The following is a 461,373-nucleotide window of genomic DNA, read 5'->3' as shown; positions in this document are numbered from 1 at the left end:
CCCGCGATACCGCCGCGCAGTCTGGCGGTCGCGGCCCGGAAGTGCTGTACCGGCAGCTGCTGGCCGACCTGATGCTGCTGCTCGAACGCGGCAGTCCCTCCCAGGTCGTTGCCCGCGCAGAGCGCGCACAAGGGCTGGCGCAGCGGCAGGGCTGGCAGGACCAGCAGTCGGTGGTGCAGATGATGGTGGCCGGTGCATGGTTGAAGCACGGCGATCACGGCCAGGCGATCAACAGCTACCGGCAGGCGCGCAGTGCGGCCGAAGGCGCACGCATGAGCGGAAACCCGGCTGCGCCGGAACTGGTGATGCAGAGCTGGTTCGGCGAAGCCGGTTGCTGGTTGGCCGCCAAGCAGCCCGAGCGTGCCGCGCAGATCTACCTGCAGGCCTCGACGTCGGCGGCCAGCATTCCGCACCCGATGTTCGCGCTGGAGGGCCAGCGCATGGCCGGCTGGTGCCAGTTGCAGGCCGGACACCGCGAAGCGGCGCGCACCCAGTTGCTGGAGGCGATCCGCATCGCCAAGCCGTTGGCGCCGGCCGACCGCAAGGCCACCACGCTGCCGCAAGCGTTGTGGGACCTGTTGCAGTTGCAGGACGCGCGCCGCTGCGAATCGCTGCAGCAGGTGGCCGCCGATTACCTGCAGGCCAGTACCGGCCTGCTGGAAAAGGCCGATGCACAGGGCCGTGCGCTTGGCCCCCGACCCGCACGGCCGGCATTGGACGCCATCGACGCGGAGCTGGATGCGGCGCTGGAGCGTGGCTTCCACCGTGCCCAGCAGGAGCGCGAGCGGTTGATCCAGGGCGGCGACGAATTCTTCCGCAAGATCGTGGCCGTGGGCCGCGACTTCCTCGACCCGGGCTGGAACGGCCTGCCGGCCATCGAACACCCGCTCGATCACGAGATACCGGTGTGGAGCGAGCCGCCGGCGATGCAGCCGTTGCCCGATCCCAGTGGCCTGCTGCAGGCGTCCGTGGCGGCGCCGGCCGGGCCTGCCGTTACAGGAGTGGCTGTTGCATGAAGTCGAACAAGACCGTGGTGATGCTGGTGGCCATCGTGCTGGGCATCATCGTCGTGACCTGGATCAGCGCCGAGTACCGTGACGAAGTAAAGGCGTTCCTGCGCGCGTTGTTCCGCGCCTTGTAAAGCAACAGGGAGTGTTGCCGTGAGCATCGCCGCCAAGCATTTCGATCCGCAGCTGGGCATCGACATCCACATGTACGCGGTGCCGCCGTGCCCGCTGCCGACGCCGCATATCGGCCTGGTGCTGGATCCGTTCGACTACATTCCGTTCATCGGCTCGACCATCAAGGTCAACGGTGTGCATCGCGGCACCGCCGGTACCGGCGGCCTGGACATCCACATTCCACTGGGCGTGTGGGGACCGCCGCTGGCTGCGCCGATGGGGCCGCAGTTCGACGGCGAAGAAATCTTCATGGGCAGCCGCACGGTGTCGGCCGATGGCGAGCCGTTCTCGCGCTTGGCCATGCCGGTGCTGGACTGCAACCTGGCCGGCATGATCAACCCGTTCCGGGTGAAGAAGCCGAAGAAGCCGCTGCGTGCGATGTCGCTGCCGACCGGCCTGAACGTGGCCATTCCCACCAGCGTCAAGGTGGGAGGACCGCCGACGGTGTCATGGACTGCGCTGGCGTTCCGCGCCGCGTTCGCCGGACTGGGCAAGCTGCGCAAGAGTGCCTTCTTCCGCAAGAAGATGGATGCGTTTGCCAAGTGGCGGCGCGGCAAATGGGGCGATCTGCCCTCCGGCTTCCTGAAGTGCAAGGTGCTGCGTGCCGAGCCGGTGGATATCCGCGATGGCAGCGTGGTGGTCAGCCACCAGGACTTCGACATTCCGGGGCGGCTTTCCTTCGCCTGGCAGCGCAGTTATGGCTCGCGCCGCGCGGGCGAACCCGGCTTGTGTGGCGCCGGCTGGCAGACGCCGGCCGATATTCGCCTGGAACTGCTGGACGACGGCAGCGTGTGGTTGTCCGGTCCGGACCAGGCCGCGTTCTTCCCGGAGCTGCCACCCGCTGAAGGCGAGGCCGGGGCGATCCTCGATTTCGTCGATGGCGCGCGCCTGCTGCGTCGGCGCGGGCAGTGGCAGGTGCGCTTCAAGAGTGGCCTGAAGTATGTGTTCGGCGGCGAACTGCCGGCAGGCGTGAGCGCGCTGCCGAATCCACAGTCCTGGCCGATCGAGCGCATCGAGGACGCGCACGGCAACCACTGGCGGTTCGAGCGTCGCGACGGCCATCTGGTGCGCATCGTCGAGAGTGGCATCGGTGACCTGCAGGGCCGTTTCATCGAGGTGGAGGCGCGCCATGGCCGCATCGACCGCATGGCGCTGCATGACCCGGCCACCGGCCTGGCGCATCCGCTGGTGAGCTACCGCTACAGTGCCGACGGCGATCTACTGGCTGCAGTGGATGCGCTGGGCGCGCCGCGCACCTTTGCCTACGAGCAGCACCGCATGGTGCGGCATACCGACCGTGTCGGACTGTCGTTCCACTACGCGTTCGACGCGCAGGGCAGGGTGGTGCATTCGTGGGGCGATGGCGGCCTGTACGATTATCACTTCGAGTACGACGCGCTGCTGCGCGAGACCCGCGTAACCGACTCGCTGGGCCACCTGAGCGTGGTCAAGTTTGACGAGAACCAGCTGCCGCTGTGCGAGATCGATCCGCTCGATGGCGTGACGCTGTTCGAGTACGACGATTTCGGGCGGACCGTGGCGGTGACCGATCCGGAGGGACTGCGAACGGCGTTTGCCTATGATGCGCATGGCAACCTGATCTGCCTGACCCGCGCCGATGGCACGACGATCCAGATGGAGTACGACCTGGACGACCACATGGTGTCGTTGCGGACGCCGGATGGCGTCGACTGGCAACAGGCATATGACGGCCAGGGCCTGCTGGTCAGCCAGACCGATCCGTTGGGTGCGACCACCCGCTTCGACTACGACGCACAGGGCCAGTTGGAGTCTCAGACCAACGCGCGCCAGGCGGTCACACGCCTGCGCTATGACCGTCATGGGCTGGTGGCTGCCGTCATTGATGCGCTCGGCCATGAGAGCCGCTTCGAGCACGATCCGCTCGGCAACCTGCTGCGCCAGGTGGATCCGTTGGGGCAGGCCAGTCGCTACGAGTACGACGCCAAGGGTCGCCTGCTCGGCACGATTGGCCCGGACGGCAGCGGCGTGCGCTGCGAGTACGATGCCGAAGATCAGCTGGTCCGCTACACCGATGAAGTGGGCGCGCAGACGCGGCTGCAGTACGTGGGCATCGGACAGATCGGCAAGCGCCTGCAGGCAGATGGCCACAGCGTGGAGTACCGCTACGACACCGAGGAGCAGCTGGTCGCGGTCATCAACCAGCGCGGCGAAACCTACCAGCTGGTGCGCGATGCGCTGGGACGCATCGTCGAGGAGGTGGACTACTGGGGCCAGTCGCGGCGCTACAGCTACGATGCTGCCGGGCGACTGACGGCGACCCTGGATCCATTGGGTCAGCGCATCGCCTTCGCTACCGACAAGCTTGGGCGCATCACCCGCAAGACGCTGCCGGATGTGCGCCATCCTGGCCAGCAGGTACAGGAGCACTTTGTCTACGACGTGCAGGGGCAGATTGTCGAGCTGCGCAACCCCGCACGTACGGTGAAGCGCGTGTATGACCCGCTGGGCCAGCTGCTGGAAGAGCAGCAGGATGGTTTCCGCGTGGGCTATGGCTATGACGAAGTGGGCAACCGCGTACTGCGCGAGACTTCGGCCGGTAACCGGGTTGCGTTTGGCTACGACCTGCGCGACCAAACCGTATCGGTAGCGATCAATGACGAATCGCCGATCTCGATGGAGCGCGATGCGCTGGGCCGCACCACACGTGAGCAGCTGAGTCCGCACTTGCAGCGCGAGTTCACCTACGACAGCCGCAACCTGCTGACCTCGCAGTCGGTACTGAAGGATGCTGCGCCGCTGTTCGAGACGCGTTACGACTACGACCGCAGTGGCAACCTCACCAGGCGCAGCGACAGCGCACAGGGCGTGGACGAGTACCGCTACGACGCGATCGGGCGCCTGCTGCAGCACATCGACCCGAAGGGAAGGGTCGAGCGCTACTTCAACGACCCGGCCGGCGACCGGCTGCGCACCGAGGTGAAGCAGGTGCAGGCGCGGAAGGTGGTAGGCGGCGACGATGACGACCTGACCACCTGGACGCGTGAAGGCACCTATCAGGGCGTGCACTACGTCTTCGACCGGGCAGGCGATCTGGTGCGCAAGGGCGCACCGCAGGGGGATGCGCCGGATGACCTGACGCTTATCTGGGATGCCAACCATCGGTTGGCGGAGAGCCGCCGCAACGGGCAATCAACGTACTACGGCTATGACCCGCTGGGGCGGCGCGTGTTCAAGCGCAACCCGACGCAGACCACGTGGTTCTTCTGGGATGGAGATGCATTGCTGGGTGAAGTGCAGCAGGCCAATGACGCCGAAGAGGCGGCGCCGGTGTGGGTGGGGAATGTGGCGAGCCTGGTGGAGGTCAGGCGTCGGCAGCGGCAGTTGGAAAAGCTGAATGAGCGGGTGCGGGAGTATGTGTACTACCCGGGGACGTTTGTGCCGTTGGCGTTGGTTGGCGCTGTGCAATTGAGCTGCCAGCACCGTGCAAGTACTGTGGCAACCGTTGTCGCGCCAAGCGCTGACGTCCGATCCAAGGAGGAGCTTGAGGGCCCGCTGCATCAAGCAGAGTCGAAGTTGAATCAGAGCGCCCTGGGGACGCTCGGAGCACTGGGTGGCAGCGCGCCCAGTCCACTTGGTGACTCAAAAAAGCTGGGACATGGTTCCCTTGGAACTGGGCTGGCGCTCAACGGCACCGCCGGCTTGGGTTCGCGTCCTGACGCAAATTCCCGCGCGGCCACACCCCAGGCGACGGCGGCCGGAAGTACACGGGCATCGCCGCCGCCCGGACTTCCGCAAGCGGGATTGGAGGGGCCAAAGGAGGTTTCGGCGAGCCAATCAGGCCTCCTTTCAATCTTCCATCTTGATATCAACGGTTTTCCGATGCGGATGACCACAGTTTCCGGTGACTTGATCTGGAGGCGTTTCGCGGGATCCCGTAGCCCTGTTGCGGCGGCGCCAGGCCTTGTTGCAGGCACGGAGCTGGAGTTGCAGGGGCAGTATCGAGACAACGAAACGGGCCTTCTTTACAATCGGCATAGGTACTTTGACTCCGAGATCGGGCAGTTTTCATCGCAAGATCCGCTGGGTCTCGCTGCGGGAGACAATCTCTACGAGTTTGGCCCAAACACGCTGGGCTGGTCTGACCCATTGGGGCTGAGCTGCAGATCTACCAAGAAGCTGCAGAGCTTCGTGGATCAAGCGGTCCGCGAGCTGGTAGCCAACCCTAAGATGGCTGAGTCGCTGATGAGCGAAGGCAGCTATCGCCACTTGAAGAATGGCACCAACCTCTACGCCGCAAGCTTTGGTAAAGCGGTTGAGCGTCGGGTTGCCCAGCTGGTCAGGGAGGATCCAAATCTGAGGAACACTATTCTGCACACTGGTCTCGCCAGGGGGAGCAATGGGCGATTCATTTCGAGCCCTGACTTCACGCGTACGACCGGGCGCCCCAAGGTGTGGGACGTTACTACGAATGCAGATGTGCCAGCACACGCGGATCGCTACGGAGATGATGCTGTTACGTATCTCACGTATGATGTCGTCAAGGGACTCCCCTTCTAGGTTTAGTGATGCAGAACATTGATGATCAGCAGTTCAGAATGGTGTTCGATGATGGCGGCAAGGTCTTCGAGGCACTTCGAGTAACGAACAGCAGTTTTGATAACTGCGGGATGTCGCTGTCAAAACGACCTTCGAGGATGAGTCTGGTTCGCAATGTCCATGTGTCGAACTGCAAGGTGATTAATTCCGAGATTGGTCCGACAGTGATCGAGGATGTCCAGATCGACGGATTGGAAGTGAATCCAATTCTTCTCTTCTGGTCATGCCTTTTTAGGCGTGTGTCATTTTCGGGCAAGATTGGAAAAATAAAAATCAATCTTGAGCCCTTTGCGTTCTGCACTGATGCAGGTGTTCTCGCGGCGTTCGCAGAGCAGCGTGCGGCATTCTATGAGGCTACGGACTGGGCGCTGGATATCAGTCGGGCAAAATTTGTTGACTTTGCGTGTAAGGGGGTTCCTCTTGCTCTGACCAAGAGGGATCCGGAAACCCAAGTCATCATCAGGAAGCGGGACTTCCATGGGCTCGACATGTTGGGGCGACAGTTCGCGGACGCATTCCCGGAGACGCACACGAGGCTGAGCATTTTCAGCGACTCGAATGCCGAGGAGGTACTGCTGGTGGTGCCTTTGGCTGCTGCCAAGAAGCGCCGGGAAGACTGGGTAGGCGGAATTGCGGAGTTGAGGCGCTTGGGCGTTGTTTCAGAGTAGTCTGGTTGATGGTGATCCTCTGCGTTCGCTTCTTCGGGGTGTGACGAATTCTGAGTGAAGGTCAGCGCGCCCGACCAATGTCACGAAGCAGGTTTCTTGTCAGTTGCCGGCCTCCCATCTTGTTCACAATGAATCAAGGTGCGCGCGGGTGTGTGGTGTTCGTTGATCGTCGGCAGTGAGGTGTGTTCGTGTTTGATAATCTCACAGGGTTGATGTCGAACAGGGGCGTGGCCACCGGCAACATCCGCTGGCGCGCAGACGCGACTACCGTATTGAGTGCATCAGCCCGATCAGCAGGCTCCTGAAAACAGATCGGCAACGCCTGGAGAACCGCAACGATACCGAAGGCCAGCTGATCTCAATCATCAATTGGCATAGTGAGAACTACATGATCCTGCGCGGCGCATTGAGCTGTGTCGTTAAGAAGGCGACGTCCCCGCGATCTTTCGAGGTTTGCATGCAGAAGCTGACTTCTCCCCGTTCGTCTGTCTTCTCATATGATCCTCGATGGGTAGAGGTTCGCTTGGGGGCTGAGTCCGCGCTCTACTACATGGGCTCCAATTCAAGCTTCTTTGTCGATCAGGATCCAATGGGAGGCCGCATTCAGGCCCCTGATGCAGATGTCCTGGTTGATCAGCCGGCTGGGACGCTGAGATTGGTGTCGGCCGATAGGGGCGAGCCCGTCGAGTACGTTGTGTCCGCGGTGAGTGGCTTCGATCATCTGATTCTTGGGCTTGTATCTGCGCTGTTGAAGGCCCCGGGCCTGACAGCAGGCGCTGCCGATGACAAGATTGATGTGGCCTGTGAGAATGGCCTGATAAGAGCTTGCTACATCACCCGTGTGTTCGAAGGGGATGCTCCCAGGTCGCTACGCATTGTTCGTAAGGGCGAAGGGGTTCATGTTGTCATTCCGAGCCCCCGATATCAGGCCCGGATCACCTCCCTGGCTTTGGATGGAAGCGAACTTCTCATTGATTGTGACGACGGAGTTACCTGGGGAAGGATGCTCTCCCTTCCTCAGCCCATCTTGGGGTTCTTCACTGAAGTGGTAGACAATCTGCGGGAAGCTGCGGGTGGATGATGACAGCTCATCTGATTGGCGATCGAATCAAGAGATTCATCCGACGCTTGGTTCATCCATCAATCGGACAGAGTTTTGATGCCTGTGGGATCTGGACGTGACTGGAAATTACTTCTCTCGCATCTACGATGCGGGCTCACTGGACGTGAGTGCCAAAGTATTGAGCGACTTTGGACTTGATCCTTTGTCCAGTGAGTTGATGTTGCGGCTCGGTTTGCCGTCAAGACTTCCTGGTGAAGTACCCGTTGTGCAGTTCGAAGCGCCGCAGATAGCCGATTTCTACGGCGAGACGCTTCTGGTCGTGGCGCACGAGCCATGGGGAAAGGAACTGCTGTTCTGCCTTTCCGTGGCCGGAAAGGTGATTGCGACAGGTGACGGCGGACATCAGTTCGTCAATAGTCGGCTTTCGAGCTTCCTTGGCTTTCTGGGGTCGTATGAGGTACTTCAAGCGCAGGCAAGATCAAGCGATGCCACGCCGGTTGTCTACTCTCAGGCAGTAATGCAGGCCAGACTTGAGGCGTTCAAGCGAGGCGAGCTTCACGCGCGTCCAGCAAGACAAAGGTTCAATCGCGATGATGCAATCAAGGCAATGGCGGCGGCATGGGGAAGGCTTGATCCTGCTGCACTTGCCGATGGCTCATGGTGGTCGGTCGTGCTGGAGCAGCTCGAAGACGGCCTGATCTGATGTTGCGCTGTGCGGGATAGCATCCCGAAGTCGCTGCCCCATCCAACCCCATTCCCCCCAGCCGCGCGTTGAACCGTCCAACCTCCCGCTGGAGCAGTCCGATGCCCCTCGTCCGCCGTGTGATTCCAACCGTACTGGCCCTGCTGCTCTGCGTTGTCGCCGGAGTTGCCCAGGCGCAGTCCACCAAGGCCGTCCGGCCCGTCCGGTCGGTGCCACTACTGCAGGTTGCCGGCGCCGAGCAGCCCATCGTGCTGCGCCAGGCCCGCATCGAAGGCGATATCCAGGCCGGCATCGCCCAGACCCGCATCACCCTGGAGTTCCACAATCCGAACCGGCGCGTGCTGGAAGGGGAGTTGCAGTTCCCATTGGCCGAGGGCCAGCAGATCACCGGGTTTGCCCTGGATATCGGCGGCGAACTGTGCGAGGCGGTGCCGGTGCCCAAGGATCGCGGCCGCCAGGTCTTCGAGGAGATCGCCCGCCGTGGCGTCGACCCCGGCCTGTTGGAACAGACGGCGGGCAACCAGTTCCGCCTGCGCATCTACCCGCTGCCGGCCGGTGGCAGTCGCCGCGTGCAGCTGGTGCTGCGCGAGCCGCTGGCCTTCTCGGGCCAGGGCTGGCGGTGGACGCTGCCGCTGCAGTTCGCCGCAGGTGCCGCCTCCGTTGCAGTGAAGGTGCAGGCGCCGGGGGCGATGGCTGCAGGTACCGCACCGTTCCAGATCACGGCGGGCCAGCTGCAATGGCAGGGCCAGGGTGCGCAGCTGCCGCCACAGCTGCAATGGACCCTTCCGGCCGAAAGAAAGCCGCAGGTGCAGGTGGCGCCGTGGCAGGACGGCCACTATCTGCTGGCGCAGGTGCCGGTGCCGGCCAGCGGTACTCCCCGCACGCTGCCGAGCGAGGTCGGCCTGCTGTGGGATGGTTCGGGTTCCTCCGGCCGACGCGACCGCGCACGTGAGTTCGCGCTGCTGGATCGCTACTTCGCCGCAATGGGCAATGGCACGGTCGCGCTGACCGTGCTGCGCGACCGCGCTGAACCGGTGCGTCGCTTCCGGATCCGCGCAGGAAACTGGAGCGAGCTGCGCGCGGCGTTGCAGGCGGTGCGCCCGGACGGTGCCAGTGCGCTGGCCCAGTGGCAGCCGCAGCCGAGCGTGAAGGAGTACCTGCTGGTCAGCGACGGCCTGCTGACCTACGGGCCGGAGCAGCTGCCAGCGATGGCGCCGGATCAGCGCCTGTTTGCCGTCAGCAGCGCCGGTGCCCGCACCGACAGCACGCGCCTGCGCAGCTGGAGCGAAGCGCACGGTGGCCGCTTCGTCGCCCTGGAAGCCGACGTCGATGCCGCCGCGCGTGCACTGCTGTCTTTGCCGCTGGATGTACAGGTCGACGCGGGGCGTGGCGTGCAGGATGTGGGGATCGACCGACGCAGTGAAGCCGAAGGCTGGCTGTGGCTGCACGCGCGGCTGGCGGCGGACGGTGTGCCGATGCGGGTGCGCGTTGGCGGTGGTGAGTGGCTGGCGCTGCCGGCCACGCAGAAGAGCGACGACGGTGAACTGCTCGCCGGCTTGTGGGCGCAGGCGCGCCTGCAGCAGCTGGCGGCCGACCGTCGCGGCAACCGCGAGGCGATGCAGCGCCTGTCGCAGCAGTTCGGCCTGGTCGGGCCGGATACCTCGCTGATCGTGCTGGAAACGCTGGAGGATTACCTGCGCTACGCGATCCGTCCGGCGGGCAAGCTGCGCGCCGAGTACGACGCCCGCTTCGCACGCCAGGTGAGCGACCGCGCCGCTGCCGATCGCCGGCGTCTGGACGAGGTGGCCGCACGCTGGAAGGAGCGCCAGCAGTGGTGGAGCCGCAGCTGGCCGAAGGATGCGCCGCCGCAGTTGAAGGGCGGGGCGCTGGAAGTGGCGTCTGCAGATGCTGCGATGGAGTCGGCGCCGGTGGCGATGCTGGCGGCACCTGCTCCGGCAGCCCCGCCTGCGCCGATGGCAGCGGCGGCCCAGCAGCGCAGGGAAGCTGGCAGCGCGCGTGCACGTCGCTCGGTGCCCGCGGCGAACCAGGCGCTCGACGCGGTGGTGGTCACCGGTTCGGCGATCGATCAGGCCGGACCCGCCAACGACGGCGAGCTCGGCATCCAGCTGGCGGCATGGCAGCCGGATTCGGCCATCGCCCAGCGCCTGCGCCAAGGGCCATCCTCGCAGCTGTACAACCGCTACCTGGCCGAGCGCGATGCGCATGCCGACAGCAGTGCGTTCTTCCTGGATGTGGCCGATCTGCTGCTGGAACAGGGCCAGCGCGAGCTGGCGCTGCGTGTACTGTCGAATCTGGCCGAGATGGATCTGGACAACCGCCACCTGCTGCGCGTGCTTGGCTACCGGTTGATGCAGGCCGATGCGCCCGCGCTGGCGGTGCCGGTGTTCGAGCAGGTGCTGGCGATGGGCCAGGAAGAACCGCAGAGTTTCCGTGACCTCGGCCTGGCGCTGGCCGCCGCCGGGAAGCCGCAGCAGGCGCTGGCGCCGCTGTACCAGGTGGTGGTGCGGCCGTGGGACAGCCGCTTCGATGGCATCGCGCTGATCGCGCTGGATGAGCTGACCAATCTGGTTGCACGCAGCACGCCCAGGCTCGACACCGGCAGCATCGACCCGCGCCTGTTGCAGGCGATGCCACTGGACCTGCGCGTGGTGTTGTCGTGGGATGCCGACAACAGTGACATGGACCTCTGGGTGACCGATCCGAACGGCGAGCGCGCCTACTACGGCAACCGCCTGACCTACCAGGGCGGGCAGATGTCGCAGGACTTCACCGGGGGCTATGGGCCCGAGCAGTTCTCGCTGCGCAACGCCAAGCCCGGCACCTACAAGGTGGAAGCGAACTACTTCGGCAGCCGCCAGCAGCTGGTGACCGGTGCGACCACGCTGATGCTGCGCCTGACCACGCATTGGGGCACGCCGAAGCAGAAGGACCAGAGCGTCACGCTGCGGTTGAAGGACCGCGCCGAGACCGTGCTGGTGGGCGAGTTCGAGGTGAGGTAGAGCCGCGCCATGCGTGGCCGTCGCAGGGTTGGGAACGACCTATCCACGCATGGCGTGGATCTACCGGGGGCGCTCTGGCATCGGCGGGCGTTGGCGCGGAATCCACCGCGCCAGCGCCACGCCGCCACCGAGGACCGCCAACGTACCGACGGTCTGCCACAGCAGTTCGGTTGCCGGGGCATTGGGCAGCGGGATGCTGTCAGCCAGCCAATCAATGACCGGTCGCGCCAGCAGGTAGATCATCACCACGCCGACCACGCGTGCTACCCGCTGCGCAACGCCCCGTGGATCGACCGGCCAGCCGCGCCACTGCAGCCACGCCACCAGCAGGCCCAGTGCGAGCAGCCGCCCGGCCTCACCTACTGGCACGTAGCGCGTGGTTGCCGCCGCCCAAGCCAGCAGCGTGCCCAGGCCCAGCAGAACCGGCAACTGCCATCGCCGCGCCGCACGCAGCTCCGGCATCAGCTGCCAGGCCAGCAGGGCTACACCGATGCCGATCAGCCAGCCGGCCAGTACGTCGGCGAGGAAATGCCGGCCCAGGTACATGCGTGACAACGCCATCAGCAGTGGCCAGCCCAGCACCAGGGCCCAGCGCAGCCAGCGGCGGCGGACGCCGAAGGCCAGCAGCAGGCCAACGCAGGCGGCGGTGGCCACACCGACATGGCCGCTGTTGAAACCGTAATCGGCATCAGGTTGCGCGCGCAGTATCGCGGTGGCCTGCGCGTCGGGCAGTGACCAGAACGCATGGCCGCCGCCATCGACCACGAACGGATGCGACGGAACTCCTTTATCCAGCACACGTGCGTCCACGTCCGAAGGGCGGGGCAGGGCGGCCCCCTGCTTGATCGCGTGGGTGGCGCAGGCCATCAGCAGCACCGCCAGCATCACGCATAGCCCGGCACGCAGGCGTGCACCGAACGCGCACAGCAGGATCAGCGCCGTATAGGCCATTTCGTAACCGAGCAGGCTGATGAACTGCATCAGCGACAGCATCCAGCCGCTGTCGAAGGTCTGCTGCAACCACAGGTGCCAATGCGTCTGGAACATCCGTTGTCCTGATTGTCTATCGATGGGTGGATGGGTAGAGCCGAAACCGCGCGGTGCGTTTGATCAGCGATGCCATGCGCGCAGCCGCCGACGATAGCGGATTATCGGTGGGTGGACCGGTAGAGCCGAGCCTATGCTCGGCTCATGGCAGACGCAGGCGAGCGTGGGCTCGGCCCTGCATCGGCGCGCAGCCCGAACAGCGGCCGCAACCAGCGCGTGCGGCGGATCAGCAGTTCGTGGATCAACAGGCAGCCAGCCACCGTGCCGCCCAGCAGCAGGGTCGGCTCCAGCCACGGCCCCAGCTGCAGCGGCTTGAGCCAGAACAGCAGCGCGATGATCAGGCTCTGGTGCAGCATGTACCAGGGGTAGATCGCCTCGGTGCAGTACGGCAGCCAGCGGAACGGACGGTCGAGCAGCACCTTGCCCCAGCCGAGGATGGCCAGCAGCGCGGTCCACACATACAGCGACTGGGTGGTCCTGCCCTGCAGATCCCAGAACGGTTCGGGCCACTGCCGCAGCGGTGAGTCGCCCGGCAGCACCTGGCCGAGGATGCGCAGGCCCATGTACCAGCCGATGGCGGCCAAGGCCAGCCACAGCGTGGTGCGGCGCAGGGAGACCACCCGTTCCCAGAACGTCGGTTCGCGCGCCAGCAGGTAGCCGGCCAGGAACACCGTGGCGTACTTGGCGTGCTGGTACCAGTCGCCCACCAGCGTATTGGTGGACGGGTAGATCGGCTCCAGCCAGATCACCCAGGTCAGCAGCAGGGCGAACGGGATGCCGATCAGCAGGGTCGGCGAGGCAGCCACGCCGGCCACGGCCCTGCGCACCATGGCCAGCACCGGCATCAACAGCGCCAGCGCCAGTGTGTAGTTCCACAGGTAGGCCAGGTACCACAGATGGTTCCAGGTGATGCCGTACTGCCAGCCGGCAAAGCTGCCTTCCGGCCACGGCCGTACCTGCCAGTAGCGCAGCAGGAAGTGGCCGAAGCCTGGCGCCACATGGCCGTTGGCAACGCCCTCGCAATAGGGCTGGATCGGCACGATCACGAACATGCCGAACAGCAGCGGCAGCAGCAGCCGCCAGGTGCGCAGGCCGGCAAAGCGCAGCAGTCTTCCCTCAGGGCGCATCAGCGCGATGGCGATACCCGAGATCAGGAACAGCAGCGACATCCGCCAGCGGTTGAAGAACAGCATCGGCCATTGCAGCCATTCGGCGGCGTGCACGCTCTTGAGGTGGAAGCCCCAGTCGTCCACGTAGGCCATGCCGGTGTGGTAGAGAATCAGCAGCGCGAATGCGAATACGCGCAGGGCGTCGATGTCGTAGCGTCGGGTCATGGTCGGGCCAGGCCGGGAGGTGGCGCCAATCTCGCCCTCGCCGGTGGCCCGGACCATCGCCAGGGGCCTGCCGGGGCGCGTGCAGTGACCAATGGCGGGCGTGATGGGACCAATGGAGCGGCTACCCTCGGTCCCTTCAGGCAGGCTGGAGAGCCACTACACCATGGAAGTTGCAATGGCCCCAGGCCGTCCTACGCGCTGGCGCACGTCCACCCGCCTGCTGCTGTGGGCCGCGATCCTCTCGGCCTCGGCAGTGACCAATGCGCTGGTCGAGGTGATGGACGCTGCGCGCCGGGGGGCCGATCTGGGGCTGTGGGAGCCCATGATCTGGGAATTCAGCAGCCTCAGCATGGTCCTGTTGACCCTGCCGCTGCTGTGGTGGGGTTGCGAGCGCTGGCCGCTGCATGCCGATACCTGGACGCGGCGTTTGCCGATGTATCTGCTGGCCAGCGTCGGTTGGTCGCTGCTGCACGTGGTGGGCATGATGCTGGTGCGGCATCTGGCCTATGCGGCGCTGGGCTACCGTTACCAGGATGATGCCGGCTGGTTGGAGCGTCTTGCCTACGAATACCTGAAGGATGTGCGCACGTTCGCGCTGTTCGTGGCACTGGAGCACTTCGCCAGCTGGTTCGGCCGGCGCCGGCAGGGTGAGGCGAGCCTGCTGGCCGAGCCCGATGTGGGCCCGCCGGTGGAGCCGGTCGAGCGTCCGCAGCATTTCCTGGTGCGCAAGCTGGGCAAGGAGTTCCTGGTCGCCACCGGGGATGTGGAATACGCCCAGGCCGCAGGCAATTACGTGAACCTGCGTGTGCGCGGGCATGACTACCCGCTGCGGATCACCATGGCGGTGCTGGAGCAGCGGCTGGACCCGGCGCTGTTCCTGCGGCCGCACCGCAGCTGGCTGATCAACCGCGACCAGCTGCGCTCCATCGAGCCGCTGGACGGGGGCGAAGCCCTGCTTCACATGGCAGATGGCGTCAAAGTGCCGTGCAGTAGGCGACAGCTGCCCCTGCTGCGCCAGGCCCTGGCGGGGGGCTGAGCGGGCGGACCGGTCGGCCCGCCCGCGCAGGGATTACTTCTTGTCCTTCTTGATCATCGCGTCGATGCGCGCGGCGCGGGCTTCCGAGCCCGGGTGCGAGGACATCAGGCCACCGTCGCTGGACAGCTTGCGGAACATGCTGGCCAGGGCGGCCGGGTCGTAGCTGTGGCGCTTCATGAACTGGTAGCCGTACTCATCGGCCGCGCTCTCTTCCTTCTGCGAGAACTGCGCGTTGATGAAGCCTTCGGCCAGCTCGCCGAGCTGGCCCTGGCTGAGCTGGGTCAGGTTGCCGTTGCCCGAGGCCGCCAGGCCTTCACGGCCAGCCGAGGCGAGCAGGGCGGTACGCATCTTGGTCTTGCTGTGGCCGAGCTTCACGTGGCCGATTTCGTGGCCGATCACGCCACGCACTTCGTCGTCGCTGGCCATGTCCATCAGGCCGGTGTAGACCCGGACGCAGCCGTTGGCCATGGCCCAGGCGTTGACGTCGGCGGTGCGGTAGACCTTGAAGTTCAGGTTCAGGCCGTCCTCGTTGGACAGGCCCTGGGTGATCTTGGCCAGGCGCTGGGCGTAGGGATCGTTGCCGGTGACCACCTGGTTGTCCTTGTCCATGTAGGCACAGGCCTGGTCGGCGGCGGCCGAGACTTCCGCGTCGGACAGGGTCAGCGCCTTGCCGGCCTTCAGGCCGGTGCTGGTCAGGCCCTTCAGGTCGATGGCCGAGGCGTTGGCGGCCAGCAGGCAGGCGGCCAGGCACAGGGTGGAACGCATGATCGTCATTGAATTGGTGCTCCTTGGGTTGGGAATGACCGCGTGGCCCCTGTTCCCGCGGCGGTCGGGAAGTCTACCGGCATCGTGCCGGCCCGTGTCCAGCGGTCGGCCCGGCCGCGCCGGCGTGCCTCGCCGGGGCAGGGCGGCTGCGGTATCATTGGCAGTCATCTTTTGATTGCATAACCGCCGACATGATCGAATTGAATCCTGTCCGCCAGCGCATCACCGATCTGACCGATCGCGTGCTGTCGCTCCGGGGGTATCTTTGACTACGACGCCAAGAAAGAGCGTCTTGAAGAAGTAACGCGGGAGCTGGAAAGCCCCGACGTCTGGAACAACGCCGAGTACGCGCAGAACCTGGGGCGCGAGCGCTCGAGCCTGGAGAAGACCGTGGGCGGCATCGCGTCGGTGCTCGACGGCCTGACCGATGCGACCGAGCTGCTGGAGCTGGCCGAGTCCGAGCAGGACGAAGAGACCGCGCTGGCGGTGGTCGCCGACCTGGACAAGCACCAGGCGCACGTGGAGAAGCTGGAGTTCCAGCGGATGTTCTCCGGCGAAATGGACAACGCCGCCGCATTCGTCGACATCCAGGCCGGTGCCGGTGGCACCGAAGCCCAGGACTGGGCCGAAATCCTGCTGCGCATGTACCTGCGCTGGTGCGAATCGCGCGGTTGGAAGACCGAGCTGATGGAAGTGTCCGGTGGCGATGTCGCCGGCATCAAGTCGGCCACGCTGCGCGTGGAAGGCGATTACGCCTATGGCTGGCTGAAGACCGAGACCGGCGTGCACCGCCTGGTGCGCAAGTCGCCGTTCGACTCGGACAACCGCCGCCACACCAGCTTCACCTCGGTGTTCGTGTCGCCGGAAATCGATGACAACATCGATATCACCATCAACCCGGCCGACCTGCGCACCGACGTGTACCGTTCCTCCGGTGCCGGTGGCCAGCACGTGAACAAGACCGAGTCGGCGGTGCGTATCACCCACATCCCGACCAACATCGTTGTGGCCTGCCAGACCGGCCGCAGCCAGCACCAGAACCGCGACAACGCGATGAAGATGCTGGCCGCCAAGCTGTACGAGCTGGAGATCCAGAAGCGCAACGCCGAAAAGGATGCGGTGGAAGCCACCAAGTCCGACATCGGCTGGGGCAGCCAGATCCGCAACTACGTGCTCGACCAGAGCCGCATCAAGGACCTGCGCACCGGCATCGAACGTTCGGACACGCAGAAGGTGCTCGACGGTGACCTGGACGAGTTCGTCGAGGCCAGCCTGAAGGCGGGCCTGGCCGTGGGCTCCAAGCGCCTCGATGCCTGATCGGCGCGCCTGCGCGGATATCATCACCCTCGTGCGCAACGCCGAGGGTGGCTGATCCGGCTTTCTGTAGAGCCGAGCCATGCTTGGCTGGCTTTTGCGGGTAGCAGATCCGTCGAGCGTGGCTCGACGCTACAACACGTGCGGCGGTAGCGATGATGCGCAGTGAAGGTGAACGCAAGGAACTGGGCGGCTTCCTCAAGGCCTGCCGCGCCCGTGTCGACCCCGCCACGCTCGGCCTTCCGGCCGGGCGCCGGCGTACCCCGGGGCTGAAGCGCGAGGAAGTCGCGCTGGCCATCGGCGTCAGCGTCAGCTGGTACACCTGGATCGAGCAGGGCCGTGAAGTGCGCGCCTCGCCGGAAGTGCTCGAGCGCCTGGCCAAGGTGCTGAGGCTGAGCGATGACGAGCGCGCCTATGCCTTTGCGCTGTCCGGTTACGGCGTGCCGCTGGAATCGCCGGACGAGAGCGTGACCGACGGCCTGCGCCAGCTGGTGGAAGCGATGCAGCCGATCCCGGCCTACGTGCGCAACACCCGTTTTGACATCCTGGCCTGGAACCCGGCCATCGCCGAGTTGTTCGTGGACTACAGCCAGCTGGCGCCGCACGAGCGCAACACGCTGCGGCTGATGTTCCTGTACCCGCCGTACCGCACCCTGATCCTCAACTGGGAAGAAATGACCCGCGGGCTGCTGGCCGGTTTCCGTGCAGCGATGGCGCAGGCGCCGGACAAGGCGCCGTTCCTGGCGCTGGCCGAGGACATCGCCGCGCACAGCGAGGAATTCCGCCAGTGGTGGCCGGAGCACGACGTGCGTCGCTTCGACGAGGGAGCGAAGAAGCTGAACCACCCCACGCGCGGGGTGCTGGACCTGCAGTACGTGGCGCTGGTGCCGGAGAGCCGGCACGACCTGTCACTGGTGACCTACCTGCCGCGGAAGTAGGGGGTTTGTCCGGCAGGGCTTGCAGCCCTGCACCTGCCCAATGCAACGGCAACGTCAAAAGCTGGGAATTCGTGGCATGGCGGGGCGGTGTGGGTTGGCAGGACCGTTGGCGCCATGGATGGCGCCATCGAGCCCCCAGGGACGGGTTTACGGCGTGTCCTGCCAACCCACACCGCCCCGCCTCAGACAGATTTCGCGCGGCTGTTGGTAGGTGTCGACCTTGGTCGACACATCTGTCAGATATCGAAATTCATCTGAAGTGGGATCCATTCCAACAGATCGCGGGAAACTGTCGAAGGTGGGGCGGGTCCGGTGGCAGGGGTGTGAGCGGCATGGATGCCGCGACCAAGCCCCCATGGACGGGTTTACGGCGTCCCCTGCCACCGGACCCATCCCCCGTCCCACAGGAAACCAGCTTCTGCGGTTGACGTTGACGTTGCTCTGGCTTCGGCGGGTGCAGGGCGCAGCCCTGCCGGGAACCCAACCCCATTCAGGCAGGTAAGTGCAGGTCACAGGATAAGCAGACGCCTTGTTGCTGCCATCGAACAGGTCCACATTCCTGTGCAGGAGACGGGCAACCGCCCGTTGTCGAGACACCAGGAGACCTGCATGTCCGCTGCGCCCAGCACCGCCATTTCCCGCGATCCGGCCACCGGCCAGCAGATCGCCAGCCATCCCTTCGCCTCCGACGCCGAACTGGAAACGCTGCTCGCTCGCGGCCAGGCCGGGTTTGCCGCCTGGAGCGGCCGGAGCCTTGAGCAGAGGGCAGGCGTGCTGCGCGCGATGGCGGCCGTGCTGCGTCGTGACCGCGAGAAACTGGCCGCGCTGGCCACCGCCGAAATGGGCAAGGTCCAGGCCGAAGCGCTGGCCGAGATCGAGAAGTGCGCCGTGCTGTGCGACTGGTACGCCGACCACGGCGCGGCATTCCTGCGCGACGAGCCGACCCAGGTGCCCGACGACAAGGCCTACGTGTCCTACCTGCCGCTGGGCGTGGTGCTGGGCATCATGCCGTGGAATTTCCCGTACTGGCAGGTGATGCGCGCGGCGGTGCCGATCCTGATGGGCGGCAACGGCTTCCTGCTCAAGCCGGCCGAGAACATCGTCGGCACCGCGCAGCTGCTCGATGCCGCCTGGCGTGATGCCGGGCTGCCGGAGGGCACCTTCATCGCCGCCAACATCAGCCGCGAGGGCACCAGCCGCGCGATCGCCGATGACCGCATCGCGGCGGTGACCCTGACCGGCAGTGTGGCCGCCGGCCGCAGCATTGCCGCGCAGGCCGGGCAGGCGCTGAAGAAGGTGGTGCTGGAGCTGGGTGGCTCGGATCCGTTCATCGTGCTGGCCGATGCCGACCTGGATGCCGCGGTCGATGCGGCCGTGGCTTCGCGCTTCCAGAACACCGGGCAGGTCTGCATTGCCGGCAAGCGCATCATCGTCGAAGACGCGGTCTACGACCGGTTCGTGGCGCAGTTCTGCCAGAAGGTGCAGGCGCTGACCATCGGCGACGGCCGCGACCCGGATAACCGCATCGGTCCGATGGCACGCCAGGACCTGCTCGAACAGCTCGATGCGCAGGTGCGCGCCTCGGTGGACGCCGGTGCGCAGCTGCTGGTCGGCGGTCATCAGCTGGACCGGCCGGGCGCGTTCTATGCGCCCACCGTGCTGGCCGGGGTGGAGCCGGGCATGCAGGCCTTCGACACGGAAACCTTCGGTCCGGTGGCCTCGATCACCCGCGCCCGCGACGCCGACCACGCGGTGGAACTGGCCAACCAGAGCGAGTTCGGCCTCAGTGGCAACCTGTGGAGCGGCGATCGGGCCCGCGCTATGCAGCTGGCGCGTCGGCTGCAGACCGGCGGCGTGTTCGTCAACGGCTTCTCCGCCTCCGACCCGCGCGTGCCGATCGGCGGGGTGAAGAAGAGCGGTTTCGGTCGCGAACTGTCGCACTTCGGCACCCGCGAATTCGTCAACGCGCAGACGGTGTGGTTCGACAAGCGTTGACGCGCGCCTTTCATCCTTCCTGCAACGATCCACCATCAGTCCAGCGAAAAAAGGACGGCATTCCCATGTCCAAGGGTTCAGACCTGCTCGTCGCCGCGCTTGAGAACGAAGGCGTCGAGCGTATTTTCGGCATCCCCGGCGAGGAGAACCTCGACGTGGTCGAGTCCCTGCGCCATTCCAGCATCGAGCTGGTCATCACCCGCCACGAGCAGGCGGCGGTGTTCATGGCCGCCACCTATGGCCGGCTGACCGGCAAGCCCGGCGTATGCCTGGCCACGCTCGGTCCGGGCGCGCTCAACTTCACCACCGGCGCGGCCTACGCGCTGCTCGGTGCATGGCCGGTGATCATGATCACCGGGCAGAAAGGCATCGTCGCCAGCAAGCAGGCGCGCTTCCAGATCGTGGACATCGTCAGCACGATGAAGCCGCTGACCAAGCAGGCACGGCAGATCGTCTCGGCGCGCACCATCCCCACCATCGTGCGCGAGGCCTTCCGCGTCGCCCAGGAAGAGCGCCCCGGCCCGGTGCTGCTGGAGCTGCCCGAAGACATCGCCGCCGATGAGGTGGAGGGTGTGGCACTGATTCCGCCGCATGCGGTGGATCGGCCGATTGCCAGCCCGGAGGCGCTGGATCGCGCGGCGCAGATCATCCGCACTGCCAAGCGGCCGCTGCTGATGATCGCCTCGGCCGCCTCGCGGCCGCAGTCCAGCGAGGCGCTGTCGGCGTTCGTATTGCGCGCCGGCATTCCGTTCTTCACCACACAGATGGGCAAGGGCGCGGTGGCGGGTGGGTCGGGTCTGTACATGGGCACCGCCGCGCTGACCGAGCGCGATTACGTGCACATGGCCATCGACCAGGCAGACGTGATCGTGACCATCGGCCATGAGGTGACCGAGAAGCCGCCGTTCGTGATGCGCCCCGGTGGCCCGACGGTGATCCATATCGGCTATTCGCAGGCGGCGGTGGAGCAGGTGTACTTCCCGCAGGTGGAGGTGATCGGCGATATCGGCCGTTCGCTGACCCAGCTGGCCGATCGCATCGAAGGGGCGGTGCCGAACGCCGATGCGCTGCTGCCGCTGCGCACGACGATCCTGGAGCACCTGGCCGACCGTGCCGAGGAGGCCGGTTTCACCCCGCAGCGGCTGGTGCACGACGTGCGCCAGGTGATGCCGCCGGACGGCATCGTGGCGCTGGACAACGGCATGTACAAGATCTGGTTTGCGCGCAACTACCGCACCCAGGTGGCCAACACGCTGCTGCTGGACAATGCGCTGGCGACGATGGGCGCGGGCCTGCCGTCGGCGATCATGGCCTCGATCCTGTACCCGCAGCGTCGGGTGCTGGCGGTGTGCGGCGACGGCGGTTTCATGATGAACAGCCAGGAGCTGGAAACCGCGCGCCGGCTCGGCCTGAACCTGGTGGTGCTGATCCTCAACGACGGCGCCTATGGGATGATCCGCTGGAAGCAGGCGGTGGACGGCTTCACCGATTACGGCATGACCTTCAGCAATCCCGATTTCGTGAAGTATGCGCAGGCCTATGGCTGCAAGGGGCATGAGGTGACCGCCATCGAGCAGTTCATCCCGACGCTGGAGGCGGCGTTCAACGAGGGTGGGGTGCACCTGGTGTCGGTGCCGATCGACTATTCGGAGAACCAGCGGGTGCTGGTGGACGAACTGCGGCAGGCCTTCCCCGGAAACGGATGATACCGACCCCGCGCGGCCTGGTAGGTGTCGACCTTGGTCGACAGGCAGAGCGCCAGCCAAGGTTGGCGCCTACCGGGCGGCGGGCCCGGCCCGGGGCCGGGGCAGGGCGGTTTTGGTATGCTGGGCAACCGGCTGTGCCGGGCGCAGCATCCCCCCTCACTATACGATTCCCGCAGATCCATGAGCGAAGCTACCGATACCCCCCCCGTCGACGAAAACAAGTTGATCGCCGAGCGCCGTGAGAAACTCAAAGCGCTGCGTGGGCAGGGCATCGCGTACCCGAACGACTTCCGTCGCCAGGACTTCGCCGGTCGCCTGCAGGAAGAATTCGCCGATGCCGAACAGTGGACCGCCGAGGCGCTGGAAGGCAACGGTCGCCAGGTGAAGATGGCCGGCCGCCTGATGGCCAAGCGCATCATGGGCAAGGCCAGCTTCGCGCAGATCCAGGACGAGTCCGGCCGCATCCAGCTGTTCCTGCAGGGTGCGGTGCTGGGCGATGCCTACACCGCCTTCAAGGGCTGGGACGTGGGCGACATCATCGCCGTCGAAGGTGGCCTGACCCGCACCAAGACCGGCGAGCTGTCGGTGAAGGCCGAGTCGATCCGCCTGCTGACCAAGTCGCTGCGTCCGCTGCCGGACAAGTGGCACGGCCTGGCCGACGTCGAGCAGCGTTACCGCCAGCGTTACGTCGACCTGATCGTGACCCCGGAATCGCGCGCGGTCTTCATCAAGCGCTCCAAGATCATCCGCGCCATGCGCGCGTGGCTGGACAACCGCGACTTCCTGGAAGTCGAAACGCCGATGATGCATTACATCCCCGGCGGCGCGGCGGCCAAGCCGTTCACCACCCACCACAACGCGCTGGACCTGGACCTGTACCTGCGCGTGGCGCCGGAGCTGTACCTCAAGCGCCTGACCGTGGGTGGCCTGGAGCGGGTGTACGAGATCAACCGCAACTTCCGCAATGAAGGTGTCAGCACCCGCCACAACCCGGAATTCACCATGATGGAGCTGTACGAGGCCTATGCCACGTACAACGAGATCATGGACCTGACCGAGGGCGTCATCCGCGATGTGGCGCAGACCGTCAACGGTGGTACCGAAGTGGAATGGGACGGTGCGAAGATCGACCTGGGCCCGGCGTTCCGTCGCTGGCGCATGGACGAGGCGGTACGCCACCACAATCCGGAAATTTCCGCCGCCGACTGCACCGACCGCGAGGCGCTGCTGCGCCATTGCGAGCGCTTGAAGATCCGCGTCAAGCCGTCCTACGGCTGGGGCAAGCTGCTGCTGGAGATCTTCGAAGCCACCGTCGAGCACACCCTGATCCAGCCGACCTTCATCACCGATCACCCGGTCGAGGTCTCGCCGCTGGCCCGCGCCAACGACAATGACCCGGGTTATACCGACCGCTTCGAGCTGTTCGTCAACGGCAAGGAGCTGGCCAATGGCTTCTCCGAGCTGAACGACCCGGAAGACCAGGCCCAGCGTTTCCAGGCCCAGGTGGCCGCGAAGGAAGGCGGTGACGACGAGGCGATGCACTACGATGCCGACTACATCCGTGCGCTGGAGTACGGCATGGCCCCGACCGGCGGCCTGGGCATCGGCGTGGACCGCCTGGTGATGCTGCTGACCGGGAGCAGTTCGATCCGCGACGTACTGCTGTTCCCGTACATGCGTCCGGAGCAGTAAGACGTCTTTCTGACGCCCGTTTGTGCGCGCCGTCGCGAAATGAGACGGCGCGATTGACGCCTATCGCACTAGGCGTATCGTTATTGCACTCCCTTGACGTCCTGTATGGCTTGATCGGCGTCGGGGGAGGGCACGGTGCGGAGAGCCCGCTTCACGCCGTGATGACGATCATGAACCGGGACGCATGACACGGGAGTCAGGCCGATGCAGGGTGCGAGCGTTCGCAGCGGCAGAATATCCTCGCCTGCTGATGATCCAGCATGGTCGAAAAACCAGGCAGAATATGCGTTGAACATCGTCATTGTTGACTACCAGACGTCCGCCAGGACGATGCTGCGCCATGTCATCGAAGACATCGCGCCCGAACTGAGCGTGTACGACTTCGGCGATCCGCTGACTGCATTGGCCTGGTGCGAAGCGCACCCGGTCGATCTGCTGCTGCTCGACTACCGCATGCCGGAAATGGACGGGCTGGAATTCGCCCGCCGCTTCCGGCGTCTGCCCAAGCACCGCGACATTCCGGTGATCCTGATTACCGTGGTGGGCGACGAGCCGATCCGGCAGGCGGCGCTGGAAGCGGGTGTCATCGATTTCCTGGTCAAGCCGATCCGTCCGCGCGAACTGCGCGCGCGCTGCTACAACCTGTTGCAGCTGCGCCAGCAGACCGAGAACGTGAAGCAGCGCGCCTTGTCGCTGGAACAGCGGTTGCTGGCGAGCATGCACGAGGTCGAGGAGCGCGAGCGCGAGACCCTCTCGCGGCTGGCGCGGGCGATCGAGTTCCGTGATGCCGGCACCAGTGCCTACCTGGAGCGCATGGCGCGCGTGGCCGGCCTGATCGCCGAACAGCTGGGTCTGCCCGAAGACGATGTGCGCCTGATCGAGATGGCCGCGCCGCTGCATGACATGGGCAAGATCGCCATTCCCGATGCGGTGCTGCTCAAGCAGGGCAAGCTCAACGACGAAGAACTGGCGATCATGCGCCGGCATCCGCGTATTGGCCACGAGCTGCTCAGCGGCAGCCAGAACCGCTTCATCCAGGTCGGCGCGTTGATCGCGCTGCGCCACCATGAACGCTACGACGGCAGCGGCTATCCCGATGGCCTGGTGGGTGATGCCATTCCGCTGGAGGCGCGCATCGTCGCCGTGGCCGATGTGTTTGACGCACTGATATCGCCACGCCCGTACAAGGAAGCGTGGACCATGGAAGCCACGCTGGCCTATCTGTATGCACAGCGCGGGCGCCTGTTCGACCCACGCTGCGTGGACGCACTGCTGCGCGGCCGCGAACAGCTCGAGCACATCTGTGCCGAGCACTCGATGGCATCGGCGCGGCCGGGGCTGGGCGCGTGAAACGCGCGTGGTCGCGGCTGCGACTGCGCCTGTCCCAGCGGCAGGACAGCGAGCATGGGCAACAGATCGTCCGCATCGTCCTGATCAGCCTGATCCTGGCCTACGTGCTGCTGCCGGCGCCGCGCCACGATCTGCCGCACGCGCAGTACGTGGGCGTGCTGGCCATCGTGCTGACCGGCCTGAGCCTGTCAGTGCTGCTGTTTGGCTGGCTGCTGTGGCGCCCCGGCCGTTCCGACCCGCGCCGCGTGCTGGGCATGCTGGCCGACTATGGCCTGATCGCCGCCGGCATGGTGCAGATGGGCGAGCCGCTGGCCTGGGTCTACATCGTGGTGATGTGGGTGACCGTCGGCAACGGCATGCGCTTTGGCAACCACTACCTGTATGTGGCGGTGGCCATGGCGATGGTCAGCTTCGGTTCCACTGTGCTGCTCACGCCCTACTGGGAGCGCAATTTCCGCCTGGCCATCGGCCTCTGGCTGGGGCTTGCGGCGGTGCCGTTGTATTTCTCGACGCTGCTGCGGCAGCTGACCGAAGCGATGGCCGAAGCGCGCCGCGCCAGCGAGGCCAAGAGCCGCTTCCTGGCCAACATGAGCCATGAATTCCGCACGCCGCTCAATGGCCTCAACGGCATGACCGAAGTGCTGGCCACCACGCGGCTGGATGACGAGCAGCGCGAATGCCTGAACACCATCCAGGCGTCGTCGCGCAGCCTGCTGGCCCTGGTCGAGGAGGTGCTGGACATCTCGGCGATCGAGGCCGGCAAGCTGCGGGTGGTGGCCGAGGACTTCGCGCTGACCGACGTCATCCAGGCCATCGGCCTGATCCTGCTGCCACAGGCCAAGGCCAAGCGCCTGGACTACCGGGTGAAGGTGGCCGACGGCGTCCCTCCGCGGCTGCGCGGCGATGTCGGGCACCTGCGCCAGATCCTGCTGAACCTGGCCGGCAATGCGGTCAAGTTCACCGATCACGGCCGCGTCGAGATCCGGGTGGGCGTGGTCCACGCCGACACCAGCGGCGCGGTGCGGCTACGTTTTGACATCCTCGATACCGGTATCGGCGTGCCCCCTGCGATGCGGCCGCGGCTGTTCGATGCGTTCGAGCAGGCCGATGTGAGCATGGCGCGCCGCCATGAAGGGACCGGCCTGGGCACGACCATCGCCAAGGGCCTGGTCGAAGCCATGGAGGGTGAGATCGGCTATCTGGACAACCCGCCGCGCGGCAGCCACTTCTGGGTTGAACTGCCGTTCGCGCCACCGCAGCCGATGGTGCCGGGCGCGGTACCGACCCTGGCCGCGGGCGACGAGACCGGCCAGAGTGGCAATGTGATCGCCTTTGCCGATCCGTTCCTGCGCCATCGCGCGCGGGTGCGCAGCATGCAGATCCTGGTGGCCGACGACCACGAGGCCAACCGCATGGTGCTGCAGCGGCTGCTGCAGAAGGCTGGACACCGCGTGCTGTGCGTGGATGGCGGTGAAGCGGTGCTCGACGCGCTGGCTGACAGCGAGTTCGATGCGGTGATCGTGGACCTGCACATGCCGGGCATGAGCGGACTGGACATGCTCAAGGAGCTGCGGGTGATGCAGGCCGGCGGCGGTCCGCGCACGCCGGTGCTGGTGCTCAGCGCCGATGTCACGCCCGAGGCGATCCAGCGCTGCACCCAGGCTGGGGCGCACGCGTTCCTGGCCAAGCCGGTGGTGGCCGTGCGCCTGCTCGACACCCTGGCCGAGATCGCCAGCAACGCGCAGTTGAAGACCATGGCTGCGCCCGTGGTGCGCTCATCCACCGCGTTGCCGGAGGGGGTGCTCGACAGCAGCGTGCTCGATGAGCTGGCCTCGCTGGGCATGGGCGAGGGATTCGAGCGCGAGTTCATCCGCCAGTGCCTGGAAGATGCGGCCACCTGCATGGGCAAGGCCGAGCAGTCCGGTGAGGGTGCGCAGTGGGAGGTCTTCCGCGAGCAGGCCCACGCGATCAAGGGCGTGGCCAGCAACCTGGGCCTGATGCGCGCGGCCAACCGGGCCGGTGAGCTGATGCGCATGGCCGATTGGCAGTTGAAGGCGGAATGGCGCACGCGCCTGTCGATCCTGCAGGAAGCGATCAAGGAAGGCCGCCGCGCGCTGGATGCGCGGGCCGAACGCCGGCTGCGCAGTGCTGCCGATGACGGTGAGGCGCGGTGAACGTTGGCTATTGCCGACGCTGCATATCCCCGCCAGCGCAATGATAAGGATATGCCAATCTACGCGATCGCTGGCTGTCGCAAAGAGGTTGCGTGCAGCTTTTTGTTTCTGGATGGTGAATGCATGGATACGCCAAGATTTCTTTACAAGTACATGCCTTTGAGGGAAGAGTTCTTCAGTAATACGATGATTCGTGCCACGCCTGCGCGCGGTCTCAATGATCCTTTTGAGATGCAGTTCAATAGGGTGCAGGTGCGGGATGCGGTCCAGGCGCTTGCCAAATACTTCAATGCTGGCGGCAATTCCTGCGGCGAGATCGACGACGAGTATGTTCGGGGTCAGATGGAGGCGCTCGAGGGTGAGTTCGATAATCTAGGGGTTATCTCCTTTACCGAGGATTTCGACAATCCCTTGATGTGGGCACACTACGCGGATGAGCACCGGGGGATGGTTGTTGAGTTCGATATGAGCAAGCCGCTCTTTGCTGGATCATGTGTTCAGGGTGAAGCTGGAGCGCGCATGAGTCGGTTTGGAGATCGATTTCCCTCCAGTGCTTTCGAGTTTCCAGAGAAGGTGAGATACAGGAGGGAGATGCCGGCATTTGACAGGTCTGAATACGCCGATCCCGATTCTTCCAATGAGTTTCATTGGAGGAAGTTCAGTCGGGCGATACTCTTCACGAAAGCAATTGACTGGATGTACGAGAAGGAGTGGCGCTCGGTTGTCGAGCTCTGTGAAGCCGATTCCATTGCGTCCGATGATTGCATTCATATCCGCGGTGTATGCGATGGGCTCGATGATGTCGAGCTCACCGAGCCGGACGTCGGGCGCATCAATGTCTGCTTTCCGATTGGATTTGAGATGCAGGACGATGTCGGTGACTTCGGTGTCAGGAAGGAAGTTCATCACCTTTCCGCGAATTCCGATGGTCCGGTGATCCACTTGTTCAGGGTGGATCCGGCGGCCATAAGCGCGATCTATTTTGGTCGACGCGCGGATGAGCGGGAATGCCTGAAGGTACTGAAGGGGAATCGTCACCTCGATCATGTGGAGCGGATATTCAAGATGCGCGTCAGCAACAGTGAATATCGGTTGACGCCCGAACCCCATTCGAAGTTTTGGAGATGACGACCCTGCCGCGGCGAGCCGGAGTAGCAACTTCTATCGGTTCAACCGCGCACCGCGACGAGGTGTTGTGCTGATTGGTCATTAAAAAAAGCCCGGTGGCCAACCGGGCTTGAACCCTTCTGGGGGAGGGTGAATCAGGCCGCGTCGAGGCTGGCGCGACGGGTCTGGGCCTTGATCAGGCGATCCATGGTGCGCAGCGAACGGTCGCCAAGAACCAGGGCGGAGTCGACCCAGACCTTGGTGATTTCCAGCAGTTCGTCGTAGCTGACCGGCTGGGCGATGGCGCGCGCGGCGTTCATTGCCAGGTACGACTGCGGGATGCGCTGCTGCTGGCGGATCAGGTCTTCCACCGCCGCACGTCCTTCTCCCTTCTTCACCAGTACGTCCACCACGCCCATCGCGTACATCTCCTCGGCGCTGTAGACGCGTCCGTCCAGGATGATCTTCTCGGCCAGGTGCGGGGAGACACGGCGGCACAGGAAGGAATAGGCGCCCATGCCCGGGAACAGCCCGAACAGCACTTCGGGCAGGCCCAGGCCGCTGCCTTCTTCGGCGACGATGGTGTGGCAGGCCAGGGCCATTTCCAGGCCGCCGCCCAGTGCGTCACCCTGGATCAGGGCAATCGAGCGGATGTCGCCGCCGAAGCCGGTGTGCAGGTGGTGTACGCCCTCCACGCAGCGTTGGGCATAGCTGAGCAGAAGATCGCGGTTGCCTTCACGGATCAGGCGGGTGAACAGGTCCAGGTCGCCGCCCAGGTTGTAGGCGGCGGCGTCGGAGGCCAGCACGAAGTGGCGCAGCTTGCCGCTGTTGCGTTCAGCCGGGCCACGGGTGATGGCGGCCATGTAGCTCCACATTTCATCCAGCATGTCCTTGCGGCAGCAGGGGCGGATGCCGGTGGCCGCGTCGGCGTGCATGAACAGCCAGTGGGCCGCGCCATCGGCGCTGTCTTCGGTACGGATGGTGGCAAAGGGGGAGCCGCTGGTGGGCAGCTTTTCGATGGTACTCATGGAAGATTCCTCGGCATGCGGCCCGCAGAATGAGGTGGGTGGCCGGCGGGCCGAACGGTCCACACACGCGGCGATGCTACACCGCCCCCGGGGCGGCGCATGCGAAAGGGCCCGGGACGTTTCCGTCCCGGGCCCATGCTCATCCAGACAGCCCCAAACCCTTACTGGGCGGGCGTATCTCGCAGTTCGCGGCGAAGAATCTTGCCGACGTTGGTCTTCGGCAGCTCCTTTCGGAATTCAACGATTTTGGGGTGCTTGTAGCCGGTCAGGTTGGCCCTGGCGTGTTCCTTGACCATTTCGGCGGTCAGGTTGGGGTCCTTCTTCACGATGACCACCTTGACCACTTCACCGGACTTCTCATCCGGCACGCCCACGGCAGCCACTTCCAGCACGCCCGGCATCATCGCGATGACGTCTTCGACTTCGTTCGGGTACACGTTGAAGCCGGACACCAGGATCATGTCCTTCTTGCGGTCGACGATGTAGCAGAAGCCGTGCTCGTCCATCCTTGCCATGTCGCCGGTGTGCAGCCAGCCGTCGGCGTCGATGGCCTTTGCGGTCTCGTCCGGCCGCTGCCAGTAGCCCTTCATGACCTGCGGGCCCTTGATGCACAGCTCGCCCACCTCACCCAACGGCAGGATGGCGCTGTTGTCGTCCTTGATGCAGGCATCGGTGGACGGAATCGGCAGGCCGATCGAGCCGTTGTACTCGGTCAGGGTGAGCGGGTTGATGCAGGCGGCGGGCGAGGTTTCGGTCAGGCCGTAGGCCTCGACCAGGGTCACGCCGGTCACCTTCTTCCAGCGCTCGGCGACGGCGCGCTGTACGGCCATGCCGCCGCCCAGGGTGACCTTCAGCGAGGAGAAGTCGACCGTATCGAAGCCGGGGGTATTGAGCAGGCCGTTGAACAGCGTGTTGACGCCGGTGATGGCCGTGAAGCGTACCGACTTGAGCTCCTTGACGAAGCCCTTCATGTCGCGTGGGTTGGTGATCAGGTGGTTGCAGCCACCAAACTTCATGAAGACCAGGCCGTTGGCCGTCAGCGCGAAGATGTGGTACAGCGGCAGGGCGGTGATGATCCACTCCTTGCCCATCTCGATGCCCGATGCACTGATCCAGGCCGAGGCCTGCTGCATGTTGGCGATCAGGTTGCGGTTGGTCAGCATCGCGCCCTTGGCCACGCCGGTGGTGCCACCGGTGTACTGCAGGAAGGCGATGTCGTCATGGTCGATCTCGACCTTGGGCAGGCTGTGGCGGCTGCCCAGCTTGAGCGCCTGCTTGAAGCGCACCGCACCCTTGAGATGGTAGTTGGGGACCATCTTCTTGACGTACTTCAGCACGAAGTTGACGATCACGCCCTTGCCGCCGAGCAGGTCGCCCAGGCCGGTGGTGACCACGTGCTTGACCGGCGTATCGGCGATGACCTGCTCGACGGTGTCGCCGAAGTTGTCCACCACCACCAGCGCGGCCACGCCGGCGTCGACCAGCTGATGCTTGAGCTCGCGCGCGGTGTACAGCGGGTTGACGTTGACCACGGTCAGGCCGGCGCGCAGCACGCCGAAGGTGGCGATGGGGTACTGCAGGCAGTTGGGCATCATCAGGGCGACGCGGTCGCCCTTCTTGAGCTTGAGCTCACCCAGCAGGTAGGCCGCGAACTGCTCGACCAGCGCGTCGGTCTCGCCGTAGGTCAGCACCTTGCCGAAGCTGGAGTAGGCGGGGCGGTCGCGGAACTTGGCCACGGAAGCGTCGAAGACCGAAGCGACCGAATGGAATTCGTTGACGTCGATTTCGGCGGGAACGCCTTTCGGATAGCTCTGCAGCCAGGGACGATCCAGACTCATATTCCCCCTCCAGGAATCATGATGTATTAGGTTGCGGCCCTGAGCGTAGCGACAATGGCCGTTCATTGCAGCATACCCCGCCGTAGGGAAAACGCGAAGAGGGGTTCGCGGCGGCGGCAAGGGTAGGTGCCGACCTTGGTCGGCACGGGATTGCGAGGGGCGCGGCGGAGGCGTGCCCACCAAGGTGGGCACCTGCCGGTTTGCGGCTCAGCCCTTGTTGCGCACCGGTGCGCCGTTGGCCTTGTAGTACGGCGCGGTGCTGCGGGCCAGCGGGGTGCGGCCGCGGATCACGTCGGCCAGCTTCTCGGCCATCATGATGGTCGGCGCGTTGAGGTTGCCGGTCACCACCTGCGGCATGATCGAGGCATCGACGATGCGCAGGCCTTCCAGGCCGTGCACGCGGCCCTGGCCATCGACCACTGCCATCGGGTCGTCGGCGTGGCCCATCTTGTTCGAGCACGACGGGTGGTAGGCGGTCTCGGCATGCTCGCGCACGAACGCATCGATCTGTGCATCGGTCTGCAGTGCGCTGCCCGGCGAGATCTCGCGGCCGCTGTACGGTGCCAGCGCCGGCTGCGCGAAGATCTCGCGGGTGATGCGGATCGCCGCACGGAACTCGCGCCAGTCCTGGTCGTGCGACATGTAGTTGAACAGGATGCTGGGATGTTCGCGCGGATCCTTGGAACGCACGTGGATGCGGCCACGGCTGGGCGAGCGCATCGAACCGACGTGCATCTGGAAGCTGTGCGCCTTGATCGGGTTGGAGCCGTTGTAATTGATCGCCACCGGCAGGAAGTGGTACTGCAGGTTCGGCCAGTCGAACTCGGCGTCGCTGCGGATGAAGCCGCCGGCCTCGAACTGGTTGCTGGCGCCGATGCCGGTGCCCAGGAACAGCCACTCGGCACCAATTGCGGGCTGGTTGTACAGCTTCAGCGCCGGCGCCAGCGACACCGGCTTCTTGCACTCGTACTGCAGGTACATCTCAAGGTGGTCCTGCAGGTTGGCGCCGACGCCGGGCAGGTGGTGCACCAGGTCGATGTCCAGGCTGCGCAGCAGGTCGGCCGGGCCGACGCCGGAGCGCTGCAGGATCTGCGGCGAGGCGATGGCGCCGCCGCACAGCAGCACTTCGCGGCGCGCGGTGGCGCGCTGCGGCTGGTCGTTGTGCAGCCACTGCACGCCCACCGCGCGCTTGCCCGAGAACAGGATGCGGTCGGTCAGCGCGTGGGTGACGATGGTCAGGTTCGGGCGCGGCTTGGCCAGGTCCAGGTAGCCACGGGCGGTGCTGGAACGACGGCCCTGCGGGGTGACCGTGCGGTCCATCGGGCCGAAGCCTTCCTGCTGGTAGCCGTTGAGGTCGTCGGTGCGCGGGTAGCCGGCCTGCACGCCGGCCTCGACCATCGCCGCGAACAGCTCGTTGTTGCCGGCCTTGGGCGTGGTCACGCGCAGCGGGCCGTCACCGCCGTGGTAGTCGTTGGGGCCGATGTCGCGGGTTTCGGCCTTGCGGAAGTACGGCAGGCAGTCCAGGTAGGTCCAGTCTTCCAGGCCCGGCATGCTGGCCCAGTTGTCGTAGTCCATCGCGTTGCCGCGGATGTAGCACATGCCGTTGATCAGCGACGAGCCGCCCAGGCCCTTGCCGCGGCCGCAATCCATGCGGCGGTTGTTCATGAAGGGCTCGGGATCGGTCTTGTACGCCCAGTTGTAGCGCTTGCCCTGCAACGGGAAGGCCAGTGCGGCCGGCATCTGGGTACGGAAGTCGAGCCGGTAGTCCGGGCCACCGGCTTCCAGCAGCAGCACGCTGACATCGGCATCTTCGGTGAGGCGGGTGGCCAGCACGTTGCCGGCCGAACCGGCGCCGATGATGATGTAGTCGTACTCGTTGTGGGTGCTCATGGGTGTCTCCTGCAGGCCGGGGGCGCGCTGCATGCAGGCGTCCCGGCGGAATGTCGGATCGGCACGATGGCCGCACGATGGGGCGCGCGCAGGGCGCGCCGGTCAGAACACGCTGGCGTAGTCGCCCAGCTCGACCTGCACCGACTTGATGCGGGTGTAGTGGCCGAGGGTGGAAAGGCCGTTCTCGCGGCCGACGCCGGATTCCTTGTAGCCGCCGACCGGCATTTCGGCCGGCGATTCACCCCAGGTGTTGATCCAGCAGATGCCGGCTTCCAGGCGGTGGATGATGCGGTGGGCGCGGCTGACATCCTTGCTGACCACACCGGCGGCCAGGCCGAAGGTGGTGTCGTTGGCACGACGCACCACTTCGTCTTCGTCGTCGTAGGCGAGGATGCTCATCACCGGCCCGAAGATCTCTTCCTTGACGATGGTCATGTCATCGCGGCAGTCGGAGAACACGGTCGGCAGCACGTAGGCGCCATTGGCCAGTGCGCCTTCGGTGGCACGGCCGCCGCCGGTCAGCAGGCGGGCGCCTTCGGCCTTGCCGCTTTCGATGTAGCGCAGCACGTTTTCCATGTGCGGGAAGCTGGTCAGCGGGCCGAAGTTGGTCTCGGCGGCCATCGGGTCACCGATGCGGATGCGCTTGACGCGCTCGACCACGGCGGCCTCGAAGGCAGCCAGCATGCTGCGCGGCACGAACACGCGGGTGCCGTTGGTGCAGACCTGGCCGGAGCTGAAGAAGTTGGCCATCACCGCGATGTCGGCGGCGCGGTCGAGGTCGGCGTCATCGCAGATCACCAGCGGCGACTTGCCGCCCAGCTCCATGGTCACTTCCTTCAGCGACGAGGACGCGGCGCTGGCCATCACCTTCTTGCCGGTGGCGACGCCGCCGGTGAAGGAGATCTTCTCGATCACCGGGTGCTCGGTCAGCCACTGGCCGATCTCGCGGCCCGGGCCCTGCACGACGTTGAACACGCCGGCCGGCACGCCGGCTTCGGTGTAGATCTCGGCCAGCTTGATCGCGGTCAGTGGGGTCACTTCCGACGGCTTGAACACCATCGCGTTGCCGGCGGCCAGGGCCGGGGCCGACTTCCACATGGCGATCTGGATCGGGTAGTTCCAGGCGCCGATGCCGGCGACCACGCCCAGCGGCTCGCGGCGGGTGTAGAAGAAGCTCGACTCGCGCAGCGGCAGCTGGATGCCTTCGATGGCGGTGGCCAGGCCGGCGTAGTACTCGACCACGTCGGCACCGGTGACGATGTCCACGGTGGTGGTTTCGGCCAGTGCCTTGCCGGTGTCCAGGGTTTCCAGGTGGGCCAGCTCGTCGTTGCGTTCACGCAGGATCTCGACGGCGCGGCGCAGGATGCGCGAACGCTCCATGGCGGTCATCGCCGCCCACACCTTCTGGCCTTCGGCCGCGCTCTGCACGGCGCGCTCGACGTCGGCCTGGCTGGCGACCTGGACCTCGGCGATCACTTCACCGGTGGCCGGGTTGACGGTCTTGAAGGTCTTGCCGCTGGTGGCATCGACGCGCTGGCCGTGGATGTAGAGCTGTTGGACGGGCAGGGTGGTCATGGGGCGTACTCCTTGGAAGGGGGCGGGTGCTGAAGCGCTTATAGCGCGCCAGCCTGCAACTGGAAGTCGATATAGCCGTATGCGATGCGCCGGGACTTCTCGGCGTTGAACTGGCCGCCGACCAGGCTGCCGCGCAGCCACAGGCCGTCGATCATCGCGGCCAGGCCGCGGGCGGCCAGGCGGGCCTGCGGGTGGGGCAGCAGGCGGTTGAACTGGTGGCACAGGTTGGAGAACAGGCGCTGGTCGTTGGCGCGCTGCAGCCGGGCCAGTTCCGGCTGGTGCATGCTGGCGGCCCAGAAGGTCAGCCAGACGCGCATCGCGGTGCCGTTGATCTGGCTGTCGTCGAAATTGCCATCGACGATCGCGCGCAGCTGCTCGCGCGGATCGTCGCCAACCTCGGCGCGGTAGCGGGCGACGGCGTCCTTCAGTTCACGCAGGATCTGCCGCATTGCAGCATTGAGCAGGCCGTCCTTGTCGCCGAAGTAGTGGGCGACGATGCCGCTGGACAGCCCGGCCTTCTTCGCGATGGTGGCGACGGTCGCATCGGCCATGCCGATCTCGTCGATGGTCTGGAAAGTGGCCCGGATCAGCTGCTCGCGCCGTACCGGTTCCACGCCTTTCTTCGGCATTGTCTCTCCACGGATTGCGACCCGAAGGATCGGGCTGCCGGCCATTATGCTTTTTATTGATTGAACGTTCAATCAATAAACCCTAGGATGCGCTCGCGCCCCACGCCATGGGCCCGGTTTACCGGTCCGGCCCCGCCCATGTGCTCCCTCGGACTTGATGAGACGACCCCATGTCTTCCCTGGCTCATCCCAAGCGTTCGCCCCTGCGCTTGAACCGTTTTGTCTTCTTCAGCTCCTCGGTGTCGATCGGCATCCTCGGGCTGCTCACCGTTCTCTATCCCGAAGGCAGCGAGCACTGGCTGCAATGGGCCCAGGCCGAGGTCTCGGCAGCGTTCGGCTGGTGGTACATGCTGCTGATCGTGCTGTGCCTGGGCTTCGTGCTGTGGCTGGCGTTTTCGCCGTATGGCCGCATCCGCCTGGGCCATAACGAGGAATCACCGGCCTTCGGTTACGTGGCCTGGGTGTCGATGCTGTTCTCGGCCGGCATCGGCATCGCGCTGCTGTACTACGGCGCCTACGAGCCGCTGGACCACTTCCTGCATCCGCCCGGGCAGCCCGGCGGCACCGTGGCCGCCGGCCGCGAGGCGATGGTGCTGACCTTCCTGCACTGGGGCCTGCACGGCTGGGCGTTGTACGCGCTGGTCGGCGTGGCGCTGGGCTACTTCGCCTATCGCCGCGACCTGCCGCTGGCGCTGCGCTCGGCGCTGTACCCGATCTTCGGTGAGCGCATCCATGGTCGCATCGGCGACATGGTCGATGGGTTCGGCATCCTGGCCACGCTGATCTCGATGGTGACCAACCTCGGCATCGGTGCGCTGGTGGTGCAGTCCGGCCTGGTCTACCTGTTCAACATCCCGGATACGCCGCAGGTGCTGGTGGCGATCGTGCTGGTGATGATGGCGGTGGCCACCATAGGCGTGGTGGCGGGTGTGGAGAAGGGCATCGCCTGGCTCTCCAATCTCAACGTGCGCCTGCTGTGCGGCCTGCTGCTGTTCGTGCTGGTCACCGGCCCGACCCTGCACCTGTTCGACGGCCTGATCCAGAACACCGGCGACTACCTGGGCGCGTTCGTGCGCAAGAGCTTCGACATGTACCTCAACGACCCCAAGGGTCGCGAGTGGATGGGCTCGTGGACGCTGTTCTACTGGGCGTGGTGGATTGCCTGGGCACCGTTCGTCGGCCTTTTCGTGGCGCGCATTTCGCGTGGCCGCACCATCCGCGAAGTGATCATGGGCGTGCTGCTGATCCCGCTCGGCTTCACCCTGGCGTGGCTGTCGATCTTCGGCAACACCGCCATCGATCTGGTGCTCAATCACGGCCAGGCGATCCTCGGTGAGGTGGCGCAGAACGATGCGGCGATGACGCTGTTCAAGCTGCTGGAATACCTGCCTGCCGCGCCGTACGTGGCCGGTGCCGCGGTGGTGATCGGTTTCGTGCTGTTCCTGACCCCGGTCGATTCGGGCACGCTGATGATCGCCAACCTGTGCACCCGCCGCGTCGATGACGGCGTGGAGGACGGCCACGACGCGCCGATCTGGCTGCGCGTGTTCTGGGCGGTGGGCATCACCGTGGCCAGCGTCGGCCTGCTGCTGGCGGGCAACTTCAGCGCGATGCAGACGGCGGTGGTGCTGTGCGGCCTGCCGTTCTCGTTCATCCTGGCGTTCTACATGTGGGGCCTGCTGAAGGCGCTGCGCACCGACCCGGACGCGCCGCGACGCTGAGGGCCGGTGCGGTTGGGCACCGGCGCGTGCCGATGCCTGCCACATTTCATTGCATGCCTGGATACGTCAGATACGTCGGATGCCGTCGTGATCGACCATGGGGTCTCTTCAAGCAGGAGATCCCGATGAAACGACTTCTCTGTTGCCTGTTGCTGTCCGCTGCGGTTCCGCTGCGTGCCGAGCCGATGCCACCGCCGATGCAGCAGCTCGATTTTCCGGTACTGGCGGTGGGTGACATCGGCCAGTTCCGCGTGCGGGTCGAGTGCGGCGCCGTGGCGGATCTACGGCGTCTGGCCGTAGGGCAGTGCATCTGTAGAGCCGAGCCGATGCTCGGCTGCGGTTGGCGGTAATGCAGCCGAGCATGGCCCGGCTCTACAGGTGGCGCGTTACTTGCTGGCCAGCTGGCGCAGCACGTACTGCAGCAGGCCACCGTGGCGGAAGTACTCCACTTCCTTCGGGGTCAGCAGCATCACCGAGACCTCGAAGGTCTTCTTTGTGCCGTCGGCCTTGGTCGCGGTGACCGTGGCGCGCTTGCTGGCACCGTCCTGCAGGCCGGTGATGTCGATCACCTCCGAGCCGTCCAGGCCCAGCGACTGCGCGTTCTCGCCGTTGCGGAACTGCAGCGGCAGCACGCCCATGCCGACCAGGTTGGAACGGTGGATGCGCTCGAAGCTTTCGGCGATGACTGCCTTCACCCCCAGCAGGAGGGTGCCTTTGGCCGCCCAGTCGCGCGACGAGCCGGTGCCGTATTCCTTGCCGGCCAGCACCACCAGCGGCACCTTGTCGGCCTTGTACTTCATGGCCGCATCGTAGATCGCCAGCTTTTCCGGCTGGCCGCCAGCGGCGGGGTAGTACAGGGTGTTGCCGCCTTCCTCGCCACCGAACATCAGGTTCTTGATGCGGATGTTGGCGAAGGTGCCGCGGACCATCACATCATCGTTGCCGCGGCGGCTGCCGTAGCTGTTGAAATCGGCCGGCTGCACGCCGCGCTCCTGCAGGAAGCGGCCTGCCGGCGAGTCCTTCTTGATGTTGCCGGCCGGGGAGATGTGGTCGGTGGTGATCGAGTCGCCGAACAGGCCCATCACGCGTGCGCCGTGCACGTCGTCGATGCTGCCGGTCTGCATGGTCATGCCATCGAAATACGGCGGGTTCTTGATGTAGGTGGAGGCATCGCTCCACTCGTACAGGTTGCCGTCCGGCGAGGCGATGGTGTTCCAGCGGGTATCACCCTTGAATACGTCAGCGTAGTTCTGCTTGAACATCTCCGGACCGATGGTGGCGGCGATGACATCGCCGATTTCCTTGTTGCTCGGCCAGATGTCGCGCAGGAACACCGGCTGGCCATCGCTGCCGGTGCCCAGCGGCTGGGTGGTCAGGTCGATGTCGGTGGTGCCGGCGATGGCGTAGGCCACCACCAGCGGCGGGCTGGCCAGGTAGTTCATCTTCACTTCGGGATGCACGCGGCCCTCGAAGTTGCGGTTGCCCGACAGTACCGAGGTGACCACCAGATCGCCGGCGGCGATGCCGGCGCTGACTTCGGTCGGCAGCGGGCCGGAGTTGCCGATGCAGGTGGTGCAGCCGTAGCCGACCACGTAGAAGCCGATCTTCTCCAGCTCCCTCAGCACGCCGGCCTTTTCCAGGTAATCGGTAACCACGCGCGAGCCTGGGCCGAGCGAGGTCTTCACCCACGGCTGGCGGTTCAGGCCCTTGGCCGCCGCGTTGCGCGCCAGCAGGCCGGCGCCGATCATCACCGCCGGGTTGGAGGTGTTGGTGCAGGAGGTGATGGCGGCGATCACCACTGCGCCGTCCTTCAGCCGCACCTTGCGGTTCTCGATCTCGATGTCGGCAAAGCCCTTGGCCAGCTGCTCGTTGCCGACCGCAGCGCCGCCGCCTTCATTGACGAACGAGGACACATCCTCGCTGCGCTTGTCACGGTTGGCGGTCATGCCGACCAGCGCTTCGCGGTAGTTCTTCTGCACGTCTTCCAGCAGCACGCGGTCCTGCGGGCGCTTGGGGCCGGCCAGCGACGGCTTCACCGTGCCCATGTCCAGTTCCAGCGTAGTGCTGTACTGGGCGTGCGGGCTGCCCGGTTCGTGCCACAGGCCCTGCGCCTTGGCGTAGGCCTCGACCAGGTTGATCTGCTCTTCGCTGCGGCCGGACAGGCGCAGGTAGTTCAGCGACTCGGCGTCGATCGGGAAGATGCCGCACGTGGCGCCGTATTCCGGGGCCATGTTGCCGATGGTGGCACGGTCGGCCAGCGGCAGGTGCTGCAGGCCGTCACCGTAGAACTCGACGAACTTGCCGACCACGCCCAGCTTGCGCAGCATCTGGGTGACGGTCAGCACCAGATCGGTGGCAGTGGCGCCTTCGGGCAGCCTGCCGGTGAGCTTGAAGCCGACCACCTGCGGGATCAGCATCGACGACGGCTGGCCGAGCATGGCCGCCTCCGCTTCGATGCCGCCCACGCCCCAGCCGAGCACGCCGATGCCGTTGATCATGGTGGTGTGGCTGTCGGTGCCGAACACGGTATCGGGGTAGGCCACCGCCTTGCCGTCCTTGTCCGCGGTCATCACTACGCGGGCCAGGTTTTCCAGGTTCACCTGGTGGACGATGCCGGTGTTGGGCGGCACCACCTTGAAGTTGTCGAAGGCCTTCTGGCCCCAGCGCAGGAAGCCGTAGCGCTCCTGGTTGCGCTGGAATTCGATCTTGCCGTTGAGGTCCAGCGCGTCCGGCTTGCCGAACACGTCGACCTGCACCGAGTGGTCGATGACCAGCTCGGAGGGAATCTGCGGGTTGATCTGCTCGGGCGAGCCGCCGAGCTTGACCACCGCATCGCGCATCGCGGCCAGGTCGACCACGCAGGGCACGCCGGTGAAGTCCTGCAGGACCACGCGCGCCGGCATGAAGGCGATTTCGGTGTCCGGTTCGGCGGACGGGTTCCAGCGGGCCACGGCTTCGATGTGGTCCGGGCCGACGGTGGCGCCGCCGTCCTCATGCCGGAGCAGGTTCTCCAGCAGGATCTTCATCGAGTAGGGCAGGTGGGAGATATCGAAGCGCTGGCCCAGCGTGGGCAGGCTGAAATAGTCGTAGGTCTTGCCGCCGACGTTCAGCTGGCTGCGGGTGGAGAACGAATCGCTCATGCGGGGTAACTCCTTCTTGCGGTTGGCTTGCAGTGGCCCGCCGTGGCGGGCCTGCTTGCGTGTGACGGTGGCGTTGCGGCCGCCGGATCCCCGCCAGTATGGCCGAGCAGGGAGGGGGCGGAACGCCCTTGGCGCAGGACGCAAGGTTACATGGCTGTATGTAGTGCGGATGTCACGGTTTGCCACGCCACTGGCTCATCAGCATCTGCAGGAAACGTTCGGCAGTGGGCGAGAGCAGGGCGCCGCGACGACGCACGATGCCGATGGTGCGCGACACCACCGGGTTGCCGATCGGGCGGGTCACCAGGATCGGGTGGTCCCCATCGGGTGTGGCCATTTTCGGCAGCACCGATACACCGATGCCGGCTTCGACCATGCCCAGCGACGTGGACAGGTGGGTCACCTCGTAGTGCCAGCTCAGTTTCAGGTTCTCGCGTGCCAGCGCGCCGTCGAGCAGGGTGCGGTTGCCGCTGGTGCGATGCACCGTGATCAGCTGGTGCTGGGCCAGATCGGCCCATTCGACCTTGCGCTTGCGGGCCAGTGGATGGTCGCGGCGGCAGGCCAGCACGAACGGGTCTTCGGCCAGCACGTCGAAATCAAGGTTGGGATCGTTGGCGCCCATGAAGTTGATGCCGAATTCCACTTCGCCGCGTTCCACCGCCTGCAGTCCTTCGGTGGCCGGGATATCCAGGATGCGGAAGCGCACGTTCGGATGCGCCTCGTGGAAGCGTGCCATCACGCTGGGAAGGAAGTAGAACGCCGCCGTCGGCAGGCAGGCGATGGTCACCGTTGCGCCGCGGGTGTCTTCGCGCCCGCGCAGTGAGAACAGCGAGCCGTCGAATTCTTCCAGCATGCGCCGTACCAGCGGCAGCAGGTTCTCGCCGACAGCGGTCGTGCTGACGCTGCGCGTGGTGCGTTCGAGCAGGGGCGAACCGACCGCCTGCTCCAGCTTCTGGATTCGGCGGCTGAGCGCCGGCTGTGAAACGTGCAGGCTTTCCGCAGCGCGATGGAAGCTGCGCGTCTCTGCAACGAGGAGGAAAGCGCGCAGGTCGAGGATTTCGCAATTGATGCTCATTCGGTATTAATCATCCAAAAATCAGCAATTCACAGATCAATTGGGGTCATGCCAGTATCGAATCACAGAGGGGGCATTCATCCCCTATACGCATCAATCTAGCACACGTATGTCCAACGATCTGCTCAGCATTCCCTGCGTACTCATGCGCGGTGGCACCTCCAAAGGTCCCTTCTTCATGGCATCCGACCTGCCGGCGGACACCGCCCGGCGCGACCGCCTGCTGCTGGAAGTGATGGGCTCGGGCCACCCGCTGCAGATCGACGGTATTGGCGGCGGCAACGCCCTGACCAGCAAGGTGGCGATCATCGACCGCTCCAGTCGCGACGATGCCGACGTGGACTACCTGTTCGCCCAGGTGCGGGTGGAGCAGCAGGTGGTGGACACCTCGCCCAACTGCGGCAACATGCTGGCCGCAGTCGGCCCGTATGCCATCGAACGCGGCCTGGTACAGGCGCAGGATCCGCAGACGCGGGTGCGCATCTTCAACGTCAACACCGGCAAGCTGATCGTGGCAACGGTGGAGACCCCCGGCGGCGAAGTGGTCTACCGCGGTGATACGCGGATCGCCGGTGCGCCGGGTTCGGCCTCGCCGGTGCGGCTGTCCTTCCTGGACGCCGCCGGTGCCCGCACCGGCAAGCTGCTGCCCAGTGGCCATGCGCAGGAAACCATCCATGGCATGGCGGTCAGCCTGGTGGACTGCGCGATGCCGATGATGATGGTGCGCGCGGCCGATATGGGTGTCCACGGCGACGCCTCGCCGGCGGAACTGAATGCGGATCACGCGCTGCTGGCGCGGCTGGAAGCGATGCGCATCGAGGCGGGTACGCGCATGGGCATCGCCGATGCGGGCAGCAAGGTGATTCCCAAGCCGGTACTACTTTCCGCACCGCAGCAGGGCGGCGACCTGCAGGTCCGCTACTTCATGCCCCACCAATGCCACACCGCACTTGCCATCACCGGCGCGGTCGGTCTGGCCACCGCCGCAGTCACGCCCGGCACCCTGGCCAACACTTTCGTCGGATGCCTGCCGATGCCGGGCAGCATTACCCTCGAACATCCGAGCGGCCTGCTGGAAGTGGGCCTGAGCCGCAGCTCGGACGACGCGCCGGTCGTTGCCAGCGTGGTCCGCACCGCGCGCCGCCTGTTCGAAGGGCGCGTGTTCGCGACTTCGCCCGCCGCTGCCGAAACCCATTCCACCGAAGCCCGCCAATGGACCTCAGCGGCATGACCTGAAACCGGTCGGGGCCGCGCAGATGCGCGTGGCCAGGCCACTACAACGCAGATGCTTCACTCCTGGGAGGGATGATGTACAAGCAGTTCTTCATGGCCGCGCTTTGCGCGGCGAGCCTGGCCGTGTCCGGTTGCGGCAAACACGATGCCAGCGGAGCCTCGGCGCCCGGCGGCGACAATGCGCCGGTGCGGATCAGCGTGGGTTCCTACAACCTCAACAACCTGCCGTTCTTCATCGCCGACGCAAAGGGCTATTTCAAGGATGCCGGGCTGGAGGTGAAGACCGAGAACTTCGCCCAGGGCGGCTCCAAGGTCCTGCAGGCGCTGGTGGCCAATTCCACCGATGTGGCAGTGGGCTTCTATGACCACACTATCCAGATGCAGGCCAAGCACAAGGACGTGGTCGGTTTCGTGCTGCTGTCACGCAACTCGGGCCTGGTGATGGCCGGTCGCGAGGATGCCAGCTTCGATCCGGCGCGCCCGCAGACCATCAAGGGCCAGAAGATCGGCATTACCGCCCCGGGTTCGTCATCCGACTTCTTCGTGCGCCACTTCCTGGCCCAGCACGACATCCCTGTGGACAGCATCTCGCTGATCGGCGTGGGTTCCGGCGCGGCGGCGGTGGCCGCGCTTGAACAGGGCAAGATCGACCTGCTGGTCAACTACGATCCGGCCGCGACGCTGATCACCGATCGCAAGGTCGGCAGGATCATCATCGACGCGCGCAGCGACGAAGGCGCACGCCAGGTCTACGGCGGCCTCTACCCCACCTCGGTGATGTACGCCAACCGCAGCTTCCTCGAACAGCGTCCGCAGGCGGCCGAGAAGATTGCCCGCGCCGAACAGCGGGCGCTGAAGTTCATCGCCGAAAACAGCGCCGAGGACATCGTTGCCGCGCTGCCGGACAGCTACGTCTCCGGCGACCGCGCCACCTATGCCCGTGCCGTGGAGAACGCCCGCGCGATCTTCACCACCGACGGCCACTTCACCCCGGCTGATCTGGAAACGCCGCTGAAGGTGCTTCGCGAGTTCAACAAGGATGTCGCCAACGCCGACATCGATCTGTCCAGGACCTACACCAATGCCTTCGTCGAGCGTGCCCACGCTGCGGCGCCGGCTGCCCAACGTTAAGCGGAGGTAACCCCATGGCCCTCAATGCCACCGTGCGCCAGCTCAACGGCGCGCCGCAGCTGGAGCCTGCACAGACCATGGTCGCCATCAACAAGGTGACCATGTCCTTCGGCGAGTTCACCGCCGTGCGCGATGTCGACATCCAGGTGGGCGACGGCGAGTTCCTCGCCATCGTCGGCCCCACCGGCTGCGGCAAGAGCACCATCCTCAATTCCGTGGCAGGGCTGCTCAAGCCCTCGTCCGGTGACGTGGCCATCGACGGCCGCACGGTCAACGGCGTGCAGGAGTCAGTCGGCTACCTGTTCCAGCAGGATGCGCTGCTGCCGTGGAAGACCGCCTACCAGAACGTCGAGCTGGGCCTGCGTTTCCGTGGCGTGCCCGAGGCCGAGCGCAAGGCCAAGGCCAACGCGTGGCTGGCCAAGGTCGGCCTTGCCGGCTTCGAGCACCGCTACCCGCACCAGCTGTCCGGTGGCCAGCGCAAGCGCGTACAGATGGCGCAGGCGCTGATCGTCGAGCCGAAGGTGATCCTGATGGACGAGCCGTTCTCGGCGCTGGACATCCATACCCGCCACCTGATGCAGAACGAGCTGCTGCGCCTATGGCAGGAGGATCGCCGCTCGGTGATCCTGATCACCCACGACCTGGAGGAAGCCATCGCCCTGGGTGACCGCGTGGTGGTGCTGTCTTCCGGCCCCGCAAGCCGGGTCGTGCGCAGCTTCGATGTGGACCTGGAACGGCCGCGCAACGTGGCGGAGATCAAGCTGGACGAACGTTTCACCGACCTGTACCGCGACATCTGGGCCTGCCTGCGCGGCGAAGTGGAGAAGAGCTATGCACGCCAAGACTGACCGTTTCATCCAGATCGCACTGGTCATCGCCGTGTTCGGTGGCTGGGAGGGCGGCATCGCGCTGGGCTGGATCGACCCGTTCTTCTTCCCGTCGCCGACGGCGATCGCGCAGCAGGCCTGGACCTGGCTGTCCGATACCTCGTTCTACCAGCACGTCTACATCACCCTGACCGAAACCGCGCTGGGCTACCTGATCGGTACCGGCCTGGGCGTGGCCGGTGGCGTCTGGCTCGGCCTGAGCCGCCGCTCGGCGCGCATCCTGGACCCCTTCATCAAGGGCTTCAACGCGATTCCGCGGGTGGTGCTGGCGCCGATCTTCGTGCTGTGGCTGGGCCTGGGCCTGTGGTCGAAGGTGGCGCTGGCGGTGACCCTGGTGTTCTTCACCACGTTCTTCAACGCCATGCAGGGCGTGCGCGAAGTGAACCCGGTGGTGCTGGCCAATGCGCGCATCCTCGGTGCGGGCCGCAGTGACCTGCTGCGCCACGTGTACTTCCCCGCGGCCGCCAGCTGGATCCTGTCCTCGCTGCGTACCTCGGTGGGCTTTGCCGTGGTCGGCGCCATCATCGGCGAATACCTGGGTGCTTCGGCAGGCCTGGGCTACCTGATCGCGCAGGCCGAGGGCAACTTCAATGCCGTGGGTGTGTTTGCCGGCATCATCATCCTGGCCGCCTTCGTGCTGGTCATCGATGCACTGCTGGATGTGGTCGAGAACAAGCTGATCACCTGGCGCCCCAACGCCCAGGCACAGGCCACCAGCTGACCGCGCTGCGCTGAGCCCGCATGCCGCGCCGCCGGGCTGACCCGGCGGCGCGCGCTGCCTCCCCCGATCTTCCCCCGCACCACCGCAACGGGCCAGCGCCAGGCCAGGGGGCCGGCTGGCCGGAGAGAGAGCCCATGAACACGCACACCGTGCTGCCCCGCGCAGCGCTGTCGGTCGCGCTCGGCCTGCTGTTGGCCAGCGGCCCTGCCGGAGCGCAGTCTGCCCCGGCCCCGTTGAGCCCGGCCGAACTGTCGGCACTGGTGCAGCAGCAGGCGCTGCAGATCCAGCAGCTTGAAGCGCGCCTGCGTGCCGTTGAAGGCGCACAGAGTGGCGTAATTGCGGCCGCGGTTGCACCTTCGCCGGCACTGGAAACCCGCGTGGCCGCGCTGGAATCGAGCCAGTCCAAGGCACCGAAGGTGTCGTGGTCGAAGGGCGCACCCGAGTTCAGCAGCGCTGACGGCAACGTGGCGTTCCGCCCGCGTGGCCGCCTGTTCGTTGATGCGTCGAGCACTGACGGCTCGTCGGTGGCCGACCGCAACATTTCCGGCACCGAGATCCGCTCGGTGCGGCTGGGAGCCGAGGGTCGTTACGGCATTCTCGGCTGGGCGGTGGAGGGCGACTTCGCCGACAACGCGGTGGCCTGGAAATCGGTCTATGCCACCGTGGACCACCACCTGTTCGGCCTGCCGGCCGACCTGACCGTGGGCAATCGCTTGAACGATCGCGGCATCGACGGCTCCAGCAGCACGTCCAACACGCCGTTCCCGGACCGCAACGTGGTGGGCACGCTGATGCTGCCGCAGCGCGGCCTGTTCGGCGTGGGCCTGACCGAGCGCGTATACGGCAAGGCCTGGCACGCCAGCCTGTCGGTGGCGGGCAATGACCTGAACAATGCCGGCACCGACAACGACAGCCTGACCTGGGCCACGCGCGTGCACTGGAACCCGGTGGCCAGCAAGGCGGCCACCGTGCATCTGGGTGCATGGGCGTTCCACGAAGAGATCGCCGCCGGTGCCAGCGGTGTGCTGCGCAGTTCGGCCATCGCCGGGCACTTCAACGATCTGGTCAGGATCGCCCCGGGCACCCTGACCGGCGCCAAGCGCAGCAACGCCTATGGCCTGGAAGCGGCTGGCTTCTTTGGCCCGGCCTGGGCCACCGGCGAATGGGGCACGCGCAAGCTGCGCGGGGTCGATGCCGGAGGCCGCTACAACCTGGACCATCAGGCCTGGGCGGTGTCGGCGGGCTGGTTCCTGGCAGGCGCCGTTCCGGCCTATTCAGGCAAGGCCGGCACCTGGGGCAAGGTGAAAGTGGCCGACCCGGTGACCCAGGGCGGCGCTGGAGCCTGGGAGCTGAAGGCGCGCTATGAGGACGTGGACTACGGCGAGCTGCCCACCGGCGGCACCGGCCACGCGTGGACGATCGGAACGAACTGGTACCTGAACGACTACAGCCGGGTGATGTTCGAGGCGATCCGCTGGCAGACCTACAACCGCAGTGGCAGCGGGCAGGGCAGGGACGAGGGCACGACGGTCAATACCCGCCTGCAGGTGGCGTTCTAGGTACGTGACTGGCGGTATGGACCCTTTGGTATGTATAATTCGTGCATACCGAAGAGGGCCTACCGATGGAAGCCACTGTTGCAGAACGCGGACAGATCACCCTGCCCAAGGCGGTACGTGATGCCCTCGGCCTGACCAAGGGCACGCTGCTGAAGGTCGAGCTGGACGGCAGCCGCATCATCCTGCGCAAGAGTGTTGACGATGCCATCTCACGGGCGCGCGGCAAGTTCGCGCTGGATGGTTTCGAATCGTCCGAGGCGGCCGTGCGTTCGGTGCGCGACGAGGACTGACCGGTGATGATCGCCGTCGATTCGCCGGTGCTGGTTGAACTGCTCAGCAATGGCCCGCAGGCCGATGCGGTGGAAGCCATCCTGCGCCAGAGCCTGGTGGGTGGCCGCGTGGTGGTCTGCGGCGCGACCCTGGCCGAAGTCTGCGCATCGCTGCGCGGCGGCGCCGAAGTGCTCGAAGCGCTGGAAGAAATGGGCGTGCACTTCAACCCGATGGAGGCCAAGTCGGCGCTGCGCGCCGGCGAGATGCACCGCCGTCACCGCCAGCGCAGCGGCAGCCGCCGCAGCCTGGACGAATTCATGGTCGGCGCTCACGCACTGCTGCAGTGCGATGGCCTGATCACCTGGAACGACACGTTCTACCGCGACTACTTCAAGGGCCTGAAGCTGATCGTGCCGCAAGCCTGAGCCCACTCTGTTTTTTCAACCTACGCATTACCCGGGAGTTGTCATGTTGGAAGCCTACCGCCACCACGTCGCCGAGCGCGCTGCGCTTGGCATCCCGCCGCTGCCGCTGAGCGCGCAGCAGACGGCCGATGTCATCGAACTGCTGAAGAACCCGCCGCAGGGCGAGGCCGAGTTCCTGCTCGACCTGCTGACCCACCGCGTGCCGGCCGGCGTCGATGACGCAGCCAAGGTCAAGGCCTCGTACCTGGCCGCGATCGCGCTGGGCAGCGAGCAGAACCCGCTGATCAGCCGCGAGCGCGCCACCGAACTGCTGGGCACCATGCTCGGCGGTTACAACGTGGCCCCGCTGGTGCAGCTGCTGGACGATGCCAGTGTCGGCACCATCGCCGCCAATGGCCTGAAGAAGACCCTGCTGGTCTTCGATGCCTTCCACGATGTGCAGGAAAAGGCCAAGGCCGGCAACGCCAACGCCCAGGCCGTGCTGCAGAGCTGGGCCGATGCCGAGTGGTTCACCAGCAACCCGGAAGTGCCGCAGAGCCTGACCGTCACCGTGTTCAAGGTGCCGGGCGAGACCAATACCGACGACCTGTCCCCGGCGCCGGACGCAACCACCCGCCCGGACATCCCGATGCACGCCCTGGCGATGCTGAAGAACAAGCGCGACGACGCGCCGTTCACCCCGGAAGAAGACGGCAAGCGCGGCCCGATCCAGCAGATCCTCGACCTGAAGGACAAGGGCCACCTGGTCGCCTATGTCGGCGATGTGGTCGGCACCGGTTCCTCGCGCAAGTCGGCTACCAACAGCGTGCTGTGGTGGACCGGCGATGACATTCCGTTCATCCCGAACAAGCGCGCCGGTGGCGTCTGCCTGGGTTCGAAGATCGCCCCGATCTTCTACAACACCATGGAAGATGCCGGCGCGCTGCCGATCGAGCTGGACGTGTCGAAGATGGAGCACGGCGATGTGGTCGAGCTGCGTCCGTACGAAGGCAAGGCGCTGAAGAACGGTGAAGTGATCGCCGAGTTCCAGGTCAAGTCCGACGTGCTGTTCGACGAAGTGCGTGCCGGTGGCCGCATTCCGCTGATCATCGGCCGCGGCCTGACCGGCAAGGCGCGTGAAGCGCTGGGCCTGGCCCCGACCGACCTGTTCCGCCTGCCGGTGCAGCCGGCTGACACCGGCAAGGGCTTCTCGCTGGCGCAGAAGATGGTTGGCCGCGCCTGTGGCCTGCCGGAAGGCCAGGGCATGCGCCCGGGCACCTACTGCGAACCGAAGATGACCTCGGTCGGCTCGCAGGACACCACCGGCCCGATGACCCGCGACGAGCTGAAGGACCTGGCCTGCCTGGGCTTCTCGGCCGACCTGGTGATGCAGTCGTTCTGCCACACCGCCGCCTACCCGAAGCCGGTGGACGTGAAGACCCACCACACCCTGCCGGAGTTCATCTCCACCCGTGGCGGCATCTCGCTGCGCCCGGGCGACGGCGTGATCCACAGCTGGCTCAACCGCATGCTGCTCCCGGACACCGTCGGTACCGGTGGTGACTCGCACACCCGTTTCCCGGTCGGCATTTCGTTCCCGGCTGGTTCGGGCCTGGTCGCCTTCGCCGCGGCTACCGGCGTGATGCCGCTGGACATGCCGGAGTCGGTGCTGGTGCGCTTCAAGGGCAAGATGCAGCCGGGCGTGACCCTGCGTGATCTGGTCAATGCCATTCCGCTGTACGCTATCAAGTCGGGCCTGCTGACCGTGGCCAAGGCTGGCAAGAAGAACATCTTCTCCGGCCGTATCCTGGAAATCGAAGGTCTGCCGGAACTGAAGGTCGAACAGGCGTTCGAACTGTCCGACGCGTCGGCCGAGCGTTCGGCTGCCGGTTGCTCGGTGCGCCTGAACAAGGAACCGATCATCGAGTACCTGACCAGCAACATCACCCTGCTGAAGTGGATGATTGCCGAGGGTTACCAGGATCCGCGTTCGCTGCAGCGCCGTATCGAGAAGATGGAAGCGTGGCTGGCCAACCCGGAACTGCTGGAGCCGGATGCCGACGCCGAATACGCTGCCGTCATCGAGATCGACCTGGCCGACATCCACGAGCCGATCGTGGCCTGCCCGAACGATCCGGACGACGTGAAGACCCTGTCCGAAGTGGCCGGCGCCAAGATCGACGAAGTGTTCATCGGTTCGTGCATGACCAACATCGGCCACTTCCGCGCCGCGGCCAAGCTGCTGGACGGCAAGCGTGACCTGCCGACCCGCCTGTGGGTGGCCCCGCCGACCAAGATGGATGCTTCGGAGCTGACCAAGGAAGGCGTGTACGGCACCTTCGGCGCTACCGGTGCACGCATGGAAATGCCGGGCTGCTCGCTGTGCATGGGCAACCAGGCGCAGATCCGCGAAGGCTCCACTGCGATGTCGACCTCGACCCGCAACTTCCCGAACCGTCTGGGCCGCAACACCAATGTGTACCTGGGTTCGGCCGAACTGGCCGCGATCTGCTCGCGTCTGGGCCGCATCCCGACCAAGGAAGAGTACATGGCCGATATCGGCGTGATCGCTGCCAGCGGCGCCGAGATCTACCGCTACATGAACTTCGACCAGATCGAGGAGTACCAGGACGTGGCCAAGACGGTCGCTGCCTGATGCGGTAACGAAAAACCCCCGGCTCGCGCCGGGGGTTTTTTGTGGGACGACGATGCGCGGTAGTGCCGGCCGCTGGCCGGCAGCGCGTTGAAACGAGCAACCCCCGTGAGAGCCGGGGATATTCTGCTGCGTGATGGCCTGTAGAGCCGAGCCTACGCTCGGCTGCTGTTCGCGCGATGCGTGATGAGTCGAGCGTGGCTCGACTCTACAACGGTCCCATCAGCCGCGGGCGAGGGCGAGCAGGCGTTCGGCAATGCGCTCCAGCGGCACCTGCTCCTGGGCCGCACCCAGCTTGAACGCGGCGCCGGGCATGCCCCAGACCACGCTGGTGGCCTCGTCCTGCACCAGGGTCGGCGCGCCAGCCTGGCGCATTTCCAGCAGGCCGCGTGCGCCGTCGTCACCCATGCCGGTGAGGATGGCGCCGATCGCATTGCCGCCGGCGCTCTGCGCGACTGAACGGAACAGCACGTCCACCGCAGGCTTGTGCCGGTTCACCGCCGGGCCGTCGTCGACCCGGCAGCGCCAGCGTGCACCGTCGCGGATGATGCGCAGGTGCTTGCCACCCGGCGGCAGGTAGGCGTGGCCGGGCAGCACCGCTTCGCCGTCACTGGCTTCGCGCACGGCCATCGCCGAGTGGCGGTCCAGGCGCTCGGCAAAGGCCGTGCTGAAGCTGGCGGGCAGGTGCTGGGTCATCACCACCGCTGGCGCATCGGCTGGCATGCCTTCCAGCACCACGCGCAGGGCTTCGGTGCCACCGGCCGAGGAGCCGATTGCAATCAGGCGGTCGGTGGTACGGAACTGCGGTGCGGCCGGACGCATTGCCGGGGCGGCTTCTAGCGTGAGCTTCGGTGCGCTGCTGCGCATCAGCGGGCGCACCCGCGAGCGCGCCGCCATCTTCACCTTGGCGATGATCTCATCGGCGTAGCCCTGCAGGCCGCGCGCCACATCAAGCTTGGGCTTGGATACGAAATCCACCGCGCCCAGCGCCAGCGCCTGCAGCGTGGTGTCGGCGCCACGCTCGGTCAGCGAGGAGATCATCACCACTGGCAGGGGATGCAGGCGCATCAGGTTTTCCAGGAACGCCAGCCCGTCCATGCGCGGCATTTCCACGTCCAGGGTGATCACGTCCGGTGCCAGGCGCTTGATCTTCTCGCGCGCCAGCAACGGGTCGGCGGCGGTACCGACCACGTCGATGGTCGGATCGCTGGACAGGATCTCGGTGAGCATCTGGCGCACGACGGCGGAGTCGTCGACGATCAGGACCCGGCAGGGGGCGTTGCCGGTCAGGGTCATTCGAACAACTCCACGCCGCCGGTGACCGGGGCCTTGGACAGGCGTGCACGTACCGCCGATTCGGTGGCGGCCACTTCGGCCTCATGGGCATGCGGCAAGCGCTGCACCACCACGCGGCCGGTATCGGCGAAGAACCAGATCTTGCGCGGATGGATGCCGCACAGGTCCTCGGCGATGATCGGGATGTGCTCGGCCTGCAGGTACTGGCGCACGAACTCGGCGTTGCGTGTGCCGACCGGGTTGCTGGTGAAGCCCTTGAGCACGTTGGCGCCGCCGAACACCTTGGCTTCGATGCGCTTGCGGTGCGCGCCGCGCTTGAGCATGTCGTTGATCAGCAGCTCCATCGCATAGCTGCCATAGCGCGCCGGTGCGCCATCGCCGGCATTGCCTTCGGGCAGCAGGAAGTGGTTCATGCCGCCGATCTTCAGCACCGGGTCGCGCAGGCAGGCGGCCACGCAGGAACCCAGCGTGGTGGTCAGCGCGGTGGTGTCATCGACCACCAGGTACTGGGTCGGCAGCAGTTTGGCGGCGATGGTCTGGAAACGCGCGTCCTGGTAGCGCATCACATCGTCGGTACGCAGCGAGGCGTTCATGCGCCGGCCCTCGCAGCACGGCGATACAAGGTGCGTCCGCAGGGCTGGATCAGGTCGGCGGCGTGCAGGTAGTTCTCCGAGTGGCCGGTGTAGAGCAGGCCGTCTTCAGCCAGGTGCTGCACCAGCCGTCCGAGGATGGCGCGCTGGGTCGGCTTGTCGAAGTAGATCATCACGTTGCGGCAGAACAGCGCGTCGAACGGGCCGCCGACGTCGTAGCGCGGAGCGAGCAGGTTCAACGGACGGAATTCGATCAGTTCGCGCAGCGCCGGCAGTACCCGGCACTGGCCTTCGTTGGGGCCGCTGCCGCGCTGGAAGTAGCGTCGACGCAGGTCCGGATCGAGATTGGCGACCCGATCGATGTTGTAGACACCACGGCCAGCGGTGGCCAGCACCTGGGTATCGACATCGGTGGCGACGATGCGCACCGGTGGCTTCAGCGTGCCGAACGCTTCACAGGCGGTGATCGCCATCGAGTACGGTTCTTCGCCGGTGGACGCCGCGCAGGACCACAGCAGCAGCGGCGAGCGGCTGGAGCGCTGCTGCAGTTCTTCGCGCAGCTTGTCGAAGTGATGCGGCTCGCGGAAGAACGAGGTCAGGTTGGTGGTCAGCGCGTTGGTGAACGCCTGCCACTCGTCGCCGTCGTCCTGTTCCAGATGATCCAGGTACTGCTGGAAGCTGCGCATGCCCAGCGTGCGCAGGCGGCGCGACAGACGGCCATACACCATGTCGCGTTTGGCTGGGGCGAGGGCGATGCCCACGCGCTGGTAGATCAGGTCGCAGACACGGCGGAAATCACGGTCGGCGAACTCGAATTCGCGTGGGCCGGTGACGATGGGAGTAGGACTTTGCACGGGGGACGTGTCCATCGGCGAGGGCGGTGGCCGCAGCCACCGCGGGTGGGTCTCAGAATTCCTGCCAGTCGCTGTCGCTGGCGACGAAGGTGCTGGCGTTGCTGCTGCGACGGACCGGCGCGGGCGTGCTGGTCGGCTGCGGACGTGCCACGGTGGTGATACGCGGTGGCTCCACGCGTGCGGCAACCGCCTTCACTGCAGCGGAGACCTGGTTGTCGAGGCGGAAGATCGCCACGGCGTCGGCCAGTTGTGCAGCCTGGTCTTCCATCGCGCGTGCCGCAGCGGTGGCTTCCTCCACCAGTGCAGCGTTCTGCTGGGTGGTCTCGTCCATCTGCACCACGGTCTGGTTGACCTGCTCGATGCCGGCGCTCTGTTCCTGCGAGGCGGCGGAGATCTCGGCCATGATGTCGGTCACGCGCTGCACCGAGGCGACGATCTCGCCCATGGTGCTGCCGGCCTGATGGACCAGACTGGAGCCTTCGGCGACCTTGCCGACCGAATCGTCGATCAGGCCCTTGATCTCCTTGGCGGCGGCGGCCGAGCGCTGGGCGAGGGTGCGCACTTCGCTGGCAACCACGGCAAAGCCACGGCCCTGTTCACCGGCACGCGCAGCTTCCACGGCGGCGTTCAGCGCCAGGATGTTGGTCTGGAAGGCGATGCCGTCGATGACGCTGATGATCTCGGCGATCTTCTTCGAAGAGGCTTCAATGGCCGACATGGTGGTGACCACCTGGCCGACCACCTCGCCACCCTGCGAGGCAACGCCATGGGCGCCGATGGCGAGCTGGTTGGCCTGGCGGGCGTGTTCGGCGTTCTGGCGCACGGTGGAGGTCAGTTCCTCCATCGACGCAGCGGTCTCTTCCAGGTTGGCGGCCTGCTGCTCGGTGCGGCGCGACAGGTCGCTGTTGCCGGAGGCGATTTCGCCGGCGGCCAGGGTGATGCTGGAGGCGCTGGCCTGGATCTGGCCGACGATCTGGGTCAGCTGCGCGACGGTGGCGTTGGCGTCGTCACGCATGCGCGCAAACACGCCCTGGTAGTCACCGTGCATGCGTGCAGTCAGGTCGCCCTCGGCGATGGCCGACAGCAGCTGCGAGAGCTTGCCGAGGTTGTCATCGCTGACCGCCATCATCGCGTTGAGGTTTTCCAGCATGAGGCGGAAATCGTGATCGAAGCGCTGCGCATCGCCTCGGCGGCTGAAATCGCCTTCGGCAGCGGCACTGGCCAGCTGCTTGATCTCGGCGTTGATGCGGCCGAGGTTGGCCTTGACCGTATCGACGGTGGTGGTCATCGCCGCCTTCTCGCCCGGATAGCGCGCGATGTCGCGGCTGAGGTCGCCGACGGCGTATTGCTGCACCACGTCCAGCACATCGTGCAGGGTCTGCACGTGGCTGCCGACCAGGGCGTTGGTCTCCTGCACCATCAGGCCATACTCACCTGGGAAGGCGCGCGCGTCGATGCGGTAGCTCAACTCGCCACTCTCGTGCCGACGGGCCATCTCACGCTGGCCGTTGATGACCGCGTGCAACTGCTGCTGCATGCCCGACATGGCCTCCAGCAGGCGGCCCGGCTCGTCGTGCGGCTGCGGGCCGATGTGGCTGTCCAGCTTGCCACGGGCGATGCCTTCGGCGACGGCGGTGGCCTGCTTCAGCGGGCGCGCGATGCGATTGCCGATGACCCAGCTCAGCGCCAGCACGATCAACACCAGCACGCCGCCGGCGACGGCCATGATGGCGGTGAACACCAGCGCCTGCTTCTGCACGTCGTCCAGGTAGACGCCGCTGCTGACCACCCAGTTCCAGGGCGCGAACAGGCCGGCGTAGGCGACCTTCTCGACCTCTCCCTTGCTGCCCGGCTTGGCCCAGCGGTAACTGACGAAGCCGCCGCCGGCCTTGGCCGCTTCCACCTGGTCGTAGTAGATGCGCACGCCATCGTCGGTGCGGAAGTCCTTCATGTCCTTGCCGACCAGGTCCTTGCGGAACGGATGCATCAGCAGGCGGTAGCCGGTGTCGTAGAGGTTGAAGTAGTACGCATCATTGTCGGCGCGCATCACTTCCAGTGCCTGCAATGCCGCCGCCTTGGCGGCGTCTTCGCTGAGCTCGCCGGTGGTGGCCAGACGGTGGTAGTGCTGCAGGATGCCGTAGCTGAGTTCGACCTGGGTCTTCAGCGCGGTCTTGCGGGTCTCGGTGAGGTCCAGGTACTGCATGCGGGCGGCGATCACCGACAGCGCGATCACGCCGAGCGCGATGAGCAGCGTCAGCAGGTTGAGCTTGCGCCGGACGGAGAGGTTGCTGAAGTAGTGTTGCCAGCGATGCAGGAGATTCATCGAGCAGGACCAGGTTGAAGCAGGCGGGCGGCGCCGAGCCGGTCACGGCAGGACACACGGTGACAACCCCGTTATCGGCCGCGCGGGCGGGGGATTGAGGTGCGTTGTCCGAACGTATTCAGGTTTCCTTGCAGCGGCGGCTGCGGCGCTGCCTGCGGCAGGCTTTTGAAGCAACAGCAACAGCAACAGCGGTTGCTCGGCGGTCACGGGTTGCGAGAAGGGCTTGGCCAGGGTGGGTTGGCGGGGGACGCCGTAAACCCGTACTTGGGGGCTTGGCCGCGGCATCCATGCCGCGGACACCCCCGCCAACCCACCCTGACCAGGCCCATTCGACATCCCGGCGTCGGACGGCAAGAGCATTGGGTTTCCAGGTGGAAAGAGGGGTCAGATCCGTTTTCCTGCGGAAAACGGATCTGACCCCGGAAGCGATGCAGCTGTTGCTGTTGCTCTTCCTTCTTCAATCCGGGGTGGACGCGCACGGAAACTGTCCGTGGCCGGGAGGGTGGGTTGCGCAGGGGCGTAAGCGCCATGGATGGCGCGCCCGAGCCTACAGGGACGTATTCACGGCGTGCCCTGCGCAACCCACCCTCCCGGCCTACCCCCCGCAGCCCAGCGCTGCTCGCGACCACCCCGAAGGGCTTCGCCGTTGGCTGGATATCCGGATACCCCGAAAACGAAAACGCCCCAGCGCAGGGCCAGGGCGTTCTCGTGCGTCAGGTCAGGCAGGCATCAGAACTCCTGCCAGTCTCCGTCGGCCAGTTCGGTGGCCATCGGGCGACCGCCCGCCGTGCGCCGGGCCGGCGGTGCGACCGGGGCCGGGGCTGCCGGTGTGGCGGCACGCGCAGCCGGGGCGACGGCGCGCGGCGGGGCAACCACCGCCTCGGCTTCGTCCACCACGAAGATCGACACGGCCTCGCTGAGGTGGCCGGCCTGTTCTTCCATCGCACGCGCGGCGGCGGTGGCTTCTTCCACCAGCGCAGCGTTCTGCTGGGTGGTTTCGTCCATCTGCACCACGGTCTGGTTGACCTGCTCGATGCCGGCGCTCTGTTCCTGCGAAGCGGCGGAGATCTCGGCCATGATGTCGGTCACGCGCTGCACCGAGGCAACGATCTCGCCCATGGTCGCGCCCGCCTTGTGCACCAGCGCCGAGCCGTCATTGACCTTGCCGACCGAATCGTCGATCAGGCCCTTGATCTCCTTGGCAGCGGCCGCCGAGCGCTGGGCGAGGGTGCGCACTTCGCTGGCAACCACGGCAAAGCCGCGGCCCTGTTCACCGGCACGGGCGGCTTCCACCGCGGCGTTCAGCGCCAGGATGTTGGTCTGGAAGGCGATGCCGTCGATGACCGAGATGATCTCGGCGATCTTCTTCGACGAGGCCTGGATGGCCGACATGGTGGTAACCACCTGGCCGACCACCTCGCCGCCCTGCGAGGCGACACCGTGCGCGCCGATGGCGAGCTGGTTGGCCTGGCGGGCGTGCTCGGCGTTCTGGCGCACGGTGGAGGTCAGTTCCTCCATCGACGCAGCGGTCTCTTCCAGGTTGGCAGCCTGCTGCTCGGTGCGGCGCGACAGGTCGCTGTTGCCGGAGGCGATTTCGCCGGCGGCCGAGCTGATCGCACGGCTGGACTGCTTGATGCGGGTGACGATCTCGCTGAGCTGCGCGGCGGTGGCGTTGGCATCGTCACGCATGCGGGCGAACACGCCCTGGTAATCGCCGTGCATGCGCACGGTCAGGTCACCCTGCGACAGCGCGGCGAGCAGGCCGGAAATCTGTTCGATGCTGCCGGCGTTGGCGTCGAGCAGGCCGTTGATCTGCTGGGCCAGCTGCAGGAAGAAGCCTTCCTTGTCGCTGGCATCGATGCGGCCGGACAGGTCGCCGGCGGCGGCCTGGGCGATCACGCGGGCCACTTCGGCCTCGACCTGCGCTTCCTGGGTGCGGTCGCGCCATTCCACCACGTAGCCGACGGTGTCACCGCCTTCGTTGCGGATGGTCGACACCACCTGCGCGAACTGGGCATCGCCATACTGCATCGGGCGGCGCGCCACGCCATGCGCCTTCAGGTTGCCGAGCAGGGTCTGGTCCATCTCGCCACGGTGCTCGAGCACGGTGACCGGCTTGCCGATCAGCGAGGCCTGGGCGTCGAAGTCGGGCAGGTCGCGGCGCACGTCATCCTGGTACTGGCTCAGGGTCTGCTGCAGGGCGCGGTTGGTGTAGACGATGGTGTTGCTGGTGTCGGTCAGGTACACGCCGGTGGAGCTGTAGTCCAGCGCGGTGCGGATGCGCAGGTTCTCGCGGGCGATGGCCTGGTCGGTCTCGATGCGTTCACGCAGGTCGCGCTGCATGCGCTGCATGGACTGCATCAGTTCGCCCACTTCGTCCTGGCGGCTGACATCGATGTGGCCATCGAGCTTGCCACCGGCCACGTCGTTGGCCACCGAGACGGCGCCACGCACGCTGCCGACCAGGGCACGGGCGAACAACCAGACCAGCACCAGGCCGAGCGCGGCGCCGCCCAGCAGGGCGATCACGGTCAGCACGGCCGAGGCGGAATAGGTGGTGGCCGCTTCATCGCGCGAGGCGCGGGCGAGGCGGTTGTCTTCGGCGATCAGCGCTTCCAGCGCGGAGGCAGCCTTGCGGTGCTTGGTGCGGGTTTCGCCGACGAAGGTGTCGATGGCATCGTCCGGCAGGTCCAGTTCCAGCATCTCGGTGACGCTGTCATAGGAGGCCAGGGCGTCCTTCCATTCCTTGGCGAAGGTGTCGAACAGCTTCTTCTGCTGCGCGTTGTCGACCAGCTTCGGATAGTCCTTGATCGAGGTGTCCATGCTGGTGCGCAGGTCGGTGGCCTGCTTGCGGGCGTCGGACTTGACGTCGTCGCTGGCGCGGATCAGCTGCTGGTAGGCGGCATTGCGGTATTCACCCAGCATGCCGCGCATCTCGCCGGCCATGCGGATGCTTTCCATGCGTGAACCGGCCAGTTCGGTGGTGACGTTGTTCAGCGAATGCAGGCCACGATAGGCGACGATGCCCTGCAGCAGCATCACCAGCAGGATGACGCCGAAGGTCAGCATCAGCTTCGGCATCAGTTTCAGGTTGTTGATCCACGGCATGGGCGTTGCGAGCTCCTAAGGCAGACGCGTCCGGGCATCGGGCCCGGTTGCAGCAGAAACCACGCCGGCACCAGGTCCGGCGTGGCTCGACGGACAGCGGATTACTTGATGTTGGCCAGCTTCAGGCCCGACGGCGAGCTGACTTCGATTTCCGCGCGCGAAGCGTCGCGCTGGATCTTGCCGATCACGCAGACGGTCTTGCCTTCCAGGGTTTCCAGCGGGAAGGAGAACTTGCCGCGGTTTTCGCCGGCGATGCGCGCCGAGAAGGTATGGCGCGGGAAGGCGCCGCCCATGTACAGGAAGGTCGGCTGGCCTTCGGAACCTTCTGCGTAGCGGGCCTTTTCAACCTTGCCGCAGACCATGCCGTCCTTGCCGACCGAACGCGGTGCCATTTCCGGCGGGATCATGTCGGCCGACTGGGCGAAAGCGGAGGCGGCGGTGGTGGCCAGGACAGCAGCCGAGACGAACGCAAGCAGGGACTTCATCGAGGGGTATCTCCGGGGATGGTAACGGTCGGGCCGGTCCTGCGCGCTCCTGCGCGGCCGGCTTCTGTCCCCCTATCGGCACGGCCGCAGGGAACTGAAGGGTTTTGTGACCAGAACGTGAAGCAGTTCCGTTTGCTCAGGCGGCGACGTCTTCCGCGGCGCTGGGCTGGCCCATGTCGGCGCTGTCGAGCAGGGTCTCGATGTCCAGCAGGATCAGCATGCGGTCGTCATGGGTGCCGATGCCGGAAATGAAGCGGGTATCGACCGCGGCGCCGAACTCCGGGGTCGGACGGATCTGCTCGGCCGACAGCGGGATCACGTCGGAGACGCTGTCCACGACGATGCCGACCACGCGGTCTTCCACGTTCAGCACGATCATCACGGTGAAGGCGTCGTAGCGCGCATCGTCCAGGCGCAGCTTCAGGCGCAGGTCGATGACCGGCACGATGGTGCCGCGCAGGTTGATCACGCCCTTGATGTAGTCCGGTGCGTCCGGCACACGGGTCACCGCATCGTAGCCGCGGATTTCCTGCACCTTGAGGATATCCACGCCGTAGTGCTCGGCACCGAGGGTGAAGCTGAGGAATTCGCCACCGGCGCTGGCGGTGGAGCTGGTCTTGTCGTTCATCGAGGGGTCCTGGTTCTGCCGGAAGTCCCGGTGTCAGGCTCGATATCGGCCCCGTGGGAGGGGACTTTAGCTGCCGGGGAAGCATCCACGCATGGCGTGGATCCGGTAGTGCCGGCCGCTGGCCGGCATACCCGTTGGACGGGCCTCAGAGCTCGCCGTTGCGGCGTGCCTTGCGCTGGCGGTCGATGCGGAAGATGTAGCGCTGGATGGCGCTGTCCGCGCCGCGTGGCAGGCTGTCAAAGCGCATGCCCACGCGTTTGACCTCGATGCCATTGGGCTGGCGCTGTGGCAACAGGTTGCAGACCACCAGCTCGATGTCCAGATCCGGACCGTCAGGCAGCGAAAGCCGGGCCGGGTAACGCTTCTGCAGGCCGAACACCGCGCAGTCATTGGGCACGACCACCGCCAGACCGCCGCCACTGATGTCCACCACGCGCATCGACAGGGCTTCGGCGCGGGCCTCGCCAGGCGGCAGCAGCAGCTGCGGCGAGTCGGTCACCGGGGTCTCCAGCCGGTACAGCTCGCGGCGTTGCAGGTGCACCAGTTCGTCCGGCAGCGGGGCACGGAAGGCGACGTGGCCATCGTTGTCCACACGCTGCAGCTGGTGCAGGCGGAACCGGACCAGCACGCGTTCCAGCTGGGCGAAGCACAACAGGTGGTCGGACTGTTCGGCCGCGCGGTTGGACGCTTCCTGCGGGCTGCCATCGAGCAGCAGAACGTCCTCATCCTCGTCCAGATCGAGCAATGCGGTAGGAAACGAGCGGTCGCGGCCGTCAATATGCGCGTTGATCAGCGAACGCTGGTCGATCAGCGAGCGCAGCAGCTGGCGCAGCTGACGCGGATTGCGAACCAGGAATCGTTCGTCAGCGGCGTCGGCCGCAAGGACTTCATGCACTGCAGTGTCGTTGCCGTCGGACATGGAATCTAGGGTCAAGGGCGGGCGCCAGCACGCGTTGGCGCGAGGCTCGATGGGGATATCGGCCTCTGCCTCGGATTATGAAGTGAGGAGTGCATCACTTTCCATGCAGAAGGGGTCAGAGCCCTTTCCCGCGGGAAAGGGTTCTGACCCCCGAGTGCCCACCACGCCCCGTGTGGGGTCAGAACTCCTGCCAGTCGCCCTCGGCCGCCAGTGCCGGTGCCGCTGATGCGCGCAGCGGGCGTGCCGGTGCTGCCTTGGTGGCGGGCAGGGCGGCGGCCACCTGGCGCGGCTGCGGTGCGGTGGCCAGTCGTGCCGGTGCCGCGGTGACGCCCTGCGATGCCAGCCGGAAGCGTGCCACGGCTTCACCCAGCTGCACGGCCTGGTCTTCCATCGCGCGCGCCGCAGCGGTGGCTTCCTCCACCAGCGCAGCGTTCTGCTGGGTGGTTTCGTCCATCTGCACCACGGTCTGGTTGACCTGCTCGATGCCGGCGCTCTGTTCCTGCGAAGCGGCGGAGATCTCGGCCATGATGTCGGTCACGCGCTGCACCGAGGCAACGATCTCGCCCATGGTGCTGCCGGCCTGATGGACCAGGCTGGAGCCCTCGGCGACCTTGCCGACCGAATCGTCGATCAGGCCCTTGATCTCCTTGGCAGCGGCGGCCGAGCGCTGGGCGAGGGTGCGCACTTCGCTGGCAACCACGGCAAAGCCACGGCCCTGTTCACCGGCACGGGCAGCTTCCACGGCGGCGTTCAGCGCCAGGATGTTGGTCTGGAAGGCAATGCCGTCGATGACGCTGATGATCTCGGCGATCTTCTTCGAAGAGGCTTCAATGGCCGACATGGTGGTGACCACCTGGCCGACCACATCGCCACCCTGCGAGGCAACGCCATGGGCGCCAATGGCGAGCTGGTTGGCCTGGCGGGCGTGTTCGGCGTTCTGGCGCACGGTGGAGGTCAGTTCCTCCATCGACGCAGCGGTCTCTTCCAGGTTGGCGGCCTGCTGCTCGGTGCGGCGCGACAGGTCGCTGTTGCCGGAGGCGATTTCGCCGGCGGCCAGGGTGATGCTGGAGGCGCTGGCCTGGATCTGGCCGACGATCTGGGTCAGCTGCGCGACGGTGGTGTTGGCATCGTCACGCATGCGCGCGAACACGCCGTTGAACTGGCCTTCCATGCGCGCGGTCAGGTCGCCTGCGGCAATGGACTGCAGCAACTGCGAGAGCTGGCCGAGGTTGCCGTCGGCCACCTGCATCATGGTGTTGAGATGCTCGATCATCAGCCTGAAATCATGCTGGAAGCGCTGGGCGTCACCGCGCTGGCTGAAGTCGCCTGCGGCCGCTGCTGCGGCCAGCTGCTGGATCTGGGTGTTGATCGCCAGCAGGCTGGCCTTGGCCGCATCCATCGATTCATGCAGGATGGCGCGGCTGCCCGGCAGGCGGCGTGCATCCGGGGCGAGATTGCCGATGGCGTACTGGTTGAGCACGTCGATGGCATCGCGGATCGCATCGAGGTGTTCGAAGATCACGGTGTTGATGCCGGCGGCCAGCTGGCCATAGACGCCCGGGAAGTCTTCCGGAATGCGGTGGCCGATGTCCGGGCCGGCATGCATCTGCGCCATCAGCTGGGTCTGCTCGGAGAAGCGCCGCAGCGTGGCGGTCATTTCGGCGGTGGCGGCCAGCATCTTGCCGGCTTCGTCCTTGCTGGTGGCCTGGGTGCTGACGCTCAGGTCGCCGCGGGCGACCGCCTGGATGGCATGCACGGCCTTGCCCAGCGGACCGGTGACGGCACGCGAGATGACCGTGGCCAATGCGGCGGCCACCAGCGAAAGCAGCACGATGCAGCCGATGATGGCGATCATGCTGTTGCGATGGGTGGCGTTGGCGTCGGCGATCTTGCCGTCCATCTGCCCGGCGATGTGCGTGCCCAGTGCCTTCATCGCAGCGAACAGGTCGCGGCGCGCCGGGCGTGACTGCTCGTCAGAGATCTGCTGCGCCAGGGCGCCGTCACCGGCGGTCACGGCCTCGCGCATCGCCTTGTTGGCGGCGAAGTAGCGATCCAGTTGCGCGCTGGCGGCACGATACAGTTCACGCTCCTTGTCCAGCGCCGGCAGCGCCGCGTAGGCCGCCAGTTCGTCATGCACGGCCTTGGCGGTGTCGTCCATGCGCTTGTTGTAGTCGGCCACCTTTTCCGGCTGGTCGAGCATGCTCAGCTGGGCCAGTTCGTAGGTGCGGAACTCGCCCAGCTGCGAGCGCGCCTCGCCCAGGTGCTGGACCGACGGAATATCGTTGCCGGCCATCTCGCCGAGCTGCTTGTTGGCTTCACTCAGGCGCAGCAGGGCGAAGGCGCCGAGGACGAGGGTCATCAGCGTGGTGAGCGTGAACCCCACGGCCAGCTTGCGGGCGATGGGCAGATCTTGGAACCACTTCATGCAGGGTGCTCCAGGTGGGCAGGGTGCCGGCGGCGGTGCGCCGGCTGGGGGGGTGCATCGCGAACGGTGGTGCCGGTGGGGGTTCGGTGACGGCCGTCATTGCGGAATAACGGCGCGGTTTGAGCGGACTTTATGGACGCAGGTCACATTCGGTTGCGTAGGGGTGACGGCGCGAAAGTGCGGCAGTGGCGGGGCTTTCGCTTGAATGATGTGGTTGCGCGCGAAACCAACGCGGCGACGGAGTTCACGGAATGCGCGGCGCCATCAGTCGGGGTCAGTTCCCTTTCCTGCGGAAAGGGTGCTGACCCCATCGCCGCCGCCATCGCCGGAGCGCGCGCAAACAAAAACCGCCGCCCCGAAAGGGCGGCGGTTCTGCACAGCCTGCAGGCAGGATCAGGCGGCCTGCGGCATCCGCAGCGAGCGCACCAGGCCGCCGATGTCGACGATCAGGGCGACGCGGCCATCGCCGAGGATGGTGGCACCCGAGACGCCGCCAATGCGGCGGTAGTTGTTCTCGATGTTCTTCACCACCACCTGCTGCTGGCCGACCAGTTCGTCCACTTCCAGCGCGATCTTCTGGCCATCGCCTTCGACCACCACCACCAGCGATTCGCTGTTGGCGTGGCGGCTGCCATAGCCGTAGTACTCGGTCAGCGACAGGATCGGCAGGTACTCGCCGCGTACACGCAGCACGCGGCCTTCGCCGGCCATGCTGCGGATGTCTTCGGGCTGCGGTTGCAGCGCCTCCAGCACATAGGCCAACGGCAGGATCAGGGTTTCGCCAGCCACGGCCACGGTCATGCCATCGAGGATGGCCAGGGTCAGTGGCAGGCGGATCAGCGTGCGGGTGCCAGCGCCGAGGCTGCTTTCGATCTGCACCTCGCCGCCCAGCGCCTGGATGTTGCGGCGGACCACGTCCATGCCGACGCCGCGCCCGGACAGATCGGTGACCGCATCGGCGGTGGAGAAGCCGGGTTGGAAGATCAGGTCCCAGACCTGCGAATCGGTGGGGTTGTCCGGTACCGCCAGGCCGCGTTCATGCGCCTTGGCCAGGATCTTGCTGCGATCCAGGCCGCGGCCGTCGTCGCTGACCTCGATCACGATGTGGCCGCCCTGATGCGACGCGGCCAGAGTGATGGTGCCGGTTTCGTCTTTGCCCGCGCCGCGGCGCACGTCCGGCATTTCCAGGCCGTGGTCGATCGAATTGCGCACCAGGTGCACCAGCGGATCGGCAATCTTCTCGATCAGGCCCTTGTCCAGCTCGGTGCCTTCGCCGACGGTGCGCAGGCGCACCTGCTTGCCGAGGCGGCTGGACAGATCGCGGACCAGGCGCGGGAAGCGCCGGAACACGGCGTCAACCGGCAGCATGCGCACGCCGATGACCGCTTCCTGCAGATCGCGGGTATTGCGCTCGAGCTGGTCCAGGCCGGCGAACAGGCTCTCGGCGTGGACCGGATCCAGGGCATGCGAGACCTGCTTGAGCATGGCCTGGGTGATGACCAGTTCGCCGACCAGGTTGATCAGCGCATCGACCTTGTCGACGCTTACACGGATCGAGGTCTCCGCTTCCTGGCTGGCGCCGGCGGGGGCGGCCGGAGCGGCGGCGGAGGCGGTGGAAGGGGCAATCTGTGTTGCTGCCGGGGCCTGGGTGGCCAGGCTTGGCGGCGCGGCCGGACGGATGTCCAGTTCGCAGTCGTCCAGCACCCAGGCAAAGGTGTCTTCGATCTTGCTGCGCGGCACCTTTCCGACCAGACCCAGGTCCCAGGCCAGGTGCGCTTCAAGCGGGTCGAGCTGGGCGAAGCCCGGCAGGCGCTCCATGCGCGCGGCCACCTGCAGCGAACCGAGGTGTTCCAGTTCGCGGATGATGCGCAGCGGGTCGTTGCCGCTCATGAACAGCGAAGGTGCCGGGGTGAAGCCGATCTGCCAGGCTTCCGGCGTGTCGTCGACCTTGGCCGCTGCCGGCGCGGGGGCGCTTGCCGCGGCCTGACCGGACAGCACCGCTTCCAGGCGTGCCTTCACCGCAGCCACTGCGGCAGGGTCGGCGGCCTGGCCATGCTCTGCTTCGCGCAGCAGGGCGCGCAGCACGTCCACCGAGGACAGCATGGCGTCGACGGCGTGGCCTTCCAGCGCACGCTTGCCGGCGCGCAGCTCATCGAGCAGCGTTTCCAGTACGTGGGTCAGGCTGGCGATGGCGTCGAAGCCGAAGGTGCCGGCGCCGCCCTTGATCGAGTGGGCGGCGCGGAACACCGAATTGATGATCTCCGCGTCCTGCTGCCCCGATTCCAGGGCCAGCAGGCCAGCCTCCATCGCGTCGAGGCCTTCGCGGCTCTCCTCGAAGAAGGTGGCGTGGAAGCGTTGCAGGTCCATGCTCATGGCAGTGGTGGTCCGGAAGCGAAGAGGGGAAGCGGCGGCGGGCGATCAGCCCAGCACTTTCTGCACGGTGGCGACCAGCTGTTCGGGATTGAACGGCTTGACCAGCCAGCCGGTGGCACCGGCGGCCTTGCCTTCGGACTTCTTGTCGGCGGCCGATTCGGTGGTCAGCATCAGCAGCGGGGTGAACTTGTAGTCCGGCAGCTGGCGCAGTTCGCGGATCAGCGCGATGCCGTCCATGTTGGGCATGTTGACGTCGGTGACCACCGCGTTGAAGCGTTGGCCCTTGGCGCGACCGAGCGCGACCGCGCCGTCTTCGGCTTCTTCGACGGCAAAACCGGCCGAGGTGAGGGCGAAGGAAACCATCTGGCGCATCGACGCCGAATCGTCCACCACCAAGATACGTGCGCTCATGCAGCGTTCTCCACAGATTTCAGGTTGTCATGGGGTACGTCCAGGCCCAGGGCCTGGGTGACGCCCAGCAGGCGCGCGGCGTCACGGAAGGTTGCAGTGCAACCGTGGAAGCCGGTGCCCAGGCCTGCCTCGCGGCGGGCCTGCACGAATGCACACAGCACCTGCACCGCGGCTGTGTGGATGCGGGCGACCTGGCTGGCATCCAGGGTCAGCTCGCCTGCCTGCGCCACCAGCGGGGCGAGGCGGTTCTTGAGCTCGGTGCTGCTCTCGATGCCGAGATCCCCACCCAGTTCGACAGTGCTCATGGTTGCTCCGGACAAACGGTTCCGTGATCCATAACGGCACCCCGGCAGGGTTCTTTAGAGGAATCGACGCGGAGCGTCGATGCGGCTGATGGTGGGCAGATCGCAGGGGCGTTTGCGACTTAACCCCCTCCGTCCCCTTTTTGGGGCTCAGCTCAGCAGCCGGGTGGCGTCGAGCAGGATCATCGGCCGCTGGCTGACGCGTGCCACGCCGCGGAACAGGTCGTTGGAGATCTGGCAGATGCGCGCGGTATCCGGCGGTTCGATCTGCGAATCGGTGAGGTTGGCGACGTCTTCCACCGCCGACACGCGCAGGCCGATGGTCTCGCCGTCTTCTTCCAGCACCACGATCCGGGTCTGCGCGTCGTCTTCGGCGGCGGCGGCACCAAGGTGCAGGCCGAGGTCCATCACCGGTACCACCTGGCCGCGCAGGTTCATGATGCCGAGCATCGCCGGTGCGGTGCCACGCAGGGGCAGCAAGGGCACCGGCAACACCACTTCCTGCACCTTCAGCAGTTCCAGTGCGTAGGCCTGGGTGCCGCAGCGCAGGCGCAGCCAGCGCGAGGTGCGTTCGGCGGCACGGCGGTTCTGCGGATGCGGGCTGCTGGCGGGCTGGTGGGCCTGGGCCTGCAACTCCTGCCAGCTGCCCGGGCGGTTGCCGCTGGGGGTGTCCAGTGCCACGCGCGGGGGCGGGGCGACGGCGGCGCGTGCGGACGGTGCAGCTGCGGGGCGGGGAGTGGGCGCCGGCGCCGGCGCGGCGATCACTGCGGGTGGGGGCGGGGCGACGTCCTCGCCACCGGCGGCAGCCTCGAAGGCGGCCTGCAGGCCGGGGCTGTCGGTGTGGGCAAGACGATGACTGTCGGCCGCATCGGTCTCGTAGATCACTTCGTCGGGCAGGTCATCCCAGGTAGGCTCGGGGCCGGTCGTTGCGGCGGCTGCGGGTGCTGGCGCGGTTTCGTGGATGACTTCGTCGGGCAGGTCATCCCAGGTGGGCTCGCGTTCCGGAGAGGCGGCGCTTGGCGGGGAAGGCGGGGCCCCCGCCGGTGCAGCGGCAGCCTCGAAAGCGGCCTCCAGCAGGGCGTCGTCCGCGCTCGGGCCCGCAACGACAGCGTCCGTTTCGTAGATCACTTCGGCCGGCAGATCGTCCCAGGTCGGCTCGCGTTCCGGTGCCGCCGCGTCCGCCGGGCGTGGCCCGGCGCTACCGGGAGGTGGCACGGCAGCCGGCGCCGCAACAATCGCTTCGCCCAGCAGTTCGTCCAGATAGTCGTCCAGTACGCCGGTGCTGTTCATGCCGCCTGCTCCAGCGCGCGCGCGTCCTCACCCAGAATCCAGTTCAGTGCACGCCGGTAGGCCGCCAGACCGCGCCCCGGATAGTCCTCACCGATGCTCGGCAGGGTCAGGCCGGCGGCATTGCTGATGCGGGTGTCGATCGGAATCGCGTCTTCCCACACGCGTGCGCCGTGGCGATCCTGCATGGTGCGCAGCGATTCGTTGCCGGCGCGCGTGCGGCGGTCGAACAGGGTCGGCAGGATCGAAATCGGCAGCGGGCGGCGGCGCGAACGCTCGACCATCTCACCGGTGCGGACCATGCCATCCAGTCCGTGCAGGGCCAGCGGCTCGGCCTGGGTGGGGATGATCAGGCGGTCGGCCGCGGCCAGCGCATTGATCATCAGCAGGCCGAGGGTCGGCGCGCAGTCCAGCAGGATGTAGTCGTGCTGGCCCTGGTGGCGCGCCAGCGCGTTCTGCAGCGCCAGGCCGAGCCCGGGCTGGTTGGCGCTGCGGCGCTCCAGCGTGGCCAGCGCGGACTGTGCGCAGACGTAGTCCAGGCCGTGGACGTTGCTGGCGTGGCACAGGCCGGAAAGATCGGCCGGCGGCGTGCCAAACAGTTCAAGCACACCGGCCGGCGGCGGATCCACCGGCACCCCGAAGGCGCGGCTGAGCGACGCATGCGGATCGAGGTCGATCAGCAGCACGCGATGGCCGAGTGCGGCCAGGCCGCGGCCGAGGGCGAGGGTGGTGGTGGTCTTGCCGACTCCGCCCTTCTGGTTGGCGACTGCCCAGATGCGCATCGGATTACTCCTTCATTGCCGGGGGAACGGCGGCGCCGACGCGGCTGCCAGCCGGCACCGGTGGCAACGTCACCGGCGCGAGGGGGGAAGTGGGGGCGGTAGCCGGCGTTGCGGCGGCTTGTTCGGGGGTGGCCCTGTCAACGGCACCGGTGGCGGCGTTCAGGCGTTGGCCGAGCGGGTCCACCGAATGGCTGGTGTCGGCCAGGATGATGACCATCACCCGGCGATTGCGGTTGCGGCCCTGCGCGCTGTCGTTCTCCTCGCGCGGGCGGAACTGGCCGTAGCCGACCATCGCCAGCCGCGACGGCTGTACCCCCTGGTCGGCGAACAGGTGCACCACGCTGGCCGCGCGCCCGGCCGACAGTTCCCAGTTGGACGGGAAGGTGGCGGTGGCGATCGGCACGTTGTCGGTGTGGCCTTCCACACGCACGCTGTTGGGTACATCGCGCAGCACGTCGGCCAGGCTGGCCAGGGTCTGCCGGGCGTGCACGTCCAGCGCCGCCGAGCCGGTGGGGAACAGGATGTCGCTGTTGATCTCCACTTCGATCCACAGCTCGGTACGGCGCACGCTGATCATGCCGCGGTCGATCAACGGTGCCAGCGCGGCGGTGAGGCGGTCGGCGGTGCTGTTGAGCTGGCGCTCGGCGCGTGCGATCTGTTCCTGGTTGTGCACCGACACCGGCATGCGCATCTGCGAGGCCATCGACGGCAGCAGCGTCGGATCATGCGAGGGTGCCGGCGCCGAAGGGCCGATCTTGGTGCCGGACTTGATCACCGACGGGCTGTCCCAGCCGCCACCCTGCACCTGCTTGTTGCCGACCTGCACCGGATTGATGGTGCGCGGCGCACCGCCGAAGGCGTCGGTGAGCGCGTCGGCCATGATCCGGTACTTGCCCTCGTTGACCGAGGAGATCGCGTACATGACCACGAAGAAGGCGAGCAGCAGCGTCATCAGGTCGGCATAGGGGATCGCCCATGCTTCGTGGTTGGCGTGCTCTTCGTGGTGCTTGCGGCGGGCCATGTCAGTGCAGGAAGCCGGAGAGGTTGGTTTCGATGTTGCGCGGGTTCTCGCCCTGGGCGATCGAGATCAGGCCTTCGATGACCATTTCGCGGTCGCGCGTGTTGTGCGAGATCACACTCTTGAGCTTGGCGGCGATCGGCAGGAACAGCAGGTTGGCCGAGGCGATGCCATAGATGGTGGCGGTGAACGCGGCGGCGATGCCATGGCCGAGCTTGCTCGGGTCGGCCAGGTTCTTCATCACTGCGATCAGGCCGAGCACGGCGCCGATGATGCCGAGGGTGGGTGCGTAGATGCCCATCGCCTCGAATACCTTGGCGCCGGCCTGGTCCTGGTGCTCCTGGCTGCCCAGTTCGATTTCCAGCATGTGCCGCATCGATTCGGGCTCCACGCCGTCCACCAGCAGCTGCAGCCCCTTGCGCAGGAACGGGTCCTGCTGTGCTTCCACCTGCGATTCCAGGCCCAGCAGGCCCTGGCGACGGGCGATGTTGCTCCATTCCACGATCTGGCGGATCAGCTCGTGGCGATCGCTGTTCGGCGGGCGCACGACCCAGCGCACGATCTTGAAGGCGTGCTTGAACACGGCCGGCGAGGTGTGCAGCAGGATCGCCGCGACGGTGCCGACGATGACAATCACAAAGGCCGCAGGCGACCACAACGACGCCAGCCCGGCGCCCTTGAGGATGCTGCCACCGACCAGCGAGGCCAGGGCGAGAAAGAGTCCAATGAGGCTGAGTCTATCCATGGATCCGGTATCGGCTTGTGTGAATGGGACTTGAGACACCGGGCGTTCGTGTACAGACGGTAGTCACAGTTTCTGGGGGCGCCGGGCGGGGCCCGGCGGGGGTCATCGCAGGCCGTCCACGTCCAGGATCAGCGCCATGCGACCATCGCCGATCAAGGTTGCACCGGCATAACCGCGCAGGCCGCGCAGGGCTTTGGGCAGCGGCTTGATGACCACTTCCTCGCGCCCGCGCACCTGGTCCACGACCAGCCCGAAGCGTGCCTCGCCGGCCTGCAGCACCACAATGGTCAGCAGGGTGGAGGCGGCCGGCGTCACATCCAGCCACTGGCGCAGATCGACCAGCGGCAGGGTGTGCGAGCGGCGGTCGAGCACGGCACGGCCATCGAACCAGCCCAGCGAGGTGCGCGGCGCGTGCAGCACTTCCATCACGCGCGCCAGCGGCAGCGCGTAGACGTCCTCGCCGGCCTGCACCAGCAGCGTCGGCAGGATCGCCAGGGTCAGCGGTACGCGGATCAGGAAGCGGCTGCCACGGCCCAGCTCCGACTGGATCTGGATCTGGCCGCTGAGTTCGCGGATACGGGACTGCACCACGTCCATGCCGACGCCGCGGCCGGAGATGTCGGTCACCTGCTGCTTGGTCGAGAAGCCGGGCAGGAACACCAGGTGCAGGCATTCCTCGCTGCTCAGGCGGGCGGCGGCTTCCGGATCGATCAGGCCCTTCTCGCGTGCCTTGGCGCGCAGCTTTTCCGGGTCGATGCCGGCGCCATCGTCCTGCACCTCGATGCTGACGTAGTCACCTTCCTGCTGCGCCGACAGGCGCACATGGCCCATCCGCGGCTTGCCCTGCGCTTCGCGCAGTTCGGGCATTTCCACGCCATGGTCGATGGCATTGCGGACCAGGTGAACCAGCGGGTCGGCCAGGGCTTCGACCAGGTTGCGGTCGAGCTCGGTCTCGGCGCCGATCAGTTCCAGATCCACTTCCTTCTTCAGCGAGCGGGCGACATCGCGGGCGACCTTGGGGAAGCGCGAGAACACCTTGCCGACCGGCTGCATGCGGGTGCGCATCACCGCCGACTGCAGTCGCGCGGTGGCGATGTCCAGGGTCGATACGGCGCGGTCCAGCTCTTCATCGCGCAGGCGTGCGCGCAGCGTCTTCAGGCGGTTGCGTGACAGCACCAGCTCGCCGATCAGGTTGACGATCGCATCCAGGCGCTTGGTATCCACGCGCACGGTGTGCTCGGCTTCGGCCAGCGGCTTGGCGGCCGGCTTGGCTGCCGGGGTGGCGGCCGCCGGGCGCGGCGCAGGCGTCGCAGCGACCGGCGTGGCGGCGACCGGCTTGCTGCCGGGCGCGGCGCCACCGTGCAGCTGGTCGAGCAGGGCTTCGAACTCGTCTTCGCTGATCAGGCCGTCGTCGGCCTTCTTCGCCGGCGCGACCGCGGTCGGCGCGTTGCCGCCGTGCAGCTGGTCGAGCAGGGCCTCGAATTCGTCTTCGGTGATCAGGTCGCCGCCCGCAGCGGCGGGTGCGGCGGCGGTCGGGGCTGCGGTACCGCCACCGTGCATGTCGAACTGTGCGATCAGCTCCGGCGGCGCATAGCCCGGCTCGGTGCCCGAGGACACCGCATCGAGCATCGACTGCAGGTAATCCAGCGATTGCTGGGCGGCGTCGAAGTGATGGGCCTGCAGCACGGCCTGGCCGGCACGCGCGATGCCGAGGGCTTCTTCAGCGGCGTGGCACAGCTCGACCATGGCGGTGACGCCGAGGAAGCCGGCGCCGCCCTTGAGCGTGTGGTAGCCGCGGAACACTGCGTTGAGCTGCTCGCTGTCCTGCGGTGCCTGCTCCAGCGACACCAGCTGTTCGCCCAGGCGGTCCAGGATTTCCTGTGCCTCGATGATGAAATCGGCAGTGATGTCGTCGGATACCGCGCTCATGCTTACAGCCCCAGATCCGACAACAGGTCGTCGGCGTCGTTCTGCGAGACCGCGTGGCGGTCCAGTCCCTTCAGTGCCGGCCCGGCCAGTTCCGGGTCGGTGCGATGCTGTTCCGGCGGCAGGCCGAGCGCGCCGAAGCCTTCGTGCACGCGGCGCACGATGCCGACCACGCGACGGATGATCTGCCCGGTCAGGTCCTGGTAGCTCTGGGTCAGGGCGATCTCGGTGAGGTTGTGGCGGATGCGCTCAAGCTGCGCGTCCTGGCCCGGCTGCAGGCCTTCGGCGCGCAGTTGCTCGGTCAGGCTGCGGCATTCCTCGGCCAGGTCCAGGGTGCGGTGGGTGGCCTGTTCGGTCATCGCCACCACGTGGTCCAGGCGCGCGCAGGCGTCGTCCAGTTCGCCGGCATCGCTGGGCACGGTCGGCAGTTCACCCAGCGCCTGGCCGAGTTCGCGGGCCAGCCGCGAAAGACCGCTCATCATCGGCTGCGTGCGCAGCGCGACCAGTCCGTCGATGCGCTGCCGCCAGGCGGCCTCGTCACCCGACTCCAGCGCGTCCAGGGCTTCCTGCAGGCGCAGGGCAAGGGCGTTCTTGTCGACCGTGGTTTCCATCAGGCGCTGGCCGCCAGGCGTTCGAAGATCTTGCCCAGCTTTTCTTCCAGGGTCTGCGCGGTGAACGGCTTGATGATGTAGCCGTTGACGCCGCTCTGGGCGGCTTCGATGATCTGCTCGCGCTTGGCTTCGGCGGTCACCATCAACACCGGCAGGGTCTTCAGCTTGGCATCGGCGCGGATCGCCTTGAGCAGCTCGATGCCGGTCATCACCGGCATGTTCCAGTCGGTGACCACGAAATCGAACGGCTGGCTCTGCAGCAGCGACAGCGCGGCATGCCCGTCCTCGGCTTCGGCGGTGTTGGTGAAGCCCAGATCGCCCAGCAGGTTCTTGACGATGCGACGCATGGTCGAGAAGTCGTCGACGATCAGGATGCGCATGTTCTTGTTCAAAGCAGAGTTCCTTTGTTGTTCATTCCGGGCGGCCGGGGGCAGCCGCCTCGGGGATGTTCATTCTTCAAGGCCGGCGTCGACCGCCTCGAAAATCTTCAGTCGGCCACGCAGGCGCAGCACCGCCTGGCCGTGGATCTGGCAGACCCGCGACTCGCTCACGCCGAGCACCGCACCGATCTCCTTCAGGTTCAGCTCCTGCTCGTAGTAGAGCGAGAGCACCAGCTGTTCGCGCTCGGGCAGGTGGCCGATGGCCTTGCCCAGCTCGCGGCCGAACTCGCCGCGCTCCAGCACCTGCTGCGGGGTCGGGCCGCCCTGGGCGACGGTATCCAGTTCGCCCTGGTCCTCGATACGCGATTCCAGGCTCAGCACCTGGCCGCGCGCGGCGTCTTCCATCAGTCGCAGGTATTCGGGCAGCGGCATGTCCATCGCGGCGGCCACTTCGGTGGCGCTGGCGGCACGACCACTGCTCTGTTCCAGGCGGCGGATGGTGGCAGCAGCATCGCGTGCACGGCGGTGCACCGAACGCGGCACCCAATCACCACGACGGATCTCGTCGATCATCGAACCGCGGATGCGGATCGACGCGTAGGTCTCGAACGAGGCGCCCTGGTCGGCGTCGTAGCTGCGCGAGGCCTCGATCAGGCCCATCATGCCGGCCTGGATCAGGTCGTCGACTTCGACGCTGGCCGGCAGGCGTGCGGCCAGGTGGTGGGCGATGCGCCGCACCAGGTCCGAATGCTGGGCGATGACCTCGTTGGCCGCCGAGCGCTGGACCTCCCGGTACTGGGCTGCGCCTTTCATGCGGCCACCCCGCGCTGCTTGAGGATGCGTTCGAGGAAGAACTCGACGCCGCCACGCGGTTCGGTCGGCGCCTGCCAGCGCGCGGTGCGCCGTGCGATCTCGGTGATCGCCAGTGCAGCCGGGCTGGATGGGTAGGCCTTGACCACCGGCTGCTGGCGCTGCACCGACAGGCGCAACCAGTCATCCTGCGGCACGCAGCCCAGGTAATTCAATGAGACATCGGCCAGGAACTTCTCGCAGACGCGGGTCAGCTTTTCGTACAGCACGCGGCCTTCGTTGGGGTCGCGCACCATGTTGGCCACCACCTGGATGCGGTCCACCCCACGCTCGCGCGAGAGCACCTTGATCAGCGCGTAGGCGTCGGTGATCGAGGCCGGTTCGTCGCAGACCACCACCACGGTGTCCTGTGCGGCCTGGCAGAAGGTCAGCACGCCATCGGTGATGCCGGCGGCGGTGTCCACCACCATGATGTCCAGCTCGCGCTCCAGTTCGGAGAACACGTTGACCAGGCCGACGTGCTCGGCCGGGGCCAGTTCGGCCATGTGCCGGCGGCCGGACGCGGCCGGGACCACCAGCACGCCGTTCGGGCCTTCGACGATGACGTCATCCAGCGAGCAGCGGCCGGCGACCAGGTCGGCCAGCGTGAAGGTGGGGTTCAACCCCAGGATCACGTCGATGTTGGCCAGGCCCAGGTCCGCATCCAGCAGCAGCGTGCGCTTGCCCATGCCGGCCAGCGCCACGGCCAGGTTGGCCGACACGTTGGTCTTGCCCACGCCGCCCTTGCCGCCGGTCACGGCAATGGTGCGCACAGGGCCGAGCGGCTCGCTGCGGGTGGCCGACAGCGGGAAGGTCTTGGTCAGCTTGGCGTACTCACGCGACGGCATGGTTCAACTCCGGGTTGCAGGGCATATCGGCCGCTCGGCGCAAATCTTCAAGGCGAAGTACGAGATTGGCCGCACTGGCCCGGTGCAGGTCCTCCGGTACGTCCTGGCCGTCAGTCACCCAGGTGATCGGCAGGCTGTGATCCACGGCCACCGACAGCGCGTTGCCGAAACGGCCGGTCTCGTCCAGCTTGCTCAGCACCAGCCCCTGCAGGTTGGCCGCGCCAAAGCGGCGGACCACCTCGTCCATGTCGCCGAAACTGGTGTTGGCCGGCAGCAGCAGCAGGGTGCGCACCTGGCGGGCGGCGCGCAGCCACTGCAGCTGGGCGGCCAGTGCGCGGTCACGCGGGCCCAGGCCGGCGGTGTCGATCAGCACCAGCTTGTAGTCCTTCAGGCGTTCCAGCAGCTGGTCCAGGTCGGTACCGCTGTTGGCCTCGTGCACGGCGATGCCGAGCTGGCGGCCATAGCCGTACAGCTGTTCGCGGGCGCCGATGCGGGTGGTGTCGGTGGTCACCAGGGCAACGTCACGCGGGGCGTGCTTCTCGGCGAAGCGCGAGGCCAGCTTGGCGATGGTGGTGGTCTTGCCGGCGCCGGTCGGGCCGACCAGCGCGATCACACCGCCTTCTTCCAGCGGGTCGACCGGGGCGATCGGCAGCTTGCGCGAGATCAGCCCCAGCATCAGCCCGCGGCCGCGGTGGGCTTCGGTCTCCAGCGGGATCTGCATGGCCACGTCGCGGGCCAGGCCAGCGTCGAAGCCGTACTCATCCATCAGGTCCAGGGCGGTGGCACGCACCGGGCAGCCGCGCAGGCGCTCGTCGGTGAAGCGGTTCATCTCGCGCTCGATCACCTGGCGCATGCCGGCCACTTCCTGGCGCAGCTGGCGGATCTCGGCGTCGTCCTGGGCCACCACGGTCAGCGCCGGGGCCGGCGCCAGCATCGGCGCCGGGCTGGCGTCGTCGGCGGCGTCCACCGGTGCCGGTTCGCTGACGGTCGATTCGGCCGGCGCCTCGGCCACGGCGGCAGTCGGCAGCGGCGGCGGTTGCACTGCCGGGGCGGGGCTTTCGTGATGCGTTTCGTGCGGCGGGTCGATCTGGAAGCGGGCGCGGTTGGGTGCTGCTACGGCCACCGCTGCCGGCGCGACGATGGCGTCGGCGAACGGGGCGAAGATCTGTTCCGGCAGCGTCGGTTCGTTGACGGCGGCGCGCGCCAGGGTGGCGGCGAAGCCGGTGCTGCCACGGGTCGGCACGATCTCGTCGGCGCTGTCCAGGGTGCGGCCGGTGGCACCGACCGCGGCGCGGGCCAGGGCCGCCACCGCCGAGGTGGTGGCGGCGACCGGTTCCGGTGCCGGGGTGCTGCTGCGGCGGCGGGTGACGGCGGCAATCACCGCATCGGCGGCGGTACGCGGCTTCGGTGCCGGCGGCGGCGCCACGTCACGGCGCGAGGCTTCCAGTGCACGCTGCACGGCGCTCTCATCATAGTTGGCGGCGGCCACGATCTCGATGCCTTCCTCGATCCGGCGGTTGGACAGGATCACGGCGTCGGGGCCGTGTTCCTTGCGCACCAGGTTCATGGCCGAGCGCATGTCGGCGGCGACGAATCGTTTGATTTTCATGCTGTGGTCACGGGACGAAGACGGCGGGGTGGCGTTCGGGGAACTCGGGTGGTCGGTGGTCTGCACGGTGCGGGTTCCCCTTGGTATCTGTCTGTTGCGTTGGTTCGGAAGTGGTGTCTGTTTTCTGGCGCATCGGCGGGCGGCGTCAGCTGATCGTTCCGACCAGCTTCAGGCGCTTGTCCTCCGGCACCTCGCTGTAGGCCAGGACCGACAGCGACGGAACGCTGTGGCGGACCAGGCGCGCCAGCGCGGCGCGCACCGGGCCGGGTACCAGCACGACCGCGGGCTCATTGCGGGCTTCCTGCTTGCTGACACAGTCGGCCAGGCTCTGGTGCAGTCGCTCGGCGAGTCCGGGTTCCAGCGCGGCGCCGTTGCCCTGCGTGGACTCCTGCAAGACACGTTCCAATTGCGGGTTGAGGGTGAACACCGGCAGCTCCGCCGACATTCCGGCGATCTCCTGCACGATGAAGCGGCCCAGCGCGGTGCGCACCGCGGCGGTCAGCACGGCCGGATCCTGGCTGCCGGGGGCATGTTCGACCAGCGATTCGGCGATCTTGCGCAGCTGGCGGATCGGGATGCGCTCGACCAGCAGGTTCTGCAGCACGCGCACCACGGCCGACAGCGGCAACGCCTTGGGCGTCAGATCTTCGACGAGCTTGGGCGCACTCTTGGCCAGGTTGGCCAGCAGGTGCTGCACTTCTTCGTGGCCGAGCAGTTCCGGGGCGTGCTCGCGGATCAGGTGCGAAAGATGGGTGGCCACCACGGTGGCCGGGTCGACCACGGTGTAGCCCAGCGTTTCGGCCTGGGCGCGCTGGTGCGGCTGGATCCAGGTGGCATCCAGGCCGAACGCGGGGTCCTTGCCGGCGATGCCTTCCAGTGTGCCGAGCGCACTGCCCGGGTCCAGTGCCAGTTCGCGGTCCGGATGGATCTCGGCGGTGGCCACCGGCACGCCGTGCACCAGCACGCGATAGCCGTTGGCCGGCAGTTCCAGGTTGTCGCGGATGTGCACCGATGGAATCAGGAAGCCGACATCCTGGGTCAGCTTGCGGCGCACGCCCTTGATGCGCGCCATCAATTCGCCGCCCTGGTTGCTGTCCACCAGCGGAATCAGCCGGTAGCCCACCTCCAGCCCCAGCGGATCGACCGGGCGCAGCTCGTCCCAGCTCAGTTCCGCCGTCGGTGCCGCTGCGGCCGGACGGCCCAGCGCGTTCAGCGCGGCGCCATCGCCTGCGCCGGCAGCGGCGTCGGAAGCCGGCTGCTTCTCCTTGCGGTACAGCTTCCAGGCAATGAACCCGAGGATCGCCGCCAGCGTCAGGAATGCGACGTTAGGCATGCCCGGCACCAGGCCGACCAGGCCGACGATGCCGGCGGTGATCGCCAGCGCGCGGTACTGGCCGAACACCTGGCCGGTCATGGCCTGGGCCATGTCCTGAGAGCGCGAGGCACGGGTCACCAGCATTGCCACCGCGCTGGACACCAGCAGCGCCGGCAGCTGCGCCACCAGCCCGTCACCGATGGACAGCAGGGTGTAGGTGGCGGCCGCTTCGCCGAACGGCATGCCATGCTGCAGCACGCCCACGGCCAGGCCGCCGAGCATGTTGATGAACAGGATCAGGATGCCGGCGATGGCATCGCCGCGGATGAACTTGCTGGCACCGTCCATCGCGCCGTAGAAGTCGGCTTCCTCGCGTACTTCCTCGCGGCGCAGCTTGGCTTCTTCACGGGTCAGCAGGCCGGCGTTGAGGTCAGCGTCGATGGCCATCTGCTTGCCGGGCATGGCGTCGAGGATGAAGCGCGCGGTCACTTCCGAGACGCGGCCGGCCCCCTTGGTGATGACCACGAAGTTGATGATGGTCAGGATCGCGAACACCACGATGCCGACCGCGTAGTTGCCGCCGATCACGAATTCGCCGAAGGAGGCGATGACCTTGCCAGCCGCCTCGTGGCCGTTCTGGCCGTTGAGCAGGATCACGCGGGTGGAGGCCACGTTCAGCGCCAGCCGCAGCATGGTGGTGATCAGGAGCACGATCGGGAAGATGGTGAAATCCAGCGGGCGCTTCACGTAGACCACCGCCAGCAGCACCATCAACGAGATGGCGATGTTGAAGGTGAACAATGCATCGAGCACCGGCGCCGCCAGCGGCACCACCACCATGGCCAGCAGGGCCAGCACGATCAGCGGCGCGCCAAGGCCCTGGCGGATCATTTCCAGGGCGCGGCGGGTGTTGAAACCGGTCGAGGGCTGGGCGCTCACGGGCGGCCTCCCTTGCCGAATTCATCCACCTGGATGTGCGGGGCGTCCGGCATCGGGCCAGTGCGCCAGGTGCGCAGCTGGTAGACGTAGGACAGGACCTGGGCGACGGCTGAATACAGTCTCACGGGGATTTCCTTTCCGAGTTGGCCTTCCCGATACAAGGCGCGTGCCAAAGGCGGGGCAGAGACGATGGCGACCTTGTTGCCGTCGGCCACTTCGCGGATGCGCAGGGCGGTCTCGTCCACGCCCAGCGCCACCACGGTGGGGGCGTTCATTGCGCCGCCTTCGTACTTCAGGGCTACCGCGTAGTGGGTGGGGTTGACCACCACCACGTCGGCGGTGGGGACCGCTTCCATCATCCGGCGGTTGGCCATCTGCTGCTGCAGCTGGCGGATGCGCCCCTTCACCTCGGGGCTGCCCTCGCTTTCCTTCATTTCCCGGCGCAGTTCCTCGCGGGTCATCTTCAGCTTGCGCATCCAGTTCCAGCGCTGGTACGGCGCATCGATGGCGGCCAGCACCAGCATCGCGCCGGCGGTGGCCAGCAGCAGGCGCAGGGTGAAGCCCAGGCCATCGGTGATGGCGGTCTCCAGCGGGTGGTGGATCAGCCCGCGCAGGGTGTCAAAGCCGGTCCAGACCACCAGCCCGGCGGCCACGCCAACGAAGGCCACGCGCAGCAGCGACTTGGTGAATTCGGCGATGGCCTCCGGGCCATACAGCCGCTTGAGCCCGCTCATCGGGTTCAGGCGGTTGATGTCGGGCAGCAACGCCTTCTGCGACCAGCGCAGGCCGCCCATCACCAGCGGTGCGACGAAGCTGGCCAGCAGGCAGACCAGCACCAGCGGCGCGATCACCAGCAGGAACTGCAGCAGCAGGTCGCCGAAGTGGCCGAACAGTTCCTTCGGGTTCTGCCGCAGGCTCTGTTCCGGGCTGAGCGCCTGCTTCATCCAGGCCGTGGCGCCACGCCCGATCGAGCCGCTCATGGCCATCACCGCCAGCACGCCGGCACCGAACACGGCGGCCGTGCCCAGTTCCCGCGAGCGTGGCAGGTTGCCCTGTTCACGGGCATCGCGCAGGCGTTTTTCGGTCGGTTGTTCGGTCTTTTCGCCGGCGGATTCGTTCTCGGACATCAGGGGTACTACGGCAGGAGATGCCGGGGTACGTGCAAGAACCGTTCCGTGATGGTGGGTCGCTCATCCACCCATGGCGTGGAGCTACAGGAGGGTATTGCAGGGAGCGTTCCGTGACGGCGGGCGGCGGCACGGCTGGCACCGGGCCATGCCCGGCGCAATCATCCATCCGGCGTTGCCGGCCGCAACGGAATCGACACCACGCTGTGGCTGTGCCAGTCCACGCGCAGCGGCTGGCCCGCATCGGCGGCCGATTCATCGCTGACATCGCGGCCGGTGCCGTGATTCACCTGATGCATGGCGTCTTTCAGTACGTCCACCTTGACCAACAGGCGGCTGCCCGCGGCCAGGCGGCGCGCGACCATGCGCGTGCGGTCGAAGGGCAGGTGGGTCCACTGCCCGGGGGGCAGCAGCTGGCGTGTGGTCGGGTCACGTACGTGGCTGGCCCGGCCCATGTAGTAGGACAGCTGCACGCGGCGGCCATCGGCCATCAGTTCGTACAGGGTGACGGTGAAATCGAAGTCGCGTTTATTGATCCGCACCTTCAGGTCGCCGGAGAAGCTGCCCACCAGATCCATCGGGCCGGTAACGGGATCGGTGACAAAGGACAGCGCCGTATCCCTTTCGTCCTGAGCTTCGATGATCGGGAACGGGTAGTAGCCATGCCGTATTTCATCGCGGTCGGCCAGGTCCACGGTCTGCCCCAGCTGGCCTGGGGCTGGCGGCTGTTCCTGCAGGCGGTGGTAGCCATCGACCGAAGCGGGCGCGGCCGAGAGGAAGTAGCGGTGGTGAACACCTGCGGCGGCGTCCAGTGTTGCCGCATGCCCCCAGCGGTTGGCGCCCATCAGCTGGTAGTTCACGCGGTCGGGCACCAGCGCCGGGCGCGGGGCGCCGCGCAGCACATGGTCCAGCCACTGGAAGGTCAGTGCAGCCGTGTCGAACTGCGCGACGGCATCCAGGTCGTATCCGCGCAGCTGCATCGGTTTGATCGCCGACTGCGCACCGCGATGGTCATAGGGGCCGATCAGCAGGGCATGCTCGGCATCGGGGCGGTGCCGCAGGTGGTCCTTGAAGTACTGCAGTGCCGAGATCTGGCCATCGTCGTAGTAGCCGGTGATGGTCAGCACCGGGATGCGGATGTCGTCGAACTGGTCGCCATAGGGAACCATCGACTGCCAGTAGGCGTCGTAGGCCGGGTGATCGAGCCAGCGCTGAAGCCAGGGATTGGGCGTGCCATCGACCTGGTCGATCTGCCGGTAAGGGCGGCCGGAGGCATACCAGCGGCGCGGCAGCTGCGACCAGCGCTCGTTCTGGTTGTAGGTGTCGTTGTCCAGCATCGGGCCATTGGCCACGTAGAAGGCCCAGCCATAGTTGGCACTGTGAAACACGTTGTTCTCCATCGGCAGGCCCTGGCCGGGGATGGCGGCAACGTAGGGCACGATGGTCTTCAGTGCGGGGTGGTGATGGCGGGCCGCGGCCCAGGCGGTGAAGCCCTCGTAGCTGCCGCCGTACATGGCCACGCGGCCGTCGCTCCACGGCTGGCGGCTGGTCCAGTCGATCGCCGCGTTGGCATCGTCGCCATCGTGCTCGTAGGGGGCGACGCTGCCGCTGCCCTGGCCCTTGCCGCGCGCGTCGACCACGATGCCGGCGTAGCCGTGGGCAGCGGCCAGCAGCATCTTCAGCCGGTTCTTGGCCGGATCGGTGTAGATGGTGAAGAGCATGGCCGCCGGCAGGGGTGCCTGCGCGGCCCTGGGCCGGGCCAGCTGCGCCGACAGCACGACGCCATCGCCGGCGGGGATGCGCAACGCATCGTCGATGAGGAAGCGGCGTTGTTCTTCGGCCGCGACCAGTGGTGGGGCCAAGGCGGCGGCCAGGGTCTGTGCACGCAGCAGTGCACGCAGTCGCAACAATTCCAGGGCGACGGCCTGGGGCAGGGCGGTGGTGCCGGCCTGCGCGGCGATGGCCTGCGCCAGCTGCGCCTGCGCGGTGGCAGGTTCCACCGCGAGCGCGGTTTCCGCCTGCACGGCGGCGACGTCGCCGAGGTCGGCAAAGGTGTTGTGGAAGGCACGCGCATACCCCGCTGCGTCCTGCTCACCGGCCGTGGCGAGCAGCAGCATCGGTACCCAGCGCTGCGCCGCCGCGCTGTCGCCGGCGCTTGCCAGGCCGGCGCGTACCTGCTGGATCAATGGCCGTGCTTCGGTGGCCCGGCCCAGCGCCAGCAGCGCGTGGCTGCGCTGCGCATTGGTCAGGGAGGCAGATTCCAGCAGCTCGGTGCCCAGTGTTCGCAGGGCTGCGTCGGTCTGCACGGGGGATGCATCGGCTGGCAATGACCAGGGCAGATCAGCGGCGGCGGCGTGGCCAACAGCGAGGGCCAGCAACAGGCCGGCAAGCGGGGTGCGTAGGGCCACGGACGCTTCCTTGGAGGGTGGTGGAACGGCGCATCCACGCATGGCGTGGATCTACCGCGGATCGATACCCGATGGTAGCGCCGGGCCATGCCCGGCGGGAGCCGAGCGCAGGCTCGGCGCTACAAGGGAGCGTTGTCGCCAGGGGGTGGGTTCTGCGCCAGCTCCACCCGTGGCCGCGGCAGGTCGTGCAGCTGCATGAAGCGCGCGGCATCGACCGGGCGGCCGAGCAGGTAGCCCTGCAGGTAGTCGCAGCCCAGCCGCTCCAGGTAGGCGCGCTGGGCGGCGGTTTCCACGCCTTCAGCCACGATGTCCATGTCCAGTGCGTGGCCCAGCGCCACGATCGCCGAGACGATCACCACGTCTTCGGCGCTGTGCTCCAGGTCGCGCACGAAGGCGTGGTCGATCTTGATCTCGGTGGCCGGCAGCCGCTTCAGGTACAGCAGGCTGGAATAGCCGGTGCCGAAGTCGTCGATGGAGATGCCTACGCCCAGTGCCGACAGTGCCTGCAACAGGCGCAGGCTGGTATCGGTATCGCGCATCACCGTGCTTTCGGTGATTTCCAGCACCAGATGGCGCGGGATGATCTGGTGGCGCTCGATCACCTCGCGCACATCCTGCAGCAGATGCGGCGAGCTGAACTGCACCGGCGAAAGGTTCACCGACATCGACCAGCCGTCATGGCCGGCATCATGCCAGCGGCGCAGCTGCTGGCACGCCTGGTCCAGCGCCCAGCGGCCGATCTCGTTGATCGCGCCGCTGCGCTCGGCCAGGCGGATGAAGCGGTCCGGTGGAATCAGGCCGTGCTCGGGGTGGCGCCAGCGGATCAGGGCTTCGGCACCGGCCACCTTCTGCGTGGCCACGCGGATCTTGGGCTGGTAGTGGAGGAACAACTGCTCGCTGCCGATCGCGCGGCGCAGGTCGGCCAGCAGGCGGAACTGCTGCTCGGCGCTGTCGTTCATCCAGTCGGCGAACAGCACGAAGGCATTGCGTCCGGATTCCTTGGCCTGGTACATCGCCGCATCGGCGAAGGCCATCAGCTGGCGTTCGCTTGCGGCATGGTCCGGGCAGATCGCCACGCCGATGCTGGCGGTGACCTGCAGTTCGTTGTCCGGCAGCAGTGGACCGCTGCCGACCGCCTGCAGGATGCGTCGGGCCAGGGTGGGCAGGTCTTCATCGTGTTCGATTCGCACCACCATCACGAACTCGTCGCCGCCCAGCCGCGCCAGCAGGTCATGCGGGCGCAACAGCTGGCGGGTGCGCTCGGCCACGGCCACCAGCAGCGCGTCGCCGGCCTGGTGGCCATAGGCATCATTGACCTGTTTGAAGCCGTCCAGGTCCATGAACATCACCGCGAAGCGGCTGCCACCCTGTTCGGCTTCGGCCAACGCCTGCACGATGCGCCGCTGCAACAGCAGGCGGTTGGGCAGGCGGGTCAACGGGTCGTGCAGGGCGGCCTGGGTCAGTTCCTGCTGCGCATCGGTCAACGAGGTGCTCAACATTGAATTGCGCAGGCGCAGCAGCTGCGCTTCCACGCGCTGGTCCAGCCAGGACACCACCAGCACCACGGCCAGGATGGCCACGGTCAGCACCACCACCAGCATCGCCAGCCAGTCGTTCTGCAGGCCGTCACCCACCGCCGCGCCGCAGATGCTGCCTTCGGGGAAGCGCGCGGCCGCCATGCCGGTGTAATGCATGCCAACGATGGCCAGGCCGAGCATGCCCGCCGCCGCCAGCCGGTCTCCAACCCGGGTGCGCTGCGCGCGCAGGCGGAACGCCACATACAACGCGGTCCAGGAGGCGGCCACCGCCACCAGCAGCGAGAACAGCAGCCAGCCGGGGTCGTAGTCGATGCCCGGCTGCATGCGCATGGCGGCCATGCCGACGTAGTGCATGCCGGCGATGCCAGTGCCCATCAGCAGTGCGCCGCCAGCCAGGCGTGGATGCGGCAGCGTGCGCAGAGACACCAGCCACAGTGCGAACACCGAGGAGGCAATGGCCAGGGTGAGCGAGAGCAGGGTGATCGGCAGGTCGTAGCCCAGCGGTATGGGCAGATCGAAGGCGAGCATGCCGATGAAATGCATCGACCAGATGCCCAGGCCCATTGCGAAGCCCCCTCCCAGCCGCCACCACCATGCCGCGCCCTTGCCGGGGGCGGTGACGGTGCGCCCGGCCATGGCCAGCGCGGTATAGGAAGCCATCACGGCAACCAGCAGTGAGGTCGCCACCAGCCATGGGTTGTACGTGCCTACCAGCATTCGTCAGTCTCCCGGACCTGCCTGTCGACGGAAACTACGGTGGGGCATGCATGAGGCAGGCCGTCGCGCAGGCGCGCCGGCCAGGTGCGGCGTCCCCCCTGGACGTCGCGCATTCACTCTAACGCGCAGACCCGGGGGGACTTCAAGCGGCAGGACGTGAAATCCGGCCCTCGTGCCCCCCGGGTAGAGCCGATGCTTGGCTTGCTTTGCCCTTGTAGCGTTGAGCCATGCTCGACTGGCATGGGTCGACGGTACAGGAGGGCGGGTCAGCGCGTGACCGCGTCCGCCGCCTGGAAGGCCGCATCGAACAGGCGTTGGACCGGCGGGCCCATTTCCCCGGCCAACAGCGCCAGCAGGAACAGACCCAGCAGCAGCGACACCGGCAGGCCGAGCTGGATCGGGTTGAGCGCCGGCGCGGCACGGGCCAATACGCCGAAGGCCAGATTCACCGCCAACATCGCCACCGTCAGTGGAATGGCCAGCGTCAGCGCACCACGCAGCACGGTCAGCAGGAAGGTCGGGGCGATGCTGAAGAACGCATGCGGGTCGGGCAACGGTGTGCCGATCGGCAGTGCGCGATAGCTGTCCACCATCAGCGAGATCAGCGCGAGGTGACCATTGGCGGTGAAGAACAGCAGCCCGAACAGCAGGTAGAACCACTGTCCGATTACGCCGGAGGTGCCGCCACGCAGCGGGTCGCTCATCTGCGCGAAGGCCAGGCCGGTGCCCTGGGCGATCAGTTCGCCGGCCAGCGCACCGGCCTCGAACACCAGCCGCAACAGGAAGCCGATGGCCACCCCAATGGCCAGCTCGCGGGCAATGGTGAGCACGGTGGCCGCGTCAAAGCCGGTCCAGTCCGGTACCGGCGGCAGCAGCGGCGCCAGTGCGATGGCCAGGGTGGCGGCCAGGATCACGCGGATCCGCGCCGGTACCGCGCGCGTGCCGACCATGGGCATGGCCATGGCCACCGCACCGATGCGCAGCAGCGTCCACAACACCGTGCCGATCATGCCGAAGGCCTGCAGGCCGTCGGCTGCCATCTGGGTGGCGGCGTCCATCGAAGCGTGCGTCCTAGCCGATCAGGTGCGGGATGCGCTGGAACAGCAGCGTGGTGAACTCGACTAGGTGGCCGATCAGCAGGCTGCCCAGCGCGAACAGCACCGCGGTCAGTGCCGCCGCCTTGGCGACGAAGGCGATGGTCGGTTCGTTGAGCTGGGTCGCGGCCTGCACCACGCCGACCACCACGCCCACCACCAGTACGGTCAGCAGCAGCGGGCCGGCCACCCACAACACGGTGATCAGGCCGCCACGCAGTTCAGTCAGGGCAAGTTCGGGAGACATGGTCTTTCCATCGGTAGCGCCGGGCCGTGCCCGGCGAGCTCATGTAGCGTCGAGCCATGCTCGACGGCCATTTCGGGGTTGAATCAGGCCGGATTGAAGCTGGCCGCCAGCGTGCCCACGGTCAGCACCCAGCCATCGACCAGCACGAACAGCAGGATCTTGAACGGGGCCGAGACCAGCATCGGCGACAGCATCATCATGCCCATCGACATCAGCACGCTGGCCACCACCAGATCGATGATCACGAACGGAATGAAGATCAGGAAGCCGATCTCGAAGGCGGTCTTCAGTTCGCTGGTGACGAACGAGGCGACCAGCACCGGGAACGGAATCGCGTCGGGGCTGGCGTAGGTACCGTGCCCGGCGATGCCGGCAAAGGTCATCAGGTCGGTCTCGCGGATCTGGGCCAGCATGAACGCACGCAGCGGCTGGGTAGTCATCGTCCAGGCGGTCTGGAAGTCGATGTCACCGTTGAGGTAGGGCGCCATGCCCGTGCTCCAGGCTTTGTCCCAGGTGGGCAGCATGATCATTGCAGTGAGAAACAGGGCCAGGCCCAGCAGCACCTGGTTGGACGGCGTCTGCCCGGTGCCCAGCGCCTGCCGCAGCAGTCCCAGCACGATGATGATGCGGGTGAACGAGGTCAGCACCAGCAGCATCGACGGGATCAGCGTGATCGCCGTCATCAGCAGCAGCGTCTGCAACGGCAGGCTGACCGGCGCACCGCCGATCTTGCCCACGTTGATGTCCGGCAGCGGCGTGGCCGGCGCGCCGGGCGCGGCGAAGGCCAGCGCCGGCAACAGGCACAGGGTGAGCAGGATCAGCCACGGCATCAGCGCGGCGAAACGGGAACGGGTGACACGCATGTCAGGGGTCCTTGCGCAGCCGCTGCTGCAGCAGCTGGGCGAAATTCGGCAGGTTCTTGAAATCCGGCACGCGCACCGGCGCCGGGGGCGGCAGCGGTTCGGGCAGGGTGTGCAGGGTGTTGATGCCGCCGGCAGTCACGCCCAGCAGCAGCTGCTGGCCGTTGACCTCGACCACCACCACGCGTTCCTTGGCGCCGACACTGAGGCTGGCCACCAGCTTCATGCCTTCGGCCGGGCGGAAGCCGCTGCCGGGCATGCGCTTGAGCAGCCAGCCCAGGCCAACGACCAGGGCCAGCACGGCCAGCAGCGCCAGCACCGCGCCGAACAGGCTCGGCGCGGCCGCCGCGTGCTGGCCGACCGGTGTGGCGGCCTTGCCGACCGCCAGCAGGGTGGAGGCCAGCGCGATCAACGCAGTCTCCGGATCCGCTCGCTCGGGCTGACCACATCGGTCAGGCGCACGCCGAAGCGGTCATTGATCACCACCACCTCACCGTGGGCGATCAGGGTGCCGTTGACGAACACATCCAGCGATTCGCCAGCGCCGCGTTCCAGTTCCACCACCGAGCCCTGGTTGAGCTGCAGCAGGTTGCGGATCGGCAGGCGCGCGCGCCCCACTTCCAGCGACAGGGTCACCGGCACATCGAGGATCACGTCCAGGTTCAGGTCCGGGCCGTTCGCCTCGTCGGCCTGCAGGCTGCTGAACTGGGCCGGGGTGGGTTCGAGGGCGTCGATATCGTTCATTGCGGGTCTTCCTGGATGACGGGTACGCGCGGACGGGTGCCCGGCGGATGGGTAGCGGTGATCTTCACCGCGTTCATGCCGTTGGCGATGCCGAACTCACCGGTGAACACCGGGATGTTCTCCACGCACAGCGGCACCTGCGGGGTCAGCTCGATCGGCAGGATGTCGCCGACTTTCAGCTGGGTCAGGTCACGCAGGGTCATGCGCTTGCTGGCCAGCACGCTGGACAGGGTCACCTCGGCGACGTTGAGCTGTTCGCGCAGGGTCTGGCCCCAGCTCTCGTCGCGGTCGTTGCGGTCGCTCTGGATGCCGGCATCGAGCAGCTCGCGGATCGGCTCGAGCATCGAATAGGGCAGGGTGACGTGGATGTCGCCGCCGCCGCCGTCAAGCTCGACGTGCAGGCGGCAGACCACCACGTACTCGCGCGGCGTCACGATGTTGGCGAAGTGCGGATTGATTTCCGAGTTGATGTACTCGAAGTCGACATCCATCACCGGTGCCCAGGCTTCGCGCAGATCGGCGAAGGTCTGCTTGAGCAGCAGGTGGATCACCCGCATTTCGGTGGCGGTGAACTCGCGGCCTTCGATGCGGGTGGGGTAGCGCCCGTCGCCGCCGAAGAAGTTGTCGACGATGGCAAACACCAGGGTCGGTTCGAACACGATCAGGCCGGTGCCACGCAGCGGCTTGAAGCGGATCAGGTTCAGGTTGGTCGGCACATACAGCGAGTGCATGTAGTCGTTGAACTTGATCAGCTCGATGCCGCGCACCGACAGTTCAGCCGAGCGGCGGATCAGGTTGAACAGGCCGATGCGCCACAGGCGCGCGAAGCGCTCATGAACCATCTCCAGGGTGGGCATGCGACCGCGGATGATGCGGTCCTGGCTGGCGAAGTCGTACGAACGTGCCTCGCCCGAAGGCGGTTCCGCATCGGTCTCGACCGCGCCACTGTCCACACCGTGGAGCAGGGCATCGATCTCGTCCTGGGACAGCAGGTCATTCATCGGTGGGCCCTTACTGGGTCACGAAGCTGGTGAACAGCAGATCGTCGGCGCCGTTGCTGCCGGTCTCGGCCTTGAGCACTTTCTGCACTTCGGCCAGCGAGGCGGCCTGCAGCTTCTGCTTGCCGGCGATGTCGGCGATCTGGTCGGGGCTGACCTGCGAGAACAGCATCAGCAGCCGTGCACGGATGGCCGGCGCATGGGTCTTGATCGCTTCCAGCGCGGCCGGATCGCGGGTCATCAGCTGCACTTCCAGCTGCAGGTAGCGCGGACCGTCAACCGGGCCATTGAGGTTGACCACGAAGGCCGGATCCAGCGCGAAGTACTGGGCCGGCGCCGGCGCAGCAGCTTTCTTCGGGGCCTGCGCGGCCTTCTCTTCATGCTTGGACTGGGTGAAGAACCAGACGCCGCCACCGGCGGCTGCGGCGGCCAGTACGGCCACCAAGGCGGTGATCAGGATCGGACTGCGCGGCTTGGCGGCCTTGTCCTTCTCGGCGGTCTTCTTGGTTTTGTCAGCGGCTGCGGCCACGGGGTGAAGCTCCTGAGGGTTGCTTCACCGGGATATGCAAGGGGTGTGCCGAAGGCGGGGCGAGGGGTGCGACGGATTTCCGTCGGGTTCCCGGCGTTCCGCCGGGCATGGCCCGGCGCTACCGTTGTTCTGGTGGGTGCCAACCTTGGTTGGCACGCCTGTCAGGCGTAGGCGTCCAGCAACCCGCGCTGGCGGATCATCTGCGCGGACGACATCCCGGCGTCGCCCGGCGACGGTTCTCCGTCACCCATCATGCCGCCGCTGCCGGCCTGCCCCGACGCTTGACCGTCACCGCCCGGTGATTGATGACCGACATCGGCATGGGCCAGCTGGAAGCCCTGTTCGCCCAGCAGTTCGCGCAGGCGCGGCAGGCTGCTTTCCAGCGCCTGGCGCACATCCACGTGCGGGCTGCTGAAGCTGGCGTGCACCTTGTCGCCGTTGAGCTGAAGGCGCACGTCCACCGGGCCCATGTCATCCGGGCTGAGCCGGATATGGGCATGGCCGATCTTCTGGTCGGCCAGCCAGCCCAGGCGTGTGCCGATGGCCTGGTCGAAACCATCGTCGCCCAGTACCGGCTTCGGCGTCGGTTCACCGTTGAAGATGGCAGTACCGGTGGCAAGCGCCGACTTCAGTTCCTGCAGCGCCGCAGGGGTGGGGGCATGCAGCAGCGGCGTCGCGGCACGGTCGCCGATCGCGGTCAGGTCGCTGCCGTCGCCCTGCTCACCGCGCTTGCTGCCAGGCAGGACCAGCTCCGGCAAGGGCAAGGCGCCGGCATCGTCGGCGGTGGGCGCGGCGGTTGTGCTCGCGGTGGCCGCTGCCGGTGCACCGGCAGTGGCGGCGATCGGCAAGGCCGGCGTGGTGGCCGGCACTGCGGTGTCGGGCAATGCGCTACCGCTGCTGGCAACGGCGGCGGGGGCGGTGGGCAGGGCGGTTGCCGGATCAACCGGAACCGCGACGGCCAGCACCAGCCCGGCCAGACCCAGCGGGGGCCACGGCGCGTCGTCGCTGGCCAGCGCCTTGTCCTTGTCGGGGGAGGGCTCGGCCGTGCCCGGCGGCAACGGCGGCGCCGTCGCCGGTTCATTGCCAGCCGCGTCGGGTTCTGCGGTGCGCTCGTTGCGCGTACGCCCGTTGCCATCCGAGGTCGCTGCCTGGCCCGATGCGGACGTGCTCGGTGCGGAGGCGGTATCGCCTGCCCGCGCCGGCGCCGATGGCGCGGGGCCGCCCTGTAGCAGCTGGCTGAAATCCTTGCTGCTTTCATTGCGCGCGCCACGGCCCGCCGCGGTGCCGGTGGCCGAGGTGGAAGCGCTGGCGCTGCCGGAAAGCGCGGTAGGCATCACGGGCGACCTCCCTGTTCACTGCCGTCCTGGTCTTCGTTCTGCACCAGGCGTGCACGGCGGGCACCGATATCGTCCATCTCGCGCTGGTCGCGGCGGTCGGTCACCACCTTTTCCTGTGCACGATAGCTGGCGGCCAGCTGCTCGAGCACGGCCTTGTCGCGGCTGGCCAGGATCAGCCGCGCACGCTCGGCTTCCACTTTTTCGCGATTGCCGTTGACGGTGGCCTGCTGCTGTTCCACCGCACTGTCCAGCCGGTCGAGGAAGGCGCGGCGATTGAGCAGCTGCGCCGGGCTGGTGGCCGCCATCTGTGCGTTGGCGTACTCCTCGGCGTAGCGGCGCAGTTCGTCCAGTCGCGATAGGTGGGTGTCGAGCACGCGCTGGCGCTCGGCCAGGTCACGGGCCACCGCGTCCTCATGTTCCTGGGCCCGCTTGAGCAGGGGGTCGATGCGCTTGGACTGGTTCATGCCTTAACTCTCATGTTCCACCAGGCGCTGCAGTGCCGCCTGGCTGTGCGGGAGATCTGCGGCCTTGGCAACGTCCTGGCCGAGGAATTCCATGATTTCCGGCCAGCGTTCCAGAGCTTCGTCGGTGGCCGCATCGTTGCCGCGCTGGTAGGCGCCGATGGCAATCAGGTCGCGGTTGGCCGAGTAGGCCGAGACCAGCCGCTTCAGCTTGCGGATGCGCAGGCGCCACGGCTCGTCGGCGATTTCGGTGACCACGCGGCTGACCGACGATTCGACGTCGATGGCCGGGTACAGGCCACTGTCGGCCACGCGGCGCGACAGCAGGATATGGCCGTCAAGGATCGCGCGCGCAGCATCGGCAATCGGATCCTGCGGGTCGTCGCCCTCGGTCAGCACGGTGTAGAACGCGGTGATCGAACCGCGGCCCTTGGCCCCGTTGCCGGCCCGTTCGACCAGCGCCGGCAGCTTGGCAAACACCGATGGCGGATAGCCGCGGGTGGTCGGCGGTTCGCCCACCGACAGGCCGATCTCGCGCTGCGCCTGGGCAAAGCGGGTCAGCGAATCCATCAGCAGCAGGACGTTCAGGCCCTGGTCGCGGAACCATTCGGCGATGGCGGTGGCGCGGTAGGCACCGTGCAGGCGCGCCAGCGGCGGCCGGTCGGCGGGGCTGGCCACCACCACCGCGCGACGCAGGCCTTCTTCGCCCAGCGTGGTTTCGACGAAGTCGCGCACTTCGCGGCCTCGTTCACCGATCAGCCCGACCACGATCACGTCGGCGGCGGTGTAGCGGGTCATCATGCCCAGCAGCGTCGATTTGCCGACGCCGGAGCCGGCGAACAGGCCGACACGCTGGCCACGACCGATCGGCAGCAGCGCGTTGATCGCGCGCACGCCGACGTCCAGCGGCTGGGTGATCGGCTCGCGGGCCAGCGGATTGATCGACACGCCGGCCATGCCGACATGGCCTTCGGCGCGGATCGGACCCTTGCCATCCAGCGGCACGCCATCGCTGTCGATGACGCGGCCAAGCAGGCCTTCGCCCACTTCCACGCCGCCACGGCGGGCCGAGGGCACCACGCGTGCATTGGGCAGCAGGCCGTGCAGTTCGGCGCTGGGCATGAGGTAGGTACGTTCGCCGGCGAAGCCAACCACTTCGGCGTCGACCCAACCGCCATCGACCACTTCCACCTTGCAGCTGGCGCCCAGCGGCGCTTCGCAGCCGACCGCTTCGAGCGTCAGCCCGACCGCGCGGCGCAGCACGCCCTCACGGATCAGGCCGCGGCCATGGGTGGTATCCACGCGCAGTCCTTCCAGGCGCCGGGCCAGGCGCAGGTTGCGTGCGACCGCCCAGTCGGCTGGCGGCGGGGACGGCAGGGGTTCGGGCGTCATGCGCTGGCTCCCGTCTGGCGGATCACTGCGTCCAGTGCGCCGCGCAGGCGCGCTTCCAGGGTGCCGTCGATGCGCACGGCTTCGGCGTGCACGCGCAGGTCACCGCGGCTGAGGCTGGTGTCGGGCACCAGACGCTGCTGCGGGGACAGGCTGAGCAGGGGGGCGAGGGCGGCGATATCGTCCGGGTGCAACCGTACTTCCACTTCGCGGCTGCTGCCACCGACGGCATCGATGGCTTCACCGACCAGTTGCGCCAGCAGCGCCGGCTCGGCCTCGTAGGCGCGGCCGACCAATGCACCGGCGATGCGCACCGCGAGTTCGCCCAGTGCGCCGACCACTTCGTTTTCCAGGCGCACCAGCGGGCGGCTGAAGTTGTCCAGGATGCCTTCGATCTGCGCGGCAAGCCGGCGGATCTCGGCCTGGCCCTGGCCATAGCCTTCGGCGTGGCCGTGCTCGAAGCCTTCCTTCTCGGCGCTGTCCTGGATGGCCTGGATTTCCTCCAGCGTGGGCAGCTGCAGTGGTGGTTCCGGTGCGTGGTCCGGATCCGGTTCAGTCAGCTCGAAGGCATCTTCCTGGTCCAGCACCGGTTCGGGCCGGGCCAGCAGATCCGGGGCAAGCCAGCGCACGACGTTGCTCACAGCATGGCCTCCGCACTGCCACCGATGGTGACGGTGCCTTCATCGGCCATGCGCTTGACGATGGCCAGGATCTCGCGCTGCGCGCCTTCCACGTCGGACAGGCGCACCGGGCCACGGGCTTCCATGTCCTCCAGCAGAATCTCGGCCGCGCGCTGGGACATGTTGCGGGTGATCTTGTCGCGTACCTTTATGTCGGCACCACGCAGGGCCAGGCCCAGCCGCTCGCCGCTCACCTCACGCAGCACCAGCTGCATCTCGCGGTCGTCCAGGTCGACCAGATCGTCGAACACGAACATCAGGTCCTGGATGCGGCCACTGAGCGGCGCATCGATGCGCGCGATCTCGCCCAGGATCGCCTGGTCCTGGCCGCTGTCCATGAAGTTGAGGATGTTGGCCGCACACTGCACGCCGCCGATGTTGGACGACTTCAGGTTCTGGTTGCCGGCGAACTGGCGCTCCATGATCTCGTTGAGCTCATTGAGTGCGTTCGGCGGAATGCCGTCGAGGGTGGCGATGCGCAGCAGGACGTCCACGCGGGTGCGGTCGGGCAGCAGCTTCAGCGCGTCGGCGGCCTGGTCGGTTTCCAGGTGGGCCATCACGATGGCGATGATCTGCGGGTGCTCGTTGCGCACCAGGTCGGCCACCGCACGCGGGTCCATCCACTTCAGCGCGTCCAGGCCGGTGGTGTTGCGGCCCAGCAGGATGCGGTCGATCAGATTGCCGGCCTTTTCGCTGCCCAACGCCTGCACCAGCATGTTGCGGATGTAGTCATCCGAGCCCACGCCCAGCGAGGTCTTCGAGCCCAGTTCCTGGCCGAACTGGTCCATCACACGCTCTACCTGCTCGCGGGTGATGTCGGTCATGGTGGCCATGGCGATGCCGATCTTCTGCACTTCCTTGGGCTCCATGTGGCGCAGCACTTCGGCTGCGTCCAGCTCACCGAGGGACAGCAGCAGCACGGCCGCGCGCTGCACGCCGGTCAATTGCGGCTCAGTCATTGGCCACCCAACCCTTGACCACCTGGGCCACACGCTTGGAGTCGGTCTTCACGGCTTCACGCGCCATCCGCAGTCGTTCCTCGTAAGAGTCCACCGGCAGGGCCAGCGCATCCGGCCCTCCCAGGCTGGCCCGGTCCGCGCCCAGTGCCGGCAGCGGGAGGCCATCGTCGTCCACCAGCTGCACGTCCGCGGTGTGCGGCTCCAGTGCCTGGTTCTCGTTCTTCTTGCCCTGGCCGGTGATCGCACGCAGCGCCGGGCGCAGTACGCCGAACAGCAGCGCCAGTACCACCACGGCGCCCAGCAGCATGCGCCCGGCATCGTGCACCCAGGGCAGCTCCCACCAGGCCGGGCCTTCCACCGGCGTGGTGTCGCGCACAAACGGGGCATTCATCACCGACACGGTGTCGCCGCGCTCGGCGTTGAAGCCGACCGCCTGCTTGACCAGGGCTTCAACGCGGGTCAGTTCGGCGGCCGACAGCGGCTGTGGGCTCACCTTGCCGTTGGCACCAGCGCGCGGCACGTTGTCCACCAGCACTGCCACCGAGACACGCTTGATGCGCCCGGCCGGCTGCCGGGTGTGCTGCAGGGTGCGGTCCAGCTCGTAGTTGCGGGTAGCGTTCTTGCTGCTTTCGGTCGGCGCCTGCGCGGTGGCGGGCGCGGCCTGCTGGCCCGGCGGGCTGTTGCTGGTCGCGCCCGGTACGCCCTGCGGGCCCGGGGTGCTGGTGGTGTTCTCGCTCATCTGCTCGCTGCGCAGCTTCTGCGGTTCACCGTTGTAGAGTTCGCGGGCTTCCTCGGTCACCGAGAAGTCCATGTCCACGCTCACTTCCGGATTGACGCGGCCGGTGCCGGTCATCGGTTCCAGCAGTTCGCGGATGCGCTGGTTGAACGAGGTTTCCTGGCGGCGCACCTGCTCGAACTGGGCGGCGTTGACGGCCGCCTCGCTGTTCGGATCGCTGACGCTGAGCATGCGCCCGCTCTGGTCGACCACGGTCACCCGTTCCGGGGCCAGGTCGGGAATGCTGGCCGCCACCATGTGCACGATGGCATCGACCTGGCTGCGCTCCAGCTGCTGGCCACCGCGCAGTTCCAGGGTGACCGAGGCACTGGCCACGTCGCGCTGGCGGGTGAAGGCGCTGGGCTTGGGAATGGCCAGGTGCACGCGCGAGTCGCGCACCGGGCGCAGCGTGTTGATGGTGCGCGACAGCTCGGTTTCCAGCGCGTGCTGGTAGCGGGCGCTTTCCACGAACTGGCTGACGCCGAAGCCGGGGTCGCGTTCCATCAGCTCGAAGCCCAGCTTGCCACTGTCGGTCAAGCCCGAGCCCGCCAGCTTCAGGCGGGCATCGTGCAGGTTCTTTTCCGGCACGGTGATGCCACCGGTGGCCGGATCGAGGGCGAACGGAATCTGCGCGGCGCGCAGCAGGTCGGTGGCTTCAGCAGTGGCCTTCTGGTCCAGGCCGGTGTAGAGCGGCACCATGCCCGGCTTCTGCGACCAGAAGAACACGGCCAGGCCCGCCGCCACCGCCACGGCGATCATCGCCATCAGGCCCAGCCGACGGGTGATCTGCAGGCTCTGCAGGCGGTCGAACCATTGCCCGGCCTTCTCGGCGTTCAGGCTGTCCTTGGAAAGCGTCAGTGCCATGCGTCAACGTTCCTTACAGCGGCATGTTCATCACGTCCTGGTAGGCCTGGACGAGACGGTTGCGGACTTCCACGGTGGCGCGGAAGGCGATCTGGGACTGCTGTGAGGCGACCATCACCTTGGCCAGGTCGGCGCTGGGGTCGCCCAGTTCGAAGGCCTTGGCCAGCGCGCCGGATTTCTGCTGCGCATCGTTGACGCCGGCGATCGCACCGCGCAGGGTCTCGGTGAAGCTGGCCGGCTGCGCCTGCGGGGCATCCAGGACCGCTCCCGGCAGGGCATTGCTGCGCGGCGCTTCGGCCAGCGGGTTGAGCGCCGGCTGTCCCATCTGGGTCTGATAGGAGCGGATCTGCGAAAGGATCGACGTGACGGAGTGGGACATCTGCAACGGTTCCAGAAACAGGGGATGGGGTTGTCTGCTGGAGCAGGTGCAAGTGCCGTGCCGAAACCGGTTTTCGATTCAGTGAAGTGAGGGTGGGGGTGTGTTTTGTGGGGTTGCACCCCGCGCCCTGCCGAATCAACGTCAACGTCAAAAGCCGGTCTACTGAGGGGGCGGGGTGGGTCCGGTTGCGGGGGACGCCGTAAATCCGTCCATGGAGGCTCAATCGCCGCATCCATGCGGCTCACGCCCCCGCAACCGGACCCACCCCGCCTTCGACAGTTCTCTGTGATCTGAAGGTGGGTGTCGACCGTTGGTCGGCACTGCTCGGAGGGGGGGCAGATCCCGTTGCCGTGCAACGGGCTCTGACCCCGGTCGTGGCGCCATTTAACCGGCGTCGGTTTTCTGGCCTAAGGGTGCAGGGTCCAGTGGCCGGAATTCTGGCGCTGGCGCGGCGGGATGGGGCCGTCGTGCTGGGTGTAGATGAAGCGGCCCTGGCGATCGCTCAGGCAGGTCAGCAGCAGGGTGTAGTGGGCGACGCCGGCCGGGTGGCTTTCGCTCATCCGGATCTCCGCGATATGCGGGGCCAGGCGCTGGTAGCGGTAGCTGCCGCCGATGCGCAGGTCGGTGCCGAGGATATCCAGCACGTACTGGTTGCCGGCAAAGCTGACCTGGACCATGCGCCCGGCGTTGGGGTTGTCCGGCGCGTACAGCGGGTCGCTGAAGTTGGTGAACTGACGCTGGTCCAGCGTGGTGGGCAGGGTGCAGTCGGCGGCGCCAGCCAGGGCTGGGCAGAGCAGGGCGGTGAGCAGGGTAAGGCGTTGCACGATGGAACCTCCTTGGAGTGTTCCTGCCATGCTCCGCATCGCAGCTGCGTTGTCTTTAGGAAAACCTGCAAATGCAATGGGGTCAGATCCCTTTCCGCAGGAAAGGGATCTAACCCCGGATTCTGGAAACACCAACGCCCGGGCAAGCCCGGGCGTTGGTGCCCCCTTCATCCTGGCAACGCGGTTCAGCTGGCCAGTTCGGCCTGCTCGCGTTCGATGCCGTACTTGCGCAGCTTCTCCACAAGGGTGGTGCGGCGCAGGCCGAGCAGCTGGGCGGCGTGGGCGACCACGCCCTGGGTGCGTTCCAGTGCTTCGTTGATCAGGCCCAGTTCGATGTTGGCCATGTGGTTGCGCAGGTCCAGGCCGTCGTCGGGCAGCGCTGCGGGCGCCGCCGGGCGATTGACGGCAATCCCGTGTTCCAGCGCCGGTTGGTTGCCGCTGCCCGGGGTGTGGAACGAGAAGCTGCGCAGGTCCAGGCGTTCTTCACTGGCCACCGACGGCGCCGGAGCCGCAGCCGGGGCGACAGCCAGTGCGGTATCGCCACGGTAGCGGGCCGGCAGGTCCTGCACGCGCACCGACCCGCCCGGATGCAGCACCGCCAGGCGCTCGACCAGATTGGTCAGTTCGCGCACGTTGCCCGGCCATTCGTATCCGGCCAGGGCCTGCAGGGCCTCCGCGGTGAAGCGCACTTCGCCACGGCCGGTGCGGGCCAGCTGCGCGGCGATGGTTTCCACCAGCGCGGGCAGGTCTTCGCGACGTTCGCGCAGGGCCGGCACGTCGATCGGGAACACGTTCAGGCGGTAGAACAGATCCTCGCGGAACTTGCCCTCGGCAATGCGGGTTTCCAGGTCGCGATGGGTCGCGGCGACCACGCGCACATTGCAGCGGATGGTCTGGTTGCCGCCCACCCGCTCGAAGCTGCGTTCCTGCAGCACGCGCAGCAGCTTGACCTGCATCGGAAGGCTCATGTCGCCGATTTCATCCAGCAGCAGGGTGCCGCCCTCGGCCATTTCGAAACGGCCCTTGCGTGCGGTCAATGCGCCGGTGAAAGCGCCCTTCTCATGGCCGAACAGTTCGCTTTCCAGCAGGTCGGCCGGAATGGCGCCGCAGTTGATCGCCACGAACGGGCCATCACGACGCGGCGAGCGCTGGTGGATTGCACGCGAGACCACTTCCTTGCCGGTGCCCGATTCGCCGAGCACCAGCACGGTGGTATCGAACGCGGCCACCTGCTCGATCATGGTGCGCAGTTCGGTAACGGCCGGGCCATTGCCGGTCGGTCCCTGGTCCTGCACGGCACCGGCCTGGTGCTCGGCATCCAGGCGCTTGAGGCTGGCGCGGCGCAGCAGGGCTTCCATCTGCGCGTGACGCAGTGGCGTTTCCAGCGGCCAGATGTTGGCTTCGTGCAGGCCATGCAGCTGCGCGAAGGCAGCGGCATCACCATCGGCCAGCAGCACCGGTGGCGGCAGGCTGCTGCCACCCAGCCAGTGGTACAGCGCCGTGCTGGCGGCACTGTCGTCCAGGCTGCCGACGATCACCGCCATCCAGTCGTTCTGGCGCTGCCGGCCCAGGTCGAAGTCGGCCGCGTCGGAGACCCAGCGCGGATTGAAGTCCATGAATTCCAGCAGGGCAACGGTGCGCTCGGCGCGCACGGCGTCGTTGTCCAGTACAAGGATGCGCGATTCGCTCACGATCGATCCTCCCTGAGGCCTTCCAGGATCGGCATGACTTCCTGGATGTAGGACAGCTTGCTGACGAAATTGTCGGCGCCGGCGCGCAGTGCGTGTTCGCGGTGCTCGGCGTCGTCGAAGTGGCTGGCGATCACGATGTAGGGGGCATCGTCCTGGGACTTGATCAGGCGGGTGGCCTGCAGGCCGCCCATTTCCGGCATGGCCAGGTCCATCAGCACCACCTGCGGGCGCAGCGTCTCCGAACGTTCGATGGCTTCCAGGCCGTTGCCGGCGCTGCCGACGATCTGCAGCCAGTCGATCTTGCGGAAATGACGCATCGCCGCATTGATGAAGCCCTCGTGGTCATCGACCAGCAGGACCGTGAGCTTGTTCATGTCCAACATCCTTTTCAGCCCACCCGGGCCAGCTGCGGTTGCCTGGCGCTGAGCCGGCGCCGTTCGCGGGCCGGGGCGATATCCAGTTGTTCTCGGTATTTTGCGACGGTTCGGCGTGCAATGTTCACCCCCTGGCGCGACAACAGGCCGGCGATGGCCTCGTCAGCCAGCGGGCGGCCGGCCGGCTCGGCGTCGATCAGGCGCCGGACCATGGCCTTGACCGCCTGGCCGGAGACGCTGGCACCTTCCAGGCGCACGGCGAAGAAGTGCTTCAGTTCGAAGGTGCCGCGCGGGGTCTGCAGGAACTTGCCGGTGGTGATGCGCGAGACCGTGGACTCGTGCATGCCGATCTCCTCAGCCACTTCCTTCAGGGTCAGCGGCGCCATGGCTTCCTCGCCACGCACCAGGAACGCGGCCTGGCGCTCGACGATCACCCGCGCGGTGCGCAGCAGCGTGTCATAGCGCATCGACAGGCCGCGGCTGAACCAGCGCGCTTCCTGCAGCATCTCGCGCAGCGCTGGGGCGGCCTCGCTGCTGTCGGCCAGCGCCTGTTCGTACTGGCTGTTGATCGAGACGCGGCGGCTGGTGGCCGGGTTCAGCGCCACCTTCCATTGATTGTCGGCATGCCAGGCGACCACGTCAGGTACCACCACGGCGTTGCGCTCGGGCAGCAGGCTGTCGCCCGGGCGCGGTTGCAGCGAGAGGATCAGGCGCACCGCCTCGCGCACGTCGTCGATCTCGGCGTCGTGCTGGCGGGCGAGGGCGGGGTAGTCATGCGCGGCCAGCGCGTCCAGTGCGCCGTCCAGGATGCGTGCGGCCAGGTGCCGCGCAGGCACCACGCCATGCAGGCTGCGCAGCTGCGCCAACAGGCCCTCGCGCAGATCCTGCGCGGCCATGCCGGCCGGCTCGCCGTGCAGCAGCTGCTGGCGGATGGCTTCCACGCCGTCGGCGGCGATATCGAACTGTGCACTGGCCAGCAGCTGCAGCTGGTCCAGCGGTGCCTGCAGATAGCCGGCCTCGTCGCAATGGTCCAACCAGAACGCCGCCACCGCCAGCTGGCGATCGTCCATGTCCAGCGACAGGCGCTGCAGCACGCGCAGCTGCGGATCGCTCGATTCGCCTGCGGCGATGCGCGCCATGCGGTCATCGTCACCGTCCTGCCAGCTGGCGCCGGTGACATCCCACATCGACGACTCGGGCAGTTCGTCGAAGGCAGCGGTGTCCAGCGTGGTGGCGCTGGCATCGTTGGCGTCGGCGGCGGGCGCTTCGGCCTCTTCGATCTCCAGCAGCGGGTTGGAGTCCAGCAGGCGTTGGATTTCCTGTTCCAGGTGCAGGCCATCGAGCTGCAGCAGCCGGATCGACTGCAGCAGCTGCGGGGTGAGGTGAAGTTGTTGGCCCAGCTGGGTCGAGAGTGCAGCCTTCATCGTGGTTCCCCGGCACCGCTCCCCGGCGCCTTGTGGAACGCATCTTGCTTTTCATCCGGCGCAGGCGGAATCGGGGGGTTCCTGAGGGTGCTCATGGAAATCCTGACGGGATGTAAGGAAAACCCCTACATGGGCGCAGGATATTGACGATGAGCGAAGCTAAGGCATTGATTCGTGGTGCTGGATCTGCCATGCCCGCTGTCCGTCGTGTACGGATTCCTGTCGGGGCGTGTCGGAGCGACGGAATTTCGTCGTCGATGCAGGAGGCGCGGGGGCGGATTCCTTTCCATGGGAAAGGGGTCTGATCCCAATGCCGGTGCTTACTCCAGCTCGTGCTGGTGGCGCGCGGCCAGCAGCAGCAGATCATTGGCGCGGCGGCAGCCCAGTGATTCCATCATGCGCGCACGATGGGTCTCCACGGTCTTGACGCTGATGCCCAGGTCGGCGGCGATTTCCTTGTTGCTCTCACCCTTGCCGATGCGGCGCAGGATCTCGCGCTGGCGCGGTGACAATGCGGCGATGCCGGTGGGCTTCTCGCGGCCGAGCATCGGTGCCAGCATCTTGGCCGAGATCTGCGGGCTCAGGAACACCTGGCCGGCATGTGCGGCGCGCAGCGCCAGCTCAAGCTCCTGCGGCGCCGCGTCCTTGACCACAAAACCCACCGCGCCGCGATCCAACGCATCGCGGACATGGGCGGCGTCGTCGTGCATGGTCATCATCACCACCCGGGTGCCAGGGGCACGCAGGCGGATATCGCTGAGCGCCTCAAGGCCGGTCCGGCCGGGCAGCGACAGGTCCATCAGCACCACGTCCGGTGCGTGCTGCAGGGCCAGCTGCAGTGCCTGCTCGGCGTTGCTGGCCTCAGCGACCAGCTGCACGTCGGCAAACCCCTGCAGCAGCCGCGCCAGGCCGGCACGGACGAGGGTGTGATCGTCGACGATGAGAACTCGCACAGGCACGCAGCAGATCCGTCCAGGGGAGCCCACCTTAACTTAGCTGAACGGGCGCGCCAAGGGTTGGCCTTCGCGCGCCCGCAGGCACGATTCAACGGGCGCGACGCGCCTCGGCCACCTGCCGGCGGTGCAGGCGGAACAGGTGCCGCTCCATGGCCATCTCCAGGCCATCGCCCAGCCGTTGGAAGCGCAGCCACAGGAAATGCCCACCACTGCCGTCGGCGGCTTCGGCCACCACTTCCACCGGCAGGTCGATGTGATCGGGCAACCAGTCGCTGGGTTGCAGGCGGACCACACCGGCCTGACCCGCGCTGGCGCCACTGCGTGGGCCGAGCTGGAGGCGGATGCCGCGGCGTGACCAGCGCACCGGGCGCAGCGTGAGTTCCTGGCCCTGCTGGCGCACCAGGCGGCCCAGCAGCACCATCGCCAGGTCGAGCTTGGCTTCCACGCGCTGCAGCTGCAGGCTGGCTTCGCTGCGTTCTTCGTGCTCGTCGATGCGGCTGTCCTCCACCAGCGCCAGGCTGCGCAGCAGCCCTTCGGCGCTGCTGGTACGGCCCGCCGCGCTGCCGGCCTGGAACTCGGCCGGCAGGGCCAGCTCGCAGCTCAGGGTCTCGTCGAACAGTTCGCTCTCGGCCGGATGATGCAGCGAGGTGGTGGGCAGCAGGGTCATACCAGCGATTCTGCCTGCAGGTAGGCATGCGCCGCGCGAAGAGAGCGCTGGCCATCGTTCATCAGTGCAGCCACCGCATCGCGGCGCTGGCGCAGCAGGCCCAGCAGGTTCTGCTGGCGTTCGAACAGTGCCGTGAGCGGGGCGTGGTCGGCCGCGGTCAGCGGTTGGCTGAGCAGGGCATGCAGGGTGCTGTCGTGGCCATCGAGCAGGCTGTCGGCCTGGTCGAGCGTGTCTTCGCCCAGCGCCTTCTCGAAGGCATCCAGCTGTGCGTGCAGTTCGTGCAGGCTCATGGTGCCACCGCGGCCGGGCGGCGCTGTTCCTGCGGAATCGCGTTCCAGGCGCTGTCGATCTCGCCGAGCAGCTGCAGAGCCTCGTCCAGCGCGGCACGGTCATTGTGCAGGTTGGCTTCGGTGAGGCGCTGCAGCACGTAGTCGTAGAGCGAGGACAGATTGGCGGCGATCTCGCCACCGGCCTCATGATCCAGCGAGCCGTTGAGGTGGCCGACAATCGCACAGACTTCGCCGATCGCTTTGCCCTTGCCGGCCTGGTCGCCGCGTTCCAGGCTGGCCAGGGCGCGGCGCACACGCTCCAGCGCGCCGGCCAGCAGCATCGCCACCAGCTTGTGCGGATCGGCATCGGCGACCGCGCTGGTTACACCCACCTGGCGGTATTGCTCGGCGTACTGACGGCTGGAACCGTACATTCGTGATTCTCCTTGCGCTGGGCGCCGCCGGGCGATCAGGGTGATCGCAGCCGACGGCCCGGCGATGATTGCTGTTGCGTCCGTTATCGGTGCGTTGCGCGCCAAACTTGAGCGCTGCACACGCGTTGTCAGCGATTCAACTGCGCCAGCTGCTGCTGCAGTGCGGTGTTGCTCTGCTGCAGCTTGCCCATCAGGCTGTCCAGCGCGATGAACTGCTTCTTGTAGCGCTCTTCCACGCTCTTCATGCGCGTGTCGAGGTCCTTGCGGCGCTTGTCGATGTTGTCCAGGGTGGTGTTCAGGCCCTTGGTGCGTGCAACAAAGGCGCCTTCCTTGCCGACCGTGGTGCTCACGTAGCCGTCCACCAGCGAGTACAGCTGGCCAGCGCCGCCGGTGTCACCGGTAATCGCCTGGCGCACCTTCTCCGGCTGGGCGGCCAGGGTGGCTGCGAACTTGGTGGTATCCAGCACCAGGCTGCCGTCGGCATTGGGGTAGCCGCGGGTCTGCAGGCCGATCGCCTTCGGGTCCAGCCCGGAGGCGGAAAGCTCCTTCAGCACGCCGGCCATCACCGAACGCAGCTGGCTGGAGGCACCGCGCATCTGGGCATCGCCGGTCAGGGCCGATGCTTCCTTGGTCTTGGCGTCGTACTTGGTTTCCGAGTTGATCGCCGCGATCGCCGCGTTGTAGGCGGTCACGAACTCCTGCATCACCTTGGTCGCCGCAGTGGTGTCGGTGCTGATCACCACGGTGCTCTTGCCGGGCACCTTCAGGTTCAGGGTAAGGCCCGGAACGGCATCGGCCACGGTGTTGCTGGCGCTGACCACCTTGACGGCATCGATGGTCAGTTCGGCATCGGCGGCTGGGGTGTTCTGCTTCAGGCTGCCGACCAGTGCGCCCAGCTTCGGGTCGCTGCCGCCGTACTCGAGCTTGATGGCGTTGGCGGCACCGGTCTTTTCCTGGGCGATCGACAGGTACTGGTTGTCACCGGAGGTGATCAGCGTGGCCTGCACGCCTTCCTTGCGGCCGGCGGCATCGATCTTGTTGCGGATGGTGGTCAGCGTATCGCCGTCTTCCACCTCCACGTTCATGGTCTTGGCCTTGTCACCGACACCGACGGTCAGCGTCAAGGTCCCGGCACCGAAGGTGTCGGTTTTCGGCACCGAGGTGTCGGCGATCAGCTTGTGGGCGGTGGCCAGCGAAGTCACATCGACGATGTGCGTGCCATTGGAGGCGGCGGCCTTGGTCGTGCCCAGGTCGTACAGCGCCACCGAGGCGGTCAGCACGTCCTCGGCATTGTTGAGGCCGGCCTTGCCCGAGGCGGTCACGGTGCGGGTGTCGAAGGCGGTGGTGGCCTTCAGCGCGGTCAGCGCGGTCTTCAGCTTGTCGAAGGCCGAGGTGACGGTGCCGATCGACGACAACTGCATCTTGGTCTTGGACTGCTGCAGGTTCAGCGCATTGTCGGCGGGCTTGCGGTCTGCCGCGACCAGCTGGTTGACGATGTCCGAGATGTTCAGTCCCGAGCCAATGCCACCGTATCCAAAGTCTGCCACGTCGTTTCTCCTGGTATCCGGGCCTGGCCGCGGTGCGGTGGCCCGTCGTCAACGAAAATAGCGGCCTGCGCCGCTGGGTCTTGAGGACTTCGTTGATGCATGCGCCGTGCCAACGCTCTGGCGGCGGGTTCTGGCACGCAGGTTGCAGGAGGGATGGGGCAGGGTGCGGGTGGGTTCACCGCAGGCTGCCGGGGGTCTGCAAAAAACCCTCCCCCAAAGCAGGGGAGGGATCAGGCTACTGACAATCGGGGGGAGACGAAGCCGCCCGGTACGTACAGTCAAGAGTACAGCGCTGAAAGAGAGGTCCGCAGGGGCGGGCGATGCCAAGCCGGTTCGGGACGATTCCCGGGCCGGGCATGGCCCGCGCCTTCGAGTACCCTGGCTTCCAGGTTGCCGCTACCGTCGATTCACTTCGACGGTAGCGGCGCCTTCTTGCCGTGGATCAGCGCAGCAGGCTGAGCACGCCCTGCGGCACCTGGTTGGCCTGGGCCAGCATGGCCGTACCGGCCTGCTGCAGGATCTGGGTGCGGGTCAGCTCGGCGGTTTCCTTGGCAAAGTCGGTGTCCTTGATGCGGCTACGCGAGGAGGACAGGTTTTCCGACGAGGTCTGCAGGTTGGCCACCACCGAGGTGAAGCGGTTCTGGATCGCACCGAGGTCGGCACGGGTGCTGTTGATCGCACCCAGGGCCTTGTCGACCACTTCCAGTGCCTGCTGTGCGCCGAGCACGGTGCTCACGTCCAGCTTCTGCACGTTGGCGGCGGTATCGGCACCAGCGGTGTAGGCACCGGCGGCGGCAGCGGTACCCCAGGTCTTGGCGGTGCCATCGAAATCGCTGCGCATCAGCGCGATGTCGGCAGCGGCCACGGCCTTGCCTTCCTTCACCGAGCTCAGCTTCAGCGTGCCGTCGGCATTGGCTTCAGCATAGATGCCGGCTTCGCCGATCTTGGCGTTGATGGCGGTGGCCACGGCCTTGGAGGCATCGGCGGTGGTGGCACCGGCCTTGACTTCGACGGTGCCGATGTCAACGCCCATCACGGTGCCGGAGAAACGGGCGCCGTCGGTGCTGGCGGCCAGCGCAGCGGTTGCACCGCTGGCGAAGGTCGAGGTGCCCAGCGAGCCGGCCTTGGCGTCGATGGTCTTGTCGATGGCGATGGCCTGGCCGGCGTTGGCGCCGACCTGGAACAGCTGGCTGGAGAACGAGCCGTCCAGCAGCTTGGTGCCGTTGAAATCGGACTGCTTGGCTACGCGGTCGATTTCGCTGACCAGCTGGGTCACTTCGGCCTGCAGGGCCTTGCGGTCGCTGGCCGAGTTGGTGGCGTTGGACGCCTGCACCGACAGCTCGCGGACGCGCTGCAGGTTGTTGCCGATTTCGGTCAGCGAACCTTCGGCGACCTGGGCCAGCGAGATGCCGTCGTTGGCATTGCGGATGGCCACGTCGGTACCGCGGATCTGCGTGCCGAAGCGCTCGGAGATCGCCAGACCGGCGGCGTCGTCCTTGGCGCTGTTGATGCGCGAACCGGAGGACAGGCGCTGGATGGTGGTGGCCAGCGAGCTGCCGCTGGTGCTCAGGTTGCGCTGAGCGTTCAGCGACATCGTGTTGGTGTTGATGACTTGTGCCATGGTGCTTTTCCTTTGGCGGAGGTGGAACGTGTTTCAGGATCCGGGCGCCGCATCATGCAGCGCCCGGAGATCGAGCGGCGAGCGGATCAGCGCAGCAGGCTGAGCACGCCCTGCGGCACCTGGTTGGCCTGGGCCAGCATGGCCGTACCGGCCTGCTGCAGGATCTGGGTGCGGGTCAGTTCGGCGGTTTCCTTGGCAAAGTCGGTGTCCTTGATGCGGCTGCGCGAGGAGGACAGGTTTTCCGACGAGGTCTGCAGGTTGGCCACGACCGAGGTGAAGCGGTTCTGGATCGCACCGAGGTCGGCGCGGGTGCTGTTGATCGCACCCAGGGCCTTGTCGACGATTTCCATCGCCTGCTGGGCGCCTTTCACGGTGCTGACGTCCAGGTTGCTGGCGTACTTCGCCGCCGGTGCCGCCGCAGCGGTGGTGGCGGTGAAGGTCGGCGCGGTGGCGCCGGTCCAGGTGCCCGGGGTGGCGGTGATGGCCTTGAACGAGCCGTCGGCGTTGGTGCTGTCCTTGACCGAGGTCAGGGTGACGCCGGTGGTGCCGTTGACTTCGGCATAGACGCCGGTTTCGCCGATCTTGGCGTTGATCGCGGTCACCAGGGCTTCACGCGAGGCCTTGCCGGTGGCAGCGGCGTCGGCGCCCTGCTTGACCGAGACATCGGCGATGGCCACACCGTTGATGGACAGGCCGGTGGTGCTGAAGTCAGCGTTGGTGCCCGGGTCGGCCAGGGCCAGCGAGTTGGTGTCGAAGCGGGCGCCGCCCAGGGCGTTGGCCTTGGCATCGATGGTCTTGTCGATGGCGATGGCCTGGCCGGCGTTGGCGCCGACCTGGAACAGCTGGCTGGAGAACGAGCCGTCCAGCAGCTTGGTGCCGTTGAAATCGGACTGCTTGGCTACGCGGTCGATTTCGCTGACCAGCTGGGTCACTTCGGCCTGCAGGGCCTTGCGGTCGCTGGCCGAGTTGGTGGCGTTGGAAGCCTGCACCGACAGCTCGCGGACGCGCTGCAGGTTGTTGCCGATTTCGGTCAGCGAACCTTCGGCGACCTGGGCCAGCGAGATGCCGTCGTTGGCGTTGCGGATGGCCACGTCGGTACCGCGGATCTGCGTGCCGAAGCGCTCGGAGATCGCCAGACCGGCGGCGTCATCCTTGGCGCTGTTGATGCGCGAACCGGAGGACAGGCGCTGGATGGTGGTGGCCAGCGAGCTGCCGCTGGTGCTCAGGTTACGCTGAGCATTCAACGACATCGTATTGGTGTTGATGACTTGTGCCATGAGGAGAGGTCCTTGAGCGGTTGCACGTGAGTTGGGTTAGGCGCCCCCGACGTGCCCCGGGGGCGACTCATGTCAGCGCTGCAACAGGCTGAGCACGTTCTGCGGCACCTGGTTGGCCTGGGCCAGCATGGCCGTACCGGCCTGCTGCAGGATCTGGGTGCGGGTCAGTTCGGCGGTTTCCTTGGCGAAGTCGGTATCGCGGATGCGGCTGCGCGAGGCGGACAGGTTCTCCGAGGAGGTCTGCAGGTTGGCCACCACCGAGGTGAAGCGGTTCTGGATCGCGCCGAGGTCGGCGCGCACGCTGTTGACCGACTCCAGGGCCTTGTCGACGATGGACATCGCCTTCTGCGCGCCTTCGGCGGTGGTGACGTTCAGGTCCTTGACGAAGCTGGCCGCTGCACCGGTCAGGGTGCCGCCGTTGGTGCTGCTTTCGGTCAGGCCCAGACCGGCGAGGGTGGCGGCGGTGGCGCCGGTCGGCGGGGTGGCCGCGCTGACGCCCAGGGCGAAGGTCTGGCCATCCTTGACCGAGGCCAGGCTGATCACACCGGCGTTGACCGAGGCGACCACACCGGTTTCACCCAGCTTGTTGTTGATCGCCGCTGCGGTGGCCGAGCTGATCGATTCGCCGGCCTTCACCGTGAAGTCGCTGATGGTGACCGTGGTGGCGGTGCCGCCCGGCGGGGTCACCGAGACCTGCAGGCCGGAGTAGGTGGTATCGGCGGCGGCCTTGTCCACGGCCAGCGCGGTGCCGGTGTAGCCGTTGGCGAAGGTGGCTGCGCCCAGCGAATCGGCCTTGGCGTTGACCACGCTGTTGATGGCGATGGCCTGGCCGGCGTTGGCGCCGACCTGGAACAGCTGGCTGGTGAAGCTGCCGTCCAGCAGCTTGGTGCCGTTGAAGTCGGCCTGCTTGGCGACGCGGTCGATCTCGCTGACCAGCTGGGTCACTTCGGCCTGCAGGGCCTTGCGGTCGCTGGCCGAGTTGGTGGCGTTGGAGGCCTGCACACCCAGTTCGCGGATGCGCTGCAGGTTGTTGCCGACTTCGTTCAGCGAACCTTCGGCGACCTGGGCCAGCGAGATGCCGTCGTTGGCGTTGCGGATGGCCACGTCCAGACCACGGATCTGGGTGGTGAAGCGCTCGCTGATGGCCAGGCCGGCGGCGTCGTCCTTCGCGCTGTTGATGCGCAGGCCGGACGAGAGGCGCTGGATGGTGGTGGCGAGCGAGCTGCCGCTGGTGCTCAGGTTGCGCTGAGCGTTGAGCGACATCGTATTGGTGTTGATTACCTGTGCCATGGGGTCGTCTCCTCTTATATGGAACCCGTTGGTGAATGAAACGAAGCGCCGCCTGTTTTTTTGTGTGGCTGTGTGCTTCGCCGTTGCCAAATGAATAACGGCGCTTTGTCAACAACCTTTAGGCGTGAATTCCAATGGAGCCGTAATTCGTTGCCGGGGGCTGTTTTTCCGGGGTTTTCGCCCTGTTGCCAAGGTTGAAGTGCCGCGGAAGGGGCGGTCGGGCACGGCCCGTCCAGCGCTGATGAAGGTATCGGCGGGGCCGGGCCGGGCTTGAAGGGAAATCACGGAAAATCGGCCTGGAATGGCCTGGAATGGCCTGGAATGGCCTGGACTGGCCTGGCCTTGCCTGGCAGCAATGGCGCAGGCCGCGCCCGGCGAGTGCTGCAGCAGGGCCATCCAGAAACGAAAAAGGCCGCGATGCAGGGCATCGCGGCCTTTCAGGGCTGACGCGGAAGCGGCGTCAGCGGATCTTGTTGAACAACGACATCGACTGCATCTGCGAGAAGATCGTCTGCGCCGCCTGCAGTGCGGTGCTTTGCAACTGGTACTGGCTCAAAGCATCGGCGTAGTCCAGGTCGCGCATCTGCGACAGCGTGGTCTTCAGGGTCACGCTGTTGGCCTCGCGCATGTCGGCCGCGTTGTCCAGCGCCTTCAGCTGCGCGCCACCGGCGGCGCGCGAATCGATCATCCGTTCCGACGCACGAGCAACATCGCGCAACGCGCTCTGCAACTCGTTCTGCTGCGCGGACATCTTGGCGGTGGTGCCGGTGTCGGCATCCAGTGCGGCAATCAGCTTGTCCATGGTGTCGAAGATGTCGCGGCTGGTGGCCGGCTTGACGTTGAAGCTGTCGCCGGCCGCGGGCGCGCCGGTGAGCTGCAGGCGCACGCCGTTCACTTCGATGTTGTCGCCGGCCTTGTAGGTGCCGGTGCCGGTCACGTTGCCGGCACCGTCCAGCACCTGGTACTGGTCGGCGGCGGTGAAGCGGATGCTGAACGACTGTCCGTTCCAGCTGTCACTGCCATCGCGGGTGATGTTGGTCAGCACGCCATTGCCGGTGTTGCCGGCCGCGGCATTGCCGTCGACGAAGCCATCGCCGGTGGGAATGCGCATAAAGATCTCGCTGCCGGGCAGCGCATCGCGCACGTAGGTATCCGGGCCGACTTCGATCTGGCGCTGGGTCTGGTCGCCACGGTAGACCACCTTGCCGTTGATCTTGGCAAAGGGCGGATCGCCGTCGTTGGTGCCGCCGAACACGTAGCGGCCGGTGCCATCGTCGGCGTTGGCCAGCGACAGCAGGCCGTCGCGGATCTGGTTCAACTCGGTGATCAGCGTCTTCTTGTCGGCCGCGCTCAGCGCCGGGTTGCTGGCCTGGATGGTCAGGTCGTTGACGCGGGTCATCAGGTCGTTGACCTGGGCCAGGGTGTTTTCCTGCACGCCCAAGCGGTTCTGCACGTTGCCGGCGTTGAGCTTCATGCGCTCCAGCGCTGCCAGGCTGCGATCAAGCCCGACCGCGGCGCCGGCGCCGACCGGATCGTCCTTGGCGCTGACGATCTTGCTGCCGGTGGCGATCTGCTGCTCCAGATGGCTGAGCTTGGCCTGCTTGGCCATCATCAGCGACACCGACTGGTTGTACATCATTCCGGTGGAGATACGGGTGCTCATCGGCGCACGGCTCCCAGGATGGTCTGGAACATGCTGTCGGCGGTGGAGATCAGCTGCGACGCCGCCTGGTAGGCCTGCTGCAGGCGAAGCATGTCAGCGGCTTCCTCGTCCAGGTTGACGCCGGACACTTCATCTCGTGCGGCCTGCGCCTTGTCATTGATCACCAGCTGCGCATCCAGCGAATACTCGGCCGAGCGCGCAGCGGCGCCGACCTGGGTGGTCAGCCCACCCAGTGCACCGTTGAGGGTGACCGTGCCGCTGTTGAAGGCCTTTGCGCTCTCCACCTTGGCCAGCCGGGTCGCATTGCTGTTGTCGGACGAGCCGGCCGGGGTCGGGGTGATGTTGAAGGTGTCACCGACCTTGGGCGCACCGTCGAGCACGAAGCTCCAGCCGTTGGCGCTGATGGTCTGGCCGGGGGTGTAGGTCTGCGGGGGGCCGCCGTCGATGGTGTAGGTGGTGGCCGAGGTGAACACGATCGCAGCCGGATTACGCAGGTTGGCATTGCTGGCGTCGGTCACGGTGACACCGCTCAGCTTGCCGGTGCCGGTGTTGGCGGTGGCTGCGGCACCCTTCACCGCAGCGGCGGCCGCGATCCGCGACGGATCGGTGATCGCCACTTCCAGGCTGCCAGCGACGCCGGCGGTGGGCTGCAGCAGGAAGCGATCGTTGGCGGCCGGCGTACCACCGACCACCAGCTGCACACCGTTGATCACCAGCGGGTCGGCGGCGGTGCCGGTGCCGGTCAGCGGAATGCTGGCGCCGGTATCGGCGCGGCTGGCCTTCCAGTTGCTGCCGTCGAACTGCAGCACCACGTTCTGCGCGTCGAGCTTGCCCAGGTCGCCATAGGTGGCGCTGAGACTGGCGGTGCCGGTGTTGCTGGTGTTGCCGGTGACGCGCGGGTTGCCGATGTTGAAGAAGTCGCCACCGAGCTGGCCGTACAGGTCAACGCCCTGGTGATGGGCCTGGTTGAAGCTCTCGGCCAGGCCCACCGCCAGCTTGCCCAGTTCGGCCTGGGCCGGGGTCAGCACCGTATCGCGGAACTCCAGCAGGCCACCGATCTGGCCGCCCACGGCCTTGGGGTCCAGGCGGATGGTGTTGCCCTGGGTTTCCAGCGCCAGCTGCAGGCGCTCGGGCTGGTAGGGGTCGGCCACGGTGGTGACCTTGGTGGCCGTGGTGCCCACCACCAGCGCGTTGCCGCCGGCGGTGTAGACGTTCATGATGCCGCCGTCCTGGATGACCGCGGTGCCGCCGGTGTAGCCGATCAGCTGGGTGATGAGCTGGTCACGACGGTCGAGCAGATCCGGTGCGGCGGTGGCCAGGTTGGTGCCGATCGCCCCGTTGATCTGCGCGATTTCCTGCGCCAGCCGGTTGACCTCGGTGGCACCGGCCAGCAGACCGTTGTTGACTTCACTGTTGAGGTTGTTCAGCTGCGTGTTGAGCTGCACGAAACGGTTGGCCAGGGTCTTGCCGCCATCGAGCATGTTCTGGCGGTCGGCGGTGCCGGCGGCGTTGGAGGACAGGCCGCTGACCGAGTCGAAGAAGTTCGACCACACGCCCGAGACATTGGTGGCCGCATCGGAGAACAGCGCATTGACCCGGTCAGCCATGCCTGAAAGCTGCTTCAGGCGCGCCAGTTCGCCACTGCTGTCGAGCAGGCGCGAAATCGCCAGCTGGTCGGCCGTGCGGCGGATGTCGGTGATGCGGGTGCCGTTGCCGACCGTGCCGTAGCCGTAGTTCTGCGGATCGGCGGTGGCGAAGTCGACCTTCTGCCGGCTGTAGCCGGGGGTATTGAGGTTGGCCACATTGTGGCTGGTGGTCGCCAACGCACGCTGGAAGGCGAGCAGGGCACCAGTACCGGTGGAAAGTACGCTGGACATGGGGTTCCTCAACGACGGGTGATACCCAGCGCCGCGGTCGCGGTGCTGGCGAAGGTCTGGCCAAGGCGTGAGCCGGCATCGGCCACGGCGGCGACAGCGCGCTCGATGGTCGGGCCGCCGGCGATGGCGGCGATCTTGGCGGCGTAGCGCGGGTCGGTGGCATAGCCGGCGCGCTGCAGGCCACGGGCGAAGCCCTGCACGTCGGTGCCGGCCTGCAGAGCCTGCTGGTAGCGCGGGCTGGTCTTCAGCAGGCGCACGTAGTCGGCGAAGCTTTCGGCCGGCGAGCTGTAGGCACGGAAGCTGGCGGTCTCGTTGCGGCGCACGCCATCGACGTACTCATGGGTGCCGGCCACGGCGCGCTGGCCGTTCCAGCCGGTGGCCTTGATGCCGAACAGGTTGTGCGAGGTGCTGCCGTCGGCGTGCTTGATCTGGCGCTTGCCCCAGCCGGTTTCCAGCGCGGCCTGGGCGACCAGTGCGCGGGCGTCCACGCCCAGCTCCTTGGCCGCGCTCTGCGCGTGCTGCCAGATGCTGGCCACGAAGCCTTCCGGCGTGTGCGCGCCCAGCTGGGCGACAGCGGTACGGGTGGCCATCGCATCGGCCGGGCTGACCGCGGTACCGCGATTGCTGGCGGTGGCCGCCCACTGGTCGTTGTTGGCGGCCCAGTCCTCACCCTGCAGGCCACCGATGTACGGATCTTCGGTGCCCAGCGAGCGATGCATGCTGCTGCTCTCGCGGCCGGCGATGAGGTCCAGGGCCTGCGCCATCGGGGCCAGCGCGGCCTGTGCGCCGCCCTGTGCGCCGGCGGCCATCTGCTGCAGCAGGCGCACGGCCTGGCTGCCGTCTTCCAGCGGCAGCGCCGGTGCCGGGCGCGCCGGTGCGTTGAGTTGGTATGCACGGCTGGCCTTGGCCGGGTCCACGCGGGTATCCAGTGCCGGGCCTTCGGCGGCCTGGCCGGACAGCTGGCGGGCAATCATCCCCGACAGCCCCAGGCCCTTGCCGCGGGTCATTGCCTCGGCAATCTTCTGGTCGTACATGTCGCGGAACATCTTGTTCTCGCCGGGAAACAGCGAGTCGCCGAAGCTGGCATCACGCATGCTCTTGACCAGCATCTGCGCGAACTGGCCTTCCAGCTGGCGCGCGACCTTGTCGATCTTGGCCGGGTCGTTCTGCTGTGCGGGATTCAGATCGAATGCGGGAGTGATGCGCATGTCAGATCACCTCGAGCTCGGCACTCAATGCGCCGGCCTGCTTCAGGGCTTCCAGGATCGCAATCAGGTCGCCCGGCGCGGCCCCCACCGCATTCACCGCATGCACGATCTCGTCCAGCGTGGTACCGCCGCTGAACTTGAACATGCGGCTGCCATCGTTGGTGGCGGTGATGGTGGACTGCGGGCTGGCCACGGTGCGTCCACCGGACAAGGCATTGGGCTGGCTGACGTTGGTGTTTTCCTGGATCGTGACAGTCAGCGAGCCGTGCGAGATCGCCGCCGGGCCGACCCGTACCTGCTGGCCGATGACCACGGTGCCGGTACGCGAATTGACCACCACCTTGGCCGGAGCGCTGCCCGGGGTCAGTTCCAGGTTCTCGATGCGGGCCAGCAGGCCGATGCGCGCGCCCGGGTCGGTCGGTGCGGTCACGGCCACGGTCACGCCATCGACCGCGCGCGCAGCGCCTTCGCCGAACGCGTTGTTGAGCGCAGCGACCATCCGCGAGACGGTGGTGAAATCGTTGTTGTGCAGGTTCAGGGTGATGTCGCCGCCATTGGCCAGCGGATCGGGGAGGGCGCGCTCGACGGTGGCGCCATTGGGAATGCGGCCGACACTGGGCACGTTGACCGAGACCCGCGAACCGTCCTTGCCCTGGGCGCCGAAGCCACCCACGATCAGGTTGCCCTGCGCGATGGCGTAGATCTGGCCGTCGGCACCGCGCAGCGGCGCCATCAGCAGCGAACCGCCACGCAGCGACACCGCGTTGCCGATCGAAGAGACGGTGATGTCGATCGGCTGGCCCGGCTTGGCGAACGGCGGCAGTTCGGCGTGGATCGCCACGGCCGCTACGTTCTTCAGCTGCGGGTTGACGTTTGCTGGCACGTTCACGCCCAGCTCGCCGAGCAGGTTCTTCAGGCTCTGCACCGTAAAGGGTGCCTGGCTGGTGCGATCACCGCTGCCATCCAGGCCGACCACCAGGCCGTAGCCCACCAGCGCGTTGCCGCGCACGCCACCGACCTGGGCCAGGTCCTTGATGCGCTCGGCGCTGGCGGGGGCGACCATTGCCATCACCAGGAAAACCGATGCGTGGAGCGACGCTACGCGTCGCTGCCAGGAAGAAGAGGAGAAGAGTTTCATGGCCATACTCAGAACGGCGTCAGCCCGGAGTTGAAGAAGCGGCTCAGCCAGCCCATCGCATTGGACTGCGCAACCGGGCCGCGACCGCCGTAGACGATGCGCGCTTCGGCCACGCGGCTGGAGGGAATGGTGTTGTCCTGGCTGATGTCGCCCGGGCGCACGATGCCCTGTACCTGCACCAGTTCGTCGCCCTGGTTCAGCCGCAGGTTCTTCTGCCCCTGTACCACCAGGTTGCCGTTGGGCAGGCGCTGGATCACCGTGACCGTGACATTGCCCTGCAGGCGGTTGCTCTGCGCGCTGTTGCCCTTGCCACTGAAATCACGCTTGCCTTCCGCACTGGCGCTGAGGATGTCCTTGCCGCCCAGGGTGACCGGCGCACCGAAGATGCTCGGGCTGCCCAGGCTCAGGTTGGATTCCTTGTTGGTGGCGGTGTTGGCGCTGGTCTGCGCGGTGGTGTTTTCCAGCAGCGTGATGGTCAGCAGGTCGCCGACGTCGCGCGCGCGCCGGTCCGAGTACAGCTGCAGGGTCGGGCCGGCGGCATAGATCGCACCGGCAGTTGGCGCGGCCTGCGGCGGCATGATCGGCTGGATCGGTGCCATCGCCGCGTAGGGACGCACGTCGCCGGCGATCACGCAGCCACCGAGCAGGGCGACCACAGCGCAGGCCAGGGCAGTGCGGGCGAAGTTGGAAATGGACGACATGGCGGTTCCCCGGTTGGGCCGGTCAGATCTTGTTGTTGAGGTAGCCGAGCATCGAGTCGGTGGTGGAGATCGCCTTGGCGTTCATTTCGTAGGCGCGCTGGGTTTCGATCATCGACACCAGCTCTTCCACCACGTTGACGTTGCTGCCTTCCAGCGCACCCTGCACCACGGTGCCCAGGCCGTTCAGGCCGGGATTGCCGTTCTGCGCCGGACCCGATGCGGTGGTTTCCAGGAACAGATTCTCGCCACGGGCCTGCAGGCCGGCCGGGTTGACGAAGTCGGTCAGGGTCAATGCACCCACTTCCACCGAGGCGGCGTTGTCGGCCATCTTCACGCTGATGGTGCCGTCGCTGCCGATGGTCACCGACTGCGCACCTTCGGGAATCTGGATGCCCGGCTGCACCGGATAGCCGCTGTTGGTCACCAGCTCGCTGTCCTGGTTGATCTTGAACGAACCGTCGCGGGTGTAGGCCGAGCTGCCGTCGGGCATCTGCACTTCGAAGAAGCCACGGCCGTTGACCATCACGTCCAGTGCGCGTCCGGTCTGCTGCTGGCCACCTTGTTCAAAGTTCTTGGCGGTGGCGACCACGCGCACGCCGGTGCCCAGCTGCAGGCCGGTCGGCAGCTGCGTCTGTGCCGAAGAGGAACCGCCGGGCTGGCGCACCTGCTGGTACAGCAGGTCCTCGAAGCTGGCACGGTCCTGCTTGAAGCCGGTGGTGTTGGTGTTGGCGAGATTGTTGGAAACCACCGACATGCGCATCTGCTGCGCATCCAGTCCGGTTTTCGCGATCCACAATGCCTGGTTCATCTTCGCTGTCCTGTCTGGTGAAGCCGGCCGCGTGGTGCGGCCCTTGGTAGGGGGTGTGCAAGCGGTGTGCCAGCGCCGGTGCCTGCCGGTGCCGGAATTCCGTCAGCTGCCCAGGCGCAGCAGGCTGTTGGCGCTGCGCGCGTTGTCATCGCCGTGCTTGATCACCTGCACCTGCATTTCGTACTGGCGTTGCAGCTGGATCATCTGCACCAGTGCGCCGGCGGCATCGACGTTGCTGCCCTCCAGCTGGCCGCTGTGCACCGCCGTACCCTGGGCGGGAGCGAACGGCTGGCGCGGGTCGGTGTTGCGGAACAGGCCATCCAGGCCGCGCTCAAGGCGCTCGTCCGGGGCCTGTACCACCTTGATCCGGCCGATCTGCGCCATCGTCTGCGGGCCTTCGCCCTGCGGGATGATCGAGATCGTGCCGTCGGCGCCGATCTCCATCGCCTGGTAGGGCGGAATGGCGATCGGGTTGTTGTTGTCATCCAGCACCGTGCGCCCACCGGAGGTCACCAGCTGGCCGTTCGGCGTCACCGACAGGGCGGCGCCGCGCGTATACGCTTCGCTGCCGTCGCTGGCCTGCACCGCCAGCCAGGTGCCGCTCTGCAGCGCCAGGTCCAGCGGCTTGCCGGTGATGTGCTGCGCGCCGGGCCGGCGGTTGAAGCCGGCGTCGACGTGCAGCGCATCCACCCGCGAGGCAAAGCCCGGGCCGCGGATCGGGAAGGCTTCGGTGTTGGCCAGCGCTTCCTTGAAGCCGGGGGTGTCCGAGTTGGCGAGGTTGTGGCTGAGCGTTCCCTGCGCCTGCAGGGAGGCGCGGGCACCGGTCATCGCCACGTAAAGGGCTTTATCCATGCGGGGAGTTCCGTGACAGGGTCAGCGGGTCATCAACGGATGTTGATGACCGTCTGGGTGATCTGGTCCTGGGTGGTGATCATCTGCGCGTTGGCCTGGAAGTTGCGCTGCGCGGTGATCATGTTGACCAGCTGCTCGGTGAGATCCACGGTGGACGCCTCCAGCGAACCGGCCTGGATCTTGCCGAGGTTGGAGGTGTCGGGCATGCCGGTGCGCGGCGTACCCGATTCGAAGGTCTCCACCCACAGATTGTTGCCCTTCGATTCCAGGCCCTGGGTGTTGTTGAAGGTGGTCAGCGCGACCTGGCCCAGCGGCTTGTCGTCGCCGTTGGAATAGCGTGCGTAGACCACACCCGATTCGGACACGGTGATCTCGTTGAGCTTGCCGGCGGCATAGCCGTCCTGCTGCGTGTTGCGCAGCGCGAACTTCTCGCCGTACTGGGTCGAGCCGCCGATATCCAGCGTCATGTTCAGCTGGCCGGCACCGGTGGTCGGGGTGAAGGTGCCCAGGCTGACCTTGCCGTTGGCCGGGCTGGTCAGCTTGCCGCTGTTGTCGAAGGTGACCGTCGTGGGGGTGCCGGCCGGCTGGCCGTCCACGTAATTGCGCACGGTCCACTCGTTCGGGTTGGCGCCCTTGACGAAGTAGGAGACCTGGATATGGCTCACGCCCAGCGAGTCGTACACGGTGATGCCGCCGCTGGAGTGGTTGTAGCTGTTGGAGTCGGTCGGATCGAAGGTGGCGACCGTCGGCTGCTTGGCATTGGCCGGCAGGGTGAAGCCGACCTTCACTTCGCTGGTCTGCTTCGGCGGGCTGTCGGTGGTCAGCAGCTGCAGGTCGACCAGGCGGCCTGCATCGAAATTGGTGCCGTCGGCATTCGGCGCGAACACCTGCAGGCGTGCGCCCTGCGGGTTGACCACATAGCCGGACGAGTCGGTCTGGAAGTTGCCGGCGCGCGAGTACACGCGCGAGCCGTTCATGTTCATGGTGAAGAAGCCCTCACCGGAAATGGCCATGTCCAGGCTGCGCCCGGTCTGTTCGTTGTGGCCCTGGATGAACTGCTGGGCGACGTTGGAAACGCGCACGCCCGAGCCGGTCTGGTTGGTCGACAGGCCATAGCTGGTGGAGGCGAAAAGGTCGGCGAACTCGGCACGCGACTGCTTGAAGCCGGTGGTGTTGACGTTGGCCACGTTGTTGGCGGTGACGCTCAGGTCGGTGTTGGCGGCATTGATGCCGGACAGCGAGACATTGAAGCCCATGGGATGCTCCTGGTTGATGCGGAATGTGCGGCTCAGCTGACGCGGAGCACGTAGTCGATCGGGGCCGTACCCAGGCCCTTGAGGTTCAGGTACAGGCCGTCGGAACCGACGGTCACGCTTTCCACCGGCGCCTGCACATAAGTGGACAGCTTGGTGCTCTTGCCGGCGGTGTCGACGTGGTTGGCGACGATGGAATACTTGCCCGGTTCCATGCGCTTGCCGTTGGCATCCTTGCCGTCCCACTGGAAGGCGGTCTCGCCGGCGGCCTTGGCTTCCACGCTCAGCGAGGTGACCTTGGCGCCGTTGGCGTCGGTGATGTCCACGGTGATGATGCCGGCCGACGGCGCGGCCACCGTGCCTTCCACGTTGCCTTCCTTCTCCAGCACCAGTTTTTCAGAGGGCACCAGCACCTGATGGCCGACCAGCGCGGCACCCCGCAGCACCTGGTCGCTGGCCATCGACTCCTGGAAGCCCTTGACCGTCTTGTTCAGATCGGTGATGCCCTGCACGGTCGACATCTGCGCCATCTGCGCAACCATCTGCGTGTTGTCCATCGGCTTGAGCGGATCCTGGTGCTGCAGCTGCTCGGTCATCAGGCGCAGGAAGTCGGCCTGGTCCAGCGTGTTCTTCTTCTTGGTCGCGTTGCTGTTGGGGGCGTTCAGGCCGAGAGCACTGTAGACGTCCTGGCTGGTCTGGTTGTTGACGGCGGTGGTCATGGCGGTATCCGGTACTGCGGGCCTCAACGGCCCATGGTCAGGGTGGCCAGGGCCAGTTCCTTGGCGGTGGTCAGCATCTCCACGCCGGCCTGGTAGTTGCGCGAGGTCGAGATCAGGTTGACCATCTGCGCCACCGGATCGACGTCGGGCTGGTAGATGTAGCCATCGGCATCGGCCAGCGGGTGGCCCGGCTCGTAGCGCTTGATCGGCGCTGCTTCGCTCTGGGTGATCTCCTTGACCTTCACCGAAGTGATGTTCGGATCGTTCTTGCTGGTGACGGCCTGGAAGATCGGCTCCAGCGGCTTGTACACGGCGTCGGCGGAACCGGCGACGGTGTCGGCGTTGGAGAGGTTGGAGGCGATGGTGCTCATGCGCACCGATTGCGCCTGCAGTGCGGAGCCGGCGATATCGAAGATCGGCAGGTTGCTCATGGCTTATTGCCCCGTGATCGCGGTCAGCATGGAACGCACCTTGCTCTCGACGAAGCTGAGCGAGGCGCGGTATTCCAGGGCGGCACGGCCATAGGCCGCACGCTCGGCATCGGGGTCGACGGTGTTGCCGTCCAGGCTGGGCTGCACCCCTTCACGGGCCACCTGGAACGGGTTCAGGCCACTACTGATTTCGTAGTGCTGTTCGTTGGTGGTGGTCATCAGGCCGTTGGCATTCTGGCCCTGGGCGTGGCGCAGGGCGGCATCGAAGTCCAGGTCCTGGGCCTTGTAGCCGGGAGTGTCGGCATTGCCGAGGTTGCTGGCGATCAGCTTCATCCGCTGTTCGCGCAACGGCATGGCCTGGGCGTGGACGCCCAGGTAGTCGGTAATCAGGTTGCGCACGGTGCACTCCCACGGGAACGTTGCCCGGGAAGCTGCAAGGGGTGTGCCAAATTCGAGAGGGTAGTGCCGGCCGCTGGCCGGCTCCCCGATATGTCTGCGGCTGCCGGCCAGCGGCCGGCACTACCGGATCAGCGCGCCTTACGCCGCCAGCGCCACCTTGCGCAGTCGGTCCAGCACGAAGTCGGCCAGCTCGTGCGGCGAGTACTTGGCGACGAAGGCGTTGGCGCCAACGCGCTCGACCATCGCATTGTTGAATACGCCCGACAGCGAGGTGTGCAGCAGCACATACAGGCCGGCCAGGCCCGGATGGCGCCGGATTTCCGTCGTCAGCGTGTAGCCGTCCATGGCCGGCATCTCGATGTCCGAAATGACCATGGCGTAGCGCTCGGCCGGGTTTTCACCGGAGGCATGGATCTGCAGCAGATGGTCCAGTGCCTGTTTGCCATCGGAGAGCAGGGTGGCGCCCACGCCCAGCTGGTCCAGTACGCTGCGGATCTGCTGGCGGGCCACGCGCGAGTCGTCCACCACCAGCACCTGCAGCTGCGGGCCATCGGCCGGCATCGCCATGGCCGGATCCAGCACGGCTTCGCCGCGGACCTGGGCAATGTCGGCCAGCACGCTTTCCACGTCGATCACCTGGATCAGCTCGCCCTGGAAGCGGGTCACCGCGGTCAGGTAGCTGGATTCGGCGCCCAGTTCCGGCGGCGGATGGATGTCTTCCACCGCGATGTTGACGATGCGCTCCACGCCGCTGACCAGGAAGCCCTGGATCGAACGGTTGAATTCGGTCACCACCAGGTAGCCGGGCGACGTATCCGCATCGGGTTCACGTTCGGGGTGGCCGATCGCCAGGCCCAGGTCCAGCACCGGCACCGAGCGCCCGCGGACATCGGCAACGCCGGCAAACTGGCTCGGCAGCCCGGGCACCTGGAACAGTTCCGGGCGACGCAGGACTTCCTGCACCTTGAAGACGTTGACGCCAAAAAGCTGACGTCCGCCGAGACGGAACAGCAGCAGCGCCAGGCGATTGTGGCCGGCCAGTCGGGTCCGCTGGTCGATCCGGTTGAGCAGGTCATGGGACATGGCTGCTGTATCGGCGCCGCAGCGGCGGAACTTGAGGGTGGTCTGCCACACGCGTGCTCTGCACCGCCTTTATGGCGTCGCGCCATGCTCGTCCCTGCCTCTGTAGCGTCGAGCTGGCTCGACTGGCCATGAAAGCAGTAGAGCACGCTCGACTCGACACAAGCCCCTCTGGCACACCCCTTGCACGCTCCTGGGCCAGATCCCCTCGACAGGAGGCGCCATGCGCCGGGTCACAACGCTATTTGCCATCGCGCTGGCCGCGGCCTCGCCATGGGCGGCCGCTGCCGACTGGCAACCGGTCGCCAGCATCCGCACGGCGGCCTTGTCGACGCTGCCGGCCGGCAGCGAAGGCGAGGCGCAGGTGGCCGATGCGCTGCGCCTGCCCAAGTGCGGCGGTGCGCTGCAGGTGCAGCCCACCGCCAACACCACCGTAGAGGTCAGCTGCCCGGATGCGGGGGGCTGGCGGTTGTTCGTACCGGTGAAGGTGCGGCGCAACCAGACCGTACTGGTGCTCAATCGCGGAATCGGTACTGGAGAAACCCTCACCGCCGCCGATATCACCACTGCCCAGCGTGACGCCGCCCGGATAGCCGGCGCGGTGCTGGCCGATCCCAACGCGGCGATCGGCCGCATCGCCCGCCGACCGTTGCAGGCCGGGGCCCTGCTGTCGAACAACGATCTGGTGGTGCAGCGTCTCATCAAGAGAGGAGACAATGTCGCACTGGTGTCGCGTCGCGGCTCGGTCGAGGTCCGCATTGCCGGCCGCGCAATGGGCGATGCCGGTGAGAACGAACGGGTCTCGGTGGAGAACCTGTCCTCGCGGCGGATCGTGCAGGGCACGGTCGATGCCGCAGGTGACGTAATCGTGGCGCGTTGATTTAGTGCAAGAAATCCCTAAAGATCACGGCCCTGCGGCCGTTATCCCTTGTGAACGGCAACTCCAGGACACCCCATGAGCCAGAAAATCGACGGCAACCTGCAGGTCCCCCAGGCACTGCGCAGCGTGACGACCCCGGCCAGCAAGCCCGGCGTCAGCAGCGATTCGCCGGCACGCCCGGTCGAGGCGGCCGACAGCCTGCGCCTGACCGGCGAGGCCACCAATCTGCAGGCCATCGAGCGTGAGCTGAGCACCGCGCCGGCCATCGACGCCCAGCGCGTGGCGGCCGTGCGCGAATCGCTGCAGAACGGCACCTACAGGATCAATCCGGACGCGATCGCATCGCGCATGCTTGAGCTGGACCAGCAGCTGCAGGGATGACGGCGGCGATGAGCGAGCCGCTGCAGCGCCTTGCCCAGGCCCTGGACGTTGAGCGCCAGGCCCTGGTCGAGCACGACGTGCATGCCCTGATCCGGGCCACCGGAGCCAAGCTGGAAGCGCTGCGGGCGCTGGAAGGCGCGCCGCCGGTCGGGCAGGGCGAGCAGCTGCAGGAACTGGCCGAGCGCAACCGCGCCAACGGCGTGCTGCTCTCGCGGCGCCGCCGTGAGGTCAACTGGGCGCTGCGCCAGCTCGGCCGTACCGAGGACGCCTCGTCCTACGATGCCAAGGGCCAGTCGCACGCGATCATCGCGGGCCGCCCGCTCGCCGTCGCCTGAGGCGACGGCCGATCCACTTTGACGGGCTGAAGCCCGCTGCACGACCGCGTATATTGGGCGCCTGTTCGAACGCCCCGAGTTGCCGTGTCCGCTGCCAACGCCCTCGTTACTGCCCCCCTTCCGCCGCAGCCGGTGCTGCAGGCTCTGCTTGAGCGCCTGCGCGAAGGCCTGTTGCTGTTCACCGAGGATGGGCAGGTGGCCCTGGCCAACCCGGCGGCGCAGGCTCTGCTCGCCGGTGCCGAAGAGGCCGCAACGCCACCGCCGCAGCGCCTGCGTGAACTGCTGCCGCCGGATGCACTGGAACACGCGCGCCAGCAGGGGCAGTGGAATGGGAGCCTGCCGCTGGGCGAGGGCGTGGTCATCGCCCATCTGTACCACCACGGCCCGGTGGGCCAGGGGCATTTCCTGGCGCTGTTCCGGCATATCGAAGGCCAGGAAGATTACGAACGTGAGCTGCAGCAGCGCCATGCCGAGCTGCGCCAGGCCTATCTGCGCCTGAACGGTACCCAGGAAAAGCTGCTGCAGTCGGAAAAGATGGCGTCCATCGGCCAGCTCGCCGCCGGTGTCGCGCACGAGATCAACAATCCGATCGGCTACGTGCACTCCAACCTGGGCAGCCTGCAGGAGTACCTGCGCAGCCTGTTCACCGTGATCGAGGCCTACGAGCGCGCACTGCGCGCGCCGGACCCGAAAGCGCTGATTCCGGAAATCGACGATATCCGTGACCGCCTGGACATCGACTTCATCAGCCGCGACCTGCCGCAGCTGATGGCCGAGTCGCGCGAGGGCATCGAGCGGGTGACGCGCATCGTGCGCGATCTGAAGGACTTCTCGTATTCCGGCCGCGACGAGTCGTGGAAGCTGGTCGACCTGCATGCAGGCCTGGAATCGACCATCAACATCATCTGGAACGAGCTCAAGTACAAGGTCACCCTGGTGCGTGAGTTCGGCCAGCTGCCGCTGGTGGAATGCCTGCCGTCCGAGTTGAACCAGGTGTACATGAACCTGCTGCTCAACGCCGGCCATGCCATCGCCGAGCGCGGCACCATCACCGTGCGTACCGGCGTGGAAGGTGATCACGTCTGGGTCGAGTTCGAAGATACCGGCGGTGGCATCTCGCCGGAGCTGCGCCAGCGCATCTTCGATCCGTTCTTCACCACCAAGCCGGTGGGCAGCGGTACCGGCCTGGGCCTGTCGATCTCCTACAGCATCATCAACAAGCACCATGGCCGCATCGACCTGGACAGCACGCCGGGCGTCGGCTCGCGCTTCCGCGTGGTATTGCCGGTGAAGCAGCCGCGCTGACCGGCATCCTCGCCGAATCCGGCGCCGGATCATCACCGCAGCGGTCGATCCTCACCGCCATCCACCGGCTCGGCCGCTGCCGGCCCGGCATTGCTGCGGCGCTGCTCCTCGTAGGTGCGGAACGCCTGGTGGATGTGCTTGCGCAGTTCGTCGTCGTTCCAGGGCTTGGTCAGGAAGCGGTAGATCGCACCGCGGTTGATCGCATCGGTCACCGTGTTCAGATCGGTGTAGCCGGACAGCACCAGGCGGATCGTATCCGGGTACAGCATCTTCACCCGGCCCAGGAACTCGGTGCCGCTCATGTCGCTCATGCGCTGGTCGGACAGGATCACCTGCACGTCGTTGATCGCCAGCAGGTCGAAGGCATCGCGCACGTTGCCGGCGGCCAGGATCCGGTAGCCGTCACGGCGGAACAGGCGCACCAGCGAACGCAGTACGTTCTCTTCATCGTCCAGCAGCAGCAGCGTGCGGTCCGGGCGGGTTTCGGCGAAGGCCTCCGGGCGCAGGTAACGGCGGCGCAGGGTCATGCCGGCGGCATCGGCCGACATCGGCTCGCCGAACAGATAGCCCTGGAACACGTCGCAGTCGTTGCGGCGCAGGAAGCCCAGCTGTGCCTGCGATTCCACGCCATTGGCAATGACCGTCATGCCCAGCTGGTGGCCCATGGCGATGATCGCGCGGGCGATGGCCGCCTCGCGATTACCGGCCGGCGCGCTCTTGATGAAGCTGCGGTCGATCTTCAGCTTGTCCACCGGGTAGCGCACCAGTGCGCTGAGGCTGGAGTCGCCGGTGCCGAAGTTGTCCAGGCTCAGGCTGATGCCTTCGTTGCGCAGGTTGGCCAGCGTCTCGTGCACGAAATTGACGTTGTTGGTCAACGCACTCTCGTTGATCTCCAGCGTCAGCATCTGCGCCGGCACACCGGCGGCCTGCATCAGGCCCATCACCTCGGCAAAGAAATTGGGGCGCAGCAGCTGCAGGGTGGACACGTTGACCGCGATGGTGAAATCGTCAAAACCCTGGTCACGCCACAGCCGCGCCTGCTTCAACGCACCCTCCAGCACCCAGGTGCCGATCTGCACGATGATGCCGAGCCGCTCGGCGGTGCGCATGAAGCGCTCCGGCACCAGCATGCCCAGCGTGGGCGACTGCCAGCGCAGCAGCGCTTCCATGCCCACCACGTGGCCGTCGCGGGCGCTCACCAGCGGCTGATAGCGCAGCTTCAGCTCACCGTTGGGAATGGCATCGACGATCTGGCGGGCGATGATGCTCTCGCTGTGCGCGCTGGGCGGGGTATCCACCGCGTGGATGCGCACCGCGTTGCCGCCTTCGCGGGCGGCCTGGTACAGCGCATCTTCGGCATGGTCGAGCAGGCGCGAGGTGCTGCTGGCGTGTTCGGGGCACAGGCTCACGCCGAGCTTGCCGGTCATGAACAGCGTGTACGGCAGCACCGACAGCGGCAGTTCCATCTGCTGACGGATCTCTTCGGCGAAATCCTCCGGCAGCGGCACATCGTCGGTGCGCGGTACGGCCAGCAGGAACTCGTCGCTGCCATGCCGCCACAGCTTGCCGCGCCCGCGCAGATAGGACTGCAGTCGCTGTGCCACCAGCACCAGCGCCTGGTCGCCCACTTCGGCACTCATGTTCTCGTTGACCGAGGCGAAGTGGTCGATGTCCACGTGCATCAGCATCAGCGCCGTGCCCCCGGAGGCGGCTTCGGCGACCATCGCCTGCAGCTCAGGGTTGCCGGCGCCAAGGCGATCGGGTGCATCATCGATGCTAACCGGGGGCAGGTTGGGATTCCACATAGGCTCAGTATTCCGGTGACTCGACAGCGGCCATGCCGGCCGCCTGGTAGGGGAGATGGACATCGACCAGGGTGCCTTCGCCATGCGCCGATTCGATCCGCACGTGGCCTCCGACGCTCTGCGCGCGCTCGCGCATCACGATCAGGCCCAGCCCGCGTGGACCGTCCGGATCGAAGCCTTCGCCGTCGTCGCGGATCTGCAGGTGCAGCCCGCGCTGGCCAACGTCGCGCAGCTGCAGCTGCACCTGGCTGGCGCGCGCGTGGCGCAGCGCGTTGGTCAGGCTTTCCTGGGCGATGCGGAAGCAGGCCTGTTCAATGCTGGTGTCCGGCCGATGCGGCAGTGACTCGATTTCGGCCAGCAGCTCCACCGGCGAAGAGCGGAACAGCACGCGGGCCTGCCAGCTCAATGCGGCCTCCAGCCCCAGCGCATCCAGCTGCGGTGGACGCAACAGGGTCGAGATGTCGCGCAGCTTGGCCACCGTAGTGTCGGCCAGGCTGACGATCTGCGCCAGGTCATCGGCGCGGCGGCGCGGATCCTCTTCATCCTGCGCGGCATGCGCAGACAGCTTGATGGCGGTGATCGCCTGGCCGATATCGTCGTGCAGGTCACGCGAGATCGCGCGGCGCTCGTCCTCCTGCAACGAGAACAGGCGGCCGGCCATGGCCTGCAGCTCGCGGTTGCTGGTTTCCAGTGCGCTGCGCGTGCGCTCCGAATCGCTCAGGTCGCGCACGATCAGCAGCTTGCAGTCGCGACCGCCGTAACGTACTTCACCCACGGCCAGCCCGGCGTGGAAGCTGCGCCCGTCGGCGCGTTGCATGGCCACCACGCTGCTGTGGCCCGGACCCAGATGCAGCTGGCCGGCGCGCAGCTGGCTGCGCACCCGGGCCAGATCGCCGGCGGCCACCAGTGCGGACAGCGGTTCGCCCAGCAGGGTGTGGCTGCCATAACCGAACAGGCTGGCGGCCCAGGCATTGGCGTACAGCACATGCTCTTCGGAGAGGATCACCACGCCGTCGGGCAGCACCCGCACCAGCTCGCGGAACTGCTCTTCGCGCTCACGCAGCAGGCGCCGCGACTGTTCGCGCTCGGTCACATCCTGCAGGGTGCCCAGCACGCGGCTGCGCCCGGCCTCGTCGAATCCGCTGGCGGCGCGCAGATGCACCATCAGTGCGCGCCCGTCCATCGACAGCAAGGGCAGCAGCACGTCCACCTGCACGGCCTCGCCCGAACACAGCTCGCCCAGCAGCTGTTCGGTCTGCGCGGCGGTAGCCGGGTCGGCCGGCACCAGCAGCTCGTCGAACCGGTGCCAGCGACGGGCCTCGGGCGGGCGACGACCGAGCAGGCGGTAGACCTGGTTGGAATAACGCCCCAGGCCGGTCGACGGATCCAGTTCCCATGCGCCGATGCGGGCCAACTCATGGGCTTCTTCCACGCGCGCCAGCGCCTGGTCACGACGCAGCTGGGCCAGGTCTTCGGCGGTACGGTCGATGGCAATCAGCAGGCGTGCGTTGTGGCCGTCGAAGCCGATGGCGTTGGAGCGCAGCTCCATCTGCCGCAGTGAACCATCGCGCAGCTGCAGTTGTGTGCGCAGGATGCACAGCTCCTCGGGTGCCTCGCGGATGGCTTCCAGCTTGGTCTGCAGGGCCTGGTCCTGGCCCGGCGGCCACAGCGCGTCGATGGTCTGTTCCAGCAGTTCCTCGCGCTCCCAGCCGAAGGCGCTGCAGGCGGCCGGGTTGGCATCGAGGATGGCCAGCGTGTCCAGGTCGTAGACCAGGATCGGGCCGGGGTTGCCTTCGAACATCTGCCGCAGGCGCAGCTCCGAGGCCTGCTGGCGGGCGTGGGTATGCAGCACGTGTTCGGCCAGCGGGCGCAGCAGCAGGTACAGCAGTCCCGCACTGGCCAGTGCGAAGAACGAGCCCTTCAGCCCCTGCCACAATGCCGCCTGCTGCGGATCGGGGATGAACGCCTGCACCGCGCTGTCGGTGGAGATCATCCAGGCCAGCGCCATCACCAGGTAGCTCAGCACCACCCGCCGCCGGTCGCGGCTCAACGCCTGCGCCATCCGCGGGTCGGGAGCAGGGGCGTTGCCGGTCGGTTCTGCGGGCATGGACGGGGCGGAAGAAGGGGGCGCCGGCCATCTTACCGCGCAGGTGTGCCCTGGCCACTCAATTATCCGCCGCAGGGGCCGTTAACCACTGCGTGCCCCGCTGACGGGCGTGTCATCCGGAGCAAGATCGCGTGGACCAAGGGATCATCGCCAGCCTGCTGCAGCACCCGCTTGCGTCGGCACTGGTCATCGTCGACCGTACCGGCCGCCCGCTGGCGGCCAACCCGGCCGCGCGCGAGCATGGGCTGCCGGCCACCGTGGCCGCGTACGCCCCGATGCTGGAAGATCTGCGGCTGATGGCGGCCGATGGCGGCATCGTGGCCTGCACGCTGCCGGGCGGCCCGCGCGGTCATTTCGATGGCCACCTGCGCGCCGTGCATGACGGTGCCGGCAATCTGCTGGCCTTCACCCTGAGCATTCCCGAGCCGGTTCCAGTGGATGGGGGCGGGCGCTGGGAGCTGGCACTGGACAGCGCCGGCCACAGCCTGTGGGACTGGGACATCCCCAGTGACCGGGTGGCGCGGACACCTGCGTTGGGTGATGAAACCGCCACCGCCATGCTCTCGCGTGTGCATGGCGATGACATCGTGCAGGTCCGCGCTGCGCTGGACGAACATCTGCGCGGCCTGAGCGAGCAGTACAGCGCACAGTTCCGTTTCCGCCAGGCCGACGGTCAGTGGCGCTGGGTGCTGGACCGTGGCCGCGTGGTGGCGCGTACCGCCGATGGCCAGCCGTTGCGGATGGTCGGCACGCATACCGATATCGAGCAGCAGAAGCAGCTGGAGGCGCTGTTGCAGGAGCAGCAGCTGCATCTGAGCGAAGCCCAGCGCATTGCCAGCATGGGCAGCTGGTCGTTCGATCCCAACACGGGGCATTTCTGGTGGTCGCCGGAGCTGCGCTCGCTGCTGGCCCTGGGGCAGGGCGCCGTACCCGGCCAGCGGCGCTGGCTCAAGCACCTGCATCCACGATCGCGCGGGGCGTTGCGCGCGGCGTGGCGGCGCCTGTGGCGCGATGGCCGTGCTGCCAATCTGGAGCTGGAGCTGACCCGCGGCAACGAACCCTCGCAGCATCTGCGCCTGTGGATGCAGCCGCTGCTGGACATGGACGGTCAGCCCAAGCGCCTGCTGGGCCAGGTGCAGAACATCACCGAGCAGCACCAGACCGATGCGCTGATCCGCTGGCGTACCGAGCTGCTCAACCGCGTTTCCGCGCTGGGACGCATCGGCGGCTGCGAGATCGAAGTGCAGACCCGGCACATGCAGTGGACCGAGGAGTGCTACCGCATCCACGGCCTGCGCAAGGAACCGATCACCCTCGACCAGGCGCTGGCGCTGTACACCGAAGATTCGCGCAACGCCTTCGAAGCCGCGCTGGCTCGTATTGCCGACGGCGGGCTGCCCGAGCAACTGGACCTGTGCTTCTATCGCCAGTCGGGCCTGCGCGTGTGGGTACAGGTGCTGATCGAGCTGGACCGGCGCGACGGCCTGCCAGCGCGCTTCGTGGTGCTGTTCCGTGACATCACCCGCGAACGCGAGGCCAACGAGCGCATCGAGCTGTTGGCCCATTATGATCTGCTGACCGGTCTGCCCAACCGGGTGCTGCTCGGCGAGCAGACCGCTGAGGCCATCGAGGAAGCGCGCGATCGCGGCACTTCGCTGGCGATGCTGTTCATCGACCTGGATGGCTTCAAGACCATCAATGACAGCTTCGGCCACGCCACTGGCGATGCGCTGCTGAAGGCCGCCGCCACCCGCCTGCACCAGAACCTGCGCAACAATGACCTGTTCGGCCGCTTCAGCGGCGACGAGTTCATCGTGGTGCTGCGCGATCTGGCCGAGCCGGAAGACGCCGGCCACGTGGCGCGCAAGCTGATCGCCTCGCTGGCCGAGCCGCTGCGCCGGGGCGAGACCACCCTCAAGGTGGGCGCCAGCGTCGGCATCGCGATGCTGGGTGATGCGCAGACCGACTTCGATTCCCTGCTGCGCGCCGCCGATGCGGCGATGTATGCAGCCAAGGAAGCGGGGCGCAATACCTACCAGTACTACAGCCAGGACGCCCTGGCCCGCATCCAGCGCCGGCTGGAGATCGAGCATGCCCTGCATGGCGCGATCGAGCGCGAAGAGTTCAGCCTGGCCTACCAGCCATTGCTGCACGCCCACCAGGGTGAGCCACCGGCGATCGAGGCGCTACTGCGCTGGCATCGGCCTGGGATTGGCTATTGCAGCCCGGCCGAGTTCATCCCCATTGCCGAGAAATGTGGCGAGATCGTACGCATCGGTGACTGGGTGCTGGGCGAGGCATGCCGTCAGGCCGCTGCCTGGGATCGGGCCGGACTGCGCTTTGACCGCATTGCAGTGAACGTATCGGCCGTGCAGCTGCGCGACCGTGGCTTTGCCGAGCGCGTGATCGAGATCTGCCACGCCCATGGCTGGCCGCCGCAGCGGCTGGAACTGGAGCTGACCGAGTCGGCCCTGATTCGTGACACCGACATCCTGCGCCACTGCTTTGATGTACTCGAACGTCACGGCGTGCCGCTGGCGGTGGATGATTTCGGGACCGGCTTCTCCAACCTCAACTACCTCAACCGCTTCCCGGTGGGGCGCCTGAAGATCGACCGCAGCTTCGTGCAGGGCATGCTGCACGACTCGGGTACGGCCGAAGTGACCCAGGCCATCGTGCACCTGGGCCATGCGCTGGGCATGAAGGTGGTGGCCGAAGGCGTGGAAACGCATCAGGAAGAAGACATGCTGCGCCGCCAGGGCTGCGACGAGATCCAGGGTTACCTGTACTCGCGCCCGCTCAGCCCGCGCGACCTGGCGCAGTGGCTGCGCCAGCAACACCCGATGCCGATGCGCACCGACGCCAGCGGCGAAGTGGTGCTGGTGCGCTGACAACCCGCTCTGTTGGGTGCCGGATGACTGCTCTGGTGGGTGCCGACCGTTGGTCGGCACTGAGGCGCGCGCGCGATCATCCATGCATGGCGTGGATCTAACGGTTCATCAATGCGATGCCTGCAATCGAATACCTGGCGATCAGCAGCCCGAGCACGTACTCCGCCACGATGATCAGCCAACAGGTCGTCGCCTCGATCTCGCGCCGCACATCAATGGTGCCGTAGCGGTGATGGCTTAGGGTGATGGCTTAGATGGACGTGACCGGTATCGATGGCCGTTGCCGCCGCCCAGGCAGCCAGGAAGGCCATCAGCAGGAATAGCTGGCTGCCGAACAGGAATGCGACCAGTCGATGCCGGGGAGGCCGCAAGGTGGCGTAGGCGGGGCGCCAGGTGAAAGTGACGGCGATCAGCACCATCGCGGCAAATCCCAGCCAGGTCATGAACATGGTGCTCATGGGACGACACTCCGTGTCCAGTCGTAGGCGACGTGGGTGGATCATGCCATGGGGCTGCAGCGGGTGGCGGTAAAGCCATCCACGCATGGCGTGGATCTACCTCAGCGCTTCACCGTCCAGCCCCAGGTCCCAAGCCAGTCCGAGCAGTTCTTCGCCCGCAGGCAAGGGGGCGGGGCGCGCGTCGGCCAGCTGCTGCAGTTCGCGGATCTCTTCGCGGGCGACCTCTTCCAGCTGCTGCAGCTGCTCACGCACGCTCGCGTTGCGCGGGCGCTCGGTATCGGTGAGGGAGGGCAGGGCGCGGATCAGGGTCATGGTGCGCGTACAGGTTGCATCCAACGGCAGGGTACAGGCAAAGGCCCCGGAATGACCGGGGCCTTGCGGGCTGCCGGCAACGGCAGCGGACATCAGGATCAGAACAGCTCGACGGTGCCGGCGCCCATGCTCTGCTGGGCAACCGGCTTGTGCGGCGGGCGCTCCCACTCGCTGCGCAGTTCGCGCAGGCGGCTGCCGGTGCGCTGCAGGGCGGTGGCGATCTCTTCGTCGAACACGCCGCCATTGCGATGCAGCAGTTCCTGCAGGGCCACCGCTTCGCGGTTGATCGCGGTCAGGCGGTCCAGGTGGGTATGCACGCCGCCCAGGGCCTGGGTGGCGATGTCCTCGAACTGCAGGGCGCGCACGGCCTCGGCCACGCTGCCATCGATCGAACGGGCGCACTCGGACACTTCGCGCATGCCGTCGCCCAGCGAGGCGTTGATCTGGGCCACGTTGTCGAGCATCGCCGCCGCTTCCTGGCGTGCTTCGCGGGAGCGGTCCATGTCACGCGAGGCCATGTGCGAGACCGTCTCGCGCACCTTGGCGATGGCGTCCTTGGAGCTGTGCGCCAGCTTGCGGATCTGCTCGTTGAAGGTGGTCGAGCGTTCGGACAGGTTGCGGACCTCGTCGGCCACCACTGCGAAGCCACGACCGGCTTCACCGGCACGCGCCGCTTCAATGGCAGCGTTCAGCGCCAGCAGATTGGTCTGGTCAGCGATCGACTTGACGTCTTCCAGCAGCGCGAAGATGCCATCCAGGTGCTGTGCCATCTGGTCGATGTGCTGCACGGTGGTGCTGCTCTGGCCGCTGACCTGTTCCAGCGCTTCCACCAGCTGTTCCATGCGGTGGCTGGCGTGCTGGGCAAAGCGGGCGACGTCCAGGCCGGCGCTGCCCTCATCACCGGCGCGGTCGACGATGCGCGACAGGGCCTGGCTCTGCTGGCGCGACTTGCGGTTCATCGCATCGAAGCTGCCGCCGAGGCTGGAGACGGCCTGGCGGATCAGGTCGCGGGCGCGTTCTACTTCACCACGCGAGCCGTCGATCTCGTTGCCGACGAAGTTGCGCAGTTCGGTCAGCAGCTGATCCTGCTCACGCAGGACGCGGGTGTGTTCCGGGGAACGGTGCGCCTGGGCGCGGGTGGTCCACCACGCAAAGCCCAGCCAGCTCAGCGTCATCGTGGTCAGGATCGCCCAGCGCAGGGCGGCCGGCCATTCGAAACCGATGGCGAAGGGGAGCAGCAGGGTCAGGGCCAGAGGGGCGGCCAGACGGATGAAAATGCGTGAGTACATGGACGTTCTCGGGAGGTGCACGGAGGATGTATCGGCCGTACCCCCCTTCTCTTTAACGTCGATGTGCCTTGATGTGCATTCTGAATGCGCCGGTTTTCCGGCGCTGCAGAGGGTTCAGGGGTCAGAGCCCGTTCCGTGTTGGAAAGGGATCCGACCCCATGGGGCTCACGCCAGTTGGCGGTCCACGGCCTCGATCATCGCCTTGCGGCTGAACAGGAAGTCCCAGTAGCTGCCGCCCAGCTGACGCCACAGCACCGCCGAGCGCACCGCGGCCAGCAGCAGGGCGCGGATCTCGGCCACCACGCCGGCCTGGCCCAGGTAGTGCGGGTTGCCCTGCACCATCACCCGCGGCTTGAGGTGGCTGATGGTGTCCGCGTACAGGCCGCCCAGGTTGGCCAGCACGTCCGGGTGGCCGCTGTCGCCCAGCTCGGCGGCCTGGCGCTGGGCGCGCTCGATGCCACTGGCGACCTTGTTCACCGTGGCGCCGTCCTGCACGAAGCGGCGCTCCAGCTGCAGCACCGACAGGGCCAGCTTGGGCAGGATCGGGTCCTGGCCCTGGCTGCGGAAATAGTTGTGCAGCAGGCGCAGGCCTGCCTTCAGCGCATGGCGGTCACCGAACACCTCCTGCGGCGATGACGCATCGACGCGGAACACGCTGTCCACGGCGGTGCGCACGGCGGCGGCGTCGGAATGGCCGGTATCGGCGATGCGGCGGACCTGTTGCAGGGCCTGGGCAATGCCGGCCAGGGCCAGGACGCGGTCGTCGACAGTGAAACTCATGCAGCAATTACCTCAAAAGGAGAAGGGGTGGTGCGCAGGCGCTGTTCCAGTGGGGCGTCGGTAGCGGCGATCACCGCACCGCCCAGGCACACCTCGCCGTCATACAGCACCAGCGACTGGCCGGGGGTGACGGCGCGCTGCGGGCGGGCGAAGGTGACCAGCACACTGCCATCGTCCAGCACCTCGACCGTACACGGCTCGTCGGGCTGGCGGTAGCGGGTCTGCGCGGTGCATTCAAAGCGACGCGCCGGCGGCGAACCGGCAATCCAGTGCGCGGTCTCCGAGCGCAGGCGCTCGGACAGCATCCAAGGGCTTTCACGGTCCTGGTCCACGTACAGCACGTTGCTGGCCACGTCCTTGCCGACCACATACCACGGCGCGGCGGGGCGGCCGCGCACGCCGCCGATGTTCAGGCCCTCGCGCTGGCCCAGTGTGAAATAGAACACGCCCGGATGTTCGGCGATCACGCTGCCGTCGGCCGGGTCGAGGATCTGGCCCGGCTTGGCCGGCAGGTAACGGCCGAGGAACTCGCGGAAGTCGCGCTCGCCGATGAAGCAGATCCCGGTGGAGTCCTTCTTGGCGTGGGTCGGCAGGCTGACGTCGCGTGCAATGCGGCGCAGGTCGCTCTTTTCCAGGTCGCCGATCGGGAACAGTGTGGCCGCCAGCTGCTGCTGGCCCAGCTGGTGCAGGAAGTAGCTCTGGTCCTTGGAACGGTCGGCGCCGCGCAGCAGCAGCCACTGGTGGCCGCGCTGGGTCACCCGCGCGTAGTGACCGGTGGCGATGCGCTCGGCGCCCAGCTCGCGGGCGGCGTCCAGGAAGTGCTTGAACTTCACTTCGCGGTTGCACAGCACATCCGGGTTTGGCGTGCGGCCGGCGGCATACTCGGCCAGGAAGTGCTCGAACACACCCTGCCAGTACTCGCTGGAGAAATCGCGGAAGTGGAACGGAATGCCGAGCAGGCCGCACACCGCCACCGCGTCGCGGCGATCGTCCTCGGCGCGGCACTCGCCGCTGCCGTCGTCGGCCCAGTTCTGCATGAACAGGCCGGCCACCGCTTCTCCCTGCTGCACCAGGCGCCAGGCGGCGACCGAGGAATCGACGCCACCGGAGACGCCAACCATCACGCGCGGGGTGCTCATGCGACCTCCTGGACCAGGGAAAGGGGATGGCGCTGGCCGCCCAGGTAGTCGGCCACCACCTTCCAGACCAGCGGGCTGCGCTGGCGCTCGCCGGCCGTCTGCAGTTCGGCCGGGGTCAGCCACAGCGCGCGGTCGATGCCGGTGTCCAGCGGTTGTGCCGGGTCATGCGACAGCGGCCTGGCGGCGTAGCAGAAGCGCAGGAACGTGGTGCCATCGGCGGCAGTCCACTGGTAGCAGCCGATGAAGTGGGTCAGCTCGACCGTCCAGCCGGTTTCCTCGCGGGTCTCGCGCAGGGCCGCCTCGGCCAGGCTTTCGCCCGGCTCAAGGTGGCCGGCCGGCTGGTTCAGCACCTGGCGGCCCTCAATGGTCTCTTCCACCAGCAGCACGCGGCCACCGTCAACCACCACAGTGGCGACGGTGGCATGCGGTGCCCAGCGCGGGTCCGGCGTTGCGTTCAACTCAGAAATCGTCCTTCTTGGTCAGTTCCAGCTCCATCGCATCGGCGGTGCGGATGGCCGCATCAATGGCGTCGCTGAGCTGGTCCGGGGTGGCGTCTGCATCGATCTTCACCACGAACATGGCGGTGCTGTCCTGCTTCACCCAGCCGCCCATCTTGGCATCCTGGGAATCTTCCAGCAGGCGGTTGGCCACGGCCACCGGGAACTGCTTGGCCGTGGCGGTGTACGCCGGCGACCAGATCTCGCGGATATTGTGGCTGCCGAAATCCTCCACCGCCGAACGCACGTAGACCATCTGGGTGCGGTCGCCTTCGACATCGAACACCAGGCGGTAGTCACCGTCCTCGTCGATCTCGTAGGTGTAGCCCAGCTTGTCCAGATGGCGGGCCACGGATTTGTCGGCCTCCGGTGCGGCAACGGCGGAGCCGGTCGCGGCCAGGCCGAGCAGCAGGGCGGGCAGAAGCGTCCTTTTCATGAAGATCCTGTGAAGCGGATTTGAAAGAAGGTGCAATTGTGACGGGGGGCGTCCGTGCCGTCCAATCTGCGGCGGGCCGACGCAGGCTCGGTACAGGCCCTATAATGGACGGATGCCTCGCGAGTCTTCCCCCGATTCCCATCACGAACACGGTATTGCCGTGGAGCCCGCGCGCCCGGAAGTGGCGCCGCCGCCGTTCTACCAGGTGATGCTGCTCAATGACGACTACACCCCGATGGATTTCGTGGTGGACGTGCTGCAGCAGTTCTTCAGCATGGACCTGGACAAGGCCACGCAGGTGATGCTGCACGTGCATACCCGCGGCCGCGGGGTGTGCGGGGTGTTCACCCGCGAAGTGGCCGAGACCAAGGTCGCCCAGGTCAATGAGTATTCGCGGATGAACCAGCATCCGTTGCTGTGCACGATGGAAAAGGCCTGACCGGCTGCCGGTTCCCGTCCGGGTACATCGATTCCGGACCCGGCGTGCTGTAGAGCCGAGCCGATGCTCGGCTGCCTTTTGTTACGGCGTACCGACGCCCGAGGCATCGTGCCCACCAAGGTGGGCACCTACCAGAGCAGGTGTGGCGGCCCCCGGCGCATTGCGCCCACCAAGGTGGGCACCCACCTTGGATCATGCCTCCGCCAGCGCCTCCAGCGCCATTTTCGCCACCGCCTCGTCGATGTCGGCCGGGTCGCCGTCATCGCGGAACCACACCGCCGACAGGCCCATGCTGGCCGCGATCCAGCGCAGCAGGCGACGGCGTTCGATGCCGGACAACGCGCCGACCTGCTCCAGTCGCGCCGCAAACCGCTCCGGCCGCGTGGCGACGTGGATGCCCGGGCCGCACAGGTCCGGGTTGCTGAACAACGTCGTGTAGTCGAAGGCGCGGTCGCCGATCAGCCGCTTCGGGTCGATCGCCAGCCAGCCGCGCGTGCCGAAATCCAGCACGTTGTCGTGGTGCAGGTCGCCATGCAGTGGCCGGATCTCCTGCTCGTCCTGCAGCAAGACCAGCGCCAGCGATCTGCACTGTTCCAGTAGTGGCGGCAACGCAGCCCTTGGCTGCAGCAGGTCGGCGAACCATGTAGGCAGGCAGACCAGGTCACTGGGCGCTGTGCTCCGTGGCCGGTGCAGCCGCTGCAGAACCTGGCACAGGAGGGTGGTGCAGGTGTCGTCCTCGCCATTGATCGAACGCTGTCGCAGCGAGTCGCCGGCGGCACGCTCGATCAGGATGGCCGGCCCCTCGTGGGCCAGCAGGCGGGCGGCGCCGTCACCGTCCCACCAGCGCAGCAGTCGATGGGCGTTCTGCTCTTCGGGCTCGTCGCTGACCTTGAGCATGGCCGGCACGCCGGCCGGGGTCAGCACCGGCCAGAGCCGGGCGCGGGGCGTTTCGATGGCCGCGCCATCACGCCGCAATCGCCAGCGGCTCAGGTAGGGTTCGCTCATGCTGGCAGGGTCGTCCTGGAGTGAATGAAGATCAAGCAATCTGCACTGCTAACGCCATCTGAACGCAGCAATCCGCTAGGGTGATGGAAATCGCGTAGTCAGGCCGCATATTGTCCCCATCTGCCGCCGGAGTAATCCATGTTCAGCAAAGACCTCGAACACACCATCGGCCAGTGCTACAAGCGCGCCCGTGAGGCCCGGCATGAGTTCATGACGGTCGAACACCTGCTGTTGGCACTGCTCGACAACCCGTCCGCCCAGGCCGTCCTGAAGGCCTGTGGGGCCGACGCCGAACGCCTGCGTCAAGAGCTGGAGCAGGCCATCGAGGCGTCCGTGTCCCGCCTGGCCGAAGATGACGGACGCGATACCCAGCCGACCCTGGGCTTCCAGCGCGTGCTGCAGCGGGCTGTGTACCACGTGCAGTCCTCGGGCAAGAAGGAAGTCACCGGCGCCAATGTGCTGGTGGCCATCTTCGGTGAGAAGGACTCCCACGCCGTCTATTACCTCAACCAGCAGGATGTCACCCGGCTGGACGTGGTCAATTACCTGTCCCATGGCATCGCCAAGCTGGGTGAGGAGGGCGAGCAGCCGTCCTCGTCCTCCGAGGGCGAGGGCCGCATGGAAGGCGGCGAGGGGGAGCCCAAGGGCGACGCACTGACCGAGTTCGCCAGCAACCTCAACGAACAGGCCCGGGCCGGTCGCATCGACCCGCTGGTCGGTCGTGCCGACGAGATCGAGCGCACCATCCAGGTCCTGTGCCGCCGCCGCAAGAACAACCCGCTTTACGTGGGTGAGGCCGGCGTGGGCAAGACCGCCATTGCCGAGGGCCTGGCCCGCCGCATCGTCGAAGGCTCGGTGCCCGACGTGCTGGCCGATGCGGTGATCTACTCGCTCGACCTGGGCGCGCTGGTGGCCGGCACCAAGTACCGCGGCGACTTCGAGAAGCGCCTGAAGGGTGTACTGACCGCGCTGAAGAAGGTACCCAACGCGGTGCTGTTCATCGACGAGATCCACACCATCATCGGTGCCGGTTCGGCCTCCGGTGGCACCATGGATGCCTCCAACCTGATCAAGCCGGCACTGGCCTCCGGCGAGCTGCGCTGCATCGGTTCGACCACCTTCCAGGAATACCGCGGCATCTTCGAGAAGGACCGCGCCCTGGCTCGCCGCTTCCAGAAGATCGACATCGTCGAGCCGACGGTGGGCGAGACCTACGAGATCCTGCAGGGCTTGAAGTCCAAGTACGAGCTGCACCATGGCGTGACCTATTCGGACGAGGCGCTGCAGGCGGCGGTAGACCTGTCGGTGAAGCACATCGGCGACCGCCTGCTGCCGGACAAGGCCATCGACGTGATCGACGAGGCCGGCGCGCGCCAGCGCCTGCTGCCCGAAGGGCAGCGCAAGGAGCTGATCGACGTCGAGGAGGTGGAGGCGATCGTGGCCAAGATGGCGCGCATCCCGGCCAAGCAGGTCAGTGCCACAGACAAGGATGTGCTGCAGCACCTGGAGCGCAACCTGAAGATGGTGATCTTCGGCCAGGACCCGGCCATCGGTACCCTGGCGTCGGCCATCAAGCTGGCCCGTTCAGGCCTGGGCAACCCGGAAAAGCCGATCGGCAACTTCCTGTTCGCCGGCCCGACCGGTGTCGGCAAGACCGAGGTGACCAAGCAGCTGGCGCTGCAGCTGGGCATCGAGCTGGTCCGCTTCGACATGTCCGAGTACATGGAGCCGCATTCGATCAGCCGCCTGATCGGTGCGCCCCCGGGCTACGTCGGCTTCGACCAGGGTGGCCTGCTGACCGAAAAGATCGTCAAGACCCCGCACTGCGTGCTGCTGCTGGACGAGATCGAGAAGGCGCACCCGGACATTTTCAACATCCTGTTGCAGGTGATGGACCGCGGCGTGCTGACCGACACCAACGGTCGCGAAGCCAACTTCAAGAACGTGGTGCTGGTGATGACCACCAATGCCGGTGCGGCGCAGGCCTCGCGGCGTTCGATCGGCTTCACCAAGCAGGACCATGCCACCGATGCGATGGAGACCATCCGCCGCGCGTTCACGCCGGAGTTCCGCAACCGCCTCGATGCGGTGGTGCAGTTCCAGCCGCTGGGCTTCGAGCACATCCTGCGTGTTGTCGACAAGTTCCTGATCGAGCTGGAGATGCTGCTGCAGGAGAAGCACGTCAGCCTGTCGGCCACGCCGACCGCGCGCGACTGGCTGGCCCACCACGGCTTCGACCCGCTGATGGGCGCGCGCCCGATGGCCCGTGTGATCCAGGACAGGATCAAGCGTCCGCTGGCCGACGAGCTGCTGTTCGGCAAGCTGGTCAACGGCGGCAAGGTCAGCATTGATGTCCGCGACGACGAGCTGGTGGTGGAGACCCAGGCCGAGCCGGAGCGTCTGCTGCCGGTGACAGTGGAGTAAGCCGGCCGGTTTCCTGCGGCCAGTCATGCAAGGACAAGGGCGGCTTCGGCCGCCCTTGTCGTGTCTGCGCTCAACGGCGACGTTGGCGCGCCTTCCGGGCGAAGCTGGCGGGGTCGATGTGCTCGACGCGGGCGACGGCGCAGCGTTCGGTATCGGTGCGCAGGGTGCTGCGGCCGTCGCTGCAGAGCAGGTTCTGCTGCCCTTCGGTGGCAAAGCTCAGCGTGCGGGAGCGGGCCGCGGCGGTACAGTCGCGCTGGAAGTGCACCACGTAGTGGTCCTGGCCGTTGCGCAACAGCACATCACGGGTAACGCCGGCGCGGACCATCTGCTGGTCGCTGCCCAGCTGGATGCAGGCGGTGGTGGCCGCTGCCGGTGCATCGGCGGCCTGGGCCGAGGCGGCTGACAGCAGGCTGGCGGACAGGAACAGGGAGCAAAGCAGGGGATGCCGTTTCATGGCGGGGCAGGGGGTGGCGATCCGGACTGGATCGGATTCCACGATGCCGCGGCGGCTGCAAGCGCGAATCTGCCGCAAGCCGGGCTGACCGACGCCACGGTGCGTTCGGTCACGATGACCTCCGGCAGGGCCGGATTGCGGGCATGACAAAAGGCCAGCAACCAGGGCTGGCCTTGTCGAAGTGGCGCCAGGCGCCGACCGCTTACTTCATGCGGTAGGTGATACGACCCTTGGTCAGGTCGTACGGGGTCATTTCAACCTTGACCCGGTCACCGGTGAGGATGCGGATGTAGTTCTTGCGCATGCGGCCGGAGATGTGGGCGATGATTTCGTGCCCATTTTCCAGGCGAACGCGGAAAGTGGTGTTCGGCAGCGTCTCGCTGACGGTGCCCTCGAACTCGATGGAATCGTCTTTCGACATGTAGTCCTGTGCGGTTCAGAAAACGGCCACGCTGGGCCTAAGGCGCGGTATTTTACGCGTGATGCGGCCAGCTTGCAAAGTTTGCGTTAACCTTCGGCCAAACGCTTCGCCGGCAGGCGTCCGACGGCCTGGGTCCAGGCGCCTTCACGGCCCTCGCGGCGCACCGCCTGACGCACCTGATCCAGGAACACGGCGCGCGGCAGGTGTACTGCGCCCATCCGCAGCAGGTGTGGATTCTCCACCTGCGCATCGATCAGTTCCCAGCCCCAGCTGCGCAGGGTGGCCGCCAGCGCCGCCAATGCGATCTTGGAGCCGCCGCTGGCGCCGCTGAACATGCTTTCGCCGAAGAACATCGCGCCGATCGCCACGCCGTAGATGCCGCCGACCAGGGTCTGCCGGTCCCATACTTCAAACGAATGGGCAAAGCCGAGGTCGTGCAGCTGGCTGTAGGCCTCGACCATGGCCGGGCTGATCCAGGTGCCGTCCTGGCCGGGGCGCGGGGTGGCGGCACAGGCGCGCATCACCTGGCTGAAGGCCACATCGGCAGTGACCTCCCAGTGGCTGGCGCGCAGCTGGCGCCGGAAACGGCTGGACAGATGCACGCCGTCGGTGCGGAACACCATGCGTGGATCGGGCGACCACCACAGGATCGGCTCGCCCTCGCTGAACCACGGGAAGATGCCGCCGGCATAGGCGTTGAGCAGGCGCAACGGGTGCAGGTCGCCGCCGACGGCGAGCAGGCCATCGGGCTGGCGCAGCGCGGTCTCGGCCGGGGGAAAGGGCGCGTCCGGCGCATCGGCCAGGCGCCAGGGCAGCGGGCGGGTCATGCATGCAGTGTAACGGGCGTGGGTGCCTACCTTCTCCGGTTCCGGTAGGCACGTCAGTCGAGCAAGCTCGACGCTACGGTCCCGCGCGGAACGGGCTGTGCCCCAGCAGCGCCTGCTGGTAACGACGCACGTCGCCCCGCTCCTGCCGGCACCAGTCCTGCAGGGCGTCGGCAAACTCCGCATCGGCCACCCAGTGGCGGCTGCGCACCCGGGTGGGCAGGAAGCCGCGTGCCAGCTTGTGCTCGCCCTGCGCGCCGGGCTCGAAACGGGTGAGTCCCTCGCGCAGGCAATACTCGATGCCCTGGTAGTAGCAGGTCTCGAAGTGCAGGCCGGGCAGGGTCGCGCCTCCCCAGTAGCGCCCATACAGCGTGTCGCCGCCGCGCAGGCACAGCGCACCGGCAATCGGCTCACCCTCCTGCTCTGCCAGGAACATCACCAGCCGGCGCCCCAGTGCGATGGCCAGATGGCGCAGGAAGGCCTCGGTCAGCGCCGGTGCGTTGCCATACTCGAGGAAGGTCTGCAGGTAGAAGCGGTACATCGCCTGCAGGTCGGCGCGGCTGGCGTCATTGCCATGCACCACGCGGAAGGTGATGCCCTGGCGGGTGACCTTGGCCCGCTCCTGGCGGATGTTCTTGCGGTGCTTGTGGTTCATCGCGCCCAGGAACTGCTCGAAGGTGGTCCAGTCGCCCGGGTTCTGCCATTGGAACTGGATGTCCTCGCGCAGCAGCCAGTCGTCACCGAACAGCGTTTCGTCACCGGTGTCATGGAAATTCACATGCGCCGATGACACGCCCAGTGCGGGCAGCTGCTGGCGCAGTGCCGGCAACAGCGCGGCACGTGCGGCATCGTGACGGGCCAGCAGCCGCGGCCCGGTCACCGGCGAGTACGGAACCGCACCCAGCCACTTCGGGTAATAGTCGCGGCCGTGGCGGGCGTAGGCATTGGCCCAGGCATGGTCGAACACGAACTCACCGTGCGAATTGGTCTTCAGGTAGCCCGGAATGGCGCCGATCAGAGCATCGCCTTCCCAGAGCGTGAAGTGCCGGGGCTGCCAGCCCCAGTCCCCGCGCAGGCAGCCGTGGGCTTCCAGCCCGGCCAGGAAGGCGTGGCTGACAAACGGGTTGCGGCCATCATGCAGAGCGTCCCAGTCGGCGGCGGCAATGGACGGCAGGGAATCGAGGAAACGGGGCGAAGGCATGAGGGAAGGATAGGGCAGGTGAAACAAAAAGGCCGACGCGTTGGCGTCGGCCCTTGGTCCGGGTCGAGCATGGCTCGACGCTACCGAAGCGGGCCAGCGTTTCAGCTGGCCTTGCCTTCGGCATCCAGGAAGCGCTCGGCGTCCAGCGCGGCCATGCAACCGAAGCCGGCCGAGGTGATCGCCTGGCGGTAGTGCTGGTCGGCCACGTCGCCGGCGGCGAACACGCCCTCCACCGAGGTCTGGGTGGCGTTGCCGCCCAGGCCCGAGCGGATCTCCAGGTAGCCGTTGTTCATCGCCAGCTGGCCGTCGAACAGGGTGGTGTTCGGGTGGTGACCGATGGCCACGAAGAAGCCGTGCGCGTCGATGTCGCGGGTGCTGCCGTCCACGGTGGACTTCACGCGCACGCCGGTCACGCCGGCATCGTTGCCCAGCACTTCCTCTACCTGGTGGTGCCAGACAGTCTCGATCTTGCCTTCGGCCACCTTCTTGAACAGCTTGTCCTGCATGATCTTTTCCGCCTTCAGGGTGTCGCGGCGGTGCACCAGATAGACCTTGCGGGCGATGTTGGACAGGTACAGCGCCTCTTCCACGGCGGTGTTGCCGCCGCCGACCACGACCACGTCCTGGTCGCGGTAGAAGAAGCCGTCGCAGGTGGCGCAGGCGGACACGCCGCGGCCTTTGAAGGCCTCTTCGGTGGGGATGCCCAGGTACTTGGCGGTGGCGCCGGTGGCGATGATCAGGGCGTCGCAGGTGTACTCATGGCTGTCGCCGATCAGCTTGAACGGGCGCTGGGAGACGTCGGCGGTATGGATGTGGTCGAAGATGACCTCGGTCTCGAAACGCTCTGCGTGGGCCTGCATGCGCGCCATCAGGTCCGGCCCCATCAGGCCGTGGGCGTCACCCGGCCAGTTGTCCACCTCGGTGGTGGTCATCAGCTGGCCGCCCTGCTGCAGACCGGTGATGACGACCGGCTTCAGGTTGGCGCGGGCGGCGTAGACGGCGGCGGTCCAGCCGGCCGGGCCGGAACCAAGGATGACAAGACGCTGATGGCGGGAGGGCAGGCTGGTGCTCATGTAAACTCGCGAAAAGGTAGATGGGACAAGGCGCTGGCGATGTTTGCGCAGCATCCATGGCAGGTCATAGAGTGGCGGCTGGGGCAGGGCGATTCAAGCCGATGAACAGAACGCCGTCATCCAGCGGTGGTTCGGGCGCCCCACAGGCACCGCAGCGCGTCGCATAACTGAAAACTGACGCCGTCTCATTTATTATCAATCACTAACAGCGCATTCCAAAGGTATGGTCTAAGGTGGCGAAGCAGGTCCCCGAACGCTCCAAGTCCGACGACAGCAAGGCGTCACGTCGCACGGCCGCGGCGGCGACGACCGACAATCCACGCCGCCAGCGGCTCTGGCGCGACCTCGGCCTGATCGCCATCGCGCCGGCCCTGTTGTATCTGGCGGCCAGTCTGTTCACTTACTCCGCCACCGACCCGGGTTGGTCGCATACCGGCAGCGTGGTCGCGCCGGTGCACAACATGGGCGGGCGCGCAGGGGCCTGGATCGCCGACGTGCTGCTGCAACTGTTCGGCTACATCGCCTTCCTGCTGCCGGTGGTGCTGGGCGCGCTGGCGTGGATCGCCATGTTCGGCCTCAAGCGCGAGAGCAAGGGTGAGAACGACCTGGACCCGGCGCTGCGCCTGGTCGGCCTGGTCGGCTTCCTGATCGCCGGCACCGGCTTCCTGCACGTGCGCCTGTTCAGTGGTGATGTCTCCAGTGCTGGCGGCATCCTCGGCAAGCTGGTCGGCAATTCGCTCACGGTGGGCTTCGGCGCGCTGGGCGCGAACCTGTTCGTGCTGGTGCTGCTGCTGGCCTCGATCACCTTGGCAACCGGGTTGTCCTGGTTCAGCGTGATGGAGAAGATCGGCCGTGGCGTGATGTCGCTGGCGCCGTTGCTGGAGCGCAAGAAGGAGGAAGTCACCGAGTGGAAGCAGACCCGGGTGATGCGCGAGGAGCGCCAGGAAGTGCGCAAGGCCGATGCCGAGGTGCGCGCCAAGCGCGAGCCGGTGAAGATCGAGCCGCGCCCGGAACCGGTGATAGAGAAGAGCGACCGCGCCAAGCGTGACAACCAGATCCCGATGTTCCGTGGCGTCAACGGTGACGGCTCGGACCTGCCGCCGCTGGCGCTGCTGGATGATCCCAAGCCGCAGCCGAAGGGCTACGACGAAGAGACGCTGGAGACGCTGTCGCGGCAGATCGAATTCAAGCTGAAGGATTTCCGCATCGACGCGCAGGTGGTCGGCGCCAATCCCGGCCCGGTCATCACCCGCTTCGAGATCGAGCCGGCGCCGGGCATCAAGGTCAGCCAGATCAGCTCGCTGGACAAGGACATCGCGCGCGGGCTGTCGGTGAAGTCGGTGCGCGTGGTCGACGTCATTCCGGGCAAGTCGGTGATCGGCCTGGAAATCCCCAACGTCACCCGCGAGATGATCTTCCTGTCCGAGCTGCTGCGCTCGAAGGAATACGACAAGTCGGCCAGTGCGCTGACCTTGGCGCTGGGCAAGGACATCGCCGGCCGCCCGACCGTGGCCGACCTGGCGCGCATGCCGCATCTGCTGGTGGCCGGTACCACCGGTTCGGGCAAGTCGGTGGCGGTCAATGCGATGGTGCTGAGCCTGCTGTTCAAGGCTTCGCCGAAAGACCTGCGGATGCTGATGATCGACCCCAAGATGCTCGAACTGAGCGTCTACCAGGGCATCCCGCACCTGCTGGCGCCGGTGGTCACCGACATGAAGGAGGCCGCCAACGGCCTGCGCTGGTGTGTGGCCGAAATGGAGCGCCGCTACAAGCTGATGAGCGCGGTGGGCGTGCGCAACCTGGCCGGCTTCAACAAGAAGGTGAAGGAAGCCGAAGACGCCGGGCAGCCGCTGATGGATCCGCTGTTCAAGCCGAACCCGGAACTGGGCGAGGCGCCGCGCCCGCTGGAGACGCTGCCGTTCATCGTCATCTTCATCGACGAATTCGCCGACATGATGATGATCGTCGGCAAGAAGGTGGAAGAGCTGATCGCGCGCCTGGCACAGAAGGCACGTGCGGCCGGCATCCATCTGATCCTGGCTACGCAGCGCCCATCGGTGGACGTGATCACCGGCCTGATCAAGGCGAACATCCCGACCCGCATCGCCTTCCAGGTCAGCTCCAAGATCGACTCGCGCACCATTCTCGACCAGTCCGGCGCGGAAACCCTGCTCGGCCACGGCGACATGCTGTACCTGCCGCCGGGCACCGCTCTGCCCGAGCGCGTGCACGGCGCCTTCGTCTCCGACGAGGAAGTGCATCGCGTGGTCGAGCACCTCAAGGCGATGGGCCCGGCCGATTACATCGACGGCGTGCTGGACGAAGTGCAGACGATGGGTGACGGCGTGGTGGTCGGCGCCACCGGCCTGCCGGAGACCAGCTCCGGCGGCGGCGATGAGTCCGATCCGTTGTATGACGAAGCGCTGCGGGTGGTCACCGAGACCCGCCGCGCTTCGATTTCCGGCGTGCAGCGCCGGCTGAAGATCGGCTACAACCGCGCGGCGCGACTCATCGAGGCCATGGAAGCGGCCGGTGTGGTCAGTGCGCCCGAACACAACGGCGACCGCACGGTGCTGGCACCGCCACCGCCGAAGTAAGGCCCGACGTACCCCCACGACGTCCAAGGAACCGACGCATGCTTCACCCCGTCCCCAGCGCGCTGGCACTGGTGCTGGCAGCCTTGATGGCTGCCGGCCCGGCACTGGCAGATACCGCCACCACCGCGCCCGCCACGGCGCCGCCTTCCACCAGCGGCGATACCGAAGCCAGCAACAACTTCAGCATTGTCCGTTACCGCGCCGACTACCAGGTGCGGCCGGATGCGGGCAATGTGCAGACCGAAACCTACGAAGTGCTGCTCAAGACCAAGGCCGCCGTCGAGCAGTTCAGCCAGGTGCGGCTGAGCTACAGTGAAAAGATGGAAACGCTGGAAGTGCTTGGCGCCTACACCATCACCGCTGACGGCCAGCGCCGCGACGTGCCGGCCGACCGCATCTACACCCAGGAAAGCTACTCCAGCGCCTCGGCGGCGATGTACGCCGACCGCAAGGTGCGGGTGATCGTGTTCCCGAACCTGGCCCCGGGCACGCGCCTGTACTACCAGGTGCGGCGTACCCAGGCCACGCCGTACTTCCCCGGCTACTTCGGCCTGTGGGAGACCTTCAATGTGTTCACCGAATACGAGGACGCCGAGGTCACCCTGAGTGCGCCGGCCAACCTGCCGATGTTCGTTGACAGCCGCGGCGTGCAGGGCAGTGATCGCCCGGTGGTGAAGAATGGCCAGGCGCAGTGGCGCTGGCACTACCAGCGCCGCGAAGCCATGCCGGCGCAGAACTGGTCGGCGGCCGGCTGGGAGTTCGGCCCAAACATCATGGCCAGCACCTATCGTGACTGGTCGCAGATGGGGCGCGCCTACCAGCTCAAGGCCGGCCCGGCCGCGCAGGTCACGCCGGAACTGCAGGCGCTGGCCGACCAGGTCACTGCCGGCATCAGCGACCGCCGCGCGCAGGCCGACGCCCTGTACCGCTGGGTGGCGCAGAACATCCGCTATGTGGCGGTGTACCTGGGCAACGGCGGTCTGGAGCCGAACAGCGCACAGAGCATCCTCGACAACCACTATGGCGACTGCAAGGACCATGTGACGATCCTGGAGGCGCTGCTGGCGGCCAAGGGCATCGCCAGTTCGCCGGTGCTGATTGGTGCCGGCGGCGGACCCACGCTGCCGAAGATTCCGGTGCTGGGCCGCTTCAACCACGCCATCACCTACATTCCCGAATTTGATCTGTACCTGGATTCGACTACCGCATGGGCGCGTTTCGGGCAGTTGCCGGAAGGTGATCTGGGTGCGCCGGTGATGCGCACGCGCGATGCCACGCTGGCGCGCACCCCGGCCAACACCCCGCAGCGCAATGCCACCTCGATGGAGGTGCGCTTCACGTTCGATGCCAACGGCAACCTGCGCGGCGAGACCGTTCCGAAGCTGGGTGAGAACGCCGAGATCGGCATGCGCGCGCAGTTCTCCCAGCTCAACGCGCAGAACCGTGCGCGCGCTGAAGAGCAGATCATGGCCGCGTCCGGATTCGATGGGCGGGGGCAGTTGCAGATCCAGGGCGTGCCTGTCGACCTGACCCGGCCGTTCGGTTATCGCATGGCGTTCCAGGCCGAGGACTACGCCGACTTCAGCGTGGCCGGCGGCATGGCCGTGCCCGATCCGCCGGGCGGCGAATCGGTGCGTGGCCTCTACGCCACCGCCTCGGCGCCGGCCAACGAGACGCCGTTCTACTGCAACGCCAGCCTGCGCGAAGAAACCTACCGTCTGCAGTTCCCGGCCAATGCGCCGATCATCGCCATTCCGGCCAGCCAGCGCTTCAGCAATGCCGCAGGCGACTACCGGGTGGATTGGAGCCGGCAGGGCCAGGAAGTAACCGTGCACCATCGCCTGCAGCAGAACGCGGTGCGTGGCCCGGAAGCGCTGTGCCAGCCACAGGACTACGCTGCGTTCCGCGCGCTGTACCGCGAAGTGCGTCGCGGCTTCCGTGGCCAGGTGCTGTACGGCAAGCTGCCGGCGGCTGGCGGCTGAATCGCCGATGGACGTCCGGGGCGGCATAATGTCGCCCTGATCGCCCATTCATGTTTCTACGGGCACACTGGCCACTACCTTTCCTGGCGTTCGCGCCCACAGGATTTCCGCATGAACTTCCGCTTCCGCCGTTTCCTCGCCACCACCACCCTGGCCGTGGCCTGTGCCGCCGCTGGCAGTGCCTGGGCCGGCGCCCGCGATGATCTCAAGGCCTTCACCAGCGGCCTGAAGGGCCTGGATGGCCAGTTCAGCCAGCAGGTGTTCGACAGCCGGGGCAAGGTGAAGGAATCGACCAGCGGCCGCGTGGCGCTGTCGGCACCGCGCCTGTTCCGCTGGGAGTACGTGCGCCCGCACGAACAGCTGATTGTGGCCGACGGCAAGAAGGTCTGGATGTACGAGCCGGACCTGGAGCAGGCCACCGTGCGCGAGCAGGGCAAGGAAGAGCAGAACAGCCCGCTGACCGCGTTGATCAACCCGGCGCTGCTGGAACAGCAGTACGACCTGAGCGAAGAGGCGGCGCAGCGCGATGGCCTGCAGTGGCTGTCGCTGTCGCCCAAGCGCGATACCGAAGCCAGCTTCCAGTACGCCGCGTTGGGCTTCAACGCCCAGGGCCTGGCCAAGATGGAGATTACCGATGCTGTCGGCCAGCGTACCGTGATCACCTTCAGTGGCTGGAAGCGCAACCCGGGCTTCGCCGCCGGCACCTTCAGCTTCATCCCGCCGAAGGGCACCGACGTCATCGGTAATTGAGGTGTGACGCCGGGCATGGCCCGGCGTTACCGTCCTGGGTGGGTGCCAACCTGGGTTGGCACGCTCTCGCGGTACAATGAGCGGGTGGCAAGACATCGTTCAACTTCCTTCCCCGGCCCCGATCTGCTGAGCGTTGATCGGGATCACCTGCGCCCGCTGGCCGAGCGCATGCGCCCGCGCACCCTCGATGAGATGGTCGGGCAGAAGCGCCAGCTGGCGCCGGACAGCGCGCTGCGTCGCGCGGTCGAATCCGGCCGCGTGCATTCGATGATCCTGTGGGGGCCGCCGGGCTGCGGCAAGACCACGCTCGCGCTGCTGCTGGCCGAGTATTCCGACGCCGAATTCCGTGCCATCTCCGCGGTGCTGTCCGGCCTGCCGGAAGTGCGCCAGGTGCTGGCCGAGGCCGCGCAGCGCTTCGCCGAAGGCCGCCGCACCGTGCTGTTCGTGGACGAGGTGCATCGCTTCAACAAGGCGCAGCAGGATGCGTTCCTGCCGCATATCGAGCGCGGCACCATCCTGTTCGTCGGTGCCACTACCGAGAACCCGTCGTTCGAACTGAACTCGGCGTTGCTGTCGCGCTGTCGCGTGCACGTGCTGGAAGCGGTCTCGCCGACCGATATCGTCGAAGCGCTGGAACGTGCGCTCGGTGACCGCGAACGCGGCCTGGGCGAAGATCGCATCGAGGTTGCTCCCGAGCTGTTGCTGGAAATCGCAACCGCCGCCGACGGTGATGTCCGGCGTGCGCTGACGCTGCTGGAGATCGCCGCCGAACTGGCGGGCGGGGAGGGCGGGCGTATTACCCCGCAGACCCTGACCCAGGTGCTGGCCGATCGCACCCGTCGCTTCGACAAGGGTGGCGAGCAGTTCTATGACCAGATCTCGGCGCTGCACAAGTCGGTGCGCAGTTCCAATCCCGATGCCGCGCTGTACTGGCTGACCCGCATGCTCGATGGCGGCTGCGATCCGTCCTATCTGGCGCGCCGGCTGACCCGCATGGCCATCGAGGATATCGGCCTGGCCGATCCGCGCGCGCAAAGCATGGCGCTGGAAGCGTGGGACATCTATGAGCGGCTGGGCAGCCCGGAGGGCGAGCTGGCGTTCGCGCAACTGGTGCTCTATCTGGCCAGCACCGCCAAGTCGAACGCTGGCTACGCGGCCTTCAACCAGGCCAAGGCCGACGTGCGCGAAAGCGGCACCGAAGAAGTGCCGCTGCACCTGCGCAACGCGCCGACCAAGCTGATGAAGGAACTCGGCTACGGTGCCGAGTACCAGTACGACCACGACGCCGAAGGCGGCATCGCGCTGGACCAGACCGGATTCCCGGATGCGATGGGCGAGCGGGTGTACTACAACCCGGTGCCGCGCGGGCTGGAGATCAAGCTGAAGGAAAAGCTGGACCGCCTGCGCGCCGAACGTGAAGCCGCGCGCGCCGCAAAGGGCCGTTGAGTCGACCTATGTAGAGTCGAGCCATGCTCGACTCCGCTCTTGCATGGGCTTGCAGGTACCTCTTGGAACAGCAGCCGAGCATGGCTGGGATCTACAGGTGTAATGGCAGCCGAGCATGGCTCGGCGCTACATTGTCCTGCGCGCGTTCATTTGGCACACTGCGCGGCTTCTCTTATCAAGGAACGATGCCGTGCAGGAATTGATTCTGCCGTTGAAGCGCTACGCCCAGTTCGAGGGTCGTGCCAACCGCCGCGAGTACTGGATGTTCCAGCTGTTCCTGCTGATCGTCTCCGCCGTGCTGATGGTGCCGCTGGTCACCGCGCTGGTGATGCAGTCCGACGTCCTGGGCATCGCGTCGATCATCCTGTTCGTCGTGTTCTGGCTGGCTACGCTGCTGCCGGTCATCGCCGTCACCGTGCGCCGCCTGCATGACTGCAACCAGTCGGGCTGGTTCTACCTGCTGGCGCTGGTGCCGGGCGGTGGAATCGTGATCCTGGTCTTTGCGCTGCTGCCGGGTACGCCGCAGGAGAATGTGTATGGTCCGGTGCCTGTGGGCCCCTGACATGGCGCAAGTCGAGCATGGCTCGACTCTACAGGTGCAGAGAAAAGAAGCCGGCATTTCGCCGGCTTCGTCGTTACTTCAGGCTGCAATCGCCGAAGGACAGATAGTCGGTGCCGGAGCTGAACTGCAGCGTGCAACTGGCGGTGAAGACGGCGCCTTCTTCCAGTGCGCCCAGCTTGGCCGCCTGCTGCTCATCATCGCTGGTCAGTCGGGCCAGGACATTGCCCTGGTCATCGCCGGCCTCGATGAGCGGTTCGCCCGCCATGTTGCTGGAAACGCCCAGCGCCACGGCGGTGAAGGTCACCGTCTGGTTGAGTTCTTCCATGCTCAGCGTCGAATTGCCGGCCTCTTCGAAGGCCTGGTAGAGCGTGGGCAGATCCTGCGCGGCGTGGGCGGCCAGCGGCGCAGACAGGCCGAGGGTAAGGGCGATCAGTGCGGTGTGCTTCAAGGGGGTCTCACAATCATGGGATCCAATCCCATGGCGGTCGTGGCGCGGATGAACGCGACCCGGACGACGGCGAAGAGCCTGCCGTCCATGGCCGCGCTGGAGGTGGGGCGGTCCAATGCCCCAGTGGGCGGAAAAATAGGGGAAGTGCCGCCTCCTGTGCAACCGGCTCGTCGCGCGCGTGATACACAGTGTGACGTATTATCGATGTGATAATCATTCGCGTTTGAGGTAGACTGCGGTCCCTTGTGAACCGGCGGCTTCGGGCTGCCTCCGCTGCCGCTGATGAAGCATTTCGTCCTGCCTTCGCGCCGGGGTCCGCTGGCCCGCGGCCTGGCCGCCTTGATGATGGGTCTGCTCCTGGCCACTCCCTATGCCCATGCGCAGCAGCGCAACCCGCTGCAGAAGATCGGCCACACCGTGCTCGACGAGCCCGCGTCCAGCTACCGGTTCGAGCAGTTCGTGGTGGACAGTCCGGACCAGCAGCGCCGCTGGCGTGTGAATGTGGCCATTCCGGCCACGGAGGGTAAGGCCCCGATGCCGGTTCTGTATGCGCTGGACGGCAACGCGGTGGCGATGGTGCTGGACCAGCCGATCCTGGCCGAGCTGGCCGCGCGCAAGGCACCACCGGTGCTGGTACTGATCGGCTACGACAACGACCTGCGCATCGATTCGAAGGCGCGTACCCGCGATTACACCGCATGGATCGACCGTGCCGACGATGAGAGTGGCACGACCCAGGCGGTCGGCGGTGGCGCCGCAGCCTTCCTGGATGTGATCGAACGCCGGATCAAGCCGGAAGTCGAGCGTCGTGCACGCATCGATGCGCAGCAGCAAGCGCTGTGGGGTCATTCGCTGGGCGGGTTGTTCGTGCTCAATGCGCTGTACACCCGTCCCGCCGCGTTCCAGTCCTATCTGGCCGCCAGCCCGTCGCTGTGGTGGAGTCAAGGCGCTGCGCTGGGCGATCCGGAGCAGCAGTTCGTGCAGAACGTGCATGGCCAGCCGGCGAAGCTGTGGCTGATGCTGGGCGGTGCCGAGCGCGTCGGCGATCGCGGCAAGCGTGACATGAACAATCCGCGCGTGGTCGCGCACCTGCGCCGTATTGGCGGTGCCACGCCCGATGCAGCCATGCAGCTGTCCCAACGCCTGGGCAAGGTGCCCGGGCTGAGCGTGCAGTACCGCGAGTTCGACGGCCTGGGCCATGGTCCGATGCTGCCCGCCTCGTTCCACGCTGCGCTGCACGAACTGTACGGCGTGACCGATCGCAGCGTCGGCGACGGCGCCCTCAATGGCAGTGACAACGCTGCCGAATGAATCCGTACGCACGCAGTGCCGTGCGACCCCACCACCCAGGCGAGGCTGCCGGCGTGCAGCGGCCCAGGCAACCGATGAATCCCGCGTCACGTGGCGCGGCCTACGTGTGCAAGGAGCCTTCCATGTCGTTCCGTCCGTCTCTCCGTCTCACCTCTCTCGCCGCCGGCCTGCTGCTGGCCGTCACCGCCACCGCGCAGCCGGTGTTCGACCAGCCGGCCAATGCCACCTTCAAGGGCGAGGTTGTCTCGCGTGGTGAGAACGTGGTTCCCGGCAGCACCGCCGACGTGATCGGTCGTGGCTTCGTGCCGGGCCAGAAGGTCAGCCTGCTGCGTGGCGACAGCGTGCTCAACGCGCAGCCGGTGGTGGTCGATGCCGATGGCAACTTCAAGACCCAGCTGAGTATTCCGGCCGATGCCGTGCCGGGCACCCACCCGGTCGTGGTACGTGCCAGCCAGCCGGCGGCGGCAACGGTGCTCAAGCTGCGCGTGTCGCCGCAGCTGCCGCTGTCCGGCCAGGCGCAGTTCGCCACCCAGTCCAACAAACTGGTGCCGGGCCTGTACCAGTCCGCCTACAGCGCCGCCAGCAATGCGGTGTTCGTGACCTCGGCCGTGGGCCGTCCGCCGGTCACCCAGTCGCAGCTGCTGAAGCTGGACCCGAAGACGCTGAAGGTGACCCAGGCGATCACCCCGGCGCAGGTGCCGGGCGGCAGCAACGGTGCGGTGTACGCGGTCTACGGCGTGGGCGTGGATGACATCAACGGCAATGTGTGGGTGACCAATACCCGCCAGAACTCGATCGCGGTCTACCGCCAGAAGGACCTGTCGCTGGTCCACCAGTTCCCGGTCGATGCCGTGCCGCATGCGCGCGACGTGGTGGTCGACGGCACCCACGGCAAGGTGTTCGCCTCGGCCACGGGCGAGGACCACCTGTCAGTGTTCGATGCCAAGACCTTCAAGGAGCTGCCGGCGGTGACGCTGGAATCCGGCGTGGATGACGGCAAGTTCACCCCGATGAGCCTGGTGCTGGACGAGAAGGGCGGCAAGCTGTTCACCGTCAGCATCGGCACCCCGGAAGCAGCGGTGATCGACGTGGCCAGCGGCAAGGTCGAGAAGGTCATCGATCTGGGCAATTCGATCAGCGCGTCAGGCGTGGCCTTCGACGCGGCGCGCAACCGCCTGTACGTGGCCTCGCAGGGCACCGACAACCTGCTGATCGTCGATGTGGCCGCCGGCAAGGTGCTGCACGACGTGCCGGTTGGCGCTGGTGCGCTGAACGTCGCTTTCGATGATGCCTCTGGCCTGGCCTATGTCAGCAACCGCGGCGCCGGCACCATCACCGTGGTGAACGGCGACGGCAAGGTGGTCGCCAACCTCGATGGCGGCACGCTGCCGAACCATGTCCGCGCCGATGGCAAGGGCAATGTGTTCGCGGTGAACAAGTCGCGCGGCGCCGAAGACCCGAAGGGTGACCGCATCACCCGCATCACCCCGAAGCAGTAAGTCACCCGGCGGGGCGGCGTGCGCGTCGCCCTGCCAGCAAGGAGAACGTCCATGAACATCGCGTCCCGTCTGCGCCTGTGTGCGCTTCCGCTGGCTGTTTCGCTGGCGCTGGCCGCCTGTGGCGGCTCGTCGGCCCCCTCCAATGCCAGCAAGTCCGCTGAGTCGCCCGCAGCGACGTCGGCTGCGGAAACCGCGTTGCCGGCAGGCTGGCAGCGTGTAGCCGGTGCCGAGATGCCGGCGGTGCACGACCAGAAGGCCGTGCTGCCGGCCAAGGTGCATTCCGACGATGGCGCCGACGTTGAAGTGGCCGATACCAGCCGCATCATTGCTGGTGGCGACGATGTCATCGCGGTGATCGAGGCGCTGGACCTGGGCAGGCAGGTGTTTGCCGCACCCACCAATACCACCACCCGGGCGGGCCTTGCGGCACCACACCAGTTCCTGTTCAACCGCACCACCGGCGTGGAAGGCGTGCTGAGCCTGAAGGGCTCGCTGTTCCTGGGCAACAGCCTGCGTCGGCATACCGAACTGGCAAAGAAGCTGCGCGAAGTTGGCGAGCCGGCGGTGGTCATCGATGACCTGCAGCCGGCGCCGGAGAAGGTGCGCAAGGTCGCCGCCGCGCTCGGGGTGGCCGAGGCCGGGCAGGCGCTGGCCACCCAGGTGCAGCGCCAACTGGACGAGGCTGCAGCGATTGGCAAGGGCCTGGGCCATGCACCACGCGTGATCCACGTCTCGGCAACAGGTGCCGGTGGCTCACCGACCGTGGCTGGCGCCGACAGCGCGTCGGCGCAGCTGATCGCATTGGCCGGTGGCGTCAACATCGGCACCGAGGCGGGAGTGAAGAACTACTCGCAGCTGAGCAATGAAGGCGTGGTTGCTGCCGCACCGGACGTGATCCTGGTGACCGAGCATGACCTGCAGCTGTTCGGCGGTGCAGAAGGCCTGTGGAAGTCCTACCCGACACTGAAGCAGACCCCGGCCGGCCAGGCCAACCGGGTCTGGGTGATGCCGGATGTGCAGCTGAAGTACACCAGCGTCGGCTCCGGTGCCGGCGCCTTGGCCTTGGCCAAGGCCTTCGCGGCGATGCCGAAGGCATGAGTCCAGCGGATCGGCGCCGCCGTCGCGGGCGGACGATGGTGATGGTGGCGTTGCTGGCACTGCTGGGGGCAGTGCTGGCGTCGTTTGCCGTGGGTCCGCTGCGGCTGCCGCCGCTGGAGGTGGTGCAGGCGCTGGCGGTGAAGCTGGGGCTGCTGGATCCGCAGGCCGTCAGCAGCCGCGACCTGGCCGTGGTCTGGCAACTGCGTATTCCGCGCGCCTTGCTGGGTGCGATGGTGGGTGCCTCACTGGCGATGGCCGGTGCCAGCCTGCAGGGCTTGTTCGGCAACCCGCTGGCGGACCCGGGTATCGTCGGTGTCAGCCAGGGCGCCGCGCTGGGCGCGGTGGCCGCCATCGTGCTGGGTGCGGCCGGTGCCGCCGGTTGGCTGGTGCCGGTGGCCGCGTTCGCCGGCGGTGCGCTGGCGATCGGCCTGACCTATGCCCTGGCCCGTCCAGGCAAGGGCACCGGTAATGCCACGCTGTTGCTGGTCGGTATTGCGATGGCGGCGTTCTGCTCGGCGTTGATCGGCTTCCTGACTTACATCGCCAGTGAGAGCGAGTTGCAGTCGCTGGTGTTCTGGCAGATGGGTTCGCTGGCGCGCGCCAACTGGGCTGATGTGGCTGCAGTGGTGCCATTGTTTGCGATCGGCGTGCTCGCGTTGCAGCGGTTGGCTACGCCGCTGGACATGCTGGCACTGGGTGAGCGCCAGGCGCAGCACCTCGGGCTGGACGTTACCTGCACGCGGCGCCGCCTGGTCGCGTTCAGTGCATTGCTGGTCGGTGCGGCGGTGGCGTTCGCCGGTTCGATCAGTTTCGTCGGCCTGGTGGTGCCGCACGTGGCGCGCCTGCTGGTCGGCCCCGGTCATCGCTGGCTGCTGCCGTTGTCCGGCCTGCTTGGCGCGTTGTTGATCGTGGTGGCCGATACCGCAGCGCGTACGCTGGATCCGCCTGCTGAGATTCCGCTCGGCCTGTTTTCCGCCGCGCTGGGCGCGCCGTTCTTCCTCTGGCTGGTGCTGCAGCAGCGCCGCAAGGCGGCGCCATGAGCGTGCTGTTGAAGCTGCACGAGGTGGTGGTGCGCCGCCAGCAGCGCGAGATCCTGCATGGCATCTCGCTTTCGTTCGAGCCGGGCACGGTGACCGCGCTGGTCGGCCCAAATGGCGCAGGCAAGTCCACGCTGCTGGCGGTGGCCGCCGGAGACCTGCGCGCCGATGTGGGCGAGGTGAGCCTGCTGGGCAAGCCGTTGGCCAGTTACAAGGCCGGGCCGCTGGCGCGGGAGCGCGCGGTGATGCCGCAGGAGCACGGCGTGCGCTTTGCTTTCAGCGTGGAAGAAGTGGTGGCGATGGGCCGGTTGCCGCATCCGCCGGACCCGGTGGCCGATGATGCCCAGGTGGAGGCGGCGATCGACGCTGCCGAGCTGCAGGCGCTGCGCCTGCGCGAAGTACAGCAACTCTCCGGTGGCGAATCCGCCCGCACCACGTTCGCACGCGTGCTGGCGCAGGACACGCCGTTGCTGCTGCTGGACGAACCGACCGCCGCGCTGGATCTTCGCCACCAGGAGCGCACGCTGCGCAGTGTGCGCGAGTGTGCTGAGGCCGGTGCCTGTGTGATCGTGGTGCTGCACGATCTGAACCTGGCTGCCGGTTACGCGGACCGCATCGTGTTGCTGGAGCAGGGCAGGGTGGCAGCCGATGGCACGCCGTTGCAGGTGCTGACCGAAGACAATCTGCAGCGCGTCTACCAGCAGAATGTGGTGGTGCTGGAGCATCCACGGCGCGGGGTGCCGCTGGTGGTGGTGGCCTGATGAAGTGAAGCCTCGTGCCGCACCGCGACGTGCCATTGGAAGTTCATTCTTCTCAATGAAATGATCTCAAGGCGCCACTCTGTTTTCAGTGGCCGCTCTTCAGTGTGATCGGCGACTAGTCATGAAGAATCGATAGTCGCGCCGCTGTCATTTCGCCATGACAACTGAGAGCGTCAATTCTATCGGCGATTGATAGAGCGCCGTAGCGTTCTCCCTCGATATCGCCACACAGCCTGGTTTTTTCGCTGATCCATTCGCGCTGCGACCTCCGCATGCGCAGGCGTTGATGTGGCGCCAGCGCCTTCCAGGCGGAGTTGAGGTCCTGATCTGCCAAGTAGAAATCAGCCGACACTACGGCCAGGCGGCGCGCAAGGATGGCGTCGCTATCTGCTACTGCCATCGTGATGCTTGACAGCAGAATCTGCGGAATCTGCTGGTCACTCAAGTCGACAATGGTCGGTTTTCCCTGTTCGAATTCAACGCCAAAACTGAAGTTATCCAGGGAAACTCCCCTGTTGGTGAGTTGCGCGTAACGGCGTGTCGCGGCGTCCCTGGAGCTTTGATCCTTGCTTATCGCATTCATGGCCTGAGGCGGAATTGTGAATTCGAACGTAGCCGTGCATTCTATGAGCGCGAAGGCGCTTTCTGACGCCCTCGTCTGGATGGTGTTGAGCTCGATTGGAATCGAATCAACCAGCGCCTCCAGCGTGCTGGTTGATTTTCGAGGCGTTGAAAGCTGAGACAGCCCTTCCACCAGCATCCGCTCCTTGGCTTGGTGTCTTGTCTTCTCTACCGCCTTCTGGATTACGTCCTGCTGGTTGCAGTGGAAGTTGTTCGGGTTTTCCCGCACGAATTCCGGGCCGGTGGTGAAGATGCGAATGAGATTGGTCGATGTCAGTATCAGTGCTGGAATATTCAAGCTCAGGGTGTCTGCTTTTGTGGCCGGTCTTCGGGGGAGGCCCGTGTTCCGGTGGCTGATGCAACACAGGTGGTTTGTCGATGGCGCGGGAGATCATTGAGTGCGGGCATGTCCCCGTGCAAGCGACTGTGGCTTTCTGCGTGGACCAGGCTGTGCCGGATGCACGAGAAAAAAGCGGTGTTGGCCGGATCTGCTCGCTACTGCGACTTCGACGTGAACGGGCGGCAGGCGAGCTTGGCGACGGGGCATTTGCGACATCCGCGCAAGGCTGGGTGCCGGCGCTGAGGGAGGTGGATTGAGAGCCTCATCGTGCTTCGTTCGGCATATCATGGTGCATCTGAATTTCTCAATGGACTGATGCAATGATCTGTAGTCTTTCGCGTGGCGTGCTGCTGGTCGCCATGGCCACCTCCGCAGGAGCCACCAGTGCGGCATCGACTTCTTCGGTGTCACTGGTGACCGCGTCCGAGCAGGCGTCGCTGATCGAGACCCGGCATTCCGGCGGCGAAGGTGCCGCTGTCACCACGTTGAAGACGCAGTACTTCGCCAACGAGGAAATGTCGGTCGGCTGGGACGACCAGCAGGTGCTGGTGCTGTGCAGGGAGGCGGCGTACCTGAAAATCCCTGCTGCCAAGCTCAAGTCCGGGCCGTTGAGCGCCGAACAGCGACAGATGATCGTCTATCAGGCATTGATGGCCGGCATGGGGGCTGTCGCGGGCGTGATCGGGCCAGCGGGCGAGGTGGTGGCCGTGGCTGATGACGGCAGCGAGACCCGCAGCGTTGGCGAGAACAGTTGGGCGTACGGTGTCGAGCGCCATGAGGTGATCACCCAGCGCCTGCCGGATGGTGCGCTTCGGGTCCGCACCCGCAAGACCGAAACCGTGAATACCACGCCGAAGGCGGGTGCGGACGACATGTTCAGCACCGAGGACGACCAGGCGGCGCGGCTTTCGGAGCTGGCGCCTGTGGGTAGCTGGACCGAAGTGGTGGTCCATGGCGGCACGCGTGAGGCGCACGTGGATCCGGCAATGTCGCTGAAGGGCTGGGTCTCGATGGGGGACGACCAGGCTGCGACGGTGGCCGAGGCGCGGAAGCTGCACGGCTGCAAGTAGGCGGTGGTGGGGTCAGGACCCTTTGCCGTTGGCAAGGGGATCCGACCCTGACGCCGGTCGGCCTCATCGTTCCACTGGTGTGCGCAATATTCACTTGCGCGCCAGATTGGCAGGTCTAGAATGCGCCCCATGAACCGGATGCCGCTCCTGAAGTTTTTCACCCTGACCCGCGCAAGCGCGGAACGGGCGTGTCTGCCTGGAGCCCCACGAGGCCGCTGAAGCGGCCATCGCTGGACCATCCACAGAGCGCCCTTCGGGGCGCTCTTTTCGTTTCTGCTTTTTCGTGAGTCGACCAACAGTCGACTCTACCCAGTACCCAAGGAGAACGTGCCATGCACCAGATCGCCGAGACCGAACGCTAGCCGCGCGCCCTGTCGCCAACCGGGGTGCGCGGCCCCTGGAGTTGGCTTAGCAGGAACCTCTTTATGAACACCCAAGTCCTTTCCCGCCGTCGCAACCTCGGCATCATTGCCCACATCGACGCCGGCAAGACCACGCTGACCGAACGCCTGCTGTGGAAAAGCGGCGAGATCCACCGCGTCGGTGAAGTGCACGACGGCAACGCGACCACCGACTTCTCGGCGATCGAGCGTGAGCGTGGCATCACCATCGGCGCGGCCGCCGTGCAGGCACAGTGGGCGCCGCGCGACCTGCCGCCGCATCGGTTGACCCTGATCGATACCCCCGGCCACATCGACTTCGCCATTGAAGTCGAGCGTTCGCTGCGCGTGCTCGATGGTGCCGTGGCCGTGTTCTCGGCAGTGGACGGTGTGCAGCCGCAGTCGGAGACGGTGTGGCGCCAGGCGCGCCGCCATCGGGTGCCGCTGATCGCCTTCGTCAACAAGATGGATCGCGTCGGCGCCTCGTTCGAGCGCGTGCTGGAGCAGTTGCAGGACAAGCTGCGGGCACGGCCGTGGGCGCTGGGCGTACCGCTGGGCAGCGAAGGCGCCTTCAACGGCTGGGTCGATCTGGTCGATGAGCGCGTGCTGCAGTGGCAGGACGGTGCTGCGGCCACGATCACTGCTTGGGACGACACGCTGCGCGCAACATGGCAGCCGCGACGCGATGCGCTGGTCGAGGCCGTAGCCGACCACGATGAACGGCTCGCCGATGCCTGGCTGGAAGGGCGCGTGGTCGATGCCGAACAGCTGCGCGCGGCGATCCGCCGGGCGACGTTGGCCGGTGCCGGCGTGCCGGTGCTGGCCGGTGCGGCGTTCAAGGACAAGGGCATCGAAACGCTGCTGGACGCGGTGGTCGATTACCTGCCGTCGCCGCTGGATCGGCCTGCGGTCACCGCCGAGTCAGACCACGGTGACGTGTCGCTGCCGCCGGACCCGGACGGTCCGTTGGCCGGCCTGCTGTTCAAGATCACCCACCAGCAGCACGGCGCCCTCAGCTTCGTGCGGCTGTATTCGGGCACCTTGAAGGCCGGTGATGCGCTGGCCAGTTCGCAGCATCCGCAAGGGCGGCGTGTCAGCCGCCTGGTGCGGGTGCAGGCCGACCAGACCCACGACATCGAGCAGGCCGTGGCCGGTGACATCGTCGCGGTGCTGGGCTGGAAGGATGCGATCAGCGGTGAAACGCTGAGCGGCCGCGCACAGCCGCTGCGCCTGGAGAACATCCAGGCACAGGCGCCGGTGCTGGCCTGGCGGCTGGAGCCGGCGCGTGCGGCCGACCTGATCCGGATGGCGCAAGGCCTGGCCAGCCTGGCCCAGGAAGATCCCTCGTTCCGCGTCGAAACCGATCGCGACACGGCGGAGACCCTGGTCTGGGGCATGGGCGAGCTGCACCTGGAGGTGATGGTCGAGCGCCTGCGCAGCGAATGGAAGGTGGATGTTGGCGTGGGTGCGCCGCGCGTGGCCTATCAGGAGACACCGATGCGCGCTATGTCCGGCGTAGTCGGGCGGCTGGTCAAGCAGACCGGCGGCCAGGGCCAGTTCGCACACGTGGTGCTGGATGTCTCACCGCGCGACGACGACCAGGTGGTGTTCAACGACCGCATCGTCGGTGGCGTGGTGCCGCGCAGCTTCATCGCAGCAGTGGAGAAGGGCGTGCGTGCCGCGCTGTCGGAAGGTCCGCAGGGTCATCCGGTGGTCGGTATCGAGGTCAGTCTTGTCGATGGCCAGACCCATGCCAAGGACTCTTCGGAGATGGCGTTCCATCGCGCCGCTGCCGAGGCGATCAAGGCGGCGCTGGCCGAGGGTGGCACGCAGCTGCTGGAGCCGGTGATGGCGGTGACGGTGCATTCGCCGTCGGCGTCGGTGGGGGATGTGGTGGGCGACCTCAATCGCCGCCACGGCCGCGTTGCCCGCATCGATGACCAGGAAGGTCGCGCCGAAGTCAGTGGTTTCGCACCGCTGGCGCAGATGGTGGGCTACACCACATCGCTGCGCTCGCTCAGTCAGGGCCGGGCCAGCAGCGAGGCACACCTGCACGGGTACGAGCCGGTGCGCGCCGCATGAAGAAGATGAGGGGAGCCCGTTCGCGGGCTCCCTTTTTTTGTGCTGGCATGGGTGTATTCGATGCGGTGCGCGAAATTTTTTGCACTGCACCGCAACAAAACCGCAGAAAAAGCTGGATTAAAGTGATGCCTCACGATAAATTGCGCACCCCCCGTTGCTCGCCGCCGCCCGCACCCCGCCCATGCGTGATGACAAAGACCCCGGAACCCTTGAGCTGACCCTGCCGCGCAAGCGCGGTCGTCCGCCCAAGTTCGGGTACGCGATGAGCGACGCGCAGCGGGCCGCGCGCTACCGTGCGCGCAGGGCCGGGCAGGCCAATCACGCCGACGTGCGCTCGTGCAGCGACATGGTGCTGCTGGACAAGATCCGTGCCGCCGTCAGTGCCCGCGATACCGAGCTGGCCGGTTTCCTGGTCCATGTGCTGTGGCAGCGCTATCCCCTGCAGCTGAAATAGTGCGCCGATGGGGTGGCTGTTGTCATCGTGCTTGTTGATAATGCGGGATTCAGGTTGTTCCCGCTGGCGTGCCCGGGATGGCAGGCGCGCATGATCGAACGGTTCCCAAGATGACCACCACCAGCGACACCACCACCGAAGCTGCGCCGAGCGGCGCACCCCTGTTCTATTCCCGTCCGGTGCCGCTGCAGGCCGATCTCCACGCCGACCTGCGCATCCTGCCGGGCCGCCTCGAGTTCGCCGCCGGCAACAACGCCATTCCGCTGGTGCTGGGCGAGTTCGCGCTGGCCCTGCATCACTTCCCGATCCTGTTTGCCGGCCCGGGCGCGGTGCCGATGGCCGCCGTGGGCGTGTCCGACCAGAACCTGTTCATCAAGGACGGCCTGTGGGAAGACGAGACCTACATCCCGGCCTACCTGCGCCGCCATCCCTTCATCTTCATCGACACCGGCGCGGACAATGACTTCCTGCTGGGCATCGACGAAGACAGCCCGCGCGTTGTCAAGGGCGGCGAGGAAGGGCAGCCGCTGTTCACCGACGGCAAGGCCACCGAAATGGTGCAGCAGGCGCTGGAATTCTGCGGCCAGTTCACCCGTGAACACGAGCAGACCCTGGCCTTCTCCAAAGCCCTGGTCGACAACGGCCTGCTGGTCGAGCGCAACGCCACCGTGCGTACCCCCGATGGCCGTGAGTTCAACCTCAATGGCTTCCTGGTGGTGGACGTCGAGAAGTTCGTCGCGCTGCCGGAAGCGACCGTGGTCGAGTGGCACCGCAGCGGCTGGATGGCGCTGATTCACCAGCACCTGATGTCGCTGGGTCGCTTCAACGACCTGACCCGCCGCCAGGTCGAGCGCCTGGCCGCCTGATCAGGGCGATGGCAGGGCATCCGCCGTGCGGGCGCCGTGCCAATCCCGCAGGCGTTCAAGCAGCTGCCGCGCCGCGCTCCAGTCCGGCGTGGCACGCTGCCCCAGATCCCAGAGTGCGGCCGCCAGTGCGGCCTGCTCGTGGGCGCCGAGCATCTGCAAGGTCCCCTGCAGTCGATGTGCATGGTGGCGCAGTGCGGGCGCGTTGTGATCGCGCAGGCAGCCTTCAATGCTCCCTAGTTCGTTGCCCATGTCGCTCAGATAGGCAGCCAGCAGGCTGTCGGTTGCGGCGGTTGCTTCGTCGGGTGCGACTCCCTGCGGTGCGTGCAGTTCCAGCGCCTGCAGCAGCTGCGCCGGCCGCAGCGGTTTGGTCAGCACGGCATCGAAACCTGATGCCCTGCAGCGTTCAAGATGCCTGCGTCCGGTGCGCGCGGACAGGGCGATCAGTCGCAACGGCGTGTCCGACTGTCGTCGCAGCTCTCCTGCCAGCGCATGGCCATCCATGCCGCGAAGCCCGATATCAAGCAGCATCACGCTGCGAGGGTGGCGCGCCTGTTCGGCCAGCGCTTCGGTGGCTTCAGCCACCGCGCACACCTCGGCGCCCAACTGTCGCAGCTGTTCGGCAACCACGCGCCGGTTCAGTGGGTGATCCTCCGCCAGCAACAGCGCCAGCCCCGCCAGCGGGGCTGCCGCAGTGCGAGCTGGTGCCGGATCCGTGGTTGCCCTGGTGGCGCGCACCGGCAGGCGCAGGATGAATCGGCTGCCTTTGCCGAGCACGCTGTGCACGGTCAGTTCGCCTCCCATCGCGCGGGCCAGCTCGCGGCAGATGGCCAGCCCCAGCCCGCTGCCGCCGCGACGCTTGCCGCCGGCACCCTGGTGGAAGGGGCGGAACAGGGTTTTCAACGTGTCAGGCGCGATGCCGATCCCGCTGTCGATGACCTCCAGCAGCAGTTCGCGCGGCCGCGCGGGCGGCACCAGATCCAGGCGTAGCTCGATGCTGCCGGCATCACTGAACTTCACGGCATTGATCAGCAGGTTGCTGGCGATCTGGCGCAGGGCATCCGGGTCGATCATTACGCTGGGCGAGGGCGCCGCAGGCGCCGCAAACTGCAGCCGCAGCCCCTTGCGGCGAGCGTGAGGGTCAATGGCATACAGCACTTGCTGGCACAGGCCCAGCACATCGCAAGGCCGAGGCTGTGGAGTGAACGTGCCGGCGGCCACTCGCGAGAAGTCCAGCGCCCGATTCAGCAAAGCGCGAAGCGAGTGGCCGGCGGCCTTGGCAACGCCAACCAGCTCGCCTTGCCCGCGGCGTAGCGGCGACTGTGCCAGCAACTCGATCGCGGCGAGCATGGCCTGGGCTGCATTGCGCATTTCGTGGCTGATCATGCCCGCCGCACGTGCGCCCAGCCGATCGCTGCCTGGGCGCAGGCGATGGCGCAGGCGCCACAACAAGGGCAGGGCGGCCAGCAGGGGGATCAGCGCCACCCAGGCAAGCGCAGGCGGTTGCCGCGCCCAGCGCAGCGCCTCGCCGAGGGAGGCTGGCAACGCCTGCTCGGCCCATAGATGCAGCAGGCCGGCGTGCTCGTCCAGCGTGATGTCACGCACGGCCTTGTCGATCCGTCGCAGCAGGGCTTCGTTCTGGCGACGCACCAGCAGATGCAGGTCGGAGGAGAAGTCACTTTCAAGTGGTTGCAGTTGCAGGCTGCCATTGAAGTGACGACGGACCATCGGTCGCAGGGTGCTTTCCAGGCCGATGGCTACGTCGGCGAGGCCCGCTGCAACGGCGGCAAGCGTGGCGTGCCGATCCGGAAAATGCCGCAGCTGAATCTGCGGATGATGTGCGGCCAGCCAGCCCGCAAAGGGCCCGCCCCGGACCACCGCGATCGTCCACCCGTGCAGTTCGTGCACGTCGCGTGGCAGTCGCGTGCCCGAACGTGCGGCCAGCAGCGTGGCCCCGCCGGGATATGCGCCGGACGCGATCAGGTCAGGGCAGGGGGGTGCACGGTGCCTGGCGCCGCCGAACACCATCACCAGTTCAGCCTCATTCCGGCAGACGGCGTGGATTGAAGCCTCGATGCTGGGGTAGGGGATCTCTTCAAACACCAGGCGGGTATGCCGGGACACGATCTCCGCATAGCCATGGGCAAGGGTTGCCGGAGACGCGTTGTCAGTCAGTGCGGCCGGCATCGGGCGCAGGGACGGCGGCATGGCCACCCGGACATGGCCGTTCGGAGGCCAGTGTTGCAGCGTGGCATCCTCGGCCGCCGCGCCGGGCAATAGAAGCAGCGTCAGCAGCAGTGCAATCAACGCAGGCTGGCGGAGTGCGCTGCCGCGTCTCACCGCAGCTCCAGCATTCGTTCACGCATGGCGTAGACTTCAATGTCGCTGCGCAGTCCAAGCTTGCGTAACGCGGCGATCTTCTGCGTACTGACGGTCTTGATGCTGCGATGGCGACGCAGGGCGATCTCGGACAGGGTGAATCCCTCCAACAGCAGGTCCAGGACCTCGCGCTCGTTGCGGGTGAGCTCGTGGCGCCCGATGGCCAGGGTGAAATCCGGCGGCGCGCGGGTCAAGCCCTGCGCAACACGCAGGATCGCGTCGGAGAGAGCGTGGAGTGGCTCGGCCTTGCTGACAAAGCCACTCAGTCCCGTGCCGATCAGGTGATTGAGATTGGTGGTGGGTAGGTGCGTTGCGAATGCCAGCAGCGGCATGCGAGGAAACTGCTCGCGCAGCAGCGCCACCAGCTCGGCGCCGTCGCGGTCGCCCGGGGCCAGGGTCAGGTCGATGATGGCTACATCCACCCGGGCGTACCGCAGGCTGTTGATGAGATCGTCGCTGTGGGTATGGCTGGCGACGATGGTGAAGCGGCGGTCGCCGGCAAGATGGAGGGCGGTGCCGCGACGGACGATTTCGTGGTCATCCAGAAGCGCCAGTTGCAGGGGGCGCGGTGCAGGAAATCCATTCATGCGCAGGAGGTGATCGGCGCCCGCAGGCGTGGTGACCATTCTGGCGCTGCTGTCGCGTCGAACATCGAAATTGTTGGATTTTTGCGATTATTCCTAGAGATCGATGGGCTGCATCCATCGATGTCCTGTGAATCATTGACGTGATGGATTGGTGCGTGGTGCAAACTCCTCCGATTGGCCGGGGGGTATCTGGCACGCCTGCTTCTGTCAGATGCCGCCCGGTTACGGTTACTATCCGAAGCCATCACAGAGAAAAAGGACGTGTCATGGGGATGACAAGGGAAGTTCGGATGGCAGCCATGCTGTGTCTCGGTTTAGTGCTTGTGGGGTGTGGCCGATCACCCGCTGACCCAGTGCCGCCAGCAGCAAGCGCGGCAACCGCTGAGGAGTTTTCGTTCGTGGAGGTTGTCGCACGCCCGGTTGGCCAGTCGTCAGGCAACTCCATGCGGCCGGCGCATCCTGGCGATGCCATTGAGCTGTCGCTCAAGAGTCAGGGTTCGACGCGAGGTGCGGATCTATCCGTAAAGATGATTGCACTGGCCGATGGCAGCACTGCGGGCGTCCGGAAGCTTCGGCTGAATGCGGGTAATGCTGCCGCGCCGAAACTGGTGTTTGAGCCAGGCGAGCCCTGGCGGGTCGGGCGGTATTTGTTTGAAGTCAGCCTCAACGGGAAGTTGGCGGGAAGCCAGGAGCTTGAGATATTCCCAGTCGAACCGGCCGCTCCCGAGCAGTGACTTCAGAAGGGCCAGTTACGGGTTGCTCAAGGCTTGCAGGAATGCAATGAGATCATGCCTTTCCTCAATGGTCAGGCTGATCGGTTGCCCGGTGGTCAGTCCTCGATAGTAGAGTTCGTGTTCGACGGCAGCATCCAGGGTCTGGATGCTGCCGTCGTGCATATACGGGGCAGTGCGGGCTACATTGCGAAGGCTCGGGGTGCGGAACGCCCCCATGTCCTTGGGGTTGCCGCTCACAGCAAAGCGGCCCAGCTCCGCAATATCGGTCTCCGTGAGAACCAGGGTTCCCAGCGGCTGGCCTGCTGCGCGTGCATCCTCCAACTGGATCTGTAGATTTCGGAGATTGCCGGCAATGCGCTCGAAGCCCACGCTCGCGTGATGAAACTTCCCGTCGCTCAACTCGTGAGTTCCATCCAGGGAATGGCAACTGGCGCACTGAGCCTTGCCTTTGAAAAGTGCCATGCCGCGCTCCGCTCGTGGACCCAGGAGCTGGGAATCTCCCGATAGGCGAGCCCGATCGTACGGACTTGGCGCGGGTTGAAGACTGAGCAGATAACTGGAGAGGGCTTCTGCGATGTCCTGCTCGGTTACAGGTCTCCCAAGGAATTCTGCATACTCCGGATGCCTGGAGATATGTTGCATTGCTTCGGGCACCGTCGCATGCCCCATCTCAACAGGATTCGCCCAGGGTTGAAGTACCGCGGCAGCGAGACTGCTCTCCCGCCCATCCCAGAACTGGGGGCCCTTTGCTCTTAGTCCAATCAGGCTCGGCGCGTTTCGCGTGCCGGCCTTGCCGAAGGCGCCAATGGAAACGGCTCGCGCATCGGTGAAGGCGTGCTCAGCTGCATGGCAGGAGCTGCAGCTGGTCGTGCCATCCGCGCCGAGCCGCGTGTCGTTGAACAACAACTCCCCCATCCGGGTTTGCTGGTTCTGTTGCTGGGTCGCTATCGCTTCGCCCAGCGGAGAGCAGGCGCTCAGCAATGACGCAATTGCGAGTATCCCGCCGATCCTTGTGCGCCCCATCTCAGTCCTGGACGTGGTCATCTCCGTCCGGATTGACAGAGCTTCGCTGGTGACTGTATATCCTTCCCACTGGACGCGCCACGAGGGCGCCTGCAATTCCACGAAGCGGCGGGAATGCTGCTAGCTCAGGGGTGAGCATTTATGGAAGGACGCATGCGTTGCAGTGCAGGTGCTGGCCGAATGGCTGGCGTCTTCGGCAGGGGAGGGCGATATCACATACATCGCCTCGCAGTTTGGCTGATGAGCCTGATCGTACTTGCGCTTGCCGCCCAGGCATGGGCAACAAGCTATGTCTATGACGCCAATGGGCGTTTGACTGCCGTGACCAATGACGCGGGGGAATCTGCGCGTTACGTATACGATGTGATGGGCAACATCCAGAAGGTCGAGCGCTTTGCAGCCGGCGAGCTGGTGTTGTTCGGCTTCAGCCCTGGCCGCGGTGTCAGCGGTACGCCTGTGCGCATCCAGGGGCAGGGTTTCAGTGCTGAGCCGACTGCCAACGCAGTGCGTTTTGGGGGTGTCAGCGCGGACGTGCTCGGGGCCAGTGGTAGCGAACTGCAGGTGGTGGTGCCGTCAGGCGCGGTTACCGGCCCGATCTCTGTAACGGTTGGAGCGCAGTCGGTCACCAGCCGCACGGACTTTGTGGTTGATCAATCCAGTCGTACACCAAGAATTGATAGCTTCTCCCCTCAGATTGTTTCCGTTGGGGCGAAAGTCACCCTGCTGGGTGAATCGTTGTACCCGCTTCCACATCAGACTACCGTCCGCGTAGGCACGCGCTCGGCGCTGGTCGCGCGTGCTGCGAACAATGAGGTGGAATTTTCGGTGCCCCTGGGGGGCGCCAGTTCCAGGGTGAGTCTGTCCACGCCCTATGGTTTGGCCGTCAGTGATCGGGATCTGGTGGTGTTGCCTTCTGGTGTCACGGCGGCTGAGATCGCTGCCGTACGGCGCGTTCAGGCAGACGGTGTGGAGATCCCTCTGTCCACCCAGAACGCCGGCCAGCAGGTGGCCCTCCTGTTCGATGCTGAGCTGGGTGAGCATCTCGACGTCCAGATGTCGGCAATCACGGCCGGCAATCTGGCTTACACGCTCTACGATCCCTCAAATCGCAAGGTGGTTGACGGTACCGCAACGACCTCAGACCCCACCGTGCTACTGCCGCCTGCGGCGAAAGCGGGAACGTACCTGCTGCTGATCAAGCCTTCGCAGGGGCCCGCCAGCTGGAAGCTGGCCATCGAGCGCAGCCGCATGATCATGGCCGACGGCGAAACGCTGCCGCTTGCAACGACGATTGCCGGTCAGAAGAAGCGATTCATCTTCAGTGGAAGTGTGGACCAGCGGCTGGGACTGGGGCTGGAGGGGCTCACTCTCTCCTCCGGAACCTCGATGTATGCCACCGTCATGAATCGAAGCAACACGGTGGTCAGCGCATCCTGCCTTCCCAGCTACGACGGATGTCAGCTCAATATTCGGGCACCGCAGACGGCGATCTACAGTGTGGTCTTTGCTCCGAGTTCAACGGCGCAGACCTTCCAGGGGAAGGTGACGCTTACCAACGATCTCCGCATGGATCTTCAGCGCGAAACGCCCCTGCAGTTGGTTGTGCCGCGACGGGGGCAGAACGCCAGGCTGCTGTTCAACGCACAGGCCGGGGAGTCTCTGTCCTTTCAGGTCATGGGCCAGGCGACGCTGCCTGCCGGTCGATACGTCAACTACGCGGTTTACAAGCCGGATGGGACCCTGTTCTCCAGCGCGAATGTCACCACCCATCAGTTCTTCAATCTTCCAAGCCTACCGCAGACGGGTCAGTACTTCGTATTTGTCGATGCAGACTTTGGGGCTGCCTCTACCGCTCGCGTGATTCTTAGCGAAGGCCGAGGAGGTGGTGGGGAAGTGGACGGCGAAGTGGGTGACTTCCAGACCGAGTCCGGTGGGCAGTCTGTCTACTTCAATTTCACCGCCACCGAGGTGGATCAGCGTCTTGGCATAGGGATCAGCGACCTGACCCTGAGCAATGGAAACTATGTCTGGGTCTACGTCTTCCAGCCTGACGGCACCTCCCTGGGCACAACCACGTGTTATCAGTCCGACGGCGGGTGCGGCATCAATGTTCGCGCAACCAAGGTCGGTCGCTACAGCGTCAGGGTTGAGCCGCTCAACGCGACACAGACCATGCGGTTGCGGGCCTTGGTGACAACGGATCTGCATGCAGATATCGCCCGCGAGTCGCCCTATCAGCTCTCGACGAGCCGTCGTGGCATGAATGCGAGGCTCTACTTCAACGCGGAGGCAGGCGAGACTCTTGGCATACAGATCGCCGGCCAATCAACCGAGCCGTCGGCGAAGTACGTTTCGTATCAGGTCTACGGCCCCGATGGCGCGCTGCTGACCAGTGTCAACTCCGCAGGTTCCGATACGCTTCGCCTCCCGACGCTCTCTGCTTCGGGACGGTACATGCTCTTTGTGGATCCGGCCCATGGTGCCACGCTGCAGAGCAGAATTACCCTAACCTCGGGGCGGCAGAGTGGTCTTGAGATAGACGGCACAGCGGGTGGATTTGTCGCCCCCGTCGCGGGGCAACCAGCGCTCATCACCTTCACCACTACGATCGCAGACCAACGGCTTGGGCTTGGGATTCGAGATCTGCAGCTGAGCACTGGCTCGTACGCTAATGTGAGCGTGTATGGGCCAAGCGGAGATCTGCTCGTAAGTCGTGCATGCCAACTCAGCGATGGTGGATGCGACCTCAATATCCGTGCGCCCAAAGTGGGTACTCACATGGTGGTTGTCGCGCCGCAGCTTGCATCGCAAGCGATGCGCTTCACAGCATTTCTTAGCAATGACCAGATCATCGATCTTTCCCGTGAGCAACCACTCAGCCTGAACATCTCCCGGCCGGGCCAGAATGCACGCCTGAAGTTCAGCGCGAACGCTGGTGACAATCTGGCGCTCCAGATCAGTGGTCAAACCAGTACGGCAAATCGAACGGTCTATTACACCGTCTACAAGCCTGATGGAAACTCGCTCACAAGCATAGGGACCAGCGCTTTCGAAAGCCTGAAGATGATGAACTTGCCGGCTGCCGGAGAATACTTCGTCTTCGTGGATCCGAGCTATGGCGCCACGGTTCAATCACGCGTGCTGCTGACGGCTGGCAACGGAACTAGTCCGGTCATCGACGGCGAGTCGGGCCAGGTCACCACCGCGGCCGGAGGGCAGGCAACATTCACCACATTCAAGGTCGATGAGGTCGATCAGCGCCTGGGTATCGGTATCAGCGATCTGCAGCTGAGCAATGGGAGTTCGGCGGTCACGGTCACGCTTGCGAGGCCAAATGGCGGGTCAGCAGGTAGCGTCACGTGCTATCAGTCCCAACAGGGATGCGATCTCAATCTGCGTGCGCCGGAGGCCGGCATCTACGGCATTGTGATGACGCCTCATGAAGCCAATCAGACGATGAGCTACTCGTTGACGGTCAGCAATGATCTGCGTCAGGTATTGTCGCGGGAGACGGCGCAGACGTTGAATATTGCACGTCGTGGTCAGAACGCCCGCATGACGTTCAATGCCCAGGCGGGAGAAACGCTGGCCCTGCAGGTCGCAGGGCAGGTAACGCAACCGGCAGGCAGGCAGGTCGTCTACGGTGTCTACAAGCCTGACGGTACGTCCCTGATCAGCCGAAGCACGTCCAGCTTCGAGACGCTGAATCTTCCGTCTCTTCCTGTCAGTGGCGAGTACCTGGTTTTCGTCGATCCCAACTATGGATCGACGGCTACGTCGAAGGTCACCCTGACAACGGGGGCAGGGGGCGGAACAGAGATCGACGGCGGTCAGGGCGAGTTTGCCACCACGGTTCCAGGGCAGCCCATCTACATGACCTTCCAGGCAACTGCAGGCGAGCAGTTGGGCCTTGGCATCAGCGACCTGGCTGTCTCCAACGGAAGTTACGTCAGTGTGGCGGTCTATCGCCCGAACGGGAACACGGCTGCCAGTGCTACGTGCTACGTGTCGGATCAAGGGTGTGCGCTAGGAATCAATGCTGTAGAGAGTGGAACCTACAGTGTGGTGACCACGCCGCAGAGTGCCAGTCAGACAGTGCAGTACAAAGCCACCTTGTCGCGTGATCTGCGCATTCCAGTTACGCGGGATGTTCCACTGGATCTTGTGATCGCGCGCCGGGGCCAACGGGCACGCCTGGGGTTCAACGGCGAGGCGGGCGATACCCTCTCATTGCAGGTTGCTGGCCAGAGCACGCTTCCGGCAGGTCGATCCGCCTACTACAGGGTTCTCAAGCCTGACGGAAACTCGCTGGACTCGTTCAGTGCAACGGGGCACGGTTCGCTGGAAATGCGGTTGCCGGTATCGGGCGCTTACCAGGTTCTGGTGGAGCCTCGCTATGGTGAAACCTTGAATAGCCGCGTTACGTTGGCTGTCGGTAACGCCCAGGCCGTTGACGGAGATCCCGCCTCCGTAGAGACCTCTCTTGGCGGGCAGTCTGTCCGCGCAACCTTCCAGGCAACGGCAGGCCAGAAGCTCGGAATCGGCGTGTACGACCTGTCTCTGTCATCCGGCTCATATGTGAATGTCGCTGCGTATCGTCCTGACGGAGGTCTGGCCGCAAGTACGAGCTGCTACGCCAGTCAGCAGGGGTGCAAGCTCAATGTCCAGGCCAACCAGTCGGGCATCTACAGCATGGCTGTCGTGCCAACCTCGGCCAATCAGACGCTTTCCTACAAGTGGATGGTGTCGCAGGACCGAACGGGTACTCTGACTGCCAATCAGCCGCTGGATCTGGTACTGCCCCGTCGAGGACAGAACGCGCGTCTGAGTTTCAGTGGTGCGGCCGGAGAATCCTTCTCTGTACAGGTTTCAGGGCAATCGACAACTCCGGCAGATAGGTCCGTCTACTATCGCGTCTACAAGCCTGATGGGACTTCGCTGAGTTCCTTCAGTACGACGAACTTTGGGGCGTTGGAGCTGCGTCTTCCTGTTGCCGGCGAGTACCAGCTGTTCGTCGACTCGGCATATGGGGAGACTGTGACCAGTCGATTGACGCTTGATGCGGGTGACCCTCAGTCGATTGGTGGTGAGCCCGCCGCAGTGGAGACGACTCATGGTGGCCAATCAACGCGCGGTACTTTCGATGCGGTGGCGGGGCAGCAGCTTGGAGTCGGCATCTATGACCTCAGCGTGTCGTCCGGCAGCTACGTCTACGCAACCATCTACCGGCCTGACGGCAGCCAGTTGACCAGCGCCAACTGCTACGTTTCCAACAAGGGCTGCAAACTCAACGTATCCGTCAACAGCACCGGCCGGCACAGTGTTGTAATCACCCCTCAGTCTGCCGGCCAGACATTCGCATACACATGGCTGGTCTCGCTGGATCAGGTCGGAGTACTGCTGCCGAACGAACCCCTGAATCTTGTGCTTCCGCGTCGCGGCCAGAACGCGCGGCTCAGCTTCACTGGTGCGGCGGGGGATGCGGTCGCTTTGCAGGTTGCCGCGCAGACGACATTCCCGGTAGATGGAACGATCTACTATCGGGTAGTCAAGCCCGATGGCGGCACGCTGGTGACGATGGGGGCAACCGGGCATGGCTCGCAAGAGTTGCGACTGCCTGTTGCAGGGACCTACCAGGTGTTCGTTGACAGCACCTATGGGCAGACTGTGAGCAGCCGGGTCACCCTCGCTTCGGGCGCAGTCCAGCTGATCGGTGGCGAGCCTGCAGCTGTTCAGACCCAGCATGGTGGGCAATCAACACATGCCAGGTTCCAGGCAAATGCAGGGCAGCGGCTGAGCATCGGCATCCATGACCTCACCGTATCCTCCGGCAGCTATGTGAGCGTCGCGGTCTATCGCCCCGATGGTGCCGCGTTTACCAGCACGACCTGCTCGGCATCCAATCAAGGCTGCAAGCTCAGCCTGGCGCCAACGGTATCCGGAACCTACAGTATTGCGGTCACTCCACAATCCAGTAGTCAGACCTTCGCCTACAAGCTCACACTCTCGCAGGATATTGAAGGTGTCCTGCAACTGGATCGGCCGCATGATCTTTCGATCGGCCGGCGAGGGCAGAATGCTCGATTCACTTTTGACGGCCAGGCCGGGCAGTGGCTGTCGTTGCAGATCGCAGGGCAGGTGACGCTGCCCGCGGAGCGCACCATCTACTACCGCGTATACCGGCCAGACGGGACCCAGTGGACGAGTACCTATACCTCATCCTTTGAGGCCTTGCGTCTTCCGGTCTTGCCGGCAACGGGGCAGTACTCGGTGGTGGTCGACTCAACGCATGGCGAGTCCCTGCAGGCGAGGCTGACACTCGCCTCCGGTGCCAGCGGACTACGTCTTGACGGCAGCGACGCCAGCATCGTGACCGACCTGGGCGGCCAGGAGGTATTCCTGACGTTTGGGGCAAAAGCCCTGCAGCGCGTCACGGTGGGCCTTTCGAATCTCCACGTCTCAAGCGGGACCTACTTCGCCGCCTCCCTCCATGGGCCGGACGGCGTGACCTCAAGTGCAAACTGTTACCCGCAGAATGGAGGCTGTCAGATGAAGCTGACAGCCAACGTTGATGGAACCTACCGGCTGTACGTCCGGCCAGTTTCCGGCAATCAGCAGATCGGCTTCACGGCGACGGCATCCACGGACGTGACCGGTGTGCTGAGGAAGGGTGCACCGCTGTTGCTCTCGCTGCCGCGCGTGGGGCAGAACGGTTGGCTATCGTTCGATGGTACAGGTGGTGAAAAGCTTGCCATGCACTTCACCGACCCGGTGACCCAGCCGTCAGGCGGCAACGTCTACTGTGTGATCTACAAGCCAGACGGCAGTGCACTCACCGGCGCGAACGTCACTGCGAACCAGGTGCTGCAACTGCCGGCACTGCCCAGCGGCGGAACCTACCGCATGATGGTCAATCCGGACTACGGAAGACCTCTGTCAATGAGTATCGAGTTGAAGTAGGGACAATCGGCCTGCCCGCAGTAGGCCGCCTGCACAATGGATTGGAGCAAAGGCATGGTCAGCAATCGCAATCGTTGGAACGTTCTCTTGATCGGCCTTTTGCTGGGCCTGGTCGGGGCTGTGGGGCCGTCCCAGCAGCTGTTCGCATCCGGTACGTCCGCGGAGAATGCATCCAGGGCGGCTGAGCGCACTGGCGCTCCTGGTATCCAGAAGTCACTCCGGCTTCCGGAAGGCCAGTTGTTGCTGGTCTCCTCCAGTGGCGCCGAACTTCAGCTGCAGCACTCGGTTGGAAGCCAGGTTTCACGGCGCTGGTCGCTGCCTCAGGTTCGCAGGAATCCAAGCCTGACCATCATGCCTGACGGGCGCGTGTTGATCTGGGGCGGGCGGGATGGCCAGGGAAGGCTGCAGCAGGATGGGCTATGGTTCGATCCGCAGCTGCGTGTGCTTGAGCCTGCGCTTGGGTTGCCGATGAGTGCGCGGAGTGGCCATACAGCAACCGTGTTGACAGACGGCCGCGTGTTGTTTGCCGGTGGTGACGGGGAGGGTAGCGGCTACGAGGTCTGGAGCCCTGACTTGGGGCAGCTGATTCAGCCAGAGGGTACTGCGCCGCGCTCAGGCCATAGGGCGGTGCTGCGCGCAGACGGCCAGGTCGATCTTCTCAATGGCGGAGCAGGGTCCGTTGGCTCACGCGCGGATATGCTGTTCGATCCAGCCAGCAACAAGGTCGTAGTTCGTGGGCCAGAGCCGGTGTCACGGTCATCGTCTGAAGGGTTGGCCGGCGCGCTCCCCATGCAGAACGCCAAGGACGTCAATGTGGACGCCCGTCTTGCTCTTCGTTTCACCGAGCCTGCGCGACTGGATGACCTCAACGACGCGAACATCACTTTGTTCGGGCCAGGTGGAACGACGAGGGCACACATCGTAGCGGCCGAAGGGGGGCGCCTTGTCTTTGTGAAGCCGGCGCGGTCGCTCTTCCCAAATGCTCCCTATACCCTGATGGTTGATGGCGTTCGTACACAGCAGGGTAGGGCGCTTCCCCTGATGATGGTGGACTTCACAACGGTGTCGCTCTCTCCGGACGCTGCTGCCCAGGGAGCGTCGGCCGACGCCAGCAAGACTGTCCAGTCACAAAGCAATGTCCGTTACTGCGGTGGTCGAGCTCGGGTGCCTCAGCCCTGTGCGCGCGCGAGCAGCATGCACGAAGGCGTTTGGACGCCAGGGCAGGACAACTTGGGCGACCATTGGCGCATGCTCGGCCGGCAACCGGAACTTTCCTACCTGGGATTCATGCCAGCCTTCTACAAGGCACTTGGTAAGACTGCCCTGGCCGGAACGGTGCTGCGCACCGATGGCGTGCCAGTGGCCGGTGTGGCTGTCAGTGTGGGTTCCAACAGCGCCCGGACCAACCAGAGTGGGCAGTTCCTTCTGTACGATGTCCCTGCCGGGCGCCAGCGCGTCTATGTCGACGGTACGACTGCCAACAGTGCTGGCTATGAGTACGGACAGTTCGTTGCGGGCGTGGATGTGAAGGAGGGTGAGCTCACCCAGGTCCCGTTCACCATGTGGTTGCCGCGCATCACTGAGCGGGACAAGATCAAGATCTCCTCTCCCAGTGCCAAGGACCTGACGCTTACTCATCCGGATCTACCGGGGATGGAGCTGCATCTTCCTGCTGGCACGGTGATTCGGGATCAGAAGGGCAAGATCGTGACAGAAGTGGCGATCGTCCCCACGCCGATCAACCGCTCGCCCTATCCGCTCCCGGCGAACTTCTCCATGTACTTCACCCTGCAACCCGGCGGCGCCGTTCTGCAGGGTCTTACGCCGAAAGCTGGCAGGGGAGCCACTGTCCACTATCCGAACTACGACCGTCATCCAGAAGGGACGCGTGCCGACTTCTGGCTCTACGACGCCATGGAAGGGTGGCGTGTGTACGGCCAAGGGCGGGTAAACAAGGAAGAGACTCAGTTCGTCCCGGAGCCGGGAGTTGCGCTTCACGAAGTGGTGAGCTTTGGTGCGGCGGTCAGTCCGAACGACCCGGCTCCGGAGGAGGGGATGCCTCCAGACCCGCAGGAGTGCGGCGAATGCAATGCCGGTACCGGCAGCAACGCGACAGCGGGTGACCCGATTGATCTTCGAACAGGGCGATTCACATACCAGGAAACCGACATCTCGATTGCCGACGTGATGCCGCTGATCCTGGGGCGGAACTATCGACCCAGCGATTCGGTGAAGCGCGAGTTCGGCATCGGAACTGGCGCCGGCTTCAACTATCGCATTGCCAGGAAGAACAGCTATGCCCAGATGCAGCTCGTACTTCCCAACGGCACACCTTTGGTGTTTCAGCAGACCTCGGGAAGTGAGGCCTACGGCACCTGGCGCTACAACGGAAAGCATGGTTTCTCGGGCGCCGTCCTCGCCTCTGAAAGCGAGGGCGGGTGGAAGTACCGGCTGAAACTGCGCGACGGGAGCCAGATGACCTTCGAGCAGTACAGCCCCAATCGAATCAAGACGGTTCAGGACCGCTTTGGGAACACGATCGAGTACCAGTACGATGCGGGTCGTGTGAGCCGGATAGTGTCGCCCCATGGGCGGCATATTGACCTGAACTACGATGCCCAGAACCGGATCATCTCAGCGGTTGATCCACTCGGTACGACATGGCGGTACGAGTACAACGCCTTGGGTATGCTGGCGAAGGTGATCTATCCGGACAGTTCGTTCCGGCGGTATGGATACAAGACCTATGGAAAGGCGCCGGTTCAGCAGCATCTCCTGAATGAGATCTACGATCAACGAGGGAATCGGTTGCTCTTCAACGAGTACCAAGAGACTGATCTGATCGGGACCGGCGTGATCACCACTGGGCAGGTGGTTCGTCAGACGCTGGCCGATGGAGCGGTGTACGCAATTCAGTACGATCATTTCGATGGCACGAACAATGGGACACTGGTCACCCATCCAGATGGAAGTCAGCGGCGCGTAGTGTTCAACGGTGGCCTTTATCCGGCATCGGATACGCTGGCCTACGGCACGTCTCTCGCCCAGGAGTATAAATTTGAGCGGGACGCGGACGGGCGCATGCTGGCCCGGATAGATCCACTCGGCAGGCGGACTGAGTACCAGTACGATGGAGAGGGGCAACTCGTGCGCACGACGAGGCTGGCTGGTACTCCGGGTGCCATTGAGTCGCGAGCAACCTTCAACGCGGAGGGTCGGGTGACGGCGTTGACTGATCCTTTGGGGCGCGTGACGCACTTCGAGTACGATCGCGGGTGCTTGTCGAAAGTCACTAACCCCTTGGGCCATAGCAGCACATTTGGTTGCAACAGCTCGGGACAGCTAGAAACCCTGACCGATGCGCTGTCAAATACGTCTTTCGCATACTACGTGGGAGCCGATCTGGCCGCCACGCGCGATCCATTGGGCCGCGGAACGACCTATCGTCATGATGCGCTGGGGCGTGTGATCGCCAGTGAAGGGCCGAATGGTGAGCTGGTGCGCTCGGAGTACGACCCGCAGGGGAGAATGGTCAGGGCGGTTATGGCGGCAGGTGAGGTAGTCGAACTCGCTTACGACCCGAATGGCAATCTGACAGATGTCTTGCTTCCCCATAACGGGGGGCTTTCCTACGATTTCGACAATCGAAATCGCATGATCAAGAGAACCGATGGTCTTGGGCAAGTCGAGACGTGGGCCTATGACGTTATGAGTCGGCCTACAAGGTACACCGATCGACGTGGATTCACGAGTCACTACGAATACGATGCGCTCGGTCGTCATATCCTGACCACCTATCACGACGGAACGACCGTTGCGTCCACCTATGATGCAGGTAACCGAAGGCTGTCATTGAATGACTCGGCGTCGGGTGTCCTCGCCTGGGAGTACGACGGGCTAGACAGAATCGTGAGGGTCGTCAGCGCACAAGGCGAGGTGAATTACGGCTACGATCTGGTCGGCCGGCGCACCTCGATGGTCGCGGACAATCAGCCGGAGATGCGATACATCTATGACGACGGTGATCGACTGATTGGTCAGCAGCAGCTCGGTGAGGTGGTTGAGTACACATATGACTCAGTGAACCGAAGAACGAGTATGACGCTGCCCAACCAGGTGAGGGCGGGCTATGCATACAACGAAGGAAGCCAGCTGACTGGCCTTGCATGGAGCCGCGGGGGGCAGGCACTTGGTAATCTTGGCTACGCATATGACAATCGGGGTCTTGTTGTTTCCCAGACCGGAACCTTCTCCTCCAAGTCTCTCCCAAGCGCTAGCATTGGAGAGAACAGCTTCGATGACAATCAGCGGCAGACACGCTACAACGGCCAGACGTTGACCTATGACGCCAACGGCAATCTGCTGACCTACGAAGGTCGCGTCCTTGAGTGGAATTCCCGAAATGAGCTTGTGCGCGTTTCTGAGGCTGGTGAAGTTGTCGCTGAGTACAAGTACGATGGGCTCGGTCGCAGGGTGACGAAAGCCGAAAAGGGGGTGGTGACTAGCTATCTATACGACGGCTTGACTGCTGTACAGGAGACGCGCGGCGGAGCTCGTAACCCTGTTTTTACAGGCCTGGGAGTGGATGAGAGGTTCGCTCGCAATGCGGGGGGGGAGCGGGCGTATTTCTTGACAGACCATTTGGGAAGCACGATCGCTCTTTCAAGTGCTTCAGGAGATCTGCTTGTCGCGTACGATGCCGATCCATACGGTGGCTCAAGCAGTACCCAAGGCTACGACAACCCGTATAGGTACACCGGTCGCGAGCTCGACGAGAACGGCCTCTACTACTATCGCGCTCGCTATTACCATTCAGGCATGGGGCGATTCATCTCAGAAGATCCCATCGGGCTTCGTGGGGGGGTCAATATGTACGCCTATGTAAGCGGCAATCCCGTCAGCGCAATTGATCCGCTTGGCCTAAGGAATGTGCATAAGACCGCCGTGGCAGTTGGTAATGCTGTGAATGCCGGGCGGCTCTTTTCCGTGGGCACGCTGCGTGTTGCGGCCGGTCTTGGATTGGAGGGGACGGGCGTAGGGGCTCCTGCCGGATCCGCGACCCTGGGGCTGGGAGTATGGAATCTCACTAGTGGGCAAAAAGCATGGGCCCGCGCGCAGCAGCAGTGGGCTGAAGCGGCATGTGAGGATAGCAGCAACTACACGAGGGGCGAGGTTATCAAGACATATTCCGGACTTCTCCCCTGGGGAACCGAGACCGACGATCCTAATGAGCCTTTCTGGATCGAGGTGCTGGAGCAGCGGATCAGGGATGCCCGGAGATCTCCGTGGGAGTTTATTCAGGAAGTGGGGACAATGGGATTATGAGTGGCATTCTCCTGAAGTACTTGGCAGTGATCGTTCTTGTTCTTCTGTCCTGGTGGATCTGGCGGAGTGTGAATCCGATTGTATTTACGGTCGTAGGGCTTCTCATTATTGCCGGGTCCACGGCATGGCTTGTTATTGGGTTGGCAAGGCAGCCAATCGATCCCGGCAAGAAAATTAAGTCATGGTGGCGAACAATTTGGGATGGCTTTTGGGGTCTGTAAGGCGAATTTTTCGCTGGTGTCATGCTCGAGCGTTGCTCGGAGTTCGACCGTCATTCGAAGCCATTCCTTTGCCTGCGCAACGGTGAGCAACAGCCAGACCATATGTTGCGGCACTAGTTCGCGGCCGTCGCGCAGGAGGAGTTGCTACGCCTGAACGAAGCCCAGCCCTTGTTGCACGCGCAAAACTATGATTCTGTATCTCATTGATTAATCAATGGATCGATGCGGTGTTGCACCACAATCGCGCGCGCGCCAATGCTGTGTAGTTGGACATTGCACAACGCTAGTGCATGAATTTGGCGCGGCGCCAATGCACGGCTTCTAATTTGAGGCAAAGCCAATGGAGCGGCTGTGCCCGGCGGCGTAGTTCAAACGAGCGTAATCAATGCTGTGGGGACTGGAATGCTCTTGTCCGGCAGGCTATCGATGATTGTGGCCGAGCCGCTCTCGCAGCAGTCGAGGTGGCCATTGGAGGTTGCGAACCTCTTCCTTTAGGTCGGCCCCGCCACGTGGTCGAGGTGGGGCTCGGACTCGGACTCGGAGGAAGGGATAGTCGCGGCATCGCTAGAGATTCAGCCAGCCTCGCGCTGGCCCGCTGACGCTGATTGTGCACAAGCTAATCGCGCGACGCCCCAAGTTGAAACATCCGTGCTCCGGGCCGGAAGGCAGCGACCTCACTCGGTGCACCTCGAGCTGGGCACGAAGCGCGTGAAGCCTAGAGGCGTCTCCCTCAGGCAAGCTTCCTCGCTAAACAGCGCGGAGTACCCGGGCAGGCATGCCTCATGTCGCGCCCAACAGCTGCCATGACCAAGCCATCACTTCGTCAGCCACTGGCCGTAAGCCTCAACATCAATCATCGGTACGGTCCCACTGAACTGAAGTTGGGCGATGAGTTTGAAGAGGAACGCCGTCGCGGGCTTGTTCTCATTCACAAAGAGATAGCGATCCTTGGAATGGTCAAAGAAGAAGTGACCATGCGCAGCAACGCAGCCAAGGTCCAAGCGCCCGTCGCCGGGATTGGCGGTCAGTGCCCTTTCCAGGGAGGGCCCAAGCGCTGGACTCCAGTCACTTTCAAAGGTCAGCAGCCCGCCAAGAATTGGCATCAAGGCCTTTGGCGGATAGACCCCACCCGCGTGCGGGATTGGCAGGCTAGTGCGCTGCAACTGTCGAACGCTTGCCACCTTCTGCTGGGCGTACGCCACCAGCTCTGCATTCGCTGTCTGCTTGGCTTCGAACACCGCATAGACGCTCTCGGCAGGAACAATGATTTCACCCTCGTAGGTGAAAATAAACGGTGAATACTGCCGATCGAAAATCACCACATCAATCTGCTGGCTGAAATTTCCTTGACTATCCACCACGTGTGCCTTCGCAGCTTGATAGCGCTTTGGTAGGTAGGTATCCAGCAAGCTGATCCACACGTTCTCACTGGCATCCCCCTTGGACCCTGGGTGATTGAACGTCTTCCGGACAGTGGCAAGGCGCAGCTGAACATCCTCATGCAATGAAGAAAGCAGCTGTGAAAGTGACCATTGGGACATCTTGGGACCTCCATACACTCAGCAGCAGGCGCTTGCCTGGTCAACAATGTGAAATAGCAGCGACTGGGGTGGGGCAGCCAGCTGTGCCACACGAAACAGTGTCAGCGGCGCCCCGGCGCGTGCTGGGAAGGCATCTCAGCCATGATCCTGAAACGCCGGCGTTGGCTGCATTGGGCGAGCAATCTCAAGCGCGCGTTTGCTCTCAATCGATCGGTCTGGATAAGCATCTAGTACGATCGAGGGGATCAACCGCTGTGTGATGTCAGAGTAGGTGAAGCCGACCTCTTGTCCATCCTTCGCTCCAGTGGCCTCTACCAGCCCTTCGATCTGCACGGAGGATAGACCCAGCGGTCGCAACTGGTGTTCCAGGACGTAGCGTCGCTGAGCTGAATCAGGACGGTTGAAGGTCAAAATGTCAGCGGCGCGACGGCGTACGGCCGGATCCAGCGCGTTGAGGCGATTGGTGCACATGATCACGGCGGCGGGCACCTTCGTCTGCGCCAGACGATCGATACCCCTGATGAAGGCATTGACCCCTGCTCGATCCTCATGGTGCATCTGCGCCGATTCCCGAGACTGGGTCAGCGCATCGGCCTCATCCACCAGCAAGATGACCCCTCCGGTGCTTTTTCCGCGACCTTGCAATTTGGTCGCTTCTGCCAGCGCGTAGTCGAACGCTGTGGTGAGTAGCTGGGTCATCTCGCCAACCTGTCCCTTGCCTCGGGTGGCCAGGCTGAGCGGGAACAAGGTGATATCAATCTTCTCCTGTCGCGCCACGGCATCACCGATAGTCTCTGCCAATTCGGTTTTGCCAGAGCCGACGTCACCGGAAAGAATGACCAAAGGAGGTCGGCGCAGTACGGAATCAAGCAGCGTTGCGGCACCTGGGTGATGGCGCTTGGCCCACAATTCCAGGCCAGCTGGGTGGACTAGCAGGCCGAGAATCTTCGACAAGCGAGCCTTCTGATCGTCCACGCCAATCAGCCGATCCAATCGGGTGCGGGCGTCGATGTCCGGATAGATGCGACGTTGATCAAACAACTCGTCAAGGGTTGGCTTTGAGTGCATTAGTAGCTCCTGACACTGAGGCGGTCGAGTGCCTTGCCACCCGCAGAGTAGCTGCGGTCAGACACCAGGCTTCCGCTGATACCAGGCTCGGCTGCCCCGGTACGCTGAAATGGAAGCGACTTTTCAAATGACTCCCGCTGAGGAGCCGACAGCGTGAACCAGGCAGAGGAATACGTCAGGTAGTTGTAGAAGCTCGCCCCGGATACATCTGCGCCTGGGCGGAGCTTGCCGGGATCGTCATCGATTCCGGACATGCCTGCAAGATCTTTTGCGGTGTAGCGCAGTGTGGGCTCGATCCAGTTATCACCCCGCTTGAAACCGTAGGTGACTGTGTCCAGATAGCCGGCCTTCAACAATTCAACCACTTCGGTCTCATAAGCGGCGATTCTGTCATCGCTGGGCGCCCCATAGAAGCGCTGCATACGCTTGAGGTCGGCGGCCAATTTCGCTGCCATGTGGCGGGCATGAGTGATCGTAAAGGTGCTGGTGCTTGATTGTGTGTAGCTGCCAGTCATAGGGCCCTCACGCTTGGAAGGAAGAGCCGAAGACCTTTTGCCAGTAGCGCACGGTCTCCTGCTTGGTCGGTGCAGCCAGTGCCGCATCAATCGCGTCGCCGGCATCCAATGCCGCCTCGACAATGGCATCGACCTGCGCGTGACCGTACAATTTGGCCACGTTGTTCTTCTCGTTCACCGGATCAATGATCTGCATAGGCTCGGAGAAGGCGGCGATAATGGCGGTAGGGTAGTAATCCTGGAATGCGATTTGTTCGCGAAGGCCGCTCTGCGCCACGTAGGTGAAGAAGTGCTGGAGCGCTTCGGGGTAGTTGGAGAAATCACGCCCCTCATCGCACAGCTTTGCCAGGATCATCTCGATCATGAAGGACTTGAAACGAAAGCCGGGAACTTCCGTCTTCATGCGCCTTGCCCAGAACTTGACCAAGCGCACCACCTGCACAAAATCCGAAGGCTGCAATTGTTTACGCCGCTTGGCAAACTCTAGGTGCCGGGGAATGCTGGTTCTCAAGAACGAGCCATCATCCTGACTGACTAGGTTGCCATACCAGTCAGGATCGCCGTCATAGAGGATCGGCACCACGTCCACATCCAGCCCAGAACCTTGGAACGAGACTGTTACGGAGTAAGTCTGGGGCTTGACTTGTTCGGGCTTGAAATTTGGATAAGCCTTTCGAAGCCGCTCTGCCAAGTACTCCAGCAGCCTCCCAATGTCCTTGGGGGCGTCTGCCCCACTGATGTAACAGGCCACGTCAATGTCGTTGAGCGACCGCAATGCGGTGCCTTTTGCCAGACTTCCCGAAAGGATCATCTTTCGAAGGGTGAAATCCGGGTGCTGCCCTAGGTAGGTCTCCAGACGCTCTCTCAGTCCACGCGCCTGCGCGCGTAGCTCATTGGCTTTATCGCGTGGCAGATTGACCCGATCGTCGGCAAAATTGACAAGCTCCCTATGGCCTACGTGCTGCGTTCCCATGCATCGATCTCCAAGCCGGGCGCGTGCCGACCGGCGGATAGGTGAGGTGGTACTGCGACTTCCCCGCTGCCAACTTGCCGGCTCGTTGTCGCAGGAACTGCGACTCTTCCCCGATCACGGGCCGGAAAGCTGATAGCTCCCGATCAACATTGGGATGGCTTTCACAGTTTCAAGGGCGTGGGTGGGTGCCGGGACGCGGCGCGCCTGGGACGGGCTCAATCCGCGTCGAGCAGCCGTGCGGCCGGGTTGTGCTGGGCGCCGCCCTGCTGGAAGTAGCCAGCCGCGCTGGCCACCGAGCGGTGATCGGTATTCGCCATCAGGGCGGGCAGCGCCAAGCCTTGGTGCGCCCCTTCGGTGATGAAGCCCGAGCGCAGGTTGTGTCCGCCGAAGTCCCCTCCAGGCCGGCGAGTGCGGCGCGGTGCTGGATGACCACGGCGGTGGTGTGGGGCGCCTATCGCCAAGTCAACCCGGGTGCCCGCACGCGGCAGGACAGCGCGTCATCGGTGATCCTAGCGGTGGGCAGTATCCGCAACTGACTGGCGCACAACGGCAGATGGTGCGCGAGGAGTACATGCGGGGCACCTAAGGTCTTCGGTTTGGGGTGGAAGTCCCGCTGGTCCAGTACGTCATTCAGGCCTATCGCGCGGCGCCGAACCCTCAGCGTCATCTTGCTCCTGACTATCTACTGATGGTAGACCAGCCAGAGTCTCTGCCCGATGGCGCCATCTGGCATTGACTGGTGCATCAGCATCACGGATTGAAGGCGCCTGGCCCTGGCGTGGATTCGATTGCTGTTGTTGGCAAATGCTACGAATAAATGGGTGCCGCCCATTTCCAGGTGCAAACAGGCGGCTTCTCTATCTCGGCAGCTGAGTTGTGCGTCAGAAGTTTAGGGTGGGGCGATCGATGCCTTTGCTTAGGGTTGCGTTATCCGAACGCCACGCGCAATTCGTGTGGATGGCTCGTATCCAAAAGCGCAATGGGACTGGGCGATCTATAACGCTCCGGAAGCGCGCTCAAGTTGCCCTCATGCTCCGAGAGGAGGATGCCGTCCGCGTAGCCCTGGGCGAGCACCGCTAGTCTCACTCGTAGTCCCAATCCCGAGTTGCTCACCCGCTGCGGGCTGGAATGGCTGAATTTGCCCAGGAGCTCATCTACGAAGTTCAAATAGTTGGGGTGAATCACTCGATAGCGCCCGCCTGGCCTGGTCGCGGCGTAGCTGCTCCATCCATCCGGAGCCGGTTGATCCCGAGCTCCGGCGACTCGCTCGCCTTGAGGGCTAAAGGCCTGATCTGATCGACCTCGTCGGGAACCTCTGGCTGCATTCTGGTCAATGTAACGGAGGATTGGGCCTGAGTCGTCCTCAGAGCCCGTATGGTTTGCACGTAGTGCTGTATCTGCGCCTGCTGGTGGTGATTGTTGATCTGGGTGTGTCGTGAGCCTGTACCTTTTAGCGTTGCAGACCCTCCTGGCCTGGCGTAGCGCCAGGCCAGGAGGAAGGTCCACAAGGCTGGAAATCCTGCTGGGATCAACGTGTACCCCTGGAGTTACGATCAGCCGACTTGTACGCCTTTGCTCCGCACACCAGTTGAGGTAGGCCTGTAGATACGCCGTGGCATTGGGGTGGGGGTGTCTCTGCAAGGCGGAAGCCGACTCATTCATAAGGTCAAAGCCGCACGCACAGGTGAGCAACTTCGTGGGCGTGCCAGCGACTGTCACCGGAAATCCATTGCATCGTGGGCAACTCTGGCGCAGGCGAACGCCATGCCAGGGACACGTGGAAATCCAGGGCAGCTGATGCAGTGTGGTGTGATACCCGAGTCTGATGCAAGGAAGGCAGTACCTCAACCTGAGATGGGAGGGCAGTCTCGGGTCGTCCGTCATGAACGGATACCACGCCGCCAAGTCCCACTCGGGCGGAGTCTCGATCCCAAGGGTTGTAGAGAGTGCCTCTTGTTGTACTTGCGAGGTCGTCAGGCTCAAGAGCAGGTTGATGTTTCTGTTTGGCTTGATTCCGAGGAGTTGTGAGTACTCCGTGACCCGCCTGGCCTGGTTCAGTCGCGATAGCCTCGCGACGCAGCCAAAAGCCGATTGGTATGGAACAAGTCGGAGGTTGCCGCCGACCAGCTGAGCGCCGCTCCTCATTTGCCTACGGCCCTATTTCTTGAGCTTTCGAAGCCGGCGTATGCGCTGCGCAGGAGAGCTTCATCAATGTGCTGGGTAGTAAGCCCTTCGAAATCGTTGCGCCCAGCAGCGATCTTGGTGAGTAGGTGGTAGACAAACTGGTTGAAGGAGGCCATGAGCCAATCCTTGGGAACGGGATAGTTGCCTTGATTGGCAAGGTTCTCAATTCGTTCGCGTATCGCTTCGGTCTCCTTCTCAAGGCGCCAGCCAACGCTGTAAGCATAGGGTGCGAATGCTTCGGTGTAGGTCTTTCCTCCCTCGTCCGGCCACCTCATAACTTGGTCAAGCTGGCGAAATGCCAAGGCGACATCACATGCGTCCTGCACGTCAGCGTCCTCCGTCGGGATGTCCCAGAGAAGCCCGGTAAAAGGATGGCTGTCGACAAAGAATCGGCCATACAGATGTGGCGGCGCCAGCTGACTAAGATCGTCTGCGCCTCCAATCACGCTGTTGCTCTGGTGGATGAAGAGAAAGAACGGTTGCACTGATGATCCGAGGAAGTGGTTCTGAAGCTTTGCAAGGTGGGCGTAGTCCTTGAGCGTGAGCTGCTCAGCCGTATCGATCGCAATCACGACCACGTCGGCCGATGCTCTAGCGGCTTCCTGCTCAATTGCCCGGATGATCCTGAGGAGGAGATCCTGTGGGCTGGCTACGGTTGTTGCCCTCATGCCCAGTCCAAGGATGACCTCGCGGAAGAAGTTGCCTTCGCTAGGGGTAGTCGGTTTTCCGACGACCATCCGGAGGAATCCAATAGGAAATGGTCGCCAAGAAGTGGTGGTTTCAAGTATTCGCGTGGCAGTTGACTTCCCACACCGGCCATCGCCAATGATCCTCAGGCTCGGCCGCCCATACTCCAGGCACGTGGCGAATCCAGATGCCATTCGCAGTAAGGGGAGAGTCTGGATATTGGGGCGATGTCGCGCGTGCATTGGGTGGTTCTCAAGGCTCGCCGGGGCCTTCATCAGCGGAGCCTCGTGTTGAACGTGGCCCTGCGGATTCCCATCAGTGGAGAGCCTTGCCCCTGACTGTTGGTCGTGGACGGTGGCTTGGGCACATCGCCAGCTGCCATGAGCGAGGCGCTGTCCCTGACGCCAGCGGCCGCCGATCGGACGGCTGCGTGATAGGCCTCAATGTTGTCGGCTAAACAGTAGTTACCGGGCTCCCGTGACGCGTCGCTCTTCGCCCAGCGTGCCGCGCGCTTCCTGATCGACAGCGTGTGGGCCACGCTCGCATATGGGGCGAGAGCGTGAAGTGTGAGTACACGCTTACCGCCTCTCCAGAGGGTCAGCTTGCGAATGTCTCGCCAGTCTTCGTAGGTTGCGTCAAATGACTGCCCAATCAGGTGCCACTGTCCAGACAGTGTTGGTGACCTGTACCTAGCGTGGTCGAGATAGACGAGGGGAGGTACACCACTCCTTCTGGAGCCTCTGATGGTCACCTTCATCCGCCTAACGGTCATGTTTCTCACGTCATCTTCGGTGCCAGGTGCATGCCACACCCACTCCCCAGATGCCAGATGCTCATCAATGATTCGCTTGGGCGACCTGGGTTCGCGAGTGGACCGGCTCGTCACATTGTGCGAGGTAACATAGGTGTCAATGAGGTCTTTCAAGACCTCCAGGAGAATGGGGTGGTCTTTCCCGTCAAGCTTTGTAGTGACTTGACGCTCATTCACTTGCGTTGCGGGAGCAAAGCCGCCGGCGATGTGGCGCAGCAGGCCATTCTCAATCTTCTTGAATAGAGCCTCGATGTAGGGGCGACCTTCGCCCATCCCGGATCGTCCAAAGTGCAGGATTCCCTTGTGATGATCAATGAGATTTCGGACTGTCATCTTGGCGTGATGGGATGAGTCGTTGTCCATTGCGATCATTGCGCTTCTCATCACTACCTCATCCACTAGGTAGATCGACGGCATCCATGCACTAGTCGAGTAGCTCAAGTTCGACGTGCTCAGATCCCTTGGTTGCCAGGGGCTCATGATCTTCGCGAACAGGCTGACTACATCGTGTTGCTCGTACTTCCGGCCAAGCACCATTTCCCAACCAAGGATGGCGCCACTCCCGACATCAACAACTGCCAGTAGCCAGATCCGACTAATCTTCTCTAGCCGGAATGAGCCGTCCGCCATCGGCATGGCCAGCCATGCGTCGATGTCGACGGAATGCTCGTCGTACTCAACTCGATCAAATGGCCGAATGCTGAGTAGGTTCTCGATTCGGGTGGAAGTAGGCTCATCCGCAGCCAAGAGCATCTCATTTTCGCTCTTTGTGCCTCGGATGCGCTTTATGAGGGAGGTCAGTGCTCGTCTTCCCTTGTCACGGATGTTGAGCGGATACATGGCCTGAAAGCCCTTCCCAGTCAGCACCTTCACGAACTGGGAATGCAGCCTGTCGAACGCGGGGCTCCTTTTGGACTGTGTTGGCAAGGCGCCCTTGAATCTTGCGACTGCATCGCCGAGTTCGGGGATCGCTTGCAGGACAGCATCTATGGCGAACGGATGTGAACTATCGGGGACGACCGAGTTGTTGCGATCTGACACGCTGAATCGCGCATAGGGAATGCAGGCTCGGTATCCGACTCGATGACCGCTCTCGTCGAAGAGCAGTGCGGTCCGGATCATTCGAGAGAGGGTATTTCGCGGCACGCCCCATCGAAGGGCTGCGTCGACCAAGGTTGCCCCATCAAGGACGCTGGTGAGTGCTGACAGGCGGGCTTGAAATTCCGACTGTTGATCAGCTGGAAGTACGATCCCATTTGGCCTTGGAGTTGCCCGGATCGACTCGAGGTCGACGGCATTGAACTTGGAACTCATGGGTCGGCCCTCCAGATCCTTGATCGCCCCGTCATTCGAGGAAATGCATCGGTCGCCAGAAATCCGACGTGAAGCAACTCAGCCACGACCCCCTGAATGTGAGTTCGAGGGTGGTGCCTGAGCTCATGGATGAGTTCATCTGCACTGATGCTGCCGCTTCGCTCGATGGTCGCGGCGATTTCCTGTCGCAACGCCAGGCTGCTCCCCAGATCCTTGGCTGACTGGCAGAACCCGAGCAGTTGGTAGCAGAGCTCATTCCTGCCGCCGGGCGCCTTGAGTTCGTCCTCCGTGATTAGCCACAAAGAGATGCCTGCATCCTTGGCTGCTGAACGAAGCCGGTCCAGCTCGCGAGGACGACGCTTGCCATCCACGCCGGGTACTGTCTGCGAATTCGGAATGACGTTTGCATAGATCTCCTGGCCTCCGCGCCTCTGAAACCAGAAATGGAGTTCCATGCTGTCAAGTCCTACCGGGATGGACCGAGGCCTCTCGGTCACGGCCGCCACTGATGGATCAAACTCCAATTGCAGTCGAAGCGCGAGTTGCAGGGGGCCGTGTACGGTAACCGTCCGGTTCTCTTTCGGGCTAAAGAAGGTGAAGATGTCCCCCCTCTTGATCTGGCCAGCGGTTAGTTCACGGGGGGCCAGCGGTCGATCCTTCCCATTGTGGAGCGGGTCGGAGGCGCGTGCAGACGCTACGCCTTGGAACGGGCTCACGGGATTGGTCGCGTGGTTGCTCATGCTGCCTCCTTGTGGATGACTGCAGTTCGCATGGTCGAGGAGTGGCGCTGCGCAATCGCGATTGAGGGATGACTCAATGCATGGTCAGCTGAGTGTTGGATCTTCATCGATCGACTTCCCGGTTGGCCTCGGAGAATGAGGCTCGGTACTGGCGGCAATGGCCAGCAGGGTCATTGGGGATTTCGGGCATGGGGTGCCGTGCCGATTGCCATACGATGGCAGTCGGAGCGCGCAGATGCCCGCTCAAGCAGCTTTGCCGCTTGACACGAAGTCGGAATTGCGGGAGCCTACATACGTTATCGTAGAGCTTCACCCCCTCTCGCTCCGGCGAGAGGCTATCGCCCCCGTTGCTGCGGGGGCGATTTCATTTCCGGGGTCGGAGATTTGATGAACTGGGGGGCTAAATGCCTCCTTTGAAGCTGGAGTTTTGGCGTCAAGCCGTTCAGGGGCGCACTGTGCGCCTAGGTGAGTTTCAGCAGATCAGAAGTGGTGCGGGCCTTTTGGCTTCGGCCTCAGCTCGCGTGCTCAGGAATTACAGCGAGTTCAGCCACTCAGCGACATCTCGCGTTTTGGCGAACAACCCCCGCCGACCTGGCAGCGGAAAGGTGCGAACCGGCAAAAGTTCACGCTGGACGGCTCGGCCGAAGGTGCGGCCGTTTGGAAAGCCAAGGTTCCGCTGGAGGTCGCTGCCGCCCATGAGCTCCCCATGCCGCTCTAGCAGCTCGCGACTGAGTTCGGTGGAGACTGCTGCTTCTGGATTCTGGATAGGCATGACGCAACTCCTAGCTACCGTTGGACCCCATCATGCACAATTGCAGCCAGTTCTAGGGGATTCTTTAGTCCCGCTTCAGAAGATCCATAAGTATGCCTCGTGGCAAGATTCCAACAGACGTGGCGCTGGTCGTCCGCAATAGCGTGTGGGCCTGCGTTGTGCGAAGGCTGCATGGCGATCGACTGACCTGGGATGATCTTGATCAGTTGCTCTTGCCTAGAGTTGGGCTCGATATACACGCGCAAGCGGCCAACGGTCGTCCCCGATCCTTCTACCGGTTCTTCAGCAAGGGGCATCATCCAGGGAAGCTACGCGGTCCTGGTGGATACTTGATTGACTCGGTGCATGGGGATCCAGCGTTCGCGGCTGCAAAGGAGGCCTTCGAGCATCCGATCTGGATGATCTGCAGCACAGAGGCTCCCACTGCGGAGCAATTGCGGGGCGTACGTCGATCACTAATGGAGCGTCTTGGGCTACTGATGCCGTCCATCACCGAACGCCTGGTGGCTTCTCATCACAATCTCCCTGGCCTCAGCAGCTATGCGCCAAGTCGGGTAGATGCCTTGGAGTCCATGTTCAACGTGGCCGAAGGTGGCTCCTTGGACGCGATAGGCCTGTGTGCGTGTAACTATCTGTTAGCTATAGACAGCGGTAGGCTCGAGACTGCAGTAGATGTCCGGGATGCACTACGCTGGGCAATTATTCGTTTTTGTGCTGTTTGGGGATTGCGCCCCGACGCATGCACGGCAATCCAGCTGTTGATGGAGCAGCGGGTGGTCAGGCTTCGTAGGGGATCGCTGTTGCCAAAGGATGTTGGGTTTCCACTTGGCAATACGGATTCCAGCGCGTTTAGTAGCAATTCGGCGAAGGGGGTATTCTTCGCAGATGACTATCCGTGCATGCTTCCGGTGACTCCTCGCACAGGTGGGGTGGATACATTCTTCGCCCGGTTTCACTCGCACTATCTTGCTTTCGTGAATGATCTGACAAGGCAAGGAGCATTCGCGCAGCTGGCTGGGACTGAGCTCGGCGGATCTTTGCCGACTCAAGATGCAATTGACGACCTGTTTCTTGGGCTGCTGGACGTGCCGGAGGATGTTTGTCACGGCGAGGTTGCAACTCTCAAGCAGTTTGCGCCAATCAGTCCGGTAGCGGCATGCGTGGCGGAAGTCCTGCCCACTTCTAGCATCGGAAGCTCGCCTTACACCCGCATCAAGCCTCTGGGCGCAGTGCTTCTGAAGTTCATGCGTTCTGTCGACATGCTGGTTGACGTTGAGCATCCGCATCCCATGGTTGATGAGCCGTGAGATGCGCCTCCAGGATCTTTCGTTACCTTGAAGTGGCGTCAACAAGGGAGAGGTATCAACGCTAGCCGCGCGGTGGAGGTCACTGTTCTTGCGGGGAGATGCGCATGCTGGTTCTGCAATGCATGCCGAGCCTTTTAAGCTATGGTCAGTACGAAGAGGTCGCCCCAAAGGGATTTCCTTGAAGCGCTGAACCTCTTATTGCGAAGGAATCGTCAGTCAAGCGCGCCGACAGGGCTTATGAATGCTTTCCCTTCTAGCTCGGATGGTGCGCTGGAGGCCACCACTTGACCAGCCAGTCCTGTGTAGCCAGAACTGGCAAGAAGCCATTTGCTCAAAGTGGTCGCATGCTCGTTGAGCGGGATAGTGGGGTGGGCACTAGGCGTGAGCCTAGTGGTACGCATCTGAAGAAGACTGAGCCTTAGCTCAGTAAAGTCAGTCTTTGAGTCGCTTCTCAAAGTCGGCAATGAGCTTGCCCAGGGATAGGCCTGTCAGGCGCGCTATGTCCCTAAGCTCCACGACGTCAACCCTGCGCTTCCCTGTCTCAACATCGCTAATGAACGACTGGCTGCGCCCCAGCTTGCTGGACACTTGTACTTGGGTAAGGCCAGCAGCCAAGCGCGCGTCTCTGACGGTCTCAATCAGGGCGGCGTATTCCTTGCGATGGATTGTCTTGGCCACGGCCGCACCCTGGTTGAGCGGCTTCAGAAGCTATATCCAGTTCTCCGATATCTAAAAACCAGATATCCTGTGCTTCTCATTGACAGGGGAAGGGCATGATCAAAGAACAACGTCGACGCGACGCAGCTGGCTGGGGCAGGCAGGGCTTGCTGCTTGCTCTGACGGTCCTAGTTGCCGCCTGCAGCGGTCCAGTAGACAGGAAGTTGGTCACTGACGGCACGCAGGAGCAATACAGAGCGTCGATTGACGCAATTGACGCCGAGCTGAGTGCCCATGAGCGGGATGCCTTCAACTGGGCCGTTGCCGGCCTTGATCTGGCTGAGCTGAACAAGGCCTACCCGAATGCATCTATAAGACAGGTGGTTAGGGGGCACATCAAGCAGATTAGGGATGCCCATCCAAAAGAAATTCTTGCTCTGCAGGAGCAGGCCAACGCGCAGCGGCCGACGATCACCGAACTAGAAAGAGTGCGTGCGAGTGGCGCAACGTTACGGATCGAGGACAGCTTCTTTGGCCCGAAGCCGGTCATTGAGGCGCGAATTGCGAATAGCTCAACTTTGGCGCTCAGCCAGGCCAGCTGGGCGGCGACGCTCTACATCAATGGCGAAGCTCAGCCCACGGCAAAGTCGCGGGTGCACAGCGACTTCCGATCGATTGATGGCCTCAAGCCGAGCCGCGGCGTCACGGCGCGCTTCAATGTTGGCTTCGTAAAAGGTGATGATGCGTGGTCGACACTGGCAATTCGACAAGCGTCTTCAACGCGAGTCGAGCTCGAACTAATTCCTCAGACGGCTTTGGACTTCAATGACAAGCCCTACATAGCTGCCAACTATAGGGAAAAGATCCAGTCTCTGGAGAATCAGCTTAAGCAAGCCGAGAAGTTCTCAGATATCTGACTCATTGGCGTTCCGCAACTGCGTCCGATGACCAAGCGCAGCGCGGAACGCTCCAGATCCAAGTGTCCAACTGCTGATGAGGATCCTAGCGCTCAATGCGACCGACCATCCTTGCTCTCGATCTCGAGGGGACGCTGATCTCAAATGCTGTCAGCCAGATTCCACGCCCAGGGCTTTATCAGTTCCTTGAGGTCGCTCATGAACTCTTCGAGCATCTGGTCATCTACACCACGGTCCCTGAGGCAGCTTTCCGCAGGATTTCGCGGCTGCTGGTCGAGGAAGGGAGCGCGCCAGGCTGGTTCGCTGAGTTGCCATATACATTCTGGGGAGGGGCAACGAAGGACCTCCGGTATGTGTCTCCGATCCTGGGTGCAGCGCTGTTGCTGGACGATCACGCGGACTACATCCATCCGGGGCAGGAGCGCTATTGGATTGAGGTCTCTTTGTTCGGCGCTCCATATGACGCGGATGACGCCGGCCTGGAAGTGGCCCTTGAGATGCTGAAGGAACGATTGGTTGTTCCGTTGTAGTTGGTGTGCTTAGTGAGTGGGTTGGCGGGTGCAGCTCTTCCAGCCAGCAGCGCCGGTTGCTGCATAGGAATGGGCTGTCGTTCAGGAGATCCGACATGATTCGAACAAGTTTGACCCACCCTTTAGCTATCGCGGAACTCCCGGTTGGCGAAAGGGGAGGGGCAATTGGTGTGACCTTCGCGCCAGGTAAGTACCAAGAAGTTGCGATGACGGGGGCATGGGCGAGAGACATCGATGTGGATGTCTCTGTGATTCAGTGTTGGGGAGCCAGCCACCTGATCACGCTACTCGAGCCGTGGGAGTTCAGTGAGTTGCGGATCGAGTGCTTGCCTCAAGTGGTTGAAGGGCAGGGCATCTCATGGCATGGCCTTCCAATCACGGATGGCGCAGCACCTGACCAGAGGTTGCTCGAACGATGGCCAGTACTGGGGTCAATGCTCGTTCGGAGTTTGCATTCGGGCCTGCGCATTGTGGTCCACTGCAAGGGTGGGCTGGGGCGAGCCGGCACTGTCGCAGCGATGCTTCTACTGCAGTCAGGGGCTGAGCGAACAGCGCAGGCTGCCATTGGCTCGGTGCGACGTGTCAGGCCGGGTGCCATCGAGACCGCTGTCCAGGAGGATTTCCTGCAGCAATGGGCACAGGGACTGCGCTCGTAGTTGCCCTTCCAGATCAAACGCGTGGCGAGCTCATCAGTCGTTCAAGGCCAGCCCTGGCTATTGGCGCCACCGATACCTACGCGATCTAGTCGACCGCTGACACCGGATTCGCTGGGTCGCGCGCCCACTAGTGGACGCGGCGCGGAGAGTATCCGCTAAAGCCTCCAGTCGCTACTTGGCTGCAGCCAGTACTGTCTGCCCAGAGGGATAAACGTCTCCATTGCCACGTCCAAGATCAACGGCTGACGCCAGCCATGGCCTGGCACGAAGCAAAAGTCAGTCGGGCCAAGTGCTCCCGATTGAACTCGGCTAACGAGCCAAGTGCATCTCCTGCTGATCTCTCGATCAAGTACCCGACGGGCGGCCTCCTCGTCCAGATCAGCTTTCAGGAACTCCGACGCAACGTTGCGCATGCCGGCCCACAGTACATACCTCTTGCGTCCCAAGCTCAGTGCATTCCACTCCGGGAGCTGGGTCGATCTCAGGCCATTGCCCAGCGTGGGAGATAGCCGATACTTGCGTAGCAGGTTGGCCAGGTATGCACGGGCTTCGCTCTCTGCGAGCGAGGTTCCCAAGGTCCGTTTGGCAGTGGACGGGCATTCGGCAGCCCATCGGGTAAGCGTACTGGTCAACCTGGCCTCCAGACTCACGTCCTGACGTGACCAAGCGGCCTGATAGGTCCATGCCAGAGGCTCATACAAGGACCTCGCCCCGGAATTGGGGGCTGCGATGGGAATGCGCTGCAGTACGCGAAGTGAGGCAAGCGTATCGAGTGCGGCTGAGGCCAAGCCCTCGGCGGCAACAGGCCCGCTTACGGTCCTTGAGCGCTCCAGTGCGCACCAGGCGCAGGCTAAGAACGGGCCGATTGAACGAACGAAATCGTCCAACTCTGGCCAATGCGAAATGAGGGTCGGTTGGGTGACAACATAGGCCACTTGTCTCTCAGATCGCTCGCCTAGCTCACCAGCATAGCAGCGAGGCGAGTCCGCGTCTATCTGATCTTCAGATATCGCCACACTGCTGTCCGTGGCTGCGCTGGAGTTGTGAGTGAAAGTCCCGTCGCTTCCTCCAGCGGTGTTCTAGGTTCTTTGGGGAGCCGTGCTATGCCGAGGAGCGCGAGTAGGCCATTGAGCATGGACGAATCAGTGGTTCAAGTTCCATGTCGCGCGGCCGATACAGCCCTGTCCAGACTCCTGGCGGGTCGTCCCGGCCACGAATCCAGTCGATGGCATCCCGTTTGCCCAGGAGCTCCGGAGCGACGTTCTAAGTACCCTGCCATGTACTCAATTCAGAAGATCATCGACCTGCTGCTGCTATTGGGCGTTCCTTCGCTGCTCTTCATTGGCGCTTACGTTCTGCGCCGCCCCAAAAGAGAGCTCAGTTGGGAGCCGGTGCTGGATCAGCGAGTTCATTGCTGGAAATGGTGCGCCTATGGCTTCATTTTTCTCTTGTATGTTCCCGGGACGACGTTGTATCGAACGTTGATTCCTACGGGTTGTGATGGACTTGTTTGCGTCCAGTTCTTCACCGCGAGTGGATACCGTATCGCCCCGAGCGAACTTCATGTTGTTCTCGTCGCAACTGCCGTTTTCGCGGGGTACTTCTTTGCGCGTGTTCGAGCTTCGTACTCACCGATTCCTACCAGGGCCCGGGGCTACGTCCTGAAGGTTGCCTATCATGGCAAGGGGGAGTACTCGCCACACTTGGAGATAGCCCGCCAAGTTCGCCGGCGTCAGCTCAGAGCGGAGCTTGCTGAAAGGCGTAGGCTTGAGCGGGAGGGCTTCCACCTATGGTTAAGATCCGTACGGCCGTGGGTTTGCACGTTGGCCAGAGGCTCTACTGTTGAGCTACTTAGCCCCATGCTGTCGGGAAGGGACCCACTCACTCTTGTCAGGTGGCTATCTCGTAGCGGCCCCATACATGATGTAGTCCTTCTTTCTAGGCGACTTCGTTGGTGTGAGGCGTTCTTCTACCACCTCACCGTGAATCATCGACTTTCCTTCAAGTCAGTTCGATCCGAAGGCATACGATTCAGGGTCGGCTGAAGGCCCCACTCATCACATCCTGTGTGTCTTAGGGCGATACACGATTCTGGGAGGCCGGGCGTATTGGCTAACTGATTGAGTCAAGTCGAGGGCCAGAGGCGGTGGCATTTGACCTTCGGCTTAGCTGAAGATAGTCCAGTGACATTCAGTTCATGAGTCGGCCGCCACCGAACCCACTCGCCCTTTCCGGGCTTTAGTTGAGCCCATTCTCCACTTCAGGCGAATGGGCGGCATATCACGCTCAATGATAGCTCGTGCTCGCACTCACCTTGCCGCGGAAAACGCGGTATGACCAGGCGGTGTAGCCCAGGATGACAGGAAGCATGACCGCCAAGCCGACCAGGCTGAAGCCAAGCGACGACACTGGCGCTGCTGCATCCCAGATCGTCAATGCCGGGGGGAGCAGGTACGGCCACATGCCGAGTACGAGGCCTAGGTAACCCAGGACAAACAACGACAGGCTCAGTAGGAAAGGGGCAAGATCATGAGTGGGGCGTTTCTCCGCGCGCCACAGCGCCACTGCCACGGCGAGCGTAAGAAGGGGGACGGGGGACAGCCACCAGAAATTCCCGTCACTGAACCAGCGAGTCATTAGTCGCAGATCAAGGAACGGCAGCCAGCTGCTCACGAGCCCCATGGCCACGATCACGGCGACCACCAGGGGGCGGGTCAGGCGCCTGGCAAGTGCGTGGGTTCGCCCCTCGGTCTTCAAGATTAGCCAGGTGCTTCCAAGCAAGGCGTAGCCGGCAACCAAGGCTGCTCCGGTAAGCATGGCAAAGGGGCTGAACCATAGGAATGGCCCGCCAGCGTAGGTGTCACCAGTCATTGGCACGCCTTGCACCACCGTGCCAAGAATCACTCCTTGAGAGAACGCGGCCAGAAGCGAGCCAAGGCCGAAAGCCACGCTCCAAAGCCTCTTGGAGCGATGGGCTTTGAACCTGAACTCAAAGGCGACCCCCCGGAAAACCAATGATACAAGCAGCAGAAGTACTGGAAGGTACAGGGCCGAAAGAAGCGCTGCATAGGCTGTTGGAAACGCTGCTAGCAATCCGGCTCCGCCGAGCACCAGCCAGGTTTCGTTGCCATCCCATATTGGGGCAGCGGTGTTCATCATCACATCGAGCTGCTCTTCATCCTCGGCAAAGGGCGCGAGAATGCCAATACCGAGTACGAAGCCGTCGAGGACGACGTACATCAGGACGCCGAAGCTGATGACGGCGAACCAGGCGATGGGCAACCAGGTCATCGAGTCCATGTCAGCGTTCCTCAGAGAGATTGATCAGCGGCCGAGATAGGCCGTGCAGGTGTGCGATCACCACCCTCTAGCGACGGACTTCCGTCTTGGGCATGTGGGCCATGTCGGAGGATCTTGACCAGATACCAGATGCCCCAACCAAATACGAACGCATATCCAGCGACATAGACCGCGAGTGAGATCGCTGTCATCCAGGCCGTTTGCGGTCCCACGGCATCAGCCGTTCGCAAAACGCCATAGACAATCCAAGGCTGGCGCCCCATCTCGGTGACAAACCAGCCGGCCACCAAAGCAACGAACCCACTTGGAAGCATCCAGTTCCAAGCGCGCAGCAGGGCCCCGGAATCGAACAGCTTACGGCGGGCCAGGGTGAAAGCAGAAAGCCAGGCGAGCAGTAGCATGAGGGTGCCTATCCCAACCATGATCCGGAATGCGAAGAACACAGGCGTGACCGGAGGTCGTTCGCTCGCCGGTACGGATGTCAGCGGTGCGAAGGTTCCATCCATGGAGTGAGTCAGGATGAGGCTGCCAACACGCGGAATCGCGATCTCAAGATCGTTCCGCTCTTCCTTCTCATTTGGTACAGCGAAGACGACCAGCGGAACTCCTTCACCTTCTTGGCCCTGATGCCAGTGAGCCTCTACCGCTGCGATCTTCATCGGCTGGTGCTTGAGGGTGTTCAGACCATGCATGTCACCCACGAAAATCTGAACAGGAACGGTAATGGCCGCAAATATCACAGCCGCCCCAAGCATCTTGCGGCCGGCTTCGACGTGCTCCTTACGCCGCAGGTACCAGGCGCCAACACCACCCACCACGAAGCAGGTTGTTATGAATGACCCTATTGCCATATGGGCCAGTCGATAGGGGAACGATGGATTGAACACAACCTCGAACCAGTCAACCGGATGGACCACTCCGTTGATCATTTCGTAGCCCGCAGGCGTATGCAACCAGCTGTTGGAGGCAAGAATCCAGAACGTTGAAAAGAGCGTTCCAAGTGCGACCATGCATGTGGAAAAGAAGTGCAGGCGTGGTGATACTCGCCCCCAGCCGAACATCATCACTCCGAGGAAACTTGCCTCCAGGAAGAAGGCTGTCAGGACCTCGTAAGTCAGTAGGGGGCCGATTACGGTTCCGGCGATCTGGCTCAAACGAGGCCAGTTTGTGCCGAACTGGAACGCCATGACGATACCGCTTACCACGCCCATGCCGAAGGACACGGCAAAGATCTTCTGCCAGAAGAAGAACAGATCCCGCCACACCGGGTTGCGGGTTCGAAGCCAGCGCCATTCCACGAAACCAAGCCAACTGGCCAAGCCAATGGTGAAGGCAGGGAAGAGCACATGGAAGCTGATGAGAAAGCCGAACTGAATTCGGGAAAGGAGGAGGGCGTCCATAACGATCCCAATAGGGGGTGGGTGGTGGCTAGCGGCTCAAGTTCCGATGGTGCCTAGCAATTTCATCGGCGGAGATCCTTGCTCATTGCACGGCAGGCGTCATCTGGCGTCATACGGCTGCTAGGTGTGCAGCTTCCAAATCGAGTAGGCGCTGGGGGTGTGAATAGATGTTGAAGCCATCCGAGCGCGCGAAACCGACAAGACAGATCCCTGCGGCCTTTGCGAGATCTATGGCTAAGGCTGTGGGTGCCGATACCGCTGCAACGATCGCCATGCCTGCATAGGCGGCCTTACTCACCATTTCGTAGCTAGCACGGCTAGATAGAAGCACGAGACCTTCGTTGGTTGAAGTCGATGAGCGCCTCATTGCACCAATGAGCTTATCTAGTGCGTTGTGCCTGCCCACGTCTTCGCGTACCACTTCGATAGCTCCGTCCGGGAGAACCCATGCTGCTGCGTGGGTTGAGCCGGCAGCCTCGTTCATTGGCTGTAGCCCTTTTAGCGAGGACAGTGCTACGCGTAGCGCCAAGGCGGAGTAGGTGGTGGGTCGGTCGATTGGCAAAGGCATTCTGAGCACTTGCTCCAGTCGACTAGCTCCACATAGCCCGCAACCGCTACGCCCGGGTAGGTTGCGGGTGGCGTCGTTGGGCATTGACACGATGGGCGCACTATCTGTGACTTCCATCGCCAGCTCAATGCCTTCCAGCGATGGCCTCACTTCAATCCGGAGAAGTTGGGAGGGATCAGAAATTGTTCCCTCCGTCATGGAAAAGCCCAGCGCAAAGTCTTCCAGATCCGTTGGGCTGGCCATCATCACCGAGAAAGGACTGTCGTTGTAGAGCATCGCGACAGGCACTTCTTCGGCAACGCTGTCCATGATTGAGCCGCGCTCGCCACCACGCCACCGAAGGGTTCTTCGATATGCGATGCCGCAGGGCTCGTTGGCAGGTACTGGGCTGGGCGCTTGCATGGAGATGAGGCCTGGCGGGGAGGGAAGCCGGTAACGATGATCTGGGCGTGCAGGGTCCCTCGGGTCGGGGACTTCTTAGTGGTTTGACAGTGCGGAGAGTATCCCAAGGCGTACACCCCGCTGCGGTCAAAATTTACAAATGTTCGCAGATGGACAGTTTGGCTGAGTTGATCCGACATTCTGTTCGAGGGGCTGTGGCCCGCCTGTCCGCTACATGTGCCTGTAGCTAGAAAACGCCCGATAAATTAGATAGTTACAATCGATGGCGGGTGGCGTGAAGACCTGTTCGTGGTGAGGGCCAGGATGAGCGCTTCGGGTCCGTTGAGGCACTCGTATCGGACACCAGTGCCTCGATTCGATCCCCGGCGTGTACGCCGGACGTCTTGTCTGGGCAGGGTGGACATACTGTCCGTGGAAGGGGAGGCCGTCGCGTGCTTAACTTTTCCCACTCCCAATTGCATGCTGCGAGTGCCTGTCATGTCAGAGCAGAAGATCCCCCGTTACAAAGCCTACGACCATCCTGCCGGTGGTTGGGGTGCCGCCGGTGCAACCGCCAAGGTTCTGATGCAGCAGAGCGTCATTGCCAAGGGATCTAAAGCGCTTTTGTCGATGAATCAGCCTGGGGGATTCAAGTGCCCCAGTTGCGCTTTCCCGGATGCAGATCACACCAAGAAGCTGGAGTTCTGCGAAAACGGTGCGAAGGCCTTGGCATGGGAGGCAACCAAGCATCGCGCCACGCGTGAGTTCTTCGCGGAGCACACTGTCCAGGAGCTGATGGCGCAGTCCGACTATTGGCTGGAGATGCAGGGTCGATTGACCGAGCCGATGCGATATGACCCGGTATCCGACCATTACGTTCCTTGTAGCTGGGATGAGGCCTTCGCGCTGATCGGGCGACACCTGCAGGCCCTGTCCAGCCCGCATGAGGCTGAGTTCTACACCTCGGGGAGGACGCCGAACGAAGCCGCGTTCCTGTACTCGATCTTCGTGCGCGAGTTCGGAACCAACAACTTCCCGGACTGCTCGAACATGTGCCACGAGCCGACCAGCCGGGGGTTGCCGCCGGCAATTGGTGTCGGCAAGGGCACTATCGTGCTCGATGACTTTGAGCATGCTGAGGCCATCTTCGTCATCGGCCAGAACACAGGCACCAACTCACCACGAATGATGTCCAACTTGGTGGAGGCGCGGAAGCGTAATGCTCCAATTGTCGCGGTCAATCCTATGCCGGAACGTGCGCTGATTCGCTTTGCCGAGCCCCAGGACGTCGTGCAGATGGCCACGTTTGGCTCCACCGAGATTTCCAGTGAATTTGTACACATTCGCATCGGCGGTGACCTGGCCCTGATCAAGGGCATCATGAAGGCTATGTTCGAGCGGGAAGCGGCCGGCGAGTCTGTTCTCGATCACGAATTCCTGACCGAGCACACCGTCGGGCTGGAGGCATTGCGTGAAGAAGTGATGTCCCTGGAGTGGAGCCAGATCGTCCAAGTGTCCGGGATCAAGAAGGAGCAGATTCTGCGTTGTGCAGAGATCTACATCCGTTCCCGTGCGACCATTATCTGCTATGGCATGGGCCTGACCCAGCACCAGCAAGGATCTCGCCTTTTGCAGCAGGTTGCCAATCTGCTGATGCTGCGCGGCAACTTCGGAAAGCCCGGGGCGGGCATTGCTCCTATTCGCGGCCATTCCAACGTGCAAGGCGACCGTACCGTCGGCATTGATGAGAAGCCGACGCAACGCTACCTGGACCAAGTTCGCGACGTGTTCGGGTTCGAACCGCCGCGCGAACATGGGCACCATGTGGTTGAGTCTATTGAGGCGATGCTGGCTGGAACCGCCAAGGTCTTCATCGGCATGGGCGGGAACTTCATCCATGCTGTTCCTGATACCGAAATTGCCTACAGGGCAATGCGTGGTCTTGAGCTTACGGTTGGCATCGCCACCAAACTCAACCGTGGCCACCTAGTGCATGGCAAGGAGGCGCTGATCCTACCGGTGGTGGCGCGCTCGGAGTGGATCCATACCCCGCTGGGTGAGCAGTTTGTCACCATTGAGGATGCCATGTCGAATGTCACCGCATCCCGTGGAGTACTGGAGCCTGTGAGTGAACATGTTCTTCCGGAAGTTGAGATCGTGTGCCGCATGGCAATGGCAACACTGCCGGACAGCAAGGTCGACTGGGCAGCTTGCATGCACGATTACAACCATGTTCGTGAGCTGATCGCGGCGGTCTATCCCAGCATCTACGCAGACTTCAATGAACGGATCCAGGCGCCGCGTGGCTTCCACTTGGACATTCCGCCGCGCCGCCGTGAGTGGCCGACACCTAACGGGAAGGCCAATATTCTGGTGTTGCCGGGTCTTGAAGTGAACGACCTGGTCGAGGATCCCACTATGCTTCGGCTGGCCACGGTTCGCTCCCATGACCAGTACAACACGACAATCTACAGCTACAACGATCGCTATCGCGGTGTGTATAACGATCGAATGATCCTCTTCATGAACCTGGAAGATCGAGTAGCACGAGGGATTGGGAAGGAGGAACAGGTGAGCCTCGAGACGATCTCCAGTGATGGCGTCTGCCGGCGGGTCGATGGGTTGACTGTGCTTGACTATCCGATGCCGCGTGGCGCGATTGCGGGCTACTACCCTGAACTCAATCCACTGCTACCTCTGGATTACTTCGATCGCATCAGTGGTACCCCCGCGGCGAAGTCGATCCCGGTCAGGGTGGTCATTTCACAGTGATTGCGCCGGCATGTCGTAGGGAGGACTAAGAATGTCAGCCGAGCTCATTCGGGCGCCAGAGCCGGTAGGTGAGGGCGCACTGGCAGATCATCCCCGCCAACTCACCGACGGTTTCGGACGCAGCTTTCCGTACCTGCGCCTTTCGTTGACCGAAGCCTGCAACTTCCGTTGCAGCTACTGCCTGCCCGACGGCTACCAGGCCGATGGCCGCCCGCGCTTCCTGCAGGTGGAAGAAATCGCGCGCCTGGTGCGTGCGTTTGCCGCGCTGGGCATGAGCAAGATCCGCCTGACCGGCGGCGAGCCCAGCCTGCGCAAGGACCTGGATGAGATCATCGCCACCGTGGCGGCGGTGCCGGGCATCCGCAAGGTGGCCATCACCACCAATGGCACGTTGCTACCGCGGCGCCTGCCGGGCTGGCACCGCGCCGGCCTGACCGCGCTGAACGTGAGCATGGACAGCCTGCAGCGCGAACGTTTCAAGACCATCACCGGGCATGACCGCCTGCCGGAGATCGAACAGGGCCTGGCCCTGGCGCAGGCGCTGGGCCTGCCGGCGATCAAGCTCAATGCGGTGCTGCTGCGTGGCCTGAACGACGACGAGCTGCCGCAGTGGATGGACTACCTGCGTGACCGCCCCTTCAGCGTGCGCTTCATCGAACTGATGCGCACCGGCGACAACGAAGCCTATTTCCAGCGCCACCACCTGCGCGCCGACGTGGTGATCGAGCAGCTGCTGGCGGCTGGCTGGCACGAACGGCCGCGCGCCGCCGATGCCGGCCCGGCGCGTGAGTACAGCCACCCGGACCATCGCGGCACGGTGGGCATCATCGCCCCGTATTCGCGTGACTTCTGCAAGGGCTGCAACCGCCTGCGGGTGACCGCCAAGGGTGACCTGCGGCTGTGCCTGTTCGGCGAGTTCGGCGTGCCGCTGCGCCCGCTGCTGCAGAGCGACGATGACCATGACGCGCTGCTGGCACGCATTACCACGCAGCTTGGCCTGAAAGCGGCCGGGCATGGACTGCACCAGGGCCAGACCGGGCTGACCCCGCACCTGGCCTCCATCGGAGGATGAGCAACACGATGAGTGGGGAATTGAATGCGGCCTTCCATATGGCCGATGTCCGCGACAAGCGCATCACCCGCCGACGTGCGGTGGCGGTGGGCGAGCTGCATGCCGGTCCAGTGGCCTATCCGCTGATCGTCGAGCGCCGCCTGCCCAAGGGCGATGCGCTGGTGATGGCCGAGATTGCCGGCCTGCAGGGCGCCAAGATGGCCTCGATGCTGATGCCACTGTGCCACCCGCTGCCGCTGGAACTGGTGCAGGTGTTCTGCGCGCCGGTACCGGAACGGCAGGCGATCCGCGTGTGGTGCGAGTGCGCCAGCGAGGCGCGCACCGGCGTGGAGATGGAGGCACTGGCCGGCGTCAACGCGGCGCTGCTTACCCTGTACGACCTGAGCAAGCCGGTGGAACCGGCCCTGCGCATCGAAGGTATCCGCCTGCTGTTCAAGGAAGGCGGCAAGCGCGGTGTCTGGCTGCACCCCGACGGCATGGACGATGCCGAGCGCACGCGTTTCAAGCCGCGTGCGCCGAAGGGCCTGGAGGGCGCGGCCTGCGCGGTGATCACGCTGAGCGATCGCGCCAGCGACGGCACCTATGAGGATATCTCTGGCCCGACCCTGGTGACCGGCCTGAAAAAGCTGGGCGGCGAGGTGGTGGCCGCTGAGGTGTTGCCCGATGGCATCGAGCCATTGGCGGGTCGCCTGCAGGCCTTGGCCGCCGAGGGCGTGCGCCTGTGCCTGTGTACCGGTGGTACCGGACTGGGCCCGCGTGACCTGACCCCGGAGGCGCTCCGTTCCCTGAACGCGCGGCCGGTACATGGCCTGGCGCAGATGGTGCGCGCGCTGAGTGCACAGCACACGCCGATGGCCTGGCTGAGCCGCGCCGAGGTGGTGCAGCTGGGCAACATGCTGGTGTTCGCGCTGCCCGGCAGCCCGAAGGCGGCGGCGCAGTGCCTGGATATCCTGGCGCCGGTACTGGGCCACGCCCTGGCGATGGTCGAGGGGGATGGCCACTCATGATTCCCTATTGCGAAGCCTTGCAGCACCTGCTGGACGCGGCCACGCCGCTGCCGGCCGAGCGCGTGCCGCTGCATGAAGCCGGCGGCCGTACCCTGGCCAGTGACATCCACAGCGGGCAGTCGTTGCCGCCGTTCGACAATTCGGCGATGGACGGCTTTGCGCTGCGCGCCAACGGCGCGACGTTCGAGGCCGGTACCGAATTCGCGGTGCAGGGCTGGCAGGCAGCCGGCGATGCCGGCGCCGAAGGCGGCGAGGGTGCCTGGGAAATCATGACCGGAGCGCGCATGCCGGTTGGCCTGGATACGGTGGTGCCGGTCGAGAACGTGGAGATCCTCGCCAGCGAGGACGGCCGCCCGACCCGCATCGCGCTGACCGCGACGGTGAAGCCGGGCCAGAACGTGCGCCTGCGCGGCCAGGACGTGCGCGAGGGTGAGCGCGTGCTGTGCGCCGGCCAGGTGCTGGATATCAATGCCCGCACCCTGCTGCACGCCCTGGGCGTGGGTGAGGTGGCGGTGGTGGCGCGGCCGAGGGCGGCGGTGATCGCCACCGGCAAGGAACTGGTGACCGAGGCGGCGCAGGCGCTGGAATCGGGCCAGATCCGTGACAGCAATCGCCCCTACCTGGTGGGCCGCCTGCAGGCGGCCGGTGCCGAGGTGGTCTGGCAGGGCACGGTGGGCGACGACGTGGCCGCGTTCAATGCGGTGCTGGATGAAGCGCTGGCCGCTGGCGCGCAGCTGCTGATCAGTACCGGCGCGGTGTCGGCCGGCCGCTACGACTTCGTTCCCGATGCGCTGCGTGGCCGTGGTGCGCGCATCGTCTTCCATAAGGTGGCGATCCGCCCCGGCAAGCCGTTGTTGTTCGCGGTGTTGCCCAATGGCGCGCTGTACTTCGGCCTGCCCGGCAACCCGGTTTCGGCTGCCGTGGGCCAGCGCTTCTTCGTCGAGCCGGTACTGCGCCGCCTGCTGGGGCTTGCACCGGAACCGGTGTTGCGGCTGCCGCTGCAGGCCGACGTGCGCAAGCCGCCCGGTCTGCGCTTCCACGCGCGGGCGCGGGTGGAAATGGACGGGCAGGGGCGCCTGAGTGCGCGCGTACTGTCCGGGCAGGAGTCGTTCCGTTTGATGTCCATGCTGCAGGCCAACGCCTGGGTGGTGCTGGAGGCCGAGGGAGACCTGGCCAGCGCTGGCACCTTCGTGCGCGTGCAGGGCTGGGGTCACCACGAACCGGTGCAGCTGGTGAGCCAGGAGTCATGATGAAACAGGTGAATCTGCAGTTGTTCGGTGCGTTTTCCGATCTGGATGCCAGCCGCGAAATCGCCGTCGATGTGGCCGGTGGCACCGTGGCCGATCTGCGCCAGGCGCTGCGCGAGCTGCTGCCGGTGCGTTGGCCGGGTTTCCGCGCGGGCCTGCTGGACTACTCGGCGTTTGCCGACCAGCAACGCGTGCTGCGCGACCACGAGGCGCTGCCCGACGATGGCCGCGTGGCGATCCTGCCACCAGTGAGCGGGGGCTGAGCGATGAGCGAGAAGATCATCGCGACGGTGGTGGACCGCGCGCAGGCGGCGATCGATCCGGCCGAAGGCATCGCGGCGGTATCTGATCCGGGCTTCGGCGGCATCGACGTGTTCATCGGCAAGGTGCGCGACGTCAACATCGGCCGGCCGGTGACCGGGATCACGTACGACCTGTTCGAACCTTTGGTGCTGAACGAGTTCAAGCGCCTGGCGGCAGAGGTCGAGGCGACGTTCGGTCCGAAGCTGAAGCTGTATGTGGCCCACGCCAAGGGCCGGTTGGGCATTGGCGATGTGGCGGTGGTGGTGGCCGCCGGCAGCCCGCATCGAGACGAGGCATTCCGGGCCTGCCGGCAGTTGATCGAGGTGGTCAAGCACCAGTGCCCGATCTGGAAGCAGGAGCATTACGAGGACGGCGACAGCGAGTGGACCGAAGGCTGCAGTCTCTGCCATGCGGATAACGAACCCACGCAAGCTCATGACAATGCCCATGAATGTGCACACGATCACGAACATTCCCACTGACGGCATCGTGCTGGCCGGTGGTCTTTCCAGCCGGATGGGCCGTGACAAGGCGCTGCTACCGTGGCACGGGCGAACCCTGCTAGAGCACATGCGTGGCCTGCTGCGACAGGCAGGTGCGGAAAGGGTATGGGTGAGTGGCAACTACCCGGCCTTCGGTGGCATTCCTGATCGCGTGGCACGCTGCGGCCCGTTGGGCGGGCTCTACAGTGTGGCCATGTGCATGCCGGACGCTGCCGCTCTGGTGCTTCCGGTGGATACGCCCAATGTGACCCCGGCGTTACTACAACGGTTACGTGATGCGCCTTCGGCTGCCTGTGTGCTGTTTGCGGAAGAACCCCTGCCGATGCGGTTGCAGATTGATGACCATTGCCGGCATGTGTTGCGGGAATTGATCGAGAATCCGGCGGCGCACCGCTCGCTACACGCCCTGCGAGAACGCTTGGGCGCAATCGAGCTGCCACTGGCGGATAGCGAATACGACCAGCTACTCAACTGCAACACCTCAACCGAGCTCGAGTTCATTGCATCATGAAAGTCCAGCTACAGCGGCAGGCAGTTCGTCTGCGCGTTGATGAAGAGGAGCTAGCGCAGTTGCTGGCCGGCGAATCGGTGGAGAACCTGACGCGGTTCGGCGGCGATCGCGGCTGGGGCATGGTGCTATCACTGCATGCAGGGCAACAGGCGGTGCTTCTGGAGGGGAGCGAGTACTGCCGGTTGATGCTTCCTCGCGAAGCGGTTCAGTCCTTGGCATTACGTTTGCCCTGTCGTGATGGTCTGGGTTTTGGCATTGCGCTGGATGATGACATCTCGCTGCAGCTTCAATTCGATGTGGATGTACGAGACAGCCTGCGCCAACGAGGTCCGCACCGTCGTGCACCCTCTACCTAGCTCTGGGCGGGCCAGCTATGTAGCGCCTGCGATGCCAAGGATAGGCGGTGAAACCGATCTAAACCCAACCAAACGGGGAAACCAATGATGAAACGAGTTGGACTGTTGTTGCTGGGACTGCTGGCCACGGTGCCGGCCTTGGCGGCCGACCTGACGGTGTCGGCGGCATCGAGCTTGACCGAGAGCTTCCGCGAACTGGGCACCGCCTATGAGAAGGCACACCCGGGAACCAAGGTCGATTTCAACTTCGCCGCGTCCGGCGTGCTGCTGCAGCAGATCAGCCGCGGCGCGCCGGTGGATGTGTTCGCGTCGGCCGATGAAACCACGATGGACCAGGCCCAGCAGCAGGACCTGCTGGCGGCCGGCACCCGCGAGGTGTTCGCGGTGAACGCGCTGTGGGTGGTGGTGCCGCCGCAGGCCAAGGCTGCGCCGCGTACCTTGAAGGACCTGGCCGGTGCCGGTGTGCAGCGCATCGCACTGGGCAACCCGGACAGCGTGCCGGTCGGCCGCTATGCCAAGGGCGCGCTGGAAGCGGCGGGCCTGTGGCCGTCGGTGCAGGGCAAGACCATCACCACGCAGAACGTTCGCCAGTCGCTGGACTACGTGGCGCGCGGTGAAGTGGATGCCGGCTTCGTCTATGCCACCGATGCGCAGGCGATGCCTGATCGGGTGCGCCGTGCCTTCGCGGTGCCGGTGGCGGGGCGCATTGCCTATCCGTTGGCGGTGACCAAGGCCAGTGCGCAACCGGTTGAAGCCAAGCGCTTCACCACCTTCGTGCGTTCGGCACAGGGCCAGGCGATCCTGGCCAAGCATGGGTTCGGCAAGCCCTGAGGCATGGATCTCGACTGGAGCGCACTGTGGTTGTCGCTGAAGGTGGCCGGCTGGGCCACCGCGATCAATCTGGTGCTGGGCGTGGCACTGGGCGCGCTGCTGGCACGTCGGCGATTTCCTGGCCGTGAGCTGCTGGATTCGCTGCTGACCCTGCCGATGGTGCTGCCGCCGACCGTGCTGGGGTATTACCTGCTGGTGCTGATCGGCCGCAACGGCCCGATCGGCGCGTGGCTGCAGTCGTGGTTCGGCATCAACCTGGTGTTCACCTGGCAGGCGGCGGTGATCGCTGCGGCGGTGGCCTCGCTGCCGCTGGTGTTCAAGCCGGCACGCGCGGCGTTCGAGGAAGTGGATGGACAGTTGGAGCAGGCCGCACGCACGCTCGGTGTGTCCGAAGCAGCGGTGTTCTTCCGCATCACGCTGCCGCTGGCGTGGCGCGGCATCCTCGCCGGCCTGCTGCTGGCGTTTGCACGCGCGATGGGCGAGTTCGGCGCGACGCTGATGGTGGCGGGCAGCATTCCCGGCCGCACGCAGACGCTGTCGATCGCCATCTACGAAGCGGTGCAGGCCGGCCAGGACGGCAAGGCCAATGCGCTGGTGATCCTGACCTCGGTGGTGTGCATCGTGATCCTGCTGCTGGCCGCGCGGCTGGTGGGCGGACGTCGCCGGGAGCTGCGTGATGTGGCTTGACCTGCAGGTGCAGCGTCGCCTGCAGGCGGCCGGCCAGGATTTCGTATTGGACGTGTCGCTGCAGTGCACGCAGCGGCAGGTGGTGCTGTTCGGGCCCTCGGGCGCGGGCAAGAGCCTGACCCTGAAGGCGGTGGCCGGGCTGCTGAGGCCGGGCCAGGGTCATGTGCGCCTACAGGGGCAGACCCTGTTCGATGCGGCCACCGGTGTGGATCTGCCGCCGCAGCACCGCCGGCTGGGCTACGTGTTCCAGGATTACGCGCTGTTCCCACACCTGAGCGTGCGCCAGAACGTGGCGTTCGGTCTGCAGAAGGGCTGGTTGAATCCGCGGGTCGGCCAGCGCTTCGATGCGGTGGAGCAGTGGTTGCACGCATTCCGCATCGATACGGTGGGTGATCTGCTGCCCTCGCAGGTGTCCGGCGGCCAGCGCCAGCGTACCGCCTTGGCACGCGCCTTGGTGACGCAGCCGCAGGCGCTGCTGCTGGATGAACCGTTCTCCGCGCTGGACCAGGATCTTCGCCAGCACTTGCGGCAGGAGCTGGAGGCCGTGCTGGACGGGGCCGGTATTCCACTGCTGCTGATCAGCCATGATCCCAACGACATTGAGATATTTGGGGGCCAGATCGCCTGCATCGAAAATGGGCGACTGATCTCTCCTCCCGGCTCGCGTCAGAGGCCGACCCGTCAGCCCCGCCTTCTACCATCCTTAGTCGGCTCCCCAACAAGCCCGGGTCTTGAGGGGAAGAGCAACCATCAGTCAGTCGGAGACTCAGAGAGTCCAAAGCCACGATACATCTGCCCGCGAGCCGCGCAAATGGGAGACGACCCTGGTGCATAGGCATCTCTATGCCGGTAGGCGAGCGGTAGGGCCTGGACCTTCTTGCAAGGCGGATCGACTCGCCCGCGCTTGGCCGCGCTGCGTGGCTCCGGCCGAGGCGGGGACAACGCGCACCCAGCGCTTCCCATATGGCCGAATTGGCGTAATGATCCGCTCGAAGGGAGCGAGACTTCTCCAGCCTCCCGTGGCGACCGACCGCCGAGGGGCTTGGAGGGGCACGGAGGCCATTGGCGCTCTGGGCAATATGGCGAGGAGCCCCCGGTCCGTTTGGCCACCAAGAGGTCGATACTAGGCTCGTAGGGCAAGAGTTCCGGATTGGCATATGACTGAGGTCGACAGCATTGAACGTCTCAGACTGGCCTTTGGTGCACAACGTCCTACGTCGTGAGAGGGGGTGTTTTGTTCGATATGTCACCCGTCATCTAGCGGTCGAAAGATCGAAATGAACTCGAACACGAATCGACGGAACTAGCCACGCTTCAATTGTACTGAGGGAAACATGACGCCAAAGAGCGCCAACCAATCTTCCGAAGAGCGCGCAAACGGCGATCTTGCATGGCCGGACCTTGCGCGCTCATCGATACTGATCGTTGACGACGAACCTGGCATGCGTAGCTTCTTGGTTCGTGCCTTGCGACCGCGATGCAAAGTTGTGGAAGCTGCAGCTGACACCATTGAAGCGGAGCAGCATCTGACGGAGCGCCACTTTGACATCGTGATTGTGGACAACGTGTTGCCAGGGAAGAGTGGCATCGCGTGGCTGGAGGACCAGCGCAGGGGAGGGGTCTTGGCCGACTTCATTCTGATTACTGCGTACGCAGACTTGGATTCCGCTATCGGCGCTATCCGCGCGGGAGCGGCTGATTTTCTTCTCAAGCCTTTCAGAACCAATCAGTTGCTGGCCGCTATATCGCGCTGCCTGGAACGCGGTCGCCTACGGCGGGAGAATGCCATTCTCCGTCACGAGCTACATGGCTCCGGTGCACCAGCTGCGCTTCGAGACAGGCTCACAGGTAGCTCGCGTGCGATTCAGGCCACCAAGGATCTGATCGCGAAGGTCGCACCACTGCCCAGTAGCGTGCTGTTCACTGGAGAATCCGGCTCTGGAAAGGAGGTTGCCGCAAGATCGCTGCACGCGTTGTCCGCACGGGCATCTCATCCTTTCATTCCAATAAATTGTGCAGCTGTTCCCAGCGAGTTGATTGACGTTGAACTGTTCGGGAGTCTCAAAGGAACGTTCAGTGGAGCGAACTCGTCTCGCCAAGGACTGGTCGCCTATGCAGAAGGCGGAACATTGCTGTTTGACGAAGTCGCTGATCTTCCCTTGGCTCTCCAAGGAAAGCTGCTAAGGATGCTTGAAGATAGACGGATACGACCAGTTGGCGCAGATCGGGAGATTCCGATCGATGTCAGATTCATCTTCTCAACCAACAAGAATTTGGTTGCGGAAGTGAAGAATGGAACATTCCGGTCGGATCTCTACTATCGCATCAACGTTCTCGAGGTGTCGCTTCCTCGCCTTCATGACCGCGGCGCTGATGTGTTGGAGCTGGCGGCGGGCTTCATGCGTGAGCTGGGGCTGCAGCTTGGCCTTCAACCGATTCCGATCGACGAAAGGATCCGGGCATATCTTCAGAGCTACTCGTGGCCCGGGAACGTCCGCGAGCTTCACAACTACGTTGAGCGTAGCCTGATACTCGGACACTTTCCGACTCAGCTTGAGCGGTTGGAGTCACTCTCTGACCCACGAAGCCGGCTGCTCTCGGAGGTCGAGCGCAGGCACATCCTTGCAGTGCTTCGTGAGACTGGCGGAGATCGCGAAAGAGCGGCCACGATCTTGGGCATATCGCGAAAGACGATTGATCGTAAGTGCTCCAGTTGGAATGTATCAGCCTAGGAATCTGCAATGAACCGAGCGCGCTCAGTTCGCTTCCGCCTGCTTCTAATCGCGATCCTTCCAATGTTTGTGATCCTGCCGGCTATCGTCGGCGGACTCATCTACCAATGGGATTTGCGCTTCGACCGACTGCTCGCCTCGAAGGTTGGCGGGGACCTGAAAGTTGCGGGACAGTACATGAACCAGCTGCTCGTCAACGACCGCGCGACGCTGGCTGCGATTGCTGATTCGCAGAGCTTCCATGGCGTCATTAGCCAGGGGGTCAACAAGAATGCAGAGCTTGGCAGCCTACTAGCGTCGAAAGCCCAAGGTGGTTCACTAGACTTCATCGCACTGTTGGATTCAAACGGTCGCTTGTTGGCTAGTAGTGAGCCGGCCTCGCCAGCTGAGCTTGACTTGGACTGGTCAGTCATCGAAAAGGCCCTGAAGGGAGCGTCCAGCGTGGAGGTGGGGGTGGTAAGCCGGGACGATCTGATGGAGATCTCCCCAAAGCTCGCCGCACGGGCCGAGGTCATTCGTCCGCATAACGCAAGGAATCCTGTCGATTCGGCCCAGAGTGAGAAGCGGGGCCTAATGATTCAAGCTGCAACGCCGGTTGCACTTCCAAACAATCAGGTTGGCGTCTTGATTGCGGGTACTCTGCTGAACCACAACACCGAGTTCATCAAGCAGATCACTGATCTTGTCTACCGAGATAAGGCCCTGCGTACTGGCGCAACAGGGATAGCCTCCATCTTCCTTGGTGATACCCGCATCAGCACCAACGCGTTGTTGGCGGGAGGGAACCCAGCGTCGGGGACACGGGTGTCTTCTGAAGTGGCCGAGGCCGTGCTGGGCCAGGGAAAGACCTGGCAGGCGAGAGCCTACGTAGTCAATGATTGGTACATTGCCGGCTATATGCCCATTCTCAATGGCCGGGGCGTACCTATTGGTATGCTCTTCGTGGGCTTTCTGGAGGAGCCATTCACCACCGCCCGTCGAAATTCCATCGGAGCGATCGTGTTCGGTTGCCTCCTTGTTGCAGTCATCACCGTACCCCTTTTTCTGTACATCGCTCGCGGCGTGTTCAAGCCACTTGAGCGGATGGATCAGGCAATTGGACGGGTCAAGGCGGGCGACCGCAGTGCTCGCTCCGGAGCAGGGGCATCCAATGATGAAATCGGACGTGTCGCTTCGCACTTGGACCAGCTGCTCTGTCAGCTGGAAGAGAAGGAACGGCAGCTGGTCGCCTGGAACGAGGAGCTCAATTCCAGGGTAGAGGAGCGAACTGCTGGTCTCGCACTAGCCAATAGACGGTTGGAAGAGACGACCCAGCACCTGATTGTCACTGAGAAGCTGGCAACAATTGGCGAGATCGCAGCAGGAATAGCGCACGAGATCAACAATCCGCTTGCCGTCATGCAGGGGAACCTCGAGCTTCTGCGTGACTCGATCAGGGAGCCCGAGGGTCAAGGGTTTGGAGAAGAGATTGACCTCATTGAGGATCAAATTGGGCGTATCAGCACCATTGTTTCCAAGTTGCTGCAGTTCTCCAAGCCCAGTGAGTACTCCGGTCATAGTGAGCTGTTAGAGCCTGCCACGCTGATGTTGGAGACGCTGCCCCTGATTCAACACCTCATCAAGCGCCATCCCGTGAAGATAGAGAAGAACTTCCTGTCCACACGGCTCGTAACGGGCAATCGGGGCGAGCTGCAGCAAATTCTTGTGAACCTCCTGATCAATGCAATCTATGTCATGCAGAAGGGCGGAACGCTGGGATTGGCGACGTTGGACGTTGACGACGTTCATGGTCACCCTGGCGTCGCTTTGCGAGTCTCAGATACTGGAAGCGGCATTCCTCAGGACATTCTGGTCCGAATTTTTGAGCCATTCTTTACGACCAAACATCGTCAAGGTACTGGGCTGGGTCTTTCCATCAGTCAGATGCTTGCCAACCGCCACGGTGGCAGCCTGTCGGTAGTGAGAACCGGCCTGACAGGGACGGTCATTGAACTATGGATGCCCGAGGCTGCCGACGATGAACTGCTTTAGACCTGCTGTAGCAGTGTCATGCGAACGGCGTGATGTCATTCGCATTTCGAACTCAAGTGGAAGGAATTTGTTGCCTAGGCGTATCGACGCCAGCAGTCGATCAATGAATCAGAGGTTGGCATGACACACCGTCTCCCAGATGTTGAAACGAGAATGCGAAGGCAGCCGACGTTGTGGGACGTTGCGTTTGCCGTCAGGGGTACCATCCTGCCCAGGATCGCATTGCATCTACTACTGATTAGCATTGTGACCGCAGGAGCGGTGCTCGCATCAACGGAGCATCCAGGAATCTTTGCTCGCTTCAGTGCCGTTCCGTTCACGCTCATTGGTATCGCACTTTCCGTATTCATGAGCTTTCGAAACAACGCTTGCTACTCCAGATGGTGGGAGGCGAGGCACCTTTGGGGTGACCTGGTCATAGCGTGTCGCTCAATAGCCAGGCAGACGTCCCTGCTGGATCCAAACAGCCGAGCACAGATCCTGCGAGGCCTGTGTGGCTTCAGTGCTGGCCTCTATTCTCGACTGCGCCGGGCCGACGAAGCCCATGCGATCGCACCTTGGTGGGATATTGGCAAGGCATCACAAGGCCCGAATCCGACGGACGCTGTGCTCCAGGGCATTGGCTTGAAGCTTGCCCATCTGGCTCATGAGGGAAGGATCGACTCGATTCAGTACTCGGTGATGGATAAGCAGCTTGCCAACTTGGCTCGTATCCAGGGGGGGTGCGAGAGGATACTCAATACTCCGATTCCATTCTCGTATTCGCTGCTGCTTCACCGGACTGCGATCGTATTCTGCACAACACTTCCTTTTGCGCTGGCAGGAACATTGGGGTGGTGGACCTTTTTACCGGTGCTCATTGTGGCGTACACGTTTTTTGGTCTCGATGCGCTGGGCCGTCAGCTGGAGGAGCCATTCAGTTCCGCGCCGAACGCGCTCCCGATCTACTCAATGCAGAGGACGATCGAGACAGAGCTAATGTCAACGCTGGCTCTGACTGCGGTCGATCAGGAGTCGGTACAGCAGCCAGGTAGGGAGGAGTGAGGCGTGAGCGGAGGGCGGCGGGTGCACTTCTGAGGCCGCTCCGGCATGTAACGACATGCCAGCTCACGCCCTAGCGCTAGTCAGGCATGGGTTGCCAGGCTCACCTGAAAGGAACTCGCCCAAAGATAGCATTCGTACAGCCCCCTTGGTTCCGCTCGCACATATGGGATGGAGTCTGTGAGACGGGAATAGTTCCTCTAACGATCAAGAATGAGCCAGTAGGAGCGTAAGTGATGTCAACAGATATGTTCGTAATGCATTCGGATCATACGCCGGCCGGGGATCAACCCGAAGCGATTGCCAGGCTAATTGCTGGCATCGAGGAGGGAGCAACACATCAGACCTTGAAGGGAATTACAGGGTCAGGGAAGACCTTCACGATGGCCAATGTGATCCATCGGCTGAAGCGACCCACGCTCATTCTTGCGCCAAACAAGACGTTGACTGCTCAGCTCTACGGGGAGATGAAGGCGCTGTTCCCCGAGAACGCCGTGGAGTATTTCGTTTCCTACTACGACTTCTTCCAGCCAGAGGTCTATATCCCAGGTAGCGATCGTTACATCCAGAAAGACTCAGCCATCAATGATCACCTTGAGAGGCTTCGACTATCGACTACGAAGTCTCTGATTGAGCGTAGAGACGTGATTGTTGTCGCTTCGGTGTCCTCAATCTATGGACTGGGAGACCCACAGAGCTACCGGGATCTGCAGGTTGAGCTTGCGCTTGGAATCGAACTGGATCAGAGGGACTTCCTGCGTCGGCTTGCATCGCTTCAGTACGACAGGACTGAGCGGACCCTGAAGCGTGGCACGTTCCGTGTGTCTGGCGATGTGGTCGATATTTTTCCCGCCGACTCTGAGTACAAGGCAATTAGAGTAGAGCTCACGGACGAGGGGAGAGTGCAGTCGCTCACCTGGATTGATGCGGTTACAGGGAAGAAGCTTGGCGATGAGACGCGCTACCTCGTTTCTCCAAAGACACTCTTCGCAAGCCCCAAAACAGAAATCAATGAGGCTACGAAGGCCATCCTCAAGGATTTGGAGGCCAGGGTGACGGAGCTCAACGCATCTGGTCGAATCGTTGAGGCAAATAGGCTTTACGAGAAGATCACGAACGACGTGGAGATGATGAGGGAGCTGGGATATTGCTCTGGCATGGAGAACTACTCCAGTTACCTGAACTCGAAGCCTTCAGGAGCTAGGCCGACGACACTCATGGACTACCTCCCGAAGGATGGCCTGCTATTTGTTGATGAGTCGCACGTCATGGTTCCTCAGATCGAGGCGATGTTCAGGAGCGATCAGAGCAGGAAGGATACTCTAATCGAGTACGGGTTCCGTCTACCTTCGGCGATGAACAACAGACCGCTTAGCTTCTCTGAGTTTGAAGCCATCAAGCCCCAGACGATCTTCGTTTCGGCTACGCCTGGCGCCTATGAGATTGGGAGATCCAAGGGAAGATTGATTGACCAGCTCATCAGGCCCACTGGCTTGCTCGATCCGCTGGTAGAGGTGAGGCCGAGGGAGGGCTACAGGCACGATCTTCTGTCAGAGATCGCCCGTTGTGTACGAGAGGGCGACAGGGTCTTGGTGACCACGCTGACAAAGGTGTCTGCTGAGGAGCTGTGCGAGTTCCTCGAGGATCAAGGGGTGCGTGCGAAGTACATGCACTCGGATATCAAGGCAGAGGATCGAGTTGAGATCATCAATGGGCTGAGGGCCGGCGAGTTCGATGTGCTAGTGGGTATCAGCCTGCTGAGAGAGGGGCTCGATATTCCTGAGGCCTCTCTGGTCGCTATCGTTGATGCGGACCAGGCGGGCTTCCTTCGGTCGAGCCAGGCCCTCATTCAGATGATTGGACGAGCCGCAAGAAACTCGCGCGGTAAGGCGATCATGTATGCCGATACGATCACTAGTGCGATGCGGCAGGCCATTTCTGAGACTGATGACAGGCGACAGCATCAGATCGCGTTCAATGAGGAGTTCGGCATCACCCCGTCAACGTCTCGCGGAATGTTGGGATCAACAGAGGCTCGACCTGACCGGTCGCAAGCCCATTCAGCGGAGTTCTGCGCCAACCTAAAAGACCTCTGTGATCGAATTACATCAAAGGAGCGACAGCTTCTGGAGCTCTCTGATGCCGGGGACGAGGAGGAGATCGAGTTCGTCAGGCTGGAGCTAGACAAGCTATACCGCCAATTCATCTACATGTAACCACTCTTTCGAGTGGTGGGGCGTGGCTCCTACAGGAGCCCGCCTTTTGTGGTGTGGGGGTGGGGCGGGAGGGGTCTGTCACTGGCCTCTGGCGGCGGCTCGAAATCAGGCGCAGACTCAGTTGACGGAGTTAAAGACCCTCGCAGATTGCTAGCTTGCATACTATCGGGGAGTATAGTATCGTTCCCTCATGTGATACGGACAGGTGCGCAATGCCTCACAGCCCTCGGGAGAAAAAGCAGGCCCTTACCCGCGTACGTCGGATCAGCGGACAGGTGGCTGCATTGGAGCAGGCTCTGGAGAGCGGGGCGGAATGTGCTGCAGTACTTCAGCAGCTTGCTGCTGTGCGCGGGGCGGTCAATGGTTTGATGGCGACGGTTCTGGAGAGCTATCTGCGTGAAGAGTTCCCGCATAGCGACACCCACACCGACTCTCAAAGGAAGTCGATTGACGAGACCATCTCTATTGTCCGCTCCTATCTCCGTTAGTCAGTTCGCGACATTGCTTGATGGCGCTAGTACTAAGTAGAGGAGGCAATCTATGGGTGTCCGAACTACTTCATTTCCAAGTAGAACCCGCCATTCCTAACCCCTTCGTGGGTTAGGGCGTCACGACTAGGACGTTGAGGCCTTTCCAGGAGGCTCCAAGGCATGCTGGATGATGTCAGTCGAGTTGCGCCTGTCTGTATTTCTTGGAGCGGGCAATCTCTGTCGGCATCGTTGCCTTCGGCATCTGACTGAGTCATGGGAGGCCCTTTGAAGTGAGCTTCCAGCCTCGTTGCGACTCCCATGCGGTCCGCGCCTGGCTGGAAGGTGGGAGAGCAAGGGCCTGCGATCTATGCGGTGCTGTCCTCCCAGCTTGTTGTGGTTCCCACTACCGCCCTACACCAGAGCCGGCTCCACCACACGACCTTTCGCTGAGCTATCGCACAAGCAAGTGATAGACCTCCCGTGAGCGGTGTTTAGAAGATCATCCATTCTTGAGGCTATGTATGAATGACCCATCCGGCCTGAGCCAAGCTGCAGGCACGCCAGCAGAAGGCTACGTATATGGGATGCCGGCGCACGCGGACCGCCGCGCCGCCGTTGAGGAAGTCCATGCGCGACCGCACCTTCTCACCCAGTCTCCGCGAAGCCTTCTCCAGCTCTCCTTCATGACAGAAGGGGACATGAGTCGAGATCGTGCCGCGATCGACGATCTTTCAGGTCGTATGGGGGCTGCAGTCGAGGATCACACCACACCTCATCACGCGCTTACGTGGAATGAGGGTGATCTGCACTGCGAGAAGCACACTGAGTTCTCTTCCTACCTCTGGAGCGCACCACTGAGCTCAGAAACAGGTGAGCCTTGTGGGGACAACCCGTTTAGACAGGGATTCAAGCCGCCAGGACCCGTGATCTCGGCTGTTAGCGTCAGGCTTTTGCCTTGGACCGCGGAGGCGGAGAAGGAAATAGATTGCTTTGATCCCGTCAGCCGCTGCTACTCGCTGGTTGAGAACGGTGCCGCGGCCATTGTGACCGACTTCCGTCAAGACGAGGAAGGGCTAACCCACATGCTCATCCTTGATCGCGACCTGACTCCGGCGCGGGCAGGAGCGCTGGCGCAACGACTGCTCGAGGTCGAGACATACCGAACGCTTGCCCTCCTAGCGCTACCGCTGACTCGTTCCATGACGTCGAATCTTCGTCGCATGGAGGCGCGTCTGGCTGCAATTACTGAAGAGATGCGCAGGGCCTCCGGCGGACGTCGTGACAGTGACGTGCTCCTCTCGGATTTGACCAGCCTGGCTGCAGAGTTGGAGGCGGACGCCGCGGCAAATCTCTATAGGTTTGGTGCAAGTCGGGCTTACTACGAAATTGTTGAAGAGCGACTGGATGCGTTGGCGGAGGATCAAGTTGCCGGCTATAGCACCTGGGCGGACTTCTTGTATCGAAGGATTGCACCGGCCATGCGAACTTGCCAGTCAGTGAAGGAGCGACAGGGGAAGCTCTCAGACAAGTTGACGCGCTCGATCTCGCTCCTCCGGTCGTGGATTGATGTTGAGCTCGAGCGGCAGAACCGCGACCTACTGGCGTCCATGAATGAACGGGCGAAGGTTCAGCTGCGCCTGCAGCAGACGGTGGAAGGTTTGTCGGTGGCCGCCATCTCGTACTACGTCGTGAGTCTTCTCGCATACCTGCTCAAGGGTTTGCCTGGGACGCATGACATCGCAGCAACCGTCACTGCGATCTTGGTTCCCGCTGTATTGCTGCTGATTTGGTGGATTGTCCGAAGGATCAGGCATGCACACGGTGACTCGGCAGTCGAGGACAAGGCCTAAAGCCTCGCTTAAGGCCACATTCGATTCGCGATAGATGGCCTATCAAATTCAACTCAGAGGAAAGAACAATGGAACGCATTGAGCGTCACGCAAGCTTCGGTGGATGGCAGGACGTCTACCAGCATGAATCATCCAGCCTTGGTTGCACCATGAAGTTTGGAGTCTATCTCCCTCCGCAGGCGTCCAGCGGCCCGGTACCTGTTCTCTACTGGCTCTCTGGCCTGACGTGCACAGAGCAGAACTTCATCACCAAGTCTGCAGTGCAGCAGCTCGCTGCTGAGCATGGCATTGCCATCGTTGCTCCGGATACAAGTCCGCGCGGAGAGTCCGTCGCGGATGATCCAGCTTACGATCTCGGCCAAGGTGCGGGGTTCTACGTCAATGCCACCGAGGCACCGTGGTCCGACCACTACCGCATGTATGACTACGTTGTAAGTGAGCTGCCTGCTCTCGTTGAGAAGAACTTCCCTGTTAGCCAGGCTCGCTCAATTAGCGGCCACTCAATGGGCGGCCACGGTGCCTTGGTCATCGCTTTGCGAAATCCAGGTCGCTATCGCAGCGTATCCGCCTTCTCTCCGATCGTGGCACCCACCCAGGCTCCTTGGGGCCAGAAGGCGTTTTCGGCCTACTTGGGGGGAGATCAGGAGCAGTGGCGGCAGTATGACGCCGTGGAGCTGATTGCAGATGCAAAGGAGCGCCTGCCCCTGCTCGTGGATCAAGGGCTCAGCGATGATTTCTTGCAGAATCAGCTCCGCTCCGAACTGCTTCAAGATGCATGCGCCAAGGTGAATCATCCGCTTTCGCTGAACCTTCGCGATGGTTACGACCATAGCTACTACTTCATCTCCAGCTTCATTGCCGATCATCTCAAGCACCACGCATCGGCGCTGAACACCTAACCAAGGAGTGCTGCCGTGATCAAGACCTCCAGAAATCGTCATCAAGTTGTGATCGTTGGGGCGGGCTTCGGCGGACTGGAGGCCGCCACGCACCTTGAAGGAGTGGATGTCGATGTAACAATCATTGACCGGCGGAACTATCACTTGTTCCAGCCGCTGCTCTACCAGGTGGCTGGTGCGTCACTGTCACCGTCGGAGATCGCATGGCCGATCCGCTATCTGTTCCGTGACCGCCCGGAGGTCAGAACCCTCATGGCGGAGGTCGAGGGTGTGGATAAAGCTGCCCGCCAAGTGATCCTTCAGGACGGCACTCGATACCCTTACGACACCCTTGTGCTCGCTACGGGAGCAACACATGCCTACTTTGGGCATGACGAATGGTCGAAGTACGCTCCAGGCCTGAAGAGCCTGGAGGATGCAACAACCATTCGAGGCAGGATCTTGAGCGCGTTCGAGCAAGCGGAGCTCTGCAATGATCCCGAGGTTCGAGAGGCCCTTCAAACCTTTGTGATCATTGGTGGTGGGCCTACAGGTGTCGAGCTTGCCGGAACCATCGCGGAGCTGGCGCGTGGCACGCTGCAGGATGACTTTCGGTCAGTTGATCCCAGCAAAACCCGGGTATTTCTCATTGAGGCGGGTCCGCGGCTGCTCCCCGTCTTTCCTGAAAAGCTCTCCGAGTACACGAGGCGCGCCCTCGAGAAGCTTGGGGTATCCGTTTTGTTGGGGGCCCCTGTCACCGAGTGCGCCTCTGATGGGGTGATGCTCAATGGCAAGAAGCTGGCGGCATCCACAATCGTCTGGGCAGCGGGAGTTCAGGCGTCTCCAGCCGCACGTTGGCTCGACACCGAATCAGATCGGGCGGGGCGCGCAATCGTCGGCCCTGATCTAACGGTGCCTGGTTCCCCCAACATTTTCGTGATCGGGGACACTGCTTCATCAGCCACTGCGGACGGAAAGACCGTTCCTGGAATCGCGCCGGCGGCCAAGCAGCAAGGCAAGTACGTCGCGGGCCAGATTGAAGGGCTGATAACAGGGGCGCGGAGGACCGCTGCATTCAAGTACCGGCACCAGGGCAACCTCGCCACGATTGGACGCAGCCTTGCAGTAATCGATATGGGGAAGCTAAAGCTGAGCGGAGGAATCGCATGGTGGATCTGGAAGCTCGCTCACATCTACTTCCTTATCGGAGTGCGAAATCGCCTGAGCGTCGCAATGAGCTGGGTATGGAATCACAGCGTTGGATACAGAGGGGCTCGCATCATCCTCCGTGAAAAAGCAAGCAATGCCACAAGCGGCTCATTGGATGGGAAGCTGAAATAGGGGCCAAGACGCTCTGAATGCACACTCGCAACTGACTTCCCGAAGGAGAACACCTTGGCAGATCTATTCACAGCGAAACCAAGGGCACCACTGGCCGAACTGCTACGACCGAAGTCTCTCGACGAGTTCGTTGGGCAGCAACACCTGCTGGGGCCGGGGAAGCCTTTGCGTCTTGCCTTTGAAGCAAGAAGTCTGCACTCCTTCATCATGTGGGGGCCCCCGGGCGTCGGTAAGACCACCCTGGGGCGCCTCGCAGCGATGGTGACTGACAGTCACTTCATTGCGATCTCCGCCGTACTCGCCGGGGTAAAGGACATCAGGCAGGCCATTGATGATGCGCGGGCCGAACTCGACGTCCGCGGTCGCTCCACGGTACTTTTCGTCGACGAAATTCACCGGTTCAACAAGGCCCAGCAGGATGCGCTGCTACCTCACGTTGAATCAGGGCTACTCACGCTGGTGGGCGGCACCACAGAGCATCCAGGACTGGCCGTTAACTCGGCGCTGCTTTCGCGCGCGCAGGTGTACACACTTGAGCCTCTGTCTGACGCAGATCTTGAGAAGCTCTACGAACGCGCCAGACCTCACTTGCGAGGCGTTGACCTCTCCGATCCCGCATTGCAGCTGCTGAAGGGCTTCGCTGATGGTGATGGCCGCAGATTCCTGAATCTTCTCGAGCAGGTCTCAACTGCGGCCTCTGAGAAGCGGGTGGAAGAGGTGGATCTTGAGTTTGCCAAGCGCTCCACCAGCCCGTCACTGCGTCGATTCGATAAGGGCGGGGACGAGTTCTATTGGCAGCTCTCCGCGTTTCACAAATCACTGCGTGGCTCTGATCCCGACGCCTCCCTCTACTGGCTAGCGCGCATTCTGGATGGGGGCGGGGACGTGAGCCAGGTCACACGTCGAATGATTGTTATGGCAAGCGAAGATATCGGAAATGCTGATCCGGGCGCTCTGCACTTGGCCATCCACGCTGCGCAGGCGTATGAGCGACTTGGCTCTCCTGAAGGTGAAATTGTCTTGGCCCAGGCTGCGACCTATCTGGCGCTCTCCCCCAAGTCGAATGCGTCCTATGCGGCTTGGGATCTAGCAAGGGCCTTCGTCAAGGAGCACGGATCATTACCAGTTCCCATGCATCTTCGGAATGCTCCAGCGAAGCTTATGAGGCAGATGGGGTATCGACAAGCATATCGCTACGCGCATCATGAGCCAGACGGCTACGCAGCTGGACAGACGTACCTGCCGGAGGGTGTGGAGAGGCCGAACTGGTATCGGCCCACTGATCGGGGAGCTGAGCGCGCCTTGGCTGAGAGACAGGCATGGCAGCGAGCCTTGGATGAAGAGGCATCGCAAACCGAAGCCGATCCCTCTTCGGGCCAGTGATCCAGCTGAACTTAACGTCTACAACCTACAGAGACATGCACATGCCAAACGCCACATTCGGTGAAGCTTCCTGCAGTGTCGCAGCAAGCGGCCTTGTAGAGGTGCGCGGTGCGCGTGAGAACAACCTTAGAGACGTTGATGTCTCAATTCCTCGCAACGCACTGGTCGTCTTTTCCGGTGTATCCGGTTCCGGGAAGTCATCTCTTGCATTCGGGACAATCTATGCGGAAGCTCAAAGGAGGTACTTTGAGTCCGTTGCTCCCTATGCTCGACGCCTAATCGATCAGGCAGGCGTCCCTGATGTTGACTCCATCGATGGACTCCCGCCGGCAGTAGCGCTGCAGCAGCAGCGTGGTGCCAGCAATGCGCGATCTTCGGTGGGTAGCGTCACCACGCTATCCAGCCTCATTCGTATGATGTATTCCCGCGCGGGAGCATATCCGGCTGATCAGCCTATGCTTTATGCCGAGGACTTCTCACCCAATACTCCCCAGGGCGCATGCGCGACCTGCCATGGCCTTGGCCATGTGTACGAGGTGACAGAGGCCCTCATGGTGCCGGATCCAAAGCTGAGCATCCGTGAGCGTGCCATTGCTTCGTGGCCACCTGCATGGCACGGGCAGAACCTTCGCGACATTCTGGTGACGCTGGGCTACGACATTGATAGGCCTTGGAAGGACCTTCCCAAGAAAGACCGCGATTGGATTCTGTTTACCGAGGAGTCGCCCACTGTGCCGGTCTATGCTGGGTTCACGCCGGCGGAGACGCGTGCGGCCCTGAAGCGTAAAACTGAGCCGAGCTACATGGGAACCTTCACTGGCGCCCGTAGGTATGTCCTGCACACGTTTGCTAACACGCAAAGTGCCCTGATGAGGCGCCGCGTATCGCGATACATGGAGGGTAAGCTTTGTCCCACCTGCCATGGCAAGCGCCTTAAGGCAGAGTCGCTGTCAGTGACATTTGCGGGTGTGGACATTGGTCAATTCATGCAGATGCCTCTTGACCAACTGGCTTCCCTGCTCGAGCCCATTTCTCAAGGAGACTTCAGTGCTCATGCTGGCGGGGGCAAGGCGAACAAGGAAGCCACCCGTCGTGATCGCGCCGATAGGGCGGCCAGTGGGCGGGCGGTCCACGCGGTGTCTCCTGACGTCCGCCGCACCTCAGCGCTGTCGGAGGAGAAGCGCCTGGCCGCGCAGCGCCTCGCTAGTGGAGTGATGAGCCGAATCAGTCAGTTGCGTGGCCTTGGGCTTGGCTATCTAACTTTGGATCGCGCTACGCCGACATTGTCCGCTGGCGAGCTGCAGCGATTGAGACTCGCCACGCAGTTGAGCTCGCTGCTCTTTGGCGTGGTGTACGTGTTGGACGAGCCGTCGGCAGGTCTTCATCCCTCCGACAGCCAGGCTCTCTATGACGCCTTGGACCGCCTCCGCGACGGTGGTAATTCCGTATTTGTTGTGGAGCACGATCTGGAGCTGATGCGCCGTGCCCAGTGGTTGGTGGATGTTGGGCCTGAGGCGGGAGAGCGGGGCGGCAAAGTGCTCTACAGCGGAGAGCCGGATGGTCTTCGTGACATCGACGAGTCACGTACCGCGTTGTACCTCTTTGACAAGGTCCCGCCCCCTAGTGGCCAAGAGCGTCAAGCGAGTGGTTGGCTGGAACTTCAGGGCATCCAGCGTCACAACCTGAAGCGCATTGATGCGAAGATACCTCTGGGCATCCTCACCGCGGTGACCGGGATTTCGGGATCGGGCAAGTCCAGCCTCGTCGCCCAAGCGTTGCCGGAGCTGATGATGCTTCAACTTGGACACGAGCCTGAAGACGACGCGGTGGAAACGGGGGCAGCAGACGGGCCAACCGTCATCGAGACGACAGGGGGACACCTCGGCGGAGATGTCGATGCTATTCAGCGTCTCGTCCAGGTTGATCAGAAGCCAATCGGACGGACGCCGCGATCGAATCTCGCGACTTACACCGGCCTTTTCGATCATGTTCGAAAGCTGTTTGCCGCAACACCAGATGCGCGGCGTCGACGTTACGACGCAGGTCGATTCTCCTTCAACGTGGCCAAGGGACGTTGTGAGACGTGCGAAGGGGAGGGGTTCGTGAGCGTCGAGCTGCTGTTTATGCCTAGCGTCTATGCACCGTGCCCAACGTGCCACGGTGCGCGATACAACGAAGCTACGCTGAAGGTGCTTTGGAACGGTAAGAACATTGCAGACGTTCTGCGGATGACTGTCGAGGATGCACGTGAATTCTTTGGCGATGAGGACGCGATCGCTCGCCCACTTCAGTTGCTGAAGGAGATTGGCCTTGGATACCTTCGACTGGGCCAGCCGGCTACCGAGCTATCGGGTGGTGAAGCGCAGCGCATCAAGCTGGCCACAGAGCTTCAACGAAGCCAGCGCGGGCGGACACTGTATGTCCTGGATGAACCCACTACGGGCCTCCATGCCTCGGACGCGGATAGGCTGCTTGTGCAGCTCCAGCGGCTCGTTGATGCCGGCAATACGGTGGTCATGATTGAGCACGACATGCGTGCCGTTGCTCAGGCGGATTGGGTAATCGACGTGGGTCCAGGTGCCGGTGATGCGGGCGGGCAGATCGTGGCGGCAGGAACTCCAAAACAGGTCGCTCGCGTGAAGAGAAGCCGTACCGCCCCCTTCTTGGCTGAGGAACTCGCCCGCGCGGGTTGACCCGACGCTCTTTTGGCCACCATGAGCGTCCCTGGCGCTCATGGCGGCCAGATCCCGTATCAGAGAGCGGCCAAGCGACTCGGCATTAGCGCTTCCCTGCTTTGGATGGCGTTAGGGCCGAGGTGGGGGAGGGCGCCATCTGCGTAAGGCTTGGTAGTGCTCCGACGGCGGAATGGAGTGCATCGAAAACTACTCTGACGCGAGGTGAGACTGGGCCGCGTTGAGGCCGATAGACGTACAAGCCCCACGGCGCAGGATCGAATTCTTCCATCACACGCTGCAGAACACCTGACTGAATGAGTGGGGCAGCCATGTAATCAGCAAGTTGGGCAAACCCCAAGCCCGCAATGACCCCTGCCATCTCCATGTCGGCATTGTCTGCAATGAAGACCGGTGCTGTCGGCGCCACCTGTACGCCTCCAGCCAGGTACCAGGGCCAGGGCCTGCCTGTATTGATGTCCACCGATGCAACCAGTGGAAACCGCGAGAGCTCGCTAGTCTCCGCTGGTGCTCCGATTCTCTCTACAAGTGCGGGGGAGCCAACGATGTGCAGTCGCATCTCTCCTGCCTTCTTCGCAATGAATCTGCTATCACGCATGAAGCCGACGCGGATTCCGACATCGATCCCTTCATCGACAGCGTCTGCAACCCGATCGCTTAAGCGAACGTCCAAGACAATTCCCGGGTGACTTTGGGTCACTGTATCCAAGGCGGCAAGAACTGCCCTGGAGCCCATGCTGTGAGGGGCACTAATTCGGACTGTGCCCACAATCTGTGAGGCCGTCGCCTTGGTTCGCGGGCGCCACAGCTTGTCTAAGCCCTCAAGCGCCGGCCGCAGCTGATGTAAGAGATCCTCCCCAAAGGCCGTGATGCGAACCTGGCGTGTGCTTCGGTGGAACAACAGCTCCCCGTAATGACTTTCAAGGGCCTGTATCGCTCGGGTGATGGCCTGAGGAGAGCTTCCCAGTCGAACAGCGGCCTCACGAAAGCTCGGCGCCTCAGCCGCGGCCCTAAACGTCTTTAGAAGATCCAGCTCGCTGTTCATCTCAAGGCCCCCATGGTCGTTGGGCTCATATTATTCCATTTCAGGGAATTATGAAATCCTATCAATTCCATATACAACAATTCTTCAGGTCTCCAGAATTCCTCCACACCCTCACCTGACCGGAGAACCTGATGAGCAAGTTCAACTACATCGAAGAGTACTACCAGGCATTCAACCGCGGTGATCGCGACGCGATGCTCTCGATGCTCACTGATGACGTTGTGCACGATCTAAATCAGGGGAGTCGCGAAGTAGGGATCGACGCATTCCGCGCGTTCCTGAGCCGCATGGATTCCTGCTACAGCGAGCAGCTTCACGACATCGTGGTGATGTACAGCAGCGATGGTGCGCGTGCCGGCGCGGAGTACGTGGTGCACGGACTCTACCACCACACGGACGAAGGTCTCCCTGCAGCGGCAGGGCAGATCTATGTTCTTCCCGGTGGCGCGTTCTTTGACATCCGTGATGGAAAGATTGCGCGCGTCACCAACTACTACAACCTGGAGGACTGGATTTCCCAGGTCCACAAGGCGCCCTGAAATGGCTACCAACGTGCGAGTAGAGGTACTGGTCGGCACCGAAATCGAGGACTGGCTCGATCGCGTCGCTCAGTTGCGGATCGAGATATTCAGTAGCTATCCCTACCTGTACGAAGGAGACATGGACTATGAGCGTCACTACCTCCGCAATTATGCGACGTCTGACGGGGGCATCGTTGTCCTGGCCAGGGATGGAAGGGACGTTGTAGGTGCATCGACTGGCCTTCCTTTGTTGAGCGCCGATGCCGCTTTCATTCGTCCCTTCCAGGAGCACGGTCCCCGGCCAGAAGAAGTCTTCTACTGCGGGGAGTCCGTACTGAGGCCGGAGTACAGAGGAGCTGGCTTGGGCCACGTCTTCTTTGATCGAAGAGAGGAGCAAGCCCGACGAAAGGGCTTCAAGTGGTCTTCTTTCGCGTCGGTGGTTCGGTCGGAGACTGATCCGCTTAGGCCACCTGGATATCGAAGCAATGAAGGCTTCTGGACTCGCCGTGGGTATGCACAACAGAGCGCGATGAAGGTCGCTCTTCCTTGGCGGCAGCATGGGGCCACGCACGAAACCGAGCAGACACTTTCACTTTGGCTCCGTTCCTTGGAGGACGTTACATGAAGATTGCAGCAGCTAAGTACGTGATCGGTCGTCCGAAGACCTTTGCCGAGTTCGCTGCGCGCCAGCGCCGAATTCTGAATGACGCACGGGAACAAGGAGTTGAGCTTGCAGTACTTCCGGAATACCTGTCGCTGGAACTGGGTTCGACTCTTCCAGAAGCTCTTCAGCTTAGCCTGAGGTCCACCCTGGAGTCGCTCCAGATCTATCAGAGCGCATGGTGTGAGCTCTATAGCACCTTGGCTGTCGAACTGGGAATGACCATCCAGGCAGGAACGTTCCTCACCGCAACATCCCATGGGATGTATCGCAACCGTGCCTGGTGGTTCACAGCTGATGGTCGCAGCGGATGGCAGGACAAGCTTCAGCTTACTGGCTTCGAGAAGCAGGCAGTTGTCATCGAGCCTGGCGATCGCATCGCGGCGTTTGAGCAGGACGGAAAGCGTGTCGGGATTGCGGTTTGCTATGACAGCGAATTTCCGCTTCCTGTTCGCCTCCAGCAGGAGGCAGGGGTGCGCTTGCTGTTGGTGCCAAGTTGCACCGACACCGACGCCGGTGCCACCCGTGTCGATGTTGGGTGCCGAGCGCGAGCGCTTGAGAATCGGATGTTCGTGGCAAAGGCGGTCACCGCTGGCGTCGCCGACTGGAGTGAAGCGCTTGATGTCAACACCGGTGAGGCAATGATCCTCTCACCGATGGACCATGGCTTCCCCAGTGACGGCGTGCTCGCAGCGACCTCCGACGATCAGGAGTGGGCGATTGCTGACATTGACTTCGCAGCGCTCGAAGCAAGCCGTGCACGAGCGCAGGTAGCCGTCGACAAGGATTGGGATGGTCAGCTCCGCTTCCATTCCGTTGAGGTCCTGAACTAACCAACGTCTAGATGCCTGGGCCATGAAGTGCTCGTGGGCGTCGCTGGCAACTCAAATACCTGGGGAATCAAAATGCATCGTATTGTCATTGTTGGTGGTGGGGCCGGAGGGCTGGAGCTGGCTACGCAGCTGGGCCGGAAGCTCGGGCGCTCAGGGCGAGCAAAAGTCACTCTTGTCGATGCTCGGATGACGCATCTGTGGAAGCCACTTCTTCACGAGGTTGCCTCAGGCGCGTTGGATGCCGCAGAAAGTGAGCTCAACTATCTCGCCCAGGCTAGCTGGAATCACTTCCAGTTTCAGTTGGGGCGGATGACGGGTTTGGATCAGAAGTCCAGAAAGATCGAGCTTGCCCCACTGTACGATGAGGAGGGCAACGTTATTGCGCCCCGTCGCTCGATCTCCTACGACACCCTGGTGATCAGCGTGGGTAGCGGAACGAACGACTTTGGAACTCCCGGTGCAGCGGATCATTGCCTGTTCCTGGACGATCCCGATGCCGCCATTGCTTTCCAGAAGCGGCTGCTGAGCGAGTACATGGGCGCGCAAGCGCGCGGCAAGTCAGAAACACTGGAGGTTGCGATCGTCGGCGCCGGCGCCACCGGTGTCGAGCTGGCGGCCGAGCTGCGTGATGCTGCAAGGCAATTTAGCGCTTATGGGCTGGACAAGATCTCTCCCGAGAATCTGAAAATCACGCTTATCGAGGCTGGTCCGCGAGTGCTGCCAGCTCTGCCAGAGCGCGTGAGCCTGCCGGTCGCCGAGCGACTTGTACATGAAGGCGTTCGTGTCATGTGTGGCTCGGCTGTGACCCTAGTGGATGAAGAGGGCCTGCAACTCGCCAATGGCATCAAGGTTGCTGCGAGGCTGAAGGTATGGGCGGCGGGCATCCGTGCTCCCGTCTTCCTTGCATCCCTCGGGAACCTAAAGACCAATCGCATCAACCAGCTCGAGGTATCTGAAACGCTGCAGACAACGCAGGATCCGAACATCTTCGCATTCGGGGATTGTGCAGCCTGCCCGAATGGACACAGCGGTACAAACGTTCCCCCCAGGGCACAGGCCGCTCATCAGCAGGCTCACTTCCTTGCGCAGGCGATTACCCGCCGTATCGAGGGACGCCCGCTGCCCAGCTTCACCTATCGAGACTATGGATCGCTGGTGTCCCTGTCGAGGGAGGGCGCCGTTGGCACGCTGATGGGTAACCTCATGGGGTCATTCAAGGTCGAGGGCTGGCTGGCCAGGATGTTCTACATCTCACTGTATCGCATGCACCAGAGGAGCCTGTTCGGTACACGCCGGGTGGTTGCGCGCATGCTGGCAGACGCATTGGGACGGAGTACGGAGCCTCGCCTCAAGTTGCATTGATGCGGGCGAGCTGAGGGGCGGAGCTGCGAGTCAACAATTCCAACGCAAGGAATTATGAAATCCAATCTGTTCCATATACAGCAATCCATCGAAGTCCAATACTTGGTCCCAACAGCTCGCCAAGAAGAATGCTGTAGGCGCATTCGACCTGATTGAAACGCGTTCTAGAGCCGGCGCCAGGGGCGGCGCGCCCGATGTACCACTGATCAAGCTCGCCCCAAAGACCGTTGTCGCACTTATCTCGTTACACCCAAGGAGAACTCACATGAAATCCCGTGCAGCCGTTGCATTCGGTCCCGGTCAACCGCTCGAGATCGTCGAAATCGATGTTGCTCCGCCGAAGAAGGGCGAAGTACTGGTGAAGATCACCAGCACTGGTGTCTGCCATACCGACGCATTCACCCTGTCGGGCAATGACCCTGAAGGCCTGTTCCCGGTGGTGCTGGGCCATGAAGGCGCCGGCATCGTTGTCGAAGTGGGCGAGGGCGTGACCAGTGTGAAGCCCGGCGATCACGTCATCCCGCTGTACACCGCAGAATGCGGTGAGTGTCTGTTCTGCAAGAGCGGCAAGACCAACCTGTGCGTTGCCGTACGCGCCACCCAGGGTAAGGGTGTGATGCCTGATGGCACCAGCCGCTTCAGCTACAACGGCCAGCCGCTGTATCACTACATGGGCTGCTCGACCTTCAGCGAGTACACCGTCGTGGCCGAAGTCTCTCTGGCCAAGATCAATCCGGAAGCGAATCCGGAGCACGTCTGCCTGCTCGGTTGCGGTGTCACCACTGGCATTGGTGCGGTGCACAACACGGCCAAGGTGCAGGAAGGTGACAGCGTGGCCGTGTTCGGCCTCGGTGGCATCGGCCTGGCGGTGATCCAGGGTGCTCGTCAGGCGAAGGCTGGTCGCATCATCGCAGTGGACACCAACCCGTCCAAGTTCGAGTTGGCCAAGCAGTTCGGCGCAACCGAATTCGTGAACCCGAAGGATTACGACCGTCCGGTTCAAGAAGTCATCGTTGAGATGACCGGCTGGGGCGTCGATCACAGCTTCGAGTGCATCGGCAACGTCAATGTGATGCGTTCGGCGCTGGAGTGTGCACACCGCGGCTGGGGCCAGAGCGTTGTCATCGGTGTGGCCGGTGCTGGTCAGGAGATCTCCACCCGTCCGTTCCAGCTCGTGACCGGTCGTCGCTGGATTGGCAGCGCCTTCGGTGGTGTGAAGGGCCGTAGCCAGCTGCCTGGCATGGTCGAAGACGCCATGCGGGGTGAGATCGATCTGGCTCCGTTCGTGACCCATACGATGGGCCTGGAAGCAATCAACGAAGCCTTCGAACTCATGCACGAAGGCAAGTCCATTCGTACTGTCATCAACTACTGATGCACCGCAGCACCGGGCAACCGGTGCTGCACTTCCAACAATAGGAGTTTAAGTCCATGCAACACCAAACTATCCATCCCTCGGTCGATTCCGGCGTCGTTGCCGGAACCGCCGGCTTCAAGGGCGGCACGCTGAAGTGCCTGTGCTCTGACAAGCCGGTTGAGATCTCCGTCGCAAGCAATGTGGCCCACAACCATGCCTGTGGTTGCACCAAGTGCTGGAAGCCGGAAGGCGCCATCTTCTCCGTGGTCGGTGTCGTTCCCCGCGATACCGTTTCGATCACGGCGAATGCCGACAAGCTGGCGATTGTCGATCCGGCTGCGACCATCCAGCGCCACGCGTGCAAGGACTGCGGTGTCCACATGTTTGGCCGCATCGAGAACAAGTCCCATGCCTTCTACGGCCTGGACTTCATTCACGTTGAACTGTCCGAACAGAAGGGCTGGGAAGAACCGCGCTTCGCCGCATTCGTGTCTTCGATCATCGAAGGCGGCGGCGCAAGGCCGGAACAGATGGACGGCGTCCGTAGCCGCCTGAAGGCTCTGTCCCTGGAGCCGTACGACGTGTTGAACCCGCCGCTCATGGATGCGCTGTCCGCGCATGCTGCACGACTCAGCGGCGTTCTCTCCTAAGCAGTGTAAATGCCGCCCCTTGCATGCAAGGGGCGGTACTTCCTGACAGTACGCCACCGGCGTATACATTTTCGCTCAGAGCCTGGAGTCTTCGACCATGTCCTTGCTTCCCCCCAACGCAATGCACGAGCGGACTCTGCAGGGCGTACAGAGCACCGGCAACGCACGGGCAATTACGAAGGCCGCGACTCTCACTGCGGTCATGATGTCCGTCGAAATTGCTGGAGGATGGGCCTTCAACTCGATGGCTCTTCTCGCAGATGGCTGGCACATGAGCTCTCACGTGCTGGTACTCCTGTTCGCACTTTCTATCGCTTGGTACGCTGAGCGGAATCAGAGCCGCCCAGAGCGCGCGGCTCGGGTGCTAGCGGTTGAGCTCATCGCGGCGAGCGTAAGCGCGATGATCATGCTTTGGATTGCCGCTTCGATGGCCTATGAATCGACGGAGCGTCTCCATGCGCCAGAGGCTGTTCAGTACTCAGAAGCGCTTGCCATCGCCGTTGCGGGTTTGATTACAAATATATTCTCAGCGCGGTGGCTACATTCTGCCTACCATCGCGAAGGTGCTGCGGTTGATCACTGCCACGTTCCGCATGAGCGCCATGCTGACGAGAAGGGGGCCGATGCGCGCAGGAGTCCCAATCTTCGTGCGGCCTATCTTCACGTCGCTACGGACACCGCTGTAACGGCACTCGCAATTACTGCACTTGTCGTGGGGATGATCTGGGACGTGACGTGGCTGGACTCAGTCACAGGCCTCATCGGAGCGTCGGTTGTCGCAGTCTGGGCCATTAGATTGCTTCGTAGCTCCATTTCGGCGTGGATAGGTCGGCGTAAGTAGCTAGTGCGGTGGTGCCTCCGTGCTCAGCACGGAGGCTAGCCCTGCGATTGGGAGCCTTCCACAAAACTCGCTGCGACCGGAGTCATTCCTGGACGCATCTGGCGAGCCCGCTGAGCGCATATGCCCCACCTCACATGATGCGGAGTTGCTGGCGGGGTGGCCATTCTCTCAGTCAGAGATCAACAAACTGACTGTGATTCTGAAACGTCCATCTTGAGCGGCTGACGTTGCTTCGCAGCGAGGTGACGTGCCCTTCAGTCTAGGTCAGTACCTGGGGCGCCGGCTGTTGCGGCACTAGGGGAGGGCCTGGACGATCTCTTGCTCAGGCGAACGTCTTGGCGAGCCCAAGAGCGCTAGATACTGCTGCAGGGATGCGCCGCCTTTGAAAGCAATTGGCGTGCGGCCGGCTGATGGCCTGGTGTATGGCTCAAACCCCTTCCTCCGGGTCTACTGCGACAGCGCATTAGATCTTCAATTGAACCTCACATTGAGTCAAATGGCAGCAAGCCCATGAAAAGACTGGCGCTTAGTCGGTTGTCTGTGATGGCGGCACTCGTGTTCCTGGCCGCTGCCCGAGCCCCGGTGGCCCAGGCGGCCGAACAATGTGGCCCGGACGCGATGCGCGATCACCCGCCGCAGATCAGCTTCCGCGTCGACAACGACCTGTTCGGTGGCCGCCACCAAGACCAGGGCTATACCAACGGCGCGCAGCTGACCCTGGTCTCGCCGAACCTGGTCGACTACACCGCCGACCCGTGCCTGCCGCGCATGGCGCGCTGGGTGAACCAGTACCTGGAAGGCCTGCACCCCGGCAGGTTCGAGCAGCAGAACATGATCTTCAGCATCGGCCAGGCCATCTTCACCCCCACCGACCCGACCCGCCGCGACCTGATCGAGGATGACCGGCCGTATGCCGGCGTGCTGCTGGCCAGCTTCGGCTTCAACGCACGCAGCGGCGACCGCCTGCAGACCACCCAGCTGGCCGTGGGCGTGGTCGGGCCCTGGGCCCAGGGCAGGCAGGTGCAGAACGCCGTGCACGACGCGCTAGGGGACGAGAAGTTCAAGGGTTGGGACAACCAGCTGCACAACGAGCCGGTGTTCATGCTGACCCACGAGCGCATGCGCCGCTGGCCGGCCGATGCCAGTGTCAATGCCGGCGGCTGGGGCTGGGATGCGATCAGTCACTATGGCGGTGCGATCGGCAACCTGGAAACCAAGGCCAACGCCGGTGGCGAAGTGCGCTTCGGCTGGAAGCTGCCCGACGACTTCGGCAGCACGCCGCTGCGCCCGGCCGGCGAGAACACCGCGCCGACCCGTGGTGGCCGCCTCAGCGGCTGGTCCTGGCACTTGTTTGCGACCACCGACGCGGCATGGGTAATCCGCGACATCACTCTGGACGGCAATACCTTCCGCAACAGCCACAGCGTGGACAAGCGCCACGTGGTCGCCCAAGGCGGCTACGGCATCGCGGTGATGCGCGGGCGCTGGAGATTCGCAATGGCGCGTTACCACAGCACCCGGGAGTTCTATGGCCAGCGCCAGTCGCCGGTGTTCGGAAGCTTCACTATTAGCCGCTCGCTATAGTAGGTGGCGACGATCGCGGGTGTTCGACCATGCAATGTCCTTGAGTGCAGTACCTCGCAGAGCGACTACAGAAGTAACGCGGGAGTGCATGATGGAGAGTACTGAATGATGCTAATCACCAAGCTCGTCGTAGTCATCGTCGCGCTTGCCGCTGGGATCAAGGTGATTGATTGCTGTGTCGTGTGGGCAGCGCGACGAAGGCTGGAGAAACTTCAGAAGCTAAAGGCGCCGGCCCCATCGAGATCTCCTTTACCCGATGCCCTGGTGGTCTACTACTCTCGCTCTGGGCACACCGCCTTAGCCTCTAGTTATCTGGCGAACCAGTTACACGCCGATCTGCGTGCTGTCGAAGCATTTGACTACTCATTGGGCTTGGCCGGGTGGGTGAATGCTATGGCTGATGGGGGTCTTGATGACGCGTGGATAAATCCCGCGTGGATGGATCTAGCTCCCTATGACGCTATCTATTTGGGAACACCCATCTGGCGTGGTTGCCCAGCGCCGCCGGCTTGGGAGTTTGTTAGGAGCAACATGTTCCCTGGGAAAAAGGTCGTACTAGTCACTACATCCAGAGGATCATGGAAGCAGTCAGCTATTGAGCTCCTTGGGCGAGAGATAGTTCGACGAGGTGCGCGATCATTCGAGCATCGGCCTTTGGCGCGCAAGCGTGCCTGGTTCAGAAGATCGGACCCAGATGATCTCAGAATTACGGATCTGATGTGACCGACCTACCATGAATGCCCCCGGCCAATGCTGCGTTTAGTCGGCACCCCTCGCCTTAGCTAGCGCTATGCCAATCGCCGCGTCGCCCCTTGCTGCACGCTCGTCAACGGCCTAGGGCCGTCCCGAGAGTTTCGTGAGGTGGTTTCATTCGCGATTGTCGAGCCGTCCGTTAGACAACGCATGCTGGAGAGCAATCGCAACCTGCGTCGCGGCGTAGACCCAATCGTTGTCTTCTTCGTACGGATCCACTTCCGAATCTTCTTTGCCACCATGGAAGAGGTTGTTGCGGACTTGCCGCATGGCTTCCACCAGCGCGACCGCATCCGATTCGGCATCCAATGGGCAGGGGCAAAAGCGGGCCACCAAGTTCCCGTTCTCTTCAATAATCATCTGCTTCATGGGGCGCTCATCGCGTTGACAGAGAAGGCGCGCACGCGCCGACTCAGGAACCTCTGACGCGAAATCGTCGCCCAACTTTCGGACGCGCTCTTGCACCTTGCGCCAAGCCACGTCGGACGTCGGTTGCCCCGTCCGGTCTTTCCGGAAGAAGTCCCCGTGCCGTCGGAGCTGGAATTCCAGTTTGCTCACGGTCTTGAGAAGGTCGTAGGCGAGATTGGCGCTTACCGGCATTTCAGCATTCTATGTGAGTAGTGTGAGGTCCGAATCGCAAACTGCCACAGCGAAGGCACAAGGACCACCAAGAAATGGCGCTACTTGAGAGCCGCCTAACACGCGGGAGGATGTCATCCTGTAGGCCGGGCGTCGCACCTCATCTAGATTCTTGACCTATAACCGCTTCGGGCTGGCAACGCAGGTCGGCAGTGACTTGGGACAACTTTGCCTAGACACCGCTAAGAATACTTGGATGGGGTTCGCGTGAAGGCCGCGCTTACGATTCGCCTCTCAGTAGTCGTCCATTGATTGCAGGTGAGTGCTGCGCTTCGACTTGGTGGCTGTCGAGTCTGGGTCGGGTTCATCTCCGTTCACCGTTACCCACTCGATGAGAGGGCCCAGGTCGGATTGGCGGCGGGCTTCCGCATACAGCTTGCTATAGGCGGCCATGGCGTATATCGGCGACAGCATGAGCTCCGCTGCCAAGGCGAAGACATCGGACTCGGGTGGCAGCGACACAGTGGTGAAGGCGCCGCTGTCGGCATCGGTGTGGCGCTCAGCCAGCGCATCCAGAAGACGCCGACGGAGTGCTTGCTGGAAGGGGCTATGGGTGGGATTAGGACACCTCAGGCCGTCTTCGACCGGAACCCAGGTGTCCAGTGACCAGGCGGGGGCGAGCACTTGCGGGGTTGCCGCGTCGTCAATCCCCTGTGCATTACCCTTCAGAGTGCCCATAGCCTGGTCAGAAAGCCGATTTCGCAACAACCAGCGGTCATCAACTGAACGCTGCCAGAGAGTCCATAGACTCCCACCGGACCGCCATTGGCCGATCTCCTCGAACAGTTCGGAGGCCAGTCCGCCTCGCGCCTCCAGCTTTGAGGCAAGGCTCCATGAGGCCGCCAGCGCGGGTGGGTTACGGAGCGGATGGGCCACGTTCGATAGGCCTAGCCATTGCGCGAGCACCGCAAAATCGGATAGACCCTCCCTGATTTCCTTAGGAACGGCTGCAACGCATTGTCCAACGGTATCGATGTGCTGCCCGCCCCGCTGGAAGGCAGCGAGGGCCGCGTACAAGGCCCACATCGGGCTGGCCATTGCTTGCTCGGTTGATGGCACCGCCACCTCCCGGCCGACTGTAAGCTGCGCTCGCGCCGCCTCCGTCGCAAGCCCGATCGGATCGAACAGCAGTGACGCACTTCCCATCCGGACCAGATGGATGGAGGCAGTCGCCAAGTCGAGCATTCGTGCGCCCTGAGTGTCCACCATCGGAGGGGTTGGCGGAGCTGAGGTACAGTCAAGGTAGATCTCGGTACGCCACCCCTTAATCACCGGGACGACCAGTCCGTCTTCATTCGACTCGTCCCAAGGGCTGGCCGTTCGCAGTGCGAGGCTGCCAGCTGTTGCTGCTAATTTGAGGTAGGCGTAGCCGAGCCTGTCGTCCGTACCACTGTGGATGAGGCGCTCCTCCAAGGTTGCCCCTACAAGGGAACTGAGGTGCCACTGCCGCCACGGTGGCGCGGGGTTTAGAGAGCCGTCGGGACTGAAACTGGAGTCGCGCGCGAAGACAAAGACCTCACCGATTTCGCTGAGATCGCGGCTTGGCTCCGTCGGAATCATCGAGTATTCAGCGGCATGAAGGGACTGATTTTGGTGCGTGGTTGACGTGCCGATGACGGGCGCAGCCGCGGAAAATTCGGGCCCGGGCAACCGCTGGTCGAGGGGCGCATCCGCAACAACGAACAGCGATTGCGCCGATTCGGCCCCGACGTGCACCAGGGCTTTGTAGAGTCCCGGAGCTAAGGACAGCGAGACCACTCCCGTACCGATGCTGACACGAGCGTAGCTAGCATCGAGCACCGTGATCTGCGCGTTGGGATTGTCCGTCCTCAACACCACCGGCTGCGCTGCAACCTCGTCGGTTCGCAAAGCGGGCATGTCGATAGGTGCAGCAACGGGAGGGGTGTTGCCTGCAGCTGGCAGCACCGGGTAGGGAACCTCGAAGGCGACGTCGGGTAGATTCCCTGGTGTAACGACGAGATGCAGACCCGGGGTCAGCTCCACGATGGGATGCTCGAGCTGGCGAAGCTGGCTACTGCGTAGCTGCCCATTTGGCGTCATGTCGGTGGGCGGCGCGGGTGGGTAAGGTGAGATGTCAGGATCCGGTTGCCGGTCGATGGCCGCGAATTTAGCAATGATGCGGCTCAGGTCGACGGCAACCCGGCGTGGGAGCGCGGAAGCTGGCGCCGACGCCGGGCGCTGATATATTCGAATCCGCTTCGTTGCGGGAGTCAGTGGTGGCGTGTATCCGGTTTCCTGTTCGTAGCGATCGGCCCATAGCACCTGGAAGTAGTCCGCGACGGCGCGATCCGTCACCCATCCGTCGGCGTCAGGCGGTGCGCTGCGCAGCGCGTCCAGTAGGACGCTAGTGAACAGGCCGCGAGACTGCCCGGCCGGGCCAATGTTGCGCTCAAAGGACTGACGTCCCCGCGGCGCTCCATACGCCTGGAACAATCGGACGTGTGCCGTTCGTTGCCGGTCCGGCGGGGTCCAAGTCGGCTCGAGCACCTGGCTCGCCTTGAGTACGTCCTGGCAGCAGTCCGTTACCAGGATGATTTCATCAAAGAAACCCGCGTTGGCGATTTTCGACGCATAACGCAGGACGGCGATATGCGCCGTGTCGCCGTTTTGCGCGACGGCCGAGAATAGTGCCGGGTCGTGAATCGCCGAACCGGCTGTGAACCCGTGTCCGGCGAAGAACAGATACAAGCGCTGTCCAATGCGGTCATGCCATCCGTTCGGGGTGCGCAGCCATAGATTAAGCGCCTTCTTGAGCTCCTTCTCGGTCGGGTTTGCGTCGTCCGGGGTCGCTGCCACGCCATAATCCTGCGACCGTATGACTTGGATACGTCGGGTGTCCAGGTCGCCGTACTCCGGATCGAGGAGCCATTGCCGGAACTCTTCGCCATCGTTCTCAGGTCCATGGAGGTCACTCAGGCCGGGATAACGGTTAATTGTCAGCACGATCGCGTAGTGATCATCTCGCGGCATGTCCACATCTCTCCCTGTTGCGTACACAAGGGCACCTTTGGCGTGCTCTCGAAGATGTCACCATCCGCCGAGGAGGCTCTCAACGCTGAGCAGCGTATCTTCGTCGTCGTCGAAAGCTCCGTGATCAATGCTTGTGCTGTTCAAGCCTGCTGTCTGTCCTTGGGACTTGGACCAGATCGTACGGTTCGGTGCAGCTCCGAGCCACGCGCGGACTGCACCTATTTCGGGAAACTTGCTATCTGAGTAGATGTGGTGCCAAGCGAAGAAGCGTTCCATGCCCAGCAGCGGCATGTCCGGTTCGTCGACGAGCGTTCCGTCGGAATTTGGGCGCGATTCGAGGACACCCGACACCAGATAGAGGAGGGAGCTGGGATAGATGAAGCGCTTCCAGTCCTGCCCATTGGGAAATTTAGAGTCGTCTCCGACGACCTGATCGTCCCGTTCGAATTCATCGCGCATGCCAAACAAGCGGAAGTGACGGATGCGATCGCCATGTTGGGTGATCGTGGCGGCAAAGCGCTCGTAGGTGATGGCGGGCGCCAGGAACACGACGTCGAATGCAATCTCGGCCGGCAGAAGCTCTGATGCCTTGTCAAGCCAATTGGCGATGTAGACGGCGCCAGTGCTGTGGCCGACTAGAGTGATCCTCGATAGCAGCCCTTCAGAGGCATGGGCGGCACGCAGCCGCTCCAGCAGCGCAGTTCCGGCATACAGGTCGGAGCCGTCGCCGAACGCATCGAGTGAGTCCTGCTTCATGCGGTTCCACTGGAGTGCCTTGCCCCATTCATTGAGTCCACTGCCACCAAAATGAACACCACGCAACACTTCCTCTACGACCGTTGCATACAGGCCGTGATCGCGTTGATCCGCGTACCGACGCAGAACACCCTGCAGGATGCGCTTCACCAGAAGGGAAACTTTGAACCAGACGATCAACCCGCGGCCTCCCTCGACCCCGGCGACCTGCGTTGATACCGCCTGCGAGAACGGGGTATCTCGAACGCTCGCTCCGCCCCCGATGAATGCATCGCGTGCTTCGTCTAACGCGGTTGGCAGGGTTTGCATGGCGACCACAAACTCGCTGTCGGTTTGCAAGTCGGCTTCGATCTCGGCGTCGTCGATCAGCGCACTCGCCGCACGCGCACCTGAGGGCCCCACTACAGGTTTGAAATCACGGTAGGGCACGTGATTGCGACTGGGATCGCTCCAATATGTATCAACTGCCTGGCGGACCTTCCCTGCATCGACGTTGCCCGGCGTGATGGTCCGGGCGCCGTTGCTACCTCCCAAGCGGCGGAGCGCGTACTCTAGCGCCTTGCGCACCAGATTCTTGAATACCGGCTCATCCGGCAGCTCGCGCAGGTTGTTGCGGATCGTTTCAACGAAACCCGACTCCCACACGGAAAAAACCGGATAGGCCGATTGAGAAAAGCGCCCCTCAAGTCGCTGGGCAATACCGATACCCGCGGCCTTGTCGACCAGGCCCCCGTGAAAGTAAAGCAGCAAATGACCACGCCCGTCCTTACGAAGCGCCGTGACGATAGCGTCGATATCCTCTGGCTTCGTATCGGTTCCGGCACCGATACGGCCGTTGCGACTGTGGATTTGATGCAGACTGCCCATACCTGGCCCCCTGTGACCAGAATGATGCCAACCCAGAGTGCCATGAGTTTATGAAGTGGGCAATCAGTAATCGCCTAGGTAGGGATTGGTCACCTCAATGCCGAGTAAGCGAAGGGCTAGAGTTGAATGCCCCGGACCATGCCGCAGCTGGGGCGGTAGTTTGCATTTGGCGCTCGATCGATAGGGACACGAGGGCACGGCTCATCGACCTGATCATTGAGGTACAGACGGAGAATTGGCTTTGAATGCCAATGGCGTCCATCTGATACGGTTCCTATGTAGGGTAGCTACCCAGGCAGGGGTAGCGCGGTATCCGTGCCGGGCCTCAAGTTTGGCTACGATCATGCCATCCGCTAATTCAGCTCGCCAAATAGCCACGGTTGGATCGCGGTTGGATCGTCGACGCAGAGGTGAAATTCGTTCGGCGGCTCCTTCTCTGCATCGGTGGCGCAGCGCAGTTCATGTAGTCGGTATTGGAGTAGTGCGGCACGGGTTCTTAACCTGTAGGCTGCCTTACCTCCGAAATACTCGATACGCACCATATCCTTCTGATCTGGTGTCAGATGCGGATGGGGGACGATCGACAGCTCTACCTGTGTCTGCCAGGCGGCGTCCTGGCTAGGCTCGGCCCGCTCTGGCCGAGGATCAGCCAGCTGTTTCAAGCCGCTCAGCCGATTTATAGACAGGTCCAGGAAGCGTCCGGCTTCCGCCTCGTCCTCGGCGATGACAAATGCGCGAACATGCCAGCGCCTGCCTGCCTGCACCAGCGCATGAGGGAACAGTCGTTTGGTGCGAGGTGCTGGGTTGCGCATGGACCGGTGCTCGCCAACGAGCCCCTTGCCCTCTCTGCAGGCACGATTAAGCAGTGCGAAGTGGCGTCGTTCAACGCCGCCGAGGATAAGCTGGGAGCTCTCGATAAAGCCTGTAGCTTCCTGGGGGCGCTCAAACGCAAGGTACTCTTCGATCAGCCCTTCGGTTAGGAGGGGTCTGAAGCCAGACATCGCCACGTATCCGCGCACATGGCTTCGGTACTCAAGGCCGCCTCCATTGAGTTCAGCATATTGGGTTAGCAATCGACTTACCGTGGTGATATGCAGATCAAACACTTGGCGTACTCGCTCATTGGTGACTTGCCCCTCCCAGAGGAGCAGCGTTTCGATGGCTCGAAGTGTTTCCGGACTTTTGTTTGGATTGGGGCGGGGGCGGGGCATGGGGCTGGGCCGGGGTCAGATGACACGCAGCTTAGCATTGATGCTAAGTTAGCGTTTATGATATGTTAGCGTTTATGCTAATGTGAAGTAGATAGCCCAACTTCTGTGGAGTTGCACAGTGTCCAGCTCTCTGTTTGAGGTACTGCCATCGCAACTCTTTCGCCCATTGGCCTCGGCAAATCGGGAGAACTACTGGCGGCTGCTCTTGGGTCTGTACGAAGAATTCTTCGGGCCAGAGGCTGAGGTTCCCCCGGCGACCGGCTGGGAACGGCGGCAGTTGACGCAGTTCATCGAGAACTACCTCGAACACGATGACGCTTGGCAGGCAGAAGAGGGGGTAGGCCAGCTCACTCCGCTCAACATTCGCGCCAACATGTACTTGAGCCATCTCACGGAGAATGGCTGGTTCGAAGAAGAGCAGGTGGGACTCACGCGCACTCTGTCCATGACTGCTGTGGTAAGCCGTTTCCTTGCCACCTTGCAGGTCTTCACAGAAGACACGCCGGCGATGGTGGGCGCGAAGATGCGTTCCATTGAAGACACATTACGTCGGGTGCTTGATCCTGCAAGCAATGTCTACGGTGACGACTTCGTAAACGCCGGCGACAGCGCCCATGCGCTTCTGTCCGGGATTGCCGCCATGAGTCTGAACGTGCGTACCCTGCAGCGCGAGATATTCAAGTCCGCGACCCCCGGGGCGGCTATCCGTCGGTTGTTTGAAGACTACATTTCCAAGCACGTCATGGCTGACTATGCGGACTTGGCTGGCGCCGATCACCCCCTCGCACGAAAGGCGCAGGTGTTGAGCCTAACTCAGGAAATCCATTACGGGGATCATCGGGAACGGATCATCGTGTGGTTGGCCGAGCGACGCTACAAAGGTGATAAAGGCACGGCTGAGGCTGTCTATGAGAAGGCGATCAGGCGATTGAGCAATGTCTATCGTCTGCAAGACTACTTCGATCGCTTGGGCCAGGATCAGCGCCATATCGAGCGTCGCATGCTGGCCATGATCGAGTACCAGCTTCGCGCGCCGGGCCAGCTCGAGAGACGGATCAAAAAGGCTATCGCCGGAGTCAATGCTGCGGAGAACTTCGACGCCTCCATGCCCGTTGGGCCCGGAGCATTGCTTTCCGGTGAACTCCTGTTTCAACCACGCATCGCCCGTCCGCCCATTCCCAGGACCGCGGATTCTCCGCGGCAGATGACAGCCGAGCAGGAGGCGCGGATGAACCTGCACAGGCGTGCGCGTGATGCGCGTACCGCCATGCCAACAGAGGTGAGGGTGTACTTGCAGGGTGTCATGGGAGGAGGTAGGCAGATCCGGGCGTCTCAGCTTCCCATCACCGGTATCAAGCAATTTCGAATGGTGCAGACGCTGTCCACCTACGCACAGGAAGCAATGACAGGCCTCGGAAAGAAGCACCATGAAGGAATTTCAAAGCGACTACCTGGATATCGCTTCCAAAGCGCCGGTGATGAACGAATTGCCGGGCCGTATTTGGACATGCCGGACTTCTACATCACCAAGGTGAAATGACATGGCACGCCACTGGGAAAAGGCGCTTAGCCGCGACACTATGTACGAAGAGCAGGACTACGAGCAGGCGGCCTATCGGCTAGTAACCCATCAGGTCTTGTCCGCCTCTGACCGGGCGACCCGGAAGGATTACGGCATTGTCAGCCGAAATATCAATGACTTTGAGCAGGCAGTTCGTCCCCTTGGCATCGAGCTGTTGCACGACACCAACTACCAGTACATCGTGGCGCGGCCCGTGCACGTACTGACCCAACAGCGAGCCAGCAAGGACGAAACCCTGCTGCTGTTGGTGCTCGCCGGCGTTCATCATCGCGTCCGTTTCGAGGGGCGCGAAGAGCCAAATGGCGAAACTTTCGTCGATTTGCCTGACTTGCAAGAGCACTACGAGAAGGAAACGGGCAGGGACTTTCCCTCGCCTGGGGACTTCCGCTCTTTGATGACCAAGTTCAAGCGCTGGGGGATTGCTGCCTTTGAGGACAAGGACGATGTACGGAATCAGCTCGCGAAGGTTCGCATCCATCCCGCGATCGGAGATCTGCTGCGGAAGGAATACTTGAGCCATCTGGAATCCTTCCGTAAGGAAGTGGCAGGTGAGGGGGATGCGGCTACTTTCGACGCAATGAATGAAGTCACGGAGGATGGCGATGTATCTGCTTGAGAAATTTCACTTGGTACAGTTTTTCCTATTCCGTGCCGAAACCCTGAGCTTTAGCCCTGCAACAGGCATTGTGGCGCCTAACGGATCTGGAAAATCTGCGATTCTGGATGCGATGCAGATCGTCTTGTACGGAGGGGATCAGAATCAAATCGATCTCAATGCGCAGTCAGGGGGGGTATCAGGCACTCGAGGGCGTTCAGTGCGCGAATACTGCCTCGGCTACTATCGCGGTGACGAGCATATTCGTGAGAATGCGACGTCCTATTTGACCATGGTGTTTCGCGACACTGAGGGCGAATTGCCGCCGGTTTCGGTTGGCCTGGCCCTGGGCGCGTCAGTGGGCGACCCAAAGCTGCACGTCTACGGGCGCTATGTGGTCCAAGGGGTTGCGCTCGCGTTAGATGATCATCTTGAAGCGAACGCCGAGGCGGAACTTTTGCCGTTGGCCTGGGGAACGTTCAATAAGCTGATGGAGGACGCAGTCAGTCGCGTGAATGGTAGGCTCGCAGTGCCTCCGTCGGCGGAGAAGCAGGTTGAAGCAATGTTGTTCGCCTTGCGCCCCAAAGGAGGGGGCAGCATCGACCCGAGAGCTTTTCGGCGAGCGATGAAGAATGCGCTTAATCTGCAGAAAGTTCCTGACACCAGCAGCTTTGTTCGAAATTACATTGTCGATGCCTATCCTATCGAGCTCAAGAACTTCCGCTCCCAGCTCGACAATCTGCGCTCGCTTCAAGCCAAGGTTCTGGAAACACTGGACAGGCTTGAGAACGTCAAAAGCTTGATCGCAGCCGGTCATAAGGCTACTCAGACTCGGATGCACGCAGCGACCTATAGGGCGCTGTTGGATGACTATGAGCGTGAACAACACATGGATGCTGTTGATGCGGCACAAACTACGCTGCATGAAGCGCGGGACAGGCATCAGGCAGCGCAGAATGCAGTCGACAGCGCCAAGGCGGAGCATGATCGACTCAACGGCGTGTACATCGAACTAGAGCTTCAATCAGCAGCAGATCCGGCGATCAGTGCCGCCCGTGACCTGGCCAGCGAACGAGAGAGATCACTTAGACCTATCAAAACCAACGTGGCCCAGGCCATTCGCGAGGTGGTGGCGGGCTTCGAGAAGGCCAACCGCGTGAAACCCGATCTCGGAGGCTGGCAGCATCTGGCGATGCCGTGGGTTGAGCTTCTTGATGCGGTTTCCAGTACATCCGTATCCGATGCGCTTGTGCTTGACGTTTCGCAGGCCTCGGCAGCATTGCGCGAGTCCAGCATGCGGGTTGCTCCGATCATCCAGTCGGCACGGCGTCAGCTAGACCATGACGAGCAGAGGCTGTCCAAGCTTGGAAATGAACTTAGGATCGCTAACGAGCAGATCAAACGCATCCAGGAAGGCAAAGCGGAACTCCCGCCGGCCGTCCAAGCAGTTGTGAACATACTTGGAGACAAAGGACTTCTGTGCACGCCCGTCTGCGATTTGGTTACAGTCACAGATGCCGACTGGGCACCCGTAATCGAGGGATTCCTTGGTCGTTCGCGCACTGCCCTGGTTGTCCGTAGCGGCAAGTTTGAGGATGCCTTGTCCGTTTTCAACAAGATTCCGTGGGATACAAAGCCGGATTCAGTACTGTTGGTGAACCCGGTGAAGTCGAAGGCGGATATGGGTGTGGTTCCGCCAATGGGTCTCGCGCACCTGATCGCGGGTGACAATCAAGTGGCGGTGGACTATATCCGTCTTCGACTCGGCCGGCTGGAGCGATTGGAGCGCGTCACCACGGATAGCCCAGAGGGCTTCACCCGTACTGGCGAGCAGGCTGGACGTGCTGATTTCGGCCGTCGACGCCCCTTGTCTGCAACGGAACTGGTGTTGGGACGCCAAGATGCGAGCCATCGCCTGGCGGTGCTTCGGCAGCAGCGCAGCACTTTGGGGCAGAACGCAGCCGAATGCGAGCAGGAGGCGAACCGGTCGCGCCAGTTGGTTGAAGCCCTTGAGAAGTTGGTGGGACTTGAAGGACGTATCCAGGACATTGAAAGATGGCTGAACTCGCACATTCAGGAGCAATCCGCGCTTGATGCAAAGGCGGCGATGCAAGAGATCGCAAGCGCACCTGATCTCCTTGCTCGTCAGCTGCTCATCACAGAGGCAAGGCGAGCTGCCCTGGCAGCACAGTCGAAGCTGGAAGAAAGCAGCAGAGACGTCGGAACTCATGGTGAGGCTTTCCGGCAAGCACAGAGACGGCTAGACGAGCTTGCGGATAGAACCAACGGAATCTGCTCAAAGGCGGCTCTCAGTCGCCGCAATGAATACGTGGGTGATGAGTGGTTCGAAACAAAACGCGATGAGTTTGATGGTTCCGGCCTATCGCTGCATACGATTGTGGCGAAGATTAGTGACGCTACGGTTAGAAGTGGCAATCAGCTGTCTTCCCAGGTGCAGGCCTTGGCAAGTGACATGTCTACATACGCAAACCAATTCGATCCGCAGATGGATATCGCGGTGGGCGACTTGGGTGCCATGTGCGAGACGATGGCTCAGGAGAAGCAACGGCTAGAGGAATCCGAGCTCCATCACTACCAAGTGCTTTCCGCGGAAGCTGCAGAAGCGGCAGAGCAAACGTTCAAGGTGCAGATCGCCGCCCGCCTGAGCGACCACTTCGCCAGCATGCGCAGCACGCTCAATGAGCTGAACAGTACGATGGAGCGCTTGCCGCCATTCTCGAACAACGAGAAGTATCACTTCGTCACCAATCTCAATAAAGATCATGAGTCGCTGTACAAATTCATACTGAAGGTGGCTGGTGCGGGACCGGAGGGGGATATCTTCTCTGGACAGGTGGATGCTCCTCCTGAGTTCAGGGCGATGCTTGAGGGAAAGGATGCAGAGGCCAACAGGCTTCTGGAGGACTATCGCAATTTCTTCAACTTCGAGATTGACGTTCGCAGCAATGGTGTGACGGTGACCGACTTCTCAAAGCGCATGGACAAGGGTTCCGGGGGCGAGCACCGCGCGCCTCTTTTCATCGTTGCTGCAGCGTCGATGGCGCGCGCATTGGGAAAGTTGCGCGGTGATCAAGGCGGCATGTCGCTGATAATTTTCGATGAGTTGGGTGACAAGATTGACTCAGTGAATACCCGTGCCGTCTTTGAGTACCTGAAGGCATTGGGCCTTCAGCCCATCGTCGCGGCACCGGACGATGCCTTGGGTAAGATCAACGAATCGGTGGATACCTACATCGAGATGTACCGTGACGACGATCTTATCTCCATCAAACACGTACGCATTGATGACGATGGTCATGTAATTCTGGATTCCGATAACTGGCGCAAGCATCCCGAGCTTTTCGAGGAGGAGCTCAAGCGTGTTGAAGCAAGTCGAATGCCCCATGGGGAAGGGGTCGTTGCATGACTATAGCCCGGGCCTTCCTTACGTCAATTTTCAATCGCTCCCAGAATGCAGTGAGTCGTGGCAAGGATGAGCGAATAGCTCTCAGGCTGACGGAGTCATCATGCCCAGAGTTCTTCAGCCTGCGCAGCATCGAGGATGCAAGAGCGTTTCGTTCCGAACTTGAACTGGCTGAGCGCTCTGGAGCCATCGAAATCAAGGCCAAGGTGATGGTGCAGCCGCCTCTAGATGTTGCGGGCGTTGCCGTACTGAACCTCGCAAAGCTGGCGAACTTCTTGGGCGCACGACTTCGTCGTGATTCCGTATCAGAGGCCCGTTCCATGCTGGACACTCACACCGGCCTTTTCCCCGTACTGACCGAGGTCATTGAGCGCTGGTCGCTGGGCCATAAGGTTCGCGGGCAAGAGGCTACCGATGCTTCTGTAGCGCAAATACTGGATGCAATCAGACTCATTTCAGCAAGGCGAGGTGTCGTCAGGGACGAACTGTTGCGCCGGGTTTCGGCCATGATGTTTGGTGACAGCAAGCGAGTGGAGGGCATCGTGAAATGGATCGATTTGCTTTGGTTCAACTCTATTGCACCATCTGGACTTGATAGTAGCGAGGTCTTCTCGGCCATAGGCCTGCACAAGGAACCATTGCCCGTACTGATCTCAGGTCCGCTTACGGTTGTTACGTCGACTACGGTGGTGGGAGTGGTTCATCCATATCTCGGCTTCGCTCCTGCCCACATCACTGGATTCGTGCCGAATCCAGCCGTGTTGAGTTGGCGTGTTCTCACCATAGAGAATCGACAGACATTCCATGAGTTTGCTGAAGCTGCATCTGATCAAGTCGGCCTCGTGCTGCTCTATACCGGTGGTATGCCGTCCCCATCCTGGAGACAGGTCTACATGCTGATCTTGAAATCACTTCCTTGCCAGACAACTCAGGCGTTTCATTTCGGCGACTTGGATGAGGGGGGGATGAGAATTGGCGCCGTCATCGCAGGATCTGCCGCCGAGGCGGGGTTCACCCTGAAGCCGTGGTTGATGGATCCCAGGGAGCTCATTGGTCTCGGTTACGCTCTCAAGCCAACGGCTGAATCGGTGTCTAGCGCAATATCTCGAACTTGTCGATCCATCGGGTGGAATGACTTGGCCATTCATGTGGAAACGCATCCGGGGACGCTGGAGCAGGAGGTTCTCCTTCCACAGTTTCCAGGCTCCTAGAATTCTGGGCAGTCTGACCTAGGCGACAAATTGCTTTGCGCCGTCTTTAATGCCTTGATGCGCGTGCCCCGATCATTGCGGGAAGGGAATCATGAGATTTTTTGAACTTGATGCTGTAGATATCACAGCGCTCAGTGCTGGCGATCTGCGTGAATTGGTTGCCCGTCTTTGCGAAGCGGAGGTAATCCAGCAGGGGCGTCGGCCGAAGAGCGTTATGTGGGGAGGTGCGCAGGAGGCACCTGATGGCGGTTTGGATGTCCGTATTGAGGCTATGGACTTGCCGTCCAACGACGGCTTTGTTCCTCGTGGGATCTGCGGTTTCCAGGTCAAGAAGCATGCTATGGGTGCGGCGGCATGCAGGGACGAGATGTTGGAGGGTGGCACCCCAAAGCTCGTACTTGCAGATCTTGCCGATCGAAATGGTGCCTACATTATCGTTAGTGGCAAGGACGATTGTTCAGACAGCATGTTGGCGAGTCGAGTGCGGGCGATGGAGGCGGTCGCGGAGACCCTTCCTGGAAAAGCGTCTCTGCGCGTTGACTTTTATGGTCGAGATCGATTGGCGACTTGGCTACGGCGGCATCCAAGCGTTGCGCTGTGGGTTCGTGCGCGCCTCGGCCGCCCCTTGTCCGGCTGGAGGCCTTTCGGGAGGTGGGCAGCTACTCCCCCAGCCCAGAACGACGCATTCCTTGTTGATGACCACCCCTGCGTGATTGACGCGAACTCGAGCGCAAAGACTCCTATGCCTGTTTCTGAGGGTATACATCTAGCTCGAGAACGGTTGCGCCGCCGCGGTAGTGCGGTGCGCATCACCGGCCTCTCCGGAGTGGGGAAGACGCGATTCGCGCAGGCCCTGTTTGAGGCGAACGTTGGTGAGGAGGCCTTGTCACCAGCTAGCGCAATCTACGCCGACCTGGGTGAGAACTTGACACCGACGGCATCCGAGCTAGTTTCATACATCGTTGCTAACGATCATGCGGTTCAATTGGTGCTGGACAACTGCCCGCCAGACGTGCATCGGCAGTTGCAGAAGCAGGTCTCCGCAAGTAGCGCGATGCTCAGCCTTCTGACAATCGAGTACGACATCTCGGACGATCGTCCTGAGGAAACCGAAGTGATCCACCTCGAGCCGTGCAGCGAGGAGACGGTCTCGATGCTGATCCAGCGGCGGCACCCAGACATCGGGAAGTTGAACGCGGGCAAAATCGCCGAATTTTCCGGCGGCAATTCGCGCATCGCGATCGCGCTGGCCAGCCGGGTAGATGCAGATGAGACGTTGACAAACTTCTCCGACGAGGACCTTTTCCATAGGTTGTTCAGTCAACGAAAAGGAGCGTCCAATGAACTTCTGGAATGCGCTGAAGCGCTATCGCTCGTCTATTCCTTCAATGTCTCCTCGTCCGAGTTCAATGATGAGCTTGGCGTCCTAAGTGCCATCGTTGGCCTCGATCGTCGTGGTCTGCATCGGGCTCAGGCTGAGTTGATGCGTCGTCAGCTCGCGCAGAGTCGTGGTGAGTGGAGAGCAGTTCTTCCTCATGCACTTGCCAATCGTTTGGCGAAGCGTGCGCTGGAGAACATCCCTGTCGATGCAATCAATGCCGAGCTGCTAAAGCCAGAGAACCTCCGACTTTTCGTCTCATGTGCGCATCGACTGGGATACCTGCACGATTTCGAGCCTGCGGTTCGGATGGCAAATAGTTGGGTGAGCCCCGGCGGACCGCTGCATGATATTGGATCGTGTAACGAAGGCACGCTGTCTGCATTGCTATACATAGCGCCGGTATTCCCGGAGACCGTGCTGCAGCTGATCGAGAACGCCGCAACCAAGCCAGGCTTTGCCTCGCGCGAGAACCGAAACTTCAGGTTGTTCGTGCGCCTGCTGCACCAGCTAGCTTACGACGACGATAAGTTTGATCGTGCTGCGACGGTCATGCTGAAGTTCTCCGAGGGCGAGAAGTCAGGTGAGAACAGGGACAGCATAGTTGGACAGATGCGGCATCTGTTCTCGTTGCACCTGTCAGGTACGCTGGCGCGACCAGAACGGCGGTGTGCGTTTGTCAGCAAGCTACTCGAGTCGGGCACCGAGAGGCATCGCGAGATCGCAGCCGAGCTGTTCCATGCTGCGTTCGAAGCGACGCACTGGACGTCTTTCTCTGCGTTCGACTTCGGTGCACGTAGACGTGATGCTGGCTGGCAGCCGCGAACGCGTGCCGAAGAGCTCGAGTGGTATATCGGCTTCTTGAACTTGCTGCGACCGGTGCTGACATGTGATGACTTGACTCTTCGCGACTGGGCGCGCTCACTTCTGGCAGGTCATTTCCGGGAACTATGGACGTTTGCGGGCTGTTTTGATGATCTCGAGGAGATAGTCAGAAGTCATGCTTCGAAAGGGGAATGGCCGCAGATGTGGGTCTCGGTAAAGAAGACGCTTGGCTTCGATGGCGACTCAGCTCATCCTGATCTACTGGCTCGGCTGGAGTCACTTTCGCGCGTTGCGGCACCATCCGACCTCTATTCTGAGATCGAGGCCTATGTGCTGTCCAATACTTGGGATCACATCGAGAGTAGGGGGGGGCAAGTAGCCTTCAGTGACGAGATGATCAAAGAGAAGGTCATCTCTCTTGGTGAGATGGCCGCAGCAGAGCTAGGTTGCTTAGAGCGATTGGGTCCAGGGCTTTGGTCGGGCGAGTTCGATGCACTGCATCCTTTCGGCATTGGGCTGGCGCAAGGCAGCGTCGACCTAATTGCCACTTATGAGCGTCTTTTGAGCCTGGTGCAACTGCAGGCGCCTGCGAAGCTCAATCCACAGGTGCTTCAAGGCTATATCAGCGCTGCAAACGATATCGACCCCCGCTTGGCCATGGTGATGTTGGAGCGGGTGCTAGATCATCCCTTGTTGCGGACCTTCTTCATCTACCTGCTCAGCGCCATCAAGATTGGCCCATGGGGGTTCAATATGCTGATTGAGTTGGCTCGAGGGGAAGAGTTCGAAGCGTGGCGGTTTGGACAGCTTGCCTATGGCCGCATGCACGAGTCCCTTACCGACAGCGAGCTCGCGGAACTGTTCACCATATTGAACCAGCGCCATGATGGCTTCTACACCACGCTTAGTGTGCTAGAAATGCGATTCTTCGCGGGGAGGGGCGGAAACTACGTGCCGAGTGAAGATCTCCTTTCGACAGGGCGCGACGCCATTCGCGCTCTACTCGGGGGGAAGCGCGGACAGACTGAATTGAATCGCATCCGAGGGACCAAGCGGATCGCCCAGCAGTGCCTATCTGAGTCTGCTCCAGAACAGGAAGTCGAGGAGATCGTGAGGTTGCTTTGCGAAGGGTTGGATGATCTTAGAATTCGCAGCTCTGATTTCGAAGTCCTCATGACAACGCTATTCCGCAACTTCCCGGAGATTGTCCTTGGAGAGATCTTCACGGGCGACGATAGGGAGCGTCGTTTGATTGATCGCGTTTTCAAGTGTCGTTTCGGAGGTGCTTCGCCGTCACTCAATAGTATGCCGGTGGATCGGTTGATTACCTGGTGTCGAGGTGATCAAGATCGGATCGTGGGTGTTGCCGCAGCGACCTGCGCCTACTCAACTGTAGAGGAGGGTCGGCAGGGATTCGTGTAAAAAACAGCTAAAAGCGAGTTAAGTCATTGGCATGGTTAAAGTTTCCAGCGACGACTGTGCCACTGCAAGCCCCGGGTTGCTATGCTGCTCCCAGAGCCGACGCCTAGAGTGAGGCATGGAGCGCGACCGCTATCCCCCTCTCGCTGCTGAGTGCGAGCATTGGCTGCGCACCGAGGTCGCCGTGGCCTACGACGCACTCAAAGCCGATCCCACGCGGGGTTTGGCCATCGATGACGTGCGAGCCAACCTCGTCAAAGCTCGTCGCGATCGCGAAGCTGCGGCGTCCTCGTGCGGCGGCAATGGTTGGTGCAACTACTGTGGGAGCGACGTGAGTCGCGATGAGGCATTACCGGTAAAGCTTCATCACGACTCACGTCGCTCCCACAAAAGCAGGGTGGCCGCTGCGTACGAAGCGACGCCCCTTCTACGTCCCCTGCACACCCTTCCAGAACGCAACATGCCCGCGAATCTGTTTGGCGGCGTCCTTCGGCTCCGGGTAGTACCAGGCCGCATTGGCGTTGACCGCATCTCCGACCACCACGTCGTAGTAGTGCGCCGTGCCTTTCCACGGACATACCGTAGTGTGGCTGGATTCGCGGAAGTATTCGCGCGGGAGCGACGCCAAGGGGAAATAGTGGTTGTTTTCGACTACGACCGTAGCGTCGCTGCTGGCCAGGGTGGTGTCGTTCCAGATGGCTTGTTTCATTGGGGGAACCTGCAGTGAGGGTGCCGGCCAGTATGCGCGTCGACAAAAAGAAACGGACATACAGCCTCTTCCGACCTGCTGATCCTGTGAGAGCGACGTCAGTCGCGATGAAGCTTTACCGGTAATGCCTCATCGCGACTGACGTCGCTCCCACAGGAAAATCTGACTGCAGGCAGGTTTGTGAAGCTAGTGATTGCCCGCACTCAGCCACCGGGCTTCAAAACCACCTTGGTCCAGCCGTCTTCGCGCGCATCGAAACGTTTGTAACCCTCGGGCGCCTGCGCCAGTGGCAACTCATGCGAGATCAGGAATGAAGGCTTGGCCTTGCCTGCCTGGATCAGGTTGCAGAGTTGGCGGTTGTACGCCTTGACGTTGGCCTGGCCGGTGCGGATCTGCTGGCCCTTGAACCAGAACTCACCGAAGTTGAAAGCCAGGTGGCCTTGCTTGGCCAGCTTGTCCTCGGCACCCGGGTCCTCGGGAATGAACACGCCCACGACGCCTATCCCGCCGGTCGGCTTCACCGTCTTGACCAGGTTGTTCATGGTCAGGTTGGGCACTTCATGGCCCTTGCAGTTGAAACATTGATAACCGACGCATTCGCAGCCGCGATCGGCGCCGTTGCCTTCTGTGAGTTCGAGCACCTGCTCGACGCCGCTGCCTTCCACGTCGTGGATCGCGATTGCACCGATTTTTTCGGCCAGTGCCAGGCGGTCCTTCTGCATGTCGACCACCATGACCTTGCTGGCGCCCTTGATCATCGCCGAATACGCCGCCATCAGTCCCACTGGCCCGGCGCCGTAGATCACCACCGTTTCGCCAGGCTGCACGCCGGCCAGTTCGGTGGCGTGATAACCGGTGGGAAAGATATCGGAAAGCATCACGTAGTCGTTCTCCTTCTCCTGCGCATCCGGCGGCAACACCAGGCAGTTGAAGTCGGCATACGGCACGCGCAGATACTCGGCCTGGCCACCTTCGTACGGTCCCATGCCGGCGAATCCGTAGGCGCCGCCGGCGTTGCCCGGGTTCACCGTCAGGCAATACCCAGTCTTGCCGCGTTCGCAGTTGGCGCAGAAACCACAGCCGATGTTGAAGGGCAGGCACACGCGGTCGCCGACCTTGACCCGATCCACCGCATCGCCGACTTCGATCACCTCGCCCAGGTTCTCGTGGCCGAGGATGCGCCCGGCCTGCATGTCGGTGCGACCTTCGTACATGTGCAGATCGGAGCCGCAGATATTGGTGGTGGTGATGCGCACCAGGGCATCGGTGGATTTTTCGACTTTCGCATCGGGGACATCGACCACGCTGACATCTCGCGGGCCGTTATAGACGAGGGCTTTCATGGGGAATTCCTTGAGCGAGAGTGACGCCGGGTGCCGACGCGCTGTCGCAGCGTTGTTGTTGTGCGGTAAGGGTGTTGAAGCGAGCTTAGCGATCGGCGCGTATGCATCGCGGCAAGACGATGTGATCCGTGGGTGAAACCGGCTTCGTCCGGCCCTGGGGGTTTTTCTCGATGACCGACAATCGTGCTTGCCACTGAAGCGCCATCGATTGACCTGAAACGCCTGCTGGATTCATGAGGCAACCGCTCCGCAAGTAACGCCAGGTGCCGCGAATTTGTCTAAGGCAACGCTGATCAAGTCTCAAAAACCTGAGAAAATAGTCTCATGTATTGGATAGCGGGAATCGAGCGATGAAGCAGCAGACCTTGGCGATGGCGGCGGATCAGGAAGTTGGGTTCGAGCAGTACCGTCGGCCCACGCGCCGGGATGTGTTTCTTTCGACGATGGAGCAGATCGTGCCGTGGTCGGCGCTGTGCGCGGTGATCGAGCCGCACTACCCCAAGCCTGGCAACGGTCGTCCGCCGGTGGGGCTGGAGCGGATGCTGCGGATGTATTTCGTGCAGCACTGGTTCAACCTGGCCGACCAGGCATGCGAGGAAGCACTGCTCGATAGTCCGGCGCTGCGGCGGTTCGTGGGGATCGACCTGGGCCGCGAGCGGGTGCCCGACGCCACCACGCTGCTGAAGTTCCGCCGCTTGCTGGAGCACCACGAGTTGGGCGCAGCGTTGTTCGCCCAAGTGGGAGACGTGCTTGAGGACCGCGGCCTGAAGGTGGGCACCGGCACGATCGTGGATGCCACGATAATCGCAGCACCGAGTTCGACCAAGAACGCCGACAAGGCCCGCGATCCTGACATGCACCAGACGCGCAAAGGCCAGCAGTGGTATTACGGGATGAAGCTGCACATTGGCGTGGACAGCCGCACGGGGCTGGCGCACAGCGCGGCGGTGACCGCAGCCAACGTACACGACAAGCACTTGCTGGAGGACCTGCTGCACGGGGAGGAGCGGCGGGTCTATGGCGACAGTGCCTATGCCAGCCAGAAGGCCCTGATTGGCGAGCATGCGCCGCATGCCAAGGACTTCACCAACCAGCGGGTGCGCAAGGGCGGCGAAGTGGATGAAGCCGAGCGCAACCGCAACAAGTCCAGGATCCGGGCACGGGTGGAACACGTGTTCGCGGTGGTGAAGCGGCTGTGGGGCTTCAGCAAGGTGCGCTACCGAGGGCTGGAGAAGAATGCCAATCGCAGCTTCGTGGTGTTGGGGCTGGCCAACCTGTACTTGGCGCGTGCCCGTGTGGCGGGATAGATGCCCTTGGTGGGCAGCGATGGGGGTGAAAATCCCCGACCGCTGCAAGGTTCAAGCTACAAAAGTCCATGTAGGGACAAAAATCGCTTCATCGAATTCATCTTGATCAGTGCAATCGCTGTGCAGCTACTTGATCAGCGTTGCCTTAATGCCCAGCCAGACTGCGGCGATGCCGAGTACAACACTTGCGCCCGCGTACAGCACGGCAACCCACAGCTCGCCACGCCGCAACAGGTGGGTTGCTTCAAGGCCGAATGCAGAAAACGTGGTAAACCCGCCGAGTAGGCCGGTGAAGAGGAACAATCTTGTGCTTGGGCCAAACAGCTCGAACCGCTCGGCGAGGCCGGCAAGAATGCCCACAACGAGACATCCCAGCACGTTGACGGCGAACGTGCTGTACGGAAAGCGCTCTTGTGCGGTCAGGTGTAGGACGACGCCGCCAAGCTTGTAGCGAGCGACCGCGCCAATGAACCCTCCGAGACCCACGAGCAGGATGGCTTTCATGCTGTGTGACCTGCCGTGAACTCAAGAATGCGCCTGGAGAAATCGATCGGCTCGACTTCGCGCTTGAGGTCCAGCGTGTAGTCGCCGAACCGGTTGATGTGGCTGGTCCGGTATGGCGACAACCCAGCAAGCACTTCCGGGCTGATGTTAGCGCCATCTTGCCGCAGCTCCGCCAGCACCCGGGTCATCTGCTCCACGTTGTGCAGGATGACCAGGTTGGCCACCAGCTGGTTGTAACGCACGATCTTGCGCTGCTCGTGCTGGACGTTCTCGGCAATGATGCCCTCGCCGCCGAAGAACGCCCATTTGACGAAGCCGTTGAACTCCTCGCTTTTGTTGGTGGCGGCGTGGATGGTTTTGCGCACTTCGACATCGTCGATGTAGCGCAGCAGGAACAACGTGCGCACGGCCTTGCCCAGTTCGCGAAACGCCCAGTACAGCTTGTTCTTCCGGCTGTAGGTGCCGAGCCGGCGCAGGATGGTCGAGGCGGTAATCTTGCCCACTTTGATGGAAATCGCGACCCGCAGCATGTCGTGCAGGTGGGTCTCGATCAGCTTCCAGTCGATGTTGTCGCCGAACAGTGCCTGGATGTTCTCGTACGTCCGCCCCGGCTCCGGCCGGGAGAACACCAGATCCTTGATGTTGCGGATGCGAGGCATCAGGTTGATGCCTAGCAGATGCGCCAGCCCGAACACCGGGAAGCTCTGCGCCTGGGTGTCGCCGTGCACCGTGTCGGGCTGGATGTCGGAGCGGTTGGCCAGCAGCCCGTCGAGGATGTAGACCGCCTCGTGCACGCCGCACGGGATGAAGTGGCTGAACAACGCGATGTACTTGTCGGACACGTGGTAATAGCCGATGCCGCCATAGCCGCCGTACCGGATGTGGTACTCCGACAACAGGTTCTGCTCGTACACGCTCCACTTGGTGCCGTCGGCCGAGGCGCTCTTGCCGCTGCCCCAATAACCGGGCAGCTCGAACTTGTTGTACAGGTTGATCACCTCGACGATCGCCTTGTCGAGGGTCTCGTCGGTGACGTATTTCAGGTTCAACCAGGAGATCTGACGCCGGCTGAAACCCTTGACCGAGCGCGCGGTCTGGGTCGGCCCAAGATTGCAGCCGTAGCAGAACAGCGTGGTGATCACCCGCCGCAGCAGATCGTCGACCCGCGCGTCGGTGCCGGCGATCGGACGGAAGTGCACGTGCAGATCCAGCCAGCGGGTGGTGTCAACCAGGACATCGACGATGCTGGTCGGTGGCAGGCGTTCAGTGATCGCGCTATCCACCGCGGCGATCGCCTGCGTTACCTGGGCGCCCTGCAGGCGCCTGAGCACCAATCGCCCGTCGACCACGCTGGCGTGCAGGTTGTCCGGAAACCGGGCATCGACGGCATCGGCCAATGTCGTCAGCTCGGTGCGCAAGCCCTGCACAAAGTCGGCCGCGTCGGTGGCGATCCCCGATACCTCGCCGTAGGCGTCCAGCTCCTGCGCGAACGTCGCCTCGTCGACCAGCTGCTCGCGGTAGTCGTCGTAGCGCTCGCCGTGCGGGATGTACAAGTCGCCGGATTTGAGTTCGTCCTTGACCTGCGCCAGCACCGCCAGCTCGAAATACTTGCGGTGGATCCAGCCGGGGCTGGCAGCAGCCAAGGCCTTGGGCAGCACGTGCTTTCGCCAGGCGGCCGACAGCCAAGTCAGGTCGGTGGTCACCTCCAGCCCCAGCCCGGCCGCGTCGACCGCCTCGCGACGCTGGCTGCGCAGCGCGAGTACGGCGCCGATCATGTGCTCCATGCTGGGATCCTGGCTGGCGGCCCGCAGGCCCATGATCTCCAGACAGTTGAACAGCAGCGGGCGCAATGTCCCGTACGGCGCCAGCAGGAACGGCAGGTAGTTGCGGCCGGCGTAGGCCATGTGCTCATCGCATTCGGCCATCAGCAGGCTGATGTCGGCGACCAGCACGCCCTCGATCGCATCCACGCGCTGGGTATCGGTGCCCTCGACCTGGTAGGCCTGCAGGATCTCCCGGAGCTGGCCGATCAGCGCGTCGGCGCGCTTGCTGTGTTCGAGCTGGTAGGCGATCAGCTTCTGCTGCGCGGTGTTCTCCAGGTTCTGAATCAGCCGGATGAACAGGTCGGCCGCATCGTCGAGCGTCTTGCGGTACTGCGAACGGATGAAGATCGCGGCCAGCGCATAGCGCTTGACCGGGACCAGTTCGGCCAGTTCGCTGGCATCGAGCGCGCGGGCCATCGCGCGGAATTGCTTGAGCTTGGGCACCGAGACATCAATCGGCGGCAGTTGCTCGGCCAAGGTACGCAGGCGCTGGATGTGCTGCAGGTAATGGCGCACTTCCTTGTTGGTCGGCCGCTTGGGCTCGCGCTTGAGCGCGTGCCAGCCGCTGTGATGGCTGCCCGGCGGCGTCAGCAGCAGCTCGTCGATCAGCGCCCGCATCGCCGGCGTCAGCGCGTCCGTAATCTGGCGGTAGTGCGCGTCGTGGACCTGTTCGCGGGCGGCGATCGCGAGACGTTCGAGCGTGCTGAACGCCGGCAGCTCAAAGCGGTGGTGCACCAGCTCTTCGAGCATCACGTTCACGATGTCGGGCACGATGTGTTTGGTCTGAGCCGCCGTTTCAGCAACCGTGCCAAGCCAGTCACGCCCGGCGCTATCGAGCGGGCGGACATTGAGGAACGCCCGCAGCTGGGCCAGGTGCCCACGCTTGCCACCGGACGTGTCGTAGCTCGCCAACCGGTCGGCCGGTACGCGCCGCATCCCCACGGCCTGGGCGACGTGCTGCGCGATGCGTTGGGGCACCTCGTCCAGTGTCGTGAAATAACCCAACCGCTGAAACAGCTTCAGATGCAGCAACAGGGCCAGACGCGTGGCCGGGCCGCTGGTGATGCTTCGGACGCACTGAAGTTCCGCCTCGCTGGGCGTGTAGATGTCCTGCAGTTCTTTGGCGGTGGGATCGGGCTTGAGGCGTGGGTAGGCGGTTTCGTGCAGCGTCGTCATGCGCAGCTCAGTCCCAATGGCGGCCGCCCGCTTCATCGCGCAAGGCGACGGCGAGGAAGCACTGGTGGTTGTCGGCGATGCGGTGCATCTCGTCGAGCAGCATCGCGATGGTTTCTTCCAGCGCCGCGTCGTCAGATGCGGCGATCGCCAGGCGGTAGCGAGTGCCATCGGCATCGAGCCGCTGCGCCTGGTGGGGGTGCAGGCAGATCTGCTCGATCAGCCGATGGGCCTTGGCCAGGCCGCGCACGCGCGGGGTGAGCCGGGTCAGCGTGATGGTCGCCTCCACTGTCGTGCTCGGCACCGGCGCGACAGCCGGCGCCGGCAGCGCCAGGCGCGGGGGCGCGATCGGCGGCAGACTGGCTTCGATGCGCTCACGGGCGAACGGATCGGCGCCATCGAGGTAGCGCATCGCCGAATTTACGTCGCGCCAGCCGACGTACTCCATCAGCGCCTTCACGTCCCAGCCGTTGGCGTTGGCCCAGCCGGCGAAACCCCGGCGCAGCGAGTGGCTGCTGTAGTCGTCGGGCGAGGCCAGGCCGGCCTCGCGGAAGATCCGCCGCAGCAGGCGCACCAGGCTGTTGGGATGCAGCGGCGTGGCGGCGATCCCCGCCCACTGGTCGACCGCGCGGAACAGCGGGCCCTCGTGGAGGTCGGCCGCCGCGATCCAGGCCGAGGTCGCCGCGACCGGACACCAGCGCGACAGCGCCGGCACCTTGTAGGTCCGGCCGGTGTGCTGGCGGTCGCCCTTGCTGTGCGACAGGAAGCAGGTCATGCCTTCGCCGGGCACCAGGCGCAGGTCCTGCACCTGCAGACGAACCAGTTCGTCGCCGCGGAAGCCGCGCCAGAAGCCCAGCAGCACCAGGGCGCGATCGCGCAGGTGCCGGAGCCGGCCGGCCGGATCGCCGCGCGTGCCGGCCGCGGCCGCGGCGCCGTCGAGCCAATCCACCACCTGGCCCAGTTGCGTGAGCTGCAGCGGTGTGGCGCGCTTCTCTTGGCTCGGGTGCAAGGTCTGGATGCCCTTGAGCACCTTGCGCACGATCGGGGCCCGCGTGGGGTCGGCAAAGCCGTGCGCGTGATGCCACTGGGCCAAGGCTGCGAGCCGGTGCTTGAGCGTGTTGAGTGCGAGTTGCCCCGCGTAGGCGGCCAGGTAGCGGGCCACCTGATCGGCGGTCGCCGGCAGATGACCGCCCCAGTCGACCTCGAAGTGACGGGTCGCGCCGGCGTACGCGCGCTCGGTGTTGGCGCGGGTGGCCGCATCCAGGTACTGCTCGACCGTGCTCATGGTGGGTGCTCCCCGCTTGCCATCGCTGCGGACCGACGACGAATCGCCTGCGCTGAGGGTTTCGTACCGCTTCGGGCCGACTCTACCCCAGTTTTGGGGCTAAGGCGGGATAATTCCACATTATCCCGTATAACTATTTTCGCCGACGAGCGGTCGTCTACCTGCTTTAATAGTATGTAATTACATGGTATGTAATACATTACGAAATAAAGTGAGGTGGCACGATGGCGCGCGCAGGACTCTATAAGAGTGACGTCCAGAAGGCGCGCGACGCGCTGCTGGCCCAACGCAAGAAGCCGTCAGTCGACGCGGTGCGAGTGGCCTTGGGCAACACGGGCTCCAAGACCACGATCCACCGCTACTTGCGTGAACTGGAAGGAGAGGAAGGCGGCGGTCCGGCGAGGACGGTAGCCGTTAGTGATGCTTTGCAGGACTTGGTTGCGCGCTTGGCCTCGCGGCTCCAGGAGGAAGCAGAGGCCATCCTCACCCAGGAGCGTGAGCGCCATCAGGCTGAGCTCCACAGTCGGCAACAGGCGCTTTCCGGTGCCCAAGAGGAGGCTGCCGCCTTGAGCAGTCGGCTGCAGCGCACCGAAGCAAGCCTGCACCAAGAGCAAGCTGCTCACGCCCTCCTTCAACAGAATCTAGGTGACAGGATCGCGGAAATCGCCCAGTTGAACGAGCGCATCGCTGGCATGACGGTGCGGCTGGCTGATCATGAGGCGCATACGCGTTCTCTGGAGGACAAGCATGCCCATGCCCGGGAAGCGCTTGAGCACTACCGCACTTCAACCAAAGAGCAGCGTGAGCAAGAGCTTCGCCGTCACGAGCATCAGGTCCAAGAGCTGCAAGTAGCCTTACGTCAGGCCAATGAAGCCTTGGGCGCGAAGAATCAGGAGCTGTTGGTGCTGAACCGCGACAATGGTCAATGGCTGGAGCGCCACGGGCGGATTGAGCGTGAGCTTGCCCAGCTACGACAGGCCCACGAAGGCCAACACAGCGAGGTCGTGGCGTTGCGCCAGACCGCGACGGACTATTTGGCACTGCAGGAGCGCTGGAAGACTGACGCCAAGACCTTGGATACCATGCGCAACGAGCTAGCTCAAGTTCAAGACACCCTTGCGCGGGAGCGTGAGCGCCGCGAGAGCGCTGAAGCCGATGCGTTGCGTGCCAATGCACGTCTTGAAGCGCTAGAGCCTCTACTGAATCAACTGACGCCAGCACAAAATGCGGTGAAGAAAACTCGGCGCGGCCATGCGCAAGATGGGGGAGCCGACTGACGAGGCTGCTCGTTTGTCTGCTAGCGGCTGGGGTGGCGCTCACCTGTCCAGTACGCCCATTCCATAGGGACGACCCAATCTACAAACAGTTTGGCTACTGAGGACTCCGGTGCCAAATGATAGGGCTTGAACATGCCTTGCTCGGGCGAACTGGTCATCAGGTAGCGCAGGCGCTTCTGGACCTCCTGAAAGATGGCTTCCCGCACATGGGCGCTGTCGTGCACGCCAAGACGCATCGCCACCGAGGCACCTTGGCGTACCGCCGCCCAGCAGCAGTAACGCCACCGCGCGATCGGCAAGCCCCGCGGTCCGGATTGAAAGACGAACCCCACATCACGTGCCCAGCCTGGGTCGAAGTGATGTTTGAGCAATTGCTGCTCCAGAAACTGCTCGGTCTCCCAGAGTGCAAGTTCATCCCACAGCTCCAGTTTCGCGTCCGCCAAGTCTACATCGTGTGCCATATCGCCGAGTTGGTCTTCCAGCACCGGGAGCAGGTGCCTGCGCTCGTGGGTAGACCAGGCGAAAGCCCATTGCAGATCTTCGATGGGCGTGACCTCGGCATCGGGGCGGATCTGCCATCGATCCGCTGGCCAGGGAACTTGGATCAAGGCCAAGTCTCGCAGCGTGTCCAGCACCAGCAAGGTGGAGCGGCGTGTGGGCGCCACCGGTAGGCGTCGTAGCTGCGCGGCTAACAGTGCGGCTAGGAAAAGGGTGCCACGAAGGCCCAACTCCTCGATGCTGGCGACCCCAGATGGCGTCATTGACGAGGTTCCGGGCATGCGGTTTCCGGGGATGAGGGAGCGGCGTGGCTCCTGGGGGGGGGGCGGCGCTACCGGTGTCGCCGGTTGCCTCAAAGCTAAGAATATCTTAGTATGCAAGGCTGGGTGCATCCGCCATCCTTATGGGGTCTCCATGGGGTGCGCGCGTGACTTTGTCCGTCGACTCAACACCGACCTTCGCTCGACGCCTCAAACAAGCCCGCCTGCACACGGGTTTGTCGCAGAAGGAGTTGGGCATCCGGGCCGGTCTGGATCCTCACGTGGCCAGCCCCCGAATCAACCAGTACGAGCGTGGCAAGCACGAGCCCATGCTGGAGATTGCTGAGCGGTTGGCCCAAGCGTTGGGGATCCCCGCCGCCTTCCTTTACACCGACGATGATCTGCTGGCCAAGTTGCTCCTGCGCTGGGGCTCGCTAAGCAAGCAGCAGAAGCGCGAGTTGGTGAAGCTGATCGAGGCCACGCCCGAGAAGTAAACCGAACAAGCGCTCGCCCTATGGGCAACTCTTCGCCTCAACCCGCCCTTTGGGCGCTTCTGGAGGGAGCTGCAGTGTCCGCGGCTAGTGCGACTGACAAGTCGCGACATCTCAGGCTTACTTGAGATTTTGTTCACGACCGATACACACGCGCCTTGTCTAAAGTGATATACCATGTCGCCCGTGTCAGCCTCCTCACTTCTACTGCGACTGTTCCTGATCGCCATGCTCGTGCTTAACGGCGCGTGGTCGGCGTTTGCGTCCGTCAGTATGAACCCGGTCATGGAAGAGCAGGCCAGCGAAGTGGCTGCCGCGGTGCAAGTCGACGAAGACTGCTTCGCCCATCACAGTGCTGAGCATCATCCCGATGCCACATCGATTGAAAAGGCTGGCACTGGGCATGGCGACCATGCCGGTCCCGACTGTTGCAAGTCTTCTGCGTGCCGGTGCGCCTGCGTACACGCTTGCGCGAGCGCACTTCCTGCGCGCCTGCATGTTTCGGTGCAACTGGCCTTGGGCCTGGATGTCATGCCGCTGCCCCTAGGGCATGCGGCACCTGCCTTGCCTCATCTGATCCGACCACCGATCGGCTAAGCGTCCCTAGGCGCCGCAATGGCGCCGTTGGTGTGGCTTGCATGCCTGTTTAGGCCAGCCGCCCGCTCTGTACCACCGCCCGCCGGTGGCAACACGACGCTTGGAGCATTTTCATGTCGCATGATGATTTTCGTGGTCCACGCGGTGGACCGCTGCTGCCTTCGCGGCGGCGATTTGTCCAAGGCTTGGCCTTGGGAGGCGCAGTCGCAGGATTAGGTTTCTGGCCCAAAGCCAGTTGGGCGCTCAAGGGGCCGGGACAACCCAACGTACTATCGGGCACTGAGTTTGACCTGACCATTGGCGAGACGCCGATGAACTTCACCGGCAAGACCCGCACCGCGATCACGGTCAACGGGTCCGTTCCGGCGCCGTTGCTGCGGTGGCGGGAAGGCACCACGGTCAACTTGCGCGTCTCTAATGCATTGCCCGCTAACTCCATCCATGGCGCGGACACCTCCATCCATTGGCACGGCATCATTTTGCCGGCCAACATGGACGGCGTGCCGGGTCTGAGCTTTGACGGTATCGGACGTGGTGAGACCTACCACTACCGGTTCACCCTGCATCAGGGCGGAACCTACTGGTACCACAGCCACTCAGGGTTCCAGGAACAAGCCGGGCTCTATGGCCCGATCGTCATCGACCCATTGGAGCCGGAGCCCTTCAGTTTCGATCGCGACTACGTCGTGATGCTGAGCGATTGGACAGACCTGGACCCGACGGCCCTGTTCGATCGTTTGAAGAAGATGCCGGGCCATGACAATTACTACAAGCGCACGGTCGGCGATTTTGCGCGCGATGTGAAGCGCAACGGCCTGTCGGCCACGTTGGAAGATCGCAAGATGTGGGGCGTGATGCGGATGACGCCCACGGACCTGTCCGACGTCAACGCCAACACCTACACCTACCTGATGAACGGCACGACCTCACTGGGCAACTGGACCGGTTTGTTCCGCAGTGGCGAGAAGGTGCGCCTGCGTTTCATCAATGGCTCTGCCATGACGTACTTCGATGTGCGTATTCCGGGGCTGAAGATGACCGTGGTGGCGGCAGATGGCTTGTATGTCCATCCGGTTTCCGTCGACGAGTTCCGCATCGCGGTAGCAGAAACCTTCGATGTGATCGTGGAGCCCTCCGGGCAGGACGCATTCACCATCTTTGCCCAAGACTCCGGTCGCACCGGCTACATCAGCGGCACGCTCGCTGTGCGCGAAGGATTACGCGCGCCCGTTCCGTCTGTGGATCCCCGGCCGCTGCTGACGATGGCAGACATGGGCATGGATCATGGGTCGATGGATATGTCTGGCGGCAGCAAGGGCATGGAAGGCGGCTGTGGTGCGGCCATGGGCATGCCTGGCATGACCCCACCTGTCAGCGGTAACGCGACCTCGGCCCATGCAGGCCATGCGATGCCCGCCGCCGGCGATGGTGCCATGGCAGGCATGCAGCACGGGGGCATGCAATCACACCCTGCTAGCGAGACCAACAATCCCCTGTTGGACAACCAAGCCATGAGCGTGAGTTCGCGCTTGGATGATCCGGGCAATGGCCTGCGCGATAACGGCCGTCATGTGCTGACGTATTCCATGCTCAAGAGCACCTTTGAAGACCCTGACGGACGCGACCCCGGTCGCGAGATCGAGCTGCATCTGACCGGACACATGGAGAAATTCTCCTGGGGCTTCAACGGTCAGAAGTTTTCCGATGTCGAGCCGCTGCGGCTGAACTACGGCGAGCGTATGCGCATCGTATTGGTTAACGACACGATGATGACCCATCCCATCCATTTGCACGGCATGTGGAGTGACGTGGAGGACGACAACGGCAACTTCATGGTGCGCAAGCACACGGTGGATATGCCGCCAGGTAGCCGACGCACGTATCGCGTGCGTGCCGATGCGTTGGGCAGCTGGGCGTTCCATTGCCACCTGCTTTATCACATGGAAGCCGGAATGATGCGCACGGTGAGGGTCGACGAATGAACATCAATAGACGCGATACCACCCTGACTGCGCTGACGGCTATCTCGCTGGCCCTGGCCAATGCGGCCAGCGCCCAATCTATGCAGCACGGCTCCATGCAGATGGAGCAGGGCGCGCAGACCCAGACTCAGGATCACTCTGCACATCAGGCACCGACATCAAAACCTGCGCCAGCCCAAAAGCCTGCAACACCGGCCAAGACGAGCGAAGCGACGATCGATCATGCGGCGATGGGCCACGCCGAGCCGCAGGCTAACGCAGCCGAGCCTGCCATGCAGGGCATGGACCATTCGCAGATGGGGCACGGCTCGCCCGCGAGCACACCTGCGGCGCCCACAGCGCAGGCGCAGTCGATGCAGGGCATGGATCACAGTCAGATGGCACAGCCCGCTGCAGCCGACACCTCCGGCACGGCCACGCCTGCGATGCAGGGGATGGACCATTCGCAGATGGGCCATGATTCGCCCGCGCCCGCTACACCAGAAGCGGGAATGCAATCGATGGAGGGCATGGACCACAGTCAGATGGGACACGGGCCTGCAGCGCCAACGCAGCCGCGCACCCCGATTCCCGCGGTGACGGACGCGGATCGCAAGGCGGCCATCGCGCCGGAACACGCGCATCCGGTGCATGACAACTCGATCAAGAGCTACGTGCTGCTCAATCGCCTGGAAACCTGGGATGCCGATCCGGGCACCGGGCTGGGCTGGGAGGGCCAGGGCTGGATCGGTACGGACCTCAATCGCGTCTGGCTCCGCAGTGAAGGCGAACGCACGGATGGTCAGACCGAGTCGGCTGATCTGGAAGTGCTTTACGGCCGCAGTATCTCCACGTGGTGGGATGTGGTGGCCGGTGTGCGTCATGACTTCAAGCCTGGGGCATCGCAGAACTTCGCCGCTATCGGTGTACAGGGCTTGGCGCCGATGAAGTTCGAAGTGTCCGCCACAGCCTATCTCGGCGAAGGGGGCCAGACTGCCGCCAATGTCGAGGCCGAGTACGAATTGCTGCTAACCAACCGGCTGATCTTGCAGCCGCTGGTGGAAGTCACCGCCTATGGCAAGAACGATCCATTGCGCGGGATAGGTTCGGGTCTGAGTGCCGCTGAGGCGGGGCTACGACTTCGCTATGAGTTCACCCGAAAGTTCGCTCCCTACATCGGCGTGGTGTACGAGCGCGCGTTTGGCAATACCGCAGACATGCGACGCGAGCATGGCGAGTCCTTTGAAGACACGCGCTTGGTCATCGGCCTTCGTACCTGGTTCTAAGGGGAACTGACAATGAAATCCAACAAAAAGATGTGGGTATGGCTCGGTGCCGGCGTGGCATTGGTTGCGGTGGTCGCAACCGCCACGCTCTCTCTGGGCGTGTACAACGTGGCCGCCGACGATCCGCATAGTCGCCCGGTGTATGCGCTACTTGAAACGGCGCGCGAGCGTTCCATTGAGGTGCGCGCCGCCAAGCTTCAGCTACCCACGAACCTTGATGATCCTGAGCGTATCCGCCAGGGTGCGGGCAACTACAACGCCATGTGCGTGACCTGCCATCTTTCACCAGACGCGGCGGCCACCGAGATGAGCAAGGGCCTGTACCCCGCGCCACCGAACCTAAGCAAACAGCCGGTCGCTCCAGCTGAGGCGTTCTGGGTGATCAAGCACGGCATCAAGGCCAGCGGCATGCCCGCTTGGGGCGGCAGCATGGACGATGAGTTCATATGGAACATGTCGGCCTTCCTGCAGAAGTTGCCCACGCTGGACGCGACTGCGTACAAGGAACTTGTCGACAGCAGCGAGGGCCATTCGCATGGCGGCGGCGAGACGCAAGGCCACCATGACGACGAAAAGGCCGAGGATCACCCTGCCTTATTCGAGCCGGGCAACAACTCCATGCCGCATGCGCACCCGCCGGGCGTGGACGACGATCACCACGGCCCGACACCCAGCGACACGGAAGTCGGGTTGGTGAGCCACGGCCATCCCGACGGCAAGGTGGAGTCGCACCCTGCACCACACACGCCCGTGGCCGATGACGGCCATGCGCACCCCCATTGATCTTCTTGGAGCCCACGCAATGAACGCAACAGCAATCTCGTTCACCCTCGCACTGGCACTGGCCGTCGTGTCCCCCGCAATGGCGCAGGCGACACAGCCGCACGCACATCACCCCGCTGCCGCGGCATCTGCGGACGTCGACGTCCCAGTCACTGCAGAGGCCGCGGTCGCCGTAGCGGAGCGTTTCAACAGGGCCCTGTCTAGCGGCGATCTGGCCACGGTCGAAGCCCTGCTCGCTGCCGACGTTCTCATCCTCGAGTCCGGGGGCGCCGAACGCAGCCGCGAGGAATACATGGGCCATCACGCAGTCAGCGATGCGGCGTTCCTCAAGGGCGCCCATCGCCAGCTGCTCCGTCAGCGCGCACGAGCCGCTGGCGAGTTCGCGTGGGTCGGAACCGAAAGCGAGTTGCATGCCCAGAAGGACGGCCAGCCACTGACCGTCCAGAGCGACGAGACGATGGTGCTGAAGGAGACCGCGGACGGCTGGCGGATCGTCCACATCCACTGGTCCTCGCGGACCAAGCGCTGAGTCGAGAGATTGAAATGACTACGCTCACATTGCACCGTCTGACTTTTGTGGTCCTTGCCGTGGCTGGTCTGGGTGCTTGCACCCAGGATGCTTCATCCGCGCAACCCACAACCTCGCCCTCCGCACAGGTTGTCGTCCAATCAGCCGACGCGACTCCAGCAGCCCTGCCACGCATGACCGTCCACAAGACCCCGACCTGCGGGTGCTGCGGTGTCTGGATCGACCACGTGCAGAAGGCGGGATTCACCGTGGATGTGCACGACATGGATGACCTGGGTCTGGTCAAGGAGCGGTTGGGTGTCCCCTATGCAAAGGGCTCCTGCCACACGGCCGAGATCGGCGGATACGTCATCGAAGGCCACGTTCCGGCCGCGGACATCAAGCGTCTCCTCGAAGAAAAGCCGAACGCACGCGGCCTGGTCCTCCCAGGGATGCCGCTTGGTTCTCCGGGCATGGAGGTCCCGGAGGGACGCCAGCAGCCGTTCACGGTCGAGCTGATACATCGCGACGGAACCACTGAACCGTTCGCACAGCACTGATCCGTCGCAGCAACAGGGGACGGTGTTGCGGGCGCGCCGATTCTCGCCCGCGAGGAAGAAGGAGAACTACATGACTCACCATTCCGCAGCACACCGGCCCCAGGCCATGAACGAGTGCATCGACAACTGCACGCAATGCCATGCGATCTGCCTGGAGACCATCAACTACTGCCTGACCAAAGGAGGTGTTCACGCGGCCCCGGAGCACATCGCGCTGTTGGCGACGTGTGCCGATACCTGCGCAACCAGTGCCGACGCGATGCTGCGCGGTGCCAGCGTTCACGACGTGGTTTGCGGTGCCTGCGCGGAGATCTGCCGCCAGTGCGCCGATGCATGCGACGCCATGAACGACCCTGAGATGACGCGCTGCGCCGAAGTTTGTCGCCGCTGCGCGGAAAGCTGCAGCGCCATGGCAGCGTAATGCGTCGAGGATCCCGCCTGAGCCGGTGGGATCCTCGTCTCGCGAAAGCGGAAGTATCAAGAAAATCCGACAAATCGTGGTTTCAGTGACAGTCCGACATCTAACGCTTGTCGCATCGAACACAGCGCGGCCCCTCCCGAACGGGCTTTGCATCACATTCCAATGAGGATTTATCCATATGAAGTCGTCCAACGTCATTCGCTCCTTCGCGCTCGTCCTCGCAATCGCGGCCGGGCAGTTTTCGCTGCAGGTCGCGCACGCCCACGCCGCGCTGCAGCAGTCCACACCGGCGGCAAATGCGGTGGTGGCCTCGCCAGGCCAGATCGATCTCGTGTTCAACGAGACATTGATTCCGCGGGCGTCGCGTCTCAAGTTGCTCATGAAGCACGGCAGTTCCACCATGCCGATCGAGAATTTCACGACCGAGATCGTCAACAACGGCAAGACCCTGCGTGCCAAGTTGCCTGGACCGCTGGCTCCGGGCGTCTATACCGTGGAATACCGCGCCGTCGGTGGTGACAACCACCCCATGCCGGGCAGCTTCAGCTTCACGGTGCGCTGAGGAGTCGCGAATGTTCGACCTGTCGGCTTATGCACTGAGATTCTTGGAATACCTTGTCATCATGGTTCTTTTCGGGGTTCCACTCTTCGGTTGGTACGGGTCGCGTCGATCGGCACTCGCCGACGCCTTGGCCGGGTGGTCACTCATGGGCGTTCTATTGGCGGGTGCCGTAGCCGGTCTCGTGCTCACCGGGCTCGATGTCGTCTTCAAGACCGCGGGCATCATGGGAATGCCGCTTGCCGAGGTTGATCGCGCATCGCTTGGCTGGTATCTGCTCGAGACGTCCGCGGGCCGGGCAGCCATGGCGAGAGGCGCGCTGCTGGTCGCCCTGATGTTCGTGCTCGGATGGCATCGTCGCCGCGGGAAGGTGGAGACCGCCTTCCCGCTGGGGGCGATGCTGGCGGGCGGCGCACTCGCTTCGCTGGCATGGAACGGCCACGCCGCCGCTGGCGAGGGCTTGGCAGGCGCGGTCCGGCTTGCTGCAGGCATCGTCCATCTTCTCGCGGCAGGCGGCTGGATCGCAGCGGTCCTGATGTTCCTTGCCATGCTGCTGCGCGGCAAAGAGACGAACGGCAGCGGGCGTCTGCGATCAACGCATGACTTTCTGCATGGTTTTTCGACGCTGGGAACGATCTTCGTTGGTGCGCTCATCGTGTCCGGCATCGCGCACTACGGGGATCTCACCGCGTGGTCGTTTTCGGCCCTGTTCCAGAGCACCTACGGGAAGTTGCTGCTTTTCAAACTGGCCCTGTTCGCTGGAATGCTGGGTTTGGGAGCGCTGCACCGATGGACGCTGGTGCCGCGCTTGGAACGAGCGCTGACCAGCGGAGATCCCGCGCAGGAGGTGCGGGCTTTGCGGCAGAGTGTTACGGCTGAGGCCGCGCTGGCCATCTTGATCCTGATTGTTGTTTCAGTGCTCGGGACGCTCAGCCCCGAATAGCTGTGTAACCCGCAATGGCACACTGCCTTGGCAGTCCATCCCCACTAAAGCGAGCATCGGCATGAACTCACCGTCGTCCCATGACCATCACCATTCTGCAGGCGCAGCCCCTGTCGAGGCTGCGGATGGACGGGTCATCACCAATCCCGTCCGCTATACGGACGATGCTCCCCAGCAAGTTGAAGTGACCGCCCCAGCAGCGGTGGCCCAACCCAGCGGTACCCACGCCACGGTCTACACCTGCCCGATGCATCCGCAGATTCGTCAGCCAGGTCCCGGCACCTGTCCGATCTGCGGCATGGCGCTGGAGCCGGAGATGCCCTCGCTGGAGGAGGACGACAATCCAGAGTTACGCGATTTCACCCGAAGGTTCTGGTGGACGTTGCCTTTGACGTTGATCGTCCTGGTCTTGGCCATGCTGGGACACCGTCTGCCCGGCTTGTCCACGCAGGCGCGCACCTGGATTGAGCTCGTGCTGAGCGCCCCGGTGGTGCTCTGGGCGGGGTGGCCTTTCTTTGAGCGCTGCCTACAGTCCATCGGCAATCGCAGCCCCAACATGTGGACGCTGATCGGCATCGGCGTGGCCGCCGCGTTTGGCTACAGCGTGGTGGCCACCGTGGCACCGGACCTGTTTCCGGACTCTTTCCGCGAGCATGGACGGGTAGGGGTCTACTTCGAGGCGGCAGCGGTCATCGTCTCGCTCACCCTGCTCGGACAGCTGCTGGAACTGCGGGCGCGTTCCAAAACCTCGGCGGCCATCAAGTCCCTGCTGGGATTGGCGCCCAAGACGGCTCGCCGCGTCAAACCCGATGGGGGCGAAGAGGACGTTGCGCTGGATCACGTGCACGTGGGTGATCTGCTTCGCGTACGACCGGGCGAGAAGGTGCCGGTCGATGGGGAAGTCATCGAAGGCCGCGCCAGTGTCGATGAGTCGATGCTGACCGGTGAACCCATTCCGGTGGAGAAGGCTGTCGGTGATCACGTTATAGGCGCCACGCTCAACGGGACGGGCGCCTTAGTCATCCGGGCGGACAAAGTCGGATCCGGGACGGTACTGGCGCAGATTGTGCAGTTGGTAGCCCAAGCCCAGCGCTCCCGCGCGCCGATGCAGCGTATGGCGGACAAGGTGGCGTACTGGTTTGTCCTGGCCGTGCTGGCCACGGCGGTGCTCACGTTCTTCGGATGGGGTCTGTTTGGACCCGAACCGTCCTGGACCTTTGCCGTCCTCAATGCCGTATCGGTTCTGATCATTGCTTGCCCGTGTGCCTTGGGTTTGGCTACCCCCATGTCGATCATGGTCGCCACTGGCCGCGCTGCGCAGGTCGGGGTCCTGTTCCGCGATGCTCAGGCGATCGAGCAGCTACGTCTGATCGACACGTTGATCGTGGACAAGACCGGTACGTTGACCGAGGGGCGTCCAGCCTTTCGCGACACGCTCTCCAACGCCGGCTTCGACGCCGATCAGATCCTTTGTTTGGCCGGCAGCTTGGAGCAGGGCAGTGAGCACCCCTTGGCCGAGGCCATCGTGGCTGAAGCCCAGCGACGTGGCTTGAACCTGGTGGCCGCCCAAGATTTTGATTCGCTCACCGGCCAAGGCGTCCGCGGGCGCGTGTCCGATCAGGATGTCGTGCTCGGCAACCAAAGCCTGATGGCGTCGGTTGGCGCCGATGTAGCACCTTTGCAAAGCAGCGCCGAGCGTCTTCGGAAAGAAGGCGCTAGCGTGATGTTCCTGGCGGTCAATGGTCGGTTGGCCGGCGCCATTGCGGTGGCTGATCCCATCAAAGCCACGACCTTGCCTGCCTTGAACCTGCTACGTGCCGATGGCCTGCACGTGGTGATGGCCTCCGGTGACGCACAGGCGACGGCCGAGGCCGTGGGGCGCACGCTGGGCATCGAGGATGTGCGTGGTGGCGTCAAGCCGCAGGACAAGGCCGACCTGGTCCAGCAACTCAAAGCCCAGGGTCGTCGCGTGGCCATGGCTGGCGATGGCATCAACGATGCGCCGGCCCTGGCGGCAGCCGATGTGGGCATCGCGATGGGGACGGGCACGGATGTGGCCATGTCCAGCGCCCAGCTCACCCTGGTCAAGGGTGATTTGAGGCGCATCGTGCAAGCCCGTGCCATCTCGTCTTTGACGGTGGCCAATATGAAGCAGAACCTGGGCTTCGCCTTCGTCTACAACGCCATCGGCGTGCCTATCGCCGCCGGCTTGCTGTATCCCAGCTTCGGCCTTTTGCTCAGTCCGATGATGGCGGCCCTGGCCATGAGCCTGAGCTCGGTTTCGGTGGTCACCAATGCCCTGCGTTTGTCCGGCTCCACCGTTGTTGCCACCCCCCACCCTGACCGCGCCGATGAGCCTGCGCGCGGCCATTCCTGTCACTGATGGCTCATATCCCACAAGGAGTACTGCAATGAAGCGTTATGCCTCCCTCTCGATGATGGCCTTGTTCCTGATGGCGGGCGCGGCCTTCGCCGGCGGCCAGACCACCACGCCCACCACCGACCACGGTCAGCACAAGCCGGCGGCGGCCGATGCCGATTTCACCAAGCTCGATGCCAACAAGGACGGCTCGCTGTCCAAGGAAGAACTGGCCAAGCACAAGCTGGCGCCGCACTTTGGCATGCTCGATAGCAACAAAGATGGCAAGCTGAGCCCGCAGGAATTCGCTGCCGGCAAGGGTATGTAAGTGTTCTCAGCCCGGGAGCTGTTCCAACAGTTCGCGGGTTCTTCCGCCGTTCTGCCATTCCCACGGAGATTGTTATGTCCTCTTCGCACGGTACGCACGAAAACGCGCAAGACCCGCAGTCCCAGCACGCAAAACCGCACGCCTCACACCAACCTGCCCACCAGGCACAACAAGGGCATCAAGGCCATTACGGCCGCCTGTTGTTGATGATGGGCCTGTCTTTCGTGGCCATGTACGCATTGATGTACGCAATGGTCGATCAGTGGGCTAACGTCTATAACAACGTGAACCAGTTCTACATGGCGGGCCTGATGGCCGCTCCCATGCTGCTGATCGAGCTGTGGCTAATGTCCAGCATGTACCCCGATCGCCGACGCAATCTGATTCTGGCTGGTCTGACGGTGGCGTTCATGCTGTTCTGCTGGTGGGGCATTCGCACTCAAGCAGCGGTCACTGACAAACAGTTCATCCGTTCGATGATTCCCCACCACGCTGGCGCCATCCTGATGTGTGAGGAGAATCGTCTGAAGGATCCTGAGTTGGTGAAGCTCTGCCAGGACATTATTACCTCGCAGACACAGGAGATCGCGCAAATGAAGCAGTTGCTGGCTGAGCGTTCCCATTAGCTCACTGCCTTTTGCCAGCCGATATCACTTCACTGAGCCTGCGCACTGACCATTCGGTGGATCAAACGCGCGGCCACACGTGCGGTGGCTTGATCCGGATCCAGGGGCGGACACAGTTCCGCCACGTCGACCACACGTACCTTGCCCGAGGCCATGACCAGATCCAGCAGGGCTTCCAGGACCTCCAGACTCACCCCGCGTGGGTTGGGGGCGCTCACGCCCGGGGCCACCACCATTGAGTACGCCGGCAAGATCACCAGCGGCTTGGGTAGCTACACCCAGTGGCGTGGCTTGGGCTCACTGCGTATGGGCAAGAACCGTTGGACCGGCGTCTATTCGGCGCAGTACATCGGCAGCGCGGACGACATCATCGCCGTGCCCGACACGATCGGCTCGCATGTGTCCAGCGTGGTGTACCACAGCCTGCAACTGAGCTACGGCATCAAGAAGAAGTGGGATATCTCCGCCGGCGTTGAAAAAGTGCTCGATAAGAAGGCGCCGTTCGTGAAGAACAACCCCAACACCGACACCGACACCATGACGTACGACTTGCTGGGTCGTCGCTGGAATGTCCGCTTTGGTTACCACTGGTAAGCCACGATCACGAGGAGCTACACATCATGAGAAACACGCAACTATCCGCCACACTACTGCTGTTCGCTGTGGCCGGCAGTGCCGGTGCGCACGACCTGTTTGTCGCTTTCTCCAAGCCTGGCACCGCAGCGGGCGAGGCGAACACAGCGTTGGTGAACAATGGCACCTTCGATGAAAGTGCAGGTGCAGTCACCCGAGCGCGTCTACAGGACGTTTCGCTGAGTCAGGGCGGCGCTAAGGCTGCACCGGACTTGGCCAGTTGGAAAGAGGTCGGCAAGCAGAGCCAGCTCACCGTGCATCCGGCGGGCGAGGGCACCTATCTGCTGGGGGTCTCGACGATGGCCTCCACCAGCACGCGTACGGCCAGCGAGTTCGGCAAGTACCTGGAGTTGGAAGACTTGCCCGATACCCTGGCCACCTATGATGCGAGCAAGTTTCCCAAAGGGGTCACCTATAGCTATACCAAGCATGCTCGTACCATTGGACAGGTGGGCACAAAACTGACCGACGATTTCGCTGCCTCGCTGGGCTATCCGCTGGAGATCCGCTTGGCCCGCAATCCTGGAAGCGTGAAGGTCGGCGAACAGCTGTCGTTCCAGGTGCTGCAGCAGGGCACGCCAGTGCCCAACCTACGCGTGTACGTCGGTCATCGTGCTGACGCACCGGTCAAGGGTGGGCACGGTAGCGCTACGCTCCTGCGCACCGATGCCCAAGGCCAAGCCAGTTTCCAGGTGACCACCGCCAAGACCTGGTACATCCACACCAATCACATTGTGCCCTCTACACAAAATGGTTTGGATTTTGTGTCGGATCGGGCGTCGCTGAGCTTTGAGATTTCCCCGCACGCCGGGCACTGATAAGTAAGCATGTAGGCGGTACTCTCCCCTTTGACGCCAGTCATGACTTCTTCCATGACTGGCGTCTTTTTGTGGGGACTTACCTCAAGTGCTCAGTCTGTCTCTCATTGGTCGCCCCGCGCCGCGCGCAATCCACGTCGCCGCACTAGATAGAACGCTGCGGGAATCACCACCATAGAGAGCACCGGTGCGGTGAGCATGCCACCCAGCATCGGCGCGGCGATACGTTGCATGACCTCCGAGCCGGCACCGGCACCGACGAAAAGCGGAAACAACCCGGCCAGGATGACGGCTACCGTCATCGCCTTCGGGCGCACCCGTTGCACGGCGCCTTCGTAGATAGCCTCTTGCAGGGTAGACACATCTTCCGGCGCACCGCTGGCCAAGCGCTGCTCCCAGGCATGACGCAGGTACAGCAGCATGATGACGCCGAACTCAGCCGCAACGCCGCCCAGGGCGATGAATCCGATCATGCTGGCCACCGAAATCGCATGGCCCAGCCCCCAGATCAACCAGAAACCGCCCACCAACGCCAAGGGCAAGCTGAGCAGGATGATGGATACATCGCTAAGCCGGCGAAACACCATCCAGATGACCAGGAAGATGATCGCCAACGCCGCGGGCACCACCCATTGCAGGCGTGCCAAAGCCCGTTGCAGATACTCGTACTGCCCCGACCACGCCAGACCATAGCCGGCAGGCAAACTCACCTGGGTCTGCACCGCGGCTTGCAGGTCCTGGACCACCGATCCCAAGTCGCGATCGGCCACATCCACGTAGATGTAGCCCACCAACCGGCCGTTATCGCTCTTGAGCATCGGCGGGCCTGGGCTGATTGACAGCTCCGCCACCTGGCTCAAGGTCAGTTGCACACCGCCTGGCGCGATCAGCGGCAGATCCTGCAAGGCCTGCAACGAGTCACGCTGGCCACGGGGGTAGCGCAAGACGATGGGATAGCGTTCGCGCCCCTCGATCGTTTCCCCGATTGGATCACCGCCAACGACCGTGGCAATCAGTTGCTGGAGTTGGCCTTGAGTGAATCCGTAACGTGCAGCGATTTCCGGGCGCACCTGTACATCGACATAGCGCCCACCCGTGACGCGTTCGGCCAGTGCCGAACTCACGCCGGGCACAGTCTTGGCCACCTGCTCGATCTGCTGGCTCAGGCGCTCGATCTGCTCCACATCGGGTCCGGAGACCTTGATCCCAATCGGGCTCTTGATGCCGGTGGCCAACATATCGATGCGATTGCGAATGGGCGGGACCCATAGGTTGGTCAGACCGGGAATCTTGACCGCTGCGTCCAACTCCTGGCGTAGCTTCTGGGGGGTCATGCCCGGGCGCCATTGATCCCGCGGCTTGAAGGTCACGGTGGTCTCAAACATTTCGATCGGTGCCGGATCGGTCGCACTTTCGGCACGGCCCGCCTTGCCGAACACGTGCTCAACCTCCGGTACGGTCTTGATCATCCGGCCCGAGAGCTGGAGCAACTGACGGGCCTTGTCGGCGGACAGGCCGGGCAGGGCCGTGGGCATGTACAACAGGCTGCCTTCTTCCAAGGGCGGCATGAACTCACTGCCCAACCGGCTAAAGGGGATCAAGGTGAGCACTAGCAGCAGGCCGCTGAGCAGCAAGGTGACACCGGGATGTTTGAGGACCCACAGCAGGATGGGCCGATAGCCAGCGATCAGGATGCGATTGATGGGGTTCTGCTGTTCCGGGCGGATGCGGCCGCGGATCAGGTAGCCCATCAAGACGGGGATCAAGGTCACCGACAACCCTGCTGCGGCGGCCATCGCGTAGGTCTTGGTGTAGGCCAGAGGCGAGAACAATCGCCCTTCCTGCGCCTGCAGGGCAAAAACCGGCACGAAAGACAGGGTGATGACCAGCAAGCTGGCGAACAGGGCCGGTCCGACCTCGGCCGCCGAGCGGGCCATCAGCTGCCAGCGCTCCTCACCCTGAGGTTCCCGGCCGTGCGCCTCCCGCCAGTGCTCCAGATGCTTGTGTGCATTTTCGATCATCACCACCGCTGCATCGACCATCGCACCAATGGCGATGGCGATGCCGCCTAATGACAGCAAGTTGGCGGAGATCCCCTGGGCGTGCATCACGATGAAGGCCGCCAGGATACCCAAAGGCAGGGTGATGACGGCCACCAACGCCGAGCGTAGGTGCCACAGGAACAGCAGGCATACCAGCGCTACGACCAGAAACTCTTCGCCAAGCTTGTGGGTGAGGTTGCGTACCGCATCCTGGATCAGCTCGGAGCGGTCGTACACCGGCACCACTTCCACGCCCTCGGGCAAGCTGGATTGCAACGCCTGCAGTCGCGCTTTGACGTTCCGAATGGCCCCCAAGGCATCCTTGCCGGTCCGCAGGACGATCACGCCGCCGGCCACCTCACCTTGACCATCCAACTCTGCGATACCACGACGGAAGACCGGCCCGCGACTGATCGTGGCCACCTCGCCGAGCAGGACGGGGATGCCGTCGTTGCCGGTTACCGGCACCTGTTCGAACGCCTCCTGTGTGCGCAGGTAGCCTTCGCTGCGCACCATCAGTTCGGCTTCGCCTTGTTCGATCACCGAGCCCCCGGTAGCGCCGTTGGCCGCATCCACCGCCTCGATGAGCTCGGCCACCGTCAGTCCACGGGCCGCCAACGCCTGCGGATCGGGCTGGATCTGCCAGGCGCGCACCGCACCGCCCACACTGGCTACTTCAGCCACGTCCGGCACGGTTTTTAGCTCATAACGAAGAAACCAGTCCTGCAACGCACGCAGCTGCCCCACATCACGTTGACCTGTCCGATCCACCAAGGCGTACTGGTAGATCCAGCCCAGTCCTGTCGCATCAGGACCCAGCGCCGGATTCACATTCGGCGGAAGTCGATCGCGTACCTGGCTCAAGTACTCGAGCACTCGAGAGCGCGCCCAGTAAAGATCAGTGGCATCGTCAAACAGGATGTAGACGAATGAATCACCGAAGAAGGAGAAGCCGCGTACCGCCTTCACGCCCGGCACGGACAACATCGTGGTGGCCAACGGGTAGGTGACCTGGTCTTCGATGATGCGCGGGGTTTGCCCCGCCCATTGCGTGCGGATGATGACCTGGGTATCGGACAGGTCCGGCAGCGCATCCAGCGGCGTGTTCTTTACCGACCAGATACCGACCACCGCCAGCAGCGCGGCGGCAACCAGCACCAGCACGCGATTGGCGATGCAAGCATGGATCAGGCGCGCGATCATGGTGTGCCCTCCATCGCTTCGGACATGACCTCGCTTGCCTGGCAATCAGCGGCTGCGGCGGGGCCGAACTTGGGTACCAACTGCATATCCATGAACGGTGACTTGCCCGGCTTGTCGAAATGCTTCTCCGGCACCATCGGGTCATACCAGTACTGCACCGGGCAGCGCGGCGGCGTAGAGGTGGAGGTGTCTGGCGCGACAGGCGCCGGCTGTCTGGACGGTGACGGCACGACAGTGCGTGGTTCGTGCCCGGCGTCATGGCGCTCGTGCACACCTGATGCGCTGGCAGGGCGTGTCGGTTGTGCAGCACCCAGGCGCTCCAACGCACCGGAGAGACTGGCTTCGGAGTCGAGCAAGAACTGACCCGAGACGACCACGCGTTCACCACCGGCCAAGCCTGCCACGATCTGCGTGCGCCCTTGCACGCTACGTCCCACACTCACCCGCACTGGCCGGAAGCTCCCGTCCGGATCCTGCACGATGACCCGGCTGTCCCGCCCGGTGGCGATCAGCGCCTCCGTGGGAACGACTGGCAGGGCCTGCTCGGCGTCGGGCTGCACCAGAACCTCGGCGAACATGCCCGGCACCAGCCGACGCTGCGGGTTGCGCAGCACAATTCGCGCCCGCTGCGTGCGACTAGCCATGTCGACCTGGGGAAGCAACGCCTGGATCTGTCCGGCAAAGCGCTCTGCCGGCCAGGCACTGACCGTGGCCTGCACTGAGGTCCCCGGCCGCAAGGTGCCCAGCGCTGCCTGGGGTACCGAGGCCTCCAGCCACAACGTGTCCAGCCCATTGATCTTGAACAGTGGCGTACCGGGCATCACCGTCTGTCCCTCGCGTGCCAGGATCTCGGTCACGACACCACTGTGGTCTGCGCTAAGCACGACGCCACTTCTGGCCGAGGCGCCAGAAGGAACACCCAACGAACGCAACCGTTGTTGCGCCGCACCCTGCAGCTCACGCGCGCCCGCGGACTGAGCTTGGCTCAGGGCATGTGCTTCGGCGATGGCCGCGTTCCATGCCGGGGCCTGCACGGTGGCCAGCGTTTGACCACGACGAACCTCGGTAAACGGCGCCTTTACCTGCACGTGGGTGATCAAGCCTTCCATGCGCGCACTGATCACGCTTTCCTGGGTCAGATCCCACGTCAGTGTGCCCGGCACGCGTACGGCAGTCCCTAGTAACTCTACCGTCACTTCCTGAGTGCGTATGCCCACGTTCTGCTGCAGGCGCGGATCGATCTGCGTTCCGCCCCCTATGGCCTCATCTGCGTATTTGGGCAGCAACTCCATATCCATGAACGGAGATTTGCCCGGCTTGTCGAATCGCTGCTCCGGCGCCATGGGGTCGTACCAGTACAGCACCTTGCGTGCTTGATCTGCGACGCTCGTGCCGGGGGGCGGGGTGGTATCAGAGGTTCGAGTCATCCAGGCGTAGCCGCCGGCAAAGCCGAGCGCCAGCAACCCGAGGGCCACGGCGAGCTGTGTGAGACGCGTCTTGGTCGGGCTCATGGCGTGTTCTCCTCATGGGGTAGCAGATAGGCCAGTGCCGCCCAGGCACGGCCCTGTTCGCCCAGCAGACGGGCGTTCTCCAGGTGCAATTCGATCTCATCGCGCCGCGCTTCCAGCCACGGCTGCAGGTCGGCACCGGCGCCGTAGGCGGCCAACGCCGTGCGTGCACGATCGCGCGCCAAAGGCAGGCTCTGCGTGTTCTGGCGCTCCAACTGGCCGGTTAACCCGCGCCATCGCGCTATCGCGCGTTGCACCGACTCGGCTTGGATGCGCCGGGCCTCATCGCGCTCTGCGGACACCGCCTCCAGCTCGGCCCGCCGTGCCGCGATGCCTCGTGCTTGGCGGTTCTTCTGGAACAGCGGCAGGCCCACACCCACTTCCACCATGAGCATGTCGCTGCGCGCCATGCCGTCGGGTGCGCGCTCGCGACGTCCGTAGGTGAGCTCCACACTCCAATCCGGGCGGGTTTCGGCCACGGCCGCATCCACCTGGGCCTGGGCTAAGCTCTCGCGTGCCTCCCAGCCCAGTAGTGGCGTGTGTTGGTCCAGTTTGGCCAGCAGTTGGGTGGGCTCCAATGGCAACTGCGAAAAATCCGGTGCCGCACCACTGGCCAAGATCGCCTCTGGTGCAATACCCAACCACCGCGCCAGGCCGGCCTGCGCGGCGGCGTGCTCCGCATGTACCTGCTCCAGGCGATTGTCCAACTGCAGTAGGGCGGCCTGGGCGGCAAGCACATCACTGGCCCCGGCCGTGCCGCCTGCCAAGCGAGCACGCGCCGCACGCTCGGCTATACGGGCCGGCTCGCGCAGACCCTCCAACGCATCTACGGCTTGCTGCGTACTCCACAGCTCGATCCAGGCCAGCGCGGCCGCTTGGGCCACCATCTGCTGTTCGGCCATCGACAGTGAGCGCGCTTGCGCCAGCGTCGCTTGCGCCAACGCGTGCTCGGCACGTCGTTTCGCACGCGCAGGAAACTCCTGCATCAGACCGATTTGCTGGGTGGTCATCTCATCGGCCCGCAAGCTGAAGGCATCGGGTCCGCTGACGGGCCAGTTCGCCAGCCCCACGATCAAACGTGGGTCGGGAAGCGCGCCAGCACGCGCGGCTTCTTCGGTACTGGCATCGATCTGCGATCGGCGCACGTGCAGGGTTGGGGCGTTAGCAAGCGCCCGTTGTAGGGCTTCTGTGTAGCTGATCGGGATAGCGGGCGATGCCGCCAGCACAGGACCACTGAGCGCCAGGGCAAACACGAACCCACACGCCATCTTGCGCCTTGCACGCAAGAAGAAAGACATCTCCATAAGACCTCCGGGAAACGACAACGAGCGCGCTGCAACGCATGCAGCACGAGCACGGGTCAATCCAGGAGGGGGCTTAAATCAGCAGGCTACAGAAGCGCTGCAGGGGAGGCGGATCGGACACGCACACCGGAACATCCCGATACAACTGCGCGTGTACCGGTGGCAACAGAGCCTGCACCAGCGCGAAGGCGGCCAGCGCGGGCTGGTAAGGCACTTGAGGGGCCTTCGCATCGGCCGTGGCGATGTGATCGCGCTGGCAATGCTGGTCGCACAACGCCGGAGCATCGGGATCCGGCGTGGACATCTCTTCGCAACCGACCATCAGGGTCGCTTGTCCAGCTTCCACCGATTCCAGCGGACAGGCGTAAGCCACCAGCGCGAGTTGCTGCAGCAGCAGCGCCCACAGTCCCAGCCATGCCAGTCGGGCACGAGAACGGGGTCGCCGCCACCGCCTCAGCAGCCTCACCATGACAGCTCCCGCACGCCCGAAGCAGCGCCTGCGGACGCTGGGCAGATCAGGGCAGGGGACGTGCGAGCTCTCATGATGGCCAGTCTAGCCCTCTTGGGGCCGACTGTCATTGATCAGGATCAAGCCCTCGCGCGGACTCAGCGGTGGCATCCGCCGCAGCAGGAGGATGCGACGGCCGGGGCGGCCGGCGTACCAGCCTCAGAAGGGAGCACCGCAGCGATCACATAGCCTTGCCGCTGGATAGCCTCAACCGCCTGTTCTACGGCAAGCAGGCCCTCGATCTTGACCACGCCACTGCCCAGATCGACGTCCACCTGGGCGTGGGGGTCAAGGGCCTGAATGGCTTGGGTGACCGTTCGGACACAGTGACCACAGGTCATACCTTCAACAACGAGATTCATGGACAACCCTCCAAAAGCATCGGCGGTTTGCCGACGGCGTGACGATGAGCCTTCCCACGGTGGGAAGGTCAAACGACAGGCAAGTTGAGTGGTAATCCGTCCCGCGTTGTTGACCTTCCCATCATGGGAAGGCTCAGGCTACCTGCTCGTTCCTATTGGCCCTCACTCCATGGACATAACGCTCACTTATGCGAATTAAGTTATTGATTATATTACATTAATACAGGAATCGCAAGGTCTGTAGTTGCACCGTGCCCTGGCCGGCCACAAACGCGATAAGCTAAGCATTCCTTAGTGCTAGTCATTCTTGATGTCATGACGATGCCATCTGAGCGCACCCGCAATGTGCTGCAGGCGGGCGCGTTCCTCAGGCAGCTAGCGGCCAGCCAAGCCGTGCCTAAAGAGGTGCGGCAAGAGGCATATCGACTGCTGCGGCACTATCCAACCGTCAGCGACATCGAGGCGATTGCTGAGCACGAAGAGCGGCTGCGAGCGCTGACCCAGTCGGCCTTCGTACGACCCTACCTGAGCAGCGAGATCGAGGCGGATTGGTTCTCCGGGTACCCGCTCGGCCCTCATCGCATCTGACCATGAAGCAACCGAGCAGGCCGCGTGGAAGAGGGACTACGTCTGCGGAGACAGCGCTGGAGGCTTCCTTTGAACGGGCCCGCGACAGTGCGGCCGAGGAACGCGCATTCTTCAAGCGACTGATGGATGCGATCGTGTACGTGCATGCGCCCATCTCGGACGACGCGCAGACACTGCGGCTGGTCCAGTTCCGCCATCCTGACGGTTTCGATGCGATCCCTTTCTTTACCTCGCTCGACAAGGCGCAGGCGGCCAGCTCGTCTGCTGTCAGAATTCTGGGAGTTTCAGGCCGTGAGCTGCTAACCGGTACTCGCGGCGCGACGTTGATGCTCAATCCCAACTACGGCGGCGTTGTCCTGTACCCGGAAGAGGTTGCGACATTGTTGGATACGGGCTTTCTGGCCAGGGTGGAACGTCTGGCGCCGGCGGAGTTCGCGGTGAGACCTGCCCAGGCCGCGCCGGCTTGGCTCGCTCCGGCCATCAGCGGCAGCCTTGAGCACGCCGACTTCGTCTCGTCGGCCTATCTCCTGGAAACTCACTCGTCAGGGGGCGTCGAACAGCCTCCCGGTCTGTTGATCTGGCTGGTGGTGGACCTGGCTTTCGCCGAGCGGGCGGCTCGTCTGGTGACCACCGCCATACAGCCCTTATGCTCAGATTTGGACGTCATCATCGACTTGGCGGTCCACGACGTATCGCTGCCTTTGCCGGCGGGCTTGGATGATCCCCAGATCCTGCCCATATTTTTTCACGAGAATCAAGCCAACTTGAGCACAGCTCATCGGCCTATGAGCCCTGAAGATAAGCTACTAGCACTCCTTCCGGGATTGACCGAGGAAGAGAAGGAACGGCGGACCCGCGAGGGTATGGCCGACGTCGACGCTGGACGTACGATCCCGCACGAGGAACTACTGCAATGGATCAGGCGACGGTCAGAGCCTTCTTGAAGGTTTCCGTTGGGTCAGGAGCGTGGAAACTCTTGAATCCAATATTCAAGAAGGGCACGCGTGCCTGAGCAGTACTCCAGGAATGCCTGTGTCACGCGGCTTCTGGTTCAATCAAGCCTAGGTCTGTAATCCACGAACTGCCTGACGTCGAGGGGTGTTTCCTCGTTGAATCATGGTGTTAGAGACGATTCGGCTGTTTTTCTCACGAATCCCTGCCGACCTTCTTGAAAAACTGAACCAGACCTACCCAAACGCTTCCGTAAGGCAGGTGGTGAGAGGGCAGGTTAAGCACATCAGGGATAGCAATCCCAAGGAGATAGAAGCGCTATGACAGGAGGCCAACGATCAACTTCCTACTATCGCCGAGCTAAAGAGGGTCAGTGCGGTTGATCCAGAGTTCCGGATGGAAAACAGCTTCTTTGGGCCCAAGCCAGTCATCACCGCCCGCATCATCAACCGCTCAACACTGCCATTGAGCGAAGCGAGCTGGAATGCGGCGCTGTACATCAGCTACATCCACACGCGTCGAGCTGGAGATGATCCCTGAGACAGCAATGGACTTTACGGACAAAGCCTATCTAAGTGCCGATCTTCAGAAGCGCATTGATTTCCTTGAGAACCAACTCAAGCAAGCGAGCGAGTTCGAAGATGTCTGATGCTACCAAGCCCCGCCGGCGGATCACCCTCCGGCGGGGCTTGGTAGCGGTACCGACGTTCACCCCCGCCAAAGAGGACCATTACACAATGCGCCCGTCCATCCTCGCCTTGGACTTAGAAGGAACGCTGATTTCCAACGCTGTAAGCCAGATCCCGCGCCCGGGCCTCTACGAATTTCTGGAGTCGGCAAAGTCGCTCTTTGAGGGTCTAGTCATCTTCACCACAGTTCCGGAGCCTAGATTTCGCGAGATTGCCGACCTATTGGCTTGCGAAGGAGCGGCCCCGGGTTGGTTTGCCCGCTTGCCATACATAGACTGGACTGGGCCGACGAAGGATCTTGCCAACGTTTCCCAGCCCATCGGCTCTGCATGGCTACTAGATGATTACGCCCCCTATGTACAACCGGGACAGGAACATTGCTGGGTCCCGGTTCAACTGTTTTGTTCTCCTTACCCCGAGGACGACGCGGGACTGGACGATGCCATCGAGGCAATCCGTAAGCGACTGAACGAGTACTAGAGGGCCATCTCTTGGCCAGCGTCCAATGGGCCACAGGCTCGCCGGTCAACCAAGGTCCAGCGCTTCGTTGGAGAACCGTCGATATAGACCTGGGGGGGCGTTTACCGCGATAGAGTCCTGAGCCCCCTCAAACCATCTCATGGACCCGTGGCAGCTGGTCGGTCTACTCAGACTAGAAGCTAAAGCTGCCAACTGCCGCTAGGTTCCAGCCAGTACGCCATGCCCAGCGGCAGGAAAGTCTCCATTGCAACGTCCAGGATCAACGGCTGACGCCAACCCTGACCAGGCAAGAAGCAAAAATCCTTCCGGGCGAGGGTTCCAGCTTGCTCGCGTCCAGCTAACCAGATGCATCTGCGTTTTATCTCGCGATCAAGTGCTCGCCTCGCGGCATGCTCATCCAAACCGCTTTGTATGAACTCCGAGGCAGAATTTCGCATGCTCGCCCACAGCACGTAGCGCTTACGCCCCAAGCTGAGCGCATTCCATTCAGGCGATCCAATCGACTGAAGCCCGTCGCCTAGCTTCGGGTCCAACCGATGCTTCCGCAGAAGGTTTGCCAAGTACGCTCGAGCTTCGGTGGATGCCAGTGAAATTCCGAGATTCCGCCTCGCACTGGGCGTGCACTCAGCCGCCCACTGGGTGAGCGACCGGGTCAATGCCGACTCAAGGTTCAAGTCACTGCGAGACCACGGAGATTTGTAGGACCAAGCCAGGGGCTCATACAGAGATCTTGCGGCAAGCCGAGAACATTCGACTGGTTCGCGATGGAGGACGCGCAGCGTCGCAAGCGTGTCAAGTGCCTGCGAGGCCAACCCCTCAGCAGCTACCGGCGAACTAGCCGTTCTTGAGCGCTCTAGCGCGCACCACGCGCACGCAAGAAAGGGACCTATTGAACGAACGAAATTGTCCAGTTCTGGCCAGGGCGCGATGAGGGTCGGTTGGCTAACGACATAGGCCACACAGCCCTCAAATCGCGATACCAGTTGTCAGGATATCAACCTGCCCACAGACTGTCTATCTGACTTTCCGATATTGACCCTTAGGTGTTCTCTCCAGTTCAACGATATCTGAACATCCGATATCCTAGCCGTGCAGCGAATGAGCGGGGAGCGCCCCGGCGCACGACGCAGAACGTTACCGCATGTTGGGAGAGCCGAAATGATGCGCACCAGCGCTAGCCACCCGTTACTGATTGCAGAGTTGCCTGTTGGAGCCCATGGAGGCGGCATAGGGGTGACATTTGCGCCAGGCAAGTACCAGGAAGTCGCCATGACTGGAGCATGGGCGAGAGACCTAGATGTGGACGTCTCGGCTATTCAGGACTGGGGTGCCACTCACCTAGTCACCTTGCTTGAGCCTTGGGAGCTCAAGGACCTTCGAATCGAGAGCTTACCGGCGATAGTGGCGGGGAAGGGCATCTCTTGGCATGGACTGCCAATCACTGATGGAGCCGCACCAGACGACAGACTCCTCAAAGATTGGCTACAGCTAAGTGCTGAGCTCGTCGCTGACATGCTGAGCGGTCAAAGGATCGTGGTCCACTGCAAGGGGGGGTTGGGACGCGCGGGAACGGTCGCTGCCATGCTTTTGCTGCAGTCTGGCGAGGCCAAGCGGGCATCGGATGCCATCCACATGGTGCGGCATGCCAGGCCAGGCGCAATCGAAACGATTGCTCAAGAGGAGTTCCTAGAGTACTGGGCGCAGAGCCTTCACCCGGGCGGAGCTTGACCACTCAGGTGCGCAGTCAGGAACTCAAGGACGAGTTGCCTGTGGATCCAGAACTCGAGGGCTTCTTAGGTCTGGATCCAGAAATCGACGGCGTCTCCATAGTGGATCTTCGCGAGGGTTCAGGGCACATCAAAAATTCGCTGCCTCGAAAGCTAAGAACCTTGCTGTCGCACGAATCAGGGTCTTGTGCTGGGGCCGGACCAGCGCTATCGCTGACTAAGGCAGGGCAACCTCCAGGGACTGTACTGCGACGGCGCGATCAATAGACATCTGTCAGATGTATCGCCACCACTATCGATCTAATGAATGCTGACTCAGCCGATGCGTGCTGCCTTAGGAGTTACGATCTGACTGCACTCGTGGCCGAGGCGAAACGCCACGACGTACAGGACCGTGGCATCCATCGGCATACCTGAGCCCATCCGAATGACGACCTTACGCTGACCGTGCGACAGTGATACTCCCAGTTCCCGCAGGACCTCAATGCGCTGCTGCAGCCCGTCGTAGATGTCTAGCTTGTCGACTTCTGAATACAGGTCTTGGCAGTCGCGATACTCACGGTAGTAGTCGACCAGTGCAGCAAACTCGCTCGCCGCCTCGCGCGACAGCTCGAAAGCCGGTTCGGACAGATCCATGTCGCACGAAACGATCAGGCTGGCCAGCTCGCGCCCAGCAGCAAGCGGGGACACCGCCAGGGTGATGTAGTCGCGCTCAAACTGCGCTTGCGCCGCCTGCAGTTCCTCGTCTGTCGGCAGCGAGAAAGGCTTGTTGAGTGCATCGATGTCATTGAAATCGAAGGCGCGCGCCAGTGCGCGACGGGTGTCGAAACTGGCCGAGTCACCCTGCTCAACCCGCTGAACTGTTCGCACGTTCAGGCCCGAGATCTCGGCCAATTGTTCTTGCGACCAATGACGCAACTGGCGGAACTGGCGAATGCAGGCGCCAACCTCAGCAGCGGTAAGCAGGCGAGGCGGGGTCTTGGTGGTCATAGAAGATAACTCCGGAGGGGTAGGGAGCCCAGATTAGGAGGGTGCCGAACTTGGAAACATGACAGTCGCCCGACAGGCCCCCGACACAGATCAACTGCCAGGACTTGCCCCAACGAGAAATCCGGGGCAACTGCTTATGCGCCCGTGATGTTCTCCCCGTGCCCCCAGAGGGGGGCGAGGCCCAACTGCCTAGTCACTCACCACAGACCCCACCCTAGACGCGCAGGCGATCCGGGACAGCTCTATGGCGAGGGCTGATGGGGGGTCAATGGCTCCAACTCTGGCAAAACACCCCCAAATTGATGATGCAGTGCATTCATCCATGCCAGAACTGGTTCGCCTGGCCACAGGTGCGCCAGATTCAGAAGGGTTAGCATGGCAAGCGCATTGCTGTTCATGGCCACCCCCGCCAGAAGCGCGCCCGGGTAGCCATTTAACTGCCTTGCCAAGGGGTGAATCCCGGCATGGAGATAGGAGTTCAAGCCGACATAAAGGCATTGTCTGGCTCTGCCCAACAACTGTGATGCTCCTCGGGGCCCAGAGGACTCAAGCTTTACGAGCATGTCCTGAACGCCAGGGAGCCTCTTTGCCGCTTGCTGACTCTCCAGAGTCAGGGGCGCAAGAAGCTTCTCGATGTCGGTGTCGGTAGCTGCATAACATGCCCAGGTTGCACGCACGAGGGCCTCATACTGGGGCCGGACCAGCGAGATTGCTGACTGGGGCAGAGTAGCGATCAGGGACTGTACTGCCACGGCGTGATCAAGGGACATCTGGCAAAGTGCCGCCACCGCCGTCGATCTTCGGTCACGTCCATGCTCTATCTCCATCCAAGCGGCTCGAATTTCACCCAAGAGCTCTAAGGAGCCCTCCAGCACAGACGCCCGATCCTGGTCAGCCGATTGAGGCACAAGTCATCCTAGAATCGTGATCTGCAGGCAAGAGTAACGGCTCGTCCATCGGGCAAAGCCCTCAGTTGGCCGGCTGGGCTGCAGCATCTGTTAGCCGGTAATCTCTGCATTGCATCATCCGTGCATCAGCAATTTCTGCGTTGCGTCAGTCGCAAGTCAAATTTTTCTGCAATGGACCGTCTTGCACTGAAATTTTATTCCTCAAAAGCTGAAATCTCTGCAATGGCACCCTAAGAATGTCTGCGATGAACAGCGTTCTGGTCCGCGCGCGATTGCTTCCTATATTGCAACCATACGCTCAGCCAGCCAACCGCCGGGATCCATGATCGCGCGAGCGGACGATCCCGGTCGCAAATGGCTGGCTGCCGTCACTCTCGTGGCTTTGAGCGATCAAGGGGAGCAGTCTGGCCCACGTGTCGAACAGAAGCCTTGGATCTTGGTGGATCAGAAGCGAAACCCGCAGCGCATCTTCCATCGCCTTGAGGTAGCCGCGGCGTATCTCAAGTGCGTTCTCGCAAGCATTGGGGCGACCAAGAATTTGTGTGATCGCGGAGGCCATAGCAGTCTGGACAGGAGGGGAGGGGAAGGCGATAGTCTGCAAACGTCTAGACGATCCCGCAATGAGCATCCTCAACGTTCTCCTCACTCGTGACCACCTCGTCGTCGCAGCGGATACCCTGGCAGAGGATGCTCTCACAGGGGCGTATTCCGCGGGGGCAAAGCTGCTGCTGATCCCTCAGCACAACGTAGTGCTTGCTGCGCGCGGGTCTACGCAATTCTTCCTGGGGGGCTCGCAGAATTCGGAAAAAATCGTACGCTAAGGTTTTCCGGGCATCCGTAGGGGCCGAAACTTCCCGTCTTCCAGTCTGCGGCTCTGCCGCCAGACGTAATCGCCGGTGAGGTTGATGTGCTCCCAGCCCAGCGGCGACAGGAATTGCAGCAGCTCGCCGTCCACCGGCTTGCCGGCCTCGACCAACCCCGGGGTGGCGCGCTCCAGGTACACCGTGTTCCACAGCACGATAGCCGCCGTCACCAGGTTGAGGCCGCTGGCCCGGTAGCGCTGCTGCTCGAAGCTCCGATCCCTGATTTCCCCAAGGCGGTTGAAGAACACCGCCCTGGCCAGCGAGTTGCGCGCCTCACCTTTGTTCAGGCCGGCATGCACGCGGCGGCGCAGCTCAACACTTTGCAGCCAGTCTAGGATGAACAGCGTGCGTTCGATCCGGCCCAGCTCGCGCAGGGCCACGGCCAGGCCGTTCTGGCGCGGATAGCTGCCGAGCTTGCGCAGCATCAGCGAGGCAGTGACGGTGCCCTGTTTGATCGAGCTGGCCAGGCGCAGGATGTCGTCCCAATGGGCGCGGACGTGCTTGATGTTCAGGGTGCCGCCGATCAGCGGCCGCAGCGTCGGGTAGGTCTGCACGCCCTGCGGCACGTACAGCTTGGTTTCGCCGAGGTCGCGGATGCGCGGCGCGAAACGGAAGCCCAGCAGGTGCATCAGGGCGAAGACGTGATCGGTGAAGCCGGCCGTGTCGGTGTAGTGCTCCTCGATCCGCAGGTCGGACTCGTGGTACAGCAGGCCGTCGAGCACATAGGTGGAATCGCGCACGCCGACATTCACCACGCGGGTGCTGAACGGCGCGTACTGGTCGGAGATATGGGTGTAGAACAGCCGTCCCGGCTCACTGCCGTACTTCGGGTTGACGTGTCTGGTGCTCTCGCCCCGGCCGCCAGCCCGGAAACGCTGGCCATCGGAGGATGAGGTGGTGCCGTCGCCCCAGTGGGCGGCGAAGGCATGCTGGTACTGGTGGTTGACCAGCTCGGCCAGGGCCGCCGAATAGGTCTCGTCGCGGATGTGCCAGGCTTGCAGCCAGGACAGCTTGGCGTAGGTCAGACCGGGGCTCGACTCGGCCATCTTGGTCAGCCCGAGGTTGATCGCATCACCGAGGATCGCGGACAGCAGCAACGTCCGGTCTTTGGCCTCGGCCCCGTCCTTCAGGTGGGTGAAGTGGCGGCTGAAGCCCGTCCAGTCGTCCACGTCCATCAGCAGTTCGGTGATCTTGATGCGCGGCAGTAACTGACTGGTCTGGTCGATCAGCGCCTGCGCCCGATCCGGCACCGCCGCATCCAGCGGGGTGATCTTCAACCCGGACTCGGTGAGGATGGCATCGGGCAGCTCGTTGTCCTTGGCCAGGCGGGCGACAGTGGCCAACTGCTCGTCCAGCAGCTGCAAGCGCTCTTCCAGATACTGGTCGCTGTTCGGGTTGATCGCCAGCGGCAGGGCCTGTTCCCGCTTGAGCGCGGCGAACTTCTCGGCCGGCAGCAGGTAGTCGTCGAAGTCGCGGAACTGCCGCGAGCCCTTGACCCAGATGTCGCCGGAGCGCAGGGCGTTCTTCAGCTCGGACAGGGCGCAGATTTCGTAGAAGCGCCGGTCGAGGCCTTCCGGGGTGATCACCAGTGGCTTCCAGCGCGGCTTGATGAAGGCGGTGGGAGCATCGGCCGGCACCTTGCGCAGGTTGTCGGCGTTCATCTCGCGCAGCGTCTGCACGGCTGCCAGCACGCCCTGCGCGGCCGGGGCGGCGCGCAGCTCCAATACCTCCAGCAGAGCCGGCGTGTAGCGGCGCAGGGTGGCGAAGTTCTCGCCGACCAGGTGCAGGTGGTCGAAGCCCTCCGGCCGGGCCAGCAGCTCGGCTTCGCTGACGCTCTCGGTGAACTCGTCCCAGGGGATCACCGCCTCGATGGCGGCATAGGGGTCGCTGCCGGCTTCCTTGGCCTCCAGCAGCGCCTGGCCGATCTTGGAGTACAGGCGCACCTTGTCGTTGATCGCCTTGCCCTGCTTCTGGAACTGCTGCTGATGCTTGTGCTTCGCGCCGCTGAACAGCTTGACTAGGATGCGGTCGTGCAGATCCACCAGCTCATCAATCACGGTTGCAGTGCTCTCCAGCACCACGGCGGCCAGGGTCGCATAGCGCCGCTGCGGCTCGAACTTGCCGAGGTCTTTGGGCGTCATCTGCCCACCCTCGCGGGCCAGCTTGAGCAGGCGGTTCTGGTGGATGTGCCGGCCCAGGACTTCGGGCAAGTCCACCAGCTGAAATGTCTTCAGCCGCTCGATGTGCTCAAGCATGTGCCGAGAGTTGGGTTTCAGCGGTGCCTGGCGCAGCCAGGTCAACCAGGTGATGCTGCTGCCGGCCTTGAGCTTCAACAGCTCGTCCAGCTTGGCCCGATGCGAGTCCGTGAGCGGTTCAACCAGGGCGCGGTAGACCCGCCGATTGGCCCGTGCAATGGCCTCCGAGCAAGCCCGGTCGATCACGCTCAACGCCGGCAGGATGCGTCGCTTCTGCCGCAGGCTCTCCAGCGCCTGGCCGGCCAGCAGCAAGCCCTTGTCGGTCTGCTGGGCCAGTTCGGTCAGCTCGCGCACCAGGGCGCGGAAGTCGGACAGGCCGAACGGGGCCAGTTGAAGGTAGGTGCGCAGTTCCTGGGCGTGCTCGCGACGGGTCACATCGCGCTCGCCGTACTTCGTCCAACTCGCCGGATCGGTCTGGACTTGCTTGGCCACCCACAGGATGACCGGTTCGGGCAGCTCGCTGTCAGTGCCCAACGCATAGCCGGGGTAGCGCAGCAGGCAGAGTTGCACGGCGAAGCCGAGGCGGTTGGCGTCGCCGCGCCGCTGACGGATCAGCGACAGGTCGGAGTCGTTGAAGGTGTAGTAGCGGATCAGGTCATCCTGGCTTTCTGGCAACGCGAGCAGGGTGCCCCGCTCCGTGGCCGAGAGGATCAAGCGACGCGGCATGTGTCAGTCGTCCGTGCGGAGGTACTGGTAGAGGGTTTCCCGGCTGATGTTGAACTCGCGGGCAAGCTGCGCCTTGGGCTCGCCGGCCGTCGCTCGCTGCCGCAGGGTAGCAGCCTGCTCATCGGACAGGGCTTTCTTGCGGCCCCGGTACGCGCCACGCTGCTTGGCCAAGGTGATGCCCTCACGCTGCCGCTCGCGGATCAGGGCGCGCTCGAACTCAGCGAAGGCCCCCATCACCGACAGCATCAGGTTGGCCATCGGCGAGTCCTCGCCAGTGAACACCAGGCCCTCCTTCAGGAACTCGATGCGCACGCCGCGTTGAGTCAGCTTCTGTACCAAGCGACGCAGGTCATCGAGGTTGCGGGCCAGCCGGTCCATGCTGTGCACCACCACTGTATCGCCTTCGCGGACGAAGCTCAGCAGCGCTTCGAGCTGGGGGCGCTGGGTGTCCTTGCCCGATGCCTTGTCGGTGAACACCTTGCTCACCTGTGTCTGTTCCAGCTGGCGTTCCGGGTTCTGGTCGAAGCTGCTGACCCGGACGTAGCCGATGCGGTGCCCCTGCACGATGTCTCCTTGGTTGAAGGCGGCTTAAGTGCTCCTTCTGTTCCGTTGTGCCTCAAACCCCGTTTCTGTCAGGCTGAAATCTATGACCTTCGCAGGCATGTGTCAAAAAATGCGAAAGATGACTCTATTCTGACTAAGCGGCGCGGCCCTGCCTGACATCCAGTTAGGGTATGCCTCAATCTGACGGTAGCGAGTCGCAGGCGTTCGGATCGGCATCGGTTTCGTTCCCTGTCTTGGCACGCGCTTCGAAGCGTTGATAACACTCCAACCCGCAGAAGTGCTCGACGTATTCCGCGCCTTCCGGGGTGAAGGCGGCATCGAGCGGGATTTCCTTGCAGCACACGCAGCAACTGGTGGTGGTCGAGTCACTTGCATTCATGGTGGCACCCCTCCATTGACTGACGAAGACGGCGAATGCCGCCGCCGGCATTGGCTTCGCGAACAGGAAGCCTTGTCCTGTGTCGCAGTCCGCTTGTCGCAATAGATCAAGACTCGCCGATGTTTCCACGCCTTCAGCCACCACATCCATGCCCAGCCCGTGCGCAAGCTGAATCACGGTGTGCACGATGGTTTGGTCGCGGCGGTCGTTGGCGAGCCCGGCGACAAACGATTGGTCGATCTTGAGCGTGCTGATTGGGCAGCACTTCAGATGTTGCAGACAGGAATACCCCGTCCCGAAGTCATCGGCGGCGAAGCGCACACCGATCTGCCGCAAGGCGTCCAGGGCGGGGAAGATCGCCGGATCACCAAACGCGACCGATTCGGTCAGCTCGATTTCGAGATACTCGGCGGGCAACTCGGCATCAGCCAGCACGCCCTTTACCCACCCGTCGAAGTCCGGTCCCACTTGGCTCGCCGAAACATTGACGGCCAGCCGGAACGGTCGCCATGCCAGCATTCGCCAGTCACGCATCTGGCGGCAGGCTTCGCCCAGCACCCAAGCGCCGATTTCAGGCATCAGGCCGGACGATTCGACCACGGGCAGGAACTGGCCCGGTGGCAATAGTCCAAGCGTCGGATGACGCCAGCGCAACAGGGCTTCCGCGCCGACAATCCCACCACTGCGCAGATCGACGACGGGCTGGTAGTGCAGTTCAAGCTGCCCGCGCTCGACCGCTTGGGCCAGTTCCGGCGTCGTCCATCCATCCGGCCGGAAAGCGCTCATTCTCTTTCCCTGAATGCCCGCAACGCCCGCGACAGGGACAGAAGGAACAGGCCGGTCAAACCGAGCGCCGCGATGACCCAATGCTCGCCGAGGAAAGCACCGGCGGTTGTGCCGGCCAGCACGACAGCGAGGATGGGCAGGTGGCAGGGGCAAGTCAGCACAGCCAGTCCGCCCCACAGGTAGCCGGTGATCGGTTTGTGCGTCTCGGACGGCAAGCGCTCGGGGTTGTTCATGGCAGACTCTCCGCGTGCTGTGCCGGCTCGGTCGGCAGGGTGGCCAACTGCACTTCCAGATCGGCCAACGCTTCGCGCCGACGCTCGACGAACTGACGCAGCAGGGCAAGCTGCGCGGCCGCTTCGTCGCCGTCCGCCGCATCCAGCGCCCGGCACAGCCGCGCCAGCGCGTCGAGGCCGATGCCCGCCTCGAAGGCCGCCCGCACGAAGCACAGCCGTTGCAAGGCGGCGTCATCGAACAAGCCGTAGCCGCCTGGTGTGCACGCCACCGGGCGCAGCAATCCGCGCAGCAGGTAGTCGCGCACGATATGCACGCTCACCCCGGCATCAAGAGCCAGCCGGGACACCGTGTAGGCGTTCATTGAACACCTCCTTTTTCTCACCCGGCGCAGCAGGAAAGCTGCTTCACATCCTTGTTGAAGGTCTGCGCCGCGAGCTTCAACCCCTCGACCATCGTCAGGTAGGGGAACAACTGGTCGGCCAGTTCCTGCACCGTCATGCGGTTGCGAATGGCCAGAGCCGCCGTCTGGATCAGTTCACCCGCTTCCGGCGCGACCGCCTGTACGCCGATCAGCCGATGGCTGCCTTCCTCGATAACCAACTTGATGAAGCCGCGTGTGTCGAAGTTGGCGAGCGCACGCGGCACGTTGTCCAAGGTCAAGGTGCGGCTGTCGGTCTCGATCCCGTCGTGGTGGGCTTCCGCCTCGCTGTAGCCCACGGTCGCCACTTGCGGATCGGTGAACACCACGGCCGGCATTGCGGTCAGGTCGAGCGCCGCATCGCCGCCGGTCATGTTGATCGCGGCACGGGTGCCGGCCGCTGCCGCCACATAGACGAACTGCGGCTGGTCGGTGCAGTCGCCGGCCGCGTAGATGTTCGGGTTGCTCGTGCGCATGCCTTGGTCGATGACGATGGCACCTTGCGCATTGACAGTGACCCCCGCTGCGTCCAGCGCGAGGCTGCGCGTGTTCGGTGTCCGACCGGTGGCAACCAGCAGTTTGTCGGCGCGCAATTCACCGTGCGTGGTGGTCAGCACGAATTCACCGTCCATATGGGCGACCTGGCTGGCTTGCGTGTGCTCCAGCACCTCGATGCCCTCGGCACGGAAAGCGGCTGTCACCGCCTCGCCGATGGCCGGGTCTTCACGGAAGAACAAGGTATTGCGCGCCAGGACCGTGACCTTGCTGCCCAGCCGGGCAAAGGCTTGCGCCAGCTCCAGCGCCACCACCGACGAGCCGATTACGGCAAGGCGTTCGGGAATGGTGTCGCTCGCCAGGGCCTCGGTGGAAGTCCAGTAGGGTGACTCTTTCAAGCCCGGAATCGGCGGGACCGCCGGGCTGGCACCCGTGGCGACCAGGCAGCGGTCGAACATCACGACGCGCTCGCCACCCTCGTTCAAACGGACGGTAAGGCTCTGGTCGTCCTTGAAGCGCGCCTCACCGTGCACAACGGTGATGGCCGGATTACCGCCCAGGATGCCTTCGTACTTGGCGTGCCGCAGTTCGTCGACGCGGGCCTGCTGCTGGGCCAGCAGCTTACTGCGGTCAATCGTAGGCACAGTTGCCGCAATACCGCCATCGAACGGGCTTTCCCGGCGCAGATGGGCGATGTGGGCGGCGCGGATCATGATCTTGGACGGCACACAGCCGACATTGACGCAGGTGCCGCCGATGGTGCCGCGCTCGATCAGCGTGACCTGCGCGCCTTGCTCGACGGCCTTCAGCGCCGCCGCCATCGCGGCTCCACCGCTGCCAATGACCGCTACCTGCACCGGGGGCTCGTTGCCACTGTGCTTTTCGGCGGCGGCCATCCATCCCCGCACCTTGTCGAGCAGTCCGACGCGGTTGTCCGCCAGTGGCGCATCGGCTAGCGTTGCCTTGTAGCCCAGTCCGGCCACGGCGGCAGTCAGCGCGTCCGGCGATGTGCCCGGCACGATGGCGAGTTGCGCTGTGCCCTTCGGATAGGACACCAGCGCCGACTGCACGCCTGGCACTTTTTCCAGCGCTTCCTTGACGTGCGCCGCGCACGAGTCGCAAGTCATGCCGGTGATTTTTAGATGGGTCATGCAACAGATCCTTTATCGTTTGTGGCGCCAGACAATGACGTCCGTTGTGCTGCGGTGCCGTTTTCAGTGACTCACTGCTTGACGCTGGACGGATAGCCCGCGTCTGCGGTTGCCTTGGTCAGCTTCTGCACGCTGGTCTTGGCATCGTCGAAGGTGACGACCGCTTGGCGTGTCTCGAAAGTCACGTCAACTTTGCTGACGCCTTCGACCTTGGAAATCGCCTTCTTGACAGTGATCGGGCAGGCGGAGCAGGTCATGCCCGGTACGGACAGCGTGACGGTCTGGGTGGCGGCCCAGACGGGGGCAACAACGGCGGCGAGGGCGAGGGAGGCAAACAGTTTCTTCATGGTGAACTCCGATCAGTAGAAAAATGGCATGACGTAGGGAAATCCGAGCGCGACCAGAACCAGCGCGGCCACGATCCAGAAAATGAGCTTGTAAGTAGCTCGCACTTGGGGAATCGCGCAGACCTCACCCGGTTTGCAGGCCGCTGCCTGCCGGTAGATGCGCCGCCAGGCGAAGAACAACGCCACCAGCGCCACGCCGATAAAGATGGGGCGATAGGGTTCCAACACCGCCAAGTTGCCGATCCAAGCGCCGCTGAACCCCAAGGCGATCAGAACCAACGGCCCGAGGCAGCAAGCCGAGGCGAGGATGGCGGCAAGCCCTCCAGTGAAGAGCGCGCCGCGCCCGGTTTTTGGTTCAGACATGCGCTTGTCCTTTCGAATTGAAATTGGATAGCGTAACCTTACTTCCGTACTCATGTACGGAGTCAAGCGATATGGAAAACAATTTGGAGAACCTGACCATTGGCGTTTTCGCCAAGGCGGCCGGGGTCAATGTGGAGACCATCCGTTTCTATCAGCGCAAGGGCTTGTTGCTGGAGCCTGACAAGCCCTATGGCAGCATCCGCCGCTATGGCGAGGCGAATGTAACGCGGGTGCGCTTCGTGAAATCAGCCCAGCGGCTGGGCTTCAGCCTGGATGAGATCGCCGAGCTGCTGCGGCTGGAGGATGGCACCCATTGCGAGGAAGCCAGCAGTCTGGCCGAGCACAAGCTCAAGGACGTGCGCGAGAAAATGGCTGACCTGGCGCGCATGGAGGCCGTGCTGTCTGAGTTGGTGCGCGCCTGCCATGCGCGAAGGGGGAACGTTTCCTGCCCGCTGATCGCGTCACTACAGGGTGGAGCAAGCTTGGCAGGTTCGGCTATGCCTTAGCGTGCTTTATTTTCCGTTTTCTGAGACGACCCCTTAGAAAGCCTAGTCAAAGAGCTGTCACGAGAACACCGTTAGCTTAGCGTACGATTTTTTCCGAATTCTGCGGTTCCCCCTTCCTCCGCATCTACGAGCTTGCACTGCAGGCCAGCTTCCGCGCAGATTTCACAATAGAACAGCTATCTGCCGAGCTAGGGCTGGTGGTGGACCAACTCTGGCCGAACTTTGAGAAAGCGGTTAGCGAAGCGGGATTGCCGATCGAGCAACTCGGGACCGAGTTGGTGCTTGGTGGATGGTCGTTGAAGAACGGCCGGATGATGGCCACGGCGTATGCGAAGAGTGACAGCCGGCGCCCTTGCGTTGTCCAGCCGATCGGGGGGCAGATGGCGTCGCCGGGCGAACCGCTCCAGGCCGCGACCCCTAGCATGGCCCAGGTGGATCTGCTGGCCCATGCGCGTCTCCAGGTCAGCTACCTCAATGGGCAATTGGGCCGGAAAGTAGCAGGAGGTCGACTGCTAGTTGGGTTTCTGCAGAAGGGGCAAGCCCTGCTCAAGGATCTAGGAGAGATCTAGGTCGCGGGAGTCAAATACGCTAGGGGCTGAAATCGAAGTTCAGGTCTGGCCCTAAGGCAGAAGGCCAAAGCAGACCAAGGTCGTCCGTGGATTTGGGATGTTTATCGAGGGCAGGGTGGATGTCCGCTTCTGGCCGGAAGCGGACATTGGGCGGCGACCGGCCCGGTGATGGCATCCGCCTTCGACCCAAAGCGGGCATCGTTCTCGACACACCTGAGTTGATCCGTACTCCAAAGCCTGTTTCCGCTACCCCTTGTAGTGCTCGACGTAGAGCCCCAAAGCTGCCAACGACGCATACACGGCGGACCCAGCGTTGGTCGCGTACAAGGCAAAGGGAACCGGAGGATCGCAGGGAACTGTTGCGATGAACCACGGAGCTGAGCTCGTCAAGCTCGTCCTAGGTGATGTGAGGAATCCTAGCTCCCTACGCATACCTAGCGCCTCGCGGACGTACGCCTTGTTCCAGCCGCCAGTCTTGCACGAGACCCCAAGAAGTAACTCCGTAAATGCGGGATAGCGACGGGTCTTAATCGGACGATATACACCGACGTCAATCTCGTGACGGTCAGCCGCTTTGACCACCGTCGTGCCTTTCCAGCTATGGCTTAGTGTGGTGACCTGCACTGAAATCCTAATCTCGAGCTTCTCAGTAGACGTAGATCCACTGATGTAATCGTGATCCGGATGGTTTGCTTTGCATGGAGATCCTCCAAACGTCAGGACGCCTGCCATCTTGGGGGTACACGTGAGCTTGTAGCCCGCACTATCGATGATTCGCAGAAGCCTAAGCAGCACCCGAAGTTCGTAAGCCTTTCCTTGCGCGTAGGGAGACCCGCTCGCCTTAGCACGCGAAATGGCTGCTTTCACAGCGTTGAGGATTGCTAACTTACTGATCGTCACAGTCGCGGTCCTCGTGGCGCGTGTTCCTCGCGAGGGTCGTCCGGTGGCAGATATCGAGCGATATAGGCCTCAAGATCTGCCTGCTCGTGATCCGTCAAACGCTGGGGTGATACAGTTGGTAGATGTGACCGGATTGAGCGAACTCGGCGACCTTCTGGTGTCTCAACAGTGTAATGAACGTCCTCCAGTCCGGTGAGACCTTGGACCAGCTTCCCGATCTCACCCAAGGTTTGCGAGAGGGCGTCTTGGGTCGTCACAGGTCTAAAATCGAGAACCGCCGCAAGTGCGGCTGCAGCTTGTGCATTCGTGTCGTCCTCGTAATCAGACATCGCCTGAACAATCGCGGAGCGAAGCGATCTAACAATTTGTGGATCAAGCTCAGACGCAAGGGCTAGCGCCTTCCCTATCTCCCTAATTACCTCTTCACCACCTTGATCTTCTGCCATTCACAACTCCACAGCTGTAGACATTAACGGGCCGCGCGGGATGAACCGCCCGGATTCTCTAAATTCAATTGCCGAAGGTTGCCGTTGGCAATGTTCCTTAAGAGTAAGGCACAGTGCGGTTTGGTTCCATAAGCGGATCGCGCTGGCTGTATCCCGAAGTGTGCGATGACGCCGAAGCTGGATAGTGTCGCTGAATTGGACCATCAGGCACTTAGGTCTGAGCCCTGATACAGATTGATGATATGACTCCAAGTCGCGTACGGGCTGCGAAGAGCACCGGCTACTTTGGTCCGCTTCTGACCGAAAGCGGACATTCGTTTAACCAAGGGTGAAGGAAACTTTTAGGGCCAGGATGGACTTCAACTCTCTCGTTCGCTCGCTTCTATCCGATGCGAAGATGCGCCGTAACAAGCCTCTGCGAGACTAGTGCGCGAGCCAGGTCGCTGACATTGCTCCATGGCCTATGACGTGCCCCGCACCCGCTGGTCAAATGGAACCGCCCTCGGCACCATGGGCACGACCATCTAAGGAGTTCTTCATGCTCTACCAAGATAAGTACGTCGCCTTCATCGACATGCTCGGGTTCTCCGCACTTGTCCAAGAGTCGGCAGCCGACATGAGCAAGCTTGATGAAATAGCAGAGGCCATCGACAGACTAAAGAACACAGCGTGCTGCAACCCAGCAACAGGACTTTTGTTCACTTACTTCAGCGACTGCATCGTCATATCAAGCAGCCGCTCTCCTGCTGGCCTTGCCGACATCCTGAGCTGCATCAGAATGTTGGCCGAGAACCTGCTAGTGGTTGATATATTGATACGTGGAGGGCTCACAGTTGGAAGCATTCATCATGATTCTCAGATGATCTTCGGACCGGCGATGCTGGACGCCTATCGCATGGAATGTAAGGAAGCACGCAATCCCATGGTGCTCGTGAGCGAAGAGGTGCGATCGGATGCTCGCGCTGCGGGGTTAAGCAACCTGTTGACGTGGGATGACGAAGAGCCAGACCGCCACTATGTCCACTATCTGATCTCGTACAGCGCTTATGACTCTAATCCAAGGGCGGGCGTCGTGATTCTCGATAGCCAGGCCGCTCTCATCCGGCATTTCATCGCCAAGAGGCTGCTAGGCGCTCCGGGTAAGATCCTGGATAAAGCCGAGTGGATGGAACGATATTGGAACGAGAAGGTGGCGACAGGTGGAATTCTCGGACGTGTTGACAGGGTCGCAGACCTTGTTAGGCCCAATGCGCGACCATTTCGCAGCAGACTCGCCGTTCTAGCACCGCAACCGGGCGCCACTAGTGTGGACTAGCGAATCAGGCAAGCAGCTGCCGATTCCTTGCAAAGATTCAATTCAATTGGCCATACGGAAGCACGTGCAATCCCTGATGGCAGTCGGGACCACCATCTCCCCATTGCCAGCCGCGTCTGAACCAGCGCCCGGAACGCTTCAGCGGAAGGGGCTGGTCCCTTCCGCTGGTGCCTGCCCTGGTTGCACCGGCTATGCGCGGCCACCACGTTCCCGGACACGTCTCTGCCCCCGTCCTGTTGGGCCACCAGGTGCTCGGCGGTGCATTGAAAGGCTCGGGCCTTACTGGCCTTCAGCCCGAGCTCTGAGGGTGCAGTGAGCCACATCGGCAGGCCGCAATAGAAGCAACGGCCCGATTGGGCGTAGAAGGCAGAAGTGCGAAGGGATCTGCGGCGTTTGGCGGTCATGGATGGCTCCGGAATCGAAGGATTCCCGTGCCCCCATTGGGTGGACCTCGGGCACCCGGAGCCTATTGGCTATGCGGGCACAACACCGGCGCTTTATAGCGACTGGCTAAGGCGTTATAGCTCAGCGCTTGAGCCGCTACAAGGCCCAGATGCCGACCAGAACGGGAGGGAGTCACCGACGCCCAGTTAAGGTCAAAGCTTGGTCAGGGGGCGAGCGACGCGCTTGAGCAGGTGGAGCGGGGCGTGGCGCGTCACCCAGGGAAGTCGCGGTGTTGTAGTCCTGCTCAACCCGCTGAACTGTTCGCACGTTCAGGCCCGAGATCTCGTCTAATTGTTCTTGCGACCAATGTCGCGACTGGCGGAACTGGGAAGTGCAGGCGACAAGCTCTGACCGATCAGGTGCGCAGTTGGGAACTCAAGGGCGAGCTGGATGTGGAGCCAGAAATCGAGGGCGTCTTAGGTGCGGATCCAGGAATCAAGGGCATCTTTGGGGGAGATCTGGAAATCGCGGGCGTCCTTGTGGGGAAATACGGGCGGACAGCTGTGGGATCTGGGGCGTTTCCGTTGTGGCAGTCACCAGAGGCCGAGCCATTGCAATGCGGAGCCAACGAACCGCGACAAGGCGGATACAGCATTTCGCATAATGTATACAACGTGTGCGTTATCGAAGCCCGGAACGGCCGCCTGAGCCTTATGGGGCAGGGAGAATCCGACTGCCAGGCATAGCGCCATTGCCATGGCGGCGAGCTTTCGCCAAACCGCCTTCTCTTCGCGGCTTATTGCCCGCGCCTCCCCCACGATTCCGATCACCTTGACAAGTGGTTCTCCCGTCAAGCCAGCCAATGTCGCGCACACGACTGCATTCGGCAGAGACACCCCTTTGCGGTAGTTGCTGACCGAACTTGGCCGCACACCGAGCCGCGCAGCGAGCTCCGAATCGTTGTTTGCCCCAGTAGCAGCCTTGGCGGCGTCCAGCAGTGCATCGATAGTCGACATTTCCAAGACCCTTGACATGTGGTTTACAAGGGTATTGAATCACACCCGGATTCCAAGAGGCTTGGAAACCCCCGCCACCGGCACCCCAAGGCCGCTGGCGGGTTCCCTTGGGGTAGGGGCTTGGGGAGGGGTAGGGCACATGGATGCACTCATTTCCGTCGCGCTGCTGGGTTCTACCGCAGCCGTCTCGTTCGGGCTGGTCAAGCTGGCTTCGTGGTGCATCGGTCGGGTAGGGGATTCGTCCCGCCGTGCTGCACGCGAAGTCGCCTTCGTAGCCCAGGCACGCGCCGAACTGGCCGCAACCGGCTGGACCGCTGATCACGAAACCCTCTATCAGGCCGAAATCGCTGCCACCAAGCGCGGCGATCTGCTGGCCGCAGCCCGCTTTGCCGAACAGCAGGAGGCCATCCGTGCGTAAGTTCGATTGGTGGGTGGTTCCCTTCGTCATTTTCATGGTCTGCGGGGCAGGGCTTGGTTTCTGGATCGGCACGGCGTTGGCGGACGACTGGAGCGCCGTGGTTGCGGAACGTAAAGCGATGCGCAGCGCCTGCATCGCCGGTAACGACCGTGCCTGCCGCTTGTACGAGGTCGAGTATGGCCGGTGATCGCGCAGTGCCGGCCGGGTCGGGACTCCCCTCGTCTAACAGGGGAGTCAGTGAATTCAGGAACCCCGAGGGAACCCTGACGGTCGGCATTGACTGGTTTTCCGCTTCGGTTGACATGTTCGCGGTCCTCAACGAGCTGGCCTTCCGCGACGGCGACTCTTTCGAAGAGGTCCGCAACTGGATCGACTACAGCGCCGATAACGCTCGGGTGGTCGCCCTACAGATGTTCTGCTGGTTCTTCGCTGGGCTGGGCCTTGAACTGGATGAGGTGGCAGGGGGAGGGCGCTTCTACCTGTGGCGCGTCAAGATCATCAATGCCGAGAAAAAGTTCGTCGGCATGATCGAGTTAGGCGGTGATCACTGCCGCCGCGCCGATGGCACGTATACCGCCCGCATTGAGCTAACCGGCGATGGTTGCAAGGCGGTAGCCGCTGCGCGCTGCGGCCATGCGCAGCGGTGGCTGGAGCTTCGAGCGAAGCTCGAAAGCTGCGGCGGACGCCTAACCCGAGTTGACGCCTGCGCCGATGATCTTCTCGGGCAGTACCCATTGCGCCTGGCACAGAAGTGGTACGACGAAGGCGAGTTCGACAACCGTGGGCAGCGTCCTAAGGCGCAGCTTGTGGACGACTACGACAGCGGAGACGGCAAGACGTTTTACGTCGGCGGCAAGAAATCCGAGCGTCAGTTGCGCGTCTACGAGAAAGGCCGCGAGCTGGGCGACAAGAGTTCGCCATGGGTGCGCTACGAAGCGCAGTTCCGCGCTTCAAACCGCAAGGAATTGCCGCTCGATCTGCTCCGGGATCCCGCCGCATATCTCCTTGGTGCATACCCCGTGCTGCGCTTCCTGCGCTGCATTTCTTCCCGCATTGACGTGACCAAAGCGGCAGCGGTTGCGACGTTCAAAAGCGCATGCCGTCATTTCAAGCGCCAATACGGCGGCTTCGTCAATTTCGTTTTCCGCACGTGCCCCGATGAAGAGGTGGCCGTCGCGGTCTTTAAATCCTGCACTTCGCCAAAGCTGCCGAAGTGGGCAACAGGAGACGTAGCAGCGCACTGGGCCACAAGCGTGGCCGTACAACCAACCTGAAAGGGGTAATTACACATGAGCGTCAAGGTCACTGTCCTGAAGAACGAAATCGATGAACGCGGCGGCAGCTTCAAGAACGATGCCGGTGAGAACGTCGAGTACACCACCCGCAAGCAGAAAGCCAAGCTGGAAACTGGCGGCTTCGCCTATCCGTTCGATGTGCGCCTTGACAAGGGCCAGCCGGGCTACCCCGAAGGCGAGTACGAGCTCGATATCGAATCGATGCTCCAGGTCAACAAGGGCGTGGCATCGCTGAGCAAGTTCACCGTGCTGCGCCAGATTCCGAAGGCCGCTGTGCGTTCGGCAGCGCAGGCATAACCCATGCCAGAGCCGGTCTACATCCAGTCGTGTGCGGTCCAGAACATCGGTACCGATGGCGTCTGCGCTGTGCCGGTCTGGATCGAAAACCCTCAGCCAGTTCTGCCACCGCTCACGCTGGCTGAGGGTACGCAAGTCGCATTCGCTATCGCGGCCTGCTGGGCACTGGGCGTCGTTTTCAGACAGTTCGCCCGTGTGTCCCGTGAGCGGTTCTAACCCAACCAAGAGAGTACATCCCATGAAGTACATGAACGTTGCACGTCGTTTCGGTCGTTCCGCTGCTGGCAAGGTTGCTGCCGGTGCCACCGCCATGATCGCCAGTGGCGCCGCGCTCGCCAGTGGCGGTCCGGCCGAGGCCATCACCTCCGAAATCACCAACGGCAAGTCCAGCGTCAGCGGCATTCTGGTCGTGCTGGCCGGCGTCCTGGGCCTGTTCCTGCTGTGGGCGATGATCAAGCGCGCCAAGTAATCGGAGCCGGGTGTCATGCCCGTGCTGGTAGCAGTGATGGAGGTCCTCGCGACGGCCGCTTCGGTCATCGCGGGGATTCTCTCGGTTCTCGCAGCGGTGAAGGGGCTTTTTCTGCTGTGGGGGAACATCAAGCAGGCCAAGTAGGGGCGCACATCGCCCCTACTTTTTTGGGGGTCCGTATGGGCTATTTCGTGATCGTCGCAGTGCTGGGGGCGCTATGGCTGGCATTCGACTCGTAAGCACCTGGGCTGCGTCGATGGCCCTGCTGCTGGCGGCATTTCCTGCTACTGCTGCCATGTATCCCGATCAGGGGCGCGCGTATGCGGCGTGTCAGGCTGATATCAAAAGCGGTCCGGCTGGTTGGCAGCCAATGAAGTGTGCGCCCAACTACTACAACGACGGTTCGGGCATCTACTACGCGTGGGACCTGAACGGCAGGGCTGTGGGTTGGAGCTACGCATGGCCTGCGAACTCAAGGTGCAGTAACCGCGTTGACGGGCAGGCCGGGATGATTAACGGCACGCTCTACAGTGGCGGTGTCTGCGATAACGGCTGCAAGGTGCAGCCCAACCTTGACCCGGGAACCAACTACTCCATCAGGGAGAGTGGCAATCCCAACGCCATCGCTGTTCGTTCCGGAACGTGGAAAGCCACTGGCGACGTGTGCAGCATCACCGACACCCAGCCTAAGCCCGATGCCAAAGATGAGTATTGCCACACCACGTCTTCGGGCCATCAGGTGTGCAAGGGCAAGGACAGGACGTGCGTTACGTCACCGAGCGGTTTCCGTACGTGTGCAAGCGACACTGCGAACGAGAAGGGTCATACGGCCACGAACAATCCGCGTACTGAGGCTGCCAGCATCAGTTCGCCCAACACGCCTCCCAATGCGCCCACTAATCGCCCTGGTGAAGACTGGAAGCCGAGCGGCCCATCCACCAGCGTGACGAACAACAATAGCGGCACCACGTACAACACGCAGAACTACAACAACCAAGGCACCCCCAACGGCAACCAGCCGACGCCGGGCGATGGCTCCGGCCCGGGTGCTGGCGGCAGCAACGGCAATGGCGATAAGGGCGAGGGCAGCGGTAACAGCGCCAGTGGCGGCGGGAACTGCCAGACCCCGCCAGCTACAAGCGGGGATCCGATCCTCGGCATGATCGCAACGCAGACCTGGGCAACACGCTGCGCGGCCGAAAAGGGTAACTCCGCCAAGGTGACAGGCGACATTGGCAACTGCGATGCAGCGTTCAGCGTTGAAGGTGACAGCGTTCAGGCCAACCAGCTTCGCGCCCAGCGCGCCCAGCTGTGCGCCGGTCGGCCCGGCGAGGGGCAGGGCAGCGGCAGCAACCCGCATGAGGGTGCAGAGGACGTGGATGGTCCGGGTAAGTGGTCGTGGAAGTTCGACAAGGACTTGATTGATACCAGCGGCTTCGGCGGCGGCTCATGCCCGCAGCTGGGCACCATCGACTTTGGCCGCTTCGGCGCTGTGTCGCTGGATGGCACTACATGGTGGTGTTCCCTGATCTCAGCCATGCGCACGGTGATGTTGTTGCTTGGCATGTTCATCGCTTTCCGCATTGTCTTTGGAGACTGACATGTTCGGTGTCGATATTTGGGAGTGGATCAAGCGTGGTGTGAACCTCGTTTGGACGATCATGTTTGGCGGCATCGGTCGCATCGTGACCAAGGTTCTTTCCACCGCAGGTGTGACGCTGGTTTCCATTAATCAGCTTCTGCCGGTTCTTAAGACGACAATTTCCACCTACGTTGGGTCGCTGCCCGATTGGGCACACAACTTTATCGGCGCAGTTGGCTTCGATCAGTTCATGACGATGATCCTGTCGGCACTTTCGGTGCGCTTCATGTTCAAAATCATCCCGATGCCCACGGCGCAGGCCCAGCAGCTGGGAGTGACCAAGGAATGATTTACTGGTACACGGGCCAGCCTGGACACGGCAAGACGCTGCATGCCATCGACCACGCCATCGACTTTCGTGATGAGGGCCGGTTGGTCTTCGTATGCAACGTACGTGGCTTCAAACACGATGAGGCACGCATGCTGCCCATGACGCCGGAACAGTTCTGCGACTGGCCGAATTTCCTTCCCGATGGTGCGGTGTGCGTGGTCGATGAGGCATACGAGCATGGCATGCTTCCAAAGCGCCGCCCCGGATCCGCTGTCCCTCATCACGTCGAACAGTTGGCGAAGCACCGGCACCGTGGCTTGGACTTCATCTTCGTCAGTCAGTCGCCCGACCGGCAGTGCGATGATTTCGTGCAGGACCTCATTGAACGTCACGTGCATGTGCGTCGTCGGTTCGGCCTTCCGTTCGCGCACCTGCGCACCTTTGACCGTTACGAAAAGAACCCGGAGAAGGGTCACCCTCTGATCTTGAAGCGGGTGAAGCTGCCTAAGCGGCCCATGGGCTTGTATGAGTCCACGGTGATGGACACCAGTGAGAAGGCCATCCCCTGGTACTACCCGGCTGCTGCTGCGCTGCTACTGGCGGTCATTGGTGGCGCGTGGTGGTCCGTGAACCGCGTGCATGCCCAGCTGTCAGGGGAGCTTGAAACGGGCCAGCCCAAGGCAGAGGCGCAGCAAGCGGCGGAGAACGGAGCGGGAGCGACGGTCGCAGCCGCGCCGCAAGCCGCACCTCCGGCGGTATCCCGTAGCAGCGACTACGTGGCATGGGTGACGCCGCGCATTCAAGGCCAGCCTTGGACCGCACCCGCCTACGACAGTCTGACCATTCCGACCGGCCAGCCTCCGCGCGTGTACTGCATGGCGTCCGGGGATGGACTCGACGCCAACGGCGAGCATCAGATTGGCCGATGCAGCTGCAAGACGGAGCAGGGCACCACGTATGTGATGGATCAGGAGCAGTGCCGCATGGTCGCTGTCAACGGGCAATACGAGCCGTTCCTTGACACCAATCAAGCCGAGGCTCGGCGCATGAACGATCTGCAGCAGTCCGCGCACTACCAGCAGGAAGCGCGGCGCATTAGAGAGGAAGCGGGCGGGGTGGCGATGCAGCACGTAGAGCGTTCTGTCGGAACATTCCCCGAGTCTGCGCCGCACCCATCCAGCAGCTACATGACCACTTCGCCGGGGTCGAACAAGCTATGACCAGCAGCGCACGTGAATTGTTGAAGTGGTTGGCCGTGATCCTGATGACTGGCGATCACGTGGCTAAGGTGATCTGCGGCGGGTACGTGCCAGGACTCAGCGAAGCGGGGCGGGTGGCATTCCCGCTGTTCGCACTGGTGATGGCCTATAACCTCGCCCAGCCGGGCGCCGATGTGGTCAAGTCCGTTCGCAGGCTCGCGCTGTGGGGTGCCATCGCTCAGCCCGTGCACGCTCTGACGTTCGGCTACTGGTTGCCGCTGAACATCCTGCTCACCTTCGCCCTGTGCGCTGCGGCGGTCTACGCAGCCGGCCAGCGGAACTGGATCGTCCTGGCATTCGCCGCGGCGGTGCTGCCGGCATTCGTGGACTACCAGTGGGCCGGGGTAGGGTTCGTCCTTCTGGCATGGCTGGGATTCCGCACAGGACGGCCGCTGCTGACCTTGGCGGCGTTCGCATCCCTGTGCGCCTTCAACGGCAATCTGTGGGCGCTGGTAGCCATCCCGGTGGCTGTGGGGCTATCCCACACGGCGTGGCAGGTCCCGCGCGGTCGGTGGGCGTTCTACGGCTATTACGTGGGCCATCTCGCGTGCCTCGGTCTGCTGGCGCTTATACTCGCCCCATGACCATGACCATGCGCCGATGCTTCGATCTGCACTACTGGGTTGCCCGATGGATGGATCGTGCTTTCGGCCGGTCCCGCGCTCGCCAGCGTCAACGCTGAGGCGGTAAGCTTCGCCCCAGCTACAGGGGGAAGTCATGATCACAAGGATTGCAGCGTTGACGCTGTTCAGTGCGCTTTGCTTTGGTGTTGGCGCTGAGGAGCCCGTGAATCTCGTTTACAAGTGCGTCAACAAGGCTGGAACTCAATACCAAAGCCAGCCTTGCGCCAAGGGCGAGACGGTCCATATCCGCTTGGCCGATCCCGCGCCTGTATCGCCCCAAGCGGCGGCCGCCAATCAGCGTTACCTGGACGATCTGCGTCAGCAGAATGCAGCCTCTCGGCCTACGCCTCAGCCAGCACCAGCTGCACCGGTCTACAGAAACGGCGGTGGTGGCGCGCAGCTGCACCACATTTCGCAGTACAAGGACGGTAACGCCTGCGAGGCGGCACGCGCGGAGCGTGAGCGCGTTTTCCGGGCCTATGGCAGCAATCGCCCATTTGAGGTTGGCCGACGCATGGACGACATGGTCTGGCGGGCCTGCAAGTGATTACCGTGACGCATCACGCCGGGGTGTAGGGGCAGCGCCCCTACGGAAGCGCTTCACACGCGCTCGCGGCGTTGTGGCCCCGGTACCGGCAGGACTGCTGCTGGCGGCTCGGCGTCAGGGCCAGCCAACGACGCCGACGAACGCTGTTTGCGCTGGCTCATTACATCCCGCAGATTGACGACAGTGGCAGGATGATGGCGAATGCCGGCGTTGCAATTGCGCACATTTTTGGAACTGTCGATCGACGGTGCGGAGCGAGCAGCTTCCATCATCCGGCGCCATTCCTGCGCTTGGCAGGCGGTGAGCGATAGCCAAGCCAGATCTTCCGGGAGCAGTTCGCGGCCTTCGGGGGTGATCAGCCGATCACCGAGGAAAGAAAAACCGGCCCAAGGGCCGGTCAAGTCGATACGGTGGTGCGGGTCGAACTCAATCATGCCGCGATCTCATCCTTGGCCGGGGTGCCAGGTCGCAGGCAAGAGCCGAGCCAGAGGCCGAGCCATTGCAATGCGGAGCCAACGAACCGCGACAAGGCGGATACAGCATTTCGCATAATGTATATTATGTTCCAAGGAGCTCAGCGGTGGCTGGCACAGCTCCCTGGCTCCTACACTGCCATGGAGCTCGATCGTGCGTTATCGGAAACTGACCAGCCCTAGGGCTGTTGAGCGCTGCGAATTTGGGGCAGCTTGCGCGGCAACTTGTAGCAATTGATGCGCTGAGCTACGTGCAGTCCCAATGACTCGCTGTGATCTTGGTGCATCACCAATGGTGCGTCGCGAATCTGTTGCATCTCCAATGATGTTGCCAAGGCGTTGCAGCCACGCGCTTTCGAGAGCATCTAATTTGGGAGACGGCTATGACCGTCGGCTTCATTTCTGAGCTAGCTCAGCGGCTTGGACCCTCCAATTTTGAAGAGTCCAAGCGAACAATTCACTTGCTGGCTCCGGTGTCGCGGTCCCCGAGCCCCAACCACGTCAGAACCCCTTGGACTTCGGCGGTGTCAGTCAAGGCGCTGACTGATCCATTCCCATGTCGCCTTGCTGAGGTAGCCTTGGTACTCGCCACGGACAAGCTGGGATACAAAAATCCCGTCATTCTTATCGAGCTTCTGTTGAAGATCGGCAGATAGATCGTGAGCGCTCATATCCCCGGACACCCAGCGGACCGACTCCAGATCAGGATCTGCTACGTTCTGGTAGCGCTCCAGGTGCTTGAGGAACGCAGTCCTCTTTGCGTCGTAGTTGGCTTCTCGGTTCAAATTCCAGGTGACAACATAGACGGCCATTTCGATCCTTCGAGACTGACACCGAACGTGTCTCCGTGATCTTAGTAAGTGCGACATATACGGTTCCGATAAGATATATTTATCGGAACTCAGGCTATTTTTAATCCCTACTTTCAACCACTTATGAGCGACCTTCTTCCAGCTCTGACCACCGCGGCTCCTGCCAATCCGACTGTGGCGCAGCTCTCGCAGTCCTCGGCGGACGCGGTGCGCGAAGTCTTCGCCGAAGCGGCCTCGGCCAACACCACGCGCAGTTACGCCACCGCCTTGCGCTACTGGGCGGCCTGGTACCAAGGCCGCTACGGAGCGGTCATCGCCATGCCGGTCGACGCGTCTTGCGTGATCCAGTTCATCATCGATCATCTGGCCCGGCGCTCAGGCGATGCCCTGACCTGGGAGCTGCCGCCGACACTGGATGCGCTTTTGGTGGAAGGCAAATTCAAGCAGCGCCAAGGACCGCTCAAGCTGTCGACCATCGTCCACCGCGTTGCGGTGCTCTCCAGCGCCCATCAATTGCTCAAGCTGGCCAATCCCTGCGAAAGCAGCGAGGTTCGGCAGCTGCTGGCCAAGGGCCGTCGCGCCGCACATAAGCGCGGCGAGCGGCCGAGCAAGAAGACGGCGATCACTGCGACCGAATTGATGGCGATGATTGCGACCTGTGAGGACGATCTTGTTGGGAAACGTGATCGTGCCCTGCTCTACTTCGCCTTCGCCAGTGGTGGGCGCCGTCGGAGCGAGACGGCCCATGCCGTCTTGAGCAAGCTTGCGCCGATCGACGGCGGCTACCTCTACCACCTGGACGTCGGCAAAACGCTTCAGGAGGGCGTCAAAGCAGGCGGCTCGCCGGACAAGCCCTTGTTAGGTCCACCGGCCGAAGCGCTTCGCACCTGGATCGAAGCGGCTGGACTGCAGGAGGGTGCCCTCTTCCGCCAATTGACACGCGGGAAAGTTGGGGCCGGCTTGTCACCCAAGTCGGTGGCCACCATCATCCAGAATCGCGCCCGCGCTGCCGGATTGGTGGGGAGCTTTGGCGGTCACAGCCTACGATCGGGTTTCGTAACGGAAGGTGCTAGGCAAGGAATTGCCCTGCCAGCCATTATGGCAATGACCGATCACCGATCGGTGGTCAGTGTCATCGGCTACTATCAGGCCGGTGCGGCCGAAACGAATCCGGCGGCTCGAATGCTGGAAGCTGCCGCAAGGTCAAGTGCCGAGCGCCCCATAGGGCGGTATGGAGACACGACGAGCGCTGAGTCCTAGGCAATCGTGCGGTCAAACTAGTAGAAGTATCCTTTGATCGTCGCGGCTTCGCTGCGATCTATCACTGTCGGTCTCTGATGATCTCCCGTCGCAGTCGGCCCTCACGTCACGGAGATCGGGTGATCTGTGCCCGATGCTTGAGTCGGCCGTCTCCAGTAAATCGCGCGCGGCTACACCAAAGATCCTGCGATGCTTGGCGGTGCGAAAGGCAATGGCCACTCGACCCTGCCGTCCGATTTGCCGCTCTCGCATGGCAAGAAGAATCCCGTTTATGCGGTCATGGTCGAAGGTCCGGACGGCACCAGATTGCAAGCAGAAGCGGAGCTTCGTCTCGACCACTTTCGACCTGGCGGCTACAAACTGATTGCCTATCTCCCTAGACTCGATAAAGCTGATGTGCCCGTGATTAGCAAAGTCTGGAAGGTGTAAGTCGAGCCTCCGTTTCGGGCCGACAGCTGCCATGCTTCACCCCCGATAATTCCCCCTGCCCCCCCCTTTGTTCCGTTGATGTCCGCCTGCGGCCACATGCGTCCGATCAGCTCCTACGGACAAATGTCAGCCATGGGCTGAACAGCCGTTCTCGCGTCCGTGCGAGTGACCGATGTGATCGACGACGGATATACTTCGATTCACAATGCCGCTCGATGCGGCGACGGCATACCCGCTGGTGCTCGACGCCCCCGGGTTATGCTGGAGCGGCTCCCTTTTCTCAGGTTCGCACCCACTACCCAATCCATATTTATGGCCTCGAAAGCGCCCAAAAATTCGCAGCCATCCGCTGCTACAGCTCCCGCAACGGCACCGGCGGAGGGCGAACGCCGAGCGCTTCGTGGATACGTCGGCCAGTACGAGCGCGCGGGCGCTGCCATCTATGCCGCGCTTGAGCGCGACGAGCTGCTTTGGATTGGCGTCGCTGACCGCAACGCGGGCATTGCGGACGACCTGGTACTAGGATTCGATGGATTGGTGGTCGGTCACCAGTTCAAGACGTCCAAGTTCCCAGGCACTTTCACTGTTGAGACGCTGTTTACTGGTGCCAATGGTCTCTTGAAGCCCCTAGTTCAAGCTTGGCAGTGCCTGTCCAAGGACAACCCAGGAAGTCGCGTCGAGATTCACTTGGTCGTCAACGACTTTCCATCGGTTACCGACAAGCCAGGCGACGGCAGGCTACGGCACAGCGCTGCATTTCTCGAGGAGTTCCAACAGCATCCAAATCGGTCGCTGTCGGATTGGTCCGCGCGAGGATGGAGCCGACTGATCGACCACCTGCGCCGCGAAGCCGGCTTAAATGATGACGACTTCGAACAGTTCATGCATGCCCTGCGCGTGGTGTGCGGAGCTGCAGCGAACTTCATCCAGTCGCACAAGCTGAATGCGGAGCAGGCGAGACAGGCATGCGAGATTGCCAGCGTGCTGCCCAAGCTAGTCGCCGATGAACGCGACAAGGACAGGTGGACGCGTGACGAGCTGCTTCATGAGCTTGGATGGCGCGATCCCGCCAAGACTTTGCTCATCCATCGGTTCCCGGTCGGCGCCTATGTCCAGCGCAATCGGGACACTGAGGTCAAGCTACTAGCAGCGCTTCATGCCTCCAATCACGGCTACGTCTCACTCATAGGACCACCTGGCTCCGGAAAATCCACTCTCCTGCAGGTTGCGCTGGCCACTGAAGCAAGTGTCCGGCTCGTTCGTTACTTAGCGTACGTGCCGGGCGCGGCTCAAGGCGTGGGTCGTGGGGAGGCCGACAACTTCCTGACCGACGTAGGTACGCAGCTGCGGAACAGCGGTTTAGTTGGGCTTCGTCTTCGCGATGACTCGCTATCTGAGCGCCGCGAACAGTTCGGCGTCCTGCTACGGCAGGCTGGTGAGCGCTTCACTCGCGAAGGGATCCGTACAATCATCGTTGTCGACGGGCTAGACCATGTGCCACGCGAAGAACGGCCGACCAATTCGTTTCTGGGAGAGCTGCCTCTTCCCGCGGCAATCCCAAATGGGGTCGTGTTCGTGCTCGGCACGCAACGGTTGGATCTCGCTAATCTGAAGCCCGCCGTAAGAGCGCAAGCGGAGAAGAGCGAGCGACAGGTTCTCATGGGGCCTCTCGGTCGCGAGGAACTCACCTGGATGGCGGATGCGCTAGGCTTGCCTGCCGAGATTCCAAGATTGGATCTCAGCAATCTCACGCATGGCCACCCGCTGGCAACGCGCTACTTGATTCAGGCACTGCTGCACGCTGACGAAGCTGGTCGCAAGCACCTTCTTAGCGGCGGGATGCCGTTCGACGGCGATATTGAGACTGTATATTCAGCTGCTTGGCGCGAGATCGCAAACGATGTCGATGCCATGGATGTGCTGGGCTTCATCGCTCGGGCTGAGGCACCCATGGACCTGCGACTGCTGGCCACGATGGTCAAGGAGTCCTCGATTGAACGCGCCCTGGTCATTGCGCAGCACCTGCTCCGCAGTTCATCCCGGGGATGGAGCGTCTTCCACAACAGCTTTAGGCTGTTCGTCATCGCTCAACCGCGAACCCGCCTCGGGAGCGTCGACGCTGAATACTCGCAGCGCGTATACCGCAACCTTGCCCAGTTGGCGAAGAGCGCGCCACCTGAATCGGCACAGTACTGGCTTGAGCTGCGCTACCGCGCGCGTGCCGGCGACGGTGCCGATGTACTGGCATTGGCGATGCCCGCTCGCTTCAGGCAGCAGCTGGCTGACGGGCGTTCTATCGCCGAGATTCACGCCGACATCCGCCTCGCCCTGCTGGCAGTGCGTGAAACGCACGACGCGACCGCCTTTACACGACTGCTGCTGTGTCGTGACGAAGTGGATCGGCGCAAATCAGCCCTTGAGTACGCCAACCAACTCCCGCTGGCTATGCTGGCGGTGGGGAACATTGAAGCAGCTGTCTCCCTCGTGCAGGACTTCCCCAGCCAGGGCTACGAGGTCGTCGACGCCCTACTAGCGCGAGGCGACTTCGACCGCGCGAAGGAGCTGTTTGAAAGCCTCGAACCACTATCGCAGCTCCATACGCCCAAGTTCAGAAACTACGGGCACCAGCACAACATCAAGGAATTCGAAAGATGGGCAATGCGCGCCGTCCACTTCCGAGACACCGAGCAGATCCAGATAGCGATTGATCATCTCGCCGCAGAGGGTCTAAGGGAGCCGGAAACGGTGGATCCGCAATCTGCCGTAGCGCTGCGGCTGCATCTTAGGAGGGAAGCCGCAAAGGCGATGCTAGGTCAGAAGGTTGGCTCCGATCCTCAAGAACTATGTAGCAAGCTCGGAGTAGCCAACGAAGATAAGCCGTCGGTGATGGTTCACGCAGGGCTTGCGGCCAGTCGACGTGGCGACGTTGGGCAAGCGCTTGCGCTGTTTGATAGTGCCGTCGCTCTTCCCCGGTTCGGGGAGGTACCAAACGGCTACCGTCAACGGATGGCGCTGATCGCATTCGAAGCTGGCCGTCGTGACCTAGCCGAGGCCCTGTTCGACAAGCTGGTCGCACCGATGATCTCCATGTGCGACGACAAGACGGACCTGGCTGGGCTGGGCAATCTGGTCGGCGCAGTGATGCATCACGCGAGGCTTTGCACGCTGCTCAAGAGGCCACTGCCAAGCGTGACACCGTCGAAGCACACCTTCCTTCATCCACTCCAACAGCACGCTTCGACGATAGGTGTGCTTCTAGCTCGCGCTGCCGGCGTCAACGGGTCCTTATCGGCAGGCGGCATCCAAGGCATAGCCCGCACGTCCCTTGGGTATGTCCTACGTCTCGCATCAGAAGGCGGCAGCGAGTCATACCGTATCCAGCAGTCTTTGAAAGCGATCCCCACGCTCGTGCAAGCGCTGCTGAGGCTCGGCGCCGAGCGCGGTGAGACTGAGTATCGCGCGGTACTTCGGGAGGTTGACTCAGCCATCGCTTCATCGGCGTCGAAGGGAACTGCTTACCTGCGACGCAGATTGGCTGTCGATGCATATCGCGTTGACGGTGATCGTGCGGCGGCGGCGGATCGGCTTAATGCCCTCGTGGCGGAGCTTAAAGAAAGTACACCAAGCGAGCAGATCGACGGGCTAGCGAATCTAGCCATCGGGTTGGCTGCGGTCGGGGAGTTAGAGCGGGCGAATCAGTTGCTGGCGACGGTTCCTGAGCAATGCCTTGGCTATGCCTTGGCTCCCAAGAAAGACCCGCAGTACGCGATCTGGCGAAACACTCTAGCTCTCGCGAACGCGGCTGACCCGGAAAACCGTGTCAAGCGGGTCTCAGACCTGATGCGTCAGGTCGGTGGCATGACCAAAACGGAAGGGTCGTCGGCCGCGCGTCGCCTTACCATGGCACTGATTAAGGAAGCGATGCAGGTTGGACCTCGCTTCGGCTTCGAGGTGTCAAAGACACTGGCGGATTGGCATCTAATCGGCTGGCCGAATCGTGTCGACCTGCTCATGACGGGGATGGTCAGGCGAAACCCTGAACTCGTCTTGGCATGCGCGACCGTCTGGTGCGGTCTCTGCCTGCCATTCTATATGGAACCGCACTACCGGGATCCGTCCCATGTTGGTGACTTCATCGACGCCTCCGCGGACGCAGCCGGCCCTGACCAGATTGAACCGCTCGCTCTGATGCTGCTTGGGGCGGTCGAGGTAGCCAGCAGAGCGCACGAGAGAATCACGCTGCTCCAGCGCATTCACAAGGCTTCCGGAAAGCATGGATTCTCGTCGCCTGAGCTCGAAGCCGCCATCGCCCGGTGGACGCCAGAAGCGCCGGAGCCTCGACACTCGTATACGTCTAACAAGTACGCCTCGGAAGCTACTCTCGCGGATCTTGAACTCGCGTTTGAAGCAGATAGCGACGAGCTGAACCACAACGCCCCGGACCGTTTCGAAGAGCTGGCAGACACAGCTCCGATTCATCTGGCGCGAAGGGTCTTTGAGCGCTGGCAGGTATTGCAGGACAACGCACGCTGCCGTTTCCTGATGGTGAAGCGGTTTGCTGCAGCCGATGAGGTCGATTACGCCAAGAAGCTTATGCAAGGCTACGAGACAAGCAACGACCCCTGGAGTTCCTGGAGCCAAGGGATGGGTGGCGGCAAGTTCTTCTACTTTAAGGCGAAGAAGCTTCTGCACGGATCATCCACATGCCCTGCGGCCTTCGAGAACATAGTCGATTCAGTGACAACGGGCCAGGAGAATACCCAGGCACTGCTCACAGAGCTGGATTCGATACTGCCGGTCATCAGCTTGACGCCAGATTGGCCGGCTATCTGGTCGCTGATTGAGGAGCAGATGACCTGCACTCGCGAGTTCCAGTTGGGGCGACCCTTCCAGTCGAGCGAGCTACCACTCAGCGACACGGACCTTTTGGAGGAGTTGCTGCACTTTGCCTATCGACTTCCCATTGCAGAGGTTCAGCGGCACGCGCGCAATTGCGCCCTGAGCTTGGCAAGGCAAGTCGGACAGGGTCAATCTTTGTTCACATCCCTTATCCGGCGACTTATGGACGGTGACTTGGACGCCCCCTTGCAGGCACTCGGAACGCTGCTCGCTGCCGACAGCGCGAACCTCGAGCCCGTATTGGGCCGCGCCGTAGCTGCAATGGTCAGTCACCGTGACATTGCAGTAGCCGAGTCAGCCACGCTCTTGTCGCATCGGTGGGGGCTGGCTGTCTCTTTTGACGCGACGCCACTGCCGCTCTTCTATCTCCTCGAATTCAGTGACCTGCCAGAGAGCGACCAGGCATTCACGGACGAGAGAACTGGTGCAATGCGCGTCGAATCGCCGCTTGGCTGGACTCGTATGTTGCGCTCGACGGCACGTCACATTGCAAAGGCGGCAGACATCGAGGAGATGACAGTTCGCCGTCGCGCGGCGATGTTCATCCAGGATTGGGGTGGACTTGAGGCCTTCGGGCCCTCTGGTGTCAAAGAGCTTGAGGCTCAGCTTCGTGTCCTTGATATGCAGATCACTTACATGAAGCCACACGCCTACATCGCCATTGCTGCCCTTCGCCACGTCGCAGGGGAGCTGCGCCTGGCCGGCAAGTTGGAGAGCCGGGACAGTCCGATGCTGTTGGAGAGATTGGGCTACCCGCTTCCGCCTCGGCCATTGATGCTCCCGCGAGTTCGTCCCGAGTGGATTCGAAGGCCGCTGATTGACCGAAGTGCCGGTTGGTCCGAGCGAGAGCAGAAGTGGATTGACGAGGTTGACGGCGATGTTGCCCCTTTCCTGGCGCACTGCGACGGCCAAGTCGTGGCCGAGGTGTCTCGCTTCCATATCCACAAGGCACGACTGTCAGAGCACCGCTTCTACCGCTTTAGAGCACCTTGGGCAGAGACTGATAGTGAAGAGTTCGACGATTGTTACGCCAAGCTGCCCATCGCTGTTTGGCTAGGCCAGTACGTCCCACTCGACAATGATCTGGCACCAACGCTGGTAAGGCGAGTTGTCTGCTCCGTGGACATGGGCTTTGACACAGCGGCCAATCCGTTTGCATTATGCCCAAACTGGGTTGAGGGGCTTCGCTGGCGCGCTCATGACGAGACACCGAGCGTATTCTTCGATGCGAGCGGAACGGTGGTCGCAGAGCTTCACTGGTGGCGTGACGCTGGCCCGGTTGGAATCGATGCGGATTCTCTGTGGGGCGAGGGTTGCTACCTCGTTGTGACGCCGGCTGGCCTGGAACAACTCACCGCCGCTTATGGGAAAGAGTCCTTAGCCGTTAATGTGTTCGCAAGCAGGCATATAGAGCAGCCGAGTAATTGCGGGCAAACTCTCCTAAGAACGGCGAAGGGCGGATACTCGGTCTAAGGCCATCCATACTCCGCTTCGATCCTAGACGCTAAACTACAGGCTGTTATCGCTGACGCAGCCCTTCTGGCGTAAGAACTGGAACGACCGCTATGCGTCGGAAGCAGCCATTGCCCTACCACGATAGACACCCCGAATCCATGTTTGGCCTTGAGCCTGCTTCGGTCCATCGCTGTTGGAGCCAAGGCTGAACCTAAAGCCCATCCTTCCTGGGCGCATCGGATAAATCGGGAGAGACTTCAATATCTTCTAGCCGGTCACTCCCAGGATTCGCGCGGAGCCTGGAAAAGAGGCAGAGTCGAATCTTGGCGCTAGTCGAAGTGACACCATTGGTCCAGATCTCTCCTAGATCTTTGAGCGCAGCCTGCACCCACGCTGCCCCGCTGCCCGTTGAGGTAGCCGGCCTGCATACGCCCACGGCCCAGCAGATCCGACTGGGCCATGTTAGGCGTCACAACCTGGAGCGGCTCACCTGGCGATGCCAGCTGGCCCCATATCGGCTGGACCACGCAAAGCGCCGTCTGTCACCACAGGGATACGCCGAAGAACAGCGTTCATCCGGCGGTTCTTCGGCGACCTGCTACCAAGGACTTACTGGGTCCCAAGCTGCTTGAGTGACAGTCCCGCCTGAGTTGCCGCCCTGTTGCTGTTCGGCCACAGCTGATTGTGCCCGCGTAGAACCAATCAGTGTGCACAGGGTCCTTTCATCTATGTACATCGAATTCACAATGAGCCAACAGGACCGAGTATCTATGCGGGGCGCAACACCAAGATGACTAGCCGGCTCCATCTCACCCATACGCATCATTCAAAGCGCTGTTCCCGTCGACTGTGATCTTCCGCCTCCCTCTGTCGCTCTCTTCGCACTGTGAGCTCGATCCGTTCAAGCCTCTCCGCCACAAGATTCCTAACTTCGGCCAATGGATGCTCCAGCAGCTCAGCAAAAGCTTTGGCCCGAATTTCTATGATGTCAGCCAACGAGCTAGACCAACTCATGGGCTGGATTCCGGCAAACATCACATCGACGATGCATTGCTTGTCCACTGCGGCTTCCAGCAAGCCTTTGATGGACGCACTGAGGACAACGCGTTTGGGATGTTCTAGTGGTATATCGGTTGCCTCTAGAGGGTCGGCAGGGATTCGTGCGAAAAACAGCCAAAAGTTACCTAACAGGCTGAATCTGTAAATGATTTCCCTTATCGAATCGGTTCTTGCGCATTGAGCGGCATATCCAGAACCACGTCGCACTCCGAGGTAAGGTGTTTCAAAAGCGCGGGCACGGGCGGGATCATGCAGGTGCGACCTTTGGGCATGAACGCGTTGATTCCGCTGCGGTAAAACGCGGTGCCTCCCGAACTGCCGGCCTTGGAGAGCACGAGCGCTTTTGCCGGCCGGCGGATGGGTTGACCACCGTCGCCAGCGGGTACGCATGAAACCCGCCATGCGCGTTGTAGATGATCATGGCGTCACCTACTCCCGGCGGCTGCGCCTGCAGATGGGCTTTGACAGTGGTCGATGTCCAGCCAAACAAGGGATATCCCTCGGGTTCCGGGATCTTCTTTTCACGAATCATGCGGGTTCGGTTTATGCCACCACCGATAAGGCGTTCATTGGCCCGCCCTCGGGTGCACCCGCGATCCCGGCGCGCCGGCGACCAGCTCGGCGAACGCCTCGGGGTCGACATCGGCGAACTCGGCTCGCGCGCTCGCGCGTGCCTGCGCCTCGCATTCGGGTTGGAGCGCCCGCGCATCGGCCAGACAAACCGTCGCGCTGTCGAGCGCGGCGGTTGCTGTGGCGGTCGACTCCTCAAGTTGAGCCACCACAGCCGATAAGAGCTCCTCATCGCCGAAAATCTGCCGGCGGATGAAATCGCCCAGCGACAGCCGCGCCGCTTTCGCGCGGCGGCTGGCGTTGGCCTTTTGCTTGGGGGGCATCAGGACCACGACCCGTTCCGTGGCGTGCTCGGGGGTGTTGACACCCATGTCGGACTGCCCGCATATGTAGGTGTGTCAACACTTGGCACATCCGCACGCCGCCGGCGCATCGATCGTCGATGACTGCCGTTCGAATTTTGGGGGCGCTGTTATGCTCACTCGTACGCAATAAGTTCCAGGACTGGCATGGAGCGCGACCGCTATCCCCTTCTCACCATCCCGGTGCCGCCTGACTTCGCCGAGTACTGTGAAGGCCACGGCGCTGCCCCGGCAGCGGTCCTGCAGGCGTTCATGGCCGACTTGGCGCCGACCGTTGAAAGTGGCACTAGCCTGGACCGAGGGAGAGCCGCCCAGTGGTTTCATGCGATCGCGTGGGACCTGCCGCGCTGGAGTGACGAAGACGTTGACTGACCTCACGACCAGCTTCAACCTCATCACGACCATATAGCTAACATACGTTGCTGGAAAACCTCCCGCGCAATCATATGACCAACTCGACCGACCCTTGGACCCGCCGCCGCGCGCAAGCGTTTCCGACGCTGACCCAGGCGCAGCTCGAGGCCGTTCGGGCCTTCGGGACGGTGCATGACGTGGAGGCGCACGAGGTGTTGTTCGATGTCGGCGAGCAGCACGCCGAGTTTATTGTGGTTCTGAGCGGGAAGTTGCGCATCTCCCACTTGGGCTGGGAGGGCGAACAGGAGATCACCGCGCACGGGCCGGGTGAGTTTTCCGGCGAGATCGATATGTTCTCCAACCGGCGCAGCCTGGTGCGCGGGACCGTGATCGAGGCAGGCCAGATGCTGTTCATCGCTCGCGAGGGATTCTGGAGGCTGATCGCGCGGCATGCCGATATCGCCGAGGTGGTAACGCGCGCGTTCATCCTGCGCCGCACCGCACTGATCGAAAATCAGCAGGGCAATGTCATCGTGGTCGGCTCAAGCCACACGGGCGGCGCCTTGCCCATCAGAAGTTTCCTGACGGGAAACGGCCACCCCTATCGCTATGTCGACGTGGACAGCGACGCGAGCGCCGAGACGTTCCTGCGCGAGCTCGGCATTGCGCGCGCGGACCTGCCGGCCGTCGTCTGCCGCGGCGAGCTGATGAAGCGGCCGTCGCCGCGCGCGATCGCCGACTGCCTGGGGCTGTCGGAGCCGCGCGAGGCGGTGGAGGTCTACGATGTGGCCGTGGTGGGTGGCGGGCCGGCTGGCCTGGCGGCCGCGGTGTATGCCGCCTCGGAAGGTGTGCGCGTGATCGTCATCGAGGGCACCGCGCCGGGCGGCCAAGCGGGCACCAGTTCGAAGATCGAGAATTATCTGGGCTTCCCCACGGGTATATCGGGCCAGGCGCTGGCCGGGCGCGGGCTGACCCAGGCGCAGAAGTTCGGCGCCGACGTGGTGACACCGCGCAGCGCGTGCTCGCTCGATTGCCGCCAGCGACCGTTCACCCTGGGACTCGACGACGGCGAGGCGATCAAGACCCGCACCGTCGTCATCGCCAGCGGCGCCGAGTACCGGCGCCTCGGTCTCGACAACGAACACGATTGCCAGGGCGCCGGCATCTATTATGGCGCGACCCATGTGGAGGCCTCGCTGTGCGAGGATGAGGAGGTGGCGGTGGTGGGCGGTGGTAACTCCGCCGGTCAGGCGGCGGTGTTTCTCTCGAACCGTGCCCGGCACGTCCACATGCTCGTGCGCGGGCAAGGATTGGCCGACAGCATGTCGTCGTATCTGATCAACCGAATCGAGCCGTCAGACAACATAACGCTTCATCGGCATACGGAGGTCGCTGGCCTGATCGGCAATGGTGCGTTGGAGAGCCTGCTCTGGCGGAACAACCAAACGGGTGAGACCGAGGAGAGGCCTATACGCCACCTGTTCGTGATGATCGGCGCGACCCCGAATACGGGGTGGTTGGGCGGGTGCCTGGCGCTCGACGACGCAGGCTTTATCAAGACCGGCGGCGATCTGGCCTCGGAAGATCTGAGCCATGCGGGCTGGGCCCGTGACCGGAGGCCCTTTCTGATGGAGACCGACCGGCCTGGGGTCTTCGCGGTTGGCGACGTGCGTTCCGGCAGCGTCAAGCGCGTGGCTTCGGCCGTCGGCGAGGGCTCGATCGCCGTGCAGTACCTGCATAGCATTCTCGGCGAGAGTTGAGCTGTCTAACCAATGCAAAGTGATGTGGTGGCGGTATGCGGAGTAGCCATTCTCGGCGTCTTGTTCCAGATTGTCACAGGAAGAGCGAAACCGCAGCACCGGACCGGGTCAGTGCTGAAGCTGCCCGGGCCGCGTCCATCCAACCCCAAGGAGAACCGACATGGTAAGCAAAGCACTATGGGTCCCACTCGAAGCCAAACCCGGCAAGGAAGCCGAGGTCGAGGCGTTTCTCAACAGCGGCCTTGAACTGGTTCAGCAGGAACCCGGCACCGCGACCTGGTACGCCGTAAAATTGGGGGCGTCGACGTTTGGCATCTTCGACACCTTTGATGACGACGCCGGTCGAGACGCCCATTTATCCGGCAAGGTCGCCGAAGCCCTGATGGAACAAGCACCGGATCTATTCGCGAAGGACCCGGAAATCCACAAGCTCGACGTACTGGCTGCCAAGGGTGCCGCATAGCCCGCACGCCGGCAAACCCCGTACGATCACCCGAGAGGATGCTACTTGTCGCATCCCGCACGATCATAAGGCCGTTTGTTGAAGAGCATCGGATGGGACTTGTACCAATCCTTCATGGACTGGATCGGTGTCTTGCTTTTCAACACGGACTGCGGCAACTGGTGGTTGTACAAGGCCACGTAACGTAACAGGGTGTGCTCCAGGTCGTCGGCGCCATGGAAGTGGTGGGTGTTGAGCACGTCGCTGATGCGGCCATTGAAGCGCTCGACCATGCCATTGGTTTTCGGCGTCCTGGGCTTGGTCAGGCGGTGCTCGATGCCCAAGGCCCGGCACAGCCGGTCGAACTCGTGATGGCCACTGGGCTGACGCTCGCGCGTGGCGAACAGGCGATCGGTGAACTCCTTGCCGTTGTCGGTCAACAGTTGACGATCTTGATCGGGCTGGCCTGGTGCAGCGCCTGCAAGAAGCTGTGGGCACTGGCGGCGCTCTTGTCGCTCTTGATCGCCACGAACACCCAACGCGTGGCCCGATCAATGGCGACAAACAGATAGCGTCGGCGACGCTCATCGGCCATCTGCGGCAAGTACTTGACGTCCATATGGAAGTAGCCCGGCTCGTAAAGCTTGAAGGCCTTGTGCGGCACTTTCGCAGCGGCCGGCTCGGCGGCTTGCAGTTCTTGCCACACCATAAGACAACGGGCGTGGTAAGCCTCCCGCGCGGCGCCAGCCCCGCGATGGCATCATCAAGTTTGCTCATGTGAGTCTCCGGACGTTCAACGCGATGAGGCTAAGGGGCGGCCTTCTCACGGGATGAGATCGCATCGGCCGCGCTGTCGTTGGCGTGCTCGGGGCGGAATTGTGCCAGCAACTGTTCCAGCGTTTCCTGGCGCACGCCAGCGCGCAGCGCATTGGCTTCGGCTTGCTCGCGGCGCTCCCGCTCCCGGGTGGTTTCGGCGCGGGCGTCGGTGAGTTCGATGCGTACGCTGTCCAGCGTTCGTACGTCCTCGGCCCATCGTGTCTGCAGGGCCTGGTGCTCGGTCGCGGTCAGTCGCAACGCATCCAGTTCCCGTTGCTGTGCCTCCGCGGTGTGCTTGGCCTGCGCCAGTTCGCGCTCCAGACGCCCGTGGCGCTCCAGCCACTGGCCGTTGTCGCGATTGAGCTGCAGCAGCTCGTGGTTCTTGGCGGTCAGCGCTTCGTTGGCCTGGCGCAATGCGACTTGCAGTTCCTGCACCTGCTGCTCGTGCCGGCGCTGCTCCTGTTCGCGCTGCTCCTTGACGGAGGTGCGGTAGTGCTCCAGCGCCTGGCGTGCGTGCTGGTGCTTCTCCTCCAGCGAGCGGGCGTGCGCCTCGTGCTCGACCACGCGCGTCGTCAGCCCGGCGACGCGCTCCTCCAGCTGGCGCACCGTGGTGTTCGCCTCAGTGAGGGCCTGCTGCCCCTGCGCGCGCGCCTCGGTTTCGGCCTGCAGGGCGGTTTCGGTGCGTTGCAGTTGGGTGCTCAGCGCGGCCGCCTCCTGCCGTTGGCTCTCCAGCGCGGCTTCGCGCTCCCGCATTTGTGCCTGGAACTGCTCCCGAGCCTCGGTAATCGCAGTCTCGGCTTCTTCGTGCAGGCGTGCTGCGAGCCGGCCGATCAGGTCCTGCAGCGCATCGCTGACCGCCACCGTCGCCCCGACACCCTGGCCTTCCTCCGCCTCCAATTCCTTGAGGTAGCGATGGATGGTCGTCTTGGAGCCCGTGTTGCCCAAGGCGATACGAATCGCATCGAGAGAAGGATTGATGCCTTGCGCCAACAGGCTGTCCCGCGCCTTCTTGATTTCCGACTTGTAGAGCCCGCCGCGTGCCATGTCCGCCTCCTGAGAATTTCGTACCGTAGTACGTACTACGTATTTACGTACTATATAATATCAAGTCAAGCCGTATTTACGGCTGACTAGTTACGCGGGATAATGTGGAATTATCCCGCGTAAGGCGGATTCTGACCCTTCCCGGCGTCCCAAGCAGTACGAAACCGCCCAGGGCCGGCGATCGCTGGGTAGTATGGCCCAGAGCGGAAAGGAGGCCAGCCAGGGTGCAGGCAGGCTCCGCCACCGAGCCCGTTGGCCATCATAGGACTGTGCATGCCGATCGAACGTATCGTCATCGACAACTTCAAGTCGTTTCGCCATCTGGACCTGCCCCTCAATGCCCACATGAACCTGGTGGTGGGCGACAACGAGGTCGGTAAATCCACCCTGCTGGAGGCCATCCACGCGGTGGTCACCGGCCAGCTGCATGGGCGCAATCTTGCCTACGAGCTCACGCCCTACCTGTTCCACCAGCCCACGGTGCAGGAGTACTTGGGAGCGCTTGCCACGGGCACGCCGGCCTCGCCGCCACGGATCTCCATCGAAGCCTATCTGGGCGCCGACGCCGCGCTGGCGTCGTTACGCGGCACCAACAACTCCCTGCGTCTGGATACCGCCGGCATCCGGCTGCTGGTCGAGCTCAACGACGACTACCGCGAGGAGTTCAACGCCTACCTGCAGCAGCACCAGGGCGCGGTCAGCCTGCCGGTGGAGTACTACACGGTGCGCTGGTACTCCTTCGCCAACAATGGCGTCACCGCCCGTAGTATTCCGTTCGACTCGACCATCATCGACACGCACGGCATCAAGACCTTGTCCGGTGCCGATCGCTATATCGCCGGCATCATCGAGCAGGCACTGACGCCTGCGCAGCGCGTCTCGCTGTCGCTGAGCTTCCGCCGCATGCGGCAGAGCTTTTCCGAAGAAGCGGATGTGGCAGCGATCAATGCCTACTTGACCGAGCACACCGGGGACATCAGCCACAGGGCATTGACGGTAGGCGTGGACACATCGCCGCGCTCAACGTGGGAAACCAGCCTGTCACCCTACCTGGATGAGCTCCCGTTCACCCAGGCCGGCAAGGGCGAGCAAAGCGCGGTGAAGATGAAGCTGGCGATGCACGCGGCCGGCGCGGCTCACGTGCTGCTGATCGAGGAGCCGGAGAACCATCTGTCCTATTCCAGCATGACCCAGCTGATCGACAAGATTGCGGCCCTCTCCACCGCCCAGCAGGTGATCATCGCCACCCACAGCAGCTTCGTGTTGAACAAGCTGGGCGTGGACAACGTGATCCTGTTCAGCGCGCAAGGCCAGATGAAGCTGGACCAGCTGCCCAGCGATACCCACGACTATTTCATGAAGCTGCCGGGCCACGACACGCTGCGGTTGATCCTGGCCAAGCAGGCGATCCTGGTGGAAGGCCCTTCCGACGAACTGATCGTGCAGCGTGCCTACAGTGACCATCACGGCGTGGCGCCGATGGCTCACGGCGTAGACATCATTTCGGTCAAGTCGTTGGCATTCAAACGCTTCTTGCAGATTGCCGATCGACTGAGGATTCAGGCCAAGGTGATCACCGACAACGACGGTGATATCGCAGTTGTGCAAGAGCGCTATGCCGAGCACATCAACGCGATCTATTACGATTCCGACGAGAGCGCCCCTTCGCTGGAAGAGCAGCTGATCAAAGCCAACTCGCTGGCCGAACTCAATACCGTGCTGGGCAAGGCCTTTGCCGATGAGGTGGCGCTGCTCAAGTACATGAAGGGCCATAAGACCGATACGGCCTTGGCGATTTTCAATAGCCCGCACTCGATCAGGTTCCCGGACTATGTCCAGCGTGCCATCACCTAACCGGGTCCTGCTCTCGGCAGCCGGCTCGGGCAAGACCACGTTGCTGGTCCGGCAGGCCTTGGAGCGACCTGAGCGCCGCATCGCGATTGTCACCTACACGCTGGAAAACCTGGAAGAGATCCGGCGCTCGTTTGAGGCCCACGCAGGCGCGGTCCCCGCGCATGTCACCTTGCACAGCTGGTATGGCTTTCTGCTGCGCCAGTGCATTCGCCCGTACCAGGCTGCGCTTTGCCCTGAGCCTCGCATCGAGACCATCCTGTTCGTAGAAGGTGTCACCAACAACCGCGCCCCACGCACCCAGGTGGCGCGCCACTACCTGGCGGGCAACCGGATGTATTCGGACCGAGCGGCCGATTTCGCTGTGCGCTGCGATGAGCTGACCCAAGGCCAGGTCGTGGCGCGATTGGCGGCGATGTACGACGAGCTCTACATCGACGAAGTCCAGGATCTGGCCGGCTTTGATCTGGATCTGGTCGAACGGCTGTTGAAGAGCGAGATTGCCATCACGTTGGTAGGCGATACGCGCCAAGCCACGTATGCGACCAACTATGCGCAAAGGTACAGCCAATACCGTGGTCCGAATCTGGCAGCGCTGTTTCAGATTTGGGAGGCCGACGGCTTATGCCGGCTGGATCACCGCCTCACCAGTCTGCGCTGCGTCCAGGCCCTGTGCGATATGGCTGACACGCTCTATCCGCAGATGCCGCGGACCCAATCAGGCAATGGCGAGGTCACCGGACACGATGGCATCTACCTCGTCGCTCCAGGGGATGTGGCCGCGTACATGCAGGAGTTCGCCCCCACCGTGCTCCGGCATGACCGGCGGCAGGCGTGCGACGGACTGCCGGCGGTGAACTTTGGGCAGTGCAAGGGCCGCACCTACAGTCGGGTCCTCATCTTTCCGAACGGGCCGTTGACGCAGTACCTGCGCACGGCCGATGCAGCGCGTATCACCGCGCCGCCGAAATACTACGTGGCCTTCACCCGGGCGCGGCAAAGCGTGGCCTTTGTGTATGCCGGCGCGTGCGCGTTGCCGGGTCATCAGCTCTATGCGCCTGCCAGCGCAGACGCATAGAGCCAGGGGCTGCGATCACATCTTCTTTAACGGCGCCGCGGTGGGCGGCGGCGGTACCGGGCCCGGGTCGTTGAAACACAGCATGATCTGATCGATGCCGAATTGATCGGCCAGGACCTGGGCAATCACAGCATGCACCAGGTCCAGGTCGACCGAGGGCGCCGCGACCGTGATGGTGGCCGCGATCGCACGGCCATGCTCACCGGCGACCAGGCGCAGGTCGTCCACCGCTTTCACGCCCGGGTCGGTAAACATCGCCGCACGGACCTGTTCCAGGTTGAGCTCGTTCATGGGGACTCCAAAGCAGTGCTACCGGCGCGGGGAGCTCGGTCGCGATGCAGCCAACGATAGAGCACCGGCAGCACCAACAAGGTCAATGCGGTGGATGAGACGATGCCGCCGATGACGACAGTGGCCAGCGGCCGCTGCACTTCCGAGCCAGCACCGACATTCAAGGCCATGGGTAGGAAGCCCAGCGAGGCTACCAGGGCGGTCATCAACACCGGTCGCAGGCGTCCAAGGGCGCCGTCGCGCACAGCGTCGTCTAGCGGATCGCCCTGTTCGCGCAGACGGCGGATGAAGGCGATCATGACCAGCCCGTTGAGTACGGCCACGCCCGACAGCGCGATGAAGCCCACGCCGGCAGAGATCGACAACGGAATCCCGCGCAGAGCCAGTGCCAGCACACCGCCGGTCAGCGCCAGCGGCACGCCACTGAACACAATGGCCGCATCCTTGGCCGAGCCGAAGGCCATGAATAGCAGAGCGAAGATCAACGCCAGTGTCACCGGAACGACCACGCCCAGGCGTTGGGTGGCCGAGATCAGCTGCTCGAAGGTGCCGCCGTAATCGATCCAGTAGCCCTCTGGAAGCGCGACATCCTGGCCGATGCGTGTGCGCAACTCGCCGACGAACCCGCCCAGATCGCGCTCGCGCACGTTGGCGGTGATCACCACGCGGCGCTTGCCGTTCTCGCGGTTGATCTGATTGGGCCCGCGCTCTACCTGGATCTTCGCCACTTCCCGCAGCGGCACCGTGCGAGGCCCCCCATTGGCGCCGGCGGCCAGACGGCTGGACTCATCGACACTGGTGCTTGCCGGCAGCGGAATGGGCAGATCTGCCAGCACAGCGGGGTCTTGGCGCTGCGCTTCGGGCAGGCGCACGACCAGGTCGAAGCGGCGGTCGCCCTCGATCAACTGGCCGGCAACACTGCCCCCAATGGCGGTGGCCACCGTTTCCTGCACATCGCCCGGGTTCAGGCCATACCGTGCCAATGCCGCCGGATCTGGCGTGATGGTCAGCAGCGGCAGGCCGGAGACCTGCTCGGCCTTGACGTCTTCGGCGCCGGGGACGCTACGCATGACCCGCTCGACCCGGCTGGCCAGGCGCGTCAACTGGTCAAGGTTGTCGCCGTAGACCTTGACCGCCACGTCCGAACGGACGCCGGAGATCAACTCGTTGGTGCGCATCTGGATGGGCTGGGTGAACTCGTAGTTGCTGCCCGGGATTTCCTTGGCCGCCGCCTCCAGCTCTTCCACCAGCTCGGCCTTGGGCTTGCGCGGGTCGGGCCACTGGTCGCGGGGCTTGAGCATCAGGAAGGTGTCGGCCATCGACGGCGGCATAGGATCGGTGGCCACCTCGGCGGTGCCGATCTTTGAGAAGATGTTGGCCACCTCCGGGAACTGGGCCAGGCGCTTCTCCAGCGTTTCCTGCATGGCCACCGACTGCTCCAAGCTGGTGCCGGGAATACGCATGGGCTGCAAGGTGATGTCGCCCTCATCCAGGCTCGGCACGAACTCCGAACCCAAGCGGGTGGCCAGCACGCCACAGCCCACCACCAGCACGGCCGCGCCGGCCAGCACCACCACGCGCCGACGCAGGGCCCAATCCAGCAGCGGCGTATAACGGGCACGCGACCAGCGCATCAGGCGGTTGTCGTGCTCAGCCACACGGCCGCGCAGGAAGCTGGCGATCGCCGCCGGCACGAAGGTCAGCGACAACACCATGGCGCCGGTCAGGGCCAGCACCACCGTGATCGCCATCGGGTGGAACATTTTTCCTTCTACCCCGGACAGCGAGAAGATCGGCAGGTAGACCGCGGCGATGATGCCCAGGCCAAACAGGCTGGGACGGATCACCTCGGCGGTGGCCGAGGCGGTCAGGTCATAGCGCTCTTCATCGTTGAGCTGGCGGCCTAGCGCGTGCTGCGCCTCGCCGAACCGGCGCAGACAGTTCTCGATGATGATCACCGCCCCGTCCACGATCAGGCCGAAGTCCAGCGCGCCCAGGCTCATCAGGTTGCCCGACACGCCGCCACGCACCATGCCGATGATGGTGAACAGCATCGCCAACGGGATCACCGCCGCGGTGATCAACGAGGCGCGCACATTGCCCAGCAGCAGGAACAGCACCACCACCACCAGCAGCGCGCCCTCGATCAGGTTCTTGGACACCGTGCCGATGGTGCGATCCACCAGCGCGGTGCGGTCATAGACGGCCTTGGCATGGACGCCGGCAGGCAGGCTGGCGTTGGCGGCATCCAGCTTGGCCGCGGCCGCCTGGGAGACTTCCCGGCTGTTGGCGCCGAACAACATGAAGGCGGTACCGACCACGACCTCGTGGCCATTCTGGGTGGCCGCGCCCGTGCGCAGCTCCTTGCCTTCGCCCACGCTAGCGACGTCGCGCACCCGAATGGGCACGCCATCGCGCCGGTCCAGCACGATGTTGCCGATTGCCTCCAGATTGGCTAGCTGGCCCGGCACGCGCACCAGGAACTGCTGTCCGTTGCGCTCGATGTAGCCGGCGCCGATGTTCTGGTTGTTGCGCATGACCGCGGCGACCACGTCGTTCAACGTGAAGCCCAGCGCCACCAACTGAGCTGGATCGGGAGTGATGTGGATCTGCCGCTCGAAGCCGCCGATGGTGTTGACCTCGGTGACGCCGGGCGTGGTGCGCAGCTGCGGCCGGATCACCCAGTCCTGCAGGGTGCGCAGGTCCGTGGCCGTGTACGGGGTGCCGTCGGGCTTGCGAGCGTTGGGCTCGGCCTCCACGGTGTACATGAAGATCTCGCCCAACCCGGTGGAGATCGGCCCCATTTCCGGGTCCAACCCTTCGGGAAGCTGGGAGGCGATCTGCTGCAGGCGCTCGGCGACCTGCTGGCGGGCAAAGTACAGGTCGGTGCCGTCCTTGAAGACGACGGTGACCTGCGAAAGCCCGTAGCGCGACAGCGAGCGGCTGTAGTCCAGCTTGGGCAGACCGGCCATGGCCGTTTCGATGGCAAAGGTGACCCGTTGTTCGGCCTCCAGCGGCGAGTAACCCGGGGCCTGGGTGTTGATCTGGACCTGGACGTTGGTGATGTCGGGTGTGGCGTCAATGGAAAGGTGACGGTAGCTCCACACGCCCAGCGCAACCAGCGCAGCGGTGAGCACTAGCGTCAGCCAGCGATGGCGGATGGACAGCCCAATGAGGCGTTCGAGCATGGCGGGCCTCATTCTTCTTCCACGGTGGACTTTTCGATGTCGGCCTTGATCAGGAAGCTTTGGGCCACCACCACCTGTTCACCGGCCTTGAGGCCTTCCAGCACTTCGGCGCGTTCGGCGTCGCGGCGCCCCAGCTTCACCGGCCGGGTGTGGTAGGTTTCGCCCTGCTGCACGTAGACCACGTCCTGGTCTTCTGCGGTCTGCAGCGCCGTGATCGGCACCACCAACGCTGCCGATTGGCGATCCACGGTGACCCGCGCCTTGACCGCCGACCCCGGCCGCCACAGGCCATCGGTGTTGGCCACCGTGCCGCGCGCAATGGTGCTTTGGCTGGCGGTGGCGGTGCCGGGCAGGACGCGCTCCAAGGTGGTCTGTGCGGTGACGCCATCGCTCAAGCGGGTAACCGTCACCGGCACGCCAGCACCGATGTGCTGGGCGTCGGCGCCGAAGATGTGCAGGTCCACCCACAGCGTGGACAGGTCGGCGACCTCAAACAGCGGCGCGCCCTCAGCGGCGGCCATGCCTACGGCGGCCGTGCGCGCCATGACCACGCCACTGATCGGCGCGGTGACGGTATAGGTGGTCAGGCTCAGGTTGCTCTCTACCGTGGCCAGTGCCTGGCCGGCCCGTACCTGATCACCCACGCCCGCACGCACGGAGCGGACCGGTCCGGGGAAGCGTGCCGTGACCTGCGCGATGCGACCGTCAATCGGGGTCAACAGCCCTTGCACCTCATGCTCGTCAGCAATCTCACCGGGGCCTGCCGGTGCGACCTGGATACCCGCTGCCTGCGCAGCTTTGGCGGCAATCTTGGTTTCCAGCGGCGCTTCCTCGTGCTCGCCGTGCTCTTCGCCCTCAGCGGCGGCGCCGCCTTCGGACGCTTCGTTGGGGGCCGACGCGTTGCAGGCGGCCAGCATCATCAGGGCCATGCCCAGTGCGGTCCAAGAAAAGCGATTCATGGGGTCTCTCCGGTGGAAGCAGCCGCCGGCGGCGCGACAAGCGCTTGGCCGGTCAGGCGTTGAATTTCGATCAGGGCGCGCTGCGCATCGAGCGCCACGTCCAGCTGCTGCTGGGCCATGGCCGTGCGTTCGGACTGCAGCTGTGCCCATTCCAGGTAGCTGATCGCGCCGGCGCGATAGGCGCGCTCGGCGGCCTTCTCAGCCCGGGCCAACTTCGGCAGCACCTCGCCTTGCAGCCGTGCCACCTCGGCCTGCGCCACGGTGTAGCGACCATGGGCTTCGACCAGCGTGGAATACAGCGACAGGCCCTTGGCCTCGCGCTCGATCGTCAGAACCTCCAGCTCGGCTTCGCCGGCGCGGATCTCCGGCTGCGCGCGGCTGCGGCTGCCCAGTGGCATGGACAGGCTGGCCACCAGCGCGGTGTCGTCAGTCTCCTGCAGGCGGCGCACGCCCAGCTGCCACGACAAGTCCGGCGAGGCCGCCGAACGCGCCAGCTGCAGTCGTGCCTGCGCGATCCGGCGGGCATCGGCAAACTGCGCCAACTCGGGAGTGCGCTCCAATTCCTCGGCCAGCGACTGCATGGACGCGATCGCCGGCAGGGTCATGGGATCCGCCGCGGCCACCTCGAAGCTCGGAGCACGTTCGCCCCAGAGGGCAGCAAGGTGCTGCCGGGCGGCAATGCGCTGCTGCTCGGCCCGATCACGGGTCAACTCTGCTCTCGCCAGTGCTGCTTGTGCGGTGAGCATCACCGATTCGGGAGACGCGCCAGCCTGCAGGCGCTGCCGGGCAGCGGCGACGGTCCGCTGGCGCTGGCCGACATCCATGTTCGTCAGGCTGCGTTGCCGGTCGGCACCGACAACGGCCAAATAGCGCTGCGCCGTCTCGGCGAGCAGGTCCAGCCGCCTGGTCTCGCGCTGCACGGCCAGTGCATCAATCCGGCTTTGGGCCAAGGTGCGGCGGGCGTCGAGCTTGCCGCCGCGCTCCAGGACCGAGCTCAGGCTCAAGGTCAACTCCGCGCTGTCCAGGCCACGGGCCGCGCCCGTGCCCAGCGCATTTTCAACCTCCGCCCCCAACGTCCACGGTGGCCGCTGCACGGCCTGGTCGCGCTCGGCAGCGAGCACCGTGGCTCGCGCATCGACCAGGCGCAGCTCGGGGTGGGTTTGGGCCACGCGTGCAAACGCGTCGTCCAAGGTCATCAGCTCTTCTGCTGTCGCCGGCGTTGCCGCCGCGCTCAACAGTAGCCACGCGGCCAGGGCCGCCAATCGCACATGCATGAAGTACTCCAGAATTTTCGATAGCCAACAGGGATCCGGCGCACGCCGGCGCGCATCACCCTGCGATCGGCGGCCGGAACGGCGCGAGCAGGTGCTCATGCCGATATCTGTCCGCATGGGCTGTCGCCGACGGCCAATGCCGGCCGATATGAGCAATGGCCAACACTATTTCTGGAGCCGGCGCGGCCTGGCTACAGCACAGCACCAGCTGCTGTAGCCGGTGCAGCGCGGCGTCTACGCCACGCTCGGAAGCTGGTGATGCCACTGCCGGGTCATGGTCGGCCGCGGCCAGATGGGTTTGAGCATGGAGCTCGCCAACCACTGCCAGCACCGGCTGCGTCACAAGGCCCACGGCCAAGTGCGCCAGCAGCAGCCAGCGCAGGCCACAGCTCAGCCGGCCAAGCGCTGTCATGCAGGCGTTTTGCGCGCGTCGGCACGCGCCCGGCGAGCATCACCCAAGATCTCGAAAGCCTCCTTGATCACATACAGGCCGATCAGGGCGCCGATCACGAAATCCGGGTAGGGGCTGGCCAGCCACCACACCAACAGGCCGGCCAGAATCACCCCAACGTTGGCCACCACATCGGCGCGGGTAAACAGCCAGGTCGCTCGCAGATGCACTTCGCCAGACTTCAAGGGGGCGAGCATACGGAGCACCTTCAGGTTCACGGCCAGCGAGACCAGAGCGGTACCGATCATCCAACCGCTGACCGGCTCGGCGCCGTACATCACCCGGCGGCCGACTTCGACCAGCACGCCTACGCCCAGCACCAGCAGCACGCTGCCACTGACCCACGCGGCGTTGGCCTTGAAGCGCGCCGTGCGCCCGATAGCGACCAGGCCAATGGCATAGGCGGTGGCGTCAGACAGCATGTCCAGCGCGTCAGCCAGCAGCCCGGTGGAATGGGCAATCCAGCCGGCAATGCCGCCGATCACGGCCATCGCTGCATTCAGGACCAAGGCGATCCAGAGGATGCGTCGCTCCTCCTTGTTCTTGGCTTCGTGGTGGCACCCGCAATCACTCATGTCTTGGTCCTCTGCTGTGTTGTTTCATTGCTTGTTTGCGCCTGGCTGTCTACGCACACCGGAACGGGCATTGGCGAGGAACCCCACGATGGCGGCGGTGCCTACCAATACCTGCGCCAGCAGCGACTGCCAGGTGGGATACAGGCCGATCCACTCGATGCGCGGCAACGCGAGCGGTGTTTGAGAGATCCAGCCCGCTTCCTGCAACGCGGCCACGCCTTTACCGATCAGGATGACCGCCATCACCGCGATGAGAATCGAGCTGATCGAAAAGAACCGGCCAATCGGCAGCCGCCTGCTCATGCGCAGCATCCAGTACGCCACCGCAGCCAACACCGCGATTCCCGCCGCCAGGCCTGCGAGGATGGCGGTGGACGCCTGATCGCTCCACATCGCGATGTAGAACAAGATCGTCTCAAACACCTCGCGGTACACCGCGACAAAGGCCAGCATGAACAGGAAAACAGCCGAGCGCCGTGTCAGCGCAGTCGTCAGCTTGGCGTGCAGGTACTCCTGCCACCGCCCTGCAAGGCTCTTTTGGTGCATCCAGATGCCTACGCTGAGCAGGACAGCGGCAGCGAACAAGGCCGAGACGCCCTCAGTGACTTCCCGGTTCGCACCGCTGATATCAACAAAGTAAGTGGCCACCGCCCAGGTAGCTGCGCCTGCCAACAACGCGCAGATCCAACCCGCATGCACATACGGCAACACATCAGACCGCTCGGCTTTACGCAAGAACGCCACGATACCAATCACGATCAGCAGCGCTTCCAGTCCTTCGCGTACCAAGATGGTAAAGCTGCCTAGAAACGCGGTGCTGGCGCCTATTCGGGTGTCCTGCAGCGCCACGTCCGCGCGATCAAACAGCTGGGCAATTTGCGCTGCCTGCCCGGCAACGTCAGCCGCGGGCGCATGCTGATCCAGCTGCGCGCGGTAGCCTGCCATGGCCGTCTCGATCTCTCGCAGCAATGACGGATTGCGCGTGGCCAGCGTGGGTTCAAGCGGCTCTACACCATCCAGATAGGACGAGAGCGCAAGCTTTTTGGCTTGAGCCAGGTCCTCATCAGCGTAAGCGCGCTGGCTGGCGGCCAGTCGCTGCCGCGCCACCGCAAAGCGATCGGCTCCTGGTACCGCTTCGTTTACTACCTGTGGCTGCGAACGCAGGTAGGCGATGATCGCGTTTGCCTGATCGGCGGGCATCGTGGTGGCAAGATCGGCCTCTCGCGTGCGTGTCAGCGCTTCGAGCGAGGGAATGTGCGTATGGGCCTCGGCACTGGTGCGCCATAACGCCTCACCTTGAGCCTTGGCTTGCGAGGAGTACCCCAAGCTGCCCACATAGAATGCCAACGCCCAGCGATCACTTTCTGACAGCCCAGAGAAGCTGACCATGCCGGTACCCGGCACACCCTGGGAAATGACCTCGTACAACGACAGCGGCGTTCGCTGCGCGGCGCGAGTGGCATCGGTGAACGCGATCGGCGGCGGACTTAACGCTTGCGCGGCGGGGCCATCACCGTGACCTGTGGGGCCGTGACAGGCCGCGCACTGCTGGCTGTAGATGGACGCGGCCTGGGAGGTCTTCGGCGCGCTCGCCGGAACAGCGCCGATCGGGTAGCGGGCCAACAGCGTCGTGCCGAGCCCGCGCGCCAACGTTGCCACTTGCGCCGGGTCGGCCTTCTCTGCCACCGCCTGGACCAGGCGGTCGGCCTGGGCCGTCAGCTCCTGCTGGTTCTGGCCACTGGGCAATGCTGCCAGCTGACTGCGCACGGCGCCGGCAAACTCGCTCATTTCGGCGTATTCGTTGGGGGCAATTACGCGACCGGCCTGGACCGCGCCGGGGTAGTCGACCGCGATGTAATCGAGCATCTGCCAGGTTTGGCGCAGGTCTGCTGCGGCAGGCTCCGCCTGAGCAGAAGCGGGCAGAACCCAGCCGATCAGCAAGGCAATCAGGCAGTAGCGAATCAAGGCGATGGGCAGTGGCATGGTCGTCACATGCAGCGCCGCGGCCGGAGTGGCGGCGGATACGGGTTCAGCGTAAAGTCCGTAGCTACTACGGAGTCAAGCGTACTACGAATGAAAATCAGTGAGGCTGCCGACGCCAGCGGATGCCACTTGGAGACGATTCGCTATTACGAGCGGATCGGGTTGCTGCCGCGCCCGGGGCGCACGGGCAACGGCTACCGGGTCTATGGCCCGGCCGACATCGAGCGGCTGCGCTTCATTGCGCGTGGCCGGGACCTGGGCTTCAGCCTGGAGGAGGTCCGCAGCCTGCTGCAGCTGGCCGGCGATGAGGAGCTTTCGTGCGGGGACGTGGACCGGTTGGCCCGCAGCCATCTGGCCGACGTGCGCGCCCGCATGGCCGACCTGCAGCGCATGGCCAGCGAGCTGGAACGGGTGATTGCCAGTTGCCATGGCGGGCAGCGGGCGGAATGCACCATCCTGTCGACGCTGCGCCAGACGACCTCGGTGGAGGCCACGCGCCAGTGACCGAACTGGACCGCTACCTCGATGCGGCCACGCGCCAGAACACGGTGCGCAGCTATGCGTCGGCGCTGCGGCACTTCGAGGTTGAATGGCAAGGCCACCTCCCAGCGACACCTGACAGCGTGGCCCGGTACCTGGCCGCTTATGCGCAGACCTTGGCGACCAGTACCCTCCGCCAACGTCTGGCGGCCATCGCCTCTTGGCACCGCGACCACGGCTTTGTCGACCCGACCCGATCGCCGCTGGTGCGCAAGGTGCTCAAAGGCATCCAGACCCTGCACCCGGGCCAGGTCAAGCAAGCCGCGCCGCTCCAGATTCGGCGGCTGGTCGAGCTCGATGACTGGCTGGCCGCGGCGATCGCTGCGGCACATGCCCGGGGCGATGGGCCGGCGGCGCTGCGCCATCAACGAGACCGAGCGCTGGTGCTGCTCGGGTTCTGGCGGGGATTCCGTGGCGATGAACTGCTGCGTCTGGACGTGGCCCATCTCACGCTGGTGCCGGGACAGGGGATGACCTGCTTCTTGCCACGCAGCAAGGGTGATCGCCAAGCAGCCGGCGTCACCTACAAGGTGCCGGCGCTGTCGCGGTTATGTCCGGTGGAGGCGACCCAGGCGTGGCTGCAGGCGGCCGACCTGCAAGAAGGGCCGGTGTTTCGGGCAGTCAACCAATGGGGCCAGGTGAGCGCCGAAGGCCTGCATCCCAACAGCTTGGTGCGCCTGCTGCGCGAGTTGCTGACCAGTGCAGGCTTTGCCGATGCGGGGCTCCACAGCAGCCATTCGTTGCGCCGCGGCTTTGCCAGCTGGGCCAACGACCAAGGCTGGGACATGAAGGCCTTGATGGAGTACGTGGGCTGGCGCGATGTGCAGTCGGCCATGCGTTACCTGGACGGGCGTGACCCGTTTGCCCGGGACCGCATTGAAGCAAGCCTGCCCAGTCCAACCGTGCCGGTACCGGCGATGGCACTGCCGGCGCCGGAGGGCAAATCGGCCCTGCAGCTGCGCCTGCGCATGGTGCTGACCCCGTTTGCCCGCACGGGCCGCGGCGCGGCCAAGGCCCGAGGCCGAATTGAAGAGATCTGCTTGGCCCCGTTCCAGGCTGTGCGCCTGAACACCGCCAGCAGCGAGTACCAGTTGACTGCTCCCACCGATCCCGAAAGGGATCTGGATGAAATCCTGGCCACGTTGCTCGATGACATGCACCGCATGGCCGATACGCACCAGTGCTTCCTGGAAGCGTCGCTCAGTACAGACGACGGCCGGCACTGGGACTGATCCCCCTCACACCCTCCGGATCCAATGGCTACCCTTCACGAGACCGCCTACCCGCGACTGAAGCCTGATCCCACCGCCAAGGAACTGGAGGAGATCTATACCCCGACCGCCGCTGAGATTGCATTCGCCAAGCAGCTGACCACCCAGCCGGGTCCGCAGCTGGCGGTACTGATTCATCTCAAGCTCTTCCAACGCTTGGGCTACTTCACGCTGTTGGCCGACGTACCCGAGCGGATCCGGAAGCACATCGCCAAGGCCGCCCGACTCGGGCGCGTATTGGACACCGACCAGCTCGAACGCTACGACGCTTCCGGCAGCCAGCGCCGGCATATGCCGCAGCTTCGGCAATTCATCGGGGTACGTCCCCTGGATAAATCGGGCTTGGCTTGGCTGGACACAGTGGCCACCGGAGCAGCCCAGACCAAGCACACCATCCCGGACATCGTGAACGTCCTGCTCGAAGAGCTGGTGCACCATCGCTACGAACTGCCCGGTTTCCGCACTCTGGAGCTGGCCGCCATCGGCGCCCGTGAGCGGGTCAATCTGGGCTACTACCGCAGCATCAGCCACGCGCTGACGCCTGCCACGCGCACGCTCATCGACGAACTGCTGCGCGCACCGGAAGGGTCCAGGTTCACCGGCTGGCAATCACTCAAGCGCGAGCCCGGCCGGCCCACCAACAAGGAAGTTCGGTTCTACCTGCAGCACATCCGCATGCTGCAGCAGTTGGCCGACCAGCTGCCTCCCATCGATGTGCCGGTGCCCAAGCTCAAGCAGTTCCGTGCAATGGCTCGGGCCTATGACGCCAGCGAGCTGGCCGAACTGGCTCCGGACAAGCGCTATGCGCTGGCCACCATCTTCATTCGCGCCCAGCATGCCAAGACACTGGATGATGCAGCCGAGTTGTTCATCAAGCAGGTGCGCGGGCTGGAGAACACGGCCCAGCAGAAATTGCTGGCCTACCAGCTCGAACATGCCAAACGGGCCGACTTCCTCATCGGCCAGCTCAAGGAAATCCTGCAGGCCTATCAGCTAGACGGCAGCGATAGTCAGCGCGTGGATGCCATCGACAACAGCCTGGAAGCGGAAGTGTCGACCTTGCTGGCCGAATGCGAAGAACATATGGCCTACGCCGGGAAGAACTACCTGCCTTTCATGCTGCAGCCCTATGGCGCGGTCAGGCCGCTGCTGTTCAATGGGCTGGAGCTGATGAAACTTCGGGCGACCAGCCACGACGCCGGCATGGAGCCGCTGATCGCAGCGGTGCTCTCGCTGCGCAACCAGCGCCGTGAGCTGATCGAGGTCGCCTCCCTCGGTTTGGACCCGGAAAAGGACTTTGACTGGATGTCCAAGCTCTGGTGTCAGCACGTGTTCGGCAAGCGGGCCAGTGCAGCCGGCGCCGGCTGGATGCACCGTAAGTACTTCGAGCTGGCCGTGCTGGTGCAGGTCAAGGACGAACTGAAGTCCGGAGATCTCTTCATTCCCAGCAGCGAACGGTTTGATGACTACCGTGAGCAGCTGGTCGATGAAGCCACCTTGGCCCAGGAACTGGAAGCCTACGGCCAGGTGTCAGGCCTGCCCACCGACGCCGAGTCTTTCGTGGCGGGATTACGTGCACAACTGACCTCCCTGGCCGATGAGGTCGACGCGCGTTTCCCGGAGAACGTACATGCGGACATCCTGGATGGGCGCCTGGTGCTGCGGAAGGGGCAACGCGCCGAAGTCTCCAGCGCGATTACCACGGTGGATCGCCTCATCGCCGAACGGCTTCCAGAATCCAGCATCGTCGATGTCCTGATCGATGCCAGCCAATGGCTGGATCTGCACCGTTTCTTCCGCCCGATCGCCGGCACCGAGAGCCAGGTCGAAGATCTGCCCCGACGTGTGATCACCACGCTATTCTGCTATGGCTGCAACCTGGGGCCGACGCAGACGGCGCGGTCGATCAAGGGCTTCAGCCGGCGCCAAGTCGCTTGGCTCAACCTGAAATACGTGACCGAGGATGTGCTTGAGAAGGCCATCGTGGAGGTCATCAATACCTACAACAGATTCGACCTGCCTGGCTATTGGGGCAGCGGCAAGAGCGCATCAGCTGATGGCACGAAGTGGAGCGTCTACGAGGACAACCTGCTGTCGGAGTATCACATCCGCTACGGCGGCTACGGTGGCATCGGCTACTGCCACGTGTCCGACAAATACGTAGCGCCGTTCAGCCACTTCATTCCCTGTGGCGTGCACGAGGGCATCTACATCCTCGACGGTCTGTTGGCCAACACTTCCGACATCCAGCCTGAGATCGTCCATGGCGACACGCAGGCCCAAAGCTATCCGGTCTTCGGCCTGGCCCACATGCTGGGCATCCAGCTGATGCCCCGGATCCGGAACATCAAGGACCTGACATTCTTTCGGCCCGAACCGGGTAGGGCTTATAAGAACATCCAGGCACTGTTCGGGGACAGCATCGACTGGCAACTGATCGCCACCCATCTCCACGACATGCTGCGGGTGGTGATCTCAATCCGATTGGGCAAGATCACCGCGTCCTCGATCCTGCGCCGGCTGGGCACCTACAGCCGGAAGAACAAGCTGTACTTCGCCTTCCGGGAACTTGGCAAGGCCGTTCGAACGCTGTTCTTGCTGCGCTACATTGATGACAATGAGATCCGCAAAACGATCCATGCTGCCACCAACAAGAGCGAGGAATACAACGGCTTCGTGAAATGGGTGTTCTTTGGCAGCCAGGGGATCATTGCTGAGAACGTCCAACACGAGCAGCGCAAGATCATCAAGTACAGCCAGCTGGTGGCCAACATGATCATCCTCCACAACGTGGAAGGCATGAGCCGGACCTTGGCCGAGATGAGGAAGGAGGGGATTGAACTGACGCCCGAGATCCTGGCCGGCCTGTCGCCTTATCGGACCAGCCACATCAATCGCTTCGGCGACTACCACCTGGATCTTGAAAGGGAAGTGGCGCCGCTGAGCTACACAGCCAAGGTGCTTGAACAGACCCCATAGATGGGGAGAACCTGATCGAGAGACGAGCAATCAACTTTGAAATTCAGTCGCTTAGGCAGCTTTTGGCCCTGTACGTAATGATTCCCTGCCGACCCTCTTCAAGGTTCATCCCAGCGACTGCCCAGTTGAAGGCCGCTCTTTCGTGGGCATTGAGTTCCGCGTCGATAGCGTCAATTGACTGCCGGTATTGCTGCTGGGTTCCATTCGTAACCATCTTCTTGTCTGTCGGACCGCTGCAGGCAGCTAGCAGTGCTGATGCTGCCAGGATCAGTGTTGCTCTGCTTCTGGCCGCGGTGATGAAGCGGTATGGCTGTTCGCTCATGTGTCCCCCTGTCAATGAAGAAGACAGAATATCTGGTTTTTAGATATCGGAGAACTGGATATAGCTTTCTAGGCCGCTCAGCCAAGGCGCGGTCGTGTCGAAGTCCATCCATCGAAAAGAGTACGCTGCCCTCATTGAGGCTGTTCGCGAGGCGCGGCTAGCTGCCGGTCTGACCCAGGCCCAGGTGTCCAGCATGCTGGGCCGCAGCCAGTCATTCATCAGCGACGTCGAAACAGGCAAGAGAAGGGTTGATGTGGTGGAGCTGAGAGATATCGCCCGCCTGACAGGCCTTTCGCTGGGCAAGTTGATCACAAACTTTGAGAAGCGAATCAAAGACTAAAGCCCCTTAGGGTGTAGCGGTAGGTTCGCGCTTCTTGCCGGCCGGTCGGGACCAGGCGCACACGCCAGTGACAGACGGCCAACCGGATGGAAGGGGCACGCCCTGCCGGAAATCCGTGACGTAGATCGGCCTCGGCGTGCCGGGTCGAAACTTTAGGCTGTTTTGTGGAACCGTGGGGTCTGAACCCTCGTGTAGATCCGGGTGAAGCGACGTCTTTACAGTTGTTGATGTGAAGACATTTCTCCGGCCCACTCCACAGCAGCTCCACAGGTCGCTAAAGCGAACCCCTAAATGCCTCCGATGGGCTTGTCGCGGGGCCTATACCCTTTCGGCGCGGCTGTCTGACGTGGAGGATTGCGCCCTACACAAGCTTCGAGACGCAAAGGCTATCGCTTGGCGGCGGCAGCGCAAGATGCGCAGCTGGGCCGCGAAGCATCCCCGGTTCCTACTGTTAGCCTTTCCGCTTTGGGGTGATCCCCGGTCATTCGCTGAGTTACCGGAACAGAAGCTTTGGCCGCGCATTCTTGGCGTTTTCGCGCTTGTTAGCCCCCATCATCGATGCGCTACAAGCCGATCCAGGAAGTGGCCAGTCACTAGTTCAATGGGCAGAAGTTGCTGGCGTATCCTCTCGGACTCCTGCAAGACGCTGGGTTGCCGCTACTGGCCTGGGATGTTGTGAGTGGCGCCAGAGGCTGAAGCTTGCTGCGTCCCTCCCTCTCCTCCAGAGCGACTGCAAAGTTGGTGATGTTGCCAAGCGGCTGGGCTATAGCGGCCCCTCCCCTTTTATTGCAATGTTTCGCCGACTAACCGGCATGTGCCCAACTCAGCTGAAGAGCGCTGTCTAGATGCAACTTCACCTTGAGGAGAGGGCCCTTTGAACCTGGCTAGCCGAAGAAGCGTTCCCCGAACAAGGAGAACGGGCCTCAAGCGGCCCGTTTTCATTTGAACTGCAGCTATGCAATTGTCTTTCAGCGCTTGGTCGAGGTGTCATCCACGACCATGACCTCGTCAGGCTTCTTGCGAGCTGCGTACTCCGCCAGTACCACACCAAATACTGCCATCAAACCGCCACCCACGACCCAGGTGCTCAGAGACTCTTTGAGGACCACCACCGCAAGCAATGCAGTGACGATCGGGACGAGATTGAAGAACCCGGCCACGCGAGCAGAGCCCAGCCGATGCGGGCCGGTCATCCATGCCAACGGTGCCATGATCGAAGCGCCGATTGCTGCGAATGCAATGCAGCCGATGGCTGCGCCACCCTGGACGCCAGTGCCTGCGACAAGGAAAAGAGGTAGCAGCAGGATCGTTGCAGACATGGCTTGAAGAAACAGGGATTCGATCAGCGTTACGGGAATGCGCCACTTGTGCATCAGCAAATTGTAGGTGGCAAAAGCCAAAGCGCCCAGCAGCATCAGGGCGTCACCTTTGTTGATTCCATGGGAAACCAAGGCTTCAAAGTCACCATGGGACACTACCGCTATCACCCCAACCAAGGAGATGATCGAACCAATCACTGCGCCACCGCGGACTGCGTGACCCATGAAGATGCGCGACAAGGCAAGAGCGATCAACGGGATGAGTGCCTGGATAACGCCCATGTTGGTCGCAGAAGTGAAATGTGCGGCGTAGTACGCCAGGCATTGGAACATGACACCGCCCAAAGCACCGAGCACGAGGAAGCGTGCCCAATTGGCTTTCAGGACCGCTAGGTTCGACTTCAGGCGCGGCAGGGCGAATGGGAGCAAGATGATGGCCGCAGCAAGCCATCGCCAGAAGCTAATATCGACCGGGCCGACGGTCCCTGCAGCGAGCTTTGTAACGATGGTGTTGGCGCCCCAGAGAAGGCAGGCCAGGAGGGGGAGCAGGTAGTACATGGCATCCTCAGATACTGGATATCAACAGCCAGTAGCGTAGACTTGGCGGAATTTCGTTACATCCATAATTTGCGCCAATCTTCATCTTGAATGCGACATGGCAATGGACCCCGTCCCCTCGTTCAGCTCCATCCCTGGAGACATCTACGTTCGGCAAGGGACTTTGCCTCCCTCCGACTGGGATGCTCGTGTGCATCCGTGGGGGCAGTTCAACTATGTTGCGCAGGGTGTCATGGAGTTACAGGTAGGCGAGGACTGGATGGTGTCCCCTACCCACTATGCGATATGGATTCCGCCTGGTGTTCACCACTCATCCCGAAACCGTGGTGCGGTTGCTTATCGATCCGCATACCTTTCGGTCGGCGCGTCGGCGCAGATGCCCAGCATTCCGACTGCGTTAGCGGTTAGCTCGTTGCTTAGGGAGATCTTGGACGAACTGGCCCGTCGTGACATCGGCGAGGCCGTTAAGCCAGAAGACCGGCGACTCTCCGCGGTCGCCCTTGACCTGATTCTGGCCGCGCCGGTGATGTCGAGCTTCCTGCCGCTGGCCAGCGGTGACGTGCTAAAGCGGATTCTGAGCTATGCCGAGACCTCCCTTCAGGACTCTCCGTCGGCACTTGAGGTCGCAGAGCGCCACCACATTAGTGTTCGATCACTTGAGCGCTTGGCAAAGCGCGAGCTAGGGATGGGGTTCGGAGAGTGGCGCAGTCGGCTTCGTTTTCTGAGGGCAATTGATGCCTTGGGTTCAGACCGATCAATTACGCAGATTGCAGACGATCTGGGCTATGCAAACTCAACGTCTTTCAGTGAGATGTTCAAGCGACACTCTGGCCGGACCCCAGACCAGTATAGAAGGGGCCTCAGTCCGCTCCAGCGAGAGGTGGAGCCCTCCTCCCGCTGAATCGAGGCAGGCCTCGAAGCTGTTGGGTCAACCATTTAGCTGGCCCAGACAGTGGCCATTCGGATCGATGGATCATCCAGAGGGTGTCAACCACCGGAGATCCACAGTCAACCACCTCAATTGCGTCTTGCCGAGCGAAGGATTCACGGGCGTGTCGCGGAATGACAGTGAATCCCAGCCCGAGCGATACCGGCTCAAGGATGAGCGCAACCTGATTGGTGAAGCCGTGTATAGGAAGCGCGCGTACGCCTGGATTTCCTGGGAACTTGCGGGCGAGAAGGCGGGTGGCCATAGCCTGGCCATCTGGATGATCAACGAAACCCAACTTTTGAAGATCCGCCCAGCTGTCCGCGCAGGCACCTCTCGGAACTACCAGCTCAAGCGCCTCCTCGGTGAAGGGCTCAGCCCGCAGCCGAGGGTCATCCGGCCGAAGTGCAAGTAGACCCACCTCGTACTTCTTCTCCAGTACCGCCGATAGGATTTCTGGGTCCGGCGAGAAGCGATGACGAATGATCAAGCCGGGATGGGTGCGCTGGAAGTCCAGCAACACCGGGTAAAGAGCAAGGCCAACACTCCCGGGGGTTATCAGCGCAAACTCCCCCTGATCGCTGTCCGCGCTCGCGAGCTTGGCTTGAAGCCGGCGATCGGCCGAATCCATCTCTTGGCAGTACTGCAATAGAGCCATTCCCGCCGGCGTCAGCTCAATAAATCGTGGTCTGCGCAGAAACAGGGCACCCAGCTGTTGCTCAAGATGACGTACATGCTGACTGACCGCAGCCTGGGTGAGCTGCAGCTGGCCTGCGGCCCTGGTAAAGCTCCCGACCTCTGCGATAGCCCGAAAGGATCGGAGCCAATGCTCATTCAGCATAAGAATATTTTATCAATCTGATAAAAATGGATCAGATCATGGTTGAGTTGCAGGGTCTAATCTTGCGGCTACCCCTCTCTTCAGTGGTGTGCCGTGCCTGCCCTACCCCCTCCCTACCCTCGCGCCTTCTCCCACATCGGCCTGTCTGTTACCGATCTCGATGCCGCGGTTTCCTTCTATACAGAAGTCTTGGGCTGGTACCTCGTCATGCCGCCGACCAGGATTGCTGAAGACGAAAGCGCAATTGGCGTGATGTGCACGGATGTGTTTGGGCCTGGATGGGGCAGCTTCCGCATTGCACATCTATCCACTGGTGACCGGGTTGGAGTCGAAATCTTCCAGTTCAATAACGCCGAGCGTCCCGCGAACAACTTCGAGTACTGGAAGTCGGGCGTCTTCCACTTCTGTATTCAGGATCCGGACGTTGAAGGCCTGGCCGCTCGGATTGTGGCAGCTGGTGGAAAGCAGCGAATGCCGGTTCGAGAGTACTTCCCAGGGGAGAAGCCCTATCGGATGGTTTACATGGAGGATCCGCTGGGCAACATCCTGGAGATCTACAGCCACAGCTACGAGCTTACGTATTCAGCTGGCGCGTACGTCTAGCTCCACGCACACCCTCAGCCAGCTTTCGACTGCCAGGCAGTCCTCGCCAAACTGAGACACGACGGTACGGAGCAAGTGTCTCGGCTGTAGAAGTCAGAGGTCTGCAAGTTAGAAGCTGGCGAACGTAATTTTAACGATTCATCGGCGAGCCGCGCCGCTAGCCCTAAGGAGCATATGATGAAAATGAACGGCATTCGTTGGCCGGAAGGCTACCTTCCTGGTTACACCGAAAACTTTGTCTCGAATGAGCTGATCGTCCTCGGCCTTGCCGCAGCTGATGTTTGGCCGTTGCTTGAAGAGCCACGTCTGTGGCCGACCTACTACGGAAATTCAGCCAATGTGCGCTTCCACGATGGCGCCGGCCCTCTGTTGCGAAACGGGGATCGATTCTACTTTGAAACCTTTGGCTTCCCCGTGGAGGCTCAATGCGTCGAGCATGAGGCTCCTACCTCCGAGGGTCCGGGCCGGATCGCTTGGCATGGCTGGGCCGGTGAGCCCGGGTCTGCCGATCGACTTGACGTTCATCATGCGTGGATTGTCGAAGACCTTGATGGTGGCCGAGTGCGGATCCTCACGCAGGAGACGCAGAAGGGACAGCCTGCAGAAGCCCTGCGTCTGGCCAAGCCGAATCCAATGATCAATGGTCACCAGGATTGGCTGGACGGCCTGGTGGAAGCAGCTCGAGCCGCCAAGTCAACGTCCTAAGCCGGAGTAAATCCCCGTGCTTGCTCCTCTTGCTCTCCCCAAAGCCCCGTTTATGTCTGCCCTGTTTAGCCCATTCGAGCTCAAAGGTGTCACTCTTAAGAATCGTATCGCGGTGCCGCCCATGTGCCAGTACAGTGCGGAGGACGGCCGTATCAACGATTGGCATCTCAGCCACTATGCCGCGCTTGCGCGCGGAGGCGCTGGGCTCGTGATTGTCGAGGCTACCGCCGTGTCTCCGGAAGGACGCATCACCCCGGGATGTGCTGGCCTGTGGGGTGATGAGCAAATTCCAGGAATGGCAGCCATCGCTTCTGCCATCAAGCAAGGCGGTGCCGTAGCTGGCATCCAGATCGGCCACGCAGGGCGCAAGGCTAGTGCAAATCGGCCATGGCAAGGCGATGACCACATCGCAGCCGATGATCCCGCAGGATGGGCGATCCTTGGTCCCTCGCCGATCGCCTTTGGCGGCTCGCTCGATAGAGTTCCCAACGAGATGACGGTTGAGGACATTCATCGCGTTCAAGCGGATTTCGTCGCTGCAGCCAAGCGTGCGCTTGCTGCAGGATTTGAATGGCTGGAGCTTCACTTCGCTCATGGCTATCTGGCGCAGAGCTTCTTCAGCCCCGACAGCAACAAGCGGGAGGATCGCTACGGTGGCAGTGCGGAGAACAGAGCACGCTTCCTGCTGGAGACATTGGCGGCCGTCCGTAAGGTTTGGCCCGAGCATCTGCCGCTGACCGCGCGCTTTGGAGTTGTGGAGTACAACTCGCGCGATGGCCAAGCACTGGTCGACTCCATTGAGATTGGCAAAGAAATGCGAGAGTTGGGGCTTGATCTGCTCAACGTGAGCATTGGCTTCAGTGCTCTTGGTGGCCGCGTCCCATGGGGTACACAGGCGTTCCTGGCACCCCTTGCTGAGCGATTTGCTAATGAAACTGGGCTTCCGGTGGCCACAGGTTGGTGCATCGATGATCCACAGACTGCCGAGCGCGTTGTAGCGGACTGTCAGGTTGACCTAGTGATGATCGGGCGGGCCCACCTATCCAATCCGCACTATCCGTACCAAATGGCCATTGCGCTTGGCCAGGAGCTCCCAGCCAGCGTGCTACCCACGCCTTACAGCTATTGGCTGAGCAGATACAAAGGCCCGGGCAAGGCGTCGGCTCAATAGGAGCGAGCCAGCCCCCTCCTCCATCGAGCAATAGGGGCAAATGATCTGGCTCCCATCGAGAATCCCTAACGCCATTGCAAGCTGCTACCCCGCCTCAACACAGGCGGGGACAGGCACCATTAAAGTTGCTCCGCCTTGTCCGCCAGGGGTCACCGAAGCGGCTGCGTGAGCGAGACGGGATGGGAGGTCTGACTAGGCGCCGAAGAAGACTCGAGCTAGCGAGAGGCACTTGGCCGACGCTGCCTTGCCGGCATGCTCAAGCGCGAGCGCTCCGCCGCCGACAAGATGACCATCAGCACAAAGGGGTTGGCTACCTGAATCATGACTACGGACGTCTCTGAGATTGCACCTTGCAGCAGGAGAATCATCGGAATAGTGAGTAGGGCATGGAACAACACTCCCGCACCAACCAAAAGGGCTAGTGCTCGATAGCTCATACGACCCGCGCCAAAGGATGTGTAGATCATCCAAGCGCAGAGGGGGATGAAGATGATGATCGCAGTTAGCGTTCCCGCGCCGTAGCCGACCCCGAGAATCAGCGGGATCACGTGGAAGACAACGTTGATCATGATGATGCTGTAGATCGCATAGCCCCTTGAGCCAGGGCAAGGCTGGAAAGATTGAAGGCGGCGATCGCCTGCCCTGGGTGAAGACGCGTGGTGAGGACAACTACGCGATCTCAGAGCAAATCGGCTGGCAGGTCCATGTCTATGGACGAGCCAGTACTGAACTAAAGGGCTGGTGCGACAGCCGCGGCATGGCTCTTCGCGAGTTTACCTGGCACGAAGAACATGGCCGCGCTGGACGTCAGCAGGACGCTGTCTACGTTCTGCGGCCTGACACTTGGGTGGGATTGGCACAGCCAACGCAGTCCCTAGACGAGCTGCAGCGCTATTGGGATTCCCGCATGGGCAAGAGATTGAGCACGTGAGCGAGATGCAACCTAAGTGGAGTCGTCGCAAGGAGGCGCGGCCGCTCGAGATTGTAGACGCTGCGGTAGATGTTTTCCTTGAGAACGGCTTTGCTGCCGCAAAGCTCTCTGATATCGCGAAGCGCGCACGAGTCGCGAAGGGCACGATCTACCTCTACTTTGAAACCAAGGAAGAGCTGTTTCGAGCCGCAGCGCGCCAGTTGATCTCCACAAATCTGGAAGGCCTTGAGACGGCACAGGCGACCTTCGACGGGTCGATTGAGGAGCTAATCCCGACGCTCCTCCAGCGAGCGGTCTCATCAGGTGGCGATGCCCGCTTGTCTGCAGCATTGCGAATGGTGCTATCGGAGAGCCGAATGTTTCCTGAGCTTGCGAGGATCTGGCATGACGAAGTTGCATCTCGCATGATCCGGCTGGTGGCAAGCGCTGTCGAGCGGGCGCAGGCCAAGGGGACCGTCCGCGCCGGCGACTCAAATCTCATGGCCTTTTCAATCATGGCTCCGATCGTAATGGGTGTGCTGTTCCACGAGCTGTTCGGGACCTCGAGTCCGCATGCACCTGCGCTGGACAAACTTGCGTCCCAGCATGCTTCAATGATCCTTCATGGCATCACTGTGGATGCGATGTAAGCCGCCCTCACGGAGTTGTTAAGGGTTAGGCCACATCTATCCCTCCATGATTGAGATCAGTTGTCCTAGCCCTGCGACTTCGAGGGTGATCGTCTGCCGGCCAGAAGCAGATTCAGCGCGGCACAATCCTAGCCAGCGCATGCGCCCAAGGCATTGCTACTTGAAGGATGGGCAGCCATTGGCAAGCCACCAGCAGGCTACCGTCCTTCGTCGCCCCATGCGCACCGTCACGCAGTTCGAGCAGGGCATCCGGCCCGGGTTAGTCGTCCATCCCGCTGCAGACGATCAGGTCGAAACGACCCGTCGGCCACTCCTGCAGTTTCTGGGCGCAGGCCGCCGGAAGCGATAGAACGTTGAGTGTCGGTCCGAGGGCTGGCGCACCTCGTAGCCGCTGCCTCGATATCCCCCCGAGAACCGCTGGCCGAACGCAAGCGTCAGCGCCTCCACGCTCAGCACCACGTTCCAGATCCTTCGTGGCCCCACTTGCCGCTTCGCTTCCTGCGTTACGACGGCCAGCGCAACGGCCCCGATGACCGCGGACTGGTACCGGAGTTCAGGCACCACTCGCCGAGCTCCCGCGCGCCTGCGATCAGACGAAGACCTCATCGAGCAGGTCCCGCAGCGCGCCGTTCAGCCTCGGGTCGCCCTGTCCCTGCAAGGACAGGTACAGCGACAACGGGTCCACGACGGTGCCCGCGCCACCCAGGCGGGTGGAGTACGCCCAATGCTGCACGTCTGCATAGCCCTCGCCGGCCACGGGAAACCATTCCGGCTCCGGATGCCGACGGAAGCAGTCTCGTCCGATCGCAGCGATCGGACGCGATGGCGCCGCCAGTTCGGTGAGAACGGACAGGCCGGTTTCTCCCGCAGCACGACAATGATCGGCCAGCAGCATGTCCAAGCCACTTTTGCCGATGCAAGTGGTGCGCAGCACCGGCGAGCGCAGCCGCGGCAGCGCGACCGCCCACAAGGAGCGGCGCGCTTTCAAGAACCGTAGCTTCGTCTCCCGCCCCTCGCGCTGGGCGCTGACGAGGTTAGCCGCCACCAGTTCACGGGCGACCCGCGAGGCAGTCATGCGTGAGTAGCCTGCCTCGCGCGCCAGGTCGAGCGGCACCCACGGGACGCTGCCAGGGATGCCGCGCTCCTCCAAGTCGGGCCGCAACAGGGCCGCGATCAGAACCGCTTGTGCCGGATGGCTCAACCGCTCCCCAGCGGATGTGAGCACCCTTGGAGACGAATCGCGCTCGCGTAAGCTCATCAGGAAGCTCGGAGCGAACAGTTGGCTACCAGGCACAACGAAATCCACCCGAGACTCGATGAGCTTGGAGCGAATGTAGGGCGAAACGCCGGAGAGCACGAGAATGACCCTCAAGCCGGCCTTTTCCGCCAATCGATGCACCTGCGCGATCAGCCGCAAAGGTGGCAACGGTTCCGTCTGCGCCGGGACGGTGGCCAGCAGCACCCTGTGGCCGAGCAGGTCAAGCTCGGCCAGGCCGAATAGGGTGGCGAGGAAGTGGGGTAAGCCGCGCGTCTTGGAGCTGGGCCAGGGCTCGAGCTCACCGACCATGTCGGGTAGTAGACCCTGAAGATAGCGGGCTGCGGCGTCGAGGTCGTTCATAGCAGCGAATGTAACGGAGGTTCTTTACCGTAACAAGGCGCGGTGACAGTGAAACTGCTCTGTTACAGTCCAGTGCACCAGGCCCCTGCTACATCGCCAGGCGAGTTCCCCCGTTCAGACGCCAGCTACTCCCTCCGACTCCGCACGATTTGCCGGATAGCCCTCGGCAGTGGATTACTAGAGAGAGGTTTGTGACTATTACCGCGTAGTTGTAACGAACAGCATTTGCATGGGCTATTCATTAGGCAGCACGATTGTGTCGTAGTTGAAGTCTCGAGGCCGCTGACCGGTTGCCTTGATTGCTTCTTCGACGGCTCTATCGAGCATGAGCAGGTACTTTTTAACGATCTCGCTCCCCCGCCCCTTTTTCATCTCTTCTTTTCTCAGAAAGAGTTCCTGGATCTCCTTAAGTGCACTCACAGCCGTTGCTGATTGCTGCAGCGCAATCGCCAAGGATCGGTTCGGCACGTCAACATAGTTGACTGAATCGAAAGCCTTATGAAGCTGGGTCAGATGCGCCAAGATCAGCCGGGGGCCGCCGAATCCTCCCTCGAACTGCGCCAGCATCAGTGTCGCTGGAAATCGCGCATAGGAAATCAGCTCTATGAGGGACTGTGTGACCTCCCGTCTCCTGACTCTGGCGTGCCAAAGGGGGATCAGTCCCGCGGCGATGATGGCTGCGATGCTGCCGATCGCTTGCACCCACGCCGGCCAGTCAAGCGCTAACGTGGCGGATTTGGGACTCGGCTTGCTCATGAGTGCCCAAGTCAAGACGGCTCCTGCGGCAAAGGTCATCACAGCGACCACCGCCCAATCTCTGTCAGTTCTTCCCTGCTTCATGGCGTTCCTCCTCCGGCGTGCTGGTTTCTACCGTTCGTACGGGGCCTGTCGCGCCGTGCTCTCGGGCGCGGTCGAGGATGAACTTTGGGGGGGGCGTGTACGTCCTCCAAGTCTTTCGGGGAAAGAAGCCTTGATCGAATGGATGGCCTCAAGTCTTAGATTTCCTGCTATTGGGTTCTTGTGTCGGCTCGCCCACTCTTCTGGGCGCGGTGCGGCGTGGCTTGCTTTGCCTGCTTGGCGTTGCCGTGTTCGCTCTCCCTTGTCGGAGTGCCTCGGTAACTTGCCGAGTGGTTTCCTTCAGTGACGTCAGCTGCGCCTCCAAGCCATCAGCCCGCGCGTTCACGCCTTCCAGTCGGCGCAATGCCTGTTGCTCGCGGTTGGCAGCAGCAATGGCTTGTTGCTCGCTCTCTCGCAATGAGGTGGCCAAGGCCATGCGCTCCCGCCCCCACTCCTGCTCGGCTGACCGCAACGCCTGGCGATGCCGGTCAACCTCCGTATGGGCACGATCCTCCACTGCCCTGACGTGCGCCTGGAGCGCCCTCCTCTCTTCTTCGTGAGCGGCCGCGGCCTCGCCCAGACTGCGGCGTACGGCATCCAGTTCCTGCTCGAGTCGCTCCGCCCGTCCATAGGCTCCATCGCGTTGGCGCAGCAGGTCTTGTACTTGTGCCGTCATCTGGGAGACCTGTGCCGCCAACTGCTCCGCGGTGGTGGCGGCGGCCTGAGTCTGGACCTGAGCCTCCCTTTCGCGCTTCTGGCTGGCCTCAATCGCCAGCGTCAGGGCCACCCGGTCCTCCTCCAGCAGGCGCTCGCGTTCCTCCAGTGCGTGCCTGGTCGACTCCAGCTGGGTCTGAGCGAGCTCGCCGGCATCCTGCAGCGCGGCCTGCCACAAACGCTGGCTCAGGTGAGCTACCCGCTCTGGGATGCCTGGAACCGCCGCCTCAATGGCGCGCTGGCGCAGGCGAAAGCCTACGGTCTGCCACCAGGTCTCCAGCCAACGCGTGACGGTGTTGGGCGAGCCGGTGCCCAAGTGGGCTCGGATTCGCTCGACGGTGGGACGTTCGCCGGCGGCGATGATGTCGTCCGCTGCCTGGTGCACATCCAGTTCGCTGATGCCCTTGGCCATTGGGTGTCCTTCTGCGGAACGGTGAGAATTGGCAGGCCATGTCTGATAAGGCATATTTATCAGATGTAGCTCAACCTAATCATAGTGCACAATACATAGTACATATGAATAATATCACTGCTGCGTCAGGGGAACTCGTTTCGGGGCTGGTTCCGGAGCGGCTGGCCACTTCCGCCGCAGAAGCGGTGCGAGACATCCTGCAGGAGGCCGAAGCGCCTAACACCATTCGCAGCTACGCCGGCGCCCTGCGCTATTGGGCGGGCTGGTTCGAAGGGCGCTATGGCAGGCCCATCGCCCTACCCGTCCCCCCGGCGGCAGTGGTTCAGTTCATCGTGGATCACATGGGGCGCTCAGGCGATTTGGGGCTTCGTTGGGATCTGCCTGCAGACTTGGATAGTGCCTTGGTGCATGCGGGCCTGAAGAAGAAGCCTGGGCCGCTGGCGTTCTCCAGCCTGGTCCACCGGGTGGCGGTCTTGTCGGCGGCCCACAAGCAGGCCCGCCAAGACAACCCTTGCGAGGATCGCGCCGTGAGGACCCTACTGTCCAAGGGGCGCAGGGCTTCTCACAAACGAGGCGAGCGCCCGGCCAAGAAGACCGCGCTGTCAGCCGCAGATCTGCGCGCAATGGCGGCCACCTGCGACACCTCGCTCAAGGGGAAGCGCGATCGCGCCCTGCTCTACTTTGCCTTTGCTAGCGGCGGGCGCCGCCGCAGCGAAGTCGCCGAGGCGACGGTGAATCACCTCACCCGACTGCCCGAAGGCGGCTACACCTATCGCTTGGATCACGGAAAAACCTTGCAGTCCGGGCCAGTGGTTGGCAGCAGCCCCGACAAGCCCATCCTGGGAGAGGCAGCCACCGCACTGCAGGACTGGCTGGACATGGCCGAGATTACCGACGGCCCCCTGTTCCGGCGCGTCTGGCCACGGTCATTGGGCGGCGCGCTCAGCGGCAAGGCGGTCGCCGCCATCGTTAAGGACCGGGCGCGGTTGGCCGGTCTGGACGGGGACTTTGCCGGCCACAGCCTGCGCTCGGGCTTTGTTACCGAAGGTGCGCGGCGTGGGGTGGCCCTGCCGGCGCTGATGGCGATGACCGATCACCGCTCCGTGGCCAGCGTGATCGGATATTTCCAGCAGGGCGGCGTCGGCAGCAACCCCGCCGCGCGCCTGATGGATGAGGACTGAGCCTCCGGCCCGAGCGGCCAGCAGTGCGCGTTGAATGTGCCCCGCTCGGGCCCTATCCTGCACAAGACGCGCACCATCCACGGCAGGAATCAGGGGGCAGCATGAAGCTAGTCAAGGCACGGATCCGAAACTTCCGTTCTGCAGAGGATTCCGGAACGTTCGATGTCGGAGAGCTGACCTGCTTGGTCGGTAAGAACGAGGCGGGCAAGACTGCAATTCTGACGGCGTTGTTTGGTACCCGTCCCATCGCCGACCAGTTTGCTTACGACACGGTGCACGATTACCCCCGCCGCTTCCTCACGCGGTATGAGGAACGCCACGACGACGAACCCGCACCGGTTGCCACCCTGACCTGGGAGCTCAGCCACGAAGACCAAAAGGCGGTCGCCGACGTCCTGGGTGCCGGCGCGTTAAGTAGTACGACCGTTGACGTAACGACAGATTACAGTGGCCACAGCACTTGGAGCATTCACGTCGATCCCAACGTGGTGCGCGCGTTTCTGCTCGACCAGCACGGTGTGGCAGGCGAGGAGCGGGAGAAGTTTTCCAAGATATTGCTGGATCGACTCGTGGTCGAGATAGATGCGCACCCCGAGCCGTCTGACCAATTGCAGGCGGTCAAGCGGTCCATCAGCGGCTTCCGCAAGGGGAAACCAGTGCTGGCGGCCATCGATATCCTGCAGAAAAGGATGCCGGCGTTCTTCTATACCTCTCACTTTGATCGCATGTCCGGGGAGATATCGCTGGACAAGCTGTCTCGTGACACCCAAAGCGGCGCGACGATCTCCCCGGGTGACCAGATTTTCCTCGACTTCCTCGAGTACGCCGGGACGTCGGTCAGCGAATTGCAGTCCAGCACACGCCTGGAAGAGCTCAACGCACGTTGCCAAGCCGCCTCCAATGAAATTACCGATGAGATCTTCGAGTTTTGGAGTCAGAACGACGCGCTCAGTGTAGAGATAGCGCTTGCCCAAGGCCTCTCCGAGGATCCCGCCCCCTTCAATAGCGGGACTGTTGCCAAAATCCGCATTCGGAATGACAACCACAAGGTTTCGGTGCCCCTGTCTGAGCGCAGCGCCGGATTCGTCTGGTTCTTCTCCTTCCTGTCGCAGTTCAAGCAGATGCGAAAGAGGAACCCCGGTGCGATCATCCTTCTGGATGAGCCTGGATTGACGCTACATGGAAAGGCGCAAGCTGATCTGCTCCGCTACATCATTGAGCGTCTACTCCCCGACCACCAGGTCATCTACAGCACCCACTCGCCCTTTATGGTGCCGGCCGATCGTCTTGCGGACGTTCGCGTCGTCGAGGACGTTGTCACCTACGACCAGCGTCGCCGCCCCACCGTTAAGGGCACACAGGTCTCCGCGGACGTCCTGAGCGTCGATCAGGACACGCTGTTCCCCCTTCAGGCCCATCTCGGTTACGAGGTTACCCAAAGCCTGTTTGTGGGAGCGCATACCCTGTTGGTCGAAGGACCTTCGGATGTGCTCTATCTTCAGGCGGCATCGCACGCGCTCAAGCAACGCAAGCGCCAAGGCTTGGACAGCCGGTGGGTGATCTGCCCCACAGGCGGCATAGACAAAGTGCAATCGTTCGCCTCGCTCTTCTCTGGCAAGGGCATCCACATGGTCGCCTTGTGTGACTACGGCAATGGCGATAAAGGCAAGGTGCAGCGGCTGAGGGAGTCTCAGATCATGAAGACTTCCGGCGTCTTGGTAGCCACGGATTTCACCGGAAAGGCGGAGAGCGACATTGAGGACTTCTTCGCACCCGCCGTCTTCGCCGACATCCTCAACGGTGCCTACGGTCTGAAGGGAAAAGGGCAAATTTCCGCCCGGCAGTTCAGCCAAGACGGTGCCCTGACGCGCCAGGTCAAACAGGCCGAAGCACTGTTTAATGTCATGGGGGCTTCCGTTCCGCCCCTGGATCATTTCACTCCCGCCAACTGGCTCATCCAGAATCAGCACGTGCTGGCCGCGGAAACTACGGCCATCAATGAAACGCTGGAGCGCTTTGAGAAGGCCTTCGCTGAGATCAATGCGGCGCTAGGGGCCGGTGCGTAGATGAACCTCTGCCAGAGCTCCGCAATGGCAGCGGGTTCCTCTCCCGGCGCGCACTCATCGGAGGGCAGGACTCGGCTGCCTGACTCCCGCGCCATGAAATCGGCCTCTAACAGTGCGCCCTTTCCCTGCCATGCTGGCCCTGCGAATGCCGGGTCCGCAGAGGGCGCTTTAGACGCGCCAAGCCCAGTCTGATCCGTGAATGCGGCGACCACCCTGCCGGTTCCAGCGGAACGCCTCCCACATCAGAGTCGGCGGCGTTCCACCGTACTTCAACTCATCAGCCAACCGGATGAACACCTCATCGGTAATCCAGGTTGACGGGGCAAGGTCCAGGTCCGTGAGCTTGGCCGCATGATTGGCCGCGCGTCCAACCCAGACGATGTCGTTGCCGCCTCGAATACCCGTGCGAGCAGCTCGGATTGGGCTGCTGTCGATTCCGACGACATGCCTCACGGTACCTGTCCAGTCGGGGTACTGCTTTTTCAACGCTGGCATGACGATCATCTTGACCGCATAGTTGATTTTCAACCCGGCCTTAGCCGCCGGCGTGGCTTGCCGGTCACCCACCCAGATGCCCATGACACGATCTCCGTCGTAGGAGGTGATCTTGCCGCCCTCTTTCCTGATGATCGTCGCTGCACAGTGCAGGAACGCTTTGTAGATCTCTGCACTCAACTGCCAGGCTTCGGTGTCGACCATATTCGTTGAGCCGTTCAGGTCCGCGTACAAAACAGTGGCACGATCAAACTCCACTGCGTCATTGCCCAATCGCAGATCTTCTGGATCGGGTACAACTTGACCTCTCCGTGTAGACCATCGGGTTTGTGCTATCGCCTGCACGGCGGCCGTCATCTCTTCCAGCAGTGCCACCGTCAGTCCCTCGGCCCAGCTTCGAGAATGCGGGAGCGAATTTGTTCGCATGCCGGTGCAATCAAAGCCCGGGCGTCCGGGCCAGGGGTGTATCGGTAGGGGACGGTCGTGAGCCCCGTGAGATCACTGGGAAGCTTCAGCTTGTCTTCGCGCGGCTCCATCAAGAAGGCGCGCCGACGCCCCAGGAATCCAATGAACATACCCAGTTCAAAGACGACGTTGTCGCGCATGACAGGCCACTCGTCACCGCGGCTGATGACCATGTCATCCGCGTGGGCCACGGCAATGGCAAAGTCTGCCTGTTCCAGCTGGCGCTCGAGCTCGTCAAGTGTGTAGTTGGCGGCGCGGAACACCCCGTGGTCCCATACCACCGTCAGGAACGGGTCGTGCTCGAAGTGCTGTACCAGCAACCGCGTGACAGGGAGCGCCTCCACCGACGACATCACAAAGACCCGGACCTGTCCGCGAGGTTGGGTAATCATGTGATTGCGCTCTTTTAGACGGCGCGAAAGGGTCGCGGCCAGCCGCCGCCAGATGACGGGGTGTGAATCCGCAATCCTGCTGAAATCGATTTCCGGCACCTTTAGCACTACGGTCGGCTCGCGTGCAGTAACAGTTGCCGCCCGCAGTTGCGCCGGTTCGATGGCTGCCATTTCGCCGACGTGGTCCCCAGCCCTTCGGGTATTAACCACTTTGCCGTTGACCAGCACGTCCACGGAGCCGGAGACAATGAAGAAAACGTCGGTCTCTGGGGCGCCCTGAGTGATAAAGGCCTGCCCTGTCCCCACGTCGAGCAATTCCCCGGCCTGTGCCAGCTGGGCTGCGGCCGCGTCCAAGCCGGCCAGCAGGCGGAACTCAGCCAAGGCGGCGATCAGTCGCCTGCCATCATCCGCCGCGAGGCGCTCGACGATCCCAGTCCCCATACTGCCCCCTTGAAAGTGTGAACTGGGTCCCAATATACGCCCAAAGGAGCTGGAATGAATCCGGCTGCCAGCCACGCCGTAGGCGACGCGACCCGCCCGGCCTGGCCTCCTCTTGGGCGCAGGGAGTAGCACGATGGGACACAGCTGGAAAAAAGATCGCACCAAGAAGCGCATTGCCACCCGTTACGCCGAAGTCCGCGACGTGGACATCCGCGATTACAAGCGGGAAACCTCGCTGGTGGATATTCCAGTCAATCGCGCCTATCGCGTCCAAGGGGCGCATGTCTACATCGACATCGTCAATCTGGCGGACATGCTTAGCTGCACTGACATCGAAGGCGAAACCTGCCACAAGCGGGCCCTTCGATTCCTGAATCAGCACTACCGCGCCGTCCATCGCATCCTCGTTGAAAGTGATGCCATCCGTGTGGACTTTCACAACCAGCGGCTGCATGCGGTTGTGACCAAGCCGTACGGCGATGCCAACGAACGCGCCCGGATCGAGCGCGCGGTTGCGATCGCCCAGCTCGCCATCGATGTGCTGGCTGAAACGGGCGACTCGGACGCGCACATCCCCAATGCCCAGGTTCGTGTCGGCATTGACAGCGGGATGGCGTTGGCCGTCAACAATGGTCGTCGCGCCAGCCGAGAACCTCTTTTCTTAGGCTCCCCAGCCAATCAGGCGGCCAAGTGTGCCGGGCATGGAGGGGCTGAAGGCATCTACCTGACGCACGGCGCACGTGCCGTGCTTGAACTGCCTACCTTGACCGGCAACAAGGACCGCACCACTTCGCTGACCGATGCTCAGATTTCCGCATGCGTCGAGGCCGCTGCACTCGGCATTTCCAAGTCGCGCATCATCGAACTCTGGAAAGATGAACAGGCCGAGCTCCCTATCGGCGAATTCAAGTTCAGTCGACCGACGCCTCCGCTTTCTGATCTGGACTTCTCCCTGCTCAGCGCGGCGAACTCAAGGCGATTTGATGGCGTTTCGATCTATGCCGACATTGACGGATTCACCGACTTCGTGGACAAGCACTTAGGGCAACGCTGATCAAGTCTCAAAAACCTGAGAAAATAGTCTCATGTATTGGATAGCGGGAATCGAGCGATGAAGCAGCAGACCTTGGCGATGGCGGCGGATCAGGAAGTTGGGTTCGAGCAGTACCGTCGGCCCACGCGCCGGGATGTGTTTCTTTCGACGATGGAGCAGATCGTGCCGTGGTCGGCGCTGTGCGCGGTGATCGAGCCGCACTACCCCAAGCCTGGCAACGGTCGTCCGCCGGTGGGGCTGGAGCGGATGCTGCGGATGTATTTCGTGCAGCACTGGTTCAACCTGGCCGACCAGGCATGCGAGGAAGCACTGCTCGATAGTCCGGCGCTGCGGCGGTTCGTGGGGATCGACCTGGGCCGCGAGCGGGTGCCCGACGCCACCACGCTGCTGAAGTTCCGCCGCTTGCTGGAGCACCACGAGTTGGGCGCAGCGTTGTTCGCCCAAGTGGGAGACGTGCTTGAGGACCGCGGCCTGAAGGTGGGCACCGGCACGATCGTGGATGCCACGATAATCGCAGCACCGAGTTCGACCAAGAACGCCGACAAGGCCCGCGATCCTGACATGCACCAGACGCGCAAAGGCCAGCAGTGGTATTACGGGATGAAGCTGCACATTGGCGTGGACAGCCGCACGGGGCTGGCGCACAGCGCGGCGGTGACCGCAGCCAACGTACACGACAAGCACTTGCTGGAGGACCTGCTGCACGGGGAGGAGCGGCGGGTCTATGGCGACAGTGCCTATGCCAGCCAGAAGGCCCTGATTGGCGAGCATGCGCCGCATGCCAAGGACTTCACCAACCAGCGGGTGCGCAAGGGCGGCGAAGTGGATGAAGCCGAGCGCAACCGCAACAAGTCCAGGATCCGGGCACGGGTGGAACACGTGTTCGCGGTGGTGAAGCGGCTGTGGGGCTTCAGCAAGGTGCGCTACCGAGGGCTGGAGAAGAATGCCAATCGCAGCTTCGTGGTGTTGGGGCTGGCCAACCTGTACTTGGCGCGTGCCCGTGTGGCGGGATAGATGCCCTTGGTGGGCAGCGATGGGGGTGAAAATCCCCGACCGCTGCAAGGTTCAAGCTACAAAAGTCCATGTAGGGACAAAAATCGCTTCATCGAATTCATCTTGATCAGTGCAATCGCTGTGCAGCTACTTGATCAGCGTTGCCTTAGAGGAGGATCCCGAACATCTGGTTCGAACACTGCACGTATTGCGCTCTGAGCTGGATGCGGTCGTACACGAGGATTTTGGAGGGCGTCGTGTCCGTTTTATTGGCGACTGCCTTCATGGGGTGCTGCTGGAGGGCACGTCACAGACGACAGATGCGCAGGACACGGTCAGCACCGCTGCCCAGTGCGCGGGTGCATTGCGCAGCAGTTTCTCCACTGCCCTGGAGCAACTGAGCGCCGAAGGCGCGGAAGTGGCAGAGCTGGGATTGGCCATTGGCTTCGAACTTGGCCCCCTTGCCATTTCCCGCCTGGGCATGAAGGGGAGCCTTCTGCGGTGTGCCACGGGGCGAGCGGTGTTGGAATCTGAAGCCCAACAACGACTCTGCGACGGTGTGGAGACGGCCATTGGTGAAAATGCCTACAAGGCCGCCAGCGCCGCGATACGGACCGTCTTTACCGACAAGCGAAAGGCGGCGAACCTAGACTATGCCGCAGCGGTGGAGGAACTCGCCGCATCCGGGGACCGCGTGGCGAAGGCAACACTGGAGGCACACTACGCTGAAGTGGCACCCGCAGTGGCTCCTGCGCTCGCGCAGCCGATCCGTCCTCATGTGGCCGCGACGTGACGCCAAGGCCTTTGGAGCTGCTGCAGCGCGTGGCACCGGACTACGGTGCCACGTTGATCGTAGACCCTGTCGGGGGGCTGGTTGGGATCACAGTGGTTCGGGCCGGCGGAGCCGAGTACGCATTTAGATTGCTCGTCTCCGTTGCAGGCGAGCACGTCTCAGTGCGCGAGATCGCCGACCCCGGCATGCTGCCGGGGTTCTGTCCCGATCGGCATATCAACGGTGACCGTAGCTTCTGCCTCGGCTGGGGAGAAGACAATCCGAGCCGGATCCAAGACGAAGCAGCAGCGAGGCATTGGTGGGCCACGGTCTACCAGTACCTGACCTACCAGATCGGCGCGAACGCCCGCCGGGTCTTTCCTGGAGCGGAGAACGGCCGCGCGCACGGTCGTGCTGCGCAGCATCAGGCCAATGCTGAGCAGGCAGCCGAACGACTGGGTCCGGCATTCAAGGCAGATGTGCTCGCGGGGCAGTTCATGGTCCGCAAGGATTCGCGCCCTCAGAAGCGGAGGCTCGAGCTCTGGCACGGCAAACTACTCCTTGCTCGGGTGTCGACGCGCACTGAAACCTTGGTCGGGAGACCCCCAGTCTGCCCATGTGGCCGCGATCCTGACGGTGCGATCACTGCATGTGGCGACCACGCTGCGGCCCTGGTCACTTTCATCTTGGAACAGCACCGATGTGCGCTGGCCGACACAGCTTTCCTTGAGGATTGTGCGGCTGCAGGAGCGCGCTGCTGCGGAACGCTGGACATCTGCGGTCTTCGATCTGCCATCAAACGAACACAAACCGTATCCCTCAAGACAGAGAACTCACCCCGTGCAAGAACCTCAAAATTCTGGCGGCCACCCGCCAAATCAAAGCGACCGCGTTAGTGCCGCTTGGCAGCAGCTGAATTTGGTCTTGGGCTTCTTCTCCCGTGTAGACACAAAACTCTCGGTCGGCCTGGGTATCAACCTGGGCATGCTTGCCATGATCGCGACGCGGCTGCCGAAACTTGATGAACTAACGGCCCTGATCTCGGTTGTGGGCGTTTTGTTCCTTACACCGCTTACTGTTAGCTTCTGGCACCTGTGGTACGGATATTTTCCGGAACTGCGAGGCGGGTCAAATTCGCTCATCTTCTTTGAACGGGTGTCGAGCATGGCCGAGCACGAGTTCTTGCAGAAGTGCGCGGAGCGTACGCTGATGGAGTTCGAGGAAGACCTCCTGGGTCAATGTTGGCGCAATTCCAAGATTCTCTCGTCAAAATTCAGCTGTTTGAAGTACGCGTACATTGCCACTGTTCTGGCAATCGCCCCATGGATGGCACTCATCGTTGTGCTGCCTCCGCCGGCAAAGTGACACACAAGTGGCTTCTGCTCATCCAGTTGTTGAGCCGGAGCCCCGGGCAGCGCTGACAGGGCCGGGCCTTCCGGCCCAAGTCGGCCCAAGGTGAGAAACGGTGCTGGCCATTGCCGGAGTTTGGCCATCGGCTATCACACGCACGTCGCAGTTAGCTCCCTTTCGGAAGGGGATGCCAGCCTAGACGTGCAGCAAACTCACGACGATAGACGGTGTCAATCTGGGGCGGGGCTCGCCGGACGTACTCTTCTGCGAGCGTCGCAGTTTGCCCTGAGAGGCTTGCGAGGTAGGCAACTGCTTCTTCCACTGATGGGACGCGTTGATTTTCCCCGTTGAACTTCGGTGGCAGCGCCGTCCATAGCACAGTGGTAATCCCGCGAGCAGCGGCCCAGTCAGCGAGCCCAGGAATACTCGCCGGTGCTGGACAGCCATGTGTCCAGACCCCCAAGTGTCGCTCCATGTTCTTTGAGGGAATGGCTTCCCGCTCACGCAAGGCTCGCTTGGCGTCGCCCTCGTCGTCGGTACCAGCCTCAACCCAGAAGGAGGTGACAGCAGACGCGGCCGCATGCATGACCAACGTAAGCCGTCCATTGCCGGATTGCCTTAAAAACTCTACGCAAACCGTTGGCCCGTCTGCCAGCCACTGTCCACGAACCGGTAGACCGTCGGGTTGCCATACCAGCGACCCCCAACCAAGATAGGCAATCATCTTGAGCCTCTACTCGACTGCGACAGCCGTGCCGCCCACCACAAGCGGCTCATTTCGTAATCGGTCGAGCCTTTAGTCTCTGCGCTCACCATCCTGGATGCCTCCTCGTCTCAACAAGACTCTGTATTGATAGCGCTACCGCGCCATCTGCCGCGATGTTGCGCTGCAGGGTCCGACGCCGGGCGAGAAGAAGCGCAAAGACGGAGCATGCTGCTGATTGCGGACTACCCGCAAGAGCGGGTGACGCATGCCTGGGAGATAGTCGAACCCGCTGTCTTCAAGCTCAAGTACGAGGCGGGAGAGAACCTCATGCTGCAGGAGCAAGCGGCGTCGCGACGATGCAATCCGAACACCCCGGCACCCTGTGAAAGGAAGCACGAAATGGCTGAAGTACCAGAACAGCTCTTCGGCAATAAGCTGGATGGGACTATCCTGCCCCACCAGTAGCAGGCAATCGTGCAGTGCACGCCCCAAGGCAAAGCAGTCATGCCGTCTGCCCTGCTCATGGGCGACCCTCAACATCACCACTAGTGCCGCCAGGCTATCCAGAGTGCCCAGCCCGCACAAGCCCTCGGTGATCTCTCGTAACCGACGGTCTCGGCGGACAAACATGCCGGCTCGCAAGCTCGCTCCGCTGAACACTTCCAGTTGCACAGGTGCACTGAGCGACATGAGTATTGATTCTCCACAACCGCCAAGTGCCTCGTGGACATTCAGAGCGGCCCAGACCGGTGAACATAGAACCATGCGGGAGCCGGGATAGCGCGCCTCGGCTGCTGCCTGCGTCGCCTGGGACGGGACGTGTTCCGCATGGGCATATTTCACCCACACATTGGAGTGGCAGCCGGGACGCTCCGGGGATATCGACTGTCCGAGCGCGTATGCGCTGGATAGGCCCATTCGGCTTCGCAAGCATTCAAACCACAATCCGACACTGAGTGATCGCAGGCAGTACGGCACGGCTCGGTTGGCGGGAAGTATGCTCGTGCTTGCACGCATGCGGGCAAGTCGCGCCTCGCCGTAAAAGGGTATCTCTTTGAGCGCCATGGCCGTGCCCCTCCCCATTCACCTTTGATGGGTAACGAAACGCGAGTTTGTTACTCCTTCCACCATCCGTATTAGAGGGGCAGAATCAGGAGGACACAAGCGACGGGGTGTGACCACGCCATGACGGAGCGGACCAACGAATCAATCCTGGCCCCGGAACGCCGTGAGATCGAAAGAGAATTGACCTTTCATTTCGGGCCTCTCATCGGCTATGAAAACTTGCCGCGAGCTCTTGGCTATCGCTCCAGCCACGCGCTCCGCCAAGCAGAGGCACGCGGAACCTTGCCCGTGAAGATATTCAAAGTGCCCGGCCGCCGCGGCAAATTTGCCTTTGCGATGGACATCGCCGACTGGATGGTTGGGCTGAGGGCCGCAATCAGTCCGCCGGCAGTATCTGGCACCCCGCAAGATGAAGCGGCTGCTCTGAAGCCCAACCAGGAATGACGCCCCACAACCCAAACTCAAGGGGCCGGGCTTGTAGCGTTTCAAGAACAGACTCAAGACGTCCCCGAAGATGCGCTCGCCGAGCGCCGAGGAGAGTACCAAGAGCCGGAAACTAACATCTCCGAACCCTGGAAATGACTTGCCCCCGTTGGCGCGGGGGCAAGTGACATCTGTTGGAGCAGATGGTGGTGAAACTCAGCCTGTACCCTGAGGCTCACCCTTTTCCTTGACAAAGTCAAGCGACTTCCCGTTCGCGCGGAGGGGTGCGCCCATTTCCTCCCCATCTCATATGGCGGAGGCGAACCTGAATGGGCACCTTGTTCCAATCTCGAGACCGGGCAGACGTTCGCAAGCCGACGGCTGAGGAGCAGGATGATGACCGCAGGAAAAAGCGCGACCGCCAAACCGACGGACGAAGACCGCCGTGAGGGGCATCTGCCCCATTCCCCTCTCGAGCTAGCACGCGGCAAGCGCGACCGCCGCGAAATCTTTGTATTTCAGTCCCCGAAGAATGGGCGGACCGTAACGGTGGCCGACCTGGTCAACTTTTGCCAGGCGCTGATGCTCGAATTTGACCCCCAGGTGGAGATGTATGTTGAGAGGCCGCGTCGAATCACGGTAGGCGAGAAGCGCGACCTTGAGTTGAGCTTCTGGGTCGGGCGGAGGGATGGCACCCAGCACTACCAGTTTGTAATCCCTACAAAACGGGTGGCTTCACTGAGCGTTGGCTTAGTCAAGCTTCCCGCAGATGACGAGCTCATCCACATGGCCTTGAATCAAGGGCTCGTATTGCGACTTGTCCACGAAAACTCTCTGGCATCTCGCGCCAGCGAGGTCGCTGTTGCCTACGAACTACTTCCGCTTGTCTGGGCCAATGCAAAGATCGCGGGGGCCAGGCAGTTGGAAGTGAGGATTGAGGACATGCTCCAGAACGTTGAGCGCCTCACCATGAGCGCATTACAACTGCAGACGGGCCAGGCCCGGTTCGCAGTGGCTTGCGCAGTGGCAAGCCTCGTCTACACCGGCCGCGTACAACTCGTGGACTATCGCCCAGGGGATCCGGATGCCCTCGTGGAGGTGCGTCATGGCTAGGTACGAAATCTATGATCAGGCGACACTCGACGAGTGGTACTCCCCACATCCGGTTGATATTGCACCAGATCATCTCTCCAAGTTCCGCGTGGCCAAGGAAGCACTCACCGCCTTGCTTCTGGGCCGTTCCACCATCACCGCTATATCCCGGAGATATGGAATCTGCCACAAACGCCTGAAGCGCATGGCAATGAAAGCGCCCACGATAGCCCACGATGGCATGCCGCACGGATTTCGCGTATGCATTCCATGGGGCAGTTACTCGACTGAGCTTTCCTTCGAACCCGCGGAATTGCCGCTGGTTCCAGGAAGATTTGCGTGGCACAAAGTCTCCGAAGCTGTGCCGAGTGTTAAAGCCTTGATCGATGGCTTTGCAACCCATCTGCCGCCGGGCCGCCCTCCAAGCGCGTTCGTAAAATTGCACCAACGAGTCCTTGCGGAGCTGAAGCAGCACAACCTGGAGGACAAATTCCCCCTGAACGATCCTGGCAAGGGGAAGCGCTCGCTGCTTGCTTTGCTCAAGCGGCGGCAGTCGGCAGTAGCCGACGTGGACCTTTATGAACCTCAATCGGCATCGAACGCTCCTGTCGCTTTGGAGCAAGCAGTACGGATGGGCCTGTTCGCCAGAACGGAGTTTGACGCGCACCAAATCGATGTTGAATGCAAGATCTCCATCGATATGCCCAATGGCGCGCGTGTTACGCGCAAAGTGTCACGGCTATGGCTTCTCATCGAAATAGAGACTGAATCCAGGGCGGTAACGGGATGGCTTCTCTGTGTCGGCCAGAGCTATGACAATCTTGATGTAGCGCTCTGCTTGTCCAAGTCAATGGAACCCTGGGCTCCCAGGGACCTGACGATCCCGGACCTCTTCTACGCACCTGGCGCTGGAATGCCCGTCTATCAGGCAGCAACGCCGATAGTCACGCGCTCGGCCGCTGTCGCACTGGACAACTTCCTTGCGCACTCGGCCCATGCACTCGAAGCAGCATTCTGCAGGGCTCGGGGAGGTGTGATGATCTTCGGAAAGTCGCACACACCGCGCTCACGACCCATTGTAGAGCAATTCTTCTCGCGCTTGGAACGTGGTGCGCTGCGTAAGATCCCCGGCGGTTTTGAGCCCGCCAAACGGCTGGGGGAAAACAAGATCAGGATCAGCAACTTCTCTCCGGATGCCCATCCCATCCAGATGCACCTTCTCGAGGAGCTCCTGGACGTCATCATAGCCAACTACAACGCGACGCCTCACTCCGCACTCGGACAGATGACGCCGCTAGCGTATCTCACGAATCGCAAAGAGTCAGCGTTTGCGTTTGCGCCGGAAACCTGTGGCCTGGATGCTGCAGATATGGCTTCGACAATCGTAAGCCTGCCCGTAAAAGGCAACAAGGATAATGGGGAGTTGCCCCATGTCACCTACTTGTATGCGGACTACCGATCCCCTTCCCTTAACGATAAATGGGGACTGATTGGCACCAGGATTCTTGCGCGCGTGAATAGGCGCGATCTTCGTTCAATCGTGCTACTTCAAAGTGCCACCGTGCCATTCGGAGTGGCTACCGCGCGAGCGCCTTGGTCGCGCGCGCCGCATGACGAGAGGACGCGAAGGATCATCTGTCGTTGGTCCAAACAGCGCAGTGATTTCTCAATCGCTGGCGTGGAGTGTGCAATTGAAGCCTTCATAGCGCATCTTCGATCTACTGCAGACACGTCCCAACCCGCAGTCGACCAACTTGCGCGCTTGCAGCAGTTGCACTTCGGCCGTCTGCCCGACATTCGGTCCCAGCCAGCTCACATCCCGGTAAGAGTCCCCCGGGGAGGCAAGGTGAATCTTGATGACTAGATCGGACCTTGCGGAGGCCATCATGGCCGTCCGTCGCCTTGACCCCGACCATCCACTTTTCATTGAGTCTGGCTACCGTATCAACACGAAGCCTGTCGAACGCATGGCGGATTTCGTTCTGTACAACATTCAGCAGGGTCATCATGGGTGCTCTCTTTACTCAGAGAGCGGGGTTGGCAAATCCACGGCGCAAGACTATCTAGTCGAAACCGACTGGCGCTGGCTCGTGGAGGACGGACGCCGCGCAGGTGTGGCCAGGGCAATCGTCGCAACCTCAGATGCATGCAGGAGCCCGCTGAGCTTCTGGCACGCGCTTTCACATCAACTGGGAATGCCGCGCTGGTCATCGGCCAGGCCTCACGAGCTGAGGGCACGAATACACAATCACATGCGCGCCGCGTGTGGGCACGCCGACGTACGCAGGTACGTATTGTTCATCGACAGTGCTCAACGGCTCACCAATCTTGAGTTTCAGTGCTTAGAAGATCTTGATAACTTGATGAGCAAGGACAGGCTTACTCTCTTTTTGGTCTTTGTGTACCAAAGTGACCAGCAGGGCATCGAGCTTGGCGACATGTGGCAGCACCATCCGTCACATGTTGTTCGCCGGTGGTTTCTGGACTCAGCCCCATTTCTTCCTCTTGCGGCGCGAGATGAGGTCAGGCATGCCCTGTCGCGCTACGACGGCGCAGCATGGTGGCCGACAGAGGACATGCCATTTTCTAGATACTTCGCCACCGACGCATTTGATCGCGGATGGCGGCTGGAATCTGAAACGGAGATGATTTGCGATGCTGTGTCCGCCCTCCGGAGGGAGGTGGGACTTCCCGAACATAGTGGCTGGCCGATGTGCTCCTTCACATCGACCGTGCGGAATCTGCTAACGAACGCTTGGTTTCAGCAGAGTTTCGAACGCTTCACTCCATCTGACGTCCGTGCTGCGCTTGTGCATGTCGGGTACCTGCGAACCGAGTTCATTCGCATGCGCGAGAAGATGTCCGACAAGGCAATCGCCATCATTGAGAAGATACAGAATACGGCAAACCAGGTAGGGGGAAGCAATGAATAGCTCTCGCGCCGTAAATCCTTCTACGCCTCGGATTGTCGGCGCAGAGCATGAGTTCTATCCATACATATCGGGCTACGGCGTGCTGCAGCGGATCGTTGCACTGGGCATGCCAACAAGTGAGCAACTCATGATCATGGGGGTGAGGCGTAAGACTGGGCGCTCCATGCTCCGCCCTTTGCTTCTGCCGGGCCGGGTGCAGGATACTTTTGCGTCAGCCATCGAAGTCCGTGACGTCACAACGAAGAATCTATGGAATCCGGCCGCGTGGCTTCCAGTTCAATCACTTCGACTTCTCGCGGGTAGTGAGCTTCCATATATGCGGTGCCCCGCATGCGCACTTCACGGCTACCATTGTTCACTATTTCTCCTTCCTTCCATCTCTGCGTGCCCTTGGCATGGCGAGAAGCTCATCAGCCACTGCGAGGCATGCGGAAGGACGCTGGGCACCAGTTTTGACCACTCCGGTGGTCTCGGGACTTGTACTTGTGGATTTCAGCCAATCGACGCCCACACAGCGCTACTGGACGTCAGGCAATTTCCCGCTCGTGAAGTGTCGCAGTGGGTGGATGACTACCTTCATTGGGCATCACGCCAGCGGGCAGGCCGAGTGATTCACTTCCCCAGTGATGCGCAAAGCTGGCCTTCAGCTCTGGCGCGCCTGATTGATAGAACGACTCCTATGCCGCCCGTCCACCAGGACGATGGCAATGCTCACGTAAGGTATGAGGCTTTCCAGCCATCCGCTGACGATCCGGAGCCAGGGGCGTTCTGGGGCTGGGCAATGATTGGCGGCAACTCGGGCCTCATGTGCGCTCCGCTCCCATTGATGGCCTACGATGCTTTGACGCGGGCCACTGCAGCGGCATGCGCCAGGGTCGGACTTGAAGGCCTATCTGTCCTGAGCTTCCGCTCAACGCACTACGACACCCAAGGACCCACTGAGGTAGAGCGGCACGAGTCGTTCCTAGCTCCCTATGGTGTTTCTGCCAGCGGCGCGACTTGGCTCAATCTCTCGGTTGTCGACCCGATGGTAACGTTAGCGTGCGGCACAGCGCTGGAGCTGGCCGCTGCGGCCTTTGGTATCGCGAACGACAAGCCGGATAGGTCCCCTTCCGTAATCGTCGCTTCGGTATTGGACAGCATTAAGGGAAGATCCGCCTTGGTCGACGCGCTTGTGTGGGTTCTGGCAACCGCTTATGAGGAAGGCTTGGCGTTGACGCTTGCAAGGGTGTTCAAGCTGAATCCGAAGGATGTACTGCCTTCAGGTGGGTATCCGGTCATCGAGCTTCAGGGTTCCGCCCGTTCCTTGAGAGAAGTCCGGGTCGCCTGGGTGACACCTCGAAAAACAGCTAGAATCCAGCAGAAATCCTAAGGCAGGCAGTTCTTAGCAATTTTTGCCATCATTGGGGCAACGGCACTGTCTCGTGCCGGACTGCGAACGGCAGTAGCCTTCATGCGAGTACGCAACACAAGGGGAGGCTTTGCCGCCGCGTGGGCTAATTGGCAATTCTAATGAACCCCCGGCAGTCGTGGGCGTGTTTTATGGGCTTCCGGAACTGTTGGGCGTTATTTATGTACTTCTGGAAATGCCGGGCGTCTTTGGTGAACTTCCGGGAATATCGGGCATCTTTGGTGGACTTCCGGAAATATCGGGCATCTTTGGTGGACGGAAGCTGCCAGGAAGAGGCTAAGCTCACCCCATCCATATCTTCTAAAATCAATGCGTTAGAGGCCGGGCGTTTTCGGTGCGGCAGACACTTGCCTCCCTGCTGGCTCCCCCGACAAGGATGAGCTTGCAGCATGATCGAGATCGATCCGCATAAGCGAACTGACCTAACCGGTCCTTGGGCCGGTTTCGGCTTCCAAGCTGGACACATGTTCACCCCCGAAGGTCACCAACTGGAGCCCGGCGACATGGCCTGGTGGTCCCTGACCTGCAACATTGCGCGGGAATGGCGACTGATGATGGCCGAGGCTCGCGCAGACTTGGCTGCACGATCGGCTCCGGCCTCCACGAGGTCCGCCACGGCGAAATCCGGCGTGATCTACCTTGCCGAAGTCCTCAGAATTCGCCGAGAACGGCGGTTGGGCGTCGGTGATCCCGGTTCCGGCGCCGAAACCTCCAACGTGGTCTACATGAGCCGTGGGCCGAGGCATCGTCAGCGCGTGTGAGGCGCTTCCGTAGGGGCGCTGCCCCTACACCCCGGCTACTTGCATGATTCATACACCAAGTCGTCCATTTGGCGGCTCAGCGCGAAGGTGCGTCGGTGGCCCGCAGCCTCGAAGGCGGCGGTACGTTGGGCCTTCGCCCAAGCGCAGCGATCCGGATTCTTGTACTGGGAGAACTGGATTGCGGTGCCGCGAGAAGCCGGTGTAGTGCGTGTGCGTTGTGTCCTGGCGGCAGATTCTTGGCGGATCAGATCGAGGCGACGCTCATTGGCGACTACTTCGGGCGATCTTGGGGCAACCTCCGCAGACCACGTTTTGGCCGCAACACCATCATCGCAAGGTCCGGATCGATATTCGGTACCGGTCTTGGTAACGCATTTGTTGACCTGCTGGGCGTGCGCGCTGCACGCGAACAGCAGAAGACCTGCTGAAATCCATGTCTTCATTGCTTCCCCCTCTGCAGGCGGAAGCTTACCTCGCTGAGCGTGTCAGGCCAATCGGGCGTGACGCGTCACGGTAATAAGAAGATGGCGCCCCCGCTACTTCCAGCGGTATCAAGGTAACTGTCCAGGCGGTACAACCTCGGCTCATCCTCGCGCTGGGGTGCCGCTATGAGCATCACGTCAAGCCTGCGGGAACTGTCGACTGCACGCTTATGTGAGGCGCGAATTGAGTCTGTCAGGGTATTGGCCGCAGTGGTTGGGCCTGGGATCGGATGATGCCCTTCCCTGCCCCCATGAGCCTTCCCAACACCGTTCTGCCCCGATGTCCCAAACTTCAGAGGTGGGCACTCTGCAAGTGCCCCGCTTTCGCTCTTGCTCAGGGCATTCCCGCGTTGCCACTCGCATCCCGTTTCGTCCTAAGGGATAAGGCATGCTGGAGTTGATGGTGGAAGTTGTAGCTTTGATACGTCAGGTTTCTCAGGCATTCGAGTCGCTCGAAGAACTCGGCCGGGCCCTGGATTCCGTCGAGCAGTGCAAAAAGCTGCGGGGCGCTCAGGAACCAATTGCCAAGAAGGAACGGGTCTTCCTTCTGAAGGCCAAGCTCATTCCAGATCTGAAGATGTCTTGTGAGCTTTGGCAGCACCTTTTCGTTCAGCGTTCTAAATTGATTCTTGAAAGTCTTTTGGACTGCAGAGTCAATCGCTCCGTAGCGAGCATTCAACATTGGCCAGATCAACTTCGATATCGCAGTTTGATCTTGGAAGAATCCAAAGTCGTACAGGGACAAAGCGATGCGATCGACGGTCTGACCCGACCACGTCAAAGTGTGCATCGGCTTGCGACCATCCCTATCGTAAAGCTCAATCTTGCCGTACTTTCGCAGCTGCACCTCATGCCCAAAAGACTGTTCCATCGCCGCAACAACGCTACCGGCGAGCGAGAGCAGTACATCGACGTCATTGCCGCTGGCGGCGTTTCGAGTGAGGGCCTTTGCTTTGGACTCAATGAAGACCAGATTTCCGGGTTCATCGATAACGACGTCGCATTCGCCATGAGCCATTGGTGTGTCGTAGTCGCCGGTGTGAAGCGTAATGCCGTGCCGCTGGAACTCGTGCCGAATGAGAGCCTCGGCTCCTGCACCAATCACCTTTCCCTGGAAAGAATCGGCACCTACCTGGCTGCGAACAGCACTTAGCACCGCCTCTACCATGCCCGGGCCGGCCACGGAGCGATCTACGATTATTGCGCGTCTGCTATCCAGCCGGATCAGAGGGCGCAAGTATAGGCTGTTGCCTGGACCGGTTAGCGGGTCTTCGCCTCGCACGGCCTGATCGGTCGGAAAACAGAACTTCGAATTTGGGCCCGTCGAGGGGTGTGATAGAACGTCGAGCAGGATGCGTTTGGCCAGCGGAGGCGCCACGCCCGGAACGGTCTTGGCGATGTGGCGAAGGTCGAGAGTGAGCGGGCCGCGGCAATCTCCTATGGCTAAGTACAGCCGCTCGATGACGGCGAACACGTCATCTGTCGTCCAGCCGGGGCCGAATGCTTGGCCTGAGGGAATTGCACCCAATAGCGGTCGAAGCATGCGGAGCACATCGCTTGAGCGTAGTTGCGGAAAGGTGTGAATCGAGTCGTAGAGCGCTCGTCTCGTCAACGTGGCAACGAGCTTTTCGGTCGGGATCTGCGCAAATATTGGCGGTGCGTAGTCCTGCACGTCATGGAGGGTGGCAAGATCTGTCGCAAGACCGACGAGTTCTTGCCAAGCCTCATCAGAAGGCCTGCGGCCATTGCGGCGACAGAGGTGCTTGGCGCCCAATGCGATGAGGTAACCCCATGGGAAGTCGGGCGCACGCGGGCGCCCAACCCTCGTATCCCTGACGATCATGTAGCGCTCCGAGCTGGCATCGTAGGTTGCAGCGGCCTTTTGGAACAGCCGCCGAAGTAAATTCAGTCCACCTAGCTCGTTGACCAGTTCATCCAAGCGTGCGATCAGCCGTTCTTCAGCTTGTTGCCCGAGGCGAAGATGCGTGCGGTTCTGCTCCACAGGAAAGCCACGGTCGCGAAGGCGTCGCGCTGCGAGCGCAACCGCGAACTCACGCGGATAATGCATGTCCAGGTGGTCAACGTACCGCTGCGTCAAGATCGACTGCACGCGAGCGGCGTGGATCAAGTTCGTCCATTCGATCGGTTCCGAGGACTTGCGATCACCGAGCGGTGTGGAGATCGAGCTAGCTGCACCCAATGTCTTCATTAGCGGCTCGAACGGCCGATCAGAAAGCACGTGCGCATAGATAAGCTCGGTTGTGAGGTCACGCAGATGCTCTCGCACTCCGTACTGGTCGGGAGCACTCAATGTGTCCAGGCGCTCGTGGACAAGGCCTGACCACTGCGCAAGGCCTTTGCCCTGGGTTGCGATGCCGATGGCTTCCGCAGCGGCGCGCTCGTCTTGCGGCGGATGGATTGCATCGAAGTCCTCGATGATCTGTTGGACCTCGCCCAGCGTGGGTTTACATTGGACATCTGGCGCGATCATCTCAGACACTACTCGGTTGACTCAGTGATGTTTTCAGGGAAACGATACCGCAGTCGCAGGTTGGTCATCGCACCCGTACGCTTACGCAAGGAGTGAAATGGCTCGGCCATTCGGAGAGGCGTCACTGGAAGGGGCCAAGGGGATGCTCTGCCACCGTGCACGGCGATGAGTTGGGTGGCGATGTTCAGCACGAAGGGCGACTCGATGTCTCGATCGCTCCAATGGCGGAAAGTCCCTTCAGCCGCGCACATCTCGCAGAATCCAACCCAATTAACGTGACGCGTCACGCCCGAACGCCGCCACCCCATTGGCGCCCCACCCCACCCCCTCTATAGTTCCAACCCCCCACACGGACGAGGCGGCACACATGCCCTATATCGGACTCGGGCTCCACGTACTGGCAGCCATTTACTTCGCGGTGCACGCCATCCGCTCAGGCCAGAGCCTCTACTGGCTGATCCTGCTCTTCTCCTTCCCGCTGCTGGGCAGCGTGGTCTATTTCCTGGCGATCTACTTCCCGGAAGCGCGCAACTCGCGCGGCGCGCGTCAGGTCATCCGCTCGGCCAAACAGCTGATGGACCCGAGCCAGGACCTGCGTAACGTACGCGCTGAGCTGTCGCGAACGCCCACATTGCAGAACCGGGTTCGCCTGGGCATGACGCTGCTGGACGCCGGCCAGGCGGAGGAAGCCAGAACATTGCTCGAGCAGGCCGCCACCTCGCCGCTCGGCGACGATCCCTACATCCTGACCGGGCTGGCCCGTGCACGCCTGGAGTGCGGAGACGCCGCGCCTGCGGCCGAGACACTGGAGGGCCTGTTTGCCCGCTACCCGGATGTGCGCCGCAAGCCGGAACAGACGCTGCTTTATGCGCAGGCACTGGCCGCGGCCCAGTCGCCCGACACCCGCGGCGCGTTCGAGCGCGCGGTGGAATGCGGGAACGATGCGGCCGCTCGCTGCCTCTACGCCGAATGGCTGATGGCGCAGCCACAGGCCGACGACCGCGAGCAGGCCCGCAGCCTGTTTGCCAGCATCATCGACGATGCCCAGCACTGGTCGCGCCATGCGCGCAGCCACAATGCGGCCTGGTTGGAGCGGACGAAAGCCGCATTGAAGGGGCGCTGACTGTCGCATTCGCCTCGCTCACATGCCCGCCGGGTGGATGACGACAGGCAGCACACCCATACCACCGGCATCGCCGATCGCATTGCTGCGCAAGGCTCCAGACGCATTACGCGATCTACAATGATTCTGAAAACGTTGAATGTGGTGACGGCATCGGCCTTACTGCATTGGCATCGCGCACAACCGGGCGTATTCCTTGGCGTGCCACCGGAAACGGGTGGTCGGGATTCGAAACCCCGGTAGTTCGTTGAAGTAAACGCTTGCCAGCCGGCATCACCCTGTGTGGTGCCGGCTGGCAATCCGTCGGCCGTCAATGGCGGGCGGTGCGTGGGGGCCTTGTGCCCGCCGGTTCAGCGAACGCCGGGTTTCGAACCACGCATCGTCCGCCACCTTTTCGGTGGCGGCTTCTGCCTGCACGCAAGGAGCCCAGCCATGACCCAGCATCACTCCCCTGCCCCGCAACCCGTCCACGACACGCCGGCAAGCAGCCAGGCGCTGGACCCCAACACCCTCATCGCCCTGCTGCACAGCATCGGCGCAGGCGCCGCCTCCGATGGCCAGCCCTGGCCAGAACGCCATCAACTGCCCGGCCGACGCATCGCCCTGGCCGATACCGACTGCTCACTGGCGGGCCTGCGCGTGGTGATGGAAATCCTGCTGGCCGCGCAACGCGCCCGCGAGAACGGCGAGCTGGCGCAATACGTAGGCCCCCGCGTGATGGAGGGGCTGATCATGGCCGGGTTGGGGCTCACCGCGCACGCCAGTACGCGGGTGCGACCGGAGACCTGAGGGTGGGCTGGCGTTGGGCGGCCACGGCGCTGTGCCTCGCAGTGGCGGTGGCGCCGCCCGTCCTTTGGCTATCGCCGTCCGTGCCCGAGCGGCTGGCATTCCAGGGCATCGCGGATGATCGCTTTTCGCAGCTGCGCCGGCAGGCGATGGCGTTCGTGGAGGCCCGGCAAAAGCAGGGCTTCCGGTTCGTCGAGACGCAGCGGGGTGCGTCGTTGCAGATTCACTGCAAGGGCGTTCCGGTGCTGTGGCTGGAGCGGCGGTTGGAGCCCTTGGACTACATGGAACAGGTGCTGGTTGGGGTGCCGGAGCCGGTCTTGATGGATCGGGTGTTGTTGGCGATGGCGGGTGATGTGGCTGGGGATGCGCGTTGTGAGGGTTGGTCGTAGTCGAGCACGCTCGACTCTACGGGGCCGTGGGCGGCTCGGGCTCGTGGGTGGAGCCTTCCAGCAGGGCGACGTAGGTGTCCAGGCGCGTGCGCAGCCCGGTCAATAGCCATCCTGTGAGGTAGAGCAGTACGAGCGCGTAGATGAGGAATGCGCCCAGCTGGCCGACGTCAAAGGCGCTGCTCCAGTCGCCCCATTTCCACTCCCGGAACTGCAGGTAGAGGGCGATCAGCAGCGGAAATGGACCGAGGCGCTGCAGGCCGCCGTAGATCAGCCCCATGCGCTCGATCATGCTTGTGCGCAGGTGGGTGACGTACTTGATGCGGCGCTCACGCTCGACCCTGGGAAACCCTCGAAGCTCGGCGATCACCGCTTGCCATTGGGCAAATTCGCCATCCATTTCCTGCGCGTGCGACAGCCGTGGCTGTACGAACTGGCGGATTCCGCGGCGGGCCGCGAGAAAGCCGCCGATGACAAAGCCTCCGATCTCCACCGCCAGGCACACCCTGACCAGAAGCAGCGCGGCTGTAAGCGGCAGCCATCGATCAGGCAGCTGGCTGCCGAGAATGCCGATGGCGGCCGCCAGTGCGCCTACGCGCAACGACCACCTCTCCAGTCGCCCGGCCTTGGGGTAGATGCTGTGCTCAGCCAGCGCCTGCACCCGCTGGTAGAGCCAGTTGAAGGTCAGTTCCTGCTGCTTCGTCTGGTCCGGCGAATCGACGCCGCCTCCTGCCTGCATGTCCATTGCGTCCCCTGCCCCGCCGGCGCGGATGCCGGCGGCAGTATCGTAGCCGAGCTGTGCGGTGGATGCCCAACACATGCGCCCGCTGAGCGGGTCAGTCTGGATTGCAAAGCCAGCGCTCCAGCTCGCTCAATCCCGAGCTGGGCAAAGGGCTTCGCACCAAGCTGACAGCGTGCAGTCACAGCGTTGATGCAGCACAGCACAGAATGCAGGTCCCAACGTGTTACAGGCATGCACGCGTGCAATCCGGAATGATCCAGGGCAAGCGAAATCTACTGCTGGTGGAAGACCAGCTCGACCTGGCGGCTCTCATGGAACAGGCGCTTGGAGACGGAGGCAGCCAGGTAACCCACGCCTATAGTGTGTTTGATGCAATGGGGCTGCTGGAGACGCAGACCTACGATGTTGCTGTCCTGGATGTTGAGCTTCGTGACGGCGTGGTATTTCCGGTTGCTGATCGCTTGGCTGAACTTGGCATCCCATATCTGTTCGTCTCAGCGGTGTACGACCAGCTGGTACCACTACGCCATCGCCGCGCCACCTTCGTGGCCAAGCCATTTCACATTGACCAGTTGCAGGAAGCACTACAGCGCGTGACAGGGAAGCTGTGCATCCCATCAGGCGCACACTGATTCAGCTGCATTTCCTGCTGAGGGACGACCTCAGGCAGCTTTCGCGTAGGGCTCAACCAGCAAAAGCAGCTTATCCATGGCGGTTGCACCGGTCTGATCGGTTGCCGCCCGTTGGATGAAACTGGTCCAGTCAGCAAGCGCAATCATTCGTAGCTCATCTTCTGCAACCGAAAGGCAGCGCATGGGCCAGAACGGCAACCGCCGCTGCCCGACACGGCCGCGAGCGAGTTCTATGAGATTGGCGTGGTTGCTGGCACCACTGACGCGGGAGAAAGCCACTTCCAGGCCATCGGCAGGCCCTTCCATGTACTGCAGGAATCGACGGCCGTCGAACAGAAGTGCACAGTGGCATGCAACCCACTCCGTCCATAGTTCCTCTTGGCTCGAAGTATGTGATCGTGAGAGTGGTCACGGTTATTGACGGGGAAACTCACTACGGTTAAGTCCGCCGCGACGTAACCCATGACAATGCGGCCGGATTGCTTTCGGATGGGTAATCATCTATGGCATGGAGGCGGGGGATGTCCATGATGGCTGGCAGGTCCTCAGCGAAGTTCGCGATTCTCCTTTTTCCGATGATTGCCTCCAGTGCCTCCGCCGCCCTGTCGGCAAGCGGCAGGGAGGCCCGGTCACTGGCACTTGTGAGGCTCTCGCCTGCGCAGAGCGCGGTCCTTGCCACCGGGCTGCTCAGGGGCGAATTGAGGCCAACCAATGGCTGTGTCTACTTCGTGGATCCAGCCGGCACGCACTATCTTGCCGCGTGGCCCCAAGGTTATTCGCTGGCCATGAAGGGAGGCGTCCCCATAGGGGTACAGGACGTACGATCGGGCGCAGTGATGGAGTTCGGAACTGCGGGATCATTCGAAGGCGGGCATGGAGGCGACCTGCTCCGTTCGAGTCTTGCCGCGACCATTCCGGCGGGTTGCACGGGCCCAATCATGACAATTCACCTGGTACGTGCGGCAGAGGGCCGGGCAGGACAAGGCGCCCTCCCCACTCAACTACCCATGGATCTGTGAGGTCGTTGTAGCGGGGAATGATAATCGAGCATGGCTCGGCGCTACAGAGGAGGCAGCTCGCGCGCCAGGAACGGCGCCGTCCTGCTGCCTTTGGCCCGGGCGACCTGATGCGGCGTTCCCTTCGCCACGATGGTGCCACCGGCACCGCCCGCACCCGGCCCCACGTCAATCACCCAGTCGGCCTGGGCGACCGCGCGCATGTCGTGCTCGATCATCACCACCGTGTTTCCCGCGTCCACCAGCCGTTGCAGCTGCACCAGCAGCCTGTCCGCGTCCGAGGCGTGCAGGCCGGTGGTGGGTTCATCCAGTACGTACAGCGTGCGCCCGCGCTGGCTGCGCTGCAGTTCGGTGGCCAGCTTGATGCGCTGCGCCTCACCGCCGGAGAGTTCGGTGGCCGGCTGGCCCAGCCGCAGATAGCCCAGGCCGATCTCCTGCAGCAGCTGCAGCGGGCGGGCGATGGGCGCTTCCTCGCTGAAGAATGCCTGCGCCTGGTCCACCGTCATCTGCAGGACCTCGGCGATGTTGCGGTCGTTCCACAGCACCTTCAGCGTGGCTTCGTTGTAGCGGGCGCCGTGGCAGGTGGGGCACGGCGCATAGACGCTGGGCATGAACAGCAGCTCGACGCTGACGAAGCCTTCGCCTTCGCAGGTCTCGCATCGGCCCTTGGCCACGTTGAACGAGAAGCGGCCGGCATCGAAGCGGCGACGGCGCGCGGCCGGGGTGGCGGCGAACAGCTTGCGCACGTGGTCGAACAGGCCGGTGTAGGTGGCCAGGTTCGAGCGCGGCGTACGGCCGATCGGCTTCTGGTCCACCTGCACCACCCGTTGGATGGCGTCCACATCGCCTGCCAGCTGGCCGCGTGTGGCTTCGATGACGGCGGGTCCTTCCGCAGGCGTGCCTTCCGCGCTGTCGTCCACCGGCTCATGGCCCAGGTGCAGCAGCATCAGCTCCGGCAGTGCCTGGGCCATCAGGCTGGATTTTCCTGAGCCTGAAATGCCGGTCACTGCGGTCAGCAGCCCCAGCGGCACCTGCGCATCCACGCCCCGCAGGTTGTGGCGGTGGATGCCTTTCAGTTCAAGCCAGCTCGCAGCGGTGCGCTGGCGGCTGGCCGCTGCCGGCACCTGATCGAACAGGTACCGGGCGGTGCGCGAATCCTGCACCTGACGCAGGCCGTCGGGCGTGCCGCTGTACAGCACGCGCCCTCCTCGCTCTCCGGCTTCCGGCCCCACATCCACCAGCCACTGCGCGCGGCGCATCAGTTCCAGATCATGTTCGACCACGAACACCGAGTTTCCACCGTCACGCAACCGGTCCAGCGCGTCGTACAGCGCCTGGCTGTCGGCCGGATGCAGGCCCGCAGAAGGTTCATCGAGCACATACAGCACGCCAAACAGCAGCGAGCTGAGCTGGGTGGCCAGCCGCAGCCGCTGCAGTTCGCCGGCCGAGAGCGTTGGTGTGGCGCGATCCAGCGAGAGATAGCCCAGCCCCAGCCCACGCAGGTGCCGCACGCGCGCCATCACCCCCTCCGCCAGCCGCTGTGCCGCCAGCCGCTTCTCTTCAGACAGGGCTGACGTCAGCCGCACGTCGGGAGCCGTCGCATGGACGGCGCGGCCACTGGCTGCCCGCGCGGCGCGGTCGCGGCGTGTGGCGCTGCCGCTGGTGCGCGCGCCTTGGCGCTGCGCGCTGAAGTCACCCTGCGCGACGGGGTCCAGCAGATCGGCCAGTTGATCCAGCGGCAGCCGCATGAACTCGCCGATATCCACGCCGGCAAAGGTGACCGAGAGTGCTTCCGGCTTCAGGCGCTTGCCGTGGCAGGCCGGGCACGGCTTGCCTTCCATGTAGCGCGAGACCCGCTTGCGCATCAGCGCGCTCTGGGTATTGGCAAAGGTGTGCAGCACGTAGCGACGGGCGCCGGTATAGGTGCCCATGTAGCTGGGTTCGAGCTTCCGCTTGAGCGCGGCGCGGGTTTCGGCAGGCGTGAAGCCGGCATAGACCGGCACGCTGGGCGTCTCCTCGGTGAACAGGATCCACTCGCGATCCTTCTTCGGCAGCTTCTTCCACGGCACGTCGATGTCGTAGCCCAGCGTGACCAGGATGTCACGCAGGTTCTGCCCGTGCCATGCCGGCGGCCATGACGCGATGGCGCGCTCGCGGATGCTCAGCGACGGGTCAGGCACCATCAACGCTTCGGTCACCTCGTACACGTGCCCCAGCCCATGGCAGGTACTGCAGGCACCCTGCGGTGTGTTGGGCGAGAAATCCTCGGCGTAAAGCATCGGCTGGTTGGCCGGGTATGCCCCTGCGCGCGAATACATCATGCGCACCAGGCTGGACAGCGTGGTGACGCTGCCCACCGATGAGCGTGCATTGCTGGCACCGCGCTGCTGCTGCAATGCCACTGCGGGCGGCAGCCCGTCGATGGCATCCACATCGGGCACGCCGGCCTGGTCGATCAGGCGCCGGGCATAGGGCGCGACTGATTCGAAGTAGCGCCGCTGCGCCTCGGCGAAGATGGTGCCGAACGCCAACGAGGACTTGCCGGAACCGGAGACCCCGGAGAACACCACCAGCGCGTTGCGCGGTATGGAAACATCAACGTTCTTGAGGTTGTGCTCGCGCGCGCCACGCACCTCAACGCAGCCGCTCGCGGCGGCGGCACATGACGATCCAGCAACGGGGGTGTGGGACATCTTCGCGATCCTGCAGGCAGTGAGCGACGCGCACCCGTGCGCGTCCAGAACTGCATTCTCGCTGCTGCAGGGTGAATGCGGGTGATGGGAATGATCCCGTGACGCGCTACGCGTCACGCCCGGCCCTGATCCGCGTAGCGGCTAGGCGGCCTGCACGTGTGGCGCCACGGCGGCCGCCAGTACATCGATACCCCACACCGAGCCTGCGATGTTTTCCGGTTCGCTGATCTTGAAACGCGACCAGTCGGCCCGGGCCAGCCTGCCCACCAGAAGCTGGTCGGCGGGAAGCTTCTGCATCGACCAATAGGGAAACTGCCGGGTTGAAACACGGCCTCGCGCCAGCTCGATAAGGCCGGTGTGGCTGCTCGATTGCAGGACACGCTCATACACGCTGGCCACCCCGTCTTCGGGGCCTTCGAAGTACTGCACGAATCGAACGCCATCGTGCAGCAGCACGCCGGTCACGCCGGCAACCCGGTTGAACCTCGCCGCATCGGCGACGAGAGACTGCAGGTGTTCAATCGAAAGACCTTCGGCTACTTCACTTGCATATACAACGGCCCGGATGGGCATGGTCTTCGCCTTGGATAAGCAGTGCCACGTCGGCACGCAGTCACACTCTAGCATCCGGTTCAAGATGCACCCCGGCGCTGCATTCTTAACTCTTCAGAATTCACCCGGCCCTGGGGCGTGTGCCAGCAGGCATGATGGGCGCCCCACGTTCAGGGCTTTGTTCATCTTCATGCGTGACGTCGGACAGTTCTATGTAGCAAGCGTCGAAGGAGTGACACGTGCAGATGGCACCCTGCTGCAGGTCACCCGCATTGATTGCGCGTGCCTGAAATGCTCAAGGCAGTTCCGCGCCATTCCCGGCCACGGGCTAGTCGACCTCGATGGGGCGGCTGCGCTCAGCTGCCCGGGCTGCGGCAATCACCAATCGGTCAGCCGTGCCAGGCTTGAGGAATTCAGTTCGCGTGGTGGTGACTGAATCCGGTTCCACCTCGCCTCAACACCGCATCAACGCTCCTGCCATCTGCCCGGCCCTATCTTTCTGCTGTAGACCTAATCTGGCGTTCCGATGAGTCATACCGGCATTTTCAAGATCACCAACCTCACCTACCGGCTGGGCGCAGAGGGCGGGTTGGCCCGTGCGCTGCAGATTGAAGCCACCTGCACGGCCTGCGGGGCGGCCAGCGTCTGGAGCGAGCAGGACATGGAACATGTGGCCGGCGGCACGGTGCTGGCCTGCCCTGCCTGCGGCACGCGGCAGGCGATCAGCAATGCCGGCTTGGTGAGTTGCCCGCCAGACATGCGCCATCCCCAGCGTTGACCGGTACGACAGGCTTCACGCGCCACGTGAGCAACACGTCGCGCTCCCCTGCCCCACACCCGATCCACGACGCGCCTGCGAATGGCCCCACGCTGGACCCGAACACGCTCATCGCCCGGCTGCACAGCATTGGCGCAGGCGCGGCCTCCGATGGCCAGCCCTGGCCAGAGCGCCATCAACTGCCCGGGCGGCGTATCGCCCTCGCCGACACCGACTGCTCGCTGGCGGGCCTGCGCGTGGTGATGGAAATCCTGCTGGCCGCCCAGCGCGCCTGCGAGAACGGCGAGCTGGCGCAATACGTTGCCCCCCGGGTGATGGAGGGCCTGATCATGGCCGGGCTGGGGCTGACCGCGCACGCCAGTACGCGGGTGCGCCCGGAGGGATCGGGCGTTGCAGTGGTTGGCAGGTGGCGTGCCTGAGGATGATCGATGTGGCGGAGAGCTTTAGCCGAGCATGGCGATGCCGGCCGTCCTGGCCGGCACCCTTCGGGCCGCCGCCAGCGACGTTGGCGGCGGCTCCTGCTGCCACCTTCGGCTCTACAAAGGGGGGCTCTCGCTCATTACCGACTCGATCCAGTCGATGTAGCGCGAGACGCGGACGTTGTAGACCATCTGGCCGTAGAAGCCCGCTTCCAGCGCATGCTCGGGCACGGCGGTGATCCACGAGCCCAGCCCGACCAGTTGCGGGCGGTCGTCCACGGTGATCAGCAGCGGTCCGCCACTGTCGCCGCTGCCCAGCACGCCCTCCAGCGGCAGCCCCTGCGGCGGCGCGTCGAAGCGATACCAGAGATAGCGATCATTGCCACCGGTAATGGCGTTGCAGGCCCGGCGCAGCGACATGCGATGCGACCCACCCGGCACCAGCCCAATGGCGCCGGTGCCGGTAGCGCCCTTGCCGATCAGCGCGGCAACCTGCCCGGCCTCACCGGAGCCGCGATAGAGTGCGACCGGCTGCACATCGTTGACCGGCGTTGCCAACCTGACCAGCGCGATGTCATCGGAGGTGGCCAGGAACGCATGGATCCTCGACGCGCTGCCGGTGGCCATGGCCTCTTTCCCCAGGGCTTCCGGCATGCGCTTGAAGCCGGGATGCAGAACGACCCGTTCGACGCCGTAGTTCGCCCCGTTGATGGCGACGGTTGCGCCCATGCCTTCCATCGGTGCCGCATGCGCTGCGGTAAGTACCCAGCGCGGCGCAATGAGAACGCCATGCCCTTCGCCCGGCATGTCGGCCAGTGCCGGGAACGCGGCGGCCTCGATGCGGTAGCGGGCATCGTCAACGTCGTGACGGACCACCACGGCACCGGCGGCGCAGGGCAATGCGGCAAGGGCCAGCAACAACCATCGGTTCATGAGTCCCTTCAATCTGGCAGTCAGTGCGCGCAGCCTAGCCGAACACGCCGCTGCGGAAGAAGATCTGCGACGAAACGCCTGTGGGGCTCGACGAAGCCCGCAGAAGCGGGCCTCGATTGTGCATGGGCCAGGTCCTTCAGCGGTTGCCTGGGGTGCCACGCTGCCGATACATGTCGATCCAGTCCAGCGAGGGGGCGACACCGCCGAACGGGAAGATGTGTGGGCTGACCGGGCCATCGTCGTCGCGCAAGCCCTGCATAAGGCGATCCACGAACACCTCCGGGCCTGCGGTTCCCAGCAACCGGCCAATTGAAATGCCGTAGCGGGCCAGCATCGAGGTGCTGGCACCCACGCCGCACATCGTGGCGTAGCGCACCAGCCGCGCAATGCTGGCGGGGCCCGGCACGCCCAGCAGCACCGGATGGCTGATGCCATGGCCACGCAGCGCGTGCAGCCAGGCCAGCACCAGGTCGGCATCGAACGCGAACTGGGTGACGATCATCGGCGCCATACCGCGTGCTTCGATGGCCTGGCATTTGTGCGCCAGCACCCGCCAGCGCTGCGCATCGCCCATCGCCGGGTGGCCCTCAGGGTGCCCGGCGATGCCGACCGACTTGATGCCGGCGCGCTCGAGGATGCCGGTAGCGATGATCGAGGCACTGTCTGCGAAGGGTCCAGCGGGCGTGGACAGATCGCCGGCAATCAGCAGGCAGCGCTCGGCACCGGCCTCGCTGACGGCGCGGACGATGAAGCGCTCAAGTGCCGCGCGCGACGGCACGCGGCGTGCGGAAACATGCGGCATCGGCGCAAAGCCCAGTTCGCGCACCGTGCGCGCCGCGGCCAGCCGTGCCTCGTCGTCTTCGCTGGCCAGATAGGGGATGGAGACCAGCGTGCCGGGTGCGATGCGGGCAGCCTGTTCACGCAGCGCCGGCAGCGCCTTGGCGCTGACTTCCAATGAAAAGGCGTTGATGAAGGCGCGCGCCCGCGCGGCAAGCAATGCGGACATCAAGCAACCCCGTGTGCGGCGCGGGCGATGGGCGTGCTATGGCGGGCCAGCTCGATGAAGGCCTCCAGGTAGTCGATGCCGGTGTCGCTCTGGCGCGCCCCCAGATAGATCTGCTTGGGGATGCCTTTGGCGCCCAGCCGTACCGGCACCACGTCCATGCGCTCGGCGTACTCCTCCACCAGCCAGCGCGGCATGGCCGCCACGCCGCGGCCACTGGCTACCATCTGCATCATGATGTCGGTGGTCTCGATGGCCTTGTGGCGCCGTGGGGTGATGCCGGCCGGCAGCAGGAACTGGTTGTAGATGTCCAGCCGCTCGAACGGCACCGGGTAGCTGATCAGCACTTCCTGGGCCAGCTGGCGCGGCTTTACATGGTCCACCCTGGCCAGGGCGTGGTCCTTGGCCACCACCAGCACCTGTTCGTAATCGAACACCGGGACGAACTTCAGGCCGGGCTTCATCAATGGATCCGGCGTGACCAGCAGGTCGATCTCATAGCCGAACAGAGCGCCGATGCCGCCGAACTGGAACTTCTGCTTCACGTCCACATCCACATCCGGCCACGCGGCCAGGTACGGCGAGACGATCTTCAGCAACCACTGGTAGCAGGGGTGGCATTCCATGCCGATGCGCAGCGTGCCGCGTTCGCCCTGGGCGAACTGGCCCAGCCGCTCTTCGGCCAGGTCCAGCTGCGGCAGTACCCGGTTGGCCACGGCCAGCAGGTATTGCCCGGCCTGGGTCAGCCGCAGGCTGCGGCCCTCGCGCAGCCAGATATCGGTGCCCAGCTGCTGCTCCAGCTTCTTCATGCTGTGGCTCAGCGCCGATTGGGTCAGGTTGAGCACGCCGGCGGCGGCGGTGAGCGAGCCCTGCTGCTCGACCTGCTGCACGATGCTCAGGTGGATCCGTTCCAGCATGACGATGAATCCTGCTCATGGATTGGTGAAGTAATACCATTTTACGTCATGGAAGGGCGTGGCTAGCATCGGCTCATGCTTTCGCCTACCCGCCCCCTTCGTATCGTCGCCGTTTCCGGCGGACTGCAGCGCCCCTCCCGGGCCGCCACCCTGTGCGAGCACCTGCTCGATGTGATCGGCGAGCACACGCCCAGCGACCCGCAGCTGATCGAGCTGGGCCAGCTGGCCCCGCAGCTGGCCGGTGCACTGTGGCGCTCGCAGCTGCCGGACGCCGTGCAGCACGCGCTGGCCAGCGTCGAACAGGCCGATGTGTTGGTGGTGGCCACGCCTGTCTATCGCGGCTCATACACCGGCCTGTTCAAGCACTTCTTCGACTTCATCGACCAGGACGCGCTGGTCGATACCCCGATCCTGCTGGCCGCCACCGGCGGCAGCGAGCGCCACGCGCTGATGATCGACCACCAGCTGCGGCCGCTCTTCAGCTTCTTCCAGGCCCGCACTCTGCCGCTGGGCGTGTACGCCACCGACCGCGATTTCGCCGACGGCCGGCTGCACAGCCACGCCCTGATCGAGCGGGCGCGGCTGGCCGTGCAGCGGGCGCTCCCGCTGCTGGCGCTGCCACGCCGTCGCGCGCCAGCCGTGGCCGAGACCGTTGCCACGCTCTGAATGCCGAATGCCCTCCCCCTTTGCCTTCGGATGCAACCCCGCACCACGGAACGCCGCCCATGACCACCGACACCTTTACCTTCCGCATCTCGCGCATTCCCTTCGACGAGGATTACCAACCCGCTGACGGCACGCGCATCACCACCAATTTCGCCAACCTGGCCCGAGGCGACGCGCGCCAGCAGAACCTGCGCAACACGCTGGGCATGATCAACAACCGCTTCAACGATCTGGCGCACTGGGACAACCCGGGCGCTGATCGCTACAGCGTTGAGCTGGACATCATATCGGTGGAGATGCACATCGATGACGCCAGCGATGCAGACCCTTTCCCGCTGATTGAGGTGCTGCGGCCGACCATCGTCGATACCTGCACCGGCGCGCGCATCGAAGGCATCGTCGGCAACAACTTCTCGTCCTATGTGCGCGACTACGACTTCAGCGTGGTGCTGCCAGCCAGCAATGAAGGCAAGGCGACGTTTGGCATTCCGGAAGGCTTCGGCGACCTGCACGGCAAGCTGTTCAAGCACTTCCTGCAGTCTGAGGCCTACCGCGCCAACTTCAGCAAGGCGCCGGTGATCTGCATCAGCGTGTCCAGCAGCCAGACCTACCACCGCACCGGCAACCACCACCCTATCCTGGGCGTGGAATACCGCCAGGGCGAGTTCTCCGCCACCGACCAGTACTTCGACAAGATGGGGCTGCAGGTGCGCTACTTCATGCCGCCGGGCAGCGTCGCGCCGCTGGCCTTCTACTTCCAGGGCGACCTGCTGGGCGATTACTCCAACCTGGAACTGATCGGCACCATCAGCACCATGGAAGCCTTCCAGAAGATCTACCGCCCGGAGATCTACAACGCCAATTCGGTGGCCGGCAAGGTCTACCAGCCCAGCCTGAAGCACCAGGACTATTCCTCCACCCGCATCGTCTACGACCGCGAGGAGCGCAGCCAGTTGGCGGTCAAGCAGGGGCGCTTCACCGAAGAACACTTCATCAAGCCGTACCGCGCCGTGCTTGAGCAGTGGGCCGCCCGCTGATCCATCGCTTCTCATTCGCCCCCCCGAGGACACACCCCGCAATGCCGACGAAGATACTGCTCCCCACCTCCACCGCGGGCAGCCTGCCCAAGCCCTCCTGGCTGGCCGAGCCGGAAACGCTGTGGTCACCCTGGAAGCTGCAGGATGACGGCCTGGTCGAAGGCAAGCAGGACGCCTTGCGCCTTTCGCTGCAGGAACAGCAGCACGCCGGCATCGATATCGTCAGCGATGGCGAGCAGACCCGGCAGCATTTCGTGACCACCTTCATCGAGCACCTCAGTGGTGTCGACTTCCAGAAGCGCGAAACCGTGCGCATCCGCAACCGCTACGACGCCAGCGTGCCGACCGTGGTCGGCGCGGTCAGCCGCCCCAGGCCGGTGTTCGTGGAGGACGCGACGTTCCTGCGCCGGCAGACCGCGCAGCCGATCAAGTGGGCGCTGCCCGGCCCGATGACCATGATCGACACGCTGTACGACGCCCACTACAAGAGCCGCGAGAAGCTGGCCTGGGAGTTCGCGAAGATCCTCAACGAGGAAGCGAAGGAACTGGAGGCGGCCGGCGTGGACATCATCCAGTTCGATGAGCCCGCCTTCAACGTGTTCTTCGATGAAGTGAACGACTGGGGCGTGGCGGCGCTGGAACGGGCGGTTGAAGGGCTGAAGTGCGAGACCGCCGTGCACATCTGCTACGGCTACGGCATCAAGGCCAACACCGACTGGAAGCAGACGCTGGGTTCGGAATGGCGCCAGTACGAAGAGTCGTTCCCGAAGCTGCAGCGCTCCAGCATCGACATCATCTCGCTGGAATGCCAGAACTCGCATGTGCCGATCGACCTGATCGAGCTGGTGCGCGGCAAGAAGGTGATGGTGGGCGCCATCGATGTGGCCTCGCACGCGGTTGAAACACCAGAGGACGTAGCCAACACCCTGCGCAAGGCGCTGCAGTTCGTTGATGCCGACAAGCTCTACCCGAGCACCAACTGTGGCATGGCCCCGCTGCCGCGCGCGGTGGCACGCGGCAAGCTGCGTTCACTCAGCGCGGGGGCGAAGATCGTGCGTGAGGAGCTGTCGGCCTGAGTGCATTGCGCGTCTGCGCGCCTGGTTGAAGTGGTGCGGCCGGGCGCCTTGGGAGCCGGCGCCTGCCGGATCGCACAGGGGGTACGGCGCCCGGTGGGATGCGTTGGCGTGCCGCGGGTGCCGATCCTCAGCGCAGGGCCTGCGCCAGCTGGAGGACGTCCGCGAAGAAGCCGCCGTAGTCGTCGCGTGGCGCAACGTGGGTATCACGCCTGTGGATCAGCCGCACCGCCACTACGCGCTGCTCGGGGATGACCAGCAGGTACTGGCCCATATAGCCGTTGGCGGCATAGCCAACGACCGGGCCACGCGCGATGTCGTAGAGATCGGAGAGCTTGAGCCCGCGCCCGGTGATTTCGGTGCCATAGCGTTGCGGCCACTCAGGACCCAGTGGTTCGGCCAAGGCAGCGACCAGCGCGTTCTTGCTGTCGAAGGTACGCCCGGCGGTGGACTGCAGGGCCGCCTGCACGCCGGCCTCCACCCCGCGTTCGGACAACAGATCGGCCAGCTGCGGCTTCAGCTGATAGCGCTCCCAAGCCGGAATCCGCCACCACAGCAGGCCCACGTCGGGCGAGCGTGCACTCTCAGCGGTCAAAAGTGCTACTGATCGCGCGCTCAGCAAACGTGTTCCACCCGGTGCCACACCGTCATCCAGCAGCAGTTGCCCGATGGCCGCCAGATCGGTCGCTCGCAGTGACAGGCCGGCCATGCCCAACGGGGTGCCGGCCTCGTCCTTCATCCACGCGTAGTGGGTGATGCCCAGCGGCTTGAACAGACGTGCGTGCAGATACGCATCCAGCGGCTGACCAGCCAGATGCTGCACGATGCCTGGCAGCAGATTGGTAGCCTTGTTGTTGTACGAGAAGGTGGTGCCGGGGGCATGGCTCAACTCCGCAGCCAGGGCCAGCTTGACCAGGTCTGGCGCGCCTTCCAGCTCCTGGCCGGCATTGGCCACGTTCTGCAGGCCTGAGGTGTGGTCCAGCAGCATGCGCACGGTGATGTGCTGCTTCTGGCCCTGTTTCCATTCGGGGTAGATGCGGCTGACCGGTTCATCGATCGAGGCCAGCTTGCCGTCGTCCAGCAGCAGCCCGATGGCCAGCGCCATCACCGACTTGGTGGCTGACATCAGATGAACGCTGTCCTGTCCAGACGCAGGCTTCAGTTCCAGCAGGGTTTTCCCGTCGTGCCTGACGAGCACGGCATCGGAGTGCGCTGCACGGGCGTTGCGGTCGATCGTGGCAAGCGCATCATCGGCCGTGGCCGCCCGCGCCGACAGCGGCATCAGCAGCGCCAAGGCGAGTATGTGGCAGAACCTGTGTGCGGATTTCATGATGGCCTCATTCGGTGAGTGCCGGAGCAGAATGACTACATCTGTAGTTAATCTGCAGTGCCTGAAGTCACGCCGCGGGATGCGCGACACGATCATCACAGCCTGACCCGCATAACTTCGCAGCCCCGCCCCCGCTCCGGCGACCCGTTGCAGCCGTGAATCGCCCCGTGACCGAACTGCCAGTTGCCCCTGCCATCGCCGCGCGCGCGGAGCGCGGTCTGGATGGCCTGAACTTCTTCCTCGCCGACGTCCGAGACGGACTGGGGCCCTATCTGGCGGTCTATCTGCTGGCTGTGCACCATTGGCAGCCGGCCAGCATCGGTGCGGTGATGACGGTCTCGGCGGTGGTCGCCCTGCTGACCCAGACCCCGGCCGGTGCGTTGATGGACCGCATCGCGGCAAAGCGGGCGGCGCTTGCGCTGGCCGCGATACTGGTCACCGGCACCTGCCTGCTGTTGCCGTGGATGCATTCGTTCACGCTGATCGCGTTGACCCAAGCGCTCAGTGCAGTGGCCGCTACGGTCATCGCGCCGGCGATCGCGGCCATCTCGCTGGGTGTAGGCGGTCCCCGCGCCTTCGCCCGCCGGATGGGGCGCAATGAAACCTTCAACCACGCCGGCAATGCAGTGGCCGCCGTGCTGGCCGGTGCCCTGGCCTATCTGTGGGGCCCGGTGGTGGTCTTCCCGCTGATGGCAGTGCTGACCGTGGCCAGCCTCGCGGCGCTGCGTTCGATTCCCGGGCAGGCGATCGACAACCAGCGCGCACGCGGCATGGACGCTGCCACCGACACCGATCACGCGCCCGCGTCGGCACGACTGCTGCTGCATGACCGCAACCTGCTGGTGCTGGCCGCATGCTGCGCATTGTTCCATCTGGCCAATGCCGCGATGCTGCCGCTGGTGGGCCAGAAACTGGCGCTGAGCGCTCCCGCCCTGGCCACCACGATGACGGCCGGGTGCATCGTGGCCGCGCAACTGGTGATGATCCCGATGGCATGGTTGGTCGGGGCGCGTGCAGACACATGGGGACGGCGCCCGCTGCTGCTGGCAGGCTTCCTGATCCTGCCGATCCGCGCGGCGCTGTACCCCCTGTCCGATGCACCCACATGGCTGCTGGGCGTGCAGTTGCTGGATGGTATCGGCGCGGGCCTGTTCGGCGCGCTGCTGCCGGTGATCGTCAGCGACCTGACCGAAGGTACCGGCCGCTTCAATGTCACGCTCGGCGCCGTGTCCACGGTGTTCGGCGTGGGCGCGGCATTCAGTCCGGGCCTGGCAGGCCTGGTGGTGCAGTTCGCAGGGTATGATGCCGCCTTCCTTGCACTTGCCGTGATTGCAGCGGGAGCGTTCCTGCTGGCGATGCGCGTACCGGAGACGGGCCGCGCATCCGCACCGCAGCGCAGCTGAGACCTCCCACTGCATGCTCACCTCCTCTTCTTCCCTCATCATCTGGGCCGCCGTAGCCATTGCCACCGTCGGACTGCTGTTCCGGCCGTTGCGCATTCCGGAGTATGTGTGGGCGCTGGCGGCTGTCGCACTCCTGACGCTCAGTGGAGCGGTGTCGGCCGCCACGGCTTGGGGCGCAGCAGCCGAAGGTCGCGACGTCTACCTGTTCCTGGTCGGCATGATGACGCTGGCCGAACTGGCCCGGCGCGAAGGGCTGTTCGACTGGCTGGCGCTGTATGCGGTCCGGCATGCCGGCGGTTCGGGGCGGCGCTTGTTCGACCTGGTGTTCCTGGTCGGCACGGTGGTGACCGTGTTCCTGTCCAACGATGCGACGGCGGTGGTGCTGACGCCGGCCGTCTACGCCGCCTGCAAGACGGCGCGCGCCAATCCCCTGCCCTACCTGTTCGTCTGCGCGTTCATCGCCAATGCGGCCAGCTTCGTGCTGCCGATCTCCAACCCGGCCAACCTGGTGGTGTACGGCGCGCATATGCCGCCCCTGCTGCAGTGGCTGGGGCAGTTCGCGTTGCCTTCGCTGGCCGCGATCGGTGCCACCTACCTGGTGCTGCGCTGGGTGCATCGGCGCGAGATTGCCCAGCCGCTGGTGGCGGCGCCCGAGCACCGGCCGCTGTCCGAGGGGGGCCGGTTGAGCGCGTGGGGCGTGCTGTTCACCGGCAGCGTACTGTTGCTGACCTCGGCTCTGAACGGCCCGCTCGGTCTGGCCACATTCTGTGCGGGCGCGCTGAGCGTGGCGGTGGTGGCCATCCGCCAGCGCCGCAGCCCTGTACCGCTGCTGCGGCATGTGTCCTGGGGCGTGTTGCCGCTGGTGGCTGGCCTGTTCGTGCTGGTGGAAGCGGTTGCGCAGACCGGCGTCATCCAGGCTGCGGCCGATGCGTTGCAAGCGGTGGCACAGACGTCGCCGCGCCAGGCCGGCTGGTTGGCCGGTGGCGCAGCTGCCTTGCTCAGCAACGTGGCAAATAACCTGCCGGTCGGACTGGCGGCCGGCTCGCTGGGCCAGATGGCTGACCTGCCCGCACAGACGCGCGCAGCGCTGTTGGTCGGGGTGGACCTGGGCCCGAACCTGTCGGTGACCGGCTCGCTGGCCACGATGCTGTGGCTGGTGGCGCTACGCCGCGAAGGCGAGCATGTCAGCGCGCTCGACTTCCTGCGCGTAGGTGTGTTGGTGATGCCGCCGGCATTGATCGGCGCGCTGCTGTTGCTGTAGCCGCGCGCCGCTTCTATCGCCGGTTGCGCGCGCCGATCCGCTCGACCAGGGTGTCAATCGCCGCTTCCATGGCGTGCGCGGTCTGCTCGCCACTCTGGTTGGTGATGACGAAGATGCCCAGGTCGTGCTTGGGCATGATGTAGATGTAGCACTGCGAGCGGGGCACGCCGCCATGATGGGCATAGTAGGTGCCCGTCAGCGGATCGCCGGCAACGATGTTCCAGAAGTAGCCGATGCTGGATTCGTCGTCGAACCGGGCCAGGGCGCGGTGCGACTCCTTCACCACCGGCCCGTTGGCCAGTTGGAACTGCAGGTACTTCACCATGTCGGGCACGGTGGCCTTCACGTTGCCGGATGCGCCCCATGGCAACTCCGGCATGGGTGTGGTCGGCACCGGATTGTCGCTGTGGTAGCCGACCGCAAGTCGTGATGCGTCGGCGTCACCGAGGGTGATCGTAACGCCGGTCATTCCAGCGGCAGTGTTGAAGAACGCACGTTGCAGCGCCTCATAGTCACGCCCATAGACCCGTTCCAGGATGTGCGCGGTCAACTGGGATCCGGCGCTGGAGTACGCGTACTCCTTGCCCGGCGCCCGGGGAATCCGCACGGCGTGCAGATCGCTGAGGAAATCGGCCTTGCCGTAACCGGCGTAGAGGGCATTGAGCTCAGCCGGTGTGCGGTGATCGGTGAAGTCGGCCAGTATCGTGTTCGCGCGCTCCGGCAGCATGTTCGGCAGGCCACTGGTGTGCGTCAGCAGGTGGCGGATGCGGATCGGCGCGCCCTGGTACTGCAGGTTCGGATAGTCGCCCTGCAGGTAGGTGCGAACGTCGTCATCCAGCCCCAGCTTGCCTTCCAGCACCGCATTGGCCACCAGCGTGCCGGCCAGGGTCTTGCTCAACGAGCCGATCTCATAGAGGGTGGCATCGGTCGGCGCACCGGGTTTTCCGGACTGCATGGCGCCGCGATGACGGATGAACGTCTGGCCACGGTGGACAACGCCGATCGAGGTCGAGTGCAGCAATGGCTGCTCGATCAGGGTCTGGGCCACCGCTTCGATATCCGCACCCGGATCCTGGGCCGGCACCGCTGTATCGGCGCAGCCGGCGGCCAGCAGTGCGGCGGACAGGACGACGGCGTGAAGCCTCCATCGGTTTCGGGCCGTGTTCGGTGTGGCGTCCATGCGTGTGCACTTGCGAAGGCGTGGAAACGGGCGCTCACGATATCGGATCGGCGGCGACGGCCGCAGGTGCCATCCGCCACCCGCGGCCGACCGCCTCAACCCGGCGCTCAAGCCTGCCCGCTCGCTCAGCGCTGGTAATCCTTCAGGAACAACCAGGTGATCAGCGTGGCATCGGGCCCCTTCGGGTCGGTGAAGGGCAGGCCCGACTGGCTGCCACTCCAGGCATGGCCCATGCCCTGCACCACATAATGCTGGGCCAGCGTGCGGCCGCCGTAGCGGTAGGTATCCACGGTGTAGGCGCGCCCATCCGGTACTTGGCCCTGGTAGGTACTGGTCGGCCGGTACTTCACCGAATCGTTGTCCAGGCCATCATCAGCCAGGTCGTTGGTCTGCAGGAACTGGCGCACGGCCTGCTGCCCGTTCACCGGGTTGACGGTGAGATCGGCGCTGCCATGGAAGACCAGAACCGGCAGCGGCCGTGGCGAGGGCGAGCCCGAGCACTGCCAGGCCAGGCGCCCGTTGCTGTCCGGCGAATGGATGCTGCCGGCCAGCAACGCATACGCGCTGCCGGAAATGGTGGTGGCGCCCTTGAACATGCCGCCGGAATGGATGGCGCCGGCGGCGAACACATCCGAGTAGCAGGCGAGCATGATCGAGGTCATCGCACCGCCGGCCGAAATGCCGGTCACATAGACCCGATGCGGATCCACGCTGTAGTCGGCCTTCACCTTGTCGACGATGCCGGCCAGGATCGACGGCTCGCCGCTGTCGCGGGCCTGGTTGATCGGCAGCTGCCAGTTCCAGCAGCGCGCCGGGTTGGAGGCGACGTTCTGCCGTGGATAGACCACGAGGAAGCCCTCGGTGTCGGCCACATCGTTGAACCCAGAGGCCTCGCCCATCAGGTTCGGGCCGTTGACGCAGCCGTGCAGGACCAGCAGCAGCGGTAATGGCTGGGCGCCGTCATAGCCGGCCGGTACCCAGACCTGATATTCGCGGGCACCGAACAGATTGCCGTACAGGGCGATGTCCCAGTGCCCGGCCGGCGCGGCAGCGAAGGCACTGCCGACCGTAGCCAACCCGGTGCACAGCACCAGCAACATCGCCTTGATTGAATCGAATGCGGATTTCATGGCCAGATCCTCCTGCATGAGTCGTGGGTGACGGGGTACCGGGCAGCACGTGCGGCGGGGGGCGCGTGGCCAGTATCCGCATCCGGGCGCGGCTGCCGACTGGACCTAGGTCCACTCGTGAGCGCCGGATGACACCGCTAGCCTTGGCAGCAGGGGTGGCATCGGGCCATCTGCAATGGACCTGCCTGGGGAGGATGGAATGAAACGGAATGGCTTGAGCCTGATGATCGGCATGCTGCTGGCCTCCGCGCCGGCGCTGGCGCAGGAGGCGCCGGCGACCGGACCGGCCACGGCCCGCTCTGCCACCCCGACCAACCTGGACAGCATCAAGGTGACCGCGCGCAAGCGCGAGGAAACCCTGCAGGAAGTGCCGGTGGCGGTCACCGCGTTCACCTCCGAGGCGTTGGACAGGATGAACGTGCAGGACATCAGCGACCTCGATGCGCAGGTGCCCAATCTGACCATCTATGCGGCGCGCGGCGCCAGCAGCACGGTCACTGCCTATATCCGCGGCATCGGCCAGTCCGATCCCACCTGGGGCGCCGACCCCGGCGTGGGCATCTACCTGGATGATGTGTATATCGCCCGGCCGCAGGGCGCGCTGCTGGATGTGTTCGATGTGTCGCGCATCGAAGTGCTGCGCGGGCCACAGGGCACGCTGTACGGCAAGAACACCATTGGCGGTGCGATCAAGTACATCTCGCGCGGCCTGCCCACCCAGACCGAGGGGTTCGCCCAGATCACGGTGGGCAACTACAGCCAGCTCGATGCCAAAGCGGCCATCGGTGGCCCCATCGGCGGCGCCGACAGCGGCCTGCGCGCCCGCGTGGCGGTGGCCAGCATGAACCACGATGGCTTCGGCGAGAACCCTTTCACTGGCCAGCCGGTCAGCGACAAGCAGATCAACGCGGCGCGCCTGAACCTGGGCGCCTACGCCGGCGATGACTTCGACGTGCAGTTCGCACTGGACTGGATCGATGACCAGTCCGGCATGCGCGGCTCGAAGATGCTGGCGCCCAACCCGTTCCTGCGCGCCTACCCGCCGATGGACAGCCGTTACGACATCCGTTCGGGCATGCGCAACCTCAACAACGTGGAATCCAAGGGTGCATCGGCCACGCTGAACTGGCGGCCCAATGAAGACGTTGCGGTGAAGTACGTGGTGGCCAAGCGTGAATCGGACAGCGCGGCCAACATCGATTTCGACACCACGCCGGTGAAGCTGGCCGACGTCAGTGGCACCTACAACGACAACCAGGTCAGCAACGAAGTGCAGCTGAACTACGATGCCGGCGGCCGCGTGCGTGGCGTGGTGGGGGTCTACCAGTTCAGCGGCGAGGCCGGTGGACAGATCCAGAACAACTACTTCAGCGCGCAGTTCGCCGACAACCAGGGCAAGGTGCTGACCGACAGCATCGCGCTGTACGCAGACTGGATCTTCGACCTGACCAGCGCGCTGAAGCTTGACCTGGGCGCGCGCTACACCGACGAGGACAAGCGCGCGATCGTGCTCAACCGCCTCTACGCCGACCCGGGCTTCAGCCGGCCGGTGGCGGTGACCGCGGACTTCGACAAGAAAACCAACTTCAAGAATGTCTCGCCCAAGGTCTCGCTGGATTACCAGATCACCCCGGACATCATGGTCTACGGGCTGGCCACGCGCGGCTTCAAATCCGGCGGCTACAACATCCGCGCCAATGCCGTGGCGGTGCCGCGCTCGGCCGAACCGTTCGATGACGAGACCGTGGACAGCTATGAGGTGGGCAGCAAGATGGCCTTCCTCGACCAGCGCCTGTTCCTGAACCTGTCGGCTTTCTACAACAAGTACAAGGATATCCAGCTGTCGGTGTTCACCGGCCTGGACACCAATGGCGATGGCATCGACGATTCGTTCTTCGGCGACTTCACCAATGCCGGCGCCGGTACCGTCAAGGGCCTGGAGCTGGAGTACCAGTACCTGCCGAGCCGGCACTGGCTGATCTCGGGCAATCTGGCCTGGCTGGACACCCGGTACGATGAGTACATCGACCGCGGCGTCAATGTGGCCGACCAGATGAAGTTCACCAATGCTCCGGATTTTTCCGGCGCGTTGAACGTGGAATACCGCACCGACCTGGCCAACGGCGGCAATCTCTCGGCGCGGGTGAGCTACAGCTACCAGAGCGAGGTGTGGCCGACCACCGACCTGAGCCCGGTGATCCGCCAGGACGGCTATGGACTGGTCAATGCCGGTGTGATCTGGCGCCGTGACGATGCCTGGACCTTCTCGTTGCAGGGCACCAACCTGACCGACAAGGCGTACCGCACCACCGGTTACAACATCCCGGCGGTCGGCACCCTGATTGGCTTCTACGGACCGCCGCGCCAGTATAGCCTGAGCGTCCGCTACGATTTCTAGGAACCCTCTGCATGATGCAGTCCTGTGTAGATCTGTACTGGAACAGCAACGATGGCCTGCGCCTGCATGCGCGCGATCATGCGCCGGCGGCTGGGCAGGCTCCGCGCGGCACGGTGGTCTGCATCCCGGGCCTGACCCGCAACGGTGCCGACTTCGATGCGCTGGCCGATTCACTCACTGCGGCAGGATGGCGGGTGATCGCCGTTGACCTGCGCGGGCGCGCCGGCTCGGAACGTGCGAAGGACCCGGCCAGCTACAACCCGCGCACCTATGCCGATGACATGGTGGCGCTGCTGCACTCGCAGAACATCGGCAAGGCGGTGTTCGTCGGCACCTCGCTGGGCGTGCTGGTCACCATCACCCTCGCCTCGCGCGCACCGGGGCTGATCGCTGCGGCGGTGCTCAACGATGCCGGCCCCAAGGTGCCGCGCGAGGCACTGGTGCGGATCGGCAAATATGCCGGCAAGCCTGTGCCACCGATGGATCTGCCGCAGGCCACCGCCTACGTCGAATCGATCGGCAAAGCGTCCTTCCCGCGTTTCGGGCCGGACGACTGGCGTGCGATGGCGGTGCGCACGTTCCGGCTGCGCGGCGATGGATTGCTGGAGCTGGACTACGACCTGGCGGTGATCCGCACCACCCGGCCCTGGCTGCTGTGGCTGCTGCGGCCGGTGCTGTGGCGGGCGGTGCGCGGCCTCACCGCGCGGGTGCCGGTACTGGTGGTACGCGGCGCATTGTCGGACATTCTGCCGGCCGATGTTGCACGGCAGATGGCCAGCAGCTCGGACACTGCACGGCTGGTGGAAGTGCCCGACGTAGGCCACGCGCCGATGTTGAACGAGCCCGAAGCGCGCGAGGCGATCCTGGCCCTGCTGGATCGGGTGCGATGAGCGACGGCGCGCTGCCCGCCGCGCTTGCGCCCCTGCAGCAATGGGCCACACGTGAGCGGCTGGGACGCGCCACGCAGCTGGCGCAGTCGCGCATTGATGCCTTCGCCGATGCAACTGGCGACCATAACTGGATCCATGTCGACCCGGCGCGGGCGCGCAGCCACCTGCCCGGCGGGCAGACCATCGCGCACGGCTTCCTGCTGCTGTCGCTGACGGTGGAGGACGACGTGGCGGCCCTGGCCGGCTTCCCTGGCATTGCGCATGTGCTGAATTACGGGTTGAACAAGGTGCGCTTCCTGGCACCGGTAGCCAGTGGGGCTGAAGTGCAGGTGCGCTCGCGGCTGCTGTCGCTGCAACCGCGCCAGCCCGGACAATGGCTGCTGACCCAGCACAAGGCGGTCGAGCGGGTTGCCGATGGCGCGCTGGCAGTGGTGGCTGAGCAGCTGTCACTGATCGTGCTGGCCGGCTAGCGCCGCCCGGTCCGGGTTCTCTCTACACTGGAGTGATGTTGACGCCCTCTGTCGTCCTGTTCGCCTGCATTGCGTGGACCGTACTGCTGTTCGGCGTGGCGCTGTGGGGCGAGCGCCGCGGGCATCGGCTGGCCCGGGTCTGGCCGGTGATCTATGCGCTGTCGCTGGCCGTGCACTGCACGGCGTGGACCTACTACGGGGCAGCCTCGCAGGGCGTGCAATGGGGCGTCCCGATTCCGCCGACGCTGGTCGGCATGGCGCTGATCTTTGCCTTCGGCCTGCCCTTCCTGGTGCGCCTGGGGCGGCTGGCCAGGCAGCACAACAGCGCCACCATCGCCGACCTGGTGGTGGCACGCCTGCGCGCCGACCAGGGGCTGGGCATGACCATCACCCTGGTGGCACTGTTGGGCATCATTCCCTACATCGCGCTGCAGCTGAAAGCGGTCAGCCAGGGCCTGGGCGCGCTGCTGGGCGATCGCTTCGCGCCTGCGGGCTGGCAGCTGGACATGTCGTTCTGGTTCGCGCTGACGATGGCTGCGTTCACCCTGCTGTTCGGCGCGCGCAAGGCCTCGGCCACCGAGCACAATCATGGCATCGTGGTGGCGCTGGGGCTGGAATCGATCCTGAAGCTGGTGGCGTTGCTGGCCATCGGCCTGTACGCCGCGCATTCGGTGCAGCAGGCTGGAACGCCGCTGATGCAGAAGATGGCGCAGCTGCCAGCGCCGGTGGTGTTGCCGGACTACCTCACCATGGTCGCGCTCGGTGCGATCTCTGCCTTCACCCTGCCCCACCAGTTCCATGTGGGCGTGGTGGAGCTGCGCCAGCCGTCGGACCTGAAGACGGCGCGCTGGATGTTCCCGGTCTACCTGCTGCTGATCGGACTGCCGTCGGTACCGATGGCGCTGGCCGGCAGCGCGGCGTTGCCGGCGTCGGTATCGCCGGATCTGTATGTGCTGGCCCTGCCGCAGGCCGACGGGCACCACCTGCTGGCCCTGCTGGCCTATCTGGGCAGCCTGAGCGCGGCCACCGGCATGATGATCCTGTCCGGCCTGACGCTGTCGATCATGCTCGGCAACCATGGCTTCGGTTCGCGCCTGCTGGGCGGGATCGAACACGGTGTGGCCAGCGCCGACCTGCGGCCGCGCGTGCTGGCGTTCCGCCGCGCCGGCATCGTTGTTGTGTTCCTGATGGCGTGGCTGTACAGCCGCGCGATGAGCGGCACCGAGGCGCTCAGCGACTTCGGCCTGATGTCGTTCACCGCGCTCTCGCAGCTGGCACCGGCGGTACTGCTGGCGGTCTATCGCTCGCGCACGCCCTCCCCGGCGATCATCGCCGGTATCGTGCTGGGCTCGCTGGCCTGGCTGTGGCTGGTGCTGCTGCCGATGGTGATCCCCGCCGCATCGCCGTCGGCCGACACTGACGCGCTGCACTGGCTGAGCGTGGTCTCGCTGCGCCTGCAGCCGGGGCATATCGCGCTCAGCATGGGCGCCAGCCTGGCGGTCAATCTGCTGACCGTGGCCCTGGTGGCACGCGCGGTGCGGCCGGCATTGCCGCCCCGCCAGGACGCGGTGGCGGCAGCCTCGTTGCGCAGGACCGCAGGTCGTTTCCTGGGGCAGGAACGTGCGCGCCAGTTGATGGGAGGGCACGCCGGACAGCTGCTGGATGACGATCGGGTCACGGCCATCGAACGCGAGCTGACGGCGGTGGTCGGCGCTGGCATGGCCCGGTTGCTGGTCGAAGCGGCACGTGACGGCGGTGCCGCCCCGCTGGAAGCGGTCACCCGCGCGGTGGGTGAAGCCACCCAGGTACTGCGCTTCAACCAGCGCCTGCTTGAGGCGGCGTTGGAGAACATGAGCCAGGGCATCAGCGTGGTCGATGCGCAGTTGCAGCTGGTGGCCTGGAACAGCCGCTATGCCGCGCTGTTCAAGTTCCCGCCGGAGCTGTTGCAGGTGGGGCAGCCGGTGGTGAACCTCACTGCGTGGGCGCTGGGGCAACTGGACATCGGCAACGCGGCCGGTGATTCGCCCGCCAGGGCATTGCAGCGTCGCGTGGCGCACATGCGCCGCGGCACGCCGCACCTGTCCGAGCGTGTGTTCCCGGATGACACGATCGTGGAGATCCGCGGCAATCCGATGCCGGGCGGCGGCTACGTCGCCACGTTCACCGATGTCACCGCCTTCCGCCGTGCCGAAGATGCGCTCAAGCGCAGCAATGAAACCCTCGAGCGCCGCGTGCAGGAGCGCACCGCGCAGTTGCAGCATGCCGTGCAGGAGGCCGAGCGCGCCAATGTGGCCAAGACCCGCTTCCTCACCGCCGTCGGTCACGACCTGATCCAGCCGCTGCACGCGGCGCAGTTGCTGACCGATGCCATGTCGCAGCACATCGAATCGGAGTTCCTCGACAGCTTCCTGCGCCAGATCCGCAGCGCGCTGGATTCCACCGATGACCTGCTGTCGGGGCTGCTGGACATCTCGCGCCTGCAGGCCGGCGGACTGGTCGCCGATCCGCGACCGTTCGCCTTGTCGAGCGTACTGGACCCGCTGGCCCAGGAGTTTGCCGTGCTTGCCGCAGCCCGCGGACTGCATTTCGGCTATGTGCGCACCGGTGCCTGGGTCCACAGCGATCCTTTGCTGCTGCGCCGGGTGCTGCAGAATTTCCTGGCCAATGCGATCCGCTATACCCGCCACGGCGGCGTGCTGCTGGGCGTCCGCCGGCAGAGGGAGCGGTTGTCGATCGGCGTGCACGACAGTGGCGCCGGAATCGCAGCGGAGCAGCAGGCGGTTGTTTTCGAGGAGTTCCATCGGGTCGACCGCAGCAACGGCCAGGGACTGGGCCTGGGCCTGACCATCGCCCGCGGCATCGCCGACCTGCTGGACGCACCGCTACAGGTGCGCAGTGCGCCGGGGCGCGGCTCAGCCTTCTCGATCAGCGTGGCACGCGCCACGCCACCGGCCATGCCAAGCGCCGTGCCGGCGGCCATCGGCAACAGCACCCTCAAGGGCGTTCACGTGCTGATGGTGGACAACGACGAAGAGGCGCTGCAGGCGCTGCGGCAGCTGCTGCTGTCGTGGGGATGCGAGGTCACTGCAGTGACGGACGTAGCAGCCATCGGGTCCTCGGCGCAGCAGGCTGTGCTGTGGCTGTTCGACTACCACCTGGATGATGGCGATACCGGCGTGGCGCTGTGGAAGCGCCAGGCGGCCCTGTACGGGCCCCGCCCCACCGTGATCCTGAGCGCCGATACCGGCAGCGCCACCCGCGACGCGGTGCGGGCGGCGGGCCTGTCGCTGTTGAGCAAACCGTTCAAGCCCCTGGCCTTGCGCTGGGCGATCAACCATCTGCTGGCAACGGCCAGCACCACCTGACCGTCAACGGTCCGGCGCTGCTTCGATCTGCCGCGACGGATCGGCGAGGCCCATTTCATGCAGCACGCGAATGGCCTGTGCGCGGTTGCGCACGCCCAACCGCTCCATGATGCGGGTCATGTGCGCCTTGACCGTGCGCAGCTGCACGCCCAGCCGATCGGCGATCTGCTTGTTGAGCAGGCCTTCGGCGACCAGGCCCAGTACCCGGTACTGATGCGCGGACAGGCTGGCCAGGCGCGCGGCCAGGTCGGCGTCCTTGCTGAAGGGCGCCACGCGTGCCACCGGCTCGCGCAGCAACGCCGGAACCCAGCGTTCGCCTTCCAGCACCGAGCACAGTGCGGAGTGGAGTTCGGTCAGGCCCGAGCTCTTGGGCAGATACGCCGCCGCGCCGAGATCGAGGGCGCGTCGGATGACCTGCGGCTCTTCATTGGCCGAGACGATGATGACGGCCAGGCCGGGTTGCAGGGCGCGCAGCGTGGCCAATCCGGCCAAGCCGTGATTGCCGGGCATGTGCAGGTCGAGCAGGAGCAGATCGACCGACTGGTGTTCGAGGATCTCCAGCACGCCATCGAGTGATGCGGCTTCGCTGATCTGCAGGTCGGCGACGGCCTCCTCAGCCGCGCGGTGCAGGGCCGCGCGGAACAGCGGGTGGTCATCGGCGATGAGCAGGGTGGGCATGTCCTGGCGAGCGTAGCAAAAAGGTTGGCCGGCAGGCACGGGGACCTAGGTACGCTGGCGCGCACCGCTGGCAGGACTAGTGTGGGCTGACACACGCCGGCCCCAGGCCGGGTTCCCACAAGGAAGCGCCATGCCATCCACCTCTGATCACACTACAAATGCCTATCCGCTGCTGATCAAGCAGCTGCTGCTGACGCCACTGGCGGTGAGTCCCCAGCAGGAGATCGTGTGCGGCGACCATGTCCGCTTCGACTACCGCACGTTGCAGGAGCGCATCGGCCGGCTGGCGGGCTTGCTGACCGCGCTGGGCGTGCGACAGGGCGATACCGTGGCCGTGATGGACTGGGACAGCAACCGCTATCTGGAAAGCTACTTCGCCGTGCCCATGCTCGGCGCGGTGCTGATGATGGTGAACATCCGCCTGGCCCCGGAACAGATTGCCTATACGCTCAACCACAGCGGCGCGCGGGTGCTGCTGGTCCATCGCGAGTTCCTGCCCTTGCTGGAAAGCCTTGACGGGCAGCTGCCGGACATCCGCACGCGCGTGCTGCTGCAGGATGACGAAGGCCCGGTGCCGGCCGGTTTCGCTGCCGAGTACGAGGCGGGCCTGCGCCAGGCTACCCCCGTTACGGATTTTCCGGAGTTCGACGAGAACACCCGTGCGACCACGTTCTATACGACCGGAACCACCGGCCTGCCCAAAGGGGTCTATTTCAGCCATCGGCAGCTGGTGCTGCATTCGCTGGCGGCGATGGCCGCGCTGGGCAGTGCCGCCAGCCAGGGCCGGCTGCACCGGGATGATGTCTACATGCCGATCACACCGATGTTCCATGTTCACGCCTGGGGGGTGCCCTATGTGGCCACGCTGCTGGGCATCAAGCAGGTCTACCCGGGGCGCTACCTGCCGGGCACGCTGCTGGCGCTGATCGCGCGCGAAAAAGTGACCTTCTCGCACTGCGTTCCGACCATCCTGCATATGCTGCTGGAGCATCCCGCCGCAGCGGATACCGACCTGAGCCGCTGGAAGGTGATCATCGGCGGCGCCGCACTGCCGCGTTCGCTGGCACAACGGGCGTTGGCGCGCGGCATCGACATCTTCGGCGGCTATGGCATGTCCGAGACCTGCCCGCTGCTGACCCTGGCCCAGATCGACATCGACGCCGCTGACGGGCCGGAGCAAGCGCTGTCGCTGCGCACCAAGGCGGGCATTCCGGTGCCGCTGGTCGACCTGCGCATCGTCGATGGCGACCTGCGTGATGTTGACCACGACGGCATCGCCACCGGCGAGGTAGTGGTGCGTGCGCCCTGGCTGACCCAGGGCTATCTGCACAACCCGGACGCCTCGGCCGCGCTGTGGGACGGCGGCTATCTGCATACCGGAGACATCGGCAACATCGATGGCGGCGGCTACCTGCGGGTCACCGACCGTATCAAGGATGTGATCAAGACCGGCGGCGAATGGATCTCCTCGCTCGCGCTGGAGGACATCATCGCGCTGCATCCGGCGGTGAGTGAGGTGGCGGTGATCGGCATCGCCGATACGAAATGGGGCGAACGCCCGCTGCCGCTGGTGGTCACCCACGCCGACAGCGAGGTGAGCGAGGCCGAGATCATCGAGCAGGTGGCGACGCGCAGTCGCGCCGGCGACATCTCCCGCTTCGCGATTCCCGAACGCGTGCAGTTCGTGGCCTCACTCGAGCGCACCAGCGTCGGCAAGATCAACAAGAAGAAGCTGCGTTGCCTGCACGATCCGGCGGTGAGAAGCCCTGACTGAGGGCGGTTGCGCGCCGGCGGGTGGGGGGGCGGTGCGTCAGGCCAGCTGACGGAATCCCATGTGGCTGCCGGTTTCGTGCTCGTCCTCGATGACGAATGCCACCGCTTCATGCGGAAAGTGGATCCGCTGTTTGATGGCGCGGGCACCATGCATGAACGAGCGCGCCGCGAACAGGTAGGTGGGGTGCGAGGCATCAAGCTCGGAGCACACCACGCAGGGCTGGCCAAACCAGGTGCCGTCCGGCCCCTTGCTGGCGTAGCACTTGCTGGTGGTGGATTGCGGGTCGAGTACGACCAGATAGCGCATGGCGGAATCCTGCAAGGGGGTGATCCACCGCAACGCTAACGGGCCAAAGGCCCGATGAACATCGAACTATTCCGAAACTGCATCGCCAGTCCGGCAGGATGCGCCCGGCGTTCAGCCGGGCGGCGTCTCCTGCGCGAACCGGCGGCCATTCATGGGGTCTTGCCGTTGGACAGTACGCGCTGCTTGGCGGCTTCGAACTCGGCCTCGGTGAGCGCGCCGCTGGCCTTCAACTCGGCCAGCTGCTTCAGTTCATCGGCAAGCGAGCCTGCGCTGCCGGCGCCGCCTGCGCGCGTCGCGGTTTCCGCCGGTGCCGGCGGCAGTGAGGCCACGGCCTTGGCGCACGCCGTACCCACCAGGTCCAGTTCGCGGCTGTTGCCCATCTCCAGATATTTCACCTGGCCGTCTTCACCCAGAACCACGACAAACGCATTGGTTCCGACGTAGCCGCCCATGCGGTTCTTGGCGTTCACCGTCCCGCAGGTCCAGTAACCATCCACGGCCTTCTGCAGCAGCGGCCTCCAGCTCCCGCGCAGGAAACCATAGGGCATGTCGATGCGGGCCGATTCCGGGTCGAACAGGCGGCCACGCACCGCTTCCTGGGCAATGCGGCGGAACTGGCTCTGGTCGATTTCGGTGCGCTTGTAGAGCGTTTCCGCCCCCGGCCAACGCGCGGTTGCTGCCACCAGCTCCGCGTAACGGTCCTGGCCAAGGTACTTTTCGATCTGCACCCGCTGCTTGCGCATGACGTCGATCATGTTGCTGCGCGCGTCCGGCTCCCACTGGGCCTCGGCGATTCGCTGCTTCAGCGCTTCGTGGATCAGTTCGGCCTGCCGCGACGGGCCGATGCCCTTGGCGGCCTCTCCACACTGCGCTGCCAGCACGGCCATGCTGCCACCCAGATCCTTGCGCGCACTGAGCGTATCGGCGCACGCCTGGTAATTACCGCTCGCGGCGGCGTCCAGGCCGTTCAGCACCGCCTCCATGCGCGACCGGGCATTGCCACACGGTAGCGACAGCTCCGTGCGGGTGCCTGCGCGTTCCACCACCACCGGTACGGTCAGGTCGGGCCCGATGCCCCTGAGCACGACACCCACTGCATCCTTGGATTTGCCGGCCAAATCCTGGCCGTTGAGGGCAAGCAGGCGGTCGCCCGGCTGCAGTACGTTGCCGCCGGAAACACTGGTGACTACCGCCGTGTCATTGGTGGTGGCCGCCAGATTGCAGCGATCCATCGGCTCTCCCACCCTGCGCAGCTCCTTGGCTGCCGCCTTGGCCTGGCTCTTGAGCGAGCCGCTCTGCGCGAAACTGGTAAAAGGCGTGGCCAGCGCTGTAACCAGCAGCAGCGATCCACCGAGAATTCCGTTCTTCATTGCTTCCCCCTGGGAATCCGTTCGCATTGATGAATCGGCCGATTGTAGCGTCAGCCGACGGTCGGGAGCAGCCTCGCGCAGCGATGACCTGCCGGACGCTACGGTTGCGCGTTGTGGTCCTTTGCACTGTCGACCGGATCGACCAGTGCGCCCAGGACTGGGGCATGCCAGGGGTCGGTTACGATCCGCACGTGCGAGTAGCCCAGATCGATGAGCGCATACAACCGGTGCCGTCCATCGACGATGCGCACCCGTCCGTGTTCGCTGCCCAACCATGGGGTGTAGATCGGCGCGCCCTCAAGGATCGTCGCCATGGCGCCGTCGTACTTCCACGCCTTGAAGGTTTCGTCATCGCGCTGGAAGGCCGTGTCCGCCCAAAGCGAGTTACCGCGCAGTGCGTTGCGCAACAGGGTCAGGTTGACGCGCAGGTAGACGCGCTCTTCGGATTGCGTTGTTGTATTCAGGTAATGGGGATAGTCCTTCGTCGCGGCCCCCTGCGCCTTCCCATGCACGTCTCCGTGAGCATGTGCCGATTCCATTGATACTCCATCGCCTGTGGTCGTTCCCGCTAGCGGCCGCAGACCGACATTCTTGAGCCCTCACCCAAAGCGCTGCATCCATCTGCGGCCCGGCAACGTAGCTTAGGTGCCCGCACCTGGCGGGCGCCCAATCGAGGGACGTACCGTGAACGTTCTCCAGCGTATTGCCACTGCTGCAGGTTTCGCCGTATTTGCTTCCGCCGCGACGGTCAGCTTTGCGGCCGGCCCGGTCATGGTCGGTGGTGCGGAGATGTATCCGACCCGCACCATCGTCGCCAATGCGGTCAACTCCAAGGACCACACCACCCTGGTGGCCGCCGTGAAGGCCGCCGGCCTGGTCGACACCCTGAATGGTGCAGGCCCCTTCACCGTTTTCGCACCCACCAATGCGGCCTTCGACAAGCTGCCGCCCGGTACGGTGGATGCGCTGGTGAAGCCTGAGAACAAGGCCCAGCTCACCCGGATCCTCACTTACCACGTGGTGCCCGGCAATTACAGCGCCATGCAGTTGATGGCCGATGCCCGGAAGCATGGCGGCAAGGCCACCCTGAAAACCGTCGAAGGCGAGCCGCTGACCGTTGCGCTGCACGACGGAAAGCTGTGGCTTGTCGATGCCAAGGGCGGAAAGGCCGCGGTCAGCATTGCCGACGTCGCCCAGTCCAACGGCGTGATCCACGTGATTGATTCGGTGCTGATGCCGAAGTAGCGGCGCCACCGCGGCGGATACGCTCGCCGTGTCCGCCGTGGCCGTCTGTCTGCGTGACGGGTCACGCCAACGTTCACGCCCCGCCGCCACGGGCTCGGCAATAGTGGCGTTCTCCCGCCCTGGAAGGTGAAACCCTGATCCTGATGCGCTACCGGCACTGGCCCCGACCGATACGCGTGGCGCTGCGCGCACTGCTGGTGGTCTATGCCGTCTATCTGCTGGCCGGCAACCTGTTTCTCAATACACCGCTGTTCGATCAGGTCACCAACCGCAAGCCCCACAAGTTCGTGATGACCACGGGCCCGGCCATGACTGTGCTGCCCGGGCATGTCATTGCCTGGAACGTGCATATGCGCGGGCATGTGAACCATACGGTGTACGTGCTGCACGCCGAGCGCGCCAGCGCCCGGCTGGCCGTGCTGCCGCTGTTCCAACGCCAGGTGCGGGTACCACGGCTGCAGGCCACCGGCGTTTCAGCCGAGATCAGCCGGGTCGAGGACGCCATCCCTCCCCCTCCCCGCAGCGACCAGGGCTGGACGCTGCGCTTCGACGCGATCCACAGCGACAGCATCCGCAGCGCCCGCTTTGGCAAACTGCTGATCATCGGCCGGGGCCAGGGCACGGTCGGTTTCGTCAAGCAGCTGCGCGGTGGCCCGTCGGAACTGCTCGACTCCACCGTCACCTTCAAGGAAGCCGACACCAGCTTCGATGGCGTGCAACTGCTGGGCGACATGAACCTGACCGCGCGCTTCAGCTATCCGCGCCACTATCGGGACCAGGCGCCGGGCCTGGCCAAACTGAAGCTGCTGCGCGCCGCGCTGAGCGTCGATGCCCGCAGCCAGGGCCTGCGCATGGATACCGAGGCGCTGCGGCCGAAGATTGCCAGCTCGCCAGTGGCCGGCCGGCTGCGCGCCGAGTTGCATCTTGCGAACGGGCAACTCCAGCCCGGTGACCATGCGCTCTGGCATGTGCCCTTGCAGATGGGTGACGGTGCGCCCGATCGCGGCGTGCTCGCGCTCCAGCTGAATGTGGCCGACGATCTGCGCCTGCAGGCGCGCTTGCCGCCACGACCGGGCTCGGGCGCCGAAGTCGACGCGGACCTGCACATCCGCAGCCGCGAGATCCCGTTCCAGCAGCCCTCCCAGCTGCTGGAGCGCAGCTCAGGCACGGTGCGTGGCGAATGGGCCTTCACTTCGCTCAACTGGATCCCTGCCCTGTTCGTGCGCAAGCCCTGGCTGCAACTGGACGGCGGCGGCACGCTGAAAGCCGATCTGCGCCTGCGCAATGGCGAGCTGATCGAAGGCAGTACGGTGGACATTCCTGCCGCTGAGGCGGTGGCCGAGGTCGCCGGCGTTCGTCTTGCCGGCACGGCCAGTGCACATGGCGAATTGAAGGCCGGCACACCCAGCCAGGCGCTGCTCGCGGTGCGCCTGCCACGCTTCAGCGCACGCCCGAGCGACGCCAAGGACGTGCGACTGTTCGATGGCCGCGACCTGGCGCTGGACCTGAGTGGCGATGGACGCCTGCAGGAACTGCGCAAGGGTGTACGCGCACGTCTGCGCTTCAGCGAGGCCGACATTCCCGATCTGGCCGCCTATAACCGCTATCTTCGCTCGCCCCAGGTGCGCCTGCTGAGCGGTATCGGCGTGCTCAGCGGCGATGCCACCCTCGATACCGACGGCCGCGTTGGCCATGGCAGCGCACGTCTTCTGGGGCAAAAGGCACAGGCCAAGGTTGCCGGGCTGGATATGGGCGGCGACGTTGAGGTCAATGCAACACTTCGCCGCGGCGACTTCAACCAGCGTCATTTCGACCTGTCCGGCACCACCGTTGCGCTGCGCAATGTGCAGGTGAGCGGCACGCCGCGTGACACGGCCTGGCAGGGGCGCGTTGCCTTCAAGCGCGGTCGCATCGATGCACAGTCGCCATTCCAGGTGGATGCCACCACCGATCTGACCCTGAGTGATGCACGCCCCCTGCTGGCACTGTTTGCCCAGCGCACCGATTATCCGCGCTGGACCTTGTCGCTGCTGGATTCCGGCCAGATCGACGCACAGGCCAGGCTGCGCTGGCGTGCAGGCCACCTGGTGGTCGACAACCTGCAGGCGGAGAACGATCGGCTGTCGGTGCGCGCGAGACTGGACCTGCTGGAACAACGCAAGCGCGGCGACCTCTACCTGCGCTGGGGGCTGCTGGGCGCAGGCATTGAACTGGACGGCGGCCAGCGCCATTGGCATCTGGCCAAGGCTCGGGAGTGGTTCGAGCAACAGCCCGGCCTGCTGCCTGCCAGTGAGGAGTCCGGTGCCGCAGGCACCTCAGACTGATCAAACGGGCACTGCATCCATTTGCCCCCGTAGTACGTATACGGGGGGCATGTGCAACGGGGAGCTGGGCCGGAATGAAGTGGAGCACGCAGGCGCTGGGCGCCCTCGGATGGTTCACGATCACCTTTGCCGCCGCTGCGCTCGGGGCGTGGGCGTCCACTTCGGCGGCCAGCTTCTACGCCACCCTCGCACTGCCGGCCTGGGCACCACCTGCAAGCCTGTTTGGCCCGGTCTGGACCCTGCTCTACGCCATGATGGCGGTTGCCGCCTGGCTGGTCTGGCGCGAACGTGGCACAGCAGCAACCCGGCCTGCGCTGACGCTCTATCTTCTGCAGCTCGGCGTCAATGCGCTCTGGAGCTGGCTGTTCTTCGGCTGGAGGCTGGGGGCGCTCGCCTTGGTCGACATTCTGCTGCTTGTGATGCTGGTGGTCGCAACCCTCATCGCCTTCGCGCGCATACGCGCCCTTGCTGCGGTAATGCTGCTGCCCTATCTGGGCTGGATCACGTTTGCCTCGACACTCAACCTCGCGGTGTGGCGCGCCAACCCCGGAGTGCTGTGAGCGCCTCGCAGGCGGGTCATGCCAGTACCGGGACCTGCGGGCACCAGGCACGCAGCAGCGCCGGCTTGAATGCCTGCTGGCCGCAACCACCCGGGCATCGCACCACGCGTGCGCTGGAATGGCTGACCAGACCCTGCCCTTCTTCTGCCTTGAACACGGTCTCGCAGCTCAGGCAGCGCGCAACCACGGAGTACAGATGCAGGAGTCGGCCACCGGCAGGGTCCTGCAGCGCATCCACGTCCAGCAGTTCAAACTGGCAGCTGTCGGGCAGCAGGCGGTACGGCCTAGATGGCAGGGTGTGCAGGTTCACGGGCGTAAGGGCGGGTGGGTGTGCGTTCAGCGTAGGAAAGCGGGTGTCGAGCCGGCGTGCAGCGCACATGCACTGGCCGCGAAATCTGCACCTGCCTCTACGGCCGACTCTGCTACCGTACCCCGCAATGCCTACTCCCACCCCGCCCCCGCAACCGCCCTTGGCGGCCCTTCTCAGTGTTGTGCTCAAGACGCATACCCGCGACGTGCATGATCGCCTGGACCAGCACCTGCTGAAGCAGCGTATCTTTGCCTCCCGCGAACGCTATCTTTGCTTTCTGCGTGTCCAATGGCACTTCCACGAGGCGGTTGCCTCCCTCGACCGAAGCGCAGATGCCGCAGCGGGACGCCTGCAGTTGATAGTGCACGACCTCGCTGATCTGGGCGCGCGACCGCCCACCGCGCATGGCTGGCGACCATCGCTGCACGTTGCCAGCCCCGCCGCAGCGCTCGGTTGGCATTACGTGGCTGAAGGCTCGACGCTGGGTGCCGCCGTTCTGCTGAAGGCGGCAGCGGCGCTGGGCCTGCACGGCCGCTACGGTGCGCGCCACCTGGCGCCGTCACCACTGGGCGTCGCCGAATACTGGAGGCGCGCACGCGAGCGGCTCGATGCGGTCGCACTGGACAGTACCGGGCAATCGCAGGCCTGTGCCGGCGCCTCGGATGCCTTCCAGTTCGTACGCCGCTGCGTGGATGAAGAGTTCAGTTTCGAATGAAATGCCCTTCCACCTGCAGGAAGTAGTAGGCCAATGGAGACTTTTGCTTCACCATCAAACAACGCTGCGCTTGAGATCCACCGCGCGCGACCTTTCAATCGAGAGCCCCGCCTTTGATGTCATCTGTCGAGCCCGCGCACGATTCCCCGCTCACCAGCTGTGCGCGCGAACCAATCCATACGCCCGGCGCCATCCAGCCTTACGGCGTACTGCTGGTCGTGGATCCGGAATCATTGCGCGTGCACGAGCGCGCGATCAGCCAGCCCTCACTGCTGCAGCAGCATGGTGAGCCGCTGACACAACGCATCGATGAAGTGCTGGGCGGCGTGCTCGCCCCCTTCACGGCGTTGTTCCAGCAAGCGGCCATCGGCAGCAGCGCGCATGTCGGTGCCGTGCATCTGGATGGACATGGCCGGCATCAACTGCTGGTCCACCGCTCGGCCACCGACCTGCTGGTGGAGCTGGAGGCGCCTGTTGCCGGCCAGCCCGGTTCGCTGGAGGAGCTCTACCCCGCCATCCGCCAGCTGATGACCGACATTGAATCCGCCGCTACGGTGGAGGATCTCTGCCAGCTGGCCGCAGCGCACATGCGTCGGCTCACCGGCTTCGACCGCACCCTGGTCTATCAGTTCGATCCCGGCTGGAACGGCGTGGTGGTGGCTGAGGATGGCAACGGGCTGCTGCCGTCCTATCTGGACCTGCGCTTCCCCGAGTCGGACATCCCGGCCCAGGCCCGCGAGCTGTATCGCCGCAACCGCGTACGCCTGATTGCTGACAACAATTACACGCCCGCCCCCCTGATGCGTGCCGAGCACCATCGCGACGCGCCCGCCACCGACCTGAGCCTGGCCGTGCTGCGCAGCGTTTCGCCGGTACATCTGCACTACATGCGCAACATGGGCACCGGCGCGTCGATGTCGGTCTCGCTGGTGCATAAGGCCAGCTGTGGGGGCTGGTGTCCTGCCACACCGTGCTGCCGCGGCGCCTGCCGTACCACGTGCGCACCGCCTGCGAGTTCATGGGCCAGATCCTGTCACTGCAGATCGCCCTGAAGGAGCGCGCGCGCGCGATCGAAGAGCGCGTGGCGCGCCGTTCGGTGCTGGTCAAGCTGCTCGCACGCATGGCCGGCGATGAGGACTTCATGGCGGCGCTGCGTCACGATGAGGCCAGCCTCCTGTCGCTGACCGGTGCGGCCGGTGCCGCCATCGTGCACAAGGGCCAGTGCCTGCGCGTGGGACAGTGCCCGGCTGCCAACGATGTGCTGGCGCTGGCCGCATGGCTGGCCAGCCAGCAGGCCGGCCAGGAAACCTACTGCACCGAGCACCTGGCCGCTGACTGGGCCCCGGCAGCTGAACTCAGCGACGTGGCCAGTGGCGTGCTGGCCGTGTCCATTTCGCAGCTGCACGACAGCTATCTGATGTGGTTCCGGCCCGAAGTGGTGCGCACGGTGCGTTGGGGCGGAGACCCGCGCAAGACCGCTGCACCTGGCACGCCGCTGTCACCGCGCAACTCGTTCGATGCGTGGAAGGAAACCGTGCACCAGCGCAGCCTGCCCTGGAGCGATGCCGACTGCGACGCCGCGCACGAGATGCGAACTGCGATCGTCGACATCGTGCTGCGCAAGGCCGAGGAAATGGCTGAGCTCAACGAGCAGCTGTTGCGCAGCAACAAGGAGCTGGAAGCCTTCTCCTATTCGGTCAGCCACGACCTGCGCGCCCCGTTCCGTCACATCGTGGGCTATTCGGAGCTGCTGGGCAGCTCGGCCGGTGAGCGCCTCAACGATACCGAGCGCCGCTTCCTGGACACCATCGTGGAATCGGCCAAGTCGGCCGGCACGCTGGTGGATGACCTGCTGAGCTTCTCGCAGATGGGCCGCTCGACGTTGGGCCGGGTCCGCCTGGACATGGCCGCGGTGGTCGAGGATGTACGCCAGAGCCTGGCCTTGGACTATGCCGGCCGCGCGATGCAATGGCAGATCGCGCCGCTTCCCGAGGTCGAGGCCGACCCGACGATGATCCGCCTGGTCTGGCAGAACCTGCTGGCCAATGCCATCAAGTTCACCCGCGAGCGTGACGCGACGCTGATCGAGATCGGCCATGCGCGTGACGCCGAGGAAGACCACTTCTTCGTGCGCGACAACGGTTGCGGCTTCGACATGCGCTACGTCGACAAGTTGTTCGGGGTATTCCAGCGCCTGCATCACGTCGAGGAATTCGAAGGCACCGGCATCGGCCTGGCCAACGTGCGCCGCATCATCGGCCGCCATGGCGGCCGCACCTGGGCCGAAGGCGAGCCCGGCAAGGGCGCCACCCTCCACTTCACCCTACCCCGTTCCACAGGAGATAACCCATGAGGGACCTGCGGCCGATCCTCCTGGTCGAGGACAGCCCCAAGGATGCCGAGCTGACCCTGGCCGCGCTGTCGCGCTGTCAGCTGCTGAACGATGTCATCCATGTACGCGACGGCGCCGAAGCGCTGGACTACCTGCGCTGCGAAGGCAAGTTTGCCGGTGCCAACCACGGCGGGCCGGTGGTGGTCCTGCTGGATCTGAAACTGCCCAAGATCAACGGGCTGGAAGTGCTGGAACAGGTCCGCGGTGATCCGCAACTGAGCAGCACGCCCATCGTCATGCTGACTTCTTCCCGCGAAGAGCAGGATCTCGTGCGCAGTTACGAACTGGGCGTGAACGCCTTCGTGGTCAAGCCGGTGGATTTCAAGGAATTCTTCGATGCCATCCAGGGCCTGGGCATGTTCTGGGGCATCACCAACCAGCCACCGCCGCATCGTCCCAATGGCTCGGGGCAGCACAATGCATGATGGATCACGCCGCAGCGAGCGCCTGCGTATCCTCATGCTGGAGGACAGTGCGCTTGACGCGGAGTTGATCTCCGCGCAGCTGCAGCGTGCCGGCCTGGAGTTCGAGGCCGAGCGGCTGTGGACGCGCAACGCCTTCATCGAGGCAATCGACAGCCGGTCCTTCGACGTGATTCTGGCCGATCACGTGTTGCCCGGCTTCGATGGCGATGCCGCCCTGGCACTGGCTCGTGAGCGGGTGCCGCAGACCCCTTTCATCTTTGTCTCCGGCACCCTGACCGAAGAGCTGGCAGTGCAGGCGCTGACCCGAGGCGCGCGCGATTACGTGGTCAAGCAGCGCCTGCAGCGCCTGCCCGATGCGATCCGTCGTACCCAGCAGGAAGCCCGTGAGCGCAACCAGCTCGCGCAGGCGCAGGCGGCCCTGGATGACAGCCAGGCTCAGCTGCAGCAGGTCACCGACGCGGTGCCGGCACTGATCGCCCAGCTCGACAACGAACACCGCTACCGGTTCGCCAACAAGAGTTTCCTGGACTGGCACGGCATCAGCCTGGCTGAACTGCTCGGCCGCACGGCGCGCGAGGTCAGCGGCATTTCCGCGTTCGAACACGCCCTGCCCAGCCTGGAACGCGTGCTGCTGGGTGAGCGCACCCGCTTCCAGGTTGAGCTGGTGCATCGCAGTGGCCAGTCGCGCTTCGTGCAGATGGACTGCGTGCCGCAGCGCGGCACCGATGGCAACGTGGTCGGCTACATCTGCCTGGGCAGCGATGTCTCGGGCCTGAAACAGGCCGAACTGGCACTGCGTGAGGACAACCAGCTGCTTGAGCGCCAGGTACAGGCGCGCACGGCCGAGCTGCGCGGCAGCAAGCGGCGCCTGCAGGCGATCTTCGAATCCAGCTTCCAGCACCAGGTGCTGCTGGACCTGGACGGCCATGTGGTCGATGCCAACGTGGCTTCGCTGGCCTCCGTCCTGGCCGAGAAGCACGAAGTGGTTGGCCAGCGTTTCGGGCAATCGCCGTGGTTCGCCACCACCGACGACGTCGGCGCCAGGCTCGACCGTGCAGTTGCCGAGGCCGCGCAGGGCCGCAGCTCGTTGCATTCGCTCGACCTGGAGCTGCCCACCGGCCGGCGCAGTTTCGACTTTTCGTTGCGCCCGCTGCTCGATGGCGACGGTGCGGTCACCGCCGTGGTATCCGAGGCGGTGGAAACCACCGCCCGGCTGCAGGCCGAGCACGCGCTGCGCCAGTCACAGAAGATCGAGGCTGTGGGCCAGCTGACCGGCGGCATCGCCCACGATTTCAACAACATCCTGACCGTCATCTCCGGCAACGTCGAGCACGCCATGCTGCTGAGCGAGCGCGCCGGCGAGCCCGGCCTCATGGTCAGCCGCGCCCTGGACAACGCGCTGAAGGGGGTTGGCCGCGCCGCCAGCCTCACCCAGCGGCTGCTTGCATTCGCGCGGCGCCAGCCCCTGCACAGCCAGGCCACCAACCTCAATGATCGCCTGATGGACATGCAGGACATGCTGCAACGTGCACTCGGCGAGCTGGTGCAGCTGGAGATCCGCGCAGCGGCCGATATCTGGTGCGTGGAGATCGATGTCAGCCAGCTGGAAGCCTCCGTGCTCAACCTGGCGGTCAACGCCCGCGACGCGATGCCGCACGGCGGGCGACTGACGATCGAGGTCGACAACAGCCACCTCGACCACGATTACGCCGCCCTGTTCCCCGATGCACTGCCCGGCGAGTACGTGATGCTGCGGGTGCGCGACAACGGCCACGGCATGGACGCCGATACGCTGGCCCGCGTGTTCGAGCCGTTCTTCACCACCAAGCAGGTCGGCCGCGGCACCGGGCTGGGCCTGTCGATGGTGCATGGCTTCGTCAAGCAGTCCGGCGGCCACGTCCTCATCGACTCGGTTGAAGGCGGTGGCACCAGCATCACCATGATGTTCCCGCGCTCGGCGCTGGCGCTTCCCAGTGAGCCGACGCCGGCGCTGCCCGGGCTGGCCGGCTACGAGCCACGCGAGGAAACGATCCTGGTGGCAGAGGACAACGACGATGTGCGCGCGCACACCGTGGATGCGCTCCGGCTGCTGGGCTACCGCGTACTGGAGGCGCATGACGGGCCGTCTGCACTGCGTCTGCTGGAACGGCCGGACACCCGGGTGGACCTGCTGTTCTCGGACGTGGTCATGCCCGGCATGTCAGGCTGGGAGCTTGTGCGCGAAGTGCGTGAGCGCTGGCCGGAGGTGGCCGTCCTGTTCACTTCAGGCTACCCGCGCGACCATGATGCGGTTGGCAGCCAGGGGCGCGTGGCCGCCCTGCTGCCCAAGCCGTTCACCCGCAGCGACCTCGCACAGGCCGTCAGGGGGGCACTGGACGGCGCGGCGCACTGAGTTCAGCCGGCCGGATCGCCCCTTCCGGCGGCGATCCGGTTGATCTCATCGCATTCCACCGCCTGCGGTGGGCGTTGCATGCCGGCCAGCGCGATCATCGCCCGTCCCAGCGCGAGGTTGCTGGTGACCAGCGATGGCGAGAGCGCCCCGGCCAGCTTCATCAACGGTGCACCGCCCCAGTACAGGGGCTTCAGCAGAGCATGACGGGTGCCGGTTCCTGGCACGGGCCGCACGCCTCCGGGACGCAGCATGACGGTACGTACCGGCAGTGCGCGTAGCGCCTCCTCGGCCTGGCCCTTGACCCGCAACGGCATCAAGCGGCTTCGCGGATTGGCACCGGCACCGGATACGTACAGGAAAGTGCCCTGGGGATTTGCATCGGCCCAAGTGCGGGCAACAGCAACGGTGGTGTCCAAGGTCACCCTCCGATACTCATCTTCGCCCGTCCCGATCGGCGTGGCGCCGGCGCAATAGAAGCAGGCATCGAACCCCGCCAGATCATCGACCCGCGCATCGATGCGCAGGAAATCCGCCACGACCCGCTCACTGCCGACCCCCTTGAGACCGCCCGGCCGCCTGACCAGCGCCGTCAGCGCAGCGACCTCGGCAGAGCGCTGGCACGCAAGCGCCACGCCCTGCCCGACCAGGCCTGTTGCGCCGACCAGCAGAACCCGCACTCGCCCTGCGTCGCCCATCACCCGCCCGCCTACAGCTTCACAAAGCGCTGGATTCTCCGCGCCAGCCAGCCACTGAACACCAGCGGGGCATCCAGCGCAGAGACGCAGATGCAGGGCACACCAGGAGCCGTCACCGGTTGATGCTCGATGTCCTCATCCAGATCGGCCATGTCGCCCGGGGTGAACAGGCCCAGCGCATCGTTGTAGGAGCCCTGCAGAATCTGGGTCAGTTCCGAGCGGCCGTGGCTGTGCATCGGCAGGCACTTGCCGGGGGCGATCTTCAGCATGATCAGCGACGGCATCTGCTCGGCGCGGATGCAATGTACGCCCGGCGCCATCCAGCGCCACGGCAGGCTGCGCAGCGAGCGGCCGAAATACGGATGCAGCGATACCGGCAAGGCATCGGGATCAGCGCCGGGCTCGACGCGGCCACGGGGGGAGGGCGCGCGGCCTGGGGCGGCCTCGCCGGCCAGGTCCAGCTGCGCGAGCATGGCGCCGCGCAACTGCGCATGCCGCGATTCCTGCGTCACCGGCTGGGTCTGTTCCAGCAGGGCCGCGCCGATGGCTTCGGCCTCACGCAGTCGCTGCCGGCAGTGTGGGCATTGCTCAAGATGGACGCCTGCCACCACACTCAAGGGCGCAGGCAAGGCGCCGGCGGCGTAGCTCATCAGGGTGGATTCGTGCAGGTGATGGCGCGGGCTCATGCGCCCCCCCCTACCCTCGCCTGCAGCTGCAGGAATGCGCGCCGCAGGTGCGATTTCACCGTGCCCAGCGGCATCCCCAGCGCCTGCACGATCTCGGCATGGCTCTTGGCTTCGAAGTACGACATGCGCACCAGCCGCGCCTGTACGGCAGGCAGTTCATTGATGCGCTGGCGAAGCCGCATCTGGTCGGCGAACTGTTCTGCACTGCTGCGCTCCACCAGATCGGCGCTGGCGGCCTCATCCACCGCCGCCTGCACCTGCATCCAGCCGCGCTCACGGCGCACCCGATCGATGTGCAGGTTGCGCGCGATGCGGTACAGCCAGGTACTCAGTGCGCCCTGCGCCGGGTCGAAATCGGCCGCACGCAGCCACAGCCGCAGCAGGCATTCCTGGGCCAGTTCCTCGGCCACCGCAGCGGGTGCGCCCAGGCCACGCAGGTAGACGCACAGCCGCGGCATGAAGTGGTCGTAGATGCGCATGAAACAGTCGCGGTCGCGCAGGCGCGCGACACCCTCCATGTCGCCTGTCCAGTTCATCGGCTCGTTATTCGGCTGCTGGGAACTGGACACGATGCGGGCGGTGTCGAAGTCAAGGGAGGTGGGGGCGGCGTCAGGGTACATCTGCGTTCGCAGCGGGCGGGTGAAGGTTTGCTTCCTCTACGGCAGAAGGGCGCAACTGGATGCAGGCCGCCGCTGCATCCATCTGCCTGGACCAGCCGTAGGCTCTGCAATCCCCGCCGGAAGCAAGCGCATGCGTACTGTCTGGCTCCTGCTGTGCCTGCCCCAGATGGCCTGGTCCGCCCCGATGCTGCGAACCGAGGGGGTGGCCAGCCTCGCCGATGGCACGCCGGCCTATCGTGAGGTGCACTGGATGCAAAGCACCGAGGAAGGTGCCGAACGCTGGGTACAGTATCTGTGTCCGGAGGGCGCCCCCTTCGCCCGCAAGCGGCTGCCCTCCAGCCACGTGGTGCAGGCCCGCGGCTATCAGCTGCAGGACCGGCGCAGCGGCCAGGAGGCGAGCGTGCGTGTGGATGGCCCCAAGGTGCAGGTGTCATGGAAGGAATCGCAGTCCGCCACGCCGCGCTCGGGCGAGCTCGCGCTGCCCGAGGGCGCGGTGGTCGATGCCGGGTTCGACGCCGCGATCCGCCTGCATTGGCAGGCGTTGATGCGCGGTGAGGTGCTGCGCATGCCCTTCCTCGTGCCGGGTCGGCAGCGCTTCTTTCCGGTCAAGGTTGTCCACCGCGGCGCGGTGCGCTGGAAGAACATCGCCGCGCAGTCCTTCGAGGTGGGCCTGGACGCGTGGTATGGAAGCGTCGCACCGCGGCTGGCACTGACCTATGCCGATGCCGATCGACGCCTGCTGGAATTCCGCGGCACCAGCAATCTGCGCGACGGCCAGGGCCGCTACCCGCAGGTTGCGGTGCGCTTTGCCACCGCCCCGGAGCCACGCGACGAAGCGCAGTGGCGGCGCGCATGGGCACAGCCGCTGGTCGCCACCTGCGCTGTTACGGAGAGGTGAATTCCACACGTTCTGCATCCAAACGCGCCGATGCTGCGTAGAGGATGCATACGCCAACCCGGATCGCATGATGGCCGCTGTCGAGTCCCTACCCCGTCGTCGCCATCGCCTGTTGCGCACACTGCAACGGTGGTTTGACACCGGCAGTGCGCTCGACGCTGCAGTCGAGTGCGGCGGGCGCATCGACTGGCTGCGTGCGGTGCCGTTCGCGCTGATGCACCTGGCTTGCCTGGCGGTGATCTGGGTCGGCATTTCGTGGACGGCGGTCATGGTCGCCGCGGCACTCTACGCGGTCCGCATGTTTGCCATCACCGCGTTCTATCACCGCTACTTCTCCCACCGTACCTTCCAGACCTCGCGTGGAGTGCAGTTCCTGTTCGCGGCCATCGGTGCCGCCAGCGTGCAGCGCGGGCCGCTATGGTGGGCCGCGCACCATCGCCACCACCACCGCCATGCCGACCAGCCGTTGGATCCGCACTCGCCGCGCGAGGGAGGCTTCTGGCGCAGCCACATGGGGTGGTTCCTGACCCGTGACGCCTTCGCGACCGATCTGTCACGGATACCGGATCTGGCGGTCTTTCCCGAGCTGCGTTGGCTGGACCGCTTCGATACGGCGGTACCTGTGCTGCTCGCGGCCAGCCTCTATGCCGCCGGTGAAGCATTGCAGCGCTGGGCGCCGGCATTGCACACCGATGGACCGCAACTGCTGGTGTGGGGCTTCTTCATCTCAACGGTGGTGCTGTTCCATGCCACCGTCACCATCAATTCACTGGCACATCGCTTCGGTCGCCGCCGTTTCGAAACCCGTGACGACAGCCGCAACAATCTCTGGCTGGCGTTGCTGACCTTTGGCGAAGGCTGGCACAACAATCATCACTTCTTCCCCGGCACCGTGCGCCAGGGGTTCCGCTGGTGGGAGGTGGACCTGACCTGGTACGGTCTGCGCGTGATGGCGCTGCTGGGCCTTGTGAAAGGACTCAAGCCGATTCCGGCCTGGGTGCTGGCCAAAGCGAGGTACTGACATGCGCATTGCCATTGTCGGATCGGGCATTGCAGGGTTGGCCAGCGCCTGGTGGCTGCACGGAGAACATGAGGTCACGCTTTTCGAGGCGGGCGACCATCTGGGCGGCCACACCCATACCCACGAGGTGGAAGTCGATGGCCTCCAACTGGCCGTGGATACCGGCTTCATCGTCTTCAACCCGCTGCATTACCCGCTGCTGACGGCACTGTTCGACGAACTGGGGGTAGCCTCGCAGCCGACCACGATGAGCTTCTCGATGCACAGCGAGCGCAGTGGCGTGGAGTACAACGCCACCTCGCTCGACGGTCTGTTCTGCCAACGCCGCAACCTGGTCTCGCCGCGCTTCTGGGGCATGCTCTCGGATCTGCGCCGGTTCTATCGTGATGCGCCACGATTGCTGACCGAGGCCGAAGGGCCGACGCTGGGGCAGTACCTGCGCAGCCAGCGTTACGGCAACGCCTTCGTCGAAGAGCACCTGCTGCCGATGGCATCGGCCCTGTGGTCCTCGCCCAGCGCGACCGTGGAGGCGTTTCCCGCCCGCTACCTGGCCCAGTTCATGGCCAATCACCAGATGCTGCAGATTCGCGGCCGCTCGCCGTGGCGGGTGGTCAGTGGCGGCTCCGCGCGGTATGTCGATGCGTTGCGCCAGCGCTGGCGGGTGCATGAACGGCTGAATTGCCCGGTCCATTCCATCGAGCGCATGGCGCACGGGGTGCGGGTGCGCAGCGCTGCCGGCCTGGAGGACTTCGACGAGGTGATCCTGGCCTGCCACAGCGACCAGGCGCTGGCGCTGTTGACCGATGCCGACACCGCCGAGCGCGAGGTACTGGGCGCCATCCGCTACCAGGCCAACGAGGTGGTGCTGCATACCGACGCCTCGTTGCTGCCGCGCAACCGCAAGGCCTGGGCCGCCTGGAACGCCCATGTGCCGCGCGACGCCGCTGGGGCCTGTACCGTCAGCTATTGCATGAACCTGCTACAGGGCCTGCCGGGGCGCACGCCGCTGGTGGTCACGCTCAACCGCAGCCAGGCCATCGACCCGGACAAGGTGCTGCGCACTCTGCACTACGCCCACCCGGTACACGACCACGCTGCGGTGCGCGCGCAGCAGCGCTGGGTCGAGCTGCAGGGACGGCGCCATACGTGGTTCGCCGGGGCCTACTGGGGCTGGGGCTTCCACGAGGATGGCATCCGCAGTGCGCGCCAGGTGGTGGATGCGTTGCGCGGTCAGATGCAGCAACGTCCGGTGCCGGTACCGGGAGAGGTGGCTGCGTGAGCGCCAGTGCCCTCTACTTCGGCCAGGTGGTGCATCGCCGGCACCAGCCGCACCCCCATCAGTTCCGTTACCCGATCGCGCAGCTGCTGCTCGACCTGGACGAGCTGGAGTCGGTGTTCGCCGGCCGCTGGTTGTGGTCGGTGAACCGCCGCAACCTGGCCGAGTTCCGCCGCAGCGACTACTTCGGCGATGCGGCCAGGCCGTTGGCCGATGCGATTCGTGATCATGCCGCAGCCACCCTCGGCCATCGCCCGGCTGGGCCGGTGCGCCTGCTGACCCATCTGCGTTATGGCGGGCACGTCTTCAATCCGGTCAGCTTCTACTACTGCTATGCCGCCGACGGCAGCACGCTGGAGTGCATCGTTGCCGAGATCACCAACACCCCATGGAAGGAGCGCCACGCCTACGTCCTGCCGGCGGCGACCGCCAGCCGCGAAGGCGCTTCGCTGCGCTGGCAGTTCGACAAGGGCTTCCATGTCTCGCCGTTCATGGCCATGGACTGCCGTTACGACTGGCGCTTCAGCATGCCCGGGCAGGATCTGCGCGTGCACATGCAGGTGCTGCAACACGGCGTGCGCCAGTTCGACGCGACCCAGACCCTGCGGCGGCGCCCACTGGACGGGCGCGGCCTGGCGCGCGTACTGGCCTGCTATCCGTTGATGACCGTGCAGGTGGTGGCGGCCATCCATTGGCAGGCCCTGCGCCTGTGGTTCAAGCGCAACCCGGTACACGACCACCCTTCCCTTGCCGAGAAGCCACGATGAACGACGTAACCCCCGCCGTGGCCCTGCCCCGGCCTGGCGCCCTGGATAGCTTCCTGCGCCGGCGACTGCTGGCACAACTGGCACCGATGCGTGGTGGATGCCTGTGTGTACGCGATGCGCTGGGCGAGGTCTGGCTGGGGGAAACGGACGCCGCGCTGCGGGTCACGCTGCACATCGACGATCCGACCTTCTTCCGCAGGGTGGCCGCGCAGGGCAGCGTCGGCGCCGGCGAGAGCTACATCCTGGGCGAATGGCAGTGCGATGACCTGGTCGGGCTGGTGCAGCTGCTGGTGCGCAACCGCGACCTGCTGGACGGCATGGAGCACGGCCCGGCCCGTATCGGCGGCTGGCTGCTTCGCGGATGGGGCCGGTTGCGCCGCAACAGCCGCGAAGGAAGCCGCCGCAACATCGCCGCACACTACGACCTGGGCAATGACTTCTTCAGTCTGTTCCTGTCGCCGGACCTGATGTACTCCTCGGCCCTGTTCGCCAGTGAATCCGAATCGCTGGAGGCGGCCTCGCAGCGCAAACTGGAACAGGTCTGCCGGCAGTTGCAGCTGGGGCCCGGGGACCGGGTGATCGAGATCGGCACCGGCTGGGGCGGTTTCGCCCTACATGCCGCCCGCCATCATGGCTGCCATGTCACCACCACCACGCTTTCGGCCGAGCAGCACGCGTTGGCCACCGAGCGCGTGCACGCCGCTGGCCTGCAGGACCGCATCACGCTGTTGATGCAGGACTACCGTGACCTGGAGGGACAATTCGACAAGCTGGTGTCCATTGAGATGATCGAGGCCATTGGCGCGGAGTATCTGGACACCTACATGGCCACCCTGCAGCGGCTGCTGAAGCCCGATGGCCTTGCGCTGCTGCAGGCGATCACCATCGAAGACCACCGCTACGAACAGGCGCGGCGCAGCGTGGACTACATCAAGCGCTACGTGTTTCCAGGCAGCTTCATTCCTTCGATCAACGCGATCATGGCCGCCAAGACCCGCTCCAGCGATCTGCAGCTGATCGCCCAGCAGGACTTCGGCCATTCCTATGCGCTGACCCTGCGCGCCTGGCGCCGGCGCTTCCTGGCCCAGCGGGCGGCGGTGCACGCGCAGGGGTTCGATGAGCGGTTCTGCCGCCTGTGGGAGTTCTACCTGGCGTACTGCGAGGGGGGCTTCCTGGAGCGCTCGATCGGGGTCTCGCACCTGCTGATGGCGCGGCCGGGTCACCGGCCCAGCCTGGCGCCAGGGCGGGAAGGCTGAGATGCGCCGGCCCTGGGTCAACCTGGTGGGCAACCAGCTGGTCTGGCTGTGCGCCGTGGCCGGCGCGGGCCGCGGCTTGCAGTGGCCTGCGCTGCTGGGTGCGGCGTTGTACATCGGCAGCCAGCTGTCGAGCTCTCCGCACGTCCGCCTGGACCTGCGGTTGATCCTGCTTGCCTTGGCGTGCGCCTGGCTGGTGGATGCCAGCGCCGCCGCCAGTGGCACCGTGCGCTATGCCGCAGCGCCGCTGGGCTGGGCGCCACCACCGTGGATCCTGGCGCTGTGGGCGGCGTTCGCGATGACGCTCACCTCGTCGATGCGCTTCCTGCAGCGCCATGCCGCGCTGCCGTTCCTGTTCGGCCTGCTGCTGGCACCACTGGCCTATCTTTCCGCCGCGCGCGGCTTCGGTGCGGTGCAGTTCATCGCACCAGCCTGGCGTGGGGTGCTGCTGCTCGGCGCAGGCTGGAGCATCGCGCTGTCTGTGCTGTGCCTTGCCGCCCGGCGCTGGGCAGCGGCGACGCCACCGCTGGCAGGAGTGTCACCATGAGCGCGCTGCTGTGGGTGCTGCTGTATGCGGTGCTGATCATGTGCTGGGGCTGGGCCTGGCAACGTCGCCACCGCAACATCGGCGTGGTCGATGTGCTGTGGGCCAAAGGCGTAGGCGCATCGGCCCTGCTGCTGGCGGTGCTGGGTGACGGCGCGCTGGCGCCACGGGTAACTCTGGGTGTGCTTGGCGGCCTGTGGGGCAGCCGGCTCGCGCTGCACCTGTGGCATCGCGTGCGCCATGAAAGCGAGGACGGGCGCTACCGCTACCTGCGCGAGCACTGGCAGGGTGATCAACGGCGGATCTTCGGCTTCTTCATGGCGCAGGCGCTTCTGGTGGCCATGTTCGCCCTGCCCTTTGTGGCCGCTGCCGCCCATCCGCGCCCGGGCCTGTCGCCCTGGCTGCTGGCGGCCGTGGCCGTATGGCTGCTGAGTGTGGGCGGTGAAGCACTGGCCGACCGCCAGCTGGCACGCTTCCGCGCCGATCCGGCCAACCAGGGCCGGACCTGCCGTACCGGCCTGTGGCGGTACTCGCGGCATCCCAACTACTTCTTCGAATGGCTGCACTGGTTCACCTACGTGCTGTTGGCGGTGGGTTCACCGCTGTGGTGGCTGGCCTGGACCGGGCCCCTGTTGATGTACGTGTTCCTGCGCTACCTGAGCGGCATCCCGTTTACCGAGAAACAGGCCCTGCGCAGCCGCGGCGACGACTATCGCGATTACCAGCGCAGCACGCCGATGTTCTTCCCGTGGTTTCCCCGTCGTACCCAGGAGCAGCCAGAATGACCGCCACCGTTGCATTGCCCGCCAACGACACGAAAGAGACCGGCCTGATCGGCTGGGCCGAGCGCGGCCTGGTGCCCGATGCGGCGCTGCGCGCGGGCATCCGCCGCCTGTGCGCGCAGCGACTGCATGAAGAAACACGCGGCGGCATCGAGGCGCAGTCCGCGCGCTTCCGGCAGCGCATTGCCGAGCTGGCCGGCAGCGCGGTGGCACTGCATACCGACGCGGCCAATCGCCAGCACTACGAGGTGCCTGCTGCCTTCTTCCAGGCCTGCCTGGGTAAACGCCTGAAGTACAGCAGCTGCTATTACGCCAGCGGGCAGGAGAGCCTGGACCAGGCCGAGGAAGCGATGCTGGCGCTGTATGGCGAGCGCGCTGCACTGGCCGATGGCCAACAGATCCTGGAGCTGGGCTGTGGCTGGGGCTCGCTGACGCTGTGGATGGCCGAGCGTTATCCAGATGCGCGGATCACCGCCGTTTCCAACTCGCACAGCCAGCGCGAGCACATCCTGGCGCAGTGCGCTGCACGTGGGCTGGGCAACGTCGAGGTGCTCACCTGTGACGTCAACCAGCTGGCGCTGCCCGACGCACGGTTCGACCGCTGCGTTTCGGTGGAGATGTTCGAGCACGTACGCAACTACCCGCAGCTGCTGCAGCGCATCGGCCGCTGGCTGAAGGCCGATGGCGCCCTGTTCGTGCACATCTTCGCGCACCGCACCCTGATGTACCCGTTCGAGACCGATGGCGGCGACAACTGGATGGGCCGTCACTTCTTCACCGGCGGCCTGATGCCGGCGGCCGATACCCTGCTGCATTTCCAGCGCGACCTGCGGCTGGAGCAGCGCTGGCTGCTCGATGGCACCCATTACCAGCGCACCGCCGAGCATTGGCTGGCCAACCAGGACGCGGCACGCGAGCGGGTGATGCCGGTGCTGACCGCCACCTACGGCGAGGCCGCCGCCCGGATCTGGTGGCAGCGCTGGCGGATGTTCTGGATGGCCTGTGCCGAGTTGTTCGGCTATGACGGCGGCCAGCAATGGCTGGTGGCCCACTACCTGTTCCGCCCTCGCTGAGGTGATCCATGCGCCTGTTCTCCTTGCTTCCGTTGCTGGCCGTGGGCCTGTTCGGTTCCGGCTGCAGTGCCCAGGACACCCGTGCGCTGCCACGCCCACCCTCGGTGGATGTGCCACGCTTCATGGGCGACTGGTACGTGATCGCGCACATTCCCTCGTGGCCGGAGCGCGAGGCCTACGACGCGATTGAAAGCTACGCGTTGCGGCCGGACGGGCGCATCCAGACCACCTTCACCTATCGCAAGGGCAGCTTTGCCGCCCCGCAGCGGTCGATGCACCCGATCGGACGCGTGGAGAAGGAAGGCCAGGGCGCGGTCTGGGGCATGCAGTTCGTCTGGCCCATCCAGGCCGAGTACATCATTGCCTGGCTGGACGATGACTATGGCCAGACCATCGTCGCGCGCAGCAAGCGCGACTACGTCTGGTACATGGCGCGCACGCCGAAGGTGTCCGAGCAGGATTACCAGCAGGCCGTGCAGCGGATCGCGCAGATGGGCTACGACGTGGGCAGGCTGCGGCGCGTGCCGCAATCGATTCGATAGCCGCCAGGCGGCGCAATGCCGCCGCGGTAATCACCTTTTGAGCCCTGAGGCAACGCCCGGCCTGTCCAGGCCCGTGCGGCGCGCGTGCTTTGCCCGTACTTGGCCTGCGGCGAAATCAATGCATCGAATCGACCGGGTTACGTCGAATCGCACCGCATTTTCCGTGGCTGGCGCCAATCGTCGCTTCCGACCGGCCCCTAGAGTGATCGCACGTCAATGCAACGTGCCGTGGTCCATCGCGCTGTGTTGCCGCCTCCACCCCTCAAGCCCGCAGGAGCGAGACATGGCAACCCCTTCGTGGAACCCGACAGCAGCGTGGTGCGCAGCCACCGTCCCTCATCGTCTTCTGCGCGTAGGAGGGTGATGCCATGAACCAGGTCTATGTCGCTTTATGGGATGGCGACCACTACCTGATCACCCGCAAGCGGGTGTTCAACAGCTGGTGGGGCAGCAACGCCGTCGTCGTGCTCTCTGCCGAGGCGATGGTCGCGGTGCTGGCCATCTGCACCTCCGGTACCGCGGCCACCGAACAGCAGTGGAACCAGGCGGCGGACCTGTTGTCCGATGCCCTGCGCGCCGCTGATTCCGTGGCGCGCGATGGCGAGCGTTCGCTGCCGCAGACCGGCGACGCGCTGGCGCAGGCCCGCGACAACGCGGATCACAGGGCCCCCATTGCCGAGGTGGCATTGCAGACCCTGGCCGCGCTTGAGTTGCTGTACACCGAGCGCCCGGAGACACCGCCGCCTGGAAGTGTGGCGCGCACCACCGTGGCTGAGTTGTCGGCGGCGTTGCAGCCCGAGGCGGGAACCGCGCCGGACTGGGCCGGCGCCCAGGTGCTGGCCGCGCGCCTGGTGGTGGAGGTTCGCGAATGGTCGGATGCGATCGTGCCGGTGCTGGTCAACCAAGCCGGCCAGTGGTCGTTGCCCGGCGGTGGGCGCCTGAACGACGAATGGCGCGAGCACACCGCACGCCGCGAGTTTGCCGAAGAGCTGGGCATCTGGCTGTCGCAGGGACACGCTGCGTGTGACCTGCGTGCACGTGTGTTTCCGGAAGGCGGCGGCAGTTTCTCGCTGGTCCGCTTCCGCACCACACCGCACGAGCTGCAACGGGTTGCGGATCTGGCCGCGCGCAACACCCGCGGCCTGCTCGGCAGTGCGCGCCCTGCGGCAACGGCTGTTTCGGACTGGGAAGTGGACACCGCCGTGCTGGTCGCCACCCGCGATCTGCGCCGGTATCTCGGTGTGCGCATACCGGTATCGGTACCGGGTGCGGCCCGCGCGTTGGCGCGCGCCCGGCGCAGCAGCCAGGCCATCGACTGGTACGGCGCGATCGCCGCACTGCTGGCCCCGCGCTGAGTCGCCCCCCTGCCCCACTCTCCCTGCGAGGCTCCCCATGAAAGAAAGCACGCCGGAACGCGAGGCGCGTCGCCACATCAGCAAGCAGTTGACCGCGCAGATCAACAACGCCCAGGCGTACCCGGAGGTGCGCTCGGTGGTGGTCAAGGCCCTGTCGGACATCAAGGACCGCCTGCGCAGCCTGGTCAGCACGGTCCGCCGCGACTACAACCTGAGGCCTGAGCAGGCGCTGCTGTTCTTCTACGTAAAAGGTGGCAACGCCCTCGACGCGTTGATCGAACGCCCGGCAGAGCCGCCGCCGACCCTGTTCGACTTCGGCAGGTCCGACTGGGACACCCAGGTGGTGATCAATCCCTGGATTCCGATTCCGGCCCAGGACGCCCTGCACGGAGGGGTGGAGGACATCGTGATCGAGGTGATGGGCCCGGCCGGTCTGAACATCGCGCTGGAGATCAGCCTCGCCCCGCCCGCGCAGAACCCCTTGTGCGGCCAGGTGGTGGATCTGACCACGGTCGACATCTACGTTCCGCCGGGCCAATCGTGCCTGGTGACCTGTGACAACCCGCAGACCTTCCGCAAGGTCTACGAGCGCGACCGCGCCGGGCTGCATCTGTTCACCAGCACGCCGTTGAAGGGTATCGGATCGACCAAGGCAGCGACCGCGCCATCCAATGCGCCGGTGCTGCCGGCGCCGGCGCCGCAGGTGGTGCCGCCGGTGCAACCCGCGCCAGCACCCCCACCTCCACCTGGGATCATTCTCAACGATGGCATCAAGCCGTTCGTGCTGTATCGCCTGGGGTATACCTGGCATGCGCGTTGGGTGAAGGATCCGCGCGCACCCACCGGCGATGATCCAGTGACGCCACGGCCGATCCTGATGGAACTGATCGATGTCACCACGCCGCGCCGCGACACGGTTGAAGCCATCACGGTGTGGTCGGACATCGTGCGCAACCATCTGGTGATCACCGAAGATGCCGGTGCCGATGAGCGCTGGCGCTTGCCGCTGCCCAGCATGGAGTATCACCTCTGGGAAGGCTTGACGATGCTGTGCGAGATCGCGGCCTATCCGAACTGGCCCGGCGCCGACAAGCTGGACAAGCGCCGCCGCAACGTGCAGCGCATCCACGACTGGTATCTGAATCAGCAGCGTGATCTGTCGGTGTTCCAGCGGGTGATCGACGGCATCTCCGCCACGCCGGTCCATACCGCTGGCGCTGACTGCATGAAGCAGGTCGATGCCTGCATGACGGCGGTGAAGGACGCCATGCGCGACGCCATGGCAGGCGTCGAACAGGGTGCGCTGACCGTCCGGCAACGGAATCAGCTGATGGCGGGGCGCCAGTGGGGCATGCAATGGATGGAAACATTGCTGCAGCGCCTGGGCGCCCCCCTCGGTACCGCCTGCGGTTTCAGCGATGACCTGGCGCTGGTGGCAACACTGGCGCAGAACCCCTACCTGGACCTCAACCGGGTGCCGGTCTCCGGCGTGGACTACGCGATGGTCATCCGCACCGACTACGCCACGCTGTGCCGTGCGACGATCGCCAACTGCATGCAGGCGCTGGACTGGATTGACGGCCGGCACGTGACCATCGAAGACACCCTGCACTCGACGGTGCGCCCCACCGGCATCAGCTACGAGCGCACGCTGGTGATCTTCCACGCCAAGCGCGCGCCCTCGGCACGCCTGGCCAAGGCGATCATCACCCTGACCACTGCCGATGCGGTGGGCTGCCCGTTCCGTGACTCCCCCACCGGGTCCGGACAGGTCGCCCCGCTGCTGGACATGGACAACCAGCGCAAGGTTGCCGCGTCGATCATCCAGGGCTTCGTGCAAAGGGCCACGCTGTCCAAGCAGCACGAGGCGATCCGGACCCTGCTGCCACAGCCGCTCTGAGCTGTGGCATGCAGGCTGCCGGTGCGCCTCAGTGCAGCGGCACCTTCAGCAGCGAAGGCGACGCGGCCGGCGAGCTGAAGGTCACCGCTCCGCCCAGCTGGCTGATGCCGGCGTAGCGCAGATCCACCGTGTCGATCACCAGCGTCAAGCGGCTGCCGGCCGGCAGGTTCCAGCTGCTGGCCTCCAGGCGCAGGTCCAGGGTCTGTGCCTGGCCCGGCGTCGCATCGCGCAGCGTGTAGGGTTTGTGGCTGATCAGCTGTCCATTGCCAAGCACGTCTTCGGCGTAAAGGTAGGCATACAGCGTTGTATTGGCGCGGCTGGGCGTGACCGTGACGCGCAGCTCGGGCATTCCATCGAGCCGGCGCGCGCTCCACTGCACTGGGCCCTGCCAGACGCCGGCGGCATTGCGGCCCACGAACGGAATGTACGCGCCCGGTGGCAGGTTGATCATCTGCAGGGCGCCTGATGCCATCGCCACGCCCGAGTTGGCAGCGGTCAACAGGCCACTGCCGATGCGATAGTTCCAGCCGGTGCTGCGGCCGTTCTCGGCCAGGCCGCCGGTGGGCAGCAGCAGGCCGCCGGGTGCAGTGAGCGCGTAGCTGACGGCGCCATTGCCGGTGGCCTGCCAGCTGGGATAGCGGCTCCACAGGCCCTTCTGCGACTTCAGCTGCACGGCGGCCTGGCGATCGATGCCGTTGTCCACGCCCTTGAGGTAGTGATCGAACCAGTCGCCCGCCTGCTCATAGACTTCATTGGGAATACCCAGCGCACCGAGCAGCTCGTTGAGTGCGTGATCGCCGTGGCGCAGCTGCAGCTGCTTGGGCCCTTGCAGGCGGTTGAAGAAGTCCACCAGCTGGCCGGGCGGGAACAGGCTGTCATTGAAGGCGTTGGCGAGGAACACCGCCGGCCGGTTGGCGTTGATCTCATCCACGCTGCTGGCCGGGCTGCGCTGGGCCGCGACCGGCAACAGCGAATCGACTGCACCCTGGAAATTGCCCAGCAGCACGTTGCGGTTGATGGTGGCCAGCTCGGAGCCTGGGCGTCCGGTGGCCAGCCCGGCCGCCACCAGCAAGGCAATGCCCTGCGCGCTGGGGGTGCGGTTGCTGTACAGCGAGGCCTCCAGGTCGGCCCAGCCGCTCAAGGCGGCCACGACCTTGATGCGTGGATCGCGCGCGGCCGCCAGCAAGCTGGTGCCGGCGCCATAGGAGATACCCGAAACGCCGATCCGCGCCGGATCGGCGCGCGTGTTGTCCAGGGCCCAATCGATCAGCGCACTGACATCTTCGACCGTGGCCGGGCCGGCAATGTCGATGTTGCCGCCCGACTCCCAGAAGCCGCGTGAGCTGTAGCTGATGACGATGTAGCCTCGGCGGGCCAGGGCTTGCGCCACGCCCACGTACTCGGCGCTGGGCACAGCCCAGCTGCTGGGCATCACCAGCAGCGGGAACCGTCCGCTGCCGGCGTCCTGCGGCTCGATGACGAAGGCGCCAAGTGGCGTTCCGTCCCAGCTGTTGATGGTGGTATGGGTGGTCTTGACCGTGGCCGCCCAGGCGGAGGGTGCCAGGCCCGTCAGCAGGATCAACATCAGCACCAGCTTGCGCATCGTCGTCTCTCCCCGTTGTTGGTATGCAACGGGCTGGACCGTACCAGTGCGAATGGTGGCTGGCACCTTGCGACGCAACATGCCGTTGGAGGCATGTTGTCAGGCATTCAATGCTGAACAGGGGGCGTTACCCGCCCCCTGCCCGGGGCCCTCGACTACAGATCGACGCCGAAGCCCATGCCTGCGGACTTCTCGCCATTGCTGAAGGCTCCACCCAGCGAGAACGAAGCGCGCTCGCCGATGCGCTTGCCGTAGCCGATCGACAGCGCCTGCTCACCGCCCTGGAAGCCGGCACCCACCGCAATGCGACCGCGCGGGCTTTGCGAGCCAGCCGCATTGATGGCCATGTTCAACATCGCCGAACTCATGGCGCCCATGCGATCGATGCGCTGATCCTGGTGGCGCAGCCGGCGCTCCATCTCCTGGCGCAGGCCGTTGTTGTCCACGGCGAACTGGGCCAGGCGCTGATCGGTGTAGGCGTTGGCCGTGGTGACCGCCTGCGCCGATTTGGTGTCGGTGTAGCCATTGGCCGACGACAGCGTTGCTGCGCTGCTGGCATCGGTATAGGCGTTGGCGGTGGTGACGGCGGCCGCGGCGCGGGTGTCGGTGTAGCCGTTGGCCGAGGACAGCGTTGCCGCACTGCTGGCGTCGGTGTAGGCATTGGCCGTGGTCACGGCAGCGGCGGCCCGAGTGTCGGCATATCCGTTCGCCGACGACAGCGTGGCGGCGTTGCCGGCGTTCATCTGGTTGAGATTGACCGCATCGGTGCCCTGGGTGGCGGCGGCCACATTGGTCAATTGACGTTCGTTGCCGGCACTGCCGACCGACACCGAGTTGGCACGATCGGCTACCGAGCCGTTGCCGAGTGCAACGCTGTCGTTGGCCGAGGCCACGGCACCGTTGCCCAGTGCGCTGCTGTTGGTACCACTGGCTTCGGACAGACTGCCCACCGCGGTGCTGTTCTCGCCGCTGGCCGTGCTGCCGGCACCGGACGCCGTTGCGAACGAACCGGTGGCGGAGCTGCCGGAGCCGCTGGCGCTGCTGAAATCACCACTGGCGGTGCTGCTGTCACCGATTGCTGCGCTGTTGGCGCCGGACGCGGAGGCGCCCACGCCGACCGCCGCGCTCTGGTCGCCCGAGGCACTGCTGGCGGCACCGATGGCGGTGCTGCCGGTGCCGCTGGCGCTGGCGCCGGTACCAACGGCAGCGGACAGATCGCCACTGGCATCGGCTCCGTTGCCACAGGCCATCGACGCGGCGCCGCCGGCGGTCGCGCCACCACTGGAAACGCCGCCGAACCCATCGTCCAGCTGGCAGGTATCACCGGCCCACGCCGGCGCGGTTGCCATGGCCAGCGCCACGGCAAGGATGTGCTTGTGCATCGTCTTCACGGTACCCCCAAGGTCCATCAAGGAAGGTCTCCGGCCACGGCCGGAAACGCTGGAGAACGAGCCGGCCCCTGCGGGACCGGCCCGGATGCTGCGCGCGCCTTACGGTGTGACCGTCAACGCAACACGCACGGCGGTCTTCGGCGTGGTGGGGTCATTGCTGCCCACGCAGACGAAGCCGGAGTAGTTGCCTGGCGCCAGCCCACCGGCGTTGATCTGCACCTGCGTGGTCTGGTTGGCACCGGCCACGATGCGGCCAAGCGCACGCGAGGGCGTACCGATCCAGCCGGCACCGCAGGCGTTGCTGCCGCCCAGCCCGTAGGCCAGGCCCGGCGCACCGGTGGTGGCCGACCAGGCCCCGCTGCCGTCCGGGTTGATGATCGCGCCGCGGTACACGCTGTCGCCGCTGGTGGCGTTGAACCAGAACCAGCTGGTGGCCAGCGGCGCGCGCACCGATACCACCAGCCAGTAGCGGCCGGCAGGCAGGCTGACGTTCTGCCCGGCGGCGGCCATGTCCAGGTTGATGCTGGCCAGGGTGGCAGACGTGCTCACGCCCGCGCTGCCAACGGTTGCGGTATGCGACCACACTGCCAGTTGCGGGCTCGATTCCGGATTGCCTTCCGGGTTGCCGCCGACGTCGCGGAATATCGACCAGTTGAGGTTGGTCGAGGTGGCCAGCGAGCCGCCGTTGACGAAGCCATCGGCCACGATGCGGGTAATGCCGGTGGTCTCGCCGAGGGTGAAGTCATCGGCGGACAACTGTGCGCGCGCCCCGACCGAAGCGGCATCGGTGAAGCGCGTGGAGCGGCGCCCGTTGGCGTTGTTCGGCGCCTGCGCGACCAGCGTGCGGGTGCCTACCCCGGAGTTGTCGATCTGCCATTCCAGCGGCGAACCGCCGGTGTTGGTGATCTGCAGGTTCACCGAGCCACTGCCACCGGTGGGCAGGGTCAGCGAGCTGCTCGGCGGCGTGGCGGCGATCTGCGGCGGCGGCACCGAAACTGCAATCGGCAGGCGCAGCAACGGCTGGCTGGTGTCACCGCCCTGCGGCGCCACGGTCAGGCGTGCGAACCGCCAGCTGCCATCGTTGGGCACCGCACCGGTGGTGACGATCACCCGAACCGCCTTGCTTTCGCCCGGCGCCAGGGTAAACACCGACGGCGACACCACTGCCGTCAGGCCGGTCACCTTCGCCGTCCAGGTCTGCCGGGTCGGCAGTACGTTGCGGAACACACGGGTGAAGCTGCAGCTGTCCGGGCACTTGCGCTTGCCCATGCTGGCGATGTTGAGCGAGGCCACATCACCGCCGTTGGCGGGGTTGGCGGCCAGGAAGTTGGCCTTGGTCTCGTTCAGCACCAGACCGGCGCGCAGTGCCTGATCGACCTGGATGCGACCGGCGCCCATCGCGAACGGATCGGCCGGGGTGACGCCGTCTTCCTTCATCACCTCCTGGCGCGCGGTCATCATCAGCGCCGAACGCGCTTCCTGCACGGTCCAGTCCGGTCGTGCCTGGCGCAGCAGGGCGGCCGCACCGGCATGATGCGGTGAGGCCATCGAGGTGCCATCCATCAGACCGACCGCGTTCTCCGAGCCGGTCACGCTGGTACCGGCCACCACCGCCAGCACGCGCACGCCCGGCGCGGTCACGTCCGGCTTGACCAGATCGAACACGCCGGCCGGGCCGCGCGAGCTGAAATCACCGAGCACATCCGGTGTGTTGCTCACCTTGGTGGCCGGATAGGCAATGCCGCCGGTAGCGGCATTGCCCACGCTGTTGGCAAAGGTGCGCAGCGCATTGGCGTCGGCCTGGTCGATGGCGAAGGCCGGGATGGTGGCGCCCGCCACGTTGGGCAGGATCGGCGTGGGCTGGTTGTTGGCGATCAGCACCGCGATGGCACCGGCACCGGCCGCATTGTTGACCTTGTCGCTGAAGTTGCACGAGCCACGCCGGATCACCGCGATCGCGCCCTGGAAGGTGTTGGCCGGGAATGCGGCGCAGCCATCATTGGCGGTGTCGATGCCGGCACTGACCCGCAGCGGCGTGCTGGCGGCAATGGGCGTGGTGAACGGCACGCCACCGGAGCCCTCGGTCAGCAGGATCACACTCAGCTCCGGCGGCACCACGCCAGGCCCGCTTACCGCGGCGTACAGCTCGATGTCGCCGCGCCCGTGGGTAGCCGCGGCGGTGCTGCCCGTCCAGGGTTCCAGATGCCCCAGGGTATTGGGGCCCGGGCCGGAGTTGCCGGCCGAGGTCGCCACATAGATGCCCGCATCGGACGCATTGAGGAAGGCCAGCGACACCGCTTCACCCCAGGGTGCGGTGCCGCCGGCAATGGAGTAATTGATGACATCGACCACACCGTCGGCCAACGCCTGGTTCACGGCCGCCAGTGTCGAGGTATTGGGGCACAGGCCACGGCCGCTGGACACCTCGGTGTAGCAGGCGTCGTAGGCGATCAGGTTGGCGCGCGGGGCCACACCGGAAATGTGGATCTGGTTGCCACGGTAGGACGCGGTGTGCGGATTGCCTGCCGCAGTCGACGCGGTGTGGCTGCCGTGGCCGTTGGTATCGCCGAATCCAGGCTCTTCGCGTACATCGGCCACGCCGCACTGGTTGCCCGGTGCGGTGCAGACAAAATCGTAGCCACCGATCAGCTTGCTGTTGCAGCGTCCCTCATCGACGCCACCGGGGGCACAGGTGCCCAGATAGGTGCCTGCGCCCAGCGGATTGATGTGCTCGTAGCCATCTTCGGCGCGGGCAGTGAAAGCCGGACTGCCGAAGTTGATGCCCGAGTCGATGACGCCGACCACGATCCCCTCGCCGCGATACGGCGTCGGAGTGGCATTCCACAGCGCGGTGGCACCGATCAGCCCCGGACCGACATCGGTGTCCTGTTCGTACTCCTTGTACTCCTCCACCAGCTCCACTTCGGGCAGCTGGCGCACCTGCTCGGCTTCCTGCGGATTCATCTGCAGCACCGAGGCGTTGATCGCGTGCTGCATCCGGCGCTCCACGCGCACGCTGCGGCCGAGCGTGGCGTTGATGCGCGCTTCGTGCTGCGCCTGGCGACCGGCCAGGAAGCGCACGTAGTCGCGCGAGCGTGCGCCCTGCACGGCGATGCGCGGGGTGGGCGTATTGCCGGTGGCCGCCGCGGCGCGTGCGGCACTGGCCGAGGGCCGCAGGCGTTCCGGCGCCGCCAGGCCCTGGATGTCGCCCTTGTAGGTGGCCAGCGGTTCCTCGCGGTAGACCACGATGTAGCGGTTGGACAGCTCGCCCAGGCTGCTGCCGGGGCCGGTGGCGGCCGGACCGGCAGGGTTGCCGGCACGCGCATCCACCGAGGGATTGCCGGTTTTCGACTGGGTGGTGGTACTACGCACGCCGACGGCGGCGGCCGCCAGAGCGGCACCGGCCACCAGTGTCAGCGCGACCCATTTGCTTCGTTTGATCCATGCATTGCGCATCGAATACCCCTTCAATGAAAGCCCGAGATGCACGCCGGCGCAGCGCCGGCGCTGTGGTGTCTGGTGCTTCAATTGCTGGTGCCGCGCGTCGTCCCCAACGCTGCACACCTCGCTGCGTCCCCGGCAGCGACCCCGACACTACCCTAAAATTTGACGTGTCGCACAGTTTTTGTTGCACGACGGCGCGGTGCCCCGCTGTACGCCCGGGTATGGACGGCGCCATCGCCCCGCCAACGGCGATCGGCCGCAACCGCTACCATGCGCGCACGCCACACACCGATGCAGGGATGCCATGGAGTTGCGACGTTACGCACTGATGTGCCTGTTGCCTTGCGTGATCGGGCGGGCGGGCGCGGTTGAAGCACCGATGGCCGATGCTGCGGCGCATGCTGTTTTCAGGGAAGCCGATGCGCTGTGTCGCGCTGACGACGGCGCGCTGTGGGGCGCATCGCTCTGTGGACCGATGATGCTGGTCGATGCCGCCAGCCGTGAGCTGAAGGCATCGCAGCACGATGCACAGGGCGCCCTGAGCGCGCGTGGCGCGGTCTTCGTCGGCCAGCTGCCCCCCGATGCACTGGTGGCCAACACCGCCATCGACTGGTCCGGCACACGCTGGACACAACTGCTGTGGCCACTGCCACAGGATGACGCGCGGCGCCGCACGTTGCTGGCGCACGAGATGTTCCATCGCCTGCAGCCGGCACTACCCATCGCCAGGCCGGCCGAAGGCGGTAATGATCATCTCGACACCCTCGATGGGCGCTATCTGCTGCAACTGGAATGGCGCGCACTGGCCGCCGCACTGTCGGCCAACGACGGCGACGCCCGACGCGTCGCGCTGAGCGACGCTCTCGCCTTCCGGGCCGAGCGCCATCGACGTTTCCCCGCGGCCGCGAAGGAGGAGGCGGCGCTGGAATTGAACGAGGGCCTGGCTGAATACACCGGCGTGCGGGTCGGCAATCCGACACCGGCCGCACGTATCGAGGCCGCGCTGCACGATCTTCGCGCACACGTCGACGACCGCAGCTTCGTCCGATCGTTCGCCTATGCCACCGGCCCGGCCTACGGCCTGCTGCTGGACCAGGCCGCACCGCGCTGGCGCAGCGCGCTCGGCCAGCACGCCCGCGATCTCGGTACGCTGCTTGCGCAGGCGTCGCGCATCGAACCAGCCCTGGACGAACCGGCGATGCGCGCGGCGGCCAACCGCTACGACGGTGCAGCGCTTCACCGCGCTGAAACGCTGCGCGCGCAGCATCGGCAGGCACAGATTGAACGCAACCACGCGCGTTTCGTGACCGGGCCGGTGCTGCGGCTGGACCTGCGCCGCATGCGCATCCAGTTCGACCCCAACAGCGTGCAGCCGTTGCCGGGCAGCGGCGCGGTGTATCCGACGCTGCGCCTGACCGATGACTGGGGCACGCTGCAGGTGACCGACGGTGCGCTGATGCAGAGCGACTGGAAAGCCGTGCTCGTGCAGGCCCCGGCAACGGGCGGGCCGCTTCTGCAGGGTGACGGGTGGTCGCTGCAGCTCGCGCCGGGCTGGTCGGTGGTGGCCGGTGCACGCGCTGGCGACTACATGCTGAAGGCGCAGCCCTGATCTGTTCGGCAGGCAATGCCGGGCCTTAGCACGCGCGCATTTCACCCACCCATCGCCTGATCTGACACGTCGCCAGTGCTTGCGCACTGTCACAGGTTCGCCTTTTCCTCGTTGACCGAAAGACGACAGCTTGTGACGCTTGTGGCACCGCGCGGCCGGTCTGGCCGCTTCGCCGCGGTCACGCTCCACCGCAATCGGCAGCACCCGCATTCCGCATCCGCAGTGCCTCCCCAACGACCTGGCTACGGCCAGGGCGAGGTGGACCGCTGCGCCCTGAATCTTCTGCTGGAGAACCGCAATGCGCCTTGCAAGCTTCGTCTTCGCGTTCGTCCTCAGCGCCTTCGCCGGCGCCGCCCAGGCCCAGGTCGTCACCCTCAACAAGGGCGGCTTCGTGCTGACCTACGATTGCAGCATCCACAGCGCCACCCGCTACGAATACACGCTCACCGCTGACACCGGTTCGGCGGCGCGGCCGTCCAGCTTCTACAAGGACCCGGACCTGCCGGCCGGTTGCCTGGGCCAGAACAGTACCGCCTCCTACGCCAGCATCAAGTCCGGCTACGACCGCGGCCATCTGGTCACCTCCAACCACATGGACTACAACGCGACCTACATCCGTCGCGCCAACTACATGACCAACATCGTTCCGCAGGTGTCCAGCTTCAACCAGGGCATCTGGGTGAAGGCCGAGAATGTGGCCGAGTGCTACCGCGACATCGCGCCGGTGGACGTCTACGGTGGTGTGGTCTACGGCGATGCCGCCAACGACTACTTCCTGGCCAGCCATGGCATTCCGACGCCGGAGTTCTTCTGGAAGACGATCATCACCCGCGACCCGAACACCGGTACCGCCAAGGCGATCAGCTGGATCATCCCCAATGAAGCCAACCTGGGCAGCCTGGACAGCTACCTGGTGACCATCGCCGATCTGGAGGAGCTGCTGGGTGCCAGCTACGTGGCCATCAACGCACCGGCCTCGCTGAAGAACATGCTGCCGGCCACCACCTGGCCGCAGCCGGCCGGCTGCGACCTGGGCTGAACGGCGCAAGGGCGGCATCCGGGCATGCGGCCCTGAGCGCATGCCCGGCTTCGGCCGCTGTGGGACAATGGCCGGTCATGGCAGCGCAGCCTTGTTCCAGGAGCTTCAGATGTCCCCCTACCCCTTCGATGCCGTGTTGTTCGACTGTGACGGCGTGCTGGTCGATTCCGAGCCGCTGGTGGCCCGCGTGCTCTCGGAAATGCTGACCGAGCGCGGCTGGCCATTGACCCCGGCCCAGGCCGGCGAGGTCTTCCTCGGCCAGTCGGTGGCCCACCTGGCCGGGCTGATCGAAGAACGCACCGGCAAGCCGTTCACCGAGGCATGGCTGGAGCAATTCCGCCAGCAGCGCAACATCGCACTGGAACGCGACCTGCAAGCCATCCAGGGCGCGCCGGCGGCGGTGCGTGCGATCGCCGCAGCGACCGGCGGGCGTATTGCCTGCGCCTCCGGTGCCGACCTGCACAAGGTCCAGCTGCAGCTGGGCAAGGTCGGCATCCTCGACGCCTTCGGCGGCCACGTCTACAGCGGCCAGGACCAGCCGAACACCAAGCCGCACCCGGACGTCTACCTGGCCGCCGCGGCCGCGCTGGGCGTGGACCCGAAGCGCTGCGCGGTCATCGAAGACACCGTCACCGGCGCGACCGCCGGCGTTGCGGCCGGTGCCACCGTGTTCGGCTTCAGCGAAGGCGGCCCCCACCACAGCACGCCGGAGGCACTGCGTGCGGCCGGTGCGCAGGTGATCTTCCAACGCATGGAGGATCTTCCGGCGCTGCTGGCTTCCTACGCCGCCGACGCTGCGGCCTGAGCCTGCATCACCCCGCAGCACCGGGCGCGGTGCTGCGCCGTCTGCCTGCGTAATGCAACGCGAACAGGTACAGGCCGGTGAACAATTGCAGGAACAACGGCGGCAACGGCGAATAGGTGATCCACGCCGCCGGCTCCCCCTGCCCCAGGCCTCGGGCGATGAAATTGGCGATCACCGTCACAGTGAACACGATCGAGGTCCAGCGATGCACCGGTCGCGACCAGCTGCCGCGGCTCATTGCCGCCGCCTCATTTCAGAACGGGCTTCAATCATCTTCCAGCCGTTGCCGGAGGGGTCACGGAATCCGGCATCGATCGCACCGAAGCGCTCGATCGGTTCCTGGGTGAACTCCACGCCCTGCGCCTGCCATTGCGCATGGCGCGCCCGGCAATCCTCCACGGCCAGCACCAGCGGCGGCATCGCGCCCTTGGCCACCAGCTGCTGCAAGGACAGTGCCGTCGCCGCATCGCGGGTCGGCGGTCCGGGCACGAACAGGCCCAGCTGGAATCCGTCCTGGCCGGGACTGCGCACAGTCAGCCAGCGATAGCTGCCGTTGCGGACATCACTATGGACTTCGAAGCCCAGTTTGCCAACGTAGAATTCGAGCGCTTCATCCTGGTCGCGTACATACAGGCCGACCGTGTTCACGGTGTTCGTCATGGGACCTCCCTCAGGTGGAGTCCACGTTAGCAACCGCCTGGCGGCGACGCTTCTCCAAAACTGCGATGTTGAGGTCCGGGCGCTGCGCGGCGCGGGCGTGGCATTCGGGAACGTGATCGGCACCTGCATGGCCGGACCGCTCGCGCAGGCGCACATTGCCCGGGCTGTCGCCGGTGATGTCACGGAATATCCGGCCGAAGGTGCCGAGGCTGGCCCAGCCGGTCTGCGCCGCGATCTCGGTGACCGGCAGATCGGTCTCGCGCAGCAGCGCCACCGCCCGCTCGATGCGGCGGCTGAGCAGATAACGATGCGGCGGCAGGCCGAAGGCCTGTTTGAAGGCCCGCGCGAAATGCGCGGTCGACACCGCACTGACCTCGGCCAGGCGCGAGACCGGCCAGTCTTCGTGGCTGGCACGGTCCATGCGGTCCTTGGCACGCAGCAGGCGGCGCAGCAGTTCCGGACTCTGGCTCATGGCATCACCGCGCGGGCCAGGTGCTGGCGTGCCGCACGCCGGGCCTGGTCAGCCTGCTCGCCGAGCCAGTCACGGAATGCGCAGACCTTTCCGCTGCGACTACGTGCAGACGGGGCCACGAACCAGAAGCTGCGCCCGTCGCTGGCCACGCCCGGATGTGCCTGCAGCAGGCGTCCACTGTCGAGCTCGGCCTGGAACAGGATCGGCGACCCCAGGGCGATGCCCTGCCCCGCAATCGCAGCCCCGATATCCAGATGCTCGGCGGCAAACGGGCTGACCACGCTCTCCGGCGCTGGCGCGGGAATATGCCCGTGCGCGGCAAACCACAGGGCCCACCAGTCGGGCCGCCCGAGCAGCGGAACATCCAATACCCGACGTCCAAGATCCGCAGCCGCAGGCAGCAGGGAGGGCGCGCACAGCGGAGTGAAAATGCTGGGAAACAGCGGCGTGGCCTGCAGCCCGGGCCACTGGCCATGCCCGTTGCGGATGGCCGCATCGAAGCGCCCGGCGGCCAGGTCCTGCGGCTCGGCCGACAGGTCCAGTTCCAGCACGATCTGCCGATGGCGCGTGCGGAAGCTGCCCAGGCGCGGCGTCAACCAGCTGGTACCAAGTGTCGGCAGCGCGGAGAGGCGCAGATGCGACGCATCCATGCCCGCCGCACGCATGAAGCCGGCACGAAGCGCATCGAAGGCCCGTGTGGCCTCCTGCGCGGCGCTGGCACCGGCTGCGGTCAGTTCCACATGCTGCGCATGTCGCAGGAACAGGCAGGTGCCCGTCTGCGCCTCCAGCCGCCGTACGTGGTAGCTCACCGACGCCGCGCTGGTGTCCAGTTCCTCGGCGGCACGGGCGAAACTGCCCAGCCGCGCCGCCGCCTCGAAGGCGCGGATGGCGACAAGCGATGGCAGCTGGCGTTGGTTCACCATAAGTGTGGCTTAGCCTGGGCCCCGATACCTGTGTGGTCAATCCCCCCTGCCACCGCAAGCATGGGGCATCTTCGGCGCAGGATCACGCACATGGATCGACGGCAGTTCCTGGCCTCCCTGGCCATCGCAGCGGCCGCCCGTGCGCTGCCCTCCGGCACCGCGCCCGCAGGCCCCGGCGAGGATTGGCGCTGGCTGCAGGGCAACTGGCGGGTGCGCCACCAGCGGCTGAAGGAGCGCCTGGTGGGCGATACGCGCTGGGAGTCCTTCGCTGGCAGCAGTGCGGTCTGGCTGACCCTGGGCGGACGGGGAACCATCGATGACAACGTGATGGCTCTGCCTTCAGGCGCCTATCGCGGCCTCGGCGTGCGCGCCTTTGATCCGGCGTCATCCACCTGGTCGATCTGGTGGATCGATGGACGCAACCCTGAGCGCATCGAGCCGCCCGTGCGGGGACGCTTCGACGCAAACGGCGGCACCTTCCATGGCACCGATCGGCTCGACGGAAGGCCCATCGACGTGCGGTTCCGCTGGCACGACATCCATGGCAAGGAACCTTGGTGGGAGCAGGCCTTCTCCGCCGATGGAGGCATGCACTGGGAGATCAACTGGCGCAACTGGTTCCGCCGTACCGCTGCGGCACCAGCTCCCCTTTCGACGCTACCCGATGCCCCGGCTGATTTCGACTTCCTGGTGGGCCACTGGAACGTCCACCATCGCCGCCTGCGTGCCCGCCTGGCAGGCAGCGATGCCTGGGAGCATTTCAACGGAACCCTGCACAACTGGCCGGTACTGGGCGGGTACGGCAACGTGGGCGACAACCTGATGGACGTGCCTGCCGCGCCAGTGCGCGGAATGGGCATCCGCGCCTGGAACGCGCGCAGGCGGCACTGGCTGAGCTGGTGGCTGGATGGTCGCGCACCCACCCGGATCGGCGCCCCCCTGCGAGGCGCCTTCGAGCGCGGTGTCGGAAGGTTCTTCGGTGAAGACCAGCACAACGGTCACGCGGTGCAGACACGCGTGGTCTGGTCGCGCATCACCCCACGGTCGGCGCGCTGGGAACAGGCCGCCTCCATCGACGGTGGACGCAGTTGGGAAACCAACTGGGTGAGCTATTTCGAGCGACAGGCATGAAGGCGCTGCTGGCCACGGTGCTGCTGGCATCGACAGTGCTCGTGCCCTCACCCTCCCGGGTGCTGGAGTTCCTCGATCCGGTCGAACGTTTCGCGCCCGGCGTTGCATCCACGCGCTATGACGAGGTGCGGCTGACGTTGAGCCCCGACGGCAACACCGCGCTGTGGTTCAGCCGCAACCGCCCCGGCGGTCCCGGCGGCCATGACATCTGGATCTCGCGGCGCGGTGGAGAGCGCTGGCGACCGGCGACGCCGGCGCCGTTCAACACGCCTGGGCGTGATTTCGATCCCGCATTCTCTGCAGACGGGCGCGTGGTGTACTTCTGTTCGGACCGCGAAGGCGGCCAGGGCGGTGACGATCTGTACCGGGTCAGCATGGATGGCGACGGCCGCTTCGGCCACCCCGAGAATCTGGGGTCCGCAGTGAACAGCGCAGCAGACGAGTTCGCGCCGATGCTCTCGCCGGACGGTCGTACGCTGTTGTTCTCCAGCGATCGGGCGGGCGGCGCCGGTGGACATGATCTCTACAGCGCCGGCATGCAGGACGGGGAGGCTGCGCCTGCGCGGCGGCTGCCAGGAGACATCAACACCGCCGCGCAGGAGTTCGATGCTACCTTCCTCGACGATGGCCACACGGTGGTGTTCGCGCGCGCCCTGGACTTCGGCAAGGCACCGGTCCGCCAGTTCATCGCCTCCGCATACAGCGGCCGCTACGGCGCGGGCCAGCCCTTGCCCTCGCCGGTGAACGAACCCACTGGCGACAGCTACGGCGCCATGCTGGATGGTTCGCACCCCCGCACGCTGACCTACTCAGCACGACGTCCCGGTGGCGAAGGGCTGGACCTGTACCGGGTCCGCTACCGCATCGAGCCGCCTTGAAGGCGGCTGTTGTCGATGTCCGGCATGGCGGTTCGTCGAGAAGGTGAACACCCCAGGAGAAGATGCAGATGCCGTCTCAACAGTTGCTGGCCTGCGCCTGCGGCCAGGTGCGCCTGACCGTCACGGGCAGCCCCATCGCCACCGTCGAATGCTGCTGCGACAGCTGCCGCAGGGCGGGTGTGCAGCTGCAGTCGCGGCCCGGCGCCCCCGAGGTGCTGGGGCCGCATGGCGAGACGCTGTTCGTCATGCATCGCAAGGATCGCGTCAGCATTGACGCAGGGCACTCCCTGCTGAGCGCGCTCCGGCCATCGACCCAGGGCGGCAGTCGTCGCGTGCTGGCACGCTGTTGCAACACACCGCTGTTCCTGGAGTTCAGCGGCGGCCACTGGCTGAGCCTGTACGGACTGCTTTGGCCCGCATCGGCAAGACCGGCCGTGGAAATGCGCACGATGGTCGGTGACCTTCCCGATTCCTCGGCCCTTCCCAACGATGTGCCGAACCTGAAGACCCGCTCCCTGTGCTTCTACGCCCGCCTGATGAAAGCATGGATCGCCATGGGCCTGCGCAGTCCGCGAATCGAGATCGCCGGAGACCCTCATGGCTGAGTCCGGGCGGATCGAGATCGAGAGCATCACCACGCCCGGCCACACCCAGCGCGTGGATCGCGCCAAGTACATGGCCATGCGCAATGCCCTGCTGGACGCGCTGCCAAAGCAACCGCCGGGGATGACGGTGGCGCAGGCCAAGCAGGCGCTGCTGCCGGGGCTGCCCGCATCGCTGTTCCCGGCCGGTGCAACGGCCGGATGGTGGTTGAAGGCCGTGCAGCTGGACCTGGAAGCCAAGGGCGTGATCGAACGTGTCCCAGGCAAACCGCTTCGACTGTTCAAGCACAGGGCCGCGGACTGATCAGCGCTGCGCAGGCAGCTCCAGCCGGTGCTTGCGGCACAGGCGGTACACCGTCACCCGCGAAATCTGCATCTGCCGGGCGCATTCGGACACGTTGTAACCGGTCTGGCGCAGGGTCTGCAGCAGCACATCACGCTCGGCCTGGCCGCGCGCATCGTGCAGCACCGCACCGGGCAGCACCTGCACCGGTGCGCCCAGCTCCAGATCACGCTCGTTGATCAGCTCGCCCTCGGCCATGATCGCCGCCCGCTGTACCCGGTTCAGCAGCTCTCGGACATTGCCGGGCCAGTCGAAGCGGCGCATCGCCTGGATCGCCGCCGGCGAGAAGCCACGCGCGCGGACGGCATGGCGCAGGCGGAAGCAACGCAGGAAGTGCTCGGCCAGCAGCTGTACATCGGCGCCACGCTCGCGCAAGGGCGGCATCAGCAAGCGCAGCACGTTGAGGCGGTAGTAGAGATCACTGCGGAAGCGGCCGTGGGCCACCGCGTGCTCCAGTTCGACGTGGGTCGCGGCCAGCACCCGCACATCGGCGCGCAACGGCTGGCTGCTGCCGACCCGCTCGAAGGTGCCTTCCTGCAGCACCCGCAGCAGGCTGGTCTGCGCCTCCGCAGGCAGGTCCCCCACTTCGTCGAGGAAGACCGTGCCGCCCTGCGCGGATTCGAAGACACCGATCTGCCGCTTGTCGGCGCCGGTGAACGAGCCGCGCTCGTGACCGAACAGCTCCGACTGCACCAGATTGGCCGGAATCGCCCCGCAGTTGACCGCGATGAACGGGTTGCCCGCGCGCCCGGACAGCGCGTGCAGCGCGTGTGCGGCCAGTTCCTTGCCGGTGCCGGTCTCACCGGTCACCAGCACCGGCAGCTCCACCGGAGCGAACTTGTGCAGCACTGTGCGCACCGCATGCAGCGCAGGGCTCTCGCCGATCAGTGCGCGCGGCCCCTGGCCGCTGCACGCCGCCTCAGCGGGCAGCGGATCCGCATCGAACTGCTGGCGCATCGCGCTGACCAGATCCTGCAAGCCGAATGGCAGCGTGAAGCGTGCCAGGCAGTGCTGCAGCAACGGCAGCCACGCTGCCGGCATCGCACCTGCGCTGGGCGGCAGAACCGCCAGCCATGGCAGATGCTGGTGCTGCTCGATCCACGGCATCAGCAGCTGCAACGCGGCTGCATCCAGGTGGCGGAGGTCGAGCACGGCCAGCAGCCGGTCACGCCCGCGCAGCCCAATGGCCATGCCCGGATCAGGATGGATGCTGCGCACGTACCAGCCTGCGGCCGCCAGCGCACTGCGCTCAATCGCCAGCGGTTCACCAAACCAGAGTACGCAACGCGATGTAGAAGCCTCCGGGACCGCCGCCATGCTTCCCCCAGCAACCGGACACCGTCGGCGGACTGTCGGGCAATCACCGGCGTGCCGCCCCCCGCCGGGACCTCTAACGGCCACCACGGCGGCCTTTGTTGGGCGGATGCTAGCGCTGCGCTAAACGGCTGCGCAATGAGCGCCGCGTCAAGAAGTCGCCGGCTGAAGCGGCACCGTTGCAGTCGGCGGCGGCACCTGTAACAGGAATGCGACAGGTCGCTGCCCGCCTTGCCCTGCGGTACATGGGGCTGCGCAATCCCAACACTTTTCCCACGCCGTTGTAACACCCCGGCGCCACCCCGGGCGCGCGCGCGCCGGCCATCTGTTGCCGGGCGGGCCTCCTGAAGTTGGCACGGTTGATGCGTCCCTCCGCCGCACCCACCGCGGGAGATCGGCATGGACGGCACTACCCTCATTCGCAGCCTGGCAGCCGCACTGGCACTGGCCTCGTTGTCGGCTGCCCCCACCGTCGGCGCCTCCGGTGCCCGCCAGGGGGTGAAGGCGCAGCCGGGCGAAATTGTCCTGCTGCGCGATGTGGCGGCGCGGCCGGCATACCGGATGGCCCCGCCGGGCATGGCCCTGATCGCCGACCCGAAGCCCCAGCGCGAAATTGCCACCTCACTGGGCACCGGAGCCGCAGGCGGCGGAATGGATGAACTCAGCGAGGAAGACTACGCCGGCATGGGCGCCGGCCGCAGCGCCGGGCCTGCAGCGCCACACGGCACCACCGTCGAGCGGGTGACCCAGCAGGCCCTGGGCGGCACGCTCGGCCGCAGCAGCGAGGGCATGCTCGGCAGCAGCCTCGGTGGCGCCATGAGCGGTCCACTGGGCGCGGTCGGCAACAGCACACGCGGCATCGGCGATACCGTCCGCGGTGCGCTTGCGCAGTTCCCGCTGCAGGGCCCGGCCCCGGCAGGTGGCAAGTGAAGCGCCACTGCTGGCCGCTGCTGATGGTGGCCCTGGCGCCGCTGCAGGCACACGCCGATGACTACACCGGCATGCTGGCCTACCTCGACGTGACCCGCATCGACGGCCGCGCCCTGGCCGGCGCCAACGGCGCGATCGCGGTGAACCAGGCCGCCGGCGATCTCAACCTGCAGGGCAATCTGCGCGGCATCGCCAGCGGCGCGCGCGCCGACGTGGCCATCAACGCGCAGCAGGTCCAAGGCGGCAACCGCGTGCTGTCGGCGCCGCTGCATGCACGCGCCGACATCGGCGGCGATGCACTGGCGGGCGCCAGCGGCATCGCATCAATCAACCAGGCCAGCGGCATCGCCAACACGACGCTCAACGTCGTCAGCGCGACGCTGGCCCGACAGGGCATACGCGAAACCGACGACACGGCCTTGGCCGCCGAAGGTTCCGCGTTGGCAGGGGGGCGGGACGACGCCGGTCGCGGCGTTGCGACGGGCACCCGCAGCGCCGGTGTAGCCAGCACCGCGCTGCGGGGATTCGACGGAGTCCTGCAACTCAATCAGGTCGCGGGCAGCGGCAACGATACGGCCAACGTACTGGGCCTGGTCGTGCAGGACCGCCCGTGACAACCACCCAAGCGATGCACCATCCGATGAGAGAGAGGGCACCATGAAAGCGACCGTCAAACAGACCATGCTCGCCATGGCGATTGCCACTGCCTCGACCGCCGCTGCGGCCAATGGCTGGGACAACCAGAACGCCAACGCGAACATCAACCACAACCACACCGTCAGCGAGACCCGCAACGACACCCACAACCACACCGACAACGACGTGCGCAACCGCACCGTCAATGTCAACGTACAGAAGCACAGCAACATCCAGGCCGACGAACGCAAGGAAAAGAACAACCACGGCGTCGACGTGAACCTGGAAAAGGACCTGCGCCTGAGTACCGACGTCAATTTCTCCGGTGATCCGAGCATCAGTGGCGACATCGACCTGGACTCGGCCGCGATCGCGGTGATCGACAACCGGCAGTCGATCAGCAACAACGCCACCAGCAACAGCCTGGTCACCAACAGTGCGTCGATCGGTGACAGCGTTGGTGCCGGTGCCTCGGGCAACCTGGGCTTCAACGTCGTCTCCGGCGACAACAATGCGCAGGACAACGCGGCCTCGCTGTCGGCGGCCGACGCCTCCTTCAGCTTCGGCATGGCCGACGCCGAAGTGTTCGTCAACCAGGCCGGCTTCGGCAACGCCACCATGAACTCCGGTGTGACCAACGCCGCGGCGCTGGGTGGCAATGCCTTTGGCGGCGCGTCGGGCAACATCGGGGTGAACATCGCCTCGGGCAACAACAACGAGCAGAAGAACGCACTGGCCGCATCGGTTGCCACCACCGCCGTTGCCCAGTCCAGCATCAGTTCCAACCAGGTCTCCACCGGCAACACGGTCAGCAATGCCGGCTTCGTGCAGTCCTACACCGATACGGTGCAGGTCGGCATGCGCGGTGGCGTCAGTGGCCTGACCCTGGCCTACGGCGCCGGCACCTACCGTGGCACCGGCAACGCCTACCAGATGGCCAACTACTACCTGGATACGTGGAGTGGCGATCTGCCGCACCCGGGTGGCAACAGCACCGGCCACATCGATCTGGACAACGAGATCCAGAACGCCACGATGAACCCCAACCGGCCGGGGGTGGGCGGCCTGGGCTTCGATACGCGTGAAAGCGGCACCAGCCAGTTCGTCGAACTGGGGGTGGCCGACCTGTACGCCAGCCTCAGCGGCACGGTCAGCACCACGCGCTGGGTGAATGTCAATGCGACCAACACCTCGGCGCTGTCGGGCAGTGCGTTCTCCGGCGCCTCCGGCAACATCGGTGTGAACGTGGCCGCCGGCACCGGCAACCTGCAGGCCAACAGCCTCGCCCTGGCGGTCGCCCAGCCCAGTACGGGCGGCGGTGGTGGCAACGGCGAGTAAGCGCAACACCCCGGCCGTCCGCCAATGGCCGGGTCCCCGGGAGCCCCTGTTCCTCCTCCCCCTTGGAACAGGGGCTCCCCCCTGCTGACGGAGAACGACATGTTCGGTTGCCGCGCATGGTTGCTGCTGATGACCCTGTTGCTGCTGGGCACGGGCCCGGCGTGGGCGGGCGATGTGCGCTTCAGCGGCGTGCTGCCCAACGGCGCGCTGCTGCAGCAGAAGGTGGAGAGCATGCAGGAGCGGCGCTACCGCAACGTGGTGCGCCAGCACACCGACTACAGCTGCGGTGCGGCGGCGCTGGCCACCATCCTGCGCCATGCCTACCACCTGCAGACCGATGAAGCGACGGTGATCGAAGGGATGATGGGGGTATCGGATCCTGCGCTGGTGGCCGAGCGTGGCTTCTCGTTGCTGGACATCAAGCGCTACGTGGAGTCGCTGGGCATGCGCGGGCGTGGTTATCGCATCGACGAGGCGCGGCTGCGCACGCTGCGCGTTCCCGGCCTGGTGCTGATGGATGTGCGCGGCTTCCGCCACTTCGTGGTGCTCAAGCAGGTGCGGGACGGCTACGTGGAGGTGGCCGACCCGATTCTCGGCAATCGTAGCCTGGCCCTGCCCGACTTTCTGGCGGCCTGGCCATCACGCGCCGTGTTCGTGGTGATCGGCAGTGATTTCGACCGCAACACCGTCCTGCTGCAACCCAGCGAACGGCCCAGTGCACGCGCGCTCTACGCGCGGCAGGGGCCGATCACCGATGCGGAACTGGTCGACTTCGGCTTCAGCCACGCCGATCTGTTCTGAAGGAGGCATGCACATGTTTCGTCAATGTTGCTGGATGGTCCTGCTGCTGGCGACGCCTGCCCTGCCGATCCGGGCAGCGGAGGCCGCCCCCGGCCGGGGCCTGACCGAGATTCCAGACCCGGAACTGAACCTGATGCGGGGGCGCTACACCGTGGGCGGCAACACGGTGGCCTGGTTCGGGGTGACCATGGTGTCGCAGTGGCAGGCCGGCAATGGCGCCGCACTGCAGGGCGCACTGACGCTGGGCATGGATTTCCGCGGCGGCGGCGCCCCCCGGCTGAGCTTCCAGCCCAGCGTGCAGGTCACCGCGGCCGATGCGCCGCTGCCGGACACCTCCGGCCGCAGCATCGACAGCAGCGGGCTGGCCAATGCCAGCGGACTGGTGCAGAGCGTACAGGTGGCCGGCGACGGCAACGTGGCGCGCAATGCGACCACGCTGACCGTGCGCGATGGCGCCGTGCCCGCCGGCTTCACCGACGGCGCGCATTCGGCCAGCACACAGCAGGCCGGCATCAATGCCACTGCGGCATTGGATGGCAACCAGGCGCGCCTGCTGCTGCAGGTGGATGGACAGGGCCTGGTGCAGCAGTGGATACGCAACGGCAGTGTCGGCCAGGGCATTGCCCTGGTGGGCGATGGCCAGAGCGCCAGCAACCAGCTGCGGCTGGAGCTGGTACGCGATACCGCGGGTGGCAACCTGCCGTTGAGCCAGAACGTGGCCCAGGCGATTGCACTGAACCGCGGCATGGGGCCGGGCCAGTAACAGCGGCCCGGCATTGGGGGAAGCGAGTCACAACGCAGGGCACGAACATGCACACCCTACCGAGGATCACCCCGCTGGCGCTGGCGGCGCTGGCAGGCACCGCGCTTGCCGCGCCGCCCATGGCCGGCGCTGGCGCCGACGATGGCGCCGACGTGCAGGCACTGGCCAACCAGCTGGAGCAGCTGAAGAGCAACTACGCCCAGGAAGTGCGACGGCTGCGCGAGCTGGACATGCAGGTACAGGCGATGCAGGCCCGCCTGGCGGGCCGGGCCGGCCCGGACGCCGCCGCTCCTGCGGCGCCGCTGGCACAGGCTGCGGCCGCCGCCGTTCCTCCCAGCAGTGAAGGCTATGCCAGCACTGCTGCCGAGGCACAGCAGGCCAAGCAGGAGTCGCGACGCAGCGTGGATGATGTGAAGCAGCAGCAATCGGCGCTGTTCTCGCGCCGCTTCACTGTCGAAAACAGCCTTACCTACGCGCGCTACGATCGCAAGCAGCTCACCCTCAACGGCTTCCTGGCGCTGGATGCGATCTTCCTGGGCAACATCGCCATCGAGAACGTGGAGTCCGATTCGCTCACCTACAACCTGGCGGCGCGCTGGGGCGTCAGCCCGAACCTGACGTTGAACCTGGACGTGCCGTACCTGGCGCGGCGCACTGTCTACCAGAAAGGCGGTGCCGGTGGCGCGGCGGCGGCGATCGCCCAGGAAGAGACCAACGGCAATGGCCTGGGTGACATCGGCCTGAGTGCGAACTACCGGTTGTTCGGGGAGCGTGGCTGGCGCCCGGAAACCGTGCTCACCGCAGGGGTGACCGCCCCCACCGGGCGCGCACCGTATGGCCTGGACTGGAAAGTGATCGAACGCGACGACGATGACTACATCCGCTTCGCGGTGCCACGCGAGCAACCCACCGGCAACGGCGTCTGGCAGGCCAACCTGGGCCTGTCGATGGTGAAGACCGCCGATCCGGCCATCCTGTTCGCCAATGTGGGTTACGTGCACTCGTTCGCGCGCAGTTTCGACGATATCGACAGCAACCCCGATACGGTCAATCCCGGTGAAGTGAAGCTGGGCGGATCGGTGTACTTCGGCGCGGGCGTGGCCTTCGCCTTCAACGAGCGCACCAGCCTCAGCCTGTCCTTCAGCGACCGCATCAGCGCCCGCGCCTCGACCCGCTTCGAGGGCGGCCAGTGGGTGAAGGTGATCGGCAGCGACGCCAACGCCGCGTCGCTGAACCTGGGCGTGACCTATGCGCTGAACCAGCACACCACCCTGGTGACGCTGCTGGGCATCGGCCTGACGCCGGATGCACCCGACTTCACCCTGGCGTTCAAGATCCCGTACATGCTCTAGCAGCCCCTGCGCTGCACCGGCAGGGGGCGCACGGCCCCCTGCCCCGCGGCATCGACGGTGCCGATCAGCAGATCCGCCGCATCCCGGCCGCGCCTTCACGGGGATCGCCCCGCATTCTTCGTCGATTCCGCCAATCCGGCGGCGTCGTCATTTCCTACGCTGGGCCCACGGTGAAGCACAGGCAGTTCCCCCCAAGGCACCGTGACTACCCCGCACTTCCACTTTCCGCAGGAGCAGCACATGGCATTTCCAACCGCGGTAAACGACCAGATCACCGACTCGGTCACCCAGGCCAACACCAAGGTGTTGGGCGATGCGCCCGCCGTGGCAGTGGGCAATCTCTACCAGGCCACCGCACAGGCGCTGGCCAACGCCGCCCACAACGCCACCAACGCGCAGCAGCAGTCCTACGTGACCGCGCAGTCGGCGACCACCATGGGCGTGGCCACGCTGTACTCGATCGATACCGCCACCACCGCCGTGGCCAGCAAGGAAATCCTCAGCACCCGCGTGCGCGGGCTGGGTTCCTGATCCGTCGTCCCGCCGCTGACCCGCCAACCCAAAGGAGCAAGACATGGCATTCCCGACCGCTGTCAACGACCAGATCACCGATTCGGTCACCCAGGCCAACACCAAGGTGCTGGGTGACGCCCCCGCCGTGGCGATGGGCAATCTCTACCAGGCCACCGCGCAGGCGCTGGCCAATGCCGCCCACAACGCGACCAACGCGCAGCAGCAGTCCTATGTGACCGCGCAGGCAGCCACCACCATGGGCGTGGCCACGCTGTACTCGATCGACACGGCCACCACCGGCGTGGCCACCAAGCAGATCCTCGGCGCGTAACGCGCCGGCAGGCAAGGAGCTGATCCATGGCGTTTCCCACGGCCGTCAACGACCAGGTCACCGATTCGGTCACCCAGGCCAACCTGCAGGTGCTGGGCGTGGCACCGGCCACGGCGATGGGCACCTTGTACCAGGCCACCGCCCAGGCCCTGGCCAATGCCGCCCACAACGCGACGCTGGCCCAGCAGCAGATGTATGTCACCGCCCAGGCGGCCACCACGATGGGCGTGGCCCTGCTCTATGCCGTCGATACCGGCGCCACCGGCGCCGCAACCCGGAAGATCCTCGGCTGATCCAGCTGAATGTCGTCGATCTCCGTTCCTGTAGTGCAGTCCATCCAAGGAGTTTTCACCATGGCATTTCCCACCGCCGTCAACAGCCAGATCACCGACTCGGTCTCGCAGGTCAACACCAAGGTTCTCGGTGATGCGCCGGCGATCGCAATGGGCAACCTGTTCGTGGCCACCAGCCAGGCGCTGTCCAACGCCGCCCACAACGCCACCAACAACCAGCAGCAGTCCTACGTGACCATGCAGGCGTCGACCACCCAGGGGGTGTCCACGCTGTATGCGATCGACACCGCCTCCAATGGCGTGGCCACCCGCGAAATCCTGGGCCTGCGCTGACGTGTTGGCCCGGCGTGACGTCGCCCACCGCGCCCCCGCCCCGGGTGGCGTCACGCCGGGCCCCTGATTGATGGCCGCGCCGCCTGCCATCGGCTACCTGCTGGATGCCACCAGCAGTGGGTCCGCGCTGGCGATCGGCCTTGCCCCGTCGTTTGCGATGTCCGCCACCTACCTGGCGATGGCCGACAGCATCGGCCTGGCGATGCAGAACGCGGTGGCAAACCAACAACGTGGCCAGGTGACCGCCGGCGCGAGCCTGGCCCAGGTCCTGGCCCTGATCATCCAGAAGGGAGCCGTTCCATCATGAGCAGTGACAACACGGTCAACAGCCAGATCGTCGACAGCGTCAGCGCCGCCGCCACGTTGCTGGTCGGCCAGGCGCCGGCGCAGGCCTTCGGCATGCTGGACATGGTGATGCTGGAGACCCTGGGCACGGCCATGCACAACGCGGTCGCGCGCCAGCAGGGCGCCGGCATGGTCAGCTCGGCGGCGGTGACCGCCGCCTGCGCGAAGATGATCAACGCGCCGTGGCCGGTACCGCCGCCCCCGCCCGCGCCGGCACCGCCACCGCCACCGAACGTGATCCCGCTGCCCGGCCCGGTGCCGGCCCCACCCTCGCCGACGGCGGTAATCGCCGCGGCCACCGCAGAAGGAAAGACCGCCATCAGCGTCCTGCAGGCACAGACCCACGGTGCCACCGCCGACGCTGCGGCCGCCACCGCCAGCCTGCACACGCTTGAACAGCTTGCAGGCGAAGGCGCGGCGCCCGCGCCCGGCCCTGCGCCCGACTCCACGCCCGGTCCGGATCCGGCAGCGGGTCCCGCCCAGGACCCCGCGCCCGACTCCCCTTCCACCCCGGCGAGCGACGGCACTGATCCCGCCGCGTGACGCCGCGCCGGATGCGTCCGGCCGCCCACCGCCCCTCAAGGAGCCTGTATGGACCCGAGCAACGTCAACGCCCAGGTCATCGATGTGATCAACCAGGTGCAGACGGCCACCATGGCCAGCACCGTGGTCAAGACCAGCGGTGCCGGCAAGGCCTACCAGTCGGTCGCGCAGTCGGCGGCGATCGCCGTCCAGGATGCCGCCGATGCGCTTCGCAACGTCTCCACCATCGCCACCACCGCCGCCGGTGTGGCCATGGCCCAGTACCTGGCGACGGGAGACGAAAAGTATGCGAGGGTACTGACCCAGGCGCAGACCATGATGCAAGGGGCTACCGACGACTTCACACGGGTCGGCAGTGCGGCTGCGACCGTCCTCAAGGATTTTCCGGCCGCATAGGGCCGCAAGGAGAGCCACGCATGAGCGTTTTCATTGACGGTCGTTCCATTCCTCACCTCGGCCAGCTCGGTCCACGCACCCGGCGCGTGCTGCACTTCATCGACGGCGGCCACTACTGGCTGCAATGGGCGATCGATTCCCACGAGCACCGCTACATGTTCGCCGACGAAGGCGCGATGCTGGACGGCGTACAGCAGGGCCTGCATGGTTCGCGCATGACGTGGTTGCCGCAGGCTGGCCTGCAGGTCAGCCCCATCAAGCTGCTCAGCCTGGGGAACGACGAACTGGATGTGCTGCGCCAGCTTGAAATGGGCCCGTCCAGCAGCCCGCTCGTCAACGAGACTCACGCGGTACTGACCCGCCACGGTCTGCTGAGCAACACGCAGCTGGAGGCCTTCCGCCCGTTCCTCGTGGCCGTCGACGCCGGCGATGCGCCGCTGCTGCGCCAGCTCGATTTCCGTGAGTCGCTGGCGTTGTACCAGCTGGCCGCTGAGCAGCGCAGCGCGGGCCAGGCGACCGAGGCCCAGGCCGAGGCAGCGCGGTTCGCCCTGCTGCATGCACGCAGGCCAATCGAATTTGCCGACTACTATCGCTTCTACCAGCGCGTGCACCCGACCGGCAGCAGCAGCGAACTGCGCATGGAACGCGCTACGCATGCGCTGCAGACGCTGTTGCCGATGTTGTTCGGTTACCTGGATGGTCCGCAGCTGCCCAGCCTGCCGTCGCCGGACCAGGTGCGCGCGGCGATTGCCGAGACCCTGGCCGCGAACCGCCAGATCGGCTACGCGCGCATCTCGCTGGCGGCGCAACAGGTCGCCCTGTTCCTCAACGATGGTTCGGGTCTGCCGCCGGACGGTGAACGCCTGCGCGAGGCCACACGACGGCAGCTGCGCAGCGCGCAGGTCTTCCTCAATGAACATCCGGTTGCCCGTGGCCAGCTTGGCCAGGATGGGGCAAGCCTGCTGTTCGCGATCGATGGTTCCAAGGAACAGGCGCGCGTGCAGGTGGAGGACAACGTCATTACCCTGCAGGACTATCGGCGTATCCGTCATTTCACCCACGATGAAGCCGAGCAGGGCTTCGAGGCGGGCGCAGTGTGAGCCCGGACCAGCCTGCCGCGCCCGAAGACGGCGTTCCGGCCGCCACCGCCGCTCTGGCCAGCGCCGCCGGTGTGGCCGTGGCCGCTGGCCGGCTTGCGGCGCGGCAACAGGCGCAACAGATCCTGGCCGATGCCCAGGCGGCATTGCGCCACATCCTGGGCGGCCACCGCGACGGCGCCCCATCCCCAGCCCCAGAAGGAGTTCCTGCGATGACCTTCCCGACCCCGCTGCCCTCACCGCCCACCCCGGACAACCCGGGTGGCAAGACACCGATGCAGATCGCGCAGGAGATGGCCGACGCGGCCATGGCCGCCAGCGAGGCCGGCATCCGCGCGGCGATGGCGGTCTCACATCAGGCGGTCGAGGCCGCCAGCGAAGCGGCGCGGCGTGCCGACGAGGCGGCCGAAGAAGCGGTCCGCCGGGCAACCGAAGCGAACGCCAGGTAGCGCCCGCTGCGGCGGTGACTCGGCCCGGCCAGGCTTGCGCCTGCGCCGGGCTTTTTCATTGCTCCGGCGTGCGGCGGTAGCTGCGCGGGCTCACCCCGACCACCCGGCGGAAGCTCTTCTCGAAGTGGCTCAGGTCACCGAAGCCGACCTGCAGGGCGACATCGGTGATGCGCAGGCGCTGGCCGCCGCGCAGCAGCTGCTTGGCATGTTCGATGCGCAGTTGCTGCAGCAGCAGCTTGAAGGTGGTGCCCAGTTCGCTGCGGAACAGGAACCCCAGGTGCGACTGGCTCACATGCGCCTGGCGGGCCAGGTCACCCAGCGTCACCGGCTCGGCGGCATGGTCCTTCAGATAGGCCAGCGCCCGTTTCAGGCCATCATGCAGCCCTTCATGTGCCGAGGCCGGCGCGGCCACCGCGTCGTCCTGCCGGGTGGCCTCGGCCGCAGGCGGGTCGATCGCCGCCAATACCGGCACTGGAGGCGCTGCATCGGCGCTGGCCACCAGCCCCGGCGCGTGGCGCAGCACGTCCTCGCGATGGATGCTGCGTCCACCGGTCATCACCGCCAGCCGCACCACCACCCGTTCCATTTCCAGCAGGTTGCCGGGCCAGTGGTGGCTGCGCAGGGTTTCCAGCACGTCACCACCGATGACCTGCGGGTTGAACCCATGCATCTGCAGCGAGCGCGCCACCAGGGCACCGATGTCTTCGGTGCGCTCGCGCAGCGGCGGAATGTCCACGGTGAGGAATTCCAGGCCGGCCAGCAGCGCACGCGAGAACTGCCGCTCGCGCACGCGCTGTTCCAGGTCGGCGCTGGTGGAAGCGATGACCCGGATGGCGTGCACCGGGTCGGCGTCGACCGTTGCCGCCTGCATGCCGCGGATGCTGTGCGAAAGCTGGCCCTGCAAAGCGGCAGGCAGCTCATCCACTTCATGCAGGTACAGGGTGCCGCCGCCGGCACGACCGAACCAGTCGGCCGGCTCACCCTGGGCGTGCGCACAGTTGATCTCCACGAACGGCCCGCGCCGTCTCGGCCCGCCGCTGTGCAGTGCCGCGGCCAGCTCCATCTTCTCGGTGCCGAACTCACCGCGCAGCAATACCGGCAGACGACTGGCGGCTGCGCGCTCGACAAACTCCTCCATCCGCTTCAGCGCGTCACAGGCACCGACCAGCAGCAGCGGCCGGCTCAGGGCCTGCTCGGCCCAGGCCTGCGCTTCGTAGCGCTTGATCAGATGCGCACAACGGTGCGCGAACAGCTCGCCCAGCGCCAGCGCCCGGCTGTCCAGGCGGCCGGGCTCTCCCTCCAGCTGCAGCTCACCCAGCACCTCCCCCCCGTAGCGGATCGGCACGCGTTGGCTGTCACCGGGTGCCTGCGGCGGCGCTGCAGTCGCGGCGTCCTCCGCGCTGCCGGTGCCGGTGCCACGCAGGTGCACGCGCCCACCGCGCAGGGCCTGATGCTGCGAAAACTCCTTCACGAACGCGCCCAGCAGATCGGGCAGGGACCGGTGTGGCCGATAGGCGCGCTGCAACATCTCACTGACTTGCCTGTGCATTGAAACTCCCCTTTCGAATGGCGACCCGGTGCCGTTGCACCAGCCGATCGCGCAATGCGTAGCGTTCTGGCCTCATTGCGTGATGCTGCGATGCCGTCGCCGCACCCCGCGCCAGCCGTTGCATACGCAGATCAACGTTCACGCTGTCCGCCCCCATGCCCCCAGGGAGTTGCCGTCGGTAGCTCGACGATGCGGACGTCGGACGGATCGGGATACCTGCAACACCCTGGCCGGCGTCGCTGCTCCCGATTATCGAAAGTGAGTTTCAGGAAAATCGTGATGATAATCACGTGAATATTCAGAACCGGCGTGGCGCCTCTCGTAGTGGAGGCACCAATGGCAGGCCGAGACGTTGCTTTGGCGCCTGCCAGTGATGACTGGCCATTGCTCAGCGTTCAGCCCGTTCCCAGCGCCGTACGCGCCGTACATAATCCGCGCCCCAATCACGGAGATTCACTGCATGGAACGTACCACCGGCACCACCACGGCCCCGAAGAACTACCTGATGTGGGCCATCCTGAGCATCTTCGGTGGCTTCTGGCCGTTCGGCATCGTCGCCACGGTCTACGCCAACCGCACCTCGTCACTGCTGGCCGCCGGCCAGATCGGTGCCGCCACCGTGGCCTCGCGCAAGGCACTGCGCTGGCTGATCGCTTCGTTCGTCACGCTGCCGTTGTGCGTACTGCTGCTGGTGGGTTACGCGCTGATCCTGCGCGCTGGCGCCTGAGCCAGGCAGGACCGTTCTGCGGCATGATGGGCGCCCTGCCATGATCCGGAGTCTGTCATGCCTGTTGGATTCATCGGCCTGGGCGTGATGGGAACGCCGATGGCGGGTCACCTGGCGCGCTCAGGCACCGCCGTGCTGGGCTGGTCGCGCTCCGGGCGTACCTATCCTGCTGCGCAGGCGGCGGGCATCGGGGTGTGCGCATCGCTCGACGAGGTGTTCGCGGCGTGCGACACCCTGATCCTGATGCTGGCCCATGACGAGGCCATCGGCAGCGTGCTGGACCGCCACGGCGCGGCCTTCCGCGAACGCGTGCAGGGCCGCCTGCTGATCAACATGGGCACCAGTTCCGCCGCGTTTTCACAGGCCTTGTGCGAACAGGTGCGCGGTGCGGGCGGGCGCTACGTGGAGGCGCCGGTGTCCGGATCGCGCGTGCAGGCCGAGGCCGCACAGCTGGTCATCCTTCTGGCCGGGGCACCGACCGATATTGAGCAGGCCACAGCCCTGCTGGCGCCACTGGGCCGGCAATGCGTCGCCTGCGGCCCGGTTCCGTCGGCGCTGCGCATGAAGCTGGCGGTGAACCTGTACCTCATCACGCTGGTCACCGGGCTGGCCGAGGCAGTGCACTTCGCCGAAAAGCACGGCATCGCGCTGGAGCGCTTCGCCGAGGTGCTCAATGCCGGCCCGATGGCCAGCGACGTGTCGCGGATCAAGCTGGACAAGATGATCCGCGACGATTTCCAGGTGCAGGCATCGATCACCGACGTTCTGAAGAACAGCGGACTGGTGGCCGGTGCGGCGCGCGAGGCCGGCATGCACGCCGCACTGATCGAGGACAGCGACGCGCTGTTCGCCCGTGCCCAGCAGATGGGTCTGGGTAGGTTGGACATGGCCGCCGTACTGCTGGCCGTCCGTGCCGGACGGGCCGGCACCGACCGGCACTGACCCGCGCTGCTCCGGGTTCATCTTCCGGCACCACAGCGGTCGGCGCCCGCTGCTATATTCGGTCCAGCTTGGCAGGCATGGTGCCTGCCCACGAATCTCAGGGAGCGGATCATGGGTCTGGTGCAGGCAGTGAAGGGTGCAGTCGGCGGCGTGCTGGCCGACCAGTGGAAGGACTTCTACACCGTGCCGACGGGGCTGCCGTCCACCGCCGCACTGTTCGCCGCGGTGGCCCAGGGTACCAATGGCGGCCGGGGCTCCAACACCAGCGGCTCGTCCAACATCATCAGCAACGGCTCGAAGATCATCGTGCCGGAGGGCTATGGCCTGCTGCTGTTCCAGGACGGTGCCATTACCGCGTTCGTTGCCGAACCCGGCGGCTACGAGTGGCGCTCGGACGATCTGAATTCGCAGTCGATCTTCGCCGGTGACGGCCTGGTCAGCACCTTCATCAAGCAGAGCTGGGAACGCTTCAAGTTCGGTGGCCAGCCGGGCTCGCAGCAGGCCGCCTATTTCGTGTCGCTGAAGGAACTACCGGACAACCGCTTCGGCACCCAGTCGGAAATCTATTGGGACGACGGTTTCCTCAACACCCAGGTCGGCGCGGTCACGCGCGGTTCGTACACGCTGAAGATCGTTGACCCGATCCTGTTCGTGAAGAACTTCGTACCGGCCAGCTACCTGCGGCCGGGCCAGGTGTTCGACTTCACCGACCTGGACAATGCGGCGGCCAGCCAGCTGTTCAATGAAGTGGTCGGTTCACTGGCGCCGGCGTTCAGCCTGTATACCAACGATCCCGGCAAGGGCAACCGCATCACCAAGCTGCAGCAGGATTCGCTGGGCTTCGCGCAGAGCCTGTCGGCCGCGGTGGAACAGGGCTACCAGTGGAAGTCCGACCGCGGCCTGGCCATCGTCAAGACCGCGATCGTCTCCATCGAGTACGACGCCAACACCCGCGAACTGCTGAAGACCGTGCAGCGCGCCGATGCGCTGTCCGGTTCGCGCGGCAATTCCAACCTGCAGGCCAGCGTAGCCCAGGGCATCCAGTCGGCCGGCGAGAACGGTGGCGCGGCGGGCCTGGTGGGCGTCGGCATGGCCTCGGGCATGTTCGGCGTGGGCGGCATGCAGCAGCCGGTGACGCCGGCCGCCGATGACCCAGTGGCCAAGCTGAAGAAGGCCAAGGAGATGCTGGATCTGGGCCTGATCACCCAGAGCGACTACGACGCGCTGAAGGCCAAGGCACTGGGCCTGTAACCGGCAGGACGCACGACGACCATGTCCGATTCCCGAAACGGCCCACCGCCGCTGCCCGGATCCGCGCCTGCGACACCGCCGCCGCTGCCGGCGGCGTCGCTCGATGGCCCGGGTTCGCCGCAGGACGTACCTCCCCTGCCCGGCAGCTTTCCGCTGGATACCTCGAAACTGCCACAGGCGATCCGCGATGAAGTGGAAGCGCCCGACCCGCTGGCCATCGATACCTCGGCCCGCGAACTGAAGGACGGCCTCAACCGCTGTCCCAAGTGCGGCGCCACCGACATCCGGCCCAAGCCCGGCACCGACATCCTCATCTGCCTGTACTGCCGTCACCAATGGCAGGGCGAGCGGGTGGAAGAGGCATTCGGGCTGGGCGAGGACATCGACCAGCTGCGCGGCACCGTCATCGCCTCCGGTGCGCGTGACATCGATGCCGACACCTCAGCGCTGATGACCTTCAAGTGCACCGGCTGTGGTGCCGAGGTGACGGTCAACACCGAAAGCACCATGACCGCACGCTGCCATTGGTGCCGGCATGTGTTCGGCGTCAACGAGCAGATCGCCAACGGCGCCGTGCCCGATGCCGTGCTGCCCTTCCATATCAGCAAGGACGATGCGGTCGCGCGCATCCGCCAGTTCGTGGACAAGCGCCGGCTGTTCGCGCTGAAGGCCTTCAAGCAGCAGTTCACCCCGGAAAACGTGGTGGGCGTGTACCTGCCCTACATGATTGTCGACAGCAATGTCAGCGCAGCGGTGGCCGGCAAGGGCGAGATCCAGACCCGCCGCTACGAAGTGGGCAACGACAAGAACAAGCGCACCGTGTATGACGCCGATGTCTACCAGATCGAGCGCCAGGTCGATTTCACCGTCGACGATCTGCAGATGGAATCTTCGGCCGAGCGCGGCAACCTGGATGTCAGCGCCAACACCAACAACATCATCAACACCATCCTGCCGTTCGACACCAAGAACGCGGTGAAGTGGAACGCCTCCTACCTGGCCGGTTTCACCTCGGAGAAGCGCAACGTGGACGTGGAGAAACTGCGTCCGCGGCTGGAGGACCAGCTGCTGTCGATCGCGCGCTCGCAGGTGGAAGCATCGGTACGCGGCTACAACCGCGGCGTGCGCTGGGAGCAGGAGCAGCTGGAAGTCCACGGCACCCGCTGGGTATCGATGTACCTGCCGGTCTGGCTTTACTCCTACCACCAGCCTGGCCGCAATGGCGGCATGCTGCACTACATCGCAGTGAACGGCCGCACCGGCGAAACCATGGGCAGCGTGCCGGTGCAGCAATGGAAGATGCTGCTGGCGGCACTGGCCGCCGGCACCGTCATCGAAACCCTCGCAATTGCAATCCTGATGGCAACCTCATGAGCGACGACAGTGGCCTCTGGCTGTTGGCGGCAGGCCCGGCCGGCGCAACCGCGCTGTACTGGGCGCTGTATCGCTACTACCGCAATACCGACAAATCGCACGCCTTCGAGCACGAGACCGAGGTCAAGGCGAAACCGGTCACCGGCTCCAACCAGAAGGTGGGCCAGGTGCGGGGCACTGAAGCCACGCGCATCGACGGCGACAACGTGTACGAGTATCGACGGCGCGTGGTCCGCGTGAAACCGGAGCCGTAGAGCCAGGCCATGCCTGGCTGAGGTCGAAGACGCCCCGACGACGACGGTGAACAGCTTCAGCCGCGGCGTGGTGCGCGCGCCGCTGTCTGTGGCTTGCTTCGCAGATCGTCGCGAAGGCACATGCCTATACTACCGCCGCTTCCACCCCGGCCATCACTGCGCCAGCCGGTGGAAGCGGCGGGGCTGGATGGCCCCGTCGGGCCGGCCGCCCTGCTGCCGCCGGCCCTGCCAGTGATTTGTAACCCAACGCGGTTCAACCAATCACCAGGGGGAAGGCCATGCGCTACACACGTCGTGATTTTCTTGCCAGCACCGCCAGTGCGTCACTGGCGTCACTGATCGCACCCGGGGCCTGGGCTAGCGGCGCCGCGCCGGCCGACAAGGCCGTGCAGGCTCGCTACCACCGCTACAGCGTCACCAGCCCCGAAGGCCAGGGCATGCTGAAAAGCTACGCGCGCGGCATCGAGGCCATGCTGAAACTGCCGGCGAATGATCCGCGCAACTGGTTCCGCAATGCCTTCGTGCACCTGATGGACTGCCCGCACGGCAACTGGTGGTTCTACGTCTGGCACCGTGGCTATGTGGGCTACTTCGAGC

The 461,373-nt window shown here is 64.1% G+C and carries 403 protein-coding genes and 9 pseudogenes (2 of these 412 running past the window's edge); 222 read left to right on the top strand and 190 right to left on the bottom strand.

Annotated elements, in window-relative coordinates:
- The 7 genes from LZ605_RS06160 to LZ605_RS06135 all read left to right on the top strand — a co-directional run.
- Window positions 1–1,016 carry the 3' portion of a hypothetical protein gene (locus LZ605_RS06160; protein ID WP_249844127.1) on the top strand. Its footprint begins 601 nt before the window's first position, so 1,016 of the gene's 1,617 nt are visible here — the last part of the coding sequence; the start codon falls outside the window, past its left edge; the stop codon is at window positions 1,014–1,016.
- Complete coding sequence (locus LZ605_RS23095; protein ID WP_006441023.1) at window positions 1,013–1,141, top strand: hypothetical protein; 129 nt, start codon at window positions 1,013–1,015, stop codon at window positions 1,139–1,141. The genes LZ605_RS06160 and LZ605_RS23095 overlap by 4 nt, the downstream gene beginning before the upstream one ends.
- A 19-nt stretch (window positions 1,142–1,160) precedes the next feature.
- A complete protein-coding gene (locus tag LZ605_RS06155) occupies window positions 1,161–5,720 on the top strand; it encodes an RHS repeat-associated core domain-containing protein (RefSeq protein ID WP_249844126.1) in 4,560 nt (1,519 codons plus the stop codon).
- Window positions 5,721–5,728: 8 nt separating this feature from the next.
- A complete protein-coding gene (locus tag LZ605_RS06150; protein ID WP_249844125.1) occupies window positions 5,729–6,427 on the top strand; it encodes a hypothetical protein in 699 nt (232 codons plus the stop codon).
- Window positions 6,428–6,884: 457 nt separating this feature from the next.
- Window positions 6,885–7,508: a hypothetical protein gene (locus LZ605_RS06145; protein WP_249844124.1), complete on the top strand. Its 624-nt coding sequence runs from the start codon at window positions 6,885–6,887 to the stop codon at window positions 7,506–7,508.
- Window positions 7,509–7,605: 97 nt separating this feature from the next.
- Window positions 7,606–8,193 (top strand): SUKH-4 family immunity protein, encoded by a 588-nt coding sequence (locus LZ605_RS06140; protein WP_249844123.1) that lies wholly within the window; start codon window positions 7,606–7,608, stop codon window positions 8,191–8,193.
- Between the two features lie 101 nt (window positions 8,194–8,294).
- Window positions 8,295–11,213 (top strand): VIT domain-containing protein, encoded by a 2,919-nt coding sequence (locus LZ605_RS06135; RefSeq protein WP_249844122.1) that lies wholly within the window; start codon window positions 8,295–8,297, stop codon window positions 11,211–11,213.
- Window positions 11,214–11,273: 60 nt separating this feature from the next.
- Here the strand turns inward: LZ605_RS06135 and LZ605_RS06130 are convergent, their stop codons facing one another.
- Together LZ605_RS06130 and LZ605_RS06125 are read right to left on the bottom strand one after the other, a co-directional pair.
- Entirely contained in the window at window positions 11,274–12,260 is a 987-nt protein-coding gene (locus tag LZ605_RS06130) for a phosphatase PAP2 family protein (RefSeq protein ID WP_249844121.1), read from the bottom strand.
- Between the two features lie 131 nt (window positions 12,261–12,391).
- Window positions 12,392–13,594, bottom strand: a complete 1,203-nt coding sequence (locus LZ605_RS06125; protein ID WP_249844120.1) for an acyltransferase family protein — start codon at window positions 13,592–13,594, stop codon at window positions 12,392–12,394.
- A 175-nt stretch (window positions 13,595–13,769) separates the two neighbouring features.
- Between LZ605_RS06125 and LZ605_RS06120 the strand changes: the two genes are divergently transcribed.
- The gene (locus LZ605_RS06120) at window positions 13,770–14,630 is read left to right on the top strand and encodes a LytTR family DNA-binding domain-containing protein (protein WP_249844119.1); all 861 of its coding nucleotides are present in this window, start codon (window positions 13,770–13,772) and stop codon (window positions 14,628–14,630) included.
- A gap of 33 nt (window positions 14,631–14,663) precedes the next feature.
- Here LZ605_RS06120 and LZ605_RS06115 read toward each other — a convergent pair whose 3' ends face one another.
- Entirely contained in the window at window positions 14,664–15,404 is a 741-nt protein-coding gene (locus LZ605_RS06115) for a M48 family metallopeptidase (protein WP_080393032.1), read from the bottom strand.
- 182 nt (window positions 15,405–15,586) lie between these two features.
- Between LZ605_RS06115 and prfB the strand changes: the two genes are divergently transcribed.
- The 8 genes from prfB to LZ605_RS06075 all read left to right on the top strand — a co-directional run bounded on the left by prfB (window position 15,587) and on the right by LZ605_RS06075 (window position 27,692).
- Window positions 15,587–16,712, top strand: a protein-coding gene (gene prfB / locus LZ605_RS06110; RefSeq protein WP_107232471.1) for a peptide chain release factor 2 whose coding sequence is annotated in 2 segments (ribosomal slippage) — window positions 15,587–15,661 and window positions 15,663–16,712 — 1,125 coding nt in all. Because the reading frame shifts where the segments join, the coding sequence is not laid out codon by codon here.
- A 152-nt stretch (window positions 16,713–16,864) separates the two neighbouring features.
- The gene (locus LZ605_RS06105) at window positions 16,865–17,647 is read left to right on the top strand and encodes a helix-turn-helix transcriptional regulator (protein WP_295367979.1); all 783 of its coding nucleotides are present in this window, start codon (window positions 16,865–16,867) and stop codon (window positions 17,645–17,647) included.
- 609 nt (window positions 17,648–18,256) lie between these two features.
- Window positions 18,257–19,642 (top strand): NAD-dependent succinate-semialdehyde dehydrogenase, encoded by a 1,386-nt coding sequence (locus tag LZ605_RS06100; RefSeq protein ID WP_249844117.1) that lies wholly within the window; start codon window positions 18,257–18,259, stop codon window positions 19,640–19,642.
- Window positions 19,643–19,707: 65 nt separating this feature from the next.
- Window positions 19,708–21,348, top strand: a complete 1,641-nt coding sequence (locus tag LZ605_RS06095; protein WP_249844116.1) for an acetolactate synthase large subunit — start codon at window positions 19,708–19,710, stop codon at window positions 21,346–21,348.
- A gap of 180 nt (window positions 21,349–21,528) precedes the next feature.
- Window positions 21,529–23,040, top strand: coding sequence for a lysine--tRNA ligase (gene lysS / locus LZ605_RS06090; protein WP_249844115.1), 1,512 nt, complete (start codon window positions 21,529–21,531; stop codon window positions 23,038–23,040).
- 204 nt (window positions 23,041–23,244) lie between these two features.
- Window positions 23,245–24,390: a response regulator gene (locus LZ605_RS06085; RefSeq protein WP_249844114.1), complete on the top strand. Its 1,146-nt coding sequence runs from the start codon at window positions 23,245–23,247 to the stop codon at window positions 24,388–24,390.
- The gene (locus LZ605_RS06080) at window positions 24,387–26,564 is read left to right on the top strand and encodes a response regulator (RefSeq protein ID WP_249844113.1); all 2,178 of its coding nucleotides are present in this window, start codon (window positions 24,387–24,389) and stop codon (window positions 26,562–26,564) included. The genes LZ605_RS06085 and LZ605_RS06080 overlap by 4 nt, the downstream gene beginning before the upstream one ends.
- A gap of 3 nt (window positions 26,565–26,567) precedes the next feature.
- Complete coding sequence (locus tag LZ605_RS06075; protein WP_249844112.1) at window positions 26,568–27,692, top strand: DUF2971 domain-containing protein; 1,125 nt, start codon at window positions 26,568–26,570, stop codon at window positions 27,690–27,692.
- Window positions 27,693–27,826: 134 nt separating this feature from the next.
- Here LZ605_RS06075 and LZ605_RS06070 read toward each other — a convergent pair whose 3' ends face one another.
- The 5 genes from LZ605_RS06070 to betI form a co-directional block, all read right to left on the bottom strand.
- Window positions 27,827–28,699, bottom strand: coding sequence for a crotonase/enoyl-CoA hydratase family protein (locus LZ605_RS06070; RefSeq protein WP_249844111.1), 873 nt, complete (start codon window positions 28,697–28,699; stop codon window positions 27,827–27,829).
- 161 nt (window positions 28,700–28,860) lie between these two features.
- Window positions 28,861–30,537 carry a long-chain fatty acid--CoA ligase gene (locus tag LZ605_RS06065; RefSeq protein WP_249844110.1) on the bottom strand — a complete coding sequence of 559 codons (1,677 nt, stop codon included), beginning with the start codon at window positions 30,535–30,537 and terminating at the stop codon, window positions 28,861–28,863.
- Between the two features lie 207 nt (window positions 30,538–30,744).
- On the bottom strand, window positions 30,745–32,427 hold the full coding sequence (gene betA / locus LZ605_RS06060; protein ID WP_249844109.1) for a choline dehydrogenase: 1,683 nt from the start codon (window positions 32,425–32,427) through the stop codon (window positions 30,745–30,747).
- Window positions 32,428–32,529: 102 nt separating this feature from the next.
- The gene (gene betB, locus LZ605_RS06055; protein ID WP_249844108.1) at window positions 32,530–34,002 is read right to left on the bottom strand and encodes a betaine-aldehyde dehydrogenase; all 1,473 of its coding nucleotides are present in this window, start codon (window positions 34,000–34,002) and stop codon (window positions 32,530–32,532) included.
- 38 nt (window positions 34,003–34,040) lie between these two features.
- Complete coding sequence (gene betI / locus LZ605_RS06050) at window positions 34,041–34,631, bottom strand: transcriptional regulator BetI (RefSeq protein ID WP_197646908.1); 591 nt, start codon at window positions 34,629–34,631, stop codon at window positions 34,041–34,043.
- 170 nt (window positions 34,632–34,801) lie between these two features.
- On the opposite strand from betI, the gene LZ605_RS06045 reads away from it, so the two are divergent.
- Both LZ605_RS06045 and LZ605_RS06040 read left to right on the top strand, forming a co-directional pair.
- A complete protein-coding gene (locus LZ605_RS06045; RefSeq protein WP_249844107.1) occupies window positions 34,802–36,352 on the top strand; it encodes a BCCT family transporter in 1,551 nt (516 codons plus the stop codon).
- Window positions 36,353–36,477: 125 nt separating this feature from the next.
- Window positions 36,478–36,702 (top strand): hypothetical protein, encoded by a 225-nt coding sequence (locus tag LZ605_RS06040; RefSeq protein ID WP_249844106.1) that lies wholly within the window; start codon window positions 36,478–36,480, stop codon window positions 36,700–36,702.
- Between the two features lie 36 nt (window positions 36,703–36,738).
- Here the strand turns inward: LZ605_RS06040 and acnA are convergent, their stop codons facing one another.
- Both acnA and LZ605_RS06030 read right to left on the bottom strand, forming a co-directional pair.
- Window positions 36,739–39,492, bottom strand: a complete 2,754-nt coding sequence (gene acnA, locus LZ605_RS06035) for an aconitate hydratase AcnA (protein ID WP_249844105.1) — start codon at window positions 39,490–39,492, stop codon at window positions 36,739–36,741.
- Between the two features lie 172 nt (window positions 39,493–39,664).
- Entirely contained in the window at window positions 39,665–40,567 is a 903-nt protein-coding gene (locus tag LZ605_RS06030) for a LysR family transcriptional regulator (protein ID WP_049455867.1), read from the bottom strand.
- 109 nt (window positions 40,568–40,676) lie between these two features.
- Here LZ605_RS06030 and LZ605_RS06025 point away from each other — a divergent pair, with 109 nt between their 5' ends.
- From LZ605_RS06025 to acnB, 8 genes are all read left to right on the top strand, one after another.
- Complete coding sequence (locus tag LZ605_RS06025) at window positions 40,677–41,798, top strand: 4-oxalomesaconate tautomerase (protein ID WP_249844104.1); 1,122 nt, start codon at window positions 40,677–40,679, stop codon at window positions 41,796–41,798.
- A 77-nt stretch (window positions 41,799–41,875) separates the two neighbouring features.
- On the top strand, window positions 41,876–42,931 hold the full coding sequence (locus LZ605_RS06020; RefSeq protein ID WP_249844103.1) for an ABC transporter substrate-binding protein: 1,056 nt from the start codon (window positions 41,876–41,878) through the stop codon (window positions 42,929–42,931).
- Window positions 42,932–42,945: 14 nt separating this feature from the next.
- On the top strand, window positions 42,946–43,779 hold the full coding sequence (locus tag LZ605_RS06015) for an ABC transporter ATP-binding protein (RefSeq protein WP_249844102.1): 834 nt from the start codon (window positions 42,946–42,948) through the stop codon (window positions 43,777–43,779).
- Window positions 43,763–44,539 carry an ABC transporter permease gene (locus LZ605_RS06010; RefSeq protein ID WP_249844101.1) on the top strand — a complete coding sequence of 259 codons (777 nt, stop codon included), beginning with the start codon at window positions 43,763–43,765 and terminating at the stop codon, window positions 44,537–44,539. Before LZ605_RS06015 ends, LZ605_RS06010 begins: the two co-directional genes overlap by 17 nt.
- 134 nt (window positions 44,540–44,673) lie before the next feature.
- Entirely contained in the window at window positions 44,674–46,098 is a 1,425-nt protein-coding gene (locus LZ605_RS06005; RefSeq protein ID WP_249844100.1) for an OprO/OprP family phosphate-selective porin, read from the top strand.
- Between the two features lie 65 nt (window positions 46,099–46,163).
- Window positions 46,164–46,388: an AbrB/MazE/SpoVT family DNA-binding domain-containing protein gene (locus LZ605_RS06000; RefSeq protein WP_249844099.1), complete on the top strand. Its 225-nt coding sequence runs from the start codon at window positions 46,164–46,166 to the stop codon at window positions 46,386–46,388.
- 6 nt (window positions 46,389–46,394) lie between these two features.
- Window positions 46,395–46,793: a type II toxin-antitoxin system VapC family toxin gene (locus tag LZ605_RS05995; protein WP_008267153.1), complete on the top strand. Its 399-nt coding sequence runs from the start codon at window positions 46,395–46,397 to the stop codon at window positions 46,791–46,793.
- A 43-nt stretch (window positions 46,794–46,836) separates the two neighbouring features.
- Window positions 46,837–49,428 carry a bifunctional aconitate hydratase 2/2-methylisocitrate dehydratase gene (gene acnB, locus LZ605_RS05990; RefSeq protein WP_249844098.1) on the top strand — a complete coding sequence of 864 codons (2,592 nt, stop codon included), beginning with the start codon at window positions 46,837–46,839 and terminating at the stop codon, window positions 49,426–49,428.
- A gap of 219 nt (window positions 49,429–49,647) precedes the next feature.
- Here acnB and LZ605_RS05985 read toward each other — a convergent pair whose 3' ends face one another.
- The 64 genes and pseudogenes from LZ605_RS05985 to LZ605_RS05670 form a co-directional block, all read right to left on the bottom strand.
- Window positions 49,648–50,721 (bottom strand): protein-glutamate methylesterase/protein-glutamine glutaminase, encoded by a 1,074-nt coding sequence (locus LZ605_RS05985; protein WP_249844097.1) that lies wholly within the window; start codon window positions 50,719–50,721, stop codon window positions 49,648–49,650.
- Complete coding sequence (cheD, locus tag LZ605_RS05980; RefSeq protein ID WP_014037083.1) at window positions 50,718–51,314, bottom strand: chemoreceptor glutamine deamidase CheD; 597 nt, start codon at window positions 51,312–51,314, stop codon at window positions 50,718–50,720. Before cheD ends, LZ605_RS05985 begins: the two co-directional genes overlap by 4 nt.
- Window positions 51,311–52,180: a CheR family methyltransferase gene (locus LZ605_RS05975; RefSeq protein WP_249844096.1), complete on the bottom strand. Its 870-nt coding sequence runs from the start codon at window positions 52,178–52,180 to the stop codon at window positions 51,311–51,313. Before LZ605_RS05975 ends, cheD begins: the two co-directional genes overlap by 4 nt.
- Window positions 52,181–52,217: 37 nt before the next feature.
- Window positions 52,218–54,488, bottom strand: a complete 2,271-nt coding sequence (locus LZ605_RS05970; protein ID WP_249844095.1) for a methyl-accepting chemotaxis protein — start codon at window positions 54,486–54,488, stop codon at window positions 52,218–52,220.
- An 893-nt stretch (window positions 54,489–55,381) separates the two neighbouring features.
- Window positions 55,382–57,596: pseudogene (locus tag LZ605_RS05965) on the bottom strand (methyl-accepting chemotaxis protein); the annotation flags it as partial.
- 101 nt (window positions 57,597–57,697) lie between these two features.
- A complete protein-coding gene (locus LZ605_RS05960; RefSeq protein WP_107233273.1) occupies window positions 57,698–58,081 on the bottom strand; it encodes a hypothetical protein in 384 nt (127 codons plus the stop codon).
- A 136-nt stretch (window positions 58,082–58,217) separates the two neighbouring features.
- A complete protein-coding gene (locus tag LZ605_RS05955) occupies window positions 58,218–58,709 on the bottom strand; it encodes a chemotaxis protein CheW (RefSeq protein WP_249844093.1) in 492 nt (163 codons plus the stop codon).
- A 145-nt stretch (window positions 58,710–58,854) separates the two neighbouring features.
- Window positions 58,855–59,628, bottom strand: coding sequence for a flagellar brake protein (locus tag LZ605_RS05950; protein WP_249844998.1), 774 nt, complete (start codon window positions 59,626–59,628; stop codon window positions 58,855–58,857).
- 178 nt (window positions 59,629–59,806) lie between these two features.
- Window positions 59,807–62,053, bottom strand: coding sequence for a methyl-accepting chemotaxis protein (locus LZ605_RS05945; protein ID WP_249844092.1), 2,247 nt, complete (start codon window positions 62,051–62,053; stop codon window positions 59,807–59,809).
- Window positions 62,054–62,446: 393 nt separating this feature from the next.
- A complete protein-coding gene (locus LZ605_RS05940) occupies window positions 62,447–64,426 on the bottom strand; it encodes a chemotaxis protein CheA (RefSeq protein ID WP_249844091.1) in 1,980 nt (659 codons plus the stop codon).
- Window positions 64,427–64,471: 45 nt separating this feature from the next.
- The gene (locus LZ605_RS05935; protein ID WP_005409521.1) at window positions 64,472–64,837 is read right to left on the bottom strand and encodes a response regulator; all 366 of its coding nucleotides are present in this window, start codon (window positions 64,835–64,837) and stop codon (window positions 64,472–64,474) included.
- Entirely contained in the window at window positions 64,834–65,142 is a 309-nt protein-coding gene (locus tag LZ605_RS05930; protein WP_249844090.1) for an STAS domain-containing protein, read from the bottom strand. The genes LZ605_RS05935 and LZ605_RS05930 overlap by 4 nt, the downstream gene beginning before the upstream one ends.
- Before the next feature lie 147 nt (window positions 65,143–65,289).
- Window positions 65,290–66,429 (bottom strand): chemotaxis protein CheW, encoded by a 1,140-nt coding sequence (locus tag LZ605_RS05925; RefSeq protein WP_249844089.1) that lies wholly within the window; start codon window positions 66,427–66,429, stop codon window positions 65,290–65,292.
- Window positions 66,426–67,208, bottom strand: coding sequence for a ParA family protein (locus tag LZ605_RS05920; protein WP_249844088.1), 783 nt, complete (start codon window positions 67,206–67,208; stop codon window positions 66,426–66,428). Before LZ605_RS05920 ends, LZ605_RS05925 begins: the two co-directional genes overlap by 4 nt.
- A 4-nt stretch (window positions 67,209–67,212) precedes the next feature.
- The gene (gene motD / locus LZ605_RS05915; RefSeq protein WP_249844087.1) at window positions 67,213–68,229 is read right to left on the bottom strand and encodes a flagellar motor protein MotD; all 1,017 of its coding nucleotides are present in this window, start codon (window positions 68,227–68,229) and stop codon (window positions 67,213–67,215) included.
- Between the two features lies 1 nt (window position 68,230).
- Entirely contained in the window at window positions 68,231–68,971 is a 741-nt protein-coding gene (locus tag LZ605_RS05910; protein WP_107230438.1) for a flagellar motor protein, read from the bottom strand.
- 102 nt (window positions 68,972–69,073) lie between these two features.
- Entirely contained in the window at window positions 69,074–70,900 is a 1,827-nt protein-coding gene (locus tag LZ605_RS05905; RefSeq protein WP_249844086.1) for a chemotaxis protein CheA, read from the bottom strand.
- A 2-nt stretch (window positions 70,901–70,902) separates the two neighbouring features.
- Entirely contained in the window at window positions 70,903–71,508 is a 606-nt protein-coding gene (locus LZ605_RS05900; protein WP_249844085.1) for a protein phosphatase CheZ, read from the bottom strand.
- A complete protein-coding gene (cheY, locus tag LZ605_RS05895) occupies window positions 71,508–71,900 on the bottom strand; it encodes a chemotaxis response regulator CheY (RefSeq protein ID WP_006365466.1) in 393 nt (130 codons plus the stop codon). The genes LZ605_RS05900 and cheY overlap by 1 nt, the downstream gene beginning before the upstream one ends.
- A 57-nt stretch (window positions 71,901–71,957) precedes the next feature.
- Window positions 71,958–72,701 (bottom strand): RNA polymerase sigma factor FliA, encoded by a 744-nt coding sequence (locus tag LZ605_RS05890; RefSeq protein ID WP_057496426.1) that lies wholly within the window; start codon window positions 72,699–72,701, stop codon window positions 71,958–71,960.
- Window positions 72,698–73,585, bottom strand: coding sequence for a MinD/ParA family ATP-binding protein (locus tag LZ605_RS05885; RefSeq protein WP_005409532.1), 888 nt, complete (start codon window positions 73,583–73,585; stop codon window positions 72,698–72,700). The genes LZ605_RS05890 and LZ605_RS05885 overlap by 4 nt, the downstream gene beginning before the upstream one ends.
- Entirely contained in the window at window positions 73,572–75,194 is a 1,623-nt protein-coding gene (gene flhF, locus LZ605_RS05880; RefSeq protein WP_249844084.1) for a flagellar biosynthesis protein FlhF, read from the bottom strand. Before flhF ends, LZ605_RS05885 begins: the two co-directional genes overlap by 14 nt.
- Before the next feature lie 145 nt (window positions 75,195–75,339).
- Entirely contained in the window at window positions 75,340–77,400 is a 2,061-nt protein-coding gene (gene flhA, locus LZ605_RS05875; RefSeq protein WP_249844997.1) for a flagellar biosynthesis protein FlhA, read from the bottom strand.
- A gap of 44 nt (window positions 77,401–77,444) precedes the next feature.
- Window positions 77,445–78,575 (bottom strand): flagellar biosynthesis protein FlhB, encoded by a 1,131-nt coding sequence (flhB, locus tag LZ605_RS05870; RefSeq protein ID WP_107230443.1) that lies wholly within the window; start codon window positions 78,573–78,575, stop codon window positions 77,445–77,447.
- Between the two features lie 161 nt (window positions 78,576–78,736).
- Window positions 78,737–80,983 (bottom strand): CocE/NonD family hydrolase, encoded by a 2,247-nt coding sequence (locus LZ605_RS05865; protein WP_249844083.1) that lies wholly within the window; start codon window positions 80,981–80,983, stop codon window positions 78,737–78,739.
- A 119-nt stretch (window positions 80,984–81,102) separates the two neighbouring features.
- Entirely contained in the window at window positions 81,103–83,238 is a 2,136-nt protein-coding gene (locus LZ605_RS05860) for a putative bifunctional diguanylate cyclase/phosphodiesterase (RefSeq protein WP_249844082.1), read from the bottom strand.
- 266 nt (window positions 83,239–83,504) lie between these two features.
- Window positions 83,505–84,296 carry a flagellar biosynthetic protein FliR gene (fliR, locus tag LZ605_RS05855; protein WP_249844081.1) on the bottom strand — a complete coding sequence of 264 codons (792 nt, stop codon included), beginning with the start codon at window positions 84,294–84,296 and terminating at the stop codon, window positions 83,505–83,507.
- A 13-nt stretch (window positions 84,297–84,309) separates the two neighbouring features.
- Window positions 84,310–84,579 carry a flagellar biosynthetic protein FliQ gene (locus tag LZ605_RS05850; protein ID WP_005413254.1) on the bottom strand — a complete coding sequence of 90 codons (270 nt, stop codon included), beginning with the start codon at window positions 84,577–84,579 and terminating at the stop codon, window positions 84,310–84,312.
- Window positions 84,580–84,662: 83 nt separating this feature from the next.
- Window positions 84,663–85,442, bottom strand: coding sequence for a flagellar type III secretion system pore protein FliP (fliP, locus tag LZ605_RS05845; RefSeq protein WP_409461374.1), 780 nt, complete (start codon window positions 85,440–85,442; stop codon window positions 84,663–84,665).
- Between the two features lies 1 nt (window position 85,443).
- Complete coding sequence (fliO, locus tag LZ605_RS05840) at window positions 85,444–85,851, bottom strand: flagellar biosynthetic protein FliO (RefSeq protein WP_249844080.1); 408 nt, start codon at window positions 85,849–85,851, stop codon at window positions 85,444–85,446.
- Window positions 85,848–86,183 carry a flagellar motor switch protein FliN gene (gene fliN, locus LZ605_RS05835; RefSeq protein WP_005409543.1) on the bottom strand — a complete coding sequence of 112 codons (336 nt, stop codon included), beginning with the start codon at window positions 86,181–86,183 and terminating at the stop codon, window positions 85,848–85,850. Before fliN ends, fliO begins: the two co-directional genes overlap by 4 nt.
- The gene (fliM, locus tag LZ605_RS05830) at window positions 86,180–87,184 is read right to left on the bottom strand and encodes a flagellar motor switch protein FliM (protein ID WP_249844079.1); all 1,005 of its coding nucleotides are present in this window, start codon (window positions 87,182–87,184) and stop codon (window positions 86,180–86,182) included. The genes fliN and fliM overlap by 4 nt, the downstream gene beginning before the upstream one ends.
- Window positions 87,185–87,194: 10 nt before the next feature.
- A complete protein-coding gene (locus LZ605_RS05825) occupies window positions 87,195–87,710 on the bottom strand; it encodes a flagellar basal body-associated FliL family protein (RefSeq protein WP_107230449.1) in 516 nt (171 codons plus the stop codon).
- A 161-nt stretch (window positions 87,711–87,871) separates the two neighbouring features.
- Complete coding sequence (locus LZ605_RS05820; RefSeq protein ID WP_249844078.1) at window positions 87,872–89,044, bottom strand: flagellar hook-length control protein FliK; 1,173 nt, start codon at window positions 89,042–89,044, stop codon at window positions 87,872–87,874.
- Window positions 89,044–89,511, bottom strand: coding sequence for a flagellar export protein FliJ (gene fliJ, locus LZ605_RS05815; RefSeq protein ID WP_107230451.1), 468 nt, complete (start codon window positions 89,509–89,511; stop codon window positions 89,044–89,046). The genes LZ605_RS05820 and fliJ overlap by 1 nt, the downstream gene beginning before the upstream one ends.
- Window positions 89,512–89,514: 3 nt before the next feature.
- On the bottom strand, window positions 89,515–90,900 hold the full coding sequence (locus LZ605_RS05810) for a FliI/YscN family ATPase (RefSeq protein WP_249844077.1): 1,386 nt from the start codon (window positions 90,898–90,900) through the stop codon (window positions 89,515–89,517).
- Window positions 90,897–91,538, bottom strand: a complete 642-nt coding sequence (locus LZ605_RS05805; protein ID WP_249844076.1) for a FliH/SctL family protein — start codon at window positions 91,536–91,538, stop codon at window positions 90,897–90,899. Before LZ605_RS05805 ends, LZ605_RS05810 begins: the two co-directional genes overlap by 4 nt.
- Window positions 91,535–92,521: a flagellar motor switch protein FliG gene (gene fliG / locus LZ605_RS05800; RefSeq protein ID WP_057496445.1), complete on the bottom strand. Its 987-nt coding sequence runs from the start codon at window positions 92,519–92,521 to the stop codon at window positions 91,535–91,537. Before fliG ends, LZ605_RS05805 begins: the two co-directional genes overlap by 4 nt.
- A gap of 7 nt (window positions 92,522–92,528) precedes the next feature.
- A complete protein-coding gene (fliF, locus tag LZ605_RS05795) occupies window positions 92,529–94,175 on the bottom strand; it encodes a flagellar basal-body MS-ring/collar protein FliF (RefSeq protein WP_249844075.1) in 1,647 nt (548 codons plus the stop codon).
- Window positions 94,176–94,188: 13 nt separating this feature from the next.
- Window positions 94,189–94,554: a flagellar hook-basal body complex protein FliE gene (gene fliE / locus LZ605_RS05790; RefSeq protein WP_107230455.1), complete on the bottom strand. Its 366-nt coding sequence runs from the start codon at window positions 94,552–94,554 to the stop codon at window positions 94,189–94,191.
- A gap of 407 nt (window positions 94,555–94,961) precedes the next feature.
- Complete coding sequence (locus LZ605_RS05785; protein ID WP_249844074.1) at window positions 94,962–95,378, bottom strand: hypothetical protein; 417 nt, start codon at window positions 95,376–95,378, stop codon at window positions 94,962–94,964.
- A gap of 185 nt (window positions 95,379–95,563) precedes the next feature.
- Window positions 95,564–97,069 (bottom strand): sigma-54 dependent transcriptional regulator, encoded by a 1,506-nt coding sequence (locus LZ605_RS05780; protein WP_249844073.1) that lies wholly within the window; start codon window positions 97,067–97,069, stop codon window positions 95,564–95,566.
- Window positions 97,066–97,443 carry a response regulator gene (locus LZ605_RS05775; RefSeq protein WP_010485922.1) on the bottom strand — a complete coding sequence of 126 codons (378 nt, stop codon included), beginning with the start codon at window positions 97,441–97,443 and terminating at the stop codon, window positions 97,066–97,068. Before LZ605_RS05775 ends, LZ605_RS05780 begins: the two co-directional genes overlap by 4 nt.
- Window positions 97,444–97,457: 14 nt before the next feature.
- Window positions 97,458–98,867 (bottom strand): RNA polymerase factor sigma-54, encoded by a 1,410-nt coding sequence (gene rpoN / locus LZ605_RS05770; RefSeq protein ID WP_249844072.1) that lies wholly within the window; start codon window positions 98,865–98,867, stop codon window positions 97,458–97,460.
- Window positions 98,868–99,187: 320 nt separating this feature from the next.
- Complete coding sequence (locus LZ605_RS05765; protein ID WP_005413261.1) at window positions 99,188–99,820, bottom strand: response regulator; 633 nt, start codon at window positions 99,818–99,820, stop codon at window positions 99,188–99,190.
- A gap of 91 nt (window positions 99,821–99,911) precedes the next feature.
- A complete protein-coding gene (locus LZ605_RS05760; protein ID WP_107230460.1) occupies window positions 99,912–100,490 on the bottom strand; it encodes a PilZ domain-containing protein in 579 nt (192 codons plus the stop codon).
- On the bottom strand, window positions 100,487–100,780 hold the full coding sequence (locus LZ605_RS05755) for a hypothetical protein (RefSeq protein WP_249844071.1): 294 nt from the start codon (window positions 100,778–100,780) through the stop codon (window positions 100,487–100,489). Before LZ605_RS05755 ends, LZ605_RS05760 begins: the two co-directional genes overlap by 4 nt.
- Window positions 100,777–101,193, bottom strand: coding sequence for a flagellar export chaperone FliS (gene fliS, locus LZ605_RS05750; protein WP_249844070.1), 417 nt, complete (start codon window positions 101,191–101,193; stop codon window positions 100,777–100,779). The genes LZ605_RS05755 and fliS overlap by 4 nt, the downstream gene beginning before the upstream one ends.
- A gap of 128 nt (window positions 101,194–101,321) precedes the next feature.
- On the bottom strand, window positions 101,322–102,740 hold the full coding sequence (fliD, locus tag LZ605_RS05745) for a flagellar filament capping protein FliD (RefSeq protein ID WP_249844069.1): 1,419 nt from the start codon (window positions 102,738–102,740) through the stop codon (window positions 101,322–101,324).
- A gap of 442 nt (window positions 102,741–103,182) precedes the next feature.
- Window positions 103,183–104,361 (bottom strand): flagellin, encoded by a 1,179-nt coding sequence (locus LZ605_RS05740; RefSeq protein WP_107230464.1) that lies wholly within the window; start codon window positions 104,359–104,361, stop codon window positions 103,183–103,185.
- Window positions 104,362–104,447: 86 nt separating this feature from the next.
- Window positions 104,448–105,638 carry a flagellin gene (locus tag LZ605_RS05735; RefSeq protein WP_249844068.1) on the bottom strand — a complete coding sequence of 397 codons (1,191 nt, stop codon included), beginning with the start codon at window positions 105,636–105,638 and terminating at the stop codon, window positions 104,448–104,450.
- Between the two features lie 72 nt (window positions 105,639–105,710).
- Window positions 105,711–106,928 carry a flagellin gene (locus LZ605_RS05730; RefSeq protein ID WP_249844067.1) on the bottom strand — a complete coding sequence of 406 codons (1,218 nt, stop codon included), beginning with the start codon at window positions 106,926–106,928 and terminating at the stop codon, window positions 105,711–105,713.
- A 460-nt stretch (window positions 106,929–107,388) separates the two neighbouring features.
- A complete protein-coding gene (gene flgL / locus LZ605_RS05725; protein ID WP_249844066.1) occupies window positions 107,389–108,591 on the bottom strand; it encodes a flagellar hook-associated protein FlgL in 1,203 nt (400 codons plus the stop codon).
- Window positions 108,588–110,468, bottom strand: a complete 1,881-nt coding sequence (flgK, locus tag LZ605_RS05720; protein ID WP_249844065.1) for a flagellar hook-associated protein FlgK — start codon at window positions 110,466–110,468, stop codon at window positions 108,588–108,590. The genes flgL and flgK overlap by 4 nt, the downstream gene beginning before the upstream one ends.
- 8 nt (window positions 110,469–110,476) lie before the next feature.
- Window positions 110,477–111,676, bottom strand: a complete 1,200-nt coding sequence (gene flgJ / locus LZ605_RS05715) for a flagellar assembly peptidoglycan hydrolase FlgJ (protein WP_249844064.1) — start codon at window positions 111,674–111,676, stop codon at window positions 110,477–110,479.
- A 1-nt stretch (window position 111,677) separates the two neighbouring features.
- A complete protein-coding gene (locus LZ605_RS05710; protein ID WP_249844063.1) occupies window positions 111,678–112,820 on the bottom strand; it encodes a flagellar basal body P-ring protein FlgI in 1,143 nt (380 codons plus the stop codon).
- A 2-nt stretch (window positions 112,821–112,822) separates the two neighbouring features.
- On the bottom strand, window positions 112,823–113,515 hold the full coding sequence (flgH, locus tag LZ605_RS05705) for a flagellar basal body L-ring protein FlgH (protein WP_107230471.1): 693 nt from the start codon (window positions 113,513–113,515) through the stop codon (window positions 112,823–112,825).
- A 22-nt stretch (window positions 113,516–113,537) separates the two neighbouring features.
- On the bottom strand, window positions 113,538–114,323 hold the full coding sequence (gene flgG / locus LZ605_RS05700; RefSeq protein ID WP_005416457.1) for a flagellar basal-body rod protein FlgG: 786 nt from the start codon (window positions 114,321–114,323) through the stop codon (window positions 113,538–113,540).
- A 102-nt stretch (window positions 114,324–114,425) separates the two neighbouring features.
- Window positions 114,426–115,175 carry a flagellar basal body rod protein FlgF gene (locus LZ605_RS05695; protein ID WP_057498420.1) on the bottom strand — a complete coding sequence of 250 codons (750 nt, stop codon included), beginning with the start codon at window positions 115,173–115,175 and terminating at the stop codon, window positions 114,426–114,428.
- Between the two features lie 32 nt (window positions 115,176–115,207).
- Window positions 115,208–116,431, bottom strand: a complete 1,224-nt coding sequence (gene flgE, locus LZ605_RS05690) for a flagellar hook protein FlgE (RefSeq protein WP_249844062.1) — start codon at window positions 116,429–116,431, stop codon at window positions 115,208–115,210.
- 32 nt (window positions 116,432–116,463) lie between these two features.
- Complete coding sequence (locus tag LZ605_RS05685) at window positions 116,464–117,147, bottom strand: flagellar hook capping FlgD N-terminal domain-containing protein (RefSeq protein ID WP_014647064.1); 684 nt, start codon at window positions 117,145–117,147, stop codon at window positions 116,464–116,466.
- Window positions 117,148–117,170: 23 nt separating this feature from the next.
- Window positions 117,171–117,578, bottom strand: a complete 408-nt coding sequence (gene flgC / locus LZ605_RS05680) for a flagellar basal body rod protein FlgC (RefSeq protein WP_005416461.1) — start codon at window positions 117,576–117,578, stop codon at window positions 117,171–117,173.
- Window positions 117,579–117,581: 3 nt separating this feature from the next.
- Complete coding sequence (flgB, locus tag LZ605_RS05675; protein WP_107230473.1) at window positions 117,582–117,977, bottom strand: flagellar basal body rod protein FlgB; 396 nt, start codon at window positions 117,975–117,977, stop codon at window positions 117,582–117,584.
- Window positions 117,978–118,115: 138 nt separating this feature from the next.
- Window positions 118,116–119,060 carry a chemotaxis protein gene (locus LZ605_RS05670; RefSeq protein WP_107230869.1) on the bottom strand — a complete coding sequence of 315 codons (945 nt, stop codon included), beginning with the start codon at window positions 119,058–119,060 and terminating at the stop codon, window positions 118,116–118,118.
- A gap of 220 nt (window positions 119,061–119,280) precedes the next feature.
- Between LZ605_RS05670 and flgA the strand changes: the two genes are divergently transcribed.
- The 4 genes from flgA to LZ605_RS05650 all read left to right on the top strand — a co-directional run bounded on the left by flgA (window position 119,281) and on the right by LZ605_RS05650 (window position 121,958).
- Window positions 119,281–119,937: a flagellar basal body P-ring formation chaperone FlgA gene (flgA, locus tag LZ605_RS05665; RefSeq protein WP_249844061.1), complete on the top strand. Its 657-nt coding sequence runs from the start codon at window positions 119,281–119,283 to the stop codon at window positions 119,935–119,937.
- A 75-nt stretch (window positions 119,938–120,012) separates the two neighbouring features.
- Entirely contained in the window at window positions 120,013–120,318 is a 306-nt protein-coding gene (gene flgM / locus LZ605_RS05660) for a flagellar biosynthesis anti-sigma factor FlgM (RefSeq protein WP_107230475.1), read from the top strand.
- Complete coding sequence (locus tag LZ605_RS05655) at window positions 120,315–120,653, top strand: flagellar protein FlgN (RefSeq protein ID WP_249844060.1); 339 nt, start codon at window positions 120,315–120,317, stop codon at window positions 120,651–120,653. The genes flgM and LZ605_RS05655 overlap by 4 nt, the downstream gene beginning before the upstream one ends.
- A gap of 84 nt (window positions 120,654–120,737) precedes the next feature.
- On the top strand, window positions 120,738–121,958 hold the full coding sequence (locus tag LZ605_RS05650; protein ID WP_249844059.1) for an ATP-binding protein: 1,221 nt from the start codon (window positions 120,738–120,740) through the stop codon (window positions 121,956–121,958).
- Window positions 121,959–121,990: 32 nt separating this feature from the next.
- On the opposite strand, the gene LZ605_RS05645 is transcribed toward LZ605_RS05650, so the two are convergent.
- Together LZ605_RS05645 and LZ605_RS05640 are read right to left on the bottom strand one after the other, a co-directional pair.
- Window positions 121,991–123,763, bottom strand: a complete 1,773-nt coding sequence (locus tag LZ605_RS05645; protein WP_107230478.1) for an EAL domain-containing protein — start codon at window positions 123,761–123,763, stop codon at window positions 121,991–121,993.
- A gap of 4 nt (window positions 123,764–123,767) precedes the next feature.
- The gene (locus LZ605_RS05640) at window positions 123,768–125,870 is read right to left on the bottom strand and encodes a PAS domain S-box protein (RefSeq protein WP_249844058.1); all 2,103 of its coding nucleotides are present in this window, start codon (window positions 125,868–125,870) and stop codon (window positions 123,768–123,770) included.
- A gap of 131 nt (window positions 125,871–126,001) precedes the next feature.
- Here LZ605_RS05640 and LZ605_RS05635 point away from each other — a divergent pair, with 131 nt between their 5' ends.
- Window positions 126,002–128,761: a bifunctional diguanylate cyclase/phosphodiesterase gene (locus LZ605_RS05635; RefSeq protein ID WP_249844057.1), complete on the top strand. Its 2,760-nt coding sequence runs from the start codon at window positions 126,002–126,004 to the stop codon at window positions 128,759–128,761.
- A 212-nt stretch (window positions 128,762–128,973) separates the two neighbouring features.
- On the opposite strand, the gene LZ605_RS05630 is transcribed toward LZ605_RS05635, so the two are convergent.
- From LZ605_RS05630 to LZ605_RS05600, 7 genes are all read right to left on the bottom strand, one after another.
- A complete protein-coding gene (locus LZ605_RS05630; RefSeq protein WP_249844056.1) occupies window positions 128,974–129,219 on the bottom strand; it encodes a hypothetical protein in 246 nt (81 codons plus the stop codon).
- A 96-nt stretch (window positions 129,220–129,315) separates the two neighbouring features.
- Window positions 129,316–129,531 (bottom strand): hypothetical protein, encoded by a 216-nt coding sequence (locus LZ605_RS05625; RefSeq protein ID WP_249844055.1) that lies wholly within the window; start codon window positions 129,529–129,531, stop codon window positions 129,316–129,318.
- Between the two features lie 98 nt (window positions 129,532–129,629).
- A complete protein-coding gene (locus LZ605_RS05620; RefSeq protein ID WP_249844054.1) occupies window positions 129,630–130,820 on the bottom strand; it encodes a methyl-accepting chemotaxis protein in 1,191 nt (396 codons plus the stop codon).
- 165 nt (window positions 130,821–130,985) lie between these two features.
- Window positions 130,986–131,600 (bottom strand): high frequency lysogenization protein HflD, encoded by a 615-nt coding sequence (gene hflD, locus LZ605_RS05615; protein WP_107230484.1) that lies wholly within the window; start codon window positions 131,598–131,600, stop codon window positions 130,986–130,988.
- Window positions 131,597–132,739 (bottom strand): tRNA 2-thiouridine(34) synthase MnmA, encoded by a 1,143-nt coding sequence (mnmA, locus tag LZ605_RS05610; protein WP_249844053.1) that lies wholly within the window; start codon window positions 132,737–132,739, stop codon window positions 131,597–131,599. The genes hflD and mnmA overlap by 4 nt, the downstream gene beginning before the upstream one ends.
- Window positions 132,736–133,197 (bottom strand): NUDIX hydrolase, encoded by a 462-nt coding sequence (locus LZ605_RS05605; protein ID WP_249844052.1) that lies wholly within the window; start codon window positions 133,195–133,197, stop codon window positions 132,736–132,738. Before LZ605_RS05605 ends, mnmA begins: the two co-directional genes overlap by 4 nt.
- Window position 133,198: 1 nt before the next feature.
- Entirely contained in the window at window positions 133,199–133,672 is a 474-nt protein-coding gene (locus LZ605_RS05600) for a hypothetical protein (RefSeq protein WP_249844051.1), read from the bottom strand.
- Between the two features lie 112 nt (window positions 133,673–133,784).
- On the opposite strand from LZ605_RS05600, the gene clpS reads away from it, so the two are divergent.
- Window positions 133,785–134,111 (top strand): ATP-dependent Clp protease adapter ClpS, encoded by a 327-nt coding sequence (gene clpS / locus LZ605_RS05595; protein ID WP_057496341.1) that lies wholly within the window; start codon window positions 133,785–133,787, stop codon window positions 134,109–134,111.
- 192 nt (window positions 134,112–134,303) lie between these two features.
- Here clpS and LZ605_RS05590 read toward each other — a convergent pair whose 3' ends face one another.
- Entirely contained in the window at window positions 134,304–135,116 is an 813-nt protein-coding gene (locus LZ605_RS05590) for an APH(6) family putative aminoglycoside O-phosphotransferase (protein WP_249844050.1), read from the bottom strand.
- 138 nt (window positions 135,117–135,254) lie between these two features.
- On the opposite strand from LZ605_RS05590, the gene clpA reads away from it, so the two are divergent.
- Window positions 135,255–137,540 (top strand): ATP-dependent Clp protease ATP-binding subunit ClpA, encoded by a 2,286-nt coding sequence (gene clpA, locus LZ605_RS05585; protein ID WP_107230489.1) that lies wholly within the window; start codon window positions 135,255–135,257, stop codon window positions 137,538–137,540.
- A gap of 70 nt (window positions 137,541–137,610) precedes the next feature.
- Here clpA and LZ605_RS05580 read toward each other — a convergent pair whose 3' ends face one another.
- From LZ605_RS05580 to trxB, 5 genes are all read right to left on the bottom strand, one after another.
- On the bottom strand, window positions 137,611–137,994 hold the full coding sequence (locus LZ605_RS05580) for a hypothetical protein (RefSeq protein WP_249844049.1): 384 nt from the start codon (window positions 137,992–137,994) through the stop codon (window positions 137,611–137,613).
- Between the two features lie 202 nt (window positions 137,995–138,196).
- The gene (gene infA, locus LZ605_RS05575) at window positions 138,197–138,415 is read right to left on the bottom strand and encodes a translation initiation factor IF-1 (RefSeq protein WP_005409596.1); all 219 of its coding nucleotides are present in this window, start codon (window positions 138,413–138,415) and stop codon (window positions 138,197–138,199) included.
- Window positions 138,416–138,501: 86 nt separating this feature from the next.
- Window positions 138,502–139,242: a leucyl/phenylalanyl-tRNA--protein transferase gene (gene aat, locus LZ605_RS05570; protein WP_249844048.1), complete on the bottom strand. Its 741-nt coding sequence runs from the start codon at window positions 139,240–139,242 to the stop codon at window positions 138,502–138,504.
- A 73-nt stretch (window positions 139,243–139,315) separates the two neighbouring features.
- Window positions 139,316–140,440 carry a GNAT family N-acetyltransferase gene (locus tag LZ605_RS05565; RefSeq protein ID WP_249844047.1) on the bottom strand — a complete coding sequence of 375 codons (1,125 nt, stop codon included), beginning with the start codon at window positions 140,438–140,440 and terminating at the stop codon, window positions 139,316–139,318.
- Between the two features lie 101 nt (window positions 140,441–140,541).
- Window positions 140,542–141,513, bottom strand: a complete 972-nt coding sequence (trxB, locus tag LZ605_RS05560; protein ID WP_249844046.1) for a thioredoxin-disulfide reductase — start codon at window positions 141,511–141,513, stop codon at window positions 140,542–140,544.
- 233 nt (window positions 141,514–141,746) lie between these two features.
- Here trxB and LZ605_RS05555 point away from each other — a divergent pair, with 233 nt between their 5' ends.
- The 5 genes from LZ605_RS05555 to LZ605_RS05535 all read left to right on the top strand — a co-directional run bounded on the left by LZ605_RS05555 (window position 141,747) and on the right by LZ605_RS05535 (window position 148,850).
- Window positions 141,747–144,110, top strand: a complete 2,364-nt coding sequence (locus LZ605_RS05555) for a DNA translocase FtsK (protein WP_107230493.1) — start codon at window positions 141,747–141,749, stop codon at window positions 144,108–144,110.
- A gap of 38 nt (window positions 144,111–144,148) precedes the next feature.
- Complete coding sequence (locus LZ605_RS05550) at window positions 144,149–146,092, top strand: DUF3857 domain-containing protein (RefSeq protein WP_249844045.1); 1,944 nt, start codon at window positions 144,149–144,151, stop codon at window positions 146,090–146,092.
- Window positions 146,093–146,203: 111 nt separating this feature from the next.
- Window positions 146,204–146,842 carry an outer membrane lipoprotein chaperone LolA gene (gene lolA, locus LZ605_RS05545; protein ID WP_249844044.1) on the top strand — a complete coding sequence of 213 codons (639 nt, stop codon included), beginning with the start codon at window positions 146,204–146,206 and terminating at the stop codon, window positions 146,840–146,842.
- A 168-nt stretch (window positions 146,843–147,010) separates the two neighbouring features.
- Complete coding sequence (locus tag LZ605_RS05540; RefSeq protein ID WP_249844043.1) at window positions 147,011–148,288, top strand: replication-associated recombination protein A; 1,278 nt, start codon at window positions 147,011–147,013, stop codon at window positions 148,286–148,288.
- A gap of 190 nt (window positions 148,289–148,478) precedes the next feature.
- Window positions 148,479–148,850, top strand: a complete 372-nt coding sequence (locus LZ605_RS05535; RefSeq protein WP_249844042.1) for a DUF805 domain-containing protein — start codon at window positions 148,479–148,481, stop codon at window positions 148,848–148,850.
- A gap of 73 nt (window positions 148,851–148,923) precedes the next feature.
- Here LZ605_RS05535 and LZ605_RS05530 read toward each other — a convergent pair whose 3' ends face one another.
- The gene (locus LZ605_RS05530) at window positions 148,924–149,298 is read right to left on the bottom strand and encodes a hypothetical protein (RefSeq protein WP_249844041.1); all 375 of its coding nucleotides are present in this window, start codon (window positions 149,296–149,298) and stop codon (window positions 148,924–148,926) included.
- A 282-nt stretch (window positions 149,299–149,580) separates the two neighbouring features.
- On the opposite strand from LZ605_RS05530, the gene LZ605_RS05525 reads away from it, so the two are divergent.
- The 5 genes from LZ605_RS05525 to LZ605_RS05505 all read left to right on the top strand — a co-directional run bounded on the left by LZ605_RS05525 (window position 149,581) and on the right by LZ605_RS05505 (window position 155,004).
- Window positions 149,581–150,609: an alpha/beta hydrolase gene (locus tag LZ605_RS05525; protein WP_249844040.1), complete on the top strand. Its 1,029-nt coding sequence runs from the start codon at window positions 149,581–149,583 to the stop codon at window positions 150,607–150,609.
- Between the two features lie 122 nt (window positions 150,610–150,731).
- On the top strand, window positions 150,732–152,108 hold the full coding sequence (locus LZ605_RS05520) for a YncE family protein (protein ID WP_249844039.1): 1,377 nt from the start codon (window positions 150,732–150,734) through the stop codon (window positions 152,106–152,108).
- A 51-nt stretch (window positions 152,109–152,159) separates the two neighbouring features.
- On the top strand, window positions 152,160–153,206 hold the full coding sequence (locus LZ605_RS05515; protein WP_249844038.1) for a heme/hemin ABC transporter substrate-binding protein: 1,047 nt from the start codon (window positions 152,160–152,162) through the stop codon (window positions 153,204–153,206).
- Complete coding sequence (locus LZ605_RS05510) at window positions 153,203–154,246, top strand: FecCD family ABC transporter permease (protein WP_249844037.1); 1,044 nt, start codon at window positions 153,203–153,205, stop codon at window positions 154,244–154,246. Before LZ605_RS05515 ends, LZ605_RS05510 begins: the two co-directional genes overlap by 4 nt.
- Entirely contained in the window at window positions 154,243–155,004 is a 762-nt protein-coding gene (locus LZ605_RS05505) for a heme ABC transporter ATP-binding protein (protein WP_249844036.1), read from the top strand. Before LZ605_RS05510 ends, LZ605_RS05505 begins: the two co-directional genes overlap by 4 nt.
- A gap of 115 nt (window positions 155,005–155,119) precedes the next feature.
- Here LZ605_RS05505 and LZ605_RS05500 read toward each other — a convergent pair whose 3' ends face one another.
- Window positions 155,120–155,923, bottom strand: coding sequence for a lysozyme inhibitor LprI family protein (locus LZ605_RS05500; protein WP_249844035.1), 804 nt, complete (start codon window positions 155,921–155,923; stop codon window positions 155,120–155,122).
- 362 nt (window positions 155,924–156,285) lie between these two features.
- Here LZ605_RS05500 and LZ605_RS05495 point away from each other — a divergent pair, with 362 nt between their 5' ends.
- The 4 genes from LZ605_RS05495 to LZ605_RS05480 all read left to right on the top strand — a co-directional run bounded on the left by LZ605_RS05495 (window position 156,286) and on the right by LZ605_RS05480 (window position 160,817).
- The gene (locus LZ605_RS05495) at window positions 156,286–157,035 is read left to right on the top strand and encodes a hypothetical protein (RefSeq protein WP_249844034.1); all 750 of its coding nucleotides are present in this window, start codon (window positions 156,286–156,288) and stop codon (window positions 157,033–157,035) included.
- 425 nt (window positions 157,036–157,460) lie between these two features.
- A complete protein-coding gene (gene fusA, locus LZ605_RS05490) occupies window positions 157,461–159,497 on the top strand; it encodes an elongation factor G (protein ID WP_249844033.1) in 2,037 nt (678 codons plus the stop codon).
- Between the two features lie 181 nt (window positions 159,498–159,678).
- A complete protein-coding gene (locus LZ605_RS05485) occupies window positions 159,679–159,951 on the top strand; it encodes a hypothetical protein (RefSeq protein WP_005409616.1) in 273 nt (90 codons plus the stop codon).
- A gap of 110 nt (window positions 159,952–160,061) precedes the next feature.
- Complete coding sequence (locus LZ605_RS05480) at window positions 160,062–160,817, top strand: SapC family protein (RefSeq protein ID WP_249844032.1); 756 nt, start codon at window positions 160,062–160,064, stop codon at window positions 160,815–160,817.
- Here the strand turns inward: LZ605_RS05480 and LZ605_RS05475 are convergent, their stop codons facing one another.
- Window positions 160,818–163,154 carry an ATP-binding protein gene (locus tag LZ605_RS05475; protein WP_306803855.1) on the bottom strand — a complete coding sequence of 779 codons (2,337 nt, stop codon included), beginning with the start codon at window positions 163,152–163,154 and terminating at the stop codon, window positions 160,818–160,820.
- Window positions 163,151–163,780, bottom strand: coding sequence for a response regulator transcription factor (locus LZ605_RS05470; RefSeq protein ID WP_249844994.1), 630 nt, complete (start codon window positions 163,778–163,780; stop codon window positions 163,151–163,153). The genes LZ605_RS05475 and LZ605_RS05470 overlap by 4 nt, the downstream gene beginning before the upstream one ends.
- Window positions 163,781–164,070: 290 nt before the next feature.
- On the opposite strand from LZ605_RS05470, the gene LZ605_RS05465 reads away from it, so the two are divergent.
- Window positions 164,071–164,514, top strand: a complete 444-nt coding sequence (locus LZ605_RS05465) for a hypothetical protein (RefSeq protein WP_249844031.1) — start codon at window positions 164,071–164,073, stop codon at window positions 164,512–164,514.
- Window positions 164,515–164,529: 15 nt separating this feature from the next.
- Here the strand turns inward: LZ605_RS05465 and LZ605_RS05460 are convergent, their stop codons facing one another.
- Window positions 164,530–165,420: a cytochrome-c peroxidase gene (locus LZ605_RS05460; protein ID WP_249844030.1), complete on the bottom strand. Its 891-nt coding sequence runs from the start codon at window positions 165,418–165,420 to the stop codon at window positions 164,530–164,532.
- Between the two features lie 357 nt (window positions 165,421–165,777).
- Between LZ605_RS05460 and LZ605_RS05455 the strand changes: the two genes are divergently transcribed.
- Window positions 165,778–172,497, top strand: a complete 6,720-nt coding sequence (locus LZ605_RS05455; RefSeq protein ID WP_249844029.1) for an IPT/TIG domain-containing protein — start codon at window positions 165,778–165,780, stop codon at window positions 172,495–172,497.
- 54 nt (window positions 172,498–172,551) lie between these two features.
- Window positions 172,552–177,822, top strand: coding sequence for an RHS repeat-associated core domain-containing protein (locus tag LZ605_RS05450; RefSeq protein ID WP_249844028.1), 5,271 nt, complete (start codon window positions 172,552–172,554; stop codon window positions 177,820–177,822).
- 1,036 nt (window positions 177,823–178,858) lie between these two features.
- Here the strand turns inward: LZ605_RS05450 and LZ605_RS05445 are convergent.
- The 9 genes and pseudogenes from LZ605_RS05445 to LZ605_RS05405 form a co-directional block, all read right to left on the bottom strand.
- Window positions 178,859–179,584 carry a DUF6602 domain-containing protein gene (locus LZ605_RS05445; protein ID WP_026070607.1) on the bottom strand — a complete coding sequence of 242 codons (726 nt, stop codon included), beginning with the start codon at window positions 179,582–179,584 and terminating at the stop codon, window positions 178,859–178,861.
- Window positions 179,585–179,719: 135 nt separating this feature from the next.
- Complete coding sequence (locus LZ605_RS05440; RefSeq protein WP_017355006.1) at window positions 179,720–180,652, bottom strand: AAA family ATPase; 933 nt, start codon at window positions 180,650–180,652, stop codon at window positions 179,720–179,722.
- Window positions 180,652–181,167 (bottom strand): hypothetical protein, encoded by a 516-nt coding sequence (locus LZ605_RS05435; RefSeq protein WP_026070608.1) that lies wholly within the window; start codon window positions 181,165–181,167, stop codon window positions 180,652–180,654. Before LZ605_RS05435 ends, LZ605_RS05440 begins: the two co-directional genes overlap by 1 nt.
- A 7-nt stretch (window positions 181,168–181,174) precedes the next feature.
- Entirely contained in the window at window positions 181,175–182,140 is a 966-nt protein-coding gene (locus LZ605_RS05430) for a CBASS oligonucleotide cyclase (RefSeq protein WP_026070609.1), read from the bottom strand.
- A 215-nt stretch (window positions 182,141–182,355) separates the two neighbouring features.
- Window positions 182,356–182,564, bottom strand: a pseudogene (locus tag LZ605_RS05425) (integrase); the annotation flags it as partial.
- Window positions 182,565–184,281: 1,717 nt separating this feature from the next.
- Complete coding sequence (locus tag LZ605_RS05420) at window positions 184,282–185,205, bottom strand: ATP-binding protein (protein WP_329761816.1); 924 nt, start codon at window positions 185,203–185,205, stop codon at window positions 184,282–184,284.
- Window positions 185,206–185,285: 80 nt separating this feature from the next.
- Window positions 185,286–187,136 (bottom strand): hypothetical protein, encoded by a 1,851-nt coding sequence (locus tag LZ605_RS05415; protein ID WP_049399271.1) that lies wholly within the window; start codon window positions 187,134–187,136, stop codon window positions 185,286–185,288.
- Window positions 187,133–187,876, bottom strand: coding sequence for a hypothetical protein (locus tag LZ605_RS05410; RefSeq protein WP_017354507.1), 744 nt, complete (start codon window positions 187,874–187,876; stop codon window positions 187,133–187,135). The genes LZ605_RS05415 and LZ605_RS05410 overlap by 4 nt, the downstream gene beginning before the upstream one ends.
- 532 nt (window positions 187,877–188,408) lie before the next feature.
- Entirely contained in the window at window positions 188,409–188,648 is a 240-nt protein-coding gene (locus LZ605_RS05405; protein WP_049399270.1) for a hypothetical protein, read from the bottom strand.
- Between the two features lie 119 nt (window positions 188,649–188,767).
- Between LZ605_RS05405 and LZ605_RS05400 the strand changes: the two genes are divergently transcribed.
- Window positions 188,768–189,955 carry a hypothetical protein gene (locus LZ605_RS05400; protein ID WP_146257381.1) on the top strand — a complete coding sequence of 396 codons (1,188 nt, stop codon included), beginning with the start codon at window positions 188,768–188,770 and terminating at the stop codon, window positions 189,953–189,955.
- Between the two features lie 432 nt (window positions 189,956–190,387).
- Here the strand turns inward: LZ605_RS05400 and LZ605_RS05395 are convergent, their stop codons facing one another.
- Window positions 190,388–190,633 carry a helix-turn-helix domain-containing protein gene (locus tag LZ605_RS05395; RefSeq protein WP_017354505.1) on the bottom strand — a complete coding sequence of 82 codons (246 nt, stop codon included), beginning with the start codon at window positions 190,631–190,633 and terminating at the stop codon, window positions 190,388–190,390.
- 95 nt (window positions 190,634–190,728) lie between these two features.
- On the opposite strand from LZ605_RS05395, the gene LZ605_RS05390 reads away from it, so the two are divergent.
- The 3 genes from LZ605_RS05390 to LZ605_RS05380 all read left to right on the top strand — a co-directional run bounded on the left by LZ605_RS05390 (window position 190,729) and on the right by LZ605_RS05380 (window position 192,715).
- Entirely contained in the window at window positions 190,729–191,529 is an 801-nt protein-coding gene (locus LZ605_RS05390; RefSeq protein ID WP_017354504.1) for a hypothetical protein, read from the top strand.
- A 95-nt stretch (window positions 191,530–191,624) separates the two neighbouring features.
- On the top strand, window positions 191,625–192,059 hold the full coding sequence (locus LZ605_RS05385) for an NIF family HAD-type phosphatase (RefSeq protein WP_017354503.1): 435 nt from the start codon (window positions 191,625–191,627) through the stop codon (window positions 192,057–192,059).
- 95 nt (window positions 192,060–192,154) lie between these two features.
- Entirely contained in the window at window positions 192,155–192,715 is a 561-nt protein-coding gene (locus LZ605_RS05380) for a cyclin-dependent kinase inhibitor 3 family protein (RefSeq protein ID WP_026070517.1), read from the top strand.
- Between the two features lie 2,286 nt (window positions 192,716–195,001).
- Here LZ605_RS05380 and cydB read toward each other — a convergent pair.
- From cydB to fdhD, 3 genes are all read right to left on the bottom strand, one after another.
- Window positions 195,002–196,015, bottom strand: coding sequence for a cytochrome d ubiquinol oxidase subunit II (gene cydB, locus LZ605_RS05375; protein ID WP_249844027.1), 1,014 nt, complete (start codon window positions 196,013–196,015; stop codon window positions 195,002–195,004).
- A gap of 11 nt (window positions 196,016–196,026) precedes the next feature.
- Entirely contained in the window at window positions 196,027–197,415 is a 1,389-nt protein-coding gene (locus LZ605_RS05370; RefSeq protein ID WP_017354500.1) for a cytochrome ubiquinol oxidase subunit I, read from the bottom strand.
- A gap of 109 nt (window positions 197,416–197,524) precedes the next feature.
- On the bottom strand, window positions 197,525–198,385 hold the full coding sequence (gene fdhD / locus LZ605_RS05365; protein WP_026070516.1) for a formate dehydrogenase accessory sulfurtransferase FdhD: 861 nt from the start codon (window positions 198,383–198,385) through the stop codon (window positions 197,525–197,527).
- Between the two features lie 477 nt (window positions 198,386–198,862).
- On the opposite strand from fdhD, the gene LZ605_RS05360 reads away from it, so the two are divergent.
- From LZ605_RS05360 to LZ605_RS05260, 21 genes and pseudogenes are all read left to right on the top strand, one after another.
- Window positions 198,863–201,136 carry an FdhF/YdeP family oxidoreductase gene (locus LZ605_RS05360; protein WP_026070515.1) on the top strand — a complete coding sequence of 758 codons (2,274 nt, stop codon included), beginning with the start codon at window positions 198,863–198,865 and terminating at the stop codon, window positions 201,134–201,136.
- Window positions 201,137–201,167: 31 nt separating this feature from the next.
- On the top strand, window positions 201,168–202,208 hold the full coding sequence (gene moaA / locus LZ605_RS05355) for a GTP 3',8-cyclase MoaA (RefSeq protein ID WP_017354497.1): 1,041 nt from the start codon (window positions 201,168–201,170) through the stop codon (window positions 202,206–202,208).
- 8 nt (window positions 202,209–202,216) lie between these two features.
- Window positions 202,217–203,215: a bifunctional molybdenum cofactor biosynthesis protein MoaC/MoaB gene (gene moaCB, locus LZ605_RS05350; protein WP_026070513.1), complete on the top strand. Its 999-nt coding sequence runs from the start codon at window positions 202,217–202,219 to the stop codon at window positions 203,213–203,215.
- Window positions 203,212–204,465 (top strand): molybdopterin molybdotransferase MoeA, encoded by a 1,254-nt coding sequence (locus tag LZ605_RS05345; RefSeq protein ID WP_017354495.1) that lies wholly within the window; start codon window positions 203,212–203,214, stop codon window positions 204,463–204,465. Before moaCB ends, LZ605_RS05345 begins: the two co-directional genes overlap by 4 nt.
- Complete coding sequence (locus LZ605_RS05340; protein ID WP_017354494.1) at window positions 204,465–204,725, top strand: MoaD/ThiS family protein; 261 nt, start codon at window positions 204,465–204,467, stop codon at window positions 204,723–204,725. Before LZ605_RS05345 ends, LZ605_RS05340 begins: the two co-directional genes overlap by 1 nt.
- A 3-nt stretch (window positions 204,726–204,728) precedes the next feature.
- Complete coding sequence (locus tag LZ605_RS05335) at window positions 204,729–205,247, top strand: molybdenum cofactor biosynthesis protein MoaE (RefSeq protein WP_017354493.1); 519 nt, start codon at window positions 204,729–204,731, stop codon at window positions 205,245–205,247.
- Window positions 205,213–205,779, top strand: a complete 567-nt coding sequence (mobA, locus tag LZ605_RS05330; RefSeq protein ID WP_026070512.1) for a molybdenum cofactor guanylyltransferase — start codon at window positions 205,213–205,215, stop codon at window positions 205,777–205,779. The genes LZ605_RS05335 and mobA overlap by 35 nt, the downstream gene beginning before the upstream one ends.
- A complete protein-coding gene (locus LZ605_RS05325; RefSeq protein ID WP_017354491.1) occupies window positions 205,776–206,135 on the top strand; it encodes a hypothetical protein in 360 nt (119 codons plus the stop codon). The genes mobA and LZ605_RS05325 overlap by 4 nt, the downstream gene beginning before the upstream one ends.
- A gap of 87 nt (window positions 206,136–206,222) precedes the next feature.
- Window positions 206,223–206,966, top strand: a complete 744-nt coding sequence (gene modA, locus LZ605_RS05320; RefSeq protein ID WP_026070511.1) for a molybdate ABC transporter substrate-binding protein — start codon at window positions 206,223–206,225, stop codon at window positions 206,964–206,966.
- A gap of 3 nt (window positions 206,967–206,969) precedes the next feature.
- Window positions 206,970–207,653 (top strand): molybdate ABC transporter permease subunit, encoded by a 684-nt coding sequence (gene modB, locus LZ605_RS05315; RefSeq protein ID WP_005413347.1) that lies wholly within the window; start codon window positions 206,970–206,972, stop codon window positions 207,651–207,653.
- Window positions 207,643–208,302: pseudogene (locus LZ605_RS05310) on the top strand (ATP-binding cassette domain-containing protein); the annotation flags it as partial. The gene modB and the pseudogene LZ605_RS05310, both read left to right, overlap by 11 nt.
- Before the next feature lie 685 nt (window positions 208,303–208,987).
- Window positions 208,988–210,385, top strand: a complete 1,398-nt coding sequence (locus LZ605_RS05305; protein ID WP_026070510.1) for a sigma-54-dependent transcriptional regulator — start codon at window positions 208,988–208,990, stop codon at window positions 210,383–210,385.
- Window positions 210,386–210,394: 9 nt separating this feature from the next.
- Window positions 210,395–212,416 carry a cache domain-containing protein gene (locus LZ605_RS05300; RefSeq protein WP_017354487.1) on the top strand — a complete coding sequence of 674 codons (2,022 nt, stop codon included), beginning with the start codon at window positions 210,395–210,397 and terminating at the stop codon, window positions 212,414–212,416.
- Window positions 212,417–212,536: 120 nt separating this feature from the next.
- On the top strand, window positions 212,537–213,460 hold the full coding sequence (locus LZ605_RS05295; protein ID WP_227832955.1) for a bestrophin family protein: 924 nt from the start codon (window positions 212,537–212,539) through the stop codon (window positions 213,458–213,460).
- Between the two features lie 233 nt (window positions 213,461–213,693).
- Entirely contained in the window at window positions 213,694–215,673 is a 1,980-nt protein-coding gene (uvrB, locus tag LZ605_RS05290) for an excinuclease ABC subunit UvrB (protein WP_017354485.1), read from the top strand.
- Between the two features lie 212 nt (window positions 215,674–215,885).
- The gene (frmR, locus tag LZ605_RS05285) at window positions 215,886–216,161 is read left to right on the top strand and encodes a formaldehyde-responsive transcriptional repressor FrmR (protein ID WP_017354484.1); all 276 of its coding nucleotides are present in this window, start codon (window positions 215,886–215,888) and stop codon (window positions 216,159–216,161) included.
- Window positions 216,162–216,664: 503 nt separating this feature from the next.
- A complete protein-coding gene (locus LZ605_RS05280) occupies window positions 216,665–217,993 on the top strand; it encodes a DUF3422 family protein (RefSeq protein ID WP_026070509.1) in 1,329 nt (442 codons plus the stop codon).
- A gap of 68 nt (window positions 217,994–218,061) precedes the next feature.
- Window positions 218,062–218,892, top strand: a complete 831-nt coding sequence (gene fghA / locus LZ605_RS05275; RefSeq protein WP_249844026.1) for an S-formylglutathione hydrolase — start codon at window positions 218,062–218,064, stop codon at window positions 218,890–218,892.
- 15 nt (window positions 218,893–218,907) lie between these two features.
- Entirely contained in the window at window positions 218,908–220,212 is a 1,305-nt protein-coding gene (locus LZ605_RS05270) for an NAD(P)/FAD-dependent oxidoreductase (protein WP_026070508.1), read from the top strand.
- Between the two features lie 54 nt (window positions 220,213–220,266).
- On the top strand, window positions 220,267–221,595 hold the full coding sequence (locus tag LZ605_RS05265; RefSeq protein ID WP_005413341.1) for a replication-associated recombination protein A: 1,329 nt from the start codon (window positions 220,267–220,269) through the stop codon (window positions 221,593–221,595).
- Window positions 221,596–221,636: 41 nt separating this feature from the next.
- Window positions 221,637–224,288 carry an excinuclease ABC subunit UvrA gene (locus tag LZ605_RS05260; RefSeq protein WP_026070507.1) on the top strand — a complete coding sequence of 884 codons (2,652 nt, stop codon included), beginning with the start codon at window positions 221,637–221,639 and terminating at the stop codon, window positions 224,286–224,288.
- A gap of 85 nt (window positions 224,289–224,373) precedes the next feature.
- On the opposite strand, the gene LZ605_RS05255 is transcribed toward LZ605_RS05260, so the two are convergent.
- Window positions 224,374–225,333 (bottom strand): LysR family transcriptional regulator, encoded by a 960-nt coding sequence (locus LZ605_RS05255; RefSeq protein ID WP_017354479.1) that lies wholly within the window; start codon window positions 225,331–225,333, stop codon window positions 224,374–224,376.
- 131 nt (window positions 225,334–225,464) lie between these two features.
- Here LZ605_RS05255 and LZ605_RS05250 point away from each other — a divergent pair, with 131 nt between their 5' ends.
- The 9 genes from LZ605_RS05250 to LZ605_RS23185 all read left to right on the top strand — a co-directional run bounded on the left by LZ605_RS05250 (window position 225,465) and on the right by LZ605_RS23185 (window position 233,865).
- On the top strand, window positions 225,465–225,872 hold the full coding sequence (locus LZ605_RS05250; RefSeq protein WP_017354478.1) for a ketosteroid isomerase-related protein: 408 nt from the start codon (window positions 225,465–225,467) through the stop codon (window positions 225,870–225,872).
- Window position 225,873: 1 nt separating this feature from the next.
- Complete coding sequence (locus LZ605_RS05245) at window positions 225,874–226,479, top strand: GNAT family N-acetyltransferase (RefSeq protein WP_017354477.1); 606 nt, start codon at window positions 225,874–225,876, stop codon at window positions 226,477–226,479.
- Window positions 226,476–227,348 (top strand): carbon-nitrogen hydrolase family protein, encoded by an 873-nt coding sequence (locus LZ605_RS05240; RefSeq protein WP_017354476.1) that lies wholly within the window; start codon window positions 226,476–226,478, stop codon window positions 227,346–227,348. The genes LZ605_RS05245 and LZ605_RS05240 overlap by 4 nt, the downstream gene beginning before the upstream one ends.
- Window positions 227,349–227,420: 72 nt before the next feature.
- Window positions 227,421–228,710, top strand: coding sequence for an NAD(P)/FAD-dependent oxidoreductase (locus LZ605_RS05235; RefSeq protein WP_037590709.1), 1,290 nt, complete (start codon window positions 227,421–227,423; stop codon window positions 228,708–228,710).
- Between the two features lie 265 nt (window positions 228,711–228,975).
- Window positions 228,976–230,085 carry an S-(hydroxymethyl)glutathione dehydrogenase/class III alcohol dehydrogenase gene (locus LZ605_RS05230; RefSeq protein WP_005413335.1) on the top strand — a complete coding sequence of 370 codons (1,110 nt, stop codon included), beginning with the start codon at window positions 228,976–228,978 and terminating at the stop codon, window positions 230,083–230,085.
- A 56-nt stretch (window positions 230,086–230,141) separates the two neighbouring features.
- The gene (gfa, locus tag LZ605_RS05225) at window positions 230,142–230,717 is read left to right on the top strand and encodes an S-(hydroxymethyl)glutathione synthase (protein WP_005413334.1); all 576 of its coding nucleotides are present in this window, start codon (window positions 230,142–230,144) and stop codon (window positions 230,715–230,717) included.
- A gap of 97 nt (window positions 230,718–230,814) precedes the next feature.
- Window positions 230,815–231,558, top strand: coding sequence for a cation diffusion facilitator family transporter (locus LZ605_RS05220; protein WP_049400906.1), 744 nt, complete (start codon window positions 230,815–230,817; stop codon window positions 231,556–231,558).
- Window positions 231,559–232,101: 543 nt separating this feature from the next.
- Window positions 232,102–233,142, top strand: a complete 1,041-nt coding sequence (locus LZ605_RS05215) for a lipid A deacylase LpxR family protein (RefSeq protein WP_017354473.1) — start codon at window positions 232,102–232,104, stop codon at window positions 233,140–233,142.
- 105 nt (window positions 233,143–233,247) lie between these two features.
- On the top strand, window positions 233,248–233,865 hold the full coding sequence (locus tag LZ605_RS23185; RefSeq protein WP_080355009.1) for a flavodoxin family protein: 618 nt from the start codon (window positions 233,248–233,250) through the stop codon (window positions 233,863–233,865).
- Between the two features lie 144 nt (window positions 233,866–234,009).
- On the opposite strand, the gene LZ605_RS05210 is transcribed toward LZ605_RS23185, so the two are convergent.
- The 4 genes from LZ605_RS05210 to LZ605_RS05195 all read right to left on the bottom strand — a co-directional run bounded on the left by LZ605_RS05210 (window position 234,010) and on the right by LZ605_RS05195 (window position 240,359).
- Window positions 234,010–234,495: a hypothetical protein gene (locus LZ605_RS05210; RefSeq protein ID WP_017354472.1), complete on the bottom strand. Its 486-nt coding sequence runs from the start codon at window positions 234,493–234,495 to the stop codon at window positions 234,010–234,012.
- A gap of 273 nt (window positions 234,496–234,768) precedes the next feature.
- Window positions 234,769–237,525 carry a caspase family protein gene (locus tag LZ605_RS05205; RefSeq protein WP_017354471.1) on the bottom strand — a complete coding sequence of 919 codons (2,757 nt, stop codon included), beginning with the start codon at window positions 237,523–237,525 and terminating at the stop codon, window positions 234,769–234,771.
- A gap of 57 nt (window positions 237,526–237,582) precedes the next feature.
- Complete coding sequence (locus tag LZ605_RS05200; RefSeq protein ID WP_017354470.1) at window positions 237,583–239,148, bottom strand: hypothetical protein; 1,566 nt, start codon at window positions 239,146–239,148, stop codon at window positions 237,583–237,585.
- A 353-nt stretch (window positions 239,149–239,501) separates the two neighbouring features.
- The gene (locus tag LZ605_RS05195) at window positions 239,502–240,359 is read right to left on the bottom strand and encodes a hypothetical protein (protein ID WP_146027645.1); all 858 of its coding nucleotides are present in this window, start codon (window positions 240,357–240,359) and stop codon (window positions 239,502–239,504) included.
- A gap of 118 nt (window positions 240,360–240,477) precedes the next feature.
- On the opposite strand from LZ605_RS05195, the gene LZ605_RS05190 reads away from it, so the two are divergent.
- The 5 genes from LZ605_RS05190 (at window position 240,478) to LZ605_RS05170 (ending at window position 250,796) form a co-directional block, all read left to right on the top strand.
- Window positions 240,478–241,899 carry a Wadjet anti-phage system protein JetA family protein gene (locus LZ605_RS05190; RefSeq protein WP_049400904.1) on the top strand — a complete coding sequence of 474 codons (1,422 nt, stop codon included), beginning with the start codon at window positions 240,478–240,480 and terminating at the stop codon, window positions 241,897–241,899.
- A 1-nt stretch (window position 241,900) separates the two neighbouring features.
- Window positions 241,901–242,557 (top strand): DUF4194 domain-containing protein, encoded by a 657-nt coding sequence (locus LZ605_RS05185; RefSeq protein ID WP_017354467.1) that lies wholly within the window; start codon window positions 241,901–241,903, stop codon window positions 242,555–242,557.
- Window positions 242,544–245,963: an SbcC/MukB-like Walker B domain-containing protein gene (locus LZ605_RS05180; RefSeq protein WP_158704768.1), complete on the top strand. Its 3,420-nt coding sequence runs from the start codon at window positions 242,544–242,546 to the stop codon at window positions 245,961–245,963. The genes LZ605_RS05185 and LZ605_RS05180 overlap by 14 nt, the downstream gene beginning before the upstream one ends.
- Window positions 245,964–246,013: 50 nt before the next feature.
- Window positions 246,014–247,171, top strand: coding sequence for a Wadjet anti-phage system protein JetD domain-containing protein (locus LZ605_RS05175; RefSeq protein WP_192813847.1), 1,158 nt, complete (start codon window positions 246,014–246,016; stop codon window positions 247,169–247,171).
- A gap of 91 nt (window positions 247,172–247,262) precedes the next feature.
- Window positions 247,263–250,796, top strand: a complete 3,534-nt coding sequence (locus tag LZ605_RS05170; RefSeq protein WP_249844025.1) for a hypothetical protein — start codon at window positions 247,263–247,265, stop codon at window positions 250,794–250,796.
- Window positions 250,797–251,220: 424 nt separating this feature from the next.
- On the opposite strand, the gene LZ605_RS05165 is transcribed toward LZ605_RS05170, so the two are convergent.
- Window positions 251,221–251,502, bottom strand: coding sequence for a DUF427 domain-containing protein (locus LZ605_RS05165; protein WP_102947209.1), 282 nt, complete (start codon window positions 251,500–251,502; stop codon window positions 251,221–251,223).
- A gap of 203 nt (window positions 251,503–251,705) precedes the next feature.
- Window positions 251,706–252,845: a glutathione-independent formaldehyde dehydrogenase gene (locus tag LZ605_RS05160; protein WP_102947208.1), complete on the bottom strand. Its 1,140-nt coding sequence runs from the start codon at window positions 252,843–252,845 to the stop codon at window positions 251,706–251,708.
- A 350-nt stretch (window positions 252,846–253,195) separates the two neighbouring features.
- On the opposite strand from LZ605_RS05160, the gene LZ605_RS05155 reads away from it, so the two are divergent.
- Window positions 253,196–254,152, top strand: coding sequence for an IS5 family transposase (locus LZ605_RS05155; RefSeq protein ID WP_102947207.1), 957 nt, complete (start codon window positions 253,196–253,198; stop codon window positions 254,150–254,152).
- 126 nt (window positions 254,153–254,278) lie between these two features.
- Here LZ605_RS05155 and crcB read toward each other — a convergent pair whose 3' ends face one another.
- Genes crcB through LZ605_RS05140 form a run of 3 tightly spaced genes read right to left on the bottom strand, consistent with a single transcriptional unit; the run spans window position 254,279 to window position 258,937 of the window.
- Window positions 254,279–254,656, bottom strand: coding sequence for a fluoride efflux transporter CrcB (crcB, locus tag LZ605_RS05150; protein ID WP_102947206.1), 378 nt, complete (start codon window positions 254,654–254,656; stop codon window positions 254,279–254,281).
- The gene (locus tag LZ605_RS05145; protein ID WP_249844993.1) at window positions 254,653–257,655 is read right to left on the bottom strand and encodes a Tn3 family transposase; all 3,003 of its coding nucleotides are present in this window, start codon (window positions 257,653–257,655) and stop codon (window positions 254,653–254,655) included. Before LZ605_RS05145 ends, crcB begins: the two co-directional genes overlap by 4 nt.
- A 7-nt stretch (window positions 257,656–257,662) precedes the next feature.
- Complete coding sequence (locus LZ605_RS05140) at window positions 257,663–258,937, bottom strand: tyrosine-type recombinase/integrase (protein ID WP_102947205.1); 1,275 nt, start codon at window positions 258,935–258,937, stop codon at window positions 257,663–257,665.
- 224 nt (window positions 258,938–259,161) lie between these two features.
- On the opposite strand from LZ605_RS05140, the gene LZ605_RS05135 reads away from it, so the two are divergent.
- On the top strand, window positions 259,162–260,214 hold the full coding sequence (locus LZ605_RS05135) for a DNA-binding protein (RefSeq protein WP_021201903.1): 1,053 nt from the start codon (window positions 259,162–259,164) through the stop codon (window positions 260,212–260,214).
- Between the two features lie 20 nt (window positions 260,215–260,234).
- Here LZ605_RS05135 and LZ605_RS05130 read toward each other — a convergent pair whose 3' ends face one another.
- Window positions 260,235–260,993 carry a hypothetical protein gene (locus LZ605_RS05130; RefSeq protein ID WP_223224790.1) on the bottom strand — a complete coding sequence of 253 codons (759 nt, stop codon included), beginning with the start codon at window positions 260,991–260,993 and terminating at the stop codon, window positions 260,235–260,237.
- A gap of 122 nt (window positions 260,994–261,115) precedes the next feature.
- Here LZ605_RS05130 and LZ605_RS05125 point away from each other — a divergent pair, with 122 nt between their 5' ends.
- The 13 genes from LZ605_RS05125 to LZ605_RS05065 all read left to right on the top strand — a co-directional run bounded on the left by LZ605_RS05125 (window position 261,116) and on the right by LZ605_RS05065 (window position 272,394).
- Window positions 261,116–261,466 carry a helix-turn-helix domain-containing protein gene (locus LZ605_RS05125; protein WP_043033515.1) on the top strand — a complete coding sequence of 117 codons (351 nt, stop codon included), beginning with the start codon at window positions 261,116–261,118 and terminating at the stop codon, window positions 261,464–261,466.
- 174 nt (window positions 261,467–261,640) lie between these two features.
- Entirely contained in the window at window positions 261,641–262,060 is a 420-nt protein-coding gene (gene copL / locus LZ605_RS05120; protein WP_012480218.1) for a transcriptional regulator CopL, read from the top strand.
- A 113-nt stretch (window positions 262,061–262,173) separates the two neighbouring features.
- Complete coding sequence (locus LZ605_RS05115; protein ID WP_012480217.1) at window positions 262,174–264,042, top strand: copper resistance system multicopper oxidase; 1,869 nt, start codon at window positions 262,174–262,176, stop codon at window positions 264,040–264,042.
- On the top strand, window positions 264,039–265,307 hold the full coding sequence (locus LZ605_RS05110) for a copper-binding protein CopB (RefSeq protein ID WP_005413421.1): 1,269 nt from the start codon (window positions 264,039–264,041) through the stop codon (window positions 265,305–265,307). Before LZ605_RS05115 ends, LZ605_RS05110 begins: the two co-directional genes overlap by 4 nt.
- Before the next feature lie 12 nt (window positions 265,308–265,319).
- Window positions 265,320–266,090: a c-type cytochrome gene (locus LZ605_RS05105; RefSeq protein ID WP_005413420.1), complete on the top strand. Its 771-nt coding sequence runs from the start codon at window positions 265,320–265,322 to the stop codon at window positions 266,088–266,090.
- Complete coding sequence (locus tag LZ605_RS05100) at window positions 266,074–266,619, top strand: nuclear transport factor 2 family protein (protein ID WP_223224792.1); 546 nt, start codon at window positions 266,074–266,076, stop codon at window positions 266,617–266,619. Before LZ605_RS05105 ends, LZ605_RS05100 begins: the two co-directional genes overlap by 17 nt.
- Window positions 266,620–266,633: 14 nt before the next feature.
- Window positions 266,634–267,158: a DUF411 domain-containing protein gene (locus LZ605_RS05095; protein ID WP_012480214.1), complete on the top strand. Its 525-nt coding sequence runs from the start codon at window positions 266,634–266,636 to the stop codon at window positions 267,156–267,158.
- A gap of 70 nt (window positions 267,159–267,228) precedes the next feature.
- Entirely contained in the window at window positions 267,229–267,579 is a 351-nt protein-coding gene (locus LZ605_RS05090) for a four-helix bundle copper-binding protein (RefSeq protein ID WP_012480213.1), read from the top strand.
- A 178-nt stretch (window positions 267,580–267,757) separates the two neighbouring features.
- Window positions 267,758–268,141: a copper homeostasis periplasmic binding protein CopC gene (gene copC, locus LZ605_RS05085; RefSeq protein WP_005413416.1), complete on the top strand. Its 384-nt coding sequence runs from the start codon at window positions 267,758–267,760 to the stop codon at window positions 268,139–268,141.
- 10 nt (window positions 268,142–268,151) lie between these two features.
- On the top strand, window positions 268,152–269,081 hold the full coding sequence (copD, locus tag LZ605_RS05080) for a copper homeostasis membrane protein CopD (RefSeq protein ID WP_017354978.1): 930 nt from the start codon (window positions 268,152–268,154) through the stop codon (window positions 269,079–269,081).
- A 247-nt stretch (window positions 269,082–269,328) separates the two neighbouring features.
- Window positions 269,329–271,464, top strand: a complete 2,136-nt coding sequence (locus LZ605_RS05075) for a copper-transporting P-type ATPase (RefSeq protein WP_024957401.1) — start codon at window positions 269,329–269,331, stop codon at window positions 271,462–271,464.
- 28 nt (window positions 271,465–271,492) lie between these two features.
- Window positions 271,493–271,768 (top strand): hypothetical protein, encoded by a 276-nt coding sequence (locus tag LZ605_RS05070; protein WP_005413412.1) that lies wholly within the window; start codon window positions 271,493–271,495, stop codon window positions 271,766–271,768.
- A gap of 74 nt (window positions 271,769–271,842) precedes the next feature.
- Window positions 271,843–272,394 (top strand): DUF305 domain-containing protein, encoded by a 552-nt coding sequence (locus LZ605_RS05065; RefSeq protein WP_031269107.1) that lies wholly within the window; start codon window positions 271,843–271,845, stop codon window positions 272,392–272,394.
- 29 nt (window positions 272,395–272,423) lie between these two features.
- Here LZ605_RS05065 and LZ605_RS05060 read toward each other — a convergent pair whose 3' ends face one another.
- Entirely contained in the window at window positions 272,424–272,612 is a 189-nt protein-coding gene (locus LZ605_RS05060) for an arginase family protein (RefSeq protein ID WP_187756563.1), read from the bottom strand.
- An 88-nt stretch (window positions 272,613–272,700) separates the two neighbouring features.
- Here LZ605_RS05060 and LZ605_RS05055 point away from each other — a divergent pair, with 88 nt between their 5' ends.
- A complete protein-coding gene (locus LZ605_RS05055) occupies window positions 272,701–272,988 on the top strand; it encodes a TonB-dependent receptor (protein ID WP_005413409.1) in 288 nt (95 codons plus the stop codon).
- A gap of 26 nt (window positions 272,989–273,014) precedes the next feature.
- Window positions 273,015–273,845 carry a DUF4198 domain-containing protein gene (locus LZ605_RS05050; protein ID WP_249844024.1) on the top strand — a complete coding sequence of 277 codons (831 nt, stop codon included), beginning with the start codon at window positions 273,015–273,017 and terminating at the stop codon, window positions 273,843–273,845.
- A 104-nt stretch (window positions 273,846–273,949) separates the two neighbouring features.
- Here the strand turns inward: LZ605_RS05050 and LZ605_RS05045 are convergent, their stop codons facing one another.
- The 5 genes from LZ605_RS05045 to LZ605_RS05020 form a co-directional block, all read right to left on the bottom strand.
- Entirely contained in the window at window positions 273,950–277,090 is a 3,141-nt protein-coding gene (locus LZ605_RS05045; RefSeq protein ID WP_005413407.1) for an efflux RND transporter permease subunit, read from the bottom strand.
- Window positions 277,087–278,601, bottom strand: a complete 1,515-nt coding sequence (locus LZ605_RS23090; RefSeq protein ID WP_005413406.1) for an efflux RND transporter periplasmic adaptor subunit — start codon at window positions 278,599–278,601, stop codon at window positions 277,087–277,089. The genes LZ605_RS05045 and LZ605_RS23090 overlap by 4 nt, the downstream gene beginning before the upstream one ends.
- Window positions 278,598–279,902 carry a TolC family protein gene (locus tag LZ605_RS05030; protein WP_153855341.1) on the bottom strand — a complete coding sequence of 435 codons (1,305 nt, stop codon included), beginning with the start codon at window positions 279,900–279,902 and terminating at the stop codon, window positions 278,598–278,600. Before LZ605_RS05030 ends, LZ605_RS23090 begins: the two co-directional genes overlap by 4 nt.
- A 73-nt stretch (window positions 279,903–279,975) precedes the next feature.
- Window positions 279,976–280,371, bottom strand: coding sequence for a hypothetical protein (locus LZ605_RS05025; protein WP_005413404.1), 396 nt, complete (start codon window positions 280,369–280,371; stop codon window positions 279,976–279,978).
- A gap of 137 nt (window positions 280,372–280,508) precedes the next feature.
- Window positions 280,509–280,751 carry a heavy-metal-associated domain-containing protein gene (locus tag LZ605_RS05020; protein WP_224482004.1) on the bottom strand — a complete coding sequence of 81 codons (243 nt, stop codon included), beginning with the start codon at window positions 280,749–280,751 and terminating at the stop codon, window positions 280,509–280,511.
- A gap of 336 nt (window positions 280,752–281,087) precedes the next feature.
- Here LZ605_RS05020 and LZ605_RS05015 point away from each other — a divergent pair, with 336 nt between their 5' ends.
- From LZ605_RS05015 to LZ605_RS04995, 5 genes are all read left to right on the top strand, one after another.
- Complete coding sequence (locus LZ605_RS05015) at window positions 281,088–281,360, top strand: BPSL0761 family protein (protein WP_019184714.1); 273 nt, start codon at window positions 281,088–281,090, stop codon at window positions 281,358–281,360.
- Window positions 281,361–281,482: 122 nt separating this feature from the next.
- Window positions 281,483–282,304, top strand: coding sequence for an SseB family protein (locus LZ605_RS05010; RefSeq protein ID WP_019184713.1), 822 nt, complete (start codon window positions 281,483–281,485; stop codon window positions 282,302–282,304).
- 403 nt (window positions 282,305–282,707) lie between these two features.
- On the top strand, window positions 282,708–282,851 hold the full coding sequence (locus LZ605_RS05005) for a hypothetical protein (protein ID WP_153855340.1): 144 nt from the start codon (window positions 282,708–282,710) through the stop codon (window positions 282,849–282,851).
- A gap of 197 nt (window positions 282,852–283,048) precedes the next feature.
- On the top strand, window positions 283,049–283,480 hold the full coding sequence (locus tag LZ605_RS05000) for an NIF family HAD-type phosphatase (protein WP_031269101.1): 432 nt from the start codon (window positions 283,049–283,051) through the stop codon (window positions 283,478–283,480).
- Between the two features lie 1,098 nt (window positions 283,481–284,578).
- Window positions 284,579–285,208, top strand: coding sequence for a cyclin-dependent kinase inhibitor 3 family protein (locus LZ605_RS04995; RefSeq protein WP_306341171.1), 630 nt, complete (start codon window positions 284,579–284,581; stop codon window positions 285,206–285,208).
- Window positions 285,209–285,522: 314 nt separating this feature from the next.
- Here LZ605_RS04995 and LZ605_RS04990 read toward each other — a convergent pair whose 3' ends face one another.
- The 3 genes from LZ605_RS04990 to LZ605_RS04985 form a co-directional block, all read right to left on the bottom strand.
- Window positions 285,523–286,197, bottom strand: a complete 675-nt coding sequence (locus tag LZ605_RS04990; RefSeq protein ID WP_005413401.1) for a helix-turn-helix domain-containing protein — start codon at window positions 286,195–286,197, stop codon at window positions 285,523–285,525.
- 242 nt (window positions 286,198–286,439) lie between these two features.
- Window positions 286,440–286,967, bottom strand: coding sequence for a DUF6988 family protein (locus tag LZ605_RS23180; protein ID WP_395760189.1), 528 nt, complete (start codon window positions 286,965–286,967; stop codon window positions 286,440–286,442).
- Between the two features lie 436 nt (window positions 286,968–287,403).
- Window positions 287,404–287,664: a hypothetical protein gene (locus LZ605_RS04985; protein WP_049401600.1), complete on the bottom strand. Its 261-nt coding sequence runs from the start codon at window positions 287,662–287,664 to the stop codon at window positions 287,404–287,406.
- Between the two features lie 61 nt (window positions 287,665–287,725).
- On the opposite strand from LZ605_RS04985, the gene LZ605_RS04980 reads away from it, so the two are divergent.
- Window positions 287,726–287,926: a hypothetical protein gene (locus tag LZ605_RS04980; protein WP_032966765.1), complete on the top strand. Its 201-nt coding sequence runs from the start codon at window positions 287,726–287,728 to the stop codon at window positions 287,924–287,926.
- Here the strand turns inward: LZ605_RS04980 and LZ605_RS04975 are convergent.
- The 8 genes from LZ605_RS04975 to merT form a co-directional block, all read right to left on the bottom strand.
- Complete coding sequence (locus LZ605_RS04975; protein ID WP_249844023.1) at window positions 287,923–290,889, bottom strand: Tn3-like element TnAs1 family transposase; 2,967 nt, start codon at window positions 290,887–290,889, stop codon at window positions 287,923–287,925. The genes LZ605_RS04980 and LZ605_RS04975 overlap by 4 nt on opposite strands.
- Window positions 290,890–290,892: 3 nt before the next feature.
- Window positions 290,893–291,453, bottom strand: a complete 561-nt coding sequence (locus tag LZ605_RS04970; protein ID WP_010921730.1) for a recombinase family protein — start codon at window positions 291,451–291,453, stop codon at window positions 290,893–290,895.
- 175 nt (window positions 291,454–291,628) lie between these two features.
- Window positions 291,629–292,618, bottom strand: a complete 990-nt coding sequence (locus LZ605_RS23135; RefSeq protein WP_003132006.1) for a DUF3330 domain-containing protein — start codon at window positions 292,616–292,618, stop codon at window positions 291,629–291,631.
- Window positions 292,615–292,851, bottom strand: a complete 237-nt coding sequence (gene merE / locus LZ605_RS04955; protein WP_003132004.1) for a broad-spectrum mercury transporter MerE — start codon at window positions 292,849–292,851, stop codon at window positions 292,615–292,617. Before merE ends, LZ605_RS23135 begins: the two co-directional genes overlap by 4 nt.
- The gene (merD, locus tag LZ605_RS04950) at window positions 292,848–293,213 is read right to left on the bottom strand and encodes a mercury resistance co-regulator MerD (protein ID WP_000995360.1); all 366 of its coding nucleotides are present in this window, start codon (window positions 293,211–293,213) and stop codon (window positions 292,848–292,850) included. Before merD ends, merE begins: the two co-directional genes overlap by 4 nt.
- A 17-nt stretch (window positions 293,214–293,230) precedes the next feature.
- The gene (gene merA / locus LZ605_RS04945; protein ID WP_003156770.1) at window positions 293,231–294,916 is read right to left on the bottom strand and encodes a mercury(II) reductase; all 1,686 of its coding nucleotides are present in this window, start codon (window positions 294,914–294,916) and stop codon (window positions 293,231–293,233) included.
- 71 nt (window positions 294,917–294,987) lie between these two features.
- Window positions 294,988–295,263 (bottom strand): mercury resistance system periplasmic binding protein MerP, encoded by a 276-nt coding sequence (merP, locus tag LZ605_RS04940; protein WP_003131987.1) that lies wholly within the window; start codon window positions 295,261–295,263, stop codon window positions 294,988–294,990.
- A 12-nt stretch (window positions 295,264–295,275) separates the two neighbouring features.
- Window positions 295,276–295,626, bottom strand: coding sequence for a mercuric ion transporter MerT (gene merT / locus LZ605_RS04935; protein ID WP_003131974.1), 351 nt, complete (start codon window positions 295,624–295,626; stop codon window positions 295,276–295,278).
- A 71-nt stretch (window positions 295,627–295,697) separates the two neighbouring features.
- Here merT and merR point away from each other — a divergent pair, with 71 nt between their 5' ends.
- Together merR and LZ605_RS04925 are read left to right on the top strand one after the other, a co-directional pair.
- Complete coding sequence (merR, locus tag LZ605_RS04930; protein ID WP_005413387.1) at window positions 295,698–296,132, top strand: Hg(II)-responsive transcriptional regulator; 435 nt, start codon at window positions 295,698–295,700, stop codon at window positions 296,130–296,132.
- A 2,453-nt stretch (window positions 296,133–298,585) separates the two neighbouring features.
- A complete protein-coding gene (locus LZ605_RS04925) occupies window positions 298,586–299,362 on the top strand; it encodes a hypothetical protein (protein ID WP_032966761.1) in 777 nt (258 codons plus the stop codon).
- Here the strand turns inward: LZ605_RS04925 and LZ605_RS23130 are convergent.
- The 3 genes from LZ605_RS23130 to LZ605_RS04920 all read right to left on the bottom strand — a co-directional run bounded on the left by LZ605_RS23130 (window position 299,359) and on the right by LZ605_RS04920 (window position 300,762).
- Window positions 299,359–299,685: an HNH endonuclease gene (locus tag LZ605_RS23130; RefSeq protein WP_323162603.1), complete on the bottom strand. Its 327-nt coding sequence runs from the start codon at window positions 299,683–299,685 to the stop codon at window positions 299,359–299,361. The genes LZ605_RS04925 and LZ605_RS23130 overlap by 4 nt on opposite strands.
- Window positions 299,686–299,938: 253 nt before the next feature.
- A complete protein-coding gene (locus LZ605_RS23125; protein ID WP_324615445.1) occupies window positions 299,939–300,088 on the bottom strand; it encodes a hypothetical protein in 150 nt (49 codons plus the stop codon).
- A 251-nt stretch (window positions 300,089–300,339) separates the two neighbouring features.
- A complete protein-coding gene (locus tag LZ605_RS04920; protein WP_249844022.1) occupies window positions 300,340–300,762 on the bottom strand; it encodes a helix-turn-helix domain-containing protein in 423 nt (140 codons plus the stop codon).
- A gap of 139 nt (window positions 300,763–300,901) precedes the next feature.
- Between LZ605_RS04920 and LZ605_RS04915 the strand changes: the two genes are divergently transcribed.
- The 11 genes from LZ605_RS04915 to LZ605_RS04870 all read left to right on the top strand — a co-directional run bounded on the left by LZ605_RS04915 (window position 300,902) and on the right by LZ605_RS04870 (window position 307,583).
- A complete protein-coding gene (locus tag LZ605_RS04915) occupies window positions 300,902–301,180 on the top strand; it encodes a hypothetical protein (RefSeq protein ID WP_249844021.1) in 279 nt (92 codons plus the stop codon).
- Window positions 301,173–301,367, top strand: a complete 195-nt coding sequence (locus LZ605_RS04910; protein WP_249844020.1) for a hypothetical protein — start codon at window positions 301,173–301,175, stop codon at window positions 301,365–301,367. The genes LZ605_RS04915 and LZ605_RS04910 overlap by 8 nt, the downstream gene beginning before the upstream one ends.
- Entirely contained in the window at window positions 301,357–302,454 is a 1,098-nt protein-coding gene (locus LZ605_RS04905) for a replication initiation factor domain-containing protein (protein WP_249844019.1), read from the top strand. The genes LZ605_RS04910 and LZ605_RS04905 overlap by 11 nt, the downstream gene beginning before the upstream one ends.
- Before the next feature lie 15 nt (window positions 302,455–302,469).
- Complete coding sequence (locus tag LZ605_RS04900) at window positions 302,470–302,772, top strand: G5P family DNA-binding protein (RefSeq protein WP_249844018.1); 303 nt, start codon at window positions 302,470–302,472, stop codon at window positions 302,770–302,772.
- Between the two features lie 247 nt (window positions 302,773–303,019).
- On the top strand, window positions 303,020–303,241 hold the full coding sequence (locus LZ605_RS04895) for a hypothetical protein (protein ID WP_249844017.1): 222 nt from the start codon (window positions 303,020–303,022) through the stop codon (window positions 303,239–303,241).
- A 15-nt stretch (window positions 303,242–303,256) separates the two neighbouring features.
- The gene (locus LZ605_RS23085) at window positions 303,257–303,385 is read left to right on the top strand and encodes a hypothetical protein (RefSeq protein WP_257473253.1); all 129 of its coding nucleotides are present in this window, start codon (window positions 303,257–303,259) and stop codon (window positions 303,383–303,385) included.
- 112 nt (window positions 303,386–303,497) lie between these two features.
- Window positions 303,498–304,841, top strand: a complete 1,344-nt coding sequence (locus LZ605_RS04890; protein WP_249844016.1) for a hypothetical protein — start codon at window positions 303,498–303,500, stop codon at window positions 304,839–304,841.
- A gap of 1 nt (window position 304,842) precedes the next feature.
- Window positions 304,843–305,172, top strand: coding sequence for a DUF2523 family protein (locus LZ605_RS04885; RefSeq protein WP_249844015.1), 330 nt, complete (start codon window positions 304,843–304,845; stop codon window positions 305,170–305,172).
- Window positions 305,169–306,374, top strand: a complete 1,206-nt coding sequence (locus LZ605_RS04880; protein WP_249844014.1) for a zonular occludens toxin domain-containing protein — start codon at window positions 305,169–305,171, stop codon at window positions 306,372–306,374. Before LZ605_RS04885 ends, LZ605_RS04880 begins: the two co-directional genes overlap by 4 nt.
- The gene (locus LZ605_RS04875; protein WP_249844013.1) at window positions 306,371–306,997 is read left to right on the top strand and encodes a TraX family protein; all 627 of its coding nucleotides are present in this window, start codon (window positions 306,371–306,373) and stop codon (window positions 306,995–306,997) included. The genes LZ605_RS04880 and LZ605_RS04875 overlap by 4 nt, the downstream gene beginning before the upstream one ends.
- Before the next feature lie 133 nt (window positions 306,998–307,130).
- On the top strand, window positions 307,131–307,583 hold the full coding sequence (locus tag LZ605_RS04870; protein ID WP_249844012.1) for a hypothetical protein: 453 nt from the start codon (window positions 307,131–307,133) through the stop codon (window positions 307,581–307,583).
- A 53-nt stretch (window positions 307,584–307,636) separates the two neighbouring features.
- Here the strand turns inward: LZ605_RS04870 and LZ605_RS04865 are convergent, their stop codons facing one another.
- Both LZ605_RS04865 and LZ605_RS04860 read right to left on the bottom strand, forming a co-directional pair.
- A complete protein-coding gene (locus tag LZ605_RS04865; protein WP_249844011.1) occupies window positions 307,637–308,017 on the bottom strand; it encodes a DUF3653 domain-containing protein in 381 nt (126 codons plus the stop codon).
- Window positions 308,018–308,583: 566 nt separating this feature from the next.
- Complete coding sequence (locus LZ605_RS04860; RefSeq protein WP_017354460.1) at window positions 308,584–308,868, bottom strand: hypothetical protein; 285 nt, start codon at window positions 308,866–308,868, stop codon at window positions 308,584–308,586.
- A gap of 123 nt (window positions 308,869–308,991) precedes the next feature.
- Here LZ605_RS04860 and LZ605_RS04855 point away from each other — a divergent pair, with 123 nt between their 5' ends.
- From LZ605_RS04855 to LZ605_RS04845, 3 genes are all read left to right on the top strand, one after another.
- Window positions 308,992–310,128 (top strand): site-specific integrase, encoded by a 1,137-nt coding sequence (locus LZ605_RS04855; protein ID WP_017354461.1) that lies wholly within the window; start codon window positions 308,992–308,994, stop codon window positions 310,126–310,128.
- A gap of 189 nt (window positions 310,129–310,317) precedes the next feature.
- The gene (locus LZ605_RS04850) at window positions 310,318–310,557 is read left to right on the top strand and encodes a hypothetical protein (protein WP_146027648.1); all 240 of its coding nucleotides are present in this window, start codon (window positions 310,318–310,320) and stop codon (window positions 310,555–310,557) included.
- A gap of 312 nt (window positions 310,558–310,869) precedes the next feature.
- On the top strand, window positions 310,870–316,929 hold the full coding sequence (locus tag LZ605_RS04845; RefSeq protein WP_026070503.1) for an ATP-binding protein: 6,060 nt from the start codon (window positions 310,870–310,872) through the stop codon (window positions 316,927–316,929).
- Window positions 316,930–317,733: 804 nt separating this feature from the next.
- Here the strand turns inward: LZ605_RS04845 and LZ605_RS04840 are convergent.
- The 3 genes from LZ605_RS04840 to LZ605_RS04830 form a co-directional block, all read right to left on the bottom strand.
- Entirely contained in the window at window positions 317,734–317,973 is a 240-nt protein-coding gene (locus LZ605_RS04840) for a hypothetical protein (protein WP_249844010.1), read from the bottom strand.
- A 244-nt stretch (window positions 317,974–318,217) separates the two neighbouring features.
- Window positions 318,218–318,502 (bottom strand): hypothetical protein, encoded by a 285-nt coding sequence (locus tag LZ605_RS04835; protein ID WP_146033506.1) that lies wholly within the window; start codon window positions 318,500–318,502, stop codon window positions 318,218–318,220.
- A gap of 34 nt (window positions 318,503–318,536) precedes the next feature.
- Window positions 318,537–318,911, bottom strand: coding sequence for a hypothetical protein (locus tag LZ605_RS04830; RefSeq protein WP_102947326.1), 375 nt, complete (start codon window positions 318,909–318,911; stop codon window positions 318,537–318,539).
- 138 nt (window positions 318,912–319,049) lie between these two features.
- Between LZ605_RS04830 and LZ605_RS04825 the strand changes: the two genes are divergently transcribed.
- The 3 genes from LZ605_RS04825 to LZ605_RS04815 all read left to right on the top strand — a co-directional run bounded on the left by LZ605_RS04825 (window position 319,050) and on the right by LZ605_RS04815 (window position 321,479).
- Window positions 319,050–319,274 carry a hypothetical protein gene (locus LZ605_RS04825; RefSeq protein WP_102947325.1) on the top strand — a complete coding sequence of 75 codons (225 nt, stop codon included), beginning with the start codon at window positions 319,050–319,052 and terminating at the stop codon, window positions 319,272–319,274.
- 74 nt (window positions 319,275–319,348) lie between these two features.
- Window positions 319,349–321,016: a cyclic nucleotide-binding domain-containing thioredoxin-disulfide reductase gene (locus tag LZ605_RS04820; RefSeq protein ID WP_102947324.1), complete on the top strand. Its 1,668-nt coding sequence runs from the start codon at window positions 319,349–319,351 to the stop codon at window positions 321,014–321,016.
- 160 nt (window positions 321,017–321,176) lie between these two features.
- The gene (locus LZ605_RS04815) at window positions 321,177–321,479 is read left to right on the top strand and encodes a putative quinol monooxygenase (protein WP_102947323.1); all 303 of its coding nucleotides are present in this window, start codon (window positions 321,177–321,179) and stop codon (window positions 321,477–321,479) included.
- Window positions 321,480–321,520: 41 nt separating this feature from the next.
- On the opposite strand, the pseudogene LZ605_RS04810 reads toward LZ605_RS04815, so the two are convergent.
- Window positions 321,521–322,122, bottom strand: a pseudogene (locus LZ605_RS04810) (DDE-type integrase/transposase/recombinase); the annotation flags it as partial.
- 143 nt (window positions 322,123–322,265) lie between these two features.
- On the bottom strand, window positions 322,266–323,318 hold the full coding sequence (locus LZ605_RS04805) for a DNA-binding protein (RefSeq protein ID WP_102947322.1): 1,053 nt from the start codon (window positions 323,316–323,318) through the stop codon (window positions 322,266–322,268).
- Between the two features lie 273 nt (window positions 323,319–323,591).
- On the opposite strand from LZ605_RS04805, the gene LZ605_RS04800 reads away from it, so the two are divergent.
- Together LZ605_RS04800 and LZ605_RS04795 are read left to right on the top strand one after the other, a co-directional pair.
- Window positions 323,592–325,172 carry an ATP-dependent nuclease gene (locus tag LZ605_RS04800; protein ID WP_026070029.1) on the top strand — a complete coding sequence of 527 codons (1,581 nt, stop codon included), beginning with the start codon at window positions 323,592–323,594 and terminating at the stop codon, window positions 325,170–325,172.
- On the top strand, window positions 325,150–326,247 hold the full coding sequence (locus LZ605_RS04795; protein WP_043033512.1) for a UvrD-helicase domain-containing protein: 1,098 nt from the start codon (window positions 325,150–325,152) through the stop codon (window positions 326,245–326,247). The genes LZ605_RS04800 and LZ605_RS04795 overlap by 23 nt, the downstream gene beginning before the upstream one ends.
- 15 nt (window positions 326,248–326,262) lie before the next feature.
- On the opposite strand, the gene LZ605_RS04790 is transcribed toward LZ605_RS04795, so the two are convergent.
- Genes LZ605_RS04790 through LZ605_RS04760 form a run of 7 tightly spaced genes read right to left on the bottom strand, consistent with a single transcriptional unit; the run spans window position 326,263 to window position 334,968 of the window.
- A complete protein-coding gene (locus LZ605_RS04790; RefSeq protein ID WP_019184735.1) occupies window positions 326,263–326,538 on the bottom strand; it encodes a hypothetical protein in 276 nt (91 codons plus the stop codon).
- The gene (locus LZ605_RS04785; protein ID WP_049402758.1) at window positions 326,535–329,726 is read right to left on the bottom strand and encodes an efflux RND transporter permease subunit; all 3,192 of its coding nucleotides are present in this window, start codon (window positions 329,724–329,726) and stop codon (window positions 326,535–326,537) included. Before LZ605_RS04785 ends, LZ605_RS04790 begins: the two co-directional genes overlap by 4 nt.
- An 8-nt stretch (window positions 329,727–329,734) precedes the next feature.
- Window positions 329,735–330,685 carry an efflux RND transporter periplasmic adaptor subunit gene (locus LZ605_RS04780; RefSeq protein WP_021201906.1) on the bottom strand — a complete coding sequence of 317 codons (951 nt, stop codon included), beginning with the start codon at window positions 330,683–330,685 and terminating at the stop codon, window positions 329,735–329,737.
- Window positions 330,682–331,959 carry a TolC family protein gene (locus tag LZ605_RS04775; RefSeq protein ID WP_043033510.1) on the bottom strand — a complete coding sequence of 426 codons (1,278 nt, stop codon included), beginning with the start codon at window positions 331,957–331,959 and terminating at the stop codon, window positions 330,682–330,684. Before LZ605_RS04775 ends, LZ605_RS04780 begins: the two co-directional genes overlap by 4 nt.
- A gap of 55 nt (window positions 331,960–332,014) precedes the next feature.
- The gene (locus LZ605_RS04770; protein WP_012480228.1) at window positions 332,015–332,371 is read right to left on the bottom strand and encodes a hypothetical protein; all 357 of its coding nucleotides are present in this window, start codon (window positions 332,369–332,371) and stop codon (window positions 332,015–332,017) included.
- Window positions 332,368–332,985, bottom strand: a complete 618-nt coding sequence (locus LZ605_RS04765; RefSeq protein ID WP_005413376.1) for a cation transporter — start codon at window positions 332,983–332,985, stop codon at window positions 332,368–332,370. Before LZ605_RS04765 ends, LZ605_RS04770 begins: the two co-directional genes overlap by 4 nt.
- A 24-nt stretch (window positions 332,986–333,009) precedes the next feature.
- Window positions 333,010–334,968 (bottom strand): cytochrome c/FTR1 family iron permease, encoded by a 1,959-nt coding sequence (locus LZ605_RS04760; RefSeq protein WP_043033508.1) that lies wholly within the window; start codon window positions 334,966–334,968, stop codon window positions 333,010–333,012.
- Window positions 334,969–335,058: 90 nt separating this feature from the next.
- On the opposite strand from LZ605_RS04760, the gene LZ605_RS04755 reads away from it, so the two are divergent.
- From LZ605_RS04755 to LZ605_RS04745, 3 genes are read left to right on the top strand one after another with little or no spacing between them, the layout of a single operon-like run.
- On the top strand, window positions 335,059–335,472 hold the full coding sequence (locus LZ605_RS04755) for a MerR family transcriptional regulator (RefSeq protein WP_012480230.1): 414 nt from the start codon (window positions 335,059–335,061) through the stop codon (window positions 335,470–335,472).
- On the top strand, window positions 335,469–336,740 hold the full coding sequence (locus LZ605_RS04750; RefSeq protein ID WP_005413373.1) for a site-specific integrase: 1,272 nt from the start codon (window positions 335,469–335,471) through the stop codon (window positions 336,738–336,740). The genes LZ605_RS04755 and LZ605_RS04750 overlap by 4 nt, the downstream gene beginning before the upstream one ends.
- Window positions 336,741–336,764: 24 nt before the next feature.
- Window positions 336,765–339,758 (top strand): Tn3 family transposase, encoded by a 2,994-nt coding sequence (locus LZ605_RS04745; protein WP_043033507.1) that lies wholly within the window; start codon window positions 336,765–336,767, stop codon window positions 339,756–339,758.
- A gap of 43 nt (window positions 339,759–339,801) precedes the next feature.
- On the opposite strand, the gene LZ605_RS04740 is transcribed toward LZ605_RS04745, so the two are convergent.
- Window positions 339,802–340,080 (bottom strand): hypothetical protein, encoded by a 279-nt coding sequence (locus LZ605_RS04740; RefSeq protein WP_033835997.1) that lies wholly within the window; start codon window positions 340,078–340,080, stop codon window positions 339,802–339,804.
- A 94-nt stretch (window positions 340,081–340,174) separates the two neighbouring features.
- On the opposite strand from LZ605_RS04740, the gene LZ605_RS04735 reads away from it, so the two are divergent.
- Both LZ605_RS04735 and LZ605_RS23175 read left to right on the top strand, forming a co-directional pair.
- On the top strand, window positions 340,175–340,420 hold the full coding sequence (locus tag LZ605_RS04735) for a helix-turn-helix domain-containing protein (RefSeq protein ID WP_043033505.1): 246 nt from the start codon (window positions 340,175–340,177) through the stop codon (window positions 340,418–340,420).
- A 470-nt stretch (window positions 340,421–340,890) separates the two neighbouring features.
- Window positions 340,891–341,265 carry a helix-turn-helix domain-containing protein gene (locus tag LZ605_RS23175; protein ID WP_080334755.1) on the top strand — a complete coding sequence of 125 codons (375 nt, stop codon included), beginning with the start codon at window positions 340,891–340,893 and terminating at the stop codon, window positions 341,263–341,265.
- Window positions 341,266–341,388: 123 nt separating this feature from the next.
- On the opposite strand, the gene LZ605_RS04730 is transcribed toward LZ605_RS23175, so the two are convergent.
- Window positions 341,389–342,297, bottom strand: coding sequence for a DMT family transporter (locus LZ605_RS04730; RefSeq protein WP_180890368.1), 909 nt, complete (start codon window positions 342,295–342,297; stop codon window positions 341,389–341,391).
- A 97-nt stretch (window positions 342,298–342,394) separates the two neighbouring features.
- Here LZ605_RS04730 and LZ605_RS23120 point away from each other — a divergent pair.
- Both LZ605_RS23120 and LZ605_RS04725 read left to right on the top strand, forming a co-directional pair.
- Window positions 342,395–342,568: pseudogene (locus tag LZ605_RS23120) on the top strand (AraC family transcriptional regulator); the annotation flags it as partial.
- Window positions 342,569–342,724: 156 nt separating this feature from the next.
- Window positions 342,725–343,198, top strand: coding sequence for a helix-turn-helix domain-containing protein (locus LZ605_RS04725; RefSeq protein WP_231298592.1), 474 nt, complete (start codon window positions 342,725–342,727; stop codon window positions 343,196–343,198).
- Here the strand turns inward: LZ605_RS04725 and LZ605_RS23170 are convergent.
- A complete protein-coding gene (locus LZ605_RS23170) occupies window positions 343,158–344,066 on the bottom strand; it encodes a LysR family transcriptional regulator (protein ID WP_033835999.1) in 909 nt (302 codons plus the stop codon). The two genes, LZ605_RS04725 and LZ605_RS23170, sit on opposite strands and share 41 nt — an antisense overlap.
- Before the next feature lie 93 nt (window positions 344,067–344,159).
- On the opposite strand from LZ605_RS23170, the gene LZ605_RS04715 reads away from it, so the two are divergent.
- The 3 genes from LZ605_RS04715 to LZ605_RS04705 all read left to right on the top strand — a co-directional run bounded on the left by LZ605_RS04715 (window position 344,160) and on the right by LZ605_RS04705 (window position 346,545).
- Window positions 344,160–344,669, top strand: a complete 510-nt coding sequence (locus LZ605_RS04715; RefSeq protein ID WP_033836000.1) for a lactoylglutathione lyase family protein — start codon at window positions 344,160–344,162, stop codon at window positions 344,667–344,669.
- 177 nt (window positions 344,670–344,846) lie between these two features.
- Complete coding sequence (locus LZ605_RS04710; protein ID WP_223224789.1) at window positions 344,847–345,374, top strand: SRPBCC domain-containing protein; 528 nt, start codon at window positions 344,847–344,849, stop codon at window positions 345,372–345,374.
- A gap of 52 nt (window positions 345,375–345,426) precedes the next feature.
- The gene (locus LZ605_RS04705) at window positions 345,427–346,545 is read left to right on the top strand and encodes an NADH:flavin oxidoreductase/NADH oxidase (RefSeq protein ID WP_049402762.1); all 1,119 of its coding nucleotides are present in this window, start codon (window positions 345,427–345,429) and stop codon (window positions 346,543–346,545) included.
- A 215-nt stretch (window positions 346,546–346,760) separates the two neighbouring features.
- Here the strand turns inward: LZ605_RS04705 and LZ605_RS04700 are convergent, their stop codons facing one another.
- Window positions 346,761–347,114: a hypothetical protein gene (locus tag LZ605_RS04700; RefSeq protein ID WP_043033501.1), complete on the bottom strand. Its 354-nt coding sequence runs from the start codon at window positions 347,112–347,114 to the stop codon at window positions 346,761–346,763.
- Between the two features lie 26 nt (window positions 347,115–347,140).
- Between LZ605_RS04700 and LZ605_RS04695 the strand changes: the two genes are divergently transcribed.
- Both LZ605_RS04695 and LZ605_RS04690 read left to right on the top strand, forming a co-directional pair.
- On the top strand, window positions 347,141–347,476 hold the full coding sequence (locus tag LZ605_RS04695) for a hypothetical protein (RefSeq protein WP_043033500.1): 336 nt from the start codon (window positions 347,141–347,143) through the stop codon (window positions 347,474–347,476).
- A gap of 5 nt (window positions 347,477–347,481) precedes the next feature.
- Window positions 347,482–348,105 carry a TetR/AcrR family transcriptional regulator gene (locus tag LZ605_RS04690; protein ID WP_043033616.1) on the top strand — a complete coding sequence of 208 codons (624 nt, stop codon included), beginning with the start codon at window positions 347,482–347,484 and terminating at the stop codon, window positions 348,103–348,105.
- Between the two features lie 589 nt (window positions 348,106–348,694).
- Here the strand turns inward: LZ605_RS04690 and LZ605_RS04685 are convergent.
- The 3 genes from LZ605_RS04685 to LZ605_RS04675 form a co-directional block, all read right to left on the bottom strand.
- On the bottom strand, window positions 348,695–349,723 hold the full coding sequence (locus tag LZ605_RS04685; protein WP_049402763.1) for a hypothetical protein: 1,029 nt from the start codon (window positions 349,721–349,723) through the stop codon (window positions 348,695–348,697).
- Between the two features lie 234 nt (window positions 349,724–349,957).
- Window positions 349,958–350,563 (bottom strand): hypothetical protein, encoded by a 606-nt coding sequence (locus LZ605_RS04680; RefSeq protein WP_033836002.1) that lies wholly within the window; start codon window positions 350,561–350,563, stop codon window positions 349,958–349,960.
- A gap of 148 nt (window positions 350,564–350,711) precedes the next feature.
- On the bottom strand, window positions 350,712–351,686 hold the full coding sequence (locus LZ605_RS04675) for a DNA-binding protein (RefSeq protein ID WP_049402764.1): 975 nt from the start codon (window positions 351,684–351,686) through the stop codon (window positions 350,712–350,714).
- 104 nt (window positions 351,687–351,790) lie between these two features.
- Here LZ605_RS04675 and LZ605_RS04670 point away from each other — a divergent pair, with 104 nt between their 5' ends.
- Entirely contained in the window at window positions 351,791–352,867 is a 1,077-nt protein-coding gene (locus tag LZ605_RS04670; RefSeq protein WP_049401586.1) for a site-specific integrase, read from the top strand.
- 101 nt (window positions 352,868–352,968) lie between these two features.
- On the top strand, window positions 352,969–354,933 hold the full coding sequence (locus LZ605_RS04665; protein WP_249844009.1) for an AAA family ATPase: 1,965 nt from the start codon (window positions 352,969–352,971) through the stop codon (window positions 354,931–354,933).
- Window positions 354,934–355,101: 168 nt separating this feature from the next.
- On the opposite strand, the gene LZ605_RS04660 is transcribed toward LZ605_RS04665, so the two are convergent.
- Complete coding sequence (locus LZ605_RS04660) at window positions 355,102–355,803, bottom strand: adenylate/guanylate cyclase domain-containing protein (RefSeq protein WP_197621874.1); 702 nt, start codon at window positions 355,801–355,803, stop codon at window positions 355,102–355,104.
- Window positions 355,804–355,805: 2 nt separating this feature from the next.
- The gene (locus LZ605_RS04655; protein ID WP_088428977.1) at window positions 355,806–356,726 is read right to left on the bottom strand and encodes a TIR domain-containing protein; all 921 of its coding nucleotides are present in this window, start codon (window positions 356,724–356,726) and stop codon (window positions 355,806–355,808) included.
- Window positions 356,727–356,859: 133 nt separating this feature from the next.
- Between LZ605_RS04655 and LZ605_RS04650 the strand changes: the two genes are divergently transcribed.
- From LZ605_RS04650 to LZ605_RS04595, 13 genes are all read left to right on the top strand, one after another.
- On the top strand, window positions 356,860–357,780 hold the full coding sequence (locus tag LZ605_RS04650; RefSeq protein ID WP_249844008.1) for an adenylate/guanylate cyclase domain-containing protein: 921 nt from the start codon (window positions 356,860–356,862) through the stop codon (window positions 357,778–357,780).
- A 57-nt stretch (window positions 357,781–357,837) separates the two neighbouring features.
- A complete protein-coding gene (locus tag LZ605_RS04645) occupies window positions 357,838–358,794 on the top strand; it encodes an IS5 family transposase (RefSeq protein ID WP_102947207.1) in 957 nt (318 codons plus the stop codon).
- A 130-nt stretch (window positions 358,795–358,924) separates the two neighbouring features.
- Window positions 358,925–359,566: a hypothetical protein gene (locus tag LZ605_RS04640; RefSeq protein ID WP_249844007.1), complete on the top strand. Its 642-nt coding sequence runs from the start codon at window positions 358,925–358,927 to the stop codon at window positions 359,564–359,566.
- Window positions 359,563–360,441 (top strand): E2 domain-containing protein, encoded by an 879-nt coding sequence (locus LZ605_RS23165; protein ID WP_353949944.1) that lies wholly within the window; start codon window positions 359,563–359,565, stop codon window positions 360,439–360,441. The genes LZ605_RS04640 and LZ605_RS23165 overlap by 4 nt, the downstream gene beginning before the upstream one ends.
- 88 nt (window positions 360,442–360,529) lie before the next feature.
- Window positions 360,530–360,910, top strand: a complete 381-nt coding sequence (locus LZ605_RS23160) for a Pycsar system effector family protein (RefSeq protein WP_353949956.1) — start codon at window positions 360,530–360,532, stop codon at window positions 360,908–360,910.
- Between the two features lie 916 nt (window positions 360,911–361,826).
- Window positions 361,827–362,066 (top strand): hypothetical protein, encoded by a 240-nt coding sequence (locus LZ605_RS04630; RefSeq protein WP_126412177.1) that lies wholly within the window; start codon window positions 361,827–361,829, stop codon window positions 362,064–362,066.
- A gap of 720 nt (window positions 362,067–362,786) precedes the next feature.
- A complete protein-coding gene (locus LZ605_RS04625; protein ID WP_024956858.1) occupies window positions 362,787–363,110 on the top strand; it encodes a hypothetical protein in 324 nt (107 codons plus the stop codon).
- A 375-nt stretch (window positions 363,111–363,485) separates the two neighbouring features.
- Window positions 363,486–364,202 carry a hypothetical protein gene (locus LZ605_RS04620; RefSeq protein ID WP_049401583.1) on the top strand — a complete coding sequence of 239 codons (717 nt, stop codon included), beginning with the start codon at window positions 363,486–363,488 and terminating at the stop codon, window positions 364,200–364,202.
- Window positions 364,195–366,045 carry a hypothetical protein gene (locus LZ605_RS04615; protein WP_024956856.1) on the top strand — a complete coding sequence of 617 codons (1,851 nt, stop codon included), beginning with the start codon at window positions 364,195–364,197 and terminating at the stop codon, window positions 366,043–366,045. Before LZ605_RS04620 ends, LZ605_RS04615 begins: the two co-directional genes overlap by 8 nt.
- Before the next feature lie 22 nt (window positions 366,046–366,067).
- Window positions 366,068–367,114 (top strand): ATP-binding protein, encoded by a 1,047-nt coding sequence (locus LZ605_RS04610; protein WP_072167141.1) that lies wholly within the window; start codon window positions 366,068–366,070, stop codon window positions 367,112–367,114.
- Between the two features lie 826 nt (window positions 367,115–367,940).
- Window positions 367,941–368,486 carry a hypothetical protein gene (locus tag LZ605_RS04605; protein WP_126412179.1) on the top strand — a complete coding sequence of 182 codons (546 nt, stop codon included), beginning with the start codon at window positions 367,941–367,943 and terminating at the stop codon, window positions 368,484–368,486.
- A 428-nt stretch (window positions 368,487–368,914) separates the two neighbouring features.
- Window positions 368,915–369,286 carry a DUF3653 domain-containing protein gene (locus LZ605_RS04600; protein WP_306803841.1) on the top strand — a complete coding sequence of 124 codons (372 nt, stop codon included), beginning with the start codon at window positions 368,915–368,917 and terminating at the stop codon, window positions 369,284–369,286.
- 236 nt (window positions 369,287–369,522) lie between these two features.
- Window positions 369,523–369,714, top strand: coding sequence for a hypothetical protein (locus tag LZ605_RS04595; protein WP_249844006.1), 192 nt, complete (start codon window positions 369,523–369,525; stop codon window positions 369,712–369,714).
- A 388-nt stretch (window positions 369,715–370,102) separates the two neighbouring features.
- Here LZ605_RS04595 and LZ605_RS04590 read toward each other — a convergent pair whose 3' ends face one another.
- Window positions 370,103–372,268 (bottom strand): hypothetical protein, encoded by a 2,166-nt coding sequence (locus LZ605_RS04590; protein ID WP_249844005.1) that lies wholly within the window; start codon window positions 372,266–372,268, stop codon window positions 370,103–370,105.
- Window positions 372,269–372,626: 358 nt separating this feature from the next.
- On the opposite strand from LZ605_RS04590, the gene LZ605_RS04585 reads away from it, so the two are divergent.
- The 3 genes from LZ605_RS04585 (at window position 372,627) to LZ605_RS04575 (ending at window position 374,557) form a co-directional block, all read left to right on the top strand.
- Complete coding sequence (locus LZ605_RS04585) at window positions 372,627–373,382, top strand: tetratricopeptide repeat protein (protein ID WP_249844004.1); 756 nt, start codon at window positions 372,627–372,629, stop codon at window positions 373,380–373,382.
- 432 nt (window positions 373,383–373,814) lie between these two features.
- The gene (locus LZ605_RS04580; RefSeq protein ID WP_249844003.1) at window positions 373,815–374,171 is read left to right on the top strand and encodes a hypothetical protein; all 357 of its coding nucleotides are present in this window, start codon (window positions 373,815–373,817) and stop codon (window positions 374,169–374,171) included.
- A gap of 2 nt (window positions 374,172–374,173) precedes the next feature.
- A complete protein-coding gene (locus tag LZ605_RS04575; protein WP_249844002.1) occupies window positions 374,174–374,557 on the top strand; it encodes a hypothetical protein in 384 nt (127 codons plus the stop codon).
- Between the two features lie 16 nt (window positions 374,558–374,573).
- On the opposite strand, the gene LZ605_RS04570 is transcribed toward LZ605_RS04575, so the two are convergent.
- Complete coding sequence (locus LZ605_RS04570; protein WP_249844001.1) at window positions 374,574–375,299, bottom strand: hypothetical protein; 726 nt, start codon at window positions 375,297–375,299, stop codon at window positions 374,574–374,576.
- 248 nt (window positions 375,300–375,547) lie between these two features.
- On the opposite strand from LZ605_RS04570, the gene LZ605_RS04565 reads away from it, so the two are divergent.
- Window positions 375,548–375,928, top strand: coding sequence for a response regulator (locus LZ605_RS04565; RefSeq protein WP_249844000.1), 381 nt, complete (start codon window positions 375,548–375,550; stop codon window positions 375,926–375,928).
- A 30-nt stretch (window positions 375,929–375,958) separates the two neighbouring features.
- On the opposite strand, the pseudogene LZ605_RS04560 reads toward LZ605_RS04565, so the two are convergent.
- From LZ605_RS04560 to LZ605_RS04550, 3 genes and pseudogenes are all read right to left on the bottom strand, one after another.
- Window positions 375,959–376,267: pseudogene (locus tag LZ605_RS04560) on the bottom strand (BLUF domain-containing protein); the annotation flags it as partial.
- 721 nt (window positions 376,268–376,988) lie between these two features.
- The gene (locus LZ605_RS04555; RefSeq protein WP_249843999.1) at window positions 376,989–379,637 is read right to left on the bottom strand and encodes an excinuclease ABC subunit UvrA; all 2,649 of its coding nucleotides are present in this window, start codon (window positions 379,635–379,637) and stop codon (window positions 376,989–376,991) included.
- Between the two features lie 141 nt (window positions 379,638–379,778).
- Window positions 379,779–380,210 carry a BLUF domain-containing protein gene (locus LZ605_RS04550; RefSeq protein WP_249844991.1) on the bottom strand — a complete coding sequence of 144 codons (432 nt, stop codon included), beginning with the start codon at window positions 380,208–380,210 and terminating at the stop codon, window positions 379,779–379,781.
- Between the two features lie 505 nt (window positions 380,211–380,715).
- On the opposite strand from LZ605_RS04550, the gene LZ605_RS04545 reads away from it, so the two are divergent.
- Both LZ605_RS04545 and LZ605_RS04540 read left to right on the top strand, forming a co-directional pair.
- A complete protein-coding gene (locus LZ605_RS04545; RefSeq protein ID WP_107230574.1) occupies window positions 380,716–380,967 on the top strand; it encodes a hypothetical protein in 252 nt (83 codons plus the stop codon).
- 26 nt (window positions 380,968–380,993) lie between these two features.
- Window positions 380,994–381,386 (top strand): hypothetical protein, encoded by a 393-nt coding sequence (locus LZ605_RS04540; protein WP_249843998.1) that lies wholly within the window; start codon window positions 380,994–380,996, stop codon window positions 381,384–381,386.
- A gap of 117 nt (window positions 381,387–381,503) precedes the next feature.
- Here LZ605_RS04540 and LZ605_RS04535 read toward each other — a convergent pair whose 3' ends face one another.
- From LZ605_RS04535 to LZ605_RS04525, 3 genes are all read right to left on the bottom strand, one after another.
- Window positions 381,504–382,319 carry a S1 family peptidase gene (locus tag LZ605_RS04535; protein WP_249843997.1) on the bottom strand — a complete coding sequence of 272 codons (816 nt, stop codon included), beginning with the start codon at window positions 382,317–382,319 and terminating at the stop codon, window positions 381,504–381,506.
- Between the two features lie 136 nt (window positions 382,320–382,455).
- Window positions 382,456–383,325, bottom strand: a complete 870-nt coding sequence (locus tag LZ605_RS04530) for a methylenetetrahydrofolate reductase (RefSeq protein ID WP_249843996.1) — start codon at window positions 383,323–383,325, stop codon at window positions 382,456–382,458.
- Window positions 383,325–384,239, bottom strand: coding sequence for a LysR family transcriptional regulator (locus LZ605_RS04525; RefSeq protein ID WP_249843995.1), 915 nt, complete (start codon window positions 384,237–384,239; stop codon window positions 383,325–383,327). Before LZ605_RS04525 ends, LZ605_RS04530 begins: the two co-directional genes overlap by 1 nt.
- 75 nt (window positions 384,240–384,314) lie before the next feature.
- On the opposite strand from LZ605_RS04525, the gene msuE reads away from it, so the two are divergent.
- From msuE to LZ605_RS04510, 3 genes are read left to right on the top strand one after another with little or no spacing between them, the layout of a single operon-like run.
- Entirely contained in the window at window positions 384,315–384,905 is a 591-nt protein-coding gene (gene msuE / locus LZ605_RS04520; RefSeq protein WP_249843994.1) for an FMN reductase, read from the top strand.
- 59 nt (window positions 384,906–384,964) lie between these two features.
- On the top strand, window positions 384,965–385,942 hold the full coding sequence (locus LZ605_RS04515) for a DUF1852 domain-containing protein (RefSeq protein ID WP_249843993.1): 978 nt from the start codon (window positions 384,965–384,967) through the stop codon (window positions 385,940–385,942).
- A 41-nt stretch (window positions 385,943–385,983) separates the two neighbouring features.
- Window positions 385,984–387,018 carry a methionine synthase gene (locus LZ605_RS04510; protein ID WP_249843992.1) on the top strand — a complete coding sequence of 345 codons (1,035 nt, stop codon included), beginning with the start codon at window positions 385,984–385,986 and terminating at the stop codon, window positions 387,016–387,018.
- 127 nt (window positions 387,019–387,145) lie between these two features.
- Here the strand turns inward: LZ605_RS04510 and LZ605_RS04505 are convergent, their stop codons facing one another.
- Complete coding sequence (locus LZ605_RS04505; protein WP_249843991.1) at window positions 387,146–388,345, bottom strand: serine hydrolase domain-containing protein; 1,200 nt, start codon at window positions 388,343–388,345, stop codon at window positions 387,146–387,148.
- A 167-nt stretch (window positions 388,346–388,512) separates the two neighbouring features.
- Here LZ605_RS04505 and LZ605_RS04500 point away from each other — a divergent pair, with 167 nt between their 5' ends.
- Window positions 388,513–389,748, top strand: a complete 1,236-nt coding sequence (locus LZ605_RS04500) for an MFS transporter (protein ID WP_249843990.1) — start codon at window positions 388,513–388,515, stop codon at window positions 389,746–389,748.
- A gap of 13 nt (window positions 389,749–389,761) precedes the next feature.
- Window positions 389,762–391,009, top strand: a complete 1,248-nt coding sequence (locus LZ605_RS04495; RefSeq protein WP_249843989.1) for an arsenic transporter — start codon at window positions 389,762–389,764, stop codon at window positions 391,007–391,009.
- 13 nt (window positions 391,010–391,022) lie between these two features.
- Here LZ605_RS04495 and LZ605_RS04490 read toward each other — a convergent pair whose 3' ends face one another.
- A complete protein-coding gene (locus LZ605_RS04490) occupies window positions 391,023–392,189 on the bottom strand; it encodes a serine hydrolase domain-containing protein (protein WP_249843988.1) in 1,167 nt (388 codons plus the stop codon).
- 125 nt (window positions 392,190–392,314) lie between these two features.
- The gene (locus LZ605_RS04485; RefSeq protein ID WP_249843987.1) at window positions 392,315–393,319 is read right to left on the bottom strand and encodes an extracellular catalytic domain type 1 short-chain-length polyhydroxyalkanoate depolymerase; all 1,005 of its coding nucleotides are present in this window, start codon (window positions 393,317–393,319) and stop codon (window positions 392,315–392,317) included.
- A 199-nt stretch (window positions 393,320–393,518) separates the two neighbouring features.
- Between LZ605_RS04485 and LZ605_RS04480 the strand changes: the two genes are divergently transcribed.
- The 4 genes from LZ605_RS04480 to LZ605_RS04465 are packed head-to-tail and all read left to right on the top strand — an operon-like array spanning window position 393,519 to window position 400,442.
- Entirely contained in the window at window positions 393,519–395,717 is a 2,199-nt protein-coding gene (locus LZ605_RS04480; protein ID WP_249843986.1) for a TonB-dependent receptor, read from the top strand.
- A gap of 11 nt (window positions 395,718–395,728) precedes the next feature.
- The gene (locus tag LZ605_RS04475) at window positions 395,729–396,607 is read left to right on the top strand and encodes an alpha/beta fold hydrolase (RefSeq protein WP_249843985.1); all 879 of its coding nucleotides are present in this window, start codon (window positions 395,729–395,731) and stop codon (window positions 396,605–396,607) included.
- Entirely contained in the window at window positions 396,604–397,077 is a 474-nt protein-coding gene (locus tag LZ605_RS04470; protein ID WP_249843984.1) for a MaoC/PaaZ C-terminal domain-containing protein, read from the top strand. The genes LZ605_RS04475 and LZ605_RS04470 overlap by 4 nt, the downstream gene beginning before the upstream one ends.
- A gap of 35 nt (window positions 397,078–397,112) precedes the next feature.
- Window positions 397,113–400,442 (top strand): PAS-domain containing protein, encoded by a 3,330-nt coding sequence (locus LZ605_RS04465; protein ID WP_249843983.1) that lies wholly within the window; start codon window positions 397,113–397,115, stop codon window positions 400,440–400,442.
- Window positions 400,443–400,445: 3 nt separating this feature from the next.
- On the opposite strand, the gene LZ605_RS04460 is transcribed toward LZ605_RS04465, so the two are convergent.
- Window positions 400,446–401,120 (bottom strand): response regulator transcription factor, encoded by a 675-nt coding sequence (locus LZ605_RS04460; RefSeq protein ID WP_249843982.1) that lies wholly within the window; start codon window positions 401,118–401,120, stop codon window positions 400,446–400,448.
- A gap of 130 nt (window positions 401,121–401,250) precedes the next feature.
- Between LZ605_RS04460 and LZ605_RS04455 the strand changes: the two genes are divergently transcribed.
- Window positions 401,251–402,894, top strand: coding sequence for a fatty acid--CoA ligase (locus tag LZ605_RS04455; protein ID WP_249843981.1), 1,644 nt, complete (start codon window positions 401,251–401,253; stop codon window positions 402,892–402,894).
- 36 nt (window positions 402,895–402,930) lie between these two features.
- On the opposite strand, the gene LZ605_RS04450 is transcribed toward LZ605_RS04455, so the two are convergent.
- The 3 genes from LZ605_RS04450 to LZ605_RS04440 all read right to left on the bottom strand — a co-directional run bounded on the left by LZ605_RS04450 (window position 402,931) and on the right by LZ605_RS04440 (window position 405,109).
- Window positions 402,931–403,200, bottom strand: a complete 270-nt coding sequence (locus tag LZ605_RS04450) for a hypothetical protein (RefSeq protein ID WP_249843980.1) — start codon at window positions 403,198–403,200, stop codon at window positions 402,931–402,933.
- A gap of 149 nt (window positions 403,201–403,349) precedes the next feature.
- Window positions 403,350–404,570, bottom strand: coding sequence for an SHOCT domain-containing protein (locus LZ605_RS04445; protein ID WP_249843979.1), 1,221 nt, complete (start codon window positions 404,568–404,570; stop codon window positions 403,350–403,352).
- Window positions 404,571–404,668: 98 nt separating this feature from the next.
- A complete protein-coding gene (locus LZ605_RS04440) occupies window positions 404,669–405,109 on the bottom strand; it encodes a hypothetical protein (RefSeq protein WP_249843978.1) in 441 nt (146 codons plus the stop codon).
- Between the two features lie 145 nt (window positions 405,110–405,254).
- Between LZ605_RS04440 and LZ605_RS04435 the strand changes: the two genes are divergently transcribed.
- The 3 genes from LZ605_RS04435 to LZ605_RS04425 all read left to right on the top strand — a co-directional run bounded on the left by LZ605_RS04435 (window position 405,255) and on the right by LZ605_RS04425 (window position 408,699).
- A complete protein-coding gene (locus LZ605_RS04435; RefSeq protein ID WP_409461442.1) occupies window positions 405,255–405,815 on the top strand; it encodes a fasciclin domain-containing protein in 561 nt (186 codons plus the stop codon).
- Window positions 405,816–405,958: 143 nt separating this feature from the next.
- A complete protein-coding gene (locus LZ605_RS04430; RefSeq protein ID WP_249843977.1) occupies window positions 405,959–408,139 on the top strand; it encodes a hypothetical protein in 2,181 nt (726 codons plus the stop codon).
- A 74-nt stretch (window positions 408,140–408,213) separates the two neighbouring features.
- Window positions 408,214–408,699, top strand: coding sequence for a TspO/MBR family protein (locus LZ605_RS04425; protein ID WP_249843976.1), 486 nt, complete (start codon window positions 408,214–408,216; stop codon window positions 408,697–408,699).
- Between the two features lie 16 nt (window positions 408,700–408,715).
- On the opposite strand, the gene LZ605_RS04420 is transcribed toward LZ605_RS04425, so the two are convergent.
- Window positions 408,716–409,009, bottom strand: coding sequence for a hypothetical protein (locus LZ605_RS04420; RefSeq protein WP_249843975.1), 294 nt, complete (start codon window positions 409,007–409,009; stop codon window positions 408,716–408,718).
- 160 nt (window positions 409,010–409,169) lie between these two features.
- Between LZ605_RS04420 and LZ605_RS04415 the strand changes: the two genes are divergently transcribed.
- The 4 genes and pseudogenes from LZ605_RS04415 (at window position 409,170) to LZ605_RS04395 (ending at window position 414,933) form a co-directional block, all read left to right on the top strand.
- Complete coding sequence (locus LZ605_RS04415; RefSeq protein ID WP_249843974.1) at window positions 409,170–409,724, top strand: biliverdin-producing heme oxygenase; 555 nt, start codon at window positions 409,170–409,172, stop codon at window positions 409,722–409,724.
- Between the two features lie 116 nt (window positions 409,725–409,840).
- Window positions 409,841–412,077 (top strand): annotated as a pseudogene (locus LZ605_RS23080) (ATP-binding protein).
- Entirely contained in the window at window positions 412,074–412,541 is a 468-nt protein-coding gene (locus tag LZ605_RS04400; RefSeq protein ID WP_249843971.1) for a response regulator, read from the top strand. The pseudogene LZ605_RS23080 and the gene LZ605_RS04400 overlap by 4 nt, the downstream one beginning before the upstream one ends.
- On the top strand, window positions 412,534–414,933 hold the full coding sequence (locus LZ605_RS04395; RefSeq protein WP_249843970.1) for a response regulator: 2,400 nt from the start codon (window positions 412,534–412,536) through the stop codon (window positions 414,931–414,933). Before LZ605_RS04400 ends, LZ605_RS04395 begins: the two co-directional genes overlap by 8 nt.
- 2 nt (window positions 414,934–414,935) lie before the next feature.
- Here LZ605_RS04395 and LZ605_RS04390 read toward each other — a convergent pair whose 3' ends face one another.
- Genes LZ605_RS04390 through LZ605_RS04380 form a run of 3 tightly spaced genes read right to left on the bottom strand, consistent with a single transcriptional unit; the run spans window position 414,936 to window position 416,934 of the window.
- Entirely contained in the window at window positions 414,936–415,628 is a 693-nt protein-coding gene (locus LZ605_RS04390) for an NAD(P)H-binding protein (RefSeq protein ID WP_249843969.1), read from the bottom strand.
- 11 nt (window positions 415,629–415,639) lie between these two features.
- Window positions 415,640–416,314, bottom strand: coding sequence for a ChrR family anti-sigma-E factor (locus tag LZ605_RS04385; protein ID WP_249843968.1), 675 nt, complete (start codon window positions 416,312–416,314; stop codon window positions 415,640–415,642).
- Entirely contained in the window at window positions 416,311–416,934 is a 624-nt protein-coding gene (locus LZ605_RS04380; RefSeq protein ID WP_249843967.1) for a sigma-70 family RNA polymerase sigma factor, read from the bottom strand. Before LZ605_RS04380 ends, LZ605_RS04385 begins: the two co-directional genes overlap by 4 nt.
- Before the next feature lie 130 nt (window positions 416,935–417,064).
- Between LZ605_RS04380 and LZ605_RS04375 the strand changes: the two genes are divergently transcribed.
- From LZ605_RS04375 to LZ605_RS04325, 11 genes are all read left to right on the top strand, one after another.
- Complete coding sequence (locus LZ605_RS04375; RefSeq protein WP_249843966.1) at window positions 417,065–417,832, top strand: hypothetical protein; 768 nt, start codon at window positions 417,065–417,067, stop codon at window positions 417,830–417,832.
- A 70-nt stretch (window positions 417,833–417,902) separates the two neighbouring features.
- On the top strand, window positions 417,903–418,853 hold the full coding sequence (locus LZ605_RS04370) for an acyl-CoA desaturase (protein WP_249843965.1): 951 nt from the start codon (window positions 417,903–417,905) through the stop codon (window positions 418,851–418,853).
- 1 nt (window position 418,854) lies between these two features.
- The gene (locus tag LZ605_RS04365; RefSeq protein WP_249843964.1) at window positions 418,855–420,132 is read left to right on the top strand and encodes an NAD(P)/FAD-dependent oxidoreductase; all 1,278 of its coding nucleotides are present in this window, start codon (window positions 418,855–418,857) and stop codon (window positions 420,130–420,132) included.
- Window positions 420,129–420,896, top strand: a complete 768-nt coding sequence (locus tag LZ605_RS04360; RefSeq protein ID WP_249843963.1) for a DUF1365 domain-containing protein — start codon at window positions 420,129–420,131, stop codon at window positions 420,894–420,896. The genes LZ605_RS04365 and LZ605_RS04360 overlap by 4 nt, the downstream gene beginning before the upstream one ends.
- Complete coding sequence (locus LZ605_RS04355; protein ID WP_249843962.1) at window positions 420,893–422,152, top strand: SAM-dependent methyltransferase; 1,260 nt, start codon at window positions 420,893–420,895, stop codon at window positions 422,150–422,152. Before LZ605_RS04360 ends, LZ605_RS04355 begins: the two co-directional genes overlap by 4 nt.
- A 1-nt stretch (window position 422,153) precedes the next feature.
- Window positions 422,154–422,696 (top strand): DUF2878 domain-containing protein, encoded by a 543-nt coding sequence (locus tag LZ605_RS04350; protein WP_249843961.1) that lies wholly within the window; start codon window positions 422,154–422,156, stop codon window positions 422,694–422,696.
- Window positions 422,693–423,478, top strand: a complete 786-nt coding sequence (locus LZ605_RS04345) for a DUF1295 domain-containing protein (protein ID WP_249843960.1) — start codon at window positions 422,693–422,695, stop codon at window positions 423,476–423,478. Before LZ605_RS04350 ends, LZ605_RS04345 begins: the two co-directional genes overlap by 4 nt.
- The gene (locus tag LZ605_RS04340) at window positions 423,475–424,548 is read left to right on the top strand and encodes an SAM-dependent methyltransferase (protein ID WP_249843959.1); all 1,074 of its coding nucleotides are present in this window, start codon (window positions 423,475–423,477) and stop codon (window positions 424,546–424,548) included. The genes LZ605_RS04345 and LZ605_RS04340 overlap by 4 nt, the downstream gene beginning before the upstream one ends.
- Before the next feature lie 8 nt (window positions 424,549–424,556).
- On the top strand, window positions 424,557–425,090 hold the full coding sequence (locus tag LZ605_RS04335; RefSeq protein ID WP_249843958.1) for a lipocalin family protein: 534 nt from the start codon (window positions 424,557–424,559) through the stop codon (window positions 425,088–425,090).
- A gap of 368 nt (window positions 425,091–425,458) precedes the next feature.
- On the top strand, window positions 425,459–426,445 hold the full coding sequence (locus tag LZ605_RS04330) for an NUDIX domain-containing protein (protein ID WP_249843957.1): 987 nt from the start codon (window positions 425,459–425,461) through the stop codon (window positions 426,443–426,445).
- Between the two features lie 37 nt (window positions 426,446–426,482).
- Complete coding sequence (locus LZ605_RS04325) at window positions 426,483–428,345, top strand: hypothetical protein (RefSeq protein WP_249843956.1); 1,863 nt, start codon at window positions 426,483–426,485, stop codon at window positions 428,343–428,345.
- Between the two features lie 28 nt (window positions 428,346–428,373).
- On the opposite strand, the gene LZ605_RS04320 is transcribed toward LZ605_RS04325, so the two are convergent.
- The 4 genes and pseudogenes from LZ605_RS04320 to LZ605_RS04310 all read right to left on the bottom strand — a co-directional run bounded on the left by LZ605_RS04320 (window position 428,374) and on the right by LZ605_RS04310 (window position 434,795).
- The gene (locus LZ605_RS04320) at window positions 428,374–429,948 is read right to left on the bottom strand and encodes a CocE/NonD family hydrolase (protein WP_249843955.1); all 1,575 of its coding nucleotides are present in this window, start codon (window positions 429,946–429,948) and stop codon (window positions 428,374–428,376) included.
- 155 nt (window positions 429,949–430,103) lie between these two features.
- Window positions 430,104–430,343, bottom strand: a pseudogene (locus tag LZ605_RS23155) (YadA-like family protein); the annotation flags it as partial.
- A 453-nt stretch (window positions 430,344–430,796) separates the two neighbouring features.
- Window positions 430,797–431,198: pseudogene (locus tag LZ605_RS23150) on the bottom strand (YadA-like family protein); the annotation flags it as partial.
- 240 nt (window positions 431,199–431,438) lie between these two features.
- Complete coding sequence (locus tag LZ605_RS04310; protein WP_249843953.1) at window positions 431,439–434,795, bottom strand: S8 family serine peptidase; 3,357 nt, start codon at window positions 434,793–434,795, stop codon at window positions 431,439–431,441.
- A 292-nt stretch (window positions 434,796–435,087) separates the two neighbouring features.
- Here LZ605_RS04310 and LZ605_RS04305 point away from each other — a divergent pair, with 292 nt between their 5' ends.
- From LZ605_RS04305 to LZ605_RS04295, 3 genes are all read left to right on the top strand, one after another.
- Window positions 435,088–436,392, top strand: coding sequence for a hypothetical protein (locus LZ605_RS04305; RefSeq protein WP_249843952.1), 1,305 nt, complete (start codon window positions 435,088–435,090; stop codon window positions 436,390–436,392).
- Window positions 436,393–436,690: 298 nt separating this feature from the next.
- Complete coding sequence (locus LZ605_RS04300; protein ID WP_249843951.1) at window positions 436,691–437,431, top strand: DNA/RNA non-specific endonuclease; 741 nt, start codon at window positions 436,691–436,693, stop codon at window positions 437,429–437,431.
- A gap of 109 nt (window positions 437,432–437,540) precedes the next feature.
- Window positions 437,541–438,236, top strand: a complete 696-nt coding sequence (locus LZ605_RS04295; protein ID WP_249843950.1) for an HAD family hydrolase — start codon at window positions 437,541–437,543, stop codon at window positions 438,234–438,236.
- A gap of 7 nt (window positions 438,237–438,243) precedes the next feature.
- Here LZ605_RS04295 and LZ605_RS04290 read toward each other — a convergent pair whose 3' ends face one another.
- The 4 genes from LZ605_RS04290 to LZ605_RS04275 are packed head-to-tail and all read right to left on the bottom strand — an operon-like array spanning window position 438,244 to window position 440,291.
- On the bottom strand, window positions 438,244–438,474 hold the full coding sequence (locus LZ605_RS04290) for a hypothetical protein (RefSeq protein WP_249843949.1): 231 nt from the start codon (window positions 438,472–438,474) through the stop codon (window positions 438,244–438,246).
- Complete coding sequence (locus tag LZ605_RS04285) at window positions 438,471–438,896, bottom strand: VOC family protein (RefSeq protein WP_249843948.1); 426 nt, start codon at window positions 438,894–438,896, stop codon at window positions 438,471–438,473. The genes LZ605_RS04290 and LZ605_RS04285 overlap by 4 nt, the downstream gene beginning before the upstream one ends.
- A 10-nt stretch (window positions 438,897–438,906) precedes the next feature.
- Complete coding sequence (locus LZ605_RS04280; protein WP_249843947.1) at window positions 438,907–439,368, bottom strand: helix-turn-helix domain-containing protein; 462 nt, start codon at window positions 439,366–439,368, stop codon at window positions 438,907–438,909.
- Window positions 439,365–440,291 (bottom strand): LysR substrate-binding domain-containing protein, encoded by a 927-nt coding sequence (locus LZ605_RS04275; protein ID WP_249843946.1) that lies wholly within the window; start codon window positions 440,289–440,291, stop codon window positions 439,365–439,367. Before LZ605_RS04275 ends, LZ605_RS04280 begins: the two co-directional genes overlap by 4 nt.
- A gap of 90 nt (window positions 440,292–440,381) precedes the next feature.
- Here LZ605_RS04275 and LZ605_RS04270 point away from each other — a divergent pair, with 90 nt between their 5' ends.
- The 4 genes from LZ605_RS04270 to LZ605_RS04255 all read left to right on the top strand — a co-directional run bounded on the left by LZ605_RS04270 (window position 440,382) and on the right by LZ605_RS04255 (window position 443,206).
- The gene (locus LZ605_RS04270) at window positions 440,382–441,422 is read left to right on the top strand and encodes a hypothetical protein (protein ID WP_249843945.1); all 1,041 of its coding nucleotides are present in this window, start codon (window positions 440,382–440,384) and stop codon (window positions 441,420–441,422) included.
- Window positions 441,419–442,300 carry a TolB family protein gene (locus LZ605_RS04265; protein ID WP_249843944.1) on the top strand — a complete coding sequence of 294 codons (882 nt, stop codon included), beginning with the start codon at window positions 441,419–441,421 and terminating at the stop codon, window positions 442,298–442,300. The genes LZ605_RS04270 and LZ605_RS04265 overlap by 4 nt, the downstream gene beginning before the upstream one ends.
- A gap of 62 nt (window positions 442,301–442,362) precedes the next feature.
- On the top strand, window positions 442,363–442,905 hold the full coding sequence (locus LZ605_RS04260) for a GFA family protein (RefSeq protein ID WP_249843943.1): 543 nt from the start codon (window positions 442,363–442,365) through the stop codon (window positions 442,903–442,905).
- Window positions 442,898–443,206: a DUF6958 family protein gene (locus tag LZ605_RS04255; RefSeq protein ID WP_249843942.1), complete on the top strand. Its 309-nt coding sequence runs from the start codon at window positions 442,898–442,900 to the stop codon at window positions 443,204–443,206. The genes LZ605_RS04260 and LZ605_RS04255 overlap by 8 nt, the downstream gene beginning before the upstream one ends.
- Here the strand turns inward: LZ605_RS04255 and LZ605_RS04250 are convergent, their stop codons facing one another.
- The gene (locus tag LZ605_RS04250; RefSeq protein ID WP_249843941.1) at window positions 443,207–444,562 is read right to left on the bottom strand and encodes a sigma-54 interaction domain-containing protein; all 1,356 of its coding nucleotides are present in this window, start codon (window positions 444,560–444,562) and stop codon (window positions 443,207–443,209) included.
- A 396-nt stretch (window positions 444,563–444,958) separates the two neighbouring features.
- Between LZ605_RS04250 and LZ605_RS04245 the strand changes: the two genes are divergently transcribed.
- From LZ605_RS04245 to LZ605_RS04175, 15 genes are all read left to right on the top strand, one after another.
- Window positions 444,959–445,489 (top strand): hypothetical protein, encoded by a 531-nt coding sequence (locus LZ605_RS04245; RefSeq protein WP_249843940.1) that lies wholly within the window; start codon window positions 444,959–444,961, stop codon window positions 445,487–445,489.
- 23 nt (window positions 445,490–445,512) lie between these two features.
- On the top strand, window positions 445,513–446,103 hold the full coding sequence (locus LZ605_RS04240; RefSeq protein ID WP_249844989.1) for a hypothetical protein: 591 nt from the start codon (window positions 445,513–445,515) through the stop codon (window positions 446,101–446,103).
- 43 nt (window positions 446,104–446,146) lie between these two features.
- Window positions 446,147–447,463, top strand: coding sequence for an adhesin (locus tag LZ605_RS04235; protein WP_249843939.1), 1,317 nt, complete (start codon window positions 446,147–446,149; stop codon window positions 447,461–447,463).
- A gap of 99 nt (window positions 447,464–447,562) precedes the next feature.
- A complete protein-coding gene (locus tag LZ605_RS04230) occupies window positions 447,563–448,264 on the top strand; it encodes a C39 family peptidase (protein WP_249843938.1) in 702 nt (233 codons plus the stop codon).
- 13 nt (window positions 448,265–448,277) lie between these two features.
- The gene (locus LZ605_RS04225) at window positions 448,278–449,027 is read left to right on the top strand and encodes a hypothetical protein (RefSeq protein ID WP_249843937.1); all 750 of its coding nucleotides are present in this window, start codon (window positions 448,278–448,280) and stop codon (window positions 449,025–449,027) included.
- Between the two features lie 47 nt (window positions 449,028–449,074).
- Window positions 449,075–450,379: a transporter gene (locus tag LZ605_RS04220; protein ID WP_249843936.1), complete on the top strand. Its 1,305-nt coding sequence runs from the start codon at window positions 449,075–449,077 to the stop codon at window positions 450,377–450,379.
- A gap of 240 nt (window positions 450,380–450,619) precedes the next feature.
- Window positions 450,620–450,910 (top strand): RebB family R body protein, encoded by a 291-nt coding sequence (locus tag LZ605_RS04215; RefSeq protein WP_005416648.1) that lies wholly within the window; start codon window positions 450,620–450,622, stop codon window positions 450,908–450,910.
- 43 nt (window positions 450,911–450,953) lie between these two features.
- Entirely contained in the window at window positions 450,954–451,223 is a 270-nt protein-coding gene (locus tag LZ605_RS04210) for a RebB family R body protein (protein ID WP_005416649.1), read from the top strand.
- 26 nt (window positions 451,224–451,249) lie between these two features.
- On the top strand, window positions 451,250–451,516 hold the full coding sequence (locus LZ605_RS04205; RefSeq protein WP_107230625.1) for a RebB family R body protein: 267 nt from the start codon (window positions 451,250–451,252) through the stop codon (window positions 451,514–451,516).
- 60 nt (window positions 451,517–451,576) lie between these two features.
- Window positions 451,577–451,849 carry a RebB family R body protein gene (locus LZ605_RS04200; protein ID WP_005416651.1) on the top strand — a complete coding sequence of 91 codons (273 nt, stop codon included), beginning with the start codon at window positions 451,577–451,579 and terminating at the stop codon, window positions 451,847–451,849.
- Window positions 451,850–451,919: 70 nt separating this feature from the next.
- A complete protein-coding gene (locus tag LZ605_RS04195) occupies window positions 451,920–452,156 on the top strand; it encodes a RebB family R body protein (protein WP_107230626.1) in 237 nt (78 codons plus the stop codon).
- The gene (locus LZ605_RS04190; protein ID WP_249843935.1) at window positions 452,153–452,737 is read left to right on the top strand and encodes a RebB family R body protein; all 585 of its coding nucleotides are present in this window, start codon (window positions 452,153–452,155) and stop codon (window positions 452,735–452,737) included. The genes LZ605_RS04195 and LZ605_RS04190 overlap by 4 nt, the downstream gene beginning before the upstream one ends.
- Before the next feature lie 48 nt (window positions 452,738–452,785).
- Window positions 452,786–453,133: a hypothetical protein gene (locus LZ605_RS04185; RefSeq protein ID WP_107230628.1), complete on the top strand. Its 348-nt coding sequence runs from the start codon at window positions 452,786–452,788 to the stop codon at window positions 453,131–453,133.
- A 20-nt stretch (window positions 453,134–453,153) separates the two neighbouring features.
- Window positions 453,154–454,233, top strand: a complete 1,080-nt coding sequence (locus LZ605_RS04180) for a hypothetical protein (protein ID WP_249843934.1) — start codon at window positions 453,154–453,156, stop codon at window positions 454,231–454,233.
- Window positions 454,230–454,679 carry a hypothetical protein gene (locus LZ605_RS04175; RefSeq protein ID WP_249843933.1) on the top strand — a complete coding sequence of 150 codons (450 nt, stop codon included), beginning with the start codon at window positions 454,230–454,232 and terminating at the stop codon, window positions 454,677–454,679. Before LZ605_RS04180 ends, LZ605_RS04175 begins: the two co-directional genes overlap by 4 nt.
- A gap of 55 nt (window positions 454,680–454,734) precedes the next feature.
- Here LZ605_RS04175 and LZ605_RS04170 read toward each other — a convergent pair whose 3' ends face one another.
- Window positions 454,735–456,228 carry a helix-turn-helix domain-containing protein gene (locus tag LZ605_RS04170; RefSeq protein ID WP_249843932.1) on the bottom strand — a complete coding sequence of 498 codons (1,494 nt, stop codon included), beginning with the start codon at window positions 456,226–456,228 and terminating at the stop codon, window positions 454,735–454,737.
- 460 nt (window positions 456,229–456,688) lie between these two features.
- Between LZ605_RS04170 and LZ605_RS04165 the strand changes: the two genes are divergently transcribed.
- From LZ605_RS04165 to LZ605_RS04140, 6 genes are all read left to right on the top strand, one after another.
- Window positions 456,689–456,955 (top strand): CD225/dispanin family protein, encoded by a 267-nt coding sequence (locus LZ605_RS04165; RefSeq protein ID WP_249843931.1) that lies wholly within the window; start codon window positions 456,689–456,691, stop codon window positions 456,953–456,955.
- A 57-nt stretch (window positions 456,956–457,012) separates the two neighbouring features.
- Entirely contained in the window at window positions 457,013–457,897 is an 885-nt protein-coding gene (locus tag LZ605_RS04160; RefSeq protein WP_249843930.1) for an NAD(P)-dependent oxidoreductase, read from the top strand.
- Window positions 457,898–458,008: 111 nt separating this feature from the next.
- Entirely contained in the window at window positions 458,009–459,148 is a 1,140-nt protein-coding gene (locus LZ605_RS04155) for an SPFH domain-containing protein (RefSeq protein ID WP_249843929.1), read from the top strand.
- Between the two features lie 21 nt (window positions 459,149–459,169).
- Complete coding sequence (locus LZ605_RS04150; protein ID WP_249843928.1) at window positions 459,170–460,522, top strand: TFIIB-type zinc ribbon-containing protein; 1,353 nt, start codon at window positions 459,170–459,172, stop codon at window positions 460,520–460,522.
- On the top strand, window positions 460,519–460,776 hold the full coding sequence (locus LZ605_RS04145; protein WP_249843927.1) for a hypothetical protein: 258 nt from the start codon (window positions 460,519–460,521) through the stop codon (window positions 460,774–460,776). The genes LZ605_RS04150 and LZ605_RS04145 overlap by 4 nt, the downstream gene beginning before the upstream one ends.
- 278 nt (window positions 460,777–461,054) lie before the next feature.
- Window positions 461,055–461,373, top strand: the start of a protein-coding gene (locus LZ605_RS04140) for a tyrosinase family protein (RefSeq protein WP_249843926.1). 1,346 nt of this gene lie beyond the right edge of the window; the window shows 319 of its 1,665 coding nt (coding positions 1–319); its start codon is at window positions 461,055–461,057; its stop codon lies beyond the right edge, outside the window.

Source organism: Stenotrophomonas maltophilia, assembly GCF_023518235.1.
Lineage (GTDB): Bacteria > Pseudomonadota > Gammaproteobacteria > Xanthomonadales > Xanthomonadaceae > Stenotrophomonas.
The sequence above is the reverse complement of the archived record's forward strand: the minus strand, read 5'-3'. Positions and strand labels throughout refer to the sequence as shown.

Coding starts and splice junctions, on each gene's coding strand:
- LZ605_RS23095 (WP_006441023.1), top strand. CDS start 1,013: ATGAAGTCGAACAAGACCGTGGTGATGCTGGTGGCCATCGTGCTGGGC.
- LZ605_RS06150 (WP_249844125.1), top strand. CDS start 5,729: ATGCAGAACATTGATGATCAGCAGTTCAGAATGGTGTTCGATGATGGC.
- LZ605_RS06145 (WP_249844124.1), top strand. CDS start 6,885: ATGCAGAAGCTGACTTCTCCCCGTTCGTCTGTCTTCTCATATGATCCT.
- LZ605_RS06135 (WP_249844122.1), top strand. CDS start 8,295: ATGCCCCTCGTCCGCCGTGTGATTCCAACCGTACTGGCCCTGCTGCTC.
- LZ605_RS06130 (WP_249844121.1), bottom strand. CDS start 12,260: ATGTTCCAGACGCATTGGCACCTGTGGTTGCAGCAGACCTTCGACAGC.
- LZ605_RS06125 (WP_249844120.1), bottom strand. CDS start 13,594: ATGACCCGACGCTACGACATCGACGCCCTGCGCGTATTCGCATTCGCG.
- LZ605_RS06120 (WP_249844119.1), top strand. CDS start 13,770: ATGGCCCCAGGCCGTCCTACGCGCTGGCGCACGTCCACCCGCCTGCTG.
- LZ605_RS06115 (WP_080393032.1), bottom strand. CDS start 15,404: ATGACGATCATGCGTTCCACCCTGTGCCTGGCCGCCTGCCTGCTGGCC.
- LZ605_RS06105 (WP_295367979.1), top strand. CDS start 16,865: ATGATGCGCAGTGAAGGTGAACGCAAGGAACTGGGCGGCTTCCTCAAG.
- LZ605_RS06100 (WP_249844117.1), top strand. CDS start 18,257: ATGTCCGCTGCGCCCAGCACCGCCATTTCCCGCGATCCGGCCACCGGC.
- LZ605_RS06095 (WP_249844116.1), top strand. CDS start 19,708: ATGTCCAAGGGTTCAGACCTGCTCGTCGCCGCGCTTGAGAACGAAGGC.
- lysS (WP_249844115.1), top strand. CDS start 21,529: ATGAGCGAAGCTACCGATACCCCCCCCGTCGACGAAAACAAGTTGATC.
- LZ605_RS06085 (WP_249844114.1), top strand. CDS start 23,245: ATGCAGGGTGCGAGCGTTCGCAGCGGCAGAATATCCTCGCCTGCTGAT.
- LZ605_RS06070 (WP_249844111.1), bottom strand. CDS start 28,699: ATGAGTACCATCGAAAAGCTGCCCACCAGCGGCTCCCCCTTTGCCACC.
- LZ605_RS06065 (WP_249844110.1), bottom strand. CDS start 30,537: ATGAGTCTGGATCGTCCCTGGCTGCAGAGCTATCCGAAAGGCGTTCCC.
- betA (WP_249844109.1), bottom strand. CDS start 32,427: ATGAGCACCCACAACGAGTACGACTACATCATCATCGGCGCCGGTTCG.
- betB (WP_249844108.1), bottom strand. CDS start 34,002: ATGACCACCCTGCCCGTCCAACAGCTCTACATCCACGGCCAGCGCGTC.
- betI (WP_197646908.1), bottom strand. CDS start 34,631: ATGCCGAAGAAAGGCGTGGAACCGGTACGGCGCGAGCAGCTGATCCGG.
- LZ605_RS06045 (WP_249844107.1), top strand. CDS start 34,802: ATGTCTTCCCTGGCTCATCCCAAGCGTTCGCCCCTGCGCTTGAACCGT.
- LZ605_RS06040 (WP_249844106.1), top strand. CDS start 36,478: ATGAAACGACTTCTCTGTTGCCTGTTGCTGTCCGCTGCGGTTCCGCTG.
- acnA (WP_249844105.1), bottom strand. CDS start 39,492: ATGAGCGATTCGTTCTCCACCCGCAGCCAGCTGAACGTCGGCGGCAAG.
- LZ605_RS06030 (WP_049455867.1), bottom strand. CDS start 40,567: ATGAGCATCAATTGCGAAATCCTCGACCTGCGCGCTTTCCTCCTCGTT.
- LZ605_RS06025 (WP_249844104.1), top strand. CDS start 40,677: ATGTCCAACGATCTGCTCAGCATTCCCTGCGTACTCATGCGCGGTGGC.
- LZ605_RS06020 (WP_249844103.1), top strand. CDS start 41,876: ATGTACAAGCAGTTCTTCATGGCCGCGCTTTGCGCGGCGAGCCTGGCC.
- LZ605_RS06015 (WP_249844102.1), top strand. CDS start 42,946: ATGGCCCTCAATGCCACCGTGCGCCAGCTCAACGGCGCGCCGCAGCTG.
- LZ605_RS06010 (WP_249844101.1), top strand. CDS start 43,763: ATGCACGCCAAGACTGACCGTTTCATCCAGATCGCACTGGTCATCGCC.
- LZ605_RS06005 (WP_249844100.1), top strand. CDS start 44,674: ATGAACACGCACACCGTGCTGCCCCGCGCAGCGCTGTCGGTCGCGCTC.
- LZ605_RS06000 (WP_249844099.1), top strand. CDS start 46,164: ATGGAAGCCACTGTTGCAGAACGCGGACAGATCACCCTGCCCAAGGCG.
- LZ605_RS05995 (WP_008267153.1), top strand. CDS start 46,395: ATGATCGCCGTCGATTCGCCGGTGCTGGTTGAACTGCTCAGCAATGGC.
- acnB (WP_249844098.1), top strand. CDS start 46,837: ATGTTGGAAGCCTACCGCCACCACGTCGCCGAGCGCGCTGCGCTTGGC.
- LZ605_RS05985 (WP_249844097.1), bottom strand. CDS start 50,721: ATGACCCTGACCGGCAACGCCCCCTGCCGGGTCCTGATCGTCGACGAC.
- cheD (WP_014037083.1), bottom strand. CDS start 51,314: ATGAACGCCTCGCTGCGTACCGACGATGTGATGCGCTACCAGGACGCG.
- LZ605_RS05975 (WP_249844096.1), bottom strand. CDS start 52,180: ATGGACACGTCCCCCGTGCAAAGTCCTACTCCCATCGTCACCGGCCCA.
- LZ605_RS05970 (WP_249844095.1), bottom strand. CDS start 54,488: ATGAATCTCCTGCATCGCTGGCAACACTACTTCAGCAACCTCTCCGTC.
- LZ605_RS05960 (WP_107233273.1), bottom strand. CDS start 58,081: ATGAAGTCCCTGCTTGCGTTCGTCTCGGCTGCTGTCCTGGCCACCACC.
- LZ605_RS05955 (WP_249844093.1), bottom strand. CDS start 58,709: ATGAACGACAAGACCAGCTCCACCGCCAGCGCCGGTGGCGAATTCCTC.
- LZ605_RS05950 (WP_249844998.1), bottom strand. CDS start 59,628: ATGTCCGACGGCAACGACACTGCAGTGCATGAAGTCCTTGCGGCCGAC.
- LZ605_RS05945 (WP_249844092.1), bottom strand. CDS start 62,053: ATGAAGTGGTTCCAAGATCTGCCCATCGCCCGCAAGCTGGCCGTGGGG.
- LZ605_RS05940 (WP_249844091.1), bottom strand. CDS start 64,426: ATGAGCATGGACCTGCAACGCTTCCACGCCACCTTCTTCGAGGAGAGC.
- LZ605_RS05935 (WP_005409521.1), bottom strand. CDS start 64,837: ATGAGCGCACGTATCTTGGTGGTGGACGATTCGGCGTCGATGCGCCAG.
- LZ605_RS05930 (WP_249844090.1), bottom strand. CDS start 65,142: ATGAGCACTGTCGAACTGGGTGGGGATCTCGGCATCGAGAGCAGCACC.
- LZ605_RS05925 (WP_249844089.1), bottom strand. CDS start 66,429: ATGAACAGCACCGGCGTACTGGACGACTATCTGGACGAACTGCTGGGC.
- LZ605_RS05920 (WP_249844088.1), bottom strand. CDS start 67,208: ATGCGCATCTGGGCAGTCGCCAACCAGAAGGGCGGAGTCGGCAAGACC.
- motD (WP_249844087.1), bottom strand. CDS start 68,229: ATGGCCCGCCGCAAGCACCACGAAGAGCACGCCAACCACGAAGCATGG.
- LZ605_RS05910 (WP_107230438.1), bottom strand. CDS start 68,971: ATGGATAGACTCAGCCTCATTGGACTCTTTCTCGCCCTGGCCTCGCTG.
- LZ605_RS05905 (WP_249844086.1), bottom strand. CDS start 70,900: ATGAGCGCGGTATCCGACGACATCACTGCCGATTTCATCATCGAGGCA.
- LZ605_RS05900 (WP_249844085.1), bottom strand. CDS start 71,508: ATGGAAACCACGGTCGACAAGAACGCCCTTGCCCTGCGCCTGCAGGAA.
- LZ605_RS05890 (WP_057496426.1), bottom strand. CDS start 72,701: ATGAAAGGCGCAGCCCAGTACCGGGAGGTCCAGCGCTCGGCGGCCAAC.
- LZ605_RS05885 (WP_005409532.1), bottom strand. CDS start 73,585: ATGCCGTCGCGTGAGTACGCCAAGCTGACCAAGACCTTCCCGCTGTCG.
- flhF (WP_249844084.1), bottom strand. CDS start 75,194: ATGAAAATCAAACGATTCGTCGCCGCCGACATGCGCTCGGCCATGAAC.
- flhA (WP_249844997.1), bottom strand. CDS start 77,400: ATGATCCGCCAGGGCCTTGGCGCGCCGCTGATCGTGCTGGCCCTGCTG.
- flhB (WP_107230443.1), bottom strand. CDS start 78,575: ATGTCCGAGAACGAATCCGCCGGCGAAAAGACCGAACAACCGACCGAA.
- LZ605_RS05860 (WP_249844082.1), bottom strand. CDS start 83,238: ATGCTGGTAGGCACGTACAACCCATGGCTGGTGGCGACCTCACTGCTG.
- fliR (WP_249844081.1), bottom strand. CDS start 84,296: ATGGACGCCGCCACCCAGATGGCAGCCGACGGCCTGCAGGCCTTCGGC.
- LZ605_RS05850 (WP_005413254.1), bottom strand. CDS start 84,579: ATGTCTCCCGAACTTGCCCTGACTGAACTGCGTGGCGGCCTGATCACC.
- fliP (WP_409461374.1), bottom strand. CDS start 85,442: ATGCGTGTCACCCGTTCCCGTTTCGCCGCGCTGATGCCGTGGCTGATC.
- fliN (WP_005409543.1), bottom strand. CDS start 86,183: ATGAACGATATCGACGCCCTCGAACCCACCCCGGCCCAGTTCAGCAGC.
- fliM (WP_249844079.1), bottom strand. CDS start 87,184: ATGAATGACCTGCTGTCCCAGGACGAGATCGATGCCCTGCTCCACGGT.
- LZ605_RS05820 (WP_249844078.1), bottom strand. CDS start 89,044: ATGCCTACCGCGCTTTCCGGCAGCGCCAGCGCTTCCACCTCGGCCACC.
- fliJ (WP_107230451.1), bottom strand. CDS start 89,511: ATGAACCAGTCCAAGCGCATCGACCCCCTGCTCAAGCGGGCCCAGGAA.
- LZ605_RS05810 (WP_249844077.1), bottom strand. CDS start 90,900: ATGACGCCCGAACCCCTGCCGTCCCCGCCGCCAGCCGACTGGGCGGTC.
- fliF (WP_249844075.1), bottom strand. CDS start 94,175: ATGGCACTGACGCTTTCCAAGGACAGCCTGAACGCCGAGAAGGCCGGG.
- fliE (WP_107230455.1), bottom strand. CDS start 94,554: ATGTCCCACTCCGTCACGTCGATCCTTTCGCAGATCCGCTCCTATCAG.
- LZ605_RS05775 (WP_010485922.1), bottom strand. CDS start 97,443: ATGAACAAGCTCACGGTCCTGCTGGTCGATGACCACGAGGGCTTCATC.
- rpoN (WP_249844072.1), bottom strand. CDS start 98,867: ATGAAGGCTGCACTCTCGACCCAGCTGGGCCAACAACTTCACCTCACC.
- LZ605_RS05760 (WP_107230460.1), bottom strand. CDS start 100,490: ATGACCCTGCTGCCCACCACCTCGCTGCATCATCCGGCCGAGAGCGAA.
- LZ605_RS05755 (WP_249844071.1), bottom strand. CDS start 100,780: ATGAGCCTGCACGAACTGCACGCACAGCTGGATGCCTTCGAGAAGGCG.
- fliS (WP_249844070.1), bottom strand. CDS start 101,193: ATGTACGGTTCCAGCCGTCAGTACGCCGAGCAATACCGCCAGGTGGGT.
- LZ605_RS05740 (WP_107230464.1), bottom strand. CDS start 104,361: ATGGCACAAGTCATCAACACCAACACGATGTCGCTGAACGCTCAGCGC.
- LZ605_RS05735 (WP_249844068.1), bottom strand. CDS start 105,638: ATGGCACAAGTCATCAACACCAATACGATGTCGTTGAATGCTCAGCGT.
- LZ605_RS05730 (WP_249844067.1), bottom strand. CDS start 106,928: ATGGCACAGGTAATCAACACCAATACGATGTCGCTCAACGCTCAGCGC.
- flgL (WP_249844066.1), bottom strand. CDS start 108,591: ATGAGCACCCGTATCTCCACCGGAATGATGTACAACCAGTCGGTGTCG.
- flgK (WP_249844065.1), bottom strand. CDS start 110,468: ATGTCCAGCGTACTTTCCACCGGTACTGGTGCCCTGCTCGCCTTCCAG.
- flgJ (WP_249844064.1), bottom strand. CDS start 111,676: ATGCGCATCACTCCCGCATTCGATCTGAATCCCGCACAGCAGAACGAC.
- LZ605_RS05710 (WP_249844063.1), bottom strand. CDS start 112,820: ATGGCCATGAAACTCTTCTCCTCTTCTTCCTGGCAGCGACGCGTAGCG.
- flgH (WP_107230471.1), bottom strand. CDS start 113,515: ATGTCGTCCATTTCCAACTTCGCCCGCACTGCCCTGGCCTGCGCTGTG.
- flgG (WP_005416457.1), bottom strand. CDS start 114,323: ATGAACCAGGCATTGTGGATCGCGAAAACCGGACTGGATGCGCAGCAG.
- LZ605_RS05695 (WP_057498420.1), bottom strand. CDS start 115,175: ATGGATAAAGCCCTTTACGTGGCGATGACCGGTGCCCGCGCCTCCCTG.
- flgE (WP_249844062.1), bottom strand. CDS start 116,431: ATGGGCTTCAATGTCTCGCTGTCCGGCATCAATGCCGCCAACACCGAC.
- LZ605_RS05685 (WP_014647064.1), bottom strand. CDS start 117,147: ATGACCACCGCCGTCAACAACCAGACCAGCCAGGACGTCTACAGTGCT.
- flgC (WP_005416461.1), bottom strand. CDS start 117,578: ATGAGCAACCTGCCGATCTTCGATATCGCCGGCTCCGCACTGCAGGCG.
- LZ605_RS05670 (WP_107230869.1), bottom strand. CDS start 119,060: ATGTCCCATGACCTGCTCAACCGGATCGACCAGCGGACCCGACTGGCC.
- flgA (WP_249844061.1), top strand. CDS start 119,281: ATGCGCCGGGTCACAACGCTATTTGCCATCGCGCTGGCCGCGGCCTCG.
- flgM (WP_107230475.1), top strand. CDS start 120,013: ATGAGCCAGAAAATCGACGGCAACCTGCAGGTCCCCCAGGCACTGCGC.
- LZ605_RS05655 (WP_249844060.1), top strand. CDS start 120,315: ATGACGGCGGCGATGAGCGAGCCGCTGCAGCGCCTTGCCCAGGCCCTG.
- LZ605_RS05645 (WP_107230478.1), bottom strand. CDS start 123,763: ATGTGGAATCCCAACCTGCCCCCGGTTAGCATCGATGATGCACCCGAT.
- LZ605_RS05640 (WP_249844058.1), bottom strand. CDS start 125,870: ATGCCCGCAGAACCGACCGGCAACGCCCCTGCTCCCGACCCGCGGATG.
- LZ605_RS05630 (WP_249844056.1), bottom strand. CDS start 129,219: ATGAGCACCATGTTCATGACCTGGCTGGGATTTGCCGCGATGGTGCTG.
- LZ605_RS05625 (WP_249844055.1), bottom strand. CDS start 129,531: ATGACCCTGATCCGCGCCCTGCCCTCCCTCACCGATACCGAGCGCCCG.
- LZ605_RS05620 (WP_249844054.1), bottom strand. CDS start 130,820: ATGTACTCACGCATTTTCATCCGTCTGGCCGCCCCTCTGGCCCTGACC.
- hflD (WP_107230484.1), bottom strand. CDS start 131,600: ATGAGTTTCACTGTCGACGACCGCGTCCTGGCCCTGGCCGGCATTGCC.
- mnmA (WP_249844053.1), bottom strand. CDS start 132,739: ATGAGCACCCCGCGCGTGATGGTTGGCGTCTCCGGTGGCGTCGATTCC.
- LZ605_RS05600 (WP_249844051.1), bottom strand. CDS start 133,672: ATGAAAAGGACGCTTCTGCCCGCCCTGCTGCTCGGCCTGGCCGCGACC.
- clpS (WP_057496341.1), top strand. CDS start 133,785: ATGCCTCGCGAGTCTTCCCCCGATTCCCATCACGAACACGGTATTGCC.
- LZ605_RS05590 (WP_249844050.1), bottom strand. CDS start 135,116: ATGAGCGAACCCTACCTGAGCCGCTGGCGATTGCGGCGTGATGGCGCG.
- clpA (WP_107230489.1), top strand. CDS start 135,255: ATGTTCAGCAAAGACCTCGAACACACCATCGGCCAGTGCTACAAGCGC.
- LZ605_RS05580 (WP_249844049.1), bottom strand. CDS start 137,994: ATGAAACGGCATCCCCTGCTTTGCTCCCTGTTCCTGTCCGCCAGCCTG.
- infA (WP_005409596.1), bottom strand. CDS start 138,415: ATGTCGAAAGACGATTCCATCGAGTTCGAGGGCACCGTCAGCGAGACG.
- aat (WP_249844048.1), bottom strand. CDS start 139,242: ATGACCCGCCCGCTGCCCTGGCGCCTGGCCGATGCGCCGGACGCGCCC.
- LZ605_RS05565 (WP_249844047.1), bottom strand. CDS start 140,440: ATGCCTTCGCCCCGTTTCCTCGATTCCCTGCCGTCCATTGCCGCCGCC.
- trxB (WP_249844046.1), bottom strand. CDS start 141,513: ATGAGCACCAGCCTGCCCTCCCGCCATCAGCGTCTTGTCATCCTTGGT.
- LZ605_RS05550 (WP_249844045.1), top strand. CDS start 144,149: ATGCTTCACCCCGTCCCCAGCGCGCTGGCACTGGTGCTGGCAGCCTTG.
- lolA (WP_249844044.1), top strand. CDS start 146,204: ATGAACTTCCGCTTCCGCCGTTTCCTCGCCACCACCACCCTGGCCGTG.
- LZ605_RS05540 (WP_249844043.1), top strand. CDS start 147,011: ATGCGCCCGCGCACCCTCGATGAGATGGTCGGGCAGAAGCGCCAGCTG.
- LZ605_RS05525 (WP_249844040.1), top strand. CDS start 149,581: ATGAAGCATTTCGTCCTGCCTTCGCGCCGGGGTCCGCTGGCCCGCGGC.
- LZ605_RS05520 (WP_249844039.1), top strand. CDS start 150,732: ATGTCGTTCCGTCCGTCTCTCCGTCTCACCTCTCTCGCCGCCGGCCTG.
- LZ605_RS05515 (WP_249844038.1), top strand. CDS start 152,160: ATGAACATCGCGTCCCGTCTGCGCCTGTGTGCGCTTCCGCTGGCTGTT.
- LZ605_RS05510 (WP_249844037.1), top strand. CDS start 153,203: ATGAGTCCAGCGGATCGGCGCCGCCGTCGCGGGCGGACGATGGTGATG.
- LZ605_RS05505 (WP_249844036.1), top strand. CDS start 154,243: ATGAGCGTGCTGTTGAAGCTGCACGAGGTGGTGGTGCGCCGCCAGCAG.
- LZ605_RS05495 (WP_249844034.1), top strand. CDS start 156,286: ATGATCTGTAGTCTTTCGCGTGGCGTGCTGCTGGTCGCCATGGCCACC.
- fusA (WP_249844033.1), top strand. CDS start 157,461: ATGAACACCCAAGTCCTTTCCCGCCGTCGCAACCTCGGCATCATTGCC.
- LZ605_RS05485 (WP_005409616.1), top strand. CDS start 159,679: ATGCGTGATGACAAAGACCCCGGAACCCTTGAGCTGACCCTGCCGCGC.
- LZ605_RS05480 (WP_249844032.1), top strand. CDS start 160,062: ATGACCACCACCAGCGACACCACCACCGAAGCTGCGCCGAGCGGCGCA.
- LZ605_RS05470 (WP_249844994.1), bottom strand. CDS start 163,780: ATGAATGGATTTCCTGCACCGCGCCCCCTGCAACTGGCGCTTCTGGAT.
- LZ605_RS05465 (WP_249844031.1), top strand. CDS start 164,071: ATGGCAGCCATGCTGTGTCTCGGTTTAGTGCTTGTGGGGTGTGGCCGA.
- LZ605_RS05455 (WP_249844029.1), top strand. CDS start 165,778: ATGAGCCTGATCGTACTTGCGCTTGCCGCCCAGGCATGGGCAACAAGC.
- LZ605_RS05450 (WP_249844028.1), top strand. CDS start 172,552: ATGGTCAGCAATCGCAATCGTTGGAACGTTCTCTTGATCGGCCTTTTG.
- LZ605_RS05445 (WP_026070607.1), bottom strand. CDS start 179,584: ATGTCCCAATGGTCACTTTCACAGCTGCTTTCTTCATTGCATGAGGAT.
- LZ605_RS05440 (WP_017355006.1), bottom strand. CDS start 180,652: ATGCACTCAAAGCCAACCCTTGACGAGTTGTTTGATCAACGTCGCATC.
- LZ605_RS05435 (WP_026070608.1), bottom strand. CDS start 181,167: ATGACTGGCAGCTACACACAATCAAGCACCAGCACCTTTACGATCACT.
- LZ605_RS05430 (WP_026070609.1), bottom strand. CDS start 182,140: ATGGGAACGCAGCACGTAGGCCATAGGGAGCTTGTCAATTTTGCCGAC.
- LZ605_RS05420 (WP_329761816.1), bottom strand. CDS start 185,205: ATGGCATCTGGATTCGCCACGTGCCTGGAGTATGGGCGGCCGAGCCTG.
- LZ605_RS05415 (WP_049399271.1), bottom strand. CDS start 187,136: ATGAGTTCCAAGTTCAATGCCGTCGACCTCGAGTCGATCCGGGCAACT.
- LZ605_RS05410 (WP_017354507.1), bottom strand. CDS start 187,876: ATGAGCAACCACGCGACCAATCCCGTGAGCCCGTTCCAAGGCGTAGCG.
- LZ605_RS05405 (WP_049399270.1), bottom strand. CDS start 188,648: ATGCCTATCCAGAATCCAGAAGCAGCAGTCTCCACCGAACTCAGTCGC.
- LZ605_RS05390 (WP_017354504.1), top strand. CDS start 190,729: ATGATCAAAGAACAACGTCGACGCGACGCAGCTGGCTGGGGCAGGCAG.
- LZ605_RS05385 (WP_017354503.1), top strand. CDS start 191,625: ATGCGACCGACCATCCTTGCTCTCGATCTCGAGGGGACGCTGATCTCA.
- LZ605_RS05380 (WP_026070517.1), top strand. CDS start 192,155: ATGATTCGAACAAGTTTGACCCACCCTTTAGCTATCGCGGAACTCCCG.
- cydB (WP_249844027.1), bottom strand. CDS start 196,015: ATGGACTCGATGACCTGGTTGCCCATCGCCTGGTTCGCCGTCATCAGC.
- LZ605_RS05370 (WP_017354500.1), bottom strand. CDS start 197,415: ATGGACGCCCTCCTCCTTTCCCGAATTCAGTTCGGCTTTCTCATCAGC.
- fdhD (WP_026070516.1), bottom strand. CDS start 198,385: ATGCAAGCGCCCAGCCCAGTACCTGCCAACGAGCCCTGCGGCATCGCA.
- LZ605_RS05360 (WP_026070515.1), top strand. CDS start 198,863: ATGTCAGAGCAGAAGATCCCCCGTTACAAAGCCTACGACCATCCTGCC.
- moaA (WP_017354497.1), top strand. CDS start 201,168: ATGTCAGCCGAGCTCATTCGGGCGCCAGAGCCGGTAGGTGAGGGCGCA.
- moaCB (WP_026070513.1), top strand. CDS start 202,217: ATGAGTGGGGAATTGAATGCGGCCTTCCATATGGCCGATGTCCGCGAC.
- LZ605_RS05345 (WP_017354495.1), top strand. CDS start 203,212: ATGATTCCCTATTGCGAAGCCTTGCAGCACCTGCTGGACGCGGCCACG.
- LZ605_RS05340 (WP_017354494.1), top strand. CDS start 204,465: ATGAAACAGGTGAATCTGCAGTTGTTCGGTGCGTTTTCCGATCTGGAT.
- LZ605_RS05335 (WP_017354493.1), top strand. CDS start 204,729: ATGAGCGAGAAGATCATCGCGACGGTGGTGGACCGCGCGCAGGCGGCG.
- mobA (WP_026070512.1), top strand. CDS start 205,213: ATGAATGTGCACACGATCACGAACATTCCCACTGACGGCATCGTGCTG.
- LZ605_RS05325 (WP_017354491.1), top strand. CDS start 205,776: ATGAAAGTCCAGCTACAGCGGCAGGCAGTTCGTCTGCGCGTTGATGAA.
- modA (WP_026070511.1), top strand. CDS start 206,223: ATGAAACGAGTTGGACTGTTGTTGCTGGGACTGCTGGCCACGGTGCCG.
- modB (WP_005413347.1), top strand. CDS start 206,970: ATGGATCTCGACTGGAGCGCACTGTGGTTGTCGCTGAAGGTGGCCGGC.
- LZ605_RS05305 (WP_026070510.1), top strand. CDS start 208,988: ATGACGCCAAAGAGCGCCAACCAATCTTCCGAAGAGCGCGCAAACGGC.
- LZ605_RS05300 (WP_017354487.1), top strand. CDS start 210,395: ATGAACCGAGCGCGCTCAGTTCGCTTCCGCCTGCTTCTAATCGCGATC.
- LZ605_RS05295 (WP_227832955.1), top strand. CDS start 212,537: ATGACACACCGTCTCCCAGATGTTGAAACGAGAATGCGAAGGCAGCCG.
- uvrB (WP_017354485.1), top strand. CDS start 213,694: ATGTCAACAGATATGTTCGTAATGCATTCGGATCATACGCCGGCCGGG.
- frmR (WP_017354484.1), top strand. CDS start 215,886: ATGCCTCACAGCCCTCGGGAGAAAAAGCAGGCCCTTACCCGCGTACGT.
- LZ605_RS05280 (WP_026070509.1), top strand. CDS start 216,665: ATGAATGACCCATCCGGCCTGAGCCAAGCTGCAGGCACGCCAGCAGAA.
- fghA (WP_249844026.1), top strand. CDS start 218,062: ATGGAACGCATTGAGCGTCACGCAAGCTTCGGTGGATGGCAGGACGTC.
- LZ605_RS05260 (WP_026070507.1), top strand. CDS start 221,637: ATGCCAAACGCCACATTCGGTGAAGCTTCCTGCAGTGTCGCAGCAAGC.
- LZ605_RS05255 (WP_017354479.1), bottom strand. CDS start 225,333: ATGAACAGCGAGCTGGATCTTCTAAAGACGTTTAGGGCCGCGGCTGAG.
- LZ605_RS05250 (WP_017354478.1), top strand. CDS start 225,465: ATGAGCAAGTTCAACTACATCGAAGAGTACTACCAGGCATTCAACCGC.
- LZ605_RS05245 (WP_017354477.1), top strand. CDS start 225,874: ATGGCTACCAACGTGCGAGTAGAGGTACTGGTCGGCACCGAAATCGAG.
- LZ605_RS05240 (WP_017354476.1), top strand. CDS start 226,476: ATGAAGATTGCAGCAGCTAAGTACGTGATCGGTCGTCCGAAGACCTTT.
- LZ605_RS05235 (WP_037590709.1), top strand. CDS start 227,421: ATGCATCGTATTGTCATTGTTGGTGGTGGGGCCGGAGGGCTGGAGCTG.
- LZ605_RS05230 (WP_005413335.1), top strand. CDS start 228,976: ATGAAATCCCGTGCAGCCGTTGCATTCGGTCCCGGTCAACCGCTCGAG.
- gfa (WP_005413334.1), top strand. CDS start 230,142: ATGCAACACCAAACTATCCATCCCTCGGTCGATTCCGGCGTCGTTGCC.
- LZ605_RS05220 (WP_049400906.1), top strand. CDS start 230,815: ATGTCCTTGCTTCCCCCCAACGCAATGCACGAGCGGACTCTGCAGGGC.
- LZ605_RS05215 (WP_017354473.1), top strand. CDS start 232,102: ATGGCGGCACTCGTGTTCCTGGCCGCTGCCCGAGCCCCGGTGGCCCAG.
- LZ605_RS23185 (WP_080355009.1), top strand. CDS start 233,248: ATGATGCTAATCACCAAGCTCGTCGTAGTCATCGTCGCGCTTGCCGCT.
- LZ605_RS05210 (WP_017354472.1), bottom strand. CDS start 234,495: ATGCCGGTAAGCGCCAATCTCGCCTACGACCTTCTCAAGACCGTGAGC.
- LZ605_RS05205 (WP_017354471.1), bottom strand. CDS start 237,525: ATGCCGCGAGATGATCACTACGCGATCGTGCTGACAATTAACCGTTAT.
- LZ605_RS05200 (WP_017354470.1), bottom strand. CDS start 239,148: ATGGGCAGTCTGCATCAAATCCACAGTCGCAACGGCCGTATCGGTGCC.
- LZ605_RS05195 (WP_146027645.1), bottom strand. CDS start 240,359: ATGCCCCGCCCCCGCCCCAATCCAAACAAAAGTCCGGAAACACTTCGA.
- LZ605_RS05185 (WP_017354467.1), top strand. CDS start 241,901: ATGGCACGCCACTGGGAAAAGGCGCTTAGCCGCGACACTATGTACGAA.
- LZ605_RS05180 (WP_158704768.1), top strand. CDS start 242,544: ATGTATCTGCTTGAGAAATTTCACTTGGTACAGTTTTTCCTATTCCGT.
- LZ605_RS05170 (WP_249844025.1), top strand. CDS start 247,263: ATGAGATTTTTTGAACTTGATGCTGTAGATATCACAGCGCTCAGTGCT.
- LZ605_RS05165 (WP_102947209.1), bottom strand. CDS start 251,502: ATGAAACAAGCCATCTGGAACGACACCACCCTGGCCAGCAGCGACGCT.
- LZ605_RS05160 (WP_102947208.1), bottom strand. CDS start 252,845: ATGAAAGCCCTCGTCTATAACGGCCCGCGAGATGTCAGCGTGGTCGAT.
- LZ605_RS05155 (WP_102947207.1), top strand. CDS start 253,196: ATGAAGCAGCAGACCTTGGCGATGGCGGCGGATCAGGAAGTTGGGTTC.
- crcB (WP_102947206.1), bottom strand. CDS start 254,656: ATGAAAGCCATCCTGCTCGTGGGTCTCGGAGGGTTCATTGGCGCGGTC.
- LZ605_RS05145 (WP_249844993.1), bottom strand. CDS start 257,655: ATGACGACGCTGCACGAAACCGCCTACCCACGCCTCAAGCCCGATCCC.
- LZ605_RS05140 (WP_102947205.1), bottom strand. CDS start 258,937: ATGAGCACGGTCGAGCAGTACCTGGATGCGGCCACCCGCGCCAACACC.
- LZ605_RS05135 (WP_021201903.1), top strand. CDS start 259,162: ATGGCGCGCGCAGGACTCTATAAGAGTGACGTCCAGAAGGCGCGCGAC.
- LZ605_RS05130 (WP_223224790.1), bottom strand. CDS start 260,993: ATGCCCGGAACCTCGTCAATGACGCCATCTGGGGTCGCCAGCATCGAG.
- LZ605_RS05125 (WP_043033515.1), top strand. CDS start 261,116: ATGGGGTCTCCATGGGGTGCGCGCGTGACTTTGTCCGTCGACTCAACA.
- copL (WP_012480218.1), top strand. CDS start 261,641: ATGTCGCCCGTGTCAGCCTCCTCACTTCTACTGCGACTGTTCCTGATC.
- LZ605_RS05115 (WP_012480217.1), top strand. CDS start 262,174: ATGTCGCATGATGATTTTCGTGGTCCACGCGGTGGACCGCTGCTGCCT.
- LZ605_RS05110 (WP_005413421.1), top strand. CDS start 264,039: ATGAACATCAATAGACGCGATACCACCCTGACTGCGCTGACGGCTATC.
- LZ605_RS05105 (WP_005413420.1), top strand. CDS start 265,320: ATGAAATCCAACAAAAAGATGTGGGTATGGCTCGGTGCCGGCGTGGCA.
- LZ605_RS05100 (WP_223224792.1), top strand. CDS start 266,074: ATGCGCACCCCCATTGATCTTCTTGGAGCCCACGCAATGAACGCAACA.
- LZ605_RS05095 (WP_012480214.1), top strand. CDS start 266,634: ATGACTACGCTCACATTGCACCGTCTGACTTTTGTGGTCCTTGCCGTG.
- LZ605_RS05090 (WP_012480213.1), top strand. CDS start 267,229: ATGACTCACCATTCCGCAGCACACCGGCCCCAGGCCATGAACGAGTGC.
- copC (WP_005413416.1), top strand. CDS start 267,758: ATGAAGTCGTCCAACGTCATTCGCTCCTTCGCGCTCGTCCTCGCAATC.
- copD (WP_017354978.1), top strand. CDS start 268,152: ATGTTCGACCTGTCGGCTTATGCACTGAGATTCTTGGAATACCTTGTC.
- LZ605_RS05075 (WP_024957401.1), top strand. CDS start 269,329: ATGCATCCGCAGATTCGTCAGCCAGGTCCCGGCACCTGTCCGATCTGC.
- LZ605_RS05070 (WP_005413412.1), top strand. CDS start 271,493: ATGAAGCGTTATGCCTCCCTCTCGATGATGGCCTTGTTCCTGATGGCG.
- LZ605_RS05065 (WP_031269107.1), top strand. CDS start 271,843: ATGTCCTCTTCGCACGGTACGCACGAAAACGCGCAAGACCCGCAGTCC.
- LZ605_RS05055 (WP_005413409.1), top strand. CDS start 272,701: ATGGGCAAGAACCGTTGGACCGGCGTCTATTCGGCGCAGTACATCGGC.
- LZ605_RS05050 (WP_249844024.1), top strand. CDS start 273,015: ATGAGAAACACGCAACTATCCGCCACACTACTGCTGTTCGCTGTGGCC.
- LZ605_RS05045 (WP_005413407.1), bottom strand. CDS start 277,090: ATGATCGCGCGCCTGATCCATGCTTGCATCGCCAATCGCGTGCTGGTG.
- LZ605_RS23090 (WP_005413406.1), bottom strand. CDS start 278,601: ATGAGCCCGACCAAGACGCGTCTCACACAGCTCGCCGTGGCCCTCGGG.
- LZ605_RS05030 (WP_153855341.1), bottom strand. CDS start 279,902: ATGGAGATGTCTTTCTTCTTGCGTGCAAGGCGCAAGATGGCGTGTGGG.
- LZ605_RS05025 (WP_005413404.1), bottom strand. CDS start 280,371: ATGGTGAGGCTGCTGAGGCGGTGGCGGCGACCCCGTTCTCGTGCCCGA.
- LZ605_RS05020 (WP_224482004.1), bottom strand. CDS start 280,751: ATGACCTGTGGTCACTGTGTCCGAACGGTCACCCAAGCCATTCAGGCC.
- LZ605_RS05015 (WP_019184714.1), top strand. CDS start 281,088: ATGACGATGCCATCTGAGCGCACCCGCAATGTGCTGCAGGCGGGCGCG.
- LZ605_RS05010 (WP_019184713.1), top strand. CDS start 281,483: ATGGATGCGATCGTGTACGTGCATGCGCCCATCTCGGACGACGCGCAG.
- LZ605_RS05005 (WP_153855340.1), top strand. CDS start 282,708: ATGGAAAACAGCTTCTTTGGGCCCAAGCCAGTCATCACCGCCCGCATC.
- LZ605_RS05000 (WP_031269101.1), top strand. CDS start 283,049: ATGCGCCCGTCCATCCTCGCCTTGGACTTAGAAGGAACGCTGATTTCC.
- LZ605_RS04995 (WP_306341171.1), top strand. CDS start 284,579: ATGAGCGGGGAGCGCCCCGGCGCACGACGCAGAACGTTACCGCATGTT.
- LZ605_RS04990 (WP_005413401.1), bottom strand. CDS start 286,197: ATGACCACCAAGACCCCGCCTCGCCTGCTTACCGCTGCTGAGGTTGGC.
- LZ605_RS23180 (WP_395760189.1), bottom strand. CDS start 286,967: ATGTCCCTTGATCACGCCGTGGCAGTACAGTCCCTGATCGCTACTCTG.
- LZ605_RS04985 (WP_049401600.1), bottom strand. CDS start 287,664: ATGGCCTCCGCGATCACACAAATTCTTGGTCGCCCCAATGCTTGCGAG.
- LZ605_RS04980 (WP_032966765.1), top strand. CDS start 287,726: ATGAGCATCCTCAACGTTCTCCTCACTCGTGACCACCTCGTCGTCGCA.
- LZ605_RS04975 (WP_249844023.1), bottom strand. CDS start 290,889: ATGCCGCGTCGCTTGATCCTCTCGGCCACGGAGCGGGGCACCCTGCTC.
- LZ605_RS23135 (WP_003132006.1), bottom strand. CDS start 292,618: ATGAGCGCTTTCCGGCCGGATGGATGGACGACGCCGGAACTGGCCCAA.
- merE (WP_003132004.1), bottom strand. CDS start 292,851: ATGAACAACCCCGAGCGCTTGCCGTCCGAGACGCACAAACCGATCACC.
- merD (WP_000995360.1), bottom strand. CDS start 293,213: ATGAACGCCTACACGGTGTCCCGGCTGGCTCTTGATGCCGGGGTGAGC.
- merA (WP_003156770.1), bottom strand. CDS start 294,916: ATGACCCATCTAAAAATCACCGGCATGACTTGCGACTCGTGCGCGGCG.
- merP (WP_003131987.1), bottom strand. CDS start 295,263: ATGAAGAAACTGTTTGCCTCCCTCGCCCTCGCCGCCGTTGTTGCCCCC.
- merT (WP_003131974.1), bottom strand. CDS start 295,626: ATGTCTGAACCAAAAACCGGGCGCGGCGCGCTCTTCACTGGAGGGCTT.
- merR (WP_005413387.1), top strand. CDS start 295,698: ATGGAAAACAATTTGGAGAACCTGACCATTGGCGTTTTCGCCAAGGCG.
- LZ605_RS04925 (WP_032966761.1), top strand. CDS start 298,586: ATGCTCTACCAAGATAAGTACGTCGCCTTCATCGACATGCTCGGGTTC.
- LZ605_RS23130 (WP_323162603.1), bottom strand. CDS start 299,685: ATGTGGCTCACTGCACCCTCAGAGCTCGGGCTGAAGGCCAGTAAGGCC.
- LZ605_RS04920 (WP_249844022.1), bottom strand. CDS start 300,762: ATGTCGACTATCGATGCACTGCTGGACGCCGCCAAGGCTGCTACTGGG.
- LZ605_RS04915 (WP_249844021.1), top strand. CDS start 300,902: ATGGATGCACTCATTTCCGTCGCGCTGCTGGGTTCTACCGCAGCCGTC.
- LZ605_RS04905 (WP_249844019.1), top strand. CDS start 301,357: ATGGCCGGTGATCGCGCAGTGCCGGCCGGGTCGGGACTCCCCTCGTCT.
- LZ605_RS04900 (WP_249844018.1), top strand. CDS start 302,470: ATGAGCGTCAAGGTCACTGTCCTGAAGAACGAAATCGATGAACGCGGC.
- LZ605_RS04895 (WP_249844017.1), top strand. CDS start 303,020: ATGAACGTTGCACGTCGTTTCGGTCGTTCCGCTGCTGGCAAGGTTGCT.
- LZ605_RS23085 (WP_257473253.1), top strand. CDS start 303,257: ATGCCCGTGCTGGTAGCAGTGATGGAGGTCCTCGCGACGGCCGCTTCG.
- LZ605_RS04890 (WP_249844016.1), top strand. CDS start 303,498: ATGGCCCTGCTGCTGGCGGCATTTCCTGCTACTGCTGCCATGTATCCC.
- LZ605_RS04885 (WP_249844015.1), top strand. CDS start 304,843: ATGTTCGGTGTCGATATTTGGGAGTGGATCAAGCGTGGTGTGAACCTC.
- LZ605_RS04880 (WP_249844014.1), top strand. CDS start 305,169: ATGATTTACTGGTACACGGGCCAGCCTGGACACGGCAAGACGCTGCAT.
- LZ605_RS04875 (WP_249844013.1), top strand. CDS start 306,371: ATGACCAGCAGCGCACGTGAATTGTTGAAGTGGTTGGCCGTGATCCTG.
- LZ605_RS04870 (WP_249844012.1), top strand. CDS start 307,131: ATGATCACAAGGATTGCAGCGTTGACGCTGTTCAGTGCGCTTTGCTTT.
- LZ605_RS04865 (WP_249844011.1), bottom strand. CDS start 308,017: ATGATTGAGTTCGACCCGCACCACCGTATCGACTTGACCGGCCCTTGG.
- LZ605_RS04860 (WP_017354460.1), bottom strand. CDS start 308,868: ATGGCCGTCTATGTTGTCACCTGGAATTTGAACCGAGAAGCCAACTAC.
- LZ605_RS04855 (WP_017354461.1), top strand. CDS start 308,992: ATGAGCGACCTTCTTCCAGCTCTGACCACCGCGGCTCCTGCCAATCCG.
- LZ605_RS04850 (WP_146027648.1), top strand. CDS start 310,318: ATGCTTGGCGGTGCGAAAGGCAATGGCCACTCGACCCTGCCGTCCGAT.
- LZ605_RS04845 (WP_026070503.1), top strand. CDS start 310,870: ATGGCCTCGAAAGCGCCCAAAAATTCGCAGCCATCCGCTGCTACAGCT.
- LZ605_RS04835 (WP_146033506.1), bottom strand. CDS start 318,502: ATGATTCGTGAAAAGAAGATCCCGGAACCCGAGGGATATCCCTTGTTT.
- LZ605_RS04830 (WP_102947326.1), bottom strand. CDS start 318,911: ATGGGTGTCAACACCCCCGAGCACGCCACGGAACGGGTCGTGGTCCTG.
- LZ605_RS04825 (WP_102947325.1), top strand. CDS start 319,050: ATGGAGCGCGACCGCTATCCCCTTCTCACCATCCCGGTGCCGCCTGAC.
- LZ605_RS04820 (WP_102947324.1), top strand. CDS start 319,349: ATGACCAACTCGACCGACCCTTGGACCCGCCGCCGCGCGCAAGCGTTT.
- LZ605_RS04815 (WP_102947323.1), top strand. CDS start 321,177: ATGGTAAGCAAAGCACTATGGGTCCCACTCGAAGCCAAACCCGGCAAG.
- LZ605_RS04805 (WP_102947322.1), bottom strand. CDS start 323,318: ATGGCACGCGGCGGGCTCTACAAGTCGGAAATCAAGAAGGCGCGGGAC.
- LZ605_RS04800 (WP_026070029.1), top strand. CDS start 323,592: ATGCCGATCGAACGTATCGTCATCGACAACTTCAAGTCGTTTCGCCAT.
- LZ605_RS04795 (WP_043033512.1), top strand. CDS start 325,150: ATGTCCAGCGTGCCATCACCTAACCGGGTCCTGCTCTCGGCAGCCGGC.
- LZ605_RS04790 (WP_019184735.1), bottom strand. CDS start 326,538: ATGAACGAGCTCAACCTGGAACAGGTCCGTGCGGCGATGTTTACCGAC.
- LZ605_RS04785 (WP_049402758.1), bottom strand. CDS start 329,726: ATGCTCGAACGCCTCATTGGGCTGTCCATCCGCCATCGCTGGCTGACG.
- LZ605_RS04780 (WP_021201906.1), bottom strand. CDS start 330,685: ATGAATCGCTTTTCTTGGACCGCACTGGGCATGGCCCTGATGATGCTG.
- LZ605_RS04775 (WP_043033510.1), bottom strand. CDS start 331,959: ATGCATGTGCGATTGGCGGCCCTGGCCGCGTGGCTACTGTTGAGCGCG.
- LZ605_RS04770 (WP_012480228.1), bottom strand. CDS start 332,371: ATGACAGCGCTTGGCCGGCTGAGCTGTGGCCTGCGCTGGCTGCTGCTG.
- LZ605_RS04765 (WP_005413376.1), bottom strand. CDS start 332,985: ATGAGTGATTGCGGGTGCCACCACGAAGCCAAGAACAAGGAGGAGCGA.
- LZ605_RS04760 (WP_043033508.1), bottom strand. CDS start 334,968: ATGCCACTGCCCATCGCCTTGATTCGCTACTGCCTGATTGCCTTGCTG.
- LZ605_RS04755 (WP_012480230.1), top strand. CDS start 335,059: ATGAAAATCAGTGAGGCTGCCGACGCCAGCGGATGCCACTTGGAGACG.
- LZ605_RS04745 (WP_043033507.1), top strand. CDS start 336,765: ATGGCTACCCTTCACGAGACCGCCTACCCGCGACTGAAGCCTGATCCC.
- LZ605_RS04740 (WP_033835997.1), bottom strand. CDS start 340,080: ATGAGCGAACAGCCATACCGCTTCATCACCGCGGCCAGAAGCAGAGCA.
- LZ605_RS04730 (WP_180890368.1), bottom strand. CDS start 342,297: ATGTACTACCTGCTCCCCCTCCTGGCCTGCCTTCTCTGGGGCGCCAAC.
- LZ605_RS23170 (WP_033835999.1), bottom strand. CDS start 344,066: ATGCTGAATGAGCATTGGCTCCGATCCTTTCGGGCTATCGCAGAGGTC.
- LZ605_RS04710 (WP_223224789.1), top strand. CDS start 344,847: ATGAAAATGAACGGCATTCGTTGGCCGGAAGGCTACCTTCCTGGTTAC.
- LZ605_RS04705 (WP_049402762.1), top strand. CDS start 345,427: ATGTCTGCCCTGTTTAGCCCATTCGAGCTCAAAGGTGTCACTCTTAAG.
- LZ605_RS04700 (WP_043033501.1), bottom strand. CDS start 347,114: ATGATCAACGTTGTCTTCCACGTGATCCCGCTGATTCTCGGGGTCGGC.
- LZ605_RS04690 (WP_043033616.1), top strand. CDS start 347,482: ATGCAACCTAAGTGGAGTCGTCGCAAGGAGGCGCGGCCGCTCGAGATT.
- LZ605_RS04685 (WP_049402763.1), bottom strand. CDS start 349,723: ATGAACGACCTCGACGCCGCAGCCCGCTATCTTCAGGGTCTACTACCC.
- LZ605_RS04680 (WP_033836002.1), bottom strand. CDS start 350,563: ATGAAGCAGGGAAGAACTGACAGAGATTGGGCGGTGGTCGCTGTGATG.
- LZ605_RS04675 (WP_049402764.1), bottom strand. CDS start 351,686: ATGGCCAAGGGCATCAGCGAACTGGATGTGCACCAGGCAGCGGACGAC.
- LZ605_RS04670 (WP_049401586.1), top strand. CDS start 351,791: ATGAATAATATCACTGCTGCGTCAGGGGAACTCGTTTCGGGGCTGGTT.
- LZ605_RS04665 (WP_249844009.1), top strand. CDS start 352,969: ATGAAGCTAGTCAAGGCACGGATCCGAAACTTCCGTTCTGCAGAGGAT.
- LZ605_RS04655 (WP_088428977.1), bottom strand. CDS start 356,726: ATGGGGACTGGGATCGTCGAGCGCCTCGCGGCGGATGATGGCAGGCGA.
- LZ605_RS04650 (WP_249844008.1), top strand. CDS start 356,860: ATGGGACACAGCTGGAAAAAAGATCGCACCAAGAAGCGCATTGCCACC.
- LZ605_RS04645 (WP_102947207.1), top strand. CDS start 357,838: ATGAAGCAGCAGACCTTGGCGATGGCGGCGGATCAGGAAGTTGGGTTC.
- LZ605_RS23160 (WP_353949956.1), top strand. CDS start 360,530: ATGCTTGCCATGATCGCGACGCGGCTGCCGAAACTTGATGAACTAACG.
- LZ605_RS04630 (WP_126412177.1), top strand. CDS start 361,827: ATGCTGCTGATTGCGGACTACCCGCAAGAGCGGGTGACGCATGCCTGG.
- LZ605_RS04625 (WP_024956858.1), top strand. CDS start 362,787: ATGACGGAGCGGACCAACGAATCAATCCTGGCCCCGGAACGCCGTGAG.
- LZ605_RS04620 (WP_049401583.1), top strand. CDS start 363,486: ATGACCGCAGGAAAAAGCGCGACCGCCAAACCGACGGACGAAGACCGC.
- LZ605_RS04615 (WP_024956856.1), top strand. CDS start 364,195: ATGGCTAGGTACGAAATCTATGATCAGGCGACACTCGACGAGTGGTAC.
- LZ605_RS04610 (WP_072167141.1), top strand. CDS start 366,068: ATGGCCGTCCGTCGCCTTGACCCCGACCATCCACTTTTCATTGAGTCT.
- LZ605_RS04605 (WP_126412179.1), top strand. CDS start 367,941: ATGGCCTACGATGCTTTGACGCGGGCCACTGCAGCGGCATGCGCCAGG.
- LZ605_RS04600 (WP_306803841.1), top strand. CDS start 368,915: ATGATCGAGATCGATCCGCATAAGCGAACTGACCTAACCGGTCCTTGG.
- LZ605_RS04585 (WP_249844004.1), top strand. CDS start 372,627: ATGCCCTATATCGGACTCGGGCTCCACGTACTGGCAGCCATTTACTTC.
- LZ605_RS04580 (WP_249844003.1), top strand. CDS start 373,815: ATGACCCAGCATCACTCCCCTGCCCCGCAACCCGTCCACGACACGCCG.
- LZ605_RS04570 (WP_249844001.1), bottom strand. CDS start 375,299: ATGGACATGCAGGCAGGAGGCGGCGTCGATTCGCCGGACCAGACGAAG.
- LZ605_RS04565 (WP_249844000.1), top strand. CDS start 375,548: ATGATCCAGGGCAAGCGAAATCTACTGCTGGTGGAAGACCAGCTCGAC.
- LZ605_RS04555 (WP_249843999.1), bottom strand. CDS start 379,637: ATGTCCCACACCCCCGTTGCTGGATCGTCATGTGCCGCCGCCGCGAGC.
- LZ605_RS04550 (WP_249844991.1), bottom strand. CDS start 380,210: ATGCCCATCCGGGCCGTTGTATATGCAAGTGAAGTAGCCGAAGGTCTT.
- LZ605_RS04545 (WP_107230574.1), top strand. CDS start 380,716: ATGAGTCATACCGGCATTTTCAAGATCACCAACCTCACCTACCGGCTG.
- LZ605_RS04535 (WP_249843997.1), bottom strand. CDS start 382,319: ATGAACCGATGGTTGTTGCTGGCCCTTGCCGCATTGCCCTGCGCCGCC.
- LZ605_RS04530 (WP_249843996.1), bottom strand. CDS start 383,325: ATGTCCGCATTGCTTGCCGCGCGGGCGCGCGCCTTCATCAACGCCTTT.
- LZ605_RS04525 (WP_249843995.1), bottom strand. CDS start 384,239: ATGCTGGAACGGATCCACCTGAGCATCGTGCAGCAGGTCGAGCAGCAG.
- msuE (WP_249843994.1), top strand. CDS start 384,315: ATGCTTTCGCCTACCCGCCCCCTTCGTATCGTCGCCGTTTCCGGCGGA.
- LZ605_RS04515 (WP_249843993.1), top strand. CDS start 384,965: ATGACCACCGACACCTTTACCTTCCGCATCTCGCGCATTCCCTTCGAC.
- LZ605_RS04510 (WP_249843992.1), top strand. CDS start 385,984: ATGCCGACGAAGATACTGCTCCCCACCTCCACCGCGGGCAGCCTGCCC.
- LZ605_RS04505 (WP_249843991.1), bottom strand. CDS start 388,345: ATGAAATCCGCACACAGGTTCTGCCACATACTCGCCTTGGCGCTGCTG.
- LZ605_RS04495 (WP_249843989.1), top strand. CDS start 389,762: ATGCTCACCTCCTCTTCTTCCCTCATCATCTGGGCCGCCGTAGCCATT.
- LZ605_RS04490 (WP_249843988.1), bottom strand. CDS start 392,189: ATGGACGCCACACCGAACACGGCCCGAAACCGATGGAGGCTTCACGCC.
- LZ605_RS04485 (WP_249843987.1), bottom strand. CDS start 393,319: ATGAAATCCGCATTCGATTCAATCAAGGCGATGTTGCTGGTGCTGTGC.
- LZ605_RS04480 (WP_249843986.1), top strand. CDS start 393,519: ATGAAACGGAATGGCTTGAGCCTGATGATCGGCATGCTGCTGGCCTCC.
- LZ605_RS04475 (WP_249843985.1), top strand. CDS start 395,729: ATGATGCAGTCCTGTGTAGATCTGTACTGGAACAGCAACGATGGCCTG.
- LZ605_RS04470 (WP_249843984.1), top strand. CDS start 396,604: ATGAGCGACGGCGCGCTGCCCGCCGCGCTTGCGCCCCTGCAGCAATGG.
- LZ605_RS04465 (WP_249843983.1), top strand. CDS start 397,113: ATGTTGACGCCCTCTGTCGTCCTGTTCGCCTGCATTGCGTGGACCGTA.
- LZ605_RS04460 (WP_249843982.1), bottom strand. CDS start 401,120: ATGCCCACCCTGCTCATCGCCGATGACCACCCGCTGTTCCGCGCGGCC.
- LZ605_RS04455 (WP_249843981.1), top strand. CDS start 401,251: ATGCCATCCACCTCTGATCACACTACAAATGCCTATCCGCTGCTGATC.
- LZ605_RS04450 (WP_249843980.1), bottom strand. CDS start 403,200: ATGCGCTATCTGGTCGTACTCGACCCGCAATCCACCACCAGCAAGTGC.
- LZ605_RS04445 (WP_249843979.1), bottom strand. CDS start 404,570: ATGAAGAACGGAATTCTCGGTGGATCGCTGCTGCTGGTTACAGCGCTG.
- LZ605_RS04440 (WP_249843978.1), bottom strand. CDS start 405,109: ATGGAATCGGCACATGCTCACGGAGACGTGCATGGGAAGGCGCAGGGG.
- LZ605_RS04430 (WP_249843977.1), top strand. CDS start 405,959: ATGCGCTACCGGCACTGGCCCCGACCGATACGCGTGGCGCTGCGCGCA.
- LZ605_RS04425 (WP_249843976.1), top strand. CDS start 408,214: ATGAAGTGGAGCACGCAGGCGCTGGGCGCCCTCGGATGGTTCACGATC.
- LZ605_RS04400 (WP_249843971.1), top strand. CDS start 412,074: ATGAGGGACCTGCGGCCGATCCTCCTGGTCGAGGACAGCCCCAAGGAT.
- LZ605_RS04395 (WP_249843970.1), top strand. CDS start 412,534: ATGCATGATGGATCACGCCGCAGCGAGCGCCTGCGTATCCTCATGCTG.
- LZ605_RS04390 (WP_249843969.1), bottom strand. CDS start 415,628: ATGGGCGACGCAGGGCGAGTGCGGGTTCTGCTGGTCGGCGCAACAGGC.
- LZ605_RS04385 (WP_249843968.1), bottom strand. CDS start 416,314: ATGAGCCCGCGCCATCACCTGCACGAATCCACCCTGATGAGCTACGCC.
- LZ605_RS04380 (WP_249843967.1), bottom strand. CDS start 416,934: ATGTACCCTGACGCCGCCCCCACCTCCCTTGACTTCGACACCGCCCGC.
- LZ605_RS04375 (WP_249843966.1), top strand. CDS start 417,065: ATGCGTACTGTCTGGCTCCTGCTGTGCCTGCCCCAGATGGCCTGGTCC.
- LZ605_RS04370 (WP_249843965.1), top strand. CDS start 417,903: ATGGCCGCTGTCGAGTCCCTACCCCGTCGTCGCCATCGCCTGTTGCGC.
- LZ605_RS04365 (WP_249843964.1), top strand. CDS start 418,855: ATGCGCATTGCCATTGTCGGATCGGGCATTGCAGGGTTGGCCAGCGCC.
- LZ605_RS04355 (WP_249843962.1), top strand. CDS start 420,893: ATGAACGACGTAACCCCCGCCGTGGCCCTGCCCCGGCCTGGCGCCCTG.
- LZ605_RS04350 (WP_249843961.1), top strand. CDS start 422,154: ATGCGCCGGCCCTGGGTCAACCTGGTGGGCAACCAGCTGGTCTGGCTG.
- LZ605_RS04345 (WP_249843960.1), top strand. CDS start 422,693: ATGAGCGCGCTGCTGTGGGTGCTGCTGTATGCGGTGCTGATCATGTGC.
- LZ605_RS04340 (WP_249843959.1), top strand. CDS start 423,475: ATGACCGCCACCGTTGCATTGCCCGCCAACGACACGAAAGAGACCGGC.
- LZ605_RS04335 (WP_249843958.1), top strand. CDS start 424,557: ATGCGCCTGTTCTCCTTGCTTCCGTTGCTGGCCGTGGGCCTGTTCGGT.
- LZ605_RS04330 (WP_249843957.1), top strand. CDS start 425,459: ATGAACCAGGTCTATGTCGCTTTATGGGATGGCGACCACTACCTGATC.
- LZ605_RS04325 (WP_249843956.1), top strand. CDS start 426,483: ATGAAAGAAAGCACGCCGGAACGCGAGGCGCGTCGCCACATCAGCAAG.
- LZ605_RS04320 (WP_249843955.1), bottom strand. CDS start 429,948: ATGCGCAAGCTGGTGCTGATGTTGATCCTGCTGACGGGCCTGGCACCC.
- LZ605_RS04310 (WP_249843953.1), bottom strand. CDS start 434,795: ATGCGCAATGCATGGATCAAACGAAGCAAATGGGTCGCGCTGACACTG.
- LZ605_RS04305 (WP_249843952.1), top strand. CDS start 435,088: ATGGAGTTGCGACGTTACGCACTGATGTGCCTGTTGCCTTGCGTGATC.
- LZ605_RS04300 (WP_249843951.1), top strand. CDS start 436,691: ATGCGCCTTGCAAGCTTCGTCTTCGCGTTCGTCCTCAGCGCCTTCGCC.
- LZ605_RS04295 (WP_249843950.1), top strand. CDS start 437,541: ATGTCCCCCTACCCCTTCGATGCCGTGTTGTTCGACTGTGACGGCGTG.
- LZ605_RS04290 (WP_249843949.1), bottom strand. CDS start 438,474: ATGAGCCGCGGCAGCTGGTCGCGACCGGTGCATCGCTGGACCTCGATC.
- LZ605_RS04285 (WP_249843948.1), bottom strand. CDS start 438,896: ATGACGAACACCGTGAACACGGTCGGCCTGTATGTACGCGACCAGGAT.
- LZ605_RS04280 (WP_249843947.1), bottom strand. CDS start 439,368: ATGAGCCAGAGTCCGGAACTGCTGCGCCGCCTGCTGCGTGCCAAGGAC.
- LZ605_RS04275 (WP_249843946.1), bottom strand. CDS start 440,291: ATGGTGAACCAACGCCAGCTGCCATCGCTTGTCGCCATCCGCGCCTTC.
- LZ605_RS04270 (WP_249843945.1), top strand. CDS start 440,382: ATGGATCGACGGCAGTTCCTGGCCTCCCTGGCCATCGCAGCGGCCGCC.
- LZ605_RS04265 (WP_249843944.1), top strand. CDS start 441,419: ATGAAGGCGCTGCTGGCCACGGTGCTGCTGGCATCGACAGTGCTCGTG.
- LZ605_RS04260 (WP_249843943.1), top strand. CDS start 442,363: ATGCAGATGCCGTCTCAACAGTTGCTGGCCTGCGCCTGCGGCCAGGTG.
- LZ605_RS04255 (WP_249843942.1), top strand. CDS start 442,898: ATGGCTGAGTCCGGGCGGATCGAGATCGAGAGCATCACCACGCCCGGC.
- LZ605_RS04250 (WP_249843941.1), bottom strand. CDS start 444,562: ATGGCGGCGGTCCCGGAGGCTTCTACATCGCGTTGCGTACTCTGGTTT.
- LZ605_RS04245 (WP_249843940.1), top strand. CDS start 444,959: ATGGACGGCACTACCCTCATTCGCAGCCTGGCAGCCGCACTGGCACTG.
- LZ605_RS04240 (WP_249844989.1), top strand. CDS start 445,513: ATGGTGGCCCTGGCGCCGCTGCAGGCACACGCCGATGACTACACCGGC.
- LZ605_RS04235 (WP_249843939.1), top strand. CDS start 446,147: ATGAAAGCGACCGTCAAACAGACCATGCTCGCCATGGCGATTGCCACT.
- LZ605_RS04230 (WP_249843938.1), top strand. CDS start 447,563: ATGTTCGGTTGCCGCGCATGGTTGCTGCTGATGACCCTGTTGCTGCTG.
- LZ605_RS04225 (WP_249843937.1), top strand. CDS start 448,278: ATGTTTCGTCAATGTTGCTGGATGGTCCTGCTGCTGGCGACGCCTGCC.
- LZ605_RS04220 (WP_249843936.1), top strand. CDS start 449,075: ATGCACACCCTACCGAGGATCACCCCGCTGGCGCTGGCGGCGCTGGCA.
- LZ605_RS04215 (WP_005416648.1), top strand. CDS start 450,620: ATGGCATTTCCAACCGCGGTAAACGACCAGATCACCGACTCGGTCACC.
- LZ605_RS04210 (WP_005416649.1), top strand. CDS start 450,954: ATGGCATTCCCGACCGCTGTCAACGACCAGATCACCGATTCGGTCACC.
- LZ605_RS04205 (WP_107230625.1), top strand. CDS start 451,250: ATGGCGTTTCCCACGGCCGTCAACGACCAGGTCACCGATTCGGTCACC.
- LZ605_RS04200 (WP_005416651.1), top strand. CDS start 451,577: ATGGCATTTCCCACCGCCGTCAACAGCCAGATCACCGACTCGGTCTCG.
- LZ605_RS04195 (WP_107230626.1), top strand. CDS start 451,920: ATGGCCGCGCCGCCTGCCATCGGCTACCTGCTGGATGCCACCAGCAGT.
- LZ605_RS04190 (WP_249843935.1), top strand. CDS start 452,153: ATGAGCAGTGACAACACGGTCAACAGCCAGATCGTCGACAGCGTCAGC.
- LZ605_RS04185 (WP_107230628.1), top strand. CDS start 452,786: ATGGACCCGAGCAACGTCAACGCCCAGGTCATCGATGTGATCAACCAG.
- LZ605_RS04180 (WP_249843934.1), top strand. CDS start 453,154: ATGAGCGTTTTCATTGACGGTCGTTCCATTCCTCACCTCGGCCAGCTC.
- LZ605_RS04170 (WP_249843932.1), bottom strand. CDS start 456,228: ATGCACAGGCAAGTCAGTGAGATGTTGCAGCGCGCCTATCGGCCACAC.
- LZ605_RS04165 (WP_249843931.1), top strand. CDS start 456,689: ATGGAACGTACCACCGGCACCACCACGGCCCCGAAGAACTACCTGATG.
- LZ605_RS04160 (WP_249843930.1), top strand. CDS start 457,013: ATGCCTGTTGGATTCATCGGCCTGGGCGTGATGGGAACGCCGATGGCG.
- LZ605_RS04155 (WP_249843929.1), top strand. CDS start 458,009: ATGGGTCTGGTGCAGGCAGTGAAGGGTGCAGTCGGCGGCGTGCTGGCC.
- LZ605_RS04150 (WP_249843928.1), top strand. CDS start 459,170: ATGTCCGATTCCCGAAACGGCCCACCGCCGCTGCCCGGATCCGCGCCT.
- LZ605_RS04145 (WP_249843927.1), top strand. CDS start 460,519: ATGAGCGACGACAGTGGCCTCTGGCTGTTGGCGGCAGGCCCGGCCGGC.